The sequence below is a fragment of the Haloarcula sp. K1 genome, from assembly GCF_001647155.1.
Lineage (GTDB): Archaea > Halobacteriota > Halobacteria > Halobacteriales > Haloarculaceae > Haloarcula > Haloarcula hispanica.
Map to the genome: position 1 here is coordinate 1 of NZ_LRHL01000045.1, position 404,115 is coordinate 404,115.

350 protein-coding genes, 1 rRNA gene and 4 pseudogenes are annotated in these 404,115 nt (G+C 59.8%); 178 read left to right on the top strand and 177 right to left on the bottom strand.

The genetic code is table 11. The features are described from left to right. The first annotated feature begins 626 nt into the window (after nucleotides 1-626). Nucleotides 627-1,595, top strand: a complete 969-nt coding sequence (locus tag AV929_RS18525) for a glycosyltransferase (RefSeq protein WP_064289116.1) — start codon at nucleotides 627-629, stop codon at nucleotides 1,593-1,595. Between the two features lie 308 nt (nucleotides 1,596-1,903). After that, on the top strand, nucleotides 1,904-3,112 hold the full coding sequence (locus tag AV929_RS18530) for a glycosyltransferase (RefSeq protein WP_064288964.1): 1,209 nt from the start codon (nucleotides 1,904-1,906) through the stop codon (nucleotides 3,110-3,112). A 16-nt stretch (nucleotides 3,113-3,128) separates the two neighbouring features. Here the strand turns inward: AV929_RS18530 and AV929_RS18535 are convergent, their stop codons facing one another. Beyond that, on the bottom strand, nucleotides 3,129-4,346 hold the full coding sequence (locus AV929_RS18535; RefSeq protein WP_064288965.1) for a glycosyltransferase family 4 protein: 1,218 nt from the start codon (nucleotides 4,344-4,346) through the stop codon (nucleotides 3,129-3,131). Nucleotides 4,347-4,757: 411 nt separating this feature from the next. Here AV929_RS18535 and AV929_RS18540 point away from each other — a divergent pair, with 411 nt between their 5' ends. From AV929_RS18540 to AV929_RS18550, 4 genes are all read left to right on the top strand, one after another. Continuing rightward, the gene (locus AV929_RS18540; protein WP_230458912.1) at nucleotides 4,758-5,558 is read left to right on the top strand and encodes a hypothetical protein; all 801 of its coding nucleotides are present in this window, start codon (nucleotides 4,758-4,760) and stop codon (nucleotides 5,556-5,558) included. Between the two features lie 179 nt (nucleotides 5,559-5,737). Beyond that, nucleotides 5,738-6,004 (top strand): hypothetical protein, encoded by a 267-nt coding sequence (locus AV929_RS22025; RefSeq protein WP_155120771.1) that lies wholly within the window; start codon nucleotides 5,738-5,740, stop codon nucleotides 6,002-6,004. Then, nucleotides 5,997-8,864 (top strand): Ig-like domain-containing protein, encoded by a 2,868-nt coding sequence (locus AV929_RS18545; RefSeq protein ID WP_064288967.1) that lies wholly within the window; start codon nucleotides 5,997-5,999, stop codon nucleotides 8,862-8,864. Before AV929_RS22025 ends, AV929_RS18545 begins: the two co-directional genes overlap by 8 nt. Before the next feature lie 260 nt (nucleotides 8,865-9,124). After that, nucleotides 9,125-10,933 carry a hypothetical protein gene (locus tag AV929_RS18550; RefSeq protein ID WP_064288968.1) on the top strand — a complete coding sequence of 603 codons (1,809 nt, stop codon included), beginning with the start codon at nucleotides 9,125-9,127 and terminating at the stop codon, nucleotides 10,931-10,933. A 99-nt stretch (nucleotides 10,934-11,032) separates the two neighbouring features. Here AV929_RS18550 and AV929_RS18555 read toward each other — a convergent pair whose 3' ends face one another. Beyond that, nucleotides 11,033-12,520: a chitin-binding protein gene (locus tag AV929_RS18555; RefSeq protein WP_230458913.1), complete on the bottom strand. Its 1,488-nt coding sequence runs from the start codon at nucleotides 12,518-12,520 to the stop codon at nucleotides 11,033-11,035. A 1,230-nt stretch (nucleotides 12,521-13,750) separates the two neighbouring features. On the opposite strand from AV929_RS18555, the gene AV929_RS18560 reads away from it, so the two are divergent. Then, nucleotides 13,751-15,001, top strand: a complete 1,251-nt coding sequence (locus AV929_RS18560; RefSeq protein WP_064288970.1) for a glycosyltransferase family 4 protein — start codon at nucleotides 13,751-13,753, stop codon at nucleotides 14,999-15,001. Nucleotides 15,002-15,080: 79 nt separating this feature from the next. Further along, nucleotides 15,081-16,877 carry a heparinase II/III family protein gene (locus tag AV929_RS18565; protein WP_230458914.1) on the top strand — a complete coding sequence of 599 codons (1,797 nt, stop codon included), beginning with the start codon at nucleotides 15,081-15,083 and terminating at the stop codon, nucleotides 16,875-16,877. Nucleotides 16,878-17,060: 183 nt separating this feature from the next. Here AV929_RS18565 and AV929_RS18570 read toward each other — a convergent pair whose 3' ends face one another. From AV929_RS18570 to AV929_RS18590, 5 genes are read right to left on the bottom strand one after another with little or no spacing between them, the layout of a single operon-like run. Continuing rightward, nucleotides 17,061-17,492, bottom strand: a complete 432-nt coding sequence (locus AV929_RS18570; RefSeq protein WP_050006937.1) for a PTS fructose transporter subunit IIB — start codon at nucleotides 17,490-17,492, stop codon at nucleotides 17,061-17,063. Further along, entirely contained in the window at nucleotides 17,489-19,174 is a 1,686-nt protein-coding gene (gene ptsP, locus AV929_RS18575; protein ID WP_064288972.1) for a phosphoenolpyruvate--protein phosphotransferase, read from the bottom strand. The genes AV929_RS18570 and ptsP overlap by 4 nt, the downstream gene beginning before the upstream one ends. Continuing rightward, nucleotides 19,167-19,454, bottom strand: coding sequence for an HPr family phosphocarrier protein (locus AV929_RS18580; protein WP_050006938.1), 288 nt, complete (start codon nucleotides 19,452-19,454; stop codon nucleotides 19,167-19,169). The genes ptsP and AV929_RS18580 overlap by 8 nt, the downstream gene beginning before the upstream one ends. Continuing rightward, complete coding sequence (locus AV929_RS18585; protein WP_014031165.1) at nucleotides 19,451-19,927, bottom strand: PTS sugar transporter subunit IIA; 477 nt, start codon at nucleotides 19,925-19,927, stop codon at nucleotides 19,451-19,453. The genes AV929_RS18580 and AV929_RS18585 overlap by 4 nt, the downstream gene beginning before the upstream one ends. Before the next feature lie 14 nt (nucleotides 19,928-19,941). Continuing rightward, nucleotides 19,942-21,081 carry a PTS fructose transporter subunit IIC gene (locus AV929_RS18590; RefSeq protein WP_014031166.1) on the bottom strand — a complete coding sequence of 380 codons (1,140 nt, stop codon included), beginning with the start codon at nucleotides 21,079-21,081 and terminating at the stop codon, nucleotides 19,942-19,944. Between the two features lie 244 nt (nucleotides 21,082-21,325). Here AV929_RS18590 and AV929_RS18595 point away from each other — a divergent pair, with 244 nt between their 5' ends. Next, nucleotides 21,326-23,284 carry an archaea-specific SMC-related protein gene (locus AV929_RS18595; RefSeq protein WP_023843005.1) on the top strand — a complete coding sequence of 653 codons (1,959 nt, stop codon included), beginning with the start codon at nucleotides 21,326-21,328 and terminating at the stop codon, nucleotides 23,282-23,284. Nucleotides 23,285-23,324: 40 nt separating this feature from the next. Here the strand turns inward: AV929_RS18595 and rdfA (AV929_RS18600) are convergent, their stop codons facing one another. Then, the gene (gene rdfA, locus AV929_RS18600) at nucleotides 23,325-23,921 is read right to left on the bottom strand and encodes a rod-determining factor RdfA (protein ID WP_064288973.1); all 597 of its coding nucleotides are present in this window, start codon (nucleotides 23,919-23,921) and stop codon (nucleotides 23,325-23,327) included. Nucleotides 23,922-24,230: 309 nt separating this feature from the next. On the opposite strand from rdfA (AV929_RS18600), the gene AV929_RS18605 reads away from it, so the two are divergent. The 5 genes from AV929_RS18605 to AV929_RS18630 all read left to right on the top strand — a co-directional run bounded on the left by AV929_RS18605 (nucleotide 24,231) and on the right by AV929_RS18630 (nucleotide 31,465). Continuing rightward, nucleotides 24,231-24,923 (top strand): hypothetical protein, encoded by a 693-nt coding sequence (locus AV929_RS18605; protein ID WP_064288974.1) that lies wholly within the window; start codon nucleotides 24,231-24,233, stop codon nucleotides 24,921-24,923. After that, nucleotides 24,920-26,230 carry a hypothetical protein gene (locus AV929_RS18610; protein ID WP_080510105.1) on the top strand — a complete coding sequence of 437 codons (1,311 nt, stop codon included), beginning with the start codon at nucleotides 24,920-24,922 and terminating at the stop codon, nucleotides 26,228-26,230. The genes AV929_RS18605 and AV929_RS18610 overlap by 4 nt, the downstream gene beginning before the upstream one ends. A 912-nt stretch (nucleotides 26,231-27,142) precedes the next feature. After that, nucleotides 27,143-29,677: an FAD-dependent oxidoreductase gene (locus AV929_RS18620; RefSeq protein ID WP_064288976.1), complete on the top strand. Its 2,535-nt coding sequence runs from the start codon at nucleotides 27,143-27,145 to the stop codon at nucleotides 29,675-29,677. 43 nt (nucleotides 29,678-29,720) lie between these two features. Continuing rightward, complete coding sequence (locus AV929_RS18625) at nucleotides 29,721-30,494, top strand: electron transfer flavoprotein subunit beta/FixA family protein (protein WP_064288977.1); 774 nt, start codon at nucleotides 29,721-29,723, stop codon at nucleotides 30,492-30,494. Nucleotides 30,495-30,496: 2 nt separating this feature from the next. After that, nucleotides 30,497-31,465, top strand: coding sequence for an electron transfer flavoprotein subunit alpha/FixB family protein (locus AV929_RS18630; protein WP_014031173.1), 969 nt, complete (start codon nucleotides 30,497-30,499; stop codon nucleotides 31,463-31,465). 52 nt (nucleotides 31,466-31,517) lie between these two features. Here the strand turns inward: AV929_RS18630 and AV929_RS18635 are convergent, their stop codons facing one another. Then, nucleotides 31,518-31,898, bottom strand: a complete 381-nt coding sequence (locus AV929_RS18635) for a hypothetical protein (RefSeq protein ID WP_064288978.1) — start codon at nucleotides 31,896-31,898, stop codon at nucleotides 31,518-31,520. A 152-nt stretch (nucleotides 31,899-32,050) separates the two neighbouring features. Between AV929_RS18635 and AV929_RS18640 the strand changes: the two genes are divergently transcribed. After that, complete coding sequence (locus AV929_RS18640) at nucleotides 32,051-32,644, top strand: cyclodeaminase/cyclohydrolase family protein (protein WP_064288979.1); 594 nt, start codon at nucleotides 32,051-32,053, stop codon at nucleotides 32,642-32,644. An 85-nt stretch (nucleotides 32,645-32,729) separates the two neighbouring features. Here AV929_RS18640 and AV929_RS18645 read toward each other — a convergent pair whose 3' ends face one another. Next, the gene (locus AV929_RS18645) at nucleotides 32,730-34,475 is read right to left on the bottom strand and encodes a formate--tetrahydrofolate ligase (protein WP_014031176.1); all 1,746 of its coding nucleotides are present in this window, start codon (nucleotides 34,473-34,475) and stop codon (nucleotides 32,730-32,732) included. A gap of 326 nt (nucleotides 34,476-34,801) precedes the next feature. Between AV929_RS18645 and folP the strand changes: the two genes are divergently transcribed. Beyond that, complete coding sequence (gene folP / locus AV929_RS18650; protein ID WP_064288980.1) at nucleotides 34,802-37,201, top strand: dihydropteroate synthase; 2,400 nt, start codon at nucleotides 34,802-34,804, stop codon at nucleotides 37,199-37,201. 25 nt (nucleotides 37,202-37,226) lie between these two features. Continuing rightward, the gene (locus tag AV929_RS18655; protein ID WP_014031178.1) at nucleotides 37,227-37,460 is read left to right on the top strand and encodes a hypothetical protein; all 234 of its coding nucleotides are present in this window, start codon (nucleotides 37,227-37,229) and stop codon (nucleotides 37,458-37,460) included. 115 nt (nucleotides 37,461-37,575) lie between these two features. Here AV929_RS18655 and AV929_RS18660 read toward each other — a convergent pair whose 3' ends face one another. Beyond that, entirely contained in the window at nucleotides 37,576-38,007 is a 432-nt protein-coding gene (locus AV929_RS18660; protein ID WP_230458915.1) for a hypothetical protein, read from the bottom strand. A 106-nt stretch (nucleotides 38,008-38,113) separates the two neighbouring features. On the opposite strand from AV929_RS18660, the gene AV929_RS18665 reads away from it, so the two are divergent. Further along, nucleotides 38,114-38,722, top strand: a complete 609-nt coding sequence (locus AV929_RS18665) for a hypothetical protein (protein WP_014031180.1) — start codon at nucleotides 38,114-38,116, stop codon at nucleotides 38,720-38,722. Nucleotides 38,723-38,800: 78 nt separating this feature from the next. On the opposite strand, the gene AV929_RS18670 is transcribed toward AV929_RS18665, so the two are convergent. Next, a complete protein-coding gene (locus AV929_RS18670; protein ID WP_064288981.1) occupies nucleotides 38,801-40,561 on the bottom strand; it encodes a BCCT family transporter in 1,761 nt (586 codons plus the stop codon). Between the two features lie 414 nt (nucleotides 40,562-40,975). Between AV929_RS18670 and AV929_RS22030 the strand changes: the two genes are divergently transcribed. Further along, nucleotides 40,976-41,137, top strand: coding sequence for a hypothetical protein (locus AV929_RS22030; protein ID WP_005533017.1), 162 nt, complete (start codon nucleotides 40,976-40,978; stop codon nucleotides 41,135-41,137). A gap of 6 nt (nucleotides 41,138-41,143) precedes the next feature. Here the strand turns inward: AV929_RS22030 and AV929_RS18675 are convergent, their stop codons facing one another. The 4 genes from AV929_RS18675 to AV929_RS18690 all read right to left on the bottom strand — a co-directional run bounded on the left by AV929_RS18675 (nucleotide 41,144) and on the right by AV929_RS18690 (nucleotide 48,337). Then, nucleotides 41,144-41,587, bottom strand: a complete 444-nt coding sequence (locus tag AV929_RS18675; protein WP_014031182.1) for a universal stress protein — start codon at nucleotides 41,585-41,587, stop codon at nucleotides 41,144-41,146. Nucleotides 41,588-41,678: 91 nt separating this feature from the next. Beyond that, entirely contained in the window at nucleotides 41,679-42,941 is a 1,263-nt protein-coding gene (gene ilvA, locus AV929_RS18680; RefSeq protein ID WP_064288982.1) for a threonine ammonia-lyase, read from the bottom strand. Between the two features lie 56 nt (nucleotides 42,942-42,997). Next, complete coding sequence (locus AV929_RS18685; RefSeq protein WP_064288983.1) at nucleotides 42,998-45,550, bottom strand: FAD-dependent oxidoreductase; 2,553 nt, start codon at nucleotides 45,548-45,550, stop codon at nucleotides 42,998-43,000. Between the two features lie 216 nt (nucleotides 45,551-45,766). Next, on the bottom strand, nucleotides 45,767-48,337 hold the full coding sequence (locus tag AV929_RS18690) for an FAD-dependent oxidoreductase (protein ID WP_064288984.1): 2,571 nt from the start codon (nucleotides 48,335-48,337) through the stop codon (nucleotides 45,767-45,769). A 367-nt stretch (nucleotides 48,338-48,704) separates the two neighbouring features. Between AV929_RS18690 and AV929_RS18695 the strand changes: the two genes are divergently transcribed. The 3 genes from AV929_RS18695 to AV929_RS18705 all read left to right on the top strand — a co-directional run bounded on the left by AV929_RS18695 (nucleotide 48,705) and on the right by AV929_RS18705 (nucleotide 51,935). Continuing rightward, nucleotides 48,705-49,661 (top strand): succinylglutamate desuccinylase/aspartoacylase family protein, encoded by a 957-nt coding sequence (locus AV929_RS18695; RefSeq protein WP_064288985.1) that lies wholly within the window; start codon nucleotides 48,705-48,707, stop codon nucleotides 49,659-49,661. Between the two features lie 138 nt (nucleotides 49,662-49,799). Beyond that, complete coding sequence (locus AV929_RS18700; RefSeq protein WP_064288986.1) at nucleotides 49,800-50,996, top strand: hypothetical protein; 1,197 nt, start codon at nucleotides 49,800-49,802, stop codon at nucleotides 50,994-50,996. Between the two features lie 78 nt (nucleotides 50,997-51,074). Further along, entirely contained in the window at nucleotides 51,075-51,935 is an 861-nt protein-coding gene (locus tag AV929_RS18705; protein WP_064288987.1) for a methylenetetrahydrofolate reductase, read from the top strand. A gap of 294 nt (nucleotides 51,936-52,229) precedes the next feature. Here the strand turns inward: AV929_RS18705 and AV929_RS18710 are convergent, their stop codons facing one another. Then, nucleotides 52,230-53,606: a glycine cleavage system protein T gene (locus AV929_RS18710; RefSeq protein WP_014031189.1), complete on the bottom strand. Its 1,377-nt coding sequence runs from the start codon at nucleotides 53,604-53,606 to the stop codon at nucleotides 52,230-52,232. Nucleotides 53,607-53,842: 236 nt separating this feature from the next. Next, complete coding sequence (locus tag AV929_RS18715) at nucleotides 53,843-54,340, bottom strand: dihydrofolate reductase (RefSeq protein WP_050006942.1); 498 nt, start codon at nucleotides 54,338-54,340, stop codon at nucleotides 53,843-53,845. Between the two features lie 334 nt (nucleotides 54,341-54,674). Here AV929_RS18715 and AV929_RS18720 point away from each other — a divergent pair, with 334 nt between their 5' ends. Then, nucleotides 54,675-54,950: a hypothetical protein gene (locus AV929_RS18720; protein WP_014031191.1), complete on the top strand. Its 276-nt coding sequence runs from the start codon at nucleotides 54,675-54,677 to the stop codon at nucleotides 54,948-54,950. A 171-nt stretch (nucleotides 54,951-55,121) separates the two neighbouring features. Here the strand turns inward: AV929_RS18720 and AV929_RS18725 are convergent, their stop codons facing one another. Then, on the bottom strand, nucleotides 55,122-55,775 hold the full coding sequence (locus tag AV929_RS18725; protein ID WP_064288988.1) for a helix-turn-helix domain-containing protein: 654 nt from the start codon (nucleotides 55,773-55,775) through the stop codon (nucleotides 55,122-55,124). Between the two features lie 408 nt (nucleotides 55,776-56,183). On the opposite strand from AV929_RS18725, the gene AV929_RS22505 reads away from it, so the two are divergent. Beyond that, on the top strand, nucleotides 56,184-56,351 hold the full coding sequence (locus AV929_RS22505; RefSeq protein WP_014031193.1) for a hypothetical protein: 168 nt from the start codon (nucleotides 56,184-56,186) through the stop codon (nucleotides 56,349-56,351). A gap of 133 nt (nucleotides 56,352-56,484) precedes the next feature. On the opposite strand, the gene AV929_RS18730 is transcribed toward AV929_RS22505, so the two are convergent. From AV929_RS18730 to AV929_RS18745, 4 genes and pseudogenes are all read right to left on the bottom strand, one after another. After that, on the bottom strand, nucleotides 56,485-57,585 hold the full coding sequence (locus AV929_RS18730; protein WP_064288989.1) for a carbon-nitrogen hydrolase family protein: 1,101 nt from the start codon (nucleotides 57,583-57,585) through the stop codon (nucleotides 56,485-56,487). 103 nt (nucleotides 57,586-57,688) lie between these two features. Then, complete coding sequence (locus AV929_RS18735; RefSeq protein ID WP_064288990.1) at nucleotides 57,689-58,927, bottom strand: MFS transporter; 1,239 nt, start codon at nucleotides 58,925-58,927, stop codon at nucleotides 57,689-57,691. Nucleotides 58,928-59,557: 630 nt separating this feature from the next. Continuing rightward, nucleotides 59,558-59,797 (bottom strand): annotated as a pseudogene (locus AV929_RS21545) (aldehyde dehydrogenase family protein); the annotation flags it as partial. A 136-nt stretch (nucleotides 59,798-59,933) separates the two neighbouring features. Further along, complete coding sequence (locus tag AV929_RS18745) at nucleotides 59,934-60,716, bottom strand: IclR family transcriptional regulator (protein WP_064288991.1); 783 nt, start codon at nucleotides 60,714-60,716, stop codon at nucleotides 59,934-59,936. Nucleotides 60,717-61,245: 529 nt separating this feature from the next. Here AV929_RS18745 and AV929_RS18750 point away from each other — a divergent pair. The 12 genes from AV929_RS18750 to AV929_RS18805 all read left to right on the top strand — a co-directional run bounded on the left by AV929_RS18750 (nucleotide 61,246) and on the right by AV929_RS18805 (nucleotide 73,564). Then, nucleotides 61,246-62,343: an ABC transporter ATP-binding protein gene (locus AV929_RS18750; protein ID WP_044952877.1), complete on the top strand. Its 1,098-nt coding sequence runs from the start codon at nucleotides 61,246-61,248 to the stop codon at nucleotides 62,341-62,343. 1 nt (nucleotide 62,344) lies between these two features. Continuing rightward, complete coding sequence (locus AV929_RS18755; protein WP_014031200.1) at nucleotides 62,345-63,145, top strand: creatininase family protein; 801 nt, start codon at nucleotides 62,345-62,347, stop codon at nucleotides 63,143-63,145. Nucleotides 63,146-63,200: 55 nt separating this feature from the next. Beyond that, the gene (locus AV929_RS18760; RefSeq protein ID WP_064289118.1) at nucleotides 63,201-64,559 is read left to right on the top strand and encodes a sugar ABC transporter substrate-binding protein; all 1,359 of its coding nucleotides are present in this window, start codon (nucleotides 63,201-63,203) and stop codon (nucleotides 64,557-64,559) included. Nucleotides 64,560-64,568: 9 nt separating this feature from the next. Next, nucleotides 64,569-65,507: a carbohydrate ABC transporter permease gene (locus tag AV929_RS18765; protein WP_050006943.1), complete on the top strand. Its 939-nt coding sequence runs from the start codon at nucleotides 64,569-64,571 to the stop codon at nucleotides 65,505-65,507. Further along, nucleotides 65,504-66,349, top strand: a complete 846-nt coding sequence (locus AV929_RS18770) for a carbohydrate ABC transporter permease (RefSeq protein WP_008312256.1) — start codon at nucleotides 65,504-65,506, stop codon at nucleotides 66,347-66,349. Before AV929_RS18765 ends, AV929_RS18770 begins: the two co-directional genes overlap by 4 nt. A 40-nt stretch (nucleotides 66,350-66,389) precedes the next feature. After that, nucleotides 66,390-67,541 (top strand): hypothetical protein, encoded by a 1,152-nt coding sequence (locus tag AV929_RS18775; protein ID WP_064288992.1) that lies wholly within the window; start codon nucleotides 66,390-66,392, stop codon nucleotides 67,539-67,541. Between the two features lie 44 nt (nucleotides 67,542-67,585). After that, nucleotides 67,586-68,755 (top strand): mandelate racemase/muconate lactonizing enzyme family protein, encoded by a 1,170-nt coding sequence (locus tag AV929_RS18780; protein ID WP_014031205.1) that lies wholly within the window; start codon nucleotides 67,586-67,588, stop codon nucleotides 68,753-68,755. Nucleotides 68,756-68,804: 49 nt separating this feature from the next. Beyond that, a complete protein-coding gene (locus AV929_RS18785) occupies nucleotides 68,805-69,647 on the top strand; it encodes an SDR family NAD(P)-dependent oxidoreductase (RefSeq protein WP_050038446.1) in 843 nt (280 codons plus the stop codon). 10 nt (nucleotides 69,648-69,657) lie between these two features. After that, nucleotides 69,658-70,032 (top strand): Rid family detoxifying hydrolase, encoded by a 375-nt coding sequence (locus tag AV929_RS18790; RefSeq protein WP_014031207.1) that lies wholly within the window; start codon nucleotides 69,658-69,660, stop codon nucleotides 70,030-70,032. A gap of 1 nt (nucleotide 70,033) precedes the next feature. Further along, nucleotides 70,034-70,672: an HAD family phosphatase gene (locus AV929_RS18795; protein WP_064288993.1), complete on the top strand. Its 639-nt coding sequence runs from the start codon at nucleotides 70,034-70,036 to the stop codon at nucleotides 70,670-70,672. 322 nt (nucleotides 70,673-70,994) lie between these two features. Further along, nucleotides 70,995-71,927: a DMT family transporter gene (locus AV929_RS18800; protein ID WP_014031209.1), complete on the top strand. Its 933-nt coding sequence runs from the start codon at nucleotides 70,995-70,997 to the stop codon at nucleotides 71,925-71,927. A 332-nt stretch (nucleotides 71,928-72,259) separates the two neighbouring features. After that, complete coding sequence (locus tag AV929_RS18805; protein ID WP_014031210.1) at nucleotides 72,260-73,564, top strand: dicarboxylate/amino acid:cation symporter; 1,305 nt, start codon at nucleotides 72,260-72,262, stop codon at nucleotides 73,562-73,564. Nucleotides 73,565-73,766: 202 nt separating this feature from the next. Here the strand turns inward: AV929_RS18805 and epsC are convergent, their stop codons facing one another. Next, entirely contained in the window at nucleotides 73,767-74,630 is an 864-nt protein-coding gene (epsC, locus tag AV929_RS18810; protein WP_064288994.1) for a serine O-acetyltransferase EpsC, read from the bottom strand. A gap of 151 nt (nucleotides 74,631-74,781) precedes the next feature. Here epsC and AV929_RS18815 point away from each other — a divergent pair, with 151 nt between their 5' ends. Beyond that, nucleotides 74,782-74,982: a hypothetical protein gene (locus AV929_RS18815; protein ID WP_050006944.1), complete on the top strand. Its 201-nt coding sequence runs from the start codon at nucleotides 74,782-74,784 to the stop codon at nucleotides 74,980-74,982. A gap of 42 nt (nucleotides 74,983-75,024) precedes the next feature. Here the strand turns inward: AV929_RS18815 and AV929_RS18820 are convergent, their stop codons facing one another. After that, nucleotides 75,025-75,918 (bottom strand): bifunctional methylenetetrahydrofolate dehydrogenase/methenyltetrahydrofolate cyclohydrolase, encoded by an 894-nt coding sequence (locus AV929_RS18820; RefSeq protein ID WP_064288995.1) that lies wholly within the window; start codon nucleotides 75,916-75,918, stop codon nucleotides 75,025-75,027. Nucleotides 75,919-76,329: 411 nt separating this feature from the next. Between AV929_RS18820 and AV929_RS18825 the strand changes: the two genes are divergently transcribed. Both AV929_RS18825 and AV929_RS18830 read left to right on the top strand, forming a co-directional pair. Further along, nucleotides 76,330-77,841, top strand: coding sequence for an anthranilate synthase component I family protein (locus tag AV929_RS18825; RefSeq protein ID WP_050038469.1), 1,512 nt, complete (start codon nucleotides 76,330-76,332; stop codon nucleotides 77,839-77,841). Beyond that, nucleotides 77,838-78,410: an aminodeoxychorismate/anthranilate synthase component II gene (locus AV929_RS18830; protein WP_014031214.1), complete on the top strand. Its 573-nt coding sequence runs from the start codon at nucleotides 77,838-77,840 to the stop codon at nucleotides 78,408-78,410. The genes AV929_RS18825 and AV929_RS18830 overlap by 4 nt, the downstream gene beginning before the upstream one ends. Nucleotides 78,411-78,428: 18 nt before the next feature. On the opposite strand, the gene AV929_RS18835 is transcribed toward AV929_RS18830, so the two are convergent. Together AV929_RS18835 and AV929_RS18840 are read right to left on the bottom strand one after the other, a co-directional pair. Continuing rightward, nucleotides 78,429-80,285: a BCCT family transporter gene (locus tag AV929_RS18835; RefSeq protein ID WP_064288996.1), complete on the bottom strand. Its 1,857-nt coding sequence runs from the start codon at nucleotides 80,283-80,285 to the stop codon at nucleotides 78,429-78,431. 89 nt (nucleotides 80,286-80,374) lie between these two features. Next, entirely contained in the window at nucleotides 80,375-81,622 is a 1,248-nt protein-coding gene (locus AV929_RS18840; RefSeq protein ID WP_064288997.1) for an NAD-binding protein, read from the bottom strand. A gap of 172 nt (nucleotides 81,623-81,794) precedes the next feature. Between AV929_RS18840 and AV929_RS18845 the strand changes: the two genes are divergently transcribed. Both AV929_RS18845 and AV929_RS18850 read left to right on the top strand, forming a co-directional pair. After that, entirely contained in the window at nucleotides 81,795-82,205 is a 411-nt protein-coding gene (locus AV929_RS18845; RefSeq protein ID WP_004966000.1) for an EamA family transporter, read from the top strand. Nucleotides 82,206-82,295: 90 nt separating this feature from the next. Beyond that, a complete protein-coding gene (locus AV929_RS18850; RefSeq protein ID WP_007190568.1) occupies nucleotides 82,296-82,676 on the top strand; it encodes a Rid family detoxifying hydrolase in 381 nt (126 codons plus the stop codon). Nucleotides 82,677-82,697: 21 nt separating this feature from the next. Here AV929_RS18850 and AV929_RS18855 read toward each other — a convergent pair whose 3' ends face one another. Beyond that, nucleotides 82,698-82,967, bottom strand: coding sequence for a hypothetical protein (locus tag AV929_RS18855; protein ID WP_011222717.1), 270 nt, complete (start codon nucleotides 82,965-82,967; stop codon nucleotides 82,698-82,700). Nucleotides 82,968-83,145: 178 nt separating this feature from the next. Here AV929_RS18855 and AV929_RS18860 point away from each other — a divergent pair, with 178 nt between their 5' ends. Both AV929_RS18860 and fdhF (AV929_RS18865) read left to right on the top strand, forming a co-directional pair. Continuing rightward, nucleotides 83,146-84,669, top strand: a complete 1,524-nt coding sequence (locus tag AV929_RS18860) for an NADH-ubiquinone oxidoreductase-F iron-sulfur binding region domain-containing protein (protein ID WP_064288998.1) — start codon at nucleotides 83,146-83,148, stop codon at nucleotides 84,667-84,669. Continuing rightward, nucleotides 84,666-87,977 carry a formate dehydrogenase subunit alpha gene (gene fdhF, locus AV929_RS18865; RefSeq protein ID WP_064288999.1) on the top strand — a complete coding sequence of 1,104 codons (3,312 nt, stop codon included), beginning with the start codon at nucleotides 84,666-84,668 and terminating at the stop codon, nucleotides 87,975-87,977. Before AV929_RS18860 ends, fdhF (AV929_RS18865) begins: the two co-directional genes overlap by 4 nt. A 240-nt stretch (nucleotides 87,978-88,217) precedes the next feature. Here the strand turns inward: fdhF (AV929_RS18865) and AV929_RS18870 are convergent, their stop codons facing one another. Both AV929_RS18870 and AV929_RS18875 read right to left on the bottom strand, forming a co-directional pair. Beyond that, the gene (locus tag AV929_RS18870) at nucleotides 88,218-88,949 is read right to left on the bottom strand and encodes a creatininase family protein (RefSeq protein WP_064289000.1); all 732 of its coding nucleotides are present in this window, start codon (nucleotides 88,947-88,949) and stop codon (nucleotides 88,218-88,220) included. A 204-nt stretch (nucleotides 88,950-89,153) separates the two neighbouring features. Next, nucleotides 89,154-90,005, bottom strand: a complete 852-nt coding sequence (locus AV929_RS18875) for a type II CAAX prenyl endopeptidase Rce1 family protein (RefSeq protein WP_064289119.1) — start codon at nucleotides 90,003-90,005, stop codon at nucleotides 89,154-89,156. A gap of 561 nt (nucleotides 90,006-90,566) precedes the next feature. Between AV929_RS18875 and AV929_RS18880 the strand changes: the two genes are divergently transcribed. After that, on the top strand, nucleotides 90,567-91,868 hold the full coding sequence (locus AV929_RS18880; RefSeq protein ID WP_064289001.1) for a S8 family serine peptidase: 1,302 nt from the start codon (nucleotides 90,567-90,569) through the stop codon (nucleotides 91,866-91,868). Nucleotides 91,869-91,932: 64 nt separating this feature from the next. After that, nucleotides 91,933-92,550 (top strand): helix-turn-helix domain-containing protein, encoded by a 618-nt coding sequence (locus AV929_RS18885; protein WP_014031224.1) that lies wholly within the window; start codon nucleotides 91,933-91,935, stop codon nucleotides 92,548-92,550. A gap of 187 nt (nucleotides 92,551-92,737) precedes the next feature. Here AV929_RS18885 and AV929_RS18890 read toward each other — a convergent pair whose 3' ends face one another. After that, nucleotides 92,738-94,093: a BGTF surface domain-containing protein gene (locus AV929_RS18890; RefSeq protein ID WP_225308140.1), complete on the bottom strand. Its 1,356-nt coding sequence runs from the start codon at nucleotides 94,091-94,093 to the stop codon at nucleotides 92,738-92,740. Nucleotides 94,094-94,441: 348 nt separating this feature from the next. On the opposite strand from AV929_RS18890, the gene AV929_RS18895 reads away from it, so the two are divergent. Then, nucleotides 94,442-94,720 (top strand): PRC-barrel domain-containing protein, encoded by a 279-nt coding sequence (locus AV929_RS18895; RefSeq protein WP_050006946.1) that lies wholly within the window; start codon nucleotides 94,442-94,444, stop codon nucleotides 94,718-94,720. Nucleotides 94,721-95,075: 355 nt separating this feature from the next. Then, the gene (locus AV929_RS21550; RefSeq protein ID WP_023843008.1) at nucleotides 95,076-95,255 is read left to right on the top strand and encodes a hypothetical protein; all 180 of its coding nucleotides are present in this window, start codon (nucleotides 95,076-95,078) and stop codon (nucleotides 95,253-95,255) included. A gap of 58 nt (nucleotides 95,256-95,313) precedes the next feature. On the opposite strand, the gene AV929_RS18900 is transcribed toward AV929_RS21550, so the two are convergent. Further along, nucleotides 95,314-95,808: a hypothetical protein gene (locus AV929_RS18900; protein ID WP_079980861.1), complete on the bottom strand. Its 495-nt coding sequence runs from the start codon at nucleotides 95,806-95,808 to the stop codon at nucleotides 95,314-95,316. Between the two features lie 128 nt (nucleotides 95,809-95,936). Between AV929_RS18900 and AV929_RS18905 the strand changes: the two genes are divergently transcribed. From AV929_RS18905 to AV929_RS21555, 4 genes are all read left to right on the top strand, one after another. Then, on the top strand, nucleotides 95,937-96,404 hold the full coding sequence (locus tag AV929_RS18905) for a metal-dependent transcriptional regulator (protein WP_014031227.1): 468 nt from the start codon (nucleotides 95,937-95,939) through the stop codon (nucleotides 96,402-96,404). 263 nt (nucleotides 96,405-96,667) lie between these two features. Beyond that, nucleotides 96,668-97,732 carry a DUF2249 domain-containing protein gene (locus AV929_RS18910; protein ID WP_064289002.1) on the top strand — a complete coding sequence of 355 codons (1,065 nt, stop codon included), beginning with the start codon at nucleotides 96,668-96,670 and terminating at the stop codon, nucleotides 97,730-97,732. 76 nt (nucleotides 97,733-97,808) lie between these two features. Beyond that, nucleotides 97,809-98,519, top strand: coding sequence for an iron-sulfur cluster repair di-iron protein (ric, locus tag AV929_RS18915; RefSeq protein ID WP_064289003.1), 711 nt, complete (start codon nucleotides 97,809-97,811; stop codon nucleotides 98,517-98,519). A 213-nt stretch (nucleotides 98,520-98,732) separates the two neighbouring features. Next, complete coding sequence (locus AV929_RS21555; protein WP_225306823.1) at nucleotides 98,733-98,987, top strand: hypothetical protein; 255 nt, start codon at nucleotides 98,733-98,735, stop codon at nucleotides 98,985-98,987. A 73-nt stretch (nucleotides 98,988-99,060) separates the two neighbouring features. Here the strand turns inward: AV929_RS21555 and AV929_RS18920 are convergent, their stop codons facing one another. Then, nucleotides 99,061-99,651: a TetR/AcrR family transcriptional regulator gene (locus AV929_RS18920; RefSeq protein WP_008312200.1), complete on the bottom strand. Its 591-nt coding sequence runs from the start codon at nucleotides 99,649-99,651 to the stop codon at nucleotides 99,061-99,063. A 177-nt stretch (nucleotides 99,652-99,828) separates the two neighbouring features. Here AV929_RS18920 and AV929_RS18925 point away from each other — a divergent pair, with 177 nt between their 5' ends. The 3 genes from AV929_RS18925 (at nucleotide 99,829) to AV929_RS18935 (ending at nucleotide 102,639) form a co-directional block, all read left to right on the top strand. Further along, complete coding sequence (locus AV929_RS18925; protein ID WP_064289004.1) at nucleotides 99,829-100,428, top strand: TetR/AcrR family transcriptional regulator; 600 nt, start codon at nucleotides 99,829-99,831, stop codon at nucleotides 100,426-100,428. After that, on the top strand, nucleotides 100,428-101,897 hold the full coding sequence (locus tag AV929_RS18930) for an MATE family efflux transporter (protein ID WP_014031232.1): 1,470 nt from the start codon (nucleotides 100,428-100,430) through the stop codon (nucleotides 101,895-101,897). Before AV929_RS18925 ends, AV929_RS18930 begins: the two co-directional genes overlap by 1 nt. 73 nt (nucleotides 101,898-101,970) lie before the next feature. Beyond that, complete coding sequence (locus AV929_RS18935) at nucleotides 101,971-102,639, top strand: class I SAM-dependent methyltransferase (RefSeq protein ID WP_196220009.1); 669 nt, start codon at nucleotides 101,971-101,973, stop codon at nucleotides 102,637-102,639. An 11-nt stretch (nucleotides 102,640-102,650) separates the two neighbouring features. On the opposite strand, the gene AV929_RS18940 is transcribed toward AV929_RS18935, so the two are convergent. The 3 genes from AV929_RS18940 to AV929_RS18950 all read right to left on the bottom strand — a co-directional run bounded on the left by AV929_RS18940 (nucleotide 102,651) and on the right by AV929_RS18950 (nucleotide 106,691). Next, nucleotides 102,651-103,322: an AIM24 family protein gene (locus AV929_RS18940; RefSeq protein ID WP_064289005.1), complete on the bottom strand. Its 672-nt coding sequence runs from the start codon at nucleotides 103,320-103,322 to the stop codon at nucleotides 102,651-102,653. Nucleotides 103,323-103,462: 140 nt separating this feature from the next. Continuing rightward, the gene (gene ppk1, locus AV929_RS18945; protein ID WP_064289006.1) at nucleotides 103,463-105,976 is read right to left on the bottom strand and encodes a polyphosphate kinase 1; all 2,514 of its coding nucleotides are present in this window, start codon (nucleotides 105,974-105,976) and stop codon (nucleotides 103,463-103,465) included. A gap of 4 nt (nucleotides 105,977-105,980) precedes the next feature. Further along, the gene (locus AV929_RS18950) at nucleotides 105,981-106,691 is read right to left on the bottom strand and encodes a metallophosphoesterase family protein (protein ID WP_007190584.1); all 711 of its coding nucleotides are present in this window, start codon (nucleotides 106,689-106,691) and stop codon (nucleotides 105,981-105,983) included. Nucleotides 106,692-106,883: 192 nt separating this feature from the next. Here AV929_RS18950 and AV929_RS18955 point away from each other — a divergent pair, with 192 nt between their 5' ends. Next, on the top strand, nucleotides 106,884-107,522 hold the full coding sequence (locus tag AV929_RS18955; RefSeq protein ID WP_064289007.1) for a DUF3267 domain-containing protein: 639 nt from the start codon (nucleotides 106,884-106,886) through the stop codon (nucleotides 107,520-107,522). A gap of 114 nt (nucleotides 107,523-107,636) precedes the next feature. On the opposite strand, the gene AV929_RS18960 is transcribed toward AV929_RS18955, so the two are convergent. Further along, the gene (locus AV929_RS18960; protein WP_064289008.1) at nucleotides 107,637-107,882 is read right to left on the bottom strand and encodes a hypothetical protein; all 246 of its coding nucleotides are present in this window, start codon (nucleotides 107,880-107,882) and stop codon (nucleotides 107,637-107,639) included. Nucleotides 107,883-107,988: 106 nt separating this feature from the next. Continuing rightward, complete coding sequence (locus tag AV929_RS18965) at nucleotides 107,989-108,834, bottom strand: DUF726 domain-containing protein (protein ID WP_064289009.1); 846 nt, start codon at nucleotides 108,832-108,834, stop codon at nucleotides 107,989-107,991. A gap of 133 nt (nucleotides 108,835-108,967) precedes the next feature. Here AV929_RS18965 and AV929_RS18970 point away from each other — a divergent pair, with 133 nt between their 5' ends. Beyond that, the gene (locus AV929_RS18970; RefSeq protein WP_064289010.1) at nucleotides 108,968-109,570 is read left to right on the top strand and encodes a bifunctional 2-polyprenyl-6-hydroxyphenol methylase/3-demethylubiquinol 3-O-methyltransferase UbiG; all 603 of its coding nucleotides are present in this window, start codon (nucleotides 108,968-108,970) and stop codon (nucleotides 109,568-109,570) included. A gap of 103 nt (nucleotides 109,571-109,673) precedes the next feature. On the opposite strand, the gene AV929_RS18975 is transcribed toward AV929_RS18970, so the two are convergent. The 3 genes from AV929_RS18975 to AV929_RS18985 form a co-directional block, all read right to left on the bottom strand. Continuing rightward, the gene (locus tag AV929_RS18975) at nucleotides 109,674-110,075 is read right to left on the bottom strand and encodes a PIN domain-containing protein (protein ID WP_008312181.1); all 402 of its coding nucleotides are present in this window, start codon (nucleotides 110,073-110,075) and stop codon (nucleotides 109,674-109,676) included. Between the two features lie 3 nt (nucleotides 110,076-110,078). Then, nucleotides 110,079-110,345 (bottom strand): hypothetical protein, encoded by a 267-nt coding sequence (locus AV929_RS18980; RefSeq protein WP_014031241.1) that lies wholly within the window; start codon nucleotides 110,343-110,345, stop codon nucleotides 110,079-110,081. Nucleotides 110,346-110,572: 227 nt separating this feature from the next. Then, the gene (locus AV929_RS18985; RefSeq protein ID WP_064289011.1) at nucleotides 110,573-112,279 is read right to left on the bottom strand and encodes a cbb3-type cytochrome c oxidase subunit I; all 1,707 of its coding nucleotides are present in this window, start codon (nucleotides 112,277-112,279) and stop codon (nucleotides 110,573-110,575) included. Between the two features lie 315 nt (nucleotides 112,280-112,594). On the opposite strand from AV929_RS18985, the gene AV929_RS18990 reads away from it, so the two are divergent. Then, nucleotides 112,595-112,966, top strand: a complete 372-nt coding sequence (locus tag AV929_RS18990; protein ID WP_014031243.1) for a cupin domain-containing protein — start codon at nucleotides 112,595-112,597, stop codon at nucleotides 112,964-112,966. A 117-nt stretch (nucleotides 112,967-113,083) separates the two neighbouring features. On the opposite strand, the gene AV929_RS18995 is transcribed toward AV929_RS18990, so the two are convergent. The 5 genes from AV929_RS18995 to AV929_RS19015 all read right to left on the bottom strand — a co-directional run bounded on the left by AV929_RS18995 (nucleotide 113,084) and on the right by AV929_RS19015 (nucleotide 117,603). After that, on the bottom strand, nucleotides 113,084-114,007 hold the full coding sequence (locus AV929_RS18995; RefSeq protein WP_064289012.1) for an LLM class oxidoreductase: 924 nt from the start codon (nucleotides 114,005-114,007) through the stop codon (nucleotides 113,084-113,086). 49 nt (nucleotides 114,008-114,056) lie between these two features. Continuing rightward, complete coding sequence (locus AV929_RS19000) at nucleotides 114,057-114,803, bottom strand: NAD(P)-binding oxidoreductase (protein WP_064289013.1); 747 nt, start codon at nucleotides 114,801-114,803, stop codon at nucleotides 114,057-114,059. A gap of 86 nt (nucleotides 114,804-114,889) precedes the next feature. After that, nucleotides 114,890-115,888: a DMT family transporter gene (locus tag AV929_RS19005; RefSeq protein WP_064289122.1), complete on the bottom strand. Its 999-nt coding sequence runs from the start codon at nucleotides 115,886-115,888 to the stop codon at nucleotides 114,890-114,892. 146 nt (nucleotides 115,889-116,034) lie between these two features. Continuing rightward, nucleotides 116,035-116,826 (bottom strand): aldo/keto reductase, encoded by a 792-nt coding sequence (locus AV929_RS19010; protein ID WP_080510111.1) that lies wholly within the window; start codon nucleotides 116,824-116,826, stop codon nucleotides 116,035-116,037. Between the two features lie 156 nt (nucleotides 116,827-116,982). After that, nucleotides 116,983-117,603 (bottom strand): hypothetical protein, encoded by a 621-nt coding sequence (locus AV929_RS19015; protein ID WP_064289015.1) that lies wholly within the window; start codon nucleotides 117,601-117,603, stop codon nucleotides 116,983-116,985. 115 nt (nucleotides 117,604-117,718) lie between these two features. On the opposite strand from AV929_RS19015, the gene AV929_RS19020 reads away from it, so the two are divergent. The 7 genes from AV929_RS19020 (at nucleotide 117,719) to AV929_RS19050 (ending at nucleotide 125,127) form a co-directional block, all read left to right on the top strand. Next, the gene (locus tag AV929_RS19020) at nucleotides 117,719-118,372 is read left to right on the top strand and encodes a hypothetical protein (RefSeq protein WP_064289016.1); all 654 of its coding nucleotides are present in this window, start codon (nucleotides 117,719-117,721) and stop codon (nucleotides 118,370-118,372) included. Nucleotides 118,373-118,502: 130 nt separating this feature from the next. Next, nucleotides 118,503-119,327 (top strand): M48 family metallopeptidase, encoded by an 825-nt coding sequence (locus AV929_RS19025; RefSeq protein ID WP_008312162.1) that lies wholly within the window; start codon nucleotides 118,503-118,505, stop codon nucleotides 119,325-119,327. Between the two features lie 354 nt (nucleotides 119,328-119,681). Continuing rightward, complete coding sequence (locus AV929_RS19030) at nucleotides 119,682-120,686, top strand: alcohol dehydrogenase (RefSeq protein ID WP_064289123.1); 1,005 nt, start codon at nucleotides 119,682-119,684, stop codon at nucleotides 120,684-120,686. Between the two features lie 124 nt (nucleotides 120,687-120,810). After that, on the top strand, nucleotides 120,811-122,145 hold the full coding sequence (locus AV929_RS19035) for a metallophosphoesterase (protein ID WP_050038427.1): 1,335 nt from the start codon (nucleotides 120,811-120,813) through the stop codon (nucleotides 122,143-122,145). A 215-nt stretch (nucleotides 122,146-122,360) separates the two neighbouring features. Next, a complete protein-coding gene (locus tag AV929_RS19040; RefSeq protein WP_014031253.1) occupies nucleotides 122,361-122,930 on the top strand; it encodes a helix-turn-helix transcriptional regulator in 570 nt (189 codons plus the stop codon). A gap of 8 nt (nucleotides 122,931-122,938) precedes the next feature. Further along, nucleotides 122,939-124,693: an Nramp family divalent metal transporter gene (locus AV929_RS19045; RefSeq protein ID WP_064289017.1), complete on the top strand. Its 1,755-nt coding sequence runs from the start codon at nucleotides 122,939-122,941 to the stop codon at nucleotides 124,691-124,693. Next, on the top strand, nucleotides 124,681-125,127 hold the full coding sequence (locus AV929_RS19050; RefSeq protein ID WP_064289018.1) for a hypothetical protein: 447 nt from the start codon (nucleotides 124,681-124,683) through the stop codon (nucleotides 125,125-125,127). The genes AV929_RS19045 and AV929_RS19050 overlap by 13 nt, the downstream gene beginning before the upstream one ends. 35 nt (nucleotides 125,128-125,162) lie before the next feature. Here AV929_RS19050 and AV929_RS19055 read toward each other — a convergent pair whose 3' ends face one another. Next, the gene (locus AV929_RS19055; protein ID WP_064289019.1) at nucleotides 125,163-128,207 is read right to left on the bottom strand and encodes an FAD-binding and (Fe-S)-binding domain-containing protein; all 3,045 of its coding nucleotides are present in this window, start codon (nucleotides 128,205-128,207) and stop codon (nucleotides 125,163-125,165) included. 42 nt (nucleotides 128,208-128,249) lie between these two features. Then, nucleotides 128,250-130,028, bottom strand: coding sequence for an L-lactate permease (locus AV929_RS19060; RefSeq protein WP_064289020.1), 1,779 nt, complete (start codon nucleotides 130,026-130,028; stop codon nucleotides 128,250-128,252). A 677-nt stretch (nucleotides 130,029-130,705) separates the two neighbouring features. Between AV929_RS19060 and AV929_RS19065 the strand changes: the two genes are divergently transcribed. Beyond that, entirely contained in the window at nucleotides 130,706-131,446 is a 741-nt protein-coding gene (locus AV929_RS19065) for a ThuA domain-containing protein (protein WP_044952836.1), read from the top strand. A gap of 90 nt (nucleotides 131,447-131,536) precedes the next feature. On the opposite strand, the gene AV929_RS19070 is transcribed toward AV929_RS19065, so the two are convergent. Next, nucleotides 131,537-132,106 carry a hypothetical protein gene (locus AV929_RS19070; protein ID WP_064289021.1) on the bottom strand — a complete coding sequence of 190 codons (570 nt, stop codon included), beginning with the start codon at nucleotides 132,104-132,106 and terminating at the stop codon, nucleotides 131,537-131,539. Between the two features lie 219 nt (nucleotides 132,107-132,325). Next, nucleotides 132,326-132,904 carry an FAD-dependent oxidoreductase gene (locus tag AV929_RS19075; RefSeq protein WP_064289022.1) on the bottom strand — a complete coding sequence of 193 codons (579 nt, stop codon included), beginning with the start codon at nucleotides 132,902-132,904 and terminating at the stop codon, nucleotides 132,326-132,328. Nucleotides 132,905-133,017: 113 nt separating this feature from the next. Here AV929_RS19075 and AV929_RS19080 point away from each other — a divergent pair, with 113 nt between their 5' ends. Next, nucleotides 133,018-134,058: a zinc-dependent alcohol dehydrogenase family protein gene (locus AV929_RS19080; protein WP_008312124.1), complete on the top strand. Its 1,041-nt coding sequence runs from the start codon at nucleotides 133,018-133,020 to the stop codon at nucleotides 134,056-134,058. A 478-nt stretch (nucleotides 134,059-134,536) separates the two neighbouring features. Here AV929_RS19080 and AV929_RS19085 read toward each other — a convergent pair whose 3' ends face one another. From AV929_RS19085 to AV929_RS19130, 10 genes are all read right to left on the bottom strand, one after another. Continuing rightward, nucleotides 134,537-135,748, bottom strand: a complete 1,212-nt coding sequence (locus AV929_RS19085; RefSeq protein WP_064289023.1) for an ABC transporter substrate-binding protein — start codon at nucleotides 135,746-135,748, stop codon at nucleotides 134,537-134,539. A gap of 162 nt (nucleotides 135,749-135,910) precedes the next feature. Continuing rightward, nucleotides 135,911-136,843 (bottom strand): ABC transporter ATP-binding protein, encoded by a 933-nt coding sequence (locus AV929_RS19090; RefSeq protein ID WP_050038420.1) that lies wholly within the window; start codon nucleotides 136,841-136,843, stop codon nucleotides 135,911-135,913. Next, nucleotides 136,843-137,958, bottom strand: a complete 1,116-nt coding sequence (locus tag AV929_RS19095) for an iron ABC transporter permease (protein WP_064289024.1) — start codon at nucleotides 137,956-137,958, stop codon at nucleotides 136,843-136,845. The genes AV929_RS19090 and AV929_RS19095 overlap by 1 nt, the downstream gene beginning before the upstream one ends. After that, nucleotides 137,958-138,938, bottom strand: coding sequence for an NAD(P)/FAD-dependent oxidoreductase (locus AV929_RS19100; RefSeq protein WP_064289025.1), 981 nt, complete (start codon nucleotides 138,936-138,938; stop codon nucleotides 137,958-137,960). Before AV929_RS19100 ends, AV929_RS19095 begins: the two co-directional genes overlap by 1 nt. Before the next feature lie 267 nt (nucleotides 138,939-139,205). Continuing rightward, complete coding sequence (locus AV929_RS19105) at nucleotides 139,206-140,666, bottom strand: carotenoid oxygenase family protein (RefSeq protein WP_064289026.1); 1,461 nt, start codon at nucleotides 140,664-140,666, stop codon at nucleotides 139,206-139,208. A 133-nt stretch (nucleotides 140,667-140,799) separates the two neighbouring features. After that, nucleotides 140,800-141,789 (bottom strand): DMT family transporter, encoded by a 990-nt coding sequence (locus tag AV929_RS19110; RefSeq protein WP_064289027.1) that lies wholly within the window; start codon nucleotides 141,787-141,789, stop codon nucleotides 140,800-140,802. A 276-nt stretch (nucleotides 141,790-142,065) separates the two neighbouring features. Beyond that, a complete protein-coding gene (locus tag AV929_RS19115; protein ID WP_005532887.1) occupies nucleotides 142,066-142,335 on the bottom strand; it encodes a hypothetical protein in 270 nt (89 codons plus the stop codon). A 125-nt stretch (nucleotides 142,336-142,460) separates the two neighbouring features. Continuing rightward, nucleotides 142,461-143,078, bottom strand: coding sequence for a bifunctional 2-polyprenyl-6-hydroxyphenol methylase/3-demethylubiquinol 3-O-methyltransferase UbiG (locus AV929_RS19120; RefSeq protein ID WP_014031268.1), 618 nt, complete (start codon nucleotides 143,076-143,078; stop codon nucleotides 142,461-142,463). A 134-nt stretch (nucleotides 143,079-143,212) separates the two neighbouring features. Further along, nucleotides 143,213-143,491, bottom strand: a complete 279-nt coding sequence (locus AV929_RS19125) for an SHOCT domain-containing protein (RefSeq protein WP_230458918.1) — start codon at nucleotides 143,489-143,491, stop codon at nucleotides 143,213-143,215. A gap of 154 nt (nucleotides 143,492-143,645) precedes the next feature. After that, nucleotides 143,646-144,080 carry a pyridoxamine 5'-phosphate oxidase family protein gene (locus tag AV929_RS19130; RefSeq protein WP_050038415.1) on the bottom strand — a complete coding sequence of 145 codons (435 nt, stop codon included), beginning with the start codon at nucleotides 144,078-144,080 and terminating at the stop codon, nucleotides 143,646-143,648. Nucleotides 144,081-144,182: 102 nt separating this feature from the next. Between AV929_RS19130 and AV929_RS19135 the strand changes: the two genes are divergently transcribed. Further along, the gene (locus AV929_RS19135) at nucleotides 144,183-146,018 is read left to right on the top strand and encodes a bacteriohemerythrin (RefSeq protein ID WP_014031271.1); all 1,836 of its coding nucleotides are present in this window, start codon (nucleotides 144,183-144,185) and stop codon (nucleotides 146,016-146,018) included. Between the two features lie 68 nt (nucleotides 146,019-146,086). On the opposite strand, the gene AV929_RS19140 is transcribed toward AV929_RS19135, so the two are convergent. After that, entirely contained in the window at nucleotides 146,087-146,317 is a 231-nt protein-coding gene (locus tag AV929_RS19140; protein WP_014031272.1) for a hypothetical protein, read from the bottom strand. A 92-nt stretch (nucleotides 146,318-146,409) separates the two neighbouring features. Between AV929_RS19140 and AV929_RS19145 the strand changes: the two genes are divergently transcribed. Then, nucleotides 146,410-147,180 carry a hypothetical protein gene (locus tag AV929_RS19145; RefSeq protein ID WP_064289029.1) on the top strand — a complete coding sequence of 257 codons (771 nt, stop codon included), beginning with the start codon at nucleotides 146,410-146,412 and terminating at the stop codon, nucleotides 147,178-147,180. Between the two features lie 214 nt (nucleotides 147,181-147,394). Here the strand turns inward: AV929_RS19145 and AV929_RS19150 are convergent, their stop codons facing one another. The 3 genes from AV929_RS19150 to AV929_RS19160 form a co-directional block, all read right to left on the bottom strand. Continuing rightward, nucleotides 147,395-148,243 carry a hypothetical protein gene (locus tag AV929_RS19150; protein WP_064289030.1) on the bottom strand — a complete coding sequence of 283 codons (849 nt, stop codon included), beginning with the start codon at nucleotides 148,241-148,243 and terminating at the stop codon, nucleotides 147,395-147,397. Nucleotides 148,244-148,330: 87 nt separating this feature from the next. Then, a complete protein-coding gene (locus AV929_RS19155) occupies nucleotides 148,331-149,257 on the bottom strand; it encodes a hypothetical protein (protein ID WP_014031275.1) in 927 nt (308 codons plus the stop codon). A gap of 295 nt (nucleotides 149,258-149,552) precedes the next feature. Continuing rightward, complete coding sequence (locus AV929_RS19160) at nucleotides 149,553-150,851, bottom strand: amidohydrolase family protein (protein WP_064289031.1); 1,299 nt, start codon at nucleotides 150,849-150,851, stop codon at nucleotides 149,553-149,555. A 142-nt stretch (nucleotides 150,852-150,993) separates the two neighbouring features. Between AV929_RS19160 and AV929_RS19165 the strand changes: the two genes are divergently transcribed. After that, nucleotides 150,994-152,337 carry a dihydroorotase family protein gene (locus AV929_RS19165; protein ID WP_064289032.1) on the top strand — a complete coding sequence of 448 codons (1,344 nt, stop codon included), beginning with the start codon at nucleotides 150,994-150,996 and terminating at the stop codon, nucleotides 152,335-152,337. Between the two features lie 160 nt (nucleotides 152,338-152,497). Continuing rightward, nucleotides 152,498-153,757 (top strand): threonine synthase, encoded by a 1,260-nt coding sequence (gene thrC, locus AV929_RS19170; RefSeq protein WP_064289033.1) that lies wholly within the window; start codon nucleotides 152,498-152,500, stop codon nucleotides 153,755-153,757. A gap of 48 nt (nucleotides 153,758-153,805) precedes the next feature. Here thrC and AV929_RS19175 read toward each other — a convergent pair whose 3' ends face one another. The 4 genes from AV929_RS19175 to AV929_RS19190 form a co-directional block, all read right to left on the bottom strand. After that, a complete protein-coding gene (locus AV929_RS19175; RefSeq protein WP_064289034.1) occupies nucleotides 153,806-154,840 on the bottom strand; it encodes an LLM class flavin-dependent oxidoreductase in 1,035 nt (344 codons plus the stop codon). 100 nt (nucleotides 154,841-154,940) lie between these two features. Continuing rightward, the gene (locus AV929_RS19180) at nucleotides 154,941-155,933 is read right to left on the bottom strand and encodes an ABC transporter permease (RefSeq protein WP_014031280.1); all 993 of its coding nucleotides are present in this window, start codon (nucleotides 155,931-155,933) and stop codon (nucleotides 154,941-154,943) included. Next, nucleotides 155,933-157,033, bottom strand: a complete 1,101-nt coding sequence (locus tag AV929_RS19185) for an ABC transporter permease (RefSeq protein WP_014031281.1) — start codon at nucleotides 157,031-157,033, stop codon at nucleotides 155,933-155,935. The genes AV929_RS19180 and AV929_RS19185 overlap by 1 nt, the downstream gene beginning before the upstream one ends. Further along, nucleotides 157,033-158,697 (bottom strand): ABC transporter ATP-binding protein, encoded by a 1,665-nt coding sequence (locus AV929_RS19190; protein ID WP_064289035.1) that lies wholly within the window; start codon nucleotides 158,695-158,697, stop codon nucleotides 157,033-157,035. Before AV929_RS19190 ends, AV929_RS19185 begins: the two co-directional genes overlap by 1 nt. Nucleotides 158,698-159,004: 307 nt before the next feature. Between AV929_RS19190 and AV929_RS19195 the strand changes: the two genes are divergently transcribed. Continuing rightward, nucleotides 159,005-160,156, top strand: coding sequence for a BMP family ABC transporter substrate-binding protein (locus AV929_RS19195; protein ID WP_064289036.1), 1,152 nt, complete (start codon nucleotides 159,005-159,007; stop codon nucleotides 160,154-160,156). 195 nt (nucleotides 160,157-160,351) lie between these two features. Next, on the top strand, nucleotides 160,352-161,479 hold the full coding sequence (locus tag AV929_RS19200; protein ID WP_064289037.1) for a BMP family ABC transporter substrate-binding protein: 1,128 nt from the start codon (nucleotides 160,352-160,354) through the stop codon (nucleotides 161,477-161,479). Nucleotides 161,480-161,564: 85 nt separating this feature from the next. Here the strand turns inward: AV929_RS19200 and AV929_RS19205 are convergent, their stop codons facing one another. Beyond that, nucleotides 161,565-163,277 carry an amidohydrolase family protein gene (locus AV929_RS19205; RefSeq protein WP_064289038.1) on the bottom strand — a complete coding sequence of 571 codons (1,713 nt, stop codon included), beginning with the start codon at nucleotides 163,275-163,277 and terminating at the stop codon, nucleotides 161,565-161,567. Nucleotides 163,278-163,426: 149 nt separating this feature from the next. On the opposite strand from AV929_RS19205, the gene AV929_RS19210 reads away from it, so the two are divergent. The 11 genes from AV929_RS19210 (at nucleotide 163,427) to yqeB (ending at nucleotide 174,592) form a co-directional block, all read left to right on the top strand. Beyond that, on the top strand, nucleotides 163,427-164,659 hold the full coding sequence (locus tag AV929_RS19210; protein WP_064289039.1) for a Zn-dependent hydrolase: 1,233 nt from the start codon (nucleotides 163,427-163,429) through the stop codon (nucleotides 164,657-164,659). Nucleotides 164,660-164,862: 203 nt separating this feature from the next. Continuing rightward, nucleotides 164,863-165,441, top strand: coding sequence for a (2Fe-2S)-binding protein (locus AV929_RS19215; RefSeq protein WP_175055174.1), 579 nt, complete (start codon nucleotides 164,863-164,865; stop codon nucleotides 165,439-165,441). Next, complete coding sequence (locus tag AV929_RS19220) at nucleotides 165,434-167,884, top strand: xanthine dehydrogenase family protein molybdopterin-binding subunit (protein WP_064289040.1); 2,451 nt, start codon at nucleotides 165,434-165,436, stop codon at nucleotides 167,882-167,884. The genes AV929_RS19215 and AV929_RS19220 overlap by 8 nt, the downstream gene beginning before the upstream one ends. Before the next feature lie 159 nt (nucleotides 167,885-168,043). Beyond that, nucleotides 168,044-168,412 carry a hypothetical protein gene (locus AV929_RS19225; RefSeq protein WP_014031289.1) on the top strand — a complete coding sequence of 123 codons (369 nt, stop codon included), beginning with the start codon at nucleotides 168,044-168,046 and terminating at the stop codon, nucleotides 168,410-168,412. Then, on the top strand, nucleotides 168,405-168,764 hold the full coding sequence (locus tag AV929_RS19230) for a hypothetical protein (RefSeq protein WP_064289041.1): 360 nt from the start codon (nucleotides 168,405-168,407) through the stop codon (nucleotides 168,762-168,764). The genes AV929_RS19225 and AV929_RS19230 overlap by 8 nt, the downstream gene beginning before the upstream one ends. Before the next feature lie 134 nt (nucleotides 168,765-168,898). Continuing rightward, nucleotides 168,899-169,468 (top strand): (2Fe-2S)-binding protein, encoded by a 570-nt coding sequence (locus AV929_RS19235; protein WP_050006956.1) that lies wholly within the window; start codon nucleotides 168,899-168,901, stop codon nucleotides 169,466-169,468. Then, a complete protein-coding gene (locus AV929_RS19240; protein WP_064289042.1) occupies nucleotides 169,465-171,945 on the top strand; it encodes a xanthine dehydrogenase family protein molybdopterin-binding subunit in 2,481 nt (826 codons plus the stop codon). The genes AV929_RS19235 and AV929_RS19240 overlap by 4 nt, the downstream gene beginning before the upstream one ends. Before the next feature lie 100 nt (nucleotides 171,946-172,045). After that, on the top strand, nucleotides 172,046-172,417 hold the full coding sequence (locus AV929_RS19245) for a DsrE/DsrF/TusD sulfur relay family protein (RefSeq protein ID WP_014031293.1): 372 nt from the start codon (nucleotides 172,046-172,048) through the stop codon (nucleotides 172,415-172,417). After that, nucleotides 172,414-172,767, top strand: a complete 354-nt coding sequence (locus AV929_RS19250; RefSeq protein WP_014031294.1) for a DsrE family protein — start codon at nucleotides 172,414-172,416, stop codon at nucleotides 172,765-172,767. The genes AV929_RS19245 and AV929_RS19250 overlap by 4 nt, the downstream gene beginning before the upstream one ends. 2 nt (nucleotides 172,768-172,769) lie before the next feature. After that, the gene (locus AV929_RS19255) at nucleotides 172,770-173,015 is read left to right on the top strand and encodes a hypothetical protein (protein ID WP_023843018.1); all 246 of its coding nucleotides are present in this window, start codon (nucleotides 172,770-172,772) and stop codon (nucleotides 173,013-173,015) included. Then, complete coding sequence (gene yqeB, locus AV929_RS19260) at nucleotides 173,012-174,592, top strand: selenium-dependent molybdenum cofactor biosynthesis protein YqeB (RefSeq protein WP_064289043.1); 1,581 nt, start codon at nucleotides 173,012-173,014, stop codon at nucleotides 174,590-174,592. The genes AV929_RS19255 and yqeB overlap by 4 nt, the downstream gene beginning before the upstream one ends. Before the next feature lie 17 nt (nucleotides 174,593-174,609). Here yqeB and selD read toward each other — a convergent pair whose 3' ends face one another. Continuing rightward, nucleotides 174,610-175,650, bottom strand: coding sequence for a selenide, water dikinase SelD (selD, locus tag AV929_RS19265; RefSeq protein WP_064289044.1), 1,041 nt, complete (start codon nucleotides 175,648-175,650; stop codon nucleotides 174,610-174,612). Nucleotides 175,651-175,652: 2 nt separating this feature from the next. After that, nucleotides 175,653-175,901: a sulfurtransferase TusA family protein gene (locus AV929_RS19270; protein ID WP_050006957.1), complete on the bottom strand. Its 249-nt coding sequence runs from the start codon at nucleotides 175,899-175,901 to the stop codon at nucleotides 175,653-175,655. A 94-nt stretch (nucleotides 175,902-175,995) separates the two neighbouring features. On the opposite strand from AV929_RS19270, the gene yqeC reads away from it, so the two are divergent. The 3 genes from yqeC to AV929_RS19285 are packed head-to-tail and all read left to right on the top strand — an operon-like array spanning nucleotide 175,996 to nucleotide 177,852. Further along, on the top strand, nucleotides 175,996-176,775 hold the full coding sequence (yqeC, locus tag AV929_RS19275) for a selenium cofactor biosynthesis protein YqeC (protein WP_064289045.1): 780 nt from the start codon (nucleotides 175,996-175,998) through the stop codon (nucleotides 176,773-176,775). A gap of 46 nt (nucleotides 176,776-176,821) precedes the next feature. Next, on the top strand, nucleotides 176,822-177,439 hold the full coding sequence (locus AV929_RS19280) for a nucleotidyltransferase family protein (RefSeq protein ID WP_014031300.1): 618 nt from the start codon (nucleotides 176,822-176,824) through the stop codon (nucleotides 177,437-177,439). A 32-nt stretch (nucleotides 177,440-177,471) separates the two neighbouring features. Then, a complete protein-coding gene (locus tag AV929_RS19285) occupies nucleotides 177,472-177,852 on the top strand; it encodes a Rid family detoxifying hydrolase (RefSeq protein ID WP_008312058.1) in 381 nt (126 codons plus the stop codon). 19 nt (nucleotides 177,853-177,871) lie between these two features. On the opposite strand, the gene AV929_RS19290 is transcribed toward AV929_RS19285, so the two are convergent. The 6 genes from AV929_RS19290 to rdfA (AV929_RS19315) all read right to left on the bottom strand — a co-directional run bounded on the left by AV929_RS19290 (nucleotide 177,872) and on the right by rdfA (AV929_RS19315) (nucleotide 184,338). Then, a complete protein-coding gene (locus tag AV929_RS19290) occupies nucleotides 177,872-179,206 on the bottom strand; it encodes a 5'-deoxyadenosine deaminase (protein ID WP_050038400.1) in 1,335 nt (444 codons plus the stop codon). A gap of 119 nt (nucleotides 179,207-179,325) precedes the next feature. Further along, complete coding sequence (locus AV929_RS22980; protein WP_008312056.1) at nucleotides 179,326-179,523, bottom strand: 30S ribosomal protein S17e; 198 nt, start codon at nucleotides 179,521-179,523, stop codon at nucleotides 179,326-179,328. Nucleotides 179,524-179,669: 146 nt separating this feature from the next. Then, nucleotides 179,670-180,518 (bottom strand): NAD(+) synthase, encoded by an 849-nt coding sequence (nadE, locus tag AV929_RS19300; RefSeq protein ID WP_050006959.1) that lies wholly within the window; start codon nucleotides 180,516-180,518, stop codon nucleotides 179,670-179,672. A gap of 407 nt (nucleotides 180,519-180,925) precedes the next feature. After that, a complete protein-coding gene (locus AV929_RS19305) occupies nucleotides 180,926-181,750 on the bottom strand; it encodes a hypothetical protein (protein ID WP_064289046.1) in 825 nt (274 codons plus the stop codon). 153 nt (nucleotides 181,751-181,903) lie between these two features. Then, the gene (locus AV929_RS19310) at nucleotides 181,904-183,694 is read right to left on the bottom strand and encodes an archaea-specific SMC-related protein (RefSeq protein WP_064289047.1); all 1,791 of its coding nucleotides are present in this window, start codon (nucleotides 183,692-183,694) and stop codon (nucleotides 181,904-181,906) included. Then, a complete protein-coding gene (gene rdfA / locus AV929_RS19315; RefSeq protein WP_023843019.1) occupies nucleotides 183,691-184,338 on the bottom strand; it encodes a rod-determining factor RdfA in 648 nt (215 codons plus the stop codon). The genes AV929_RS19310 and rdfA (AV929_RS19315) overlap by 4 nt, the downstream gene beginning before the upstream one ends. Nucleotides 184,339-184,879: 541 nt before the next feature. Here rdfA (AV929_RS19315) and AV929_RS19320 point away from each other — a divergent pair. The 5 genes from AV929_RS19320 (at nucleotide 184,880) to AV929_RS19345 (ending at nucleotide 193,426) form a co-directional block, all read left to right on the top strand. Continuing rightward, nucleotides 184,880-188,044, top strand: coding sequence for a GAF domain-containing protein (locus tag AV929_RS19320; RefSeq protein ID WP_014031308.1), 3,165 nt, complete (start codon nucleotides 184,880-184,882; stop codon nucleotides 188,042-188,044). Between the two features lie 70 nt (nucleotides 188,045-188,114). Then, entirely contained in the window at nucleotides 188,115-188,378 is a 264-nt protein-coding gene (locus AV929_RS19325; RefSeq protein WP_014031309.1) for a HalOD1 output domain-containing protein, read from the top strand. Between the two features lie 535 nt (nucleotides 188,379-188,913). Continuing rightward, nucleotides 188,914-189,456 (top strand): hypothetical protein, encoded by a 543-nt coding sequence (locus tag AV929_RS19330; protein ID WP_044952849.1) that lies wholly within the window; start codon nucleotides 188,914-188,916, stop codon nucleotides 189,454-189,456. A gap of 1,789 nt (nucleotides 189,457-191,245) precedes the next feature. Next, complete coding sequence (aglF, locus tag AV929_RS19335; RefSeq protein WP_064289048.1) at nucleotides 191,246-191,974, top strand: UTP--glucose-1-phosphate uridylyltransferase AglF; 729 nt, start codon at nucleotides 191,246-191,248, stop codon at nucleotides 191,972-191,974. Between the two features lie 645 nt (nucleotides 191,975-192,619). Next, a complete protein-coding gene (locus AV929_RS19345) occupies nucleotides 192,620-193,426 on the top strand; it encodes a glycosyltransferase family 2 protein (RefSeq protein WP_064289049.1) in 807 nt (268 codons plus the stop codon). Between the two features lie 97 nt (nucleotides 193,427-193,523). Here AV929_RS19345 and AV929_RS22510 read toward each other — a convergent pair whose 3' ends face one another. Further along, nucleotides 193,524-193,697, bottom strand: a complete 174-nt coding sequence (locus tag AV929_RS22510) for a hypothetical protein (protein ID WP_008311654.1) — start codon at nucleotides 193,695-193,697, stop codon at nucleotides 193,524-193,526. Between the two features lie 525 nt (nucleotides 193,698-194,222). On the opposite strand from AV929_RS22510, the gene AV929_RS19350 reads away from it, so the two are divergent. The 5 genes from AV929_RS19350 (at nucleotide 194,223) to AV929_RS19370 (ending at nucleotide 201,791) form a co-directional block, all read left to right on the top strand. Beyond that, nucleotides 194,223-195,359: a Gfo/Idh/MocA family protein gene (locus tag AV929_RS19350; protein WP_050038394.1), complete on the top strand. Its 1,137-nt coding sequence runs from the start codon at nucleotides 194,223-194,225 to the stop codon at nucleotides 195,357-195,359. 238 nt (nucleotides 195,360-195,597) lie between these two features. After that, nucleotides 195,598-197,103 (top strand): lipopolysaccharide biosynthesis protein, encoded by a 1,506-nt coding sequence (locus tag AV929_RS19355; protein WP_014031317.1) that lies wholly within the window; start codon nucleotides 195,598-195,600, stop codon nucleotides 197,101-197,103. Between the two features lie 58 nt (nucleotides 197,104-197,161). Continuing rightward, the gene (locus AV929_RS19360; protein ID WP_050038463.1) at nucleotides 197,162-197,662 is read left to right on the top strand and encodes a hypothetical protein; all 501 of its coding nucleotides are present in this window, start codon (nucleotides 197,162-197,164) and stop codon (nucleotides 197,660-197,662) included. 688 nt (nucleotides 197,663-198,350) lie between these two features. Continuing rightward, nucleotides 198,351-200,519 (top strand): carbohydrate-binding domain-containing protein, encoded by a 2,169-nt coding sequence (locus tag AV929_RS19365; protein WP_064289050.1) that lies wholly within the window; start codon nucleotides 198,351-198,353, stop codon nucleotides 200,517-200,519. Between the two features lie 12 nt (nucleotides 200,520-200,531). Further along, a complete protein-coding gene (locus tag AV929_RS19370) occupies nucleotides 200,532-201,791 on the top strand; it encodes a hypothetical protein (RefSeq protein WP_014031320.1) in 1,260 nt (419 codons plus the stop codon). 43 nt (nucleotides 201,792-201,834) lie between these two features. On the opposite strand, the gene AV929_RS19375 is transcribed toward AV929_RS19370, so the two are convergent. The 7 genes from AV929_RS19375 to asnB all read right to left on the bottom strand — a co-directional run bounded on the left by AV929_RS19375 (nucleotide 201,835) and on the right by asnB (nucleotide 212,024). Next, a complete protein-coding gene (locus AV929_RS19375; protein ID WP_014031321.1) occupies nucleotides 201,835-203,133 on the bottom strand; it encodes a hypothetical protein in 1,299 nt (432 codons plus the stop codon). 70 nt (nucleotides 203,134-203,203) lie between these two features. After that, a complete protein-coding gene (locus tag AV929_RS19380) occupies nucleotides 203,204-204,385 on the bottom strand; it encodes a glycosyltransferase (protein WP_014031322.1) in 1,182 nt (393 codons plus the stop codon). A gap of 76 nt (nucleotides 204,386-204,461) precedes the next feature. Beyond that, nucleotides 204,462-205,658: a sulfatase-like hydrolase/transferase gene (locus AV929_RS19385; RefSeq protein WP_014031323.1), complete on the bottom strand. Its 1,197-nt coding sequence runs from the start codon at nucleotides 205,656-205,658 to the stop codon at nucleotides 204,462-204,464. A 112-nt stretch (nucleotides 205,659-205,770) separates the two neighbouring features. Beyond that, nucleotides 205,771-206,727: a glycosyltransferase family 2 protein gene (locus AV929_RS19390; RefSeq protein ID WP_044952851.1), complete on the bottom strand. Its 957-nt coding sequence runs from the start codon at nucleotides 206,725-206,727 to the stop codon at nucleotides 205,771-205,773. A 60-nt stretch (nucleotides 206,728-206,787) separates the two neighbouring features. Continuing rightward, nucleotides 206,788-208,578 (bottom strand): hypothetical protein, encoded by a 1,791-nt coding sequence (locus AV929_RS19395; RefSeq protein WP_064289051.1) that lies wholly within the window; start codon nucleotides 208,576-208,578, stop codon nucleotides 206,788-206,790. Between the two features lie 235 nt (nucleotides 208,579-208,813). Beyond that, a complete protein-coding gene (locus AV929_RS19400; protein WP_014031326.1) occupies nucleotides 208,814-210,004 on the bottom strand; it encodes a glycosyltransferase family 4 protein in 1,191 nt (396 codons plus the stop codon). Nucleotides 210,005-210,134: 130 nt separating this feature from the next. Next, nucleotides 210,135-212,024, bottom strand: coding sequence for an asparagine synthase (glutamine-hydrolyzing) (asnB, locus tag AV929_RS19405; RefSeq protein WP_225306819.1), 1,890 nt, complete (start codon nucleotides 212,022-212,024; stop codon nucleotides 210,135-210,137). A 264-nt stretch (nucleotides 212,025-212,288) separates the two neighbouring features. Between asnB and AV929_RS19410 the strand changes: the two genes are divergently transcribed. After that, nucleotides 212,289-213,458 (top strand): glycosyltransferase, encoded by a 1,170-nt coding sequence (locus AV929_RS19410; protein WP_064289053.1) that lies wholly within the window; start codon nucleotides 212,289-212,291, stop codon nucleotides 213,456-213,458. Between the two features lie 150 nt (nucleotides 213,459-213,608). Here the strand turns inward: AV929_RS19410 and AV929_RS19415 are convergent, their stop codons facing one another. The 4 genes from AV929_RS19415 to AV929_RS19430 all read right to left on the bottom strand — a co-directional run bounded on the left by AV929_RS19415 (nucleotide 213,609) and on the right by AV929_RS19430 (nucleotide 218,347). Continuing rightward, complete coding sequence (locus AV929_RS19415) at nucleotides 213,609-214,505, bottom strand: DUF1616 domain-containing protein (protein ID WP_230458920.1); 897 nt, start codon at nucleotides 214,503-214,505, stop codon at nucleotides 213,609-213,611. A 141-nt stretch (nucleotides 214,506-214,646) separates the two neighbouring features. After that, nucleotides 214,647-215,489: a glycosyltransferase family 2 protein gene (locus tag AV929_RS19420; protein ID WP_014031330.1), complete on the bottom strand. Its 843-nt coding sequence runs from the start codon at nucleotides 215,487-215,489 to the stop codon at nucleotides 214,647-214,649. A gap of 334 nt (nucleotides 215,490-215,823) precedes the next feature. Continuing rightward, the gene (locus AV929_RS19425) at nucleotides 215,824-217,665 is read right to left on the bottom strand and encodes a CARDB domain-containing protein (RefSeq protein WP_064289055.1); all 1,842 of its coding nucleotides are present in this window, start codon (nucleotides 217,663-217,665) and stop codon (nucleotides 215,824-215,826) included. A 400-nt stretch (nucleotides 217,666-218,065) separates the two neighbouring features. Beyond that, nucleotides 218,066-218,347 carry a winged helix-turn-helix domain-containing protein gene (locus AV929_RS19430; RefSeq protein WP_004515801.1) on the bottom strand — a complete coding sequence of 94 codons (282 nt, stop codon included), beginning with the start codon at nucleotides 218,345-218,347 and terminating at the stop codon, nucleotides 218,066-218,068. A gap of 790 nt (nucleotides 218,348-219,137) precedes the next feature. Here AV929_RS19430 and AV929_RS19435 point away from each other — a divergent pair. Continuing rightward, the gene (locus tag AV929_RS19435) at nucleotides 219,138-219,773 is read left to right on the top strand and encodes a hypothetical protein (RefSeq protein ID WP_050038388.1); all 636 of its coding nucleotides are present in this window, start codon (nucleotides 219,138-219,140) and stop codon (nucleotides 219,771-219,773) included. A gap of 59 nt (nucleotides 219,774-219,832) precedes the next feature. Here the strand turns inward: AV929_RS19435 and AV929_RS21565 are convergent, their stop codons facing one another. Next, nucleotides 219,833-220,978 carry an alpha-D-ribose 1-methylphosphonate 5-triphosphate diphosphatase gene (locus AV929_RS21565; protein WP_079980864.1) on the bottom strand — a complete coding sequence of 382 codons (1,146 nt, stop codon included), beginning with the start codon at nucleotides 220,976-220,978 and terminating at the stop codon, nucleotides 219,833-219,835. 622 nt (nucleotides 220,979-221,600) lie between these two features. On the opposite strand from AV929_RS21565, the gene gfo6 reads away from it, so the two are divergent. Both gfo6 and AV929_RS19445 read left to right on the top strand, forming a co-directional pair. Continuing rightward, complete coding sequence (gene gfo6 / locus AV929_RS19440) at nucleotides 221,601-222,671, top strand: D-xylose 1-dehydrogenase Gfo6 (protein ID WP_014031334.1); 1,071 nt, start codon at nucleotides 221,601-221,603, stop codon at nucleotides 222,669-222,671. A gap of 392 nt (nucleotides 222,672-223,063) precedes the next feature. Then, the gene (locus tag AV929_RS19445) at nucleotides 223,064-224,293 is read left to right on the top strand and encodes an HAD-IIA family hydrolase (RefSeq protein ID WP_014031335.1); all 1,230 of its coding nucleotides are present in this window, start codon (nucleotides 223,064-223,066) and stop codon (nucleotides 224,291-224,293) included. Between the two features lie 24 nt (nucleotides 224,294-224,317). Here AV929_RS19445 and AV929_RS22700 read toward each other — a convergent pair. Continuing rightward, nucleotides 224,318-224,500: pseudogene (locus AV929_RS22700) on the bottom strand (IS5/IS1182 family transposase); the annotation flags it as partial. Between the two features lie 842 nt (nucleotides 224,501-225,342). On the opposite strand from AV929_RS22700, the gene AV929_RS19450 reads away from it, so the two are divergent. Continuing rightward, a complete protein-coding gene (locus AV929_RS19450) occupies nucleotides 225,343-226,557 on the top strand; it encodes an ABC transporter substrate-binding protein (protein ID WP_014031337.1) in 1,215 nt (404 codons plus the stop codon). 62 nt (nucleotides 226,558-226,619) lie between these two features. Here the strand turns inward: AV929_RS19450 and AV929_RS19455 are convergent, their stop codons facing one another. Both AV929_RS19455 and AV929_RS19460 read right to left on the bottom strand, forming a co-directional pair. After that, nucleotides 226,620-227,177: a MarR family transcriptional regulator gene (locus AV929_RS19455; RefSeq protein WP_044952853.1), complete on the bottom strand. Its 558-nt coding sequence runs from the start codon at nucleotides 227,175-227,177 to the stop codon at nucleotides 226,620-226,622. Nucleotides 227,178-227,202: 25 nt separating this feature from the next. After that, complete coding sequence (locus tag AV929_RS19460; protein WP_014031339.1) at nucleotides 227,203-227,859, bottom strand: hypothetical protein; 657 nt, start codon at nucleotides 227,857-227,859, stop codon at nucleotides 227,203-227,205. A 328-nt stretch (nucleotides 227,860-228,187) separates the two neighbouring features. Here AV929_RS19460 and AV929_RS19465 point away from each other — a divergent pair, with 328 nt between their 5' ends. Next, nucleotides 228,188-229,159 (top strand): hypothetical protein, encoded by a 972-nt coding sequence (locus AV929_RS19465; RefSeq protein ID WP_023843024.1) that lies wholly within the window; start codon nucleotides 228,188-228,190, stop codon nucleotides 229,157-229,159. A 136-nt stretch (nucleotides 229,160-229,295) separates the two neighbouring features. On the opposite strand, the pseudogene AV929_RS19470 reads toward AV929_RS19465, so the two are convergent. Continuing rightward, a pseudogene (locus AV929_RS19470) lies at nucleotides 229,296-229,990 on the bottom strand (NADH-quinone oxidoreductase subunit B). A 152-nt stretch (nucleotides 229,991-230,142) separates the two neighbouring features. Here AV929_RS19470 and AV929_RS19475 point away from each other — a divergent pair. Together AV929_RS19475 and AV929_RS19480 are read left to right on the top strand one after the other, a co-directional pair. Beyond that, nucleotides 230,143-230,736 (top strand): helix-turn-helix domain-containing protein, encoded by a 594-nt coding sequence (locus AV929_RS19475; protein WP_080510114.1) that lies wholly within the window; start codon nucleotides 230,143-230,145, stop codon nucleotides 230,734-230,736. A 1,102-nt stretch (nucleotides 230,737-231,838) separates the two neighbouring features. After that, complete coding sequence (locus tag AV929_RS19480) at nucleotides 231,839-233,083, top strand: Cdc6/Cdc18 family protein (RefSeq protein ID WP_004594978.1); 1,245 nt, start codon at nucleotides 231,839-231,841, stop codon at nucleotides 233,081-233,083. Between the two features lie 537 nt (nucleotides 233,084-233,620). On the opposite strand, the gene AV929_RS19485 is transcribed toward AV929_RS19480, so the two are convergent. Continuing rightward, the gene (locus tag AV929_RS19485) at nucleotides 233,621-233,977 is read right to left on the bottom strand and encodes a HalOD1 output domain-containing protein (protein WP_014030998.1); all 357 of its coding nucleotides are present in this window, start codon (nucleotides 233,975-233,977) and stop codon (nucleotides 233,621-233,623) included. 496 nt (nucleotides 233,978-234,473) lie between these two features. Here AV929_RS19485 and AV929_RS19490 point away from each other — a divergent pair, with 496 nt between their 5' ends. Next, nucleotides 234,474-234,944, top strand: coding sequence for a hypothetical protein (locus tag AV929_RS19490; protein ID WP_225308151.1), 471 nt, complete (start codon nucleotides 234,474-234,476; stop codon nucleotides 234,942-234,944). Nucleotides 234,945-234,972: 28 nt separating this feature from the next. On the opposite strand, the gene AV929_RS19495 is transcribed toward AV929_RS19490, so the two are convergent. Continuing rightward, entirely contained in the window at nucleotides 234,973-235,572 is a 600-nt protein-coding gene (locus AV929_RS19495) for a TetR/AcrR family transcriptional regulator (protein WP_008311719.1), read from the bottom strand. A 483-nt stretch (nucleotides 235,573-236,055) separates the two neighbouring features. Here AV929_RS19495 and AV929_RS19500 point away from each other — a divergent pair, with 483 nt between their 5' ends. The 3 genes from AV929_RS19500 (at nucleotide 236,056) to AV929_RS19510 (ending at nucleotide 241,252) form a co-directional block, all read left to right on the top strand. Continuing rightward, the gene (locus AV929_RS19500; RefSeq protein ID WP_014031001.1) at nucleotides 236,056-237,990 is read left to right on the top strand and encodes a COG1361 S-layer family protein; all 1,935 of its coding nucleotides are present in this window, start codon (nucleotides 236,056-236,058) and stop codon (nucleotides 237,988-237,990) included. 27 nt (nucleotides 237,991-238,017) lie between these two features. Then, a complete protein-coding gene (locus tag AV929_RS19505) occupies nucleotides 238,018-240,510 on the top strand; it encodes an RND family transporter (protein WP_014031002.1) in 2,493 nt (830 codons plus the stop codon). A 145-nt stretch (nucleotides 240,511-240,655) separates the two neighbouring features. Further along, nucleotides 240,656-241,252 (top strand): TetR/AcrR family transcriptional regulator, encoded by a 597-nt coding sequence (locus tag AV929_RS19510; RefSeq protein WP_014031003.1) that lies wholly within the window; start codon nucleotides 240,656-240,658, stop codon nucleotides 241,250-241,252. Between the two features lie 265 nt (nucleotides 241,253-241,517). Here AV929_RS19510 and AV929_RS19515 read toward each other — a convergent pair whose 3' ends face one another. Then, nucleotides 241,518-242,174 carry a lactate utilization protein gene (locus AV929_RS19515; RefSeq protein ID WP_008311726.1) on the bottom strand — a complete coding sequence of 219 codons (657 nt, stop codon included), beginning with the start codon at nucleotides 242,172-242,174 and terminating at the stop codon, nucleotides 241,518-241,520. Nucleotides 242,175-242,719: 545 nt separating this feature from the next. On the opposite strand from AV929_RS19515, the gene AV929_RS19520 reads away from it, so the two are divergent. Genes AV929_RS19520 through AV929_RS19530 form a run of 3 tightly spaced genes read left to right on the top strand, consistent with a single transcriptional unit; the run spans nucleotide 242,720 to nucleotide 246,007 of the window. Then, the gene (locus tag AV929_RS19520) at nucleotides 242,720-243,931 is read left to right on the top strand and encodes an ABC transporter substrate-binding protein (RefSeq protein WP_050038386.1); all 1,212 of its coding nucleotides are present in this window, start codon (nucleotides 242,720-242,722) and stop codon (nucleotides 243,929-243,931) included. Between the two features lie 4 nt (nucleotides 243,932-243,935). Beyond that, nucleotides 243,936-245,048 (top strand): iron ABC transporter permease, encoded by a 1,113-nt coding sequence (locus AV929_RS19525; protein ID WP_064289057.1) that lies wholly within the window; start codon nucleotides 243,936-243,938, stop codon nucleotides 245,046-245,048. Further along, on the top strand, nucleotides 245,048-246,007 hold the full coding sequence (locus tag AV929_RS19530; protein ID WP_014031007.1) for an ABC transporter ATP-binding protein: 960 nt from the start codon (nucleotides 245,048-245,050) through the stop codon (nucleotides 246,005-246,007). Before AV929_RS19525 ends, AV929_RS19530 begins: the two co-directional genes overlap by 1 nt. A gap of 216 nt (nucleotides 246,008-246,223) precedes the next feature. Here the strand turns inward: AV929_RS19530 and AV929_RS19535 are convergent, their stop codons facing one another. Next, nucleotides 246,224-247,180, bottom strand: a complete 957-nt coding sequence (locus AV929_RS19535) for a bile acid:sodium symporter family protein (RefSeq protein ID WP_050007540.1) — start codon at nucleotides 247,178-247,180, stop codon at nucleotides 246,224-246,226. A gap of 517 nt (nucleotides 247,181-247,697) precedes the next feature. On the opposite strand from AV929_RS19535, the gene AV929_RS19540 reads away from it, so the two are divergent. The 8 genes from AV929_RS19540 to AV929_RS19575 all read left to right on the top strand — a co-directional run bounded on the left by AV929_RS19540 (nucleotide 247,698) and on the right by AV929_RS19575 (nucleotide 255,495). Further along, nucleotides 247,698-248,639 carry a UbiA family prenyltransferase gene (locus AV929_RS19540; RefSeq protein WP_064289058.1) on the top strand — a complete coding sequence of 314 codons (942 nt, stop codon included), beginning with the start codon at nucleotides 247,698-247,700 and terminating at the stop codon, nucleotides 248,637-248,639. 167 nt (nucleotides 248,640-248,806) lie between these two features. Beyond that, nucleotides 248,807-250,456, top strand: coding sequence for a histidine kinase N-terminal 7TM domain-containing protein (locus tag AV929_RS19545; protein WP_225308153.1), 1,650 nt, complete (start codon nucleotides 248,807-248,809; stop codon nucleotides 250,454-250,456). 226 nt (nucleotides 250,457-250,682) lie between these two features. After that, on the top strand, nucleotides 250,683-250,973 hold the full coding sequence (locus AV929_RS19550; protein ID WP_230458921.1) for a sulfurtransferase TusA family protein: 291 nt from the start codon (nucleotides 250,683-250,685) through the stop codon (nucleotides 250,971-250,973). Then, complete coding sequence (locus AV929_RS19555) at nucleotides 250,970-251,668, top strand: DUF2270 domain-containing protein (RefSeq protein ID WP_014031012.1); 699 nt, start codon at nucleotides 250,970-250,972, stop codon at nucleotides 251,666-251,668. The genes AV929_RS19550 and AV929_RS19555 overlap by 4 nt, the downstream gene beginning before the upstream one ends. A gap of 280 nt (nucleotides 251,669-251,948) precedes the next feature. Continuing rightward, nucleotides 251,949-252,386, top strand: a complete 438-nt coding sequence (locus AV929_RS19560; RefSeq protein WP_175055173.1) for a hypothetical protein — start codon at nucleotides 251,949-251,951, stop codon at nucleotides 252,384-252,386. A gap of 547 nt (nucleotides 252,387-252,933) precedes the next feature. Next, nucleotides 252,934-254,169, top strand: coding sequence for a tyrosine-type recombinase/integrase (locus AV929_RS19565; RefSeq protein WP_064289059.1), 1,236 nt, complete (start codon nucleotides 252,934-252,936; stop codon nucleotides 254,167-254,169). Nucleotides 254,170-254,269: 100 nt separating this feature from the next. Further along, a complete protein-coding gene (locus AV929_RS19570; protein WP_050038384.1) occupies nucleotides 254,270-255,115 on the top strand; it encodes a ParA family protein in 846 nt (281 codons plus the stop codon). Beyond that, on the top strand, nucleotides 255,112-255,495 hold the full coding sequence (locus AV929_RS19575) for a hypothetical protein (protein WP_014031015.1): 384 nt from the start codon (nucleotides 255,112-255,114) through the stop codon (nucleotides 255,493-255,495). Before AV929_RS19570 ends, AV929_RS19575 begins: the two co-directional genes overlap by 4 nt. A 1,997-nt stretch (nucleotides 255,496-257,492) precedes the next feature. Here the strand turns inward: AV929_RS19575 and AV929_RS19585 are convergent. Continuing rightward, nucleotides 257,493-258,293, bottom strand: a complete 801-nt coding sequence (locus AV929_RS19585) for an IclR family transcriptional regulator (RefSeq protein ID WP_008311746.1) — start codon at nucleotides 258,291-258,293, stop codon at nucleotides 257,493-257,495. 361 nt (nucleotides 258,294-258,654) lie between these two features. Here AV929_RS19585 and nhaC point away from each other — a divergent pair, with 361 nt between their 5' ends. Continuing rightward, entirely contained in the window at nucleotides 258,655-260,121 is a 1,467-nt protein-coding gene (nhaC, locus tag AV929_RS19590) for a Na+/H+ antiporter NhaC (RefSeq protein WP_014031017.1), read from the top strand. Between the two features lie 420 nt (nucleotides 260,122-260,541). On the opposite strand, the gene AV929_RS19595 is transcribed toward nhaC, so the two are convergent. Beyond that, nucleotides 260,542-260,946 carry a DUF4864 domain-containing protein gene (locus tag AV929_RS19595; protein WP_050007542.1) on the bottom strand — a complete coding sequence of 135 codons (405 nt, stop codon included), beginning with the start codon at nucleotides 260,944-260,946 and terminating at the stop codon, nucleotides 260,542-260,544. Between the two features lie 129 nt (nucleotides 260,947-261,075). On the opposite strand from AV929_RS19595, the gene AV929_RS19600 reads away from it, so the two are divergent. Further along, nucleotides 261,076-261,636 carry a PAS domain-containing protein gene (locus AV929_RS19600; RefSeq protein WP_064289061.1) on the top strand — a complete coding sequence of 187 codons (561 nt, stop codon included), beginning with the start codon at nucleotides 261,076-261,078 and terminating at the stop codon, nucleotides 261,634-261,636. Nucleotides 261,637-261,792: 156 nt separating this feature from the next. Here the strand turns inward: AV929_RS19600 and AV929_RS19605 are convergent, their stop codons facing one another. From AV929_RS19605 to AV929_RS19630, 6 genes are all read right to left on the bottom strand, one after another. Next, entirely contained in the window at nucleotides 261,793-263,421 is a 1,629-nt protein-coding gene (locus AV929_RS19605) for a hydantoinase B/oxoprolinase family protein (protein WP_064289062.1), read from the bottom strand. Then, nucleotides 263,418-265,412: a hydantoinase/oxoprolinase family protein gene (locus AV929_RS19610; RefSeq protein ID WP_064289063.1), complete on the bottom strand. Its 1,995-nt coding sequence runs from the start codon at nucleotides 265,410-265,412 to the stop codon at nucleotides 263,418-263,420. The genes AV929_RS19605 and AV929_RS19610 overlap by 4 nt, the downstream gene beginning before the upstream one ends. Then, a complete protein-coding gene (locus AV929_RS19615; RefSeq protein ID WP_064289064.1) occupies nucleotides 265,413-266,621 on the bottom strand; it encodes an Nramp family divalent metal transporter in 1,209 nt (402 codons plus the stop codon). It abuts the gene before it with no gap. Nucleotides 266,622-266,807: 186 nt separating this feature from the next. Next, a complete protein-coding gene (locus AV929_RS19620; RefSeq protein WP_014031024.1) occupies nucleotides 266,808-267,347 on the bottom strand; it encodes a ribbon-helix-helix protein, CopG family in 540 nt (179 codons plus the stop codon). A gap of 101 nt (nucleotides 267,348-267,448) precedes the next feature. Continuing rightward, a complete protein-coding gene (locus tag AV929_RS19625) occupies nucleotides 267,449-268,702 on the bottom strand; it encodes a Glu/Leu/Phe/Val dehydrogenase (RefSeq protein ID WP_050038380.1) in 1,254 nt (417 codons plus the stop codon). A gap of 120 nt (nucleotides 268,703-268,822) precedes the next feature. Beyond that, on the bottom strand, nucleotides 268,823-269,128 hold the full coding sequence (locus AV929_RS19630; protein ID WP_050038379.1) for a hypothetical protein: 306 nt from the start codon (nucleotides 269,126-269,128) through the stop codon (nucleotides 268,823-268,825). Nucleotides 269,129-269,458: 330 nt separating this feature from the next. Between AV929_RS19630 and AV929_RS19635 the strand changes: the two genes are divergently transcribed. The 3 genes from AV929_RS19635 (at nucleotide 269,459) to gdhB (ending at nucleotide 273,894) form a co-directional block, all read left to right on the top strand. After that, nucleotides 269,459-272,326, top strand: a complete 2,868-nt coding sequence (locus AV929_RS19635; protein ID WP_064289065.1) for a bacterio-opsin activator domain-containing protein — start codon at nucleotides 269,459-269,461, stop codon at nucleotides 272,324-272,326. A 126-nt stretch (nucleotides 272,327-272,452) separates the two neighbouring features. Next, nucleotides 272,453-272,596, top strand: coding sequence for a rubrerythrin-like domain-containing protein (locus tag AV929_RS22040; protein WP_014031028.1), 144 nt, complete (start codon nucleotides 272,453-272,455; stop codon nucleotides 272,594-272,596). 2 nt (nucleotides 272,597-272,598) lie between these two features. Then, on the top strand, nucleotides 272,599-273,894 hold the full coding sequence (gene gdhB, locus AV929_RS19640; RefSeq protein ID WP_064289066.1) for a glutamate dehydrogenase GdhB: 1,296 nt from the start codon (nucleotides 272,599-272,601) through the stop codon (nucleotides 273,892-273,894). Nucleotides 273,895-273,964: 70 nt separating this feature from the next. Here gdhB and AV929_RS19645 read toward each other — a convergent pair whose 3' ends face one another. Then, nucleotides 273,965-277,864 carry a PAS domain-containing protein gene (locus AV929_RS19645; RefSeq protein WP_064289067.1) on the bottom strand — a complete coding sequence of 1,300 codons (3,900 nt, stop codon included), beginning with the start codon at nucleotides 277,862-277,864 and terminating at the stop codon, nucleotides 273,965-273,967. Between the two features lie 242 nt (nucleotides 277,865-278,106). Between AV929_RS19645 and AV929_RS19650 the strand changes: the two genes are divergently transcribed. Continuing rightward, on the top strand, nucleotides 278,107-280,053 hold the full coding sequence (locus tag AV929_RS19650; RefSeq protein ID WP_064289068.1) for a response regulator: 1,947 nt from the start codon (nucleotides 278,107-278,109) through the stop codon (nucleotides 280,051-280,053). A gap of 167 nt (nucleotides 280,054-280,220) precedes the next feature. On the opposite strand, the gene AV929_RS19655 is transcribed toward AV929_RS19650, so the two are convergent. Both AV929_RS19655 and AV929_RS19660 read right to left on the bottom strand, forming a co-directional pair. Then, nucleotides 280,221-280,937: an alpha/beta fold hydrolase gene (locus AV929_RS19655; protein WP_064289069.1), complete on the bottom strand. Its 717-nt coding sequence runs from the start codon at nucleotides 280,935-280,937 to the stop codon at nucleotides 280,221-280,223. 1,364 nt (nucleotides 280,938-282,301) lie between these two features. Continuing rightward, complete coding sequence (locus tag AV929_RS19660) at nucleotides 282,302-283,546, bottom strand: ABC transporter substrate-binding protein (RefSeq protein ID WP_014031033.1); 1,245 nt, start codon at nucleotides 283,544-283,546, stop codon at nucleotides 282,302-282,304. 159 nt (nucleotides 283,547-283,705) lie between these two features. Between AV929_RS19660 and AV929_RS19665 the strand changes: the two genes are divergently transcribed. Further along, nucleotides 283,706-284,815, top strand: coding sequence for a guanosine monophosphate reductase (locus tag AV929_RS19665; RefSeq protein ID WP_064289070.1), 1,110 nt, complete (start codon nucleotides 283,706-283,708; stop codon nucleotides 284,813-284,815). Nucleotides 284,816-284,876: 61 nt separating this feature from the next. Here the strand turns inward: AV929_RS19665 and AV929_RS19670 are convergent, their stop codons facing one another. Further along, nucleotides 284,877-285,251, bottom strand: a complete 375-nt coding sequence (locus AV929_RS19670; protein WP_007188436.1) for an SHOCT domain-containing protein — start codon at nucleotides 285,249-285,251, stop codon at nucleotides 284,877-284,879. A 178-nt stretch (nucleotides 285,252-285,429) separates the two neighbouring features. Between AV929_RS19670 and AV929_RS19675 the strand changes: the two genes are divergently transcribed. After that, nucleotides 285,430-286,815, top strand: coding sequence for a permease (locus tag AV929_RS19675; RefSeq protein WP_064289071.1), 1,386 nt, complete (start codon nucleotides 285,430-285,432; stop codon nucleotides 286,813-286,815). Between the two features lie 159 nt (nucleotides 286,816-286,974). Here AV929_RS19675 and AV929_RS19680 read toward each other — a convergent pair whose 3' ends face one another. Both AV929_RS19680 and fdhF (AV929_RS19685) read right to left on the bottom strand, forming a co-directional pair. Continuing rightward, nucleotides 286,975-287,253 carry a hypothetical protein gene (locus AV929_RS19680; protein ID WP_050038374.1) on the bottom strand — a complete coding sequence of 93 codons (279 nt, stop codon included), beginning with the start codon at nucleotides 287,251-287,253 and terminating at the stop codon, nucleotides 286,975-286,977. Between the two features lie 154 nt (nucleotides 287,254-287,407). After that, on the bottom strand, nucleotides 287,408-289,459 hold the full coding sequence (fdhF, locus tag AV929_RS19685) for a formate dehydrogenase subunit alpha (RefSeq protein ID WP_064289072.1): 2,052 nt from the start codon (nucleotides 289,457-289,459) through the stop codon (nucleotides 287,408-287,410). Between the two features lie 204 nt (nucleotides 289,460-289,663). Here fdhF (AV929_RS19685) and AV929_RS19690 point away from each other — a divergent pair, with 204 nt between their 5' ends. The 3 genes from AV929_RS19690 to AV929_RS19700 are packed head-to-tail and all read left to right on the top strand — an operon-like array spanning nucleotide 289,664 to nucleotide 293,108. Further along, on the top strand, nucleotides 289,664-291,577 hold the full coding sequence (locus tag AV929_RS19690; RefSeq protein ID WP_064289073.1) for a NosD domain-containing protein: 1,914 nt from the start codon (nucleotides 289,664-289,666) through the stop codon (nucleotides 291,575-291,577). Next, entirely contained in the window at nucleotides 291,574-292,299 is a 726-nt protein-coding gene (locus AV929_RS19695) for an ABC transporter ATP-binding protein (RefSeq protein ID WP_050038371.1), read from the top strand. Before AV929_RS19690 ends, AV929_RS19695 begins: the two co-directional genes overlap by 4 nt. After that, entirely contained in the window at nucleotides 292,296-293,108 is an 813-nt protein-coding gene (locus AV929_RS19700) for an ABC transporter permease (protein ID WP_064289074.1), read from the top strand. Before AV929_RS19695 ends, AV929_RS19700 begins: the two co-directional genes overlap by 4 nt. Nucleotides 293,109-293,110: 2 nt before the next feature. Here the strand turns inward: AV929_RS19700 and AV929_RS19705 are convergent, their stop codons facing one another. The 5 genes from AV929_RS19705 to AV929_RS19725 all read right to left on the bottom strand — a co-directional run bounded on the left by AV929_RS19705 (nucleotide 293,111) and on the right by AV929_RS19725 (nucleotide 295,863). Beyond that, nucleotides 293,111-293,638 carry a helix-turn-helix domain-containing protein gene (locus AV929_RS19705; protein WP_050038369.1) on the bottom strand — a complete coding sequence of 176 codons (528 nt, stop codon included), beginning with the start codon at nucleotides 293,636-293,638 and terminating at the stop codon, nucleotides 293,111-293,113. A 70-nt stretch (nucleotides 293,639-293,708) separates the two neighbouring features. Continuing rightward, complete coding sequence (locus AV929_RS19710) at nucleotides 293,709-294,269, bottom strand: nitrous oxide reductase accessory protein NosL (protein ID WP_050038368.1); 561 nt, start codon at nucleotides 294,267-294,269, stop codon at nucleotides 293,709-293,711. A gap of 58 nt (nucleotides 294,270-294,327) precedes the next feature. Then, the gene (locus AV929_RS19715; RefSeq protein ID WP_004595131.1) at nucleotides 294,328-294,603 is read right to left on the bottom strand and encodes a hypothetical protein; all 276 of its coding nucleotides are present in this window, start codon (nucleotides 294,601-294,603) and stop codon (nucleotides 294,328-294,330) included. Between the two features lie 187 nt (nucleotides 294,604-294,790). Next, complete coding sequence (locus AV929_RS19720) at nucleotides 294,791-295,213, bottom strand: universal stress protein (RefSeq protein ID WP_008311793.1); 423 nt, start codon at nucleotides 295,211-295,213, stop codon at nucleotides 294,791-294,793. A gap of 170 nt (nucleotides 295,214-295,383) precedes the next feature. Next, entirely contained in the window at nucleotides 295,384-295,863 is a 480-nt protein-coding gene (locus tag AV929_RS19725; RefSeq protein WP_014031043.1) for a pyridoxamine 5'-phosphate oxidase family protein, read from the bottom strand. A 223-nt stretch (nucleotides 295,864-296,086) separates the two neighbouring features. Here AV929_RS19725 and AV929_RS19730 point away from each other — a divergent pair, with 223 nt between their 5' ends. From AV929_RS19730 to AV929_RS19745, 4 genes are all read left to right on the top strand, one after another. Beyond that, nucleotides 296,087-296,569: a DUF2267 domain-containing protein gene (locus AV929_RS19730; RefSeq protein WP_014031044.1), complete on the top strand. Its 483-nt coding sequence runs from the start codon at nucleotides 296,087-296,089 to the stop codon at nucleotides 296,567-296,569. A 219-nt stretch (nucleotides 296,570-296,788) separates the two neighbouring features. Then, on the top strand, nucleotides 296,789-297,691 hold the full coding sequence (locus tag AV929_RS19735; RefSeq protein WP_064289075.1) for a universal stress protein: 903 nt from the start codon (nucleotides 296,789-296,791) through the stop codon (nucleotides 297,689-297,691). 126 nt (nucleotides 297,692-297,817) lie between these two features. After that, a complete protein-coding gene (locus tag AV929_RS19740; RefSeq protein ID WP_014031046.1) occupies nucleotides 297,818-298,252 on the top strand; it encodes a pyridoxamine 5'-phosphate oxidase family protein in 435 nt (144 codons plus the stop codon). An 89-nt stretch (nucleotides 298,253-298,341) separates the two neighbouring features. Then, entirely contained in the window at nucleotides 298,342-300,927 is a 2,586-nt protein-coding gene (locus tag AV929_RS19745) for a calcium-translocating P-type ATPase, PMCA-type (RefSeq protein WP_064289076.1), read from the top strand. 15 nt (nucleotides 300,928-300,942) lie between these two features. Here AV929_RS19745 and AV929_RS19750 read toward each other — a convergent pair whose 3' ends face one another. From AV929_RS19750 to AV929_RS19785, 8 genes are all read right to left on the bottom strand, one after another. Next, on the bottom strand, nucleotides 300,943-302,367 hold the full coding sequence (locus AV929_RS19750) for an FAD-dependent oxidoreductase (RefSeq protein ID WP_050007595.1): 1,425 nt from the start codon (nucleotides 302,365-302,367) through the stop codon (nucleotides 300,943-300,945). A gap of 180 nt (nucleotides 302,368-302,547) precedes the next feature. After that, a complete protein-coding gene (locus tag AV929_RS19755; protein ID WP_014031049.1) occupies nucleotides 302,548-303,333 on the bottom strand; it encodes a sulfite exporter TauE/SafE family protein in 786 nt (261 codons plus the stop codon). A 150-nt stretch (nucleotides 303,334-303,483) separates the two neighbouring features. Next, nucleotides 303,484-303,840 (bottom strand): DsrE family protein, encoded by a 357-nt coding sequence (locus AV929_RS19760; RefSeq protein ID WP_014031050.1) that lies wholly within the window; start codon nucleotides 303,838-303,840, stop codon nucleotides 303,484-303,486. A 141-nt stretch (nucleotides 303,841-303,981) separates the two neighbouring features. Then, nucleotides 303,982-304,341, bottom strand: a complete 360-nt coding sequence (gene trxA, locus AV929_RS19765; RefSeq protein WP_064289077.1) for a thioredoxin — start codon at nucleotides 304,339-304,341, stop codon at nucleotides 303,982-303,984. Nucleotides 304,342-304,503: 162 nt separating this feature from the next. Continuing rightward, nucleotides 304,504-304,908 carry a helix-turn-helix domain-containing protein gene (locus AV929_RS19770; protein WP_014031052.1) on the bottom strand — a complete coding sequence of 135 codons (405 nt, stop codon included), beginning with the start codon at nucleotides 304,906-304,908 and terminating at the stop codon, nucleotides 304,504-304,506. Nucleotides 304,909-305,051: 143 nt separating this feature from the next. After that, nucleotides 305,052-305,513, bottom strand: coding sequence for a YeeE/YedE family protein (locus AV929_RS19775; RefSeq protein WP_014031053.1), 462 nt, complete (start codon nucleotides 305,511-305,513; stop codon nucleotides 305,052-305,054). 67 nt (nucleotides 305,514-305,580) lie between these two features. Continuing rightward, nucleotides 305,581-306,072, bottom strand: coding sequence for a YeeE/YedE family protein (locus tag AV929_RS19780; protein WP_014031054.1), 492 nt, complete (start codon nucleotides 306,070-306,072; stop codon nucleotides 305,581-305,583). Nucleotides 306,073-306,080: 8 nt separating this feature from the next. Further along, a complete protein-coding gene (locus AV929_RS19785; RefSeq protein ID WP_064289078.1) occupies nucleotides 306,081-307,322 on the bottom strand; it encodes an MBL fold metallo-hydrolase in 1,242 nt (413 codons plus the stop codon). A 248-nt stretch (nucleotides 307,323-307,570) separates the two neighbouring features. Between AV929_RS19785 and AV929_RS19790 the strand changes: the two genes are divergently transcribed. Further along, the gene (locus tag AV929_RS19790; RefSeq protein WP_014031056.1) at nucleotides 307,571-307,816 is read left to right on the top strand and encodes a sulfurtransferase TusA family protein; all 246 of its coding nucleotides are present in this window, start codon (nucleotides 307,571-307,573) and stop codon (nucleotides 307,814-307,816) included. A gap of 2 nt (nucleotides 307,817-307,818) precedes the next feature. After that, a complete protein-coding gene (locus tag AV929_RS19795) occupies nucleotides 307,819-308,391 on the top strand; it encodes a DsrE/DsrF/DrsH-like family protein (RefSeq protein WP_064289079.1) in 573 nt (190 codons plus the stop codon). A gap of 36 nt (nucleotides 308,392-308,427) precedes the next feature. Here AV929_RS19795 and AV929_RS19800 read toward each other — a convergent pair whose 3' ends face one another. The 7 genes from AV929_RS19800 to trxA (AV929_RS19830) all read right to left on the bottom strand — a co-directional run bounded on the left by AV929_RS19800 (nucleotide 308,428) and on the right by trxA (AV929_RS19830) (nucleotide 313,421). Beyond that, nucleotides 308,428-309,054, bottom strand: a complete 627-nt coding sequence (locus AV929_RS19800) for a DUF1641 domain-containing protein (RefSeq protein ID WP_064289080.1) — start codon at nucleotides 309,052-309,054, stop codon at nucleotides 308,428-308,430. Nucleotides 309,055-309,056: 2 nt separating this feature from the next. Then, on the bottom strand, nucleotides 309,057-310,202 hold the full coding sequence (locus tag AV929_RS19805; RefSeq protein ID WP_014031059.1) for an NAD(P)/FAD-dependent oxidoreductase: 1,146 nt from the start codon (nucleotides 310,200-310,202) through the stop codon (nucleotides 309,057-309,059). Further along, nucleotides 310,199-310,435, bottom strand: a complete 237-nt coding sequence (locus AV929_RS19810; protein ID WP_008311828.1) for a sulfurtransferase TusA family protein — start codon at nucleotides 310,433-310,435, stop codon at nucleotides 310,199-310,201. Before AV929_RS19810 ends, AV929_RS19805 begins: the two co-directional genes overlap by 4 nt. 147 nt (nucleotides 310,436-310,582) lie before the next feature. Then, nucleotides 310,583-311,176, bottom strand: coding sequence for a class I SAM-dependent methyltransferase (locus AV929_RS19815; RefSeq protein WP_064289081.1), 594 nt, complete (start codon nucleotides 311,174-311,176; stop codon nucleotides 310,583-310,585). Nucleotides 311,177-311,178: 2 nt separating this feature from the next. After that, entirely contained in the window at nucleotides 311,179-311,397 is a 219-nt protein-coding gene (locus AV929_RS19820) for a DUF2892 domain-containing protein (RefSeq protein ID WP_050038360.1), read from the bottom strand. Between the two features lie 94 nt (nucleotides 311,398-311,491). Then, nucleotides 311,492-312,742, bottom strand: coding sequence for a M20 family metallopeptidase (locus AV929_RS19825; protein WP_050038359.1), 1,251 nt, complete (start codon nucleotides 312,740-312,742; stop codon nucleotides 311,492-311,494). 265 nt (nucleotides 312,743-313,007) lie between these two features. Further along, nucleotides 313,008-313,421: a thioredoxin gene (gene trxA, locus AV929_RS19830; RefSeq protein WP_014031063.1), complete on the bottom strand. Its 414-nt coding sequence runs from the start codon at nucleotides 313,419-313,421 to the stop codon at nucleotides 313,008-313,010. A gap of 454 nt (nucleotides 313,422-313,875) precedes the next feature. Here trxA (AV929_RS19830) and AV929_RS19835 point away from each other — a divergent pair, with 454 nt between their 5' ends. Continuing rightward, nucleotides 313,876-314,316 carry a DUF302 domain-containing protein gene (locus AV929_RS19835; protein ID WP_014031064.1) on the top strand — a complete coding sequence of 147 codons (441 nt, stop codon included), beginning with the start codon at nucleotides 313,876-313,878 and terminating at the stop codon, nucleotides 314,314-314,316. A 1-nt stretch (nucleotide 314,317) separates the two neighbouring features. After that, entirely contained in the window at nucleotides 314,318-314,878 is a 561-nt protein-coding gene (locus tag AV929_RS19840; RefSeq protein ID WP_050038358.1) for a class I SAM-dependent methyltransferase, read from the top strand. Nucleotides 314,879-314,969: 91 nt separating this feature from the next. Here the strand turns inward: AV929_RS19840 and AV929_RS19845 are convergent, their stop codons facing one another. From AV929_RS19845 to AV929_RS19875, 7 genes are read right to left on the bottom strand one after another with little or no spacing between them, the layout of a single operon-like run. Next, a complete protein-coding gene (locus AV929_RS19845; protein ID WP_014031066.1) occupies nucleotides 314,970-315,659 on the bottom strand; it encodes an urease accessory protein UreF in 690 nt (229 codons plus the stop codon). Further along, nucleotides 315,656-316,237 (bottom strand): urease accessory protein UreE, encoded by a 582-nt coding sequence (locus tag AV929_RS19850; RefSeq protein ID WP_050007601.1) that lies wholly within the window; start codon nucleotides 316,235-316,237, stop codon nucleotides 315,656-315,658. The genes AV929_RS19845 and AV929_RS19850 overlap by 4 nt, the downstream gene beginning before the upstream one ends. Continuing rightward, a complete protein-coding gene (locus tag AV929_RS19855; RefSeq protein WP_064289082.1) occupies nucleotides 316,237-317,136 on the bottom strand; it encodes an urease accessory protein UreD in 900 nt (299 codons plus the stop codon). The genes AV929_RS19850 and AV929_RS19855 overlap by 1 nt, the downstream gene beginning before the upstream one ends. Further along, nucleotides 317,136-317,759, bottom strand: a complete 624-nt coding sequence (ureG, locus tag AV929_RS19860) for an urease accessory protein UreG (RefSeq protein WP_050038356.1) — start codon at nucleotides 317,757-317,759, stop codon at nucleotides 317,136-317,138. The genes AV929_RS19855 and ureG overlap by 1 nt, the downstream gene beginning before the upstream one ends. Next, nucleotides 317,756-318,169, bottom strand: coding sequence for an urease subunit gamma (locus AV929_RS19865; protein ID WP_050038355.1), 414 nt, complete (start codon nucleotides 318,167-318,169; stop codon nucleotides 317,756-317,758). Before AV929_RS19865 ends, ureG begins: the two co-directional genes overlap by 4 nt. Further along, entirely contained in the window at nucleotides 318,166-319,872 is a 1,707-nt protein-coding gene (gene ureC / locus AV929_RS19870) for an urease subunit alpha (RefSeq protein WP_064289083.1), read from the bottom strand. Before ureC ends, AV929_RS19865 begins: the two co-directional genes overlap by 4 nt. Beyond that, on the bottom strand, nucleotides 319,869-320,273 hold the full coding sequence (locus tag AV929_RS19875; protein ID WP_064289084.1) for an urease subunit beta: 405 nt from the start codon (nucleotides 320,271-320,273) through the stop codon (nucleotides 319,869-319,871). Before AV929_RS19875 ends, ureC begins: the two co-directional genes overlap by 4 nt. A 633-nt stretch (nucleotides 320,274-320,906) precedes the next feature. Between AV929_RS19875 and AV929_RS19880 the strand changes: the two genes are divergently transcribed. The 7 genes from AV929_RS19880 (at nucleotide 320,907) to AV929_RS19910 (ending at nucleotide 328,054) form a co-directional block, all read left to right on the top strand. After that, a complete protein-coding gene (locus tag AV929_RS19880; protein WP_064289085.1) occupies nucleotides 320,907-322,214 on the top strand; it encodes an urea ABC transporter substrate-binding protein in 1,308 nt (435 codons plus the stop codon). Nucleotides 322,215-322,216: 2 nt separating this feature from the next. Continuing rightward, the gene (gene urtB, locus AV929_RS19885) at nucleotides 322,217-323,155 is read left to right on the top strand and encodes an urea ABC transporter, permease protein UrtB (RefSeq protein ID WP_014031074.1); all 939 of its coding nucleotides are present in this window, start codon (nucleotides 322,217-322,219) and stop codon (nucleotides 323,153-323,155) included. Further along, complete coding sequence (gene urtC / locus AV929_RS19890) at nucleotides 323,156-324,310, top strand: urea ABC transporter, permease protein UrtC (RefSeq protein WP_050038351.1); 1,155 nt, start codon at nucleotides 323,156-323,158, stop codon at nucleotides 324,308-324,310. After that, nucleotides 324,310-325,116: an ABC transporter ATP-binding protein gene (locus tag AV929_RS19895; RefSeq protein ID WP_064289086.1), complete on the top strand. Its 807-nt coding sequence runs from the start codon at nucleotides 324,310-324,312 to the stop codon at nucleotides 325,114-325,116. The genes urtC and AV929_RS19895 overlap by 1 nt, the downstream gene beginning before the upstream one ends. Further along, the gene (locus AV929_RS19900; RefSeq protein WP_014031077.1) at nucleotides 325,116-325,814 is read left to right on the top strand and encodes an ABC transporter ATP-binding protein; all 699 of its coding nucleotides are present in this window, start codon (nucleotides 325,116-325,118) and stop codon (nucleotides 325,812-325,814) included. Before AV929_RS19895 ends, AV929_RS19900 begins: the two co-directional genes overlap by 1 nt. A 173-nt stretch (nucleotides 325,815-325,987) precedes the next feature. Beyond that, on the top strand, nucleotides 325,988-327,403 hold the full coding sequence (locus tag AV929_RS19905) for a sodium-dependent transporter (RefSeq protein WP_064289087.1): 1,416 nt from the start codon (nucleotides 325,988-325,990) through the stop codon (nucleotides 327,401-327,403). A gap of 207 nt (nucleotides 327,404-327,610) precedes the next feature. Continuing rightward, nucleotides 327,611-328,054, top strand: coding sequence for a MaoC family dehydratase (locus AV929_RS19910; RefSeq protein WP_064289088.1), 444 nt, complete (start codon nucleotides 327,611-327,613; stop codon nucleotides 328,052-328,054). 254 nt (nucleotides 328,055-328,308) lie between these two features. Here AV929_RS19910 and AV929_RS19915 read toward each other — a convergent pair whose 3' ends face one another. Then, on the bottom strand, nucleotides 328,309-329,067 hold the full coding sequence (locus AV929_RS19915; protein ID WP_044952791.1) for a creatininase family protein: 759 nt from the start codon (nucleotides 329,065-329,067) through the stop codon (nucleotides 328,309-328,311). 893 nt (nucleotides 329,068-329,960) lie between these two features. Next, a pseudogene (locus AV929_RS19920) lies at nucleotides 329,961-330,155 on the bottom strand (DUF393 domain-containing protein); the annotation flags it as partial. A gap of 266 nt (nucleotides 330,156-330,421) precedes the next feature. On the opposite strand from AV929_RS19920, the gene AV929_RS21580 reads away from it, so the two are divergent. Both AV929_RS21580 and AV929_RS19930 read left to right on the top strand, forming a co-directional pair. Beyond that, the gene (locus tag AV929_RS21580; protein ID WP_129756327.1) at nucleotides 330,422-330,898 is read left to right on the top strand and encodes an SHOCT domain-containing protein; all 477 of its coding nucleotides are present in this window, start codon (nucleotides 330,422-330,424) and stop codon (nucleotides 330,896-330,898) included. A 319-nt stretch (nucleotides 330,899-331,217) separates the two neighbouring features. Next, the gene (locus tag AV929_RS19930; RefSeq protein ID WP_064289089.1) at nucleotides 331,218-332,516 is read left to right on the top strand and encodes a DUF6498-containing protein; all 1,299 of its coding nucleotides are present in this window, start codon (nucleotides 331,218-331,220) and stop codon (nucleotides 332,514-332,516) included. Between the two features lie 41 nt (nucleotides 332,517-332,557). On the opposite strand, the gene AV929_RS19935 is transcribed toward AV929_RS19930, so the two are convergent. Next, nucleotides 332,558-333,142, bottom strand: a complete 585-nt coding sequence (locus tag AV929_RS19935; protein WP_230458923.1) for a hypothetical protein — start codon at nucleotides 333,140-333,142, stop codon at nucleotides 332,558-332,560. 48 nt (nucleotides 333,143-333,190) lie between these two features. After that, nucleotides 333,191-334,381, bottom strand: a complete 1,191-nt coding sequence (locus AV929_RS19940; RefSeq protein ID WP_014031086.1) for a PQQ-binding-like beta-propeller repeat protein — start codon at nucleotides 334,379-334,381, stop codon at nucleotides 333,191-333,193. Nucleotides 334,382-334,607: 226 nt separating this feature from the next. On the opposite strand from AV929_RS19940, the gene AV929_RS19945 reads away from it, so the two are divergent. Both AV929_RS19945 and AV929_RS19950 read left to right on the top strand, forming a co-directional pair. Beyond that, entirely contained in the window at nucleotides 334,608-334,820 is a 213-nt protein-coding gene (locus tag AV929_RS19945; protein WP_014031087.1) for a hypothetical protein, read from the top strand. A 61-nt stretch (nucleotides 334,821-334,881) separates the two neighbouring features. After that, entirely contained in the window at nucleotides 334,882-335,145 is a 264-nt protein-coding gene (locus tag AV929_RS19950) for an MTH865 family protein (RefSeq protein ID WP_014031088.1), read from the top strand. Nucleotides 335,146-335,254: 109 nt separating this feature from the next. Here AV929_RS19950 and AV929_RS19955 read toward each other — a convergent pair whose 3' ends face one another. From AV929_RS19955 to AV929_RS19965, 3 genes are all read right to left on the bottom strand, one after another. Continuing rightward, entirely contained in the window at nucleotides 335,255-335,452 is a 198-nt protein-coding gene (locus AV929_RS19955; RefSeq protein WP_014031089.1) for a heavy-metal-associated domain-containing protein, read from the bottom strand. 429 nt (nucleotides 335,453-335,881) lie between these two features. Continuing rightward, nucleotides 335,882-336,316: a universal stress protein gene (locus AV929_RS19960; RefSeq protein ID WP_064289090.1), complete on the bottom strand. Its 435-nt coding sequence runs from the start codon at nucleotides 336,314-336,316 to the stop codon at nucleotides 335,882-335,884. A gap of 120 nt (nucleotides 336,317-336,436) precedes the next feature. Beyond that, nucleotides 336,437-337,792 (bottom strand): sulfatase, encoded by a 1,356-nt coding sequence (locus tag AV929_RS19965; protein WP_050038345.1) that lies wholly within the window; start codon nucleotides 337,790-337,792, stop codon nucleotides 336,437-336,439. Nucleotides 337,793-338,023: 231 nt separating this feature from the next. Between AV929_RS19965 and AV929_RS19970 the strand changes: the two genes are divergently transcribed. Continuing rightward, nucleotides 338,024-338,449 (top strand): ribbon-helix-helix domain-containing protein, encoded by a 426-nt coding sequence (locus tag AV929_RS19970; protein ID WP_196220011.1) that lies wholly within the window; start codon nucleotides 338,024-338,026, stop codon nucleotides 338,447-338,449. A 65-nt stretch (nucleotides 338,450-338,514) separates the two neighbouring features. Here the strand turns inward: AV929_RS19970 and AV929_RS19975 are convergent, their stop codons facing one another. After that, on the bottom strand, nucleotides 338,515-339,588 hold the full coding sequence (locus AV929_RS19975; RefSeq protein ID WP_050007604.1) for an NAD(P)/FAD-dependent oxidoreductase: 1,074 nt from the start codon (nucleotides 339,586-339,588) through the stop codon (nucleotides 338,515-338,517). Between the two features lie 121 nt (nucleotides 339,589-339,709). Further along, on the bottom strand, nucleotides 339,710-340,384 hold the full coding sequence (locus tag AV929_RS19980; protein ID WP_064289091.1) for a ribonuclease HI family protein: 675 nt from the start codon (nucleotides 340,382-340,384) through the stop codon (nucleotides 339,710-339,712). Between the two features lie 157 nt (nucleotides 340,385-340,541). On the opposite strand from AV929_RS19980, the gene AV929_RS19985 reads away from it, so the two are divergent. Together AV929_RS19985 and AV929_RS22515 are read left to right on the top strand one after the other, a co-directional pair. Next, nucleotides 340,542-341,744: a PQQ-dependent sugar dehydrogenase gene (locus AV929_RS19985; RefSeq protein ID WP_064289092.1), complete on the top strand. Its 1,203-nt coding sequence runs from the start codon at nucleotides 340,542-340,544 to the stop codon at nucleotides 341,742-341,744. Between the two features lie 188 nt (nucleotides 341,745-341,932). Beyond that, on the top strand, nucleotides 341,933-342,106 hold the full coding sequence (locus AV929_RS22515) for a hypothetical protein (RefSeq protein ID WP_014031096.1): 174 nt from the start codon (nucleotides 341,933-341,935) through the stop codon (nucleotides 342,104-342,106). A 66-nt stretch (nucleotides 342,107-342,172) separates the two neighbouring features. Here the strand turns inward: AV929_RS22515 and AV929_RS22845 are convergent, their stop codons facing one another. Further along, nucleotides 342,173-342,295, bottom strand: coding sequence for a hypothetical protein (locus tag AV929_RS22845; RefSeq protein WP_255355560.1), 123 nt, complete (start codon nucleotides 342,293-342,295; stop codon nucleotides 342,173-342,175). A 102-nt stretch (nucleotides 342,296-342,397) separates the two neighbouring features. Between AV929_RS22845 and AV929_RS19990 the strand changes: the two genes are divergently transcribed. After that, entirely contained in the window at nucleotides 342,398-342,709 is a 312-nt protein-coding gene (locus AV929_RS19990; protein WP_064289093.1) for a hypothetical protein, read from the top strand. Nucleotides 342,710-342,714: 5 nt separating this feature from the next. On the opposite strand, the gene AV929_RS19995 is transcribed toward AV929_RS19990, so the two are convergent. After that, nucleotides 342,715-343,956 carry an inorganic phosphate transporter gene (locus AV929_RS19995; RefSeq protein ID WP_014031099.1) on the bottom strand — a complete coding sequence of 414 codons (1,242 nt, stop codon included), beginning with the start codon at nucleotides 343,954-343,956 and terminating at the stop codon, nucleotides 342,715-342,717. A gap of 169 nt (nucleotides 343,957-344,125) precedes the next feature. On the opposite strand from AV929_RS19995, the gene AV929_RS20000 reads away from it, so the two are divergent. From AV929_RS20000 to AV929_RS20020, 5 genes are all read left to right on the top strand, one after another. Further along, nucleotides 344,126-345,553 (top strand): APC family permease, encoded by a 1,428-nt coding sequence (locus AV929_RS20000; RefSeq protein ID WP_008311883.1) that lies wholly within the window; start codon nucleotides 344,126-344,128, stop codon nucleotides 345,551-345,553. Between the two features lie 2 nt (nucleotides 345,554-345,555). After that, nucleotides 345,556-346,290, top strand: a complete 735-nt coding sequence (locus AV929_RS20005) for a hypothetical protein (RefSeq protein ID WP_064289094.1) — start codon at nucleotides 345,556-345,558, stop codon at nucleotides 346,288-346,290. Between the two features lie 440 nt (nucleotides 346,291-346,730). After that, nucleotides 346,731-347,408 carry an SCO family protein gene (locus tag AV929_RS20010; RefSeq protein ID WP_014031101.1) on the top strand — a complete coding sequence of 226 codons (678 nt, stop codon included), beginning with the start codon at nucleotides 346,731-346,733 and terminating at the stop codon, nucleotides 347,406-347,408. After that, complete coding sequence (locus AV929_RS20015) at nucleotides 347,405-347,932, top strand: TlpA disulfide reductase family protein (RefSeq protein ID WP_050007886.1); 528 nt, start codon at nucleotides 347,405-347,407, stop codon at nucleotides 347,930-347,932. Before AV929_RS20010 ends, AV929_RS20015 begins: the two co-directional genes overlap by 4 nt. A 1-nt stretch (nucleotide 347,933) precedes the next feature. Next, the gene (locus tag AV929_RS20020) at nucleotides 347,934-348,593 is read left to right on the top strand and encodes a cytochrome c biogenesis protein CcdA (protein WP_014031103.1); all 660 of its coding nucleotides are present in this window, start codon (nucleotides 347,934-347,936) and stop codon (nucleotides 348,591-348,593) included. 29 nt (nucleotides 348,594-348,622) lie between these two features. Here the strand turns inward: AV929_RS20020 and AV929_RS20025 are convergent, their stop codons facing one another. The 4 genes from AV929_RS20025 to AV929_RS20040 form a co-directional block, all read right to left on the bottom strand. Further along, entirely contained in the window at nucleotides 348,623-350,182 is a 1,560-nt protein-coding gene (locus tag AV929_RS20025) for a TrkH family potassium uptake protein (RefSeq protein ID WP_014031104.1), read from the bottom strand. A gap of 110 nt (nucleotides 350,183-350,292) precedes the next feature. Then, nucleotides 350,293-351,003, bottom strand: a complete 711-nt coding sequence (locus AV929_RS20030) for a TrkA family potassium uptake protein (protein ID WP_064289095.1) — start codon at nucleotides 351,001-351,003, stop codon at nucleotides 350,293-350,295. Nucleotides 351,004-351,047: 44 nt separating this feature from the next. After that, nucleotides 351,048-351,407, bottom strand: a complete 360-nt coding sequence (locus AV929_RS20035) for a hypothetical protein (protein WP_050038343.1) — start codon at nucleotides 351,405-351,407, stop codon at nucleotides 351,048-351,050. Between the two features lie 285 nt (nucleotides 351,408-351,692). Further along, nucleotides 351,693-352,457: an Lrp/AsnC family transcriptional regulator gene (locus tag AV929_RS20040; protein WP_014031107.1), complete on the bottom strand. Its 765-nt coding sequence runs from the start codon at nucleotides 352,455-352,457 to the stop codon at nucleotides 351,693-351,695. A 401-nt stretch (nucleotides 352,458-352,858) separates the two neighbouring features. Between AV929_RS20040 and AV929_RS20045 the strand changes: the two genes are divergently transcribed. After that, nucleotides 352,859-353,731: a universal stress protein gene (locus AV929_RS20045; protein ID WP_014031108.1), complete on the top strand. Its 873-nt coding sequence runs from the start codon at nucleotides 352,859-352,861 to the stop codon at nucleotides 353,729-353,731. Between the two features lie 113 nt (nucleotides 353,732-353,844). On the opposite strand, the gene rrf is transcribed toward AV929_RS20045, so the two are convergent. The 4 genes from rrf to AV929_RS20065 form a co-directional block, all read right to left on the bottom strand. Next, a 5S ribosomal RNA gene (gene rrf / locus AV929_RS20050) occupies nucleotides 353,845-353,967 on the bottom strand. A gap of 250 nt (nucleotides 353,968-354,217) precedes the next feature. After that, nucleotides 354,218-354,835 (bottom strand): nitroreductase family protein, encoded by a 618-nt coding sequence (locus AV929_RS20055; protein WP_064289096.1) that lies wholly within the window; start codon nucleotides 354,833-354,835, stop codon nucleotides 354,218-354,220. Nucleotides 354,836-354,996: 161 nt separating this feature from the next. Beyond that, entirely contained in the window at nucleotides 354,997-356,322 is a 1,326-nt protein-coding gene (locus AV929_RS20060) for a hypothetical protein (RefSeq protein ID WP_064289097.1), read from the bottom strand. Between the two features lie 147 nt (nucleotides 356,323-356,469). Next, on the bottom strand, nucleotides 356,470-357,339 hold the full coding sequence (locus tag AV929_RS20065; RefSeq protein WP_064289098.1) for a winged helix-turn-helix domain-containing protein: 870 nt from the start codon (nucleotides 357,337-357,339) through the stop codon (nucleotides 356,470-356,472). A gap of 165 nt (nucleotides 357,340-357,504) precedes the next feature. On the opposite strand from AV929_RS20065, the gene AV929_RS20070 reads away from it, so the two are divergent. From AV929_RS20070 to AV929_RS20090, 5 genes are all read left to right on the top strand, one after another. After that, nucleotides 357,505-358,254 carry an ABC transporter ATP-binding protein gene (locus AV929_RS20070; protein ID WP_064289099.1) on the top strand — a complete coding sequence of 250 codons (750 nt, stop codon included), beginning with the start codon at nucleotides 357,505-357,507 and terminating at the stop codon, nucleotides 358,252-358,254. Beyond that, entirely contained in the window at nucleotides 358,247-359,680 is a 1,434-nt protein-coding gene (locus AV929_RS20075; protein ID WP_050006924.1) for a hypothetical protein, read from the top strand. The genes AV929_RS20070 and AV929_RS20075 overlap by 8 nt, the downstream gene beginning before the upstream one ends. Nucleotides 359,681-359,847: 167 nt before the next feature. Further along, nucleotides 359,848-360,081: a DUF2249 domain-containing protein gene (locus AV929_RS20080; RefSeq protein WP_014031114.1), complete on the top strand. Its 234-nt coding sequence runs from the start codon at nucleotides 359,848-359,850 to the stop codon at nucleotides 360,079-360,081. Nucleotides 360,082-360,147: 66 nt separating this feature from the next. Next, nucleotides 360,148-360,981 (top strand): hypothetical protein, encoded by an 834-nt coding sequence (locus AV929_RS20085; RefSeq protein ID WP_064289100.1) that lies wholly within the window; start codon nucleotides 360,148-360,150, stop codon nucleotides 360,979-360,981. A 204-nt stretch (nucleotides 360,982-361,185) separates the two neighbouring features. Next, nucleotides 361,186-361,737 carry a hypothetical protein gene (locus AV929_RS20090; RefSeq protein WP_064289101.1) on the top strand — a complete coding sequence of 184 codons (552 nt, stop codon included), beginning with the start codon at nucleotides 361,186-361,188 and terminating at the stop codon, nucleotides 361,735-361,737. Nucleotides 361,738-361,745: 8 nt separating this feature from the next. Here the strand turns inward: AV929_RS20090 and AV929_RS20095 are convergent, their stop codons facing one another. Then, nucleotides 361,746-362,249, bottom strand: a complete 504-nt coding sequence (locus tag AV929_RS20095) for a GbsR/MarR family transcriptional regulator (protein ID WP_064289102.1) — start codon at nucleotides 362,247-362,249, stop codon at nucleotides 361,746-361,748. 146 nt (nucleotides 362,250-362,395) lie between these two features. Between AV929_RS20095 and AV929_RS20100 the strand changes: the two genes are divergently transcribed. Beyond that, nucleotides 362,396-362,749, top strand: coding sequence for a transcriptional regulator (locus AV929_RS20100; protein ID WP_014031118.1), 354 nt, complete (start codon nucleotides 362,396-362,398; stop codon nucleotides 362,747-362,749). A 122-nt stretch (nucleotides 362,750-362,871) separates the two neighbouring features. Beyond that, a complete protein-coding gene (locus AV929_RS20105) occupies nucleotides 362,872-363,747 on the top strand; it encodes a fructosamine kinase family protein (protein WP_064289103.1) in 876 nt (291 codons plus the stop codon). 42 nt (nucleotides 363,748-363,789) lie between these two features. Here AV929_RS20105 and AV929_RS20110 read toward each other — a convergent pair whose 3' ends face one another. The 5 genes from AV929_RS20110 to AV929_RS20130 form a co-directional block, all read right to left on the bottom strand. After that, nucleotides 363,790-365,169: a sugar porter family MFS transporter gene (locus AV929_RS20110; RefSeq protein ID WP_050038339.1), complete on the bottom strand. Its 1,380-nt coding sequence runs from the start codon at nucleotides 365,167-365,169 to the stop codon at nucleotides 363,790-363,792. Between the two features lie 114 nt (nucleotides 365,170-365,283). Next, a complete protein-coding gene (locus AV929_RS20115) occupies nucleotides 365,284-365,763 on the bottom strand; it encodes a universal stress protein (protein ID WP_050038338.1) in 480 nt (159 codons plus the stop codon). A 158-nt stretch (nucleotides 365,764-365,921) separates the two neighbouring features. After that, nucleotides 365,922-367,121, bottom strand: coding sequence for an ABC transporter substrate-binding protein (locus AV929_RS20120; protein WP_014031122.1), 1,200 nt, complete (start codon nucleotides 367,119-367,121; stop codon nucleotides 365,922-365,924). After that, nucleotides 367,118-368,308, bottom strand: coding sequence for an ABC transporter substrate-binding protein (locus AV929_RS20125; RefSeq protein ID WP_014031123.1), 1,191 nt, complete (start codon nucleotides 368,306-368,308; stop codon nucleotides 367,118-367,120). The genes AV929_RS20120 and AV929_RS20125 overlap by 4 nt, the downstream gene beginning before the upstream one ends. Beyond that, on the bottom strand, nucleotides 368,305-369,555 hold the full coding sequence (locus AV929_RS20130; RefSeq protein ID WP_369802699.1) for an ABC transporter substrate-binding protein: 1,251 nt from the start codon (nucleotides 369,553-369,555) through the stop codon (nucleotides 368,305-368,307). Before AV929_RS20130 ends, AV929_RS20125 begins: the two co-directional genes overlap by 4 nt. 278 nt (nucleotides 369,556-369,833) lie before the next feature. Between AV929_RS20130 and AV929_RS20135 the strand changes: the two genes are divergently transcribed. The 3 genes from AV929_RS20135 (at nucleotide 369,834) to AV929_RS20145 (ending at nucleotide 374,630) form a co-directional block, all read left to right on the top strand. Then, nucleotides 369,834-370,307 (top strand): Lrp/AsnC family transcriptional regulator, encoded by a 474-nt coding sequence (locus tag AV929_RS20135; protein WP_014031125.1) that lies wholly within the window; start codon nucleotides 369,834-369,836, stop codon nucleotides 370,305-370,307. 440 nt (nucleotides 370,308-370,747) lie between these two features. Next, nucleotides 370,748-372,235, top strand: coding sequence for a proton-conducting transporter membrane subunit (locus AV929_RS20140; protein ID WP_064289104.1), 1,488 nt, complete (start codon nucleotides 370,748-370,750; stop codon nucleotides 372,233-372,235). Then, nucleotides 372,225-374,630, top strand: coding sequence for a DUF2309 domain-containing protein (locus AV929_RS20145; RefSeq protein ID WP_064289105.1), 2,406 nt, complete (start codon nucleotides 372,225-372,227; stop codon nucleotides 374,628-374,630). Before AV929_RS20140 ends, AV929_RS20145 begins: the two co-directional genes overlap by 11 nt. Nucleotides 374,631-374,892: 262 nt before the next feature. Here the strand turns inward: AV929_RS20145 and AV929_RS20150 are convergent, their stop codons facing one another. The 3 genes from AV929_RS20150 to dgoD form a co-directional block, all read right to left on the bottom strand. After that, a complete protein-coding gene (locus AV929_RS20150; protein WP_008311924.1) occupies nucleotides 374,893-375,921 on the bottom strand; it encodes an LLM class flavin-dependent oxidoreductase in 1,029 nt (342 codons plus the stop codon). A gap of 432 nt (nucleotides 375,922-376,353) precedes the next feature. Next, nucleotides 376,354-377,385 (bottom strand): NAD(P)-dependent alcohol dehydrogenase, encoded by a 1,032-nt coding sequence (locus AV929_RS20155; RefSeq protein ID WP_064289106.1) that lies wholly within the window; start codon nucleotides 377,383-377,385, stop codon nucleotides 376,354-376,356. Between the two features lie 69 nt (nucleotides 377,386-377,454). Further along, the gene (gene dgoD, locus AV929_RS20160; protein WP_014031129.1) at nucleotides 377,455-378,606 is read right to left on the bottom strand and encodes a galactonate dehydratase; all 1,152 of its coding nucleotides are present in this window, start codon (nucleotides 378,604-378,606) and stop codon (nucleotides 377,455-377,457) included. 120 nt (nucleotides 378,607-378,726) lie between these two features. On the opposite strand from dgoD, the gene AV929_RS20165 reads away from it, so the two are divergent. Continuing rightward, a complete protein-coding gene (locus AV929_RS20165) occupies nucleotides 378,727-379,500 on the top strand; it encodes an SDR family NAD(P)-dependent oxidoreductase (protein ID WP_014031130.1) in 774 nt (257 codons plus the stop codon). A gap of 4 nt (nucleotides 379,501-379,504) precedes the next feature. On the opposite strand, the gene AV929_RS20170 is transcribed toward AV929_RS20165, so the two are convergent. From AV929_RS20170 to AV929_RS20195, 6 genes are all read right to left on the bottom strand, one after another. Beyond that, on the bottom strand, nucleotides 379,505-380,980 hold the full coding sequence (locus AV929_RS20170) for a rhamnulokinase family protein (RefSeq protein ID WP_064289107.1): 1,476 nt from the start codon (nucleotides 380,978-380,980) through the stop codon (nucleotides 379,505-379,507). 32 nt (nucleotides 380,981-381,012) lie between these two features. Then, nucleotides 381,013-381,666 carry a class II aldolase/adducin family protein gene (locus AV929_RS20175; RefSeq protein ID WP_064289108.1) on the bottom strand — a complete coding sequence of 218 codons (654 nt, stop codon included), beginning with the start codon at nucleotides 381,664-381,666 and terminating at the stop codon, nucleotides 381,013-381,015. A 71-nt stretch (nucleotides 381,667-381,737) separates the two neighbouring features. After that, nucleotides 381,738-382,898, bottom strand: a complete 1,161-nt coding sequence (locus AV929_RS20180) for an ABC transporter ATP-binding protein (RefSeq protein ID WP_064289109.1) — start codon at nucleotides 382,896-382,898, stop codon at nucleotides 381,738-381,740. A 91-nt stretch (nucleotides 382,899-382,989) separates the two neighbouring features. After that, nucleotides 382,990-383,868, bottom strand: a complete 879-nt coding sequence (locus AV929_RS20185; protein ID WP_050038457.1) for a carbohydrate ABC transporter permease — start codon at nucleotides 383,866-383,868, stop codon at nucleotides 382,990-382,992. After that, nucleotides 383,868-384,800 carry a carbohydrate ABC transporter permease gene (locus AV929_RS20190; protein WP_014031135.1) on the bottom strand — a complete coding sequence of 311 codons (933 nt, stop codon included), beginning with the start codon at nucleotides 384,798-384,800 and terminating at the stop codon, nucleotides 383,868-383,870. The genes AV929_RS20185 and AV929_RS20190 overlap by 1 nt, the downstream gene beginning before the upstream one ends. A gap of 36 nt (nucleotides 384,801-384,836) precedes the next feature. Beyond that, nucleotides 384,837-386,270, bottom strand: a complete 1,434-nt coding sequence (locus tag AV929_RS20195) for an extracellular solute-binding protein (protein WP_014031136.1) — start codon at nucleotides 386,268-386,270, stop codon at nucleotides 384,837-384,839. 346 nt (nucleotides 386,271-386,616) lie between these two features. On the opposite strand from AV929_RS20195, the gene AV929_RS20200 reads away from it, so the two are divergent. Further along, a complete protein-coding gene (locus tag AV929_RS20200) occupies nucleotides 386,617-387,651 on the top strand; it encodes a galactitol-1-phosphate 5-dehydrogenase (protein ID WP_050006929.1) in 1,035 nt (344 codons plus the stop codon). Between the two features lie 298 nt (nucleotides 387,652-387,949). Further along, complete coding sequence (locus tag AV929_RS20205; RefSeq protein ID WP_014031138.1) at nucleotides 387,950-388,717, top strand: IclR family transcriptional regulator; 768 nt, start codon at nucleotides 387,950-387,952, stop codon at nucleotides 388,715-388,717. A gap of 607 nt (nucleotides 388,718-389,324) precedes the next feature. Here AV929_RS20205 and AV929_RS20210 read toward each other — a convergent pair. Beyond that, entirely contained in the window at nucleotides 389,325-390,329 is a 1,005-nt protein-coding gene (locus tag AV929_RS20210; RefSeq protein ID WP_014031139.1) for a HEAT repeat domain-containing protein, read from the bottom strand. A gap of 380 nt (nucleotides 390,330-390,709) precedes the next feature. Here AV929_RS20210 and AV929_RS20215 point away from each other — a divergent pair, with 380 nt between their 5' ends. Continuing rightward, entirely contained in the window at nucleotides 390,710-391,231 is a 522-nt protein-coding gene (locus AV929_RS20215) for an LUD domain-containing protein (protein WP_064289110.1), read from the top strand. A gap of 2 nt (nucleotides 391,232-391,233) precedes the next feature. Beyond that, the gene (locus AV929_RS20220) at nucleotides 391,234-393,414 is read left to right on the top strand and encodes an LUD domain-containing protein (RefSeq protein WP_064289111.1); all 2,181 of its coding nucleotides are present in this window, start codon (nucleotides 391,234-391,236) and stop codon (nucleotides 393,412-393,414) included. Nucleotides 393,415-393,624: 210 nt separating this feature from the next. Here AV929_RS20220 and AV929_RS20225 read toward each other — a convergent pair whose 3' ends face one another. From AV929_RS20225 to AV929_RS20235, 3 genes are all read right to left on the bottom strand, one after another. Then, nucleotides 393,625-394,974 (bottom strand): hypothetical protein, encoded by a 1,350-nt coding sequence (locus AV929_RS20225; protein ID WP_064289112.1) that lies wholly within the window; start codon nucleotides 394,972-394,974, stop codon nucleotides 393,625-393,627. Nucleotides 394,975-395,099: 125 nt separating this feature from the next. Continuing rightward, nucleotides 395,100-396,434: a glycerate kinase gene (locus AV929_RS20230; protein WP_064289113.1), complete on the bottom strand. Its 1,335-nt coding sequence runs from the start codon at nucleotides 396,432-396,434 to the stop codon at nucleotides 395,100-395,102. A 570-nt stretch (nucleotides 396,435-397,004) separates the two neighbouring features. Next, nucleotides 397,005-397,928, bottom strand: a complete 924-nt coding sequence (locus AV929_RS20235; protein ID WP_369802700.1) for an NAD-dependent epimerase/dehydratase family protein — start codon at nucleotides 397,926-397,928, stop codon at nucleotides 397,005-397,007. Between the two features lie 437 nt (nucleotides 397,929-398,365). On the opposite strand from AV929_RS20235, the gene AV929_RS20240 reads away from it, so the two are divergent. The 4 genes from AV929_RS20240 (at nucleotide 398,366) to AV929_RS21585 (ending at nucleotide 403,746) form a co-directional block, all read left to right on the top strand. Next, nucleotides 398,366-399,685 carry a glycosyltransferase family 2 protein gene (locus AV929_RS20240; RefSeq protein ID WP_064289115.1) on the top strand — a complete coding sequence of 440 codons (1,320 nt, stop codon included), beginning with the start codon at nucleotides 398,366-398,368 and terminating at the stop codon, nucleotides 399,683-399,685. 219 nt (nucleotides 399,686-399,904) lie between these two features. Beyond that, complete coding sequence (locus AV929_RS20245; protein ID WP_050006934.1) at nucleotides 399,905-401,185, top strand: nucleotide sugar dehydrogenase; 1,281 nt, start codon at nucleotides 399,905-399,907, stop codon at nucleotides 401,183-401,185. A 170-nt stretch (nucleotides 401,186-401,355) separates the two neighbouring features. Further along, a complete protein-coding gene (gene wecB / locus AV929_RS20250; protein ID WP_049943026.1) occupies nucleotides 401,356-402,471 on the top strand; it encodes a non-hydrolyzing UDP-N-acetylglucosamine 2-epimerase in 1,116 nt (371 codons plus the stop codon). Between the two features lie 297 nt (nucleotides 402,472-402,768). Continuing rightward, entirely contained in the window at nucleotides 402,769-403,746 is a 978-nt protein-coding gene (locus AV929_RS21585; RefSeq protein WP_050006935.1) for a DUF1616 domain-containing protein, read from the top strand. The last annotated feature ends 369 nt before the right edge of the window (nucleotides 403,747-404,115 follow it).

A 404,115-nucleotide genomic window follows, 5' to 3' on the forward strand; every position in this document is an offset into this window, starting at 1 on the left:
ATCGCAAGACACCTCTACATCAACAATGTGCTACGCATGAGCGAACACCGAAAAGGATCAGACTACTTCAATGACCCGCTCAAACAGGAGGGAGAGAGTAATAAGCCAACCGACAAGCTTGGCAACCTGTAGCCGACGCCACCACTGCCCGTCTGCCAGCGGAGGGAACACCTCACTAGTTACGAGTAGGATCAGAAACAGTCCGACAAGGTAAACTCGAAGACCAGTGATGCCAACGACCCAGATGGTGACTAGCGAGAGCGTTCCTAGAGTCACAAACGATACGAGAAACCACTGGAACCGACTCTGGCTAGGTTTTGACATCGACATGGATGAAACCCACTTGGTCTCCGGCATATGGATTACGTACTAAAGCATAGTGAGACCTGACAAATAGTAATTCTCCTGAAAAGCTATGGTTGTGGTCGATAAGACACCGGCTAACGATACGCTGTTTTATTATTACACGTTAGCCCCTCCGCAATCAAAAGACGATATTGTCTGTATAATACCAATTCAGATCTGCCACCTTGGGGGTTATCACCTCGTCCAGAAACCACTCTTGTCTGTCGGTAGCAATGTTGTACTTAAGTATCCCGGTATACAGATTACAACTCAAGATTAATATGTCGGGGGAATGCCACACGAACGGTGAGAATCCGCTTGTGAGTGTAGTAATACCTACGTATGGGAGAGATGGACGCCTGCCAGCCGCGATTAAAAGTGTGCTTAACCAACAGTACGACCGGATCGAACTGCTGGTCGTTGATGACGGGTCACCGACACCTGTAGCGACGACATTACCCGAGGATATTTTGAGTGAGGGGCGTGTGAAAACTATCCGGCATAAAGAAAACAGGGGTGCAAACGTCGCCCGAAATACGGGTATTCAGACTTCAAATGGTGATTATGTCGCGTTCCTTGACGATGATGACCGGTGGGACGAAACGAAGCTCAGGAAACAGGTCGATACGTTCACTGAATCATCACCCGAAACAGGAGTCGTTTACACATGGGTCAAACGGGAGAGCTCGACTGGAACAACGGTTTCAACCCCGTCTGCGGCGGGCGAGGTGGTCACAGATCTGCTGACCGGCGCAAACTTCGGACAGTTCTCTTCGGTTCTAGTCGACACTGAGGTGATCTCCGATGCCGGGCTGCCCGACGAGAGATTTCCCGCGTGGCAGGACCGTGAGTGGTTTTTCCGGCTCGCACAGGCTTGCGAGTTCCAACCGGTCACGGAGACACTTACGTATCGCCAAACTGGCCGAGAGGATAGCATCACAGCAAAGTTCGAACAGAAGCGCGACGTCGCCTATCCTCTGTTTGTCGAGAAGCACGGCAGCCTCGCAGCGGAGTACGGGAAATACTACAAGCGGACCTTTCTCGCGTCCATGCGACGCTCGCTTGCACGGTCAGCAATCCATGCTGGACGGTACGACGAGGCCCGTAAATACTTCTTACTGGCCTTTTTTGCCAACCCACTCTACCGTCCTGTCCACCCCCATCTGCTACCCTCCTTGGGAGGAGAGTGGACCTACGAGGGTGTTGCGTCCTTGCGTCGGAAACTGACAGAGACCATACCTGCAAAATGAGGACGTATTGTGGTATTGTGCTTTGGAATCCCACTCGTACCGGGACTCAGTTGACAACATTTCTGTCCGCTCAAACAAAGCCTATCCGCTTGAAACGATTACAGATATCCGTATGAATACGCTACATCGACAAACTGGTAGGTAACACCGACTAAAATACGGTACCGAACAACTCGAACGGATAGCTTCCGCCTGATACCAATTTCTAATACACAGTCTGTGCTACTTCGATGCCATCGGCCATGTGAAGTTTGGTACCGAACGAATCCAGTGACTAACAAAGTCTATCTGACGGGTCCAACACAATAATGGACGAGCCGACGCCTTTAGATGGTGCTGGTTCTGCTGTCTCGACAGTAGCCGAACAGAATATCTCAGCTGCGACGGACGGCGACCGACCACTGCTGGCCTTTTTTATTCCGGATCTCTCTGTCGGTGGTGCAGAGCAGGTCGCGATCACAATCGCGAACGGGCTGGCCACCCGGGGGTACGACATTGACCTTCTCCTGTCACGGGCGAGCGGTGAACTCCGTTCAGAGTTGTCTGAGCAGGTCTCTATCGTCGAGCTTCCACCATCGACGACGCCAGTGGTTGGGGTGGCCGCACATCTGCCGTTCCTAGCTAGATATTTAAGTAAACACACGCCGGCAGCGTTGTTTCCCCATCTTGAACACCCAAGCATTGTCTCGCTCGCTATCAATAGGTTCCTCGACATCGATACAACTGTCATTCCGACGCAACACTCCGCGTTCGGACACGAAGTCGAGGCGACACCAAAGGATCAGATTGTCGGACGAATCGTCCCTTGGCTTTACCCCGCTTCGGATCAAATCATCAGTGTTTCTGAGGGCGTCGCAGACAGCCTCACTGACAGTACTCCAGTCGAACGCTCGGACATCTCAGTACTTTATAACCCAGTAGATGTCGAACAGATTCGTGGACGGGCCAGCCAAACAGTCGATCACGACTGGGTAGAGAACGATGATCGGGATGTCGTCCTATTTGTTGGGCGACACGCACGTCAAAAGAACTTGGATGGATGGGTCCGTGCGTTCGAGAAGGTAGTCAGTAGGAACTCGAATGCACGTGCAATCATAGCAGGAAAGGGACCGTGCCGAGCGAAAGTTCAGGCGACGGTCGAACGACAGGGCCTGTCAGACGTGGTGTCGCTTCCTGGATTCGTCGATAACCCGTATCGATATATGGCAAAGTCAGACGCTTTTCTCCTCTCATCTCGGTATGAAGGGCTACCGACGGTCCTGATCGAGTGTTTGGCGGTTGGATGTCCGATCGTTTCAACGGACTGTCCGAGCGGCCCAAGAGAAATTCTCTCCGATGGAGAGTATGGGACACTTGTTCCTATGGATGATGTGGATGGATTGGCTAACGCAGTCCGTGACACGCTTGCTGGTCCTCCTGATCCTGACCGGTTGCGGTCCCGCGCCGACGACTTCTCGCCGCGACCTGTGTTTGACGAGTACGAGCGGTTCCTCGAGGAGCACGTCTTCACAACCTAACACTATCTGGCGGGCATTAGTCCAAGACTTCAGACGTGGGGAGCTGTCCATCAGCGATGATCGATTCGTGGAGGTTCGCAAGTCGCTGACCGTGTGCTTCCCACGTCCATCCCTTCGATACCAACCGTTCCTTACCGTTTGTTCCCATCCGTTCTCGCTCTTTTGGATTGGTGATGAGACTGTTCAGGGCGGTGGCAAGCGCATTGGAGTCTTTCTTTTGGATCAAGAGGCCTGTCTCTCCGTCCACCACCTGTTCTGGGATACCGGATACGGCTGAGGCGACAACCGCAGTTTCGCTGGCCATCGACTCGTATATCGTGTTCGGTCGGCCTTCTGCGTGGCTTGGGAGCATGAAAATATCTGCGGCAGCGAACCACCGCCGGAGACCCAGCGGTGGGACTTCCCAGAGGACCCGATAGTTCTCGTGGTGACTAGCTTTGAGTTCAGCGATGAGGTCAGTGCGGAGATCACCGTAATGACCGACGAAAACGAAGGCTACGTCGTCGGTATGAATCTCATCCAGGGCTTCACAAATCTCGTTAATCCCTTTCCGTTCCGTGTACCCGCCACAGAACATGATTAGTGTGGTATCTCTCTCAATTCCTAGTTCTTGCCGAATCGTCGCCTCGTTGTCCGTTGGATACCGCGCTGGATTCGCCCCGTTTGGGAGCACAGTAGCTTTCGGTGTTTCGGTAATACTGTTGGCGGTTCGTGCGAGTGACTCACTCACGCAAAAGACACCGTCCGCGTAATTGAGGGTCTCTCTGATTTTTCTCCGACTGATCTGTGAGAGTTCATAGAAACTGTTTAAAATTTTCCCACGCCCCATGACTGTCAGCGGGATATCGTTGCTCCTACAGTACGGCACTAACCCGTAGCCATCGTAATGGATGTGGCCAGCATGGCAGATATCTGGCGTCTCAAAGTTCTCTGAGAGATACTCTGGGAGCATTTCGGAAAACGACCGTGACGATAACGTGTATTTGAATATTTTTTGCGGTAACAAGTAGAGGAATCTAGGGTAATGGACCTCGTGAGAACTGTAATCATGTCGGCTCGGTATGTCGCCGAACTCGGAGTAAGGACCTATCGGAGGCGCTCTCGGACGAGGAGTAACGACATCTAGACTAGTGTCTGTCATACTGAGCGCCCTGATGGATCGGAAATTGAACAGCCCCATATAGGGATTAAAGGGGTCTGGATGGTTCATCGCGCTTACGACCGCATCGTACATGAATACTAACTGGAAGTGGGTCTCATTAAGTATGCATCCGGTACTGGCTGTCCTGTTTGTGCCATCCTTATTGAAATCTGAAAACAACAGATAAAATTTACATATATTTACTTGTATAATATCTATATTGAACTGCGTAACTACATCTGGGATGGTCCATTCACGATACTGTGGGTAGAATATTTATAACTATACCATCCACTGCAAAAAGTCTGCACTGTGCAGACTAATATACGCGAGTGGCTACGTACCCTTACAGGAGACCAAGTAGATGGGGGCGAGGAAGGACTCCGATATTTTTTAGGTGGAGCTTATAATGGCCTATATTTCTCACTGACCACTCAGTACCCTCTCGGCACGAACATTTACGAAAAAAAGTGGGATTTACTGATCGTACTAGACGCCTGTCGTGTGGACGCGTTGCGGGAAGTCGCACCCGAATTTGAGTTTATCGACAGGGTTGATAGCGTGTGGTCCACAGGAAGCTCTTCTCATGAGTGGTTGTGTAAAACCTTCACCCAGGAACACGCAGACGAGATCTCCGACACAGTATATCTCTCTACGAATCCGCATACTCAGCCGACATTTAAAGACGGGAAACGGCCACCGCGCAAGTACGTTGTGCCAGTTACTTGGGCAGATTGGAACGTAGTAGACGAAAGCCAGTTCAAACTCCTGAAACAGCTTTCTCGCCACCACAGGTACGAGGACTACTTCGATACGATTCCGCCGAATATCGTGACCGACCAAGCGATTCTTGCGGGACGAAAGCTCGACTTCGAGCGGATGATTCTTCACTATTATCAACCACACCGTCCGCATGTGGCATCCGCATACAGGGAACAGCGGGATATCACTGACGCTGAGGATCATCCATGGGAAGCTATCGAACGTGGGGAGATATCCAAGCAAGAGGCTTGGGAGAATTATCTGGATAACCTTCGACTAGTCCTTGGCTCAATCCGTCGCCTTCTCGGTAACATAGATGCGGAGCGGGTCGCCATCACTGCTGACCACGGTGAGTTGTTCGGAGAGATGAAACAGTACGGACATCCGGAGGGGATACCACACCCTCATCTCAAAAAGGTCCCATGGGCTGTTACATCTGCCACAGATCAAAAAACCAGCAATCCGTGCGCGAGCGTTGCAGAGCAAGAAGAACCATCGAAGTCAGACGTCGAAGATCGTCTAAAGCATCTTGGATATATCTAATATCTCTCCCTGATTGTTGAAGACTGAATTATTCGTTTCAGGCGATTTTCGACCGTTAGGTCAGTAGTGGGGAATATGAAATGGTAAGTATGCAGTTCACAAGATTTTGTATCGAATAACCAGATACCTATATAAAGTAACAATTTATAATACCATAGTCGGGTCGAATTCGGTACAGCATGTTAAGAGCGAACTACCTTGAGAAAGAAGTCATTACTGGGGCAGGAAATCAGTGTGAAACGAGTGAAGTGAATTCGGGGAGATACGGCTGTCTCAGCCCGAGAAATACCATTAAGGGACTATTTACCGAGCGAAAAACGGTAACAGTGGAACCGGTCGTGAGAAATTCACTTGGAAAGATCGCAACCACCGCCGAGGCGTGGATGGGTTCTGACAACAGGGCAGATAAGTCTGAGGAGACTAACCGGGAGGTTTCCAATGAGTAGACCAGCCTACGTGCCCGATAGTGCCGAAGACATCACGAATCACGGTGTTGGTCGCGATCACAACCCGAATGATCCAGACCTCTCTGTCGCACGAGAAGTTTTAAACGCGCTTCATAGTGCTATGGACGCTGCTGGTCCGAACGGATCGATATTTGTTCCGGAAGGGACCTACTACTTCGGTAGTGAGGACGTCTACTCCCTCATCAATCTGGGTGGAAGTCAGCCACGTGGCATCTCAGTTTACGGCGAGGGGCCTGCTAAGTCCACACTTGCGGTGACTGAACACATGGATCCTGCGGTTATCTCGAACCAGACGGCGTTTATCTACGACGGGGACGCAGACCATGGGGATGTCGAGATTCGTGGGCTTACGCTGGACGTAAACGCTCCCAATCTGGGCGATCTCAACGCGCACAGCGGCGGAGCAGATGGGTTCTCGCTTTCTGGCGATCCACTGTCGTTCTCGCTATACAATGTTCGGATTACAGACACCTATACGCGGGGTATTAGATGCAGGCAGTACCTCTCATCCGCGAGATACTGTACCCTCAACCGGATCGGCATCGAATATCACAAAGACAGCGGATCAAATACACATCCGTTTGACTCGTTGCAGACGCCGAAAGGCAGCACCACGGTCATCGAAAACTGTAAAATAAAGAACTGTCCGGGTAGTGCAATAAACATTCGATACGGTGACGGAACCTACCGAATCCGGAACGTGTACGCCGCTGGGACAGGTAGTCAGTTCCTCAAACTCTCCGCCGGAGAGAGGGTCGAACTGCGCCGCATCAACCACACAGCATACACAGCGGAACTGGAATCGCTGCTCCCGGACGAGCCAAACGATGGATTCCTGGGTCGACACTTCATCCAGAGCCTGGGGGATCGTGGGGACACCAGCGTGACGTTGGATATGGAACAAGTGTCGACGAAGAACCACACTTCGTATGCATTCCAAGTCCGTGATTCGGTGGGCGGTCCATCTGATATCACATGGATCGGCGATAGGATCGCGTTCGCCGGTTCGAACATGTACACTGATGATGAGGTCATCCGCGACCGACAGGGGGCAGCGTTCAAGAACGTTGATGTTGGCGAGATATCGGTTCACGACACCGATGCGAAGGTGTTTGAAACCGAGGACTCGTACGGCTCTATCGCCACGCTCTCCACGGGTAACGTCGGTAGTGTCGGAAGTATGGGGGACATCAATGTAGGCAGTCACCTCTCTGGAGGGAGCCCGCTGAATGTGGATGTTCCAAGCGAGGACGAGGTAGGAGTGAAGAGCCAGAGTAGTACAGAGGAGGAAACGACTACTACTGAGACCGTAGACGACTCACAGAACGACCTCCCAGACTGGACAGCCCGGTGGGGCGGTGACCCTTCGGATTGGTCAGTCGTCTCGAATGATTCAACAACGGGCGACGCATATGTCGAGTTCAGTGCCAGTTCCGTTAATTCGCATGCAATGTCTTGGGACGATGTCGGCGAAAATACCGATATCGAGGTACTCGGACTGGTCCATGTCAGCTCGGAAAACAACGATGGCGACGGCTGGGGCCGTTTGATCGGCCGAGGAGGCACCGATGCCAGTGGAAACATGGTCGGCTATTCTGTCTGGTTTGTTCGAAGCGATGGGAGCATCAAGCTCCGAGTTGAGAAGGACTTCAATGGGTCACAAACCACACTTGGCGAAACTGTAGCCAATTCAAACCCCCTTGATGAATGGAGCTATCTCCGGCTCCGTATCAATGGTTCATCTGTACAAGCCAAAAACTGGAGTTATGGCGCGAAAGAGCCTGATTCGTGGGATATAGACGTAACTGATGGGGACGTCACCGATCCGGGATGGACTGGGATCGGATCTTGGTCGAGTGACACTCAGATGTTTGATTTCTTCAGCGTTGGTACCAGCGGTGAACCAGCCAGGCTCGACGACGCCAGGCCGGAAATCGCGTGGCAACAGCCCCTTTCTGAAGAAACAGTAGACGGTACAGTCACCTTGAAAATCAGCGTAACTGATGCCGAAGACGCTGCTGGCACCCCCACCGTCGAATATCGCGTCGACGGTGAGACGTGGTCGACTGCGTCGTTCAACTCGGATACGGGATACTATGAGGCCAGCTGGGACTCCTCAGGGCTATCAGACGGAACCCACACGCTTGATGCCACGGTGACCGACTCAGCCGGGAACACCGATTCGAGCAGCATTACCGTTACCACTGACAATAGTGGGACCAGTCCTGTTGTCAACGGTCTATCTGTTTCACAGGTCGAGACAGATACTACGGATGCGGCCTTTGCGATTGACTGGGAGGTCAGCGATTCGGACGGAGATCTCTCAACCGTCGATCTGGGCCTGTACGATGAAACCAACAACGAGCAGGAGGATACGAAGAGTGTTGCTGTCTCGGGTGGCTCAGCTACAGGAACAACGGATCTCACAGCGAGTGGAGACGACGGAACTGGAAACGAGTACACCATTGTGCTGACCGCGACAGACAATAGTGGAAACGGCACGTCTGCTACCGCGTCAGCGTCCGCATCTGGAGACGGCTTGAAACCGCAGATCGGACGGTTCAGTGTCTCTGAATCGCAAAAAGGTGACGGCAAAGCTAATATCACTGTCGTGTGGGACGTGCATAGTAGTGATAGCGAACTCCGGTCAGTTGACATCGATGTCGTTGATTCAGATGCCGTGGTAGAGAGCGTCCAGTGGGAAGTCAGCGGAAATACGGCTTCAGACATCGATATGTTCAACATCGAGCAGGTCACCGAGAACAACTACAGCATCGCACTCACAGTGGTCAATAGTAGCGGGAAGTCTGTCTCTACAACCAAATCGGTAAGCGTCTAACAGCGGGACACACTGTCATTCGTCTCGTATCTCCGCGGTAATATGTGTGTGGGCTGTAGAATCTGTTTGCATTTTTCTCGGAAGAACAATTAAAACGCTACAGTACAGGATAAGCGCTCCAGAACAGGTTAGGAGCGCACTAACAATCATATTGACTATTCTATGGGCGTACAATACAAATGGTGGATACGTTCTCGACGAATACTAGACCGGTCGATACAAATGTCAATTCGCTGAGCAATGCCTGTGGGTAACAATTCATGAGCGAAAACTCTGAACAGACCGTTTTCACTCACTCGAGAACTACGGGAGCCATTGCAGTTGTCGGTGTCCTGCTACTTTCGATATCAACGGCTATTGCGGTAATTTCCCCTCCAGCCACCGAGTACGAGATATCGCTCTACGAATCATATCCGACTTCATTCTGGGGTTGTATCATCGGGTCTCTGTTTTCCGGGTCACTGTTGATATTTCGAAGCATCGGGAATTCGAACGAACGGTCGTGGGTCTTCGGCACTTCACTTATGTTGGCTACCGACGCGTTACTGCTACTGATGCCTCTCATACGGGGATATGTGATGTACGGAGATGCCGACCCGCTGACGCACCTCGGATACGTACAGGACATCGTCAACACAGGCACTACTGGGGCTAACATCTACCCTCTCGCTCACCTGCTTGTGCTCGCTACTGCCGACGCTACTGGACTGGAGGCTATGACATTAGCGATGCTGACGCCGGTGATTTTTTCCGCGGTATATTTTGGAGGAATGGTTTACCTCTTGTTTCAGGTAGCCGATTCGCGAAGGGGTTTCCTTCTGGGTCTCCCCTTCGTCTTGCTACCAATACTTGGATACAGCCATTCGCTGTTTCGTCCATTCGACTTTAGCATCCTGTTGATCCCGGTTGTTTTGTATCTCTTTTTCAAAAGCCAGCGGCATCCTACTCCTGCAATTAGAGCGGTTCTGGTACTCACACTCCTGAGTATTCTCCTCTATCACCCGCTAACCGCTGTGTTCGTTACAGCAATCTTTATGCTGTACTATATTGTTCAGTATCTTCCAAGAATACAGACGATATATCAGAGTCCGACGAGCGCCTTTGGGCTCTCGCTTGCGGTTATCATGAGTTGGTACTCGAATTTCCCTGGCGTTATACTGCGGTTCGATACTATCTATCGTGTCCTCTTCGGGTCGGATAGCAGCGATGCACCCGTTCAGGCGTACGCCCAAACTGCACAGGAGGCCACACCATCCCTGATCGATATTGTTCAGTTCGTTACGTTCAGATTTGGGACCGAAATGGTACTGTTTGGTCTTGGCGGGGGCCTGTTCGGAGTCGCTCTTCTGTTCGGTCTTAAAAAGGGAGACGTGCTGGACACTCGGACCACTATGATGGGGGCAGTTGTAGGCGTGTTCGGCACTAGTGGACTCTTGTTCCTTCTTCTTGACCTGATCGTCACACAGGAGCGCCCCTGGCAGGTGGCCAAAATTGGCTCGGTGCTTTTGCTTGGACCCTTGTTCCACATAATTCGGATCCGCCTCGGGCAACCCAGCCGGTCGTTACTTGCCCGCAGCACAAAGCCAGCGATCACTCTTACAGTATTGGTGCTCATCGTACTGTCCACGCTCACACTGTTTCCATCACCGCTGTCAGGAATGACTAACGACCAGGTCACAGCGATGGAAGTCGAGGGCAGCGAGTGGCTCACCGAACACGAGACCGGAAACAGAGAGCTCTATCATTTCGATATAGAGTACCGACGGTTCCACCACGCAGAACACGGTGTGAGCGAAGAGCTATCATTCTGGGAGGTGTTTCTCCCACCCCATTTCAATTACACAACCAGTCAGTACTTCGGCCAGAACTACGGTAGCGATAAGTACGTGATGATCAACAGAAAAGGCCGAATCTTCTATCAGGAGACGTACCCGGATTATCCGCAGCGGTGGAAATACACGTCACAGGATTTCCAGCGTTTTAATCGGGACAGAACAGTTGACCGATCCTACGACAACGGTGATATCAGGATCTATCTGGCTAACGGAACCAAGATGGAGGGGACGTAGCAAAAGCACTACAGGACCGACTCCTGTCTGAGTATGCCAGACTGGATTTTCTCATTCAATTTAATTGCCACTTCAATCACCTCCTGAACAGGAGTTGGATCACCTCTTCCGGTTACCCGAATTTACGGTTACGTCTTCACCGGAGGCGACTGGGCTCACTCCTACCTCTTTTATACTGGGAACCGATGGACTGAAGCGGCTTTGGCCTTGGTTGTTTGCGTTGATAGTAACGTCACCTGCGTTCCCAATTCCATCTGTGTTGGAGTGGTTGAATGTATCTATCGTGCCTTGAGAACTGGTGAACATGAATGCCTTAGCCTTCGAATTGTGTATAGATAGCCGATCAATGTCGATGTTGGAGAACTTCCCAGCGCCATGTTCGCGAATGACTGCCTCGTCCCGAGCACGGTTGGTATTATAAATCGCAATCATGTCTCCCTTCCATATCACGTTCATCGGGCCATCTCCGATGGCGTCCTGTGCTTGGAACGCGTAATCAGACATGTCTCTAGAGAGAACGTTGTCCATGATGACGGTGGTCGGAGTGGTTCCCCGGTTTCCGAGGTTATTAATGAAAAATCGGCCGTGGAAATCAGGCCCGATGTCCCGCTTATCGACCTTCTGCTCTAAAGAGGGGGTGTTCGCTCTGTGATAGATGTTTTTCAGTTCTACGACCTTGCCCGCGGACATTTTACACAGCCCAGACCCCGTTCCACTGATATAGCAGTTGTGAATTTTGGTGACTCCATCGCCAAATCTAATGTTGATCGCGTTTCCGGCACAGTCGATGAAACAGCTGTTCTTGACAGTAAACTCGTCGCCTGCCTGCGGTCGGACAGAGATATGGTGAGAGTTCGATTCTCCGTTGGTCGCGTTGTGGCGCCCGATTCCGTTATCTTGGAACGTACAGTTTGTGACAGATCTGAGGACAGCACGGCCACGAGCCCCCGCTAAATGCCACCCTCGAATCCATGCACGCTTGAGATGGAAATTACCGTTTTTCGACATTTGGAGGCCCCAGGAGCCCCCGTTGTTCTCCGCGAGTCCGCTGACGTTTTCGTAGTTCCCGTCCAGTTTGATATCTGCAATCTCGACGGTCCCGTGATCGTATCCGTCGTACCAGATAAAGCCGCTCTGGTTTGGACGGTTTTCAGCGGAAGCGTGTCTGGTAATTGCCAATGCTGATTTGTTCGCCCCCTCTCCGAGGATAGAGATACCAGCAGGCACGGTTTCACCGAACTCCACGTACGGGCTATAGCCTGAATCGTCACCGCCAAAATAGTACTCTCCTTCAGGAACAAATATTGTTCCTCCATGGCCGGCAGCCCTTGCAGCCTTGAGAATGGCGTTGAGATTTCGCTTCGCTGCTGCCGCACTGGGATCGTTCGGATTCGGCTCCGAACCGTAGTCACTGATATTTTCGGCGTCTTGGACTACCTCGGGCTCGTCAGTCGGTCGCGTAGGCGTTGCAGTCTGCTGAACCGGCGCCTTAGCAGACTTTTCAGTCCCGTTCCCATCTGGAGGTTCACCAGCACCCCTATCGAAACCCGGTAGCCAGGTGTAGAGTAGGCCTGTGATGATAGTCACGATACTTCCGATAAAAGCTATAAGCCTGCGACGACTGACCTCCCCAGAGCCACTTGTCATGACAGATATACGAAAGTTGTACTACCCGATATATTGGATCGATTGAAGTGGTACAAACGATGGAGGAACGTGATCATTGCTCTCGTCTCAAGGTAATATGCTCGGGACATTAGTATAGGCTTCCTACAGAGAAACCCAAATAAAATCCCCAGTCCTATTTTTCGCATTCCCTTCGACGGGAGCCAAACTCACTTTCACAATTCAAATGCCGGTTTTAACTACACATGGCACGGTTGAGAGAGTTGCTGAGATGTACTGAAGCCTGAATAGCTTCCATCTTTGGTATAGTGGAAATGAGATCGGTCCGTTATATAATATCAGACGAAAGGCATACTTGGAATCCTCTTATGAGTTCTCCTCGACTCTGGCCCATGCACCGGGGTTCACTGTTCAGTTCAGAACAAGGTTTTGCATCGCTCTGAGGCAACTCGTTAAACGAAGGACTGTATGTTCTCTTACACGTACTCACTAAAATCCGTCATGTGAGTGTTGCTCTCTTGACCGAACGAGGTACTTGCACCTAGACTCCCCACTCCGATGGCTGCGGTTATCGCTGCTAGCCCGAACTGGAAGAAAGATCTCCGATTAAGATGGACTTTACCTCTCTCATTTGCTGTTAGAGTGGTTGAGCGTCCCGGAATCTTGTTATCGTCAGCAGTTGGTTTGTGCTTATCGGACATACATATGAGTGGAGTAGGTATATGCTAATTAGCCGTTCTCACACGGTATAAACGTACTACGTGTGTCTTTACTTCCTATGTACTTAGAGTAGTTACCAATTATGCCCTCAAAACACATCGACTTGATACGCAAGACAGTTAGATATAATATGGTAATTGTATTATATTTACAGTAGGATATGGTTACCGGGCGGGTCGGAGCGGGTTGATGTGGTTTAGAGGCTGAGATCTGCTATGTGCAGGTGGGGAGACCGGTTTACTCGAAACAAAGCAATGTTACAGACCGAGATAGAGCAACTTCAAGAGAACACATAACGGACTCAGCTTCGGCACGCCTCGGGAGTATCAGATGTATACTAATATTCCCGTCAAGGATACAGTGCAACGATTCGATGTCGATGAGCAGCGATAGGCCAACGGACACGGTACCATCGTCGAGATGGAGAGAAGCATCTAAGATTGGGACAGTCGCCGTACATAATCCGCTCCGATGACGACTGACTGTGTCATCGTCTCTCAGCGGTATCCCCCGGAAAAGGGAGGCAATGCCTCCAGAATCCACGACACAGCCGTCAATCTCGACGACGGCTTCGACGTGACCGTTCTGGCGCCGTCCCTCTGCTACCCACCGGGAAACTTCGAACGGACTTGGAAGCGTAAGCAGACAGAACGCGATAAGGGAGTCGTCGTCCACCGACTGTGGACGTGGCAGCCACAGAGGGAGAATCCCTCTCTGCTCCGGCGGCTCCCTTACTACCTCATATTCGCAGTCCATGCGGCACTCTGGTTAGTCATGAATTTCCGGCAGTACGACGTTGTCATGACATCTACGCCACCGATCACCACTGGGTTCCCCGGACTCGTGGCTGCTGCCATCGGGAACCCCTGGGTGATCGATGTCCGCGATCTGTGGATTGAGAACTCGATCGCCCTCGGATACATTACAGCAGACAGTCCACTGGTAAAAGCCGGTCGCACGTTCCAGCGTCTTGCGTTACGCTCCGCTGATCGCATCACGGTAACGACTGAGACGCTCGGAGATGCAGTCGCTGACACGTACGGCAGGGATCTCCGGGATCGGATCCGAGTCATCCCAAACGGTGTTGACACCGACCGGTTCTCGTCAGTTTCGACCGCTGAGGAAAACGACTCGCGAATCGTATACACCGGGAATATCGGGAGTGCACAGGCACTCGAACCGTGTATCCGGGCAATGCAACACGTCTCAAGTGACGATGCCGTACTCCAGTTGGTCGGTGACGGGGATGAAGTATCTCGGCTCAAGGGTGTAGTGGAGAGACTCGATCTTGAAGACCGCGTGGAGTTTGTCGGATTGGTGGACCGTAAACGAATCCCGGAGATCCTGGACAGCGCAACTGTCGGATTGGCCCCGATAAAAGACAGTCCAGAGTTGGACTACGCGATACCCACGAAGCTCTACGAATATATGGCGTGCTCGCTACCCGTCGTGGTTACTGGGAGGGGGGAAATCAAGCGGTTCGCGACGGATACAGACGCAGGTGTCCACACAGAACCCGATCCCGAGAGTATTGCGGCAGCGATTGACACCCTCCTCGAAAACCCCGATCAGCGGGTGGCGATGGGTCGAGACGGACACCGAGTCGTTTCCGAAGAGTATGACAGGCAGGCCATCGCGGGCCGACTGGGCGAGGTGTTCCGGACGGTGACAACGAGCGAACAGCAAGAATTGTACACGGCCCCAAGTACTGACGATGACTGAGTCCCTGCAGATGCTTCCGAAAGCGGTCAGGTTGTATGGACACACACTCACACAGTTGGAGCCTGCTCAGCTACTCGGAATGGCTGAACGAACGACTCGGAACTCCGTCCTCACGCGATTCCCGCTCGACTTCGACGGGCGATACGACGCGGCGATTCCCCGAGCCCTCTCGGTGGCGACCAGTCCAGTCGAAACAGACCTCGACCTGCTTCGCGGTGAACTTTCGGAATCGACCGTCCGGATGTTCCAGCAACGGAGTCGCCAGGCGGCCGACGGCAACCTGACGTTCCTCAATAGGACAATACAGTTTCGGTCGCCAGACCAACCTAACTGGTTCGACGACCGGTTCGACGACTATCCGCTTCTCTGGCCGCTGAAACTATACGCGTTCGAACCTCTCCGATGGGCGACGCTGGGGTTCAAAGACCCACAGGCGGCTCCCGACAGGGTTGTCGAGGTGTTCGACCAGTGGGTGTGGGACTGGGCCGATAGTATCGAAATCGGTCAGCCGGGCTACCTTCGAAATGCGTGGACACCGTGGGCAGTATCACTCCGTATTCAAACACTCACGCGGTACCTCGCGTGGCGAACTGGGGGCACCCAGGAAGGCGTTCCAGAGAGACTTACTGAGGTGCTTGCTCGAGAGATATATCGGAACTCGCTCTTCCTCATAAACCACATTGAGGGTGATGTCGGCGGCAACCACCTCGTTGAGAACGGGCTCGCACTGCTCATGGCCGGACTCACCTTCTCTGAGGATGATAATTCATGGGCATCAAAAGGAATTTCTATTCTCGGCCGTACAGGGGCTAAACAGTTTCTTTCCGACGGAGGGCACTACGAGCGGTCGCCGATGTATCATGCAATCGTTACAACGCGATACGTGACAGCGTGCTCCGTACTGGCCGCCAGTGATCGCACGGTCCCCAACTGGATGACAGCGATGACAAGGCAGGCTGTAGCGTATCTGCGATATCTCTGTCCCCCGGACGAGCGGATCCCGCTGTGTAACGACGCCGTGTTCGGTCAGGCGCTTCCGCTTGCCGACTGTTTGGAGTACGCTGCTGCCGCCGGATTCAGTTCCGATGACCGTCCCGCTCCGGCTCACAGTCCAGCGAGTGGGGAATCTGGATACTACTGGCTCGATGCGAACCATGGACGTCTGTTAGTGGACGGCGGCCCCGTCGGGCCCCCGCATTTACCCGGCCACTCACATAACGATATGTTGAGTGTCTTGCTCTGGGTCGATGGACACCGTGTGCTTACTGATACGGGTGTGTATGATTATGCCAGCGACGAACGGCGACAGTACGTCAGGAGTGTCGCTGGACACAATACGGTTCAGGTCGGCGATACGGAGCCGATAGAGATCGGTGGAAAGTATCTGATGGGGGCGCGAACGGAACCGTCGGTACGCTACGAGGAGACAGAACCGGCGGTTTTCGACGGATGCTATGAAACAGCGTCTGATGCACCAGCGTCGTATCGGCACAACAGGACAATCGTTGCGGCGGACGGCTGGTGGCTTGTTCGCGATATGCTCAGTGGACCCGACACTGAGACAGAGCCGAGCATCTCCCGCCTCCACTTCCACCCGGACATTGCCGTCACAGTCGACGAGTCTGGACCAATACGTGCGTCCCACCGGGCAGCCACCGACGATGACCCGCCCTTGCTGAGTGTCTACCCGCTGGGTACCAGCGACGTTCGCACCACTACAACCCAATACTTCCCCGAGTTTGGCGTCACCCAGGAGCGACAGACAGTGGAACTACGGTCCGGTCCCGAATCAGGGACAACAGCTTTGGGGTATCTTCTCGCCCCGGGAGCCAGCGGTGGCGATATATCTGGCTCCTCGGGCGATGGTGAGGAATAACCGCCAGCGAGCTACAACCGCTACCCCTCTCCGATACAGTCGGTTTCGGTCACTTCAGGGTATATATAATCCTGGACTCGAAACTGGACCGCCCGCTTTCCATTTGGTTTCGTGGCTAAGGGAATGGTTCAATCGTAGGGGGTGGGCGAGAAGTCGCCTACGTCGGAGCGATCTAACTCCGTATCAACTAAGCAGACGCTTCAGTCGGGCTACGAGGCTCTTCGAACGGTCACCGCCACGGCGGCGCTGCTGATCAGACCCAGTATCTGCGGACTCGGACCCCTCTTCGCTCCCAGTGGCCGGCGCGTCGCCGTCGGCGGCCTCGATGGCATCGGCGATCATCCCCTCGGCGTCGTTGACGGCGTCCTTGACGGTGCCGTCGATTAGCGGGACGCTACTGAATCGGTCCTGACTGACCGACGTGTCTGCGGCGATGATAGCGGCGTCAGCGGCTTCGATGTCAGCATCGGAGAGTTCGTTCTCCGCGCCCATCGCGCCCTGGACTTCGACCTTGATATCGTGACCGTGCTCTCCCGCTGTCTGTTCGAGGTTCTCGGCTGCCATCTGACTGTGTGCGATACCAGTCGGACAGGAGGTGACTGCGACGAGTTTCATGTGTCTACTGTGGTGTGGACTTCGCTTCGCGTTGCGGCGAGTCGGGCGCGGTCCCCGCGCTCGCTCGCGGCACTGTACTCGGTTTCGCTGACGGCCGTCTTGACCTCCGGAATCGTCACGGCGCTCATGCTGAGTTCGTCGAGGCCGAGACCGACGAGCAGTTCCGTCAGAGCGGGGTCGCCGGCCATCTCACCGCACATCCCGACCCAGGCGTCTTCGGCGTGAGCTGCGGTAACTGTCCGATGGATCGCGCGCAGGACGCCTGGATGCGTCGGGTCGTGCAGGTCATCGACGCGCTCGTTCTCCCGGTCGGCGGCCATCACGTACTGCGTGAGGTCGTTCGTCCCGATAGAGAGGAAATCCACCCGCGCGGCGAGTTCGTCCGCCATGAAGGCGGCGCTCGGCGTTTCAATCATAACGCCGACTTCGGGAGCAACAGCGTCAGCGTCGTGGCCTCCAACCTCGGCCGCCGCTGCGTCCAGCGTGTCTAGTGCAGCCTCGAGTTCCTCGATAGTGGCGACCAGCGGGAACATGATGGCGAGGTCCCCAGCCCCATCCGCCCCAGCGCGCAGGAGCGCACGGAGTTGCGTGGCGAACAGGTCCGAATCGGGGTTGAGCGAGCGCCGGATTCCTCGCTCTCCCAGGAATGGGTTTCCTTCTTCCGGCAGGTCCAGGTACGGGATGCGCTTGTCGCCCCCAATATCCAGCGTGCGGACGACAACGCGCCCGTCCGGGAACGTATCGAGCGCCTCGCGGACGGCCTCGTACTGTTCGTCCTCCGACGGCGGCGTCTCCCGGTCGAGAAAGAGGAACTCGGTCCGGTAGAGGCCGACGCCGTCAGCTCCCCGTTCTGCTGCGGAGTCCAGTTCCGCCGGTCGGCCAACGTTCGCTGCAACCTCGACGTGTCTCCCGTCGGTTGTCTCGACGGACTCATCGACGACAGCGGCTCCCGAGTCGCTTGCTGCGGCCGCTCGCTCGGTGTCGTCGGGGCTGACTACCACCTTGCCGCTGTCGCCGTCGATCACGACCTCTTCCTCCCCCTCGACGGATTCGAGAGCGTCGCCGACACCGACGACGGCCGGCAGGGCCAGCGAGCGGGCGAAAATAGCCGCGTGGGACGTTCGGCCACCAGTGACCGTGGCAAACCCAGCGACACGTTCCGGGTCAAGTTGCGCCGTGTCGCTGGGGGTCAGCCGCTCGGCGAGGACGACGCTTCCCTCTGGTAGGTCACCGAGATCGACCCGCTCCCCGTCCGTCAGCAGACGGAGAAGTCGGTCACGGACGTCTCGGAGGTCGTCCGCGCGCTCGGCCATCCGGCCGTCCATCCCCTCGAACTGCTCGATGTGCTCGCCGAACGCGGCGTCAACGGCGTTCGGTGCGGGAAGCCCCTCGCTGACCATCGTCTCGACGGCGTCCTCGATAGTCGGGTCTTCGAGGAACTGGATGTGCGCGTCGAACACCGCGGCCTCGTCTTCGCCGACGCGTTCGGCAGTCGCCTCGCGCTCGGACTCCAGTTCGGTGCGGGCGGTGTCGACGGCGTCGGCGAACCGCTCGATTTCAGTCTCGGGATCGACTTCCACGCCGTCCGGGTCCAGGAGCGAGATGTCTCGGCCGTACCAGACAACCGACCCGACGCCGGAGCGCGGCGTCGCACCGGTACCGTGAAGCGTGCGTTCAGCCATCGTCAGTGTCCAGTTCCGCCTCTGGCGTTGTCAGTATCCGCTCCAGTTCGTCGAGCACTGCTTCTGCATCCGGCCCGTCGGCGACCAGTTTGATGTCGTCGTCCTGTCCGACGCCGAGGCTGGTGACTGCGATCATACTCGCCGCCTGGACGAGGTCACCGTCCGGACGACCGGCCGAGACCTCGGCCTCGTGGTCGTTGACCGCCTGGACGAACGCCGACGCCGGCCGAGCGTGCAGGCCAGCCTCCGGAACAATCGTCACAGTGCGCACGACCGTCATGCGATTGCCTCCCGGAGTGCGTCCTGAACGGTCGTCTCGTCCTCTGCCTCGTGGAGTCGGTCCCGAACGTCGTCATGCATCAGGGCCCGCGAGAGGGAACTGAGAATGTTGAGGTGCTCCTCGCCGCCGGCCTCCGGGACGAGAATCATGAAGATGAGCGTCGCCGGCTCGCCGTCCATCGAGCCGAAGTCGACGCCTTCTTCGGAGTGAGCAAATGCCAGTGACGGGCGGTTCACAGCGTCAGTCTTCGCGTGTGGAATCCCGATCCCCATGCCGACGCCCGTAGTGGTCTCCGATTCGCGTTCCAGCAGCGCGTCGAGTGCGCGGTCGCGGTCCTCGACCTTGCCGCCGTCGACTAGTAGGTCGAGCAAGAACTCGATACACGCTTCCTTTTCGGCTGGTGGCTCGGACAGCGAAATGTGGCTGGCCGGAATCAGTTCTTCGATGTCGTCCGCTGCGATTGCGTCTGTCATTGTAGTCTCCGTAGTTAGTCGTCCGTCGGTTGCGTGGTGCTCGTCTCCGCCCCGGCGTCGATACGGTCTTCGAAGTCCGGTTTGATCACCGTCGCGACGACGGCCGTCACGAGTGAGCCCAGAAGGATGCTGCCCAGGAATGCGAGTGGCTGGTTCGAAAGCAGGACCACGAAGATACCGCCGTGGGGTGCGGGCATCGTGACGCCGAGGGCCATCGAGGTCGCGCCGCCGACAGCGCTACCGGCCACAATAGCCGGGATGACGCGCAGCGGGTCCGCGGCTGCGTACGGAATCGCGCCCTCGGTGATGAACGACAGGCCGAGCACGACACCGCTTTTTCCGTTCTCGTACATCTCGGCCGCGTACTTGTGCGGTGCAATAAAGTTTGAGAGCGCGAGGCCGATCGGCGGAACCATCCCGCCGATCATCACCGCGGCCATCGGTGCGTAGATCTCCTCCGTGATGAGCCCAGTCGCGAACACGTAAGCGACCTTGTTAACGGGACCACCCATGTCGAAGGCCATCATCCCGCCGAGGATGAGGCCGACGACGATAGCCTGGCCGCCCTGCATCGACTGCAGGAAAGAGGTCAGGGCTTCGTTGGCGAGTGCGACAGGGACGCCCAGCACGAACAGCATGATGGGCGTTAGAACCGCCATTGTCGCGACAGGGATCAGCAGTACCGGCATCATCGGCTGGATGAACTCGGGGACGTCGAGGTTCTTGAAGAAACGCGCGACGTACCCGGCCAGCAGCCCAGCGACGATTGCGCCGAGATAGCCGGCACCGGCTTCGCCGCCGGAGATACCGATTACTGTCGCCGCTTCGGCGACGACGTTCCCTTGCTGGAGAATGTATGCCAGCAGGAATCCCGGGGCGAGTCCCGGACGGTCGGCGATGGCATACGCGATGTATCCGCCGAGAATCGGAACCATAATCGTCAGCCCGGCAGTACCGACCTGTGCTAGGAACCAGCCTGCCGAGCCGGTGTTCTCGAACACTGTCTGTGTGTCCCCTATCGCGTACGCGACGGCGAGGAAGATACCCCCGATAGTCACGAAGGGGATCATGAACGATACGCCCGTCATCAGGTCCTCCTTGACGGAGGTTACGTGGGCGCGAAGCGCACTCTCGGCCCGGTCTTGATCTGTCATGGTCAACGACACCGACAGCTACGCCCATTGTGTAATATAAAGGTACACGTTTGAGAGTGTTATTTACCGAAATTGTTTGCTATCTGGATTTAGGCGATTGTTTCTGCACGGAACTAGATCCGCGAATCCGTTGGAATAACAGACATATGCTTGTTAGCCGCAGGCAACTACTGGGATAGAAATCGGAATGTGTGGTGCCACACGCGCCATAGTGCTTATATCCGTCACTCGCACACACCGAAATATGGGTTCACTCTCGGTATCTGGGGAGGTGGCTACGTTCACCGTCGAAAAAATCGGGGGGATCGACGAGACGACAGTCGAGGTCCCACCAGGGGTGACTGTGCTCCGAGGCCGGAACGCGACTAATCGGACATCGTTTCTACAGGCGGTGATGTCCGCTCACGGGAGCGAGTGGGCGAGCATCAAAGGTGACGCCGACCAGGGGCACGTCGAACTCTCACTGGGGGAGGAGACGTACACCCAAACACTGACCAGAACGGACAACGGGGTTACCGGGTCGGGCCTCGGCCTGCTCACTGACCCGACGGTTGCGGATCTGTTCGCGTTCCTGCTCGAAGACAACGAGGCCAGACGAGCCGTCGAGCGGGGTGAGGACCTTCGCGAGATCATTATGCGGCCCGTCGACGTGGCGTCGATCCACCGACAGATACGTGCGGCCGAACAGCGCAAGGAAGAGATCGATGCGGAACTCGATCGTATCGCGTCGCTCAAGCGTGACCTCCCCGATCTCGAACGGCAACAGGCAACTCTGCGCGACGAGATCACTGAGACCAGAGACAAGCTCCAGCGCGTGGAGGACCGAATCGACGAGCGGGACGTGGATTTCCAGACGACCCAGGAAAACAGGGACGAACTCGAAACGGCCCTCGATGAACTCCAGGCGACTCGATCCGAACTGAAACGTGTGCGAAACGATATCCAGTCAGAACAGGAGAGTATCGCGGCACTGCGCGACGAGCGAGGGAGCCTCGCGGTCGAACGATCCGGGCTTCCGGAATCGCCGGACGAGCGACTCGAAGCGCTCGAATCGGACATCGACCGGCTTCGAGAGCGCAAACGAGAGCTCTCAGAGTACACCACCCGACTGCAGAACGTCGTCGGGTTCAACGAGGAACTGCTGTCCGGCGAGCACCGGGAGATAACCGACGCTATCGACGCAAAGCCAGAAAGTGTGGGTGACATCACGGACCAGCTGTATAAGGGGTCAAAGACGACCTGCTGGACCTGTGGCTCGCGAGTGAAACCGGACCGTATCGAGTCGACGCTCCAGAGTATGCGTGACCACCTTCAGGAGACGGTCACGGAGATCGACGATATCGACGACGAACTCGACGAACTGACCGACCGACGTGACGAAATTGCGGAGACGCGCACGCGAGCGCGAGAACTCACCGCCACGATTGAGGAGGTCGACGCCGAAATCGAGCGCCGGCAGACGACTGTTGTCGACCTCCGAGAGCGACGCAACAACCTCTCCGCCCGCGTCGAGGAACTCGAGGAGCGGGTCACCTCGCTCCGAACCGAAGAGTTCGACGAAGTGCTCGAACTCCATACGAAAGCGAACGAACTGGAGCTGGAACTGGACCGGCTCGAATCCGAACGAGACGAGGTACGCGAGGAGATCGCCGACATCGAGTCGGACATCCGCCGAAACGACGAACTAGCTGCCCAACGGGAAGACGTGGTTGACGAGCTGATCGACCTCCGGTCACGTATCGACCGCCTCGAAGCCGAGGCGACCGACCAGTTCAACGAGAAGATGGACGACCTGCTCGATATTCTCGGCTACGGCAACATCGAACGGATCTGGCTCGAACGGACCGACACGCCCGATGACCCGGTCCATAACAGCGATGACAGCGTCACTGGATCGACGTTCACGCTCCACGTCGTCAGGAGTACCGACGGTGGAACTGTCTACGAAGACACTGTCGGCCATCTGAGCGAGAGTGAGCGGGAAGTGACCGGGCTCGTGTTCGCACTCGCCGGCTACCTCGTCCACGACGTGTACGAGGACGTCCCGTTCATGCTGCTTGACTCACTGGAAGCCATCGATGCGGAGCGCATCGCCTCGCTCGTCGAGTACTTCGCGGAGTACCCCACCTATCTCGTCGTCGCGTTGCTCCCCGAGGACGCGCAGGCGCTTCCGGATAGTTACAACCGGATTACGGATATCTGATCCTGTTGTGGTCCCCCCAAAGACCGAATCTACTGAGCGCTCACTCACAGTCACAGCCGCCGCGGTCGAGAAGGTCACTGATGCCGTAGCGTGTCCCGCAGTCCTGACAGCGAATATCGATGCTCACGAACACTCGGTACTCGCCGACAGTGAGTTTGTCAGCGGTGTTCAGTCGGTCGACCGTGTCCCGGACGATTGTCTCGACGCGGCTGCGGAGGCGGTCTATTGTCCCGCGTTCCTGCTCGACCTGTTCAGTTTCGGATTCAGGCTCGTAGCTCACATCACGAACCTCTGTGAGATAGTACCGAATCGCCTGATACGTGACGAACTGGCTTTCCAGCGTATCGACGTCGATGCCTGCCCGTTCGAGTCGGTTCCGCGCTTCGATCCGTTTGCCCGCACTGACGTCGTCGTCCGTCAAGAGTCGATAGAAGTTCGCCGGTTCGCCGTCGATGACGTCCATGCCCGAATTGCGGATTGCAGCCACAAGCAGCGCTTGATTGAACCGATCAGCGAGGTCACGGAGACTCTGCCGTTCCCTATTCTTCCCGAGCCACGCGTGCTCCAGTTCCGTTCCCATCGACGTCAGTCCATACGTTTCGATCAACTGTGCGACTTTCGACTGCACTGACCCCATTATCGCCAGAACGCGTCGATCCGGTTTAGCCGTTTTGTTGCGATATCTGCGTCTCTCCACCACTTAGCAGCCATACTTCTTGGTTCCAGAAGACACCACTCAGAGGGATGTATTTGACCACGGATGTGTGTAATATAAGCCAATAGAGCCGAATATAGTTACATAAGGCCTGAATTCACAGATATACAAGTACCGAATACGATAGAAAGCCACTCCTCGATCTATTCTTCGGGATGTCTGGTACGCTCTCGGTAACGTCCATCTACCACGAGAATTTTATACCTGACATTATAAGCGTGAAATTACACGATGGTCCCCTCCACTCGGCGTACCCTCCTCCACAGCGCATGCGGGCTAGCGACGATGCTGGCCGGCTGTAGTGGAGTGTTCGAGGGCAGCGACGAATCAACACGCACCGCTTCCGAAAACGATGACTCGACCGCTCCGAGAACTGGCATGGAGTCCGATCCGGCGGCAGTTGTCACACGCGTTGACGCCGACCGGCAGCCTGTCTGGCTCGACGATGGAGACGGTCGGCCAACCGAAAGCCAGCATTCCCATCGATTGGAGTCCAAGATTATCGATACGGAATCTAAAGCGGACCGGCTCGCCGTCGCCGGAGACGTGGACAGTTCGCTGGTCGAAACCTTCCTCGACGAGACTGACTTCGACACGGAAACCGTCTACGTCCAGAACGTGATGGTCGAGGAGTGCTTTCGACTAACGCTCTGTCAGGTCAGCTGGACGACGAACAGCGTCTCGACCGACTACAGCCGAGTGAGTCGCCCCTACGACGAACCCTGCACAGCAGGCAACAAGGTGTACGCGGTGTGGTTCATCCGGATTCCCGATACAGTCAACGCCGACGACATCTCCAGTTACTCCTCCTCCATTGGTGGGAGCGCCTGTGACAGCCAGCGAGTCGATGCCGAGGGCGAGGGCGGGGGCGGGTCAGCCACGGATAGCGACCGCCGAACCCAGACTGGTGGTGAGCAGGCATGACCGACGACACGTCCGCGACGGGCGGGGAGTCCGGTCGGATGACCCGCCGTGGTGTGCTCGCCCTGGTTGGGGCCAGTGCTATCGCTGGCTGTAGCAGTATCGACAGTCTGGGTGGGGAACGCGAGGCAACTATCGATGCCTACAATCTGCCCGATGTCCCGCGCGACGAAGAGCGAGAATCCCCTGTTTCTCCTTCGATCCCGGTCGACATCACAGCGGAGCATTTCGACGCCGCGAGGGAGCGGATACGCTCGCTGCTGGCGACGCTTCCCACACCGTTGGGCCCCGAAGAAATCCCGAACGGTCACATCCGACAGCACCTGACAGATGCCGCCAGTGATGCCTCAGACGGCCTCGACGATGCGCGGACGGCCCGAACCGGGTTGATGGCGCTCCGGTCGTTGCGTCGCGCTCGCGAAAACGCCCGCTACGCCGCTGCGGGGTGGAGTGTTGTCGAGAGTGGCCGTACCGCTGCTCCGCTCCGAAACGAGCACGAAAGGACCGTGTCTGCGGCCCACGAAACCCGGCAGGAGCACGAATACGTCGGGATTGACCCGGTGCGCGCGGCGCTAGTCCACGCCCGTATCGAGACGGGACTGGAGCGGGCCAGTGACATGGACGTCCTACCCAGAGAAGAGTCGGAGTTCCTGTCGGTCGCCGAATGGGGTGAGACGGCCGAGTCGGCACAGGCGTATCTCGACGACGCTCGCCACCTGCGGGCCCGGTTCGCTGCTTCGCTTCCATCCGATGCCGGGACAGTCAGGCCGACGCTGACAGATGCAGCAGAAACACTGCTTGTGGACATCCGCGACAGGCAGGCGGACCTGCCGCCGGAAACGGCCGCTGACGAGCGATCTCCGGGACAGATGGTTGTGGACGAACTCCGCTGGGAGGTGGAGAGCGGTCTCAGCCGCCTCACTGATGCCGTCGGGCCCGCGAGCGCTGTTGTCGATGCGAACAGCCAGATCGCCCGGTTCCGAGCGCTCGACCGCATTCAGTCACGTCGGGAGGCGGACGAACTCGCTCGGCCATCAGATGGGACAGCGGTTCGCGACATCAGGCAGACCGCGTACGATGCACTCACCGCGGCCCTCGAATCGAGTTCACAGCCGGAACTGGTCCGGACGGTACTCGTTGACGCCGGCCACAAGGCCATGGCCGCTGACCGTGAGTTAACACATCATCAGGGAAAGATATCGGCCACCACGCTCGATAGAAGCGTTGCGGACTACTGGCACGCGACGGCACTCGCCCGTTCAGTGTCGGCAGCGACGCACCAAACAGTCCGGGCGCTGCAGGCCGACTGAAACGGCACGACAACAGCGCCACAACTGCTTCGGCGATCGTCGACCACGCGCCGCCACACTGTTATGTAGTTCCTTCTTCACAATATCCGTCTGATACTGATAGGCTCTGTGGGCTAATGTTGGTACGATTGTTATTCTCGGCCCCGTGGACGGCCAGCCCGACATCGAATGGGCTGTCACTATTCCTGAACTGCACCGCCCTATAGAAATCGGGACTGAAGCAGCACCCACCGCTATCAGCGCGAGTGATGTCGGGAGACCGGTGACAGAGCAGACTCTCAAGGTTCAGGCAATGCCTTCGGCCTGCGCTCTTGGTATTACTCAGCAGGTGTAATACACGACAGTAACAGTCGGTGATCTCTCTTGGCGTGAAATCACGACGTTACCGTTGTCATTCGAGCAACGGGGTAGTGAGGACAGAGGCGTGGTACGTCACGTCAGCCCGTTTGGCTGTAATGGATTCCCGTGAACAGGAGCCTGCACACCAATATGATACTGCGACCCAACTGACGGAGGACTCTCAGGCCGGGTCGAAACCGGTCATGCGTACCTTCGATCCGGAGACCGAGATGACGACCAGAGAGCGCGTCGGAACCATTCCAACGGACGGCACAAAACTCATACCCTTGGTTTTTTTACAGAATGAGTATTCTACCCGTCCCTCCGACTCTGAAACGTCAGCGTGGCCCCGTCGACGCGACTACCGAACAGAAACAGGGGTTTGTAGCTGCTGACTCCCTGAACAACGAACGATTCCGGCGGTCTGCGTCCCAGCTGTATATAAATCACCGCAGAACTGTGGTCCCTGCTTCTTTCCGGAAAGAGGCCACCCTCAAAACGGACGATGTTGAGAGCTGTCACCACGAAAGGCGAGCGTACAGTTCGGTCCGCCAGCATACGGGGGAGATCGCGATGAGTTCGAACTCACTGCCGTCAGCGGCGAAGACAGTACTCATCGGTGGCGGTATCGTCGGGAATAGCCTCGCGTACCATCTCGCCCGGATGGGGCGAGAAGACATCGCGATTCTGGACAAGGGGCCCTTACCCGACCCCGGTGGCTCGACGGGTCACGCCTCGAACTTCCTGATGCCGGTGGAACACTCGGAGGAGATGACCCACCTCACCCGACGGAGCATTGAGCAGTACAAGGACATGGACACGTTCACCAACAGCGGCGGTATCGAAGTGGCACGCACCGAGGAACGGGCCGAGGAACTGAAACGCCGAATCCAGTCGGCGAAGGCGTGGGGCGAACCGGCGGAGCTGTTGACCCCCGAGGAAGTCGAAGCGCTCGTGCCGTACGTCAACACTGACCTCGTCGAGGCGGGGTTCTACAGCACCGGGGCGGGCACGTGTGACCCGCTTCGGGCCGGTGAAGTGATGCGAGCGCGGGCCGACGAGTACACTGATGGCGGCCTGCACGTCTCGCCCAACACCGAAGTGCTCGACCTTCACGTCGAAGACGGGTCGATAGCGGCCGTCGAGACCGACCGCGGGACCGTCACGGCCGACGAGGTGGTCATCGCGGACGGGCTCTGGAGCCCGAAGTTAGCCGAGATGGCCGGCGTCGAGATCCCGCTGACACCGGCGGTTCACCAGATGGTCAGCGTCGGCCCGATTTCCTTCTTCGAGGACTACGAGGGCGAAATATCGTTCCCGGTCGTCCGCGACATGGACACCCAGATGTACGAGCGCCAGCACGGGAACGACCTCGAAGTCGGGTCGTATCAACACCGGCCGATACTCTGGGACGTCGAGGACATCCCGTCCATCGACGAAGCGCCGCTCTCGCCGACCCAGCCGCCGCTGACCGACGACGCCTTCGAGCAGTCGATGGCCGACGCGCTGGAGATCGTCCCGGAACTCCTCGACGACCCCGAGGCCGGCATCCGCCACGAAATCGACGGCCTACTTTCGCAGACGCCAGACGGTGCACCGCTTCTGGGCCCACTGCAGGACGTCGACGGGCTCTGGTCGTGTGCCGCAATCTGGATCAAAGAAGCCCCGGCCATCGGCGAGGCGGTTGCCCAGTGGATGACGCGTGGCTGGTCGGACATCGACCTCCACGGGGCCGACGTGAACCGGTTCTACGAGTACGGGACCTCCCGCTCGTTCGTCAAGGACCGGGCCAGCGAAGGGTTCCAGAAGATATACGACATCGTCCACCCGGCCGAACAGTACCAGTCGGCGCGGGAACTCCGGACGAGCCCGTTCTACGAGAAGCAGGCCGGCCTCGACGCGGAGTTCTTCGAGGCCGCGGGCTGGGAACGGCCGCAGTGGTACGAATCGAACAGCGATCTACTGGGCCGGTACGAGGACGAGCTCGCCGAGTTCCAGCGGCCCAACGAGTGGGATTCGCGGTGGTGGTCGCCGATTATCCTCGCGGAACATCTCCACACCCGCGAGCACGTCTCGATGATCGGCGATATGGGCTTCAGCATCTTCGATTTCCGCGGGTCGGACGTCGTCGACTACCTCGAACAGATGGCCGTGGGCCGCATCGACGTCGACGTCGGCAAGACCGTGTACACGCCGATTCTCGCCGAAAACGGCGGCTTCGTTTCGGACCTGACAATCGCCCGACTCGGCCCCAAGCACTACCGAGTCGTCACCGGCGGCGCGGCGGGCGGGTCCGACCGGGCCTGGTTCGGCGGCCACATCCCGGACGACGCCGACGTGACGATGATCGACCGCTCCGAGTCGCTGTGCACGCTGGGCGTCTGGGGACCGAACGCCCGGGATATGGTGGAGGGCGTCACCGAAGAAGACATGTCCCACGACGCGTTCGAGCCGTACACGGCACAGGAAATCACGGTCGGCGAGGTAGACGCGTGGGCGATGCGGCTCTCCTACATCGGCGAGCAGGGCTGGGAGATCTACGCTCCGATGGGTCAGGGCCGCCGGCTCTGGGACGTGCTCTGGGAGGCCGGCCAGGACCACAATGTCCGGCCGGCCGGCATGGGCGTCTACGGGACGACCGGCCGCCTGGAGAAGGGGTACCGGCTGTTCGGGCACGAACTCGAACTGGAGTACAACCCGGCGGAAGCGGGGCTGACCTTCCACGGTGTCAAGGACGCCGATTTCATCGGGAAGGAAGCCTACGCAGAGGCTATCGACGAGGAGAATACGGCCACGCTATGTACGCTGTCCGTTGACGACCACGCGCCAGAGGGCGGCGAGCGCCGCTTCATGCTCGGGAACGAACCGGTCCTCGATGAGAACGGGGACGTTCTGGTCGACGACGAGGGTCGTCGGTCGTACGTCACCAGCGCCGGGACCGGCCCGAGCGTTGGCAAGCACCTCCTCATGGCGTACCTCCCGCAGTCCCACGCCGAGGAAGGGCAGAGCCTCCAGGTCGAGTACATGGGCCAGCAGTATCCGGTGACCGTCGAGGTCGTCGGGAGCCGGCCCCTGTTCAACCCGGAGAACGAGCGCATCAGGAGCTAGCACAGCCAGTGAACCGACTGCAATCGAACGACGGAGACACGACATGGACACCGTAGCCTGCATCAAACGCGTGCCGGACACCGGCGCGAAGCTCACACTGACCGACGACGAACAGGAGATAGACACGAGCCATCTGGGGTTCACGATATCGCCCCACGAGGAGTGCGCCGTCGAGGAGGCCATTCAGGTGGCCGACGACCACGACGGGACGGCCACCGTGATGTCGCTCGGATCGGTGGACGCCGACGAACAGCTCCGGACCGGGCTCGCGATGACGGCCGGCGAGGCGACGCTGCTGGAAACCGACGGGGAGGAGTGGCGGCCTCGCGAAACGGCGGCCGCGCTCGCGGACGCCCTCAGCGGCGACGCCGGCACCGATCCGGAGTTCGACCTCCTCCTGTTCGGGAACGAATCGGCCGACGTGGCGAACCACCAGGTCGGGGTTCGCGTCGCCGAGCGGCTGGACGTGCCGTTCGTCGCGGGCGTGTCAGACCTGACGATTGAGGACGGGACGGCCGTCGCCGAGCGCGACGTGACTGGTGGGACCGAGGTGTACGAACTCGACCTGCCAGCGGCCGTCGGCGTGAGGGAGGGGCTCAACACGCCCCGCTACGCCTCGATGCGCGCCAAGATGCAGGCGCGCAAACAGTCGATCGGGCGGCAGGACCCAGTCGCCAGCGAGTTCGACGGGGGTATCGAGAAAGTCCGGTTGGAAGCGCCGGAGAGCACGGAGGGCTCGGCCGAGGTGCTCGGCGATGGATCGGACGCCGTACCCGCAGTCGTCGACCTGCTCCGCGACGACCTGGAGGTGATCTGACTGTGATACTGAGCCTCGTCGAACATGCGGGCGGAAGTCCCGAAGAGCCCTCGCTGGAGGCGCTCACGCTGGCCCGTGAACTGGCGACGGCGACCGACGCGGCGCTCGAAGCCGTCGCGTTCGGCGCAGAATCGGCGGCGCTCGGGGAGAAACTCGGTGACTACGGCGTAGAGACGCTCCACCACGTCGGTGACGAGCGGCTTGACACGTACGCACCCGAGGCCTGGGCGGAGAGTATCGCGCAGTTGCTCGACGCCACGGACCCGGACGCAGTCGTCGCCCCGGGGACTGACCGCGGACAGGAGGTGCTAGCCCACGTCGGTGCCAGGCGCGACCTGCCGATGGCGGCCAACTGTCTCGACGTCGAGGCCGGCGACGTGTACGAACTGTCGCGCCAGCGATGGGGTGGTAGCCTCGTCGAACACACACGCCTTGACAGTGACACGAAACTGGTGACTGCGGCGGAACACGAGTTTTCGCCGGAGACGGCGACAGAGACAGTTGAGTCGACGGTCCAGCCGTTCGAGCCGTCGCTCGACGAGAGCGCGTTCCGGGTCAGTGTCGACCGAGTCGAGGAGTCCGACGAGACCGGTGTGTCGCTCGGCGAGGCCCGCGTCGTCGTCGGCGGCGGGCGCGGTGTCGGTGGTCCGGAGGATTACGACAAACTGGAGACGCTGGCCGATAGCCTCGGCGGAACCGTCGGCGCGTCGCGGGCCGCCGTCAACGAGGGCTGGCGACCGCACAACGACCAGATCGGACAGACGGGCACGAAGATCAGCCCGGACCTCTACGTCGCCTGCGGTATCAGCGGTGCGGTGCAGCACATGGTGGGCTGTAAGGGTGCGGACAACATCCTGGCTATCAACACCGACCCGGAGGCGGCCATCATGCAGAAGGCCGACTACGCCGTCGTCGGCGACCTCCACGAGGTCGTGCCGGAGTTGAACGACGCGCTGGGAGACGGGGGCTGAGACGGGCAGCCGTTCCGTGTGCGGACTTGGTTGACGGGCTGGCCGCCTCGGCTCATTCTTTGACGACGTAGTCCCCGAAGTTCTCGACAGTTCCCACGGGCGGCGCGCCGAAAGCGAGCCAAGTGTGTGTCTCGTCCGTGTGGTTACAGAGATTCCGGACCGTGTCCGGGTGGACGCGGACGATCCCGCCCTCGGGGACATCGTGGAGGTCACCCTCGACGGCTATCTGGCCGCCGGTCGTCGCGACGAACACCTCCTCCTGGCCGTCGTGCGTGTGCGGTGTCGTCACCGATCCCGGTTCGACGATGACCTGATTCACCCGCATCTCCGTACAGCCGAGCGGGTCCGTGAGCTTCCGGACCTCTGTCTCACAGGTGTTGAACTGCTCTGTCGGTACCGTCGCTGGCTGGACGATTTCGAACGAAGACGCCATACAGCGTCTTGACAGAGTCCGGTCATAGCCTTTGTGACGGAACGGCCCACGCGGAGGGCGAATACCTTCAGGGAAATCATTAGGCGAGTGGGGCGAGAGTGCCGTGGTATGGACAGTCAATCACCAGAGCCGACTGGGGTTGAGCCCGACAGATGACGTTCGCGGACCAGCCTATCAGTGAGTTTCTCGACGACGTCGCGTCGGACCAGGTGACCCCGAGCGGCGGTGCGGTCGCGGCCGTCGGCGGCGCGATGGGCGCGGCGCTCTGTGAGATGGTCTGTATCCACACCGCCGGCACAGATGGGTCCGAGGCAGCGGCTGATGAACTAAGCGAGGTTGGTGACACGCTGGCCGACCGGCGAGAACGGCTGCTTGCCCTCGCCGACGAGGACGCAGCCACGGTCGACGCGGTCGGGGCCGCAATCGAGTCCGGGGACGACGACCGGATTCAGGTGGCTTCGAAACGTTCGACGGAAGTGCCACTGGAGACGGCCGAGGTCTGTCTCGACGTCGTTGAGCACGCCCGCACGGTGACTGCGAAGGGGACGCCGGTCGCTGTCCCGGACGCGGCCGTCGGGGCGCTGCTCGCGGCGGCGGCGCTACAGGCGTCCGTCGCGACTGTCCGGGCCAATCTCGACATGATCGACGACGAATCATTCGTGGCAGCGATGAAACAGCGGGCAGACGAGGCAGAAGCGGCCGGCAAAGCGGCGCTCGACGAAGCGGTCGCAAACGCGGAGCGGTGAGCGTCGTCACCTCGTCGAACGCCGAGCGGCATCCGTTAAAAATCGAGCGGACGAGCCACAGGAGCTGGGACGCGAGGCCGGTTCGTCAGAACAGCCCCGAAATGTTACCGTCTTCGTCGATGTCCATGTCGGCGGCAGCCGGTCGGGCCGGCAGGCCAGGCATCGTGAGCGCGTCGGCCGTGAGAGCGACCAGGAAGCCAGCTCCGGCAGACGGGTACACTTCGCTGATTTCGAGTTCCCAGCCCTCTGGCGCGCCCTTCTGGCTCGCGTCGTCGCTCAGCGAGTGGAACGTCTTGGACATGACGACCGGGTAGTCGTCGAAATCGAGCTCGTTCATCTGCTCGATGTCGTCGAGCGCGCCGCCGGTGTATTTCACGTCGTCAGCGCCGTAAATCTCGGTCGCGACGGTGTGGATCTTCTCCTTGATGCTGTCCTCGTCGTCGTACAGCATCCGGAAGTCCTCCTCGTTGCTCTCCTCGGTTGCCTCGATGACGTTCTCCGCGAGGTCGACGCCGCCCTCGCTGCCGTCGGAGAACACGTTCGACTCAGCCGCTCTGACCCCGAGGTCCTCACGGCAGTGGTCCAAGATGGCCTGAATCTCCTCGTCGGTGTCGTCCGGGAAGCGGTTGACGGAGACGACGACCGGGACGCCGAACTTCTGGAGGTTCGTCGCGTGCTTGTCGAGGTTCGAGAAGCCCGCTTCGACGGCTTCGACGCCGGCCTCGTCGATTTCGTCGTAGTCGACCGGCCACTGGTCGAGGCCGTGGTATTTGAGCGCGCGGACCGACGCCACCAGCACGACGGCGTTCGGCGTCATATCGCCCTTGCGACAGACCACGTCCATGAACTTCTCGGCCCCGAGGTCGGAGCCGAAACCAGCCTCGGTGACGAGGTAGTCGCCCATGCCGAAGGCAGTCTTGTCGGCGACGAGCGAGTTCGTCCCGTGGGCGATGTTCGCGAACGGCCCGCCGTGGACCAGCGCCGGCGTCCCCTCGATGGTCTGGACGACGTTCGGCTTGATCGCGTCCCGGAGTAGCATGGTTGCTGGGCCGGTCGCTTCGATATCTTCGACCGTGACCGGGTCGCCGTCCTCGTCGTAGGCGACGATGATGCGACTGACTCGCTCTTTGAGGTCGCCCAGGTCACTCGCCAGGCACAGCACCGCCATCAGTTCTGAGGCGGCGGTAAGGAGGAAGCTGTCCTCCCGTGGCGTCCCACCGGTTTTCCCGCCGAGGCCGACGACGGTCTCCCGGAGCGCGCGGTCGTTCATGTCGATAGCGCGCGGCCAGGAGACGTTGTTGATGTCGATGTTCAGGTCGTCACCCTGCGAGATCTTCGCGTCGAGCATCGCGGCGATGAGGTTGTGTGCGGAGGTGAGCGCGTGGAGGTCGCCGGTGAAGTGGAGGTTGATGTCCTCCATCGGAAGGACCTGCGACCGGCCGCCGCCTGCTGCGCCGCCTTTGACGCCGAACACCGGGCCAAGCGACGGTTCCCGGATGGCGATCATCGCTTCCTCGCCGACGTGGTTGAGCGTCTGTCCGAGGCCGACGGTCGTTACCGTCTTCCCCTCGCCTTTCGGCGTCGGGGTCATCCCGGTTACCAGGACGAGGTTCTGCTCCTTGTCCTCGGCCTGTTCACGGAGGCGCTCGATGGCGTGTTGTTTGACTTTCGCGGTGTATTCGCCGAAGTACTGGAGGTCGTCGAGGCCGAGTCCCCACGGCTCTACCAGTTCCCAGATCGGTTCCATCTCGGTCGACTGGGCGATATCGTAGTCCGTAGGAATCGGCTCCTGTGTCTCTTCGGTCGCGGATTGCTCATCCTGTGAAGACATCTCGACTAGCCCTTCCCTACACCGTCGTAATAATGTTAGTGAACCTGATACTATCGGGATAGGATGTGTTCGAGACGCCGTTACGGACCGCGTAAGCCACATCATGTATCTCGGCTTACGAGATTGGTTCCGTGGCCCAGCAGCAGTCCGGACGGCAGCGGCAGCGACGTCGGGATCTACGAAATGACTCGATCACGGTTTCCGGGCCGCCATTGAGGAGTTTCTCGTGGGTTTCGGCCTGAAGAGGGTGCTCCACCTCGTTACGTGCTATCGACGCAGAACCCTCTGGCGATAAATTAATCAGGCCGCCGCCGCCCAATTATGGTATGGAGTACCACGAGTCGGCGGACTACCTGCAGTCGCTACAACGCCGTCGGCCCAAGTTGGGGACCGATACGACGGCGCGGATGCTCGCACATCTCGGTGACCCGGACAACAGTTTCGACAGCGTGCAGATCGCCGGGTCGAACGGAAAGGGAAGCACCGCCCAGATGACCGAGAGCGTGATCAGAGCCGCCGGGCTGGACGTCGGCCTGTTCACTTCGCCGGGATTGAACGGCTTTCGGGAGCAAGTCACGGTCAACGGCGGCCGGATACCCAAAGAGCGGGTGACGGAGTTCGTCGAACAGATCGAGCCATGTATCGACCGCCTGGCCGCCGAGGACGACAAGCCGACGCATTTCGAGGTACTCACCGCGCTTGCGCTCTATCATTTCGATGTCGAAGACGTCGATGTGGCAGTTCTGGAAGTCGGTATCGGCGGCCGGTACGACGCCACGAGCGCGGTCGATCCCGTCGCAAGCGCCGTCACCAGTATCAGTTTAGAACACACCGACCTGCTCGGCGACACGGTCGAGAAGATCGCCCGCGACAAAGCACAGGTCGCGCCGCGGGACGCCCCACTCGTGACGGGAACGACCGGCGCTGCCCTTGATGCGATCCAGGGGATTACCGACACCATCACCGTCGGTGGTGAGGGGGCTGACGTCACCGCCGTCGAAAACGGCATGCGCTCGGCCGTCGAGAACCGCATCTCCCTCACGGGGCCGGACTGGGCGCTCGAATCGAACCTCAAACTGCTCGGACAGCATCAGGCGGAGAACGCCGGCGTCGCCGCGACGCTGGCCCGACAACTCATCGACGAGGACACCGAAACCATATCCGAGGGGCTGCGGGCCGCGACGCTGCCGGGGCGGTTCGAGATCCGGTCGACCGACCCGATGGTGGTTCTCGATGGCTCACACAACCCCGGCGCGATGGAGACGCTGACAACACTCATAGAGCGATACGAGTACGACGACCTCCACGTAGTCTTCGCCGCGATGCAGGACAAGGAGTACGAACGAATGATTGCGACGCTTCCGGCCGTCGAGACGGCGTTCGCCGCGCGACCGGAAGTCGACCGAGCCGCGAGCACTGGATCGCTCGCTGCCGCGTTCGAGGGGCAGGCAGCCCAGGTACAGCAGGTCGAGTCCGTTCCGGAAGCCACCGAACGAGCGGTAGCCACGGCCGGCGCGGACGACTTCGTACTCGTGGCCGGGTCTCTCTACGCAGTTGCCGAGGCTCGGGACCGCTGGAGTCGGCTGGTCGTTCCGACAGAGACGCTCCAGCAGCCGTCGGCGGGCGGGACCGCTGGATCAGGAAGTGAACCAGAAATCCACCAGCAGATGCTTTCGGTCACGCTGCGGCGCGACCAGGCAGGCGTCGTCAAACAGGCGTTCGAGGACTGCGGCGGCACCTGTACCCGTTCGGCTGTCGGGATGCCGGAGAAGCTCGTCGACACGACGCTGTCGGGAACGCCGCGACAGTTTCAACAGCTCACTGACAGACTGGCTTCGACAGGGCTGGGGCTCGGTCGGCTCGCCACGCAACTCGAAGGCACGCTGTCTGACAGGTCGTTCCCGCCGCCGTTCGACAGGGAAGAGGCGGCCGTGATGGGTATTCTCAACGTCACGCCGGACAGTTTCTACGACGGCGGCGAGTACAACCGTCGCGACCTCGCGGTCAGTCACGCGGAACAGATGATCGAGTCCGGGGCGGACATCGTCGACATCGGCGGCGAGAGCACGCGTCCCGGGGCTGACCCCGTGGCCGTCGAAACAGAGATCGACCGCGTAGTACCCGTTATCGAGGCCGTGTCCTCGCTCGACACGACTGTTTCCGTAGATACCCGAAAGGCTGCCGTCGCTGACGCGGCGCTGGACGCCGGTGCCGACATCGTCAATGACGTGTCGGGACTGTCGGACCCCGAGATGCGGTTCGTGGTTGCCGACCACGACGCGTCCGTCATCCTGATGCATAGCCTGTCCGCGCCAGTGGACCCAGGCCGAACTGTGACTTACGACGACGTCGTCGATGACGTGCTTCGAGACCTCACAGAACAGATCCTGCTCGCCGAGCAAGCCGGCATCGACCGCGAGCAGATTATCGTCGACCCCGGCTGTGGTTTCGGGAAGAACGCCGCCGAATCGTTCGAACTCGTCGACCGACTCCACGAGTTCCACGCGCTCGGCTGTCCGGTGCTGGTCGGGCACTCCCGGAAGTCGATGTTTGCCGACATGAGCGACGCCGGTGCGGACAGGCTGCCACCGACTCTGGCCACGACAGCGCTGGCCGCCGAACGTGGGGCTGACGCAGTCAGGGTCCACGACGTCTCCGAGAACAACGCCGTGCTCAAGACGGTCTCAGCGACGGCGTCGCGACCGTCTCAGATGCGACAACAGTGATACCTGTGCAGCCCGAACAGTATGTATGCTACAGTTTCCAGTTCAGCTCGGTTCGGGCCTGCTCGAATCCGTCGGGCAGGTGGCAGCAGTCGCTGGCACCGTCGTTCTTCTGCTGATGCTCGTCGGTCTGGGTGCCTTCGCGTACAAGAGCCTCATCGGAGACGGTATCCGCTGGCCCGATGAGCGAGAAGAGGCGGACAGTGAGGAGGACGACGGCGTCGTGCAAGGGAGCCGTGAGGACGACTGGAAGTATTACTGACGGCAGAATCCCACTCGCGTGTTGGAACTGGGCATCACCCTGCTTTTGATCTCGTAGCCGTTTCGAAGCAACGCATACCGGCCAAACGGCAGCAGTGATCAGTGTACCCATCGTCTCAATCAGTACTGCGGTCGTAGGAGTGTTCGAACTCCCAGTGGTACCGACAGTCCGTGCAGGTCGCCCACTCGGGGATGTCGAACCGCTCGGGGTGGCGTTGCCCGTGCTCCATCCGGCTCCGACAGACCGGGCAGGTGAGATACAGGAGCTGCAGGTCGGCGAACTCGTCGTGGCTGTATTCGCCGACACACCGCGGACAGTCGATGCTGTCACGCGCGTTGTGCTGGAAGATTTCCGACTCGCATCGCGGACATTCGACCGTCGCTGGCGGCCGTCTCGCCCACCCAATGTCACCGTCGTACGTCGTCGTTGCCGTGTCCATGCTCGACAGCCTGAACTTGTTCGGCCCGTCACTCCGCTGGAGTGGCGCGGCCACTCGCTTGCCGACCCAGACAAGCTTCGAGAGCAGAGCTGCGAGCCATCCAGACACTGTGACATGGTATGTATTCTGACGGCTTAAATTTCCGGGCAGTACGAACGCTGACCCGGTGATGAGCGGTCGATAGGTTTTCACGGCGACCCGCGGTATGTGGCATATGAGTGTTGACGCGGCTGTCGGTGTTGCGCCGACCGTCCCGGGACTGGCGGCAACTGTTGTGAATCCCGTCGTGGGACAATTGATGCCCGGCGTTGGCACCGAACTGTCCAGACCGCTCCGCGGGCTCGTCTCGTTCGTTCTCGTGCTCGTGGCCGGCGCATTGGTGCTCCGGCTGCGGCGGAACTACGTCGACGAGTCGATTGACGCGATTTCGGACAGCCCGGCGATGGCCGTCCTCTACGGCATCGCTGGGTACGTGATCGTCGGCATCGTCGGCCTCTACGGGGCAACAACGCTGGCCCGCCTCAGCGTCGCTGGCGGGGTATTCGTCCGTGTCGCGATTCTCATCAGTAGTGCGTTCGTCCTGGTACTCACAAGCTTCGGCTTTCTCGTGGTCGGCACACTCCTCACTGATATCTTTGGCAGCCGCCGACCAACATACGGGCTCCTCATCGGAGCGTTTCTCAGCGCTGTCTCGTGGGTTCTGCTTTCACCCGCCGGCAGTATCGTGTCCAGCCTCGCCATCGCCGCGTTCGGAATCGGCGGCTCTGCCCGGATTTGGATACACTCTGAACGGACGGTCGAAACAGAACTGGGCGGCCGGTAGCGTGAACGGTTTCGGCCGCTGTTGGCTATAGCATCTGACACGACCGGTCGCGTCGGAAAACGCCAAAAAGAGAGCGCTTCAGTCGGTACCCGTCGCCGTGTCGTCTCCCGGGTCGGAGATATCTGTCACCATTTCGTCGCCGGCGGTCACGACGTCGACATCATCCCGTTCAGAGAGGTCCTGAATCGTTTCTGCGAACTCTTCCGATTCGAGTATCTGGTACTCGTTGTCGAGCCCCAGATACACTGTATAGCACATCAGACACAGGATGAACGCGAACGGGAGTCCTGTGGTGATTGCGGCCGTCTGGAGCGCCGTCAGACCGCCACCGATGAGCAGGATGGACGCGACAAGGCCCTCGGTAAGGGCCCAGAAGATCCGCTGCGTCCGCGGAACGTCGTGCTTACCGCCCGAGGTCAGGTGGTCGATGACCAGTGACCCCGAGTCTGACGACGTGACGAAGAACGTGATGACCAGCAAGGTCGCGAGTAGGCCGCTAACCACGCCCAGCGGGAACTGCTCCAGCAGGGCGAACATCGCGACAGTCTGGCCGACCTCGTTGTACGTCGCCAGCGCCTGTCCGTTCCCCATCAGTGAGTTGAACATCGCGCTACCGCCGAACACCGACAGCCACAGCGTCGAGAACATCGACGGCAGGAACAGCACGCCCAGGACGAACTCTCGAACGGACCGTCCCTTCGAAATACGCGCGATGAACATCCCGACGAACGGCGACCACGCGATCCACCAGCCCCAGTAGAACACGGTCCAGGCGGTCGGGGTCCCGTTTGCCGCTTCGTTCAGCGTCCCGGTAAAGAACCCGAGCGCGAGGATGTTCCCGAAGTACGCGCCGAGCCCCTCCACCCAGGTGCCGAAGATGTACACCGTCGGGCCCACGATCAGGAGGAACCCGAGCAGTGCGAACATCAGGTAGAGGTTGAGCGTACTCAGCCGCTTGACACCGCCGTCGAGCCCCGCCGCGACCGAGAGGGTCGCGATGAGCGTGATGCCGGCGATGAGCGCGACTTGCGGCCAGGTCCCTGTCGGGACACTCACCGCACCGAGCATGTCGCCGCCCACGTAGGAGAGCCCCGTGTTGACCTGTGCAACACCGAGTCCCAGTGAGGTTGACAGCCCGAACAGCGTCGCGAACACCGTCACGAGGTCGATGATGTGGCCCGGCCAGCCGTAAATCCGCTCGCCCAGCAGGGGCCAGAATATCGACCGGAAGGTGAGTGGGAGTCCCCGGTTAAACGAGAAGAACGCGAGGCCGAGTCCCACTAGGCCGTACACCGCCCACGGGTGAAAGCCCCAGTGGAAGAACGTCTGCGCCATCGCGGCGGACGCCGCTGCGCCGGTCCCCGCTTCGGCCCCGAAGAAGCTCGGGGGGTTCTGGAAGTAGTACAGCGGTTCCGAGACGCTGAAGAACATGAGGCCGATACCCATGCCGGCGCTGAACAGCATCGCCATCCAGGAGAAGTCGCTGAACTCCTTTTCGGCCTCGACGCCGCCGATTCTGATATTGCCGTACTTGCTGAACGCGAAGTAAAGCAGTGTGATGATGAACACGTTCACCGCCAGCAGGTAGAACCAGCCGAAAGTGTCCCCGATGGTATTGAACAGCCATGTGTACGCCGAGGCTGCGGTGTCACCGAGCAGTATCGTCACTGCGATGAACAGCGCAATGATCACCAGCGCCACCGGGAATACCACCGGATGGATGTCGAATCCAGCCGCCTGAATGTTCGTATCACCGGGTTCGCGGTCGGACTCCGGATGGAACAACTCGACCTGAAGCCCGTCAGACATTTCCCCGGTTTGGTCGTCACTGTTTGCCATACGTTACCCCTCTCGAACGCGGTACTGGTCTGTGGTGTCTCATTGTCGTAGTCGCGGTCGTCCTCTGTCGTAGTCCGTTGCCACCGTCATGGTAACGACATCCCGGCGTAGCGCGCCTACAGCAGTCGCATCCTGTTTGTCTTACTGTACTCGCTCGGGCGGACACGACGTGCCCGCAGGGCTATTGTCGGCGTGTTTTGTGTGCTACACAGTCTCATACTTATGCACTGATGCAACTGTAATAAAACTTCACCTTAGACACCAATATATCACGGACTGAAGCACTGTACGGCTGTGACTCGGCAGACATTTCTCCTATCTAGTACATTGAGGTTTGCTGGCTGTCGACGAGTCTTCGATTGTCTCACCGCTTGATGGGTGCGTATTTATTTCGGACTCCCACTTAGCATCAGTATGGCACGACTTCTGGCAACAGGGGCAGCCGCGGTGGCAGCACTGCTGATGGGCGTCGGCCTCGTCGGGATGACAGTCGGCGACTTCCGACTCGCAGGATTCAGTTTCCTCAGCGCCAGCCTGGTGATCTACATACGTGAGACGCGACTGATAGACGCGTAGCTGGTGTCAAATGTCGTTGACACTCATCCGCTGACTGATGACTGGAATGCTCGACGTCCGGACCACTTTATCGGTTGTCCCACCGAGCAGGTTCCCGAGCTTTCCACGGAACGCCGAGCCCAGGACAATCGCGTCCATGTCTTCGTTTTCAGCGAACTCGACGATTTCCTCGCTGGGTGCGCCGGTTTTGAAATGCGTCTTGTAATCGACGCCGTGCTCTTGGGCGACGTTCCCGAGATTCGCCAGAACCTCTTCCCCGTAGTTTCGATACTCCTCGCGCATCTCCTCTTCGTCATCTCTGAGCGCAAGCGCACGCGGCGTGCCCGGCAGGTCAATGACGTACAATGCATGGACTGTCGCGCCGAGTGCAGCGGCGAGTTCGATGCCGTGTTCTGCCCCTCTCCGGGCCTCATCACTGCCGTCATACGGGACGAGTATGTGGTCGTACATGGTGCCTGACTCATGTGTAATTCCCCCACACACCTGTTATAGGTTTCCCCGCTCGTGGCGTCGATCCGTCGATCTGAATGCCGATTCCGGCTCACAGTGCGCCGTTTTGGGCCTTCCGTGCGACGTTGTCGACGGGGTAGCCCGCGTCGCGTATCGCCGTAATGATGGTCTGTGCATGCTCGGCACCGCTCGTCTCGACGTTGAAGACGAGGTACGCCTCCCCGATTTCGAGGTTCTCGACGGACCGCTCGTGGCGAACGTCGTGGATGTTAGCTCCCTGCCGGGCGATGACCCCCGAGATCTCCTCCATCACACCCGGCTGGTCGTCGATGCGAACCCGAAGCTGAAGGAGCTGCTGGCGCTCCGTGAGCGCATGGATGAGAACCTCACGCATTTGTGTCATGTCGAGGTTCCCGCCACAGAGCAGCGGCATCACCGTTTCACCCGACACGTCGAGGCTGTCACTCAGTACGGCAGCCACGGAGGCGGCCCCGGCACCTTCTACGACCTGTTTGGCCCGTTCCATCAACAGGAGAATCGCCTGTGCGATGTCGGTGTCCGAAACAGTGACGACCTCGTCGACGTTCGCCTCGATGATGTCGAGCGTCGTCTCCGAGATGCCGCCTGTGGCGATGCCGTCAGCGATTGTGTCAACCTCGTCGAGCACGACCGGAATCCCCTTGTCGAGACTTTCGTGCACCGTCTCCGCGCCGGTCGCCTGGACACCGACGACGCGCGTCTCGGGCGAGAGGTGTTTGATTGCGGTCGAGACGCCGCTGATGAGCCCACCGCCCCCGATAGGAACGACGACCGTGTCAACGTCCGGGCAGTCATGGTACATTTCGGTACCGAGGGTCCCCTGGCCAGCGATTATGTCAAGGTCGTCGTAGGCGTGAACGAACTCGGCGTCGGTCTCCTCGACGACGGCTTTGGCGTGAGACATCGTCTCCTGAAAGTCGTTACCCACCAGTTCGACGCTCCCGCCGTAGCCTCTGGTGGCGTCTATCTTGGCCTGTGGCGCGTTCACCGGCATAAAAATCGTCGACTCTGCCCCGCATTTCGTCGCGGCGAGGGCAACGCCCTGTGCGTGGTTGCCGGCGCTAGCGGCGACAAACGACTCCACGCCATCGGCGACATCCTGAGAGATTTTGTTGTACGCGCCTCTGGTCTTGAACGACCCTGTCCACTGGAGGTGCTCCATCTTCAGATGTACCTCCGCGTCGACGAACCCACCGAGGGACGTGCTCCGTTCAACCGGCGTTTTCTTTACAACCGTGTCGTCGTCCAGCCGTTCGCGGGCTCGTTCGATGTCCGCGTATGTGACGGGCAGGGTGTCCGATTCGGTTTGTGTCATGTGTTCGTATCGTCCCGGGCCTTATGTCAAAGTTGGTGGGTCAGTGCGCTGTCCTGTCATTTGATGATGCGCTCTCGGGTTGGGTCGAACAGCGGCTCATCACGCACCGTTGCGTCGTAGGTCTCACCCTCACACTGTATCTGGACCGACGTGCCCGACTCGGCGTATTCAGTTGGGACGTACGTGTACGCGATGGATTCACCGATACTGTAGCCGTAGTTCCCAGCCTGCACATAGCCGATTGCGTCACCGTCTTTCGTCACTGGCCGCCCACTCAGCATGATATCTGTCGAGTCGTCGAGCGTGAGTGGCGTGATTTTGCTGTCGATGCCCCTGTCGCGTGCGGCCTCTAAGGCTTCCTTGCCGATGAACTCTGTATCCATATCGACGGCGAAGGGCAGACCGGCCTCGAAGGGGTTCGAGTCCGTGTCGATGTCCGTCCCCCAGAGGCGGTAGCCTTTCTCTAATCGCATGGAACTGAGCGCCCCGCCGCCCATCGGTCGGACGCCGAGGTCCTGTCCGGCCTCTGCCAGCGTCTCCCAGAGGCGCTGGCCGTACTCCGTCGGTGCCCACAGCTCCCAGCCGAGTTCACCCACGTACGAGACTCGCAGCCCGATGACTGGCACGTCGCCAACGTACATTTGCTTGGCGCTGAAGTACGGGAAGCCACCGTTGGTCACGTCCGTGTCGGTACACCGCTGGAGGAGGAGCCGCGCGTTCGGCCCCCAGAGACCGATTGTGGATTTCGCGCCTTCCTCGACGTGGACTGACACCGTCTCGGGCGCTTCGTCTTCCAGATGGCCGCCGTGGATGCCGGGCGAGTTCCCGCCACCGGTCGTCACCATGAACGCCTCGTCATCGAGTCTGACAACAGTGATATCCGCGAGAATACCGCCGCCCTCGTTCAACAGCAGCGAGTAGCGGACCTGCCCGGTGTTGATATCCATATCGTTACTACAGACCCGCTGGAGGAACGCCTGGCTCCCCTCGCCTTCGACCATAATCGAGCTGAACGTCGTCATGTCGAACATCGACACCTTGTCGCGGGCGTGGAGATGCTCCGCAGCCTCGATTTTCGAGCGGTTGATGCCCTGCCAGCCGTTCTGATCGGGAATCCGGTCCTCGTATCTTTCGACCAAGTCGGCGTTCGACTCGTACCACTGTGGCGTCTCCCAGCCGCCGCTCTGGTAGAACTCCGCGCCGAGTTCTTTTTGTTGGTGGTAGAACGGACTCGTCCGGAGTCCCCGGTGGTCGTCGGGCTGCCACCGCGGCTCGACGATGCTGTACACCTGCTCGTAGCGCTTGGCCCCGCGGTCGACGAAGTAGTCTTTCTCGCCCGCGTGCGGCTCGAACCGTCGGACGTGGATGCCGCCGGTGTCGACCGGGCCGGACGGCAGTCTGGGAACGCCGTTTTCCATCCACTCGGCAAGGATGCGGCCGTAGCCCCCGGAGTGGGTCCACCAGATAGCCAGTCCGGTCCAGAGGCCGTCGACCTGCGCCGTCTCGCCGACGGCCGGCATCCCGTCGGGCGTGAATACGAAGATACCGTTCTCGGTGGCCTCGTATTCCACGTCCTGTGTCGCCGGCAGCAGTTCGTCGAAGGCCTGCTTTGCCGACTTGTCTCGGCCGCGGTGGGTCGGTGTCTCCCAATGCTCCTTCGTGAACCCTCTAACTGACGCTTGGTGTTCCTCGGAGTTCTTCCCCATCGCCTCGGGGTCGACCGAGAGCGTCTCGTGGTTGTACGAGCCCATCCCGAGCGCGTCGCCGTGGGTCCGGAAGTACAGCGAGTGGTCCTGGTCGCGGCCGACTGGCTGGTGTGGCCCTTCGCTCATGTACTCAGCGATAGAGCGGTCGCCCGGCACGTCCAGCCCGGTCGTGTTGTCGCCGACCGAGGATTCGGCGTCGGCGAGTTCGTCCATCGGTTCGGTGACGACGTACTGGTGCTCCACTGGCGCAATCGGGAGGTCGAGCCCAGCCAGCTGGCCGGTCTGGTAGCCCCAGTTGTTCGTCGCAATAACGGCTCGCTCGCAGTCGATGCGGCCCTGTGCGGTCTCGACAGCGTTGATTTCGCCCCCCGAAACATCCAGATCGGTGACCTCCGTGTTCCCGTAGAACGACGCCGAAGAGTTTTCCATATACCACTGGAGCGCGCCGATGCCGTCGACGCGTCCATCAGTCGGCGAGTAGTAGCCACCGAGGATTTCGTCCTCGTCGACCATCGGAAGGTGCTCGGTGACTTCCTCGGGCGAGAGCAACTGCGGTTCCGGCAGCCCATAGGAAGTCGCCCACTCGACGCGCCGACGGAGGAAGTCCATCCGCTCGTCGCTGCGGGCCACCTCGATGCCGCCAACCTCGTCGTAGACGCCGGCATCGGAGAGCAGTCGGCTGGTGTAGTGCGCCGTCTTCGTCTGTATTTTCGACGGCGACGTCTGGAACATGATGCCGGGCGCGTGGACTGATGACCCGCCGGTGACCGGGAGCGGTCCCTGGTCGATGACGACAACGTCCTCCGCGCCGAGTTCCGTCAGGTGATACGCGACGCTACACCCAACGGCCCCGGCACCGATAACAACAGTATCCGCCCGAGACGGGGGAGTCTCTGTGCTCATGTATCTCGTTTGGGACTGTTTCTGTCACAATCTTAAATACACCGGTGGGGAGAACCACGCAGAGAGGAGATTTCCGGGTAGAGCGGCACAGTGTCGATTATTCGGCCGGTATCTGAGCGTCTGTTGTCCGTCGCAAACAGGGAGTAAACGGCCAGTCGGACTGAACCACAGCGTGTTACAATCCCGATAGAATCAGCGGCGGGTCGGAGGTTGCTCTCAGACGAGCGGCTCCTCGCGGACCGTCGCGTCGTATCGCTCCCCTTCGTAGAGGATTTCGACGCTGGTTCCGGGTTCAGCGTACTCCGGCGGCAGGTATGTGTAGGCGACACACGCGCCTTCAGTGTAGCCGTACTCGGCGCTGTGGAGATAGCCGATGGTCTCGTCACCGTCGAGGACTGGCTTGTTGTCCAACACGACGGCGTCCTCGTCATCGAGGGTCAGACAGGCGACCTTGTGGTCGATGTTGTCGCCGTCGGCGGCCGCCGCGACCGCCTCCTTGCCGATGAAGTCGGTTTCGAGGTCGACGGCCCAGCCGAGGCCGGCCTCGTAGGGGTTGTGCTCCGTGTGGAGGTCCTTCCCCCAGAGCCGGAAGCCCTTCTCGATGCGGAGCGAATCGAGCGCGCCGTTGCCGTACGGGCGGATGCCGTACTCCTCGCCGGCCTCCATGATGTGCTCCCAGAGGCGTTCGCCGTACTCCGAGGGCGTGTAGAACTCCCAGCCGAGCTCGCCCGCGTACGAGACGCGGAGCGCAGTCACGGGAATGTTCTTGATGAAGAACTGCTGGCTCGTGAAGAACGGGAAGGCGTCGTCGGAGAGGTCGACGTCGGTGATCTTCGAGAGGACCTTCCGGGCGTTCGGGCCGGTACAGACCATCGCCGCCAGGCTGGAGGTCACGTCGTTGACGACCACGTCGTCGGGGGACTGCTCGCGCACCCACGCGACATGGTTGTTCCCGACTTCGCGACCCGTCGTCAGTAGGAGGTAGCGGTCCTCGTCGGTTCGCGTGACCGTGATGTCCGCCCGGACGCCGCCGCCCTCGTTACACATCAGCGTGTACTTCACGTCGCCCACGTCGATGTCCATGTCGTTCGTACAGAGGTACTGGACGAACTCGCCGGCGTCGCTCCCGATGACCTCCATCTTGTTGAACGATGTCATGTCGTGGAGCCCGACGTTCTCCCGGACGTTCAGCGCCTCGGCGCCTTCGATGGGTGACCAGTACTTCGCTTCCCAGCCCTCGCGGTCGGGGATCTGGTCACCGTACTCCGCCAGGAGGTCGGCATTTGAGTCGAACCAGTGGGGTTCCTCCCAGCCGGCCTCGGCCCACAGTTCGGCGTCGTACTTCTTGTGGGTGTGGTACATCGGGGTCCGACGGATGTCCCGCTGTTTGTCGGTCCAGACCCACTTGGGGTGCATGATGTTGTAGACGATGCGGTACTCCTCGCCGCCGATGTCCCGAGCGAAGTCCCAACTGCCCTCGTGCTCGTCGAAGCGGTTCACGTCGCAGTGGGCGAGGTCAATCGGGCCGTCAGGGAGGCGCGGGACGCCGTGTTCCATCCACTCGGCGAGCGCTTTGCCGGCACCGCCGGCGTGGGTGACCCAGATGGCCGCCGCCGTCCAGAGGCCGTCGTACTCCTGGACGGGCCCCATCACAGGGAGGCCGTTGGGCGACTCCGCGAACATGCCGTTGTACTTGTGTTCGAGTTCCTTGCCGGCCGTCGCGGGCAACAGCTCGTCGCTGGCCTGTCGCGGGGCCTTGTCCGGCCGGTCCGGATGTGTCGCGTTGTCCATGTGGTAGTCCGTGAACTCGTGGACCGAGCCCTGCTCGCCGTCGGGGTCGTTGCCGCCGAGGTCCTGTGGATCGGGCACGATTGGCTCGTGGTTGTACGAGCCGATACCGTAGGAGTCCCCGTGGTTCCGGTAGTACATCGCGTTGTCCTGGTCGCGGAGAATCGGCCGGTCCGGACCCACGAGGAGCCGTTTTGCCTTCTCCCCGGAGACGTTCTCGTAGTTCTCGAACAGCGGGTGGTCCGTGATGTCGACCGCGCTGTCGGCCAGTTCGTCGAGGGACTCCGTCATCGTGTACTGGTGTTCGACCGGCGTCACCGGCAGGTGCACGTCGAGTTTCTCGCCGAGTTGACGGGCCCAGATGTTCGTCGCGACGACGACCTCGTTACACTCGATACTACCGTTCTCCGTGACGACGGCCTGGACCTCGCCGTCCGCTGTTTCGACGTCCTCGGTGCGCGTGTGCGGCACGAACTTCGCGCCCCCGTCCATCGCTTCCCTGGCCAGTGCGTCACACGCGACGACGCCCGAGACCTGCCCGTCCGTCGGGGAGTAGTAGCCGCCCTTGATCTGGTCGGCGTCGACCAGCGGGAGGTGCTCGGTGACTTCTTCGGGCGAGAGCAACTGCGGGTCCTCGATGCCCCAGGCCTTGGCGTATTCGACGCGACGCTGGAGGAAGTCCATGCGTTCCTCGCTGCGCGCGACTTCGATGCCGCCTGTTTCGTTGTAGGCCTGCTGCCCATCCGCGCCCTCGAGGTCCGAGTACAGCCGACGGCTGTAGTCCGCAAACTGGCTGAGGACTTTCGGCTCCGCGGTCTGGAACATGATTCCGGGAGCGTGGGTGGATGATCCACCAGTGGTTGGCATCGGCCCCTGGTCGACTACGACCACGTCCTCACGGCCGAGCGCTGTCAGCTGGTAGGCGATGTTGCAGCCGACGATTCCGGCACCGACGATGACGGTATCGGCCTGGGTCGGCAGGCTATCGGTAGGCTCCATGACTCTGGGTAGAACGTGCTATGGCGTGGCAATATAGTTACCGCCTGGTCCACCTCCTTTGCAAACTGACATCGCATTATCACGTAGTGTTTCAGAATAACAGGAGTACCATTGTTAATAGATTTGGGTCCCCTGTGGTGATTGTCGCTTCCGGTCAGAAACTCCGAGCAGTGTCCAACACGCTATTGTACTGTCAAGTTATATGTTAACAGCCCTCTGTGATTTTTATGATACGGGGTTTCACACCGGCGACAGCCGCTCTACCGGTCAGTGGTTCTGTTCCGAAGGAGCATCACAGCACCGCTCCGTGTGGCCCAGCGACGCTCCTACTCCCAGCGCTTTTGCCTGCGCGCCGCCGGGCATCGATATGGACTACACCGCCGTCACGCACACGACGACTGACCGACGGCTCGGGAGACTCCCGTCAGGACGAGCCGTGTCCGTGACTGTCCACCGGTACGTCGGCAGCCCCGGGCCGACAGTGTATATTCAGGCGGCGCAACACGGCATCGAACTCAACGGCCCAGCCGCGTTACGGCGACTGCACGACCGCCTGACCGACGCGGCTATCGCCGGGACAGTACTTGTCATCCCAGTCGTGAACCAGCTCGCGTTCGATCACCGGTCGTACATGACCCCCGGCGAGTACGACGTGATGAACCCGAACCTGAACCGCGTGTGGCCGGGAGACGAGTCCGGAAGCCTACAGGAACAGTTTGCCGCTCGGCTGTGGGAACTCGTAAAAGACGCGGACGCCGCGGTCGATCTCCACACCGGCACGGCAGATATGCTGGAACACGTCAGATGCCGGGCGGGCGACCCGGCCGCCGAGCGCCTCGCCGAAGCGTTCGGTACTTCCTACAGAATCACCGACGAGTCCGAGGACACCGGCGACGACGGCTCTGGCGGGACGTTCCGTGCTGTGGCTGCGGCAGCCGGAATTCCGGTTATCACGGCGGAGCTATCGAACAGTCGCCGGATAGCACAGGACGCGGTTGCGGCTGGTGTCGACGGGATACAGAATCTCCTGCGCGAGTGGGCAGTCCTCCCGGCAGAGCCGGAGTCGAAGGCGGCACAGACGGTACTCCGAAACGACACGGAGCCGGTCACCGCGTCGGAATCGGGATTGTTCGAATGTCGGCCGGACATCGCCGTCGGTGACACTGTCGACGCCGGGGAGCGACTGGGGACTGTCTACGAACCCTCCTCGTTCGAGCAACAACAGGTCGTCTCAGCGACAGAACGAGGAGTGATATTCTCGCTTGCCAGGGAGTCTGTCGTCGTGAAAGGGGAACGCCTCGCAGGCATCGCGACACCGCGATAACCGAGACGTATCCGAGGAGCCGCCTGCGGGCACTGTTTCAGACGTGTGTTGCTAGCCGTAGTTTTGGGAAAGTTTATAAATGGGTTCGGTATTCCACACCTATCTCTACAGCATAACGTGTCATAGTCACTCAATGACATGGGACTTCACACCGCATTCACGGCGCTCGCGGAGGTCATCGATGCGTACGAATCCCGCGGTCGGTCCATCGAGACCGTCGAAGCATTGCCGGCCGACACCGGTGATGCAGTCCTCGATGTGACGGTGGCGATGCCGGTCTCGCTGCGTTCCGGCGGCGGCGCTGACGAAGGTCTCAGCCCGGAGACGGCGAATCTAACCGACAGTGGTGACCTCGAAGTCACGTTCTCACCGTCGGCCACTGAACTTCCGTCGACCGCTGGGACCTCACTGTCGATAGGTGATGCCTCGGCGACGGTTACTGACGACGGCTTGCTCCTGACGGTAGAGCTGACAATTGATGCCATGGGCGCGCCAGACGAGGCAGCCAGCGTCGACTGTGGGCCGGAGCCAGCTGTCGATAGCGATTCAGCAACAGGCACCGTAGCGCGTTCGGCCGATGCCGTCGAGAGTAACATTGACGCGCTCGACGGTTCGGATATCTCGGATTCAGAGTCTGTCAGTGAGGGAGGTGACGGTTCACGGGAAAGCCCACAGTCGGACGGCGCGGCTACAGCGGCTCCTGAGTCTGATCGCGAGAACAACTCTGAATACGGCCCGTTCGCCGCCGTCCGCGACGACTCCGTCCCACCGTACGAGGACACCGACTACCTGCAAGCACTGTACGACGAGTGTGACAACTTCAGGGAGATCGCCGAGCAGATACAGATGGATGTCTCCTCCGAGACGGTCCGACGATACATGATAGAAGCGGACATCCACGTCCCGAACACGTACAACACCTCCAGCGACGAGGAAGAAGAAGCGGCCGAATCAGGGCAGTCTGACAACGGCGCGAGCCAGGGTGAAGTCGATGCCGGGGGCGGACAGGTCAGTGTGGCCGAACCCGTTTCGGCCGAGTCAGTTGGTTCCGAGAGTTCGGTCGGGGAACTTCCAGACGAGCAACTGGTCACCGACGGGATTGGACTCCCAGCTGATGTCCAGCTGCAAGACGTCGCGGACGCGGTCGTCGATTCCGACACGGTGTACGAGGTCCAGCGACGCCTGAGCCTCGACCGGGGCCAGACCCGGGACCTGCTGGCGGAACTCAATCTGTTAGATCTCGTCCTGTGCCGGCTCGCGGACGAACCGGACCACGCTGTCTCCTACGGGACTGTGGCCAGTCGGATCCGGCAGTGTGCGCCTCATAGCGCGTGATAGAAGCGATTTCTTATAAATGGGTTCGATGCCCCACCCACAGAGAAAAGTACGGGTGCGCCTTATCTCTGGCAACTCATGGCCCTCGGAACACGCGCTGTCTCAGACAGTCAGGGTGTCCGGACGCTGCTGACGAGCGCCCGGTTCGAACTGATGCCGTTCGAGAGCTTCGACGAGGAGATTACCCACCTCCCCGACAATGCGACGATCGCAATCACGACCTCACCACAACTCGGCATCGAGAAAACCGTCGAAAAGACGGAGGAAGCTGCCGAAATGGGGTACGATGTCGTGCCACACATCGCGGCCCGGTATGTGGAGGACCGGGAGCAACTCGAAGCAATTGCAGAGCGACTTGAGCAGGCAGGCATCACGGACATCTTCGTCCCAGGAGGTGACCGCGAGGAACCGGCCGGTGAGTACGAGTCGGCGCACGGCCTGCTCGAAGCGCTCGCAGAGACCGAATACTCCTTCGAGGAAGTCGGAATCACGGGCTACCCCGAGGGCCACGACTTCATCGACGACGAGACGCTGGCGGAGTCGATGGCACAGAAAGAGCCGTACGCGACGTACATCGTCACCCAGCTCTGTTACGACCCGGAGACCGTGGTAGAGTGGGTCGAAGACATCCGTGCTCGCGGTATCGAACTCCCGGTCGAAGTCGGTATCCCGGGCGTGATGAACTACCAGCGCCTGATGCAAATCTCTCAAAAGGTCGGTGTCGGTGATTCGATCAAGTTCCTCAGGAAGACGACGGGCATTCTCGGGTTCGTCAAGCAACTGGTCGGCTCCCGCGGGACCTACGAACCCGACGAACTCATCGACGGCCTCGCGCCCTACGTCGGAGACGACGAGTACAACATCCGCGGCGTCCACATCTACACGTTCAATCAGACGCCTGATACGGAAAAATGGCGGCACAACCGTCTCGACTCCTGAAACCGATCTACTTACTGTCCGTCCTCGGGCCACCCAGCTACAAGTACCTGTTTTCGACCGTCTCGCTGGCAGAGACTGCCAGCGTGTCATGCCGTGGCCAGCGTATCCCCGACGCAGTCCAGCAAGAAACGTGAAGTGAGATTTTCCGGGTAGCATCTATACGGCCGCGGAACTGCAGGAGAGTGGGCGGAGGGCTACAACGGTATCAGTGAAAACCGGGCGCGGCAGTCGGGAGGTAAAATAGCGGCGGACGACAGGTGGGTGTGCGGACTGCTGGGACAGACGGAGTGGGGATTAGTCGTCGCTTTCGGCCTCTTTCCGGGCGTTGAGCTTCGCCTGCTCACGGGCGCTCGGGTTGACAGACTCCTTGAACGGCACTTTCGCGGCGGTCGCGAACACCGGCTCACCGGGCTCGTCGGCGTACTCGTCGGGGAGATGGACCTGGAACTCCAGATCAAGTTCCTCGTCGTAGATCTCGTCGTTGAGCGGCGTGTCGGTGACTTCCTGAATCTTCTCGGCCGGGACGAATCCCATCCCGATGTTGGTTTCGAGATCCGGGTTCCACCACGGCGAGGTGAGGTAGCCACACTCTTCGCCCGTGTCCGGGTCGGAGATGAGCCAGAAGTCGGGGGCGTAGTCACGGATCGGCTCGCCAGCGATCTTCAGGCCGATGAGCTTGTGCTCGAACGGGTAGTTGCCGTTCTCGATCTGGTCTTTCTGCTCTTCGAGGACCTCTTTGCCGATGTAGTCGGCCTCCTTGTCGTCGGGAACGTGGTAACCCAGGTTGACCTGGAACGGCGAGGTCTCGTGGTCGAGGTCCTGGCCCCAGGACATGATACCGGCGGCGATCCGGCGGTGGTGTCCCGGTGCGATCTGGCGACCGTCGTGGTCTTTGACGGACTCCATGACGGGGTCCCAGACCTGTTCGGCGTTTTCCATCGCGTCTTTGACGTAGACCTCGAAGCCTTTCTCACCCGAGAAGCCGGTCTGGCTGATCAACACATCACAGCCGTTGATTTCGGCGTCCATCAGGCCGTAGTACGGGACGTCTTTGACCTTGTCGCCGACGACGTCGACCATCACGTCGAGCGCCCTCGGGCCCTGGATCTGCATCGGAGCCACATCGATCTCATCGATTTCGACGTCGAAGTCGTTGTCGACGTTGACGCCCTGCAGCCACTGCATCAGCGTCGAGTCCGAGATGGAGAACCAGAACTCGTCTTCCTCGGGGCGCAGGAGAACGGGGTCGTTCAGGACGCCGCCGTCCTCGTTACAGAGGATGACGTACTTTCCGTCCATGGCGTCCATACCTGTCACGTCGCGGGTGACGACGTAGTTCGTCAGCGCCTCGGCGTCGGGCCCTTTGACCCGAATCTGGCGCTCTACGGCGACGTCCCAGAGGGTGACGGTGTTAGTCAGTGCGTCGTACTCCTTCATCACGCCGCCGTCCTCGGGCTCGATGAGACCGCGCGGGTGATAGAGGCGGTTGTAGACAGTTGCCCGCCAGGCACCCTCCTCGTTGAACGACTTGTGGAAGAACGGGGACTTTCGAACGCGCGTTGACACCAACATCTCGATGTTGGGGTCACCAGTCTGGCGGAGGTTACGGGGGACAGTCCGATCTGACTGGTCGACACTGGGATGGTTAGGATGTTCCTCGTTACCGGTCATGCCTATGAAAGAAGATGTGAAATACTAATAAAGGATATTGTTACTTGCTTCTGGGGTTTATATGCGGGAGGGACTTTGCGGGCAATTTCGACACTCAAAACCGTTGTTTAACAGCCCCAGAACATGAATATTCAACAGTATCTGGTATCTCGCTACTCGGCTGAAACTGGTAGCTGTAGTACGAAACGACCGGCACGGAACACGACCGAGCGGTTGGTGTGACTGTTCGGCAGATATCAGTCCGGGTCACTGCTGACTCGGGTGTATTTGACGATGTCGAAGTCGCTGTGTATCGTTCGTTCCGTCTCGGACCAGCGCGACCAGTCGACGGTCGGGAAGACCGTATCGCCGTCGAACGCTGCCGTTAGTTCGGTGAGGATTAGCTCGTCGGCCTTTGGGAGAAACTGCTCGTACACAGTAGCGCCGCCAATGACATACGTCGTAGATGCGCCGCTGTTGGCCGCTTCGGTCAACGCCGCCGTCGTCGAGGTGACAGCCGTGACACTGTCAGGAAGGTGACGCGGCGTCGTAGTCAGAACAATGTTCAATCGCTCCGGGAGTGGGCCGTCGAGATCACGGCGGATGCTCTCAAAGGTACGCCGGCCCATAATCACCGGATGACCGATAGTCGTCTGTTTGAAATGTATCAGATCCTCGGGATACTGCCACGGAATGTCGCCGCCGGCACCGATCACGCCGTTAGTCGCAACGGCGGCGATCAGCGAGAGTTTCATACGTACCTCTTTGTCGGGCTGCTGGTAATAAGTCTATCCCACCGACGAGCGAGGCCACCGCTCGAAACCGACGCATCAAATCCGCTGCCCGAGCTATAGTAACAATTGAAACGATGTACACACTGATCGCACTGCCGCCGTGCGATCAGGTGCGCATTGATTTTCAATGGCTACTATACGGACATTGTTTCAAGTGACAGCAAGTCGTATTCTGGAACTGGAATCCTGCCGTTTGGATCTGAACCAGTGGGATGTCGCCACACCAATGCTAGCCCGGACCTTGATAGCGTATCTCGCGCGCGACTTATGAGGTACCAGCCATATAAAACGCCGTATGGATACGATTCACCTGTCGCCCGGTCCCGCCGCTGCTCAGGCGTTTCGCCTGGGAATTATCGCGAGCGCGGTCGGTGGACTCGCCGGGATTGCAACACTGTACTGGCTAGACGTCCTGACACCGGTGTTTGCTGGATACGCACTTGTTCTCTTGTTCCCCGTGTATCTTGTCTTCGCCGCAACAGCGTTGAGCGTGTGGTTGGGATACAACAAAGACGCGAAAGCATTGCGACCGGTCTACCGTCAAAAGGATTCGAGCGGGCGATCCGAGTAAACACCACGGTTAGATAGGTTCAGGATCTGCCCCAATGACTCTCTTTTTGATAGTTTTGTGCACATACTCCAGAATACAGTTTCAAATGCGATTCGATGTCACGAGAGTTGGTTTAAATCGGTAAAACGATTGGAACGCCTTCCGAGCGCTCCCAGTGGCGGAACTGTGGACTCACTCCTTTCTGTCGATTATTGTTGCTGCAATGAGGTTCCGCATACCCCGCCGGAGACGGCCGCTCATCGCTGTCGAGGACAATCCGATTTCGTCTGCGACTTCGTTCAAGGAGATATCCCTGGGTTCTCCGAAATAACCGTTTTCGTATGCGGTTGTCAGCGCGGTCCGCTGTTCATCGGTCAATCCGTATGACGACTCACCGCCAGTGTCCGTGTTTCCGTAGATTTCGATGATATCGACCGAGATGTCATTCTCGTTGGCATATTCCCAGATCGTGTTGAGTGCCTCTCGGTCGGGGAGGAGGAGCCGGACGAGCCATCCGTTACCCTTCGTTTCGGTATGGACGAGAAATCCGTTGACATCCGTGACGACTGAGCTGATGAGTTTCGTTTCGGGGGTGTGTTCGATGTAGTATATGCCGGTCTGGTCGGTCCAGTCGACGAGTTCGTAGCTCTGGACTGTCGGATCGGCATCGAGCATCTCTTCGAGTCGGTCTCTGTCACGATACTCGATGAGGAACGGAAACACGGTGGAGCCTGGATCGGTATTCCCCTGTGTGATGACACGTATCGCTATGTCTTCGAGGTTCTGTAACGTTGGAACCAGAGCGAGGCGTTCGTGTTCAATGTGTATTTTCGTCGTTATTGACATTTTAGGTACGGAGATTACAATCGAAGCGTCAAAGACGAATACCAGTTCGACAACGGAGTGGCATCATCTGTGAACTGCTGTATGTACGCGGGGTCTCCACGTCAATGTTTACATGCACAGGTACACACACGAGGGCAAAAATAAAAAGCTGACTGCCGTCCCAAATGGCCCCGATCGTGTTAGCGAGACTGTGTTTTCACCAATGAGAACGAGTCTCCGGACGCAGTCTAAGCGACGAAGTAACGAGAAACAACTCAGAAGACATGTGTCATTGAACCATCCAATTCGGCGAGTAGCACACGTCTCCATCGGAATGTGTATTAACAATCGTTTATAATTGTGCGTAATAAATACCCGTAATTATCCTACAATGAGCTTAGAAGGCTGTACCCAGTATATTGTATTGATATGAGTGAACCACAAAACCAATCCACCGCGGATAGCGAGTTCTCAAACGACGATTTCTATCTACCGGCAGTCGCGCTACCGCCGAACTTCGGTCGTATCGAGGCGGCTGTTTCCGACCTCTTCGACTTCCACGGCGTCGTGCTGATTCCGGACAGTTACAATAAGTAACTCAGCCGCGTAGCATGTGTGGTTTATTTGAGGGTACCTATAGTAACAATTGAAACGATGTACACACTGATCGCACTGCCGCCGTGCAATCAGGTGTGCATTGATTTTCAATGGCTACTATAACTAATCGTGGTCAGTCGGTCAGTTTATCAGCGACCGCTTCGACAGCCTCGACAGGAACGTCGTACTCGTCGGCGACCGCTTGTGCCTGTGCTGCCGAGAGTGAACTGGTTCCGGCGACCGGATTTTTGCTTGGTTCTCGCGGCTGTGAGGGCGCCAACGTTTCGTCGTTGATAGACAGGCTCACTGCGTCCCAGCGGGTGTAGTGACCCATCGCATCGAAGTACGCCTTTGTCGCCCGCCGTTCGTCGTCCTGGAACTCGGCAGTCAGGAGCCCCTCCTCACCGACCAGCGGACCAGCCTTGACAATCCCCGCCGGGTTGATGAGCATACTCCCGCCCGCGGCGACGTTGAACCCGAGTTCGTCCTCAGAGAAACCGTCTGGAACAGCGTCGCTCATGTACGCCGAGCACGCAGCGACGAACGACTGGGTTTCGAAGGCGTACTCCCGCATGGCGGGATAGATATCACAGGTATCCACGGCCTCGCTCGTCTCCGCTCGAGTCTTGTCCCCTGGATGACCGTGTTGTTCCCAGAAGCCGGGCCAGACGGCGGCGTGTATCTCCTCGCCCATTGCGGTCAGCGCCGCTTTCGAGAGCGTCATGTGGTTCTCGTAGCAGATGAGACCGCCGAGCCAACCGACATCCGTCTCATACGTGGCCAGGCTGGATGAGTCGCCCCGGCCCCAGATGGCTCGCTCCTCGTGGGTCGGCATCAGTTTCCGGTGTCGACCCATCAGCTCCCCCGTACTGTCGAAGTAAAACAGCGAATTGTAGAGCGTCTCGCTTCCCTGCCGGTCACTGACTTCGTTCGTGCCCAGCACGAGTGTGAGGTCCGCCTCCGCGACTGCCTCACCGAGTACCTCGATAGCCTCGTCGTCGACGTGGAGACTGTTCTTCTGGAGGTCCACCATCAGGTCGGTCCATCTGGAGATAGAGACGCTACCTCGCCAGTATGGGTACCCCGGGAAGTACGTCTCCGGGAAGACCACGATGTCTGCACCGTCCCGTCCCGCCTGCTCGATATACCGGCATGTCTTGTCCAGCGTTCCCTCCTTGTCGTGGTAGACTGGCTCTACCTGCGCGGCCGCGAGTGTGAACGATTCGGCTGGCATTCGTTCGCAATATACAGACCATCATCAAATCAGTTTGTCCGAAGACGGTGCGAATCTGGGCTCAGCATTCCGTCGCCATAGTCTGAACTGCGTCCGTACTACCCTACTGGCGTTCCGGTTCTGGGGCCTGCCAGGCGACGATGATACCGGCGACAGCAACCGTGCCAGCCAATAAAAACGCCGGCTCAAATCCGACGCTGTTTACTACGGCTCCACCAGCGATCGGTGCAACAAATGCCCCTGCCAGGCCGATACTGGTCTGGAACGCGACCGCCGTCGCAGCGACGGGCGGATCAACGAGCTCTCGAACATACGTAAACGAGAGGCCAAGCGTCAGTTGGACCGCAAACCCGATCAGCAGGAGGACGGCAACAAGCAGTGGCAACGAGCGAAACTGCGTAAACCCGAGGAGAAGCGGCGCAGCAAGGCCGAAGGACGACAACACGACCGGTCGCCGTCTGCCGTTGAAGACCCGGTCCGAGATGAGCCCGCCGCTGATTCGAGAGACCACACCAACGGCGGGGAACACGGCAACGACGAGTCCGCTTACGGCCAGGGAGAAGTCCAGTCCTTGCGTGAGGTACGACGAGCCCCAGCTATTCACGAACAGGTACAGCGCGTAGCCGAGGAAGCCGAGGACACCGACGAGCCAGACGTTCCGGCTCCGGAGCACTGCCCCGAATTCCTGCAGGGACGGGGCATCGCCGCGGCTCCCGCCGTGCCCGCGGCTCGCCGGCCAGAAGACGGCCAAGCCCGCGAGGGCGGGGCCAATGAATGCCAGAAAGACAGCCGGCCAGCCGAACCGCTGGGCGATGAGCGGCCCCGTTCCCTGTCCGAGTGCGAAGCCGACCGGCCCACTGGCAGTGAAGATGCCGACTGCTGTCGCACGGTTGGAGCCGTCGACGGCCCGGCTCACCATGTCGATACCGGCGTTCCAGACGATGACATACGCAGCTCCTCCCAGTGCACGCGACGCGAGGATTGATTGGTACTGGCCACGCCGACCGGCTAGCCAGCCCCACGTCCCGGCGATGACTAACGTGCCCACCGCAAGTGCCATCGCGGTCCTCGAATCGGTCCGGTCCAGCACAGCCCCGACAGGGAGACTGACGACGACAGCGGTGCCGAACATGACCCCGACCAGGAGGCCGGCGGCTGTCGGCCCGACCTGTAGTGACTCCTGAATGAGTGGTGTCACGCTTGCAGGGACGATCTCGTAGGCAGCCAGTCCCAACGAGATGAGGCTTGCACCCGCTACAAGCCACCACGTCGAGTCGGCTGTTTGAACAGGTGTCTCTGCAGCGGTGTCCGAAATATCGGAATCAGTAGCCTGTGGTGTCATTCTGGCGGGGATGAGCGTTCGGTCATCGTACTGTCGTAGTCGGCACCGGAGCTATAGTAGCCATTGAAAATCAATGCACACCTGATCGCACGGCGGCAGTGCGATCAGTGTGTACATCGTTTCAATTGTTACTATAGAAGTGAGAAGCTCAGTCAGTTCGAGTGGCGAGCGTCTGGCGAGCAGTTCCCGAACAACACCGAAAAAACTGCTTGGTGAGGTGCGGTGGCGACTGAGAGTCACTGTTTCCGAATGAGATAACAGAGCGTATTGAAACCATGGGGCCTGAAGCGGATGATACAACAGAGTGGTTGCCGAGTGCGGCGTAGCACGAGCGTGGAACCCGTGGCACGACACCCAAACAGAAGCAGGAAAGCAATCGGATATATAGACACTCACCCATAGTATAGGTACAAGCATAGAGGTATGGTCTGGTATTTCCCAATTTTCGTTCTATCTTTTCGTTTATACTAACTACCAGTCTGAACTCAGTATTCGTTCGGAGCATATTCAGAAGAACTGTGCTGGATATGTTTATACTCGCAAGAGGTGATACGTAATTCAGTATTTGTATTGAGCCTCCAGGATTGGCTATCAAATCAGAACAGTGTGTTTCATCGGGCAAGTCAAGGCGGGGTCACCAAGCGTGAACGATTCAGCCCGGGTCATCAGTCGGTCGACGAACTCGTCGTGGATGTCTTCGTGGACGATGGCCCGCGACAATGCGTCACAGGTCTCACCGGTGCTGTAGTAGACGCCTGCCGTGGCCGCGTCGACTGCCGTTTCCACGTCCGCATCGGGAAAGACAACGAGCGGCGACTTCCCGCCCAGTTCGAGAGTAACGGGAGCGATGCGGGCGGCAGTGGTCTGTATATGTAGTCGAACCAGTCCCAGTTACCGACCCAGCCCTGCCAGTCGCTCCGGCAGACTCCGCAGGAATTGACCTGAGCGACGACGCCATCCGGGTCCGGCTCCGGGCGGTCGACGTCTTTCAACGTCGGCCACCCGTCTATCCGTCTATAGTACTGTATTCGTAGTACTGACTTCGAACTTCGATTTCGTTTTTCGTATATCGAAGTATCTCTAACAGATTTGCCATATACCTAGAGGTGAATCTATCTCTGGGCCCAGTGATACCGAGGGAGACCATGACCTCCTGTTCGTCGTTGAATATCGGCACGGCGACACCGCGAACGCCCCTGAGATGCTCCTCGTCGTCTATCGCGTAGCCCTGGTCACGGATTCGCTCGAGGGCCGCTTCGAGATCGGACCGGGATGACAGCGTGTTATCAGTCCCTTTCGGAAGTCCATGGTCGGCAACGATTTCGTTTCGTTTTTCGACCGGAAGATGCGCCAGAATAACTTTGCCCAGCGATGTCCAGTGCATCTCGGTGTGATTCCCGATAGGGATTTCGTCGCCCGCAGCCTTTCCGCCTGAACTCCTGTAGAGGATGACCCGCTGGCCGTTCTCTTCGATGCCGGCACCAGCAATCTCACCGGTCTCTCTGCTGAGTTCCTCAACTTTATTGCGAAGCAGTCGACCGATGTCTAGTCTCTGCCGAACGCTGCCCCCCAGCTCCAGAAAGCGGAAAGACCGGCGATACTGCCCGGATTCCTTGACGACGTAGTCACGCTGGACGAGTGTGTTGAGGTGAATAAACACAGTGCTTGTGGGTATATCCAGATGAGACGCGAGATCGGAAAGACCGACCGGTTCACGTTTTTCGAGCGCGGCGAGAATATCCAGCGTTGTCTCAACCGCACTGATCGTTTTGTTGTTTTGCGAGGCCATGGATGCGCTTTTTTTTGCAGAGTGAAATAGATTCCGCCGAGAGCCAAAATGTTTCCAATCACGTTGGAAAGTGGTACTATCCACCGATGTTGTCTATTCTAACATGAGTACGGATGTTATTTTCCTCGGCCTTGTCACTCGCGAAGAGTGACAACATACCACACGAGCATGTGGGACGTAAGATCCAGTCCCTAATTCAGCAGTTACAGTTACTCTAACGTCGCTTTGTGACATTCGTCTGTTCCACACGAGCGCAACAAGTGGCTTTCAATCTGGTTGAAAGGAATTGGAACCGCTCTGAGATCCCATTTTCCGCGAAGTAGTAGTTCTCTGCTCCGTCTTCTGTATCACGGAATGAGGTCGTACGTACGGGTGTGACGTTTGGGCCTCGGTTCAGAACCGCCGGCTACGCAGTCATACCGGGCGTTGCTCCGCAAGGCGCTGCCGGTTTCGATGTGATCGGTCTGCCTGACTGTGCCGGTACTACCAACATTTATTAATGATGATTGCGATGCTTCTTCTACTCGGTATGAGCGAAGTTACACTATCAAATGTCAGCAAGGTATACGACGACAACGTCCTTGCAGTTGAGGACCTCTCTCTGGCCGTCGAGGATGGAGAGTTTGTCGTCGTTGTCGGACCATCCGGGTGTGGCAAGTCGACCACACTTCGGATGATCGCCGGCCTCGAAACAGTCACCGACGGTGAGATTGCTATCGGCGGGGACGTAGTCAACGACGTTCGTCCACAGGACCGGAACATTGCGATGGTGTTCCAGAGCTACGCGCTGTACCCACACATGACCGTGCGCGATAACATGTCCTTCGGGCTTCGGCTGTCAGGCGAGTACGATGATCAGATCGAGCAACGGGTAACCGAGGCCGCCGAGCTACTGGAGATTTCGGATCTCATGGACGACCTACCGAAGCAACTCTCGGGTGGCCAGCAACAGCGCGTCGCGCTTGGGCGGGCTATCGTCCGCGACCCAGAGGTGTTTCTGATGGACGAGCCGCTGTCGAATCTCGATGCGAAGCTTCGGACCCAGATGCGTACGGAGATCCAGCGGATTCAGGAAGAGCTTGACGTGACGACGATTTACGTCACGCACGATCAGACGGAAGCGATGACGATGGCGGACCGGATCGTGATTCTCAATCAGGGTGAGCTCCAACAGGTTGCGCCGCCGGAGCGCTGCTACGACGAGCCCAACAACAAATTTGTCGCGGGGTTCATCGGGTCACCATCGATGAACTTCTTCGAGGTGAGCGTGACAAATAGCGGTGGACGTACGGCGGTCCACTCAGCAGGTGTGGAGTTTACGCTCAACGTCGATATTCCGGATGGGGAGTACACGCTAGGCGTCCGTCCGGAGGATTTCGTCGCCGAGGACGCCGGGTCGTACATCGATACGGTCGTGGACGTCGTAGAACCCATGGGTTCGGACAATTTCCTCTATCTGGAGACAGCAGACGGGTCGAAAGAAGTCGTAGCCCGAGTCGATAGCGAGTACCGCCCGGAACGGGGCGACGAAATCGCGTTAGGATTTCATACGGAAGATATGCATCTGTTCGGTCCCGACGGCGAGCGAGTGGAACTGAACCAGCTACAGCGGACAGAATCAGCGTAACATGTTGTACGATACTATCGGTCGGAAAGAGAGCGAGTGGGCTGGAATGACGGCGAGTCAGATCCGAGGTGTCGGCGAACAGCCGGGCTCTGTTCTCGTTATTCCCGTCGGAAGCGTCGAACAGCACGGGAACCACCTCCCGGTCGTCACCGACACACTCCTGGTCGAGGCGATGGTCGACACTGCTGTCGAGCGTCTGGACGACGTGCCTGTCGTCGTGACGCCGCCGATATGGAGCGGGTTCTCGCCACACCATCTGTCGTTCGGTGGGACCCTGTCGCTCGAATTCGCACACTTACGAGCAACGCTTGAGGATATCGCACACGCTGGCATCCAGAACGGATTCGACGCGGTGCTGTTCGTCAATGGCCACGGCGGGAACAGTTCGCTCATCGACGCCGTCGTGAGTACCGTGGGCGTCGACACCGATGCGGAAGTACTCGGAACGACGTACTTCCACCTGGCGTCGGATCGAATCGAGGAACTCCGAACGACGGAGACGGGGGGGATGGCCCACGGCGGCGAGTTCGAGACGTCCCTCATGCTTGCGCTCCGACCGGACCTCGTGGGCGACCCGGAGGTCCGCGACGGGGAACCGATGGACGAACACTACAGATGGGGTGGACAGGACCTGCTCGACGGGGGCAACGTCGCCGTTTATCGTTCCTTCGACGAGTATTCCACGTCCGGTGCCATCGGAACGCCGAAGCAGGCGACTGCCGAGACAGGCGAACGAATCCGCTCGGTCATCGGCGACGAACTCGCGGCCCTCATGACCGCGATTCACGAGAGCAATTCCTGACCAATGAGCCACAGAACACAAAGAATTATGTACATGGAAGTAGGTGACATTAATGATGCAGCCCGATAACAACGACAGGTCTGTCGAGGACAGTATCGACCGCCGACAGCTTCTCCAAGCACTCGGCGCAGGCGGTGCCATCGCCATCGCCGGGTGTAGCGGCGACGGTGGGAGCGGCAGTGACGGTGGTGACGGCGACAGTGGGAGCGGCGGTGACGGGGGCGACGGCAGTACGCAGAGCGTGCAGTTCCTCACGATGGGCGTTGGAGACAACATCAAGCAGTTCTTCGAGGAGAACAACGCGGCCTTCGAGGACGAACACGACGTCGACGTAGAGTTCACCAGCGTGACGTGGGATAACGCACGCCAGACCGTGAACAACCGTGTCGACGGCGGCGAGGCGCCCGACGTCAGTCGGTGGCCGGCGCGCTGGATCCCACAGCTCGTAGGCAAGGACGCGCTCGAACCGCTCGACGACATGATGGACGGGGAGTTCGGTGAGCAGTTCTACGACGGCGTGGCCGAAGGAACGATGTACAACGGCTCTCACTACGGCGTGCCGTGGGCCGCCTCGAACAAGTGCCTGTACTACAACAAAGACGTCTTCGAGACGGCTGGGCTCGACCCCGAAGACCCGTCGCTCGATTCGTGGCAGGATATGCTGGATGCCGCAACGCAGATCCGTGACAGTGATGCGAGCGTACCAGCGCTGGGACTTGCAGGGGCCGACGCAATCGAGACCGGGTCGCAGTACTACCACTACCACTGGTCACACGGCGCGGACCTCGTCGACGACGAGGGACTGCCGGTCGTGAACTCCAGCGGCGCTGTCGAGGCCCTCTCGTTGTACACCGACCTCCACCTCGAACACAACGTCACACAGTCGTCACCGCTCTCCTCGACTCGGCAGGACATCCGACAGCTGTTCGAGAACGGTGACCTCGGGATGGTTATCGGGCACGTCTACACGGGACTCAACATCACCACCGCAAAAGAAAACGGCGAGGTCGACTTCGACTACGGCATCGTACAGGTGCCGCGTGGCCCTGAGGGCCGGTACAGCCTGTTCACTATCGACACGCTCGCCGTCCTGAGTCAGAGCGAGCACAAGGACCTCGCCCGGGACCTGATCCGGTTCTACTTCGACGAGGAGCGGCGGTTCCAGTACTCGAAGCAGAAAGGGTTCCTCCCCGTCGTCGAAGCCGTCGGTGAGCGCTCGTACTTCTCGGATTCGGAGAACTGGGGGCCGTTCGTCGAGGCGGGACAGTACGCTCGTGCCCGGCCGAAGCTCAGCAACTTCAGCGAATTCAACGACCGGATGGTCCAGGCCATTCAGGAGGCACTGGCGGACCGGAAGTCACCGCAGAAAGCGCTCAACGATGCCCAGAGTGATCTCGAAGATGCCATGGAGTGACAGACAGGGATGAGTCTGGCAGAGGAATACACCGAGACGTCCGACGACTCACGTCTCGAACGAGGATTGGCGTACGTCCAGCGCAACAGCCGGGCGTACCTTCTCATCGCCCCCGCAGCGGTGTTCCTGCTGGCCGTCGTCGGGTACCCGATTATCGAGACGTTTCGGCTGTCACTGTACCAGTCACCCGCCGACTCGAACATCGAGACGTTCGTCGGGCTCCAGCACTACGTCGAGATATTCAACAGCGACATCTTCTACCGCCTGCTCTGGCAGACCGGTCGCTGGGTCGTCGTTGGCGTCGCGGGCAAGACACTGCTTGGACTGCTGATAGCCGTTCACCTCAAGGGAGACATCCGCGGTCGGAAGTTCTTCCGCACGGCGTTTCTCATTCCGTGGGGGATTCCATACGCTATCTCCGCTGTAGTGTTCCGGTGGATAGAGCACCCGCAGTTCGGCTATCTCAACGCGATCTTGCTGAAACTCGGCATCATCGAGCAGGGAATCGGTATCCTCGGAAACCCGAGTATCGCGTGGCTCGGCGTCGTCGTAGCCGATATCTGGATCGGAACACCGTTCATGGCGATTATCTTCCTCGCGGGCCTGCAGTCGATACCCCAGGAACTGTACGAGGCAGCCGCCATCGACGGTGCCGAGAAGTGGCATCAGTTCCGGTACATCACGCTCCCACAGCTGAAGAGCGTCGTCCTGATTGCCACGCTACTGTCGACGATATGGACGTTCGTCAGTTTCGACGTCATCTGGACGATGACCGGCGGCGGCCCGATCAGTTCGACGGCGACGCTCGTCATCCACATCTATCAGGTGGGGCTCCAGAACGGGAACCTCGGGCGCGGAGCCGCCTACAGCGTCATCGGGTTCCTGTTCCTGTTTGTCTTCGCTATCATCTACCTGCGCATCTACACGCGAGGGGGTGACGAGCTATGACGATGGCAGGCCACGACCGGAGCAATCTCCGCAAAGTCCGACTCTATGGCGTGCTGATCGGACTGCTCGGGCTCATGATGTTGCCGTTCTACGCGATGTTCTCAAGCACTCTCAAGCCAGAATCGGAGATATTCGCTGCGCCGGCAACGCTGGTTCCCAGCGACCCCAGCATCCAGGCGTATCTGCAGGTCTGGACACAGACCGACGTGTTGCTCTGGGTCGGGAACAGCTTCATCATCTCAGTTGGGACGGTCGTGTTGACGCTCCTGTTAGCGATACCGGCCGCGTACTCGTGTGCTCGGAACGACTTCGTGGGGAAACGGACCTTCCTCCTCTCCGTGCTGGTCGTCCAGATGTTCGCACCGGTCGTGTTGATCGTCGGCCTCTTCGACGTTATCACCCAGATGGGGCTGTTCAACACCTATCTCGCTGTGATCGTCCCGGCGGCGGCGTTCACGCTCCCGTTCAACGTCTGGATGCTGTACGGGTATTTCAAGACGATACCCGTCGCGCTCGAAGAATCTGCGCGTATCGACGGGGCGAGCCAACTGCAAATCCTCACGAAGATTGTACTCCCGCTCACGAAGCCAGCGCTGGTCGCCAGTGTCACCTACACCTTCCTCTACGCCTGGAACCGGCTGCTGTTCGTGCTCACCTTCCTCACTGACAGTGCGAAGTACAACATCCCGCGCGGGGTCTTCTCGATGGTCGGCGCGCTGCAGACCGACTGGCGGATGATGCTCACTGTGTCTGTTATCGGCATTATCCCACTCTTGATTTTGTTCGCCTTCTTGGAGGAGTATATCGTCGCAGGGATGACGGCTGGCGCGGTCAAAGAGTAGCTGCCTCTACTTTTATTATCGCCGCGATAGTTGGTCGCGTATGGAATTCGCGATGTGGGCGTACCCGTGGGACCTTCTGGACGAAGGGCCAGCGGAGGTGGAACGGCGACTGCGTGACATCGGCATCGACGAGCTGAACCTCGCGACGAACTATCACACTGTGCAGGCGTTCACGCCGCACAGTCCGGAGCGACGGACGCTGTTTGCCCGCGCGAGTTCGTATTTCGAGCCTGGTCCGGAGTACGGCGACCTCGAACCAGTTCCGTACGAGAAGATGGACAGCGACTGGGTCGCCGACATCGCCGCCGACCTGTCGGAGCTTTCACTCAATTCTTGGACAGTCGGCTGTCACAACTCCCGGCTCGGGATGGCCAACCCCGAATACACGCTGGAATCGGCACACGGTGACGACCTGATCTTCGGCCTGTGTCCCTCCCAGCCCGCGGTCCAGACGTATCTCTCGGCGCTGGTTTCGGATCTGGCGTCCCGCGATGAGTTCGCTCGGATCGAACTGGAAACGTTCGATTACTTCTACGGAACGGGCTTTGGATGGCATCATCAGAAGATCCACGCGCAGTTGGGCACACTCGGCGAATTCTTGCTTGGGCTGTGCTTCTGCCCGCACTGTCGCGAGAATGCGAAGGCCGCGGGCGTCGATGCTGAACGGGCACGCGAAACGGTAGCCGGCGCGCTGGACGATATCGTCGCCGGGGACGTGGCACACGACCGTTCGCCGGAAGGCTGGCTCGCGGAGCACGAAACCGTCGCCGCATACGTCGATGTCCGCGAACAGACGCTGTCGTCACTGTACGCCAGACTGGCTGACGCCGCTGGAACGACGCCGCTTGGCTACTACGTCGGCGCACCGGAACCCGGCCGCGAATGGGTCGTCGGGGCCGACCTGCAGGCACTCTCGAACCATGTCGATTACTACTGCCTTCCGGCTTACGAGTCGACGAGCGAAGCGGTCATAGAGGCGTACGACGCCGTCGAGACAGTTGTCGATGACGTGCCACTCCACGTCGGTCTCCTGCCGGGCCATCCAGCCATCCACGACGAGGCGACCGTTGTCGATATCGTACAGACCCTCAACTCGAAGGGAGTGCCGCGGCTCTCGTTCTATAATTACGGACTGCTCCCGGAGCAGTCACTGGAGTGGGTCGGAACCGCCGTCGACGCGGTGCGCGGATAGGGGCAAGCGGTACTTTGATATCGGTTCCCGAACGACAGGGATGCATGGAGATAACCGGCGTGTCAGCGGTCACTGTAGATGTACCGTTGGCCGACTTGGATGAACATCTCGGTATCGGGCCGTACGTGACAAATCACGGGAAACTACACTCGATGGAACGCGTGCTCGTCCGTGTCGACACAGATGAGGGGATTAGCGGTTGGGGAGAGATGCGCGTCTTCCTGTCACCGGCGGCCACTGAATCCATTATCGAAGACGGCGTTGGCCCGATGATCGAGGGCCAGTCGCCGTTCGAAATCGAGCGGCTCCGACGACAGGTGTTCGTCGAGTACACGAACGTAGATATGTTCTTTGCGGCGGTCGAAACAGCCTGCTGGGACATCGTCGGCAAAGCCCTCGACAGACCGGTATACGAACTTCTCGGCGGGTGGACGGCACCGACACAGGGCACTCAGCAACACCGGCAAACCGTCGATGGCAACAGTACTGCACCGACGGCTGTCCCCGTTGCGTTCTGTCTTGGTATCCTCTCGCCCGAGGAGTCCCGTATCAAGGCCCGAGAAGCGCTCGAAGCCGGCTTCACTGTCCTCAAAACGAAGGCGGGTCGGGACTGGCGACAGGACGTCGAGCGAATCAAAGCGATGCACGATGAAGTCGACGGCCAGCTAGAGTTCCGGCTCGACCCGAACCAGGGCTGGACGCTCGACCAAGCAGTTCGGGTCGGCGCGATGCTCGAAGACGCTGGAATCTACCTGCAGTACATGGAGCAGCCGATTCGAGTCGACTCACACAGGTCGCTTGCCCGACTCCGGCAACGACTCCGCCAGCCTATCGCGCCGAATGAGGATACGTACATCTCGCATAATCTGCAATCGCTCGTCGAAGCCGGCGCGATGGACGTCGGCGTTATCGACCTGACTCCGGCCGGCGGCATCAGTGGTATTCGACAGCAGGCCGCCATCCTCGAAGACGCCGGTGTTCCCTTTACGCACCACTGTGCGTTCGATCTGGGGATTCGAACCGCGGCGATCCTCCACGCGTTCACCGGCATCCCGGGCTTTTCGTTGCCCCCGGATTCGACGTACTACGGCTGGGAGGCAGACGTCATCGAGGCTCCGTTCGAAGTCAGCGACGGCTGCCTCCCCGCCCCGGAGGGACCCGGTCTGGGCATCAGTATCGACGTGGACACCGTCGAGGAGTATCGAATCACATGAGCGGCGGAGAGCAACTTTCAAGAGGGCAGCTTACGTGGGTGTCGGTGTCATGGTAGAGTTATCATTAGCGGACCGGCCAGCCATTGTGACTGGAGCGTCGCGAGGTATCGGGCGCGAGATCGCGGCCCGGTTCGCCGAAGCGGGTGGCGACGTCGTCGTCTGCTCGCGCACTTACGAGGACGTCGAAGCGGTTGCGACGGAGTTGACCGACACACACGATGGCCGCGTTGTTCCGGTCGAATGTGACGTCACAGACCGGGCGGCGGTACAGGACCTCGTCGACACGACCATCGAGGAGTTCGGGGACGTTCGGGTGCTCGTGAACAACGCTGGCGGCGCAGACGAGTCCGCCAATCTGTTGCACCGGTGTGACGAGGACACCTTCGAGTCGATGCTCGACCTGAACCTGAAAAGCCAGTTCCTCCTGAGCAAAGAGGTACTGCCAGCGATGGTCGCCGCTGGCGGTGGGTCGATAATCCATATGGGCTCAGTCAACGGCCTGTTCGGTATCGGGCTCTCCGGCTACTCCGAGGCGAAAAGTGGACTGCTGGCCCTCTCCCGGAACATTGCCGCCCACTACGGTCAGCACGGAATCCGCTCGAACGTTATTTCGGCGGCGACCATCGAAACAGCGAACAGGCGGGCAGAGATGGAAAACACGGAGGAACGGACCGGTGAGACGAGCGCACGGGAGCGCTGGCTCGACCAGTACCCACTCGGTCGGTTCGGCACACCGCGGGAAGTCGCAGATACGACCCTGTTCCTTGCCTCCGACCTGTCGAGTTTCGTTACCGGTGAGAATCTGGTGCTCGACGGCGGATTGACGACGAGCCTGCCGACATCGTTCATCAACGAAGTCTACGACGCAGACGACCAGCCGACAACCAATTGACTCACGACCCATGGAAGAACTAACAACTGACGACGCCCCCGATAGTATCGGCCCGTACTCGCAAGGAATCGCTAGCGGTGACCGCATTTACGTTTCCGGTCAGGGACCGGTCGACCCGGATACCGGCGAGGTAATCCAGGGCACGCCCGCCGAACAGACTCGGCGCACACTCCGGAACGTAGCTGCTGTTCTGGATGCCGGTGACGCTTCACTCGACGATGTGGTGAAAGCGACGGTTTTCGTGAAGGATATGCGGTACTACGACGAGGTGAACGAAGTGTACGGTGAGCTCATGTCACCCCCCTATCCCGCTCGCAGCGCTGTGGAGGTAGTTAAACTACCAGTGGACATCGACGTCGAGATAGAAGTTATCGCGGAACGGTAGTATGTCGCATCTAGTAGTGTTCGACCTCGATGGGACACTCACTCGACAGCGGGGTGGGTTCGAGCTGTTGCACACACTCTACGGAACGACACCCGCGGCCGATACACTGATGGAGCGGTTCGAGGCCGGTCAGATTACGTTCGCGGAGTGGTGTCGAGGCGCGGTCGACGTGTGGCGTGCGAACGATATCACCAGAGCAGATATCACCCGTGCGACCCGGGCCGTCAAGCCGAAAGCGGGTGCCGTCGACCTCCTCGAGCACCTCCAGCATACGGATATCCGATTCGGCATTCTCAGTGCCGGCGTTGCAAACCTCGCGACGCAGTTCGAGCAGTACGAGCCAGCGTTCGTTCGCGGAAACTGGCTTCGGTTCGAAGATGGCCGGATTTCGGGTATCGATGTCGGTGTCGGGCCCGACCAGAAAGGAGAACTACTGAGAGAGATCCGAATCAAGCAGAACCCTTCGTCAATCACCTATATCGGCGATTCACACACTGATACGGAGGCGTTCGTCGAGGCAGATACCGCGGTGTTGTTCGACCCGGACGAACGCATTCCCGAGACAGCAATCGACGAAGCGGATACAATCGTAGAGAGTGCGGACATACGAGAGGTTCAAAACCTCATCCCGAGAATTTAGCCTCGTAATCTCCAAATGAGGGTGTATATTTCCAAGTGAGTATATTGTCCCAGTGTCTTTACAATATATGCTTTCAAAACCATCTTTTCCTCGTTCAGATAGTAGAGAGTATATCCAGACACCCGTCCTCAAAGAGACGTAGCGTTCGGTGTGAGAGTTGGCCCACTGTCGAAGTAACGTACTGACTCCGGCCGGTATTACCCATCAGATCCGATGTAGCCGTCAGCTCTGCGTCAAGTGTTCGCTGGCGCAGTGGCAACATCTAGCAATTTGCAACGGGCTTCGACGGCCCTTTTACCGTCGGGAGGTGACCGACAACTGAATGAGTCGCTATCGAACGACCGGTTGCTTTCTCCTCCTGGCTGCAATCTGGGGTACTGCCTTCATGGCGACAGACGTCGGCCTCGCCGACCTGCCGCCGGTACCGTTCGCCGCCGCCCGCTTCGACATCGCCTCCGTCCTCCTGTTCGCCGCGTTAGCCGTTACAGGGTCGCTAGAACGACCGCAAACGCGCGATGACTACGTGTACGTCGTCGTCGGCGGTGCGCTTATGATCGGAGTCCACCACGTATTCTTGTTCACCGGGCAGCAGTACGTCACCGGGGCTGTCGCCGCCGTCCTGCTCGGTCTCGTCCCCGTCGTGACGCCCGCGCTGACGAAGCTCGCGTCCAGCGATGACACGTTCACCGCGAATACCGGTGTCGGCGTAGTACTCGGGTTCGTCGGCGTCATCGTCATCGCTGACCCCGACCCGGCGAATCTCCTCAGCAGCACTATCGGGATCGCGCTCGTGTTCGCGTCGGCGCTGGCGTTTGCTATCCCGGCCGTCGTCACGCACGACACCAGTCCGTCGATGTCGTTTCTGGCCACACAGGCGTGGTTGATGGCTATCGGGGCCGTTGTCCTCCATGTCACCGTGCTCGCGCTCCCCGGACAGTCGTTTGCAGACGCATCGTGGACGCTGTCCGCGTTTGCGGCGCTACTGTATTTGGCCGTCGTCGCCGGTATCGGCGGTTTCCTGCTGTACTTCCGGCTACTTGACCAGCTGGGTCCTATCGAGATGAGCTTCATCGAGTACGTGATTCCGCTGTTCGCCGCGCTCGCCGGCTGGCTCGTGCTTGACCAGCAGGTCACACTCGCGACCGTTGGTGGGTTCGCGTGCATCCTCATGGGATTCATCGCAGCGAAGTGGGCGACGTTGCGAGCGGAACTGCGTCGGGTCGTCGAACCGAAAACCAGCCCCCCGGCGGACTGAATGGAGTCAGGGGTCGCAGGCCGTCACTGCTTGAACGGAGTCCGAAGGCAGTCACTGAGTGGGCCACCCTGATGGGTTCGAGAAAATAAACAGCGAAGCTGGAAACGGCAATAATGACCGTCAGGCAGGAGTGACAGCGGCCTCGGGTTTCTGAAAACAAGCGGACTACAGCCGCTATTTTGTTATCTTTTCAGTGGATCGGCGACAGGACTTGTTATGTACCGACAAATCCGTCTGCAAACGGGATCTTGTAAGCGAAGCCCGCATCATAGCCGCGTGCACATACTGGCGGGGCTGACGGGTTTTTATAAGACTACCCGTTGCTGTATACTATGCTACAACCCATTCACACGCTATGGAGCCGGTATCGATCTATCCCACTCATCTGGCGTATCTTCGTCGCCTTCATACTGGGTGCAGGTGCCGGTATCGCGTTCGGGGAGCAGATGGCCGTGGTCAGACCAGTGGGCGACCTCTTCCTTCGGCTGCTCAATATGCTGGTCATCCCGATCATCGTCTTCACACTGCTGACCGGGATTCGACAGCTCTCCCCCGCGAAGCTTGGGAGGATCGGCGGTGCGACAGTCGGGCTCTACGCCCTGACGACGACCCTCGCAGGCATCATTGGCCTTGCGGTTGCGAACGTGCTTCAGCCGGGCCGTGGCCTCGAATTCGGCGGCGGTGAAGCGCAATCGAAAGCACCGCCGTCGTTGCTGGATGTCGTTCTCGGAATCGTGCCGAACAATCCGGTCGCGGCGCTCGCGGAGGGGAATCTGCTGGCGACGGTTTTCTTCGTCATCGTATTCGGAATCGCGCTGACGTACGTCCGCTCCCAGCAAGACGCGCTCGCGGATAGCGTCGATTCGGTGTTCGAAGCGTTTGAGGTTGGTGCTGAAGCGATGTTTGTCATCGTTCGGGGAGTCCTCGAATTCGGTGTGCTCGGCGTGTTCGCGCTGATGGCGTCCGGAATCGGCACTGAAGGGATCGGCCTGTTCTCCTCACTGGGCGAACTCGTGTTGGCAGTCACTATCGCAATCGTCATTCACATCGGCTTCACCTATCTCGTTCTCTTGATGGGCGTGGTTGCCGACGTGTCGCCGATTGCGTTCCTCAGCGGGGCGAAAGACGCGATGGTGACCGCGTTCGCGACTCGGTCCTCGAGCGGAACGCTCCCTGTCACGATGCGCAATGCGGACGAAGACCTGCAGATCGCCGAGCGGGTGTATTCGTTCACCCTCCCAGTCGGTGCGACGGCGAACATGGACGGGGCCGCCATCCGGCAGGCAGTCACCGTGATGTTCGCCGCGAACGTCGTCGGACAGCCACTGGTGCTCACTGAACAGGTCTTCGTCTTGATAGTGGCCGTCCTCATCAGCATCGGAACCGCCGGCGTTCCGGGAGCGGGCATCGTCATGCTCACCGTGATTCTCACACAGGTCGGCCTCCCGCTGGAGGTCGTCGGGTTCGTCGCTGGCGTCGACCCGATCCTCGGGCGGATTGCAACGATGAACAACGTCACCGGCGACCTCGCGGTTTCGACCGTCGTCGGGAAGTGGAACGACGGACTCGACCTAAATGAGGGCGTCTGGTCACGAAATCTGAGCGGCGTCGCCGAGTTCGTTCCCGGTGACGACTAGAGGACCACGGCGGTAGAGATTGAAACAGAAACTAATGCTGGTACAGTTGTTATCTTAACCTATAAGAGCCGAAATACTTCTGGCGGCTGAACTGACAACAGCAGTGTGAGCGATTTCCGGGCCGGTGACACCAGTCAGGCCCGTTTGTCCGACGAGTAGTGTAGTTTTGCGGTTTCAGAAACCGTGCGGTACCATCGCAGTGTTATTTGGTTCGTTTCCGTTCCTGTGTCGGGTGGTCAGTGACGTACACTTTCGTCTCGTCCGGAACGTCGTCGGTGACCCAGGAGTTCGCCCCGATGCTGACGTGGTCGCCGACGGTGATAGCGCCCAGAACTTTCGTGCCCGCGCCGATGACGACGTGGTCGCCGATGTCGGGGTGTCGTTTGTACCCCTTTTTCAGTCTGTGTTCGTCGCTCTCGTCGGCCTCGAAGTGGAGCGCGCCGAGCGTTACGTCCTGATAGAGGCGTACCCACTCGCCGACGGTCGTGGTTTCACCGATGACGACACCGGTTCCATGGTCGATGAAGAAGTAGTCGCCGATTTCAGCGCCGGGGTGGATGTCGATACCGGTCTCAGTCTTGGCGTATTCGGTGAGTTCGCGAGCGTACTCGGAGGCCCCGGCCTCGTAGAGTGTGTGTGCGACCCGCTGTACGAGTATCGCCATGAAGCCCGGATAGGACCGGATTATCTCCATGTACGTCTTCGCCGCCGGATCGCCTTTGAACGCGGCCTCGACGTCTTTTTTGAGTCGCGCGCGAACCGCTGGGAGCTGATCGATGACGGCGTCGACTGTCTCGGCGGGGTCAGATCCGGCGTACGGTCTGATACCGGCAAAGAAGAGGCCACCAAGGGTGTCGAGACGGTCCAGCACGGCGAGTTCGTCCCGGACCAGTTCAGCGGCGTTCCAGCAGGTCGGGAAGAACAGTCGCTTGAGGATGTCGACTTCCGGCCGTCGGTGTTCCCGCCGCGGGAACTCCATCTGCGTCTGGGTCGGGAACGGCTCTTCATCGGCCCGGTACGCCGCGAAGAGTTTCTCGTGTGTGTCGCCCGTGTAACAGTAGTCCATATCGGATGGTTGGGCTGAACCATCTTAGTTTTGAAACAATAGTTGTCTTTTCCGCTATATGTTGTGTTCTCGCTGACGCTGTAGAATTGAAAACGAGCAGCATCCCACACTGAGAGGTAGCTATTTGATACTGGCTTGTCATCGAGTCTGTATGAACGGCGAGTGCTACTTCTGTCACGGCATCGTCTCCCCACCGGAGGAGGGCCACATCTGGCTGCGTGAGCACGACAGCCACGAGGTGTATATGCACGAACAGTGTGCTAGCGGCCACAACGTCATCGAAGAGGGACAGAATCCGGCCGGTGAACTCCTGATTACGTGCCCGGAATGTGGCGAAGTCGAAACCGTGTAGCAATCCACGCAGGTAGCCCGGCGGACTGCCAGCGCGCCCATCCTACGGGAGTGAAATATCGACGCCGGACTGCAGGCTGGCGGCTTTCACGGTGTTGTACATCAGCATCGCGATGGTGAGCGGGCCGACGCCGCCCGGGACCGGCGTGATGGCGTCTGCCTTCGCTTTGGCGCTCTCGAAGTCCACGTCCCCGACGAGTTCGTACCCCTTCTCCGTGTCAGCATCAACCCGGTTGATGCCCACATCAATAACTGTCGTACCCGCCGAGAGCATCGATCCGTCTATCATTTCCGGAACCCCGGCGGCGGCGATCACGATGTCGGCGTTGCGAGTCTTTTCGGCCAGGTCGTCAGTTCGGGAGTGACACACAGTTGTCGTCGCGTTTCCGCCCGGGCCGTACTGAATGAGCAGGTTCGCCATCGGCTTGCCGACGATGTCCGAGCGACCGACGACAACGGCGTCTTTCCCCTCCGTCTCCACACCAGTTTCGGCCAGTATCTTCTGTATTCCGTGGGGCGTACAGGGCTTGTATCGAGCATTGCCGGCGACGAGCCGGCCGACGTTTTCGGGATGGAACCCGTCGACGTCTTTCATTGGATCGATCCGCTCCAAGACGTCGCGCTTGGGAACGTGGTCGGGGACCGGCATCTGGACGAGAATTCCGTGGACGGCCGGGTCCGCGTTCAGCTCGTCGATGGTCGAAAACAGCGTCTCAGCCGGTTCGTCCGCGCTAATTTCGTAATGGAACCCCTCGATGCCGATCTCCTCACAGGCCTGTTGTTTCATCGAGACGTACGTTTCACTCGCGCCGTCGTCGCTCATCAACACCGTCGCCAGCCCTGGTGTGACACCCTCGCTGACGAGTGTGTCCGTGCACGCCGCGACGCCCGCTGTGATCTGGTCGCCGATTTCGTTGCCGTCGATTATTGTAGTCATTATTGCTGTGTTCGCTATCGGCCCGGGAGTCCCCGGTCAGGCGTCCGGAGTGGGAACCGCTGCTGGACGGTCGGCTGTCGGGGCTGGGCAAGCGTTCGATACTCGTCTCAACCCCCGCCGGAATAGTCGGCGATGGGGAATAATCCAGCCTTTGAAGTGACATCGGCTATTCGTCCAGCGTGCAACCACAAGCGGTCGACAATTCGACAGTATTTCGGGTAACGCTCATGCGTAGCACATTGTTGATGTAGAGGTGTCTTGCGATNNCTTCGGGATAACTGTATCAACAATCTCCTACGGAAGAGCGTTCGGGTAAAGGGGCGAGGTACCGAAGGTTTTTGTCCGAACCCGTGGTTGGTCTACACAACCATACCGGGAGGCATCGCCCTCTCATCCGGGAGCAACTGCACTATGAGTGAGATTCGGTTCAGCACCGACAGAGAATCGTTCATCGAAACCGCGAGGACCGCAGCGGACGGCGCTCGCGTGCCGGTCGAAGCGCGCGTCACAGTCCCTGACCCGTTCGAGGCGTATCGCCGCGCCCGGGACGGGAACACAGACGGCTTCTACCTCGAGACGACCGGCGGGCAATCCGGCTGGGGGTACTTCGGCGTCGATCCGGTCGAGCAAATCGAAGTCTCTGCGAGCGCGACGCCCGCACAGGACGGCGGGAGTCCGAGTATCGAGACCATCGACGAGCTACTCGACCGCGAACACCTAGAGCGCGGCGACTGTACGGTTCCGTACCCGTGTGGCGCGTTCGGCTGGCTTTCCTACGACGTGGCACGGGAACTGGAAGATATCCCAGAGACTACCGTTTCGGACGGCCTCCCACGGCTTCAGTTTGGCGTGTTCGACTGCATCGCCGCGTGGGAGGAGCCACACGACGGCGACGTCGAGATACATGTAACGGCCTGTCCCACCGTCAACGGGTCGCCTGAATCGGCATTCGAGCGTGGCCGGACGATGGCCCGAGAGCTAGCACAGGACGCCATCCACGGCGAGAAACACGTCCAGTCCCAGCCAACCGCTGCGAGTCAGGCCACGTTCGAGAGCGAGTGCGGCGAAGCAGCGTTCGCCGACCGCGTCCGGCAAATAAAACAGTACGTCAGGGACGGCGACACGTTCCAGACAAACGTCTCACACCGGCTGACCGCCCCGGCGGCCGTCCACCCAGTCGACACCTTCGACGCCGTCCGCCGGGTGAACCCGGCCCCGTATTCGGCCCTGCTCGAGTTCCCCGGCGTCGACCTCGTCAGCGCCAGCCCGGAACTGTTGCTGGACGTCGATGGCGACCAGTTGCTCACGGAGCCGATTGCCGGGACGCGCCCGCGAGGCGCGACGCCGTCCGAAGACGAGGACCTTGAGGCAGACCTCTGTAGCGACGAGAAGGAGCGGGCTGAACACGCCATGCTGGTCGACCTCGAACGCAACGACCTCGGCAAGGTCAGCGAGTATGGGTCCGTCGACGTCGCCGAGTACCGCCGCGTCGACCGGTATTCCGAGGTGATGCACCTCGTTTCCCTCATCGAAGGGGAGTTGCGCGACGCAGTGAGCATCGCCGACGCGGTCGCAGCCGTGTTCCCCGGTGGGACCATCACCGGCGCGCCGAAGCCGCGGACGATGGAGATTATCGACGAGGTGGAGCGGACCCGACGGGGGCCCTACACCGGCAGTATCGGGATGTTCGGTTTCGACGACCGTGCGACGCTGAACATCACGATCAGGACGCTGGTTCACTACGACAGCGAGTACCGCCTCCGCGTCGGGAGCGGCATCGTACACGACTCCGTTCCAGAGGCGGAGTACAGGGAGACACTGGACAAGGCCCGGGCGCTCGTTACTGCCGTCGACGAGGCGCTCGGCGAACAGGGGTCGTTCGCCGTCGAATCCGAGACCGAACCGATGGAGGGGATGCGATGATACTCATTATCGACAACTACGATTCCTTCGCCTACAATCTGGTCCAGTACGTCGGCGAGTTCGACGATGTCACGGTCCGCCGGAACGACGCTATCGATGTTGAGGGCATCCACGAACTCGACCCGGACGGCATCGTCGTCTCGCCGGGGCCCGGGACGCCCGCAGAGGCCGGCGTGTCCATCGACGTGTTCGCCGAGACAGAGTACCCGGCGCTTGGCGTCTGTCTGGGCCACCAGGCGCTCTGTGCGGCCCACGGGACTCCTGTCGGCCACGCGCCGAGCGTGGTCCACGGGAAGCCCTCGGAGGTCCGCCACGATGGAACGAGGCTATACGACGGGATCAACGACCCGTTCGAGGTCGGGCGGTATCACTCGCTGGCCGTTGAGGCGGCAGCGCTCCCGGACGAGCTGGAGGAGACGGCCTACACCAACGACGAGCAGGGCGTCGTGATGGGCGTCCAGCACGCCGAGAAACCACACATCGGCGTCCAGTTCCATCCGGAGAGCATCCTCACTGACGCCGGGAAACAGATCGTCGAGAACTTCTGTACCGGAATCGCCGAGGCCTGAAACCGCAGCGCCCGCGGTTTATTTCTTTTCTGGTGGGTCCACATCGTGATGCGTCTGAATGTCCGGCAGTTTCCTGACCGCACGTCTGACGAGGGATGTGTGGTCCTGTTCGTCCCGATACCATGTCACGGTCAGCCCACCGACCGCCACGAGCGATATCACGGCGAACGGGCCGCCGGTCAGAACGGCCAGCGCCTGTAGCGTCTCAGCGCCCCCGAGAAGCAACACCGAGACGGCGACCGCACCCTGAAAAACGCCCCAGAAGACGATATGCGTCGCCGACGGTGCCATCCCCCGTCGCGTCGCCAGCACTGAAACGACGAGCGTCGAGGTGTCCGCCGATGTGGCCATGAACACGATGATGAGTGCGAGAAACAGGAACATCAGGAGCTGTCCAAGCGGCAACGACGCGAACAGCGGGAACCCGGCAATGGCTTCCGAACCACCGCGTTGTGCGATAGCGGCGAGGATATCGGCCCGACCCGTCTGCTGGATGAACAGCGACGTGCCACCGAGCAGCAGGAACCAGACCATCGTCGCTGTCGAGGTCGCGACGACGCTCGTGAACACGACGGTTCTGACCCGGCGACCGCGGGAGAGTGCGGCGATGAACAGCCCTGCGAAGGGTGCCCACGAAAACCACCACGACCAGTTCCAGACGGTCCACGCCGCGACCCACTGCCCGCCCGTGTGGAGACTCAACGGCACGAACGCCACCACGTAGGTCCCGAGTGCCTGCGTCCCGCGCTGGAGGATGAACGACCGCGGACCGACGGCAACGATGAGGAGCGCGAACAGTCCGAACAGGACGATATTGAGGCCGGCGATGCGACGGATGCCACGGTGGATCCCAGTCGCGCTGGAGACAACAAATATCAGGGTCAAGCCGCCGACGAACAGGACCGGCCCGACCTCACCGGCTGCCACGTCCCACTGGTAATTGATCCCGGCGAGGAACTGCTCGCTCACGAGTGCGACCGAGGTGGCGATGCCCCCGATAGTGGCAAAAACGGCCAGCGTATCGACCAGTGTGGCCCAGGCCGAATCGAGCTCATCGACACCGAGCAAGGGGGCCAGCACTGTCGAGACCCGGAGCGGAGCGCCCCGCGTGAACGCGAAGTACGCTATCGGGACGCCGATGACAGCGTAGGCGCTCCAGGCCGAGACGCCCCAGTGAAAGAGGGTGTACACAAGCGCGCCGTTGACGGCGCCCGGCGACCCGGCTGCTGCCCCGATGTACGGCGGTGGCTGGTCGTAGTGAAACAGGGCCTCAGTGGGGCCCCAGAACACCAGTCCGGCCGCGATGCCGGCGGTGAAAACGAGCGTAAAGTATGTCGGATACGTGTAGCTTGGCTCCGTGTCCGGACCGCCGAGTTTGATTTCGCCCCAGGGCCCAAGCAACAGAAACAGACAGTAACAGACCGAGAGGAAGACCGCGGCGAGAAACAGCGGGCCGCCGCCGCGAAGGACTGTGGCAGCAGCGGCGTCGACGGCACCCGTCGTCCGGGCAGGGAATGCGATCTGGAGCCCGAAGAACGCGGCGAACACGAGCACCGGGAACGCGAGGATGGCTGGCTCGTGCTGTGTGAGGAACTCGCGGACGGCCCGCCTGATACTGGTCCGGCGGACACGGAGCAGGACATCGGCCGCGGCCGGCGCAGTGGCGTCTTCGGAGTAGGGAAGGAGCGCTATGTAACAGAGTCCCGAGCTGAAAAACACGAGAGCGATAGTCAGCCACGCCGGGCCGGTCACGGCTTCGCCGACGAGCGTCGGAAAGAAGAACCCCGCGAGCACGAGCGCCCCGGACGCGGCACACAGTGGCACGAGTAGCCGGCCGACAATCTCCGAAATGCCACTGGCGTCCGAGGTGGCCATACGTTGATATTCAGTATCGAATACATATATTACTATCCCACAGCGCGATGCAAGCCGGTCGACACCGTCGCTGGCGAGCGTCGGGACCGTTACTCTGTGGTGTCTCCGCTCTCCCCGTCATCGGCAACGATTCCGTCCAGTAGTGGTTCGCTCGACTCACGGCCCAGCACCGACTTTCCCAGAAGCCGTCCGCCGATAGAACGGGGGTTGATAACTTCGTCCGCCCCGACCGCGCGGAACTTCTCGACGTGTTTCTCGGCAGTCGCCGCTGCGACTGTGCGGATGTCAAGATTGACGTTCTTCGTCGCGATGACCGCAAGCACGTCGCGGGCATCGTCGTTACTCCCCACCACAACACCGCTTGCGGTCCCGACGCGTGCGTCCCTGAGGACATCCTCATCGGTGGGATCACCGGTGAGCAGATTCACGCCCTCGCCCTGCAGCGACGCGACCGTCTCCTCATCGGGGGTAACAACCACAACCTCCGTCTCGTCGCCCAGTTCCTCAAGCAGCGATGCCGTAACGTCTCCGTACCCAAGAACCACGACGTGGTCCTCGAGGAGTGTGAGTTCTGATGCTGTCATGACTCCGAACGCTGTCGCCATTCTGGATTCGATAGCGGGGCCAATGAGCGCGCCTACGGCGACGGTGAACGCGCCGGTTCCGAACAGGATGATAGAGAGCGAGAACCACCGTGCTTCCGCTGTCACAGGTGTGATATCGCCGTAACCAACCGTCGCGATTGTGACGACGACGTAGTACACGGCGTCGCCCCAACTGTCGAGTTCGAGGAACTGGCCTCGCAGCCCGTAGGCACCCACGGTCCCGTAGAGAACGACGCCAAAAATCGCCGACAGCGATGCGATCTGAATCGGCGAGAGGTCAAGAGACTGGTCGAACCGGTGACGGTTGCGGACCAGCAGCGGGTACGTGACCAGCGTCAGCAACAACAACGGGATATCAGTTGGCTGAAACGTGGTAAGCGGCAGTACTACCAAACCGAGAAGCACGACGGCCGCCACGCGCCACGCGAGTTGTTTGCGCCGCTGGAGCCCGACCGTCACGATGCCGAGGACGAACGCGAACAACACCCCACCGAACCTGACGAACGGTAGCGGAAGGTCGACGACGGCGGTCAGCGGGCCATTAAGTGCAAGCGACGCCTGACTCAGATTCGAAAGGCCGGTCACGAACGCCAGCAGCGCGACCGTCCCGGTCAGGACGACCGTCGGTTTTGCGCCGGATAGCTCGTCCCACTCGACGAACGGGACTCTGTCAGCCGGATAGAACACGTCCTCCAGCGTCCGGTCCGACGAGTCTTCTGGGACGTTAGCCATTAGCATACTTTTGTCGGAGTCAATATAAAAAACACGCGGCGAGCGGGCACCGAACTCAAGTCAGCGGGCCACATACGACCGAATCAATGCGTCGATTGCACGAGCATGGGTGTCGCCGTTCGCCAAGGACGCTTAGAGAGAGTTGGAGCCGACTCATCTGGAGGGCGGACAGATGAACGCCGCCGTCCTGTTCGGACTGGGAACGATGATAGCCTGGGGGTTCTGGATAGCGTTTGGCAACGTCGCGTCAAGTACAATGGACCCGGAGACCGCGGCGTTCGTGTCCTACGCCGCTGCAACGGTCGTCACCGGGATATACGTCGTTGTCTCAGACGCATCGTTCGTCGTCACGAACCGGGGGATGATGTTTGCCGGCGCGGCGGGCGTCGCGGCGGCCGTCGGCGTGGTCTCGACGTTCGTCGGCGTGACTGTGGGGCCCACGTCGATCGTGTCCACCATCGGCGGGATGTACTTCATCACTGCCGCAGTCATCGGCGTTATCGCGTTCGGGGAGTCCATGACGTTGACGAAAGCCGCCGGCATCGGTCTGGCGCTGATAGCGATTGTCGTCATCAATCAGTGACTGGACACAACTGGTTGGCTTTCGAGAACGTTGTGTGAGTGTCCCCCGTCACAGCAGGGGTTTATGAGATGGGGGCAGGTACGGCCGGATATGAAGCGCGTAGTCAGTACCGACGAAGCACCGGCCGCGGTCGGCGCGTACAGTCAGGCAACGTCGAACGGCGACCTCCTCATCACCGCCGGACAGCTCCCGCTAACGACAGACGGCGAACTCCTCGACGACGAGCCAGTCGCCGACCAGACGCGGCAGTGTCTTCACAATGTCGCGGCGATTCTGGAGTCAGAAGACCTCTCGCTGGACGACGTACTCAAGACAACCGTCTATCTCGACGACATCGACGACTTCGACTCGTTCAACGAGGCCTACAGCGAGTTTTTCGAATCGGAGCCACCGGCGCGGAGCGCCGTCGGCGTTGGTGCGGTCCCGAAAGGTGCAGCGGTCGAAATCGAAGCTATCGCGACCACCGAGTAGCGAGCGCGGCCGTTCCGTATCTTATCGCAACTCCATCTGTTCTGCTCGCTCTGCGGCGAGCGTCGTCAGTTCGTCGACGCTACTGTCCGAGCGGTCCGCGAGGACGCGAAGTAACATTCCGAGCTGTATGGCCGCTGCCTCGCGGAGTTCGGCCGCCTCCTCGGTGTCGTTACCGAAATAGTACTCGTGGCGGCCGTCCTCGTGGATAATGCCGGTGTACACCGAGCGCAGGTCGGCCTCGGTTATCGCGGCTGACGCCTCCGTCTTGACTTCCTCGAACCGTGGGTTCATGATTTCAATCGGGGGTAACGTCCCGCTGCCTCATTGTTTCAGCGGAACGACTCGGCCAGCGCTGTCCCATCAGTGTGTAAGCAAGTGATATGTTGTGTGGGTCGATGACGCCACTGCAACCAGTGGTCCCGGGACCGCTCGGCTGGGGTTTTTAATCGTTCAACACGAGGCACAGAGTATGACACGGGAAACCACGGCCCTCGCTCATTCGACCGCCGTCCGGGTGTCGACGGACGGCCGGTCACAGAACGGGGACCGGGTCCTCGCCGCGGCGCGGACGACGGCGGACTCGACACCGGTCGTCAGGACGGGACCGACGGGCATCACAGCAGCCACACCGCTAGTGATGGTTACACGTAGCGAACGGACAGCCTTCTACAGCGACCCGTCACCGGCGACCGTCCGTGACCTCATCGACGAACTGGAAGCGGGGACAGTACCGACAGCCGATGCGGACGCTGTCGTCGAGCACGACCCCGAAACGGCGTCGCTCCCCGCCCCGGAGCGTGGCCCGCTCTCAGTCGGCCGCCGCAACGTACTGGGCCCCTGTGGCTGGGTCGCCCCGCTTTCGCCGGCCGACTGGTCGTTCGTCTCGACCCAACGGACCGCCGACGTTGCAGCGGGAGCCGGGCTGCTGGGCCGCGGTCGCGGGGACGCCGCCGCTGACGAACCGGTCGCCGATACGTGGGAAACAGCCAGCGAAACCGACGGTGACCCAGTGGTCGTCTGTAACGCCAACGACGCCAGCGACCTCCCGACGGGCGACGACACGCTCCTGTCCGGCGCACCGATGGCAGTCCTCGACGGGATTGCGGCGGTCGCCGAGTACGTGGACGCTGGTGACGCTGTCGTCTATGTAAACGAGTCGCAGACGGACGTGCAAGCAGACCTCCGCGAGGCAATCGACGCAGCCGCCGACACCCTCCCTGTCGTTCCACAGTTGGTAGCCGGCCCGGACGAGTTCCGCGCCGGCGAGCCCACGGCGGCGCTCGAAGCACTGGAAGGGGCCGACCGCATCGAACCGCGGCTCCAGCCGCCATCACCGGCCAAACGAGGCCTGTACGGCCGCCCAACAGTCGTCCACACGCCGCGGACGTTTGCGCAAGTCCAGCAGGCCGTCGCCGAGCCCGGTAGCGTCGACGCTGACGCGGCGGACCCCGGGACGCGAATCGTAGCGGTCGCCGGCGACGTTGCGGACTCGGCGACAGTCGAACTCAGGTCGAGCGCAAGCCTCGCAGCGGTTCGCGAGGCGGTCGAGATGGACGGGTCGTTCAAAATGGCCTGTGTTGGCGGCGTCCTCGGCGGTGTCACGCGCAGTCTTGATATGGCACCGACCGCACAGTCGCTCCGGGCTGCCGGGCTCGGAACCAATGGCGTCGTCGAACTGTTCGACACCGGTCGATGTACCGTTGAAACGGTTGGGAAGCGGGCGCGGTTCGCATCGATGGAGAACAGCGGCCGGTGTGTGCCCGGCCGTGAGGGAACGAAGCAGCTCGCTGAACTGCTGCGCGACATATACGACGGCTCGTTCGAGAACGACAAGATACGTGAACTCGGTCGCGTGATGCGTCAGTCGAGTAACTGCCAGACCGGCGCGCACGCGCCGCGGCCAGTGACCACAGCCATCGACGAGTTCGAACCCGAGTTCCGCGCTCACACCGACGGCCACTGTCCCAGCGGCACCTGTACGGAGAAACTATGAGCACAGATAAATCGATTCCACGAGTTCCCGACCTGCACGACCCACAGCCTGAGACGCCAGTCACTCGCGAGTTCGAGACCGGAACCGCAAACGACCCCGACGTGGGTACCGATACGGACGACCCGACGACGCTCACTGTCGACGGCGAGCCGGTGACCGTCGCCCCGGGTTCGACTATCATCGACGCGCTACAGGACCTCGACGACGATATCGTCAGCGTCGACCCCGGCGCGGAGGGCGTCGAAGACGACGCCGACGTGCCAGCGCTGTGTTACTACGACCGCGATGGGGACTGCAGCGACGAGATCGGCCCGCGCAGCGAGTGTCGCACCTGCATGGTCGAGACCGACGAACACGGCCTCGTCCCGTCGTGTTCGTTCCCCGCCGAGGACGGCCTCACCGTCTCGACAGACACCCCTGACGCCGAGGAGGCCCGTAGCGTCAATCTCGACCTCGTGCTGTCGAACCACAACCTCCGGTGTACCACCTGCAACGGCAACGGCCGCTGTGAACTGCAGGACGCCGCCATCAGCGAGAGCGTCGATCACCCCCGCTACGGCGTCTTCGACGAGCGCGACCAGTACGAACCCATCGACGACACCTCCTCGTTCATCCAGATCGACCGTAACAAGTGCATCCTCTGTAACCGCTGTGTCGACGCCTGCAACGACGTGCAGGTCGAGGGCGTCCTCCGTATCGAGGGCCACGGCGAGGACACCCGTATCGGCTTCCAGTCCGACGCCGAAACCATGCACGACTCCGAATGTGTCTCATGTGGCCACTGCGCCACCGTCTGCCCCACTGGATCGCTGACAGAGAAGGGCATCGACGGCGCGGCGACGCTCCCGTTGCCCGGCTTTACCCAACGAAACTCCATCGGGAAAGTCATCGAGCACGAGGACGTCGAGACAATCGACGACACCACAGCACCGAATCGCGGATTCGAACCCGACGACCCGAGAGCGGCGAAGGGGAAGCAAGGCCTCGCCAGATTCGCGTCTGCGGCGAAACGGCGGGCCGGCGACATCGCCAAGGACTACGGGAAGAAGGCGTTCCTCGCCGGCGAACACACCGCCGAGAGCATCGCGGCGAACACGATGCCCGAGGGCCGACTGTTCGACATCGCCAGCGCGGTCAGCGACTACCGCCTCTCGAAAATCGACAAGCAGGAAACGACCTGCGGGTTCTGCGCCGTCGGCTGCCGGTTCGAGATGTGGGGCAAGGACGGCGACTCGCTCGGCGTCGTCCCGGTAGATGACCCTGACAACGCGCCCGCGAACAACTTCTCGACCTGCGTGAAAGGGAAGTTCGGCCACGAGTTCGCCAACAGCAAACAGCGGGTCACCGAGCCGCTGCTCCGCAACGACGACGGCGAACTCGAACCGACGACCTGGGAGGAGGCGCTCGATTATGTGGCCGAGCGCTTCACCGAGATTCAGGACCAGCACGGCATCGACTCGCTGGGCTGTCTGGCCTCCTCGAAGGGCAGCAACGAGGAGGCGTACCTCGTCCAGAAGTTCGCCCGGCAGGTCCTTGGCACGAAGAACATCGACAACTGCGCCCGGCTGTGTCACTCCTCGACAGTCGCCGCGCTCCAGCAGACGCTCGGCTACGGCGCGATGACCAACCGCATCAACGAGGATATCGGCGAGGCCGACGCCTACCTCATCAGCGGCTCCAACACCACGGAATCCCATCCGGTGCTCGCCACGCGCATCAAGCAGAACGTCCGGGAGGGGGCCGACCTCGTCGTGTTCGACCCGCGGAAAATCGGCATCGCCGAACACGCCGACCAGTACACCCGGACCAACCCCGGCTACGACGTGGCCTGGCTCAACGGCCTGATTCGGTACATCATCGAACACGACCTCCACGACGCGGACTTCATCGAACGCAACACGAGGAACTTCGAGGAAGTCAGGGAGAAAGTCCAGGCGTTCACGCCCGAGAAAGTCGAAGACCTGGCGGGCGTGTCGCCGGAAGAACTCGCCTCGGCGGCCGAGACACTCGCCGAGGCCGACAGCGTCGTCTTCGGCTGGGCGATGGGGATGACCCAGCAGAGCCACGGCACGGAGAACCTCATCGCGATGGCCGACCTCGCGCTCGTGCTGGGGCAGGTCGGCAAGCCGGGCGCCGGCCTCTCGCCGTTCCGCGGCCAGAACAACGTCCAGGGCGGGGGCGGCGACATGGGAACCCTGCCGGGGAGTCTGCCGGGCTATCAGAACCCGGCGGACGACGAGGTCGGCGAGAAGTTCGCCGACGCGTGGGGCGAGCGACCGCCCGAGGAACCCGGGCTCAAAGTGCCGGAGATGCTCGCCGAGGCCCACGCGGGGAACCTCCGCGGTATGTACGTGGTCGGCGAGAACCCGGCGCTCTCGGAGCCAGACATCCAGCACGCCGCCGAGGCCCTGGAAGACATGGAGTTCCTCGTCGTCCAGGACATCTTCATGACCGAAACGGCGGAGTACGCCGACGTGGTGCTCCCTGCGGCCACGTCGCCGGAGAAACACGGCACGTTCACCAACACTGAGCGACGCATCCAGCGGGTCCGGCCCACGTCTGAGCCGCCGGGCGAGGCCCGCCAGGACTGGGAAATCACGCAGGCGCTGGCTCGACGGCTGGGCTACGACTGGGACTACGACCACCCGCGGGAGGTCATGGACGAGATCAACTCGCTCGCGCCAATCTACGGCGGTGTCACCTACGACCGGCTCGAATCCGGCGAGGAACACGGCCTGCAGTGGCCCTGCTGGGACGAGGGCCACGAGGGCACGCCGTATCTCTATGATTACGAGGACGGCAATTTCAATTTCGAGGACGGCAAAGCCCGCTTCGTTCCGGCCGACGGCGGGCACCCCGGCGAAATTCCCGACGAGGAGTACCCGCTGACGCTCACTTCGGGTCGGGTGCTGTATCACTGGCACACGGGCCAGATCACCCGCCGCGTCGAGGGGCTGATGAGCCACGTCGGCGAGAGCTTCGTCGAAGTACATCCCGAGACGGCCGAGAAGCTCGGCATCGCCGACGGCGAGTACGTCCGCGTCGAGTCCCGGCGGGGCGATATCGTCGTCAAGGCACAGGTCACCGACCGCGTCGGCCCGGGGACGCTGTTCATCCCGATGCACTTCGCAGCTGGCGCGGTCAACAAGCTTACCGGCGAGACGTTCGACCCGACCGCCGGCATCCCCGAGTACAAAGTGTCGAGCGTCCGCGTGGAAGTCCTGGGACCGGAAACGGACGAAGCGGTGCTCCGGACGCCAGACGCCGGTGGGAAACAGATCCGGAAGCGAGGGGCGGGCGACGACTGAACCGGGGCGTCCGCTTCCAGCCAATACGTGGAATCATGAGCTGTCCCACAAGATACACCAACATATTTTGCATATACAACCATATCTGATTATGATCTAACTATAAATACTAGATTTGAACATATATTTAGCCATACTAACGACATCATAGACTTTTGACTGGGAAACGTGTGTGAACTCTGTTGAAGACTGACCAAATAGTGTGATTTTAATATAAGCTGTCTGCTCTTGGCTCAGCTCTCACTCGCGCGGTCCGGCCGGTCGGTCCGCGATCTCATCGAGGAGGTCGACGAGAGACTCGGTCGCCAGCTCCAGCAGCGTCTCCCCGCGTTCGGCGCTCCCCTCGCGCGGGTCACCGACGACACCGTTTTCGGTGAACTCGTCTGAATCGAACGCGAGGTTGACGCCGCTTTGCCACTCCCCCCAGCCGTCGCTGCCACCGGCCGCCGCCTCGTCCAGTCGGTCTTCGTGGACTGTTTCGGTATTCGTGTGCTGGAGGAGCGAGGTTTCCAGCGGCCCACCGTGGCCCATATCGGTGCTGTGGTCGCCGACCGCGTTGAACCATGTGAACGGAACGGCGAAGGCCTCGTCGTGGCGGGTTATCTTGCCGGACACTTCCCGCAAGGCGTCGATGTTGCCGCCGTGGCCGTTGACCAGCACCACATGGTCCCAGCCGTGGCTGGCGAGGCTCCGGACGATGTCACGGACGTAGGACCGAAACGTCGATTCGGAGGTCCACAGCGTGCCGGTGAACGCCCGGTGCTCCTCGGCGACGCCGACGGGGACTGCCGGTGCGACAACGACGTGGTCGTCGTACTGCTCGGCACCGTGTTCAGCAACTGCCTCGGCGTTGAGCGTGTCCGTCCCGAGCGGCGCGTGTGGTCCGTGTTGCTCCGTGCTCCCGACGGGAAGCAGCGCCAGGCTCGTCTCGACAGCCGCCATATCTGTCCAGGTTTCCGTCTGTAGATCCATGGTCACGTCTCTGTACGAAGCGGAAATAAAGCCCAGTCTCTCTCCGCCTGTTACGGTTGGTTGCCATCTACACAAAGTGGAACACGTACGGCCCGGACCACACCTCAACTGCGGAGCGACTGCTCATACTGCCGGCTGTAACTATTTCAAGAGATTCGCCACCCCGAAGTGGCGAGATTCTTCACAGACGTACAGCCGGCAGTATCAGTCCCCGGTCGAGGCAGGGTTGTTCCGCCGTGACCAGATCAGCGGTGTCCCGCCGGATTCGACCACCCGAACAGTCAGATAGACAAGCGAGACGATGGCGGCATACTCGATCACACTCGCTACCAGATGTAGCTCGGTCGGGATATGCACCGATACGATTACCGGCGGCTGATTCATCGATGCATGGAACAGGGCGACGAGCCAGAGGTTGCCCGTCAGTGCGTATACGCTCCCGTAAGCGAGTCCCATGAGCGTCAGTCCGAGGAGTCTGGCTGCCAGCATGGAACCGACGCCGTGCCCCGATGCGAGAAACCACCGCGGGAGATGAAACAGGGCAAATAGGACTGCGACGAGGCCGATACCAGCCAGCACCGCACGCCGAGTCGTCCCGCCGGCCAGCCTCGTGAATTTCTCCTGCAGGTACGTGCGAAAGAGGAGTTCTTCCGGGATCGCAGTGAACAGAAGCGAACTGAAAAGCGCCGCGAGATACAGCAGCGGGTGGGCAGCGGTTCTCGACAGCGAGGCGTCGAACCCGGAGATCCCACCCACCGCGAGGGCGACCGCAACAAGGTTGTACAGTCCCCAGAACGCGATGACCACCCCGATCACGGGTATCAGTGTGCGAACAGGCGGGAGCAGAGAGCGCGGTGAGACGGTCTCAATTCTGAGCGCACCAACGGTGAGTGCGACGAGGAAGACACCCCAGAGCATTCCCAAGACGGGCGGCGGCGATGCGCCGGGGGAGATGATCACCAGTCCGGAGAGGACGACAATTACCAGGAGGTACGCTACAACGGGAACCAACGGCCCGCTGCTGAATCTCGGCAGGCCAATATCAGGGCACAATATCCAGTCGGAATCCGATGGCCGACCCAAAATTATCTTCCATCTCGCAGTCCGGTGCAAATCCGTCGACGACGAGTACCAAGGTGTGTGAATCGGCCACAACCCACAGCTCTCGACGTTTAAAACCAGTTTTTAGTCTCTGGTAGCTTTAGTATGCTCCCGACCGACGGGGCAAACGCCGGCGACCGCCTGAGACGGTTCCCGGCTGCCAGCGCCCTCCCCGTATGCCGCCGGTTTCCACGAATCGGAATCCATCCCAGTCCGGGTGTCCACACGGCAACGGGCACACCCCGCCCTCCCCGTTGTCGACTGCTCAATTAACAGTGCGTTGGTACTACAGTTGAGACCCACACCACAGACCGAAAGTAACCATGAAACGACGTGTATGCCGGTTATACTGTTGCTATGTGAATGTACGTGCGTCGGTTTTCACAGGCGACGTGTTCTACGATATGTATCACCGAGTGGCCGGACATCTCGGTACGGCACTCGATTCCCGGGCAGTGTTCGCTGAGAGGCCGGCGCCCCACATTCCGACGGGCGTATCGCGGCAGGTGGTCAGCAGTGCGTGATCGGACTGTTCTGCTACTGGCCGTCGTCGCAATCGTATCACTCACTGGTAGCATCGCAATGCTCGCAGTGGCAGGGCCAACAGACCCCCGTCCGGATAGGGCCGATGCCGCATCAGTATCGGTGTCGGACGGAGCAGCCGGCCGGTTCGCACGTCTCCACACGGCCGGGGTCACAGGTTCGAACGTCTCGGTCGGCATCGTCGATCCGACCGGATTCGATACGGAGTCAGAAACGATTGCCGGACAGGTCACCGAAACACGGAGCTTCGGCGGTGGGTCCGTAGACGACACACGGGAGGCACACGGAACCGCGACGGCCGCCGTCGTGTCGCGGACCGCACCGGACGCCGACCTCTATCTCGCCCGGGTCGATAGCGTCGACAGTTACCGACAGGCAGTCAACTGGCTCGTTCAAGCGGATGTCGACGTGATTGTCGCACCCGTTTCGTTCTACGGGCAGCCAGGCGATGGAACCGGACCGGTCGCCCGGAGTGCGACGCGAGCGACGGAGAGTGGGTCAGTGTTCATCGCCCCAGCCGGTAATCTCGCGCAATCCCACTGGTCGGGGCAGTACACGTCCGAGGACGTAAAGAATCGGACGGTCACGTTTACCAACGGGAGTCGGGAGAATTACGTTCGAGGCGGGACCGAAATCACGGTCTGGCTCTCGTGGGACCGGGGCCATGCAGACGAGGAGTACACAGTCGAACTGTACCGGACGAACGGAACCGACTCCCGTCTCGTCGCCCGCTCACAGCCCTACCGCGGTGACGATGTACCAAACGAGCGGATCGTTGCCGACGTCAGACCCGGCGACTACTATCTCGTCGTTCGAGGGCCAGCATCGCCGACTGGCGCGCGGCTCCGGCTCGTGTCACCGACGCACGACCTCCAGCACACGACGACTCGGAACAGCATTGTGGCTCCGGGCACGGCCCGGAAAGCCATCACTGTCGGGGCGTACAACAGCCGTATCGACCAGCTCGAACCGTTCAGTTCACGAGGCCCGACAGTCGATAACCGGGTCGGCGTCGACGTCGTGGCCCCGGACAGACAGTTCGCCGCCGCAGCACCTGACGGCTTCGTCGGCTCTTCGGCCGCAGTCCCCTACGTCGGTGGCACCGCAGCCTTGCTGCTGGATGCAAACGAGTCGCTGTCCCCCCGCGAAACCGAACACCTGCTGGAACGGACCACGAGAGACGTGGGACGACCGGGACTCGACAACGGAACCGGCCACGGGGCGGTCGAGCCAGTCCGCGCGGTCCGGGCTGCACAGAACCGTACTGATGGTTAAAACTCGTTTTAAGCCAGCCACAGACCTTTGATGAGTCCCGTATCATATATCCGACAGTGACGCCATGTCGAGCCCTATCGAAACGTTACAGGAGCGGACCGGGACAGCAGACGAATCACCGCGGGTACTCGGTGTTGCGGAGAACGAAACCGACGACGTTCTCGACGCGCTCGCATCGGACACCAGCCGGTCGCTGTTCCGCACGCTGTACGACGAGCCTGGAACGCCGTCCGAGATAGCGGACCGGTGTGACACGTCGGTCCAGAACGTCCACTACCACGTCTCGAATCTCGAAGACGCAGAGCTCATCGAACCGGTCGAGACGGTCTACTCCTCGAAGGGTAACGAGATGACCGTGTACGGTCCCGCAAGCGATCCGATTGTGCTCGTCGGCGATCGCGACCTGGAGCCGCGTCTCCAGCAGTCGATGGCTGATGTCGTCACTGGGCTGGGACTCATCGGCTTCGCGAGCCTCTTCGTCCAATGGGGCGCGGAGAAACTGGCGACCGCGACCGCAGGCGACGGGGTTTTGGCTCCGGCGAGTCCGAACGCAGGGCCGGTCAGTGGGACGAACGCTGTCGCTAGATTCGTTTTCGAGGTCATCGAACCGGGCCTGCTGTTTTTCTGCCTCTGTCTCACGGTGCTTGGTATAGCCGCCCTACTGGTTGACGGGCAAGCCTGAGCGAGTTCCGTAGCCGAGCCGACACTTCCGCTGCGGCGATCTGCGGGCAGGAAAGCATCGCTCACTGATCTAGCCCCAACGATAACGGTATAGTTTGGTCAATAGGGACGATCACCCTGATAGAAAAGCCGACTTGCTGTGCCCCGATACTGCTTCGAAAAGCGGCCTGCGGACGTCAGGCGAAGCGTCAGTTCATAAGAGACCGCAGGCAGATCCCCACACCAGCGATGGCGAGGATGCCACCGACGGCGAGAGCGCCGGTACCGATTCCGAAATCACCGTCCTGTGACTGCCCTGGGGCCGGCGTTTCGCCGGTAACTGAATCGACGCTGTCGGAGGACGCATCCGCAGACGAGTTGGTGCCATCAGTGATCAGTAGCGTGCCGACCGCATCGGGTTCGTCGGCCGCCTCGGTCCCGCGAAACAGCGACAATTCATAGCTCGCCGCGGCGAGTTGCGAATCGAGGGCGACCTCCGAACCGGACTCGACTGCGACGGCGTCGGCGTCCGCCGCGGTTTCGAGGGTGGGTTCGTCGTGGCCGGCCGCCGTGGTGTCGAACAGGAGGACGACACGATCATCGCCGTTCCCGTCGCGGACGGTCGCATTGATCTCGTAGTTGGTGGCCGGGCTCCCGATAGAGACAGTGGCCGCATCAGCGGTTGCGAGGACGATTGGAATCCGGCCAGTGTCGCCCTGTTGAGCCCGGGTCACCGACTCCTCGAAGCCGAATTCGGCAGTCTCCTCGACCTCGAACTCCTCGTTTGCCGTCTCGTTTGCTTCGATAACGAGCGTCCCGACAGTCGGCGAATCGTCGGTCGTGCCGTCGAACACGCGGTAGGTGTACGCGGCGGGGGCAAGCGTCGACGGGAGTTCCGGCTCTGTCGCAGTCACGGTGAGCGAGTCGCCGTCGTCCGCGACACTGAGGGTCTCCGCGTCGGTGCCGGCAGCCGCGGTGTCGAAGAGGACCAGCACCTCACCGTCCTCGTCGTCGTCGCTGACAGTCGCGTTGATCTGATAATTGACTGCCTCGCTGCCGACGGAGAGCGTTTTGTTCCCGCCATCAGTCATCGAGACCGGAATTTCAGCGGTTTCTCCCTGAGAGACCGTGACGACGTTTTCGTCCTCGTCAGTCTCTGTCGGAGTCTGGATATCCGGTACTGGGTCAGTACAGTTGCTGTCGCACTCAGCGACGGTTCCAGTACGTTCAAACAGCGTGTCACCGTCGACATGAGCGGATAGTTCGTAGGACGTGTTCGCCGGCACCGCGGACATGTCGAACTGGGCGACGAACGTCCCATTGGGCTGCACGCTGACCTGTCTTTGCTGAAGGAATGGGTTCGACGCATCAGCTGACTGGATTCTGACCGTCATCTCCGTCCCGGATTCCAGCGTGGTCTCCCCGGTGATCACCTGCTGTTCGTCTGAGTGCAGTGGAAAACTGTCCTCTGAGACCGTGGCCTGCTGCTCCGCAGCGGCCAGCCCCGGAGCCGTCGCCGTTGCGGCGATAAGCACCGCGGCCAGCGCCACCGACCGAACCCTCACAGAACCACCTCCCGCAGAGCGGGCAACTGTGCGTATATTTGCGGGCGATACTGCAGACAGTACTGGACTGCAGATGGAGGGCAATTCACTGGCATACGATTAGCAGTTACGGTGGGACTGAAAAACCGTCTGCGATAGCTTAAAACCACGTTGAACTCGGCAGTACTAATCAGCTTGGAGGGCCGGCGAGGGCGCTCTGCTGCAAACGGTCATCTCTGTTATGCCGTTTCGGCGTCGGCGATGTTCATGCCATCAACATATTCAGTCGTTTTGCAATAAGAGACGACAGGGCGTGGGAAGTTGGGGGAGATCAGTATTTTTATGGTAATTTCGGGATGAGTGACTAGTATGCGAACGGTCCTCGCAAACCAGCTCTCCAACGTCCGGGTCGTGAGTACCGATGGCCGCGAAGTCGGCACACTGCAAAACATTACGCTCGATACAGCTACGGGAGAACTTCAGACAATTGTCATCAACAGCGAAGTGCAGGAGATATTCGGCGTTGAGCGGGATTCCGACGGCGACATTCGATTGCCGGCGTCCCTCATCGAATCGAAGCGGGATCACCTGACCATTCAGCCGCCGACAGAACAAAGTGTCGGCGGCGGCGATACTGTGGACTCGTAGGCGACCCGTCGGCTGTTCAAACGGGCCGAAACGAATGCGGTTGGTAGTTGAGTGTATCCGATTGTCGCTGGCTGATGGGGACGAGCGGCGACGGTTACAAGGTGCATTTTGCGAGTTTAGAACGCCCGTTCTGTAGTTCAAAAGCGTGCTTCCGTCGGCGTCAGTCGACAATACGAGGGCTCCGCCCCAGTCGGCGGGACCCGAATCACCATCAAGAGGGTATCCCCGACCAGCCACAGCTATAGTAGCCGTTGGAAATCGTTTCAATTGTTACTACAATTCGGTAGCGGTCTGTCAATGCAGACACGAACAGGTTCGGACGAATGCTCTTTTTTACAAATAGCTGAAAGGGTCTATGGAAGTACTATCGCCTGCACAGAACTATCCCGGCGTTGTCCTCGGTGTCCTCTGTGCTGGTGTCGGAGCCGTGTTGCAGGGCGTCGAAAGTAGCGTTCTATGGGGTCTTATCGGGTACTTTGTGGGCAAATCGATACAGAGTACGCTGTGGACGATTACCGGCGAACGGACCTCGTGACCCGAAGACAGTCGGCGCGAGATGCCGACTCGGCCGTGGTGGCGGTCCGTAAAGCCGACTACCCGTTTCGCTTGAAGCTGGCGGCAACCATTGCGGTCAAGACGGCGAGGACGAGCAGTTTGACAGCGACAAGGTGCCCAATCGGTGAAGCGAGCAGCGCTAGAGCGGACAACCCGATGAGGCCGGCAGTCTGGTAGACGCCGGTCACGAATACGACCGAGATAACGACGGGGAGGTGGCGGCGGAACGCGTGTGCCTGTGGTTTCAGCGCCTCACCGGCGTCGGGTCGGGACCGTACTGTCGGCAAGACGACGAAGTTGTGCCACATCGCGCCGCCGAACCACAGCGAGAACGCGCCGACGTGAGCGAGCCGGACCCCCCAGTCCACGAGTGTCGTCCCCGTTTCCACCCAAGCGAATCCAGTAAGCGAAACGAGGCTGGCGAGGAGCAGCGTGGACCGAACCGACACCGCCCGGCGAGTCGGCGAGCCGTCAGCAATACGTCTGATACCGAGCAACGAGATCGCCCCGTTTTCACCTTCTCCCGTACCCATGAGCAACCCAGTTTTAGGCACACCTAATCAAAACCCTGGGGCCGGAGATGTTCGGTCGATTTCGTACCCGAGACAGAGCGAAGGGGTTCGGGACTACACTTTCCGCAATAGCTGAGAGACCAAGAGATATGTCCTCAGAATCGCAAACAGGGTCCGCTTCGTCGCTCACGCCGTCGGTTTCCGATATCGAGCGGAGCGCAGGCCGATATCTCTTCGCCGTCTCTGTCCTCTCGGAATCTCCCACAGAGCGGGTTTCGACCGGGGAACTGCAGGAGTTCTTGAACGTGACCCCGGCCAGCGTCACGGAGATGGTGTCGAAACTCGACGAGCGGGGACTGGTGGACTACGAAAAATATCAGGGAGTGACGCTCACGGATCGCGGGGACGCTCTCGTGACGGAGGTTGGGTGGCGTTTCTGCGTCGTTTCCACCTTCTTCGAATCGGTGTTAGATACGACCCTCGACGAACAGACGGCGTTCGATATCGGCTTCCTCCTCCCGAAAAACGGTGTGTTTCGTCTCCGAAGTCATGTGGGTGGAGCCTGTCTGGGCCACTGTCCAGAGGCAGGCGGCGACGGCGAGCAGTGCGTTCCATAGACGGGGAGTGGTGTCAGCACCCGCTATCGAATCTCTCGCCGATTCGGAACCGCCCGTTCCACGTCGTCAAACAAGTCAGCGGAAGACCGTGACGGCGAACGTATTAGCGAGCGGATCCGCGGCCCGTTCTCAGTCTCGAAATGGGTACGACAGTGACGGGATACCCTGACTGGGCACCGTGCAATCGGTGGAGCGATCGGGATGCTGCCGAACCCCTTCGGGACAGGTGACATCAGTCCACTCGTGTACCATCCAGTATAGAGATGCCAAGAGAGATTCAGTTGCGAGACCAGTCGGAAGGACAACGCCGTGAACAGCTCTTCGACGTACTGTCGGGAGCCGAGATCGGTGATACCATCGAAGTCGTGGCCGACAGGGATATCGACCCCCAGCTGGTGCGCTACCAGCTGGAACAAGGCCGGTCGCTGGAGTGGGAATACGCACATCCCGACGCAGAGCCGCGAGAGCTGCAGGTGACCGTCGGCGAACCGCTCGGGGACGAGTCGCACCCCACAATCGACGTCCGTGACCTGAAGCCACAACGACGACACGAGGCGCTTCTGGATATCTTCGACGGTCTGGCGGCGGGTGACGGGTTCGTCCTCGTCAACGACCACGACCCCAAGCCGCTGTATCACGAGCTCAAATCGATGCATGGGGAGGTAATCGAGTGGGACTACGCGAGTCAGGGCGGCGGTGAATGGCGGGTCGAGATCGTCAAGACCAGCGATTCCGAGACCACCGGTGAAGACATCGTTACGCGGTACGACGTCCGCGAAATCCCCAAACAGGAGCGGCATCCGACGATCCATCACCGATACGGAATGATACCCGAGGGCGGGACGATGGAACTCATCGCCCCACACGAGCCGCGGCCCCTGCAACGGGAGTTCAGACAGCGGTACGGCGACGCGTTCGCCTGGGAGGTCGTCGAATCTGAGCCCGGCCGCTGCCGCGTCCAGATCACGAAAACTGAGAGTACAGGGGAGTCCGGTGAATCGGATACCGCTGCAGATGACGTGTCGGAAGCCCCATCTGACGACGAGTCAGTCGAGATTACCGACGAACTCGATGTCAGAGATCTCCCGCCGGCACAGCGACACGAGCAGATCTTCGAGGCGTACGCCGAACTGGACACCGGGAGCGGATTCGTGCTGGTGAACGACCACGACCCCAAGCCGCTGTACCACCAGTTCGAGGCCGAGGCGGGCCCGGAGTTCCGCTGGACCTACCGCCAGCAGGACCCCGGTGAGTTCAGAGTCCTGATCGGAAAGGCCGAGACGACCGTCGACGAGTCAGCCGACGAAGAGACGGAGGTCCCGTTCTGACCATGGACTACGGACCCAAACGCCGAGAACAGGGGAACAGAGCACTCCCTACAACGAACGCAAGTAACAGCTCCCAATGACTGAACCAATCGATCCGGACCGACCGCTCGGCGCACTCGTCAGAGAGAACCCGGCGTTCGCTCGCGTCTTCGAAGCAGTCGGGCTCGATTTCTGCTGTGGCGGTGACCAGATGCTCCGGACAGCCTGTACCGAAGCGGACCTCGATCTCGATGCCGTCCGGGAGCAACTGGACGAGGCGCGTCGAAAAAGGGAGGAGCGCGGGGACGAATGGGAATCGATGACTGCCCTCATCGAACACGTCGTCGACAGCCACCATCAGTACCTCCGCGAGGAGCTGCCAGCCCTGGAACAACTCGCTGAGAAAGTTCGGAGCGTCCACGCGGAAGAGCATCCAGAGCTGGCGGACATCGAGCGGGAAGTCCTCGAACTGGCCGAGGAGATGAGTCAGCACACGACAGAGGAGGAACAGGACGTGTTCCCCGTCATCGAGAAGCTCGACAGCAGAGACGAACTCACAGGCGAGGAAAGAGCGCGTCTGGACGAGGCGATCGCGGACCTCGAATCGGACCACGAAGCGACGGCCGAGCACCTCGAACGGATCGCAGAGCTGAGCGACGGGTACGCGGTTCCGGACGACGCCTGTCCGAGCTATCAGAGCCTGCTCGAACGACTCGAAACACTGGAACAGGACACACATATGCACGTCCACAAGGAGAACAACGTCCTGTTCCCGCAGGTCGAATCACGGCTTGCGGGCCAAGTCTGACGGTCAAAAGGCCGATTGGCAGCCTTTAGAGTCCTGCTCATCTCCACCCAGGATTTGTCAACTAATCATTCCGAGGTGTCGAACACGTTCGTGCAAAGCATTTTCGTGTACCTGGTCGCAGTCGGGCCTGAATGTGTTTAGGTAAGCCTAAAAATGGAGGACAGACACAGCCCAGAACCCGCCCTCAGCCGTCACAGAGGAGGTGCAGTGTTCGTGATACGTGACCATATTCGGCATCTCCGTCACGTCATCGACGAACAGTCGCTGTCCATACGAGGCGTGATAACACTCGGAGCGTTGCTCTCGCTCCCGATATTCGGAACTGGTGTCCGCACCCTGGGCAGTTCCCTCGGCCTCGGTCGACTCGTCGTTCCGTTGCTAGTCCTCGCGCATGTGCCGGCCGTTATCGCGCTAATCGCCCTCTGGTCGATAGGCTGTGACGTCTGTGGAACCGAGGCTTCAAGGTAACGATAGCCGGTGTCGTCAGGACTCTGTGATGCAGACACACGGCGACTGAGCGGTGGCGGTACAAGGTGGCTGGTTACCGTAACATCGCGTCGGCGTACTCACTCGCCGTCTGTCGGGCTGTTTCGAGTTCCTCGGTGTCATCCAGCATCACGGCGCGGGTCCGGGCACCGTCGATGATCGTCAGCAGCGAACGGGTAACGTGATCCGCGTCGACGTCGCTGAACACACCCTCGTCGATCCCGTGATTGATGACCGCCTTGAGCATGTACCGAATGTACTCGTCGTTCTGTCGGAACCGGTCGCTGAACGCCTCCTTGTACGGTGCTTGACTCCGCATCTCTAACAGGGCGACCGAGAGATCGGGGTTTTCCTGGGGTTTGACGAGCAGTTCATCGAGCAAGATTTCCAGTCTGGCTTCGGGGTCCGTCGTCTCGACGTCGTGAATCGAATCGACGAACCGCTCCAGCAGATAATCGAGAAAGGCCGCAAGAAGGTCGTCTTTCGTGTCGTAGTAGTAATGCACTGCAGCCGTCGATTTGCCGTACTCGTCCGCGATCCGTTTTATCGTGAGATCGGCGTACCCGTGCTCGCGCAGCGCCCGGTAGGTCGCCTGCATTATCTCCTCGGTCTGGTCCGAGAAGGTGCGGTCCGATGGTCCAGCCATTGAGTAACGGTTTCACCTACGGTTGGATAACCGTTGTGACCCACATAACATTGAGTACATAAATTATTAGTTAGTAAGTTTTATCCGCCAGAATAGACGTAATCAATGCCAATCGATCACTTTGTGGATTTCAAAGCGTTTTTGACTAACTAGTTAGTAAGTTCCGTCACAGCCGCCATGGATGACGATACAGCTACCGAAATTCTCGACGCGACGTTCCGCGCCCTCTGCCAGCACGGGTACGCCGCGCTCACGGTCAAAGACATCGCTGCCGAGGCAGACCGGAGCAAAGCGTCTATTCACTACTACTACGACAGCAAAGAGAACCTCTTTACCGAGTTTCTGGACTTCTTGTACGAACGATACACTGCAAAGATAACGGGCGTCGACGGGAGTACACCGCGGGAAGAACTCGATTCGCTGTTGGACACCGTTCTCACTGATGGGCGACAGACGCCCGGTCAGGAGTTCAGAACGGCAATACTCGAAATAAAGGCACAGGCCCCGTACAACGACGCCTTCCGGACACAGCTGGCCAGGTTCGATGCCGTGCTCTTCGACCGGCTGCGGGAAATCATCGCGGCCGGCGTCGAAACCGGGGAGTTCGATAGCAGGGTCGAGCCGGCCGTCGCAGCGGAGTTTCTCGTGACGGCGATTACAGGTGCCCATACCCGACACGTCGCCACAGACCGTTCGATAGACAGATTCAAAGAGACGATTACGCGATACGCTGAGACCCATCTCCTGACGGACACGCCAGCGGAGGCGACCCGCTGATGGGGATTCGAAGTCGCGTTAGTGCGCTGTTCAAGGGGCCCGAGGAGTTCGACCTCACGTCGGGTGGCATCGGGAAGCCGCTGTTTTTCCTCTCGATGCCGATCGTCATCACGAATCTCTTCCAGACCGCGTATAACCTCGCGGACACGTTCTGGCTCGGCCAGTACAGCACGGACGCGCTGGCTGCAATCAGCTTCGCGTTCCCGATGGTGTTCCTCCTCATCTCGCTCGGGATGGGGATATCCGTCGCCGGCAGCGTCCTCGTCGCGCAGTTTACCGGCGCGGGCGAGGAGCGCGACGCCGAGTACGCCGCCTCACAGACGGTCACGTTCGCCGTCATCGTCTCGTTCGTTCTCGGCATCGCGGGCTATCTCGGCGTCGATACGTTTCTGAGCCTGATGGGCGCGTCCGAAGACGTCCTCCCCATGGCGACTAGTTACATGGAGGTCATCTCACTCGGCCTGCTGTTCATGTTCGGCTTCTTCGTCTTCGTCGCGCTCATGCGGGGCTACGGCGACACGATAACGCCGATGCTCGTCATGTTCGGCTCAGTTGTGCTCAACATCATCATCGACCCGTTCCTGATATTTGGCTGGACAGTCGTCGAGAACGCGCCGCTCGTGGGAACTGTCTCGTTCCCCGAACTCGGCATCGAAGGGGCCGCCATCGCAACCGTCTTTTCCCGGGCGCTGGCGCTGGTCGTCGGGCTGGCGATCATGTTCCGGGGGAACCGCGGCGTCCAGATTCACCTCCGCGATATGGCACCGGACCTCTCGTATCTCCGCCGTCTCGTTCGCATTGGCCTACCCGCCTCCGTCGAGGGGACGGGGCGTGCGCTGTCGATGAACCTGCTGTTGGTCATCGTCGCGATGTTCCCGGACACGGTCGTCGCCGCCTACGGCATCGGAACGCGCGTGTTCTCGGTCGTCTTCCTGCCGGCTATCGCGGTCGCTCGCGGCGTCGAGACGATGACCGGCCAGAACATGGGGGCCGACAAACCGGATCGGGCAGCGAAAGCGGCCGGCCTCGCGGCGACGGTGCTGTTCGGCGTGCTCACCCTGGCTGGCGTTCTCGTCTGGTTCACCGCCGCACCGATAGCCGACCTGTTCACGACGGACCCCGAGGTCGTCGAAATCACGACGCAGTTCCTCCGCTACGTCGCGCTATCCTTCGGGTTTATCGGCATCATGCGGGCCTACACCGGGAGCTTCCGCGGTGCCGGGAAGACGCTCACCGCCGCGGCCATCTCCGTGCTGATGCTCGGAATCATCCGCTTCCCGATTGCGTGGTTCGCCGCTGTGCCGCTCGGCGAGACCGGCATCTGGCTGTCGTTCGCCGTCTCGAACGTCGCAGGGGCGCTCATCGCCTACGGCTGGTATCGACGCGGGACGTGGCGAGACAGCAACCTCACCGAAGCCAAGGTCGATATCGACGAAGCGGGCGTCGAGATGTCGGCTGACGGAGACTGACAGCAGGGTGCGAGCGCGTGTGACACCCTTCGAGTGAACCAATGCTTTCAGGGGAGCCGCCGTTACTGCTGCTATGCCCGCAGAACCGAACGCCAGTCAGGAGCCCGCGTCGCCGCTGTTTGCAGCTATCTACGATCCGGCTACGGCACTCGTTGAGCGGACGCTCTTACGGCCACATCGTGAGTACCTGGTGGCGAATCTGGATGGCACAGTGCTGGACCTCGGCGCTGGAACCGGCGCGATGTTTCCGTATTTCAACAGCGTTGCGAACGCGTCGACGGAGGTTCACGCTATCGAGCCAGACCCGCATATGCGGCGTCAGGCAGAGGAGAAGGCAAACGCGCAGGCCACGCCGATTCATATCGAGTCGGCACCGGCGGAAGCTCTCCCGTACGACGAGGACACGTTCGACGTCGTCATCGCCTCCATGGTTTTCTGTACGATTCCAGAGGTCGAGTCCGCGATAAGTGAAATCGTCCGCGTACTCAAACCCGGCGGCGAACTGCGTTTCTTCGAGCACGTCATCGACGACGGGTGGCGCGCCCGGGTACAGTCAGCCCTCGCACCGCTCTGGAGGCGTCTCGCCGGCGGTTGCCACCTCACCCGACAGACGGGGACGCAGCTCGTCGCTGAACAGTCGTTCGACGTCGTCGAAATCAAGCGGCTCAATCTCGGCGTGACACCGGTTCGCCCGTTCGTTCGGGGACGGCTCCGCAAGCGCTCGGTGTCTCCGGCGGAGTAACTCTGCGGCGATTAACCCTGGCTCTGGGTGACAGACCCCTCCTCGTTCGGCTGAATGACGACGAACCCCTCATCGCCGGTAAACTCCATCTGTATCGATTCCCCGGAGGTCTGGCCGATTTCAAACGTCTTGTTCATCTCGATAGACGGCGAGAGGTTCGAACTCCACGCGACGGTCGCATCCGGGTCGGTGAAGACCGGCGGCGTCATCACCAGCGGGTCGCCGTGCGTTGTCAGCGCGACTTCACCGGGACCGGTGAGAAAGACGTTCGTCAGGCCACCGGCGGCCATGCCGGAGAGGCTGCCGACGGTGTTGATTTCGTAGTCGACAGTTGACTCGAACGCGAGCACGTCAGTGCCGTTGACCGATATCGATTCTCCGTCATCGAGGGTCAGCACCTGTACCTTCTTGCCGTTCTCGGCCACGTAGAGGTGGCCGCTTCCTTCGGCTTCCATGACCGGCGTCCCTTCGCCGCTCACGGCCTCCTTGACGAAGCCCGTGATACCGCCTTCCGCCGAGGACTTGCCAGTGAACGTGACCTCGCCGGTGTACGCGACCATCGACCCGGCTTTGACCATCACAGTCCCATCGAGTGGGATGTCAAGTAGCCTGTTGTTCTCTTTCTGGAACCCATCGCCACCGTCTGCGGGGGCGTTGGAGCGGACGAATTCCTGTAAGTCCATAGTTACATCGGGACACTCGATAGGCCATGCTCATAGGCCTCGTGAAGGATTAAAACGCATTTTGTGTGAAGCGGTCCCATATTGATGGGCAACGCAGTTACTGAGCCGAAAAGAAACTGAGAAATAGTATAGCCGAATAGCTATTCCGTATCGCTATACAGTCGTTCGAGGAGATCAGTGACGCCAGCTTTGGTTTTGAGGTAGCGCCGCTCTCCATCGGGTGTTCGAACAGCGTAGTTGTACACGACGCTGTCCGGGACGTACCACCGGTCGCTGTATGTGGCCAGAACTTCGTCAGGGTTTCCACCGTCCGTGACTTCAAAAGGTTCGTCAGTTGTATCGGCATCAGAAACCGTACACTCACCCTCGGATTCAGTCAGTGGTTTCGACTCGGCACCTGTCTCAGTTGGCTGTTCAGTGCCATCACCTGTGATACAGAGGTCACCGGCTATCGGATAGTCACCGGGGATACCTGTAATGAGGTCCTCAGAGCGACCGGCTTTTAGCGCTTCTCGCATCAGGATGTCCTGTGCGCTGATCACGCGCTCGCCGTCGTCCGGATACCGCTGGTGGTACTCGCCGTCGCTGTCCATCTCCCAGAGCTTGCGGTTGTCCGAGAGGAGGAGGTCGAGGGTGAAACGGAGTTGGCGCTGGATTTTGGGGCTTGTCACGGGTGTGACTGCTTCGACCCGGTAATCAAGGTTGCGGGTCATCCAGTCGGCGCTACCGATGTAGTACTCGGGGTCGCCCCAGTCGTCTTCGGTAGCGGGGTCGCCCCGTGCGCCGTTCTCGAAGTAGAAGATACGGGAATGCTCTAGAAAGCGGCCGACGAGCGAGTACACCGAGATGTTTTCGCTGATGCCTTCCAGTCCGGGTCGGAGGCGGCAGATATCGCGGACGATGAGGTCGATGTCGACGCCTGCCATCGATGCGCGGTACAGTTCGGCGACGATACCGGGGTCTTCGAGTCCGTTGATTTTTGCGACAATACGGGCAGGCCGACCGGCCTGTGCGTGCTGTGCTTCCCGACGGATGCACCGGGTGAACTCCTTGCGCATGGTCACCGGTGCGATGAGGAGTTCGCGGAACTCCTCGTCCAGCGACGGCCCGGTGAAGAAATTGAACACCTTGGTCAGGTCGCGGCCGATGTCACGGTCGGCGGTCAACAGTCCGAGGTCGACGTATCCCTTCGCCGTCTCGGAGTGATAGTTCCCCGTGCCGATGTGGGAGTACAGTTCGACGCCGTCGTCTTCCTCCCGAACGACCAGCGCCGTCTTCGTGTGGGTCTTCAGCCCCACCGTTCCGTAGGCGACGTGGATACCGTTTTCCTCCAGTTTGCGAACCCATTCGAGGTTGTTCTGCTCGTCGAAGCGGGCCTTCAGTTCGACCATCACCGCCACCTGTTTCCCGTTTTCAGCGGCCGTTATCAGCGACTGGATGATCTGTGAGTCGCTTGCGGTCCGGTAGATAGCTGCTTTCACCGCCAGAACGTCCGGGTCTTCGGCTGCTGCTGAGAGAAACCGCTGGACGGTGTCCGTGAAGTCGTGGTACGGGTGATGCAGCAATATGTCTCCGTCTTGAATGCGCCGGAAGACACTCGGATCCGTCGTATCCGGCCTCCCAAACGACTGCTGTCGGTGACCGTTGAGACGGGGGTGTGGCTGTGGCGTCCACTCATCCAGCGAGAGGTCCGGTCGGTCAAGGTCGGTCAACTCCGCGAAATCCCGGTAATCCAGCGGACCCGGGAGGTCGTATATCTCGCGCTCATCGAGACCGAGCTGTGTCGCGAGCGTCGAGCGAATACGGGAGTCGGCGTCGGGGGAGAGTTCCATTCTGACGACCGACGCGAATCGCCGCTGTTCGAGGACGTCTTCGACCATGTCAATGAGGTCCTCGGCAATCTCCTGATTACGTCGGACCTCCGCGTTGCGGGTCAGTCGGAACAGGGCCGTGTCGACGATTTCGACGTTCGGTAACAGTAGATCAAGGTTCGCACGGATGACCTCCTCAAGCAGTACGTATCGAGTATCGTCCCCGAGTTGGACCAACCGCGGCCTGTTCGGCGGAATCTTGATTCGGGTGAACGTCGGGTCCTCGGCGTTCGGATGCCGGGTGAGTACAGCGAGCGAGAGCGACCGGTTAGAAATAAACGGGAACGGATGTGCCGGGTCGAACGAAAGCGGTGTCAGGGTCGGCAACACAGACTCCTCAAAGTAGGTTCGCAGTTCAGACTGTTCCGCGGCAGCAGCGTCGTCGTAGTCGAGAATCTCGATACCTTCCGCAGCAAGCGCGGGACGAATCGCGTCGCGGTAACAGCGGGCCTGCGTCGCTAGCATCGGCCGCAGGGTCTCGTGGACCGCCGCCAACTGCTCCTCGGGCGTTCGACCGTCTGGGGCCGTCTCGGTCACGTCGGCTTCTATCTGCTGTTTGAGGCCGCCGATGCGTTTCATCGTGAATTCGTCGAGATTGCGAGTGACGATAGCGAGGAACCGGACCCGTTCCAACAGCGGATTCCGTTGGTCCAGCGCCTCGTGGAGCACGCGCCGCTGGAACGCGAGCGCACTCAATTCACGGTTGAGATACAGCGACGGGTCGGTCAGGTCGACATCCGCTGGCTCGTACGCGGGGATGGCGGGTTCTGAATCGCGGTCCATCGGCTTACGTTGATGTCGGCGGGGCGCGCTCCGGGTCGACGATGCTATCGGACGACCGGGCTTCGTGGGTCGTCTCCGGGTCCACCGTGACGAACTCCTGCGTCGAGCACTGGTACGCCGTCAACTGCCCGCCGTAGACGCACCCGGTGTCTAGACCAACCGCAGTAGGTGTCTCGAATGGCTCGGAAAGCACCGTGTGACCGAAGAAGACGCGAGGGTCAGCACGGCGCGTTTCGAACCAGTACGGGCGGTCGTAGCTTCCGTCCGGAACAAGTGAGCGCATGTTCAGCAGTTCAGTCAGTTCGTGTTCCGCGATTGACTTGCGGTGGTCGACGCCACCGTGGACGACCAGCGAATCGTCCCACGAGATTGCCACCGGGAGCGACGCCATCCACGAGAGGTCGTCGTCGGTCAACGACGGAATCGATTTGCGGCCGTCGATGAGTTTCTGCTCGTTGTTGCCACGGACGGTGAGGAAGTTCGGCGTGTGCCGGACCATGTCGACGACACCAGCGCTGTCCGGACCTTTTCGGACGAGGTCACCAACGAAGACCACGAGTTCGTCCGGGGTGGGGTCTAACCGGTTCAGGAGGCGTTCGAGGGTCGGACGACACCCGTGGACGTCGCCGACAACGTAGATTTCCTCCCATCTGTGACCGCGGATTCGCTGGTGTGGTGCGCCGAGGTCCGGATGAAACGTCGGTGGTGAAGCCATCTATGTAAGGTCGTTTGTGAAACATCGGTGAATCTGGTATAGGTGCTTTATATGAGTTCTATATAGCTGTATGAGAGCGAATATATGCTCGCCGCCTGCTGTCGAACCAACCGGCGGTGACTGGTTGCTTCTCAGTTACAACAGGGCGGAAGTGACATCCTGATTTTTCAGTCCTCCGGCTGAATCACGGGTATGCCGACAAGCGATTACACCCCCGCCGACACGTTGCGCCCTGCAACGCCGGCGGGCTATCAGTCACCCCGGCCGTTTCGATACCCGCCGCTGGTGATACTCGGTCTCGTGAGTGTGCTGGTACCGGTCGCTGCGGTGGTGTTCGGCGGCATACTCTGGTACGCCCAGGGAACCGCGCTCGACGCCGTTTTTTCGGTCGACGAAACCGCCACAGGCATCACGCTCACGCTCACGTCCGGACTGGTCGCGGTCACATGCGTCGGCACGATTGTCGCAGTTACTGTGCTCCATGAACTAGTTCACGGGCTCGCCTATCGATGGTTCGGCTACGATGTTGCCTACGGCGTGGCCCCACAGCTCGGCGCGTTTTATGTGGCAACGTTTCATCAGTTTCAGGAGCGAACTCACAATATTATCGTCGGCATCGCGCCGCTCGTTGTACTCGACGCGTTGCTTCTCCCCGTGTTGTTCGTTCCACTCCCGCTTCTCGCGTTCGCAGCCTTCCTCGCCCTGCTGTTCAATACAGCGGGAGCGGCCGGCGACCTCTACTCAGTTGCAACGCTACTCAGAACGCCCGCGGGGTCACTCACGTATGACAGCGATATTCGCCATTCGTATGTTTTCTATCCTGAAGCGTAACCACGGTTTATCTGGACCAGCAACACTGTGACAGCGCACTCAAGCGCGTCGTCATTGGTGGACACTTCCCCCGAGACTCCAGTCCAACAGTTCAGCGAGTTCGAGGGTTGTGAGTCACCCCTCGACAGCGTCTCTGGTACGTTCGGCGTCCAGCCCGAACAGCAATCCGGCGAGAAACAGCAGTTCGTTGCCGTGATAGTACTGTTCCACGACAAAATTGATGAGGCCGATATCCGGAGTGGTCGCGCCCAACAGCACTAAAACGAGCGCGAGAACGGCAGCGAGTCCAGCGACCCATCGGATGACGATACCGGAGAGCAGTCCCACCACGAAGACGACAACAGCAGTGAAGAGACTCATGTCTCGCTCCAGCGTGTAACAGCCGTTGGTCTGACAGTGGCTTCCATAGGATGAACAACACTTCCGCCATATTTAGTTCTACTAGCAGCAGGAAAATAGAGCTACGTCACTCGATCCCGGCAACCACACGCGGCAAACAGCCCGCATCCGGTTCGAAGTACGAGTAGTGGTCGGCAACGAGGTCAGTGACGTTCACCTCTTGGTAGCCGTCGGGAAGCGGCCCCGCGTCACGGGTTCCAGCGTGGCCCACGGCGTGGGTCCGGTCCGATGCCCGGTAGACCCACGAGAGGACCTTGTCGTTGTGGCTGTAGAAGTTGGATACCGGAGCGTCAACAGTCCCGATAGCGTCGCCGTATCGGCCACCCTGCACCACGCTATCGTAGGGGATAGCGCCGCCAAGCAGTGATACCGAGGCAAGCGCATCCGTCGCCCCCCGCGCAGCTAACGCGCAAAGTGTCTCACCGGTCACTCGCGCGCCAAGCGAATGTGCAAGCAAATGGACGGGCCGCCCGTCGGTTTCGGCCCACTCGACTAGCCACTGAGCGAGGTGAGAACTGTTCGACTCGGCGTTGGCCTTCGCCTGCTCCCACTCGACATCGGAGTCCCAGCTGTACGCGACGACCGGTGTGGGCCGTGTCCCATCGAGCGCTACCTGCGCCGTATAGGCGTTGTCGCGCGCCCTCTCGGCGTCGGTACTGAATCCGTGGACGAACAGGAACACCTCCGACGCGTCGTCGAACGACCACGTGCCACCAGTCTCGAAGGCTGGCCCCTCCGCCGCGTCGAGGAGCCCGCGCGTAGTGACGACCGGCTGTGAGTCCGGCGCAGTGTATCCGCCCGAGTCGCCCTGCAGCGACCAGTACACGTAGGCACCGCCACCCCCGAGCAGACCGAGGCCGCTTCCGAGGCCAATGAGCAGCCGCCGTCTGGTCACACCCGTTTGACTGTCCATGACTGTAGCTTGTGGGTAGGTCACAGGTGTGCCGATAAGTCAGTTGAGATTGTCGCGTCCAGAAACGGGACGCAACGAAAGAGCTGTGTCTCAGCCCACAGGCTTCATGTCTCGGCGGGCGGTTATCGGAGCCATGACGACCTGGGACGAGCGATACCGAGCGGGCACGTACCCACAGCGCCCGGACCCACATCGGGTGTTAGAACGATACCTGCCGACCTTCCCACCGGGGCGAGCGCTTGATATCGCAACCGGGACGGGCCGGAACGCCCTTCCGGTCGCAGCGGCCGGGTACAGCGTCGATGCGGTCGACCAATCGCGAGCGGGGCTGCACATTGCCCGCGAGAACGCACGCGAAGTGGGCGTCGAAGACGATATCGAGTGGATACAGGCGGACCTCGACTCGTTCGGATACCCGGCGTCGACGTACGACGTCATTACGGTTAGCTTCTATCGCCCCGTCGACCGCCTCCCCGACATTATCGAGGCGCTGGCCGACGGCGGCTGTCTGTTCATCCAGCACCACCTCCGGACGACCGACGACGTGGACGGCGGCCCCTCCGGGGAGCGGTACCGGTTCGCCTCGAACGAACTGCTCAGGGCCGGACTCGGCCTGACGGTGTTGCACTACGACGAGCGCACTGCAACAAGGGACGGGACGACCGCAGCCACCGCCCAACTGGTCGCCAGGAAGTCACAGGGCGGTCGGCAGTCGTATCCGGACATCTCGGAGTAGGGTAGCAGACGGAGACAGGGTGTCAGACAACTCGTCACAGGCTATTGATTTCAGGCAGTGTAGACTGAACAAGCTGCACAGTCGGTCTGCGTATCTACCATCTTCACTCAGAGGGCGCAGGTTCCAACGATGTGCGGTCGAGGCCGACAGTGTCGTAGTCCTGCTCGGTCGAAAGGACTCGCTCTTCGCCGGTTGTGACGAGTCCAGCGTGGAGTGCATCGAATGGGGTGAGATCGTACTCGTCGAGGAACGCTGCGGCGGCTAGAACCGCGTCCTCGTGCTCTTCCGGCACGATTGGAACCAGTTCGAGCAGGTTGGTAATTGCCCGCGGCGCATCGATCTCGTACTCGGCCGCCTCACGGTCGTAGAACAGCACCAGAACCTCGGCGTACGCGAGTATCGAGGTATGTATGTCATCGTGCTCTTCGAGGGCGCGGACTGCGGCGTCCTGAAGCCAGTCGTCGTCCTTCAACAGTGCGGTGAGAAAGTCAGTTTCAACGTACACGACTTACGCCTCGCCATCCTGTGTCCGATCTTTCGCTTCCTCTTGAACCTCTCGTGATATCGCCTTCCGCGATTCAGTTTTCAGCTTGTCGGCCTCTGTCTCTGCAAAAGCATCGCCAACGGCCGCTCGGAGGCCCTCTAGCGGGTCCTCGTCAACTGGGAAGAGTGCGACGTGGCTCGGGAGTTCAACGATACGATACTGGTCACCGAACCGGTCGCGGACATCCTTCGGGAGGTAGATCCGTCCTCGTTCGTCTGTCGTCTTCGACATGACGTATTCAGCCTTAGTGTGGGAAGAATAAAAAATATTCCCGTAAATATAGTAGATTTCCCGCCCATATTGAGTCGTCCAGTCCGACCAATTTTCAAGCTCATTTACTGCTTGAGTTGTATTGACCGTCTCAAAGTGGGTGTGATAACGGTTCTATACCACTCTAGAGGTGACCGTAGAACAACCAAGAAGGGTACCGCGAACGGGAAACCAGAAGAACTCGGAGATCAATCCCCGGTCGGTTCTTCGCCGCCGTCGGCCAGCGCCGGGAGCCGCTCACGCTCGAACCACGCGAACTCCCGCGGGAACTGGTCCGTCGCCGCCAGGTCCCAGGGGTCGCCGTCCGTGACCAGTGGGCCCTCCAGCCACGAGGTTACGAGGTTCCAGACGAAGATGAGCTGGCCGATGACCAGCAGGACGACACCCAGCGTCGCCAGCTGGTGCAGGAGCGTAAACAGGTCCACCGGGCCAGCGGTCAGAGCGTACGTGGCGTACCGGCGGGGCATTCCGGCGTAGCCGAGCAGGACCATCGGGAAGAAGGTGACGTTGGTCCCGAGAAGCGTCAGCCAGAAGTGCCACTTCGCCAGCGAGCGCTGGTACCACCGACCTGTGTAGAGCGGGAACCAGTAGTAGATGCCCGCAAAGACAGCGAAGGCGATCCCGCCCATGATGACGTAGTGGAAGTGAGCGACGACGTGGTAGGTGTCGTGTAAGATGAGATCAACGGGGATGGCGGCCTCGAACACGCCGGTGACGCCGCCGATGATGAAGTTCCCGACGAACCCGACACAGAAAAGGAACGGCGCGGTCGTCCGCAACGCGCCGTTCCACATGGTCGCCATCCAGTTGAAGGTCTTCACCGCGCTCGGGATGGCGATGGCGATAGAGACCGCCATGAACGAGGCCCGTAGTCGAGGGTCCATACCCGTCGCGAACATGTGATGCGCCCAGACGCCAAAGGAGAGAACTCCGAGCGCCAGCGTCGAGTAGACGACGAACTTGAATCCGAACAGCTTCCGGCCACAGAACTTCGGCAGGATGTAGCTCACGAGTCCCATCGGCGGCAGGACGAGGATGTACACCTCGGGGTGGCCGAAGAACCAGAACAGGTGCTGCCACAGCAGCGGGCCGCCGCCGTCGAGCGTGAAGAACGTCGTCCCGAGATTGCGGTCAAGCAGGAGCATGACAAGCGCACTGCCCAGCAAGGGGAAGGCAAACAGGATCTGTGCGGACTGCACCAGGACAGTCCAGGAGAAGATATCGAGGGTGGCCCATGTCACGTCCTCGCTCCGCTCGGTGAAGATAGTCGCGATGAAGTTGATCGCCCCCATCGTCGCCGCGACGCCCGAGAGGTGGAGGCCGAGCAGCATCAGGTCCACGCCGGGGTTCTGCTGTTCGATCGACAGCGGCGTGTACATCGTCCAGGCGGTCTGTGCCGGTTCGATGTTTTCGAGGAACGGCCCGCCGAGGACGCCACCCCAGATGAGCAGCGCCGCCGGCGGCAACAACCAGAACGCGATGGCGTTGATTCGCGGAAACGCCATGTCGTCGGCCCCGATGAGCAGCGGGATCAGGTAGTTCGAGAACGCCGCCAAAATGGGCGTCCCAAACAGGAACAGCATCGTGATGCCGTGGGTCGTCAGGAGGCCGTTGTAGGCACTGGCGCTGAGGAAGTCCTCAGCGGGGTACATCAGTTCGAACCGCATCAGAACGACGGCGATACCGCCCCACGCGAACGCGACGACGGCGAACACGCCGTAGAGAATCCCGATATCCTTGTGGTCGACCGTCGTCAGCCACCGGAGAATCCCGCTCGGCTTCTCCGCGTGGGTGCGTTCGTGCGCCCCGTGGCCGCCACCGATCGCAATCGTATACGACCGCCAGTCTTCGATCCGTGCGAGTATCCCAGCGATACCGACGAGCAGTATCGCCATCAGTACTGTCGTCGCCAATGCGCCTACAGACACCATTTGGAGGGTCTTTATACGGACTGCCCGTGGTTCTTATCGGGAAGATGTTCGGAGACAGTTTATATGCATCCAGAGTACGAAGCGGCGCGTCTACAGACGAAGCGGTTCGGGACCGAGGTTTTCCGTCGTGCGGTCGGAACTCCTCGCGATGCACCCACAGCACCGAAACCGACAGCGAGCGAGTGTGCGCACTGGCCGGCGTTCGAGCCAGTCCGCATCGACCAGCCGCGACTTCGGCCCTGTAGTTCTTCGAGACCGCAGTGACGAGGAGGACGCGCGATGACAGCGACCGATTTCGACGCCGTCCGGGAATACGACGACGACCAGTTCTCGGCTGTCGAAGTGTTCCGCAGCGACCGGATGAAAGTCGTCTGTGGCTACTTCGAACCCGGCCAGTTTATTCCGGTGCACGCGCCCGCGAGCGACGTCGCGATACACGTCCAGTCCGGGAGCGGTATCGTCCGTGATGGAGACACGGAGCGGGCGGTCGAGCCGGGCGACGTAGTTGTCGTCGAGGCCGACACCGACCGCGGTGTCAAAGCGGACGAGGATGGTCGGCTGGAGGCGTTACTGGTGACGGCACCGCCGCCGACCGACGCCGAACACGAACCGGTCCGGAAAGGGCTCAAGCAGAACGAGTTCGATCCGTAAGCCCAGCTCAGAGGGCTGTTGCTGGGAAGTCCAAACCGGAATACGGCAGGCAGTCGATTGGATCGACGGAAGCGTCATCCGCCGCGAGTTTCGCAGGAACGGTATCGACAGCTGGAGTCACAGTTCGTCGATGATTTCGCTTGCGAAGGTCGTCATCGCCGCCTCTGGCTCCGCCGCTCGAAGCCCGACGATAACGTGGTCGAGGCCGTGCTCTTCGAGCCGTCGGAAGTACTCTCTGAACCACTCGACGCCGGCACGATAGCCCAGGTGGAGCGGTTCGGGCTCCGCCGTCGGATCAGCAGCGAACTCGACCTGAACGGCAATCGTGAACGGCTTCTCTGACGCGTGGCTCCGCCATGTGTCGAGATACGACTCCAGGGTCGACTCGGGAAGGTGGTAAAATATCCAGCCGTCGCCGTTCTCGGCGATCCACTCCGTGGACTGTCTGGCGTTGCCGGTCGGGAAGAGCGGGAGCGTGTCCGTTGTCGGTTTCGGGAGGACATCGAGTTCTCCGTCGAGGTAGCCCCAGGAGCCATCGAGCGTCGGGTATTCCTCGCGCCAGAGCACGCGAAGCGCCTCGACGCTTTCGCGGACGAGTTGGCCCCGGTTCTCGGGGTCGACGCCGAACGCCGGATACTCCGGGTCGCGGTCGCCCGAGGCGACGCCCAGCACGAGACGGCCGTCGGAAAGCCGGTCGACGGTCGCAGCCGATTTCGCCATGTGGAGGGGATGGCGCAGCGGGAGAACGATACTCGCGGTGCCAAGCGCCACCGACTCGGTGTGGGCGGCGACGTGGGACAGCAGGGACCACGGGTCGAAGGCCCCGCCGGCGTCCCCGAACCGCGGCCAGTACGTCGGCACGTCTCGCGCCCAGAGCGCGTCGAAGCCGACGGCTTCGGCGTGGCTTGCGAGCCGGAGTTCGGCGTCGATATCCGGCGTCGACTCCGTTTCGCCCGTGAGCGGGAACCCGAGGCCGAACGAGAGGTCGTCCCCCTCGAACAGCCGCCGATAGCCAGCGTTCGCGTGGTCCACGTCAGTCATCAGCCGCCTTTCACGCTGGAGGCGTATTTGCACACGGGTGGATTGCCCACTACGGGTCGTCGTCCGGGGTATCAACTGCCACGGTCTCCGACGCCCCACTCCGGGGGAGTTGCCACTCGACATCTAGCGCACGGTCCGGGAACGACGGCTTGGCAACGACTTCCAGCGTCCGGTCTTCGGCTGCCGGTGTGACGGGCGATGCGATCATCAGTCGGGCCACGTCGGCCCGCGAAACGCTGCCCCAGAGCTTCGCTCCGGGCTCGGCGACGGAGACGGTGTCAGTTCGCGGTCCGTTCGTGAGCACGCCCGGGCGGAGGATCGTGTGTCGAACCGGAGCGTCGCGAATCGCGGCCTCGGCCTCCGCTTTCGCACGTTGTATCGGCTGGATGACGACGTCGAAGGCCGTCGCGAGCGGACTGGCCGGCTCGTCGCCCACGCCGATAGCGGATTCCATGACGAACGCATCGACGCCAGCGTCGACGGCCGCATCGAGGAGATTGATCGTCCCCGCACCGTCGACGTACTCCTCTCTGGCCCAGACGTCCGTGATGTTCGAGCCGACGGCGCTCAGGACGACATCAACGTCCGACAGCGCCTCGGCCAACGCAGTCGGGTTCAGCAAGTCGTCGACGACGACCTCGTCAGCGCCGGCCGCCTGCAGGTCGTCTGTTTTCGACGGTGTGCTGGTCAGTGCTCGGACCGTCGGCACGCGCGAACTGAGCAGTCGGAGCGTCGCGCGCCCGGTCCCGCCGCTGGCTCCGGCGACGAACACCGTCTCCACGTCGGAAGAGTCCATATCGTGGCTTGGGGCTGCCGGTACATGATTGGCTGGGCCTGTTTCGTCACATCCAGATCGTGATCGCTCTACTGCAACCGCAGACGTCAGTCGTCACACGGCGGTGTCTGCTGGGACGAGGATGTCTCCTCGAAGCGGTGATAGAGCCGGCGCAGTTCCATGCGGATGGTCACACGCTCGATGAGAGCGAAGCCCGCAACGACGACCAGGAAGCCGACGAACGTCCACAGTGACACCGACGAGCCCAGCAGTACCCAGCCCATGAGCGCGGCGAAAATCGGCACGACGTACGCGACCAGATTCGCACGGACCGGGCCGATACGCTTGATGAGGCCGAAGTAGATGGCGTACGCGACTGCCGTCGAGGGGATGCCCACGGCCACGATGCTCGCAATCGTTTCGGGGCCGATGCCGATGACGGCCGTAGGTGGCTCCCCGGCCAGCAGGCTCGCGATGTGGAGCAACACCGCGCCGACAGCCATCGCCCACGCAGTCAGCGGTGTACTGTCCATCTGGGGGCCGACACGCTGGAGGAGCACGCTACCGAGTGCAACGGCCGCTGCCGCGCCGAGGACCAGAAGTTGCCCGATGGCGCTCGCATCGGTGAACGTCGACGGCGACGGCTGCACGATGAGGATAACGCCGCTCAGCGCGATACCGATACCGAGCGCACCGAGCCACGATAGTCGGTCACCCAGCAGCCACCAGGCGAACACGGGGGCGAGTATCGGGTTCAGGCCGTACATCACGGACGCCGCTGCGGGCGTGGTCGCGCCCTGACCGAGGAACAACAGCCCGTTGTTGAGTGCGATCAGGAACAGCGCCGCCATCCCGATTCCAACGAAGTCCGCGCGCGTCCGTGGCAGCCACGTCGACCGGGGCCGGGTAAGGACGATGTAGCCAAGCAGCGTCACCGCTGCCAGGTCGAACCGGAGACCGGCAAACAGCACCGGTGGCAGCTCACGGAGCCCGGTTTTGATCGCGACGAACGAGCCACCGAACAATACCGCGAGTAGGACGAACAGCGCGGTGTCACGGTAGCGGGCCGGGAGTGAGGGACGATCAGAAAACGTGGACCGCAGCATCGGCCAGGTCAGTTGGACCACCCGTTAGAGCGAAGATATCTCATTACCTGTGTAACGGGTCGAAATGTGAAGAGGGCTGTGGGAGACGTGGTGTCACGGACCGACAGTCGTATCGGCAACTCCCACCGGGAAAGCTCGAAATCGATTCAGTCCCAGGCGGCGGGCGACCAGTCCGGATCGACGCGTCGGTCGACCGTGTCAATGCTGTCGATACGGTCGATTTCGGCGTCCGTCAGGGACAGGTCGAGGCTCGCCAGGTTATCGGTGATGTGGGCTTCGCTCGTGGCTTTCGGGATCGCCGTCACGCCCTTCTCGCGGAGCCACGCGAGGCTGACCTGCGCTTCGCTCGCGTCGTGGTCGTCGGCGATGGCTTCGATGACGTCGTGACCGAACACTTCACCGCGTGCCAGCGGGGAGTACGCCACCAGTTCGTAGTCCTGTTCCGCCGCGTGCTCGCGGAGTTCCGACTGCTGGAGGAACGGGTGCGTCTCGACCTGGTTTGCAAACACCGGAGCATCGAGCACGTCCATCGCCGTCTCGACGTGGTGCGGTTCGAAGTTCGAGACGCCGACGTTGTCGATCAAGCCGCGGTCGACGAGTTCGTCGAACGCCGGAAGCGTCTCCTCGGGTTCGTACTCGCCCGCCGCCCAGTGGACGTACAGCAGATCCACCGAATCGACGCCGAGTTTGTCGAGGCTCTCCTCGGTCGTCTCGATCACGTCGTCGTGCGAGAGGTTCGAGATCCAGACCTTCGTCGCCAGGAAGATATCGTCGCGGTCCACGTCAGCCGCAGCGAGACCGTCGCCGACGGCGCTTTCGTTGTCGTAGGCCTGTGCGGTGTCGATATGGCGGTAGCCGGCCTCCAGCGCCGTCCGGACGCTTTCCGCACACTGTTCTGCGTCGTCGTTCTGCCACGTTCCGAGACCGAGCATCGGCATGCCGCTCGCTCGTGGACCGCCGTCTGTCGAGGACTGTTGCTGAGTCATTATCGGATACCGGAGCTTGCGACTTTAAGCCGTTTGGAAGCCGGCGGGTAGCGCCGACTATCGGACGGACAGCAGATTGACTGGCTACTACAGGTAGTGTACGGTCGTTCAGAAGCCATAGGACCCGAAAATCCAGAGCGCGACGACGGGCGATGCGGCGAGGAACGCGCCAAGAACGACCGTCCCGAGAACCGTATCCCACCCCAGGCCCCGAACCGGTCGCTCGTACCGCCACAGCTGGACCGCAACGTAGACACCGGCGACGACTATGCCACCGAGCACCAAGAACGGCGGAAACCCGAGTGACGGAAACGACGGGAAGCCCATCGCCGTAAACAGCTCCGAACCACTCGAAGCCGCGAAATCGAGGCCGATGCCGACAGCGCCGACGGCGGTGGCCGCGACGACGTACGAGATGCCAGCGATGACGTGCCGGAGTGCTGCAGCCAGCCCGAACGGCTCTGCATCGGTCGGCAACACCTCTGGGGCCGCGTAACTACCGATTCCGGTGTAGAGGAACGGGACGGTCAGCACACCGACGGCGACGGCATACGGAAGGACCGACGAGATCGCGACGATGAGAACTGCCATGGTCAGGGCGTACGTGCGGCCGGTCGCGCCCCCGAGAACCAGAGGCGGGACGAACAGCACAGCGATAGCCACCAGGGCAAACAGACAGAGCGGGACGGAGTAAGGCCGGAACCGCCCGACAAAACGGGAGAGAGACATGCCAGGGTCGTTTCGAACCCAAGCGCATAGGTTTTCGGCTCTCCAGTGAGAGTCGGAGTCAGCATGCTTTTACGCTCCGTTGCGGTATCGTGACACCAGAACGTCACTATCGCGGGTGAACCGCGCTATCACTGAGTCCTGTCCGGACCGCCGCTACCCGCTGGTCGCCGGACTTTGCCAGACCGTGTTCCCACCCGACACGTCCGAGGGAGCCGCAGCAGCGACCATCCTGAACCGAGAGGAAGCTGTCCCGGAGTCGCTCCCGGCGGCAGAGCTTGAAAACGTGCAACTCCTCCCCCACCGGACGGACCTCCTCGAATACATGCCGACCAGCGCGACCGCCGCCGAGTTCGCGGTCCGGAGACGGTTCGCCGAATCAATCGTCCGGGTCACGCGGCCGGGGACGCTCTCTCTGGTCGATGAGTGGGAAAGCGACGAGGAGCGCCAGGCTGTCGAGCGGCGCTGTAGCGAGCACGGGAGTGCTGTCCGTCTGCGGGACGCTGGGCCCATCTCCGTGCTCCGTGATGCCGACACCGACTCGCTCGACTGGGTGTATATCAACAGCTCCCACGAGTATGAGGCGACGCTGGCCGAATTCAGAGAGCCAGCGGGCCGTCACAGCGGACGGCTAATCGCGGGCGACGACTACAAAATCGTGAACGGCGTCATCCCTGCCGTTCACCAGTTCTGTGCGGAGACCGACTGGCGGCTGGCGTCTCTCACGCTCGAAACGCACGGCCGTCGGAGTTACGCACTCCGCAAAGCATAATGACCGACCGCTGTGTGGACTGAATCGACGAATTTCCCCGGAATCGTCACCGTACCTGTGGCTAAAACCCAGTGACACGAGCGGCATCGTCGGCCAGACGGTTTATACGGCCGGACGGACTTGACCCTGTATGGCAGACTTCGGATTACAGGTGCGGATGCTCGTCGTCGGTGCGATTCTGTTCGCGTTCTACGTTTTCGCCGGCACGGCACTGTCGGTGCTGTTGGGCCTGCCGCTCGTCCCGGTGCTCCTCGTCGGAATCCTCGTGGTGCCGGCGATCCAGTACAAACTCGGGAAGTGGCTGGCACTCCGTGGCGCGGAGGATATGCCGGACGACCAGCGGTTCGGCTACGTCCACCAGATGGTCCGGCGGCTCTGCAGAGATATGAATATCGAGGAGCCCCGACTGATGGTGATGGACATGGGCGTGCCCAACGCCTTCGCGGTCGGACGGAAAGGTGCGGGTGTCGTCGTCGTGTCGAGCGAACTGATGCAACTCCTCGACGACGACGAACTGGAGGGCGTGATCGCACACGAACTGGCCCACATCAAGAACCGGGACGTCATCACGATGGTCGTCGGCCAGTCTATCGGGATGCTCGTCGGCTACGTCGCCTACTTCGCGGTACTGTTCGGCGGCGAGCGAAACGTCGGCTCCTGGATCATGGCGATGATCGCCTCCTCGCTCGCGAACGCGCTGGTCATGGTGTTCGTGCTGGCTATCTCACGGTATCGGGAGTACGTCGCCGACGCGGACGCGCGCCGCGCCATCGGCACCGGCGAGCCGCTGGCCCGTGCGCTCGAAAAAATCTCACGCGGTGCTGAAGGACGCGAATCGAAAGTCGAGGACAGCATGAACGCCCTCTGTATCTTCAACGCCGACAAGGGGCTGTTCGAGAAACTGTTCTCGACCCATCCCCCGACTGAGAAGCGCATTCAGCGGCTCCGGTCCTGATACTGCCGGCTGTAACTATTTCACAGGGTGTCATAAAACGATTCACACACCTCAGTAGCTTCCGGAAAAGCGGTCTCTGAGAGAAGGAGATTGTTACTGCTATCCAGAAACGGTTAGAGCAGTCCTCTCAGTCTGGAACAGAAACCCATGCCAACTGTTCTATGACACCCTTATTTCAAGGTATTTGCCACCCCGAGGTGGCGAGATTCTTCACAGACGTACAGCTGGCAGTATGAATCGGGAGGCGGACTGAACCGATTGGCACGGCTGTATCGCAGCCGACGCTCTCGTACAACTCTCTGGTAACTGGCCGCTTATCCGCGTCGAGCCGGAAGTATCGCTATGTCAGACACAATGCGAGCGGCGGTCGTGCCTGAGGCAGGGGCAGACTTCGAGGTCGTCGAACGGGACGTGCCCGAACCCGACCCGGGCGAGGTACGGGTCTCGGTCGACGCCTGTGGCATCTGTCACAGCGACGTGTTCACGAAAGAGGGGACCAACCCGGTCGTCTCCTATCCGCGGGTTCCCGGCCACGAGGTGGCTGGACACGTCGATGCCGTCGGCGACGCTGTCGATGCCTGGGACGTGGGCGACAGGGTCGGCGTCGGCTGGCACGGCGGCCACTGTTCGACGTGTGAGCAGTGTCGACAGGGGAACTTCCTCCAGTGTGAGAACGGCGAGATCACTGGGCTGAGCTACGACGGCGGCTACGCCGAGTACATGACTGCACCGTCGGAAGCGCTCGCCAAGATTCCGGAGGCGCTGGACGCGGCGGCCGCAGCGCCGTTGCTCTGTGCGGGCGTGACGACGTTCAACGCGCTGCGGAACAGCGATGCGAACGTCGGAGATCTGGTCGCGGTGCAGGGCGTCGGCGGACTCGGTCACCTCGGGGTCCAGTATGCTCACGCGGCCGGCTTTGAGACGGCCGCCATTTCCCGAACGCCGGAGAAGGAATCGCTGGCGAAAGAGCTGGGGGCCGACCACTTCATCAACGCGGCGGACGTGGATGCCGGCCAGCGGCTACAGGAACTCGGTGGGGCCGACGTCGTGCTGGCGACGGCACCGTCGAGTGACGCCATCAGTTCTATCGTCAGCGGAATCGGCGTCGATGGCTCAGTCGTAGTCGTCGGCGTTCCCGGCGAGCCAGTGGAAGTGAGCGCACAGCAGCTCGTCCAGAGCCGGGGCGGTGTCGAAGGCTGGGCCTCCGGACACGCGCGCGACTCACAGGACACACTGGAGTTCAGTTCGCTCCGTGACATCGCGCCGGAGATAGAGACCTACCCGCTCGAAGACGTCAACGAAGCATACGGGCGGATGATCGACAACGAAGCGCGGTTCCGGACCGTGCTGGAACTGTAATCGAGCAGGTCTCGATATCGGTTGAAGCGCGTCTATACGCCACAGTCCCGGCTGAGACCACAATTTCCCGTCGTGATTTCCCGGAGAGCAACGCCTTTGTCTGTGGATCAAGAACCCGTATTCAATGGACGGCACCGCCGACGACCGCGTCTACTACGTCATCAGCGACCTCCACATCGGCGGCGACGAGCAGCTAGAGGACGTGGAATTTCTCGACGAACTACTCGATTTTCTGGGGCGGTTAGAGACCACCGACGAGCACGCCGAACTACTCATCAACGGCGACGCGTTCGGGCTGTGGGAGTTCACCGGCATGTCGGGACTGGAGAAGTTCGACGCCCTCGAAGAGACCTATCCGTCGCTGTTCGAGCAGTTGCGAAAGACCGGCGAGAACATCCAGATCACGCTGATACCGGGCAACCACGACCACGAACTCGCGGCCTACGACGAGTACGTGGAGCGGTTCGCGGCGTACAACGTAGACCTTGTCCAGTCGAAGTCGATTACCCGTCCGGTGGGGGACCAAGCCATCCACCTCGAACACGGCAATCAGCAGGACCCCAACAACCGCATCGAAGACTGGGGGGACACCAACGTGACGCCGCTTGGCTACTACTACAACACGCTCGTGACAAGTCGGGCCGGCCAGCTGTCGGACCGGGGTCGGTACAACTGGCTCAAGGACGTCCAGGCCGTAACGCCGACCGAGCGGGTCCCGGTGTGGATGCTCTCGAAGTACTTCTATCGGGAGATGAACCCGCTGTTGCGGTACGCGCTGGTCCCGTTCCTGTTGCTGTTCAACATCAGCGCCATCCTGGCGATTCTGGCGGCGCTGAACCTGCTGGGCGTCTGGTCCGCGCCGGTCGAAACGACGACGTCGTTTCTTGGCCAGTTCGGCACGGTCGGCACCGCCATCTGGATGCTGCTTGTCGTGAACGCGTCGCTGGCCGGGCTGCTGTTGCTCGTGGGCATCCCGTTGTACCTTCTGCGACAGGACATCAAGAAGACCATCAACCGGTTCGGAGTCTTCGAGACCGACCTCACGGTCGATACCCAGACACCGTACAAGGAAGCCGCCCGAGAAGTGTTCGACGAAAAGGAAGACGTGGTCGTCTTCTGTTACGGTCACACGCACCGGCCGAGCGTGCAGTCGGTAGACGGCGGGCTGGTCGTCAACAGCGGGACCTGGCTCAAACGCCTCCACCGTCGGGACGGCATCATCGGGCTCCTCCCCCCGGTTTTTTACCCCTCCTACCAGCTCTGTGCAGTCCGTATCACGGCCGAAGACGGACAAGTGGTCGTCGACTACGAGGAAGTCCAGAAACCGAGCCCAAGTCCGGAGGAGTTGACACTCACCGAACGCTTGCTGACGGTCGGTCGGACACCCAACCCCGAACTCCCCGACCGTGCGGTCGTGGAAACCGAGCAGTCGGTGCCGCCGCGGGAACCGGCCGAGTAAGGGGTGGACCGGTCCGACGGCAACGTGGTTGCTGTCGGAAGTGGACCGGATTTGGGATATCTGCAACAGCCGTTGTCGGTGCGTCGACCGGGAAGTGATTTCCTACCTTCGTGTGAAATTGAGACCCATCGAGCGTCAGACGGAAGGAGGTCGTTTGCTCCCGGATCGGAGTTCTCTGCAGAAAAGTCTATTACATACGACTGTAATGGCTACGTATGAGCAATACCGCGGACGATGGTCGGGCTGACGGGTCGCCACCGTCCACGGCAGAGTTCACACCGGAGCGAGTGCTCTCGGTGTTTCGAGACCGAACGGACCAGGCGAAGCCGTTGACGGCAACCGATGTGATGGACGCACTCGGTTGTTCCCGGAAAACGGCACACAACAAGCTCGAAGTACTCGTCGAGCGGGGTGAGCTGGAAACGCGGAAGGTCGGCGCACGGAGCCGGGTCTGGTGGATCCCGTTCTCCCAGCTCGTCGGCTCGGACGCGCAACAGCAGCAACGAGAGCCGCCGGTCGAGCACAGTATCGCCGACGCGGACCTGCCGGGGACGGGGGACGTACTCGACGACCGGCGTGCAGCGCTGAGGGCCGCGTACGACTACCTCCGTGAAAACCCCAACACGGATGCCGGGAAGCTCATTACCGAGGTGTTTCAAGAGCATCCGGCGGGCTACAAGACCGCTGACGAGTGGTGGGACGCTATCGGACCCGCGCTCGAAGACCTCCCACAGGTCGACCTGGCCGCCGACCACGAGCACGTCTGGCACTACGTCGGTGGGTGAGTTCACCGATGCCAGAGGAAAAGCCGACGGAACAGTCGGACGTAACGGAAGACGCGGAGTCAGAGACATCGGAAGTGTACGCCTCTCGCAAAGAGCAGCGGTATCCCATCTCATCGTACACGCCGGTCGCGTACGACAACCTCGAGGTGGCACCGGAGAGCGATGCCCATCCGGACACGGGGACGGGTGGGCGGTTCAGAGAACTCTCCTTGCCGAAAGTGCCGAAGCTCCGCCACGTCGTCGGTCCCAGCGCGATCATGCTGGGGGCGTCGCTCGGCAGCGGCGAGACGCTGTTCTGGCCGCATCTGGTCGCCAGTTACGGCTGGGGACTGTACTGGCTGTTCCTCGTGGCGGTCTGTCTCCACTTTGTCATCAATACGGAGATACAGCGGTGGACACTGGCGACCGGTGAGAGCGTGTTTCGGGCGTTCGAACGGGTCCATCCGGTTCTCCCGCTGGCCATGCTGGTCGGCGGGTTCATCAGTCTCGGCTGGCCGGGGTGGGCCGCGAGCGCCGCGCAGATCGGCGCACAGGGCCTTGGACTCGGCACGTACGACGTCGCCGGCGTCGACATCGTCGGCTGGCGACTGTTCGGCATCGCGCTCATGGTGTTCATCTGGATTACCTACCAGGTGACGCCGCTGATGTACAACGTCGTCGAGAGCCTCCAGCTTGTTCTGGTGGCGCTGTCTATTGCGTTCACCCTGCTGCTGTTCGTTCTCATCGGGTCAGTGGACGTGCTGGTCGGCGTTCCGGGGAGCCTGACGGAGGTCGGCGACTACTCGCCGGTCGGGACCATCGCCGTGCTGGTCGGGGCGCTGGCCTACGCTGGCGCGGGCGGCTACCTCAACCTCTCACAGAGCCTCTGGATACGCGAGAAGGGCTACGGGATGGGGCGGTATCAGGGCCGGATCAAGAACCCCTTCGCCGGCGACGACCCCGAGACGGTCCACGAGGACGGGTTCACGTTCACCCCGGACACGCAAAACCTCAAACGGTGGCGCGGCTGGTGGCGCGTGACACAGCTCGAACACCTGTTGACCTTCCTGCTGGGCCTCCTCCTCGTCACGACGATGCTGGTCGTCATCGCGGTGTCACAGGCACCGGGAGCGACGAGCGACGCGGTCGATATGTGGCTCATCGAGATCGCGCCGTCGGTCGGCGGGTTCACGACGAGCGTCATCTACGTCACGCTGTTTCTCGCCCTGTTCACGACCGAATACGCGATCATCGAGTCGTTCGTCCGGAACAGCTCCGACATCATCTACGAGCTGTACGGTCGGGACGCGGGCTGGAGCCTGCCCCGACTGTTCTGGGGACTGCTGACCGTCTTCTGTGGCTGGGGCATCTTCATCCTCACCCTCCCGATATCGATATCCGATCCCTTCGGGCTCCTGGTCGTCGGCGCGGCGATGTCCGGGCTGTTGATGTGGCCGTACATCGTCATCGTCCAGCTCGTCAACACGGTCCGGCTGCCGGAGCACACGATGCCGGGCTGGGGTCGCATTGTCGCAATGTGGGTCGCCGCGGCGTTTTTCGGCTACTTCAGCGTCCTCCTGATCGGGACCGGGCTAGCGACACAGCTGGGGTTGCAGGCGTTTGCCGTCCAGACGACGGTGCTCGGCAGCGCACTGGGAGGGTACGCCCTCTGGGCGATCTGCCTGCTCGTCCAGGCGTATACGATGTATCGAGTGGGACGCGCGAAAGTCACGGCAAGCGGGACAGTCACTGACGCCGCCACCGCGCAAGGGTGGTTCTCGTGACCGACGAACTCCGCGTCCACTTGCATTACACGATGCGGGGGTCGTACCCGCTCCGGATGGTCGACGTGTTGTTCTGTACGGAGCGGGCCTACTTCGTCGAGTACGACTATTTGACACCCGTCGACCTGCTGTTCGGGTCGCCGGACCAGCGGGCCGCCGCGTTCGCGTCACAGGTGGTCGAGGGGGGTGTCCCCGCGGCTATCGAGACCGCGGAACAGGTCGAGACACAGTCGTACGACACACTCGATAGCGTTGATGTTCACACGGGCGGCCGGGTCGGTCGGCCAAAGATCACAGCGCGACCCCGAACGGGCTCCGCCACAACAGTCAGAGTCCACGGGCAGTTCGACGCTGAGCCCTTCACGCAGGCGCTTCGGTCGACAGTCGACGGACACGACGTGACAGTCCGACAGCGAGACGGTATCGGGTTCTGACCTCGTAGCTCGTGGAGCCAGCGATGCGGGCCGTGCTACTGGAGCGCGGCCGCGACCATCTCGATGGGATGTGGCGGCTCCGCGTCACCGTCGCCGAAGTCGTCGATCTGGGACCGGCAGGACGCGCCGGGCGCGACGACTCGCTCGGCAGGCGAATCGTCAATCTGGCCCAGGAGGAGGTCCGCGATGCCCTCGCTCATCGAGTAGTGTTCGGCCTCGTAGCCGAAGCTCCCTGCCATCCCGCAACAGCCCGAATCAAGCGGGTCGATGGTGTAGCCCGCACGGCGGAGGACGCCGACGGCGTGGTGGTCTTTCTTCGTCGCCTTCTGGTGGCAGTGGCCGTGGTACGCCAGCGAGTCGCCCGACTTGTCGAAGGAGATACCCTCCCCCAGCCGGTACGTGTCGAGATACTCGCAGACGCCGTACGTGTTCGCCGCGACGGTGTCGACGTCGTCGCCCGAGAGGAGGTCCCGGTAGTCGACCTGATACATCACCGCGTCGGACGGTTCGATGGTGACCACGTCCCAGCCGTCGCGGATTCGCGGTGCGAGCACGTCGACGTTCGCTCGTGCCGTCTCGCGAGCGTGGTCCAGCATGCTCTTGGAATACGCCGGACGACCGCTATCGGTCACACCGTCAGGCACAACTACGTGGACGCCCGCCGCCTCCAACACTTCTACGGCCGCTTTCCCGACATCGGGATGGCTGTAGTTCGTGTACGGGTCGGCGATCACGAGCGCCTTCCGATCGGCTTTGTTCGCAGCAATCAGTGCCCCGCCGCGGTCAGCCCACCAGTCCCGGAACGTAGTCCGGTGGAAGGCGGGCAGCGTCCGTTCCTCGGTGATACCGACCGTTTTCTCCATGAGGAGTCCCGAGCCCGGCAAATCCAGCAGCCAGTTCGACATCGGGGCGAACGCGCTCCCAAGCGAGAGCACCGTCTCGACGTTGGCGAACAGCCGGTCCCGCAGCGAGATACCTTCACGCTGGTGGTGTTCGTGGACCACCTCGGCTTTGAGCTTCGCCATGTCGACGCCGCTCGGGCAGTCCTTTTTGCAGCCTTTACAGCCGATACAGAGGTCGAGGACTTCCGTGACGAACTCCTCGTCGGTGGGGTCCTCGGGGAGGTCACCGTCCATCGCCGACCGGAGCATGTTGGCCCGACCACGAGTGCTGGTGATTTCCTCCTCGGCGGCGCGGTAGGTCGGACACATGACGCCGCCGGTGGTTTCCTGATGGCCGGTACAGCCCGCACAGCCGTGACAGAGTTCGACCATCCCCTGAAACCCGTTCTCGTTGTCCCAGTCGAGCGTGGGTTCGAAGCCCGCGTCGAACTCGTAGTCCGGGTCGTACCGGAGGTTCTCGGCCGGGTCGTGGTCGCCGCAGATGTTGCCCGGATTCAGCCGCCAGTCCGGGTCGAAGGCCGTCTTCAGGTCCCGAAACGTCTCCCAGAGGTCGTCGCCGTACAGTTTGCGGTTCCACTGGGTCCGGGCGCGGCCGTCGCCGTGTTCACCCGACACCGACCCGTCGTACTGGACGACGAGGTCCGTGATAGCGTCGGAGATGGCCTCCATCGTCTCGATGCCGTCCCCGGATTTCAGGTTCAACAGCGGCCGGATGTGCAACACGCCGGGGCCGGCGTGGGCGTAGTAGGAGGCGAACGTGTCGTGTTCGTCGAACAGCTCCCGGATATCGGCGACGTACTCCGGGAGGTTCTCGGCCGGGACCGCCGTGTCCTCGACGAACGGCCAGTGTTTGTCGTCGCCCGTCCGCGACAGGAGAATCGGGAGGCCGGCCTTGCGCATCTTCCAGAACTTCGCCTGCCGGTCCGCGTCGTAGGCCTCCAGCGCGTCGACGGCGTTGACGGGGGCGTCGGTGACCGAACCCGCCCCGTCACTCGGCGACTCTCTGGCCTCGTAGTCCGGAAGCCGGTCGGCGAGCAGGTCGGCGACTTTCTGCGCGCCGGCATCCGCGGAGTCGGCGTAGAACTCGACGAGCAGCGTCGAATCCGTCTCCTCGGGGAGCATACCGACAACGTCAGCGAACTCCGGCGTCTCCGCGGCGAGGTCGAGGAGCACGTCGTCCATCACCTCGACGGCCGAGGGGTCGTGATCGAGAATCGGGGCGACGTCCCGCATCGCCGACAGGATATCGTCGTAGGTCAGCATGGCGATGGCCGTAGCGTCGGGAACGGGTTCGAGCGAGACTGTCGCCTCAGTGACAACAGCCAGTGTCCCTTCGCTCCCGGCGAGCAAGCGGGCAAGGTTGACTTCGCCGCGTTCCCTGGCGCTGTCGACCAGTTCATCCAGATTATATCCCGAGACGTTGCGCTTGAGCTCCGGATATCTGGCGTCTATCTCCGCCGCGTCCTTCGAGAGGATCTTCGCGACTTCGGCGTAGATCCGGGTTTCGAGGTCGGCGTTCGGGCCGGCCTCGGCCGCTCGCGATTCGAGGTCGTCGACATCGACCCAGCCAAACGTTGTCTGAGTGCCGTCAGCGAGAACGACCTCGCACTCCTCGATGTAGGCGTCTGTCTTGCCGTATTTCAGCGAGTGTGCACCGGTCGTGTTGTTCCCGATTGCACCGCCGAGGACGCTCTTGTCGCCCCAGGCGGGGTCCGGCGCGAACTTCAGGCCGTGGGGTTCGAGCCGGTCGTTGAGACGGGCGATGGTGATGCCCGTCTGTGCGCGGGCCTGCTTGGCCTCGGGATCGACCGACAGCGTCTCGTCCATGTGCCGCTTGAAATCGAGGACGACGGCCTCGTTGACGGCCTGCCCGGCGAGACTGGTCCCGCCACCCCGTGGGAGCACCGGAATATCCTGCTTGTCGCAGTACTCCATCACCGCGACCACATCGTCGGTCGAAACCGGTGAGACAACGCCGATTGGGCGCTGTTCGTACGCGCTCGCATCAGTCGCAAATAGCTCACGGGTGTACGTATCGAAGCGTACGTCGCCATCCACGCGGCGCTTCAGGGCCGCCACGAGGTCCGGTCGGTGGACGCTGTCGCCTTGGTAATCGTAGTTCGCGCTCGGGTCTGTCGCCGGGTCACGTTGCTCGGGGAGTCGGGAATCGTATGCCATGAGTAGGGAGTAGGTGGAGGGTAGGTGGGTAGGTGAGTCGGGTTAGAACGCGCCCGGAGCCACGACGTAGGCGAGAATGAGCGTCAGTATGCCCGTGAACACGCCGTAGTACAGCACCGGTATCAGTTCGAGACGGATGACGCGTCCCTCCTCACCGATGAGACCGACCACCGTGAGGGCGGCGACCACGTTGTGAATCGCGATGAGGTTGCCGATTGCGCCGCCGACCGCCTGCGCGGCGACCACGATCTGGGTCGGCGCACCGATCTGCTGTGCGGCCTGGAACTGGAACAGCCCGAACAGGATGTCGCTGACAGTGTTCGAACCGGCGATAAACGCGCCGAACGCGCCGATGAAGCCCGAGAAGAACGGGAACATCTGGCCGGTCCCGTTCGCCGTGATTTCCGACAGCAGGCCGAGCATTCCGGAGTTGATCGGCGCGGCCTCCAGCACGACGGCGCTGCCGGTCCGCTGCATGATCATGACCGTGGCGACCGCGAACCACAGTGCGACGACGGCCGGAGCGATGTTCCGAAGCGCCTCGCTCCACGAGGCCTTGATTCCATCAGTGTCCATTCCGTGGAGCGCGTACGTGATCACGGCGACGAGGACGAAGAGGCTCCCGGGGAGGTAGAACAGCTCGACGCCCTCCGAGAACGGCGTACCGAGGATGTTACTCCACAGGAGAACGCCGTTCGTCGACAATAACTCCTGAATCGGACTGACGACGCGGGTCACGACCAGCAGTGCGGCGACGAGGAGGTACGGCAGCCAGGCCATACCCAGCGACATGTCCTGCGAGTGGGATTCTTCAAACGTTGCCGTGCCGCCGTCGGCCGCGACGGTTCCCTCTCGGCTGTCACCCGTCGTGGTGCCGACGCCCTCGCCGGGCTCGATACTGCCGATCCAGTGGTCCGGCCACTGCTCCTGCGGGCCGAAGTCCCATTCGTCGTCTGGGAGGAAGTAGCCGGCCCGTAGCGTGGTCGTGACCACGAGCAGGCCAACCATCGCACCGAGCAGGGCCGGGAACGTCGGACCGAGGAAGTACGCGGTCGCGACGTAGGGTATTGCAAAGGAAGCCCACGCGAAGAGGCACAGCGGCAGGACTTCGAGCGCCGGTTTGATCGACCGCTCTTCTCCGAAGAAACGCGTCATCATCGCTACGCCGATGAACGGGATGGCGATGCCGACGATAGCGTGGATGAGCGCCGCCCACACACCGATCTGAGCGACGTACGCGCCGACGCTCTCGAAGCCGCCCTGCTGGAGCACCTGCTGTGATGCGCCCGTACCCTCTGCGAACACCACGTCACGCAGTCCGATTATCAGCGGCGTTCCGACCGCGCCGAACGTGATTGCGAGGATATTCCCCGTAAGCGCGACGACCACCGCGGCCAGTGGCGGGAAGCCCAGGCCGACCAGCAGCGGGCCGACGATGGCCGCGGGCGTCCCGAAGCCGGCCGCGCCCTCGATGAACGAGCCCATGAGGAAAACGAGCAGGATGACCTGCACGCGCCGGTCGTCGCTGATCGAGGAGAACCCCGCGTTGATGACTTCGAACGCGCCGGACTGTTTCAGCGTGTACAGCAGGAGTATGGCCCCGAAGACAATGACCAAGATTCTGGTCGCTGTCAGCGCGCCGCGTATCGACGCGGCAGCGATCAGCGTGGGCGACATCTGCCAGCCGACAAAGGCAGCGATAGCCGCAACCGCCCATGCGATGGGCATTGTCCGTGTCGCAGGCTGGTACAGCCCGACCATCAACACCGCAATCGTCGCCAGCGGCAGCAGTGCCAGGAGCACCAGCGTGTGCTCAGACATGGGTTCTCACCACCGGAATCCGTTCGTCCGGAGACGTGCCGCCACTGTCACCAGCTACGTGCCCTGGGAAACAGTATCGCGCTCTCATTTCTGAACCACCTCGGTACGGGCCTCTATCGCTCGAAACCTTCCGATACAGCGGTTTCTGGTAGGGTGCATCAGTCACGTCGTCTGGCAGGGAGTATTTATACCTATCTACTGTTTACATTATCGTCTACCCATAATAGCGCCGGAACAGAAGCGAGAAGCGCTGATAGCCGAAAAAACAGGCCGTATTCTGTACGAACGTCCGGAGTGCAGTACAGTCGTGTGTATCCGGTATAACAGTGCTTTACGCCCCGATTTCACTCGACTGTACTCTCACGCGAGCCCCTTACAGTCGTCTGTATCTGGTGGTTTCAGGGCGTTATTCACAGTCCTGTGGACGCAGTTGGAAAACGGGCCGTACCGGGGTTCAAGATCGAGGCTGTCGTCCCCTCGCTGGAACGGCGCTGGCGCGCGATAGAACGTGAACCGGACACTCGGCGCTGAGCGACACAAGACGGTCTCTGAGGCAGATGGATGTGTTGGAGGGTCTCCCGGCGAATACCCAGCGGAGACGAAAACGTATCGCGTCCGCCTGTCGTACGGATTGCCGCTTGGCCAACGCCGTTACGGCGGAGGTGGAAACCACGAGTATGACACGCGTTACAGTCTGGAACGAATACGTCCACGAGCAGGAACACGAAGCGGTCGCGGACCTGTACCCCGACGGGATTCACGGCACTATCGCCTCGGCACTGGAAGAGCGCGGATTCGACACGGAGACCGCGACGCTGCAGGAGCCCGAACACGGGCTTACCGAGGACGTACTGGCAGAAACGGACGTTCTGACCTGGTGGGGCCACGCCGCGCACGACCAGGTCGACGACGAGGTGGTTTCCCGAGTGAAAGAGCGGGTCCTCGACGGCATGGGGCTCATCGTCCTCCACTCGGGCCATTACTCGAAGATCTTCCGCGAACTGATGGGGACGACCTGCAGTCTGAAATGGCGCGAAGCCGCCGAAACCGAGCGATTGTGGGTCGTCGAGCCGGGCCATCCCATCGCCGACGGCGTCGACGAGTACATCGAACTCCCGGAGACTGAGATGTACGGGGAACGGTTCGACATTCCGGCACCGGATACGCTCGTGTTCAACTCCTGGTTCGAGGGCGGTGAGGTGTTCCGGTCAGGGTGTTGCTACCGCCGCGGGGCGGGCCGAATCTTCTATTTCCGGCCGGGCCACGAGACCTATCCGATTTACCACAACGAGGCGATCCAACAAGTCCTCGCCAATGCTTGCGAGTGGGCCGCGGCCGGGGACGGTCCGGAGCCATCGTTTGGCAACGCCGATCCGATTGAAGCCATCGACGAAAGCGACGAGCGGTCGGTCCACTGATTTCGGCGTCAGGTTTAGTGGCGTCGTATTCAATCGAGTCGTGTTTACACACTATTACAACGAATACGCACAGCCGTGGACCTTGTACAGTCACTGTGGGAACACGGGCTGTGTCTTGTCTCGCCATGGTTCAGCGCCTCCTAGGTGGTCGACATCGAGCTGTACCCCAGTTCGGAGTGTTGATTCGAGATGACCAAACAGCGGATCGAGCGACGTCTCGATCGGCGACAGCACCCGCCACCGATACGTACTGCCAGTACGTTCCGATTCGAAGACGACACCATCCCCGATGTGGTCGGTGACGATAGTGGGTACTGCACGACACCGGTCAGTGTCTGCGTGGTACGTATATACCGTTCTGGCAGTCGGTCGGCGGTCGAGAACCTGGTACTCCCGCGTCCCGGAACAGCGGTGCTCATCGAGACACTCGTTACAGCCGTTGTCGTCGAGAAACACCTCATCAAACGCGGAGATGGCGTCAGCGGGACCGTCTACGTGGTCGATACGCCACATGGCGTTTTCGGTCACGGTACATGTGGCGTTCCGGAGTCGTAGCGTCGGGTACTCGTGAAACAGGTCCATTACCGGGTCGGCACCCGCAGTGAACCTGATGTTGAACTCGAACTCCTTCACAGAGAACACATGGCTCTGTGATGCCATAGTGAATCAGTCGATAATGCTGTCGGTCGGTTTCAGAACCCCAAACTGACTGCAGTGACGTAGTAAAGGCGGCAGTGCCACAAATTACGCACTTGCTTAGCCTCATCCGGTCCGAGTTTGCTTACCGCCGAATGCAGTCCGTACTCGCCGGCCAGTGACCAGTAACACGGTATTCAGCGGTTAGCAATGAGATAGACACGTCCGGAGCCGTTTCGGAATCTACTCCTCGGGACCAAACAGCGCGTCCGCGTCGGCGGGCGTATCGAAGTCGTGGAAGTGTTCCCCTTTCTCCTTCGTGAGAATATTCAGGGCCGCCGCCGCGCCGTCGCCGGCGGAGATGACTGCCTGCCACTCCTCGGCTCGGACCATACCACCTGTCGCGTAGGCGTCGTCGACACTCGTCTCCATCGTCACGTCCACGTCGACGACGTCTTCAGCAGTCATGTCACAGCCCAGCGTCTCAGCGAGGTCGCGGTTAGCCCCGGTCGCGAGGATGAGATAGGATGCTTCGTACGTGTCATCCTCGGTTGCGACCTCGAATCCGGCGTCGGTTTGGCCCACATCGGTCACCTCTGTTCCCTGCTTTCGGTCGACGCCGAAGCTGTCGACTTGTGTACGAGCAGTCTCCATGAACGCGGACCCGTCCTGAGAGCCTACTCCGAGATAGTTGAACAGGTGTGCTTTGTGCATCCAGGTCCCGTCAGTGTCGAAGACTGTCGTTTCTAGGCCGTTTTTCTGTGTGAACAGTGCCGCACTCAGGCCGGCGGGGCCGCCGCCGACGACGAGAACGTCCGTCATGCCGCCTAGTTCTGTCTCACCACTGGTAATTGTTGTCATCCAATACGAGCAGCGAAGGTGACGTACCGAAGTGGCATGAGAACGGTTTTCCACAGCCACCCCGAAGCGATCACATGCGCGCAGCCATCTACCGTGGCCCCGGCGAGATCACCGTCGAAGAAGTTCCCCGGCCGGAGATCGAATCGCCAACCGACGCGATTGTCCGCGTGACCCATACCGCCGTCTGTGGCTCCGACCTGTGGTTCTATCGCGGTCAGAGCGACCGAGAGGAAGGGTCCCGCGTCGGCCACGAACCGATGGGTATCGTCGAGGAAGTCGGCGACGACGTGCGCTCAGTCGAGCCCGGCGACCGGGTGTTCGCCCCGTTCGTCATCAGCTGTGGGCGGTGTGAGTTCTGCCGGAAGGGACTGCACACGTCCTGTGTCAACGGCGACTCCTGGGGCGGCGACAACGGCGGCGGCCAGGGCGAGTACGTCAGAGCGACGGAAGCCGACGGGACGCTCGTCCGCGTTCCCGACCGCCACGCCGACGACGAGGACACGCTGGAAGCGATTCTCCCGCTGACGGACGTGATGGGGACCGGGCACCACGCGGCAGTCAGCGCCGGCGTCAGCGAGGGAGACACCTGTATCGTGGTCGGCGACGGCGCTGTCGGACTGTGTGGCGTGCTCGCGGCGCGTCGTCTCGGCGCGGAACGTATCATCGCGATGGGCCACCACGAGGACCGGCTCGAACTCGCGGAGTCGTTCGGCGCGACCGAGACCATCGCCGCCCGTGGTCAGGACGCCGTGGACGCGGCAGACGATCTGACCAACGGCGGTGCGAACCACGTCCTAGAATGTGTCGGTGCGGCCTCGGCGATGGAGACCGCCATCGACGTCTGTCGGCCGGGCGGGACCGTCGGCTACGTCGGTGTCCCGCACGGGGTCGACGACTCCGGACTGGACGTGTTCTCGCTGTTCGGCGACAACATCGCGCTCAACGGCGGCGTGGCACCGGTTCGTGCCTACGCCGACGAACTGCTGGCCGATGTGCTGCAGGGCACACTCGACCCGTCACCGATCTTCACGAAAACCGTCGACCTCGACGGCGTTCCCGAGGGGTATCGGGCGATGGACGAGCGCGAAGCGATCAAAGTTCTCGTCAAGCTGTAGTCGGTCTGCACTGGCAGTCAGCCAGGCAACCCACGAGGTAGCTCGTTACGCGTTCCGCGACTAGTTTCGGAGAATTCCCACGGACCAGGCTTCGGATCGGCCGATACTGGCGGTCAGCGGCGGTTCAGCTAAAGGCTAGAGACGCTGCTACACTAGCTTTCCGCACGACCGACAGCGAGGGCGGTCAGCCGACGGGTCGTAGGCTAACGCAACGTCGTTGCAGTGACGGCAGTATCGGTCGGAGCCGGTGGTGTAAGAGTGCGTGTTTCCTTCGTGAACTAACATATGTGAGATGATGACAGGGAAGTATAAATTCTTTCTGGACAAATAGGCCACTATACCCTTATATTCAATATATACTGCCAATAGTTACTACGATAGTAGACGATTCATCCATATCTGGGGAGTCTCTGTCACAATGCGCCTATTCGATAGTATGCTCCGAGTGTCCGTGCGTCGGCTGCCGTATCGTTGTCGCTCAGGCCTCGAACCCACCGTTGATGATATCCGCGACCCGCTTGCGGTCGAATAACTGTTCCTCGGCCGGGATTTCGGGATACGGCCCCTCAGTGTACGTCGGCCATTCGCCGAACTGCTCGGGATACAGTTGCTTTGCGGTCATCTCCAGTTGGAAGAGATGCAGTATCGGGCCCTGATATCTCGCTCCCTGGGGGTAGATCCGGTCGTTCTGTACGGCCGTGATTTCCGATCCGACCGGGTCGGATTTAAACGCCTCCCGTCGCTCCGGAAGGCTCGTGTTCGGCTCGAACCCGCCGAGGTGCAGGATGACGTCCGGGTCCGCCGCAAGCAGCGTCTCGAAGTCGACCACGGAGTTGGTCTCGACCGAGCCCTCGAAGGCGTCCCGCGCTCCGAACGGGCGGGTGTGTGCGGTCAGGAATCCGGGGTTGTCAAGGGTATAGGCGTAGATCTCGTCGAGATCAGCCGCAGCGAGCAGTACCGCCGACGGGCGCTCCGACTCGGGCGGCAGGTTCGCGTCGATGGTCGAGCGCATCTCGTCGTGAACCGCCGCAAGCGCCTCGTATCGGGCCTGTTCTTGGAACGCCTCAGCCACGAGTTTGAACTGCTCCCAGAGAGTGTAGTACTCGTAGTCCCCCCATCCGGACGGGGGTTCGGCGTGTCGGTCACTCAGCGAGTTGCCGAACCACGGCGAGACGTTGGTGGCGATCTCTTCGAAGTCCTCACGGTCCCAGTTGTCCTGTTTGGCGATCCAGGCCGGGTCTGCCAGGTGGATATCGCTGTCCAGTTCGTACAGTTTCTCCTTGCTCGGTTCCCACGAGGAGTACAGCCCAGTCCAGTCCAGCGACACGCCCGGCAACCGTTCGACGAACTGGTTCCACAGCCCACTGTAATAGTCCGGTGCGTGCATTGCCGTGACAGTGTCCCCGCGACCCAGGGCGAGCGCCATGTCTGCGTGGTGCGTGAGCCGCGTGAAGACGGTCTCCGGTGGCGAGTCGAAGGTCACCTCCCCCATCGGGGACATCGACACGGAGTACGACCCGTCTGCAGTTGTCGTGTCCGTCTCCGTCACGGCCTCCGTCGGCGCGGAGCCGGTTCCCCGCTCGGCATTACCGGTGCATCCCGCAAGCAGCCCGGCACTGAGAACCGTGCCCCCATACTTGACGTACTCTCTTCGCGTCGGTGACTCGATGTCAGTGGTGTCGTCAGCCATTGTTTTAGGCTAGCCTAAAAAATATATAGATGTTCCGGTTCACCAACCCGGAACAATCCAGTATCAAGCGTAGAGCCCGGCGTCCGTGGGAAGAGTCCAGTATCAAGCGCAGAGCCCGGCATCCGTGGGCCAGAGTGCGATTTCGCGGTGGTCTTACTGGCCCTATTCGGCCACGAGCTCCTCGGCGCGGTCCGGTTCGGCACTATCGTCACCAGCAGTGTGTTCGTCGCCGTCGTGGCGGGCACGGATTGGATTCACGCGCGGCCCGTGTGGCGTGGCTGAGACCTCTGCCTCGATTTCGAAAACGTCCGCGAGGAGTTGCTCCGTGACGACAGCTTCGGGTCGTCCCCGGGCCTGTATCTTGCCGTCTTTGAGTGCGACCATCCGGTCGGCGAGACGGGCCGCCTGCTCGATGTCGTGCAGGACGACCACGATGGTAATGTCGCTCTCGTCCCGGAGTGTTTCGATGATCTCCATCACCTCAAGCTGGTGGTGGAGATCGAGGAAGGTCGTCGGTTCATCGAGCAACAGCACGTCGGTGTCCTGTGCGAGGACCATCGCGATCCAGGCGAGCTGTTTCTGGCCACCACTGAGGCTACCGACTTCACGTTCACGGAGATGGCCGCAGCCGGCCAGGTCAATCGCCCGCTCGACGGCGGCCTCGTCTTCCTCGGTGACACTGTCGAAGAACCCCCGGTGTGGGTACCGACCGTGGTACACCAGATCCTCGACCGAGATGCTGTTTGGCGACGTACTCTCCTGAGAGAGCAGGCCGAGCTTCCGAGCGATCGCTTTGGTCTCCAGTGTCTGAATGTCTTGCCCGTCCAGCAGTACCGATCCGGCTTCCGGTTCGAGCTGATTTGCGAGGCCTTTCAGCAGCGTGCTCTTGCCCGACCCGTTCGGACCGACGAGCGCCGTCACGGCCCCTGGTTCGGCGGTGATCGATTCACCGTCGATGACCGGTTCATCCGTCCCGGAGTACGAAAGCACCACATCGTCGCCGACTAGGGGCCGGTCCCGGTGACTGGACTGGGACCCAGCAGCGGTGTCATTGACCGTAGCGATACCGTCCGAGTTGGAGTTGTCCTGTGACATTAGATCTCACCCATCTGTTCCTGTCGCCGCATCAGGTAGAGGAAGTACGGCCCGCCGACGACGCCAGTGACGACGCCGACTGGAACCTGTGCGGGGCTCAGGGCCAGCCGTGCACCGACGTCCGCGACGACCATCAGCGCCGGACCGACGAACACGCAGCCGATGAGGAGCCGGCGGTAGTCGCTCCCGACGATGAGTCTGACGATGTGGGGGACCACGAGGCCGAAGAAACCGATGATGCCCGCGACGGAGATGGCCGTACTGGCCGCCAGAATGGCGACCGCGGACAGCATGAACCGGACCCGCTCGACACTCATCCCGAGCGAACTCGCGGTCTCTTCTCCGAGCAGGAGGAGGTTCAGCTGTCGTGCGCCCGCCAGCGCGAGGAGCGTCGCGGCCAGCGTCGGGATGACAGCGATGCGAAACTCCTCCCAGCCGACGCCCGTTAGCGACCCGGTAATCCAGGCCAGCGCCGACTGGACAACGCCCAGGTCGTCGGCGAAGAAGAACAGCCCCCGCTGGAGGGAGGTAAACACCATGTTGACGATGACACCAGCAAGGACCAGTCTGACCGGGCTCGTTCCGCCCTGCCACGCGATCATGTACACGAGCAGGAACGCGATGGAGCCACCGACCGCGGCAAACAGCGGGAGGAACGGAGCGAGACTGCTGAACAGAACGAGGGTCAGCAGTACGGTGAGCCCCGCCCCGGAACTCACGCCCAGTATGAACGGGCTCGCCAGTTCGTTTCGGGTCACAGCCTGGAATATCGCCCCGGAAACGGCGAGACACATCCCCGCAAGCACGGCGACGATTACCCGCGGCATCCGGATGTTCCAGACGATGAGCGTCCGTTTCGGCAGTTCGGGCAGCTCAGTCCCGAAGAAAAACGACTGCCACGCCTGAACACTGAACCACACCTTCGGGTCGAACACGGCCTGCCACGCCTCGAGGATGGTCATCGAATACGCCCCGAAGCTCACCTGCAGGAGCCCGGCCACAAAGGCGACGGCAACGCTCGCGACACATAGCCCGAACAGGGACCCATCGAGAGTGTCGAGCCAGGTCCTGGCCCGTGACAACACGTCGGTGGCCCCCCGTGTCTCGCTGACCATTACTCGCCCACCTCCGCGAGTCCGTCGCTCGCGCCGAGGTAGTCCCGGATCGTTTCGTCATCTATTGCATCGAGAACGGCGGTCTGGTCGAGCCCCGAAACGACCGCTTCGGGGCTCAAGTAGCCCGCCAGTACTTCCTGACCTGTTTCGGCCCGGTCAGCTATCTCGTCGGACGTGAGATACGACGACCGCCGTTGTTCGATGACCGCCTCGCGAACCCGCTGGAAGCGGTCCGACCCCGGTTCGACGGGGGCGTCCTCGGCGTACCGGTCGTCGAAGTGTTCGACCCAGGTCGATCGTTCGGTCCATTCGTCGTCGAGTTCAGCCCTCCGTCGGATCCAGTCCACCCCATCAGCGACAGACTCCCACCAGCCGTCGTCGATTCTCGTATCCGCGATCACCCGACGTGCGACCCGTGCGCCCCGGCCGGCCGCAATGATCGCCTGCATGTCCGCCGCCTCGGACGGTGAGGCAACGTAGAGACCCGGAACCGGTGTCGTGCCGTCGGCGTCGGCATACGTGTTGTCGAAGGCTTCGTGTTCCTCGCCGTCGTGTTCGTACGTCTCGAACATCGCCGCGTCGTCGTCCAGACCGCGCATATACTCGCCGTCGTAGCGAGTCGCCGCGATGACCCGCTGAGTCGTGGCGGTCTCCCCGTCCTGCGTTTCGACGACGAATCCCTCCCCGGCATCGGTTCTGTCGAGCGATTCGACCAGCTCGGATACGATGGAACAACCGGCAGTTTCGGCGTGGTCCTGAATGCGGTCGTACAGCGTCTCTACGTCGATACCGGCCGGGAAACCGAGGTAGTTTTCGAGGTAGGCACAGCGCTTGAGCGACGACCGGCCGCGGTCGTAGATGACCGTATCGAGGCCCGCTCTGGCCGTGAACACCCCCGCCGAACAACCGGCTGGACCGCCCCCGACGATGATGACATCGTGGTCGAACGTCGTCTCCGTCCGGTTCCCCACTGCCACCATGTTCACGACGCTCCGTCCAGTGTCCGTGACACCGACAGCCGGTGTGACGGTTCGGAGGTGTCAATCGATTCGTTCAACATACTGTTTAGGCCAGCCTAAATGGATAAAGCGTTTTCGGATTTTAGGCAGACCGAACATCATGTCAACAGTTCGTATTCGTTGCCGGGATAAGATGGATGCAGCCTGACACGGATTGGTGGAGCGATGTACCGGTGCGTTCCTACCCAGTGGTCGAAGCTATCCGGACATAATCTCCAACCGTCCGTATCAGTCGTCGGCGGCCACCCTGAGCTCGGGGAAGTATCGGCCGTGGAAATCAAACGGGGCTGCGTGGGGGAGCGTTGCCCGGACGCGCTCCGTAAACGTCTGACCGTCGAGGACGAGTAGCCGGGACCGGTCGGCGTCCCCATCGAGCGCAACGACTACCACCACACCGTCATCCTCGGCGTCGCCGTTCGGTGCAGGGACGAACACCGGCTCACCGAAGTAGTCCCCGCCATCGTCGAACGTCTCGACAGCGCCCGTGTCCGTGTCGAGTTTCAGGACGCGACGGGCCCACTCGGTGACGGGCGTATCCATCCCCATCGCGTACACGTAGCGATGCGGGCGACACCACCGAGCCGGTGAGACGGTCGGCAGCGCGCTGCCGTCGGGGTACACCATCTCGCGCGACACCGTCGCGTCGACGTCGCCGTATCGGGTCACGTCGCTTCCGGTACCGAGGTCCACAGTGAACCGCTCGATGCGGCCGACGATAGCGCCCATCTCGCCCGCACGGAGGGTGTCCAGATACAGCGAGTCGATAGTCGTCGCGTCGGGTACTGTTTCGAGGTCGAACACGAGTTCTCTCCCGCCGGCTCGTTCGAACGCGTTGACGTGGTGGAAGCCGAACACGGCGTCGATGACCGGCTCCGCCACGACCGTCCCGGTAGTCCTGTCCATGACGACGATTCGGGTCCCGCGGTCGGGGTTCCACTCGAACTGCTCGATGAAGGGTGCCTGTCGGCCGGGCTTGAGAAACCGTCGGGGGTCGAGCCGAAGCGGAAATTCCGTCAATACGACGTACCGGGGCGTGAGCGCGAAGCTGTGCATGTACGACGGCTGGTCGGTGTCGACGCTCCCGACGTGTCGCCGGGTCCCGTCCGGCGTCATGGCAGTGACGTGGTACTGGCTGGTCCGTCCGAACGCCGTGTCGACGTTGACGAGGACGCCGCTCGTCGGGTCGCGTTTGACGTGGGCACAGGAGAGCTGGCCGGTCGGGACGCCGTCGTCGTGTTCGATGTGACCCGTCGTTTCGAGCGTGTTCGGGTCGAAACGCACCTTCCGGGGCGATTCAGTCAGTGCGACGTACTCGCGGCCGAACCGCTCAGCGATGATGTTCGTGTTGTCGTAGGGGTCTGTCAGAAACGTCGCCAGCCGCGAGCGAAGCGTCGTCTCGCCGGTCGCGAAGCCGCCCTCGAACTCGCCACTCGTCGCCGCTTCGTACGCATCCGTTCGGAGGAAGCGGTTCCGATAGTGAACGGCGTCACCATCCGGGTCGAAGGTGAACCGGCACAGCATCGCGAACCCGTCGAACCAGTGGTCGACACTGCTTCCATTTGGGAAGGAAAACGCGCCGGGGCCGTTCCGGATGAGACTGCCACGGAGCCAGTCCGGGAGGCCACCGGTCACGGGGATCGATGCCGTTGTTTCGTCGTGTAGCGAGTGGAACCCGGGATGGGGAGCCATACCGTTGCAACGGGTGGCAGCGGCTAAGTCCTGATGCCCCTGACTGGAGTACATACGGATTGTTGTAGATTATGTCCGGGTAGCGCTGATCTCGGGGTCGGCGCATACCGGAACATCGCCCCAACAATCCGTATCAGTCCTGCGTCGAGTACGCGTTTCCGCTGACGACGACGCAGTCGTCCCGTGGAGTCTGTGTTCGATGGGGCGGCGAACCAGTGTGACGGCGGCGTAACGACCGAAGCACGTCGGCTTTCACCCACGCGAAGCCGACCACGATGACGGCGAAGCCGGCGACGGTAACCGGGCCAAGTGTTTCACCGAGCAGGAGCCAGCCGCTGATGGCCGTCACTGCCGGAACCACGTAGGAGACCAGGCTGGTTTCAGCGGCCCCGACTGTGCTGATCAGCCGGAAGTAAAGGAGGAACCCAATCGCGCTGGCGACGATGCCGAGGTACGCGATTGCCGCTAGCTGTTCGAGCCCGACTGTGACTGTTCCGAGCCGTTCCGAGGGCAGCCCCGCGCTGACGGCGTGCAGGATGCCCGCCCCGAGCAGGGTCATCCAGGCCTGCAGACTCACAAGCGGGAGCGAACTGGTGTAGCGTTCGGTCAGGACTGCCCCGACGGCGAAGGCCACAGCCGAACTGATGAGCAGGGCAACGCCGAGCAGTCGGCCGCCGACCGCTCCCGGCGTGGGATTTGCGATGATAACCACGCCGATGAATCCACAGACGGTACCGATGAGTTCGTGCGGACGGGCCCTGTAGCTCGGTATCAGCGTCGATGCGAACGCCGGCGTCACAACCGGCGTGAGACTAAGCAGGATCGCGCCGAAGGAACTCGGGACGTACTGCTGTCCGAGAAACAGGAGCGCGAAGTGTGCGCCGATGAGGACGGTGCCGCCGATGAGAATCAGTGACCAGTCATCGCGGGTCTGTGGTCGCAGTGACCGGCCGCGCCAGAGAGCATAACCGAGCAGTACAACCGCAGCGATGTCGTGTCGGACAGCTGCCAGCAGCACCGGCGGAACGCCTTCGAGACCAGTCTTGATCGCCACAAAGGAAAGTCCCCAGATGAGTGCGAGCGCAGCAAACAGCAAGCCAATATGTCGTGTCGAGCGTGTCATTCCAGTAGAGACCTACCGTATGTGCTGGAGGAGTATGAAGCTTCTATCGCCACTGTGACGCACACACACGGCTTCTGTCGGCGAATCCGACGTTCAGAAATTATGGCAGATAGTGCGTGTCCACAGTACAATTGCGGTCACTTGTACCGAGACGTATTGTTCTACTCGGGTACGGAACACAGAAGTCGTATTCAGGTGCGACCGTGTCCTCAGTTCGCGGTCAGGTGTGTCAAAAAAGGCTGATGCCCACATCGGCAGCCCGGCTGATGACCCAGGTCAGGTCGACATCGTGTCGAAGTGCCAGCCCGGGTCAGTCCCGGTTTCGTCGATGTGCTCGGACCGGCACGCCGGACAGCAGTCGGGGACAGCGGTTTCGGACCGGGGGACGTACACCGCGCCGTCACACTCCACACAGGCGTCCGCGACGACGGTCACGCAGTCCGCACAGAGATTGAAGTCGTCGACTGTGAGGTCTCGCAGGGGTTCGAGTTGTTTGTCCAAGAGGTACTCGTCGATAGCCGCCTGACAGTTTTGGCACAGTTGCATAGCGATCCAACTTGACGCATGATACCGTGACACAAATAGTTGCTGCCCGGTTATCGATCCTGAAGTTACCGGCGGGTGGCGATCCGACGACAGAACCGGCGAAAAGTGATACATAGCGGTGCGGGCTACGGCGCACGGAACACGCGAATGGTGTCCCGAGACGTCGGTTCCCGAATGAGTTGTGCGAACCCTAGTTCTGAAAATACTTGCTTCCAGTTGCGGTGATACAGCGGGAAGTCGTCGTCGACGTAGCTCACGTCAGTGTCTTCGCGTCCACGTTGGGGACTGTTGCCCTCGTTTTCGGCGATTACGAGGAGGTCCCCTGCGATGCGAGCGATCTCCTCGAACACCCACGCGTCGTCGGGGTGAATGTGCTGGAGCGTCTCGACCGAGTAGACGACATCGAAGGCGTCGTCCTCAAACTCGGTAACGATGTCCTCAAGCGCTCCGGTGTGGAACGTCCCCGAATCCGCGAGCCGAGGGTAGTGTTCGGCCATCACGTCGAAGGATTCGTCGTTGATGTCGATACCAGTGAGGTTCCCGTACCCGTTGGTCTGGAGGTGTGCCAGATGGCGGCCCGAGCCACACCCCAGTTCGATGATCCGGGCGTCATCGTGGACGTAGTGGTCGAGCACGTTGACCAGCGTCTCACTCACTTCGTTCGGTCCGAGTTCAGCGTAGTACGCCGGCGAGAACTTCCCGGAGCGGGAGGCCCAGTCGTCGCGAACGTCGTCCGGGTCCATACCCACCGTACACCGTTGCGGAATAAATGTACCACGAAGTGTGTCAGGCGGGCCGCGGACGCAGTCAGGGAGTCATAAGTCACGGATGAGTGTCCCACCAGACGGACAGATGATGAAACTGCCAGTGTCGTGGCCTACGACTCGTGCTGGAGCAACCGGTCGGCCCGTGTTTCAAGCTCCGCCTCGTCGATCTCGCCCGACGCGTACTGCTGTTTGAGGGTCTCCAGTGAATCCGGTTCAGCGGTCGCCTCGCGCTGTAACTGCACGTACAGCAGGACACCGATCGCCACAACAGCGATGACGAACGCTGCGAGCAGCAGCCACCAGCCGCCTGGGGCCATGCCCATGCCCGTCGCCTCACCGTGGGGTCCCATCGGTCCGTGCTGGAGTAGCGCAGTTGTTGGCGGTAGCATCTGGTACACCTCTGTTTGTATCTACGGGGTTCAAGCCATAATTACGTGCGTTAGTTCCCACAGGCTGAGAACACGAAGCGGGCCGAACAGCGGTGAATACAGCGCTGAGAGGGAGGTCTGTAACAGGTGGTGTCCGTGGGTCGCGACACCAGTTTCACCCGACTCGGAATTCTCGTCCGTACCAGTCGTCGATTCGGAGTTCGTACGGCGTCGTCGTCGATGTGTCGTCCCAGCTGACTGGATTCGGGGCGAACTGTGTGTTGCTGGCCAGCGAGGCGAGGGCTGGCTCTACCTCGTCATATGTCGCCTCTACCAGCTCACCCGTAACCACGACGCTTCGCCACACGGATTTGGGTTCTGTCTCTTCGTACACGGTGAACCCGACGGTGGCGTCAGCCGTCAGATAGCGGTGTTTCTGGCTCTCGTCGCTCTCTGAAAGGTGAAACGCCAGGCTATCGGTCGCCGGGTCGTACCCGAAGGCGACCGGGACCGGATACGGAGCCGCCTCCGTCGGGCTGGACAGTGCCAGCACGCCGATTCCGTTGTCAGTGAGGACGTCGACAACCGTTTCGTCACGTAATTCTCGCATCCCGACTGCGATGTTAACTGGAAACTACTTGGGATGCAGACCGCATTTTCACTCGATGGGAACGTGAGAGTTACTTTTCAAATAATGGGTAACAGAACAGGTATGGGCACAGACTCGACGGGGGAGTTTGCCGAGTGGGACGAAGAACGGTACAGCACAAATATCGAACGGTTCGATGAGCAGCACAAGCGCCTGTTCGGGCTGCTGAACGACCTCCATACGGCGATGAACGAGGGCCACTCCGAGGAGGAAGTCGGTGACATCCTCCGGGAGCTCGAACGCTACACGGAGTACCATTTCGGTGACGAAGAGGAGTTCATGCAGAACTGTGGCTACGCCATGGACTGCAGCGACTGTTTCTACAATCACCGCGAAATGCACGAGGAGTTCGCCGGGAAAGTACAAGAGCTCCGCGAGAAACACGAGAACGGGGAGTACGTCACGATGGAGGTCCTGACAGTCGCCCGGGACTGGCTCGATGCGCATATCGCCGCCGGCGACGAGGACCAGAACTACGCTGACTACTTCCAGAGCGAAGTCAGCGACGACTACGAGTACGAACCCGGACAGTTGTATCAGGACCGAACAGCGTCGGAGGACCCCGTGCCAGTTGACCGGCAGCCCGAAGACGCCGGCGTGCGCCTCGACAGCGACGTCTACGACGGTGGCTCGCTTTCGGTTCCGGAGGGGTCGGTCGCGGCCTGGTTCGAAGACATCGTTTCGGACCACGGGGACCGGACCGCGGCGCTCGTCCGGGATGACGGCGAGTTCGTCGAGCGGAGTTTCGAGGAGATGGCCGAGCGGGCGAAGGCGGTCGCGGGCGGGCTCCTCTCGACGGAACTGCGTCCCGGGGATCGACTGGCCATCAGAGCCCAGTCCCAGTACGAGTGGTCCGTGCTCGACCTGGCCTGTCATTTCGCCGGACTCGTCCCGGTCGCACTCTACCCGTCTGCGAGCAACGACCGAGCAGCCCAGATCATCGAGCGGACCGGCGCGACCGGACTCGTGGCAGCGGGAGACGAGGCCGGGGATCTCTCGATGGCCGTCGAAACCGTGCTCGACTTCGAGGCGCTACCGACTGCTGAGGCGAGAGTGCTCCCCGGCCTGCAGACTGACGGTGACGAGGTTGCGACAGTCGCGTTCGACGTGGCAGCCCCTGCGGAGAAGGCCGGCTGCGCGCTGACACACCGGAATCTACTGGCGGCAGCAGAGAGTCTCCGGGAGGGGCTTCCCACCGGCCCCGGCGCGACCGGGACGTGTTCGCTCCCGCTGGCACACATCTATCAACGTGTCGCGACGTACTACCTCTGGGCGACCGGGAGCGCCGTCGCCTACCTTGAGGCCGAGGAGTTCGTGGAACAGCTCGCGGCCGTCAAGCCCGACGTGCTCGTCGGGGTCCCGAAGATGTACCAGCAGCTCTACGGGACGATACAGGACCGTCTCGGCGACATGGGCTGGATGAAGCGGAAGGTCGGCGGTCGAGTGGCATCCTACGGGCAGGGTATCGTCGAGGGGCGGGGAACACCGCTGAAGTACAGGGCCGCCAAGCGACTCGTCTACAAGCCGTTGCGACGAGAGACAGGGTTATCAAACCTCACCTACGCCCTCTCCGGGACAGGCCGGCTGGACGATCATCTGCTGTACTTCTTCCGGGGGCTGGGCGTTCCGATATGCGAACTATACGGCTCCGTCGGAACAACCGGTGTCGGCGCGCTGAATCCGGCTGCGTCCTTCGTTGAGGAGTCAATCGGCGACCCAATGCCGGGCGTGGAAATCGCTGTCTCGGAAAGCAGGGAGATACTGGTCCGTGGCCCGACTGTCCTCGGTGGGTTCCTCGACGGCGACCAGACTGGCGCACAGACGCTCCGGGACGACTGGTATCACACCGGCGAAGTCGGTGAGGTGGGGCCAGACGGGGAACTGTCGCTCGCCGAGTGAGCATATCGGGTGAGCGGTGAACAGCCCTGTTTACCGTACAGTCGATCGAGGTCGTAGTTCGAGTCGGGTCAGACGAGCCGAGACCCGAGTGCGACGAGTGGCACGAGAACGACTAGGTACGCGGCCGCCGAAATCGCCCAGTCGCGTCGGATAGCCGCTATTCGAGCCGACGGCAGTCGGGACCGCGGGAGCACGACGAAAACGAAGAAGCCGACCATCAGGATATAGAGGACAGCAGCGGCGACCACTGTTGCCAGTATCGACTGCCCGCCCACGAGCCCTTCGCTGGTGAGAAGCATCCAGACGAACAGCGGACCAGTCAGCCAGCCAGCGATGTGATACCGATTTGTTGGGTGCGAAAGCCTGTGAGGCCGTACGCCGTAGTGACGCTATGCGCACACAGGACGCGGGACACCGAGCGGCAGCAGTCGCCGCCATCGCTGACCGGGATTACCGTCGCGCTGGTGACGAGTACACGCGGGCCGGGTGGCGTGTTCTTTCGGACCCGCGGGAAGGCATCGAGCCGTTCAGTGCCGACGAGAAGGGATGGGTCGGTGACGGTCTCCAGTACCTCGCGACGAGCGCGGTCTGCTACCGCGTCGCCGGAGCGGACACGCGCGCCACCCGCCGCGGCGTTGAGGGAGTCGCCGTGGCCAAGGATTTGACCAACGGGCTCGAACACCCCGTTCAGCACGCCTGCCTCAAGGAGTTCGTCGGAGACTTCCGAACAGTCGCAGGACTCGACGATGTCGAGGCAGCGTACCGCGAAGCTGAATCGGCCTACAAGGACGCTGGCAGTGCTGTCGACAACCCGCAAGCGTGGGGGACGACGCCGCTGTTCGAGGCCGCTGCGACCCTCATCCAGCAAGTCGCTCGTGGCCCTGCCAACGGCGAAATCGCTCTTCCCTGGGAAGACCTCCACGGCACGGACCCGGACGAGCCCGGCAGGTTCCTCGCACAGCGGGCCGTCGTCAAACGGCAACGGTTCCCCAGCCTCGTCCAGCAAGTGGTTACCGACGGATTCCTTGCCGCCCCTCGCGGGACGACGGAGTACGACACCGACCACCACCGCTGCCCGCACTGTGGCTCGGCAGATGTGAACTGGGTCGCAGAGAGTGTCGTCTGTCTACGGTGTTCCCGTCCGACGGCCGAGACAAACTAATACACAGCATCTGTTTTCAGAGTGGAGCGGAATGTCGATATTATGTATCCATATTTCGAATTTTCAATCTTAAAAGCGCCCTATAAAAAGTCATCTGAAGTCTGCGTTATCCGATTGGACAGCAGCACCTCTATCAGAGGTAGATCCGGAGTTACTCAGTCTAGTAAGAATAGAGGATTAGAGAGAAGAGGTCCAGACAGGCTGAGCCCACTGGTCACGTTGTCGGTTCGGTCGACTCGGGCAGTGACGCCGAGTCGGTGCGTACTTCGAGCAGTAGTCGCCGATTAACGATGTGATCGACGACAGCAGTGCTGTCGAGAATTTCCGTCTCACCGTCGTGGGTATCCGGGTCGCCGGCGTACCGCCGTATCTTGAACGAGTCCATCGCGTTCCGGTTCTCCGAGACTGGTTCGATAACTTCGAGGTACTCGTCGGTGGTGGTGTTACGATAGGTCTCTCCCGTGGCAAAACCGACAACAGGGACATCCACAGGCCACTCCCACGAGAACTGCCGGAGATACTGGTCGAACTGCCAGACGAGGTGCGCCGGGTCGAGATCGTCGTCGAGCGCTCCCACGGCGGCCGAGTCGAGTGTCCGGTCCCAGTAGTCGACGACGCAGTCCTTGAGATCGTCTTGCAGACAGTCCTCGACCAGTTTCTGCTCGATGGGATAGCCGATTTCGATGGCAACGATGGCGTGTCGGTCGAGATGGGTGAGACAGCGCTGGCATTCGATCTCGAACACGGACAGGCCGAGTGGGTTATCCGCAGTCAAGTGCGCCAGTTCGTTCCCGCAACTGGGACACCAGAGAAACAACACCCCGTTGTCTGCACCGGACAACTCGCCGAGCACAGTCAGGTCATCAAACGCGGTGTCGGGATCGTTCGTCAGGGAGTCGGACTCCGACTCCGGAACGGCCTCTGCGGCATCGTCCGCGTATTTGGCCAGCTTTCGGTCTTTCAGCAGCGACTTGATAACCGAATCGTGCGAGGAGTGAGACTCCGTATCACGTATCTTCTCTATCTGTTCTTTCGTCCAATCTCGTACGCGTATAGTTGCCATTTATCACACATTCAAACCGGGCTACAAAAACATTTTCCTTTTATAATGAAGGTTAATCTTCGCGCACAACCACCACGTAGAGATCAGTTACCGACTGGCAGCAGTGATACGCCGCTTGATTTCGGCGTTCGAGACACGTATCTGGGTAGCTGCCAGCCGATGGGTGACGAGGTCGAGGAGGTCCAGTTCCGACAGTAATCTCCGGGCGTGTGTCTGGCTCAAATCGAGACGCTGGGTCACCTCGTCCAGTGAGGTGGACTGGGTAACAGTCTGTGCGAGGTCGGCCACAGTCACGTCCTGAGAGATACCGATTCCATCCGCGACGAGATTGTCGTCACTGTCCTGTGAGTCCGCCTCAGCGAGCAGGTCGGCGACAGATCTGGCCCCCAGTCCGTCCGGTTCTTCGGGTTGGCTGTTGTCGGCCACCCTGTCCTCAGAAGGGTCCGACTCGACCGGGGAGCTGGCGTCGGTGTCGGTATCCGAATCTGTCTGCATGTCCGCAAGGCTGAGTCCGCCTGCCTGTGGCGTCGTGTCGGTCGGGTCGTGGATATCATACTCCACCATATATCGGCGCACAGTTTCGGAAGTCACGTCGGCGTCAAGCGCTTCGGTCATCTCCGGGAACGTATCGCAGGCCTCGTAAGCCGCCTGAAGTGCCTCGGGGTCCTTGTATGCTGGCACGGAATCCGACTGCGAGAGGGTCTCTGCCAGTTCATTGGACGTGCCCCCCTGATCGTCTGATGGTACTGGTATGTCAGTTCCGACAGGGACGGTAACCGTCACGTCAATCTCAACCCGCTTATCGGTCAAATCGAAGCCCTCAGCCTCGACAGATACGTCGTCGTGTATCGATACGCCACCGAATACCGGCGTCGCGAGTGTCAGGTCAGCACTGATTTCGTCGTTATCCGCTGTCGTCTGGCCCCTGACTGAGACCGATTTGACCTCAGTATCAGACGAATCTAGGCATTCGAGTACCTGCGTGAAAGTCTCAAAGGCGTCACTAACTACCATGTGACATTCACGCTCACAGACCCACTATTACATACGGGAACCGGAAAAAATTGCGATGGTACACGAAATAGACAGATTCGGCCCATCAACGATGCTACAGTCAAAATACCGTGTGTACAGAATGTGCACATCTACGGTGAAATCGAGATATCGTCCGTTGTTTTACACCCTGAGAGTGTTATTCTTTCGTGCCCGAAAAGGTGGCTCTCCGCAATTCGCAGAAGAAGTGGATATACACCCTTAGAGTGTATATATTTGCGGCAGTCGAACAGGTGTCATTCACAGCCGGTAACTCCTACAACCGTTCCCAGAGTTCTGCACTCGCATCGCCGACGGCGGTCATGTCCGAATCATCGACTCCAGTGACGCCCGATTGCTGGTCGTACACAGTCTCCCCATCGATAATCGTCCGGGTAACGTCCGCACGGCTTGCAGCGCTGACGACGTAGTAGGGTGCACTCCCGTCTAACACCGGGTTCGGCCCCAGGTCAAGTGTCACGAAATCACCACGCTTGCCGACCTCGATACTACCGACAGCGTCGTCCATCCCCAGCACTGCCGCGCTGCCGATTGTCGCCCATGCGAGGGCAGTTGCCATGTCGAAGCCGCTCGGGTTGCGCTGCTTGAGTTTGTGGATACCGACGGCCGAACGCATAGTCTCGAACATATCCGGGTCCCACCCGTCGTCACCGAGTCCGATTGTCATCTCGTTGGCTTGCATCGTTTCGACGTCAGCGATACCGACGGCGTTGTTGATGTTGGAATATGGGTTGTGTGCGACGTTGACGTCGTTTTCGGCGAGGATTTCGATTTCGGACTCGGTGGAATGGACGCAGTGGGCGGCGATGATTTCGGCGTCGAAAAAGCCCATGTCTTCGAGCGCTGGCACCGGTCGTTTCCCGTAGTCGGCGATGGATTCGTGAACGTCGACCAGCCCCTCTTCGAGGTGTATCTGGATCGGGCGGTCGTGGTCGGTAGCCCGGTCGACACACTCCTCGACGATGTCCGCAGTGTTGGTAAACAGCGTGTGGAGGCAGTAGTGACCGGAGACGGTGTCGTACCGCTCCTCGGTTTCGTCGATGAATCGCTGATTCTCCGCGATGCCGTCTCTGGCCTGGGACTCGGAGTTTCGGGCCGTCGTCTCGAAGGCGATCATCCCGCGGATCGGCGTCTGTGCGACGCCCGCTGCGACGGCGTCGAGGCCGCCCGGCAGTGTGTTCGGCCCGGAGTAGTTGTCACAGAAGGTTGTGACGCCGCTCTGAAGCATCTCGGTACAGGACCCCAGTGCGGACAGGCGAGCGTCACGCTCGGTAAACGCCTCGTCGACGTTCCACCAGATATCAACGAGCGCTTCGTAGAAACTCTCTGGTGAGGCAGCGAGCGGCGCACCGCGAATCGGGAGCGCGTACATGTGAGTGTGGCAGTTCACCAGTCCCGGGATGACGACCTCGTCAGTGGCGTCGATCACGTCAGCACCGGACGCGTAGCCGTCCTCGATAGCGACGATCTCACCGTCCTCGACAACGACGTGTACCTCCGACCGGACCGTGCGCCCACCGTCCATCGTGATGAGCGTCCCTGCGTTCAGTATCACAGGTTGGGCGATACCGGCAACCGACTAAAAGCTACTCCGCCCCAGAACGGCCTTAGCGGCCATTCTCTCACAAGCCGTGTGTGGGCCGGATGTGGCGTCTCACACACTAACTGTTTTCGTCGTTCGCCCTGCCCGTACTGGCATGACAGATATTCACATCAAAGACGCACAGGTGGTGACGGCGTCGGGCATCCAGCACGGTGAGATTGCGATTTCCGACGGAACGATAGACGCCGCTGGTCCGGCGTCGTCGGTCCCGACTCCCAGTGACCCGGATACCGTCATCGACGCGGACGGCATGGTCGCGCTCCCGGGCGCTATCGACGTGCACACCCACATGCACGACGACGAACTGTTTCCGGATGGAATCGACTTCGCGTCTCAGACTGCGAGTGCGGTCGCCGGCGGAGTGACGACGGTCATCGAGTTGCCGACGCAGACACCCGTCACGACTCCCGAAGCAATGCAGGAGAAAGCAGCGGCGTGCTCGGCGCTCGCACACGTCGATTTCGGCCTTGTCGCGGGCAATGTTCAGGACCCCGATATCGACGTGGCCGGCATCGTGGACGCCGGAACGGCGGATTTCAAGACGTTCACCGCCGACCCGTATCTGGCGAGCGACGCGTCCATCGCCCGGCTCATGCGGCGCGTCGGCGATGCCGGGGGAACAGTTCGCGTCCACTGTGAGACGCAGGGACTGCTCGACGACGCGCGGTCGGCTATCGACGGCGACGAGCCCGAGGTGTACATGGACTCACGGCCGCTCGAAGCCGAGCTAGACGCGATTTCTCGGGCGGGCTACTTCGCGGAGTACGCCGACTGTCCGCTGCACGTCGTCCACATCTCCAGCGGGAGCGGCGCGCGGGAGGGCGACCGCTTCAAATCGCGAGCGAACGTTCCGGTCACGCTCGAAACCTGTCCGCAGTATCTCGCCTTCTCGAAGGGAGACGTTGCTGAACACGGGCCGTTCCTGAAAGTCAACCCTAGCCTCAAATCCGACGCCGAGCGGGAGCGGCTCTGGGATGCGGTTCAGGACGGGACGATCGACCTCATCGGCACGGACCACTTCCCGACGTACCGCGAAACTCGGGATGTCGGCTGGGATGACATCTGGGAGCCATACGCCGGCCTCCCGGGCGTCGAGACGATGGTCGAGTTCCTCGTCAGCGAGGGCGTCCACGAGGATCGGATTTCGTGGCCGCGACTACGTGAACTCGTGTGTGCGGCACCGGCCCAGAACGCTGGCATCTATCCCAAGAAAGGCTCACTGCAAGTCGGAACGGACGCGGACGTGATGCTCGTCCGGACCGAGGAGTACGAGGTCACCCCCGACGACCTCACGTTCGTCGGTGGCTGGACGCCGTACGAGGGACAGCAGTGGAGCGCGCGCGTAGATACGGTCGTCGCCGGCGGTGAGGTCGTCGCGATAGACCACGAGGTCCAGTCAACGGCGGGCCGTGGCCAGTTCTTGGACCGCCCGCTGTAGCGGTTTTGGTCTCCATTGACCTGATAGATGGTTCACAAATAGATGTGTGGCGTGTGCTTGCCGTGTGTGAATATGTGTCATCCACGACAGAGGAGGTTCACCTCACAATCGAGCTAAAGCCGCAGTACGGTTTTATACCCAGTTGTACTCAGGGAGTAGTATGGGCATGACGCAAGTCACAACCCTCGAGTGTACACTCTGTGGGGCGGAGTACGACCCGAACCAGATCATCTACACCTGTCCCAAACACGAGGGCGTAAAGGGAATTCTCGAAGTGACATACGACTACGATGCTATCGACGACGCGTTCGATGGCGACCTCGGCGGCCCGATATCGAGCCAGTGGAAGTACGAGGCGTTTCTGCCAGTCGCAGCGGACGCCGATGTCGTGACGCTCAACGAGGGCGGGACCGACCTCTTCGACGCACCGAACCTCAGCGATGCCCTGGGGGTCGAAACGCTTGTCAAAGACGACGGACGGAACCCGACGGGGTGTTTCAAGGACCGCGCCAGCGCTATCGCTGTCACGAAGGCCAAACACGCCGGTCGAGACATCATCACCTGCGCCTCGACCGGGAACGCCGCCGCGTCGCTGTCGGGCTATGCCGCCCGCGGGGGGATGGACTGTCGAATCTTCGTCCCCGGTGACGCTCCGACAGGCAAGCTCGCACAGCCGCTCGTCTACGGTGCGGACGTCCTCGCTGTCAACGGCAGCTACGACGAAGCCTACGACCTCAGCGTCGAAGTCACCGAGAAGTACGGCTGGTACAACCGCAACGCGGCCATCAATCCGTTCCAGGTCGAGGGCAAGCGGACGGTTGGTCACGAACTCGCCGACCAGTCGATTGCTCGCGGACACGTCCCGGACTGGGTCGTGTTCTCGATGGGCGACGGCTGTACGATCGCCGGGGCCTGGAAGGGGTTCAAGGAGTTCTACGACCTCGGCTACGTCGACGACCACCCCCAGATGCTGGGCGTCCAGGCCGACGGTGCGTCGGCCATCCACGACGCCTTCCACGACCACGACGATATCGACGATATCGCCGAAACGCTGGCCGACTCAATCGCGGTCGGGCGGCCGCGGAACACGCTCAAGGCCTGCCGCGCGCTGGAACAGAGCGGCGGAACGAGCGTGCTGGTCTCCGACGACGAGATTCTGGCGGCAGAGAAACTGCTTGGCAGCACCGAGGGAATCTACTCCGAGCCAGCGGGCGCGACGCCCGTCGCCGGCGTCCGAACCGCACTCGACCGTGGGATCATCGAACAGGACGAAACCGTCGTCGTGGTGTCCACTGGCTTCGGACTAAAAGACACGAAAAGCGCCGAGAAGGCGACCGGTGAAGTGGATCGAATCGACCCCGACATCGCGGAGGTCGAAGGCCTGTACGGCACGGCCGAGGAAGCCGCGGCCGACGATTGAGCAGGCCGAAAAGGGATATCGTCACCTATCAAGTCGGCGGCCAGCGACCTACAGGTAGCCGTCCGCGAACTCGTCGATCATCAACCGCCGGTCCTCGCCAAGCGGATAGAGAATCGGGCACTGGCAGCCAGTTTCCGCGTACTCCCGGACTTTTTCTCGGCACTGTTCGGGCGTCCCGCTGGCGGTGAGTTTGTGAACTACGTCGTCCGGAATGAGGTGCATCCCCTCTTTGATGTCGTCCTTGTCGGCCGGCCACCCGCCGATAGTTTCGCCCACCTCGTCGATGAGGTCCTGGCTGACACCGCTGGCTTTCATAATGTGGGGCTGTTGTCCGAGATACTGCGTGATGAGTTCGCGGGCGTTGTCCAGGGCCTTCTCCTGGTCATGGTCCATCGAACAGACGACTAACTGGGGCCGGTCGATGTCGTCGAGCGAACGGTCGCCACGTTCCGCCCCGGTCTTCAGTGCGTCGAGGGCCTTCTCGTTGTACTCCGGGCTGACGAGGTAGTTCAGCAGCGCGCCGTCGGCGAAGTGGCCGGTGAGTTCCAGCATTTTGAACCCGGTTCCGCCGACGTAGACCGGGACGGTCCGCGGCCCGTCGTCGCCGTGGACCACGTCCAGTTCCACGTCGCGCATCTGGAAGAACTCCCCGTCGTAGGTGACATTCTCCATGTCCAGCAAATCCTGTGTCACCTCGACGCACTCCCGCATCGCCCGCAGTGCGCCGCTGCGGTCGATGCCGACTTTCTCAGCCAGTGGGTCCCACCAGGCCCCGATACCGCACATGATCCGGTCCGGACCGGCGAGTTCCTCCAGCGTGCTCATCGACTGCGCGATCAGCGCCGCGTTGCGCGTCCAGTTGTTGATGACACCCGTCCCAAGTTTGATATCGTCGGTGACCGCGGCGTACGCGCCGAGCGGGGACACGGCGTCGCGTGCCAGCCGCGATTCGGCCTGCCAGATCTCGTCGATCCCCTGTTCCTCCGCGTACTGCACGAGTTCCACGTTCTCTTCCAGCGAGTGTTTGTCCTGCAAGTAGATCCCGACACGGTCGCCTCTCTCGAAGACCTGATTGGCGCTCATGAGACATCCTGAATTCTTCGAATGCCGATAAATAGATTTGGCAACACACACGGTCTGTGGCAGGTGTGGCCGCTCGTTTCGGCCCGTACCCGACTATCCGTTAATCCGTCTCGCGGCTGTAGGACTGCAACAGCGCCGAGGGAACCGCGAGCTGGTCGCTCTTGGTCCGGATGACGGCGTACGCCAGTACGAGAATCGTCGCCAGATACGGGTACGTCCCCATGATCTGTGGGTTCATGAGGAACTCGACGACGGGGTTGATGACCCCGGCGAGCGGCGCGTCAGGACCCACCGTCAGCGAGATGGACTGCGAGCGAATGCGGAGCGCGTCGAGCAGGCCGAACAGATACGCTCCCACGAGCATCCGGCGGGGCCGCCACTGTGCGAAGATAACCAGCGCGACGGCGATCCAGCCCCGGCCCGCGGTCATGCCGGGCACCCAGAGCTGTGAGAACGCCAGCGAGAGGTGTGCCCCAGCCGCGCCGGCGAACCCGCCGCCGATGAGTACCGCGAGATACCGCAGTCTGAACACGGACACGCCCATCGTGTCCGCCATCTCGGGGTCTTCGCCGACGGCTATCATTTCCAGCCCGAGATTCGAATGGTGCAGGAAGTACCAAACCACGACCAGCAGGCCGAGTGCGAGGTAGTCCGTCGCCGTGCTCCGGAAAAAGGCCTCACCGATGACCGGGATATCGACGAGGTACTGTCCGACGAGCGGGAGCGTCATTTGTGGGAAGCCGTCGATTGATTCCTCGACCCAGCCAGAGCCGAAGAACGTCGTCAGACCGCCCCCCAGCAGCGTCAGCATGACGCCGCTGATGACCTGGTTCGACTTCAGCGTGATACAGAGGAACGCGTGGACCAGCGCAAGCACCATCCCGAGGAGGATGCCGACGCCGAATCCGAGCCAGTGGCTCCCCGTCACGACGGTAGTGATGAACCCGCCGAGCGCGCCGACGAGCATCATGCCCTCGACGCCGAGGTTGAGGACGCCCGCCCGCTCGCTGAGGAGTTCCCCCATCCCGGCCAGCAGGAGCACGGTCGCCGCCTGAACGGTGGCATCGAGCAGCCCGGCGATGAAGCTCACCATCAGTCGTCACCCCGCTGTGGCTGGGCCGGCGTCTCCGCTGGCCCGCGTTTTACGTCGATACCGACACGGTAGCTCTTGAAGAACTCCGCAGTGATCAGGAAGAGGATTACCAGCGCCTGGATGATCTCGACCAGCGCCGCGGGCACGCCAAAGGCCACTTCCATGCTCGACCCGCCGACGAACAGCACGGCGAAGAAGAGCCCCGCGAGCAGCACTTTGAGCGCGCTGTTGCGGCCGAGCAACGCGATCGGAATGGCGGTGAAGCCGTATCCGGGTTCGAACCCGGCGCGGTATCGCCCCTGTGCGCCGGCGATTTCACTGATGCCGCCCATGGCCGCGAACGCACCGCCAACGACGAACACCAGGAGGTAGACGTAGAACTTGCTCATCCCCGCCTGCTGTGCGGCCGCATCGTTCGAGCCGACGAACGTGATTTCGAACCCGAGTCGCGTTCGCGTCATCAGGACGTAGGTCACCACGACCATACAGACGGCGACCAGTAAGCCGGCGTGGACCCCGCTGACCAGTTCCGGAATCGTCGCGGCCTCGGAGAACCGCTCGGACTGCGGGAAGTTCCCGGTCCCGCCCTGCATCGGTCCCCGGAGCAAGTAGCTCTGGATTTCGAGGGCGACGAACGTCAGCAGTAGCGAGGTGATGATCTCGTTGACGTCCCACTTCGCACGCAGGTACGCCGGGATGCCCGCCCAGATACCGCCGGCCACGGCTGCGGCGACGAACATCAGCGGGACCAGTGCGAGCCCCGGAAGCGAGACGTTCAGCCCGATCCAGGTCCCGGCGAGTGCACCGGCGACGAGCTGTCCCTCGGCACCGATGTTGAACAGTCCCGCTTTCAGCGGGAGATACACCGCCAGTCCCGTGAGAATCAGCGGCACCGCTTTCGTCAGCGTCTCGGTGAGGCCGAACTCGGTAAAGAGCGTGTCGACGAACATCGTCGCGTACGCCGCGACGGGATTTACATCGAGGACGACCAGCGCGACGGCGCTCACCGCCAGCGCGGCCAGTACGGTGAACACGGGCGTCCCGTAGGCAAGCCAGGCGGGAATCTCCTCGCGTGCGTCGACGTTGACTGCGACATTCATCAGCTCTCACTCTCCTGTGTGGCCACGGACTGAGGCGGCGACGAAGCCGTCTCACTGGCGTCGTCCCCACCTCCGCCGGTCATCTCCAGACCGATCCGTTCCCGGTCGGCCTCGGCCGGTGTCGTTTCGTAGACGAACTCGCCCTCGTACACGACGAGAATTCTGTCGCTCAAGTCGAAAATCTCGTCCAGGTCTTCAGAGAGCAGGATAATACCCGTGCCCGCCTTGCGCTGTTCGAGCAGTGTCTCCCTGATGAACTCGATTGCGCCGACGTCGACGCCACGGGTCGGCTGGTTCGCGATGAGCAGATCCGGGTCGCGGTAGATTTCCCTGGCCAGGATGAGCTTCTGGAGGTTCCCACCGGAGAGGTCGCCGGCGTTGGTCTCGGTGACGTCGCTGACACCGCGGACATCGAACTCCTCGACCAGTGTTTCGGCGTAGGATTGGAGTTCCCCGTAGTCCAAAAACGGCCGGTCGCCGAACCGGCCGTCCCTGAAGTCTTTCATCGTGGCGTTGTGCATCACCGAGAGGTCCGCGGCACAGCCGTACTGGAGTCGGTCCTCGGGGACGAACGAGACGCCGCTGTCGACGAACGTCTTCGGTTTCGCGCCAGTGATGTCCTCGCCGTTGACCACTAACTCGCCGGCTGTCACGTCACGGATGCCGGCCAGGACCTCGGCCAGTTCCTTCTGGCCGTTACCGCTTACGCCCGCAATACCGACGATTTCGCCCTGCCGAACCGTCAGGTCGATACCGGAGAGAGCTTCGATATCTCGGTTATCGGTGGCCTCAACCCCGCGTGCGCGCAGAACCGGCTCACCGAGGTCGACAGCGTCCCTGTCGATTTCGAACAGCACTTCGCGGCCGACCATCATCTCCGCGAGGTCTGCCCGGGAGACTGACGACACCTCGGCGGTGCCGACGTTTTCTCCCTCCCGGAGAACCGTTACGCGGTCGACGATGGCGTCGACCTCGGTGAGCTTGTGCGTAATGAAGATTATCGAGAGTCCCTCGTCAGTCAGCCGTTCGAGCGAGTCGAAGAGCCGCTCGGCCTCGGTCGGCGTAAGGACTGCTGTGGGTTCATCGAGAATCAGGAGGTCGACATCCCGGTACAGCGCCTTGAGTATCTCGACGCGCTGTTGCTGGCCGACATCGAGTTCCCAGATCTTTGCGCTCACGTCGATGTCGAACCCGTACTGATCCGCCAGGTCCTGAATCCGCTGCTCGGGGACGTCGAGACCGAGCGAGAACTGGCCGGCGAGCGACTGGACGAGGCTGTTGTTCCGGACCGTCGCCGGGAGCCAGCTGTCCTCGGCATCGCTGCGAAACGCTGTGGCCGGTTCACGTTCACCGAGCACGACGTTCTCGGCGACGGTCAGGCGTGGTATCAGCATGAAGTGCTGGTGGACCATCCCGATCCCGGCGTCGATAGCGTCCTGTGGCGACTCCAGGTCGAGCCGCTCGCCGTCGAGATAGATATCGCCGTGGTCCTGAGAGTAGAGCCCGTACAGAATCTTCATCAGCGTGCTTTTTCCCGCGCCGTTTTCACCGAGGAGGCCGTGGATTTCCCCGCGCTCGACGGAGAGGTTGACGTGGTCGTTGGCGACGACCCCAGGGAACTCCTTCAGAATCCCCTCCATCCTGAGCGTGGTGTGTTCGGACATGCTCTCTGATCTTGGCCGGGTATCAACAATGTAGTGGCATAATTGTTTCCAAAGGTAGCCATATTCGCCGTCCAGAACGGGAAATGCCGGACATTTGCCAAGTATCAGTTGTTATGTGTTAGCGTCCGTTGTCGACGTCCATCCAGTCTGTCGTGACAGCCAGTAGGATAGACATATGCTGCAGATAATCACCATATACGTATGATAGATTTGGTTTTGTGGCACATATATTGATAATAGGGTAGAAAAAGCTGCACGAACGGGACAATTTAAGTGATTGTTTCTGCAATGGGAATCCGGATAGTGAATGGTTGACAAGAAACACGCCAAATCGAGACGGGAGCTACTGACAGCACTTGGGGCAGCAGGAATTACCGGACTCGCCGGTTGTAGCGGTGGGGGTGACGGAGGCGATGGCGAAGCAGCCACCGACACCGCCGATGGCGGGGCTGCTGACGGGACCACAACCGGTAGTGACGGCGGGTCCGGAACGGATTCGGTCACGGCCGCCTGGGTGTACAACTCGGAGGTCGGGGACCTCGGCTGGTCCTGGGCCCACAACGAGGGTCGGGAGGCGGTCGCAGAAGAATACGACTGGCTGAAGACGGAGTACACCGAGGCTGTCGCCCCCGCTGATTCCGAGCGGGTGTTCGAACAGTACGCACAGGGTGACGCCGACATCATCTTCGGCTGTACGTTCGAGTACCAGGACCCGATGGCGGCCGTGGCGGAGCAGTACCCCGACACGTACTTCGAACACAACACCGGCTACCTGACGATGGAGAACATGGGCCGGTACATGGGCCGGATCTATCAGCCTCGATATCTCGCCGGACAGGCCGCCGGTACCGTCACGGAGACAGATACGCTGGGATACGTGGCGGCATTCCCGATTCCCGAGGTCATCCGTGGCATCAACGCCTACGCGCTCGGGGCTGCGTCAGTCAACGACAGCGCGACGCTGAAGGTCAGATGGACGAACTCCTGGTTCGACCCGCCAACCGAAAGCGAGGCGGCGAACGCCCTGCTGGACGAAGACGTCGACGTGATGGCCCAGCATCAGGACTCCCCCGCTGCACTCCGTGCGGCCTCCGATGCGGGTATCTGGGCGACCGGCTACGACGCTCCCATGGGCGATATCGCCGGCGAAAACTACCTCACGTCCCCGATCTGGCACTGGGAAGAGTTCTACGGCCCGACTATCGAGTCTGTCAGGGACGGCACCTGGGAGTCCGACGCGTACTGGGAGGGTATCGACTCGGGCATCTGTAGCCTGGACGACTGGGGACCGGACGTGCCCCAAGAAGCGAAAGACACCGTCTCGGAGTCGCGGTCGGCGATACTCAACGGCGAGCGAGACGTCTGGGCCGACTCGGCGTTCGAAGGCGAGAGCGACGAGTTCCTCTTCCAGCAGATGAGCAGTTACGTCGACACTGTCGAGGGGGAGGTCCCGAACTGATTCTGCCACCGGCACACAGCTGACGTACTCATCTGCAGTTGCTGGGGCCTTTCAGACGGCTGTGACCACGGTCGTAGTAGTATCGAGCCACGAAGACGATTTTCGGTCACGTTCACGCAAATATATTTGTTCGCTGTAAGATCAAAGATGGTATCTCTTAAGTAGGAGTTTTCGCTACGTCTACTCAGTTCAGTAATGGTGAATACCAACCGAACGATATCGCGGCGGGAGATGCTGGGTGCCATCGGGGCGTCAGGGGTAACCGCGCTAGCCGGCTGTAGTGGTGGCGACAGCGGGAGCGACGACGGTGATTCGACTGATGGCACTACGACCGGTAGCGACGAAGGCTCCGGGTCAGACTCGGTGACTGCTGCCTGGGTGTACATCTCGGAGGTCGGCGACCTCGGCTGGTCCCATGCACACGACGAGGGGCGGAAGGCGGTCGACGAGAAATACGACTGGCTGGAAACCGAGTACACGGAGGCTGTCGCGCCTGAAGACTCGGAGCGCGTTTTCGAGCAGTACGCGCAGGGTGACGCCGACATCGTCTTCGGGACGACGTTTGGCTACCAGGACCCGATGTTCAACATTGCGGAACAGTACCCCGACACGTACTTCGAACACGCGACCGGCTATCGCACCCGGGAGAACATGGGACGGTACATGGGCCGGATTTACCAGCCCCGGTATCTGGCCGGTCAGGCAGCCGGAATGGTGACCGAGAACAACACTATCGGCTACGTCGCCGCCTTCCCGATCCCCGAAGTCATTCGCTCCATCAACGCGATGGCGCTCGGCGCGCGATCGGTGAACCCGGACGCGACATTCAAAATCCGGTGGGTCAACGCGTGGTTCGACCCCCAGACCTCAAAGCAGGCGGCCAACTCGCTTATCGATGAAGGGTGTGACGTCATCTCGCAAGAGCAGGACTCCCCTGCTCCGGTCAGGGCCGCAAACGAGGCGGACGTGTGGGCCTCCGGCTACAACGCGCCGATGGGCGAGTTCGGCGGCGACAACTACCTCATCTCCCCGGTGTGGAACTGGGAAGAGGTGTACGACCCGACCATCTCCGCGGTCCGGGACGGAACCTGGGAATCCGATGCCTTCTGGGGCGGCATGGAGACGAACCTCCCTGCGCTCGACGAGTGGGGTCCGGCGGTCCCGCAGGAGGTCAAAGACACCGTCGCGGAAACGGAAGAGAAGATCGTCAACGGCGACCTCGACGTCTGGGCCGGCTCGCCGTTCGAGGGCGAGAGCGACGAGTTCCTCTTCCAGGAGATGAACAGTTTCGTCGACGCCGTCGACGCCGAAGTGCCGGAGTAGCGCGGTCCGGTTCGCGGTTCGGTTTTCGCTTCGCGTCGTCACGGACCGAGAAGCTACCGACCAGCGCGCAGAGCGTGTCAGTCAGCTATTCGTCGGCGCGGTTGAGTTCGGGACGGGTCCCACCGCCCCACTCCTCGTAGGAGCGAAGCACCGCGCCGTTGCGAGCGCCGGTCTGCTCGCCGTCCCGGACGGCGATTTCGCCGCCGACGAGGACGTACTCCATCCCGTCGGTGTACTGGAACGGCTCCTCGTAGGTGGCGTTCGCGGACACGGAATCGAGGTCGAAGGCCACGAGGTCCGCGACGTATCCCTCGCGGACGTAGCCGCGGTCCCTGAGACCAAGGATGTCGGCGGGGTTGCCTGCGGCCTTGCGGGCCATCAGTGCCGGCGAGAGCACGTCCCGCTCTCGGACGTAGCGTTCGAGGATGCGGCCGAACGCTCCGATGGCCCGCGGGTGGGGTTTCCCGCCGAAGATGCCGTCGGTGCAGAACGTGCCGCGGTCGTCGGCGAGGAACCGCTCGATGTCTTCCTCGGCCATCACGAAGTCCGCCATCGTCACGTCCAACTCTTCCGCGACAAGCAGGTCACACATCGCGTCGACCGGTTCGCTGTCGACCTCCGCGGCGATGTCCGCAATGGTCTCACCCTGATAGCGCCCGCTTCCCGTCCGCGTAATGAGGATGTTATCCCACGAGCCGGCGGCGTACGCGAGGTTCTCCCAGTCGCCCGGCTGAGAGATGTCGGCGGCGATGCGGTCCCGAACTGCTGCGGAGTTGAGACGGTGACGGATGGCCTCCGAGTCACCCTGTCGCGCCCACGGCGGCAACAGCGCAGTGAGCATCGTCGATCCGGCCGTGTAAGGGTACTGGTCGAAGGTGACCCGCTGGCCACGGGCAACGGCATCGTCGAACAGGTCGAGGACAGCCTCTGAATTCCCCCAGTTCTGCTGGCCGCCGACCTTGAGATGGGAGACGTGGGCGTGACAGCCGCCGCGTCGGCAGATGTCCAGATACCGGTCGATGGACTCGACTACGCGGTCCGTCTCGTTCCAGACGTGTGAGATCATAAACGAGTCACGCTTGGCGAGAGTGTCCGCCAGCGCCACCAGTTCGTCGTCACGAGCGTAGGAACTCGGCGGGTATATCATCCCTTTGGACATACCGAACGCGCCCTCTTCCAGCGCAACTTCGAGCTCCTGTCGAATCGCATCGAGTTCACCGGGCGCTGTGTCGTGGTCGGACGTTGGTCTGTCCAGCCGTCGACTGGTGACTGGCCCGGCGGCGACGACGTGTTCACCGCCGAGCGGGCGGTCCTCGAACCCGGCCAACATCGACCTGATGTTGCCATGGGGGGCGTAGTACGCGCAGTTGACAGCGGGCTCGACGGATTCGAGCGCCGCGAGGTAGCCGTCAACGGTGTGCCAGGGCCACGTTTCGCCGAGCGTGCCGTCGAGTGATTTGACCCGTTGTGCCCATTCGTCGGTGAGGTTCGGTGGCACCGGGGCGACGCTGACCCCGTCCTGCCCGAGAACTTCCGTCGTAATTCCCTGCGTCAGTTTCTCCTCGGCCCCGGGATGGTCGAACAGCCGCAGTTCCGAATGCGCATGCATGTCGATGAACCCCGGCGCGAGAAACGACCCGTCGAGGTCGACGACGCGGTCTGCGTCAAGCGGGGCATCGCTGATTGCATCGATTCGACCGTCGGCGACACGCACGCTCGCAGTGAACGGAGGGCGACCGCTCCCGTCCAGCACCCGCGCGTCTCTGAACGCGATGGACGCGGCACTCAGCTCGGTCATGTCTGCTGACTCGCGGAACGGTCGTTTGGCTCTTTCGGTGGTCTCAACCGTGTGTGACAGGGGGCGAGCGCGTGCCACACCGTGTCTGTCGATCTGTGTGGGGCCACCCCGACACAATCTTCAAGACGACACCGCGGAACAGCTACGCAATGCCATCCGTCAGTCTCGACAGCGAGCGGTTCAGACAGCGCTTCGATACGTTCAACAAAATCGGCGCGACAGAACGGGGCGGCGTGAACAGACCGAGCCTGTCCGACGCGAACAAGACGGCCCGCGACACGCTTGTCGAGTGGTTCCGCGAGGCCGGACTGGAAGTCCGTATCGACACGATGGGCAACATCTTCGGTCGGCGAGAGGGGACGGAGGAGGACGCCGCACCGGTCCTGTTCGGGTCACACATCGACAGCCAGTACAACGGCGGGCGGTACGACGGCGTTATCGGCGTCCTCGGTGGATTGGAAGTCATCGAGGCGTTCAACGACGCCGGCGTGACGACCGAACGTCCACTGGAGGTCGTTGCCTGGAGCAACGAGGAGGGCGTCCGTTTTCAGCCGGATATGCTCGGCAGCGGTGTCTACTGTGATATCTTCGACCTCGACTACGCCTACGCGCGCGAAGACAAGGACGGAAAGCGGTTCGGAGAGGAGCTCGAACGCATCGGCTACAAGGGCGAAACACCCTGTGAAGCCGATGATATCCACTGCTACTTTGAGATGCACGTCGAGCAGGGGCCGTTTCTCGAACAGCAGGACATCCCCGTCGCCGCTGTCGAGGGCGTGTTCGGCTTTGCCTGGCTGAACGTCACCTTCGAGGGGCAGGCCAACCACGCCGGACCGACGCCGATGGATATGCGCCACGATGCCTTCGTGGCGACGGCGGACGTAACCCGCGCGGTCCGACGGATCACGGCGACCGAGGGAACGGACCTCGTCGGCACGGTCGGCAGCGTCGACGTCTGGCCGAACGCCATCAACGTCATCCCCGAACGCGTAGAGTTCACGCTCGATTTCCGCTCGTACGACGATGCCGTGGTCGACGCGGCCGTCGAACAGATCAGGGAAGAGGTTGCCCACGCGGCCGAGCGCGAAGGCCTTGAATACGAGATAGAGGAAATAATGCGGGTCGACGCGGACCCGTTCGATCAGGGCTGCATTGACACAGTCGTTGAGGCCGCCGAGACGGTCGGCTGTGAGTACACGCGACTGGTCAGCGGCGCGGGCCACGATGCGAACTACCTCAACAAGATAGCTCCGACGAGCATGATTTTCGTTCCAAGCGTCGACGGAATCAGCCATCGCGAGAGCGAATTCACCGAATGGGATGACATCGTCACCGGGACTGAGGTACTGCTGAACGCTGTGCAGACGAAGGCCGCCGAGTGAGCCGTTCCGTTCCAAGCGTGTGAATATCACACATCTGGCACACGTCACACAGCGACTGTCTTGTCTGTCGCAGCTGTGTCAGCCTGTTGTCTGCTGGTGACCCGCGGCTTCGTCTGGCAACACTGCGATCAAACACCTGTGAACCATACATATATGAGATGGTGTTGCACACCTGTTCACTAACAGGCGTGTATCCGTAATGCATGCCGAAAACTGGAGGGTACTCTGTGGATATTGAACTCACAATCAACGGCGAGCGAACGAGAGTCGAAGCCGGGTCGGCGGAGGACCTGGCGACGGTTTTGAGACAACACGGCTACATCGGCGTGAAATGTGGCTGCGACGGCGGAGCCTGCGGCGCATCGAAGGTGTTCGTCGACGGCGAGGTGCGCATGGCCTGCGGAATGGCCGCGGCGGACGCCGACGGGAGTGAGATACAGACCGTCGCAGCGCTCGGAACACAGGACGACCTGCACCCGGTGCAGCAGGCGTTCGTCGACAACTTCGCCGTCCAGTGCGGGTTCTGTATCCCAGGGATGATAATTCAGGCGGTGGCACTGCTGGATTCGAACCCAGACCCAACCGAGCGGGAAGTCCGGGAGGCGCTGGACGACAACATCTGTCGCTGTACCGGCTATCAGAAGCCGGTCGAAGCCGTTCTGGACGCAGCAGAACGAATGCAGGGGGAGCAGTCGGTTGCCGCGGACGGCGGCCGGTCGGTCGATGGGCCCCCGCGCAGAGCCGAGTCGACCGGCTGCTGTGGAGGTGGCTGCGATGAGTGACGACGACGAGACAGCCAGGGCCGACGGCGGCACGGCCTCACAGTCAGAGACTGTCGAAGACGAACGGTTCGAGGAGCACCCTCTCGAATGGGACGAACCCGACAACAACGACAAGGCCCCCGACGAGCGCGACAGCGTCTCCCACCGGACGGAGAAGTACGACGATCGAAAGCTCGTCACCGGGCAGGCGAAGTACACCGCCGACTACGAGGCGCGGTATCCGGACCTGGCGTACGCAGCGGTCGTCCGGAGCGAAATCCCACACGGCCGCGTGACCGATATCGACACGAGCGCGGCCGAGGCGATGGACGGCGTCGACGCGGTCCTGACACCGGAATCCAACGCGGTGCCGGACGCAAAATACACCAGCGCCGGGCAGTCCTATCCCGAACCGAGCCCGTGGGACATGGACGTTCTGAACGAGCACGTCCGCTACATCGGCGACCCGATTGCCGCCGTCGCAGCCGACGACCGGACAACCGCGAGCGCCGCCGTCGAGGCTATCGAGGTGTCGTACGAGGAGTACGACTACGTCACCGACCCGGAGGACGCCTTCGGCGAGGACGCGCCGCAGTTGTTCGAGGACGGCGAGGTCGAGAACGAGATTGTCGGCCACGACTACGACCGCAACCGGATGGCCCACATCGAGGGCGAACTCGGAGACGTGGACGCGGCGCTCGACGGCGAGACCCACGTCCACGAGACCGAATGGGAGACGATCCGACAGTCTCACGCGAACGTCGAGAAACACACCTCCTTGGCCTACACGAACGAGGACGACCGCCACGTCCTCATCACCAGCACGCAGGTGCCGAACCACACGCGCCGCCAGCTCGCCCACCTGTTCGACATCCCGATCCGTGATATCCGCGTGACGAAGCCGCGGGTCGGCGGCGGGTTCGGCGGGAAACAGGCGATGGTCGTCGAGCCGATTCCGCTCGCGCTGTCGCTTGCCACCGATCGCCCGGTCCTGTACGAAGCCAGCCGTGAGGAGGAGTTCTACGCGATGCGCTCGCGGCACCCAATGAAGGTCAAAGCGAAGACGGCCGTCACCGACGACGGCGACATCGAAGCCATCGACATCTACGCGCTTTCGAACACCGGCGCGTACGGCAGCCACGGCATGACCGTCGCGGGCAACGTCGGGAGCAAGCCGCTGCCGCTGTACTCGAAGGTCCCGAACGTCCACTTCGAGGCCGATATCGTTCACACGAACACGCCCCAGACCGGGGCGATGCGGGGGTACGGCGCGCCACAGGGCACGCTTGCGCTGGAAGGCCATCTCGACGAGGTTGCTCGCGACCTCGGTCTCGACCCCATCGAATTCCGGCGGCGACACCACATGGAAGTCGGCGACCTCGACGAGATCGCGGGGATGATGGGCGGCGAAGGCGCGGAGCGCCGTATCCGGTCGTGTGGCCTCGACGAGTGCATCGAACGCGGGAAGGACGCTATCGGCTACGACGACCTCGAACAGCCCGCCGCAGACCATCTGCACCGCGGCATCGGGATGGCGCTGTCCGCGCAGGGGACCGGCGTCGCCGGCGACGAACTCGGGGCCGCCCAGATAATGATGAACGAGGACGGGAGCTTCCACCTGCAGGTCGGCGGCGTCGATATCGGTACCGGCGCTGACACGGCGTTCCTCCAGATCGCCGCCGAAGTGCTGGGCTGTGATGAGGCTGACATAGTCGTCAAGTCCGCCGATACTGACGTGACGCCCTTCGACTACGGCGCGTACGCCTCCTCGACAACCTACATCAGCGGTATGGCCGTGAAGAAGGCCGCAGAGGACGCGAAAGAGCGGATTCTCGACTGGGGATCGAAACTGCTCGACGAGCCGACCGAGAACCTGAAAACCGGCGACGGGACGGTGTACAGCGAGACTAGCGGCGATTCCGTCACGCTCGAAGATATCGGCTACGAGGCCGCGTACGGCGACGACGAGCGCGAACACATCTTGGGGAAGGGGACGCACTGCACCGAAGAGAGTCCCCCGCCCTTCGCCGCGCAGTTCGCCGACGTGACCGTCGACGAGACCACCGGCGAGTTCGAGGTGCACGAACTGGTCGTCGCGGTCGACTGCGGCGTCGCCATCAACCCCGGCATGGCCGAGGGCCAGATCGAAGGCGCAAACCACATGAGCTACGAGATGGCCGTCAGCGAGGGGATCACCCTCGACGACGAGGGACGGGCGGAAGTGGCTGACTTCGACGAGTACGGACTGCCGTCGGCGACCGAGACGCCGCCCATCGAGTCGATTCTGGTCGAGACCCACGAGCCGACCGGTCCCTTCGGCGCGAAGTCGGTCGCCGAAGTCCCGACCAACACGGTCCCACCGGCGCTGTCCAACGCCGTCAGAGACGCCATCGGCGTCCGTATCCGGGAGATGCCGATTACCGCCGAAAAAATCAAGGCGAGGCTTGACGAGCGCAAGGACTGAGGAAGTCCCCCAGTTCGGTCCTATTCTGTCCGCAGTTGAGGCTACCGAAGTCACCTGTTGGTTTATTTGTTTAAAATTATGAACTATAGTAGCTGTCGGTATAATCAGTATGTCCAGTACAGCAGTATATTTAATATACTCAGTACGTAACACCTGGGTATGCCAATCAGCGCGGACCGGTTCGAAGATATCCCGGACGACGTCGACACGCCCTCGCCGGAGACGAACGCGGGAGCGATTCTTGCGTTTCTCCGTGACAACCCCGAGAAGGCGTTTACCCGGAGCGAAATCGCTGCTGAAACTGGTGTCAAGAAAGGCTCTGTCGGCCCAACGCTCGTCCGACTGCGTGAACGGGGACGAGTCGACCACCGTGGGAACTACTGGCGCATCAGTGATCACGAGGCAAGCGTCGATACCGCCACGGCCCACGCCGCTGCCGCCATCGCCGCACACGAGGCCGACGGTGAGACACCGTCCTACGAAGACTGGCAGGAGCACGCGGTTGACCCGCGTGACATCGATGGGTAACGGTCGGTACAGTTCCGGCGACGTGTTCTGGGCCCCGGACCCGTACAACCGGGGCAACAATCCCCGCCCGTGGCTGGTCCTTACTGCAGACGCACTGCCATTCAGCGGGGAGGAGTACATCTGTGCTGGACTGACACTCAGTGACCTCCAGGATAACATCGCGATTGGAGACAACTGGTTAGCCGGTGGCAACCCGGACAGAGAATCGTACTGTTCGCCCTGGGTGCTCGCCACGGTCAAACACGATGCGGTAGCGAATCCACAGGGGCGGGTGGTCCCGGAGTTCACAGCCACGGTAACGAGACAAAGTGCCGAGTACATTACCGGCGACACCGACCGCGAGTCAGCCTGACCGACCCAGTCAGCTGAAGGGGCAAATAAACGACACACGCGGTTTGTCGCGGTTTGTGACGGCACTCACCCGCGACAGCTATTTATCGTTCTGTTCATCACGTATCTGACATAGCCAGCGAGCTGATGAGCCATATGGAAATCGAACTGGAGATTAACGATGTGGAATGGACGGTCGACGCAGCGAAGTCCGACTCGCTCCTCGATGTCCTTCGGCGGAACGGATACACCGGCGCGAAACGGGGGTGTGACACCGGCGCGTGTGGCTTCTGTACGGTACACGTCGACGGCGAGCCGGTGAAATCCTGCGTCGAGCCGGTGATGAACGTAGAGGACGCATCCATCGAGACAATCGAGGGCCTGGGCGAGCAGGACGACCTGCATCCGGTCCAGCAGGCCTTCGTCGATAACACCGCGCTGCAGTGTGGCTTCTGCATCCCGGGGATGATCATGCGCTCGACGGCGCTGCTAGAGGCGAACACGGACCCGACAGAGCAGGAGGTCCGGGAAGCGCTGTCGGACAACCTCTGTCGATGCACCGGCTACAAGAAAATCGTCGAAGCGGTGCTGGACGCCGCCGAGCGGATGGACGGCGGGACAGCCGTCGCCGCCGACGGTGGGAAGGCAGTCGAAGGCAACGAGAGGGTCGCAAATTCGACCGAGTGTACAGTCAACGACTGCGACTGCATGGAGGGCGGTCAGTGAGCGATTTCGACCGGGCTCGGGAGACGAGCGAGCAGCCCGACAGGACAGGGGTGGAAGACGCGGCCCCTGCCGGAGCTGAGAAGGAGTCAGAGGCGGACGTGGCACGGGAACCTGACCGGAAGCCCAAATCCGAACGCGACACCATCACGGCAGACGAGGAGAAAGACGACGCGCGGAAGATTGTGACCGGGGAGGCCCGTTACACGGCGGACTACCGCGACCGGTTTCCAGACCTCGCCCACGGGAAAGTGGTTCGCAGCGACATCGCCCACGGCTACGTCGAATCGGTCGACACGAGCGCCGCCGAGGCGATGGACGGCGTCGACGCCGTCATCACGCCGTTCGACGACGTAGTCCCGGACAAACTGTACTCCAGTTCGGGCCAGTCCTATCCCGAGCCGAGCCCGTGGGACCTGAAAGTGTTACGCGAGCACGTCCGCTTCGTCGGCGACCCGGTCGCCGCTGTCGCGGCCGACGACCCGGAAACGGCCGACCGCGCCGCACGGAAAATCGAGATCGAGTACCGGGAGCTGGACGCTGTGTTCGACCCCGAAGAAGCCCTCGACGAGGACGCGCCACAACTGTTCGAGGCCGACGACGTGGAGAACAGGCAGTCGGGTGCAGACTACAGCCGAAACCTCGAATCACACTTCGAGGGGGAACTCGGTGACGTGGAGGCGGCGTTTGAGCGGGCCAGCAACGACGACGACCGGCACGTCATCGAGACGGAATGGGAAACGCCGTACCAGTCCCACTGCGTCCCGGAACCGCACACGACCATCGCCTACACGGACGAGGATGACCGGCACACGTTCATCACAGCGACGCAGGTCCCCTTTCACACCCGCCGCCAGATAGCGCACCTGTTCGACGTGCCCATCCGCGACGTACGGGTGACGAAGCCGCGCATCGGCGCGGGGTTCGGGTCGAAACAGGAGATGGCGATAGAACCCATCGCCTTCGCGCTCCACCTGGCGGCGGGCCGACCGGTCAAACTGGAGATGAGTCGTCAGGAGGAGTTCACCGCGCTCCGCTTTCGGCACCCGATGCGGATGCGGATGCGGACCGCAGTGACGGACGACGGCGATATCGAGGCGATGGACCTCTACACGCTGTCGAACTCGGGGGCATACGGCACCCACGGCATGACTGTCGCGAACAACGTCGGAACGAAGCCGCTTCCCCTCTATCCCCGGGTCCCGAACGTCCGCTTTGCAGGGGACGTGGTACACACGAACCTCCCCATGGGCGCGGCGATGCGGGGCTACGGCGCGCCACAGGGCCACTTCGCCGTCGAAGCGCACATGGACGAGGTGGCCCGCCGCCTCGACTTCGACCCCATCGAGTTCAGACTTCAAAACGCGGTCCGGGAGGGCGACCTCGACCGGAGCGTTGCCATCCTGAAAGACGGTGACCGGTTCACTCGACGGATTCGCTCGTGTGGCATCCGCGAATGTGTCGACCGCGGAAAGGCGGCTATCGGCTACGACGACCTCGAACAGCCCGACGAAGACCACCGCAAGCGCGGCGTCGGAATGGCGCTCATCGCACAAGGGAGCGGTGTCGCAGGCAAGGAACTCGGCGCGGCGCAGGTGCAGATGAACGAGGACGGGAGCTTCCACCTGCAGGTCGGCGGCGTCGACACCGGCACGGGCGCGGACACGATGTTCTCCCAGATCGCCGCCGAGGTGCTGGGCTGCACTCCCGAGGACGTCGTCGTCATCGCTGCCGACACCGACCTGACGCCGTTCGACTACGGCGCGTACGCCTCCTCGACGACATACATCAGCGGTCGCGCGGTCAAGAACGCCGCCGAGGACGCCAAAGAGCGGCTGCTAGAGTGGGGGTCGAAACTGCTCGACGAGCCGCCGGACGTGCTCGACACCGGCGACGGCGGCGTGTTCAGCGAACGGACCGGAAACCGCGTGTCGCTGGAGGAGATCGGCTACGAGGCCACTTACGGCGATGACAAGCGTGAACACATCCTCGGGGACGGGAACCACTCGACCGACGAGAGCCCGCCGCCCTACGGCGCGCAGTTCGTCGACGTGACCGTCGATACGGAGACCGGCGAGTACGAACTCAACAAGCTGGTGTTTGCAGCCGACTGCGGCGTCGCGATCAACCCCGCGCTGGTCGAGGGGCAGATCGAGGGCGGCGAGCACATGAGTCTCGAATACGCCACCAGCGGCGACCTCACCTTCGACGAGGAGGGCAACCCCGAAGTGCTCGGGTTCCGCCAGTACGGGATGCCACGGACGACCGACCACCCCGAGACGGAGACCATCCTCGTCGAGACCCACGAACCCACGGGTCCGTTCGGCGCGAAATCTATCGCGGAACTCCCGACGAACGGCGTCCCGCCGGCGCTCTCGAACGCCATCTGCGACGCTGTCGGCGTTCGGCTGACCGAGCTACCGTTCACTGCGGAAGACGTGACGGCGGCACTCGATGAGCAGTCTGCTGGCGATGGGTGAGTTGGTTTCGAACAGTTTTCTTCCGATTAATATCACACACGGAGTGTTTTTTGTTGTGTCGAGCAAACTATTAAGAGCAGGTCGGCGAAATCTCGACAGTATGGCGTACATCGGGTTTCTGCTGACAGGCGGTCCCTTCGACAGCGAGCGATGGCGTACCGCCTACGAGCTGGGCCGGGCGGCGCTGGACCAGGGCCACGAGGTGAGCTACTTCCACTACCTCGACGGCGCGCTTGTCCCCGTCGCCGACCAGACGTTGCCCGGCTGTTCGGACAGCGGACTGTACGACGAGATGCCGACAGAGAAGTTTCAGGAGCTTATCGCGGACGGCGCGGACGTCATCTGCTGCGGGCTCTGTGTCGACGCGCGGGGAATCGATGCGCCGGCCGACTACCCCGAGGGCGTCGAAGTCGGGCTGCTTCCGGACCTGGCGGACATCATCGGTGAGGCTGACCGGGTGGTCTCGCTATGAAACGAGATGTCGTCGTGTTGCTCACCCGCGCTCCGTGCGGCCGAGTCCACATCCCGGAGGGGCTGCGTGCCGCCCGCGGCGTCGCAGCTGGCTTCGATATGCACGACGTGACGGTGATATTCACCCAGGACGGCGTGTACGGCGCTCGGGACGCTGTCGGCCGCGAGGCGCTCAACATGAGCGGGCACGTCGCCGACTTAGCGGAACAGGGCGGACAGATGATCGCGGACCGCGCGGCGATGGCCGAACGCGGCGTCGACGAGGGTGAAATCGCCGACGACGTAACAGTCTGGTCGGACGACCGCGTCACCGCCCGCATCCGTGACGCCGACCACACACTGGATTTCTGATAATGTTGTATCTCATCGACAAGCCGATGGCCGAAATCGGACTGCGAACCGCCGCCGGGGACCCAGAGGCGCACGTCGTCCTCATTCAGGACGGCGTCTACCTCTCGCCGGATATCGACGCGCCAGTCTCGGCGGTCGCGAGGGACGTGGACGTACGGGGGGTCGACCTCACGCCGGACATCGACCCCATACCCTACGACGACGTAGTCGCTGCCATCGTCGAACAGGAGGTCAAGAGCTTCGTATGAGCCTGTTCGAACGCATCGACGAACTGGCCGAGCAGGGAGAGTCGGCGGCCTTGCTGACCATCGTCCGCAAGGACGGCAGTGCACCGCGGGACGTGGGGGACAAGATGGTCGTCACCGACGACGAGGAGTACGGGACCATCGGCGGCGGGACAGTCGAGCACCTCGCCGTCCAAGACGCTCGGTCAGTACTCTCGGGAACCGACGACCCCGGCGTCCGGACGTACGAACTTGAACGCGGCGGTAACACGGGAATGGTCTGTGGCGGCGAGATGGAGGTGTTCATCGACCGCGTTCGCGGGCAGGCACGGCTCTACATCGCCGGCGGCGGCCACATCAGCACGGAGCTGGCTCCGTTGGCGGAGCGACTTGGCTACGCCGTCACCGTGGTCGACGACCGCGAGGCCTACGCCGACCCGGGGCAGTTTCCCGACGCTACCGACGTGATTCACGGCGACTACGGCGAGGCGCTCGGCGACCTGTCGATGGGGACCGAGACAGCCGTGGCCGTTGCGACGCGGAGCGGGACGTTCGACCAGGACGCCGTCGCTACGGCGCTGGACGACGAAGCTGGCTACGTCGGCCTCGTCGCCAGCGAGGCGAAGGCCAACCACGTCCTCGACTCGCTCGCCGAGTCGGGGTACGCCCGACGGGACCTCAGCCGGGTCCGAACGCCGGTGGGGCTCGACCTCGGCGGGAGCGGGCCGGCCGCCGTCGCGCTCTCGATTCTCGCCGAGGTCACCATGGACCGCCACGACGCCGCCGGTGAGCGGGCGACGCGCCTGAACCTCGACGACCTCGTCGTTGTCCGCGGCGGTGGCGACCTCGGGAGCGGCGTGGTCTACCGGCTCCAGCAGGCCGGCTTCCCGGTTATCGTCACCGAAGTCGAACAGCCGACAGTCGTCCGGCGGGCGGTCGCCTTCGGTGCGGCGCTGTACGAGGACGAGGTGACTGTTGAGGGGGTCACCGGCCAGGCAGCTTCTGATGTCGACGAGGCGCTCGAACTGCTCGCCGGCGATGTCGTCCCGGTACTCGTCGACCCAGAGGCAACCGTCGCCGACGAACTCGATGCCGCGGTGCTCGTCGACGCTATCATGGCGAAAGGGAAGTTCGACACCGGCACGCGTCGAGGGGACGCCGACGTAGTTGCCGGGATGGGGCCGGATTTCGAGGCCGGTGAGGACGTGGACGCGGTCGTCGAAACGGACCGCGGGCACGAACTCGGCCGCGTGTTCTACGAGGGGACTGCGAGCGAATACGACGGCGAGCCCGGCGAACGGCGCGGCTACACTCACGAGCGGGTGCTTCGTTCCCCGGCCGACGGTAATTGGACTCCGACGGTCGCCATCGGCGACAGTGTCACAGCCGGCGACGTGGTCGGCACCGTCGACGACCGGCCGGTCGAGACCGAGATAGACGGGCTGGTTCGCGGTCTGATCCACGGCGGCCTCGGCGTCAGCGAGGGCACAAAGCTCGGCGACGTCGACCCCCGCGGCGAGTCCGTCGACCCAGCGAAGATCTCCGACAAGGCGCTGTGCCTCGGCGGTGGCGTGCTGGAGGCGACGCTTCGGTTGCGGTAGAAGGCTCCTACTAGACGTTAGGAACGGACTTCTTCGAGGGTCAGGTCATCCAGCGTAACGCCGCTGCCGCCCGTGACACGCCCGACAGCTCGGTAGAACACGCTGGCGTCGTCGAACGCTGCTTCGACGGCGTCGGTCGCGGCCGGCGGGACAGAGACGAACAGTCCGCCGCTGGTCTCCGCGCTCTCCCCGTCAGTTAGCCCGTATCCGAAAAGCGTCGAAAGGGCGGGCGTTCCTGCGATGACCGGGAGGTGTGTCAGTTCGATACCGACGTTCGAGCGGTCGGCCATCACGCGGCTCTGGCCGGCGAGGCCGAATCCGGTGATATCGGTCGCCGCGGTCGCGTATTCACGGCACGCCAGCGTTGCGTCCCGGTTCGGGGTCGTCATCCACGCGATGGCCTCCGAAGCAATACTGTCGAGCGGGCGGTCAGCGGCGTCGGTGACTGTCTCAACGAACTGCGCGTCGGTCACGCGGGTCGCCCCCATAGCCGGCTGTGTCCCGAGCGGTTTGGTCAGGTAGAGCCGGTCGCCCGGGCTGGCCCCCTGCGAAGTGAGCAGGGCGTCTGGCCGTGCTGTCGCCGAGATGGCGCCACCGGCGAAAGGCCACGGACTCATGATTGTGTGGCCGCCGGCGATGACGCCGTCCATCGCGTCCAGTGCGTCGGCCATGCCGGCGAGGATTGAGGCCGCGCTGTCGGTTAGTTCTCGTGGGAGGCCGAGGACGACCAGGCAGTCGACGTTCTCGACGGCCCCCGTGGCGAACGCGTCGCTAGCGGCGTTACAGGCCGCGACACGGCCGAAGTCGTACGGATCGTCGACGATAGGCGTGAAGAAATCCACCGTCGAGACCAGCGCGAGCTCGTCGGTGAGTTTCCGGGCAGCGGCGTCCTCGCCGACACCGAACAGCAGCGCGTCGCTGTCACCCGTGAGGCCGGCCTCGGCGAGCAGCGAATCGAGGTCGCTCTGGCCGACTTTGCAGGAACAGCCGTGGAGTTCCGTGTACTCCGTCAGGCGAGTCGTCTCCTCGTCTCCATCAGCCGCCGTATCGGTGCCCACACTCAGGCCTCCGATAGCGACGCCATCTCGGTCACCTGAAGTTCGAGTTCGAACTCGTCGGACTCGCCGGCGGTCTCCGCGGTCGTCACGTCGATGCCGTGAGTCGTACACATCCGCCGCAGGTTCTTTTCGGCCGGTGGGTAATCACCTCGAACGACGAGCGTCTCCCCAGGGTCGAGGTCTGAAAGCGCCTGCCGGACAATGAGCGCCGGCCGGGGACAGATTTCACCACGAACGTCTACGCGGGTCATACGGGTACGTGTGTTACTAAGTCACAAAAACGCTGTCGGCGACACACCTCGTTGCCTCGGCAAGCTATTTTTGTGTGTCCCGCGGAGCGACTGTATGCATCTGGCTGCTGCGCTGGGTCTGGGTTCCAGCGCTGCTGTCGCCTTTGTCGGGGCCGGTGGGAAGAAAACCGCGATGGGACAACTGACGATTGAAGGGACCGACGAAGGGTACGACGTGGGCTACACGACAATGACAGCGATGCCACCGCCGCCTGACCTGCCGCTGACGCTCACTGGCCCGGACGAGTGGCGCGACGACCTCGACGCACACGAACCGCCAGTTGCCTTCGCTCGCGAGAGGGTAGCCGATCCGGCGCGAGTCGACCGGAAGGTTCGCGGATTCGACGCGAGTGTGGTGGAACAGCTATCCGAGGCCGGACTGTTCGACTGGCTGCTCGTCAAGGCTGACGGCGCACGCAAGCGCGAGTTCAAAGCGCCCGGTGCTAGGGAACCGGTCGTACCGAGGACAGCGAGCCACGTCGTTCCGGTCGCCTCAGTCGCCGCCGTCGGTGAAATGCTGACGACGGACGTGGTCCACCGGCCGGAGCGGGTAGCGGACATCACAGGCCTCGATGTGGGCGACACCATTACGGTGGAGGCTGTCGGGACAGTGCTCACACATCCTGAGGGTGGGCTCCGAAACGCGCCAACCGAGGCGTCTGTGATACCGCTGGTCAACAAAGCGGATACCGAATCACAGCGGCGTACCGCCAGAGACGTTCTCAGCCACGCACTGTCGCAGACAGGCCGGTGTTCTCGGGGCGTGATTACGTCGTTCGCGTCGGATATCTGTGAGGTCGTCGCTGCGACGGATGTGCAGGAGGCCCAGCGGTGACGAACGTCGGTGAACTACTCAGTATCGTTGTGAAACGAGGGCCACGATGAGCGGGCAGCACCGGACCGAAGTCGGTGGCGTCGTCCTCGCCGCTGGGCGGAGTTCACGGTACGAGCCGGGTAACAAACTACTGGCAACCATCGGCGGAAGGGCAGTCGTCCGACAGGTAGCCGAAACCGCATGTGAGTCACCGCTGTCGGACGTTGTCGCCGTCCTCGGATACGAGGGCGTGGCTGTCGCTGAGGCGCTAGAGGCGCTCTCAGTTTCGCTTCGTCATAACGACGATTACGCGGCCGGCCAGAGCGCGTCGGTTCGACATGGAGTCGACTATGCACAGGAATCCGGCTGGGACGCCGCCCTGTTCCTACTGGGCGATATGCCCTTCGTCCGGGCCGAAACTATCGAGGTGCTTATCGAAGCGTACCGTACAGGGACGGCAACCGTCGTCGTTCCCGAACACGAGGGGACGCGGGGCAACCCCGTGCTATTCGACGGCTACCACTTCGATGCGCTCGCCTCAGTCTCCGGCGACCGCGGCGGTCGGGATATCATCGAGACCACCGAGCGGACAGCGTTCATCGAGGTTGAGGACCCCGGCATCCACTGGGATATCGATACCGATGCTGACCTCGCCGAGTTCGCGGACCGCCGCGACAGCCTGTAAATTTAAGACACTGATGGTGGAACACTCGACTGATGAAACGGACCATCAGCACGGCCGATGCACCCGATGCGGTCGGCGCGTACAGCCAGGCGACGACAAACGGCTCGCTCGTGTTCACCGCGGGCCAGATTCCGATGACGCCAGACGGCGACCTGCTGGACGACGAACCGATAGCGACGCAGGCGGAACAGGCGCTATCGAACGTCGAAGCGGTGCTAGCTTCGGAGGGACTGGAGATGAGCGACGTGTTGAAAGTGACCGTCTATCTGGACGACATCGACGATTTCGAGTCGATGAACGACACGTACGCCGGCTTTTTCGACGACGAACCGCCGGCCCGGAGCGCGGTCGAGGTCGCAAGCCTGCCAAAGGGCGTGGGAGTCGAAATCGAAGCAATCGCGACGAGCGAGTAAGGGCACCGCCAAGGGCCACTCAGGGCTTCTGTTCCTGTGCGGACTTGCGTTCGTCTTCGAGGTCCATCTCAAGCCCCATAGTCGAGGCCTCTTCACGCACGGCGTCGGCGTCGATGGTGGTTACCTCGCCGTGTTCCATAAGCACGTTCCCGTCGACCATCGTGAAGCGGACGTCGTCGCCGTGGGCCGCAAACACCAGATGGGAGAGCACGTCGTGCAGCGGCGTTGCCCGCGTAAGGTCCGTATCCAGACCGACGATGTCGGCGCGCCACCCCTCCCGAATCGCGCCGAGTTCGTCGAAGCCGGCGGCTTTCGCGCCGTTGCGCGTCGCCATCTCGAAGATCTCGGCCGCGGGCGTCACTGTCGGGTCTAGCTGATCGACCTTCTGGAGGAGACTCGCCTGTCGCATCTCGGTGAACGCGTCGAGCGTGTTGTTACAGGGCGGTCCGTCGTTGCCGATGGCGACGTTGATACCGCGGTCACGGTAGTCCCAGATCGGCGCGATGCCGCTGGCGAGTTTCATGTTCGAGGACGGGCAGTGGGTGACGTGCGTCCCCGTTTCTGCGAGGACTTCGCGCTCGCTCTCGTCGGTCCAGACGCAGTGCGCAAGGACGACGTCCTCACCGGTGAGACCCACCTCGTCGAGCCAGTGGATGTTGCGCATCCCGGTATCCTCTTTGACCGTCTCGATTTCGCTCTGGTTCTCACTGGCGTGGGTGTGGATGCGGACGCCGTCGTATTTGTCCACGAGTTCGCGCACTCCCCGGAGACAGGCCTCGCTACAGGAGACGGCGAATCGCGGGGTGACAGCGTACCGAATCCGGTCGTTGTAGGCACCGTGATACTGCTGAATGAGCCGCTCGGACTCCTCCAGTGCGGCCTGCGTATCCTCCAGCAGCCCATCCGGCGAGCGCTGGTCCATCAGCACCTTGCCGAGCACGCCACGGATACCGATCTCGCCCGCCGCTTCGAAGGCGCGGTCCGCGTGGGCGACCGAGAGGTGGTCGATACAGGTCGTAGTCCCGCTTTCGATCATCTCCAGATAGCCCAGTTTCGCCGCGACTTCCATCTCCTCGGCGGTCAAGGAGGCCTCCATCGGCAGAATGTAGTCGAATAGCCAGTCGAGCAGTTCCGTGTCGTCGGCGATGCCACGGCCAAGGCTCTGTACGGAGTGGATGTGGCCGCCGACGAGTCCCGGCAACAGCACGTCGTAGGACTGGTGTTCGTGGTTGGTGTACTGCGATTCGAGTTCGGCACGTGAACCCACAGCCTCGATACGGTCCCCGGAGACGACGACCGCCCCGTCCTGCAGAACAGTCTCAGAATCCGCAACGACAGTCCCAGTGAGTAACATACGTCCTGCAAGACGGTCTCTACATAAAGAAGGTCCTCATATCGGGACGAGCGCCGAGTGCAGACAACCCGGCCACAGACGTGTGGCATTCCGTGTGTCGCGTGTGCTTCGCAGTGGCCTCATCTTTGCGAGCCGTTCCGTGTCCGTTTTTGACGGGTGATGTATCTGGTGAGTCTGGTTTGGGTACGAAACGAATCCACGCTGGCGAGTCGCTGAACGAGACGAGTGTTTGTCTCGTACTGCTCAGTAAACAGTTCGGGGTACTCCGACAGTAGCCTGTCGCCGATGTCGATTATCTCCTGGGGGTCGGCCTGCATGGGTGTGAGAATCGCGGAGTGTGGCTGTTAACTGCTTTGCTCACAGAAATACCACGTTTGGCTCGTACTGTTGGCTGTCCCTCTTGCGAGAGATTTGTGACTCCCCGAGGGTGGCGAAATACGCCACAGACGAACAGCCGACAGTGTCAGTTATCCATCGATGGCTTTGGTGGCGTGTGTCGCTTGTGGCGCGTACTGGCACACCACTGAACCGTACGCTCAACGACAGATTCGCTGACGCCGACCTTGTCGGCAACCACCGACACGGAACAGCCTCTATCAATCGCGAAGTGGAGGACGCTGTCGAGGTCTCGCTGGTCGATACCCAGTTCCGCCGCATCAGTTGCCCCAGTGTGCTCCATTGGATGGGGTGACTGGTCGAGGAGGTCCGATGGAACCGCAAGTGCAGCAGCCAGGGCCTCGATCTCAGTTCTATAGAGGTCGCCAAACAGCGACAGGTCCACGCCGTTCTCGCCGTGTTTCGCAACGGAGCCCAGCAGTCGGTCAGTCCGGGAGACAGTCCCTACAACGAGTTCGTTCCTGGTGTTTGCGACGTAGTACTTACACGCCATCCGGAAGCGTTCGCCAGCGTTTTGCATCGCCACGAGGTCGTCGGTCGGCCCCCCGGTCTCACCGACAACTCGCTGGAACGCCGTCAGCACTGGCTGCAGATTGAGCCGGTGACAGTCGATGTCAAGCAGCGACGCGACGGTTTCAGCCGTCCGAGCAGGCCCCTCGTCGCTTAGCTGTACCGGCATCACCAGTCCAGTCACGTAGTCGGCCCCGATGCCGTCGACAGCCAGCGCCGCCGCAACTGTCGATTCGATGCTGCCGTCGAGCGGAACGACCAGTCCGTTAGCCTCCGCCTCCGTGATCTTGTTCTCCAGGAACACCGGAAGGATTCCCTGTATCCGTCTGGTCGCTGCCTTCGACGTCGCCAATCCGTGGTCCTCACGCGGGAGTGTGAGCGTGTGAGGGTGCGTCGCTTTACTCACGGACTTTCTCCTCCCCCACTACCCAAGGCACACTCGGAGATACGACTACCGAACGCGTGCATCCAACCAGCCTAATCATACTACAACGTAGGCCACTGGTGTCGTATAACTGTTGTCGACAAACGTCATGAGTGTCTTCGGTAGCCTCGATACACCTTATACATTACCAATAGTTATAAAAAGTATATGCGGTCATCTTCCCAATATCACAATATTCTTGTGACTATAATCGGATGTGCGCTTCACTATATCCAGTATATCGTTTTATCTTTAACCCTTTGCTGAGTGGGAAACGGGCGCTTTCAGAGCAATTGTACTCCCCGCTCATCCCGGCCCCGCCAAACCGTGTTCTGAAAGGCAGACCGCGTACACCAGCAATAAGCCAAGACGGTTGGCATCGTGATTCATCAGGTCGTGGGTTTGGTCGTTCCCACGGCCTGCTCGGCGACGACAAGTTCCCGGTTGACGATCCGGTCGACGATTGCACTGCTGTCTAGCTGGTCCGAGACGACATCGCCGTCTGCAGCGTAGCGTCTGACTGTGTACGCATCCATCGCGTTCCGGTTCTCGGTGACAGCTTCGACGACTTCGATTCGCTCATCAGTCACGGTGTTGCGATACGTGACGCCGGGGACAAAACTGACAGTCGGGACATCAGTCGGCCAGTCCCAGGAGAACTGCTTGTGATACTGATCGAACTGCCACACGAGACGGTCGGCAGGGGCCTCTGTGTCGAGAGTATCGTTAGCCGCCGCCTGCAATGTCCGGTCCCAGTAGTCTATCACACAGGCTTTGAGATCTGCCTGAAGCTGTCCCTCGATCATCTTCTGTTCGATTGGATACTGCAGTTCGATAGCGACGATGGCCCAGCTGTCGAGATGCGTAAGACACCGCTGGCACTCCATCTCAAATACGGAGCAACCAAGCGGCCGCTCGACCGTGAAGTGGACGAGTTCGTTCCCGCAGTTCGGACACCACAGGAACAACACGTCGTCGTGGCTACCAGTCAGTTCTGCCAGCACAGTCATATCGTCGAACGGCTTATCGATGTCGGCGTCCTGTGACTGCACGGACTCGCCAGTCACGGTATCGGAGGCGTCGTCCGCGTACTTCGCGATTTTACGGTCTTTTAGCAGTGTTTTGACGACCGAATCGTACGATGAGTGTGACTCCGCAGCCCGTATTTCCCTTAATTTATTTTTCGTCCAATTTTTGACCCGTATATTTGCCATCTGGTTTGAAAAAGCCATCTTTGTTAATAGGATTTCTGTATTATTGTCCTAAAAGTGAAATTACACCTAGATGGATATGCCATTCTCAGACACCAGAGGCCTGCAGCTAAGGGTATCGGCGTCAGTGACGAGAACACTCCAGTTCGGTCGCTATCAGTCGGCCGAGGCCTCTTTCTCGTTCGCAACAGTCCACTGGGTCGGGTCGATCTCGCGTCCGTCGAACGCCGTGTATTCCGGGTACGCAGTAAACACCAGATACTCCGTTCCCTGCTGCAGGTACTCGATGAGGGTGTGGAGGTTGTCGTCGTCGAGCCCGCCCAGGCCGTCGACGAGCAGAAGTGGCACAGCGTCGCCGACATCGAACGACTGCCGACCGGCCAGCGCTGCCACAAAGCCGATGAGTTCGAGTTCCCCCTCGCTGAGGGCATCTAAGCTCGCTTCCTGGCCGTCGCGGGCGACCACAATATCGAAGTCAGCGGTGAGTCGAGCCGTTTCGAACCCTGTCCCGAATCGGGAGAGGATATCCTTCATCGCGGTGTCAAACGCTTCCCGTGCCTCACGCTTGATTCGGTCTTTCCGGTTTCGAAGTTCCGCGAGGTCGTCACGGACGGTTTCGAGGTCGGTTTCGAGCGTGTCGACACGGGCCGCCCTCGTTTCGAGTTGCGCCAGTTCGTCGGCGGTGTCTTCGAGTTCGGCCTCGCGGTACTTGATCTCACTTTCGACGTCCGAAAGCTCCGCCACGGCCGCATCAACGTGGTCCGAAAGCTGCTCCACGTCCGACTGAGCCTGTTCGAGCCTGTTTCTGGCTGCGTCGAGGCTCTGTTTCCGGTCGGCCAGCGTCGCCTCTAGCTCAGCGATGTCTTCCTCTAGATCGGCCTTTCGACGGCGGGCCTGGCTGATCTCCTCGCGCTGTGTTTCCAGTTCCTCGACAGTATCTCGGTAGGTCTCTTTCTGGGCCCGGAGCGCCGTGAGTTCGTTTCCGAGCGCGTCCAGTTGGTCAGCCAAGTCCGCCCGTGTCGTCTCACTGCCGCACGTCCAACAGGCGACGGTGTCACCGTCGATATCGCGCTCCACCTCGGTAAGCAGGTCAACCCGGTCCTCGCTGAGTACCATCTCAGTGGCCGAGTACACGGACTGGAGTACCTCGGCGTCTCGCTCCACTTGCGAGAGGCTCTCGCGCGCCTCCGAGAGTTTGTCCGCAACGTCATTGTACTCCGGTATTTCGAGAGCGTCGAGAGCGTCCTGGCGCTCCGAGAGACGCTGTTCCGTCCGCTCGATACTTTGTTCGAGTCGTTCGACGCGGTTTTTCGCCTGATTCTGTTCAGTCCGAGCTTGGCTGAGTTGGCGGCGGACCGACTCCGGACTGTCGTCGCTTCCTGCCTCACTGTCGATCGTCTCGCGTTTGGCCCGCAGGTCTTCGATCTCGTTTTCCAGCCGTGTCACTTTCTCTTGCACGCTGGGGAGCCGCTTTTTGGCCTCGCGTGCCTGCGTGAGTTCCGTTTCGATCTGTTCGCGTTCCCGTTGTAACGTCTCGATCTGCGAGTCGATGTTCTGGAAGTCCAGCGGCCGTAACAGCACGTCCTCGAGGTTTTCTCCTGTCCGGACAGCGCGACGGACTTCGTTACGCTCGTCCAGACACGCGAACAGTTCAGCGCGGATCACGTCGTACTCGTCGCTGAGGTACGGCTCGCCGTGCCGGACTACGGTACCGTTCTCTCGGGTAAGCGTCACGTCGTAGACACCGGTTGGCGTTTCGAGGTGCACCGCACCGCTGTCTGCGCCTTCGGTCAGTTCAGTGGAGGTGCCAAGGGCCGTCTTGACAGATTCGATGAAGCTCGATTTCCCCTGCCAGTTCGAGCCACGGACGACGTTCACTCCCGGCACTACCGTCGCCGATCCGTCAAGGATACCCGCGATTCGTTCGATTTCGATGTTCCAGGTCATGAATCGTGTGTTGACAAGTTCGCGCTCCGGTGTTGCTTGCAGACGTACCCACGTTCGAGTGCAACATCGAACGGAACACGGGTCGGACAGTCCGGGCATCCGAGTTGTATCTGGGCCTCTATCTCCGCGGTGTCACCGCCCTCGATATCACCCTTTTTCGCGAGCGAGGACAGTGCCGTTTCGGCCTTCCGTTCGACGACCGTTTTGGCCGTTGCCACGCTCTCCTGCTCCCAGTTAGTTGTCGCCTTCCTGGGCTCTTTTTCACCGTCTAAACAGTCGTTGAGGTGCGTTCGCATCGTTCCCCACGACACCATATCGTCGTGAAGCGACGCTCCCGGGATACCCGTAGCTTGCAGTCGCTCGATGAGTTCGTCCCGTCGCAAGTCGTCGTCACCACGCAACGTGTCGTAATCGCTGTCTACACGCGTGTCAAGGGTTTCACGCCCGTGTTCGGTATAGACTTGTTTAAGCAGCCGTTTGTTGAACCACGCTGTCAGCGACCGATACCCCATTTCGGTTCGGTCATCAGCGCCCGTCCAGCGTGCGAGCAGGCCATCATCAAGGGTGTCGTAGACTGGGTCTGTTGATGCCAACCCGTACTTGTCGATAACCGCGTCTACTTTGCAACCGGAGTTAACAGCCATTGTTCAGCTTTTTCTGCCTGCTCAGTAATAGTTTTTGACAGTCGGTGTACGCACAGTGTAGGTATATCCTGCAGAAAACACACCCTTAGTGTGTATTTTAGAGATGGAATACAGGGTTGAACAGAGTGTGTATTTATGAATTGAGGATACTATCAAATTTTCTGAATTTGGGGTGTTTATACTGAAATCTGATAATTAAAGAACGTTATTATACTATAATTTCACGCAGAACTAAAGTCGATTTTCCATCTATTCCTTCGATTATGGGCGTTTCAGGATGTTTCACATCTGTATAATAGTATAAGCAAAAAGTGTATTTTAGAACATACAAAGTTCCAAGATATACAGCCTCCCAATAAAATTTGGAGGGGAACTAGGGTAGATCGCAGTATCCGTATACATTCCAAAATATGAGTTTCCTACGCATTTGGAGGGCAGACCGGATTCCTCGCGAGAGATGGTTACTGTTACCAGACGTAGAACCGTGCAGCGTTGCAACCAAGTCAAACGTTTATACGGACTGTTGCGTAAGTAGTGTAGTATGCGGAAGTTGGCCGGTGAGACTGGACCGGCACCAACGGATAGTGGAACGGCAGCCTCGAAAATCAAGGTGTTGTTAGTCGATGACTACGGAGAGTTCCGGCGGACAACGGCGGAACTGCTGGAACACGAGAACGACCGTATCGAGGTTATCGAAGCCGCAAGCGTCGAGGATGCGCTCAGCTACTTCGGTTCCGAGTCGATCGACTGTATCGTCAGTGACTACGAGATGCCCGAAGCAGACGGGATTGAATTCGTAGAAACGGTGCGACAGTCTAACGGCGACCTCCCATTTATCCTGTTGACAGGCCAAGGAAGCGAAAAACTCGCCAGCGAAGCGGTTTCAGCCGGCGTCACCGATTACTTCGTCAAGGGCGGCGGGCCAGAGCAGTACGCGGTGCTCACAAACAGGATAGAGAACGCGGTGGAATCATACCGATTCCGCCGAGAAACAGCGCGACTATCGCGGATTAATTCACTATTCAGGGAAATAAATCGCCAAGTGCTGAGGGCGTCAACAGCCGAAGAGATCCAAGAGGCTGTCTGTGAAATTCTGACCAGTTCGGATGCCTACCAGTTCGCCTGGATCGGCGAAAAAAACGAGGCAGGTGATATCGTCCCCACCGCGGGCGGTGGCGACGCACTCGAATACGTCGAAGCGATGGTCTCCCGCTATGGCCGCTCAGTTTTCGATGACGGGCCGTTCGGCCACGCGATCGAAACCGGCGAACATCAAGTAGCGTCAGATATCCGGACTGAATCGTCTGTCCAGCCCTGGCACGAGCTCGCATCGGAGTACGGGTTCCGGTCGATGATCGTTCTCCCGATCCAGTACACTGGATCAGTACAGAGTGTGATTTCGATATACGCGGACACGCCTTTCGCGTTTGACGAAGCGGAGCAGGCAGTGCTGACAGAGCTTGCGGAGATTGTCGCCGATGGCCTCCATTCAACCGCAACGCGTGCCGAACTCGAAATGCGGGAAGAAGTCCTGCGAACAATTACCGAAGTGTTCACATCGCGGGACGGGGCGCTCCGGGAACAGATAGCGGATCTCATGCAAGTCGGTCGTAGCGTGCTTGGAACCGAGTACGCGACGCTCTCTCGCGTCAACGGGATGGAATACGATTTCGAAGTGCTCCAGACACCCGACGAAACGATTTTTTCAGGCGGAACGATTCCGTTGTCGGAAACCCCCTGTGCGAAAGCTATCGGGAACGAGGAGACAATCGTGATGACAGACGTCGATGCCGAATGCGGCGACGCTGACCGAGATCAGATATGGGGCGACGAAGTCAATCGGTATCTCGGAACGCCACTCACTGTGGGTGGGAGCATATACGGGACGCTCTGTTTCTATGGGTCCGGAACGGGCGGATCAGAGTTCTCAGACTGGGACGTGACACTCGTAGACCTTCTGAGCAAGTGGATCGGAAACGAACTACAGACGCAGCGGGCTGAGATGGGTTTTACACAGTTGTACGAAACGGCGACAGATCTCTTGGGTGTGACTTCAGAGGAGGAAGCCGCTCAAATTGTCGTCTCGCGGACCCGTGATATCATCGGTCTCCCTGAGGTCGTGCTGTACGCGTTCGACAGCGATACGAACACCTTTCGCCCGCTTTCGACCACGGAGACCGAGGAGCAACAAGCTATCCCAGCAGACGGTGATAGCTTCGTGAGTTCGGCCTTTTTCACCGAGGAAACTATCGTTTGCGACGGAAACTCGACCTCGAAAGCGGGCGAGGACACGATGACTGACGGAAAGGCCGTGTTTGTCCCGCTGGGCGACCATGGAGTGCTTCGAGCGGGCGATACGATCGGCGGCGAGTTCGATACCCAGACCCGTCGAATTACCGAACTCCTGGGGGCGACGATTCGAACGGCGTTCGATAGGCTGACATACGAGACAGAACTCGAAGACAGGCAGCGCGATCTGGAGCAACAGACGGTTCAGCTCGAGCAGATGAATCGGTTGACAGAGCTGAGTCAGAAAATTCACGAGCGAGTGCTCAGGGCAGACAGTCGCTCAGAAATAGAGCAAGCGGTGTGTGACCAGTTGGTCGCGTCCGACATCTGTTCGTTTGCGTGGATCGGGGAATACGAATCCGATACCGACCGAGTCACGCCACGGACGTGGGCAGGGACCGACCGTGGCTTTCTGGAGGAATCGCGCACGCCCTCCAATGAGACACCGCCTCCACCAGCAGTCCAGACAGCCCGGACTAACGAACAGACGCTGAACAACAATATCGCGGACGGACTCAGGGGAAAAGGGTGGCAACGGCGGCTACTGGAACGTGGGTTCCAGTCAGTCGTCAGCATTCCGCTCAGCTATCAGCAACTCTCCTACGGCATCCTGACTGTGTACGCGAAAACGCCGGACGTTTTCGATCTGCCGACACAGTCAGTACTCGAGGAGGTGAGTGAAACGGTCGGATACGCCATCAACAGCATTGAGACGAAGCAGGGGCTCGTCGCAGATCGGGCTGTCGAACTCCAGCTAGAAGCAACGGAATCCGACGATATCATTCATCGGATTGCGGGCGTCGCCGATACAGAAATCACATTCGAGGGTATCGTCCCACAGGGAGATACCAGCTGTATCGTGTTTTTCAGCACTGACGCTCCACCAGATGACCTACAAGCGTGTTTGGACATTCTTCCCCGAATTGAGCGATTAGAGTGTTTAACTGACACAGAAGACACGAGCTTGTTCGAAGCAACAGTATCGGGTACACAGCTCGCACTGACAGTCGCCGAACAAGGAGGAGCCCCGCAATTAATCCAATCTGATGGGGAGACTCTGGAGATTCAGCTTGAGGTCCCACAGACGGTTGACATTCGCCAGCTCATAGCTGAATTACGGCGTTCATGTCCGGACATCGAACTCGTGGGCCGCCACAAGCGGGAACGTGGTGTCCAAACCCGTGAGTCGTTCCATTCAGAATTGACAGCACAGCTAACCCCCCGCCAATTCGAGGTCCTGCTTGCAGCCTTTTATAGCGGATTCTATCAATCACCCCGTGACAAGACCGGTCAGGAGATCGCCGATACACTCGATATATCACAGCCGACGTTCAGCCACCACCTCCGGGTAGCTGTTCGGAAGCTCCTAGAACAGTTGTTTAGCGAAGGGGGAACGACCCAGCATCTAGATAGATAGCGCCTGTTGTCTGAGTTTGCTAGTCTGATAGAGTATATGCTGATACGGGAGTGTGTTCATACAAAGAACAATGAGTCTGGAGTGGAACGAGACAGAAACTGTCTTTTGGACAAACCAGTACGAATCACCGAGTGAAGCGATTGTGACCGCTATAGCAGCTAAAGAATCCGTAACGGAAACCAGTCTCCCACCGTTGTACAACCGAATCGACCCGGACGCTCTTGATACCCTTGTCGCAGGGCAGACCAACGACGACATTCAGATTAGTTTCACATACAGTGGGTACACCGTTCGGATTCGAGACAGCGAGACCATCGAGATCACGCCGACGTAATCGGCTAGAACTTTCCTCCTGGTTCTTGACTGAGCGGATAACGAGGAACCTCCGGTAAGAGAGTATGCCATGGAGAAGATGCAGGAGAGTTCACGATGTATTATTAATAGGATGCTATGTAGTTTCTGTCTATCCTCACTGGAATTCGATAGCGTAGTACTAATATATGTATTTATACCAATATGAAAAGGTTCGGAGGTTCGCAGTAATGAAACAGAGACTTGTACCGAGCCGAACAATAACACACCGTACTGCGTTTTCACATGCAGATTTATTTTATTTATTGGAGGTCGTTGTGATTGAGTCATGTAGTACGCCAAATGATTCCGGATGTCACAAACTGAAGGATTATATACAGACTGTGGTCAGTCGGTGAAGAACGGGAGTACGACGTGCGATACAAGTAGCTATTTCTTACTCAGGAATTAGAAGGTAACGGGGGTGTAACAAAACGGTACCCCGGGTTTCGTGTATATATGTGGCTCTCGCGGCCTGAACACAAACCAATGCAGCAATCGAGGTCATGAGTGAACCGATGGTAGAGGAAGAACCAGAGCTCTCACGCGACCAAATGTTCGACATCCTCAGCAGTTCGAGGCGTCGATATACGCTTTACTATCTACGCCAACAAAAGGAGCCAGTCCAGCTAACCGACTTAGCTGAGGAGTTGGCTGCGTGGGAGAACGACACAACCGTCGAAGAACTCTCCTCGCAGGCGCGAAAGCGGGTGTACGTCTCGCTGTATCAGACCCATGCTCCGAAGCTTCAAGAGGCAGGGCTAATAACGTACGACGCCGATACGGGCGAGATAGCTCTTCGAGAGGATGCTCCGGAGGTTGAACCGTTCATTAGCAATAGTGATGATGATTCTAAATGGTATCAGTACTATGGGGCCGTAGCCCTGTTGAACGCCATTTTACTCCTCGCAGCAATTGTCGGTGTGTCGCCGCTCAGTGCAATCAGTCCATTAGTTATCGGACTAGTCGTCATTAGTTCATTTCTCGTGCTGTCCATTGCTCACGCAGTCTCCAGGCGGCGAGGGGAAAATGACAAGACCTTCGATATCGGCGAGCCGTGAGCTGAACTATGCGCTGACTGAAAATACCCCCCAAGGGTATGTTATTCTTCGTCGTCGGCCGCACCGTCCGGCAGTAACTGATCGGGCGACCGTTTGTACATCGGAGTGCTCGCGAATTCCGAAATCCGTTCCATTTCGCTGTCGGAGATATGTTCCGGCATACACCGCTACGTGTAACTGTTACAGTTTAGTAATTGAGTTCATATTTGAGGTAGTCGGCTACTTCTATAGTAACAATTGAAACGATTTACACACTGATCACACTGCCGTCGTGCGAGCAGGTGTGCATTGATTTCCAATCGCTACTATAGACGCTTGCCAGTTGTAGATATCCGGGGTATACTAGTGTTGATCTTTAGGAATTTTGTTGTAAAACCCCTCCGGGTATTGCGACTATCAGAAGTACTCACCCAGATATCGGCTATAGGAGTGTTTATCGGGGATTCTGAATGCAATCATAACATCCGTTACTCGGTCACAAGTTCTGGTATGCAGTTTCGCTGTGTCTGCTGGGCATCAATGACTTCTGATGACCTAAGTTTAAGTTATGGACGTCTGGAGTGTATCCATAATTAGTTAGGAGAATCGGCGAAGCCTTAGCAAAGGATTAGAATCCACGTCATAGCTAAAAAATCAAGACCGGAGTGAGCCGGAAAGGACGGTGTGACCGAAGCCGTTCCGGCTCACTATCAAAGTGGAGAGAGCGATCCGAGTCGACAGCGACTATACAGGGCACGAGCGTCCCTGAGGGGGGTGGTAAGGATTGGGCCGGTGTTGTGGGTGTCGGGTAACTGCCCTCTCCACCAGTATCTTATGTGCAGGGGTGTATTGTTATAGTCGTGTTATTCCGCCATAGCGGAGCTTACCACTCCAAAGGTATGTGGAGCAGCTGTAGCTGAGCCTTTTACTCAAGTGTTGAGTGCGGGTTGAAGTACGTGGTGGCGTCATTTGAGAGGCATTTTCGGTTTAGAGCTTCAAGCGTAACGATCACACCTATAAGAGAGTAAGGAGTAACATAGATAAATTGAGTTTCATATACAGGAGAGATACTGATACGGGGACACTCAAAAATCTCCGAATGAACTTGATCCGATAGTAAATTCGAAGGCTGTACCCAGTTCATCTGTTCCTCCGCGCTATGCCACAAAACAGTGATATGTCCCAGTGTAGTTCATCGAATGTCGGAGTAATTTTATCCTACCATTGGAGATTAGTCTGTTTTCACCGTATTATTGGGGGGAGACGGTAGGATGAATTGGTAAGTAAATGGACTATAAATGATGCGTAGATGCTGGGTATAAGGACGCAATCTTTAATATAGTAATTACACCTTTCCGAGATATGCTCGATGTAAGTGCAGTAGAGAGACAATTTAAAGATTGTCTTAATCTAAGAGTAGGGCTATGGGGCCAGGGTCAGAGTGCGCGGTTTACACACAAGCGATTGAATTTGTCAAGACCGGGAAATTTGAATGGAGTGGCGGCTGAATGATGTCCTCAGAGGAGTGGGAAGACGTACCGACAGATCCAGACTGGGAATCGGACCTTGGCTACGAGATGGAAGAACTAACCGTTGTCAAATCTTCGACTGATTCACAGTTGATATTTTTGCCAGAGCATGAGTCACAACTCGGTGAAGAAGAGTTCATCGTTATCCACTCGGATTCGCTGCGAGATCTACGCCGATAGCTGAACAACGTTACCAGCGGAAAGAATGGTGGTTTACCCACCGATGACAGGGCCGATTAGTAGCAGCATTACAATGTGGTATCTGGGAAAGCGTGTGAGTGATGAAAGCAGTAGTTCTCGCGGCCGGGAAGGGCACACGACTTCAGCCGCTGACTGATGACCTCCCGAAAGCGTTAGTTGAGGTAGACGAAAAACCGCTTCTGACCCACTGTCTTGACGAGCTCGTTTCACTTGATGCAGACGAGTTTGTTATCGTCGTCGGATACCGAAAAGAGCAGATTATCGACTATTACGGAAACTCGTATAACGGCGTCCCGATAACGTACGTCCATCAGGAGGAACCTGCTGGGCTAGCACACGCCTTGTTACAGGCCGAACCGGAAATCGAGGACGATTTTATGTTGATGCTGGGAGACAATGTGTTTCGAGGAAACCTCGACACAGTCGTACAACGACAACGAGAACAGCGTGTCGACTGCGCATTTCTGGTAGAGGAGGTTCCGGAAGACGAAGCGTCTAGATATGGCGTTTGCGTGACGAATAAATATGGTGAAATAACCGATGTAGTCGAGAAGCCGGACGACCCTCCGTCAAACCTAGTCATGACCGGCTTTTACACGTTTTCGCCAGCAATATTCCAAGCATGTAGTCAGGTTCAGCCCTCTGACCGTGGCGAATACGAACTTAGCGATGCCATTGATTTACTGATGGACAGCGGAAGAACGATCGACGCTGTTCGTCTCAACGGGTGGCGTGTCGACGTTGGGTATCCTGAAGACAAGGAGACTGCAGAACAGCGCCTTTCAGAAGAAGCGGCTACACTAACCTGACATCGAAGGTTCACTCAAAAGACCGGTCCACTAGGATCACGACGATGTGACACTGGGAGTTCCTATCAATTAGCTATATTATGTACCGTGAGTTGATCGCGGATCCCAACGCCAGTTACATCATTGGCTTCGAAATACTGTCTATTTCATTGCCAGTTTTCTATGGCAGATATTGTGCGCCGGCAGTTACCACACGGTGGCTGCCGCTGTAAGTAGATCCAAACCACCTACCAATAGTACGCGCTAGTAGTAGCATAACAAAACAGGAAGAGCATGTATTGATTGGCTATGTGCGCTGGATGGGTTCGACAGTTCGTGGGAGTCTTCATCATCTGGCTCTCGGCGACGTTGGGGGGGATGATATTTATCGGCCGTTGGAACCCGTTGTTGTATTACCTGCTCAGCTACGCAGGCTTTCTGTTTGCGGTCGAACTCAGTAACCCAGACGGTGTCCGCCCAAAAAATCACAAACGACTACGCTGGGTTTCCCTGGGTGGGTTTGTGGTGTTCATCTATGGAGTTGTATCGTGGGTACAGGCAGTCATTGCAACCATGCCAGGGTAGGACAGGTGAATGCGTTGCCTACTAATGACAGGATGCCTATACTAATGTCTTGAAGGGGAGTTCTACTTCGTAGAAGAATTAATGGTATCGGTCAGCGTTGTTATCGCGACATTGAAGCCGCGGGATGAGATTGAAGCAATACAGTGCCTCAAAGAGCACGCGTTCGACGACTTTGAGGTTATCGTGTGTGATGAGAGCCCTGTGACTAGAGCCCGAAATGAGGGGATCAAACAAGCCTCAACCGACAAGATCATATTTCTGGATGATGATTCCCGACCTCGCCCAGAATATCTTCAAAAAGCGGATGAACTCCTCGAAACAGAGGCGGCATACGCCGGTCGAACCATCCACCCAGTCGATGATGTGTTTGCTCGCCATTTCACCACCCATTACGACTGGGGGGACGATCCTTGCTATGTCAACCACTTCTGGGGCTGTAACATGGGCGTTCACAGGGACGTGTTCAAGGCGGTCGGTGGGTGGGACGAACAGATGGGGTGGGGTCACGAGGAAAAGGAACTCGCCAGGCGAGTTAGAGCCGAGTTTGATATTCGGTACGATCCCGAACTCATCGTTGACCATCCGTACGCGTCGTCTATTACTGAATACTGGAAGAAACAGTATAAGCTCGAAACAAAGAGTCCGTACTACTGGTCAAAATGTAACGTCTCGCGAGCAGATCAACTCAAGAATATTTTCTGTGAGGCACTTGACCCGCTGAATTATGTCAGAATAACGCCGGTAGCTACCGTTATAGAAGCGGGCAGTACTGTTGCAAAGACAGCTGGACGTATTCGAGGATTCCTCAACCACACCCACTACGAAGAGGACAGAGGCGAAGTACCTAATATTGACCGACCCTCGGAATCCGCGGGACCGTCAGACTAACTGTCTCTGGGTCTCTTCGGTGTTCTGAATTTAGGCAAACTAGCAGCTGCTGGCCCAACTCTTTCCTCAGAGAGAGTCGTGATATATGCCGTACTAGTTACTCGCCGAACCCCTGTTCACCATACCCATCTTCGCCGTACCCACGATACAATATCTCCCGCTTCAAAAGCACTGCAACTCCGAACGAGAGTCCAGTCGCAACAAGGGATAGAATGGTCCGTCGGGTCGCCTGCTCCGACTCCACGGTCCTAGTCTCTTCATCTGAAGACATCAGTACGGTGAGATAGTCCCCCTCGCGACCGTAGCTACGCTTTGTCGGCGACGAATGTGGTCCATCGTTATCAAGAATCCAACGACGGAGACCGTTTTAGTAAACAGGCCATACCGGCAGCCATGCTGCAGCGTATCCTATCATTGATCACATATGATTTGGACAGGGACCCGGCTACTATACAAATAGGGGCATCCCGGGATTAAACGCCAACTGGTTTAGCTGGCTTCATATATTCGATCAAGAAGCGACCGTGGTCAGTTCACGAGTGAACAAATGCTTAGCTGGTGGTCTGATTGTCCTGGTTGGAATCCGCCAAGATCGCAGTAGTTAAGAGTCATATAATACACTGTGCGTGTTCTAAAACTACACGAGATGGCTGCGTACACCCTCTCTGATAGAAGGAGCCCAGAGTTTCAGATATATTGTCACGGTAGCATTGGTAGACCAGCCAGTCAGTGTGGACTGTCTGAGTGAATCGGTACGAGGTTACTACTATTGAGGCTACTATCCCACCTTCCATCGATGACTTACACTGTCGCAGTCATTGGGACTGGTGCAGATCCGGACGACCCGGATACCGACGGGTTCGCAATGGCATATAGGCACGCAGGCGCGTACAGGCGGTTAGACTCGTGTGAACTTACCGCCTGTGCCGACGTCGTCCCTGAGAATGCGAGAAGTTTCGGAGAACAATGGAACCTCCCGGACAGAAACGTCTACACGGACACTGAGAAGATGCTCACTGCTGTCGAGCCCGACATTGTCAGTGTCTGCGTTCCGCCCCATATCCACGCACCTGTCGTGATGACGTGTGCTGAGAGTGGGGTAATGGACGCGATCCACTGTGAAAAGCCGATGGCAACGAGATGGGAGGACTGTCAGAAAATGGCATCGGCCTGTAAGCGGGCCGGAATCCAGCTTACGTTCAACCACCAACGACGGTTCGGAAAGCCGTTCCGGAAAGCCAAGTCGCTGCTTGAAAACGGAAAAATAGGCTCGTTAGAGCGAATCGAACTCGGTGGAAAAAATCTATTTGATTACGGGTCGCACCTGTTTGACCTCTGTGGGTACTTCACTGACCAAGCGATGTCGAAATGGGTGATGGCTGGGATCGAATACAGCGAGGAAAACGTACAGTTTGGGGCCCACAACGAGAATCAGGCCATCGCGCAATGGCGGTATACGAACGGTGTCAACGGGCTCGCATCGACAGGGGACGGTGGCATTGTCGACTGTCATATGCGGCTGCTGGGCTCAGACGGAATGATAGAAATAGGTGGTGAGGTTCCGCTACGGGTCCGGACCGGGAAAAACTGGACAACGGTCGACACTGGGGGAGAGGACGTACACGGTCCCAACGAAACAATATTCGACGCTGCAAAACAGAAGATCAGCGCTCGTATACCGGGAGCCACTGTAGAAAACGCGAGACCTGAAACCTATATTGACCGTGCCATAGCGGACACCGTCGACGCACTGGACACGGGTCGTGAACCTGAACTTTCAGCTGACAACGCTCTGCAGGCAACGGAACTTATATTCGGGTGCTGGGAGTCCGCTCGGCGGTGCGGGCGAGTCGATTTCCCACTAGAAATCGACGACAACCCGCTGGAATCGATGGTCGAAAACGGGCAAGTACTCACTGCTGACAATCGATAAATTCCAGTACACCCCGAACAGTTGCACACTGAGACGGAGTGGCAAGATACGCCCTGATAATGCGGCTGCGTCACAGTTACCCCGCCCATAACAAACAGATGGTATCCGAAGTATGTAGCAACGGAGAGTCTATGCAGGCACAGCAATATCGAGTACTGAGTCGGAAGAACACACTGGTGTCCGTCAATCGGCCTAGTGTTGTGGCTCGTCACACACGCAACAGGGAGTTCGAACGACGATGCTAGATAAACTGAAACGGTTGATAAAGCGGCTGCTCCCGGCCAGTGATGACGTGATGGAGCAAACCGTAAAGAGTGGCGTGTGGGTCGGTGTGATGAACGTCACAGAACGGGGACTAGAACTGTTGTTGCTGGTCATCGTTGCCTCACTGTTGTCCCCGCGTGCAGTCGGGTTGATGGGGATAGCGCTGTTGACGCTCTCTTCACTCAAGAAGTTCTCCGAGTTGGGAATCAAGTCCGCTCTGATACAGGCCGAGGAGGACAACGTCGACGACGAGCTCAACACTGCTTGGACAATCGAGACAGCCAGAGGGACTGTAATTGCCGTTATTCTGTTCCTCGGGGCCCCGTTTATTGCGTCGTTGTTCAACGAACCTGCAGCGACCGATCTGTTTCGGGTCATCGCCCTCTCACCGTTTATTGTTGGGTTACGAAACCCTGCTGTCGTCTATTTCCAGAAGAGTCTAGATTTCCACAAAGAGTTCGTGTATAGGGTCAGCGGCGCGGTGGCATACTTCGTCGTCACCGTAGGCATAGCTCTGTATGACCCAACTGTCTATGCACTGGCAATCGGATACATCGCCGGCGACGCCGCCCGGTTCCTCGTCTCGTATCTGGCGGACGGGTACCGTCCGTGGCCTTCGTTCGATATCGATGTGGCGAAGAAGCGCTACAGTTTCGGAAAGTGGGTTACGGCCAATTCAATCCTGTATTTCCTGTACAGTAGAGGAGACGACGCGTTTGTCGGCTGGGCGCTCATGGCAAGTGCACTGGGATTTTACCAGCTCGCCTACCGGCTCTCGAACGCGCCGGCGACCGAAATCACACAGACAATCTCCAGTGTGACGTTCTCGGCGTATTCGAAAGTGCAGAACGACGTCGAGAAGCTGCGGTCCGGATACTTCCAGACGCTCAGAATGACCACATTGGCTTCGTTCCCAGCGGCAATGGGTATCGCGGCAGTCGCACCCGCGTTTGTCGAGGCGTTTTTTACCCCCGAGTGGCAGCCGATGATACCAGTGATGCAGTTGTTGGCTATCTACGGACTGCTGCGTTCGATGGGTGCGACGATGGGACCGGTCTGGAAAGCAGTTGGGCGACCGGACTATATTGCTAAACTCTCTGCTGTACGTGTGGCCCTCATTGCTGTATTCATCTATCCGGTCACGATGATGTATGGAATCGAAGGCACTGCAGCTCTCATTACGGGTATTTACATTTTCCCGATGATGCCGATTGACACCTATCTTATCGCCCGGACCATCAATGTGTCTCCAGTTCGAGTTTTCAGGGAGGTATCGTATCCCCTGGTGGCGAGTCTTGGGATGGCAGCCGCAGTGACCTACGTCTATCAGACGGTGACTCTCACTGGGCCGGTGTTGGAGTTTATCCTGTTGGTCCTCGTTGGTATTGGAGTCTATGTGGCCCTGGCCCTGGCGCTCATGTTTAGTTTCAATTGGGAAGTCAAGCAGAACCTCGAATCAATATTCGATGCGTTGGCGTGATCAAAATGAGACAGACAATCCAAATCAATCGATCCGGCGAAAAGAGGAGCACAGCGCGATGAAGCGACGAACAGTGCTTGCTGGCGTCGTCCCGTTCTTACAGGTCGGGCGGTGGTTAGATCAGCTGCTGCTCGTGAATCAAGGTGAGATAGTTCAAAAGCGGTTCGTCGGCATCGCCGAGGGGGAGACGACTGAGATCACCGTCACTGACGATGACGGGACAACTGTTTCATCCGAACACGAGGGACAGCTTGGGCAGTCACCAGCAGAGATATCACCTGAGGTTGCAACCTCCCTGCGGGAAAGGTACGACTCGATACGGTTCCACGTCACAGTAAACCACCACAACGACAGTCCCAAAGTGTTCGGTCGGACCGGGACGATAGAATATCAGACGTCTAGAACGCTCTACAGCGGGATTGCAGTGGGCGACCACATTTCGTTTCAGACATCTCTCCTGAACGCTAACAGCATCATTTCGCTGTCGTGCCTAGCAAACGAGAAGGAGTCCCTACAACGCCGGTGTCGAGTCGGAGTCGAGGACCCGACCGCGGAATGAGATAGACCGCTCCAAAGTAGAGCCTCATTCAGAAATATCGCGTAGAGCGTGGGACGCATGTTCCCAGAGAATATCGCCTTTGAATACACTGCTGCGTTAGATCCAGCAACAAGGTTTGTTTTCGAGTGAATTCATCGCAATCGAAAATCCCGGATACCCAAGTATTGCACGAAGTGGTCACAAAAGTCAATCCGCATCATATTAACAGTCCAATAGTACGGCTGCTGAACCGAATATACTCCGAGAGGCTGTAATGGTTCACAGCTAAAGACGGGAGTGACAGCCATCTTGGACTCACTGCTGAGAATAGCATGTAAATCGGACAGGACTGATAGAGACCACGAAATTACTCGCAAACGGCTTGAACATCTTGCCACCACAAGAGAATTTGAGCGACGGGATCGTGGTCTCTGAAACAGGACTCGGTGACATAGGCCGATTGACTTTCAGATCGAGCGGATCTGCTGGTCACGAAGTGGAGTGATATCAGATGGTAGTACCTCCCTAACATTACAAAGATACCGTAATTCGACTATACTAAACGAGTATTAGTTTCTCAACTGCCATTTTCGATTATAATATTTGCTTTAAACGTGGTATGCAAGAAAGTATCGCATGGTCAGCAAGTTATGCAAACAAGACCCAACCGGTAACAACGAATAAAATAGTAAATAGGGATTACCGGAGTGTGACCAACGAAGAACAGAATCGCTCGCACGACAGTGGTGAGGTGTCGCGAGATAAAAGTAGTACGACGGGAACAACCGTCATAGACCGCCGCACGTGCATGAAATTAGTAGGTGTTGCCGCTGCGTCCTTGGCAGGATGTGCCGGTAAAGGTGATCCTACCGCGGGAGGATCGGCAGCAAAATTCGGATACGGTGGTGAGCCTGCAGTTACAACACAACTCAGCGCAGTCGATGTTTCGAAGGTGGCCGGAGACACCAGTATAGCAAGTTCGGTCAGCAGCCTCAGCATCGATTCTCCGCTCTCAACAACACTGTCTCCAAGCTCCTCTGATCTCTTTGCGTTCAGGCCCGACAGCGAAAATGTAGCGGTTAAATTCACGCCGGGGTCAGACACAGGTGCTGCTGCGGTCGGGCTGTTCAATCCCGACGGTGAATTACTCTCCCAAGCGTACGCGAGTTCAGATGTCCCGGTGTATCTGCCGGAATCTCTCTCGGCCGGCGGCACACACTACCTGCAAGTCATGGACGTCAGTCGGAGCGGTGGCGATTACTCACTCACCATTTCGACGGATAGTACGACGCAGTCTCAATCACCGTATGAAGGGACAGTCAGGACAATTCCCGGGCGTATTCAGGCCCAGAACTTCGACATCGGTGGCGAAGGCGAGGCGTATCACGACACGTCTAGCGGAAATATCTACGGTTCCGCTAACCGAGATACTGACGTTGATATCCGACCAACAGAGGACGAGTCAGGAAAGTACAATATCGGCTACTTTCAGGCCGGAGAGTGGCTCGAATACACAACCGATGTCTCGCCGGGAACGTACGATATTAGAGTCCGAGTGGCGTCAGCACTCTCTGATGGGCGACTCGAACTGTCTCTTGGAGATCGGACCCTCACAAGGGTCACTGTCCCTAATACGGGCGACTGGACCTCGTGGGAGACAGTCACAGTAGAAGACATCGAAATCGAGTCCGAGCAGCAATCGACGCTTCGCGTCGAAGCACTGGATTCCGGTGTAGAATTCAATTGGCTCGAATTCGATAGAGTCGATGCGCAGAAACCGTACAATGGGACTCTAGCAACGATTCCCGGGCGCATCGAGGCACAAAACTACGACACGGGTGGCGAAGGAGTATCGTACTCCGATACGACCGCTGGGAACGAATACGACACCAGTTACCGTGACACCGATGTCGACATCCGGCAGACCCAAGACGACTCTGGGGAGTACAACATCGGTTACTTCGAAGACGGCGAATGGCTCGAATACTCGGCTGATGTTTCGCCAGGCCAGTATGATCTAAAAGTCCGTGTCGCCACGACACAGGACGACAGACAGCTCCGGTTCCACTTGGGCGACCGAGAACTTGGAACGGTAGACGTGCCGAACACCGGCGGCTGGACGACCTGGGAGACGGCAGTAGCTGAGGACGTGACCATTGATGCCGATGGACAGCAAGTGCTCCGGGTCGAAGCTATCGGGTCCGGCATCGATTTCAACTGGGCCGAGTTCGAGGTCGCCGGGAATCAGCCGTTCGACGGCGCCCCGACGCTTCCCGGCAGGATACAGTCACAAGCATTCGACCTGGGCGGCGAGGGCGTGTCGTATCACGACACTACTGCCGGCAGTGAGTACGATCTCGGTTATCGGGACTCCGACGTCGATATCCGGGAAACGCAGGACAATTCCGGGAAGTACAACGTTGGGTATTTCGAGGACGGCGAATGGCTCGAATACACCGCGGAGGTGCCGGCCGGAACATACGACATCGACGTTCGCGTCGCGACGACACGAGACAACAGGCAACTGCAGTTTAGCCTCGACGGCGAGCAACTCGGGACAGTGGATGTACCGAACACCGGCGGCTGGACGACTTGGGAAACGGCAACGCTTCCTGACGTAACGGTCCAGGATGGTGGCGAGCACGTCATTCAGGTGAAAGCAGTTGGCTCCGGCATTGATTTCAACTGGTTCGAATTCCGCGAAGCGGCCGAGACGGAAACATCGACTGAAACTGAGACGGCGACACAGACATCGACCGAAACGGAGACGCCGACAGAAACCGAGACAGCGACCGAAACTGAGATCATGACGGAGTCAAGCACTGACAACTTCGGCAGCGACGGCTACGGAATGGGTGGGTACGGGGGTACCCAGTAATACAACAGAACAATGGCAGAACGATACAACACACCCGCGGAGGGCACGCTCGATTGGCACGTACCACTTAACGAAAACTTCGAAAAGCTCGACAGCCACGTCGAGCTCCGGGACGCTGAGTCCAACATCAGCCAGTACGAACCGAAGACAGGGTCGAAGTTCCTAGCGACCGATACCGGCACGGTATACATTGGCGACGGCAGCAACTGGAACCGCGTCGGGAGCCTCAGTGCGTCCGACGACTCAGTTTCCGAGGCCGACGACGGTTCGCTCATCGCACCGCCGGGCGAAGTACAGTCCGTGATCGATCAAGCGTCCAAGTCACACACATGGGCACAGGGACCGAGCCGAACTGTAAAGCTCGTCTCCGGAGAGAACTACTTCCCGTCGGATACTATCAAACTGAAACGGAACATCCGACTCGAATGTAACGGCGCTCGGATCATTCCGGAAGGTGACTTCAACGTCATCGAGATGTACCGCGGGACGCAACTCATCGACCCGTTCATTGACACCCGATCGGTCAATTGGAATTCGACGCAGGTCGTCGTCGGCGCACCGGACGCAGACAAAATCGAACTGGCGAACCGCGCAACCGTCGAAAATGCCTATCTCTGGGGAACCCCCGGAGAGGGCATCGGACTCCAGTTCTTGGGCGGCTCGAAACCCTGCTCGATGCAGGTCGCCAGCGGAACAATACACGGATTCGATATCGCGATCGACCTCTATGCCAGCGGTGACGATTACAGCGGACAGGGCGACTGGTCGAACGGGAACCAATTCTACGGCTCACTGGAAGCCTTCCGTGTTGGCGTCAACCAGCGCTCTGAGGGCGCCGAAGTCTCCGGGAACGTCTTCAAGTTGATGGTCCAGCCTGACAACGACGTGAGCGAATGGCTCTGGTACATGGAGGACGACCCCCGATCCGAAAGCGACCGAGACGACAATATGTACCGGAAGTCTGGGAACACCATGATGGTGTATCCGTGGGACAACAACAATTATATGGACAATAATCCCTTCGCTGAGAGTAGCGACCGTAAGCCGCCGGTGTGGTATATCGGCGAGGGAATAAACTACGGTAATTCACTCGTTGACCAGTCCGGAAAGCTCGGAAACCAGTATATCGTTAACAATTCGGATTACCCAGATCGGAACGGGATTTTCACCTATCATGGTGGCGAAGTCACCGGCACCAGGCAGTTCTCACACCCGCCTGCGTACCAGCGGAATAGCGAAAGTCGTATGTGGCACGAAGACTCAAAGAACTAAGATCTGAGCGGTCCTTAGGCGATAATAGCGTGGGAGTAACTATCTACTCCGCATTGCGCGACTGCGGGTGCCAATGTCGGCTATCGTTTCGCTGATATGCCGGATTTGTCTCAAACTCTGTTGTACCAACGACGAAGCCACCGTGTGCAGTGAAGATGCCGTTTCGGTCGGGCGTATCTGAATCGTTGAGTACGTACTGGTTTCCTCGTACCCCGCTCAGATCCACGAGTGAATTTCCGTACCGACGACCACGTCCGATAAACCAGAATGGCGCATCTCGATCACTCTCTGAATAATATGAGTTGTTCTGCTTGAATGACGATACGTCCCACGGATAAGCCATTACCGTATTGCCTTTCATCACGAATTTGTTATCACCGCGAGACTCTCGGGGGTCGTCCTTCATTTTCCAGAGCCATTCACTTACTTCTGGGTCAGGCTGAGTCTGTACGCGGACGGTATTCCCGCTCACCTCCGCACCGTCCGACCGCATACTAATCCCGATCCGGAAGTCCTGTATCCGCCCCCAGAACTGATTTCCGTTCGACCAGTCGCCTTGCGGATCGCGGTTCTCCCCGGCAGCGTAGAAATCTACTGCTCGATCAAACCCGTCGAGAGTCCCATTGGCGACCTGCATCGAGCAGGGTTTCGAGCCGCCACGGAACTGAATGCCGATACCCTTGCCTGTGTCTCCGAGGAGATACGCGTCCTTTACCCAGGCGCGGTTGGCCGTATCTAACTTCTGTGCGTCTTCGGGACCAATAACAATCTGTGTCGAACTCCAGTTTTTGCCGCGAGTATCGACAAACGGGTCAAGCAGAACGGTATCACGGACGAGTTCGAAAACATCAAAATCGCCAGTCGGGACGACTCTAGCCCCATTACACTCCAGTCTAACACCTCTCTTGAGCCGGACAGTCTCGGATACTTCGTACGTCTCACCGGAGACCATCTTGACTGTCTGTGCAGGAGCCTGTCCGAACTCAGATCCAGTAGATGCGGTATCGATAACGTCCTGTAGTTGTCCTGGTTGGGCGATGAACGTTCCGTCACTCATTACCGTGGCTCTCTCACTGGTCTCACCAAGCGAGACGGAACGTGCGCGGCCTGCCGTGCTTCCGAACTCCAGCCACTCTTCTCCGTTTCCCATAAAGATACGTCGCGAATCTGTCGCGAGGAACTTGGCCCCCTCTTTTGGTTGATACTGATCCAGATTTTCGGCAGCATCCTTGATCTCGACCTCAGTATCGATACGAGAGAAATTCTCGTTCAACGGGATATGCCAATCCTGTGTTCCGCGATCCGGACGCTGGTAGCTATGATTCGGCGTCTCTTCAGCCATATCTGTCAATTTACACAAACCAAGTAAAATATACTGTTGTTACTCTCCCGGTAAGCTTGCGGGGGAGCCGTTACCCGGTCAGCGGCTGTACGTAGGGGGTCTCTTCGGGCTCTGTCTCGATTTCCTGATACAATCGCTCGAACCCGTCCACCATCGATTCGATCGTAAACTCGCTTGCCGCCCGCTGTCCTGCGGCGGTTCCAAGCGTTTCAGCGAGTGGCTGGTGCTGATGTAGACGGATGGTGGCCCACGCAATTTCGTCGGGTGCCTGCACGTCGACGAACAACCCCGTCCGGTAATTCTCCAACAGATCGCTAGTACCATCCACAGGTGTCGCGACGATCGGAAGCTCCGCGGCCATCGCTTCGATCACTGCACCTGGGAGCCCCTCGTAATGAGATGGGAAGGCGAAGACATCCATCGCACCGAGAAGCGCTGGGACATCCTGTCGCGTTCCGAGGAAATGAACCGAATCAGCACATCCGAGTGAGTCGACCCGTTCCGTCAGCCGCTCCCGATCGGCACCATCACCGACGAATACGAGATGTGCATCGGGTATCTCGGAGACGATAGTCGGCCACGCATCGAGCAGATCGAAGTGGCCTTTCCGCTCGACGAGACGACCGACGGTGCCGACTACAGTGGCCCCCGTCGGGATGTCTAGCTCTGATCGCAGCTCCGCCGAGTCTGTCGTTCGGTACTGTTCGATGTTCCGGCCATTGTAGACCACCGCCACGTTTTCTTCCTCTGCACCGCGTTTAACAGCGTAGTCCCGGCCCGCTGTGGAGTTCGAAACGATCACATCCGAGAGTGAGATCGTCATCCGATCGATAACGCGGCGTACGAACGGTTCCTCGTTAGGTACTTCACGAATGCCGGTAATAATGGTTGCAGAACAGAACACGCCGGCGAGCCTGGCAATTACGTTGTCGTAAAAAAGGAACGACTGTATGAGATCGGGCTGTTCACGGCGGGCGGTAAGACAGAACTTGAGCGGGGCGAGCAGATAGACGAGCGGGCTTTCGACGCCCTCTATCGCCCCGTTCGCAACACGACCAGCGTCCGTAAGCGACCGAACGGTGACCTCCGGTGAGAGTTCTGTTTCGAGCGGGTTCGTAGAGAATATTGTCCAGATGGTGACGTCGTACTCCTCGCCGTTGACTTCGTTCGCCAGGTCGATGAGTGTGCGCTCGGCACCACCGACGACAAGTGCACCGATAAAGTACCAGAGAGTCTTCCGCTCCGCTGTCATTCTTGAATCACTCCATAGGGCTGTCTGCTATTTGTAAGATGAGGTGTGGACTCCGTGTTCACGGGAACGGTCATGCTCAAAGGTAACCCATGTTTTCGAGCTGTTCTGTCGTCTCCTCGTCGATGTCGCGTACTGTCTCCTCACTCTCCCCGGAGAGGATATCCGCAATCTCCGCCCGCGCTTCGTCCTCAGTAAACTGCGGGGCCCCATACGCCTGATGTCCCGGCAGGAACCGACAGTATGAATCTCGAAGCTTCCTGTTGTGCAAGACCTGTCGACCGAAGGGCTTCTGCAGTAGCAACGCCAGAAAGACAATCGATGATGTCGTTTTGTGTCCGTCCACGAACGTGTGGCCACCGTGTTCGTCCCAGAGGCTCCTGATTGTCCGCTCAAACCCGCCAGTGAGACTGACGAACGTCTCGGCGGGTCCCGGTAACGAGCCGTATCGAATGTGGTTCAGGTGCGTATAGCCGGTCGCCCGACCCTCTCCCTCTGCGTTCCCATCCACCCTACCGAAATCAGGTCGCGAGGACATCGCACTGGCGACCGTCGGTAAGATGTCCACATGGTGTAAGAGCCCGTTCTCGCCGGAGGAGTCCAGCTCCGGATGAATGAACGACGTCGGAACGTATACGACCTCAGGCGTCGCGAGGTGTGTGTGTCCGAAGTACCCGTACTCTCCGAGGACCTCACCGTGGTCACTGGTATAGATGACGAGGGTATCTTCCCGAAGGCCTCTGCGTTCAAGCGTCTGGAGGACGCGCTTGAACTCTTCGAACGAGCGGTCTACACCATTGTAGTAGTCTTTTCTCGCCGTTTCCGGGTCCGACGATACGCGCCAGAGATATTCGAGAGCGGTCTCGTTGCGATATTCGTAGTCGTCCCAGTCGAATCCGTCGTACGGCGCGTGGCCACCGGGCCGGCGCGCAACGTGGACGAATGGTGGCTCGACATCGTCAATCGGTTTCCGTGGGGGATTAGCAAACATCTCCGCAATACTGTGGTTCATGCCGCCCTGAGCAGCTATCGAAACCTCGTGACTCTCAATATCGAATACTGAGCGGACGTTCGCAGGGACAGAATGCTTGAAGCTGTGGATGTTGCTGTTCGGTGGTAACAGCCCGGTCAACAAACTCCCGAACGACGTGGGCGTGTGTGTTGATGCTGCAATCGTCTTGTGGGTCTGCCCGAGTTCCGCGAGATCATCGTTAATTGCGTTATATCTGACAGCGTCGTCAACGTATATGAGGACGTTCTCTACGTCGATCTCCATGCTACCAGAGGGTGGCTACTACAACAATATAGTAAAGACACACCTACGAGGTATGAAACAGCACATAAAAAACAGTACCCGGTGACGGGACGGGATATCTACCGAAAACATCTCATTTCGTAATTGTTTCAGTTTTAATCGAGTTGAGGGTCTTCATGGCGTTTTTCGCCGGCTTGTAGCTAAATCTGCCCCCAAGCGCAGCGAGTGCAAACAGCCACCTGTCGGTTCGAAACGGCCAATAATACACTGACTTAAGTAGTTGCGTTCTCGCATCAGAGTATGCTTTGGAACGTAACGCTTCTTGTCCAAGAATGAACAGCAGTGACGCGAGGAAGGCCCGTTCGTACCGACGTCCGTACCCTGCAGCGAGTTCTCGGTGTTTCTCTACCATTAATGGGTAGGAGATATCCCGCTTCTCAGCGTAGTTATTGCTGATTCGGTCCGCTCCCTCGGGACAGTTCCGATATGTCAGTACTTCGGGGATCACGCGAAACTCGCTATGTAGCGAGAGTCGTATCAGCCACTCTCTATCTTGCCAGCTGGGAAACCGGTCGTCAGGGAGCCCGGCCTGTGGGATGATATCAGCCGAAACCATCAGTGTCGAGAATTCACCGAACGACTCCCCCAGAAGGAGGTCTTTGGTAACATCCCCTTCCGCCGTGAAGATAACGTCCCGTGTGTAGTCCCCGTAATCGTACTCACAGCCAGTGTAGACTACGCCGACGCTGTCAGCGCTCTCTGCCATCTCAGTAACCTGTCGAGCAATCTTTTCGGAGTCCCAGGCGTCGTCGTCATCTAACAACGCGATGTACTCGCCTTCTGCCCGCTCAATGCCCGTGTTCCTTGCCTGGTTCGCTCCTCTGTTCTCTTGGTGACGGACACAGTTGACTTCGATACCTCGTAGCGGCTCTCCGGCAAGTGTATCGGCTGCCGGCTGCGGGGAGTGATCGTCGATGACGATGAGTTCGATGTTTGGGTACGTCTGCTCTGCGACACTCCGTGCTGCACTCCGAAGTCTGTCCGGTCGTTTGTATGTCGGGAGGACAACGCTGACGAGCGGATTTGGCATATGGCTGGTGGTGGTTTGCGGCATCTAAAGTTAGTGTCTGGCTATGCGTGGCTCTGCTGGCTAATTTTGGGGCGCTACGGACCACCCAGTGAACCCACCGTTGGTATAAACCTTGTTTGCCGTTGGATCGTTGTGCATTCTCGCCAGACTGTCTTCACCGTATCGGAATAGATATTCCTGTTGGTCTTTTGTATAATACGAGGCAGTGTGCTGTTTGACATCGTGTGTCTTCGTGACAACGTAACTTCGGCCAAACGTATCAGAGGCGATAACATCCTGGCTGAAATAGCCGAGGTTCCGAGGCAAGTTATTGTTCATACCGAAACTCTGTGGGTAGTAGCGGGGATGGTTTGTGCCTAAGACGAACGCTTCCATCTTATGTGACGTATCCATTGCATGGACCGGAACCCCTTCGTCAATATTCGCTGCCATGAATTGAGACCCATCGTACTCTGCGTAGGTCATGTGACGGTTTGGCTCGTAGGCAGCACTTGCAGCGAGACAGGCACCTAGGAGTACGAGTACGGTCAAAGCAACGGTGGTTACCGAGTTGCGCTTGGTGGCGCTATGGATGAGTGCCATCCCCACGAGGACTGCAGCGAACAGGAGTGCGTATCTGTTTACTCTTATTATGCCTTTCACGATGAGATTGCTAAGGAGGAAGATCGCTGCGATACCCAGTCCTGCAACGAAGTGAACCGAACCGAAGCCCCAGTCGTACCGCATCCGTTCGGAGAGAAACCAGTATAGGGTCAAAAGGACGAACGTCCCGGCGATAGTGAAGTAAATTGTGGTCGAGCCGTACAGAGTGATGAATTTCTCGGCGAGCTGTAGAGGTGAAAACTGGACTGAGCCGGCTCGCTGTACCTCTCTGGCTGCTGGGTTCATATCATCCTGTGCCGCAACGACTTTTATTATGGCCTGGCGTGTCTGACCGAAATTGGTGAGCCAGGCGAATAGGAGCGGAAGAAAGGCCACACCAAGCCGCGGACTGAGTTGCGGAGTGGACGATAGGGAAAGCCGTCCGAACAGCCCGGAATACACCGAGGTTAACAGTAATATACCTAGCATAAACAGGGTTGTCATCGGGTGTGAGTAGATGATGAACAGGCCAACCAGGAGAATCAAGAGCAGGTACTCGTTGTCGTTACTCCGTCGGTACAGTTCTGTGAGCGTGAGCAGGACCGGAACGACCATGAATGAGTTCATCGCCGGGTGGTTTGAGAGATGGAAGGTCGTATAAATGAGAGTGCTACCGGCTGCTAATCCGGCCGCGAGACTTCCCCGTTTACCCGAGAGCGTCTTCACAAGGACTCCGATTCCGATTATCTGAAGCGTCGTAAACAACAACGCTACCAAGTATGGCATCGCGTCAATCGGGACACCTAGCATCGCCATCTCGGCCATCAGCACATGTTCACCTGGATACCAGATTCCGGGAAGTGTTCCCGTTTCGAGAATCGCCCTAACATCGCCGAAGTGTTGCAGTGCATCTGCCGTTCCTTGTCCGTAAAACCGATAGCCGCGAGCTTTTGGGAGGAAGAAGTACAGCGCGTAGTTTGAAAGGACGAGGCCAAGACCATGTCGCCAGTACCTCGTTTGCGTAATAGCCGCTGCTATCAGCGTCAATATTCCACCGATCATGACCGAATAGAAAGTGAACCAGAACAGCTGGGACAGTCCATCTGCCAGCGAAGTTTCATATCCGGTTACCGGTTGAATGGACAGGAAGAGCGCACTCTCGAGGATAAGGATACCGGCTAGGAGTATGACCAGATATTCCTGTATGTCACGGTTGGCGAACTCGAAGCTGTCGAACGACTCCCGGTCGAGATTTGTCTCGTGACTCATTTATTACCCTTCTGGCTCGCGATGCAGTGTGAGGTCCACGTCTTTCCCTGCCTTGCATACGGTAGATATTAAGTAATCAGCGACTAACGCGCAGTGGATACACGCCCTCACCAAAGTCAGGCCTCGACCAGCTTCAATAGACCACCTGAACCGCAATATCGATTGGGCCACGAAGACGCGACAGTGGTATGGAACTGTGCAACCGGAATCAGTCGAGGCTCGATTCGCCATTCGTTCAGATCTCGTCCTTGACCACAGGTGTGGGACTGCTGGTCGATTCCGTCTTGTCTCGAATCACGGAGTCACCGATTTCAGCCACTTGGCCCAGTATTTCCGTTGTCTCTTGCACTGTCTCTTCCCAGTTGTAACGCGTCGTGACGATTGCTCGGCCGTGTTTTCCCAGTTCTGAGAGGCCGCGCTGATCGCTGAGCAAATCAGAAATCGCCGTCGCGAATCCCTCGACGTTGCCAACTTGGACTGTCTCTCCCGTTTGGTTGACTATTTTCGAGGTCTGTTCGAGATCGCTGGCAACAACTGGTGTTTCACAGGCTAAAGCTTCGATAACTGTCCGTGGAAAGCCTTCAGTCCGACTCGGAAGGACGAACAGGTCCGCTGCTCTGAACACCGAGGGCATTTTCTGATAGGGGACCCGCCCCAGGAATTCTACAGCATCTGTAAGTCCCTCGTCAGCGACCGTCGATTCGAGACTGTCTCGAAGCGGGCCGTCGCCACAGAAGAACAGCGATGCGTCCGGACAGCGCTCTCGTACCGTATCGAATGCAGCTAACACGTCCTGAGGTCGCTTTCCGTCGACTAAGCGGCCGACAAACACGATTGCCTGGCCGCCCTGGCTCGCGATATCGGGATGGGTCTGTCCAGCAGGGGAGAAGCGGTTGGTATCGATCCCGTTGTTTACAACCGCGATGTCAGCGTCGACACCGAGGTCACGAAGTTTGGATTGCTCGACATCGGTGTAGCAAAGCGTGACGTCGGCCGAGTCATACGTCCACTTACCCAGCGTACGAAGGTGTGCACGCGAGAACCAGAACGGACCTCGTTGTGAGTTGAGGCCGTGACATGTGATTGCAATCGGGATGTTGGCCATTCGGCAGTACAGCGCGGCCACGTTACTCGAGAAGAACAGGTGAGAGTGGGTGTGAACCACGTCGAAGTCTTCCAGACCACGTAGATCACCGACGGTGTTGGCGAAGATCTGATTCCCGAGGAGCTCTAGCTTCGGCGGTTGTTTGATCAACGTATACCCGTCTTGATCGGTAACCTCTCGCTCTTCCACCTCTTCCGAGACAGTCAAGACGGTGACCTCGTGCCCCATCGCAGCCTGATCACGGCTCAGAGCATGTATGTGATATGGCGCACCACCGACAGTTTCAGGGAAGATGTCTTGGGCGACCCGGAGTATGTGCATTTATTTCGCCCGACTCTTACAGGTAGAGGGGTATAGTTAATAGTCCGATTTTTTGAGTAATAGGCCTCTATAGCCAGTACAAGACACCAGATGGTGGTATGTAGTCACACTAAATCCTGCTACCGTATTCCTATTCGAGGACCCCCTGCTCTTGCATACGCACAGCCCAGTGCTTGAAGACGTAGACGGTCCAGAGGAACCGCGAGTGATCGTGGTTTCCATCGAGGTGTTCATCGAATAGTTCTAAAATCGCCGCGGTATCGAGAATCCCCAGATCAGTAGCACGGACCATCGAGACGAACTCGTCAGCAAGCTCGTGTTTAAACCACTCACCGATCGGCATATCGAACCCGTGTTTGTTTCGCTGTAAGATAGACTCCGGCAGTACATCATCGAAGGCTCGTTTCAGCACACGTTTTCGATCGCGGCCAGTTAGTTTGTGGTCTGTTGGGAGACTGAGTGCGTACTCAACGACATCAGTATCGAGGAACGGAACGCGTACCTCGAGTGAGTTGTACATACTGGCCTGGTCGACTTTCGTGAGCATCTGATCTGGGAGCGATAAGCGGGTATCGACAGCCTGTATCCGTGCCAAGCTCTCTCTATCGGCCAGTTCTGGGGATATCGCGGCGTGCTGTGTCCGGAGGGCGGTCTGCCCAGCTTCGATTGGGTCAACGTTCGTCACGGACTGGATAGCTTGGTCATCGGAGACACGCATTAAATCGAAGTGACGCTCCGGAACTGATCGTTCTCCGCTCCGATTTATGAACCACTGTCCTTTGTAAACGGCGTCGCCGACCGCAGTCCCTCGTGAGGCGGGTAGTGCATTCACAGCCGGCTCGACGGCGTATTTCCGTATCTGGGCCGGAAGCGCTCGATAGTACTTTGACAGGGACTCGACTCGGTACTTATCGTAGCCGGCGAACAGTTCGTCAGCACCGTCACCAGAGAGTGCGACCTTGACGTTATTTCTCGTGGCTCGAGACACAGCGTAACTCGGCATCAGTGCCGGGTCGGCGAAGGGCTCCCCCAATTTATTCAGTACGTCCGGTACGGACTCGCGTACGTCATTCGCTGTGAGTGTGATCTCGTGATGGTCGGTATCGTGGAAAGACGCCACTTCTCGTGCCGCCCAGGATTCGTCGAATCGATCCTGATTGAAACCGACGGTAAACGTCTTCACGGGATCATCGAGTAACTGTGCCATCGTCCCGACGATTATCGTCGAATCGATCCCCCCGCTGAGGAACGCTCCGAGGTCAACGTCGGCCATCAGGCGTTTTTCGACCGCCGATTCGACGAGCGAGCGTAGGTGAGAGGCAGCGGTATCAATGTCGGGATCACGAGGCGTGATCGATGGCTCGTGGTATTTGTCACGGTCGATACCGTCGTCCGATATGAGTATCCGCTCGCCGGGTCTGACCTTCGAGACGTTACGGAAGGCCGTTTTCGGTGCCGGAATATATCCGAATGCGAAGTACTGAGCCAGTGCGTCCCGATCTATGCCGCCGAGGTCAATGTCGCTCTCGAACAGCGATGGGAGCTCGGAGGCGAACGCGAGTTTGTCGTCCGTTTCGGCGAGAACGAGAGGTTTGATACCCATCGGGTCACGGGCCAGTAATAGACGTTCTCGCTCACTGTCCCACAGAGCGAACGCGAACATTCCGTCGAGTTCGTCGACGAAACTTGGACCTTCTTCCTCATAGAGATGGACCAGTACTTCGGTGTCGGTTTGAGTGGTAAATCGATGTCCTGCGGACGTGAGTCGTTCCTTGAGAGCCCCGTAATTATAGATCTCTCCGTTGAAGATGACGGTTACGGTACCGTCCTCGTTGTGGATCGGCTGTCCCCCGTTCTCGGGGTCTATAATGCTGAGCCGGCGGTGTGCAAGTCCAACACTTCCATCTCTGAAAACCCCATCGTCGTCAGGACCTCGGTGACACTGGCAGTCGTTCATACGTTCAAGAACGTCGGTTTCAGGAGAGCCAGATCGAACATACTGACCACAGATTCCACACATTGTTCGCGTAATCTACATCGATGCTCAAAATTATACCCTCCCTACACGGGCGAGTCAGACGGGCTATCTTCCGCCCAACGCTGCCTATATGGGTCTGTCAGTCCGCTGTGGAACGTCCCCGGGGCAGTTCTGTCCCTTACGCTGCCTGAATGAACAATTTAAGCTATTCGAATCGACCAAAGCATTGCAGGAAAGTCAGAAACGTGTCCCGAGAATCGGCGTAGGGTGAGTATAAACAAGCCCTTTCACACAGACTGTGAACTAATGGAAAACACTGGACCGATAGCATTCTTCGTTCCCTCTCTGACAGTCGGTGGTGCCGAGCGTGTGACAGTTTCTGTCGCGAACGGGCTCTCTAAGCGCGGATATGACGTAGACCTTGTCGTGTCGTACAACGAGGGGGATTTCCGGACCGATGTCGCCGGAAGCGTAAACGTCGTCGACCTCGGAACACAGAGGATACCAGGGATAGGAATCGGTGCGAGCGTTCCCGCTCTCGTACGATATCTGCGGCGACGATCTCCCCAGATACTCTTCTCACAGATGACGTATGCCAACGATATGCACATGATTTCGCAGATTCTATCGGGCGCTGACACTACCGCCATCTCGACGATCCACAACACGCTCGGGATGCAAGAGGAATCGAAAGAGAAACTCGTCCAGTGGCTGCAGCGTCGCCTCGCCGGTCAGTCGGACCAGTTCGTCGCCGTTTCAGAAGGTGTCGCTAAGAGCATCGTGGAACACGTCGGTGTCGACCGCGAGAAGGTGTCTGTCCTCCACAATCCGATCCCTGTCGATGAGGTCCAAGAGCGGGCAGGGAAGCCGGTGGATCATCCATGGATCGAATCGGCAAACATTGACGTCGTTCTCGGTGTCGGACGCCTGGAGAGAGCGAAGAACTTTGGATCGTTCCTCCGCGCTTTCGAACAGGTCCATGCCGCTCGACCGGACACGCTTGCGATTATTGTCGGCCGCGGGTCGAAGCGAGCCGAACTCGAAACCCTCGCGGCCGAGTTAGGTATCGACGCCGCGGTTTCGTTTCCCGGCTTTGTCGACAACCCTTACGGCTACATGGCGGGTTCGGACGTCCTCGCGATGTCTTCGGTCCACGAGGGACTGCCGACCGTGCTCATCGAGGCCCTTGCCTGCGGATGTCCGGTCGTCTCGACCGATTGTCCCAGCGGCCCGGCAGAGATCCTCAAAGATGGTGAGTACGGCCCGCTCGTCGATGTCGATGACGACGAGGGACTCGCAGCGGCCATCCGGACAACGCTCGACGAGCCACTCCCGAGCGACGTACTGATCGAGCGTGCGAACGATTTCGCGCCGGCGGCTGTGATCGACCAGTACGAAGCGTTTATTCGAAGTTTCGTATCGGTGGAGACCACCGATAGTGTCGATAAACGATCCGAGCCGCTCACCCCCTCGTGACTATAGTAGCCATTGAAAATCAATGCACACCTGATCGGACGACGGCAGTGCGATCAGTGTGTACATCGTTTCAATTGTTACTATAGCTGCAGTCGATACCATCCATCAGAACTGTCCAAAACCTACTCCCAGACTCCTGTCGTTGTTAGCTCACGTTACGTCGACCCAAATGTGAGCCTCGCGGTACGCGTTCTCAGCTGTGGGTTGATCCGGCTGACTTCCCCTGTACAACAAATACGTCAACCGCAGGCGCTCGCCCTCCAGTACCGGCGTCACCGTGTGACGCTGCAGCCAGCGGTCTCCAGCCGCTGTCCGGTTGCTGTAAGTATCGAGACGTATGCGCTCGATGACCTCGCCTGTCGGCGCGGTTCTGGCCATCTGCACGACGACGACGTACTCGGTTGTCTCCATCTCGTGATTCGTGACGGTGAAGTACATCTGTTCGGGCTCGCCCAACGCGATCTGCTCCGGATAGTCGCTTGCCTCCAGATCCCCTGTCTCATTCTCGGTCAGCAGCCCGAATTCTGTGTACGCTTCGCCGCGCTGTGGCTGAGCCGCGACCAGCGCCACGCTGGCAAACGTCACGAGGATCGCCACACCGACAACTACGGTCCCCAGCTGGACTCCCTCCCCATCGGAACCACCGCTGGCCGCTCGTGAGTTTCCGAAGGGCATCGAGGTCTGGCTCAGGCCCGTCTGTGTCCTTTTGTAGCGCCGATACCACGCGATTCCGGTTGCCACAACAGTTACGATAGCAAGGGCAGTGACAACCGGAGTCGGGCGAATCGGCCAGGGCGTGAACTCAAGATTGACTCCGACGATAATTGCCAAACAGATACTTGCTACAACCGAGTACAGCATCCGTTCTGTGGTAATCAGCCGGTGGTGTTCATCCTCCGGGTTCCGAATTGGAAAAAGGGCCGCGACTACAGCATAGCCCGGGACGAACAGCAAGAAGGGTAACGCGATGGCCGTGAGGAGCACCCCTTCAAGAGACGACAGCGTTGCGAAGAGTACAACCGCTGTGTACCCCACGGTAACAAGCAAATCGACAGTCGCTGGCGAAGTATCCGACCACCTGCCCATAAGTTCCGCTCACGCCTACGCCATGATAAGTAAAAACTTCATAACGGTCATTGACGGTGTCGAATGTGGTGTCAAAGAACGATATCCAACCGTTCGGAGTGATCACTCTGATTCTGTTCGGGAGAGATACTTTTGCTGTAACCGCCAGACGTACCCACGAAGTAACAGAATCGATAGCTTCGGAATGAACGAGCCATATCGAATCCCGCTCGACTCGTCGCCGTAGAGTGCTTCCATCGGTACGTCCTGAACAGTCATCCCATTCGCATCTAAGTGAATTAGCATATCGTTCAGAAATCCGTAGTCGTCAAACAGATCGTTCAGCGAGAGCTGGTCAAGCGCCGTCGCGGAAATCGCGGTGTATCCGTTCTGTGGGTCGCGCATTTGCCAGTGTCCGCTCGCGATCTTGGTCAGCATCGTGAGGAGCGCATTCCCGAACAGCCGCCAGTTGGACATCTGAGTACAGTGGCGTCGCGATATGAGGCGGTTGCCTTTCGCGTAATCCGCATCCCCCTCAACGACTGGGTCGAGTATCTCATCAAGGATGTTCGGGTCCATCTGGCCGTCGCCATCAAGGACTGCAACCGTATCCATGCCGCTCATAAGCGCTAGCTCGTATCCGGTTTGTACGGCAGCCCCGCGACCGCCGTTAGTCTGATGACGGACTGGGACGATCCGCTTATCGAGAAACGTCTGGCTTTCAGATACCATTGTCCCGGCCCCGTCGGCGACAACTATTTGTTGTGCGGAGTCCCCGGTCACACTTGCGGGTTTCACCTCAGTATCCACGTATTCCTTGATTTCGGTCCATGTGCCATCTGTCGAGCAGTCGTCGATAACGAACACCTGATCGACGTACTCCGGAAGTGAGTCGATGACCTCACCGATGAACCCCTCTTCGTTGTGTGCCGGAACGACGACACCGACGGTAGAGCCTTTATACACTCTATGTCCCCCCTGTTGGTGAGTGGAGTGAGTCCGCTACGGTACGCACAGAGTTACCGAAAAGGGAGCTACTCATCCCGGGTCGGCTTTCATGCCAGACCCACGCGCCAATAGCAACCTCTGATTCAGTGATAGTCATGGTAGGTCGTAGGGCCGCTCACCGGCCACCAATAGGGCCCTCTCTGTCGCCATGTTGGGCAAATCGGTCTATTGTTATTCCTTACTTTCCAGGGTTAGCGGTCATATACAGTGGACTGTCGGATCGATAAATATCTCGTTAGACCGATTCGGAAAAGCGCCCACGTACGGCGATTACTACTGTTAGAGGGAGTGGTTATTCGAATTGATCCTGATACGTCGTCCTGATGTCCGCCTGGCGACTAGCGGTTAGGTTCTCGTACGACTTCCCGTACGTGTCGTTGGCCAGTTCGTCCCAAGATTCGATTCGGTCACCGGAGTCAGTCTGGAACTGTGCATCGAAGTCCGCTTCGACCTTCTGTTGGGTTTCGATTTCTAGTCCTGTGAAATTAAACTTCTCCCCAGGTTTCACATCGGCACCGTACTCTTGCCGGGCGATTTCCTCACGCGTCCGCACCTCTACGGCTGCAAGGCCGTCCGCGAACGGTTGGCGTTCGTGAATCTCTTCGATCTGGCGCTTCGTTTCACCGCTCACCTCATCATAGTAGAGTCCGTACTTGTCCTGGGTTATTTCATCAAGCGAAGCGCGGTCACCATCAGAGACACTGGTACTTCCGCCGGAACCGCTGGACCCGCCGTCTTTTGCCCATGACGGCTTGACCGACATAGCTGTTGACGCACGCGCGTCTTTTGAGTAGACGCCATAGACGTACGTCTGCAGACTCAGTGGTTCTACGGGGTAATCCGTCGAGTCGGTTACCGTGTATTCAACCTCGAACCGAACGCGAGTCGACTCGCCGGGTGCGAGCGTGACATTTCTGTCGACTCCATAGGCTTCCGGCCGATCATCGTCATCGCTGTCGATACGATGCTGGATCGATTGAGTTCCGGTGGTTTCACCGGTGTTCGTTACGTCCGCGGAGAACACAGCCGTATCACCGACATACAGGACATTCGGTCCAGCCAAATCCGACACCTCGAAATGACTATCCTGTACCGTCATCGAGACGGTATCTATGTCGTCAGCAGTTCCAAGCGAATGGTTGTGTGTCCCGCGGCTCAAATTCGTCGTATTCACATCAATAGACACCGTTGTCGTTTCGTTGGCAGCAAGTGAAACGGTGCGCGAATAGGTAGTGTTCATGGAATCACTCCGGAGCGTGACGTTGTCGAGCCCGTCCACGTCACCAACGTTCTCGACGACTGCTGAGACATTGGCAGTTTCCCCCCTCGTTACGTTGGCCGGTGCAGTCGTATTCTGCACACGGAACGTCGCCGGTTGCTGGACGTGGAGTGTTCCGGTCGTTGTCGTGTTTTCGGTGGCGACCCTGTATTGGTATCCGCCAGGCTCCAGATCAGCAGTTCGGACCGTGGCAGTGCTCATCTGGCTCTGGCCGCCCGCAAGCGAGTGGACGCTCTCATTCAGCGTTTCAGCATCGGAGTACTGGCCGTTTTGGTCTGCATCGACAGCGATTTGCACTGTCTGGACGCCACGATATGCACCGACATTGGTCAGGTTTGCTCGGATGGAGGCGTTGGTTCCACGGACGATTGTAGCGTTTTCAGTGGTATCAGCGAGGACAAACGTAGGCGGGGTGAGGACAGCCACATTCCCAGTTGACTCCGGGGCCGATGACTCACCGACGGCAACGGCGTACGTGTATTCCCCGGGACTGATTTGATCAGGTTCGACAGCGAACGTCACGTCCGCCGGTTCTGCAGCCGAAACCTTGACTTGTTTTGTTGCTACCGTTTCAGGAGACTGTCCGTCCCTGTTCAATCGTAGCGCTACTTGTTGTGTTGTCGTTTCCGACCCCGCGTTTGTGATTTGAAGTTCCACACGCAACGGCTCATTCGGCCGAATTTCGGTCGGAGACTGCACAGTGCGTATCTCCAGTTCGTCCTCGCTCACAGTGGTCTCCGTATCGGCCGGTCCATCGGCGAAACCACCGATTCCAAGCCCTAACGTAGCACCTCCAATGAGTAACAGTCCAGCGACGCACCCAATCAGTAACTTTCCGTAGCCTATGGACAACATGCGTACGCAGGTATGTTACAAATCATTATTGTTACGGCTGCTATACCCACCGGTAGACACTCTTTGCATTCAATATCGAAAAGCGGGTTTCTACAGGTAGGTTTCAGAATGGGTAGCAGACGTTTACCACCAGACACGTTCCCCAAAGTGGAGCTTTCAGCCATAGTCGTAGTGAGTCGATACCGTTCGTCGGCGTCTCAATTATGCGACTACCGTTAGCTGAATCTATGGAAAACACACCATCTTGTGATCTAATACCGGAGTTGGTGTAATGGAATAGGTTATACGCGAGATACCCACATCAAATTACAAGTTCAATTCGAATCGAAAACAGGGAGAGAGATAGTTCTAAGTCCACGCGCTTGTGCAATCCTATCAGTTCGCGGCCGAGACGCGACAGTTACGCCATGTTCTTCCGTTCGATTGTTTCCCAAATATCGACACCCTTCTCAGTGATGTCGTACACGCGGCCTTTCTTCCGATCTTCCGAAACTAATAGGTCGACCAGTTCCGACTCACGGAGTTCCTGCAGGGCGCGCGATACGTGAGCAATGCTCATTTCCCTGTCGTCCGCAATTAACGACGGTGTCGCAGGGCCTTCTGACAACCGGCGGAGAGTCTCGACTCGATACCGTGAACTGATTACGTAGCTCACTTCGTCCCACTGATCAAAGTCTGCCATCGTATCTATTCGTATGCACGAGTGTACCAGCTACCTTCTTTGGACACAAACTCGTGTACAGTGATATTCCATGTGCCTGTGGTTAATTGTTTCGCTCGTGTCTCTTGGTCTCGCTTCGTAGCCATACACGATTCCGGTTGAGTACCCTGCATACTGAGTATGTGGTGAGTAATATCGTTCTTCCGCTCAATTCAAATAACACGCATTTCATCTACGTGTTTGGCAATCAGGCGACAACCGATCAACAACAGATACCGTGGAGATCGTAAGGCTCCAATTCCCGACGGGAACCCAGAAGGGCATCTTATCGGGGACTGCGTTCCTGCAGGGACCTCTCTGCGGTCCAGATAGCTGTTCAATTGACACTGATAAGATTGCGTTACTTGCATGACCGATAGAAACGGCCGATATACGCTACGATTTACCCTGGGCGATTTCGAGAAGGTGAGTAACGTGTAACCGTAACAGGGGGCCGTCTCAGCGTTTTTACGGGAAGTCTACGTATTTTGCGTATCTCAACACACACTGTCGCGGACATTTATTATGGATCACCGAAAATTGATTCAAAGAACGCTGTTACTCCCGGAATACCCAAACAACTACTGACTACCCCGGCGGTAATCAAAGGAAAATTATCTAATCGATTACATAACAAAGTATTAAGTGGCAAGGTGATGTTGATTTGAAATGCTGGCTGACAGCGTAACGCTCCGTCGATACAGCCGGGGGGCTGTGTGAGCACGATTCCAGACGGGTGGACGATGTCGCAGCACACAGGAAGTGGGTAAATATGGGAGTCAAAGACACCGCACAAACGAAAGCAGAACCGAATAATAAACTAAGCGACGAATCTGTCCCATCGCCAAAAGGGAAAGAAAGCAGTGCGGACCAAGCGACGTCACAGGAGCAGGACGACTCAGGTGCATCTCTAGACGTTATTTTTGAAATACTGAAAAATAGCCGCCGCAGAGAGGTCCTCCACTTTCTTCGAGAACGAGGCGAACAGGTCTCTCTTGGAGAACTCGCAGAACACGTCGCGGCCATCGAGAACGAGACCACAACTGATGCGTTGACATCAAGTGAGCGCAAGCGCGTGTATGTAGGACTGTACCAGTGCCATCTCCCGAAGATGGACGACATCGGTGTCGTCGATTTTAACCAAGACCGAGGGCATATAACCCTTACCGAGAAGGCTGACGACTTCGAAAAGTACCTCAACCGCACTGAAGAAGAGGCGGAGGGCCGACAGTGGTATCAGTATTACGCGGCCGTCACGGTGCTCGGTGCGATGGTCCTAGCCGCCTCTGTCGCCTTCTCACTTCCCGGGAGCATAGTTTTAGGTTTGTTCTCCCTGGTAGTGGGTGTTGCAGGCGCATGTTCGGTGTATCACTGGTCAGTTGAGCGCGAAGAGCTGGACAGCGAGTAGCCCGATAAGAACGGTTTGGTTCCGCGCGCAGTTTTTACACAGTACGCGTCACGAGTAGGCTATCCAGAGCGATACACTTCGTCGCCGGCAACATATGTTCGTGCTATCGATGGAACCGGGTCTGGATCGACGATAATCAGATCGGCCCTTGCTCCACACTCCAATCGGCCACGGTCGTACAGGCCGGCAGCGGCAGCTGGTGCAGTAGAGACACGTAACACCCGGTCTTTGAGAGGGTCACCGTTTTCGATGAAAACAGAGCTAAGCAGTGATTGCGGACGAAAGTCGCTACAGAGAATGTCGACAACACCGTCTTTGATTGCCTGAGACGCATCGGGCCCGTCCCACAGACTCCCACCGCGAACCACATTCGGCGCACCCATCGCAACGGCCAAGTTTAACTCGGTTGCACGCTGCGCAACACGGTGGGAGAGCGGATACTCACTTATGTCTACCCCGATAGCAGCGGCGTTGTCCACGCTCGAAACGGTTTCATCGTCGTGTGAGGCGACTGGGATATTTCTATTGCTTGCTAGCTCTGTAATCTCTCGTGCGCGCGAGATTACTTCTGTTTCGGAGACACCATTGCGGCGTGTTTCGAGGGTCTGAAGGCTTGACTCTGAGACCCCGTCCGGAAGATTATAGCGTTGTGTAAGTGTATTTTCGCCAGCGAACTGGCCCGTTCCGGGAATGTGTGAGACAAGGGAGACGAGATCTCCCCCTGATTGGATTTCTTGCGAGACGGCGTCGACAGCCGTTTCGTTGGTGAGTTCACACCGCATATGGAGTCTGTTATCGACCCTGGCGCCGGTTTCGCAGTTGAAATCCCGGATATGCTCGGCCAAGCGACGGGCTAATTCGATACTCCGGTTATCATCTGGGACGTCTTCGAACGCAATGGCATGATACTTTGTCGTAACTCCCGCGCTGGCATTGGCAATATCACATCGGTCCAGAGCGACAGTCGTGTTGACGCGCTCACCAGCTCTCGGAAAGAGGTGCCGTTCGATATCATCACCGTGAAGATCAACCAATCCAGGTAGGACATACTTCCCCGTCGCATCAATGTCCGGGGAGTCATGAGATTCTGCTTCCACCGAGACTATTTTTCCATCAGAGAATACTATTGTCCCGTTCTCAATTTCGCTGGTCGGCGTAACAACAGTTCCTCCCGAGATTAATGTTCGATTTGCATTATTTTTCATTCAGCTTGGCACCCTGTATGATTTTCCAATGTGTTTACAATCGACTTCCCAAAACATGAATATGCGCTTACTACGGCTATGCTACAGTCGGATATAGAGTGCATATTTATGTGTAATTGACAGCCGTAGCTGTTGTGCTTAATGAGATAATGGGAGACGAGGCCGTCAATCGTCACTATCAGTTGCTAAAGACGGACCTAGGACACTCCAACAATTCTCAGGGTTTGAATAGAGCCCCAATCCAGGGGATTTAAACCTTCGCAGTGTTTCAAATAGTACATACAAATATCAGCCTAACTTAATTTCTAAGTTATGATTATATAATACCTTCATAGAGTGGACAATTTGCGGGTAATTCTGGCGGATTCATATCCATTAGGATACACCTACCCACATAATACCGTATTAACTGTTTGAACGAGTGCGTTTGAGCAGTAATATCTTTCTATTTTTTCCATAGTGAGAAAGAGTATAATAGCAATAGCTGAAGAAGAGAGCCAGTAGTAACAAGATTACAGCATAGTACAGTGACATACTCCGGCGACGTCACCCCACCCACCAGCATGGTGTTTGCGTGTTCAGAAACCGAAGTTTTTAGCGTCAAGGTTTAAAACATATTTGTATGAAAGACTGGATTGATACGTATAACGAGCGTGACTGGCAAACCACCACGGACGGAACGGTTCGATACGCGCTGTTAGGACTTGGCTGGTGGACAATCGACCTAGCACTTCCCGCGATTCAGGATTCTGATCTGGGTGAAGTTACAACGCTCGTCAGCAGTTCTTCGGAGAAAGCGAAACGTCTCGCCGACGAGAACGGTGTGGACCACGGGATCAGTTACGAGGAGTTCCACGACGGGGATGCAGCCGACAGGTTTGATGCCATCTACATCGGGACACCGAACGCCTTGCATCTGGAATACGCCGAGACAGCCGCAGAGTTAGACAAAGCGATCCTGTGCGAGAAACCGATGGAGGCAACAGTCGAACGGGCTCAGAAAATGGTTGAGGTCTGTGCGGACGCCGCTGTGCCGTTGATGATTGCCTACCGGATGCAGACTGACCCCGCTGTTAGGCGTGCAAAAGAACTCATCGAAGACGGATTCATCGGTGAGCCAGTATCCGTATACGGAAACAATAGTCAGCCGCTGCTCGAGATGAATCCGGACACGGACCAGTGGCGGCTCGATCCGGAACTCTCAGGTTATGGCACCTCAGTGATGGATTTGGGGATTTACTCGATCAACACGACTCGGTTTCTGCTCGACAGGGAACCACTGGCAGTGCAGTCACAGATGGATTCTCATGGGGAGGCCTTCGTCGACGTACCTGATGAGCGCTCCGGGGCCTTGCTAGCGCTGGAAGACGGTATCAAAATGGTCACGACTGATAGCCAGAACGCTCACAGTGATACGCAACTGAAAATAACTGGGACGGACGGACAGATCGAACTCCGTCCAGCGTTCCATGGGAAAGCAAAACTCCACCTGTCCCGAAACGAGACGACAGTAACTGTCGAACACGAGAGTTTTGACGCGGAGGACGAAATGCGGGAGGAGTTCGATTACTTCGCTGACCGTGTTTTGACTGGTACTGACATTGGCCCGGACGGCCGCCACGGCCTCCAGGATATGCGAATCATCCGGGCAATTCACAAAGCCGCGGAGAGCGGCGACGTCGTCAAATTGTAACTGATTCGTTCGAATTTAGCTGGCCCCATCGCTGTCAGATTGTCTTAGATTTATTCATGTGACGATCACGGCTATCGCGTTATCCCAGTCAAAACGGAGTACAGCGTGATCGCAGTATAATACTCAAGATCAGTGAACAGAAGCGACCCTGACATTGGTTTTACACTCACTGTATTGGGTGATCAATGATCAACGGCGGCAAATGCTATCAGCCGTCCGATTGATTTGTTTGGGTAGACGTGACGAAACCACATTTGAACTGGTCGGCTTTGTCTAGACGCAGAGTAACAGCGAGTTCGTTTCGTTAATGACGCTATAAATCAGCCACTCAGTTAAATTACATATACACCCCGACAAAAGGATACAAGTGGCTGATGGTGCTACAAGACGGTATGATTTCTGAACAATTCGACGCGTTCTTGCTTGACCTCGACGGGGTAGTGTATCTCGGGGACGAGGCCCTACCGGAGGCGGTCGAGTCGGTGAATCGTCTTGATGAGCGGGACAAGGAACTGCGATTCCTGACGAACGACCCACGCTTTCAGCGTGAGACGATCGCGAACAGGCTTCGCAAGCTGGGGATCGACGCGGAAAAAGGCGAGATCATCACGTCAGGCTGGGCGACCGCCCACTACCTCTCCCAACAGGATATGACCACCGCTGCTGTTGTCGGTAGCGGAGGGCTGGAAATCGAACTCCAAGAAGAAGGCATCGAGATCACGGACGACGATCCAAATGCGATGGTCGTCGGCGCGGACGAGAAGACGTCATATCAAGACATCCAGCGGGCGGCGAGACACATCCAGCGGGGAGCGACGTTCGTGGGGACGAACCCGGATGGGTCGTTCCCGACCCCAGACGGGCCTGTACCCGGGGCCGGGGCCATTGTCCGAGCAGTCGAAGCTGCGGCGGGAACAGAGCCAACGGTCGTTGGCAAACCCGAGCCGCTTATGTTCGAGATGGCTCTCGACGGGCTGGCTGACGACGTGCAAGCGGCCGCGATTGGCGATAATCCTGCCACGGACATTCTCGGCGCCCACCGTGCGGGGCTCACCGGGATTCTGGTGGCCGAGGACAAACCGACTGCCGCATCTGCTCGTGATCTTCAGCAACCAGATTTGACGATCTCGTCGCTTGCACACCTCTTCACAGACACAACCGACACATGGGAGGCACCACCCTATTCGTGGCCGGATGAGATACGTCCGGGCGTCGCTGCTGTCGTAGTGAATGACGCAGATGAGGTGCTGTTGCTGAAACGCGCCGACAAAGAGCAGTGGGCGCTCCCGACGGGCACGGTCGAACGGTGCGAACCAGTCGGGGACGCTGTCACACGGGAGGTTGACGAGGAAACGGGACTGCAAATAGCGGTTGAGCGGCTGATAGGCGTCTATTCACACCCGGAACAGCAAGTGTTTTCGTATCCCTCAGGCAAGGCAGTTCACTTCGTCACCAATTGCTTTCGGTGTTCCATCGAGGGGGGTACACCCGAGGCCGACGAAGATGAAGCCCTCGAGGTCGGATTCTTCGACATGAACGATTTACCGTCGGATATCCTTCCGATGCAACCGCAGTGGATAGCCGATGCAAATGACGCAGATGGCTCACCTGCAATTCGATAAATTCACAGGCTGTACCGACTGAAGTTACGGAGCAAGTTCGATATTTCTCAGAGTCGCTCTCAGAACGAGTTCACGGATCTGGGCGAACCACGTCCGTGTCCGAAGCGTGTCGCCGTACCGCTGCTTGAGCGAGAAAACCACAGCCTCGACGAGTGACCGTCGATGATCGGTATCGTCGTCATGGCGAGCGGTACGCGCCATATCTATAGTAGCCATTGAAAATCAATGCACTCCTGATCGCACGACAGCAGTGCGATCAGTGTGTACATCGTTTCAATTGTTACTATAGCGGGGAGAACTCTCGGTGTTTGTTCACTGGCCCAACGTGGGGCTCCAGAAGTTCTTCCGGGATCGTCTCAATCATACCTTCCTCAGCGGTCACCGTCTGTAGCCGGTCGAAGTTCCGATAGATCCCTGCCCTCCGCTACCCAATCCGGAACTAGAAATCATATTAGATGATAGTCGTGCGAAGATTTACAGTGTATCGCACCAGGTATCACTTAAAATGGCTGTGCCTCAGAGCTGAAGCAAGTAGGTGTTATAACATCCGTACAGGTGTTATTATTTGACGCCGGCGAACTCGACAGGCTCTCAGCGGCCGCTGGTATCAAAAAATCGTGTTTTGAATAGCAACTATCTGATTGGATGTCGCGGATATCATATCCGGATTAAAATTGAGTACGTGTTATTATCCAAGAGATATCAGCCACAATGTAGAACAATATAGTCGTAGAAGTACGTTTTCACACTTGTATATTGATCTCAGAGATAAGACCGAGTTTCCTGAGTTACAATCTCGGTTTCGGTGTCTAAATATATTACCGGTACATTCATACTTGTCATATTCGACCAACTGTGAGTGTATAGTAGTATATCTATAGTCAATTGTATCATATAGGTGAGATTCACAGACAACTCCGAAGAATCTGTCATAGAACAAAGTTGGTCGAGATTCACGGCGGTGATAGAGTGGTCAGTCCTTCGTCCTGCAAGCGAAGTACACTGGTTAATCCGAAAGCCATATACGTCACATTAGGCCAACCTAAAACATGGACGAGACAGACGGTACAGGTAGTCTCACCAGACGAGACTACCTCTCCGGCGGTGGTCTGCTGCTCGGCACGTCAATCGTAGCCGGCTGCTCCAGTAACGGTGGGGAACCGCCCAGTACAGCAACAGCGAGTGACAAGGAAACGGGCACATCAACCCCGTCAGATGACGGCTCCTACGTTGCCTCGCTTTCTCCTGTCGGAGAGGTCGAGTTCGACTCCGTACCGGAGAAGGTCTTCACGATGTACAATCAGTATGCAGATATGTTAGTCGCGCTTAACCACGGTGACGCGGTCAATTCGATGTTCGTTCCAGAGATGGCTGGGCCATCGATGAACCACTACTACGAACGGCTCTCTGGTGTCTCTTTTGAGTGGGAGGACCTTCCGAACCCCTACGATAATTTTAGCAAGGAGTTCTTCTACAGCCTCGGTAGCGACGTTCACTTCCTTGACCCCGCATGGGCGATTACCCAGGAGAACTGGGATATGGGCGATATCGAGGAAATTGTCGACAATGTCGGCCCCTTTTTCGGGAATTTCTACAGCGGAACACACGGTGACCCGCAAGAACCCTACAGTGAGAACTACCATTATTACACGCTGTGGGAGCTGTTCGGTCGTGTCGCCACCGTGTTTCAGGAACGAAAGCGTTACGAGCAACTCAGAGCCGTTCATCAAGAACTCATCGAGACCATCCAGACGGAGCTTCCACCCGAAGAAGATCGACCGACCGCGGTTCGGGTTACACTTGGCGACGGCCAATTCTGGACGTATCACCTGAACCGACCGGGGTTCTGGCTCGCGGACACGCGTCCGCTCGCAGCCAACGACGCCTTCGGGGACGAAACGTGGGACGGTCTCTGGGGTTCGGTCGGCTATGAAACGATGCTGGACGCGGACCCTGACGTAATCCTCCATCTCTGGGGGATGACACCGCGCTACGACATGGACGATGTCCGCGAGAGGCTCGCGTCACACAGCGTTGGAAAAGAACTCGCAGCGGTCAAAGACGACCGCGTATACGCACACGGAATGCGATACCACGGCCCGATCATGAATCTTTTCCAGATCGAAATGACCGCGAAACAGCTCTACCCGGATATCTTTGGCGAGTGGCCACCCTACGAGAACGGGGATCACTATCCAGAGATTCCATCGGATGAGCAGCTTTTCAGCCGCGACCGCGTTGCCCAGATCGTTACGGACGGATAGCTTCGGCTGGTTTCAGCAACGCTGTCGCCCGAATGGAGCAAATCGCCCGATCAGTGTGGGATTCACGACAGGATGATGACGTTGCCGACGCCGCGCCGCTTCCGTTCGATGAGGTTCTTGGCTTCGAGCGTATCGAGGGTCCGGCTGACAGTCGCCTTCGAGAACTCCGTTCGATCGACGATTTCGCTCTGTGGAAGGACCCCATCGGCATCAAGCATGATCTCATACACGATCCGTTCGTTGCTCGCGAGGCGACTCGCAGTCTCTTCCCATTCCTGCCGACGGGCTTCGAGTAGGCCCGCTGTCGGTGCGTGGTCATGGTCAGCGTCCGGCGATCGAGTGTCCGGCGAGTCCATAGTAGACCCCGATGCACCCCGATCGACACGGAACAACGCCACGGCACTCGCACCGGAGGCGAACGCAGCCACTGTGAGTACGGCGATATCGACTGTTCGGATGGACGGCCCCGGAGATCCTGATTGGACAGTGGTCTCGCCGATTGTGACTGTGGCTACTGCCGGCGTGATGAGATGGCCGGCCAGCAAAAGCATCAGGGCGGTCGAGATGACGAAGACGCCTGCCGCGACGACCTCGCTACGTTGGAGGGTGTTTTCGATCATTGTTGAGACCAGCGATGTATCCGGACTACTCCGGTACCCCACGGAGTCGGACGAACGCATCTATCCTCTCGTTTCGGATATCGACGACGACACTGTATCGGGTTTCCCGATCAATCGGTTCAACGACAACCAGTACACGGCGATCACTCAGTCGCTGCTCCGTCCGTTCAATGACGACGACCCCTGCAGTCGTGCCGTTCCGAACGGTGAAGGTGGACTCGTTGACTGCGGTGAGATCGTGCCACTGCGCTGTCGGATCTGCACCGACGACCGCGGCTCTCTCGCTAGCTACCCCGCGTGGAACCGGCCGCATCGTGTACACTGCGTCGGCCGGTGATGCAACGGTATCGGCGACCGACCCGTCCGTCGTGATAATCCGCTTGGCTCGCGCTTGCTTTGAGCGGGACAGTTCGGGCGGTTCCCATGGTGTGGCCCGCACAACGGGGCTCCGGTTGATATTCGTAATCTCGATATGGTTGACAGTTCCGATATCCGATATCAGAACCTCAGTAGTTCTGCCGCTCGTTTCGACGAGTGCATCGTCTTCAATAGCGAACTCGTATCCGGTATCAGCTGTCGCCGTGGCGGCGATACCAGTCGCGGTTGCGAAGACGGCGATACTCACACTGAGGACGGTGAGCGAGAGGACCAACACCAGACGGGACCGTCTAACCGACTCCATGTCCGTCGTGACCGGACGTTTTCGTATGAAAGTGCTGGTTTTCAGTAAACTGAAACGAATGGAACAATCTCTGAAACGCGTTTCAGATCCGTTTCACTCCCGTTTCCAACGGGGGTTTACAATGGTTTTCGTATAACTTCCTGATGCCGTGATCGGGCCAGCACTCACAGCGAGCACACCGGCCCACAGCATATGCTCGGCCCGCCACTGCGAACTCGGCCCGCCGCTACGGGCCCGGCTTTACTGTACTGTGCTACCGACCGCGCTCGTGCGTCCTGTCCGATCACCCCCAAGACAATGAAACGAAAACTTCCCCGCCAACGAAGTGATGCAGATGCATCGTGACTACCGACTCGCAGCGTACGCGGTTGCGGTATCGGCCCTCCTGCTCACTGCCAGCGGCGCAGCCGTCGTAGCCGATGGGAGTGCCGGAAATGCCCCATCCGAATCGTCCCCCTCTGAGACCGAATCCAATGAAACTACCGGTAGCATCACAGTTACGAATTCGACGGCGTTCGAGGTGACAACGGTTTCCAACGATAGTGGCACGGTCACGTTCGATCAGGGCGACCGGACCTGTGGTGGCGGGTTCCGTATTGACACCCCGAACCGAACTCGGACTGACATACAGGTCCGCGGTGTCACCGTGACACTTGTCGAACAGCACAGCGGCGAGCCGTTCGACGAAATCGGCCGCGAGCAGTTCGCGTCACTGGTCTGGAAGGAAATATCAGGATACGCGGGGCTCGGCGCGTACGATCACATCGAAGTTCAGGTCAACCAGTACTACGAGACGGTCGCCCGGGACGAACCGTTAGACACCGTCGGCATCCACGCCCGTCCCGTGGACAATTGCCTCCCAGCTGTCGAAGGTGAAGTCGCCCTCAACAGTCAGTCGGTAGCTGTCCGTTCGAGCCACTCGGAGCTCGAAGGCCTCAATCTGAACATTACAGATACGATCGGCGCTCTCAACGAAAGCGAACGGGACTCCATCGACCGGCTCATCGAATCGAACGAACGCACCAGCTACGCCATCCAGACGGAGTTCGACGATCCGGACACGCTGGACGCGACCGTCGTCGAAGCAACAGACGACAGCCAGGTCAAACTCGAACTCACACGGCCAGGCGGCGGTCGCACGGTCGTCGTTCGAATCGATCTCGAATCGGAAACCGTCGAGCGTACCTGGACGAGGGTCGCAGTTGAGCGGATTGACGGTACTGATTCGGTGACAGTCGGTAACCACGGTGAGAATGAAACGACATCGTTCGAAGTGAACTACACTGAAGCTGCGTCGTAAAATCCGAACTGGTCTTCCAAGACACTATTGGGTTTCAGCCACATCGAACCGGAGCGGCAATTACATCGGGGCCGAAGCCCCACCTCAGGTACGTAGTCCGAATCGTACGGTCAAGTCCCCGTAACGACGCAGTAGGTCAGGTCGAGCCAGTCCAGTCGTATCGCATGACGAGGTCGTCCTCGTCGATCTTGCTGGCGAGTTTGTCCACGAGTTCGTCCCGTTCGAGGTCGTCAAACTGCTCCAGTTCGTACGGCTTGACCGTCACCGGCGAGGACTCGCCCTCGGCGATGCGCTCCTGCAGCTTGGCGACGCCGTAGATCAGCGCTTCGGGGCGGGGCGGGGCGGACACCCCGGGACGTGAATGTCAACCGGAATGACTTGCTCCGCACCTTTGATGACGTTGTATCCTTCCTGAAACGGCCCACCGGAAATAGTACACGACCCCATCGAGACGACGAACTTCGGCTCGGGCATCTGGTCGTACACGCGCTTCATCCGCGGCGCGAACTTCGAAACGATGGTCCCCGGGACGATAATCAGATCTGCCTGCCGCGGTGATGCCCGAGGGACTCCGGCAGCAAAGCGGTCGAGGTCGTGTTTCGTAGCGAGAGTGCCCATCATCTCGATGGTACAACAGGCGATGCCGAACTGCAGCACAAACATCGAGGACCCCCGGACCCAGTTCATGAACGCGTCGAATTTGGTCAGGATGAACGGGGACGAACCAAGCACCTCCCGAAGTGTAGAATTAAATCGGGCATCCGTGTTTCTACCACAGCATATCCGTTCATCAGACTGTGCGTCGTCCACATTCCGCCGATCACTGCTCATGAACAGCTACGGATAGATAGTGGGAGCGGATACGCAAACTGTCGTACACACTAGTGTCTTTATGTGGGAGCCGCCACCAGGGCTCGTCCGTGAGATATCTCCGCTTAGAGATCCAGTATGCACCGGAGTATCAGCGTCCGATGCACCGCTTTATGACCGAAAGCGACGCAATCAAACGCGAGTGGCTCGTTACGTGGAAAGTCGGGGTCGAGGACGAGATTGCCTATACGTTGTTTTATATCGTCGGCGATCGCGAACCCTACGAATCGGCGCTTTCTGCGGTCGAAACCATGGAAAGCTACGATATTACACCCGTTCGAGACCAGGCGTTCTACGCGTTCGTCCGTGGCCGGGAGACTGAACAATCACGACAGTTCTACGCGGCGTTCGAACAGCCGACGCTAATGGTGGTCCCACCGGTTGCCTACCGACCGCACGGAGTCGTGTTGTTCGATGTCGTCGGCGAACCCGCCACTCTCGAACAGGTCCGGGATGCACTTCCCGACGGAATCACGGTAAACGTCCAGAAGATCGGCGAATACGATGCCAGCCCTGGAACATTCGCCATCGGCCTCACTTCACGTCAGCGCGAAGCACTCGCCGCAGGACGGGAAGTCGGTTACTACGACGTCCCGCGAAATGGGAGCGTCAAGGACGTCGCCGAGGAGCTCGGTTGTGCTCCGAGTACCGCATCGAATCATCTCAGAAAGGCGCAGGCACGGCTTGTTGAACGCGTATTCAGATGACAGCTAGCGTAGAAGGTATCGATGCACCACGACTGTGTTTGAACCGCTCGAATAGGAGGAAACAGCAGAACAAGATGGAAGGGAACAGCAGAACCCAGCGGGTGGATTGTTGGTTATCGCGATAGCTGGCAGACTGGGCTGTCGCTGAACGTGGGCAAGTAGTATTCAGTGATCGGTTGAGTACAGTAACTGTCGCGGCAGATGGGCAGGAGCGCTGCGACGACTAACGTGACCAATGCGGCGCGAACAGTGAATCCCGGACCAGAAGCAGAACCCGAATCGTTGAGCGGGCAGGATGAAACAGAGAACACCACAGTGTCTGCAGTAACACTTCGTTAGAGGTATTCTAAACCCATATTACTGCGGACATTGTGGCGTCTGACGGGGAGGTCTGGTGCATAATCGTGAATAGACACCACGATGTCCGCTGTTCTATTGGGACAGTTGAGAAATCATGCGCCGATTACTGCGGACATTGTGGTGTTGCTTCGCCTGGGCCACACCACGATGTCCGCTGTTCTAGTGGGGGTGGACACGAGAACAGCGGACACGGCGGTGTGTGCTTGAACAATAGAAGCGCTATAAATTGGCCACAGAGAGTCTGAAGACCGTAAATTAGGCGAGGAATGGGAGAGAACACTCCCACCCCACTTTGTCCGCTGTTCTTCAAAAGAGAGGGAGGGGGGAAGGAAACAGCCTCATTTGATTCGAAGGGTAGTCAATTTAGAACAGCCTGGATACTATCTGAACTTCATCTAGATAGAATCTAGACAGTTTAGATTTTACTTAGTCTCAACTAGATTGTGTCTAGATACTACCCAAATCTTATCTAGACTAGAGATAGCGTCAAGTATTGCTATAGCGTCTTTCTCTATAGCTATTAAACTGCACTACGGTCTAGCTCTCAGCATAGTATTATAAACTTTTCCTTAATGAATAGTTTTTCTGAGTTACCCCCACCTACCGTTTTCTAGTTACTGCGGACATAGTGGGGTGGGAGGGTCCCGCCATTCTTTTATAAGCAATAGAACAGCGGACACTCCGGACACTGCGGACAGGGGTGGTTTTATGTATGTTCCTTCCAATACATCAGGCAACGACTATGGGGATGTTCGAACGCGACACCGAGATCTACTTGGACCGGGATGCCCTCCGGGAAGACTATCAGCCTGAGAACCTCGTCGGGCGTGACACTGAACTAAACCGGTATCGAGCGGCTCTCCAACCCGTAATCAACGGTGAACAGCCCAACAACATCTTCTTGTACGGTAAAACGGGGGTCGGCAAGACTGCTGGTACGCGGTATCTAATTGACCATCTCGAAGAAGACGCAGCGAAATACGAGGATATCGATCTCACGGTAAAGATGCTAAACTGTGATGGCCTCTCCAGTAGTTATCAAATCGCGACCCGACTCGTCAACGAATTCAGGGACGAAACGAGCCAGATCAGTACGACAGGGTATCCTCGTGCAACGGTGTATGACATGCTGTGGACCGAACTCGACTCCTGTGGCGGGACGATCTACATCGTGCTCGACGAAGTCGACCACATCGAAGACGATAGTATTCTTTACCAACTCCCGCGTGCGCGAGCGAACGACAACCTAAGTTCAGCGAAGATCGGTATCATCGGTATCTCGAACGATTTCTCTTTTCGCGATGACCTCTCCCCGAAAGTCAAGAGTTCACTCTGTGAAGAGGAGATCCAGTTCCCCGCATACGACGCGAAGGAGCTGATCCAGATCCTGCAACAGCGCGCTGATGTAGCGTTTCACGACGGCGTCCTCGAAGACGGCGTCATCGAGCTGTGCGCTGCGTACGGAGCGAAAGACGCCGGTGACGCGCGGCAGTCCCTCGACTTGCTCATGAAAACGGGCGACCTGGCCCGCGACAAGGATACGGATACGATTTCGGAAGATCTTGTTAGAGAGGCCCGCGACGTTCTGGAACGTGGCCGGATTCAGGAAGGTATTTCGGGACTGACCCAACACGGTCATCTGGTCGTGTACGCAATGGTTACGCTCGACCAGGAAGGGAAGACGCCGGCCCGGACACGGGATATCAGACCTCGATACACGAACTTCGCCGAAAAGGCAGGGATCGATCCGCTTGTCCCACGCCGGATGCGTGATCACCTCGGCGAGCTGTCGATGTTAGGTATCATCTCGGCAATCGAGCGGAACGAGGGACGACGTGGGGGAACCTATCGCGAGTACTCTCTCGAAATGGACCCGGAGATGATTCTCGCAGCGCTTGAGAAGACTGTCGACGATGTTGGAATCCACAAATCCGTCACTAACCTCGTTGATAGCGAAGCGACGCTTTCGGACTTCCAGTCCACTTAGGAACGGCGGACATGGTGGTGTCGAAACCGATTGATACGTAGCGGTTTTCAGGAGATAGAACAGCGGACATGGTGGTGTTGCCGCCGGTGATTGGAAGCTTCTATCTTCACTTCAAGAGCGTGTAGAACTACGGACACGGTGGTGTCTAATGGTACCGACGCTACCTTTGATGCCATAATCACTACCGCGGAAGCTACCGATATATCTTTTGAGAATCAAATTTGTAGAATATGTTTGCAGCTACCCCCCTCTTTCAGGAGAGCCATACTGGATACTAGTTTTCCGGGTCAAACGATAGCTTGTTCGAAAATCGGGGACTCTCTCGTCCATCACTGGGAACGAATCTCTCATTTAACCTATCTCGTAATCCCCTCCCGGCACAGCCCAATCGGACCGATTATTGTAGACTGTCGTGGTCTGGGCCTCCGGTGGTAAGAAGTATGCAATTCAGGCGGTGGACCTTTTGGGATATATCGACAGTGGAGTGCATATGCAAGGAGGCTACCAACCCAGACGAGATGTCCTGTACCCTCGCGATTAGTTCTTTCTTGCACGGCTGGCGTCAGCGGCCGACAGCTGGATCACACCGTCAGCGCGAACTGTGACGATAATGTTGCGGTATCGAAAGGTGATGTTCTGGCTCGCTGAGCCGATTGACTGGTCTGGCTGTGTACCGAATAGTAGTGTCTCAATGGCATCGACATCGATGTAGTCGTGCAACGGCGACTCACGATATGGTTCTGTTCCCGACTGATCGGCAACGGCCTGAACAATGACCGTAGCAAGCTCCTGGTCGCTGGTTGGATCGTACTGAACTTCAGTTAGAGTGCCGTTCGCTCCCACAAATAGTCCCTCATCCCCATCAGCCTCATCGCTCTGGCTGTCGTCAGTCATCCACCTAGTAAACAACTGGAACGTACATATAATACATGTATGAATATTCGGGCATAATAACTACTCTCTTCAATCCAATCTTGAATGCGCTAATAGCCATTTTGCTGAGCTATACGGTATAGCTATATTACACTGCATTTATCAGTCTATACACACTCAATGAATCCATTCGTGATCAGAGTGAGACATATATGATAACAATTGTCATGAACTGGTCGGTAGTATCTGCCCGTTGAGGATATCCGCCCCCATGCATCAACTACCCAGACGGAAGTTACTCGGAGCCATGTGTTCGGGATTGATCGTACTCGCCGGTTGCAGCGGCGAGCAAAATAGTGGATCAGATGAAACAGAGAGTGGCGGCGGAGCCGAACCGTCGCCTGAACCCGGTGAGACAACCGGTACGGATACATCGGCGGTCAGCGGAGCCGACGACAGGTCAGCACAGTTCGGACAGGTCACGCGGTTCCCAGAATCGTACGCGATGACAGCTACAATGCAGTCCGGAGGGCAGACCGTCGAGATGACTGGTCGTTTCTATCAAGGGGATATGTACTGGTCGTTTGACCAGCAGGGACAACAGATGGAAATGTACCGTATCGGGAACAGCACGTACACCGTTACTGGAGGGCAGTGTCTCCGGGGAACGATGCAACAGGGGATGGACCGTGACGAGGTTGATCCGGGTCAGTTCTCCGACCAGCCGGAGGAAAACCCAGACATCACGCCGGTCGGCCGGGATACCATCGATGGCGAGGAAGTGTTGGTGTATGAACTCTCTCAGGACGGCTCTCAGGAGCCGGTCACATACTACATCCTCGCGGACTCCGGGTACCCGCGACGCATCGAAGCCGAGTCAATGCGGTGGGACTTCCACTCGTGGGGTTCGGTCGAGCCGATCCGGAAACCCGAAGGAGACTGCCAGTCGATGCCCGGCGGCGGCATGACGGCTGACGGGGGCAGCTAATCGCTCAGCAGGACCTGACTTTGACCGGCTATTCAGAAAGTAAACAGTTCTCGACATACCGCCGAAATTCGGCTCTCACATCGTCGATAGTCTCCTCGTCACTGGTAATCCGTTCCGCCTGAATGCCGACTAAAACCGTGTGGAACAGCGCGGCTGTCTGAGATGGGTCTTCGACATCAAATGCGCCTGCATCAACACCCGCCCGGATGACACGGGCGATTTGTTTTCGAATAAAGTCATCACTTCTGCGAAAGAGGCGATTGTAATCGTCGTCGTGTGCCGCTTGCGCTCGCAGTTCAATTACAGCCTGCGAAAACTCGACATCACTGTTGCTGCTGGTGCCAAATATTTCGTCAACGATTATCTCGATATACTCTTCAGGGGACTGGTTGGGCAGTGGGACCTGATTCTCGACCTGTTCCAGCATATAATCTAGGAGGTCTACCAACAACTCGTCCTTATTGTCGTAATGATGGTATATGAGCGATTGGCTCTTCCCAAACTCGTCACCTATCTTTGAAATAGTAAGATCCGCGTACCCGTGCTGACGTAACGCATAGAATGTAGCTTCAAGTATCTCCTCGCGGGTTCCATCCGGGTTCTGGAAAAAGGATATCTCGTTAGTCATCTTTACGTCGACCGTTTCCTGCTTGTCTACTACGGTTCAAATGGCTCACGGTTTCACCACTCTCTGTAGAGTACTAGACCAATCTGGGTTGTATTTTCTATCATTGAACTGAGTAACGGGTACGGTTGTAGATAACTATATGATTGACTATATATTCAATAACCTTAAGCGTATTGTGGTCCGCTGTCTCAACGGAGCGCACTGGACTGTCCTCAAGCTCACTGTACTCGTACATACATTCCTCCGCTGCCTCACCTTCTAACACCCCATAAGATCTGTAGACCCTGTGTTGACATCGGTGGATGGCGAGGTAATGGTGGCTTTGACTGAACACCAGTTTTCCCTCTGGCCCCGAAAGATACGAAAGCACTATATGTGATTGAACGTTTAGTCAACACCACCAAATGGCTACTCACAAACGAAGAATTCCGAGATGGAGTGTCGCTAGCAACGAGACACGGTTTGAACAAATCCTCAAGTAACATGGCCTCTACAAAGTATAAACTGCTACTTCTGGCTGTAATCGGGATTACCGTCACCAGCGGAACGGCAACCGCTGCGGTCGTTGGGAGCCCCGATATTGCGGCAACGCTTGAAGATGATACCGTCGCTCCGGGTGAACAAAAGACCATAGAAATTTCACTGGTCAACAGCGGGGAACTCGATAGTGGCTCCACTCGAAATCCGGCGTTGAACAACGAGGTAACAACGGCAAAGGGGCTTACTGTGTCACTCGGTTCTGGTGACGCACCCATTTCAGTGAAAAATTCGAAACGAAGCCTCGGCACGCTACAGGCGGGGCCGAAGACGACAGTGCCGTTCGAGATCAGCGTGGACGAAGACGCTAGTTCCGGTACGTACGACGCACAACTGAGACTAAACTATAAGCATACAAGCTACATTTCCGAGGGAACAGGGGCACGAGACGAAGACAGAAAAACTCGCACCGTTGATATTGAAATCGACGTCACCGATGATGCCACCTTCAATGTGACTGATATTGACTCCAATGCACGCGTTGCCTCAACAGGTACGGTGGCAGTTAGCGTCGAAAATACCGGAGATAGCGCCGCACGGGATGCCGCGGTAACGCTCCAATCACAGAATCAGGACCTCGCTGTCAGTGGCGGCGATGCCACCTCACGATTCGTTGATGAGTGGGAACCGGGAGAAGTCCGGACGTTCAACTACCGTGTGAGTTCTGCCGAAGCCGCGGAACCGGAGTCGTACGGATTTGAGCTGTCGGTTGCATTTGATAACGAGGATGGCCTCCGGACACAATCCGTGGGACAGTCCGTCGCAGTCACACCTGACCCGGAACAGCAGTTCTCGGTCGTCAATTCAAGCAGTTCTGTCGCCGTTAGTAACACGGGAACGTACGAGGTTCAACTCCGCAACACAGGCCCGTTGACCGTGAATGACTCCTCTGTTACGTTTGTCTCAGAGAACGCGGATATAACGTTTGGAAAGAGCTCCTCAACAACCGCCTATGTGGGGGAATGGGAACCCGGAGCAGTTCGGACTGTTCGCGTCGATACAACAGCGAGTCCTGATGCCGAGGACCGAAGCTACGCGCTGTCGGCTAACGTACAGTATGAGGATCAAGAGGGCGATACCAGTACCTATGACGATGTCCGGCTAAGCCTCAGTCCTGCGCCTGAGCAGAACTTCGACGTGTCTAACGTCGAAACGTCGCTCCAGGCTGGCGAAGACGGCTCACTCAGTGCAACTCTCACAAACACTGGAACGCGTGACGTCGAGAACGTCGTCATCGCATGGGAAAGCCAGCAGTCGACACTGTCGCCAAAAGAATCACAGTACGCTGTTGGAGATCTCGATGCAGGCGAAACGGCCAACTTCAACTTCGGCGTTGACGTGTCCAACAGCGCGGAGGCAGGCGCTCGGCAGTTTGACTTCGGAGTGAGCTACCGCGACGATAACGGCGACAGGGTTGAAGCAGATACACTCGAAGTTCGCTCACAAGTGGCTGGCAGTCAGGACGAATTCGACATCGAAGTGGAAAATTCAACGCTCGGTGTGGGCCAAGACCGGTCAATTACGTTTACAATAACCAACACAAAGAACAAAACACTGACCAGCATTGAGGGGAAGGCGTTCGTCAATGATCCGCTCAGTAGCAGTGACGATGAAACGTTCATCGCTGAACTGGCCCCCGGAGCGTCAGAAACGGTCTCAGTCCAACTCTCGGCGGGCAGCGACGCGCTAGACAAGACCTATCCGCTCAATCTGGACTTCCAGTATGAGACGCCTGACGGCGAAAAACGGGTTTCGGATACCTACAGTCTCCCGATAGAAGTCACGGACCAGTCCGGGGACGGTGGGACGCCACTGTGGCTGGTTGGTGGCATTGGACTCCTTGCCGTTGTTGGCGGCGTCGTCTGGTACAGGCGGCAGTAACCGTCTGAAGCTAACATCTATGTCACAATGCTAGAGTATCAGAAATACATCGACGTATTAGACGATTGGATTGTCAACCGTGACAAGACAGTCGTCGCTGTGTTCATCGTCACAACGCTCGTTCTGTCGGCGGGTTTCGGCATGACTGCGACCGACTCAGGGACATCACAGTTCACTGACGGCGTTCCCGCACAGGAAGCGTTCGACGAGGTCAACGACAACTTCGAGCGCGAACCGTTCGGCGAAGGTACTGGCTCTACGACGCTTATCCAGAAGGACCAGAACGTCCTGTCGAAGCCGGCTATCCTCAACATGCTGAAAGCACAGCACCGGCTCGAACAGCGCGAATCACAGGACGTCGTTGGCACGACGAGTGTCGCACAGGCCGTCGCCCAGACGCTCAACCCGGACGCAGAGACACTGCCCGAACAGATCGATACCGTAGAAGCGGCCTCACAGACGGAGATTAAGTCCGCCACCCGAACCACACTTGAGCGCCAGCCGGCAGTTGCAGGGCTACTCAGCAACGATCTAAACCGAGAGGAGCCGTCGGCATCTGCAACACTGACGACTGTCACACACGAGGTTTCAGGTGTCTCAAGCAGTGCTGGGACAGAGGGGTCATCACCACTGACGCCCATTCAGCAGGAAGCGGAGTTCATTGTCAGCTCGGTTGACGGTGATATCTCTGTCTTCGGCAGTGGACTCATCTCCGCAGAGCTGAACAGTGTTATCTCCGATTCGTTGGGACTCGTCGTCCCAGCCGCTGTTGTCCTGATTCTGTTCTTCCTTATTATCGCATACAGGGATCCGTTTGATCTGCTGATTGGCCTCGTCTCCCTTGCGATGGCGATTATCTGGACATTCGGGTTCATGGGATGGGCCAGTATCCCCTTCACGCAGATGCTGATCACGGTCCCGCCGTTGCTCCTTGCCATCGGGATTGACTTCGGGATTCACGCTGTGAACCGATACCGCGAAGAACGGATCGAGGACGTCGAACCAACACCCGCGATGCGGACCGCAACTGACCAGTTGCTCCCAGCGTTCTTTATTGTGACAGGAACGACAGTGCTGGGATTCGCCGCAAACGGGACTAGCCAGCTCGGTCCGATCCGTGACCTCGGGTTCGTGGCCAGCGTCGGGATCATATTCACCTTCCTCATTTTCGGTATCTTCCTCCCGTCGTTCAAGCACTTCATGGACCGGCAGCGTGTGCGATACGACCTCCCCGAATTCAGTATCGCGCCGATCGGCTCTGAGGACTCCGCAGTCGGCAAGTCGCTAACTGTCGGCGTGACAATCGCCCGCCGAGCCCCGTACATATTCTTTGCCCTCGTCCTGGTGTCTACGGCGGCCATGGGGGCGTATGGAACTGGGATTGATACCCGGTTCACCACTGAAGACTTCCTCCCACCGGAGGAGAACCCCGGATACGTCGAGGTTCTGCCGGAAGCTGTGGCTCCGAGCGAGTACACAGTCACGAAGCAGATAAATTACCTTGAAGACACGTTCGAGAGCGGTGAGAGTGACACCGTAACGATATACGTCGAAGGGTCGTTACAGGACGGAACGGCGCTCGAGGAGATCCACCGGGCGAACCAGGACCCACCCGACTCCTTCGTTACAGCCGGCGGGAGTGCAGATACCACAAGCATACTTACGGTGATTAACCGCTACAAGCGTGCTTCACCCGAGTTCCGCCAGCTCGTCGAACAGAACGATCAAAACGGTAACGGTGTCCCCGACCAGAATCTCCCGACCATCTACAACGCGCTGTATGATTCGCCGTACGGCGACCGGGCGGAGTCGTACATGACTGATGACTACGCGCGAACGCGCATCGTGTATTCCGTCGAGTCTGATGCGAGTCAGCAGGAAGTGACAGATGATACGAGAGCCGTTGCGGATGAGTTCCGGATGGAAGCGACCGCAACCGGCAGTGTTGTGGTATTGAAAGCTGTCTCGGACGTAATCGCTGAATCTGCGTACATAAGTCTGGCTCTCGCAATTCTCGCGTCTGCAGCGTTCCTGTTTTTCGCCTACTGGCTACTTGAACGGCGTCCCGGGCTGGGCGCTGCGAACCTCGTGCCGATACTGCTCACTATTGCCGCCTTGGCCGCGACAATGCGGTATCTGGATATCCCGTTCAACGTCCTCACCGGAACGACGTTATCAATCGGAATCGGGCTTGGTATCGATTACTCCGCTCACCTCGTGCATCGGTTCTCGGAGGAGTACCGTGGCGATACTGGCTTGCTCGAAGCACTCGACATTAGTGTCCGGGGAACAGGTGGTGCGCTGGCGGGTAGTATGGTCACCACCACATCTGGAACCGGCGTGCTCGTCCTCGCGGTTGTCCCGATCTTGGGCCAGTTTGGATTGTTAATTGCAGTCAGCGTTCTCTATTCGTTCGTGGCGTCCATACTGGTCCTCCCGACGTCAATCGTCATCTGGGACCACGGTCGCGGAACGCTTGAGACACTGCTCTCATCGCGCTCGACACGGAGTGTGAACTAATGCGGCCCGCTCGTTTCGGTTTCCGCCCACCTGTGGCACATGATGAGCAAATTGAGCGGCTTGAGAAAGATCGCTCCGAGGCAGAGCCTGAGGAATTGGCACCGTGCTGTCAAGCTATCTACGATCAGAGCGGAGGACTGTCTGTATGACTACAGATGGTGACGCTCTGGGTGCAACTGAAAAAGAGATTATGCACGCAACCCATCGAGCGCTGGTAAACAGTGGATACGCTGAACTCTCCATCTCGCTTATTGCAGACGAACTCGACAAGGCCAAATCGACGATATACCACTATTACGACTCGAAAGACGACCTGCTAATCCGGTTTCTCAGATTCACTGTTGACCGATTCGAGGCGACAATCAACACGACCATCGGTGACCACCCGAAAGAGGACCTCCATCACATCATTACGACACTCCTCCCGTGCCAGCTAACCGAGGAGAAACGGCAGCTTCACAGCGTTTTAGTTACGCTCTCCCCGCAAGCGCTGGATCAGGAGGTGTTTCGCGAACAGTTCACCGAGATTGATATTCGACTTACTGCAATCATCGAGAAAACTGTTCGTCGAGGGATAGAGGCTGATGTGTTTCGCGATGTGGATCCGACACACATGGCCGAGCACATTCTAGCAATGATTAAAGGAACGATGTATAGCCGCCTCACGACCAATCGCGAAGCCGCAACAGGAGCAGCGAAAGCCTCCCTATTTTCGTATATCGATTCGCATTTGATTTCGTAGCGCCTGTCGCCATGGTCGTCGCCGAATTTCCTCTCTCACACGGCTTGGACCAAGCCGGTCAATAGCTCTTTCCGGCGGAGTGCGGAGCACAGAAACGTACCCCGGGCTGCTATAGTACAATTGAAACGAGTTACACACTGATCGGACTGCCGTCGTGCGATCAGGTATGCATTGATTTTCAATGGTTACTATAGTTCTCCGATACTGTGCTTAGATCGGCAACGCAAGGCGGCGGGACCGATTACCACCCTCTGTTGTACTGCAGTCAGTAGCCGAGGTGCTCGCGGATGAGCACAACGGTAGTGCGATCCTCTTCGAGCTCCTGGCGGAGGATGAGCTGTTTGGCAATCGCGGAGTCGACGCCGTAGGCCTCCTTCGCGCGCTCGTTTTCGAGTGGGTACGCGACGTTTTCCAGTCGGTCGAGCGCGTCTTCGAGTGTCGGCACGATCTTGTTCACGCCGCTGACGATGACCACGTTACTGGCAGCGAACGGATACGCACCGATACGGCTCCCCGAGCGGTCTGCCGCGACGAGTTCGCCGGTCTGGGAAATACCGTTGATGCCACCGAGGAAGTAGTCGGCCGTTTGCGACTTCCGGCGGGCGGCCTGCCGCTCTGCGTCGTCGTCGATACTCCAGATCTCGTCGGGGAGGCTCTCCCACTCGTGGTCCCCGTCACTCAGGTACTCGACGAACCCGATCTCTTCGAGCGTCGTCGAGTGGCCGTTCATCACAGACGCCTCTGTAGGGATGAGTGACTGAAGTTCTGCGAGCGCATCATCAGTCGAGTCAACGACGATGACATCGAACCCGTTTGCCTCGAGGTTCTCGACGGTCTGCTCAATGGTCTCTTCCGAGGCCAGTTCGTCCAGTGATTCGTCAATATCGGCGTCGTCTGCGTACTCTGATTTCTGTTGAGACATATTGTTTCGCGGTAGGTGTATCAGCGTCAACATGAAGGCGTAGCTAGTACAAAAGTGCTCGCGGACACCGATGTCTGGTAGTTACATCGGTGATACCCCGATCACCTGACTGGGTGTGACACACGGCTGTACTTTGTCCGGAAACAGCACGAGGTCTCTGATTGCTGACTGCGATATCAAATGCTGAAAACCGGGGGGTAGCATATATTGCCCTCCATTCATCATGTTATGCTATCAATGCAAATGGCTCGTAAGGAAACTACAGACACTATTGGGACACCCTCGAAAATGGTACTGTTCTGTCCGGACTGTGATTTTGAGAGTGGTATGATCGGGGGCGACTGGGACGTTTCGAGCACCGGATATGCGACAAGCTATCACTGCCCGCAGTGCCAGCACTCGTTCAGCGTTTCCAATCGCCGGTGACGCCTGAGCAGTACGGGCGACGCATAGCGGCTCGATATTTCACGGTCTGAACATCGTACACACCGTGTTACGTCGAAAGGGAGGAATCACTAATCTGTTTTAGGCCCACCTGAAAAGCGATGACACGTAGACGCGAAGTACTTGCAGGTAGTGTTGGATTGGTGGCTTCCCTCGCCGGTTGTTCCAGCGGGAGCTCCGATGATGGAGGAACCACCGGGGATGGGGCCGCGAGTGCCCAAACAGACCAGGCCGAAGCCACGGCAGATACCGAGCAATCGACTCCGGAAAATTCAACGCCGTACACCGTCGAAATTGAGCCCCACGGCGAGTTCACGTTCGAAGAAATTCCCGAGTCGTACTCGGTCATTCCCAGTGTCTACCTCGATATCGGGATGGCGCTCGGCATCCAGCCTACCGCCGCGACCGACATGGCACGGGCGCCACGGAAGTTCTACGACATCCTCCCCGACGTTACGTTCAACGAGGACGACATCATGGCGCTGGCGGCCGGCTCCGAGTCCGGCTACGACAAGGAGAACTTCTACGCTGCCGGCCCCGCTGTCAATCTCATCGACCCTCGGGGATTACGACGTTTCACCGACTGGGCGGACTCCGATATTCAGGAGATCGAGGAGGCCACCGGTCCGTTCGTCGCCTCCTCGATCCGCTTCGGCCCCGAACATCCCTTTGGGTACGAGCAGGAAACCTACCACGAACTCTACGACGTTTTCGAGAAGATGGCGGCGGTCTTCCAGCGCCAGGCCCGGTACCGGGCCTGGGAGTCGCTGCACGACGAGTTCATGGCGAACATCAGGTCTGATCTCCCCCCTGAAGACGAACGCCCCTCCGTCATTGCGGTGTGGCGCGGCGTAGACCCGACTTCCGGCCAGTTCTATCTCTCTGATATCCACAAATACCACAATCAGACCAAGCCCCTCTCACGGCTCGGGCTCAGGGACGGTTACGATGCTGAGATCCCTGGCGGTGGTACCGTCGGTTACGAGGAACTCCTCAACCACGATCCAGATTACATCGCTGCCGTGGGCCGGCTCACAACCGCAACTCACGACGAGTTCGTGACCAACGTCGTCGAGCCGTTCGAAAACAACCCGAACGGTCAGGACCTCACCGCCGTTCAGGAAGGTAACATCATCCGAATCGGCGGCCAATACCAGGGTCCTATCGTCGATCTTTTCGCCACGGAGGCCGCCGCCAAGCAAGTCTGGCCCGATCGCTTCGGCGAGTGGCCAGGTCCTGTCCGCGACGTCCCTGACGAAGAGAAACTGTTCGATCGCCAGGCGGTCAGTGACATCATCAACGGAAACATCTAACGCGATGGCGAAGGTATTCGACCGACTCACGAACCTACGCGCAGGAACTACCGACAGGTACGAGGTCTCAAAGCTCGCCCTCATTATCGCCGGCAGCCTCGCCGTCCTGCTCGGGTCGACGATACTGCAGGTGAGCTTCGGCGCGTACCCGTTGACGCTGGTCGAGGCGTGGCAGACGGTCTTCGACCCGACGGTACTGTCCAGCCTCGAAGTCTGGCGGTGGGCGTTTCTCGGTACAGCGGTCCCGGAGTGGTTGACCCGCCAGCAACTCATCGTCTGGAACCTCAGGCTGCCCCGTATCCTCGTCGGCGTCCTGGTCGGCGCAAACCTCGCAGTATCGGGAGCGCTTTTTCAGATAATTACGCGCAACGAACTCGCGAGCCCGTACATCCTCGGCGTCAGCGACGGGGCTGGATTAGTCGTGTTGCTCACGCTAACACTCCTCACCGGACTGGTGCCGTTCCTACCGATATTTGCGGCTGCCGGTGGCGGACTCGCGTTCCTGCTCGTGTATGCTATCGCGTGGAAGAACGGTACCAGTCCCGTCCGACTGGTGCTTGCAGGTGTTGTGGTAGGCACCGTCTTCGGGTCCGTCCAGCGTGCGCTGTTTTTCTTCACCGGCGATCTCGGCGTTGCGATGTCCGCGCAGGCGTGGCTCTCCGGGACTCTGATGAACGCTGGGTGGGCCGAGGTACGAATCGCGTTGCCGTTCACCGTCCTTGCGATGGCGCTCGCGTTCGCCGTTACGCAGGAACTGGATGTACTGGCACTCGGCGAGGACCGAGCGGACTCACTGGGGATGCCGGTCGAGAAAGTCCGGTTCGCTATCGCGGGGATCGGCGTTCTCTCGACGGCGGCTGCCATCGCTGTCGCCGGCCTCATCGGGTTCGTTGGGCTCATTGTTCCCCATATGGTCCGTAATCTCGTCGGTAGCGATTCGAAGCTGCTGCTTGCGGGGTGTCTGTTCCTCGGACCGGCGCTGCTGGTCAGTGCAGACGTGGGTGCACGGCTCGCCTTGAGCCCCGTCCAGTTGCCGGTGGGCGTCATCACCGGCATCGTGGGCGGCCCGTACTTCCTCTACCTGATGCGGAAGAAAACCGACCTGGGTGAAGTCTGATGGCTGACGGTCGGCCCTCACAGATGGACGGAGAGACAGTCGAACACAGGTCCGAGGCCGGAACACGAGCCGTCGATAGCGCCGGTGAAACGACATCGGAGTCGGCCGCAGAAATCGACGGGACCGATCTCGTTGTCGGGTACTCTGGACGGGACGAGCCTGTCATCGACGGCGAGTCGATCGCCGTCCCACCGGACGAAGTGACCGCGCTCATCGGCCCCAACGGGAGCGGGAAGAGCACGCTCCTGAAAGCGATGGCGGACAAGATTTCGCCCGACGACGGAACCGTCTTTGTCGATGGCCAGACGATCGACGAGTTCGGGTCCAAGGAACTCGCACGCAAACTCGGCTTGCTCTCCCAGGAGAACGTCGTTCCGACCGGTATCTCGGTGGGTGATCTGGTCGAGCGCGGACGGTACCCACATACTGGGTTCTTCGAGTCGCTGTCCGACGAGGACCGAGCCGCCGTCGACGACGCGATTCAACTTGCCGGCATTGAGAACCTCCGTGACCGCGATGTCGACAGCCTGAGCGGCGGCCAGAAGCAACTCGTCTGGATTGCGATGGCAATCGCTCAGGACACGGACGTGTTGCTGTTGGACGAGCCGACGACGTTCCTCGACCCACAGCACCAGCTGGAAGTGATGCAGATAGTCGAAACGCTCCGGGATGAGAGTCAGATAACGGTCGTCCTCGTACTCCACGATATCGCACAGGCAGCGCGGTACGCCGACAACATCGTCGCACTCAAGGACGGCTCGATGTACGCCCGCGGCCCGCCAGAGGAGGTGGTCACGAAACAGTTGCTTGCTGACGTCTTCGAGATCGAAGCGGCGGTTCTGGAAACCGAGTATGGGCTTCAGGTGATTCCAATTGACCCGGTCACCGACGCGCAGGCGGCACACACCACTGTAGGTCCTGTTCCCGAGGACGTTCCGGATACTGATCGGGAACCGTGACCGGTGGCAGCACCACTCAGACATCCAGACTGCGTCAGAATCGACATCACTGATCTTGTCGTCAGACGGTTCGGGGGGTACGATTACTCTGTTTGGTGAGAGAGCCGAACGGGTCCCCCGCTTTCCGCCTCCTCCATGTCCGTACGGCCCGGTCGCTCACCACTGGATGAGCGGATTTGATACCACCGAAAATCGGGTTACCGTGGGGAGTGAGCCTCAGTCGTCGCTTGGCACAGCCTCGACGGATTTCTGTCCGTCGTCCTGCCAGCTAAAGAAGCTTGCCAGCGCCGGCCCGGTGATGTTGTGCCAGACGCTGAACAGCGCCGGAATGAGTGCGGCTGCAGGCTCGAACAGCGTTGTCGCCAGCGCGACGGCTAAACCGCTGTTTTGCAGCCCCACTTCGAATGTACAGGTCCGAACGCGGTCTTTCGGCATCCCAGTTGCCCGCCCGATACCGTATCCCGAGCCAAGCCCGATCGCGTTGTGGGCGACGACCGCCACGAGCACAAGCAGACCAGCCGTGAGGATGTTGTCCACGTTCGCGCCAACGACGCCAGCGACAATCGCAACAATCGCGGCGACACTGATAACTGGGAACACGTCGGTGCCGATTTCAGCGGCTTTGGGCGAATAGCGGTCCAGCAAATACCGGATTGTGAACCCGAGCAACACCGGAATGATGACGATCTGAATGATGCTCTGAAACATCTCCGCAAAGGTGACGTTGATCTGTTCGCCGAGGGTAAACACTACCCAGGCCGGCATCACGATCGGCGCTGCAAGGGTGGTAAGCGTCGTGATCGCGACGGACAGCGCCACGTCACCCCGACCGAGATACGCCATCACGTTCGACGCGGTCCCACCGGGAGCGGCACCGACCAGAATGAGACCGATACCGACAGCGTCCGGAAGATCAAGGAGGACATACAGCCCGTACGCAGCGGCAGGCATCACCAGCCACTGCGTGACAGCGCCGATACCGATATCGACCGGTTCCTCGATTAGCCGGCGAAAGTCCGCCGGTTGGAGCGTCAACCCCATCCCGAGCATGATTAGCCCGAGCAGTGGGGACACGTAGTCCAACACTGGGACGAACGGGTCCGGCCTGACGAGAGCGATCCCTGCCAGAAGGATTACCCAGACAACGAAGTACTTGCTCGCAGCCCGACTCACCGCTCGAAGCGTCGATGTCGAAGTCACATATCTGGATGATGAACAATGTAGAAAAAGCTTACTTTGGATCTCTGTACTGTCGGACGACGAACACACAATGTGGGACGGCCGCTGGTTCTCTGGACTATAGTAACAATTGAAACGAGTTACACACTGATCGCACTACAATCGTGCGATCAGGTGTGCATTGATTTTCAATGGCTACTATCGCTATTGTTGGGATCGAGATTGATATCGACGCGCAGTGAGTCTGTCCGAGAGCGAACAGAGCCTCCCGTGGTGAACTGCTCACGGAGTGGTATCCACCTGGCCATTGATAGTATCGTCCAACCCGTCTACACTCAATCTATTCCATGGTCGCTTGCTCAGACAGCGCTTGGATAGATACGAAGATGTTCCGCACGTTTGACTATATTCTCATCCACGACGAAGCCAAACCAAACTTACTTCGACTTTTGAAGATATTTAATATAGGGTAGGACTTTACTGTATAGTTCGCCGATATTCTACTGCAGCTATGCCGACTGATGCACAAAACCCAGGCAAGCAGCCTGACATAGAGTCCGTGAGGAATCGCTCTTTGATTACAAAACTAGCTACGCTGACGAGACCAGTCAGGAATATATTTCTCTACAGTTCCGTGTATCTCGCAGTTATTGCGATGGCGGAAGCAGTCCTTGTGAGTGAACTACTGGCGCTCCCTCTAACGCCGGCTCCGATTGTGGCAGGACTGCTCACGTTCGCAGTGTATGGCAACGACCGGTTGGCAGACTTAGAAACTGATGCGAAAACGTCCCCCGCACGGACTGCCTTCGTGCGCCGATATCAGAACGGCTTCTACGTTCTGGCGGCTATCGCATACGGCCTTGCTGTGGCCCTGTCTGCATTGGGTGGGCCCATCAGCTTTGGTCTATCGCTGTTACCGGGTATGTGCTGGATTCTCTACGCCTGTGACTGGATCCCTACCCTTCCGAGCGGTACCCAGCGACTGAAAGAGGTCTTCCTTCTCAATTCAACTCTCGTCGCTGTAGTCTGGGCGCTCGTCATTGTGTGTCTGCCGCTAACGTACGTTGGTGCGCCCGCTTCTCCGGCGGTCGGTGTCGTGTTCCTGTTTTTCGTATTGGCGACGTTCGTCAATACAGAAATCCCGAATGTGCGCGATAAGGAGGGTGACAGCGAAATCGGCGTCCGGACGCTCCCGGTTGTGGTCGGTGTTCGCTGGACTAAGTATATCCTCTACGGAATCACGGGTCTAACAGCGGTTCTGCTCGGTGTTGCGTTTGTTGCAAACATCATTAATCTCAGGGAAGCGGTCGTTCTCTTAGTTAGTTTGCTCTTCCTGAATGGCGTCATCTTCTGTCTTAACCGAACCGAAAACGAGAGTGCACTTACGGTCGCAGCAGAGTGTACTCGCTTACCAGCGTTTGTTGTTGTGGTCTTCCCACTGCTCGGCCAGTAGCACTATCATATAAATTACCTTTATTTGTAAAGCAACTCTCTTCCGCAAGTATTCGGCCCTCTGATGGCGATTCTGTCAACCTTAGATACTTTCGAAGGCAAATAGGTTATAACGATGGCGCCCGATTAATCTTCAACATAGTTGTGTTCTCACTGACGCTGATGAAGATGGTGTTGGTCGCCACGATTGCGGTCGGCGTTACGGGCGGCCTCCTTGCCTGGAAAGAGCGCCCAGAACCCGGCGCTGACCCACTTATTCTGCTCCTGGCAGGCCAGTGCTGGTGGTCGGCCACGTTGATCTTCCGGATTGATGCAGCGACGCTGAGCTCGAAGGTTTTCTGGGTCGATGTCTCTTGGATCGGTGTTGCAATCATTCCGATAGCGTGGCTGCTTTTTTCGCTCGAATATGCTGGCTATACCGAGTATACGGCCCGCAAGCACATCCTGCTCTACTCGATCGTCCCTGCAATTACCGTCTTTCTGGGACTCACGAGCCACTCCCACCAGTTACTGTACACTAATTCGGTCATCATTCAGGAACATGGAATTGCGACGTTGAACAGAACGCCGGGTGTCTGGTTTTGGATTATAGCCGGCTATACGTATCTGCTGGGCCTTCTCGGGGCACTTCCGCTGTTGAAACTCGTTACGAGTCAAGTGGACCCGTTCCGCGGCCAGAGCTTAGCGCTCCTTCTCGGTCTTCTGGCACCCTGGGTGACGAACGTCCTCTTTTTGATGGGCTCACTCCCATCTGCCGGTGTCGATCCGACACCGATTGCCTTTGCCGTGTCCGGTCTCGCGTATCTGGGCGCACTCACCAGGTTCCAGCTCTTCGGTGCAAATCCGACGCCGATACGCCATGCTCGCAATTCGCTGTTTCAGCAGATGCAGCAAGGGGCTCTCGTGTTGGATACGCACGACCATATCGTCGATATGAATGACCAAGCTACCACTGCCCTGCAGACGACGCCCAACGAAGCCCTCGGCCGACCACTTGAACAAATCAGTCCGGATCTATCGGCGCTCGGTAGCGCAACACAGGCCGGGCAAACGATTTACCGTCCCAATGGGGTGTCCCAGTCGTACGACGTCTCCGAAAGTCTCGTAACAGATATCCATGATCGGACTATCGGCCGGGTCATTACCTTACACGATGTGAGTAACCTTCTCCGTGACCAGCAACGGCTAGAGGTTCTCCACCGGGTCTTCCGGCACAACATCCGAACGAACGTGCAAGTCATCCTCGGTAACGCTGCGTATCTAGCCACGCACAATAGTGAGTCGAAGGCCGCAACCCTGCAAGAACACGCCGTCGAAATCAATGAACTCGGGGAAAAAGTCCGTTCGGTTATCGATATCTTTGAACAAAGCCGGGAGGAACGAGATACTCTCAGCCTGAACTCTATTCTCGACGAGTGTCTCGACTCGACCAGCGAAGCGTATCCCGAGGTCACGTTCGAGTATGCTTCCGGGCAGGCCGATTTCGCGGTGGATTGCCTGTTTGATGTCGTCTGTCTGAATATCATTCAAAACGCCGCTCAACACAATACCTCTCCCGACCCTGTTGTGTCAATCGAGGTCGAACGGGACGGCGAATACGTTCAGGTCACTGTCCAAGACAACGGGCCCGGTATTGACTCCAACGAGCTCGCTCTCGTAGAACATGGCTCGGAAACGCCGCTAAAGCACGGGAGCGGATTCGGGCTTGCACTGGTTGTGTGGGGAACTGATATCGCAGGTGGGACCGTCGATATCGAGTCGAGTGAGACGACGGGAACGACTGTCATCCTACGGATTCCGATTCTCTCATCAAAATAAGTAACCGGGACGTTGAGAAGGTGGACGGTTCTTCCTCTGTGCCTGAGTGAGCACCGCTCTACAGTATTCAGTATCTTTCCATTATTGCACAATTCTATCGTTCCAAAACTTCAAAACCTATCCCGCAACCCCCTCCAAGGAAGCTTGTATATTGTATATATCCTTCTGAGACACTACCGTTGTGCTTTTATATGTGGCTGTAGTATTGAGAGTAAGAAACAATACTATGGCCAACCACGAACCTACTCAGATGCTGGGTGTCACCGGGGAGAACTGTCCGATGCCGGTCGTCAAGGCGAAACAAACCATTGACGAGCTATCGTCGGGTGAAAAAGCGAGCACGGACGTTCTCAAGCACTACGTCCGCACAACGATGACTACGGGACCTCAACAGGCGGCTACGGCAGATATACTACCTGACTATGACTGGAGAAATTCTGACAATAGTGTCGACTCGGCGCTGGCCGCCCAGCACGCGACCGACTCGAATCTCCAGTCGCTCATCTTCCACTCATGACACGGGTCTCAAACAAGGACGTCGACGCGACCGACTCGACACATCGGGAAGTCGGCGAGGGCCTGCTAGAAGAGGATATGGGTCCGAGTTCAGCCATGGCCCATCTTTACCGCGGCGAGATCCATCGGATGAAGTTCTGGCGCGAGCGCCTCGACCGGACAACCAACTGGGCAGTGTTGGTAATCTCTGCAATCCTTACGTGGGCCTTTTCGCGGCCGGACATTCCGCATTACATCCTCTTGATCGGAACGGCCACGCTTGCAGTGTTTCTGTTCATCGAGGCCAGGCGATACCGAGGTTACGATATCTGGCGCAGCCGAGTTAGAACACTGCAAGCAAACGTCTTCGCCTACGGGTTAGACCCCGCTGCAGGCGTGGCCGACCCGGACTGGCGCAAGTCACTGAGTGCCGATTACCGACAGCCGACGATCAAAATTAGCACGGAAGAAGCTATCGCGCACCGACTCCGACGAGTGTACCTGCCGCTTTTCACTGTCTTACTAACCGCCTGGCTCATACGAATTACCGTGTTCAGTTCCGGTTCGTGGACAGATAGCGCTGCTATCGGTATGCTTCCCGGCGTCGTCGTCATCGGCACTGTCGGACTACTATACGCCGCTGCAATCGTAGTCGCCGTCCGCCCCAGAACATGGCACGCAAAAGGAGAGCTTCGGTCCGAAGATCTCCGCCAATAGGTATTGACTGGAATTCACCGAAGTCCCACGGAAATTATGTAGCGATGGTGCATGCTGTGGGTCACATCGATCACGGACACGAAATAATCGGTCAGTTCGTCTAGGTTCTACACCAGTGTCGATGCACTATTGGAGATTCATCGCTATCCAAATGTAACCAACTGGGAACTACGATTAGTAGCACATACCAATCAGGCTGGGACATGATGACTCAACCTTTACTGCTGCACCGGGAGAGGCGCCAGTACAGTATTCAGGCTACAGCAGAGGTGGTTCACCGGTGACTACGCTTGCACGCAATATCAGTTCCTGGCTACTCATCGCTACTGTGGTGGCCACCAGTGGGATAGTCGGGACAACAGTTGCATTTCAGGATTCTGCACAGGACATACAAACAGAGAACGAAGCCCTCCACGCTGAAAACGAGGAATTGCGTGAACAACTGAACGAGACCCGAGAAGACCGAAAGGCCGAAAAATCCCGTGCTGCAGACCTCAACAAACAGTTAGAAACACGCAACGAGGACGTAGACACACTTGTTTCGGAACTAGAAAGGAAGGAAAAGATGTTAAATGCCAGCCAAGCCCGGCTCGCGGAGTCCCGAGAAAACCAAGCGGGCATGTCACGGTCTGAAATGGAAAAACGGCTCGATTATCTCTGTGCACAGCCAGAGAACATTGACCGATTTGGTTGCCAGGAGTTCGGTCCCGATGAGTGACAACTGAGAGCTTGGTCCTTGCGTAAGCCACATTTCAGAACCGCTGAGTCTGTCCTATACTGCTGGTCTGGCCATTACACGATATCCCACCCCGTGTTGTGAAATCCTTCACAAATAGCCGACGGTGACAGTTACGGGAGCTACCGCACGCTCGGAATACCCTATCCTGTAGTCGGTCTTACCTGCTCATTGGTGCTTTTGGAAGAGCGATGAAGGGGTTGTTCTCAGTACAGACGAGAAACCTGTGCTTGACTCCGCCACAGAGTATACGGAATTTGAGTGGAGATGAGCCCTAAACCGCATAAAACCGCAGTGGAACACTTCTACCGAGCCTGTACAGCACAGAATTTGATATAGCGTTATATAGTTTATGTTCTGCGGTAATGCGACCATCTGTATCTGTCTTGTTATGGGTTTCTGCATGAGAAAACAATACAAGACAAACTATTAGTCGTACGATGGGAATACGCTACATACGAAAACTCGGTGATTCAGACGAACCAACTAGAGCAGTTCGTCGGTTACTGCAGTTCACACCCAAAATCCAATGACTGAAACTCGCTACTCAACGATGGACTTAGCCGACTGCGAGTCTTTCTATCACGAAACCGTCGTACCGACGATGGAAACCGACGGGCTGGACCCGACCGCTGAAACCCCCACGTACACCTGGCTGAACGGACAGTTCCCGGGATTCGTAAAGCATCTCCAACGGCGATTCGACCTGTCCCCGAGGCAGTTCTACGACGAGATCGGAGTCCCAGAAGCCACGACGACATCAAGATCATTTGACTTCCTCTCTGTCAACACCCAGCGGGCCATCGAGGGGTACCTTGAGGAACTTTCGACTCGACGTGGGCGTGCTGGCGCGACAATCGACACACGGCGGTCGATTCTACGACGCTACGCGAAAGCATATACCAATATCCACGATACGAAAGATTTGCTCGCACCGCTGGAGAATCCCGACGAACGCGTTGCAGAGATGGATCGGGTAGCGGCGACGTTTGATGCGCTGGACCAACTGGACGATGCCCTGACGACGCTTGCGTCACGGCGTAAATACGTTCAGGACACGCGGCAGTTCTACAAACACCTGGTGATGTTCGGAAACGCCGCGTACAATCCACTGGCTGACCTCGAAATCCGGTTTGGATGGGATAGAACCCCGTCCTGGGACAACAAAGCACTCGATAGAACCGCCGTCCAACGCTTGTATGGAGCAGCGAGTGAGCTACGGGATCGATTCATCGTGGTCGCATGCTGCGGTTGGGGGCTTCGCCCGAGTGAAGTCGCATCGCTACATATTCGACAGCTCAACCTCGATCCGGACGATGACTCGCATCCGTACATAGAGTTCGGTGACGGCGAGCGGAAAAATGGTCCTGGGACCGTGGCTCTCCTGGCCGGTCTGGAGACGGTAGAACGCCGTATAGAGACGCTTGCCGATCCAGAGTGGAGTGGCTACCTCTTGCCCTCTCCGTCCGCAGCCACTGGCCATCTAACCGCCGAAACCGTCCGACGACGGTTCAAATCAGTGGCTGAGGCCGCAGATGTCACTGTCGACGGCGACACGCCAACGCCAAAAACCGGCCGTCGATTCTGGTACACTACGTACGGCGCTGCTGTCAGGCGGGTTGCGGAACGGTTCGAAGACGTCGCAGCGGAGCAGGGCTCGGCGTCTGCACAAGTCGTACTCGATAACTACCTCTCGGAGTCTGAAGCCCGGTCTCACCGGCGGGCGGAGATGCGCGAGACGCTCGCAGGGCTGTTCGTCGAGTAGCCCGCGTTTTGCGAGACCGCTGTAGAGATGCCAGCTGGCTATACCGTATAGCTATACCGTCTGACTAATCTTTATATCTGTGCGGTGAATCCGATACGGTATGCTGACCTACACCGTGTACAGTGAGGCCGGCGGTGTCGGCAAGACAACGATGGCGGCGAACCTCGCCGTCGCCGACGCCCGTGCTGGTCACGACGTACTGGCAATCGATATGGATCCACAGGAGGGGAGCCTCTCGTTCCTGTTCGACGTCGCGGACCGCCGAACGGACTCGGAGGCCGACAGTTTAGTACGACACCTCGTCGAACGGCCACGCGGGCCGTTCACTGACCTCATTGAGACCTCAGAGGGTGTCGATGTCCTTCCCGCACACAACTCTCTGGAGGTCCTTTCGAAACATCTGCGGCGTCGTGAGGAGGAAGCGGCGGACTTCGGTGAGAACTGGAACCCGAACGTCCAGCTCCTTCGTGTGCTAAAGGACGCGGGCGTTCCGTCTGAGTACGACACTGTCATCATCGACCCGCCTGCGACCGCGGACGTGAAACTGTACAACGCATTGCACGCGACTCGGAACCTCGTTATCCCGTTTGAACCCAGCGGGAAAGGCCAACAGTCCGTCGAGGGCCTCGCAGACCTCGTGACCGGGCTTGAAGACACGCTAGATATCAACGTGGGCGTGTTAGCTGCTGTACCGAATCGGTTCAAAGGGACCAACGATCAAGAGGAGATGCTCAAACGGCTCCGTGCGGAGTCGTACGATATACCTGTCGTGTTCCGGGAGCGGACGTCCTTGCTTGAAGGCTGTTGGCGCAAACAGTGTTCAGCGTTCAAATACATTGAAGAACACCGGAGTCGGGAACGTGACTACGAAATCGAAACGCTGGAGCAGTTCGAAGAGCTAGCTGCGCATCTCCGACAGACTCGCGAACAGGAGGCAACAGCATGAAATCCGGCTCCGGCGACGATCCGTTTGCGGAGACCGATTCGGATCCAGGGCCAGAATCGGACGAGCAGCAGGATGAGGTGATGGATGTTGAAACTGAACCCGCCGACGTAGAAACGGCGACCCAACCAGACATCCCATACAAATTCCGGCGTGACTCAGTCAAGCAAGACCGCAAGCAACGGCCGATCTTCATTCGCCCCGAGGTCGAGGAGCGCGAATCCACTTTCCTCCGTAATCTAGAAGACGCAGTCGGTGAGGATGTGTACAAGACCGACGCGCTGGAAGCGGCTCTCGTCGTTGCCATGGACAATCCGGACCTTGTCGCTGAAAAGCTCCGTGAGTGGGGGTACGACTGGGAGCAGTCGGCCGCGTCTCGCTAAGTCCACAATAGCTATTGAGCGCATACCATCGCGTTCTGTCCCGGCTTTGTCTTTTGCTTTTGCAGTCCTTTCTCGATACCTAACCGAACGAAACTGGACTGCTAACTGTGTCAACTGCCTACCTTCACCCGCTAGCTCATATAACTATCCCAACTAACTATCTCTTTTGAATATGCGGAAGGGCTATACCGTATAACTATACCGATTAGCCATATTGTGTGGGTATACAGTATGGCCAATTCGATTAGCCATGCGGAATGGCTATGGGGTGTCGATAGGTCGAATAGCTGAGGAGTTCGATTAGCGGCTGTACGTACTGAGGCGAGCTAATACGTATAGTTCTCTCTTCGAGATATCTCGACTGTTCCTACGACAACAATCGCTGTGGCCGATACCTGTCGGACGGTTCGCCCCTTCTCCCAAAGACAATTATAGATCTGCCGGTGGCGGGCGTCAAGTGCTTTCGAGAGTTACCACCGATAGGTCAAACCGGCACTAGCGGTTTCCGAATCGAACAGGTGTGTCCACCCAAATGCGTCTATACCTGGCTCAGTCCGCTAGTAATGCCCGAACAGCGCTTACGATATCCCCGGGCTGCTGCGGTTCGAAGCTCTCCTGATACTCGATGTCCACCTTCGATAGACTAGCTATTCCCTCCAGTCCGATGTGTCATGAATGGGTGAGGCCACACCAGTGTCAGCTTTCGTCCAGAAGTTCTGGCACAACAACCTGCGTCTATACGACTCCTGCTGTACGAAGGCGTTACGGCCGCTCGGCCGGACCGCGCCGCGTGTCCCATTCCGAAGCCAGTCAGGCGGTTCGCCAGTCCGATGGCATCACCGGCGATGTGGACCGGCCGTGACTCCAGATTGGTGATTCAGCGTCGTCTTTCCGATTACTCTAAGTAGATTAAATAGATATTGTTCAAGAAGCGACGTTCTATCTATAGAAAAGGGCTTATACAGCCACTTAAATCAATTATCCCCATCAAATTTGAAAAAGCCATTGTACGCTCTCCAAACAATTTGTATAATTGCATATTTTGACTTTCAATTTGTCAATCCACTCTTGGATTGGTGTTCAGCTATCTAAGATATAGTTAACTAAGATATAGTTAATAGTGTTAATTAATAACAACAGGGTCGAACCCCGTTAATCAAATTCCGCGTGTCGTGTGAGAATATATAACGATTGTACCCGTGTTATTGTGCTCAGGAACGGGTACCTCTGACCGTTCCGAATGCTTAGCCACGCATCACGTCACTCTATCAATTTGACCGCATACATCGGCTCCCCTGAGTCAGGGTGTAGCATTTGATGAGTAGGATCGGGACTGCTGACAAACAATGACGATCTCGGCGTGTGAGTCTCGGCTGACCGATCAGGTCATGACCGTCTGACCCGCTGGAATGGAAGTGAATATACAGACCATGCAGCAGATCTGGTTGCCTCCTGAGCCCTGGCGATACTTTGACTATACCGAATGGAATCTCAGTTGCCTTACTCTCCCGCTGCACTGGTTGATGCGCGACCGAAGCGCACACACAGAGGAGACAAAGTTTGCCGACGGCGATGTAGCGCCTCTGGCGTCAGCAAGCAGACTTAGTTCGGAATAAACAAATAAGACTGGAATTCGAGCCGACTAAAACGCTCCAAGACGGTACAACAGCGATTGAAACTGGGCGTATGGTTCACAAGCGGAGAAGGACCGCTGATCGAAGGGGCCTCAAACCGATGCATTAGCCACTCTAATAACGGAATCTGATAGGCGAACTCGACACGAGCGTCAAGCTATCCAGCCATTCAGATTGCTACAGAAGGGAGCGTATCACAGGGTGTCCCTGAGAAGGACTGGATGCCCGTCACCGCTCGAGTATTCAGATAGAGCGCATCTGAACTACAGTTCCGGATTAATGCCTTCTTGTGCCATTTCTGGACTCAACTATATCTTCACGACGTAGTGCAGTAGCGATGGTAGCCTTCGATATATGTGAACACTATTTACTCCGGGCGGCCGCAGACTCTAAATTGACCTCGATGATGTTTGCTGCCTCCATCACTAGCTCCGGAAGGTCACTATTGAGGTATTCACCGGACAGTCGCATTTTCGGTGCGGTTACACTGATCGCACCACAAACTGCTCCGTCCACGTCCTGTATCGGAGCGCCCACGGAGCGCATACCCCGGATTTCCTCCTCATCGTTTATGGCGTACCCCTTCCTTCGAATTTCTGCGAGTCTCTCGCGCAGTTCGTCTGGATCAGTAATCGTTTTTTCTGTTTGCTGAACGAGTTCTTCACTGGCCAGTATATCAGTGACTTGGGCTTCATCGAAATGTGCCAGCAGCGCTTTTCCCGTCGCAGTACAGTGGAGATATTGTGGGGACTCCCTGGTACGCCGTTGATAATCCATGGCTACTGTTTCTCCTCCATTATGCTCGTACAGTGTTACCTCCCTGTTCCGGTACGCAACTGTGAGGTGAACCCATTCACTGGTCTCTTCGGCTAACCGTTCTACTTCCTCCTTTCCGATTTGATAGAGGTCGACCCGATTCCGGACGCTTTCACCGAGTGGGACGAACCGCAGCCCCAACCGATATACGCCGTCTGATTTGTCAATAAAACCCTCTGCAACAAGTGTCTGTAGATACGTATGCAATGTACTTTTGGCAACGTCTACGTCATCACAGAGGTCCGCAAGTGTCACTTCAGACTGTGACTGAATCTCGCGCAGGATATCGCTCGCAGTCTGAATCGACTTGATCTGTCGAGTTGCAGTCGGCGGTTCGCGTTCAGTCATATGTTGAGTCTCGTTTATCAGGTTATATGATTTTGGTATATCGAACGTACAGTTTGTCGGTGCGACCGCTTTCGACAGCACATACTGATCCGACCGGTATGATCGCTCGGTAAGGTGGACTCCGCAGTCCAGCACAATCTGACCCAGAAACAGTTTCGCGACCGCTCTCTACATGAACTTTTATTAATGACGCTGTCAATGGAGCAAACGATATGCGCTGTTGGACAAGTCGGCTTAGTCGCCAAGCTAGCCGTATACCGACTGAGAAGTCGCTTCAAAGCATACACGTCGGAAAACTGAATGCACACGCCCACTGCTGGGAAGAAAACGGTACAGACAATAAGTAACCGACCCAATAAGAATGAGCTCCGAATTCGACATCAAGCTGTACGACGATATTGATCCCGAAGACCGACCCTCTCTGGGAGAGGCGCTGATACCGATTATCGGGATGCTAACCGCGCTGGGCATTGGTATCGGCATCTATGGACTTGACCCGCAGTTCCCACTCCTCTGGGGCATTGCATTCACTGGGCTGTTCAGTTACTACCGGTTCGATATATCCTGGGACGAGATGTACTCCGGGATTACACATACGCTGCTAATGGGCATTCAGGTCGTGTTTATCCTGTTTATCGTCTACGCTCTCATCTCGACCTGGATACAGGCCGGAACGATTCCGACGCTCATGTACTACGGGCTTGACCTGCTGCACCCGATAGTGTTCCTGCCGCTCACGGCGATCATTACTGCAGCGATAACGTTTGCCATCGGCTCATCATGGACCGCAGCGGGGACGCTCGGTGTTGCCTTCATAGGCATCGGATCGGGACTCGGACTCCCTGAACCGATGACCGCGGGCGCAATCCTCACAGGTGCATACACGGGAGACAAACAGTCACCACTCTCGGACACGACAAACCTCGCTTCGGCGGTGACAAACACTGACCTGTACGACCACATTAACGCAATGCGGGCAGGCACTTTCCTTGCCTTCTCCATTGCTGTTGTCCTGTACGCCGGTCTCGGCATCCGCGCGTCAGGAGCGATTCCCGTGGACCGCATCGCCGAGATACAGACGGCGCTCACGGGCTCGTTCACGATCTCTCCGCTCGCTTTCTTCCCGCTTCTCGTTACATTTGGGCTGGCGATATACGGTATCTCCGCTATTCCAGCTCTTGGTGCTGGTGTCTTTGCCGGTGCGATAACATCGGCCGTGCTTCAGGGGAACTCGTTCACATCGGTCTGGACCGTCGCACAGAGCGGAACAAGCCCGGAAACGGGGATGGAGCTCGTGAACGGCCTCCTCGCAAGCGGTGGGATGGTCGGCGGTGCATGGGCCGTAACAATTGCCATCGCCGCACTCGCACTGGGTGGTCTGTTCGAATGCACTGGGATTATCGCTGTCCTGGCACATCACCTCGGCCAGCTCAGTGACAGCGTCGGTAGCCTCACTGGAATCACGGTCCTGTCATCAGTCTCGATGAATGTCCTTGCGGCAGAACAGTATATCAGTATCGTTGTTCCCGGCGTGACGCTCGGGAGCCTCTACGAAGAGAAGGGCCTCAAGACCGAAAACCTCTCCCGGGCAATTGAGTCCTCTGGCACCGTCACGAGCGCGCTCATTCCGTGGAATAGCGGCGCGGTGTTCATGGCCGGAACGCTTGGCGTCAGTACGTTCCAGTACGCCCCCTACTACTTCTTGGGCTTCCTTTCGCCGCTTATCCTCATTCTCATGGGAGTTACCGGCTGGCAAATCACGTATACCGAGACCGAGACTGACAGCCAGACTCCGAGTAATGTGGCTGCGCCGGCAGATAGTGACTGAGCGCACTGCCCGGCGATAGCGGGTAAGTACCCCGGACCTCACTGCGATTCGGAATCACAGGCACCATTCGAGTCCACCGAACCGGATATACTCACTCATTGGTGACAAAGCTCGACGTCTTCGGATATCTCAACCGAAATAGGCGGTAAGTACCTTTAAAAATCCAATCACAAATATAAAGATACCTATTTATATACGTATACTACAAAACTATCGAAAATAACTATCAATACAAGGTTATTCAACCCAATCCTGGGTGCATACTCTTGTCGACGCTGGGGGGCATGGATGCGAAAATCCCTGCATGGGGGCGTACGACTGTCACATCGAAACGGCTGAACACCCGGAACTGGGGGGCGATTAACCACTGAAGCGCAGTTCACGATGTTCTGTAACGCTAGGGCCTCTCGTTAGGGAAGTTCAGACCACTACCACACGGTCAGTCTGCCAGCAGCCTCGGAACTTGCCGACGGACTGCACTGATAGACCGAACTCGTACGTGGTCGTTCGTCCATCCGGCCCCGTAATCGTCACCCGCTGTTCAGCGTAGTTCTCGTTTCGCTCGACAGGGCCTCGCACAGCCTCTCCGAAGTCGATCATCGGACGGTACTGCGGTGACTCGACCATGGCTATAAATCGGTCCAGTGGCCCAGTCGAGCGGCGGTTGGCTGGGGAGGCGAAATTGTACGCCGTCATGATACCCGCGTTTTCAAACGGGTCGTCGTTCGTTTCCAGCGCTTCGAGTTGGAGAGCTACAGCATCACTGGGACCGTACGTCTCACTGGGCGTCGGAAGGCTGGCCACTGGGTACTCGGGTTTAGACATTGATTTCGTAGGTGCCGTGTGTCTCTGAAACAGGGGCTATACCAGCATGAATGGCACGGCTGATCGGCTACAAACCCGGATATCGACGGGAGTTTGTGTTCCCGGCAGCTAGAACTGGCGACTGCGATCATGGCCGAACTGAGGGACGCACTTATCGAAACCATGTTGCTCGACGACGAGCGGTTTCGCCAGCGGCTTCCGGGTCTTGTCGAAACACACCGGCTCCGGACTGTCGATCCACACCCTGCCGACGAGTCGCCGGCAGACATTTTTCAGAACCTCGATGCGCTCAAGCTCGGCTCTGTGACTGCCTTCGAGCGAAAGATTATCAGGAAAATGGTGCGACTTGGGACGGCACCGCTGGGCCTGACACTCACGGGACCTGCGTACCAAGATAATCCGCTCAGATATGCGACACAGACGTTCAGAGAAATGACGGGCTACTCGCTGACCGCACTCCGCGGCAAGAATCTCCGCCTCCTGCAAGGGCCAGCAACAGACCTCGAGGCGGTCGCAACCCTTCAGGAGGGTATCGACATCTGGGAACAGCGGACCGTCGAACTATGGAACTACCGGGCGGACGGCACACGCTTCAAAAACCGAGTGACGATAGTTCCACTCACCGGTCCCGACGGCTCCATCACGAACTGGCTCGGTGTACAGAAGGCAATCGACACGGCAGATAGCTAACCGTCGGTGGCACCTCTTCACGACGCGTTTCAGACCGAGTGGACAGTCAGCTTGCACTGTGGGAGATACACCAGTGCCGCCCGCATATGAGTGTAGCACTCGCAATACCCACTTCACGGGTCGGTCGCGTTCTGGTAGGGAGCGACCGAACCAGCGTCACTCGTCGTCTACCTTTCCGTCGCGTCGGTCACGTTCCCTCGCTGCCGGGTCCCGCTCTGCTGGGTCACCGTGCCCGCCGCCACCGGGCGTTCGGACCGAGACGGTCGTCCCGGCCTCGACGTCAACGGAGGCCTTCGCGGGGACCGGTTCGCCGTCGACCAGATTCTCCCCTGTCGCGCCGTCTTCGCCGCCGTCGATTCCAGCGGGGGCCGTCCGCCGGCGCTCCGTCAGTAGGGACACGGTGGCGTCTGTCTCGACGGTGACGGTTCGTTCGAGGCCCAGGCCGCCACGGTATCGGCCGTCGCCGCCGCTCGACGGACGCAGCGCGTACCGCTCGACCCGGAGCGGATACTCGGTCTCCATCGCTTCGACGGGAGTGTTGAGCGTGTTTGTCATTCCGACCTGGACGCCGTCCATCCCGTCCTTCTCGGGCCTGGCACCGAACCCGCCGCCGATTGTCTCGTAATACGTGAAATCGCCGGTTCGGTCGCCGATGATGAGGTTGTTCATCGTTCCCTGTCCACCGGCAGGAACCTTGTCGGGGACTGCTTCGGCAAGCGCCGCCAGCGTGACGTCCATGACGCGCTGGCTGGTCTCGACGTTGCCACCGACGACCGCTGCTGGCGGCTTCGGGTCAAGTATCGACCCTTCAGGTACGGACACGGATACCGGCTCGTAACAGCCGTGGTTCGGCGGAATCTCCGGGTCGGTTATCGCTCGCACGACGAAGTAGACTGCGCTCTTCGCGACCGAAAGCGGCGCGTTCAGGTTGCCCGCCACTTGGTCGGCGGTCCCATCGAAGTCGACAGCTATCGAGGCCCCATCGATGGTGACGGCCACCTCAATCGGGATGTCGGTATCGGTCACGCCGTCGCCTTCGAGGATATCCTGCGCTCGATACGTCCCGTCCGGGAGCCCGTCGAGTTCAGCTTCGACCCGCTCGCGGGAGTACTCGATGACAGCATCGAACGCGTCGAGCAGGGTCGCCCCGTGTTCTTCGAGGAGTTCACCGATGCGTTCCTCGGCCCGGGCGTTCGCGGCGCGCTGGGCTCGCAGATCCGCCTCGCGCTCGTCCGGTGTCCGGACGTTGGCACGGATGAGGTCGTGGACCGCCTCGTTGGGCTCGCCGCCGTCGACGAGTCGAACCGCGGGCAGTCGAAGCCCTTCCTCGTAAATCTCCTGTGCACCCGGTGGCATGCTCCCCGGCGAACTCCCGCCTACGTCGGCATGATGGGCTCGCGAGACGGCGTACCCGACTATCTCGTCGTTGGGCGCGATCGTCGAGACGAGCGTGATGTCCGGGAGGTGTGTCCCGCCGGCGAACGGGTCGTTGACGATGAAGACGTCGCCCGGTTTCGGGTCCTTCTGGAGGACAATATCCACCGCGTCGGGCATCGCGCCGAGGTGGACCGGAATATGCTCCGCCTGTGCGACCATCCGACCCGACGCGTCGAAGAGCGCCGTCGAACAGTCCTGTCGCTCCTTGATATTCGGGGAGTAGGCCCCACGGATGAGCACATGTCCCATCTCTGTTGCAACGCTTTCTAGCTGGTTCCTGAGGATCTCCAGCGTTACGGGGTCGATCGTCTCCTGTTCGGCACTCGATGTGGTGGCTTCGTCATTCATTCGTCGCTCACCTCTGCTGTCAGCGTCCCGTCATCGCGAACCCGGATGTTCCAGGCCGGTGGGATGACGATTGTGCTCTCATCGCCCTCGACAATCGCGGGGCCGTCGATTTCGTCCCGTGGTGGCAACTTCGGCCGCTCGTAAACCGGGGTTTCGCGGACCTCATCGGCGAACACCGCCTCGCGAGAGCCCTTCTGTGGGTCGCCATCGGCATCGTACTCGACCGTCGGTGCGCTCCGCTCGACGGTCGTCGTCACGCGACAGTTCACCAGTTCGACGGATTCGTCTGCCCGATACCCGTACGCGGACTCGTGGGCTGCTCCGAACCGCTCGCGGGCGTCTGCGGTGTCGAACGGCCGGTCGACGTCCACGGTGAGTTCGAAGCTCTGGCCGGCATACCGGAGGTCGGCTGAGTGTCGCACTGTCGCCGCCTCGCGGTCGCTGACTTCAGCCAGCAGTTCTTCGGATAATTCCTCGTAGACCGCGTCGATATCGTCGGGGTCGACCGCGCCGAGCGAGCGCTGATACGTCCGTACTGCGTCGCGCTTCTCGTCGGCTGCGAGCAGGCCATATGCCGACAACACGCCTGAGGCGCGCGGAATCACGACCCGGTCGATATCGAGGCTGTCCGCGATGGACGCCGCGTGCATCGGCCCGGCACCCCCGAATGCGGCGAGGCCGAACTTCCGCGGGTCGTACCCACGCTCGACGGTCACAGAACGGATGGCCCTGGTCATGTTCGCGTTCGCGACGCGATAGACGCCCCGGGCGGCTTCCAGCGGACCGCCGAGTCCTGCCTCGTCGGCAAGGTCCGCGAGTGCATCGTATGCCGCGTCCTCGTCGAGCGATAGTTCCCCACCCAGGCTGGTGCTTGCACCGATGTAGCCCAGCACGAGGTTGGCGTCGGTGACGGTCGGCGCAGTCCCGCCCTTTCCGTAGCAGGCAGGGCCAGGGTCGGCTCCGGCGGAGCGCGGTCCGATGCGGAGTGCGCCCCCGGCGTCGACCCAGGCGATGGACCCGCCGCCGGCTCCGACTGTTTCGACATCGACCATCGGCGTCTTGATCGGCCGCTCGTTGATGACGCCCTCCGTGGTCCGTTCGGCCTCGCCGTCGCGGACGAGACTCACGTCGCTAGAGGTCCCGCCCATGTCGAACGTGACCAGCCCGTCCTGTTCGTCGGCCGCCATCGACCCTGCCCCCACGACGCCGGCGGCAGGGCCCGAGAGAACCGTCGTCACAGCGTTCCGCCTGACGGTATCGGCGTCGGTGATGCCGCCGTTGGCTTGCATGATACGGGGCTGTGGAACCCCGAGCTCTCGGGCCCGGTCGGTGAGGTGACTGACGTAGTGGTCAATCGCCGGCCGTACGTACGCGTCGACGGCCGTCGTCGAGGTTCGTTCGTACTCGCGGAACTCGGCGAGGACTTCGTGGGAAGCCGAGACGGGAACGTCGAGTTCGTCCCGCAGGATGTCTGCGACGTGCTGTTCGTTTTCAGGGTGCGCGTACGCGTGCAAGAGCGAGACGGCGACGGATTCGACATCCAGATCGCGTAACTGCGCGGCGATTGCCCGGACTTCGGCCTCGTCGACGGGCTCTTCGATACCGTCGGTGGTCGTCCGTTCGGACACTTCGAAGCGTCGGCGTCTGGGAACCAGCGGTGTCGGCTTTTCCGCGGACAGGTCATACAGCGACGGGCGATCCTGGCGGCCGATTTCCAGCACGTCCCGGAACCCGTCGGTCGTGACGAGCGCGGTCTTTGCGCCGTCCTCTTCGAGGAGTGCGTTGACCGAGACGGTCATCGCGTGAGAGAACTCGGTCACGCTCTCCGGGTCGATGTCGGCCGCTTCGCAGGCCTTCTCGATCCCGGCGATTACGCCCTCGCTCTGGTCTTCGGTGCTCGGGACTTTCGCAGTTACGAGCGTGCCGTCGAGCGACAGCGTCACGTCGGTGAAGGTTCCACCGACGTCGACACCGATTCTCCGATCTCCCATCTACAGTACCCCCGCGACACTGAGCAGCGTCCGAACCCCGAGCCACACGACGATGAGCGTCACGATAGCACCGAGGGCGTTCGCTATCGACCCGTTCGTGTACTCGCCGAGGAGGTCCCGCTGGTTCATCGCGTATATCAGGAATATCGCCACGATCGGCAATAAAATTCCGTTGACCACCTGTGCGAACACGATGATCTGGACGGGACTGCCACCCAGCAACACCGAAAGCACTCCGACACCGAGGATGGTCCCCCAGACGGCACGGAACTGTGTGCTCTGCATATCTGAATCCCAGCCTAACGCACCTGTGGTCGCCCACGCGCCCGCAAGCGGTGCTGTCGTTGCGCTCGTGAACCCAGCGGCGAAGATGCCGATGCTGAAGAACAGTTCGGCGTACGGCCCGGCGATGGGTCGCAGCTGTTCGGCCATCCGGCCGATATCGCTGATCTGCGTTCCGGGCTCGAACGCTGCGGCCGCGGTCACCATGATCGTAATCGTGATGACGCCGCCTGCGACGATAGACAGCACCGTGTCGATACGCGAGTGGCCGATATCCTCGGGACCGCTCCACCGCTCCTGAACGTTACTCGCGTGCAGGAACAGGTTGTACCCGACGATGGTCGTGCCGATGAGGCCGGTGATGAGGTACAGCGACCCCGAGGGGATACCGGGGACGAACCCCATCGCAATCGCACCGGGATCGGGACCAATGAGGATCGCCGACGCCACGAACGAGACCGCCATCACGGCGACCAGCCCAATGAGCGCTTTCTCGATCAGCTTATAGCGCCCAGTGTAGAGCAGGAGTCCGGCGACGAGCCCCATCACGACGCCCCACACCGTGGAGTCGATACCCGTGATCGTTGCGAGCCCTGCGGCACCGCCGAGGATGTTCCCGGCCTCGTAGGCGGCGGTCCCGATGCCGATCGCGCCGACAACGAGGAATATACTCACGTACTCGACGATCTGATTGTCGAACCGCTCTCGAAGTGCTTCACCAAGTCCTTCGCCCGAGACAAGGCCCAGTCGCGCGCTCATCTCCTGGAGAACGATCGTTGCCCCAATCGAGAAGACCATTGTCCACAGGAGCGCATAGCCGAACTCCGCCCCGGTGACGCTCGCAGTCGTGACCGTGCCTGGGCCGATGAACGCGGCCGCGACCATCGCTCCTGGACCGACGGCTTTGAGTCGTTTTGTAATGCTCATGATTGTTAGTTTTGATAGCCACTGTCACGGTCCCAGCAGGTAATAAAAAACATTGTTAAGACCTGTGTGTAGTCGGCACATCGGTCGTATGAACACTGTGTACGTGTCACCAGATGTGTGAACGAGTACGAAATACCCTATCTCCGGATTCGAGTCGGTTTGCGTCCCGGGCGGGGGTATTCACTGCTAGCGTTCTCGCAACAGCACCTTCGAAACGCTCTCTTCGATTTCGATTTCGAACGGGAGGTCGGTGATGCTACCGCGGATGAACCGGATCATCAACCATCGCACCGACTCGGATGGGAAAACAACGTGGAAACTCCCTTTTTCGTCCCGTCGAACGGTCAGGAACCCACACAGCGAGAGCCATTCGAGAACGTCTTCGAGTGAATCGAACCGCTCGGCGTACTCCTGTGCGTGGTATTGGGCTACCTGATCGATCATTTCGAGAACCCCCTCGTCACGTTGTGCTGGATCACTAAACTGGCTCAGGAGTGCGTGCAGCAAGTCGATATCCAGAAGCACATGTTCGCCCGTCGAGAGCATCTCGTAGTACGTCTGGAGGTGGTCGCTGTCGCTCGCGTGCGCCGAGTCGAAGTTCGCCGCGTAGAACGCGATTGCCTCGCGGATCAGTTGGCTTTGACTTTCCCCAGTTCGGTCGGTCAGATCCTCTAACGTCTCCTTGGTCTCCTCGTCGAGAGAGACGGTGACGCGGTCGGTTGGCATAGTGCCCCTCGTCGCTGGACGGCCTTAATATCGTGTCGTTTGGTGACAGAGGACTCTCAAACATGGCAGCGATGCGCGACTGACCGTGGTCTGGGACTCGCCTATGGCCAGGTGCCGCGCTGCTCGCCAGCGTTCATGACCCGCTGGAGTGCGACGACGTACGCGGCGGTTCGGAGCGACGGGAGGTTCCGCTCCTCGTAGGCGTCGACGAGGTTCCCGAACTGGTCGACGATAATCGAGTCCAGTTCCTCGTTCACGCGCTCTTCGGACCAGTAGAAGCGCTGTCGGTTCTGGACCCACTCGAAGTACGACACGATGACGCCGCCTGCGTTCGCGAGGATATCCGGAATGACCAGCGTCTCGCGGTCGCTGAGAACGTCGTCCGCTGCGGGGGTAATCGGGCCGTTTGCGGCCTCAGAGATGACGTCGGCGGAGATGTCCTGTGCCAGGGACTCGTCGATGGCGTTCTCGAGTGCGGCCGGGATCAACAAGTCGACATCAAGCGTGAGCAGTTCCTCGTTCGTGAGTTCCTCCGCTGCGTCCGGATATCCGACGACGCTCCCGGTTTCGCGTTTGTAGTCCTTGACTGCGACGGGGTCGAACGACGCTTCGCTGTAGATAGCCCCGCTCGAATCGGACACGGCGACGACGTTGGCACCCATCTGGTGAATGAGTTTCGCCGCGATCCAGCCGGCGTTCCCGTAGCCCTGGACTGCGACCGTCGCGCCTTCGAGGTCCTTGTCGAGATACTCGAAGGCTTCACGCGCTGCGACGACCGTCGAACGCCCGGTCGCTTCGACGCGGCCTTCGCTGCCACCGCTTGCGAGGTCCTTCCCGGTGATGACGCCGGGTTCGGTCGTGTTTTCGAGTGTCTCGTAGGTGTCCTTGATCCAGTTCATCTCGCGCTGGCCCGTGTTGACGTCGGGTGCGGGCACGTCGCGGTCGGCCCCAATCAGCGGCGTCAGTTCCTTCGCGAACGAGCGCGTGACCCGTTCGAGTTCGCTCTCGGAATAGTCACTCGGGTCGATGACGATGCCGCCTTTCCCGCCGCCGAGCGGGATATCGCCCGTCGCCGTCTTGTAGACCATCCAGCCGGAGAGCGCCTTGACCTCGTCCCGGTCTACCTGCGGGTGATAGCGGATTCCGCCCTTGTATGGGCCGCGGTCACCGTTGAACTGTGACCGGTACGCACGGAACACCTCGACCGACCCGTCGTCCATCTCGACAGACAGGTTCGTCTCCAGTATCCGCTCGGGAGTTTTCAGCCGTTCCAGCTGTCCCTCTGAAATGTCTAAATATTGTGCTGCTGCATCTATCTGTGTCCGTAGACTCTGGTACGGATTTACATCAGACATATATCCACGGGATTCATCGAGATACCAAAAGCTATCTATTTCTACCAGGAAAATTACTATATCACTCGGTATAGTAAACACTAAAAGAGGGGCTTACAACCGCGCTTGGCTCCGAATCACTTATCCTATCTTCACATTCTTATCAAATTCTGACACAACTACGTTTCCTGTATTGTCCGTCACCCGAACAGCGGTGTTCGTATCGAGTGCCACAGCGTCCGCAACCTGTTCCGTTCCACGTACTGGAACGTTGACCCGGTCGACGTCCGGGATCAGACAGTCACGACGTTCGGCACGTTCGAGCAGGACGTCTCCGCTGGGGAAGTGCCAGACCCGCGTCACGGAACGGAACACTGGCATCGACGTCGGCGCTTCGACGTGCCTGATAGCTCTCTTCTCCGTCAAGCGACGTTGTACGTCCATCATAGCTGAGCTGAATCGGCGGGAGCTATTGGCTCGCGACTGCCCGGACGACGGGCAGGGACCGACCGTGTCGGCGTCTGTGTGATGTCCGTCATGTGTCTCCCGAGTACCGGCCGTCGACCGATGGCACTCTATCGGAACGACCGCGGGAATGAGCAAATACTAAATTGTTTAGCAACGAAGCCCTCCAGACACCAGGTGTTTACTATTGAACCCTCCATACAGAACACGGCAACCGAAACATCCCGTTCCCGACGGGTGGCGACAACTCGAACGAGCGTCTACGCATAGCGCCAGTGGTCTCAGTGATAGCTCTGTGCCTGGGAGAATCAGATGAGCGACGCCGGGAGTCCACTCCACACGGCCCAGGTTCTCGTCGTCGGTTCGGCGAATTGGACCGAGCGGTTCTCAGACGCTCTCAGCGCGAGCACCGAGGCCACTATTCTCACCGCTGGGACGCCATCGGACGCTCTGGATACGGTTCGGCAGCGCTCGGTCGACTGTCTCGTCACGGGCGAGACACTCGACGACGGGAGTGGCACTGATCTGGTCCGACAGCTCCGGGATTCGGCTCCGGATCTCCCGGTCGTCCTCGGAACCACGGACGGCAGCGAGGCCCTGGCGAGCGAGGCAATCCAGGCCGGCGTTTCCGACTACGTTCCCCTCACAGGGCCGGAGGGCCTGCGGATAGACGAGTTGATCCAGCGAACCGGGAACGCGCTCCAGTCCGCTCGGCGAGCGATCACACAGCGCGAACGGGCGCGGCAGTTCGACGCCGTCTTTCACGACACACAGACGGCCACCTGGGTCCTCGACCCGGATGGCTCGCTCGCCCGTGTGAATCAGACGGGACGGGCGATGATCGACGAGGACGTGGACGCGGTCATCGGTGACCTGTTCTGGACGCTGCCGTGGTGGGCACAGTCCGAGGCGACCGAACGCGATATCCGGCAGCTCGTGGAGGCCGCACGCGACGGGCAGTTCGGGAACGCGGTCGTTCACCGGCCGACCACGGCCACGGACCGCGTTATCGAGCTTTCGGTTCGGCCGGTCGAGAACGACTTCGGCGACGTCACCTCGATCGTGATCGAAGGGATAGACATCACGGAGCAGGTCACTCTCGACCGTGACCTCCGCCAGTCCGAGGAACTCCACCGGGTCACGCTCAGCAACATGACCGACACCGTCCTCATGACGAACGAGGACGGTGAGTACACCTACGTCTGCCCGAACGTCCACTTCATCTTCGGCTACACCGACGACGAGATCCGCGAGCAGGAAACGATCGACACGCTCCTCGGCGAGGACCTGTTCGACCGTGCTGAACTCGCCGAGAAGGGCGTTCTCAAGAACATCGAGTGTACCGTCACCGACAAAGCGGGCCACGAGCACACGCTGCTGGTCAACGTCCGCGAAGTCGAGATTCAGGGCGGGACACTGCTGTACAGCTGTCGGGACATCACGAAACGGAAACAGCGCGAGGAAGCGCTGGCGACGCTGCAGGAAACCGCACGGAAGTTCCTCTACACGGAGACCGATCAGGAGATTGCCCACCACATCGTCGATGACGTGCTCAGTGTGTTCGACGTCTCCGCGAGTGCCATCTACCTGCACGACGTCGAGACGAACGAACTCCAGCCTGTCACACAGTCACAGGCGATGACCGAACACCACGGGCCGCTGCCGGCCGTCCGCACGAACGACGACACGCTTCCGAGCCACAGCTTCGTCAACGACGAGACACTCGTGTTCGACGACGTCCACACGTCGGACCGACTGGAAAACCGGGCGACCGACCTCCGGAGCGTCATGTTCATTCCGCTGGGCAACCACGGCGTGTTCGTCAGCGGCTCGACAGCCGTCGGGGTGTTCGACGACGTCACACAGGAACTCACCGACCTGCTCGCGGCGACCGCCGAGGCTGCCCTTGATCGAGTGGTAAGGGAATCCCAGCTCCGGGAACAGGATCGCGAACTCCAGCGGCAAAACGAGCAACTGACCGCCCTGAATCACATCAACAACACGATTCGGGAGATCGACCAGACGATCGTCAGCGCCGAAACACAGGAAGAGATCAACCACACCGTCTGCGAACGGCTGACTGACACGGACCGATTCAAGTTCGCGTGGATCGGGAGCGTCGATCCGGGCGGTACCAACGTCGAAACGCGGGCGTGGGCAGGCAACGAACAGGGGTATCTCGACAGTCAGCCAATCACCGTCGCGGACTCCGAGACCGAGCCCGCCGGCCGGACGGCTGCGACCGGCGAGGTGACGATGATCCCCAACGTCGCCGCTGACCTCCGGAACGCGCCGTGGCGGTCGGACGCGCTCACGCGTGACTTCCTCTCGGTGCTGAGCATCCCGCTGGTGTACAACGATCTCAGGCACGGCATCCTCACCATCTACGCGGACACGAAAGACGCGTTCGACGAGACAACGCGCACAGTGTTGCGCGAACTCGGCGAGACAATCGCCTCGGCGCTCAGTGCTATCGAACGGAAACACGCGCTGCTCACGACGTCAGTGACCCGCGTCGAGTTCGACATCGATGACGAGCGATTCCTCCTGTCGAGACTCGCCCGGTCGGCGGGGTGTACCCTCTCCTACGAGGGCGGCATCCAGCACGCGCCGGCTGGTAACAGCGTGTTCGTCACGGTCGAAGACGCTGACGTGCAAACGGTCGCGGCGGCTGCGGCGGACATGACGTCGATTGACGACGTGACACAGATCAGTGACGACGACACCGAGAGCGGCGTCCTGCGGCTGGAGTTGTCACAGCCGTTCCTCGCCTTAGAACTGGCCGACCATGGTGCTATCTTCCGGGAAGCGACCGCCGATCCGGACGGGACGACACTCGTCGTCGATGTGCCACAGAGCGTCGACGTTCGAAACATCGCACAGTTGGTCGATAGCACGTTTTCCGGCGTCGAACTCAAGCGCAAGGAGACGCTCGAACGGGGTATCGAGCAGGACCGGAGTTCGGAGTTCCTCACGGACCTCACGGAGCGCCAGCTCGAAGTGATTCAGACCGCCTACTACAGTGGCTATTTCGAGTCACCGCGCACGAAGTCCGGCGAGGACATCGCGACGATGCTCGAAATCTCTCCGCCGGCGTTCTACCAGCACGTCCGGACTGTCCAGCGGAAGCTGTTCACCACACTGTTCGAAGACCGGAGTGTCTCGGGTCTGGAGTCGTGAACGGGGTTCAATAATAAACAACCTAATCAACTCCTGCTTCTTTGTTTAACCTCTGAATATTCCTTTGATGTCCTTCTATTCCTTAATCGAGTACTGGCGGTCGGACACCGTCACTCGTGAATACACATGAGAGATGTAGAGCAAGACCACGACGAGGCGACACCGTACGAGTGCTTTGCGTGTGGCAAAGTCATCACTGCAGAGAGCCAACCGGAGAATTGTCAGGACTGTGGCGGTGAAATGCGCAACCGACTGACACCGTTGGAATAACGATGGGATCGGAACTGAGCCCCGCTTCTCCTTCGGAAGACTCGTCGACGCCGTCCGAGCCCGAATCAGCGCTGGAAACAGCCCGTCTACAACTCCACCGAGCCGCGGACCACCTCGATATCGACCCGAACATCGTCGAGCGACTGAACCACCCGCGAAACGTCCACGAAGTCACCGTTCCGATTGAGCGGGACGATGGCACAGTCGAAGTGTTCACCGGGTATCGAGCCCAGCACGATAGCGTCAGGGGGCCGTACAAGGGCGGGCTTCGCTATCACCCTGACGTGACGAGGGACGAATGCGTCGGACTCGGGTTCTGGATGACCTGGAAATGCGCGGTGATGGACCTCCCATTCGGCGGCGCCAAAGGGGGTATCGCCGTCAACCCGAAAACGTTGAGCCGAGACGAGAAAGAACGGCTCACCCGCCGGTTCACACAGGAACTCCGCAAGGTCATCGGCCCGAACCTGGACATTCCCGCCCCGGACATGGGAACAGACCCACAGACGATGGCCTGGCTGATGGACGCCTACTCCATGCAAGAAGGCGAGACGATTCCGGGTGTCGTCACCGGAAAGCCGCCGATTGTCGGTGGGAGCAAGGGACGCGAGGACGCGCCCGGTCGGAGCGTGGCGATTATCACACAGTTGGTCTGTGAGTACTACGACCAGCCGCTGTCAGAGACCACGGTCGCAGTACAGGGCTACGGCAGTGTCGGTGCGAATGCCGCACGGTTGCTCGACGAACAGAGCGCGACTGTCGTCGCGATCAGCGACGTGAACGGGGCGATGTACGACCCCGCCGGAATCGATACGGCGTCAGTGCCGTCACACGACGAGGAACCGGAAGCGGTCACCGAGTACGCCGACACCGTGATTTCGAACGACGAGCTGCTGACGCTGGACGTCGACGTCCTCATCCCGGCTGCACTCGGGAACGTCATCACCGAGGCCAACGCGGACGACATCGCCGCGGAGTACGTCGTTGAAGGGGCGAACGGCCCGACTACGTCTACCGCTGATTCGATCCTCGCTGACCGAGATGTCATGGTGATTCCGGATATCCTGGCGAACGCCGGTGGCGTCACGGTGAGCTACTTCGAGTGGCTACAGGACATCAACCGTCGGTCGTGGTCACTCGAGCGCGTGAACGACGAACTCGACGAAGAGATGCGGGCGGCCTGGGACGCCGTCCGGACGGAGTTCGAAAACCGCGACATTACGTGGCGCGATGCGGCGTACATCGTTGCCCTGTCCCGTATCGCGGAGGCCCACGAAGCGCGTGGGCTCTGGCCGTAGCACTGGTTCTGTCGGTTCCATTACGGGTTCCACCACTGTCGATGCCGAGAAACCGCGACCACCGCTTCCCTCAGTAGCGGAACTCGAACTGTGCCCCACCAGCAGTGCTCTCCGTCACACGGACGGTCCAGCCGTGCGCTTTGGCGATGTCCGCCACGATTGAAAGTCCGAAGCCAGTCCCTCCTTTGGTAGACGTCACGCCGTGTTCCAGTACTTCCTCACGCTTTGCCGGCGGAATCCCGTCGCCGTCGTCCGCGACGTAGAACCCGTCAGGGCTGTCTAGTTGCCCGACGGTTACGGTGACGGCGTCCCCACCATGCTCGATAGCGTTCCTGAAGAGGTTCTCGAACAGTTGCGTCAACCGGCCGGCGTCACCAGCCACTGTCGGGACCGCCTCAGCAACTGTCAGCGTTGCGTCAGCGGTGTCGACGTACCCCCACGCCTCCGTCGTCACGGTCTTGAGATCGATTTGTTTCGTATCCGTGATTGTGGTCTCACCGCGTGCCAGCGTCAGGAGGTCGTCGATCAACTGCTCCATGCGGTCGTGTGCCGCCTCGATCCGCTCTAGGTAACTGAGGTCGCCCGTCTCCTCGACGATGTCGAGAAACCCGATGGCGATGGACAGCGGGTTCCGGAGGTCGTGGGCGACGACACTGGCAAATTCGTCGAGCCGCTCGTTTTGCCGCTGCAGTTCGGTTTCCCGGCTTGCGCGTGTGAATGCCGCCTCGACAGTCGCACCCAGTATCTGGAACAGGTCCACGTCTGTATCAGAGAACGTCTGTTCCTGTGTCGTTCCGACGCCGATAAGCCCAAACTCGCCCAGAGGAACGAACAGGCCGCTCCTGAGTTGTGCGTCGGCCTTGCCGAGTGTTACTTCGGACTGGAGATCGTCGTATTTACGCAACTCCGACGCCTCGAACGCCTCCCACGCAAGCGCCTCTCCGGACTCCAGCCGCGGGAGCTCACCGAGCAGTTCTCTCGTGGCCGCACTCGCCGTCAGCGGGACGAGCTCGTCGGCTTGGTTGGCAGACTCCCAGATCCCGGTGAGCTCGAACCCGAGAATATCGACGGCAGCCTCGACAGCGATGTCGCCGATTTCGGCACTCGACTGTGCGCCGCTGAGCCGCTGCGCAGTCGCCTGCAGTGATCGGAGCTTCGACTCTAACTGCTTCTGGTCAGTGATATCCTCCAGAACGGCCAGTATGCTCGTTATTTCCCCATCCGGTGCAGTGATTGGGGCAACCGACAGAAGTAGATCCAGTACCTCACCACCTTTCGTTTCCCGCCGTATCTCCTTGCCGCGAATCGGCTCGCCGCTCAGTGCGCGCTGGCGGTGGGATTCGAATTCAGCCTGCTGCTCGTCCGGGACCATCGGATTGAACTCGCCGAGCACCTCCTCCCGAGACCAGCCGAACATGTTCTCGGCCCCGTCGTTCCAGCGGATGACGGTTCCGTCCGTGTCGATTTCCATGACGGTGAGTGGCGTCGCCTCGATGAGTGATTCGAGTCGCTGGTTCGTCGTTTCGAGTTCGCGTTCTCGCTCGACCTGTTCAGTTACGTTGCGGGCGATGCCGACGATTCGGACGATTTCGTCTTCGAGGATGACCGGCGCGAGGCTCGTATCCCAGAACCGTGCGTCGGGAGCGATGTCCAACTCTTCCTGATACGAGATTGGCGCACGCTGTTCGACACAGCGAGTGTAGTTCGCTGCGAGCTCAGCACCACGCTCGGCACCGAATACTTCCCGTGGCGTCTGGCCACGAACTTCGTCGGTAGTGAGTCCGGTCTGTGACTCGTAGCCGGGACTGAGCCGAGCAAACTCGAACGCTAGCTCGTCACCGGCTGTATCGACATCGAGCATGAAGATTGCGTCACCGGAGGTGTCGAGCAGTGCCTCGTACTCCTCGGCGAGCTCTCGGTGTGCGCGCTCCTCGGCTTTTCGCTCGGTGATATCCTGAAATACGCCCCGAATCACTGGCTCGTCATCCTGCGGCTCGTCGACGCGTTCCCCCCACGCCCGAACATCGCGCACGTCACCGCCAGTCCGGACGATTCGGAGATCGAGATCGTACGGTTCTCGGTCCGCAATTGCCCGCTCAACGGCAGTCGTAATCGTCTCCCTGTCGTCAGGATGGTAGAACTCGATCGCGTCGTCGAGCACCGGGTCGTAATCGTCGTCAACACCGTGAATCCGGCGGACCCCGTCAGACCAGTCGAGGGCCCCGGTCGACGGGAAGTACTCCCAGACGCCGATGTCTGCGATGTCCTGCACGCGTTCGAACAGGAACTCCTGGCGCTGGAGGTCGGCGTGGTCCCGCCCCCGCGATATCTCGGCACTCACGAGCTCTGAGAGTAGTTTCACGAACGTTCGCTCTAGCGCCCCAAAGGAATCGACTCGCGTCGTCGGACTCGAAAAATTGACCGTCCCGTACCGGGTCCCGTCGACGACGAGTGGCACGCCGATGTACGACTCTAACTCGAACTCACGATATGCCGGGTGGGTTTCTCTCCCATCGGCAACTGCGTCTGCGAACGAACAGACCGAGTCTGTCCCGATAACTGCCTCGCAGTACGTCGATTCGAGATCGAATTGATCTCCGGGTTCGATTTCGTCGTCTGGTGCGTGCGCTGCCGTAACGGTGTAATCGTCGCCCTGCACGCGTGAGACGATTCCGATTTCGAGATCGAGCGTTCGACACCCCAGTTCGAGCAGTTCATCGAGGCGCGTCTCGACCGAGACATCACTCTTTGCCATGACGGTCTGGAGTTCCCGGAGCGCGTCACGCTCGCGCTCCAACTGTCGCTTGACGTCGCTTTGTTCCGTGATGTCCCGAGCAACGACGAGCGCTTGATTGCTCTTGTTGCTCTGAAACGGTGTCACTCGAACATCAAACGTTCGTTTATCGCTCTCGGCCGTGATATCGAGTTGCAGGTCCGCGTCGTACAATCCCGTGACGCCTCCGTCGCCTTCTATGTCATTGAGCGTCGAACGGACCGCAGATGTAAACTGCTCTGCATCAGACGTAGAAATACGGTTGCCCACAACTGTCTCCAACTGCTGCCCTGCGATCTGCGTTGACTGGTCCCCGGCGATCAGCCGTTTCGAAGCCGCGTTCGCGAACTCGATCGTCCCCGCAGCGTCGAGGACGAACACGGCGTCGTGGATGTTTTCGAGGATCGTCTCACTGCGCTCCAGTTCCAGCTCTCGCTCCCGCTCGGCTGTAGTTTCGCGTGAAAAAATGGTGAGACCGTCATCGTCCGGGAACACTCGCACTTCGACCCAGTAATCGAACGGCTCGCCAAGGTACTGTTCGAACGACACCGGTTCCCCGGTCTCCATCGCGGTTCGGTATTTGTCTTCGAGTTCCGTCCCAACTATCGAGGGGAATTCTTCCCAGATACTGGCACCGATGATATCGTCGGGATTGCGGTCGACACGTCTGGCCATCTTCTCGTTTATGTATTCGATACGCCACTCGTCGTTGACGGCGTAGATCCCGTCAGTTGCCCGTTCCAGCGTTCGCTGGAAGCGGTCGGACAGTCGTTCGGCGACCGCTTGTTTGCGAGCGGCCTCGACGAGCGTCTGTATGCGGCGCCCGAGCAACTCGAAACTGTTCTCGCCCGCATGGATCGGAATGTAATCGGAGACGCCCGCCTGCGTTGCCTCGCTCGCGATTCGCTCGCTTCCCCGGCCAGTGAATAGTATTGTCGGTATTTCGTATTGTTCAGCTTGGAGCCGATCTAAGAGATCAATTCCCGTCCCGTCCGGCAGCGAGTACGACGTGACTACACAATCGACAGTCGAAGTTACAAGCAAGTCGAGCGCAGCCTCCACAGCCCCGACAGCTGTGACTTCAAAGCCCGATGAGATATTCACGAGTTTCGTCTCCGCCAACTCAGCAAAGTCACTATCGTCGTTTACATACAGAACGTGAATACAATCGGACGTCTCACCACCTGTATAAGTCATTATCACACCTACGCAGCGTGCTTTTAAGAATCGAGCGCACCAGTTCTTATCTGTGATATCCCGAGTACGATACAGCCGGCTTTCTGATGCAGATCCCAATCAGATTTTAGATGGCACAGATGCCACCTATTCGTTCATCGGGTACCACAAATCAGGCACCGCCGGTATCGGAGTATATATTCTGAGATTTGGGTCCGCAACTTTATGAACCGAAATTAGGTAGATCCGATATTGTGCCAGAGATGTCGAGTATTGCTGTGCTGCATGTCGATGACGAACCGGATTTTCTAGATGTAGCAACCGAAATACTCGAACAGCAATCCAGTAAACTCAATGTTATAACTGCAGCAAGTGCTACTGAAGCGCTCGACTGCCTTGCTACAACTCGCGTTGACTGTCTTATCAGCGACTACCGAATGCCCGGGAAAGACGGTATTGAACTCCTCAAAACCGTCCGTGAGGAGTATCCTGATCTCCCGTTTATTCTTTTTACCGGTGAGGGGAGCGAAGCGGTCGCTAGCGACGCCATCGCCGCCGGTGCAACCGATTATCTGCGGAAAGGGCACGGCATGGAACGATACGAACTCCTCGCAAACCGTGTCGAAAACGCCGTCGAACAATACCGCACCAATCAGCGCGCTGCTGAACTTGAACGGGTTCGCGACCTCGTAAGCAGTATCGACCAGGCTCTCATCCGGGCGAGTTCGCTCTCGGAGATCAAAACTCGTGTCTGTGAGATCATTAGCGACTCTGAGCCCTACCTGTTCGCATGGATCGGCGAGCAGGAGCCTGACACAGACCGAATCGAGCCACAGGCCTGGGCCGGCGTCGAGGACGAGTACCTCGATACTATCGTTGTCACTGCGGACGACTCCCCGACCGGACGAGGTCCCGCGGGCACGGCCGTTCGAGAACGACGTATTGCGACGTCACAGAATATTCAAGATGACCCGGCGTTCGAGGTCTGGCGAGAGGAGGCACTCGACCGCGGCTATCGAAGCACCGCTGCGGTCCCGCTGGAATACAATAGCACTCTGTACGGTCTCCTGTGCGTCTATTCGTCCCGTTCGTTTGCCTTTAGTGAGGACGAACAGGAGTTACTCGACGAACTCGGGGATAGCATCTCACACGCCATGCACTCGCTGAAGATCCGAGACGAACTGCGTGCAGAGCGGACATTTATCGATCAGGCGCTCGATTCGCTTGCCGACATATTCTACGTGCTCGATTCCGAAGGCAACGTCCAGCGCTGTAACGAACAATTCGAAAGGCTGGCCGGGTACGCCGACGAGGAGATCTCTGATCTCGACGCACTCAGTCTTTTTCCGGAAGAAGAACGAGAGGGAGTCTCCGAGGCGATTGAGGAGGCGCTCACAACGGGCCACTCGACCATCGAAGCGGAGTTCCTTACCGGAGCGGGGAAGCGTATTCCCCACGAGTTCACCGGTGACCGCTTGACTGATCAGGACGGTAACCTGATAGGGCTTGTCGGCACCGGTCGAAATATATCCGAACGGACAAAGCGTGAACGGGAACTGCAGGATCAAAAAGAACAGCTAGAGCAGTTTGCCGCTACTGTCAGCCACGACCTTCGGAACCCGCTAAACGTCATCCGAGGTCGGCTGGATCTCGTTCAGGAAACGCATTCGAGCGATCACCTTGCTGTGATCGAGACAGCGACTGAACGGATGGAACGCATTGTGGAGGACCTCCTCTGGCTAGCGCGGGAGCAACGGGAAATCGGGTCACTGGAACCTGTTGCGATCGAAGTCGCTGCCGAGGCGGCGTGGAAACTTGTATCCGATCCTGCAGATGAAGCCGAACTGCACTGCGATTGCGAGGCCGATACCCAGCCACTGATAAAAGCGGATACCGACCAATTCCGGCATCTGCTGGAAAACCTGTTCAGGAACACGATCGATCACGCTGGGCTGGATGTCACTGTCGTTGTCGGCGGTATCTTCGATGACACCAACGGATTCTACATCGAAGACGACGGCCCTGGAATCCCCGTCGAGGACCGCGAAAAGGTGTTTGAGGCTGGCTACTCGACTTCCGAATCGGGGACTGGTCTGGGCCTCAATATCGTCAAACGAGTCGCTGACGCACATGGCTGGGATATTCGCGTAACCGAGAGCTCGATGGGTGGGACACGATTTGAGATTACTGGCCTCGAAATCATCGAATGACTCACTGTTTCGCATCGGCACCGGTCTGCTTGTAGTTTGGAGTACCCGCCTCGACGAGATTTCTTGGCTCGGCCAGGGTGGGTACGATTCCTCATTTCTTTGCCATGCGATGCTGATACGAATCTACCCTTACCTTACACAGGAACATATGTGGGCCTCTTTGCTCGCTAATGAACCTCAAGAAGCTGATGAGACAGTTGCTGGGGTATCGACACCATCGGCCAATGACCCGTGTCCAGTTCACCGAGTTGCCACTCCCGTTGCTCACACAACTGCCGAATCATATCGAGGGTGGAGCCGTCCATCCCGCTCTGGGTACAAAGTATATAGCTGGTGGGTAACGATACGTTGGGGGTACCGACGTTCACTTGCTGTCTGAACGTATCCAGTGGATGCGGGACGGCTTTTTCTCGCATCCACTCTGTGTCCTCGTCCGAGATACCCACCCAGCCCGAATGGTCATCTGGGAGAGGCCAGCCGCCAGCATGATCTTCGGCCGCTGCCTCCATCGTTTTCCACTCGTCCAGTGGATAGAATTCAGCTGCTGAAACCGGATCGTCGTTCATTGGAATCAGCGCATCCAAGTAGACCATGTGTTTGAGCCGCTCGGGAACTCGCTCTGCCACTCCCGTCACAACAAGGCCCGCATAGCTATGCCCGAGGAGGACAACATCTGTGAGGTCGTTGTATTCGAGGACATTTACAATGTCCGTAATATGTGTTTCTAAGTCGACCTCACAGTGTGAAAGGTGTTCTCGCTCACCAAGGCCAGTGAGTGTCGGTGTATATACTTCGTGTCCCTCCTCACGGAGCAGTGGGTGAAGGTACTTCCAGCACCATCCACCGAGCCATGCTCCGGGGACGAGAACGAACTGTTGTTCCATGTCTCTCGGTAGGATTGCAGAGGTGATATAGTCCGTTGTAGCAAAGCGGAATGATCCGGAGCTTAGCTGATACTGTCGATTGTAACTATTTCAAGATATTCGCCACCCCGAGGTGGCGAAATGCTTCACAGACTTACAGCCGACAGTACGAATGCCAGCCCGACTAGCAGTGGGTTACCTGTCGGGTCCGATCTGTACTTGACCCCACGACACATGGGCAGTGGGTAGTTTCCGTCGTGTGATCTCCGCTAACACGGCCAGTGCCGTGGTCCTCCGCAACGCTACAGCCAACAACCGGCGGTCGCTTCGGTGATTGTAACGGCTCCTCCCTGGCTGTGTGGGAGTATCGTCCACCTCTCGATGCCGCGATTGCGGAAGCTCAGTCATCGCAGAGCTAATGAAATGGGATAAAACGTCACAACGATTTTTCATACCAAGTCCGTTCCATTCGATAGGGTTCTGGTCCCCGCATCCGCTCCCCCATTGAATCCGATCACGTTCGTCAAACGGTCCGGGTCCAGAACCCGTCGTCGTGGTTGACGACTCCAAATGGTGCCGTTGCACGCCACTCCCCTCGGCTGCCCACCATTCCTTTGCTGCTGGAACGCAGATGTGTCTCGCGCGTGGTTGAATAAGTTAGTGAAAATGAGTGGCTTGCGATAAAAACCAACAGACGGCGTGGGGATTTCACAAACGTTTTATATACACTCGTATCGGTGCTAGGTGGGTTCTGGGCCCTGTCCAATCGCGTTGGATTCGCCCACACGATTGCTTCGGGCTGGAATCCGTCGTCGAAATCGACGACTTCCGATGGTACGTTGCACCCCATTTCTCCCACCCCCATAGCAACGTACCATTCTTTCGTGTGATTGACTGAGTTGTGCGTCCCGTTGACGACTGTATTCCGTGGAATTTCCACTATGCTAGGAGTTACCACAAAAAATATGCCGAACGGCGCATTACATCGACATGGGTTCTGATCCCCGTTTTGGGCCTTTCCTACTTTGAGCCACTCGCCCCACCCCACGGGTCCAGAACCCACCGTGCCTCTGACTGCAGTGGGTGGCACACAAGGTGCCCATTGCCACCCGCCGTCCGCTTTCCCGCAGGAGCCCAAAACCTGTTTGGCCGTACTTGCTTACGAAAGCGTGAAACTGCTGTCTCTGTCGTGGCCGCTACCGATGGTAAGTAACTTCTCGCAGAAGCGTGTGCCGCGTCAGTCAGCGCACCGTTTCAGCACCGCTGAGCAGGTGGTGACAGCTTCAACAGGAACGTCCCGCTCGTCAGTTGCGTACCTCGATCACTGTTTTTGAGCACCGACGGCAACGGTACAACACGTTACTCCGTCACTGTGAGTCGGCACCTCAGCTCGATTCGGCGAGGATGTCGGCGAGTTCATCGCGGTCAAACAGCTGTTCGTCCTCGGGAATGGCCGGGAGCTCGCCAGCGGTGATCTCGCCCGGCCACTCCCCGAACTCGTCGGGATAGAGCTGTTTTCCAAGCATCTCCGTCTGGAAGAGATTGATGATCGGGCCCTGATAGGCTGACCCGCCGACGTACAGTTCGTCCTCCTGAACGGCGGTGAGTTCCTGCCCCAGCGAGCTATCACGCATCCCCTCGACCGTCTTTCTCAGCGCATCCTCGCCGTTCCAGTCGCGGTAATTGACGCCGAAGTGGAACACCAGCACGTCGGGATCGATGTCGAGTAGCGCCTCGTAGTCGACCTGAATCCCGGACTGGCCACCGTACTCGCCCTCGAACGCGTCGACAACGCCGAGATCTCTGTACTGTTTTTTCCCGTACGCCTTGTCGATCTCGGTTCTGGGGTTGTAGGCACGGAAGAACCCCTCGTTGTCGGGGTTTATCTGTGCATTGAGCAATCCGACGCTCGGACGGTCGGACTCCGGTGGAACCCGGGACCGCATTTCCTGTAGCGCCTGCTCGTAGAGAGTGTTGATAGCAGCGGCTGTCTCGGGCTTTCCGAGCAGTGCCCCGTACCTGCTGACGAATTCGGGGATATCGTAGTAGGGATAGGACTCACCACTGGGCCATGTGGGCCAGTCGTCGCCGCGCTTGCGGCGGCTGGCGTTCCCAAAGAACGGCCCAATCGAATCGGTAATTTCGGAGATATCGCCCTCGTCAGCACCGTAGTACGAAATGAACCGGTTCGGGTCAGTAGCGAACAGGTCCGGGTCGAGTTCGTAGAGCATCTCCGTTCGGAGCGACCAGTCGTCTGTCCGGACCAACTCCAGTGACTCGGGGTCGGGCACGTCTACGCCGGGAAGCTGGTCGTAAAACCCGGTAAACCAGAACTGGTTGCCTTCGGCGGCGATGAGTTTGTCGGCCTCCCCCAGTGCAGTCAGGATGTCCTCCTCGAATCCCCACCCGCCGACGATAGTCTCCGGGTTCGACTCGAGTCTGAGTTCGCCGACCGGTGCCATCGTCCCTGAAAAAGACCGGTCGGGTCCTGCCTTGGTTTCCCCTGACTCGGTGGCCTCACTCGAAGCCCCAGAACAACCCGCGAGCGAGCCAGCGGTCAGCAGCGTGGTCCCGTACTTTACGCACTCCCTCCGTGTCGACCACGTTTCGTCCGGATCTGTCTTCGCCATAGATTTTAGCCCAGCCTAAAGTAACAAATAACCTTCGATTTTTAGCCCAGCCTAAAAATAATGGCAACCCAGCCACGCGGAACGAGTCGTGGCCGCGCACGTGCAGGGCATCTACAATCCGAGATGCTTTTGTGCTAGGAGGGGCTCCGTTAGCGGGGTATGAACGACTTACGTACTGGGTTGAGTTACGGCGACGTTCTTCTCGTCCCGAAACGATCACCGGTCGACAGTCGGAGTGACATCGACCTTTCGACGCCGCTTACTCCCGCTGTTGAGCTAGACACGCCGCTCGTCTCCGCCGCGATGGACACCGTCACGGAGGCAGAACTGGCAACCGAGCTTGCGCGCTCAGGTGGGTTCGGGGTGCTGCACCGGTTCCTTACGCCCGAAGAACAGGCCGAGCAAGTAAAGCAGGTGAAAGCAGCGGACGAACAGGTCGGTGCGGCCGTCGGCATCAACGAAGATTACGTCGCACGGAGCGCTTCCGTGATTGCGGCCGGTGTCGATGCGCTCGTCGTCGACGTGGCCCACGGACACCTGGACCGGACGCTCAATGCCGTCGAAACCCTCGCCGACGAATTCCCCGACACCAACATCATCGCCGGCAACGTCGCGACGCCCGCAGGTGTCGAAGACCTCGCCGCCGCCGGGGCCGACTGTGTCAAAGTCGGTATCGGGCCGGGGTCGCACTGCACCACCCGGAAGGTCGCGGGTGCCGGCGTCCCCCAGCTGACCGCTGTCGATGACTGTGCTACAGCCGCCGAGGATCTGGACGTCACTATCTGCGCGGATGGCGGCATTCGCACGTCCGGTGATGCGGTGAAAGCCCTGATGGCTGGGGCAGACACCGTGATGCTCGGGAGCCTCTTTGCCGGTACGGAGGAGGCCCCCGGTGCAGTCGTCGAAGTCGATGGCACGCGGTACAAGCGATCACGAGGGATGGCGACCACCGCCGCGGCCGAGGACCGTGATGACAAACAGAACAACGTCAGCGCCGACGAAGGAGTCGAAGCACTGACCCCGTACAAAGGCTCTGTGGCTGCCGTGGCCGAGGAGTTCTGTGCCGGCATTCGCTCCGGACTCTCTTACTGTGGCGGGCACACCATCGTTGCGGCCCGCGACAAGGCGGAGTTCATCCGTGTCGCCCAGAGCGCGAAAGAACGCGAGGGGTTCCACACGGACCACGACTGGGAAGGCGTCAACGTGGAGAGTGAAGCCACACAGGTGCGCGACGCCGGCACCGAAGCAACTGTCGACAGCGACGACTGAACTGATAGCAACGACTGGACAGGCTAGCTGCCTATCGAGGGCATCAAAAAGAGACGGTAAATCACTCCGTATCGCGTTCGAGTGTCGCCCGTCGCTGTTCGTATTCCTCGTCAGTCAGCTCTCCGCGGGCGTAGGCGAGCTTGAGTTCTTCGAACGCTTGGTCCGAGTCATTCTCACTGCCGACTACGGCCCTGTAAACGAGGTAACCACCGCCGATAATGGCGGCTAGGAACAGGAGTCGCATCACGATTCCGACGACGAACATCCAGCCCGGCATCGTTCCGCCGCCCCACATTCCACTGCCCCACATACCGCCCATCATTGGCCCGAACCCCATCATCCCGAAGCCCATGAAGACCATCGGAACGATGACGAAGGCACCAATGATGAGGAGCAGGATCGTGACCAGCCGTGTGTCGTCCGTAGTTTCAGGCATATATGTTCACTCCGTGGGTCCGCCTCTACTGTTACGTACGTGGTCATAGTTCAATGCGGTTGCGCCTTAGATTCATGTGAATCGAACCCCTATATTCTTGTTTCCACAGCTGAAGCCGGCTATAGGGCACGATATCTTAAGGGAAACTGCAAAAGACGACCCCTACGATAGTACCGTTATGCAGGCCACGATGATCGACGGGGTGGTTGAAGCCCTCCGTATCGGTGTCGGATTCCTCTGGACAGCCGCGTGGGCGATCATAATGGGCCTCACGATTACGAGTCTCGTTCAGGTCTACGTCTCGAAAGAGCGAATGGCAGACGTGCTGGGCGACGGTGATCTGACCGGCCTCACCAAAGCGACCGCGTTCGGGGCAGCGAGCAGTGGGTGCAGTTTCGGGGCCGTCGCCATCGGGAAGGGGTTGTTCAAGAAAGGTGCTCACGCGGTGAACTTCCTGGCGTTCATGTTCGCGTCGACGAACCTCATCGTCGAACTCGGGTTGATGATACTGATTCTGCTGGGCTGGGAGTTCCTCGTCGCCGAACTCCTCGGCGGCCTCATCCTCATCGCTGTCATGGCCGTCATCGTCCACTTCACACTCCCCGAGACCCTGTTCGACGAAGTGCGTACGACGCTCAACGAGCGTGACCGAGCGTCGGGCGCAACTGAGGACCCCACATGCGGGATGGAGGGCACAGACGAGTACACACTCACGACCGACGGCGGGGAGACGCTGCAGTTCTGCTCGGAGGGCTGTATGGAGACCTACCTGCAGACGACGTCCAGTCGCGGCGGGTGGCGCGAGGAGTTGCTGTCCTGGGGCGGCTGGTACAAGATCGGGAACCAGTACCGCAAGGAGTGGTCGATGATCTGGAAGGACGTCATCGCGGGCTTTCTCGTCTCCGGGTTCGTCATCGTCTTCGTCCCGCAGTGGGTGTGGAACACGCTGTTCGTCCAGGGTGATGGCCTGCTCGTAACCGCCGAGAACGCGATCATGGGCGTCGCCATCGCCGTCGTCAGCTTCGTCGGCAGTATGGGTAACGTCCCCTTCGCCGTCGCACTCTGGGGCGGCGGCATCAGCTTCGCCGGCGTCATCGCGTTCGTCTACGCCGACCTCATCACGATCCCCGTGTTGAACGTCTACCGGAAGTACTACGGCTGGAAGGTCATGCTGTACATCCTTGGTGTCTTCTTCGTGACGATGGCGTTCACCGGCTTCTTCATGGAACTGCTGTTCGACGCCTTCGGCATCGTCCCGGATCTGGCCGGCGGGGAGACGGCGACCGAGCAGACGTACTTCCAGCTCAACTACACGTTCTACCTTAACCTCATCGCCTTCGCGCTCTCTGGGTTTCTCCTGTACGTGTACCGCCGCGGCCTCGGTGCGCCCGGGCAGTACCGCGACCCGGTGTGTGGGATGCGGACCGACGAGGCGGGATCGAGCGCGTCCCACGAGGGGACGACGTATTATTTCTGCTCACAGACCTGCAGAGACGCCTTCGATTCGAACCCGGGCGCGTACGCCACCGGACACCCGATGGTGATGGAGGGACACGACCACTGACGGCTGTTTCGTCACAGCCGCCAACACCTGCTTCGGCGACGGCCAGTGTGTACACAGCAGTACCTTTAGACAGAAGTTGCGAGGCCTGGCTGTGTGGCGGATTTGAATTGCTGTCTTTAGGACCTCGACTACCCAGATTTAACCGTATTGTTGACCGTGTTACTCGTCGCCCCCGTCAGCTGCGGGGAGGTCGTCGTCTGTCTCCCCAGCACTCTGCAACAGGAGATCCGTACCGGCTGCGGCGACCATACCAACGCCAACCGCGCGCAACTGCCGGCGATACGCTGGCTTCACCTGCAACTCGGACGCATTGTCGAAGTTCTTCCCGATCATGGCTTTGATAAATTTGACACTTATCTGCGGGAAGAGCGCAGTCACGACGCCTTGGAAAAGTACGACTGCTGCACTGAGTTTGCGACTGTTTCGACTATCCAACATGCATTTATCTACGCGTCCGACAGGAATGACTATTGCGACTAATCCACTGCATTGAGAAACGTAGAAACTGTTTTATTGGTGTCTGGGGCGCATCGACCACGCTCCGCAAGCCGTTTGAATTGGCCACCTGTACGACCAGTCTCTCACCGGTGCACTACCCTGCCTTCCGCACCGTCACCGCCGAGTGCTTGTACTCGGGAATCTCGGCGACCGGGTCGAGGGCATCGCCGGTCAGGGCGTTTGCGAGCGGGTCCAGATAGTGGAAGGTGCAGAACACGACCCCGGGCCGAATAGCCGCCGTTACGGCCGCCGACACCGTCACTCTGCCGCGCTCGCTTTCGACGACGACAGTATCGCCGTCCTCGATATTCCGAGCGGCGGCATCGTCCGGGTGGATTTCGAGGACGTCCTCCCCGCGCATTCGCATGAGCGTCTCAGACCGGCGAGTGAGTGCGCCGCTGTTGAAGTGCTGGAGCGCGCGGCCCGTCGTGAGAACGAGTTGTTCCTCGGCGACGGCATCGGCCGGTGGCGACGGCGAGACCGGAAGCAGCGGTGCCGTCTGCTGGCCAGAGGCGAACGTCTCCGCATGGAGAACGTCGGTGCCGGAATCGGCGTCCGCCGGGAACGGCCACCGCTGGTAGCTGTCTCCGATGCCGTCGTAACTCATGCCGGCGTACAGCGGATTGACCCGCGTTAGCTCCTCGAACACCGCTTCCGGGCCGTCGTAGTCGAACGCATCCGACTGGCCGACCAGCCGCCGGCCGAGGTCCGTGAGGATATCGAGGTCACGGCGGGCGTTCCCGGGCAGGTCAGCGTTCGGTCGCATCCGCATCACTCGCCGGTCCGTGTTAGTCACGGTCCCCGCTTTCTCCGCCCAACTGCTCCCCGGAAGCACGACGTCTGCGTGGTCGACGGTCGCCGTTTCGAAGAGGTCTATGACGACGCAGAAATCGAGTTCATCGAAGCCGGCCCTGACAGAACTGGCGTTCGGTTCCGTGACGGCCGGGTTTTCGCCGAACACGACCGCAGCCTTGACCGCGTCACCGAACTGGTGTGTCGCAGTCGTCTCCGTCAGGCCGGGTTCGCTCGGCGGCTCGACGCCCCACTCGTCGGCGACACGCTGGCGGGCATCCGGGTCCGTGACTGGCTCGTATCCGGGGAGCACGCTGGGAAGTGCGCCGACGTCGCCGGCTCCCTGGACGTTGTTCTGGCCGCGGAGCGGGTTCACGCCGGTGCCCGGACGTCCGACGTTGCCGGTCAGCAGCGCGAGATTCAACAGCGCGTGCACGTTGTCGGTCCCGGACGTGTGCTGGCTCATCCCCATCCCGGTGACAATCGCCGCCCTGTCGGCTTCGGCGTACGCTCTGGCGGCTTCCCGGACGGTTTCCGGGGCAACACCGGCTGCGTCGGCACCCGATTCGATGTCGGCGTCGTCGAGATGTGCTGTCAGATCTGTATAGCTGGTCGTTCGATCCTCGATGAACGACTCGTCGACGAGTCCCTCCTCAACGACGACTTTCGCCATCGAATTGAGGAGCTGGATGTCGTATCCGGGACGGACATCGAGGTGGATGTCGGCGGCATCGGTCGTGTCCGTTTCGCGCGGGTCGATATGGATGAGCGTGGCCCCGTTTCGAATTGCCGGCAGAAAGTACGAACGGAAAATGACAGGGTGCTGTTCGGCCGGATTCGCCCCGGTGACGAGCAGGCAGTCGGTTTCGGCGAGGTCATCGAGCGTGTTCGTCATCGCCCCGGCACCGAGGCGCTCGCTCATCGCGGCGACCGTCGACGAATGACAGAGGCGAGCACAGTTGTCGACGTTGTTGGTGCCGAGCATCCGCGCAATCTTTTGAAAGACGTAGTTCTCCTCGTTCGTGCAGTTCGACGAGGCGAAGAATTCGACTGCGTCTGGCCCGTGCTGGTCGATGATTTTCCCGAGTCGGTTGGCCACGCGAGATAGGGCGGTTTCCCAGGGTGCGGTGACGAAACGACCGCTCTCCCGGACCAGTGGCTCGGTCAGCCGGTCCTCGTGTTCGACTACGTCGAACGCGGCTCCGCCCTTGGGACAGATCTCTCCTTTCGTGTTCACTGGCCCCGCTGTGCCGGTCGCCTTCCCGTTGCCTGCATATTCTATCGTACAGCCGACGCCACAGTACGGACAGACTGTCTGCTCGGCCCGGGGGTTTTGATCCTGACTGTCACTCATTACTCTTTTGAACAAACGGAACGCAGATACAAGTAGCCGACCGGTAAAACCTGTGCGAGTTTATTAGTGTGTCAATAACTTCACTTTTGGAACAGTGCCAGACCTGTTTTCGGGCTGTCGCGGCTGACCGTGCTTGCGGGTGCGCCGCCAGTTTCGAGAGCCACACCACATACTGTAATGGGATGTCGATCGTAGTATCAGTAGATGCGACCAGCCCTGACGACTGTGCAAATCTTCGCGCTACTCGCGGTAGTTCTCAGTACACTGGTTTTCGCTGCGTCGTTTGCCGTCGACACCACCAGCGCCCGCCCCGAACCGGTGGCGTTCGACAACACCGTGCAACGCGGTGTTACGGCGGCCGACGAACAGATTGCCCGGAATCGGAGTATCAGCGTCCCGCGCGCGCAAGTCTTCTACTCGCAGTACCGCTACGTCGTCGGCTACGTCGGCCTCAGTCAGGCTGTGACAGCGCTCACGGAGCCGGGACACGAGCAGCAGTTCGGGTATCCACTCGTGGTGTACGTTTCCGATTACAGTGACCGGCCGGTCAGGTGTGGCGATGACGGCTCTCTCCGGACCGCCACACCGCCGGACTGGGTCGAGGCCAATCAGGCCCACTACGTCGTCGACGGGCCAGCGAGGGTGCCGTCCGGTCCGGCGGTGGTTCCCTTCGCCGACCGGGACGACGCTGCGGCGTTCGCGGAGACGTGCGGCGGACGAATTATCGACTGGGAGACGCTCAAGACTCGTTCGTTCGACCTCAAGCAAGCGGCGGCGGTCCGAAAGCAGGTCGGCCCGCGCCGAAGCAATGCCGATGCCACTGTGCAGGCGGCGCGAGAACGCCGAAACCGGCCTGTCTCGGTCGAAGTTGGAACTGACGCTCCGACGGTTCAGGCGGCCGTCGATGCGGCCCCGCCGAACACGACGGTCGTCGTCCCGGCAGGGACCTACGACGAGCAGGTGACGATAGACAAGCCACTCACCCTCAGCGGCCCCGGAGCGACGCTCGACGGGGGTGGGAGCGGCACCGTCGTGACCGTGACTGCCGACCGGGTCGGTGTCACCGGGTTCGACATCGTCGGTGTCGGAAACACGACGGTCGGTGATCCGACGAACGCCAGCGATAGCGCCTGGGACGCAACCGTGACGACCGCCTACGGCAACAGCGACGCCGCCGTTACCGGTCGCAACGCGTCCGGACTGTACGTCGCGAACCTCAGCGCCGAGACGCCCGCAAGCGGCGTCGTTCTGCGGCGGACACCCGGTGCGGTTGTCGAGAATGTCACGGTCAACGGGACGGCAGACTGGCAAGACGGGTTCATGGGCGTTATCGGGATGCACGGCCCGATTGTCGTGCAGGACTCGGTGTTCAACGGCGGGCGTGACGGCGTCTACCTCCACCGGGCCGACGGGACCGCTGTCCGGAACAACACGTTCAGGGACAATCGCTTCGGCGTCCACCTGATGTACACCTCCCGGTCGCTCGTTGCGGACAACGTCGCCCGGGGACAGGAGTACGCTGGCGTCGTCGTCATGACGAACCCTGTGGCCAACGCCATCGTCGGCAACGACGTGCGCCACTCCGGCAGTGGCGTCATGTTAGCTGGGTCCCGGAGCTATATCGCGCACAACGTGGTAGTCGACACCGACCAGGCGATGTCGACAAACGCCGACCGGTCCCTGTACGAGCACAACGTGCTCTACGGGAACGACATCGGCGTGCGAGCATCGACGGTCGTCCCGTCGAACATCGTCACCGAGAACGATTTCATCGCCAACGACCGCCACGCCGTCTCGGGACCGGGGCCGCTGCGCGTGTACACGCACGACGGCAGGGGGAACTACTGGAGCGGCGCGTACGATCTCACTGGCGGGACTGGCCCGGTGTTGGCCCAGTCCTACTCGCCCACCGATTCTGTCGACCGCCGTCTCCACCAGACCGACGCTGCGGTCGTCCTCAGGGCGGCACCGAGTGTCCGGGGGCTCCGGGCGCTCCGCGGCACCACGCCCGGCTTTCGCCGGGGAAGCATCGTCGACAGGGCACCCCTGACAGACCCTGCTAACCCCGGGGCCGTCAGGCATCTTCGAAACGAGACCTCGATGGAGGAGGCAGCATGACCGGGGAGACGTACCTCACGGCGGACGAGGTCACGAAGAAGTACGGCGATGTCACAGCCGTCTCGGAGGTGTCACTCGACGTGCCGTCCGACGCCGTGACTGGGTTCATCGGCCCGAACGGGTCCGGGAAATCGACGCTCCTGCGCGTGCTTCTGGGCGTCGAGCGACCGACCAGCGGCACCGTCTCGTACAGCGGGCCGGAGGCCGAACGACAGTTGGGCTACCTGCCCCAGCGGCCGACCTTCCGGCCGGGCTTTAGCGTCCGGGAGACCGCCGCGTTCTACGCGGACCTCGTCGACGACGACCCGGACCGGCTCCTGGAACGTGTCGGCCTCGAAGAAGTGGCCGGCCGTCCCGTGTCCGGGCTCTCCGGGGGGATGACGCGCCTCCTGGGAATCGCACAGGCACTGGCCGGTGACCCACCCATCGTGATGCTCGACGAACCGGCAAGCGGTCTCGACCCGGCAATGAGCCGACTGATATTCGACATCATCGAGTCGATTGCCGACGCCGGTCGTGCCGTGGTTCTTTGCTCGCACGAACTGCCGCTCGTCGAGGAGACAGCTGATCGACTGGTAGTGCTCGAATCCGGCCGCCTCGTGCGGACCGGGTCGGTTGACTCTCTGCGAGAACAGACCGGCGGGCCGCTCCACGAGACGTTCACAGCGCTTCTGGAACAGGACCGAGCCACTATCGCTGCACCGGAGGGAGAGCAGGCATGACGGAGGGCAACCGGTTCTGGACCGTTTTCGTGCGGGAAGTCCGCAGTGCGGTCAGGACACGCACCTATCTTGCGCTCGGGCTGGTCACGGGGATTGTCCTGTTCGGGCTCGCTCATGCCGGTGGCGGCCCCGCCGGCGGCTACGTTCCCACCGTCGTTGATACACTCGTTGCCGTCGAAGTCCTCGTACCGACGCTTGCCTTCGCTGTCGGCTACCGTGCGATTGCCGATCCCGCCGTCCGGGGTGAACTCGATATCCTCGACACCTACCCGCTCTCGACGTGGTCGTACGTCGGTGGGGTGTACGCGGGGCGTGCCCTCCTGTTGCTCACCATTGTCGTCGTCCCGCTGCTGGCGCTGGGCGTCAACGTGGCGACGACCGCGGGACCGGAGACAACGGTGTTTGCGAGCCATCGCGGCGTCGACTCGCCGTTCCTGTTCATCCGGTTTATCGCACTGACGGTCCTGTACGCGCTCACGTCCTTGACTATCGCGTTCCTGTTGTCGGCGCTCGCCCGAAGCCGGGGCCGAGCACTCGTGCTCGCACTCGCCGGGCTGCTTGTCCTCACCGTCGGCAGTGACCTCGCGGTGTTTGCAGCGCTCGACACCGGCGTCACGACGGGCACACTCGGCGGCGCGCTCTCCATGACTCCGGCGGGTGCGTATCGCGGACTCGTGTTCGATCAGGTCCTGTACGTCGCTGTTCCGGGCCGGTCAGCGTTCGTCCCGACGTGGGTCGCCGCCCTCTCGCTCCTATTCTGGTGGGGACTCACGTTCGTGGGGGCGATGCTTGCGACGGATGCGGCCTGATTTCAGCCGTCGTCCGTTGCGGCCGCGAGTCCGCCGTCGACCAGCCGCGTGAACCGGTCGATGAGACGGTCCGTGAGCGATGGACGGACTGCAGCGAGCAGCCGCCGTGTCTCGTCAGGGTCGGTCAGGGCCACGACGACACGCCCCCGTTCGCCGTACGACTTTTCGAGTATCCCCGCGTCGGCCAGTGCCGAAACGTGCCAGGAGACCGTACTCCGGGCGACTCCCAGCCGGTCGGTCAGTTCGTCTGCCGACAGGGACTCCGCTTCAAGCAGATGCAGGAGAATCGTGCGCGCAGTCTCGCGCCGGGCAAACGCGAGCACACGTCGCTCCCAGGGGTCGTACTCCCGGCTGTAATAGTGCGTCTTGCCCTGGATTTCCTCGGCAACCACGTCGCCGGCACGACGCAGTTTCCGCAGGTGATACTGTGCCTGCCCAGTCGCGATATCGAGATCTGCCGCAAGCGCGTTGAAATGGACCCCCGGTTTGGACTCGACGTGGGAACGCACTTGCTCAGTAACCGTGGACATAGTCTTCAGTACGGCTTTCCAGCCTCCGGGACAACAGGGTATCGGACGTTCTCACTGCGCGGGAACTCGCCTACATCCCGCCCACCAGTTCTCGCGTTATGTCCTCGGCAGGGAGGGTCTGGCCGCCGTACTCCTCGGCGAACGACTCGGCGTCCGTGCTGTCGCTGAACGGGACGATAGCGGGTCCCATTGCCCCCTCTATCTCCGAATTTGCGACGACTGTGAGCTCTTCAGTCGAAGCGAACGCCTCTGACTCCAAGTGCCGGGAGATGATGGTCTTGCCCCCATCAGTCCGAACATCGTAGTCGGTTGTACTGTAGTCGGTCAGGAACGTCTCCGCAGGCGTCCACCCCGACTGTTCTTTGGCGAACCGATGCCGATACGTGCAGGTCGTACTGCAGAACCGTGCTGGTGGGTCGTGCCCCTCGGGCGTGTTGTCCTGATAGTACGTTTGGCCGACTGGACCCGGGTGCTGGTCGATGACCATCCCACACTGGTCACAGTTCTGTCCGCTCTCGATGGCGACCGGTTCCAGCTCTTCACTGGTCCCCAGACACCCCGAGAGCGACACGACTGTCGCGGTCCCGACGATGAAGTGCCGGCGTGTCAGCGCTGGTGCATAGTCAGACATACTAGATAGTACACTAGACGACACCAAATGGTTCGTGGTGCGACCGTCGAAACGCCGGTCAGTCGGGGACGCTCGGCGGCGCGACCGAGTAGATCGCACTCAGCACCAGCAGCGCGATGAGGAAGTCGAACCCGTGTTCGGTGAGGTGATGTACTACCATCGGGACAGCCCCGAGGACAGTCCCGATGCCGACCACGGACCGAAGGACCAGCAACCCGATAGCGACAGTCAACAGAACGTACGGCCGCGACCGGCGTCGGTGTGTACTGGCCGCCGCGACGAAAAACAGCGCCAGCGTTCCGAGCGTAGCGAGTCCCAGCACGGCGATTAACATTGCGGATTGACCGGGACTAATCCAGTCAGCCGTCGGTTGGAGCATCGCTCAGATCATAGATCAGACGGTGACACTGGAATCGGTTTCGGTCGCAGTCGTAGCTGTGCCCGTACCTGACGCCGAGGTGAGTGCTCTGAGACAGTTCCGCCGGTGTATGACCGTTTGAAAGGGTCTCTGTGTAACTCTCTCAGGTAGCCACCAGCACCGGTCGTCCCGCGTTCTGGACGACTCGGTCGGTCACGCTTCCCATTTGGCCAGTTTTCGTGTGAGAATGGCCGTGGTATCCGAGCACGATCAGGTCGGCGTCGACCTCGTCGGCATAGCTGATGATCTCCACGTACGGTTTCCCGTGACAGCAGCGAGTGGTGACCTCGACGCCGAGCGCGTCACCCCTCTCGGCGACCTCTGCGAGTTCATCGTTCCCCCATTCCTCGATTTCGATGGTCTCCAGTTCCATACTACTGAGGGCTGGCTCGGCGTGTCGGTCCGTATCGACAACAAAGACGGCGTGAAGCTCGGCACCGTGTTGCTCGGCCTGTTCGAGCGCGTGTGTCGCTGCGCGGTTCGCGTCAGCACTGCCGTCGGTCGCGACCACAATCGTGTCGTACATACTAAAAGAATGCACCGCTTCCTATTTCAATCCGCTGACCATTATCAAAAGCTAATAATCTATTGTTGTATTGGGTACCCGTCCACATATCGATCCGTTCGATTTTTGGAGGTGTCGCGTATCGTATTTACAACGGCTAAAACGTCATTCCCGTCCAAAGTCGGTGGCAATCACGGTTCGATGTTCTCCCGGAAGTCGGGTGCCAGTCCGGTCTGTCGGATCCCGGCAAGATCCGTTATCTCGAACTCGTAGAGTGCGACTCCGCCGGAGGTGGTGGCAGTCTGGAGCGTGTTGGGTCGCCAGGCGTTCTGTGTCATCGCCGTGATATCCGACCAGTCGTCCTCAGGCACACTGCTGATATCGCCGGCGAGCATCACGCTCTGCCACTCGAACGCGGTGTCGATGTCGTAGACGAGAAACCGGCCACGGCCGGCTCGCTCAGTCAGTTCCGCTTTCCGGCTCGATTCGCCGAGGAGGTAGGTGAAATAGAGGCAGGCTCCGTCGTCAAAGCCGTACGATAGTGGTAGCAGGTACGGGACGTCTGTCGTCGGCAGCCCCAAGACTCCGGTCGAGTGTGTGGCGAGGAATTCCCGAATCGCTTCGTCGTCCATCTGTTCGAGTCCGTACTCTTCTAATTGGTCGAGTGTCATAGGTCGCGTCTGATCATCCAGTTACGTATCACGAATGCAACCCCACGCTAAAAAAAGTAGAGCGGACTTCTCAGAGGGTGTGGCTGTTCACAATACGGCACAGATACTGTTATATCTATGAAATCTGCCGATACTCGTCGGACGGTAGTACGTATGCCTGCTGGTTTTCAGCCAGTGAGAAGTCCCACCGGACGCTATATTGTTGCACTGCCAACAAGAGTACATGGACTTCGATGAGTTCACCGGCGAGATACAGCACAGGCTTGAACTACCCGGTACTGGTGAGGCCGTTCGGGCGACCCGCGCGACACTGCTACCCCTGGGACAGCGCATACCCGCGGAGAACGCCGCGGACTTCGCTGCCTCCCTCCCGATGGAAATCAAGTGGTATATGACCGGCGCCGTCCGCGACCACGGGCAGCGGTTTGACTGGACGGAGTTCGTCGACCGTGTCGCCGAAATAGAAGGCGTTGAACCGTCGGACGCAGCGTACCACGCACGCGTCGTTGTTGACCTGATGCATACGGCGGTCCCGGCCGCCGATTTTCAGGACCTCCGCGGCCAACTCCCCGAAAGTGCGGACGAAGAAAACTGGCGCGAACTCTTCAGCATAGTCGATGCCGGTGGCTGGGGCGAGGCGGAAGAGGCGCAAACCGGCGGTGGTCCACAAAAGTCTGCTGAAGCCCCTCAGTGGGACAATCAGTAGCAGCTCTCATGTCGTTTTCAAACGAATATGCCTTGACATAATATGGTAATAACTGTACGATTGTTACGCTCTCCCCTCATACTTTGGGGGTGTCCGGCGAGGACTGCTGGCAACGCAGTCTAACTATTCGAGACGCCGATCTCAGCCGCCGGATTTCTAATAGTGTGAGAATCGCGACTACAGTTTATTTACTGACAGCAACAATTCGTAAACACAGCAATGTTCGATTCAATACTGGTCCCGACTGACGGCAGCGAACACGCGACCCGGGCCGCCGAGCACGGGGCAGCGCTGGCCCGTGCATTCGGCGCGAGCCTGCACGTCATCGCTGTCATCGATACGCGAACAGCAGGCGGGCCGTTCAACGGCGACGATCTCGAAGACGAGACACTCGACCGCATGACGGCCGACGCCGAAGACACAGTCGCGGCTATCACGGACGCGGTGGACGCCGCCGGAGCGATACAGACGACTATCCGCAAGGGAGATCCAGTTGACGAGATTTGCGCATACCGCGACGACCACGATGTGGAACTGATTGCGATGGGAACGCACGGCCGCACAGGCGTCGGGCGATATCTCGCCGGGAGCGTGACAGAGAGCGTCGTTCGGCAGGCTGACGTCCTTGTTCTCACCGTGCGCGCAACCGACCGGAGTCGCGACACCGCTCCCTACGACGATATCCTTGTCCCGACGGATGGAAGCGCGCCCGCAGCGGCCGCAATCGAGCCCGCATGCGAGATTGCGGCGCAGTTCGATGCCCGCGTTCATGCCCTGAACGTCGTCAATCTCAGCAATATCGCAACCGGCTCCGAATACACGCTACCGAAAGACCTGATCGAGTCCCTGGAGTCGCAAGGGGAGAAAGTGACAGAGCGGATTGCGGCACGGGCACGCGAATCCGGAGTGGAAACTGTCACACGAGTCGTCAGTGGATTCCCGGCGGCAGATATCCTTGAGTACGCTGACGAGAACGACATCGATCTGATCGCCATGGGGACGGCCGGTCGGACCGGTCTCAATCGGTTCCTCGTGGGAAGTACGACAGAACGGATCATCAGACACGCCGATATGCCTGTCCTCGCAGTCAACGCCCGAGACCAGCGCGGTGACGAAGCCTGAAGACAGGCACGCGTCTTCCTGTCTGTCAGCGTCCGACTGCGTGCGGGGCCCGTCGTGTCCCCGGCGAGGCGGCAGTCAGACCGACACGACCATGCACTTATTACTGTTCCTGTCGTGACACTACCTATGGCTGCGGACAACCCGGTTACGATGACGGACGAGGAACGGGACGCGTTTCTGGACAACGGGGGGACGGGCATCCTTTCGCTCGCCGCCGGCGACGCGCCCCCGCATTCAGTCCCGGTTTCGTACGGGTACGACGCGCCCACCACCACATTTTACTTCCGGCTAGCGGTCGGTGTAGAGCGGTCGAAGGGCGAACTCGACGACCGCGCGGCGACGTTCGTGACTTATGACGAGACGGATTCGGGATGGCAAAGCGTGGTCGCGAACGGTCGGCTCGAAGACGTCGAACGGGAGGGAATCGAGACGGAAACACTGGAAGGACTGGAACACGTCGATATGCCCATGGTCGACATCTTCGAACGCCCCCTCCGCGAGGTTGACTTCGAATTCTACCGCCTCGTACCGAATGAGCTAACCGGACGGACCGAATCCTAGGGCGGACGGTTCTCCGCAGTACCGACTCGAAGAAGAACCACTGTACTGGATAAGGGAACTCATATCAACATAGCGGCAGATCACCCTCCATGTCCGAAGCCGCCCACACACAACCGACTGCCGACGTCATTTCGGGGCTCGACAGCGAGTCTGATGGGCTGTCGGCGTCGGAAGCCCGAACGCGGCGTGACAGACACGGCGAGAACGAGATCACGCAGGGGAGCAAACGGACACCACTCGACATCGCTATCGCCCAGTTCGACAGCGCCCTTATCTGGGTTCTCGTTGCGGCCGCGATACTGTCCGTGTGGGCGGGACACGCTGTCGACGCAGTCCTGATAGCCGTGATCGTGGTCGGGAACGGCCTGTTCGGCTTCGTCCAGGACTACCGCGCAGAGGGGACGCTCGAATCCTTGCGGGAACTGACCGCCCCAACCGCGACAGTCAGACGCGATGGGCAGTCCGTCGAGGTCGACGCGACCGAACTCGTTCCGGGCGACGTTATCGAACTGGAAAGTGGCGACGTCGTTCCGGCCGACGGTCGACTGATCGACTGTCGGTCTCTGGAGGTCGACGAAGCGGCGCTCACTGGAGAGAGCACGCCGGTCTCGAAGGGAACCGACCCGGTCGACGCCGACGCGCCGCTCGCGGAGCGAGAACCGATGGTGTACAAGGGCACGAACGTCACGCGCGGTTCGGGTGTTGCCGTCCTCACGGCGACCGGGATGGACACTGAGGTCGGAGCCATCGCCCGCCAACTCGCAGGAACGGAGGAAACTGACACACCGCTACAGACTGAACTCGACACGCTGGGCCGGACGCTCGGCGTCGGCGTGATGGTACTTGCTGCCCTCGTGGTTCCACTCCTCGTCTTCCGGGGGACCGAACTGGTACAGGCGGCACTCACCGCGATTTCACTCGCTGTGGCCGCGGTCCCCGAGGGACTGCCAGCGGTTGTGACGCTAACGCTGGCCCTCGGTGTCCGGAAAATGGCCGACGAGAACGCTCTCGTGCGGCGCTTGCCCGCAGTCGAGGCGCTGGGCTCCGTCGATGTCATCTGCACCGACAAGACCGGGACGCTGACCGAGGGGCGAATGTCAGTCAGTCGGGTCTGGGTCAACGACGCTGTCGTCGACAGTGACGAAATAGAGGGGGAACCCCTGCCGGACCGCGTTGCCACGGTGCTCCGCGCCGGGACACTGTGTAGCGATGCGACGCTCGAAGCGGGGGACCCGACGGAGCAGGCCATCGTCATGGCGGCTGATGAGTCCGGTATCGATGTCGAACGCCTCCGTGAAGAGCACCCGAGAACAGCCGAGATCCCGTTCTCGTCGGAGCGCAAGTGGATGGGCACTGTTCACGATGACACGGTCTACGTGAAAGGCGCACCCGAAGTAATCCTCTCGAAGTGCTCCCGCGTCCTCACCGATACCGGGCCGGCGGACCTGACGCCCGACAGAGCCGAGCAGATCAGGGAGCAGGTCGGCGCGTTCGCTGACGACGCGCTCAGGGTACTGGCAGTGGCGTACACTGAGGATACCTCCGTGGTAGAACGGAACGACACCACTGGCGAGGCCGACGATGTCAGTGCCGACCTGATCTTCGCCGGGTTGGTCGGCATGATCGACCCGGCCCGCGAGGAGGTCGCCGACGCGATTGCGGCGACCGAGCGTGCAGGCGTGGCCGTGAAGATGGTAACCGGCGACAACGTCCGGACCGCCGCGGCCATCGCCGGAGAACTCGGCCTGGGGCAGCGCGTGATGGAAGGCCGCGACGTCGAGGAATGCTCCGAAGAAGCGCTCCGAGACCGCGTCGAGACAGTCGACGTGTTCGCACGCACGTCTCCGGAGCACAAGGTCCGGATCCTGCAGGCGTTACAGGCGAACGGCCACACCGTCGCAATGACGGGCGACGGGGTCAACGACGCACCGGCGCTGAAAAACGCCGACATCGGCGTCGCGATGGGCGTCCGCGGAACTGACGTGGCCAAACAGGCCAGCGACGTTATCCTGCTGGATGATAACTACGCGACGATTGAACGGGCGATCGAGCGCGGGCGGGCGATCTTCGACAACGTCTGGAAGTTCGTCGGTTACCTGCTGAGTGCCAACGTGGCCGAAGTCGCCATCGTCTTTATCGCCTCACTGTTTGGCTACCTCGTCCTGCCGGCGGTCCAGTTGCTGTGGATCAATCTACTGACCGATGGTCTGCCAGCGCTTGCGCTCGGGGCCGACCCCAAAAGCGATGACGTGATGCAGCGACCGCCTAGGGACCCGGATCGCGGTATCGTTGACCACGATATGCTCGCCCTCATCGGGGGCACAGGGGTCATCTCGACACTGGTAATGCTCGGCCTGCTACTGGTCACGCTTGCCGGCGCACCCGCAGTCACGCCCTACGCGATGACAATGGTATTCACCGGCTTCGTCTTCCTCGAATTCGAAAAGCTGTACGTGATCCGCTGGCTCCGAGAGACACCGACCCTCTCAAATCGCTGGCTGGCGTCCGCAGTCGGTGGATCGATACTCCTGCAGCTTGCCGTCCTGTACACCCCGCTCAACGTCTACTTCGGGACGGTCCCGCTCGGACTCACCGACTGGGGGCTGATTGGTGGTGTCCTCTTACTCGCCCTACCACTGTACCTCGCTGTCGCCAGCGGTGTGAAGCGGCTGTAACGGGTCAGGCCGCCCTCACTCCAGCTGTCCATTGAGCACTTTCGCGGCGACTAGCACCGGGTCCCAGACGGGGCTGAACGGTGGGGCGTACGCCAGGTCTAGCCGTTCGAGTTCGTCGATAGTCATGTCTGCCTCGATGGCCGTCGCAAGCGTGTCGATACGTATCGCCGCCCGGTCTTCCCCGACGAGTGCGCCGCCCAGCAGGCGACCACTATTTCGATCAGCGACGAGGGTCACGTCAGTGTCGTCGCCGCCGGGGTAGTACCCTGACCGGGACCCAGCCGTGACCGTCGTCGACACCGGGTCGAAGCCGGCGGCGCTGGCCTGTTCGTGGTCGAGGAGGCCCACGCGGCCACATTCGAGGTCGAACGCCTTCACGACAGCTGTTCCGGCGATGTCGCCGACAAGTGAGGGGTCGCCGGCGACGGTCTGCCCGATTGCGCGACCAGCCCGGTTCGCGGTCAGTCCAAGGGGAACCCAGTCAGGCTCGCCGGTCACGGCGTGGCGGTCTTCGGCGCAGTCCCCGGCGGCGTAGACCCTGTTGACGCTCGTCGCCCCGTACTCGTCGACCGCTACCGCGCCTGAATAGCCAAGGTCGACCGGCGTGTCCGCGAGGAGGGCCGTGTTCGGCCTGATGCCGATACCGACCAGCGCGAGGTCCACATCGGTGGTGCCACCGTCATGGGCAACCGCCGTGACGCGCTCGTCTCTGTTTCCGACAATCTCCTCAACGGCGGTGTCCAGATGCAGTATCACGCCTTGCTCCCGGAGCTGGCGGGCAACGCGCTCGCCGACTGCTTCCCCGAACGGCGGCAGGAGGTGGCCCGACCGCTGGAAGAGATGTGTCTCGATGTTGTGAGCCCGGAACGCCTCGGCCATCTCGACGCCGACGTAGCCGCCGCCGACGATGGCGACTCGCTCCGGTGGTTCCCAGTCGGTGTACTTCTCGACGAGCGCCGTGTCGACGTACTCGATACTCGTATCGACGGCGAATTCCCCCGGCTCGGACAGCGCGGCACGAACCGAAGCAGCCGAATCAAGTCCGTGCATCGTGAACGCACCATCGAGTTCTGTCCCCGGTATCGGTCCAGTCATCGCGCGTGCCCCCGTCGCGACCAGCAGGTCGCCATATGGCTGGCTAAACGTCTCGCTGTCGTGGGCGACGGCAACCGTCTCGGCGTCGGTGTCGACGCCGACGACTTCGTGGTTCCGGCGGAGGTCGATACCCCGCTCGGCCGCCTGTTCGGGCGACAGCGAGAGGAGGTCCGTCAGCCGCTCGACGGTCCCCTTCACGTAATACGGCGTCCCGCAGTGGGCATAGGATACCCACTCGCCTTTCTCGAAGACGATCACGTCACGGTCCGGTGCCTCTCGGGTGAACTTGCTCGCGGCGCTCAGTCCGGCCGCGTCGCCACCGATGACTACGAACGGGTCCGTCATACAGACCCTCGTATCGCTGCGGTACTAATGATTGCGTGAGGTTCGGGTAACTGCGTGGGCTACTGGAAGCGATTGTGTTCGGGACGGATTCGAACCAGCCAGTCGGTCTGTCCCCTCTCCAAGGTCGACCGTCACCACCATCTACGGCTGAACGTGGTTGAGGACATGCTGAGCCAACTTTCACACGACTCCAAGGCCACTGGCGACCAGTCTGAAGCCGATAATCGATAGTAAGGCTAGCACGGCGGCTCGACGGACCCGGTCACTGACAGCGGTTCTGAGTCGCTTCCCGACTGCGACACCGGCAACGGCCGGCACGGCTGCGAGAACGGACGTTCCAGCGACAACCGCGTTGGGATAGAGCCCGAAGACGCCGGCAAAAGCGACCCGCGTGACGCTGAGTCCCAGAAACACCAGCGCGACGACGCCGACGAACACGCTGTGCGAGAGGTCGAAACTCCGGAGATACGCGACGAGCTGGACGCCGACGTTCGTTCCGCCGAACAGCGCCCCCGAAACGCCGCCGATGCCGACCATCGCAAGCGGTGTCTTCCCGAGGTCGCTGTTGCCCACTGACACCCATCCGGGAAGCGGCACCCGCTGCTGGGCGGTCGCCACAAACCCCAGGGTCAGCAGGCCGAGTCCGACACGGAGCGGCGCTTCCGGGAGCCTGTCGAGTACAGCCATCCCGACAACAGTCCCGACAAGCGCCGCAGCGATAAGCGGTCCGAACCGCTGGCTACAGGTACGCAGTTCACGCCGTGAGAGGTCCCGAACCAGTGAAACGTTCACCGCGAGAATGGGGAGAATCATGAACACGACGGCTGTCGCCGGGTCGATGACCGTCGCAAGCGCCATCGTCCCGACGACGGCGAAGCCGAAGCCAGCAAGCCCGTTTGTCGCCCCGGCGACGAGGACGATAGCCGTCACTATCACGACCATCGTCCACGAGACTGGCAGAATCATATGGTATCAGGGTCCTGTGCGACGCCCACAGCGGCCCGTAACCGACTTCGGGCTGGGCAGTGGTTCTTGTGAAGTAATCACACGGCCCTGGATAAAGCCGCGTCGTGTTTCACTACAGTGGGGTCGAACGTGACCGCCCCGCTGTCGGGATCAGAACGTGATAACTTCGTAGTCGTCGTCGACGAGCGAGCGAATGCTCGGGTGGCCGTCGTGCTCGTCCAGCGTGACGAGTCCGGAGTCGGCGACGGCGTCTTCGACGCCGAATGCACCGGAACAGTAGTCACAGACGGCCGTATCCTCTTTGACGGTCTGGTACAGTTCATGGTAGTCGCTGTCCTCGTCTTCGAGTTCCGGAATCCACTGTGTTCCGGCCCCGTCGAAGATGAGTTCGAGGTCGTCCTCGTCGTTTTCCGCGAACTCCGTTGCTGCTTCGAGGCCGTTTGCGAGTCGGCCGAGATTCTCGTGTCCCTCTGTCCCTGCGAGGATGATGACGGCTGCTTTCGTCATTACGTGGCGTAATAGCGCTCTCGCTAATATATTATGAGTGGGTGCGTGCGACGGCGCTGAACTCGCACCAAGTGTTTATCAACCAGTGCCAATCGGGCAGTGAATACGTCGATATACAGGATGTCGTCTACAGGCGTGGCCTTATTCCGCGTATGATTCGATGAGCGCTCTGAGCGCTTCTTCGCCTTCGAGGCCGACGACTTCTTCTACCTGCTCCCCATCGGCGAACAGGATGAGTGTTGGAACGCCACGGACGCCGTAGGACTGTGCGAGTTGCTGGTTAGCGTCGACATCGACTTTGGCGACGGTCGCGGTGGTCTCTGCGGCCAGCGTCTCGACGATCGGTTCGAGCATCTGGCACGGGCCACACCAGTCGGCATAGAAGTCCGTGAGGACGACGTCGTGCTTGTCGACGACATCGTCGAGATGGTCCGTTCCGTCGATGTGAAGCGGTTCGTCCGTCGCGGTCGTCTCGGCGTCGGATGCAGTATCAGTTGCCATCAATAGACTGTACGCGGCAGCGACAAATAAGAGTTTGCACAAAATGTACAATACTATGAACCACTCTTCGCAAGCCAATGGTAGCGGGATGTCTATTCGTGCAGGCGCAGAAATCGGCTCGGCTCGTGAGCGACAGAGTGTAATAGAGAGAAGACGGCGGCGTTAGCTTTCGACAGTCGGGGCCGAGGACTCGGACTGTTCGTACTTGTTCTCGAACTCCTGAATCAGTTGGCCCATCTTCGCGTACCAGTCGTTGAGCATGCGCTGCATCTCGTCTGCTATCTGGGACGGATCCGTCGGCGAGTAGACGTGGTAGTAGCCGCCCTGGTCGTAGTTGATCTGGTCTTTCTCGATAAAGCCCGTCTGGAGGAGTCGCTGGACGGCGCGATACGCGGTCGAGCGCTCGCGGTCGACTGCCTCGGCGAGTTCGTCGACGGTCAGTGGTTCCTCGGCCTCGACGAGCGCCCGAAAGCACTCCTTGTCGAGTTCTTTGAGCCCGTGGAAACACTCCAGCAGTCCTTCGCACTGCATATCTCGACGGAGCTGTTCAGACATCGAATCTGGCATCGTTATCACCTCTCTGTAGTTACTACCCAGATATAAGACTTGTGTACGGTTCGCACAAATGCACGCACGATCCGGCAAAAACTGCCCTCGGATGGGTGGTCAAGGCCGTTCACCTCACAGCCGACACACATGCCTGCGAACTGTTAGTCTGCGCCCGTCGCGGCTGTATCGCTGGTCTCGCTCCGGGTTCGCCAGTAGCCTTGGAGATATGCGCCGAGAAACATCCCGGCGAGCGCCCAGAGGATGGTGACGTTGCCGATACCGAGGCTCGCGTAGGCGGCCCCCGGACAGATACCGGACAGTCCCCACCCGACGCCGAAGATTGCACCGCCGACCAGGACGTTCCGGTCGAAGGACTTCAGACGCCGTTCGAAGGTGTCGCCGGTCAGCGGCGCGCGGCCGAGGAGGCGGGGTCCGAGAACGAAGGCCACCCCTGTCACGGCAGCGCCGCCGAACATCACGAACACCAGCCCGAAGTCCTCGAACTGGAGGAAATCCAGAACGACTTCCGGGCGCGCCATGTGGCTGTACGCGAGTCCGAACCCGAAGATGAGCCCGCCGACGAGAATCAGCGGCATGAACGCGGGGTGGCGGTCGTCACTCATGTGTCGCTCCCTCCGGCCGCTCCCGGTCGCTCGCTTCGAGACTCTCGTTCCGCTCGTGTCTCGCCGCTCACGGACTCACCCCCAGTGCCGAAACCAGTTGTGCAGTGATGATGGCGACGGCGAGGAACGTCAGGACGCCGGCTATCGACGTTTTCGACGCGGAGCCGACGCCACAGACGCCGTGGCCTGACGTACAGCCCTTGCCGACGCGCGTCCCGATACCGACGAATACCCCGCCGAGGAGGAGTCGCCACGGCTGGACGTCCGTGGTCCACGCGCCGCCCTGATAGACGACCGCGTACACGGCCGCCCCGAGGATAATGCCGAGCGTGAACACGACACGCCAGTCACGGGAGCTGACATACTGCTGGAACCGGGACCGGTCCGAGACGTACGACAGCGTCGACTCCAGAAACGTGCTCGCGCCGGCGCTGATGCCGGTTCCGAGGTAGATGACGACAGTCCCAAGCCCCACCAGCAAGCCACCGACGGCGTAGCGACTGATGCCGTTCGGAAACAGTTCGGCGGTTGCCTGCAGTGGGAGTGCCTCAATCACCATTGGCGTCGTTAGTCACCCGCAAGGGATTCCTGGCTAGCGGCGCAGTTATTCGGCCCGAGTTCCAGCGTGAACGCTTCCTCGTCGTCGACGGCGTTCTGCCCGAGGTTCGTCGCGATGATCTCCTCGTAGTTGGCCGGCCGCGGCGGCATATCCGAGAGGACGAGCTCGACGAACGCGTCCTCGTCCATGGTGAGCGCGTCCATCTCTTCGACGAGCGCACTGATTGGGGCGGTAAATGTACTGTCCTCTGCGGGTTCGGCCGCGTCGCTGAAGTGCGCGCCGCCGATAAGCGTGCCATCAGGCAGTGTTAGCACACGCTCTTGAAGGGACTCGTAGAGCATACGCGCGGCTTCGGGCGCGCCCTCGTCGCCCTCTTCGAGGTCGGGGCGAGCGACGCTCTCGATGAAGAGCCCGTCACCGGTCGCGAGCAGGCTCCCGTCGACGAGATAGGAGGTCATCCCGGTCGTGTGGCCGGGCGTGGAGACTGTCTCGATAGTCGCGTCGCCGACCTGAAACGTGTCGCCGTCTTCGGCAGTCGACAGGTCGTCGGTGTCCTGCCGAGCTTGCGAGGCAGGGCCCGTGGAGCCTTGCTCCGCGGCGTAGGTGACGCCGCGGTCGACGGCGGCCTCTGGAATGACGCCCTCGACGCCTTCTGCGTCGAGGTCGCGAACGCCGGAGATGTGGTCGGCGTGGATGTGCGTATCGAGTGCATACTTGAGTTCGACACCGAGTTCAGCGGCGTCATCGAGATACCGGTCGGTGAACGCCCGCAGCGGGTCGATGATGGCGGCTTCGCCGTCGTCGTAAAGGAGATAGGCCAGACAGCCGGAGGACGGGCGCTGGTACTGCAGGAGTGTGCCGGCGCCGTCGTAGCGTTCGACCTCGACGGCCTCGTAGATGCTCGCCCACCCGTTCATGCCGTCTTCGAGATGGTTGACGTCGTAGCCGTGTTCTGCGAGCGTGCCCGCGACGTACTCGCTTGCGCCGCCTTTCGCACACAGGACGGTCACTTCGTGGTCGTCGGGGATCTGAGCGAGGACGTCGCCGTCGATGTCGTCCTCAAGGAACTCGAAGTACGGGATGTTGAGCGAGGTGACGTTTTCGCCGTCGATGCGCCACTCGTCGTAGTCTGATTGCATACGCGCGTCGAGAAGCGTCACGTCTTCACCAGCGTCAATGCGGTCTTTGAGCGATTCCGGATCGGTCGTTTCCACGTCGACGTCTGGCGTCGGAAAGTCGTCAGCGTTCATTTTGTGCACTCGTTTCTACCGGGCGGACGCACAAAAGCATTTGCATAGTAATCCACATTCTAAACAATACTATCGGCCAAACAGACCCACGAGTAAATAAAATATGGCCTGAATTAGCATAATAGGGCATTTGAGGCCGGAAATTAGGTGAGTAGTTGTTTGCTGAACTCACAAGAATCGACAATCTTTTACTTGACCGGGCGGTATTGTGCGTTAGCTCCAAGACAACTCAACGGAGCGAATAACCAATGAACGCTGAATTCGATATCGCGGAGACGCTCGACGTGAAAGGTGCATCGTGTCCCATGCCAGTGGTGAAGACGAAGTCGGCTACCGACGACCTCGCCGAGGGTGACGTCCTCGAAGTACTAGCGACCGACCCGGGCAGCATGAGCGACATCGACGGTTGGGCGGCCGGTACTGAGGGCGTCGAACTCGTCGACCAGGAGGAGGGCGACGACGTGTACAAGCACTACGTCCGCAAGACGGAGTAACGATGAGCACGGACACACCAGACGCGGCGTACGACGACACGCCCTCGCGTGCGGAGCTGGCCGCCCGCGTCGACGAACTGGAAGACGCGCTCGCGGAGGCCACGAGCGAGGACGACACGAAGAAGATGAGCATCATTGCGACGAAGGGCACGCTCGACATGGCGTACCCCCCGCTCATCCTCGCCAGCACCGCCGCTGCGTTCGGGTACGAGGTGACTGTCTTCCACACGTTCTGGGGGCTAGACATCCTCCACGAGGAACGCTCGAAGAACCTCAAACTGAGCTCCGTCGGGAATCCGAATATGCCGATGCCGAACGCGGTCGCCGCGATTCCCGGCATGGACCGCGTAACGACGAAGATGATGGAAAAGCGCATCGCGAACAACGACACCGCGACGATTGAGGAGCTGCTGGAGACGAGCCTCGATATGGGCGTGGAGTTCCAGGCCTGCCAGATGACCATCGACCTGATGGATTACGACGAGGCCGACTTCTACGACGGCGTTACCACCGGTGTCGGCGCTGCGACAGCGCTGCAGGACATGGCCGACGCCGACATCCAACTTCTTGTCTGAAACGACCAATCGCGCACAGCTAGCTGCGGCAGACAACTATTCTGTCTTTTCCTCGGCGCGCTCACGGCCGACTGCGCCGGCAAGCGCCAGCAAGTAGCCGAGCCCGTACTGAACGTCCGGGTCGCGTAGCCCGCGAAGCAATCCGACGGGGCCGACCGGCTCGGCCGGTTCGCGCTCCGCTTCACCGAGGCCCGCCAGTAGCGTCTCGATACCGTCGCGGGTGTCGTCGTCTGCTGCCGTCTGTCCGACTTCGCCGAGCGCGGCACCGGTGCCAGCCAGCGACGTGACCATTTCGTCGTCGAGCGCAGCGGTTGCCAGCGATCCGACTTCAGCGAGCTCGGCTAGTTCGTCGAGCGTGCCGCTTCGCTGGAGCACGAGCAGGGTTTCGAGCGCGTCCTGCAACTCGTCGCCGTTCTCACCGACGGTCTCGGCCAGGGCGACGGTCTCGTCGGTCGCAAGCCCGTCTGCGGACTCGGCGAGCGTCGAGCCGGTGGCCGAGAGCTCACGCACCATCTCGTCGGAGAGCGCACTCTCGCCCAGCGAGAGCACGTCCAGCAACTCGTTGACGGCGTTGAGGTGTTCGACGAACTCCGCGACGGCCTCGGGATTCTGCTGGATTGCCGCTTCGAGGTCGGTCTGCTCGGAAACCTCTTCTCCGGACATGGTCAGAGCAACCCCCGTGCGGTGAGCCAGTAGGACTCGTTGTACGCCAGCTTCGACCAGTGGAGTTTCTCCGAGGGCGGCGCCGGCGACGGCTGGTTCTCGTAGTCGAACTCGACGAACGACGCCGCGTCCATCCCCGTTTCGATGAAACACAGCGTCTTCCCGTCGTAGGTCGCTGTTGCCGGACGGCCGCGGATTTCACTGGCGAGGCGCTGCCCGACGACGCCGGCCTGGTAGTGGGCGACGCTCCCAGCGTTCGGGACGCCGGTATCGGCGGTATCGCCGAGCGCGTAGACGTTCTCGGCGGCTTCGGCTTCGAGCGTGTGCTTGTCGACGTCGACCCACCCGTCGTCGCCGAGCCCCGCCTCTTCGATGAGGTCGATACCGCCGTGGGGCGGAATCGTCACGAGGAGGTCGTAGTCGAGGTCGGTCCCCTCCATCGAGGTGAGCGTCTCCGAATCCGGGTCGACTTCCTCGGCGTTGAAGAACGTCTCGACCTCGATGCCGCGTTCGTCCATAATCGGTCGGGCCCATTCGGCGATATGGGGGTTGCCGTGGACGCGCTGGATCGGGTATGTGTAGGTGATGTCGACGTCGTCGCGGAGCCCGCGCTCGCGGAGCCAGTCGTCGGCCATGAAGACGAACTCCAGTGGTGCCGCCGGGCACATGTGGGGCGACCCGATGACGCTCAACACGAGGTGCCCCTCGGTGAACCCAAGCAGTTCGTCACGGAGGGCGGTCGAGCCCGACTCGCTGTAGTAATCGTGCCCACCGTCCGCGAGGCCGGGTATCCGTTCGGGCTCTAGCGTCGACCCGGTCGCCAGCACGAGGTAGTCGTAGTCGACTGCCGGAGCGGTGCCGTTGAACCGCAGTCGCTGGGCTTCGGTGTCGATTGCGGTCACGCGGTCGATTCGAAGGTCGACGGCGTCGTCGACGAGCTCGTCGAGCGGTCGCCGACCGTCTGCCGGTTCGCGTTGTCCGAACGGCACGTACAGCCAGACCGGCTTATATACGTGGTCAGGTCCGTCGTTGATCAGCGTGATTCGGACGTCGTCGGCGGCAAGCTCGACGTCCAGTCGGTCGGCGAGGTCGTTCGCGAGGACGGTGCCACCGGTCCCACCACCGACGATGACGACGTGCTCGGTCATGCTTTCTCCACGTAGAACGCGTTGTGGTCGTCGAGCTCCTCGATAGCGAGCAGTTCGTTGCCGGCCTCTTCGGCCCACTCCGGAACGTCGGTGAGCGACTGGTCGGTGTCGCTCAGGAGCCGAACCACGTCACCAGCTTCGGCATCTCGGATCTGTCCGATGAGGTCCATCAGCGGACCGGGACAGGCCGCGCCTCGGGCGTCGACGGTTTCGTCGGGTTCGATGTCAGTCATGGGAGTCTCACAGGAGGTAGTTGGAGCTCACCTGTATTAGTATTGTGCGTAAATTCCAAGATTATGAAAACAGATGAGTCCGGCGCAGTGGAGCAAGCGTATCGATCGTACGGCGAGTACGGAACCGCCGGGAGCGCGCCGCTATCTCTATCGGGTGAACACGAGGGCGTAGTGGTACGGCGGCAGTTCGACCTGCCGCTCAAGCGTGAACTCCGACGCCGAGAGCACCGCATCCTCGGTTGCCGCTGGGGGCATCCGAAGCCCCGTCGGCGGCCCTCGCGGTTCGCCCGCAACGGTCGTGGTTTCGCGCGGACGGCCGTGCCAGTTCACGACGAGTAGGCTCCCGCCAGCCTCAATCGCCCGGAAGGCCTGTCGGATAAAGCCGGACTGGTCGTCGACGCCGTGCAACGTGTTTGCTATCATGAGCGTGTCGACGCGGGCAGTGAGCGCCGAAGGCAGGTTCCGAGCATCGCCGTGGATTGGGACGACGTTCTCGATCTCCTGTTGGTCGGCGAGATCTTCGAGTTCGTCGAGGAGGGCCGCATCCAGATCGAGCGCGTACACCGGCTCGGGCTCGACGATGCGGGCGGCTGGGAGCGCAAAGTACCCGCTTCCACAGCCGACCTCGGCGACCGACTCGCCGGACGCGACACCGAGTGTCCGGAGCGTCGCGCCGGGCGTCGGCCAGAGTTTGCCCCACCAGTCCCAGTCGGGCTGGCCGGTGTTCTGGAACCGGTCCATCCCTAGCGGGAACCCGACGTGTCGATACCCAGCAGTCGGTACAGGAGGCACATCCGGACGAGGCCAGTCGCGACGAGGACGACACCAAGCAGTGTCGCGACCGCGCCGACCGTCGTTCCGAAGCCCAGCAGACCGCCGAGCGTCGCCAGTCCAGCAACTGCCAGCACGAGGCCAACAGCGATGCGGGTCAGTCTATCCGAGGACCCAATATTGCGCTTCATATCCACAAATACACAATACAAGCACCTAAGTCTTACTCGATGCACGGCGGCCACCAGAGCAGTCGCGCCGACAAAATCACACCGCAACGGACTGCTACGGTGCTGTCTGTGACGCCCACACTGCCGGCAGTCTCGTGTAGACGGCTGCATTGTCGACGAGCACATCGACCGGGACGTACTCGTCGGGGGTGTGGACGGTATCGGTCCCGAGCGCAAACTCGACGGTCGGAATGCCCGCGTTCCGGAGCGTCTTGGCATCGCCGCCGCCCGTGGCACTCCGTCGGAAGACGCGTTCACCTGTGACGTCCGCCGCCGTCGACGTGACCGCTTCGACGAGCGGGCTGTCGGACTCCTCGGCAGTCCCGACGCTCCAGGAGACATCGGTAATCGTAATCCCCTCACAGTCGGTGACACAGGACCGGATCTCCGAGAGCACGTCGGGCGTCTCCACCCCGGCGGTCAGTCGGATATCGATTTCGGCGCGGGCGGACTGCGGGACGCTGTTTATCGCATCGCCGCCTTCGAGAACACCGAGGTTGATAGAGGGGTACCGGAACAGATCACGAGCGACATCCTCGCCCAGCGACGGGGCGTAGTATTCGACCGACTCGTCGACGATCGGTTCCACTTCGGGGGCGATATCGAGTCGTCTAGAACCAAAGCGGTCCCGCAGCGTCTCGACGGCGTCGTAGAGTCGGTCGACCGCGTTGATGCCCAGCATCGGCCGGGAACCGTGGGCCCCCTCGCCGCTGGCTTCGAGTGTCAACCAGATGCTGCCCCGGTCAGCAACCGTGACGGAATGCCGGCCCGCCTCGCAGGTCGGTTCGCCGATCACGCACGCGTCCGCGTCGAGTTTCCCGGACTCCAACAGTGCGGGAAGGCCGGCGTCACCGCCCACTTCCTCGTCGCTCACGAAGGCAAACAGGAGCGTGACAGGCGGTTCAGCGTCGGTTGCGGCGAAAGCCTGGATGGCAAGCAGCATCGATGCCACGGCACCTTTCATATCGGTCGCGCCGCGGCCGTACACGCGGTCGTCGACGCGCTCGCCGAGCGGAGCGTGAGTCCATGCGTCGGCCTCGAAGGGCACCGTATCGAGATGCCCGTTGTACAGCAGCGTTCGGTCCGACTCACCGGGAATCCCAACGAGGAGGTTCGGCTTCGCCGGGTCGACTGCGAACCGCTTGACGTCGACCGGCAGCGGGTCGAGGAATCCCTCGATCTCGGTCACAATCGCACGCGTATCCCCGGGCGGGTTCGACGTGTCTATCGCCAGGAGGTCGAGGGCGAGTGTGACCAGTTCCTCGCGGCGGTCTCGAACGTAGGTGAGGGGAACAGCGGGACTCATGTGTGGCCGAATATACCGTTAACGTCCTTTGCTGTCGTCCAGGCCGTTTCTGGGTGGGTGAAAACCAACGTCATATCTTATAATAGAATCAGTGTGCGCAAAAGTATTTCGCAGATATTACAATACTGTGTAGTATTATACGTGGAGCCCGGCCGTGGAGAGAAACGACTACAGAACGGAGTCCAGATGAACCGCTACGAGTCCCCCACGCTTGTAAGACGGGATTTGCCTCCGTTTCTCTCAGGGAAACTCGCTACCGCCCGAATCACGCGTACTTTTCGATTACGGCACGCAGTTGTGATTCGTCCTGCATTCCGACGAGTCGCTCGACCGGCTCCCCGTCGGCAAACAGAAGCAGCGTCGGGACTCCCCGAACGCCGTACTCGGCGGCGAGCTCCTGGTTCGCGTCGACGTCGATTTTCGCCACTGTCGCGGCGGTCTCGGCCGCGACGGTTTCGACGACGGGTTCGAGCATTTGGCACGGCCCACACCAGTCGGCGTAGAAGTCGACCAGAACCACGTCGTGATCGGTAGTCGTGTCGGACAACTCGGCTTTTCCATCGACCGTAATCGGCTCAGAGGGGTCTCCTGATTCAGATTCGTTGGTACTACCCGACTCACCCCGGGTACGAAGCTCGTCCAGTTTTTGTCGTCTGATCTCCTCTAGCTCGTCAGTCATCACTCCGACATTCGGACCGGATCGACTTATTTGTTTTGTACACCCTTTGCAATACTGGGTTGCACTGCGGGAGTCTATACGAAAGTCAAGAGTGTGATCTGACCAGCAGTCGATTCTCACCCTCGGCGTCACAGCCGTCGGTTCTCTCAAACGGTAACCGGGGCCGGCCAGTCTCATATATGACAACAAGTCGGTGTGGCCTATCGTGTGGGGTTCACAGGTAGAATTGCCTCAGTACCCGTGGAAGTGGTCGGTAATGGCGTACTTTACTAGCCATTTGATAGCCACATCGATTCCGACGTACCACATACAAGACATACTCCGCCGACGAGCTACGGTTGCAATATCGACGAGTGGCGACCCCACTTCTCGATCCGGTACTCGAAAATTCTCTCCGTCCTTTCGACACCGTATCCGAAGAGACTTTGCTCTGTAGGCACAATACAACACACGAATGGTACTCCCAATCGACCCGAGCCAGATCGACCCCGAAGACATCGGCGAACAACAGGCGACGCTCGAAATGAGCCACGAAGACGCCATCGAACACGTCCGAGACGTGTTCACCGACGCCGGGTTCGGTGTCCCCGTCGAGTTCTCGCCCTCCGAAATGCTCAACGAGAAGATCGATGCGGACCGTGACCCCTACTACGTGTTGGGGGCCTGTAACCCCGAAGTCGCTGACCGCGCTCTCGATGCGACAGACAACAAACTCGGTGCGCTCATGGCCTGTAACGTCGTCATTTGGGAAGAAGAACCCGGACAACAGCGCGTCTATCACGTCTCGATTATGCGAATCGCCCGCCTCGTCGGGATGGCTCCCGACAACGAGGAGATGGCGGACATCGTCGCCGACACCGGCGAAATCGTCGACGAGGCGTTCCGGAACCTCTAACATGGGGTATCACACGTTCGACGCCGGCCGGGCCGACAAACTCGAAGACGCCCAGCAACGGTACCGCTCACTCTCTGCAGAAGAGTTGCACTGGGCGCTCTCACCCGAGAGTGACGAGACGGTCACGGACCTCGGGAGCGGGACCGGGTTCTACACCGACGACATCGCACCGGCCGTCGAATCAGTGTACGCTGTCGACATTCAGGAAGCGATGCACGACTACTATCGGGAGAAAGGCGTCCCTGACAACGTCGACCTCGTGACGAGTGCGGTCGACGACCTCCCGTTCGATACCGGCAGTCTCGACGGGGCGTTCTCGACGATGACGTACCACGAATTCGCTAGCGACGGGGCGCTGAACGAGGTCGCACGGGTGCTCAACTCAGGCGGGACGTTCGCCATCGCCGATTGGGCGGCCTCCGGCAGTGGTCGCAACGGCCCGCCCGTCGACGAGCGGTTTTCCGCTACTGAGGCAACGGACGCGCTCCGCCAGCACGGATTCACAATCGAGTTCGAGGCGGTGCGACCGGAGACGTTCCTGCTCGTTGCGAGTGCCGAATAACAGAACTGGCTACCGGTCACGTCATTTCTGCTCTGGCCGAGTGCAACTCGGACCCTCCGGGTCAAGGGATTCCGCCGTCGTGGGTCGGCCGTTAACTGGCGAACAGCCGCCGCTCCGCACGTTCGTGCTCGGCGGCCAGCACATCCACCAGCGGTGCGAACGGTGTCATCTCGTCTATCCCCTGATCCGCGCTATCGTCGACTGCGGCCGTCATCACCGGCTGTAGGTCATCCAGGATTCGCTGGGCGTCCGTGTGGCCGAGCGAGAGGAGGCGCTGGGCCGCACCCAGCAGTCCGGTGACGAACCCGTGACAGCACAGCAAGCAGGCGTCACGGACAGCCACATCGGCCAGGGCTGTCGCAACGCCGAGCACCACGGCGTAGTTGCCGGGCGCTTCGTCGGCGTCGACGCGTTCGGCGTAGCGGTCCAGCAGCGCCTCCTCACACAGTTCTGTCTGAAGCGAGAGCAGTCGGTCGCCGGACTGCTGGGCGCTCTCGCGGAACTCCGCGGCCAGCGTCACGGCCGAAAGCCGCCGGTCGGCCCGACAGACCGCTTCGAAATTCCCATCGGCTGCGGCGGCGTGTGCAGCCCGGAGCGCGACGAGTTCGGCGGGTCCGACTTGCTGGCGGAGGTACGTCGACAGGAGCGCTTCGAGGTCTGCCGCGTCTTCGACCCGGTCGTCCTGAATGAACTGTTCCAGTCCGTAGGAGACGGTGTAGGTCCCGACCGGGAGGAACGAGTCCGCGAGCCGGAACGATTCGAGCGCTGCGGCGTCGCTCATTGGTCGCCCCCATCGATAGTCCGGACGCCGTGGTCGTGGGCGTGGCCGCCGCCGTGACTGTGGCCGTCGCCGTCGTGCATGCCGGTACCGTCGCGGTGCGTGTGGTCAACCCCTTCATCATCGAACGTTGTCGGCGGAACGTGTTCGTACCGCGTCGGCACGTCTGCGGGCAGCAGTTCTGCGACAGTCGTCTCCATCCGTTCCTTCGAGTCGGTCACGGGGAACAGGGTCTCTCGGTCGCGGACCGCGAGGTTCCAGTGTCTGTTCCCGACTGCGTGACCGAGTTCCAGCGCCGCGGTCGGTGACACCTCGCTGTCGGCGAAATCGAGCACGAGGGCCTCGATGGCGGCGAGTTCGACGACGACGAGTGTGCCGTCTTCAGCTTCCAGCACGTCGCCGTCAGCGAGGTCGCGGGCGACCACGATACCGAGGTCACAGCCGTCTGTCGTCTCAGTGCGGACTCGCGAGCGTTGGCGTTCGGTGTCAGAGAGCACGACCGTAGCGTGGTCCGACGTATCGATATCTTCCGCAACGGTCGCGTCGTCGCGGTGGCCGAGATAGGTGTCTGCGACCAGCATCAGTACTTCCTCCCGGACGGCGCGGGCGCGTCCAGCAGTTCCTGTCTGGCGTGGTCCCAGGCCGCGTGGAGCGCCGCCTGGACGGTCTCGGCCCGGTCACCCAGAGCACGGACCGCAACGCCGGCCCCGTTGGGGAGTGCTGTCGCACCGGCCCGGGCCTCGTCGTCGGTGACGGCCGCATGTAGCGCGTCACTCAGTTCGGATTCGTCGTGGTCCGGCGCGAGGACGAACGTCGTCCCGTAGACGGTGAACTCGCCGAGAACGCCGGGTACTGTCGGGTCCCTGTCTTCCGGCGTCAGATGAGTTGCGTCCTCGAACAAGAGTCCGTCAGGCCCGGTCCCGCGCACGCGGGAGAGATATCGCTCGAACTCGAAGCGCTCGCCCCGAGCGAGGCGTCCAGGGACAACCACGTCACTGACGACGGCGGTTGCGCCGGGCGACAGGTCTACCGTCATCTCCTGCACGTATCTTGAATCGGCGTGGAGAATCGTCGGTTCGGGCACGTAATCCAGGTGGCCGCCGGCGCCGACGCTGAGGGTCGTGTCGGCGGCGGCGTAGTTGCACGTCATCGTCTGGACTTTCGTCGAACTCTGTGTCGAGACGTGCGCGACGGCCTCGTCTCCGACAGTTATCGACACGTCGTGGCGGTCGCCCTGTGCGACGCCGCCGGTCGGTGACTGGATGAAAACTGTGTCAGCGTCGGGATGTGGGTCGTGTCCCAGCGTTCCCGAGACGTGGAACGGGACCGTGGCGTAGTCGTGGACCAGGGTCGTCCCGTCGGCCGTCCGCTCGAAGGTCAGTTCGAGCACGCCGTCTTTCCCCGGCGACCCTACGGCGGCCTGTGGCACGGCCTCGGTCGCATACACCTCGAACGCCGGATGGGGCGCGTCGGCGGCCATCAGGCGAACAGCACCCCCTCGCGGACGTGTGACAGCACCTCGTCGATGTTCGTCTCGTCCTTACAGTTGGTGAAGACGACCGGCCCGTCCCGGACCTCGTCGGCGTCCCGCTCCATCACGTCGAGGTCGACGCCGACGTGGGGCGCGAGGTCCGTCTTGTTGATGACGAGCAGGTCACAATCGACCACTCCCGGCCCGCGCTTTCGAGGGATGTCTTCCCCCTCCGCGACCGAGATGACGTACAGCGAGTAGTCGGCGAGTTCGGGGTTGAACGTCGCCGCGAGGTTGTCGCCGCCGCTCTCGACCAGCACCAGGTCAAGTTCCGGGTGGTCAGCCAGGAACGAGTCGATCTGCTGGAGGTTCATCGACGGGTCCTCGCGGATGCCCGTATGCGGGCACGCGCCTGTTTCGACGCCGGCGACGAGGTCCTCCGGGACGACCCCAGCGAAGCGTTCGCGCAGGACGTCGGCGTCCTCCTGGGTGAGGATGTCGTTGGCGATGACGCCCACGTCCAGGCCCTGTTCGCGCAGTTTCGGGACGAGCGCGGTCAGCAGCGAGGTCTTTCCGGAGCCGACCGGGCCGCCGATACCGACCGTCGCCACGTCGCGGTGTGTGAGGCTCATTCGTCCCTGTCCGTTCGTTCGTCGCCGCTGTCGGTTGTAACGCCGTGACCGCCATCAGTCGCCGCCTCTGCCTCTTCCACATCATCGTCGGCTGACCCGACGCTGTCGGACCGGATCGGGTCGTGAACCGTGACCAGTTTCGTCCCGTCAGGGAAAACGGGTTCGACCTGAATCATGTCGATCATCTCCGGGACGCCGTCCATCACGTCCTCGCGGCCGAGCAGTTTCGACGCGCCGGAGCGGATTTCGGCGACCGACTGGCCGTCCCGTCCGCGCTCGATGCACCAGTCGCTGATGTAGGCGACGGCTTCGGGGTGGTTCAGCGGGACGCCGCGTTCCTTGCGGCGTCGCGCGACCTCTGCGGCGGTGAAGACCGTGAGTCGTTCCTGTTCTTTGGCTGTGAGTTTCATAGCATGTACCGCTGTGCGAGTGGGAGTTCGGAAGACGGTTCGCAGGTAACGTGGTCACCGTCGACCCGGACCTCGAAGGTCTCGGGGTCGACTTCGATGTCGTCGGGGCAGTAGCTGTTGTACACCATGTCGTCCTTGCCGGGCGTGCGTGCGCCCTCAATGGGAACGACACGGGAATCGAGGCCGTATTCCTCGCCGACGTTGGCTTCGGCAGCAGCCGGGGACACGAACGACAGCGAGAGGGCCTGTTTGGCCTTGCCGACCGCGCCAGCGCGTTCCCGCTGGAGAATCGGTTCGCAGGTCATCAACGACCCGTTGGCCTCGCCCATCTCCGAGTGGACCGGGAAGCCGCCCTTGAACGTCATCGCCGGCTTGACGCCGAAGAACGCAGGGTCCCACAGGCAGATATCGGCGAGCTTGCCGGGTTCGAGCGTTCCGACGTGCTTCTCGATGCCCGCGCTGATAGCTGGGTTGACGGTGTACTTCGCGATGTAGCGCTTGATGCGGTGGTTGTCCGCGCCGGTCCCCTCGTCCTCGGAGAGCGGGCCGCGCTGGGACTTCATCTTCGAGGCCGTCTGCCACGTCCGCGGGATGACTTCGGCCATCCGGCCCATCGCCTGCGAGTCGGAGGTCATCATCGATATCGCGCCCATGTCGTGAAGCACGTCCTCGGCGGCGATTGTCTCTGCGCGAACGCGGGACTCGGCGAAGGCCACGTCCTCCGGCACGTCGGGGTTGAGGTGATGACACACCATTACCATGTCCAGATGTTCATCGAACGTGTTGTCGGTGTAGGGCATCGAGGGGTTCGTCGACGACGGCAGCATGTTCGGCTCGCCGACCATCTCCATGATGTCCGGGGCGTGGCCGCCGCCCGCGCCCTCGATGTGGAACAGGTGCATGGTCCGGCCGTCGACGGCACCGAACGTGTTCTCGAGGAATCCGGCTTCGTTCAGCGTGTCCGTGTGCATACACACCTGCACGTCCTCGTCCTCGGCGACTTCGAGACAGGTATTGATCGTCTCGGGCGTCGACCCCCAGTCTTCGTGGAGTTTCAGCCCGCAGGCACCGGCCTCGACCTGCTCGCGGAGCGGGCCGGGGTCGGAGGCGTTGCCCTTCCCGTAGAAGCCAACGTTGACCGGCCACGCTTCGGCGGCCTGCAGGAAGCGTTTGACGTTCTCTGGGCCGGTCGTGGTCGTCGTCGCGCCGCCGCCGTACCCGCCACCGAGCATTGTCGTGATACCGCCCGAGAGCGCGTGTTCGTGGAGCTGTGCGGAGTTGAAGTGGATGTGGATGTCGAGGCCGCCAGCGGTGGCAATCTTCCCCTCGGCGGGGTAGACGTCCGTCGACGGGCCGACGACCATGTCGACGCCGTCCATCGTGTCGGGGTTGCCGGCCTTCCCGATGCCGGCGATCTCGCCGTTCCGGATGCCGATGTCGGCGGCGACGATACCGAGTATCGGGTCGATAATCGTCGCGTTCGTCAGCACCCAGTCGAGCGCGCCCTCCGCCTGTGTGACGCCGGGGGCCATTCCCAGCCCGTCCCGGAGCGTCTTCCCGCCGCCGAACACCGCCTCGTCGCCGTGGGTCCGCAGGTCGTCCTCGACTTCGGCGAACAGTTCCGTGTCACCCAGGCGGACCTTGTCACCCGTCGTTGGCCCGTACAGCTCGGCGTAGTTCTCGCGGTCGATGTCGCGTGTCACTCCGCTCCCTCCTCGTCGCCGTCGGCCCCGGTGTCCCGGAACCCGGCCGCCCGCATGCGTTCGACCGCGTCGCCCGTATCGCCGTCGACGCTCCCGTTCACGAGGCCGTTCATTCCGTGAGCACGTCGCTTCCCGCCGATTTCGACGAGTTCGACCGTTTGTTCGTCGCCGGGTTCGAATCGGACGGCCGTCCCGGCGGGGATGTTCAGCCGCATCCCCATGGCCGCCTCGCGGTCGAACTCCAGGGCCGCATTAGCCTCGAAGAAGTGGAAGTGCGACCCGACTTGCGAGGGTCTGTCGCCGGTGTTCCCGACAGTCACTTCCGTCGTCTCTCGGCCTTCGTTCAGCGTCACTGTCCCTTCACCCGGGATGACCTCACCGGGCACGAGTCCATCGCTCATCGCGCCACCGCCTCGAGTATTTCTGACTGTTTGTCTATCATCTGCCCTTCTCTTTGAATACACATACTAAAATGATTGCTCTCTGCGCAAGTGACGCCTCTATATCGAGAACCGGATTAAATGCTAAAGTTTCGGCCCTACATAAAGGGGTTCGACTATCGAATTGTCCTACTTCCCGAAGCCAACACGACTCACGTCCAGTCTGCTGGCAGTGCCGACGATAGGTGGCTCCTGTAGCGCGGGCGAGAATATGACGGGCGATTTGGAGGGACAAGAGCACAAAACTCGCCGACTGCGGCAAGACAAACCGCTGCGACGGAAAAATACCATTATTTTCTATTTTTGCCGCATTGACTAGAAACATGCTAAAATTACTAAATAATGCAAATTTGCACGCCAATTCTAGCGATTTCGATGCCTATTCGTCATATCCTTTGACGACCTTATACTCTCCAGACTGTATGGCGGACAATATAAGATAAGAGTGGTAAACCTTATTTTCCCCCTCCCGGACGGCAACACTGTGATCGAAATCATGGACGAACGTTCGGATATCACGAACAAAGGACGAGATATGAACAAGGAATGTGGGTATAATAGCTCCAACAACAATCAGAAACTGGTGGTGAAAGCATGAGTCGTCCGTCTGTCAGTCGGCGCCAGTTCCTCGGCGCGAGCGGGGCCGCACTCGTCACTGGCCTCGCCGGCTGTTCGGCCGGTGAAGGTGGAACTTCGACCGATACCGCGAGCAGCGCCGAGACACTCAAAATCGGCGTCCTCGAGGATCAGTCCGGGAACTTCGCCCTCGTTGGCGACCCGAAAGCAAAGGCGTCGATGCTCGCTATCGAGGAAATCAACGCCAACGGCGGTATCGACGGGAAGCAAATCGAGACGTTCCAGCGCGACCCACAGTCGGACAATCAGCGCTATCAGGAACTCACCCGAACGGCCATCAACGAGGAGAACGTCGACGCGCTGTGGGCCGGCTACTCCTCGGCGACCCGGGAGGCCATCCGGCCGATAATCGACCGCAACGAACAGCTGTACTTCTACACCACCCAGTACGAGGGCGGCGTCTGCGACGAGTTCACCTTCGCGGTCGGCCCGACCGCGCGCCAGCAACTCGGCATCGTCCTCCCGTACCTGGTCGAGGAGTTCGGCCCAGACATCTACACTATCGCGGCTGACTACAACTTCGGCCAGCTCTCCGCGGACTGGGTGAAGGTGCTGGCCAACGAAAACGACGCGAACGTCCTCGGCGAGGAGTTCATCCCGCTGAGCGAGTCCTCCTTCGGGTCGACCATCAACCGGATTCAGGAGGCCGACCCGGACTTCGTGATGTCGATGCTCGTTGGCGCGAACCACACGTCGTTCTACGAACAGAAGGCCTCGGCCGGCCTCGACATTCCTATCGGCACCTCGACGGCGATGGCACAGGGGTACGAGCACCGACGGCTCGATGCCCCGGCGATGGCCAATATCTACGCCGGCGTCAACTACATGGAGGAGGTACCGACCGAGAGCAACACGGGCGACGGCGGCTTCGTCGACCGGTACTTCGAAATGTATCCCGACGCGCCGTACCTCAACGAGGAGGCCGAGACCAACTACTTCTCGACGTACATGTACAAGAAGGCCGTCGAGCAGGCCGGCACCACCGAACAGCCGGAAGTCATCGACGCCCTGGAGTCGGGGATCGAACTCGGCACGGAAGAGGCACCCGAAGCGCCAGAGGGTGAGACGATCCGTCTCGATGGTGCGACCCACCACGTCGACCACCACATGTGGATCATGCGCGCAGACGAGGAACACAACGTCGAAGCCGTCGAGAACCGCCAGATACCCGAAACGTTCCTCTCGGAGACGGCCGGCTGTAACCTCCCCGAGAACCAGGAACAGACCCAGTACACCCCGGTCGACTACTACGAGGAGGCCGAATAGGGATGGTAAACGGCATCAACCTCGCGTTACAGTTCCTCGATAGCTTCGCGTTCATCGTGCTCGCCGCGGCGGGGTTGGCCATCATCTTCGGGATCATGGGCGTCATCAACCTGGCACACGGGGAGTTCATCCTCATCGGTGCCTACACCGCGACGCTGGCAGTGACGCAACTCGGCCTCCCGCTCGTCGTGGCGATGGTCGCCGGCGGCCTGGTCACCGGCCTGTTCGGGATTCTGACCGAGCGGGTCATCATCTCCGGGGCGTGGCCCAACTGGGTCAGCCAGCGGACCCTCGGCCGTGACATCATCGAGCCGCTGTACGACCGGCTGGCCGACTCGATGGTCGCCACGTTCGGGCTCAGCCTGATACTGACCCAGGGGACCCGAATCGCCTACGGCAACTCCATCGACGGCCTCTCGACGCCCTTTGGCCCCATCGAGTACGGTGCGTTCTCCTACTCGACGTACCGAATCGTCCTCGCCGGCGTCAGCATCGGGCTGCTCGTCGCCACCTACTACCTGTTCACCCGGACCGACTTCGGGATGCGCGCCCGGGCGACGATACAGGACAAGGAGACCGCACAGGCGATGGGCGTCAACACCGAGCGCATGTACATGCTGACGTTCGGCATCGGGTCGGCACTGGCGGGACTGACGGGCGCGCTCTTCGCGCCGGTCGTCACGATGCGGCCGACGCTCGGGGACCAGTTCCTCGTCGAGTCGTTCGTCGCCGTCGTGGTCGGGGGCCCGAGCGTCGTCCTCGGGACCGCGCTGTCGGGGGGCGTCCTCGGGGCGATACTGGCCGTGTTCTCGAACCTCTACGGGACGTTCATCGGCCGCATCGCGTTGCTCGTGGCCGCGCTCGTCGCGCTGCGGTTCCTCCCCGACGGCATCACCGGGTTCATCGAACAACTACGGAAACGGAGACAGGAGAGCGAGTAAATGTCGACAGACACTGCACACGGCGAGGCGAACAGTTCGCTCCCGAGTCGGCTCCGCAGTCGGTTCGAGGGGCCGAACACCATCGGCGACTCGCGGGGGTTCTGGGTCGGCTTCCTCGTCGCCGTCGCGGCGCTTGCGGTCTACCCGCTGTTCGGCGACGGGTCCCAGCTGTCGCTGTTCATGGTACTGGCCCTGCTGGGGCTCTCGCTGTCGGTCGTCTGGGGCTACTCGGGCGTGCTGAGCTTCGGCCAGGTCGTCTTCTTCGGCATCGGGGCCTACACGTTCGGCGTCGTCTCGATCAACTATGCGACCCCGGGCGGTATCACGGCTGCTGTCATCGCCGGCATCGTCGGCGGTGGCGTCAGCGCGGCGATACTGGGCTACTTCATGTTCTACGGCGGGGTGCGCGACGTCTACGTGACCATCATCACGCTCGTCTCGACAATCGTGCTGCACACGTTCATGGCCCAGACCGCCGGGTCCGAGTGGGCCATCGGCGAGGCGGCGCTGGGCGGCTTCAACGGGATGCCGGACATCCCCCTGTTGACCCTCGGCGTCGGCGGGGCGTCCTACCAGTTCATCTACAACCCGTTCCCGATGCGGATAATCGGCATCGGGGCGGTCGAGATCAGCCCGTTCTACTACCTCGTGCTGACGTTGCTGGTCGGGGCGTACCTCGGGCTGCGCGCCCTGGTCAACTCGGACTACGGCCGCGTGATGGTCGCCGTCCGCGAGGACGAGGACCGGACCGAGATGTTCGGCTACAACGTGACCCGCGTCAAGTTCGTCGTGTTCACGCTCGGGGGCGCGCTGGCGGGCCTTTCCGGCGTGCTGTACGCCGCACGGAACGTCTACATCGATCCGACCGTGTTCTCGCTGCTGTTCGCGACGCTGCCGGTCATCTGGGTGAGCCTCGGCGGCCGAAAGAGCCTGCTCGGGGCCGTCGTCGCCACGCTGGGCGTCGAATACCTCCGCATCTCGATGGCCGGAGAGCTGGCGCTGGTCCTGCTGGGGTCCCTGTTGCTGGTGACGATTCTGGTGCTCCCCGGCGGGTTCGTCCCGTGGGTCCACCAGCAGATCGTCGAAGCCCGGCTCGGTCCGGGCGAGGCCGGCGGGGCTGACGCACCCGACGCGTCGAGTGAGGTGAGTGACTAATGAGTGATACTGAAACCGAATCCGACATCGATTCGCTCGGACCGAATGTTCGACAGACTGCGGCGGAGCTGGCAACGGGAGACAGATCAGAGACGCTGCTACAGACCGACGGCCTCGTCAAGCAGTTCGGCGGGTTCACCGCCACGGACGACGTGGACTTCTCGGTCGCCGAGGGGGAGCTACGTTGTCTCATCGGTCCCAACGGCGCCGGTAAGTCGACGTTGCTGAACCTGATTACCGGCTCGTACGAGGCCACTGACGGCAGTATCTACTACAACGGCCACGATATCACCGACCTCGACCCACACGAGCGGGTCTCACGCGGGATCAGTATGAAATTCCAGGTCCCGTCCGTCTACGGTGACCTGAGCGTCAGAGAGAACGTCAGGCTCCCCGTCCAGCAGTTCGCCGACGGGGAGGAGCGACGCCGGCTGGTCGCCGAGGCCATCGAGGCTGCGGGGCTCACCGGCTACGAGGACGTTGACGCCGGCCAACTCTCACACGGGCAGCAACAACAACTGGAAATCGGGATGGCCGCTGCACTCGAACCCGACCTGCTCCTGCTTGACGAACCGGTTGCCGGCCTCGACGTGGCCGAGCGCGAAGCCATCGCCGAGCGGATCACTCGGCTCAACGAGGAGCAAGGCATCGCCTTCGTCGTCATCGAACACGACACCGACTTCGTCGCGAACATCGCCGAAGAAGTGACTGTGCTGCACAACGGTGAGGTGTTCCGTGAAGGGCCAATCGAGGAGATAGAGTCGGACCCCGAGGTCCAGCGGATATATCTGGGAGGTGAGTCGTGATGCTCGAACTCGACAGTGTCACCGCCGCCTACGACACGACACCGATACTGCGGGACGTGGACCTCTCCGTCGAGGAAGGGGAAATCGTCGGCGTGATGGGGAAAAACGGGGTCGGAAAGACGACGCTCCTGAAGACTGTGATGGGGCTACTGGAACCCAGCAACGGGGCCATCCGGTACAACGGCACCGACCTGACGACTACCTCGGCCGACGAGCGCGCACGGGCCGGCATCGGCTACATACCGCAGGGCCGGGACGTGTTCCCCAAGCTAACCGTCGAGCAGAACATCAAGATGGGCGAGACCATCCGGTCGGACAGCGACGAGACGCTGTACGACCAGATATACGAGTACTTCCCGGTCCTCGAAGAGCGGGCCAGTCAGGAGGCTGGGACGCTCTCGGGCGGACAACAGCAGATGCTTGCCATCGGCCGGGCACTGGTCTCGAACCCCGACCTGCTCCTGCTTGACGAACCGAGCGAGGGCATCCAGCCATCTATCGTTGACCAAATCAGCCAGGACATGCAGACGATTAACGAGGACCTCGGGACGACGATTCTGTTCGTCGAGCAGAACCTCGGGGTCATCCGCGAGATGGCCGACCGCTGTTACGCGATGGAGCGCGGGACGGTCGTCGATGAACTCGGTCCGTCGACAATCGCCGACGAGGACGCGATTGCGGAGTACCTCGCGGTCTGAGGCGGATTACGGGATTTTCGCGCCAGGTGGCTGGTGTGCTGGCAGTCGATACGGACTGCTGTGGCATAGTCGGCATACGGGCCCGGCTGTTGTCTATCTGATAACTTCATAATCACGGGCAAGCAACCGAATCAACAGGGATTTGAGTACCCACTGTACAGACGTGTACACGAATGTCCGATCGTGATTCATGGATATCGAACCTCGGCTTCGTGCTGGCCGCCGTCGGCGGTGCCGCGGGCCTCGGGAACATCTGGCGGTTCCCGTGGCTGACCGCCGGGAACGGTGGCAGCGCGTTCCTCATCGTCTACCTGCTCGTCGTCGTCGGCATCGGCGTCCCGGGACTGCTCGCTGAGTTCGTCCTCGGACGCTGTGGCCGACAGACGCCGACCGCGGCGCTTCGCTCGCTCACCGGCTCCCGCTGGGGGTCGTGGCTGGGCGCGTTCAACGTCCTCACGACGCTCGTCATCCTTTCGTTCTACTCTGTCGTCGGCGGGTGGATCCTTCGCTACACCCTGGTCTCGCCGGTCGGGGCGTACTTCGGGCAGCCCCAGCAGTACTTCGGGGCAATGAGCTTCGGCCTCGAAGCGGTCGCCTTTCACCTGCTGTTTCTCGGGAGCGTCGCCGGGATCGTCTTCTTCGGCGTGAGCCACGGTATCGAACGCGTCTCGAAGGTGATGCTGCCCGGCGTCGTGCTAATCCTGCTCGGCCTCGCGGTATGGACGGCCACCCAGCCGGGTACGGCCGCCGGCTACGCGTTCTATCTCAGCTTCGACGCCGAGTATCTCGCCGCCAACTTCCTGAGCGTTATCGGGCCAGCGGCGGGCCAGGCGCTGTTCACGCTCTCGCTCGGCGCTGGGGTAATGCTGACGTACGCCTCGTATCTCGACGACAACGCATCCCTTCCGCGAGATACGCTGGTCATCGCTGTCTCGAACACGTTCATCGGTGTCCTCGCCGGCTTGGTCGTCATTCCGCTGCTGTTTTCCCAGGGTGTCGACCCCGGACAGGGCGGCCCTGGCGCGTTGTTCGTCGCGCTCGCGACGGCTTTTGCGACGCTTCCGGGCGGGGAACTCGTCGCGACGGCGTTTTTCGCGACGGTGTTGATGGCCGCGGTGACCAGCGGTATCAGCCTGCTTGAAACGCCGGTCGCCACGCTCGTCGATAGCTTCGGCGTTCCGCGACGCCGGGCAACGGTCCTGGTCTCGGTCCTGCTTGCGGCCACCGGGAGCGGGCTGGCACTCACGAGCCCGGTGTTCCAGTTCGTCTCCGGCACGCTCGCAGACTTAATGTTGACCGTCGGACTGTTCGCGTTCACCGTCATCGTCGGCTGGCTACTGCGCGGGGAAGCGCTGACGGAGTTCCGCGCCGGAACCGAAAGCTTCGGGTGGTTGGCCAGGCCGTGGCTCCTGACGGTCAGTTGGGTTCTCCCCGTCGTCGTGCTGTTCCTGCTGACGAACACGCTCGCGTCGCTCGCTGGGATGTCGCTGGGACTCGGCGGCCGAGCGCTTATCGCTGTGGTCGGCACTGTTGCCCTCGCCGTCGCAGTTACGAGCGGAAACTGGAGCGACCGACTGAGTTCGAGCTAAGTACGCCGCGCTTGATTCCGCTGCTATTCTGAGCACGGCACCACCGAGAGGGTTTGTTCGCCGCTTTGGCTTACTGCATATTGTTCGCCAGCGACTCTCGAACGCATCGCAATAATTCCTGAATCCGGTATTGCTGCCATACCCACGGAACTGCATTCTGTCGGTGATCGCGCCGGTTTTTTGTTTGTGCACCCTGTGCATGATCGTATGAAACTTTACGAGGATGTTTCGGTTGGCGACGTACGACAATCCGATGGATACACTGTGTCGAAATCCGAGATCGTAGAATTCGGCGAGAAGTACGACCCGCAACCGTTCCACACCGATGCGGACGCAGCGAAGGACTCCGTCTTCGGCGGGCTAGTCGCTTCCGGGTGGCAGACCGCCGCGATCTGTATGCGTCTCAACGTCCAGAACAGCGAGGATATGGCAACACAGGCTGGCGTCGGTGTCGACGATCTCCGCTGGCATCAACCGCTCCAACCCGGTGACACGCTACGACTACGAACCGAAATCATCGACAAGCGACCCTCCGGCAGCGACCCGAGTCGTGGGTACATCACCACCCGGCACGAAGGACTGAATCAGGACGACGAACTGGTTATTTCATACGAGGCGACAGCCATGATCCGCCGCGAGACCGACGAGTGACGACACAGCCAAGCTGTGGGATACGTGCCAGTAACGTGGAGACCGCTCGTTTTTAGCCGTGTTCTGGCCCATAGCTGAGACGGCATCGCTCCCACCGGAACAATCTGAGACAGCCTGCGAGATTGCCACGTACGCACTCAGGTGTTGACGTGTATTCGAGTCGTAGTCACAAACTAGTATGCATCGGCGAGGCCTGCTGGTATCCGTCTTCTCTCAGCCAGCGCCAAAGTGGACACACACTCTCACGCCTTCGACTACACTGCGTTGCGTTCGGTCTCGACTGCCTCGACGTACGCCTCGACGACGTTCTCGATAATCGCTTCTCCGGCCTCGGTGGTCGCCGCTGTCGGATCACCGAGGACACCGTTTTCGGTGATTGATTTGAACCCTTCACTTAGCAGCCGAGCCGGCGAAATGTCACCTTCAGGCCCGGGTTCGATATTCTCCGTCCTGACGAGACCCTCATCGATGGCCAGCACAATCGCTGTTTCGGCGGCCCCGGCGTGGATTACATCCTGTTTGTACTCGATACCGGCCTTGCTGAGACCCTCATTCAGCAACTGCATGTGTTCGTCGAGGTCAGCGAGCGGGATCACCGAGGCTTCGAGTTCACGTGCAATGTCAGGAGCCACGGTTTTGACCGGCCCGAAGTTTCCACCGTGAGTCGGGACGAGAACGATGTGTTCGAAGCCATGGGTGTCGAGGGATCTGCAGTACGACCGGATGACATCCATCAATGTCTCGGGTGGCACGGTTATTGTGCCGGGGAATTCCATATGATGTCCCGAACATCCGGGGCGAATTGTGGGGGCGGCAAGAGCATCACCCATTTCGGCCGCCATTCGGCGCGAGAGTTCGTCCCCGTCCAGCGTATCCATGTTCAGTGGCAGGTGTCGGCCGTGTTGTTCGATCGAGCCGACAGCGATGATAACCGTCCGTGTTCCGTTGTCGAGGGCAGATTCTATCTCCGGCCATACCATCTCCTCAAGACACACTGACCTGCGAGAAGCCATCACTGAGAGATGATAGCTATCGGATAAATATATGTCGAAAGCTGGATACTATTCCCTATCAGTCGGCAGCGGATCTGTTGCTGGCTCGGCTCTCTGTACTGATTATTTTCATCTGCAACCGAACGGTCACGGATATTGCCGTCATTGCTCGATATTGACCGCGATGATACTGTCTACGAACCGCTTCGCTGAGGGTAGTAACTATAGTAGCCATTGAAAACCAACGCACACCTGATCGCACGACGGCAGTGCGATCAGTGTGTACATCGTTTCAATTGTTACTATAGAAGAACCGGCTTTCGTCTCGTCAGGACTATGAATGACTTTACGCTTCTAAACAGTCAGTGCAGCGGCCAGCACCGGGTAGTGAGGGCCCACCACATTCTGTGCAAGCATCAAGGTTTGTGGTGCTATCATCCCGTGAGAGAGGTATCGTTTCCAGCGCTTTTCGCAACCGCCTCTTCATGTAGTTCGGTATTGTGTTGAACTATCTTAATATTTGGGGAAGTAATTCGGATAGGATGAGTAACTAGTGTATTAAATGCTATATGGTGAGCAGGATTAAAAATTATAGCGGGAATTTCTATATATTCAATCAAATAAGGGTATGTCCCCATCATACCGACGCTGCATTCCTTCCAGAAGGATACCAGAAGCGGAGTGCCAGAACTTGTTACTTGCCAGCCCGAATGGGTAGTATGGCGATTGACCCACTAACAAACGACGAGGTTCTGGCAGGACTCGAAGACTGTGAGGCGACGGCGGTCCCGACAGCCCAATCTCTGTACGCCTTGCGGCCCCGAAACCGTATGTCACGACACATCTCCAGCAACTCACCCTGAAAGGCTTGGTCGGGTTCAACACACACCGAGAGGTCCGGCGCTGGCGGCTCACACCTGCTTTGCCGGCTGATCGATCAGTACCATCGCGAACGGTGGGTCGTCGAACTGGGCCGTCAGAAACGACTGGGCCGACTCTTCATACCACGAGATGGCACCGATATCCTCGACCTGTTCGAGGGCTTTCGCAGCCACCGAGCAGTACGGACACTCCCCGTCGTAACTGAGAACCGAGCCATATCTGGCCATACACATATTAGGGGTTCTCGCCGAATATATCGTTGGATTGGAGACCACACTCGGTCGAGTCAATCGTTCAGAGCACGTCCGGAGTGACTGTTACGCCGCCCAGCAACGGTCCAGATTTTACACTGTCACATTGGCTGTGCTGCGTGTCTCCGTTATCGTCACAGCCACCAATCCGGTCGATCAGGTGGTATGAGAAAACATTTTGTATCAACAACGTGTTCTTTGATATGAATGTCCTCCAAAGATATCCCGGACAGAACGAAGTCATGTATAATCGGATAGCTCGGTTAATTCCCGAACATCCACGGAAGCGGGCTAATTTGGCTGTATCTGGCTTCGTGATCGGTGTGATATTCCTGAGTAGCTGGCTTATCAGAGTCGGAAACTATGTCCTCCATCCTAGTTATGTGTCAGCGAGTGCGTTTATCTCGTTCCTCCTTGGGTCCGGATTCATTCTGAGTTCGATATATCTGTTCTACACGCTTAGTGAGCAATCGAACACTACTGACCGAGGCACAGAAGACGAAGATACCGCTTCAGCGATCGATATACTTCGCAAGCAGTACGCAACGGGGGCAATCACTGACGAGGAATTCGAACATCGGTTGAATACGCTGCTCCAATCCGAAGACACTGATCAGCGTGACCAGTCAGAACCGACACCGCTTGACAATTTAGTAGATAGCGCGGCCAGCGCTGATTCTCCATCCACAGCAGAACTGAACACTGAACAAAGCCGGTGAGTCAGTTTCCGTGTAACTAGACTGGCGGTTAGCTCAGGATGGGACCCAGACTTTGGCAAGCGTACGGCCTGTACTGACCGCTACCGACCTGTTCTGACCGGTAATTGGAATGCGAGCGTATCTGCTGTCTCTGACACGCAAGCCCTGATGAGACCAACAGTGCATACGAAGCGTTCTATAATCCATTCGATGGCAGTGCGTAGCCAGTCTTATCCGCGATTCAGGAGGTCGCCAGCGTACTGAAACTCCGCTTGTAGCGTAGCACACTGCTGGCCGTGCAATCGTTTCGTTCATATGCCATTAGCCGTCACCACGGATAATGCCCTTCACCAGACGGGTTCTCTACGCGGAGAATAGCCGTCGGACAGAACTCCTCAGCACCATCGTCTCGAATTCTCTCCCCGTCGTTGGCGTCGGGTTGTTTGACTGGAGTGCGGCTGCATTGCTGTTTCTGTACTGGTTCGAGCTCGGCGTCGACTCGGTCTGGGCACTCGTTCGGGCAGTGTTCGCTGGTCGCCCGCCGGATATTGAGACCAGCACCTTGCTTATGGGCCCGCTGGCGGAACGACAGTTCGCCCTCTCCGTCCCGCGAACCGGTTTACGAGTCTATCTCACGACGCTACTCGCGCTCCCAATTACCGTTCTAATTCTGGCAGTCGTTTGGTTGTTTACTGGGGGCCTGCTCATCGGTCCATTGCCGGAACCCAGTACAGAGACGGTAACTGGTGTGCTGCTGGCGACTATCGGGATTTTCGTTCTGACGGGAATCACAACGGTACGGAATTACTTTTACAACGGGGAGTATCGGAAACACAACTCGACGACGGCGTTTCGAGGACTGTTACCTCGGATCGTAACCGTCTTTTTCGGCGGCATACTCACGCTGGCACTGATAACAGCAGCTACGGAGGGGCCTGAAGCAGAACTCGGCAGTCTTGATCCGACTGTCGTCGGACTGCCACTGCTACTCATGGTCGTCTGTTTCAAATTCACGTCCGACCTCCTGGGCGTCTACAGCGACCGTCTTGTCGTCTATTTCAAGACATACGATGAGGAATACGGCTGGCAAACGGCCCCGCCGAAGGCTCGCTCCGTCGACGGGACGCTCACTGATGCACCTGAGCGGGTGCGTCCAGTTTGCTGGGGACGGGTCATCGGCGGCCTCCTCCGGTTTCCGTATCACCCAGGAAGCCTGTTTCTCGGTGGCATGGGGCTGCTCGTTGCGGTCCTGTTTGCAATTGGCAGTGCGTGGGACATCGTCGCCGTGATCGTTCTCGCAAGCGTTAGCATCCCGGCTCTCCTGCTGTGTCTCGATCAGCTATTGCGATACGGGACAATCGAATACCGGATTGACCCTGACGCTGGTGCGCTCGTCGCATATGACTGTCTGTTCGGCACGGCACTCTGGCGCATCGAGTCGTGGGAGGAAAGTGGCCTCCGCGTCGAGCAGACGCCGCTCGATTCGCTGCTCGGAACAGAGACGGTTACTATCGAACACGCTGAGGGGGAGTATATACTACCACATCTACCCGATGCCGCCTCGGTCGTCGCGGTGTTTGACCGACAACCCGAGCGTTCAGAACAGGTAATCCCTGGTCGGGCTGGGTTACTTGGGTGAGTCGGCTGTTCGTTGTCTGGAACAGGTCGCCGTTGGCCCCGTTATCTTTCCTCGGAGACGGTGTTGTCGGTCCACAGGTCGTAGCCGACGACAAGCGCCATGCCACTCGTCGGGATAATCAACAGCAGCCTGCCAACGGGTGAGAAGTCGACACCTGCCATCGAGAGACCGATGTACGCAACAGCGAGTACTGGTGGGACAGTGAGGGCGGCACCGAGTCGAGTACTGTCTGCCCGCAGGTAGCCGATGCCCCAGCCGACGAGTCCCAGGATTACGAACGGGATCGCAAGAGCCCAGATGAGGAAGGCGGTTATTTCTCTCCCGATATCGTTTGTGCCGGCTGTGGTGAACAACAGCGTTCCAAGCACACAGCCGCCAGTCCCAAAGAGAGCGCCGAATGCGAACGCGCGCTGCAAGCGAGACATCGACGCGCTGTCACGCCTGAGTACTGTGCTCAGCCCGACTAACAGCAGCGCATTCGCGCTTATGATGAGTCCCGGCCTGAGCGTCCGTTGTACCCAAATTGCGCTAAACGCCGGTGGGTTGAACACATACGAATCACCCGGCCGCGGTGTCGGCCAGAGTTCGAGCGGCACCGCGGTGATGAGCAGACAGACTGCACTCAAACCGAGGATCGGACCGGCGAGCCGATATGAGCGACGCCACATAGCGGATCACTCACCTCCGAGAGCCACGACGGTTCCGTCCGGCGACACGCTCACGATTCCGCCATCGAGTACCGCCAGTGAGACAGCCTGATACTCGGCCGGATACTGCCATACTGCCTCGCCGAGGCGCGTGGTGAACGCGGTGAGGCCATCGTCACTCTGGAATGTGAACACAGCGTCGTCAGCCGCGGCAGTCACCGCGCCACCGATATTGATTTCGGAGCACCACCGGGGCTTCGGTGGCCCGTTATCGACGCGGTCGAAGGCGAACGTCGCGCTGGATGACTCACCGGGGCGCTCGATTGCGTACACGCTATCGGGCGTCACGACCGGAAATTCGAGTGACCGTCTGTCGTCGAGACGCCACTGCTCGGTCCCGTCGGTGAGTGACCGACCTATCAGGTCGCCGTACGTACCGCTCACATAAACGGTCCCGTCAGAGACGACGGGGTATCCCGAAGGTCGGTCCGAGTGTTCCCACTGGACCTCGCCGGCTGCGGCATCCACTGCCGTTATCTTCTCACCGGCGATGACGACGGTACTGTCGGCTGCGGCCAGCCTCGTCCCGTCGGCGGTCGCCGTCCACTGCCGGCGTCCGTCGTCGGTCGCAAATCTCGCTACCCCGTCAGTCGTGGGAACGAACAGGGCGTCATCAGTCACTGTCGGAACGCCTGCCCCGGCCGTGTCGGTGTTTCGCCACGCAACAGATCCATCTCCAATTTCAAGTGCAGTGACACTGTCCGCTGTCGCGAGAAAGACGCGACTGTTGGATATTACCGGCGGCGCTGGTTCGTCTCCAATGTCGACCACTGACGGAACTGTCGCCGGTGTGAGATCGCGCCGCCACTGTTCTGTGCCGTCACGGAGCGATAGGGCGACGACACCGGTCGCTGTCGTTAGCACGACAGTTCCGTCGGCGACAACCCCCGCGCTTGCACCGGCGGTTTCACCGCCACCAGACGATGTTGAAATATCTGCGTGCCATCTGACCGACGGCGTCGTGGTTTCCATCCCGACCGGCGCATAGCCTGTGTTCGTCGTGTCAAACCGCGGCAACGGCCACGAGCCGTCGGGCACTGTCTCGAAGCCGGCGCTGTTGACTCCCGGGTCAACTGTATGCGATGGGTCTGGTGCGCCGTCGTCAGGGCACGACGACGAACAGCCAGCGATGCTGGCGACTGATCCAGTGGCGACCATTCCGAGGAATGTCCGCCGCAACGTGGAGGGCATCGACTGCTCATTTCGATAGCTCAATAAAAAATGTTAATATGATATCTCAATATGCAAGAATTTCAGCTTCCGGTTTTCCAGAAGACTCACACACACTCTGAGCAACAGTGTGGGAGACTCTCTCCTATTAATCAAGGCTCACTTCACGGGCAAATCCAGCAAAACTTAGTAAATCACTCCCAATAGCGGTTCTATGGCTGAAACGACACTCGCCACAATTGACGAACTGCTGGAGGGCGCTTTCGACGACGTGGACGACCCCGATGTCCGATACAAACTCAGAAGTGCGCGACAGCTTCTCCAAGTAGTGCAACAGCGACAGGATATCGTGGACGAAGCCATCGATACTGCCGTTGAAGACGAAGAGATCCTGAAAAACCTCCGCGACCTCGGCTATACCGAGTGATCCGCTACTCCTACCGTTGTCACAGAACAAGCCTTTTGTCTTTCTCAACCAAGTCTCCACTATGACAGAAGACACTGCCGAACAGCTTAGAGCGGAATTAGAGGCAGTTTTCACCAGCGCCGAATACCCCGTCGAGGAACCGATGGAGCTGGTGCCAGTTCTGCCGGACGGCCCAAGTACGACGTTCGAAGCAGGGGACGTCAGCGTGGGGGTGATGGATTTTGGCACAGAATACGCTGAGTATCAGGACTATCCCTACGAGACAGCTGCAGCCCTTATCGACGATCTGATGGTTGGCTTTCGGGAAGAGGGGCTGTTTGACTGAGCGGGACTTTCCTCACACCGCCTGACTGCGTGATGGGTAGTCGCTACTCAGCAGTAGCTAACGAAGTCGTGTCGACAACAGCTACAACAGTATTCGCGGTGGGACTGCCTCAGGCCTTTGCGTCATACCCCGCGTCCTCCACAGCGGCGATGAGTTGTTCTGTGCTGACGTCGCCGTCGACAGACACCTGCTCGGCGTCTTTGTCGGCTTCAGCGCCTTGGACACCAGCGAGCGCCTCGATGGCCTCCTCGACGGTTTGCTCGCAGTGACCACAACTCATCCCTTCGACGGTCAACGTCGTAGACATAGCAGTTTTGACGAAGGATGCGCAGAACTTCTGGGTTACGACTTAGCCGCCAGAACAGCACCTAATAGTGACATCTGGATAAGTATAGTTAGTTTCAACAATTCAATACATAGTGCTTCTATATGAGATTATTATCAATACTTGGATCTATACTCAACACAGAGAAGTATCGAACCGTTCCAGATTTACGTCCAGCAGCGCTCGGCCAGTCTCGCCGATAGCGGAACTCATCTCAGTATCCGGTTCTGACCGACAGTAAGTACCGTCGAGGCGTGTCTGTGGCTCTCACAGCCGATTGGCAGCGGGTCTAGTCCAAGAGCGACGGGTGATGGGATTGTTCTGGCCTGCTCAAGTCGCACCACGGTCCGTCGAGCCCGTAACAATCGCTACCGCCGGAGAACTGCTTGCGGCCAGTGTGTGACTACACACCTAGTCCGACTCGGAAACGTCAACAGTGAGTACCGGAACGGACGACTTCGTGACGACCTTCTGCGCTGTGCTCCCGAGCATGTTCTTTTCGTACTTGTCTGCCTGCGTTCCCATCGTAACCAGGTCGATGTCGGCGTCAGCAACGTACGATACGATGCGGTCTGCTGGTTTGCCCCGCTGGATAGCCGTCGAGACCTCGATTCCTTCCTGTTCCAGCGTGTCTCGGACGACCGACGTGGCCTCTTCGCCCTCCGTTCGCAGGTTCTCTAGCACCTCGTCCTGCATCTCGTCATCCATCGACAGGAACGCTCGGTCGTCGACGACATACAGCGCGTGGACGGTGACGTCCCGCCCGTCGGCAATGTCGATTGTGTGTTCCAGTACCTGCTTCATTGACGCACTCCCATCCGTTGGAACGAGAATATCGCTATACATCGTTCGTACAAATCAAGTTGTCACAAACATCCCTTTCGATTCTGTTCAGGCATCGCAAACACGGCAGCCGTACCACGATTGTGGCGGACGATGCTCGGTGCAGGCCTGCGTGGCACCGACTTAGAGATAGCCGAGTCGCTCCAACCGCGACTCGAGGTCGACGTCGTCGAAGCCATCGATATCGTATTCTGCCATTTCGTCCTCCCCGGCAGCGAGTTCGGTGATGTCGAGTGTCTCACTTTGCTCTGCGGAGTCAGCGACAACGTCTGACGGTGGGCGATCGATAGGTGTGCCGTCGCTGGGCTCGGACCGCCGGCCCCGCACGACCGCTTCGTACTCATCCGCTCCCCACGCTGCGCGCTTGTATACGGTGTCACCGGGTCCGTTCTGGTACACGAGCGACGCCGGCTGTTGGAACCGGTCCGGCTCGTCAGTGTACTGCTCGGCGTACTCTGCCGTCTGCCCGGTCGGTGGTGCCTGGTACGCAGTCGTCTGCCCGTCTGGTGCGACGAACCACCCGGAGTCGTCCACTTCCCCGTCGAAGGCAGCCAACACGGCGTCAGGAAACCGCGACAGCGTCGCCAGGGACTCGATTCGCCGCCCCTCGGTCTGCCCCGGACCTCGGACGACGAGTGGGACGTGAAACAGTTCCTCCTGCGTGCCCATCCCGTGCATGACCGCGGGTGGCTCTGTGGCGGCCTGTGGGGGTTCTCCGAATCCGTCACCGTGGTCCGCCGTGATGACGACCAGCGTGTCGTCTAAAACGCCGCGTGCTTCCAGGTCACCAATCACCTGCTCCAGAATAGCGTCAGTCTGTCGAATCGCGCCGTCGTACAGCGGTTCGAGCAGCTGTCCGACGCCCGGCGGGAGTTGCTCTCCGTAGACGCTCCACTCCCACTTGATCGGGAGTTCGTCGTGCATTCCCCAGTACAGGTCCGCGCCCCACTCGTCGTAGGCGTCCCGCGTCGCGTACGGCATGTGCGCGTCCATCAGATTGAGGCACGCGGCCCAGGACTCAGTTTGCTCGTCGACCCACTCAGTCAGCTCGTCGGCGTACCAGAAGCCGTCGACACCGTTGCGGGTTTCGGACGGGTCGTCAACGTCTGTTGAATCGGGCCGTTCCGTGACGACGGTCTCGAAGCTGTCGCTGAGCCCGGATGGATGAACGGTGAGATACGGGTTCTCGGTGAATACGCCAGTTTCGTATCCTTCCTTGTGGAGGAAATCAAAGATCGTCTGGCCGGGCTGCAGCCGTTCGGTAATCTTGAGCGTGTGGCCCTCCGCCGGAACTCCGGTGAACAGGCTCGTATGAGCCGGCAACGACCAGCTCGCGGTTGTCCGTGCCTGCGTGTACACCGTCGCCTCACGACCGAACGCTTCGAGAAAGGGGGTGGTTCTGCGTCGATGACCCAACAGCGAGGTGTTCGCCGCACGGACACAATCAAGAACGACGAGTAACACGTTCGGGCGACCCATTGTCAGGCTTTAGAAGGTATCCACGGCAAAAGTATGTTCTGTAACCGCTATCTTTCACGACAGCACCAGTGACCAGCACCGAGATCTTCTACCAGTACGCGTCTGATTTGTCTCTCGCTGCGATACAAGACGCTCGCGATATTCTCACCACTTCGAGGTAGTTCGTCGCTGCTGGAGCTACGCTATGCTCTCAAGACGCACTGGGTCGGGCCTCGCGTGAGTATATTTTATATGGATCGACAGTCTGATACCAACAACGTGGTCAAATCGACGGTCCGGTTTCCCGAAACGGTGATGGACTGCGTCGAGGAGATGGTAGCGGAGGGTGTCTTCTCGAACAAGTCCGAGTTTCAACGCTTCGCTGTCGAGTACGTCCTTTCGGAGATCGAGGACTACGAGCCCGAGATGGTTGATTTCGACGAGCTACAGAAAGAGGTCTTCCAGCACCAGCCGGCTTCCAGCGGGGCCGAGATGTCGCCGGAGATCAACGAGAACTTCTACGAAAACGCGGCGCGCGTCCGGCAGTTCGCGATCCGCGGTGACATCGAGACGGCAGAGGAGTACATCGACACTGCGTACCCCGTCACTGACCCCCGCTGTTTGCTCCTCGACGACTTGCTCGAACCCTACCGACAGCGCGAAACCGAAGACGAATAGGTCGTTTCCCGGAGCCGATACTCGGCTCCCTCGTCGCATCACCGGTTGAACTATTCTACGGCGCGTCAGTCGTCGTCAGCGCGGGCTTCTGGCGTCGCCTCCGAATGTGGCCCGGCGGCGTGTCCTTCGTGCGTCAGCGCTGTCGCGAACAGTTCTTCGGAGACCGCGGGAACGTCCACGTCCTCGACCGCACCCTCGGACTTGATGTCGTCGACTGAACGGGGGTACTTCCTGAGGTCTTTGTGGATCGCGATGCCCGCATCAGCGCCCTCACCCATCGCGATCGGGATCTGATTGTGGCCCGGCGTCAGATCTCCGACGGCGTAGACGCCGGAGATACTGGTCTCGCCGTGGTCGTCGACGGCTACCGTCCCGTCGTCGTTTCTATCGAGTCCCAGTTCGTCGGCCAGCTCCGCGTGATAGTCTGACCCGAGCATCGGGAAGCCGCCCTTGTACTCCCGAACGCTCCCGTCCTCGAACTCGTAGGCCGATAGCCAGCCGTCGTCGTCAGTCCGCTTGCCCGACAGCTCTGTATCGACGATATCGACCGGGTGATTGTCGAGCATCGTCTGCGTCTCGTCGCTCCACTCCGGCTCGTCGCCGCGAGTCAGTATGTCCACGTCGTCGGTGTAATTCAGCATAATCATCGCGACGTGGGCCGCGGCTTCGCCGGTGCCCATGACGAAGACGGGCTCGCCGACGAACATGAACGCGTCACAGTGGAGACACCAGTGCAGCCCTTTCCCGGTCCGCGGCAGCGGCGGATCCGGACGCTCGTCGGCGAACCCGGTCGCAAGGACGACTCGCTTTACTGCCAACTCATCGTCGCTCGTCGTCACGGTGAACCCGTCCTCGTTCCCGTCGGCGAGTGGTTCGACCGATTCGACGAAGCCCCGCTCGTAGGTCCCGCCGTAATCCTGCACCTGCTCGCGTGCAGTTTCTAAGAATTCGTTCCCCGAAACGTCCTCGGTGACGCCGATGACGTTGTGCGTGTCGGTCATCATCGCGGCGCGGCCGCCACCGCGGTTGATAACGATCGTGTCCATCCCCAGTCGGGTGGTGTACAGTGCGCTCGTCAGCCCGGCCGGCCCGCCGCCGACCACGGCCACGTCATAGTCGTACCGCCCATCGGTGTACATTAACACAGAATACGTGCTCGAGGAATAAAAACAGCAGAACAGCGGCCATCTACACAGCAATTCGACGCTGGTGTTACGCTCCGCGAGCGACGCGAACGACAGGCTCGCTGGCACCCCTGTCTCACCCAGGGCCGAGGGCTGCGATGTCGGCCCCGACCGTCGCCTGTGCATCAGCCGGGTTCGGATCACTGTCGGCCAGATGCGTCCATTCGTGGGCGGGCAGCGCCGACAGGTGGTCAGTGATCGCCGTGCTGTACGGCGTCGCTTTCACGGTGCTCTCTTTGTTACCCCAGATGTGGTTGATGACGGTCATCGAATCGATGCGTATCTCGACCGACTCTGGGTCACACCGTGCCGCCAGTGCCCGCAGTCCGAGATGGAGGGCGGCGTATTCGGCGACGTTGTTGTTCGTCCGGGAGCCGACTGGACGCCCGAGTCGGGCAATCGGTGTCTCATCGGCCTGAATCACAGCACCGGCACCGGCCGGCCCGTTACTGTGTGCGCTGCCGTCCACATAGAGCACTACCTGTGCCACGTCGGAGGTAGCCGCGCCCTGCTGTGACGGGGGCGGGCCAGATACAACAAGCTCGTCGATTGCGGTCCGTATTTCATCGGCGGATGTCTCCGGGTCGAACAGGCCACCGTAGCCAGCGACGGCAGCATTGATCGCATCGATAGCGGGGGTGAGTTCGTATCGATACAGGGCCAGCAGCTCGTCGACCCGCGTCGCCAGCGGCGAGAGCGTCTCCGCTGGCAGACGCTCTCTCTCACCTGCTGGCTGATTGTGACGGTCCATCAATAATGCGTAGCTGCGGGTGGCTAAAAGACACTTCGCCGCGATAGGCGAGGGATGGCAGGATGCGTCCCGTGAGTACCGGCTACTGATGAGTCGGGTTTCTGATAAACCAATCGGGACCGCAGTTAACAGCCCCGCGACCGTAGCTGTAGCTACAATGGACCGACGGACGTTCCTCGCTGTGAGCGGGCTCACGGCCGCTGGAACACTCGCAGGCTGTAGTGCCCCCAGTGACGACCAGCAAGGGGACGGCGCGACAGCGACGGCTTCCGGACAGGCCGACGGTTCAGAGACGGCTGTCGAGACCGTCGCCGACGGACTCGAATCGCCCTGGAGCGTCACGCCGCTGCCCGACGGCTCACAGTTGCTAGTCACAGAGCGCGTCGGCCGCGTGGTGTTGGTCGATTCGGCCGACGGAACAATTACGCCTGTCACTGGCGCACCGTCGGTGTACGCGAGCGGTCAGGGCGGGATGCTCGATGCGGCGCTCCACCCCGACTTTCCGGACCCGGCCTGGGTGTATCTGACATATTCGAAAGCCAACGACAGCGGTGCGTCGGCGACACATCTGGGCCGTGGTCGCCTGAACGCCGCTGACGCGCAGTTCGAGACGTTTGAACAACTGCACGTCGCGGAGCCCTTTATCGATTCTGACGGGCACTTCGGGTCTCGCGTCGTGTTCGGCCCGGACGGGTTGGTGTACGTGACTGTCGGCGACAGACAGTTCAAGGACTTCGGGCCCGACCACGTCGCGCAGGACAGGACGAACGAACTCGGGACTACGCTTCGGCTGACGCCCTCGGGTGGGATTCCCGACGCGAACCCGTTCACCGACGACCCGGACGCGGTCGATTCGATATTCAGCTACGGCCACCGCAACGCCCAGGGGATGACCGTCCACCCCGACACCGGCGACATCTGGCAGACCGAGTTCGGCGAGCAGGACGGCGACGAAATCAACATCGTCGAACGGGGCGCCAACTACGGCTGGCCGGTCGCCGACGAGGGCTGTACCTACGGCAGCGGCGATCCGATCGGCGTCAGCCACGCGGAGCGCGACGACGTTGTTGCACCAGTGTATTCGTGGGACTGCGGATCGGGTGGCTTCCCGCCCAGCGGCACGACGTTCTACACCGGTGACGCCTTCACGGAGTGGACCGGCGACTTGCTCGTCGGCGGGCTGGCCTCACAGTATCTCGCCCGGTTCACCGTCGATGGGCGAACAGTCGAAGAAGCGACGCCCCTCCTCGCCGACCGCGGGTGGCGCATCCGCGACGTGGTGGTCGAGCCCGAAACCGGACACGTCCTCGCTGCAATCGACTCGTCTGACGCACCTATCGTGCGACTCCGCCCCGCCTGAATCGAGTGATTCGGCGACAACCGTGTGGGCTGGCGACCTGTGTCCGTAATCTGAATTAGTGTTGGAGCGATGCACCAACGGTGATCGGGGCCGTTCTGGTCCCATACTCCCACAGATCCCTATCGATCAGACTCGACCAGCGAGGCCGGTACCGCGCCATTTTTGCTTCTGAACCCGCTACACTGGCTGTGAACCAGACTGCGATTCTGCACGCCGCGTTCGGAGTACTGATCGTCGCAGGGTTCCTCGTCTCGGCACCTCTGAGCTATGGCCTCTACGGGCTGGGGGCTGCCTGTTTCATTGCCGGCATCCTACTCGCACGGCGGGATAGCGACGGATCGGAAACCGCCGATAGCGTCTGATATCGGAAACGCGACATGGGGTCCGGTATCAGGATGAGGTAGAGCGGTTTGCGGGGCTGTACTGCTCTACCGATATGAACGCCTGTGAGGGTAGTCGTCGGCGGGCGTCTCGGCTTCCTCGGTGGAACCGAGCGGTTCCTTGGGCTTGATCGGGTCGCCCGATTCGAGTCCCTTTTCGGCGAGTGCCACACTCCCCATGACCTCGATGATGAGTCGGTTGGCAGCTCACCGGTGATTGAACCGCTCCCTCTCGGGAGTGGCTATTATGGGTCTGACACCTGATGCCGAAGCATGGACCGGCGAACGCGGCTCATCGTCTATTATCTCGTCATCGTCGTCAGCGTGCTCTCTGGGTTCGTGGTTCTCTACAACTACGGGATGGCTACATGGGAGGGGCGGCCCCAGCCGTTGTACCGCTCGGTGGGGGTCGTCGTTCAAACGGTCACCACCGTCGGCTACGGCGGGGACGCCCCGTGGACGAGCCCGCAGATGAACTACCTCGTCTCACTCATGGCACTCTCGGGACTCGTGCTTATTTTCGCGGCCCTCCCGGTGCTCGTGGTCCAAGTACTTCCCAAATCACCGACGGGGCCGGTCGGATGACCGGCTCACAGCAGGAGAGCGAAGAGGAGGTACGACCCGACGACAGACAGCGACGGCGTGAGGACCCAGAGAATGACGATCCGGCTCGTCGCTGCCGGATCGAACAGGTTCTCGGCGGTCAGTTCCTCGATGTCCTCCTCGCCAATGGCTGGGACTGATGGAGACGTCTCGGGGGTAGGGGACTCTCCGGCTGCGAGTTCGCCCACAGTTGGACCCGCTGGCTTCTCTTCCTCGGTTGATGGGGCGGCGAGAGCGCCAGTACTGAGATTCGGCCCCGGCTTGGACTCGGATGGTGGCGTCGCGAGTTCCGTAAGCGTGACAGCGCGACTCGCTCGGCCCCACCCTAGACCGATGATACAGCAGGTCGTGCTCACCGCGAGGCTCGCCGGAATGCCGTAGTACGAGAGGACGGTGATGATCGTCGCACCGACGGAGGAGACGATGAGGGCTGCCAGAATCGGTAGGTCAGTAATGCCGTCGCCGACGGTTGCGAGAGTGCGTCTGGCGATGGTGAACCCACCGAGGCTGATGGCTGCGACCGCGAGGAGCACGCCCTGATCGATACTGACGGCCCCGTTGCCGACCAGCGGGGCGACTGCGTTCGCAGCGTTCGAGGCCCCCGCGCTGAAACCCATGTAACAGGCGATGGCCAACACCAGCGCCGACCCGATGAGGTCACGGGGGGACGCGTTTCTGTTGAGGCGGAGGCGGGGGAACCGGCCCGACCGGTCGATCTGTACCAACTGCCGTTCGAGGCGCGTAAACGACAGTCGAGCTTCGAGTTGCGGATAGGCGTACCGACCGATGGCCGCCCCGATGACGAGGCCGATGAGCGGGGCGACGATCCACGCGGAGACGATTGTAAACATCAACGCCTCGTTGAGCGATCCCGTCGCGAGTCCGAGCCCCACAATCGCCCCCACAGCCGTCATCGAGGTCGAGGCGGGGACGCCATAGATGTTTGAAACCAGCAGCGAGAGGCCAGTGAAAAACAGGACGCCGACACCGGCTACCGGGGTGAACTGTGCGGCCGGTACGATCCCCTCGCTCATCGTGACGATGACGTTGCGGCCGACTGTCCACGCTCCGATGAACGCGAACACGCTGAACAGTGCCGCCGCTGTTACCTTTCTGACCAGCTTGCTCCCGACAGCCGGCCCGAACGCGACGCCTGTTGACGAACCGCCGATGTTAAATCCCACAAACCCGGCGACGAGTAAGCCGAGGACGAGAAGCAGCGAGACCATGAATATGATCCTCTACGGACCATTTCGGATACAGGCATAATGGCCTGTTCATCTGTCTTCGGTGCTGAGAGGTTTCATCCTGTACGAGGCCGCCGACCAGTGCTACCCGCGGCGTCGGTCACACATTCCGTCGGCGGTTTTATCCGACAGGTGAAACTATCCCTGTCATATGACTGACCAGCCTGTCGACGTCGAACCGGGAGGCGAGAACGTCGCCGGTGAGGCACCCGCCGAGGAGCCGGAATCCGTCACCGACGACGCGGTCGTCCACGACGACGTCGAACTCGAACGGACTATCGGGCTCGTTGGCGGGCTGGCAATCGGAATCGGGACGATGATCGGGGCCGGAATCTTCGTGTTTCCAGGGCTGGCGGCCGCCAACGCTGGGCTCGCAGCCACGCTCTCCTTTGCGATCGGCGGCCTGATCGCGTTGCTTGTGGCGCTGCCGACCTCCGAACTCGCCACGGCGATGCCCCGAAGTGGTGGCGGCTACTACTTCATCTCGCGGGGGATGGGGACGGCCTACGGCGCAATCGTCGGCCTCGGGCTGTGGCTGGGCCTGATGTTCGCTTCGGCGTTCTATCTGGTCGGGCTCGGTCACTACGCGAGCGCTGTGTTCGCCGAGCTCAACGTCGCGCTCCCGTTCAGTCCGGTCATCGGCATCGGACTGTTGTTCGGGGCCGCACTGACTGCATTGAGTATCGGCGGCACGGAAAATACCGCGAAGATTCAGAACGTGGTGGTCGGGGTTCTCCTCGTCGTACTCACGGGCTTCCTTTCCTACGGTGTCCTCGACGCTGTTGGCGTATTCGGTGGCGGCACCGTGCCGGAGCAGTTCTTCTCGAAAGGGTACCTCCCAGTGTTGACGACCGCTGCGCTCGTGTTCACGTCGTATCTGGGGTTCGCTCAGGTCGCAACTGTCGCGGGTGAAATCAAGCAACCGGGTCGGAACCTCCCGCTGGCGATGGTCGGCTCGGTCCTGATCGTTACCGTCTTTTATGTTGTCACGATTTTCGTCGCGACCAGCGCGTTCGGTGCTGATCGGCTGGGGGAATTCGGGGAGACTGCGATGGTCGAAGTCGCCCGTGACTTCCTCGGGCTACCCGGTGCGGTCGCGATCCTGGGTGCCGGGCTGTTGGCGACGTTTTCGAGCGCGAACGCGTCGATTCTCAGTGCCTCGCGGGCAGTGTACGCTCTGAGCCGCGATGCGTTGCTCCCCAGAAAGGCGAGCGAGGTCAACCTCCGCTACGGCACACCACACGTCGCACTGCTCTCCGCTGGCGGCCCGATCCTCGTCCTCGTCGCGACTGGGCGGGTCGAACTCCTCGCCGAAGTCGCTTCGTTCCTCCACCTGATTATGTACGGGCTGATGTGTATCGCCCTGATCGTGTTGCGCCGTCGGAACCCGGAATGGTACTCGCCAAGCTATCAGGTGCCGGGCTATCCGGTGGTCCCGGTCGTGGGCGCGCTCGCGAGTTTCGGACTAATCGTCTTCATGCAGCCCGCGTCAATCGGTATCGGCATCGTGGTCATGCTCGCCTCGTATCTCTGGTACCGTTATTACGCTGGGGACGTGACACTCAAAGGAGACATCTGATTATGACGGACCGACCATCAATACTCGTTCCGCTCCGCGTGCTCGAAGGGGAATCGGTCCCCGAGGGTGTCCCCGAACTTCTCGCACACGCTCACGTTGTCCTGCTGGGGTATCACGTCATCCCGGAACAGACTGCTCCCGGACAGGCGCGGATGCAGTTCGAGGACCGGGCCCTGGAACGGCTCGATGACTACGAAGCCATGTTCGAGGGAGCCGGAGCCACTGTCGAGCGGCGGCTCGTGTTCACCCACGACGGCCAGAAGACCATCGACCGTATGATTGCTGAGCACGACTGCATGGCTGTCCTCGTTCCGAACGCGACGGGGCCGGTCGAAGACGTGCTAGTCCCAGTCTGCGGGGCCATCGGGGTTGATCGCCTCGCCCGTGTCGTCGCGAGTGTGTTCGGAGAGATGGACGCCGACGTAACGTTGTATCACGTTGCGGATGAAGACACGACGGACGACGATATCCAGACACTCCTCGGGGGGATGGCGGATCGGTTGGCGGAGTTCGGGATGGACCCCTCGAGGGTCGAGACCCGTATCGACCGCGATCAGGATCCCCTCGACGCGATTGCAGACATAGCTGACTCGTTCGATACGGTTGTCATGGGTGAAACCGACCCGTCCCTGGCGACGTTCGTGTTCGGGATGCCTGCCGACCAGATCGCCGAGCGATTTCTCGGGCCGGTGTTCGTGGTCCAGCGCGAACCCGCTCCGGAGGACGAGGACGAGTAACTCACCCAGTCGGCTAAGTGGTCGGTGGTGCATGATAGCCCTCCCGGGTTCAGTTCACCACCGACCACGGATAGACGCCTGCCACGCTCACGTCCATGTTATCTCACGGTACAGTGAGGACGACATATCGGTTCAGTGGGCGTCCGGAGACGCCGACGGTGCCACACTGCGAACGGCCAGTATCCTTCGGGAGGAACTGTAATACACGGCTGTGATCGCCAGATAGTTCGAGGTACACGGCTTCTCGGTAAGCTGTGATACGTACTCCCAATACAGGAGTCACTCCAAGGCACCGGAGTCACACCGGGCCGGAATCCATTTCCTTTGCTTCGCTGTACTTTTACCGTTCCCAGAGTCCGAAACCACGCGAAAGCAGGCGCAAGACGGTTTACGACAGTCACACCAGATTAGCCAAATATTAGAGGGCGCAAGTACCGCATATGCGCCGACGGACGGTTCTCAAATCGACCGGTGCGGTTGGAACGATTGTTGGAGTCGCCGGGTGTCTCGGTGGTGGTCGCTTCGGGGATTCGAACCCCGATGTCGTCCTCGAAGAGCCCGACCGCGAGTTCGAGAGCAGCGACGTTCCGTATCCTGCGTGGGGCGAGCAGATTCCGGACGTGAGTGTCCCTGCGCCGGCCGAATCCACAGAGATTCGACTGCGCGACGTTGAAACCCCAGCCCTCCTCACGTTTTTTTACAGCCACTGCCAGACCGTGTGCCCCGTTCTCATCTCGACCCAGCGGAACATTCAGAGCCACGCACAGAACAACGGCTACGCTGATGCGGTCCGGTTCCTCCCGATGACCTTCGACCCCGCTCGTGACACTGCAGAACGACTCGGGGCGTACGCGGACGAGATGAACGTCGACGTCGATAGCGAGAACTGGCAGTTCCTTCGGCCAGCGTCGAAGCAGCGAGCCAAGGATGTCATACAGGAACAGTTCGGGGTTGTGTTCCAGCGAACCGAACCTGAGGACATGGATATGTACATGTTCACGCACACAGCACTGACGCTCCTGGTCAACGCTGATGGGTTCGTCGAGCGTGCCTACCGCTCGAAGTCGCCGGACGAAGAAACCATCATTTCCGACCTGAACACGGTGAGAAACGCGTGAACCGCCGACAGGTCGTGGCAGCGATGGCAGGGCTCGGTCTCACCGGTGGGAGTCTATGGGTTGCCCAGAACGGGCTGTCGGGTAGCCAGACCGGGAACACAGAACAGCTTCCGATCCGCGTGGAGACGCTAGATGCACACGGCTCGTCGGCAGGCGAGACAGCCGTGCCGACCCCGGGAACTGTCACGGTGATCGACCTCTTCGCTACGTGGTGTGCGCCCTGTGACGACCAACTCCGGATACTAAACGCGATGCAGCCCGAGTACACTGACGTGTCGTTCGTCTCAGTGACGAACGAGCGGCCCAGCGAGACACTGACGAGGGCTGACATCAGCGCGTGGTGGAACCGGAACGGCGGTGTCTGGACTGTCGGCCTCGACCCCGGAAGCGAGTTGCTGGCGGCACTCGGGGCGGACGGACTCCCGTACATCGCGATTACTGACGAGAGCGGGACCGTCCAGTTCGGCCACAGCGGACTCGCCGGGGAAGGGACGCTTCGAGACGAACTCGACGCACTGGTGTGAGATGGCCGGAGCTGCCGTACTCGGGACACTCGCGTTCGCCGCGGGCGCAGGCATCACGACGTTTTTCGCGCCGTGTGCGTTCCCGCTGCTCCCGGGGTATATCGGGTACTACATGAACGAGAGCGACCGAGATGTCGGTATGCTACCACCTGCCACCGCCGCTGCTGGTGGGGCACTCCTTGCGCTTACCCTCGTCGCGCTGCTCGTCCTCGCACTCGGGCAGCCACTGAAAAACGCACTCCCGATGCTCGAACCGGTAATCGGACTCGGTCTGATCGCGTTCGGCGTCGTGATGCTCCTGAACAGTGAGCCAGAACTCCGCGTCCCGTTACCAGCACGACCGGCGTCGGTAACCGGGTTCGGTGTGTTCGGTGCTGTGTACGCGGTCGCTGCAGCGGGCTGTGTCGTCCCGTTGTTCTTCGGTGTGGTCTCTCAGGCCCTCGCGTTGCCACTCCGCACAAGCGTTCTCGTACTGGCGGTGTACGCGCTCGGGGTAGCAATTCCGCTTGTCGGTGTGACACTCCTTGCGGGCGCTGGCATCGAACTCTGGCGCACCGTTGGTACGCACCTGCAACGAATGCACCAGCTTGCAGCCGTCGTGATGATAGTAGCCGGCGGCGGACAGATTTATCTCGCAGTGTTCGAACTCGGTGTCTTGTAGTCCGCGCTACGTTCGCGTGGATGCACTGGTCACCCGCGTCGGTACAAATCGAGTCGCTGCAGGACCGACCCGATCAGTACGGCGATGGGAATGATTTCGAGCCGGCCGACCCACATATTGAGTATCAGCATAGCCTTCGCAGTGTCGGGCATATCTGGCCCAGTGATGCCACTGCTGAGGCCGACGTTGCTCTGTGCGCTCATCACGTCGAAAATGACGTATTCGAGCGGGTGAGCCGGTGAGAGAACGCGGAGCAGGACCGCGACACCGATGACGAGGAACGTAATCCAGAGGATGAACACGACCGTCGCTTCGGTGTACTCGCGCTGTGCCTGTTCTTCGCTGAGACGGCGCTCGCCGATCTGCAAGTACTTGATAGCGGTTTGCGGGCGGAACACGTCCTGTATCTGCCAGACGGTCCCCTTGACTAATGTTACCACTCGGATGAGTTTGAGGCCGCTGACTGTCGACCCTGCTGCACCGCCAGTGAGCATCCCGAGACAGGCCCACAGTGTCGCGCCCGCACTCCATACCTGCTCGGTCCCGCCGCCGATTGACGCGCTTCCGAAGCCGGTGTTTGAGGTCGCGGAGACGAACTGGAACAGCGCAACCCTGAACGTCTCTTCGAGTGTCGCGTACTGACCGTTCGCGTATAGAATCCCCGTCAGGACGAGGGAGCCAGCGGTAAACCAGATAAACACCCACCGGGTCTGTAAGTCGGCGTACAGGTTCCGTATTTCGCCTTTGAAGATCAGATAGTGGATGGGGAAGGCGATACTACCCGCGACCATGACGGGCACCGTCGCGTACTCGATCAACGGGCTGTCGTAGAAGCCAATCGACGCCGAGTGAACGGAGAAGCCGCCCGTCGCAATACCGGTCATCCCGTGGTTGATAGCGTCCCATAACGGCATGCCAGCCAGCAGGAACAGGGCAATCGAGCCGAGTGTCAGTCCGACGAAGATCTTCCAGATCTCCCGGACGGTGGTGACGATGCTCGGATGAATCTTCTCGGAGCGGGCCTCACTCTCGTAGAGCGTATACGAGCCACTGCTCCCGCCGCCGCGTTGAAGAATAGCGACGGTCAGGACAATCACGCCGACGCCACCGACCCACTCGATGAACGACCGCCACCAGTGCAGCGACCGCGGCAGTTGCTCTTCGGTTTCGGCCACCGTAAGCCCGGTTCCGGTGAAACCGCTCATGCTTTCGAACACGGCATCCAGCGGGTTGAGAAACACAGCTGTGGTCTCATCCATCGCTGGCGTGTTCATCCAGACGGGGAGCGGGTCGAGCTGGATGGTCCATGCGATGAGGAGGAACGGGAGGCCGCCGAGGATACCGATAAGTCCCCATGCTGTGGCTGCGGTGACCATCGCCTCGCGTTTCTCCGGCGGCTCGGCATCCTGATAGCGCCAGACGAGTCCGCTCCCGAGAGCGGCCATGACGAGCGCCGAGATGATGAAGGCCGGAACCGCGAAGAACTCGCCGTTTACCGCTGCGACGAGAACCGAGATCACCATCATCAACGATATGGCTTGCACGATGCGACCGACGTCACGTCCGACGGTTCGTCCGTTTACAATCATGTTAGCAATAACGACTAGGCCGACAACCGAGGCGGAAACAGCGGCGTAATCGAAGTCTCATCATCGGCATATCGGTCACCGGATTCTCAGAGTGGTGGGCAACGGACTGCTCATAGGCCGAACCCGTTCGAATCGTTCGTTGCGTGGTCTTCGTAATGGCCGAAGATGTCCGTCACCTCGGGCGTCGCCCCCGATCCGGAGTACACCGTCAACAGGTCGCCTGCTTCGATACGGGTCTGCCCTCGGGGCGTGATGGGTGCGTCGGCGTCTTTCCGTTCAATCGCGACAACGAGCGTATCGGCATCCAACAGTCCCTCCTCGTCGGCTTCAATGAGTGTCAGCCCGGCAATCGGTGCCGCCTCGGTGACTGTAATCTCGAACACTTCGGCAACGTCGCCGACCCGCATGTAGTCAACAATCGATGGCCGGTCGACGGACCGGAAGAGTGACTCCGCAATGAGGCGCTGTGGGTTCTCCATCGTATTGACGCCGATCTGCTTAAAGAGGTTCATGTGCTCCGGATTGTGGACGACCGAGACGATTGCGGGGATGTCCAGTTCCTGTGCCAGGAGGGACACCATGACGTTGGTCGCATCCTGGTCCGTCGTCGTGATGATGGCATCCGCGCGGTCGGCACCGGCATCCTCAAGCGTCTCTTTGACGGTCGCATCCGCGTTGAGGACCATACAGTCGAACTCGCTGGCGACTTCGTCCGCCCTCGCCGCGTCCCGCTCGATGACGACGACTTCGTTTCCGGTTCCCGTTGCAATCTCGATGAGCGGCGTTCCGATATCGCCTGCTCCGACAGTGATTATGTACATATGTTCTGTGTGCTAGGTGCTGTAAAATCCGCAGACACCAGGGATCACGCCTCACTCACCGTCCGCTCCGAATCGAAGACTTCCCCGAGATAGTGCCACCGGTACTTGCCGCCCTCACCCTCGATATCGGGTTCCCACTGGACACGGTAGGCGAAGGGGCCACGCCCCTCTCCGGTCTCGTCAGGCCGTTCGACGACGACAATCGTGTATGCCCCGTGGTCCTCCGTCCGAACGAGTGTCTCGCCCTCCCGGGCTTCGATAGCCTCAGTGAGCGGCGGGTGTTCGCGTAGCAACTGCTGTGCGTAATGGACAATATCGCTGAGTTGGCTGTCACTACTGTCCTGCAGTGCAGTGATCGCTTCCTCGGGGACGCTTTCAGGCGGTTGGGTATCGAGTACAGTCATATATTCGTTGCGTACCTCGTACGGACAGTCGGCGCATCTTCCGGCCTCCTATCCCTGCTGTTGCTGAGATCGTAGTCACTGCTAGAATACTGACTCATAATAAGTGTTGCCGATTAACTACTGAATACGTATTTTATGCCTACTAAATTCAGCACTCCGAAATACTGTCAATTGGAATATGGTATCAGCGCTTGTAGTGGCTGCCTGCTCGAACGCGGTCAAAAAAAGCGCGATGTGCAATTCAGTACAAAACCCTGCGTCGGGAGAACGGTCACCAGACAGGGTTTACGACGGCGTAATCGGTTCGTTCGTCTCACCGAACGCGTCCAGCGTCGACTCGGGTACCCCGTCCCGAGCAAACACGGAGATAAGGTCGCCGGCACGGATTTCTGTATCGCCTTTCGGCGTAATCATCTCGTCACCTCGTTCGATAGCGATGATAAGGACCTCTTCGTCGAGTAGTGACTGTTCGTTCGCATCACGAAGTGTCGTGTCCACAATCGGGGCTTCCGGACTGACGGTCACGTCGACCACTTCCGCGCCGCCGGAGAGTGACACCATGTCGGTCATCGCCCCCTGCTTGCTCGCGCCGTCCGGCCCGAACGGTTCGTAGGGCGTGAAATACTCCTCCTGAATCAGGTCCTCGTCCTCGATCTCCAGGCCGAGCTTGCTGAGCTGGTGGGCGATCCGAGTGAGGTCACTCATTTCCTCGCCGACGGCCTTGATCTGGAGGTTGCCGCGGCCGGTCCGGAGTTCCCGAACGTTCACCACACCGGGGACCGTGAGCGCCTTTCTGGCCAGGTTCTCCCGCTCGCTCGCAGAGGTGTTACAGACGAACAGATTGGTCAAGCGACTCTCACACCGCTCGTAGTCGATATCGGCGTGATACCCCTTGATAATGCCCGCATCTTCGAGCTGATTGATGCGGTTGCGAATCGTCCCCGGAGAGACGTCCATCTCCTCCGCGACCATCGGGGCCGAGATGTTCCGAGCGTCCTGCTGCAGCGCGTGGATGATGCGCCTGTCGATTTCGTCGAGACGCCGACTCATACGGGGACTACAGGGTGCGTGCCAATCCCTTTTTCCCCTGAGCGCGACGGACGCCGGCCTGTGGTTCGAAATCACGACGAGCGGATGCTGACGCTGACAGCGTGATAACGTTTGTGGCGGTGCACAGCGGTCGTGCGGTTCTCAAATACTGGTATCCAGGCCGGGTCGGCGTCCGGAACTCTGGAAGCGGCAAACTACATTTCCGCTGGACTATTCATCGGGACAGCTTTTGCAACCGAACTGGCCCCGAGTTCCGGTCTACGGGTCACCATTCACTACGCTCGCTTGTGCTCGGGTGTCGCTGCCGCCGCTCTTTGGCGAATATGGATTTCATTCGATACATACTACGGTATGCACAATCTACCGGCGTATTTATTGCGGATAAACAATCAGTACGTAGCATGGCTCACGCTGAAACTAGTCTGCAGGAGTTTCTGGAGCGGTCCGATACCGCGCCACCACAACGAATCCTCTATCCGATTTTCGGGACACACGACGACTTCACGTTCGAGACGGCACTGAACATTGCAGACGGTGTCGGCGGGGAACTGCTCGTTCTCGATCTGTTCACGGGTGATGCTACCCGGAGTTCGGAGACCACGTCCGTCGGTCGAAAGCTACTGCAGGCGCGACTGGACGAGACGCACACCGCTGACGCGCATTTGATCGTCGAAGAGACCGACACGCCACTCAAGACAGCAATCAACGTCGCACAGCAGCGCCACGTCCAGTTGGCTGTACTGGACGAGCACACGCCCGAATTATTCGGCGAGGGGCTCCGAGGTGACGCAGCCGACCGGATGCGAAAGAAAGCATCGTGTGATGTCGTCTCAGTCACGTACTCACGGGCTGACTCGGGAATTTCGTCGGTACTTGTCCCGATTGCAGAGGGCACGCATTCCGCCCTCGGCGTTGTCGTCGGCGGCGCGTTAGCGATGGGTGCAGATGCACCTGTCGACCTCTTCCATGTGTCCGAAACGAAAGACGAGACTGCGGTGGCACGAGCATCGACGCTGTTCGAAACAGCACGAAGCCGCCTCCCCGAGGCAGTCACAGTAGATACGTGGCATCTCGAAGCACCCGATGTCGCGGAGGCAATTATCAACGAGTCCGCTCACTACAATGTCACAGTGATGGGCAAACCGACCCAGAGCCGCCTCCGGGAGTTCGTCACGGGCTCGGTGACTGCGGCCGTCACGGACGAATCCGAAAACGCAGTACTGACCGTCCAGCGAGATGGCGGTGATGAGGGATTCGGCTTCGAGCGAAACTGACCGATTCAGGCTGAGTGCTCCGGAACTTGACCTTGCTGTGATGCTGGTCTCCGCGGCGCGACTGTCCTACAGCGAGGCCGCGTCGCTCGCCAGTTCGTATGAACAGATATGAATGGTGGCGGCGAACCGCGTTTCCCAGAGGCTCGCGCACTCCAGTACTCCCCGGAACGCTGGTGGGCTTATCTTCCGTGTTCGGGATGGGTACGGGAGGCAACCCCACCGCTGTGGCCGCCTATACGATACCTCTGACGGCCACAGGTATAAGAGTAGCTACTTGGAGACGGGAGCCGTCGAAATATCGTCCAGTCACTCAATGGAACAGGTCTGCACGGAACACGAGACCGTCCCAATCGGTTCGTAATCGCGTTCCGGTCCGCTAATCCACTTCTCAGGACTACCGGTTAATTCGATATCATCGTCGGGAGTCCTGATCTCGCCACGGCCAGTGTGAACGTTCAGGCTAGTGTTTAGATCTCAGTCCATCGCTCATTCGAACTGGCCGCTGAAGACTATTTCGTCAAGTGGTTTCCGACCGCTCGGCTTTTCGTGCTCTTTGAGGTCCTCAGGTAACGTCTCGGGATCAGCCCGTTCACCGACGGCGATCATTGCTTCGGCGTCGAATTCGTCTTCTGGGACGCCCAGAGCTTCGTGGATCCGATCCCAGTCGAAGCCCGCCATCGGGTGAACAGCCAAGTCGCGCCGGGCGCCCTCCAGAGCGAGATTCTGCCACGCAGCACCGGTATCGAACGAACGCGTCCCAGCGGACTCGCCGTTGTGCTCGAGGGTGACCTTCGAGAAAACGGCAATGAGCGCGCCAGCATTGCGTGCCCATGAGCGGTTGGCTTCGTTCAGCAGGCCGAGGAACGACTCCCATTCGTCGTCCTCACGGGTGGCGTAGACGAATCGCCAATGCTGATTGTTGAATGCGGACGGTGCCCAGCGCGCGGCTTCAAACAGCGGCAGCAGGTCATCTTCAGCAAGCGAATCACCAGCCATCGCACGCGGCGACCAGCGATTAACGAAGAGCGGGTCGACGTCGTGAGCAGGGTCCCGGTGTTCCGAAATCTTGTCGTCGAGGCTACGGCTGTAATACGTCTGTGACATCGTGTACGGTCGTTCGGTACGCCCGCTTATGTATTGATGGCAACACAGCCACAATCAGGTGACACCGACGCTATCAGTCAGTACCTGTCGAGTAATAAGATACGAAGTGCCACAGCCACACACGGCTGAGCAACTCACTGCGACTGCAGCCTGCGGATCGGTCAGTGGGCCGATGATGGAACGCCGAGCGAGACGCCGGTGAGGAATATCGGGAGGCCGGCGATAGCAACGACGGCGGCGCTGGCTGTGGCAATAGGGACAAAAAGCACGCCCAGTCCGAACGGCGCAGGCAGTACCGGGAGTACCGGTAGCATCGACAGTACGAACCCGATAGCGGCCGTTTTCATCGCTAACCGACGGTTCCCGTGGCCGACTGCGTACCCGGCCGGGAGAAGCACGAACGCGGGTCCAAGAACTAACAGCGCCGACACCGGGGGCGTGAATCCGTCCGTGACGACCATCGGAGCCGCCACTATCGTCGCTCCCAGCGCGATGCTCGCTCCGACTACTGCACCGCCAACGACCGCACGATAGCTCGCACGCTCACGGACACGCCGCTGTGAAAGTGCTATTCCACACACGAACAGCGCAGTGCCACCACCGAACAGCGGTGCCGCTATCCCACCCAACCGCAAAACGCCCGTCGCTCCAAGCAGCGACAGGGCAGTCGCTAACGCGCCGAACCCGGCGAATGCGACGCCTGCGGAGTCCCGGACTCGTTTGAAGTCCCAATCGAGCCAAGAGAGCCCTCCAGCGGCCGCGCCGATCAAGAGGGTAAACACCGCTGCGGGGAGCGTGATGTATGCGAGCGCCTTCACCGCCATCACGGGACCGAGAAGTGTTCCGACCGCGAGGAGACTCAACACCGGCCCAACGGCCGTATCACGGGGGACGAACGTCACGACACGCCCGTCGTTCAGTTCGGTCAGCGTCATCCGCTGGCCGTCGTCTGAGACGGTCGCGCCGTCAATGGTCCGCCCGACTCGCATCCCATCGGGGGCAACGATGACGAGGCGATCAGCGCCGAGGCCGTCGAGGTTTCGATAGCCGTAGGCTTCGGTAAACTCGCCAGTGCGGACCGCCCCGCCGACAGACTGCTCGGCGAAATCGGCCTCGCGGTAGCGCAGCGTTATGACGCCGTCGCCGGAGACGTTCGCGCTCAGAAGCTCGGTGTCCCACATCGCTCTGTCGGCGATAGCGGTTCGGAGGCTCTCGTTCGCCCGGAGACGTGCAACCCCATCTGAGTCGGACAGGCGGTTGTGGACGACCCACGTTGCGCTTCCGTTGGCGTTGACGGCGACGGTAGCGTTGCTGTGGGTGACAGTGACCGAGACGCCGTGGGACTCGGCCGTCGATTCGAACGTGTCACCGCAGGCGTCACACAGCGGCCGCGGCGGCGGCGCTGCACCAGCGGGCATGGCAGTGACGAGGAGTGACGCACAGACCAGACAGCGGAGGGCGAGGTGGTGGAGTCGATGCGGGGCCATATAACATATCTACCTTGTCATGTGTTAAGAGCTATCGATTACTCAAACAACAGTTATACCAACACGGACGGCGAGTGACACTTCGGCCAAAACATCTCTGACAATTGTACCGTCTAATACATATCGCGTGGGCGATTCAGGCCGTATTCAAGTATCGGCGGTGTCAGTGTGGTGGCTGAGCGGAGCGGCCGCCGTTTGGGCCTCGTCGATTACTCCTGCTGCCCACCCGATCACATCGGGGTGCGTACAGCGGATGATATCGAATCCGATGTCGCGCTCCCGGTCGATGGTCAGAAACACCGTTTCGCCGTCGATGAGGTCGATACTGCAGGGAACAGATTCGTCGAGACTGTAGTACGTCACGGACGCCGTCGCGGCCTCGATAGTCTGCCAGCGGCCACGGAGGTCAGCGTCTGAAAGCATCGTCTCGGTCAGGTCGGTGTCGAACACGACGGTCCCATCCGCTTCGTTGCCTGCCCGTACCGCCTCCTCGTACGTGTACATCGGGAGCGCGATGAACGTTCCCAGGAGCGAGCGGAACGACGACGCGTTCTGGATAGCGTTAGCGACGATGCGGGCCGCGGCGAGTGGGTCGGCACTCTGGTCGGCCACGAGTTGTCCCTCGGCGAGACACCGCAGATCGAAGTCGAACCAGTCTGTCGGCAGTCGCTGGACGACGTCGGGATACTCCTGTCCGATGGAAACCGTCCCGAGTAACTGCGTGAAATCGTTGTAGACAAGCTTTCCCAGGCCGGTTAGCGCGTACACCTTCTCCCCGTTCCGTCGCGTGATCCAGTCACGGTCCTCTAAGTCACCGAGGATTCGACTGAGCGTCACGCGCGTCACCCCCGTCCGGTCGCTCAGTTCGTCACGACTGCAGGGACCGTCAGACAAGAGTTCGAGGACGCGAAGGCGGTGTTCCGAGCGGGCGAGGAACGCCACCGCTTCGATGGCATCGCTCGACAGCCCCTCGGCGGACCGGGCCGCTGTTCCGTTCTGCAGGTTTGCGGTCGTCATTTGGGTATCCAGCGATAGTTTAGGACTGCCTAAAACAGTTTCTCCTTCGGCCTGTTGTCCGAGTTTAGATGTGCGTATCCACGAAACCGGTGTCTGATTATCTGGGATGTTCTTATTCAGTATAACAACTTATATCGACAGAACCACGATGGTAGGCAGAACGCCGTGACAGCAATCGAGATCGAGTCGCTCAGGAAGTCGTACGGCGACGTGACTGCGATACCGGACCTCTCGCTCAGCATCGACGACGGCGAGTTTTTCGGGTTGCTCGGGCCGAACGGCGCTGGCAAGACCACGACGATGGAGATACTCACCGGACAGCTCAGTCCGGACGGTGGACAGGTGTCGGTACTCGGTGTCGACCCGGCGACGCAGCCAACAGCGGTCCGCGAACGAGCGGGAATCCTCCCGGAGAAGGAGTCACCACCGAGTTTCATGACGCCGCGCGAGTACTTCGACTTCGTCGGTGCTATCCGGGATATGCCCGACGACGCGGTGACCGAGCAGACCGAGTCGTGGGCCGACCGTCTCGGCTTTACCGAGAAACTCGATACACTGTCATCGGACCTTTCGCGGGGCCAACAGCAGAAAGTGATGATCGCCGGTGCGTTCTTCCACGAACCGGACGTCGTGTTCATCGACGAACCGCTGGCGAACCTCGACCCGATCGTTCAGGAGTGGGTCAAGCGCTTCCTGCGCTCCTACCGGGACGACGGCAACACAATCGTCGTCACCACACACGACGTAGACGTCGCCGCCGAACTCTGTTCGCGGGTCGGCATCATGTACGGCGGCGACCTCGTCGCCGACGTCCGTCCGGCGGAACTCGACGCCGATGTAACGCTCCTCGACGTGTTTCTGGACAACGTCGACGCAACAGTGGACCGGGGAGCCAACCCGCTGACACATGAGTGACGGTCGGGCGCGCAGGGTGTTCGTCGAGATGCTCCGCGAGGAGTGGCGACTCCACAGCCGGCTCTTCCGCGGCAGTCACTTCTCCCTGTTTCCGGTGTTCATCTGCCTGCTCGTTGGCGGCGCAGCCAAGCTTCTCGCTGTTACCGGGACCGAACCGAAAACCGTGTTCGCCGGGCTCCACGCACTGGTGTTCGTCTTCGGTCTCCACACGGGGTCTCTCGGATTTGTGGGACGGGATGCCCTCCGGAACCTCCTCGGTGACGTGACGCTGCTGGTGTTCTCTGCCCGCACGCTCCCGCTGTCGCAGAACACGTTGCTGGGGCTGTTCGTCGTCAAGGACAGTGTCTACTACGCAGTGCTGTTTCTGCTGCCGATCTCTCTGGGAACGGTGCTTGCAGTCCATGGCGTCGCCGGGCCTCTCCTCGTCGCTACGACTGTCTCCCTTCTGTGGATGACCCTGGCACTGACGTTCGTCCTCGGGATGGGAACGACGATTGCGGCCCTCGGTCTCACCGGCCGCGGCGTTCCCGGTCTGGCACTACTCGCGGCCCCACTCGTCGCAGTCGGTGCAGCGCTGGCCGGCAGTGTCGATGTCGTCTCCTACACCCCCTACGGCCTGTTTCTCGCTCAGACTCCCCTGCGGGTCGGCGCGACAGCGACCGTCATCCTCGGCGTCTTTCTGCTCGGGGCGCTCACCTTTGACGCGACCGCGCCTCGCTCCGCTCGAACAGTCGAACCGGCCTTCCGCCGGTGGTGGCGACGGATCGGTGACCCAGTTGCGACCAAGAGCCTGCTCGACATCCACCGGAGCGCAGGCGGGTTCGGGAAGGTCCTTTTCTCGGCGGCGGTGCTGTTCGGTGTCACCGCCGCGCTGGTCGATTTCGCCGGCCAGATAACGGGCGTGCCACCGTCGACCGGAATCTCGTTCGGTGCGATTCTCGGGCTCTCGGGATTTACGACGTATAACTGGCTCACGCAATCCGACGACGTTACCCTGTACTTCGCCCATCCCCTCTCTGTGAACGCCGTTTTCGCGGGGAAGTTCCGGGCGTTCCTCCTGCTCGGCCCGCTGGTCGGACTCGCGTTCTACGGACTCGCACTGGCCTGGCGTGGCGGGCCGGTCGCCGAGGCGGTCGTCGGGGCCGTCCTGCTCGTCGGTGTCGCCTGCTACATCTTCGGCACCACCGTGTACCTCACCGGCCTCTCTCCGAACGAGTTCCTCTTCGACACGGCCCTGTTCGCTGTTTTCGGCGCGGCAATGGTCCTCCCGCTGGTCCCAATCCTCATCGCCGGGTTCGCCATCTCACCGCTGTCCGGGCCCCTGCTTGCCGCGCTCGGTGGGTCTGGTGGCGTCCTGGGCGCTGTCGGCGTCGGCCTTTACCGTCGGTCGTTACCGAAGTGGGCGACGCGGTATCAACAGGCGTGAACTGCAAAACAGCTGTCCGTGACGACGAATCGGACACAAGCCACCGAAATGTATCGGTAACGCGGTCGACGTAACCGAATGCGGGCTCTGTGTCGTCACTGCCGGATTCCCGCGCTGAATATATTCGCACAAAGGCTCTCTACGGCAGCTAGCGACCGATAGATCGTATGGCAGAACAGCAACTCGATCTCCGAGAGATTCCACCGCCGAAGCGACACCCGAAGATCTTCGACGCGTTCGAGGAACTGGACAGCGGAGAGGCACTGACGATTGTCAACGACCACAAGCCGACGCCGCTCTATCACCAGATGGCCGCGGAGCGACAATCGTTCGACGCCGAGGGCTACACTGTCGACCGCATCGGGCCGAACGAGTTCATCGCGACCCTCCCGAAGAAGTAGCGACAAACTCGGAGTCCAAGTCCCGGTTTCCGAATCGCTTTTGTTGGTCAGTATTGGTACTCGGATATGGACCGCCGTACCGCGAGACTACTGAACGGTGTGCTAGCGCTATGCTGTCTCGCGCTTGTCTTCGCTGCCGTGTATCCGTTCAGTACTGCGAGCCCACACGCGGAAAACCCGGTCGACGAACGGTTTACCCTTCCCGAGTCCGATGAATACCGGGCGTCGGGAGCGATTGTCGCGGATAGTGAAACAGCGCTCGAATTCGAGGGCGCTGTGACCGCTGACGGCGGCCGCTACCTGTTCATTGACGAGGGTGCCGTCCAAACTGAACAGTATCAGGCGTCGCCGGGCGACCCGGTCTACAGTCGTATCGTCGTTGAAGACGACGGCAGTACCGACCGCCGGCGAGAGCAGATCCAGAGCGATACCGATCGGGAACTCCTTCAGGAGACCCGGACTGACGGGGCCGTCACGTTCATCATCAAGCAGGAGTCAGAGGATGTGGCGGACGATGTCTCGGGCGCGGCGTCGGTAGTCGTCATGAGCCTGTACCTCGTCGAATACGAACGGGAAGCCGACGCCGCTCAGGCAGTGACCGTCTACAAGCCGAAAAACGGCTGGTACGAGGGGCGGGAAACGTACCACGTCACCGGGGCTACGGGGACAGTGCGAACAGTCGGTGACACGACTGACGTTCGCTCCGCGACAGTTACGTGGGACCTGACGGAGTCCGCGGGGACGTATGCAGAACTCGCCCTGGGCAGACTGGCAGGGAAGGCACCGGAAACATACGACCTCTCCTTCGAGTTCGATTCGGGCGAGACGACAGTGAATCGACCGGCGTGGGTCACCGACGCCCGTACTGAACGTAGCGGACAGTCACAGGACGCGTCGTAACGGCAGGGCTGTCGTGTACGGTCTGTATGGAGCCGCCAGCCCTCGGCGACCCGTCTAAGAGTGAAGACTAAGCGCTGTAGAGACTGGGACTGCAGGCAGTAGAGCAGAAAACTGCGGTTGTCTTCCCCTCGACGGGCTGAAAGTGCCACATTCGCCGCGTGTATGGCCGGTTTTTATTTCCTTCCCCGCGAACCACCGGACAGAATGGCATCCTACGAGGCGTTTGACCCAGCCGTCGAAATCAACGGGCAAACGGTACTCACGATAGTCGAGGAGGCGATGGGGAAGTTCTCAGACGAGTACCGGGAACGAGCGCTAACGGCGCTCGATGTGGAGGGAATCACCGACCCGGCGGCCGACGAGTGGTACCCACAACAGGCCTGGCTGAACGCGTTCGAGACGATTGCCGACGACCTGCAACCGCACGTCCTCGACCGACTCGGCGAACAGATCCCGCGTGTCGCTGACTGGCCGAACGATTTCGATTCTGTTCCGGAGGGGCTCCAGTCGATAGATGCGGCCTACCAGCGAAACCACCGTGGCGGGGATATCGGGCACTACCGCTTCGAATCCGTGGGCGAGCGGACCGGCAAGGTGACGTGTGAGAACCCGTATCCGTGCCCGTTCGACCGTGGCCTCATCCGGGGTGTCGCCCAGCAATACGCGCCGGTCGGCGCGTTCGTGTTCATCGAAGAAACGGGTGAGACGTGTCGTCGGAACGGTGACGATACGTGTACGTACACCGTCTACTGGTAACGCGGTGACTACCGCTCGTAGGTCTCAAGTGCCTCGCGGAGTTCGGCGGCGGAGTACTCCGACGCGAGCTGTACGATCTCCTCCAGGTCTTCGTACGTTTCACGGAGATTTCGAACGCGCTCTTGCTCGCGAGTCTCTGCTGGTACCTGCTCTTCCGCCCGGCGGATGGTCCTGAGCGTCGTCTGGACTTCCCGTTGGATGTACTGCTGGAACACGTCCTGCAGGATGAACCAGACCTCACGTTCGGCCTCGAACCGGACTCGTCTGCCGCCCCCTGCAGACGACCTGCGGTGGATGAGCCCGATACGCGACAGCGTCCGTGTGACGTTACTCACCGTCGATTTCGCGTAGCCGGTTTCTTCGACGAGTTCTGGGATGGAGAGGGGGTCCGATGCGAAGTACAGCACGCCGTAGATGCGCCCGGCGCTTCGGCTGAGGCCGTACACCTCGGCCGATTGCTCCATCGATTCGATGACGCGTTCGCGTGCGACCGCGCTGTCGTCATCACTCATGCATCCGAACTGGCTGCCCTGTTTGCCGCGTGTCCTGCTGCGTCATACCTCAGGCTATTTATTCCGTAAGTATTAAATTGTTTGATTGGTTTGTTCGGATTGAGCCGAACAAATAGAAGCGAACGTCAATACCCTCCCTACAATCCATGGCAAGCGTCTTCCCCCATCACCCGCCAGTTGACTATGCACCCCGAGAGCAGACGAACGTCGTAGTCAACGGTACCGAACCGACTGACGTCCTTCAGATTCTCTCGTCTGAGGCTGCTCAGGAGATACTGGGGGCAGTCAGGAACGAACCGCGGACCGCGTCGGATATCGCCGACGCAGTCGACCGCTCGCTCCAGAGCGTCTCCTATCACCTCGACCGTCTCTGTGAAGCTGACCTTATCGAACCCGCCGAAACGTGGTACTCGGAGAAGGGGACAGAGATGACAGTGTACGCTCTCGCCACGGAACGCCTCGTCGTGCAGTTCGGTGACAGCACCGACCGATCCGTGTAGCGTCACCACTCGTTTCGAGTCCTGCCTGTAATCGGAGTCTGCAGTGAGGTTCGGATGGCTTTGTTTTCGCTACCGAGGCAGAAGACAAACAGACCTATTGGACGCCTTATCGTATGCCGAATATGGACGAGGAGACGGGCGCGGATCAGATGACGGCGACAGTGCGACAGCGGGTTTCGAGCGTACTGGACGCCGACGCTCAAAGCGCGACGGCACTCGACGGCGGGGAAGTCGGGTCGGTCTACCGTGTGACGTTTCGCGACCGTCCTGACGTGGCGGTGAAAGTTGACGACTCGCCGCTCGGAATCGAGGCGGCAATGCTTCAGTACCTCGACCGTGACACGTCGCTCCCCGTTCCGGACGTCCTCCACGTCGAACCGGAACTGCTCGTGCTGTCGTTCGTCCGCGGAGACGGCCGATTCGGTGAACGGGCCGAACGCGACCTCGCGCGCCACGTCGCGTCTCTCCACGACGTCTCGGCTGACGCGTTCGGCTTTCCGTTCGATACCCTTTCGGGGCCGTTCAGCCAGTCGAACCCGTGGACCGAGTCGTGGATCGACTTCTTCCGCGAGCGACGGCTTCTCCCGTTCGCAAGGACTGCGCGGGACGCTGGGGCTCTGCCAGCCACCGAGTTCGACCGGGTGCAACGACTGGCGGAAACGCTCGATACTCGTCTCGTCGAGCCGGCCACGCCGTCGCTGCTGCACGGCGACATCCACCCCGGAAACGTTGTCGTGGCTGACGGAACCGTTCGGGCCGTCCTCGATCCAGCGATATATTTCGGCCACGCTGAAGTAGACCTGGCGTACGTCGACCGACTGGACTCGATCGGCGCTGCGTTCTACGATGAGTACCGCCGCCACTGCAATATCTCCGAGCGGTACTTCGACGAACGGCGCGACGTGTATATCGCCTTCCACGCCCTGGAGAACGTCCGGTTTTTCGGCGACGACGGACTCCCGAGGCTCGACAGCGCGTTAGACCGCCTCGGGGTGTAAAAAGCGGGAGCGGTGGACCCGCCCGCCGTTCCGATGGTCGACTCAGTCAGCCAGCGAGATGTTCTGTCGGAGGTCGTCTTCGATTGCCTCCAGCGTCCGGCCCTTGGTTTCGGGGACGTAGCGGTAAACGAACACCAACCCTACGAGGCTGCAGAGGCCGAACAGCCAGAACGTCGCAGAGGTTCCGACGCCGTCAGTCAGGACGGGGAAGGTCAGCGACACGAGGAGATTCGCACCCCAGTTGGCGACGGTGACGACGCCCATCGCTGACCCGCGAACGGAAAGCGGGTATATCTCAGAGATCAGGAGCCAGAAAACCGGGCCGAGACCGATTGCGAAGAAGGACACGAACAGCATCAGACTGATCGTGGCGATGACGCCGAGGCCCCCGCCGAGACCGGGAAGGTAGAACACAGTACCGAGGACGGCCAGCGTCGCGACCATCCCGCCGACACCGACGAGGAGCAGTCGGCGACGACCGACACGGTCGACGAGCAGGATCGCCACGATGGTCATCACCACGTTGATCGTTCCGATACCGACTGTCGCAAGGATCGAGGCCACGTTTCCCAGCCCGGTGGATTCGAGAATCGTCGGGGCGTAGTAAATGACCGCGTTGATGCCGGTGATCTGCTGGAACACGGCGAGTCCGAGCCCGACCACGAGCGCTGGGCGGAGCCACGGAGCCAGCAGGTCCCGGACGCCGGTTTCGGACTGTGTCTCGACGGTCTCCTCGATATCACCGAGTTCTTCCTCGACGCCGCCGGACCGCGTCCGCTTGAGGACGGCTCTCGCCTCGTCTTTCCGTCCGTGCTCGAAGAGCCAGCGTGGGCTTTCGGGCATCTTCAGAATGCCGATAGCGAGGACGACGGCTGGGACCATCCCGGCACCGAGCATCCAGCGCCACGCGCCCGCGTCGGCGAACGCGTAGTTGACGAAATACGAGAGGAGGATTCCGGTGGTCACCATGAGCTGATTGAGGGAGGTGAGCCCGCCGCGAATCCTGGGCGGCGCGATTTCGGAGATGTACAGCGGGCCGACAATCGACGCGAAACCGATAGCGACGCCGTCTATAAGCCGACCGGCGACGAGGACGGGGACGTTCGGCGCGACAGCCATCGTGAACGACCCGACGAAGAACACGATGGCCGCGATGAGGATGAGGCGGCGGCGACCGAGGCGGTCGGCTAACTGGCCGCCGACGGCCGCACCGGCCGCGGCCCCGGCCATCGCACCACTGACGATGATTCCCTCGACGAGCGGCGACATGACGAACGAGTCCTGAATGAACAGGAACGCGCCCGAGATGATCCCGGTGTCGAACCCGAACAACAGTCCGTTCAGCGCGGCTAACGCGGAGACGACGTAGACGAACCGGTCGCCGTCACCGCTGAGGACGTTCCGTATGGTGGCTGTGGACATCCGTGTAAAAATGAACTCGAATCTGTGTAAAAGTCTTTCCAAGTCTTTTCGTACCACGGCGAAGCCACTGGGGGCGGGCGGCGTCGGGCAAGGCCCGGAGCGCAGTCTGCACGGTCATCGGTCGCGAACGAACGTAACCGGGCACGGGGCGTTCAACATCACCTCCTGAGCCGTGCTCCCGAAGATAGCCTTCCCCGCCGGAGAGCGCTGCCGCCCGCCGACAATCACGCGGTCGGCGGACACGTCTCTCGCGATGGAAACGATACCTTCCCCACTCGTCCCAGTCGTCGCACGGGGGACAGTCGTCACCGACTCGGCTTCCAGCTCGTCGATGATTTCCTGGGTGACCGACATCTGTGCGGCCAGCTCGTCCGGGTCGATGTTTTCGTCTGGCGTTTCGAGCAGTTGCTCTACCGCCTCCCGGTACGAGTCCGGATCGAACACATGTGCGATGATTACTGTCGCGTCTGTCGGCACCGTGACTTCAGTAACGGCATCGACGAGCGTGTCGACTCGGGCGTCGTCGCGGCTACCGACCGCGAGTAGCACGGTTTCGAGGCCGCGCGTATCGGTCGCTGCTGTCACTTCAGTCATCAGCACTGAGCTTCGCTGCCGGGGTAAATAGAAGCTGCTATGAGTTTACTATAATTATAGTAATTATTTGTATTCAGCTATACGACCCGCTTCCACCGCGACGGGGACATCCACCTACTCCTCTGAGAGCGGGTGTCGCGGTGGCACGGACCTGTCTCTCACTCGGCAACTCCTTCTGTAATAATCCTCGCGAGGCGTTCTCGGTCGAACAACTGCGCCTCTGTGAACGTCTCGGGGAAGTAGCGCTTCGCGTACCGTTCGATCATGAATAGGTTGTGCAACGGGCCGGTGTAGATCGGACCGCCGCGAAACACCCTGTCGTTCTGGACGGCCCTCAACCGGCTGCCCACTTCGTGCTCTTTCATATGGGCGAGCACTGAGTTCTCGAACTCCTCACGGGTCTTCCCCTCGCGATGGTATCGCAGAAGGAGTGAGTCTGGATCTATCTCCAGCAACGCTTCGTAATCGAGCGACTCCGAGCCGGAGTACCCCTCGATTCCGGTGTCCGAGAACGCGTCGGCAATTCCGAGCGTTTGGAAGTGTTCCTTGTTGGCCCCGTTCCCGCTAATCCGATACGGCGTGAACGCTTCCGGCTCCTCGCCGGCGAACATGAGCGCGGCGTTCGGTCGCTCCTCTGGTGCCGGGAGCCGAGCCTGCACCGTTTCGGCTAGCTCGGCATGGATTGAACGGATCGCCTCGAAGCGCGCCTGTTCCTGAACCATCTCAGCCACCTTCTCGAAAGCCTCGTACAGGCTGTAGTACCGGTAGTTGTGCCAGTCGTCAGTCCGTCGGAAAACGAGGTTTCCGATAAACGGAGCGACGTTCTCCCGGACTTCCGTGAGGTCGGACTGTTCCCATGCTTTGAGCCAGTGTGTCAGTGCGTGCGGATCGATGAGATGCAGATCCGCGTCCATCTCGTAGAACGCCTCCTTCGAGACGCCGTCGCTCCAGAGCTGTGTGAGGGCGTTGAGGTCTATAGACACTCCATCGAGTTCCTCGTAGTGCAGCGTCTTGTACCGTCCACGGTACCAGATTGATTGTACTGCGTCGCCGTGACCGAGCGCGACCAGCATATCGATGTAGTCCGCGGTGAAGGGGGCGATTGTCTCGGGCACAGTTTCGAACTCGACGGTTCCGACTGGCTCCATCGTCACCGAATACGTTCCGTCGGAAGTCGCTGGCCCGGTAGCGCTCGGTTCGGTATCCGTGGCCCTGTCACCGGTCCCAGCTTCCGAAGATTCCTGACTGCTGTTGCCCAAACATCCGGCGAGTAGTCCACCGAGGGCGAGTGTACCACCGCCTTTCACGACTTCTCTCCGCGTCGGTCGTTCGAACGTTGCTCCGTCCGGGCCACTCATTCGAACTCACCCGTGACGATATCGGCGAGGCGCTCCCGGTCGAAGAGTTCGGTGTCTGAGGTCACGTCGCCGAAGATATCGGGATAGAGTTGTTGGGCCGCCCGTTCTGTCAGGAAGAAATTGTGAATCGGACCCTGTCGGAGGTAGCCACCGCGATACACGCGTCCGTTCTGTACCGCGGTCAGTTGGCTCCCGACGCTGTGGTCTTGCATAAACTGTAGAACGGTCTCCCGGAACTCGGTCGCAGATTTTCGCTCGTGGCCGCGGACGAGGATAACGTCCGGATCGACTGAGAGAAGCGTTTCGTAGTCGTACTCGCCCCGATTGGTTGTGCTGAGGTTCTCGATATCGGTTCCGGCAAGCGCGTCGGTGACGCCGAGATCACGCCACTGCTTCTTGCTCGTGCCGTTGTCGTTCAGCCGATAGGGCGAGAACGACTCCGGTTCGTCGGTGCCCTCGAACGTAAGGAGGACGTTCGGACGCTCCTCAGCTGGCGGGAGCTGACTCTGCAGGTCCGCGATGTAGTCGTCGTGTAGCTGTTTGAACGCCTCGTACCGAGCCTGTTCTTGGAAGACCTCAGCAACCTTCTCGAAGGCTTGATACAGGGTGTAGTACCGGTAGTCGTGCCACTCGTCGGAGCGACGGAAGATCAGATTCCCGATGAACGGAGCGACGTTTTCGGCGATTTCGTCGACGTCCGACTGCGACCAGTCGAACCAGTTGATGAGCATCCCTGGGTCATAGAGGTGCACGTCGCTGTCGAGTTCGTAAAACTCCTCTTTCGTTCGGACCTCCGGATTCGCGTCAATCGTCTCCTGGTCGACGGACACACCGGGAAGCTCATCGTAGACGTACGTGTAGTAGCGGTCCGCCCCGCCGATACCTGTGAGGCCATCGGCCTGCCCGAGTGCCACGCCCATATCGGCGTAAGTGCCACCGTAGGGGAGCCATCGCTCGGGAACCGTCTGGAACGTAACGTCGCCCACCGGCTCCATATTGACAGTGTATGATTCAGTCTCAGTCGCTGTTGGGGTCTCGGTTGTCTCCGTTGGCTCAGTCGCGGTAGAGTCCGTGGCGGAGTTGCTCGAACACCCGGCGAGCAAACTGCCGCCCGCAATCAGCCCGGCTCCCTTGATATAATCTCTGCGTGTCGGCTGTTCAAGCGCCGGTCTACCGGGGTCAGTCACTGTCCCTCACCCGTGATTACGTCAGCGACACGCTGGCGGTCAAACAGCTGTTCCTCGACGGGGAGTTCGGGGTATGGCTCGCCGTCGACGTAGCCCGGCCACTCACCGAACTGGTCGGGGTACAGTTGTTTCGCGGTCATTTCAGTCTGAAACAGGTTCAGGATCGGACCCTGCCGACGGGCACCTTGAGCGTATATCCGCCCCTCTTGGACGGCAGTTATCTTTCTCAGTACCTCGTCGTCTGCCAGTTGTGACCGAATGTCGTCGAGATTGTGGTACCCCGTCATCGGCCCGAGGACGAGTAACACGTCCGGGTCGGCGTCGAGAAGCAGTTCGGAGTCGAGCGTGATATTCCGCCCGTCGTCGCCGTACTCGTCACCAACGGCGTCGGCTAACGCATCGGTAGCACCCAGCGGGCGGGTGTGGGCAGCGTAGTAGCCCGGATGGTTCATTTTGTACCCCCATATTTTCTCGTCGGATGTGGAGAACAGGACCATGGCCGCGCTCGGCCGCTCCTGTTCCGGGGGCAGGCCCGCTCTGATAGTCTGCAGCATCGATTCGCGGACCGATGTGAGTGCCTCGTACCGGTCGCTCTCTCGGAACACCTGCGCGATCTTTCCGAAGATCTCCCAGAGCGTATAGTATTCGTACGCATCAGCCCAGCCTGATGGCGGTTTCTGATGAGTGCCGCTGAGCGTGTTCCCGAACCACGGGCCGACGTTCGAGCCTATCTCTTCGAGGCTACTGTCGTCCCATCCCTCGGCCGTCGCAACCTTCGCTGGGTCCGCTATATGGACATCGCTATCGAGTTCGTACAGTTTCTCTTTCGACGGCGGCCACGAAGAGTACAGGTCATCCCAGTCGATTGAGACTCCCTCCAGTCGGTGGAGGAACTTCTGATACAGCGATTGGTGGTATTCAGGCGCGTGCATCGCGTTGATCGCGTCGCCTCGCCCAAGCGCGACCAGCATGTCTACGTGGTGGCCCAGTATCGTGAACACACTCTGGGGGACCGTTTCGAACTCGACGGTTCCCATGGGCGACATTGTAACCAAGTATCCGTCATCAGCCGTGGTTGGTTCGGCCATTGAGGTCGACCCGTCGCCTGTGCCTCGCTCGCTCGGAGTTGACTTGGAGTCGGATTGACCTACACAGCCCGCCAACAACCCCCCACCTATCACCGCGCCACCATACTTCATGTAGTCACGTCTAGTCGGGGACTTGTGGTTTGTATCATCTCTCGACATGATTGTTAGGCCCACCTAAAAATATATAACTGCTTCGGAATTTAGGCGCGCCTGAAAACTGGCCGCCGTCACGGACTCCGGTCGGTTGTCCCGGCAGTCCGTGTCACGTATGCTCGTCGAGAGCGCAACTTCCCCGCTGTTATCCACCCTGAGACATGCTGCATCTATTCACAAGCTGCGGCTGGCGCGTTCGAGACCTCGCTGCTACCGCTGACAGCCACAACAGCGGATCGGGGGAACGTACAACAGTAAAGTGTCCTTGCTGTGGACACACTAGTATGGCTGACGAGGAAATCGACGACGTGGACAGGGCAATCCTGTACGCATTACAGGAGGATGCTCGAAACATGTCGTCCGGGGACATCGCAGAGCGAACCGATACGTCCGACAGCACCGTCCGCAAGCGCATTAACCATCTCGAGTCCAGCGAGGTGATTAAGGGCTACAGCGCTGACGTCGACTATCAGCAGGCGGGCTATCCGCTCCGGATGCTGCTTTACTGCACTGCGTCGATTCCCGAGCGAGGCGATTTAATCCCGAAAATTCTGGATATAGACGGTGTGGTATCGGTACAGGAACTGGTCACCGGCGAGGAGAATCTCCTCGTGACGGCTGTCGGCGAATCGGATAGCGATATCACCCCTGTCGCACAGGCACTTCTCGATATGGGCCTGACAGTGGCCGACGAAGTACTCGTTCGGAGCCATGAGACGACGCCTTTCGGTAAGTTCGATTCCGAAAACGGTAGCTAGCTGACGACGCCGCCGCGACCACAGGGTTACGCTCTGGACACCTGCGTGCCCGGGACGACGCGGTCAGACAGGGTATGAGAGTAACCGTCTCATGCCCGGCAACGATCTGCTTTCCTGAGCAGCCTCTCCGAACAGTTTGGTAATATCGCTCCATCTCAATACTCACTCGGTCCCTCATAGTCGAATCTGTGTACGTGTGTACAGCGGACTCGTAATCGAACGGTGTTGCCAGCACAGGCCGCGAGGTACCCGCTTACTCCCCTGGCGGTGGTTCTCGACCGAGCTTCAACCACAAAAACATAATGTTCTATAATCTACTATTTTAGGAACAATTTGGTAGTATAGAAGAATTTAATACTCAGTCCGTTCGCACTAGGGATGAAGACAACCGGAACTGGTCAATCACATTCCGTGATTGCCGTGATCAGTCACGAAAAACGATGTCAGGACACAACTCACCGAAGACGGTTGGATCACTCCCGGACACGACGGCTGACTCGCCGCTCGTACCTGTCGCACTCACATGGCTCGTGTGGTCGATGTTTGCCGCGAGCATTGCTGTGCTTGCCGTTCGGGTCCGAACCGGAGTCGCGTGGGAGATACCCGGCGTTGTTGCTGTCGATGGGCTGACCGTCCTGATGTGGGTGGTCGCCACCTTCTTCAGCGGTATCGTTCACAGCTACTCGCGCCGCTACCTGGCAGGCAGCCGCCTCAAAACGGGCTTTTTCGCCACCGTATTCGGTTTCACGGTGGTCGTGATGGGACTGGTCGCGGCTGACCACCTTGCCCTGTTCGGGGCGCTGTGGCTCGCGATGGGGCTGCTGATGGCGAAACTCATCGGAATCGTCGGCGGCTGGGATCAGGCACAGGCGGCTGCGACGGTCGCCCGCAAGTACTTCATCGCCAGCAGCGGGCTCCTCGCCGTCGCGCTGACGGCACTGTGGTGGGCGACCGGCTCGACCACGGTCTCGGGAATCACGGCGGCTGCTGACTCACTTGCTGGCCCGGTGTGGCTGGTCGCCGCTGGCGCGCTCGTGCTCGCAGCGATGATTCAGTCCGCTCTGCTCCCGTTCCACGGCTGGCTTCTCTCTTCGATGACCGCACCGACGCCCGCCTCGGCGCTGATGCACGCTGGATTCGTCAACGCCGGCGGCATCCTGTTGACCCGCTTCGCCCCAGTCATCACTGTCGACCCTGCGCTCATGCTCGCAATCGTCGCCGTCGGCGGTGCAAGCGCCATCGGCGGGAAACTCCTGAAGTCGGTCCAGACTGACATCAAGGGCAAACTCGGCTGTTCGACGGTCGGCCAGATGGGATTCATGATCATGCAGGCCGGCCTCGGCTTCTTCGGGGCTGCTATTACCCACCTCATCCTCCACGGCTTCTACAAGGCCTACCAGTTCCTCAGTGCCGGCGGCCAAATTGAACACACTAGCCCCAGCGAGGGGACGCCGCACACGGTAGGAACGACGACGAGCATCATCGGTGTCATCGTCACACTGCTGACCGGCATCGCCGGCGGCGCAGTGTTCGCGGTGCTGACGGGGAAAGGGACGAAGGTCGGCAGCGGCCTCCTGCTGACGTTCTTTGTGGTGTTCACGACGCTCCACGCGGCCCGTAGCGCCGTACAGCATACCTCGCTTCCAACGGCGGCCCGCTACGGGGCCGTCCCAGTGGTCTTCTTCCCGGCTATCGTCATCTACGCCGCGGTCTATACGGGCGTCTCGGGGCTCATGCCTGTCAGCCCGGCAACGACGGAACTGACCCTGCTCCACGGCATTATCGCCGTCGTCTTCGTCGGCATCTACACCGGCATCGAGACCGGGGTTCACGAGCGCAGCCAGCGCCTCTACGTGGCGCTGCTGAACGCCGGTCAACCGGCAGCCGACACTGTGCTAACTGCTACGGAGGACTACAATGAGTACTGAATCCACCATCCACGACAGTATCGACACCGCAGCGACCACCGTCGGCTCCCTCTGGCCCATCCACTCGTTCGTGACAGCAAACCCCCTCACGGGGTTCGAGGACCAGCCGTTCAGTGAGGCAGTCACGCAGGCAGCCGACCTGTTGGGCGGCCGTGGCTACCCCAGCGCGGAGACGTTCCGTGCGGCGCTACAACACGGCCAGATAGACCCGGAGATTCTCGACGCGGAACTCTCCGAGGCCGGCTACGAGAACGACCCCGAGGTACTGCTCGACCGGATGGCCACAGCGACCGATGCCTCGAAAAGCGATTCCGACACCGCCACCGACCGCGTCGACCAGGTGCTGACGAAGTGGCTGTCGACGTTCCTCGACGAGGGGAGCGCCCACTGGTCGATGCCGAACCGCGAAGCGGGATTCTACACAGCTTTCCGCGGAGTGGCTGAGCACGACAGCGAAATCCCCGACGAGGGAATTATTACTGATCTGCCCGAAACGCCGACTGCGGCCATCGAAGCGGTGCTCGCACCGTACCCGGTGAGTCAGTGGGTGCCGGTTTTCGAGGAGCAACTGACCGCCCTCCCGGGCTGGACAGGACTCATCAAGCAGCGTGCCGACGACGAGGGCGTGTGGCAGTCGGCGTACCCGATTTCACTGGCGGGGTACCTCGCGGCGCGTCTGGCCCTGCTAGATGCCGTCGGTGCTGATATCGCCCCCTCGAACGACAGCATCGACCCGGACCCGGCCGCCGAACTCGCTGGGGCGTTCCTGCGCGCCTGGGAGGCGACCTACCGCGGCGACCTCGTCGAGACCGTCGCCGCGGAGAGCCAGTCGCTCGCCGACAGTGACAAATCGGGCTGCCCGGACGCACAGATGGTCTTCTGTATCGACACGCGCTCGGAGATCATCCGCCGTCACATCGAGGCCGCGGGCGACTACGAGACCCATGGGTACGCCGGTTTCTTCGGGATCCCGATGGAGTACCAGGGATACGACACCGACGTGTCTGTCAATGCCTGTCCACCGATTCTCGACCCGCAGCACCACGTCACCGACGTGCCGACCGACGACGACACCCAGGCGAGCCACGACCGCTTGTCGGGCATCCGTGAGACCGCCGACGAAATCATCGAAACGGTAGAGGCCAACGCCGCCACAGCTTACGGCTACGTCGAGACTGCCGGGAGCGGGTACGGCCTCGCGCTCGCAGCCCGCACGCTCGTCCCCGGGCGCGTGCATGACCTGTTCGATGCGGTCGACGACTCGGTACCCGATGAACACGAGTTCTGTGACCCGCTCGTCCACCACCAGCACACCTACGCCGGTGACCTGCCGGTGGGACTGACCACCGACGAGAAAGTCGAGTACGCCGCCACCGCGTTCGACCTGATGGGCTGGGAGACGTTCAGCCGCCTCGTCGTCTTCACCGGGCATGCCAGTGAGACGACCAACAATCCCTACGATTCGAGTCTGGACTGTGGGGCCTGCGCCGGAAATCCCGGCGGCCCGAACGCCCGCGTGCTGGCGAAAATCTGCAACGACGACGAGGTCAGGGCCGCGCTCCGCGACCGCGGTTTCGAAATCCCCGAAGACACCGTCTTCCTCGCTGGCGAACACAACACGACGACTGACGAGGTGGAACTGTACGACAGCGACGTACCCGAGAGCCACGCTGCCGATCTCGACCAGTTGCGCGCCGACCTCGCCACTGCCCGCGAGAACGCGGCCGCCGAGCGTGCCGAGTCCATGGGTGCCGACACCTCATCAGGGGTCACCGAGACGGAGCGCCGCGCCGCCGACTGGGCCGAGACCCGCCCCGAGTGGGGCCTGGCCGGCAACGCCGGCTTCGTCGTCGGCCCCCGCGAACTGACGAGTGATGTCGACCTCGGCGGCCGCGCGTTCCTCCACTCCTACGACTGGTCGACTGACGCTGACGGCGAGGCGCTGGAAGCGATACTCACCGGCCCGATGGTCGTCACGCAGTGGATCAACACCCAGTACTACTTCTCGACGGTCGACAACGCCGTCTACGGGAGCGGCTCGAAGGTGACCCACAACCCCGTCGGCAACGTCGGCGTCTACCAGGGCAACGGCGGCGACCTGATGACCGGCCTGCCGCTCCAGTCGCTGATGGCGGCCGACGACGACCCGTACCACCAGCCGCTCCGCCTCTCGACGGTCATCCACGCTCCGGTCGACCGCGTCAACGGCGTCCTCGCTGAACACCCGGAACTGGCAGACCTACTCGACAACAACTGGCTCTCGTTGACAGTCGTCGATCCCACGCAGGACCACCGTGCCTTCGAGTACGAGCGTGACCTAGAGTGGTCGCCGGTGTCTGACCTGTCAGAAGCTGAAGCGACGGAACCGTTCGCACCCGCGGCCGCAAACGACTAAGCTGGCCCGAACAGCCGGTATCTGGAACTGCTGGCACACTAACTTTTTGAACTTATATAAAAGACACTCAAAATAGAAAACCACTCCAAAACAACCCTATCTATGTAATTTGTCTACAATCAGAAATAGATACTTCCATATATGGTAAATAGTGGTGTAAACAACGCAAATAGTGACTATCAAGCGAATATTTAGTGGCATAAAATGGACTTTTGATAGTATAACACAGAACTCCGTTTACATCCCACGCCAATAGAGAGAGTCAGCGCGGTGTGAGCCCGACACCGTCTGCGAGCAACTCGTGGGAGCGGAGCGCGTCAGCGTGGTCGCCGACGACGTGCTGGATCATCACCTCATCGACTCCGACACGATCAGACAGCTGTTCGAGAAGGTTATTGAGCGTTTCCGGGCTCCCGGAGATCGCTCGTGGCCACTCACCGGCATCCAGCGTGGCGGGCGTCGGTTCGGGCACCGCTCCGAGTTCGTCGATCGCTTCCTCGACAGATGGAGTCGTGCCAACGACCCCTCGCTCCATCCGCTTGAACGACGCTTCGGCCACGGCGCGGAGCCGCGCCGCTTCCGCGTCGGTCTCGGCACAGACCGCGTTCACTGCGACCATCCCCTGTGGCTCGTCGACGCCGCCGGCCAACTCCGATGATTCGAAGTGAGTCCGGTACTCCTCGAACGAACGGGTGGCCAACCCCGGTCGAATGAACGCAGCGAAACAGTAGCGCAGGCCAAGTTCGCCGGCCAGTGCGGCGCTCGACGGGCTCGACCCGAGAACCCACGGCACAGGCGTCTCCGCATCTGAACGAGGGATTTCCAGATCACTGTACGCGTGTCCGTCCGGGTAGCTGTCGTAGAGGTGCGAAACGACGGCTTCGATTTTTTCGGCGTGGTCTTCGTCGGGGTTCCGGACGCGGCGGTCCGTCCCGAGCGCGCGGTCCACGGCCGGAGACCCGTTTGCCCGCCCAAGCCCCGCGTCGATTCGTCCGGGAGCAAGGCCATCGAGGGAGCCGAACAGTTCTGCGACTTTGAACGGGCTGTAGTGGTTGAGGAGGACCGCACCCGACCCGAGCCGAATGGAGTCGGTTTCGGCGGCGAGGTTGCCGAGCAGTACCTCGGGTGTTGTTCCGGCGAGCTTGTTTCCCATCCCGTGGTGTTCCGCCACCCAGAACCGGGAATAGCCGAGGCGTTCGGCCTGCTGGGCCGCGTCGACGGTGTTCGAATACGCGTCAGCCGCAGTTCCGTCATTCGGGACCGGAGAGAGATCGACGATTGAGAGGTCCATATCCGCCCACAACGGTGGCGAGGTTTAACCGTTCGGCTACTCACAGTGCGTGGGTATCTCACTCGGGCACGCCGCTCTGATGGAACGTCCCACCCGGATATAACTGATCTCTAGAAAAAGCAATAGTTTTATGCAATACTATAATAATCAGAATGTCTCACTTCGCTATACTGGCTATCTCTGGGAAGTGTGAAGGTCGGAGAATTATATCTCTCGGGCACCTACCGAAACCCTCCGGATCCCAAATACGTGGGCCTCAAGCGCTATGAGGCCGTACATTCAGAGAATATACCGCCTCATTAATTGTTTCAGAGTCGCGTCACGGGGTCGTGCGTACAACGGGCCTGCTGAAATTACTACCAATACTCAGCAATACCTGTATAGCTATCATATCGCGCTTTTTCCGGGGCAGTCTTCTCAATGCAGTGCCGGTTACGAATCAAGTGATATCATGCCCTTGACCACAGTCGGCTCCATCGCTCGGCGGAACGCGTCGTCGATGTCCTCAAGTCCGGATTCGAAGTCGATGATTCCCTCAACGTCGACTTCGCCGTCGGCCAACAGGTCGACAGCCGCGTCGTAGGTGTTCTTGTACCGGAACGAGCCGTGGACGTCGACCTCGTTGTCGATGAGTTCCAGCACGTCGATTGGGACCTCCGCTTCGCTGGCGAGTCCGACCAGAACGACCGTGCCGCCCCGACGGACCACGTCGATTGTCGACTTGATCGACGGCTCCGCGCCGGAGGCTTCGACGACCACATCAGCACCGACGCCGTCCGTGTACTCGGCGACCGCCGCATCGAGATCCGTTTCGGTAACGTTGACGGTCAGGTCCGCTCCCCGTTCTTCGGCGAAGGTCAGCTTTTCGTCGACGACATCGGTCAGTATTACGTCCGTCGCGCCCGCGGCACGCGCGGCCTCCAGCACCATCAGCCCAATCGGCCCAGCTCCGGTTATCAGCACTGTATCCCCGGTTCCGACGCTGCCGCGGCGGCAGGCGTGGATGCCGACCGAAAGCGGCTCGCACAGTGCCCCTTCAGCAGTGGAAACGGCCTCCGGGAGCGTGTAGGCGAAGTCGGCCGGCCACGAGACGTACTCCGTGAACGCGCCGTCGTGTGGCGGCGTCGCCATGAACGTCACTTCCTCACAGAGGTGGTAATCGCCGCGCTTGCAGTGGGCACAGCGCCGGCACGGAACGCCGGGTTCGAGCGCGACCCGGTCGCCCGGTTCGTGGTGCGTAACGTTCTCGCCCACTTCGACGACTTCACCGGCGCTCTCGTGTCCGAGGACGAGCGGGTCTTCGACGACGTAGTCGCCGATACGACCGTGTTCGTAGTAGTGGACGTCGGAGCCACAGATCCCAACGTCGCGAACGGCAACGAGTACGTCGTCGGGCCCGGGCGACGGTCTGGGACGGTCCTTCAGCTCGAACTCATTTGGTTCTACCAGTACAGCAGTTCGCATACCTGTTGGCACGGAACAGAGCCATAAAAATACACAGGGTGGGCCGCCCCATTGGGTTGCCGTGTCCAGCTACCACTCCGCGACGCTCCCGTCCTCGTGGTGCCATACCGGGTTGTACCAGTTGACCTCTGTCTGTGCCAGTTCACGGATGAGAGTCTCGTCGAGATCGATACCGAGTCCGGGGCCGGTCGGCCGTTTGACGTAGCCGTCTTCGAACTGGAACGTCTTCGGGTCCTCCAGGACCTTGAGTCGCTGGCTCGTCGTCGGGTCGTGTAGATCGAGGTCCTGTTCGTGCAGCACGACGTTCTGGGCGCAGAACCCGACCTGCAGGCTCGCCGCGAACGCGACGGGGCCGAGCGGACAGTGTGGAACGACGGCTACGTCGAACGCTTCCGCCATCGACGCGACCTTGCGCATCTCGCTGATGCCACCGACGTGGGTCACGTCGGGCTGGAGTATCGACACCCCGTCGTCGACGAGGAGGCGCTTGAAGTCATAACGCGAATAGAACCGTTCGCCAGTCGCTATCGGGACAGTCGTCCGCTCGGCGATACTGGCAAACGAGTCGTCGTGTTCGGGGAGCAGCGGCTGGTCGATGAACATCAGATCGAACTGTTCGAGTCGCTCGACGAGATCCGCGGCCATCGGTTTCGAGACGCGGCCGTGGAAGTCGACTCCGACGAGGGCGTCGTCACCGACGGCGTCACGGATTGCAGCCACACGCTCAACCGCATGATCGACAGCGTTCGGCGTCTCAATCGGCCGAAACTCCCGGGCGAAATTGAACTTGAACGCTCTGTAGCCGCGTTCTCGGTCCTCTTTCGCGGCCGCGGCCACGTCTTGCGGATCATCGCCACCGAGCCACTGGTAGACGAGTAGCTTATCGCGGACGTGCCCGCCGAGTAGTTCGTGCACCGGTGCGCCGTAGTGCCGCCCCTTGATGTCCCAGAGCGCGTGGTCGATGCCCGCGAGCGCGCTCATGAGTATCGGCCCGCCGCGGAAGTACCCGCTCTGATAGAGCTTCCGCCAGTGATACTCGGTTCGAAGTGGGTCGGCCCCAAGGAGATACGCCTCGATAAGCTCGGTAACAGCGGCACGGACTGTCTCCAACCGGCCCTGAACGATGGGCTCGCCCCAGCCGACGATCCCCTCGTCAGTCTCCAGTTTAAGAAGCAACCACCGCGGCGGCACGGCGAACAGTTCGAAGTCGGTGATTTGCATAGCTATGTTATCTGCGAGGGAGTACTTGTAATGACTGGCTGCCGATATCGGCCCGACAAAGACTGTAACAAAAATAGGCGTACATTTATGCTGGAGGCTACCGGAGCACCAAGCGTACGCATGAGTGTAGTTGACAGCTTCTCCCTCGACGGAGAGACAGCTATCGTCACCGGTGCGGCGCAGGGTCTCGGCAAACAGATGGCGACCGGGCTCACCGAGATGGGGGCCGACGTGGCTATCGCGGACGTGAACATCGAGAAAGCGGAACGGACGGCCGCAGAACTCGACGGTCAAACGGACGTCGTCGCGACGGAGGTCGACGTGACGGACGAAGCCTCGGTCGAGGCGATGGTCGAAGACGTGACCGACCGCCTCGGACCGATTGACGTACTGGTCAACAATGCCGGGATCGTCGAGAACTCCCCTGCGGAGGAGACGAGCATCGAGTCATGGCGGCGGGTCGTATCGGTCAACCTCGACGGTGTCTTTCTCTGTGCCAAACACGTCGGCCAGCAGATGCTCGAACGGGGCGAGGGCCGCATCGTCAACGTCTCCTCGATGTCAGGCTTCGACGTGAACGTCCCGCAGAAACAGGCCAGCTACAACACGACGAAAGCCGGCGTCAGGATGCTGACCCAGTCACTGGCGGTCGAGTGGGGCGAGCAGGGCGTCCGCGTCAACGCTATTGCGCCCGGCTACATGCGGACCGAACTCGTCGACGAAGTGCTCGAAGAGAGCCCCGAGATGGAAGAAACGTGGCTCGAGAACACGCCGATGGGCCGACTCGGTCGACCGGAGGAACTGAAAGAACTCGTCGTCTACCTCGCGTCGGACGCGTCGTCGTACATGACGGGGTCGACCGTCGTGATGGACGGCGGCTACACCTCGCGGTGAGGTGTCAGGCCTCGGGCGACGAGGCGTCGGTCAGTGCGGCCAACCGGTCTTTTACGTCGGCCCACTCGCCAGCGGTACCCGGTTCGTATGTCGTCGTCTCGAACGCCGATTCGACCAACTGCCGCCCGGTTTCGATGTCAGAAACCGTTCCGGCGGCGACGGCCTGTGTGAGGACGTTGCCGACAGCCGTCGCCTCGACTGGGCCAGTCGACACTGGGCGGTTGGTGGCGTCGGCCAGTAGCTGACAGAACAGCTCGTTTCTAACACCGCCGCCACCGAGCACGATATGCGATGGCGGGTCGTCGACGACTGCCGCGAGCGCGTCGAGTTCCAGCGCCGTTTTCGCCGCCAGGCTGTCGAGGAGACAGCGGACGATGCTGCCCTGCCCCGTCGGGACGGGCTGGTCCGTTCGGCGGCAGTAGGCCCGGATCTGCTCGGGCATCGGCTCGTCGATGCCGAACGTCTCGGCATCCGTATCGACGAGTGCGGCCCGTGGCGGGGCCTCCTCGGCGGCCGACAACAGCGTCTCGTACTCCAGCGGTTCGCCCGCTTCGCGCCACGCTTTGCGGCATTCTTCGAGCATGAAGAAGCCGTTGATGTTCTTCAGGAGCCGGACGGACCCGTCGACGCCGAGTTCGTTCGAGACGGCCTGTTCGAAGGCGTCGTCCGTCCGCACCGGGTCGTCGCGCTCGACGCCGAGGACGAACCACGACCCGGTGTTGAGGAACGCGGCGTCCTCGAAGAGCGGGAGGCCGGCGACGGCCGCCGCCGTGTCGTGGCTCGCCGGCGTCACTATTTCCGGCGGCGAAGACAGCCCCGAGACGACGTCGTCATCGACCGCCCCGAGACATTGTCCGGGTTCAGACAGCGGCGGGAGCAGGTCCGTTGGAACCGACAGCTCGTCGAGCAGGTCGATGGCCCACGTTCGCGCCTCGGGATCGACCATCTGCGTGGTCGAGGCGATCGTCACGTCGCCCGCCGGCCGGCCCCCTATCCGTGCCGAAAGGAGCTGTGGCATCATGAGCAGGCCGTCGCTCGCTTCGAGGAGTTCCGGCTCGCGCTCGGCGATGGTATGGAGCTGCCACAGCGTGTTCGGGGTGTTCCAGTTCGTGATGCCGGTCGCGTCGAACAGCCGCCGCTTGCCGACGGCCTCGAACACTTGCTCGCGTGTGGCCGTCGACTCGGGGTCGCGGTAGGAGACCGGGTCCCGGAGCAGTTCGCCGTCGGCCAGGAGTCCGAAGTCGAGCCCCCAGGTGTCGATACCGACCGTGTCGAGGCCGTCGGCGCGGTCGTCGGCCGCACGGAGCCCGTCGCCGATGTGGTCGACCAGCGCGTCGACGTCCCAGACGTAGCGGCCGTCCCGTTCGACGGGTCGGTTGTCGAACCGGTGGACCTCCTGTACCGCGAACGAGGACTCGGTCACCTCGCCGAGGAACACCGTCCCGCCGCTCGCGCCGATGTCGATTGCGACGTGGTTCATGGGATGCTCTCAGGTGTGGTTCGCACGAGTGGTCACTGTCCGTAGCTGTCGAGCTTATCGGCCAGCCGGTCGATCTCCTCGTCCGGGAGGATCTCCGGCTCGCCGATGGCCCGGGCCTGATGGTGGATGCGGGCGCAGTACTCGACCATCAACGCGACCGTGTAGGCGTCGTCCAGCGACTCGTCGGCGGTCAGCACGCCGTGGTTGCGCAACAGCGTGGCGTTGAACGACTCGCCCAGCGCGTCGACGGCGGCCTCGCCGAGTTTCTCGGTCGCGTGCGTTTCGTATTCGGCGACTGGGACCTCCGTCCCGGTGAACGAGAGGAGGTAGTGGGAGGCGGGAATCGCCTCCCCGAGCGAGGCAAACGTCGTCGCGTACGGCGAGTGGGTGTGGACGACGCCACCGACCGCGGGCCGCTCGCGGTAGACCGCCAGATGCATCGGTAGCTCCGTCGACGGCTCGACGTCGCCCTCAACGACAGTGCCATCCATCCGTACAACAGGAACGTCTTCCGGTTCGATCTCTCCATAGGGGATTCCCGACGGGCTGATCGCGATGTGGTTCTCGTCGAGCCGGGCGCTGAGGTTCCCGCCAGTCCCGGTTGTCAGGTCGTCGTCGAGCAGGCTCCGGCCGTACTCGCAGATAGCGGTTCGCGTCTCGTAGTGTGCAATGTCTTGATCTGTCATGTGTCATGTGTCATGTGTCGTGTGTCGATAACTGTCGGTTGCGGCGAGTGAGGCGACGACAGGTATCGCCGTCACTCGGCGGGTTTCATTTGCTCTTCGAGCGCCATCTCCGCGTCGTCACCGAGCTGGCGCTGGTGGATCGTCTCGCCGCTGGCGCGGTCGAACAGGTGCACGTCCCGGTCCGGGATCTCCACGTAGACGTGTTGGCCCTCGCTGATCGGGCGCTGGCCGTCCGTCTCGACGATGAACGTCTGCTCGTGGCTCTGTGACCGGGCCTGGAGATAGACGTAGGAGATGCTCCCCATCGGTTCGACGACGTCGACGACGGCCTCGAACTCGTGGCCCGAGTTCGCCCGGTCGTGAAGCGTCATATCCTCCGGCCGAATACCGAGGACGAGTTCGTTTCGACTCCCAACAGCGGACTGCATCCGCTCGGTCAGGTCGAAGTCGAAGCCGTCCGCGCGGAGGGTTCCGCCCTCGACGGTGCCCTCGAAAAAGTTCATCGACGGCGAGCCGAGGAAGCCGGCCACGAACTGGTTGGCCGGGCGGTAGAAACACTCCAGCGGCGTGCCGACCTGCTGGAGTTCCCCGTAGTTGAGGACGACGAGCCGGTCGCCCATCGTCATCGCCTCCGTCTGGTCGTGGGTGACGTACAGCGTCGTCACGTCGAGGTCGTTCTGGAGCCGGTTGATCTCGGTGCGCATCTCCGCCCGGAGCTTCGCGTCCAGGTTCGACAGCGGCTCGTCCATCAGGAAGACGTTCGGGTCACGGACGATAGCGCGGCCGAGCGCGACACGCTGTTGTTGTCCCCCGGAGAGTTCGCCGGGCTTGTCGTCCAACAGCATATCGATGTCCATCATCTCGGCAGCGGACGTAACGGCTTCCTCGATCTCGTCGGCGGACATGTCCGTCGACATTTTCAGCCCAAAGGACATGTTCTCCTCGACGGTCATGTTGGGGTACAGCGCGTAGTTCTGGAACACCATCGCGATGTCCCGGGCGCGCGGGCCGAGTTGATTGACCACCTTATCGCCGATTCTGATATCGCCCTCGGATTGCGTTTCCAGCCCTGCGACGATGCGCATGAGCGTCGACTTCCCGCTCCCGGACGGACCGACGAAGACGATGAACTCGCCATCGCGGATGTCCAGCGAGACGTCGTCGACCGCGACGATTGACTCATCTCCTTCACCGAATCGCTTCGTAACGTCGTCGATTGTGATCTTTGCCATTATCTTGCCTCCGATGTGCGGCTAAGTGAAGCTACCGCCGCCGCAGGGGCGTCGTTTGCGAGCGATACGTGTCGTGGTGTGGACAGCGTCGTCATTCTTTGATCACCACGCCGAAGCTGAGCCCGGCCGCGAGGTACTTGTTGACCGCGATGAGGAAGATGACGACCGGAACGATCATCGCTGTCGAGGCGGCCGCGAGCATCCCCCATTCGATCGAGCGCGAGCCGATGAACGAGTAGACGAACAGCGTCACCGGTACGGCCTCGAAGCTCGTCAGCACGAGCCCGAACAGCAGCTCGATCCACGCGAAGATGAAGCTGATGATGGCGACCGAGAAAATGCCGGGCTTGGCCGCCGGGAGGACGACCTTCCTGAAGCCCTGGAACTGGGTCGCGCCATCGACACGGGCCGCCTCTTCCAGCGTCTCGGGGATGCCGTCGAAGAACGCTTTCATCACCCAGACGACGAGCGAGAGGTTGATGCTGACGTACATCAGCACCATCCCGACCCGCGTGTCGAACAGATTGAGCTCCCGGAAGATGATGAAGAAGGGGAGCACGACGGCAATCGGCGGAAGCATCCGTGAGGAAAGTATCCACACGAGCACGTCCCGCTCCATGGGGATATCGTACCGCGAGAGCACATACGCGGCGGGGACGCCGATCAACAGCACGAGGACGACCGACGCGGATACCATGACGAGGCTGTTGGCGAACGCCGCGACGAACCCGGAATCCTGGATCAACTGGATGTAGTTGTACACCGTCGGCAGGAAGATCCAGTCCGGGGGCAGCGAATTCGCTGTTCCGGGCGGCTTCAGCGACATCGAAGCGAGCCAGTACAGCGGGAACAGCACGATGAACGACCACGTCAGGAGAATTGTGTGTCGAGCGGCCGTGACGAGTTTCTCCCGCGTATCCTTGTCAAGCCGCTGTGACGCGGTCGCAGAGTCGCTATCTGTTGTCGCCATCAGTCCCACACCCCCTCGAAGCCGACCTTCGCAATGATGACGTTACACAGTGCAACGACGAGGACGAGGTAGACGACGGCGATCGCTGCGGCCACGGTGATCTGGTTGTTGATGAACATCTGTTCGTAGATGTTGATGCTCACGAGCTGGGTCGCCGTCCCGGGGCCGCCGCCCGTGAGCCCGTACACCACGCCGAACGTTCGGAACAGGTCGATTAACCGGATGAGCGTCGCGACAAACACGACCGGCTTCATGTAGGGGATGATGACGTGGACGTAGCGACGCCACATCGGCGCACCGTCGACGCGCGACGCTTCGATGAGCGTCTTCGGCACCGACGAGAGGCCGGCGTAGAAGATGATGAACATGAACGGCGTCCAGTTCCACGCGTCTAAGAGAATAACCGTCAGCAGCGGGATTTCCGAGAGGAAATTCGGCGCTGCGAACGGCGTGCCGGTGTTTATGACGTACGGAATAATTCCGATTTCGCTGTTCAGCATGATCCGGCCGATGGTCGCGAGCGAGACGGGGGCGACGGCCATCGGAATGATGAACAACACCCGGTAGAACGACTTCGCCCGGCCGGAGCCGACGCCGGCGACGAGCGCGGCCAGGACGAACCCGAGGATAGTTTCGAGGAGCAGCGCGCTGACGACGACAGTAATCGTAATGACGAACGAGTGGATCGCGCCGCCGCGGGTAAACGCCGTCTCGAAGTTGCGCAGCCCCACGAAATCAGCTGCGAATACATCGAGTGTCGGCTCCGCGATCAGGCTGAGATACAGGTCGTAGGCACCGGGGAAGAAGGTGATCATCACCATCACCGCCACCATCGGTGCCATGAACCAGTACGGGAGGTAGTCGTTCCACAGGTCCCGCAGCCTGGCGAAGGTCGATTGAGGTGTCGTTTCCGTTTGCGTTGGTGTACTCATTTGTGGGATGTGTTGTGGCGCAGGTGTGGCTGAGACTTAATTGCTGTAGATGTCTTCTGCGATGGATGCCGCCTGTGTCATCGCCTCCTCAGCGGACTTCTGCCCGGCGATGGCGCGCTGCAGTTCCTCCGAGTACCGCTGGCCCCATTCGGGGTACTTCCGGTCGAACGGGTCCGGCGCTGCTTCCTGCAGGGATTCGAGGGTGACCTGTGCGAAGTTCTCGCCGACGCGAGAGCGGAACTCGTCGTTCTCCCAGACGGACTGGCGGACGGAGAAGGCGGCGTCGCCCTTGACGTGCATCCAGGTGTTGGTCGGCTGCGAGGACGCCCACACCATGAACAGGAACGCCTGCTCGGAGTTCTGGGCGTTTTTGGACGTGGAGATCTGCCAGTTGAACGCGTTGGGCGAGAACTGGCCATCAGCCGGACTGGGAACCTTCGCGATACCAATCGTGTCGGCGACCGAGGAGTCAGAGCCGGTGAGTCCGGGCCAGAACAGGTTCGCGTCGGAGACGATGTGGCCGGCGCGCCCTTCCTGCATCGTCGAGAGCACGTCCGACCAGGTCTGCGTGGACGCGCCTTCGGGACCGTAGTCCTGCAGCAGGCTGACGTACCACTCCGCGGCGTTGATGACGCCGTCGGAGTCGAGGCCGGAATCGGTCGGGAACTCGGTCCAGAGCGAGGAGCCGAACTCGCGCAGGAACGTGTTGAGGATGTAGATGTTCATCCCGTAGCCCTTGTCGCCACGGCCGACGGTGCCGACGACGTCCGACTCGTTCTCGTGGATGGTCTGTGCGTTCTGACGGAACTCTTCGAGCGTCTCCGCGACCTCCAGGTCGTGCTTGTCGTAGAGGTCTTTGCGGTAGAACTGCGTCTGGACTTCGACGGTAATCGGCATCCCGGTCCATGTGTCGCTGTAGCCGCCACCGTGAGCCTGCCACCGCGACGCTTCGAAGAGGTCGTCTGGATCGTACCAGTCCTCGTCGAAGAGGCTCTCATCATCGAAGAACGGGTCGAGCGGCTGGATCCAGCCTTCCTCGCGGAACTGGTTGACGACCTGATCCATGTAGAAAACGTCGAACTGCCCAGCGCCGGTACTGACGTCCGTCTGGCGCTTGGTCCGGAACTGCTGTTCGGGCAGGACGTTCCAGACGACGTCGATCCCGGTCAGTTCCTCGAAGACCGGGACCGCGGGTTTGATGGCCGAAACCCAGGGGTGCTGGACGGCCCCGATGTTGATCGAGGACCCCTCGAACTGTCGCCAGTCGATATCGGCGTCCTCGTACTCGCTGAGTGGAATCGCGAGCTCGCCATCGCTTCCGTCGGTGCTGGTTCCGCCATCACTACCCCCACTTGAGCCGTCACTTCCGCTCCCATCTGAGCCATCGCCGCCTCGTGTACAGCCAGCGAGACCGCTGAGTAGTCCGACACCTGTCGCTTTCAGAAACGTCCGCCTGTTGGAGTTGGTCATGCCAGTTTGCCTCGTCACTACCGAATTACCGATGCATAATAAAGGTAATCATCTGTAAGGTAGAATACCCATCCCACTGGGGGAGATCCGACGGTTTGCAGTACTAGGACGCCTCTATCTACGAATTCCTCTGTCGCCAGATTACGGGAGACCGTGGCAAGATTTTAATACACGGTCCGAAAACATCGATAGTACGGATCGTGGCTGAGTCCGCTGTATGCGTCCAGCTCGGCTGGACCAGTGACAACGGGCTACGGCCCAGACCACCCATGACCCGACCCACACCAACTCACGACCGAGGTACTGCTGTAGTGACGACCGCGACCCGACCGTCGGAGGTGAACTGATGCGGGCCAGTACGTTGACCGCTGTCGGCGAAATTACGGTCGAAGAGCGTGACCGACCGGACCCTGCGGATGACGAGGTTCTCGTTCAGGTCGGCGCCTGTAGCGTCTGCATGACCGACTATCATATGTACCACGGCACCTTCGCCGCAGAGACACCGCTGGTCCTGGGCCACGAAGGTGCCGGGACCGTTGCGGAAGTCGGTGCCGACGTTGAGGGCATCGCGGTCGGAGACCGCGTCGCAATCAACCCCACCGTCCCCTGTAACGCCTGCTCGTACTGCAAGAAGGGGGAGACGCACCTCTGTGAGAACAACACGAGCATCGGCGGTGCCGGTGACACCATCCTCGACGGTGCCTTCGCTGAATACGTCCGCGTCCCGGCGATCAACGTCGAGGACATCGGCGAGATGTCATTCGAACGGGCCGCACTCGCCGAACCGCTCGCCTGCTGTGTCCACGGCGTCGAGCAGACAGACATCAAACCCGGAGACAGCGTCGGTATTATCGGCGCTGGCCCGATTGGCTTGCTGCTCCTGCAGGCGTTCCGCAATGCAGGCGCTGCCCCAATCGTGGTTTCCGAACTTGATGACGAACGACGAGAGCTGGCTGCCGACCTCGGCGCAGATGCCGTCGTCGACCCCAACGAAGAAGATCCCGAGGAGGCGATCTGTGCGGCGGCCGGCGGACCGGTCGACGTCGGCGCCGAGGCTATTGGGCTCGTCCCGACAATCAAGCAGGCCAACGCTGTGACTGCGTCCGGTGGCTCGACACTCATCTTCGGCGTCCCTGACCAAGAAGCGACAATGGAAATCAGCCCGTTCGATGTCTTCTTCGACGAGGTCGACTACCGCGGCTCGTTCTCCCTGACGACCGAGGACTTCGAGCGAGCGATAACACTGCTCAGACACGAACGCATCGATGCCGAGACGCTCATCACCGAACGTATCGGGCTCGACGATCTCCCGACAGCGTTTGAACGGATGGGCAACGCTGAGGGGCTGAAGAAAGTAGTCGTTCCAGGGGATTCCGAGTGAGCGAGTACGACCTCCTCGATACTGTCCGGAAATGCGGTCGTCGTGGCGCTTGACCACGGTATCGCTATGGAAGCAATTCGTGAACTCGAACAGTACAGTCCACACTTGACGCGGTGCCTTGCAACCGGCCGCAGTTGTTCTGGAGAGAAGAACGAATAAATTTCGACAGTCGGAACTCGTAGCGATCCAGAAAATAGTGATAAATAATGTAGGATATCTTCTGGGCCTACTGCACATGCCACCATCTGTTCTGCTCTAGTGAACAGGCTTTTGTCGCGGCGGGTCGAAACGACGGTCAATGACCGACGAACCACAGTATGCAGTCGAAGCAACCCAGACATCGGTGGCTATCCTCGAAGCGCTTGTCGACGCGACGGGGCCTGTCGGCGTTACAGAGCTTGCCAATCTCGTCGGGGTTTCCAAGAGCGTCGCCCATAACCACCTCTCGACGTTGCGTGCGGCCGGATACGTGGTCAAGCGCGCAGAGAAGTACGAGGCGTCGCTCCGCCCGTTGTTTCTCGGTGAGCGAACGCGTGATGGACTCAGTTTCTATCAGGCGGCGAAACAACAACTGGACAATCTCGCGACGGCAACAGGGGAGACAGCGACACTGTTCGTCCTCGAAGAAACGGCCGGTGTCCCGGTGTCGATCTCCGAACCCGAGGACGGCTGGGGAGTCCCGTTCCACGCGGGCGAACGGTTGCCACTCCATGTCAACGCTCCGGGAAAGGCACTGCTGTCGTCGCTCCCGAGTGATCGCGTCGAATCGGTTCTCGATGAAAGAGAGCTTGTCGCACCGACTGACGCAACTCTCGTCGACCCAGATGAACTCATCGAGGAACTGCGCCGGGTTCGTGATGACGGCATTGCGTTCTGTAGAGGAGAACAGTACGAGGGGATTATCGGTGTTGCCGCCCCGCTCCCTGACGTCAGTGGTGATCGGATCGCTGCACTGGGCATCTGTGGCCCCGTTGAGCGTTTGAACGGCCGATACCTCAGGGAGGATATCACCGGGCAAGTCCTCAGCACGACAAAATCCATTCAGGTGGCCCTTACATCGAATTGATGGGTTCTTGAATAACGAGCGTACTACTGTTATTCTATTCTGTTGGTGGCCGCCATCGGAATGGACGAACGGCCTCACTGCCACACACCGCTACCGACGACGCCTGATCTTCATGCGTCGAAAAGATAGTTTCCGGTCACCCCGGCATCAGAAGTAATCTCACGAAGGAATCGCGGATCACTTTATGCCCCTCTGTACTGACTGTGAGATTAAGCACCATCGTGTGAGTGCTACTGCTGTCAATCGCGTGCTGTTCTCTACAGCAGAACAGACAGCAGGATTGAACAGCGAGGTGTTGTGGGGACAGTCCCACTGACTACAACAGCGGCTATTGGTCTCTAACTCACGCCCACCGCTAATATGAATATATGATTGACACATTTCCAGTCATATATTTCAAAATTGGAGATGGAATTGCCAGATATACGTCTATTCCATCCAAGTCTGTATGTCCCATACGCAACATCTGATCTTCCACGGAAGTAGATAGCTCTGATGGGTATCGCTACGAGACGACGCAGCACCAGATAACTACTGCAACCGTGACCCTGTCAGAGACGGAGACAATGCGGTTTCTGTGGGAACTGCAGGAAAACCGACTGTGCCCTCACAATGGGGTGCCACAGCCCGGGCACAGCGGGGGGCCGGATTCGGGGAGCGAAAGCCCGCAGTGTGGGCACCCGTCATCGCCTTCCGGCGTCCGGATCTCCGAGACAATGTCGGATGTCTGTGTGCGGATTGCATCTCTCGCGGCTATTCCTGTAAAGCCATCAGCAGGTTCCGCCCCGCGATACTGGGAGAGAGCGAACCGGGCTCGCTCGGCAACAAACTCCTCGTCCACAGTGAACTCTTCGAGTTGTGCTTCCGGGAACGCTTCCACGCTCTTAGTGCCGGCAAGCAACCCCAGCGCTTCGGCTGCCCGCCCGCGGACGTATCTGCTTTCGTCTTCGAGACACGAGACGAGTGCTTCCCTGGCGTCTGTAAGCCGTTCGGGACACGCAGAGCCGATAACGACGAGAGCTGTGCTCAGGTGATATCGAACCAGTTCGCTGTCCGCTCGAAGATGCTCGGCGAGCGAGTCGACCTGATAGCGGAGTCTGTCGGGACGGCCCATGGCGACGTGGGCCAGCGCCTTCGCTAATTTCTCCCTAACTTCTGGTTTGTCGAACTCCAGGCCGATGCGCAGGTCTGCCACGACCTCAGGTGAGACGACGGCATCGGGATGGTCGACGGCGACGTAGCCCAGCGCCTCTGCACACCGGGCGCGAACGTAGTAGAACTCCGACTCATCCGCCAGTCGCTCGGCAAGCGTCGGGACAACCGGAACCACGCTGTCCGGCGCGCTCTCGCTGACCGTGACGAACAATTTCGCTGTCGTGAGCCGTGTTGGCCGCTCGCTATTCTGCAAAAACACAGTGAGCGACGTCAGTACGCCGTCGAACAGTTTCGGCTGGTCGTCAGCAGCCGCTTTGAGTGACCGCAAGCACGCCTGCTGGTCAGCCGCTCCGGCCATCGAAAGCCGCTCAAGTGCTGTCAGTGCGTCAGCTTTCTCTCCTTGTTCGAGTAACGTCACAATCTCTGAATCTGGAGGTGCACCGGATTGGTCGTCCATCGGTCCGTTGTCGGCATTTCTCGGAGAACCCACAAAACCCCTTGCCTCCCGGGTATTACTCGATCCGAAATAACCGCACACCGTTGAAACTGTGATACCGCCATTAATGCCGTATATGGTAATGCATCTATGGTTTATACACCTATTTATGAGAGATGTCGGTAGAGAGTACCGATATTTGGATGTATTTGTGTGGCGAATATATTAATCAGCTTACATCGGGCGAGTGGCAATATAAGTAAATACAGTAACTGTCTGCTGATCTAGTAAAACGATGCCCAGCGTAGCTGGATATACGCGGCAGCCCACTGGATTTGTCGGACTTCCGCCCGTTTCAGACAAAAGCTAAATGATGATGTAGGTTTTCGGTTCGCGCATAGATGAAAAGCAAACGCGCGTCGTTCGAGGGCGCTCTCGAAGCATTGGGTGTGACAGTTTCAAGCACTGCCGAGTCCGACCTCGAAGCCGCTGTTACGGAGGCAGTCACGGAGCCTGCAGTCGGGATCGCGCTCGACAAAACGGCCGGGGACGAGGCGTTTTCTCTCACGGAGACGCCGGTCACGGTCGACCCCACTCCGGTCGCGCTTCGCGAAGCGACCACCGGCGTAACCGGTGCTGAACTCGGCATCGGCGACTACGGTTCGCTCGTCCTCTCGATGACCGAAGAGGCCAGCGAACTCCTGAGCCTGTTTGTCGAGCGTCATGTCGCCATTCTTCACGAGGAAGACATCCAGCCCGATATGGACGCGGCAGTGGCAGAACTGGACGAACGGTTCAACGAAACCGGTGGGAGCGCGATCATCGCAACAGGACCGAGCGCGACAGCCGACATGGGCGCGCTCGTCAAAGGCGCACACGGACCCAAGGAAGTCCACGTCATCATCGTCGAGGAGGGTGCGTGACGATGGCGACCGCCGACGAACTCCGCGAGCTGATGCGGACCGAGGGCGCGGCAGTCGCGGAGAACACGCAGGGGTTCAACACGGGGCGCTACGACTCTGTCGCGGACCTGGGAGACTACGAGGAACTCAAGCAAGCGGCCCGGAGTATCAAGGAGGACGCCATCGAGGAACTTCCAGATCTCCTCGACCAACTGACGGAGGCCGTCGAAGCGAACGGGGGAACGGTGTACATCGCCGACGACGCCGCCGACGCGAACGACTACATTCGCGATGTCGTCGACGAACGAGCGGCTGACCGGGTCGTCAAGAGCAAGTCAATGACCAGCGAGGAGATCGAGGTCAACGAAGCGCTCGAAGCAGATGGCGTGGACGTGGTCGAGACGGACCTGGGCGAGTGGGTGTTGCAGGTCGCCGACGAAGCCCCTTCTCACATCGTCGCCCCGGCGATTCACAAGTCCCGCGAGAGCATCGCGGAGCTGTTCAACGAACGGTTCGAGCCTGACGAGCCGCTGGAGACGGCCGAGGAACTGACCCGCTTCGCCCGGAAAAAGCTGGGCGAGCAGATCATCGACGCGGAAGTCGGCATCACCGGTGCGAACTTCGTCACGGCCGATACCGGGACGATGGCGCTGGTCACCAGTGAGGGCAACGCCCGCAAAACCGTGGCCGCGACGGACACGCACGTCGCAGTGGCCGGCGTCGAGAAGGTCATCCCGACGGTTGGAGACCTCCACCCGTTCATCGAACTCATCGGTCGGTCGGGCACCGGACAGGACATCACGTCGTACGTCTCGCTGCTGACCCCGCCAGTCGACACGCCGGTCGTCGATTTCACCGACGACGAAACGCCGCTGTCTGCGTTCGACGCCGACCGCGATTTCCACCTTGTACTCATCGACAACGGCCGGCTGGAGATGCGGGACGACGAGCACCTCCGGGAGACGCTGTACTGCATCCGGTGTTCCGCCTGTTCGAACTCCTGTGCGAACTTCCAGAGCGTGGGCGGCCACGCCTTCGGCGGGGAGACGTATTCAGGTGGCATCGCGACCGGATGGGAAGCCGGCATCGAGGGGCTGGACGTGGCCGAGGAGTTCAACGACCTCTGTACCGGGTGTACCCGCTGCGTGAACGCCTGCCCGGTCGGCATCGATATCCCATGGATCAACACCGTCGTCCGGGACCGGATCAACCGCGACAAGGACGCTCCCGGAGAGTGGCTCGTCGACGGACTCACGCCCGACGAGGAGGACGACGGTGCGCCACTGCAAAAGCGCTTCTTCGGCAACTTCGAGACCGTCGCAAAGCTCGGCAGCGCCACCGCACCGGTGTCGAACTGGCTGGCCGACACGACAGTCGCACAGCAAGCGATGGCCCGAATTCTGGGTATCGACCCGCGACGTGACCTCCCGACGTTCGAGCGGGAGACGCTCGTCGACTGGGCCGCTGCCCGTGACTCACAGGTCACAAACCCCGAGCGCCGGGCGGTGCTCTACCCGGACCTGTACACGAATCACGTACAGGTCGAGCGCGGCAAAGCCGCGGTGAAGGTGCTCGAATCGCTGGGCGTCGACGTGGTGGTCCCACCGGTACCATCCAGCGGCCGCGCGCCGCTATCACAGGGTATGGTTGCGACGGCGACAGACCACGCTGAGCGGGTCACAGAGGCCCTCGAACCTCATATCGAAGACGGCCGCGATGTGGTCGTTATCGAACCGAGCGACCACGCGATGTTCACACGGGAGTACGAGCGCCTCCTCGACGAGTCGGCGTTCACCGACATCGCGGAGAACAGCTACGAGGTCTTCGAATACGTGTTCGGGCTGCTCGACAACGGGGCGTCCGTCGAGTCGCTCTCGACAGTCACCGGCGCTGAAATCGCGTACCACAGCCACTGCCAGCAGCGGACGCTCGGGCTCGAAGCTCACACTGTCGCTGTGCTCGAAGAGTGTGGCTACGACGTCGTCACGTCCGATGTGGAGTGTTGCGGTATGGCCGGGAGCTTCGGGTACAAGTCCGACTACTACGAACTGAGCATGGACGTCGGCGACCGACTCCGGACGCAGTTGCGCGAGGACGGTGTCCAAGACCGCCCCGTCGTCGCAAGCGGGACTTCCTGTCTCGAACAGATCGACGCCCTGCTGGAACGGCAGCCGCGCCATCCTATCGAGCTGTTGGCGACATAAACTGAGAACCGCGTGCAGGCAACAGGACACAGCCCCTAACGCGTGTACGGCCGTTATTTATCCCGTATTTATACCTCTTGCGCGTGTTGGGCTACGTATTGGAATGGACACCACGACCCGAGATGTCGTGCGTGCCGGTGTGACGCGTGCGTATCGTGTCTTGTCCTGTCTGCGGTCTGCAGTGCACGTATGCAGGTCCGCTACCGACAGCTATTCGCGGAGTGGCGGCGCGGCGAGCTGTCCGTTGTCGAACTCGATCGGCGACGGCGCTTCGACGACTCGGAGGTCGTCACGGTCGCGTGCGGCCTCGACCAGCGCGGGTGACGCGTAGAGCTGGTGGAGATGCATCGTGTCGGCCGCACGGAGCACGCGAACGGTGTCGGTGTCGACGACCCCTATCGTCGACAGTGCGGCGACGATGCCGGCGCGGTCGGTTTCGACCACTGGCGGTACTTTCACCCCGCGAATCGTGCTCGCGGTGAGCGCGTTGATCAGCGACGTCTGCGCGTCGAGTTCCGCGACGACATCTTCGTGGACGACATCGGCTGAACCGACGCCCATCGCGTTCCCGTGAGTCTTCTCTGTCAGCCCGCGTGTGAAGATGCGCTTGATGTCTGGCGTCTCCGGAGCCGGCTCGTTTATCGAGAACGGTCGGCGGCCGATGACGTTAGTATCGAGTCCCTGGCCGCTGATTTCCTTCCCCTGGCGGTCGAATACCACGAGATCGAGTTCATCGAACGGGAGCTTGGGCATCAGTTCGTAGGCGGTCTCTAACAGTTCCGCCTCGCGGTCGAGGAAGCCACTTGGCGGCACGCCCTCTATCAGCGTCGTCTCGTCGTGCTGGTCCTCGACGATTGCGACGCCGCCGACAATCGGCAACTCGTCGAGCAACTGCCCGGTGATCTCTGGAATCATCCGCCGGAACGACCAGTCGACGGCCCACTTGTGCGCGATCTGTGCGCCGCGTTGCTTGCCCATGCCGATGACGAGCATCTTCGAGAGCCCGCTCTCGACTGGCCCGTCGAAGTCCGTATGCGGTTTGACGCGGTTGATGGGAATGATTGCATCAGCCGCCACAGCCGTATCGTCTGCGACGACGGGCACGTCCCGGTCCGGCGTTCGCCCGACCTCGACCACGTCCATGGTCGACCGGATTTCACAGCCGATAGCCGACTCGGTCACGCCGAGTTCGTTCAGCATCGTTCGCTGGCCCTCGCCGGTAGCCCCACCGTGGCTCCCCATGGCCGGGAAGACGAACGGCTCGTAGCCGGCGTCGGAAACTGCGTCGGCGACACCGGCGACAATAGTGGGCAGGTTCGCGATACCACGGCTGCCGACGCCCAGCGCGACTTCGCCGCCTTCTGGCACGTCGGCAAAGGACAGGGACTCGACCGCCCGGGCCGCGTGTGTTGCGACGTCGTCCGGCGCTATCGGGTCCGTCTCCCAGTTCTGTTCGATGACGCCGAGTTCGGGGAGCGGCGGGTCGCCACAGGCATCGACGATTGTTTCTTCCGGAACGGAGAGGGCGTCCGCCGCGATCTGTTGATCGGATGCGTTCATACGCAGCATATCAGACTGTCTGTTGATAAACGTGAGCCACGGATCGAACGGTACTGCCCTTCCATCGTGATGCGGCAGTCCGGTAGTACCACTCGAAAATAGCCACCGTGTCTCGGGGGCCGGCATTACTCGCTCGGGTCTGGGATAACGAGCACGGCCACGTCGTTGACGTTCGTCCCGGTCGGCCCGGTCTCGACTGTCGCCTCGATTTGAGAGAGGTACGAGCCGGCGTCGTTTGCGAGAAGCGCGTCGCGGGCCCGTTCGCGGTCGGCGACGACGGTCGCGTCAGCGATAGCCCCGGCCACGTCGGAGCTCCCGTCTTCGCCGTCAGTGTCGACGGCGGCGATGACCGCGTCGCCGTCGTGGACCAGTGCGCCGGAGAGGACGAACTCCTGATTGGGGCCGCCTTGTCCACCGTCCCCGGTCACGGTCACAGTCGTTTCGCCGCCGGCGAGGAGGACGGCCGGCGGCTCGACGGGTGTTCCCGTCGCCGTAGCTTCTTCGGCGATAGCGACGAGCGGTTTCGCCACCTCGCGGGCTTCGCCGCGCAGGCGAGACGTGAGCACGAGCGGTTCGTACCCGGCTTCCTGTGCGACAGCAGCGGCGGCGTCAAGTGCGGTTGCGTTGTCCCCAATGAGATGGTTCGTGACCCGGTCAAAGACCGAATCGCCGGGAAACGGTGTCTCCGATATTCGGCCGTCTCGTCCGGCTTCGAGGTGGTCTCGAACGGCCGGCGGTGGAGTGAGGTCGTACTGAGCAAACACGTCAAGGGCGTCCTCGTAGGTGGCTTCGTCCGGAACTGAGGGCCCGCTACCGATGGTCGAGAGGTCGTTCCCGACAACGTCGCTGATCAGTACCCCGGCGACAGTGGCGGGAGCCGCGCGCCGTGCTATCTGCCCGCCTTTCAGGTCCGAGAGGTGCTTCCGGACCGCGTTGATCTCTTCAATCGGGACGCCACCACTCAGGAGTCTGTCGGTCGTCGTCTGGAGGTCGTCCAGCGTCAGGTCTCCGGCCGGAGCCGACAGAAGCGCGCTGGCTCCGCCGGTCAGGACAAACAGCACGAGCGTGTCTTCGTCGGCGTCGTCGACGGTTTCGAGAATATCGATGGTCACCTCAACGTTCCGGTTCGACGGTAACGGGTGGTCTCCGACGGAACTCCGGACGGTTTCGGTGTCGATAGCCTGCTCGACGACGACGTGGCCGCCGCTGAGGGAGTCGCCGAGAATGGATTCGAGCGCGCGGGTCACGCCACCCGTGGCTTTCCCGCCGCCGACAACAACGACATCGGTGTAGTTGCCGAGGTCGTACGTTGTCTCACCGACTGTCAGCGTCTCACCGACGCGGCTGACGACCGACCTAGTGGCCACTTCTGGCGCAGCCGCGGCCACGGCGGCCTCGATACAATCGAGTGCCACCTCGCGTGCAGCGTTGGCAGCCAGTGCGGCCCGGTTCTGAATCATACAACTGTTTCCATCCGAATCGGTAAAAGTCCCCTCGGTAGCAGAGGTCAGCGAGCGCTGTCTGCCGCCATGAGATACCAGCCCTACCGATAATGTGATCATTATATAGCTACTGTTTAAAACCGTCCCAATATACCCCAGCCCTGCTGGAAGCTCCGTCCGAAGATATTCCCGAGTGAGGGTACTTGTAACCGAGTGGATTGCCCAGTTAGAACTGGGTAGAGGCCAAGAAATAGAGCATTCTGACATTTCCTGTTACAGTCAGCGTCCGATGCACCTCCGTCCTCATCGTGCCGGTATCCACCTCTCAACTCTCCGGGCTACTCCAGTCGCCAGTTCTCGGTGTATTATATTGGGCTGCTTGAGCAAGCCAAATGTTTTGGATCAGGACCAGTGGTAGACGTTGTTTTATATCATTACGTATGGATTATCTATATCCTTCATACGGACATCACTGAATCGATGAAGCAAGCAAGTATCTACATCTTGGATATCGAGATCAAATAACTGGTCTGAATGTGGATCTCTTATTATATTTGTACATATAACTCGATCAGCAACCGGCGGCGTTTATTCCCCTTCAGCACTGAGCGTCGATTCAAGCCCTTTTTCAAGCGACACTGTTGGTTCATATCCCAGCAGTGTGCGTGCGTCACTGAGATCTGCTTCGCTCTCCTTGATGTCATCTGTGCGTTCAGGGACGTGTTTTATCCCCACATCCGTTCCAACGACATCTCGGACGGTTTCGGCGAGTTCGTTGATAGAGATACTTCGTCCAGTTCCGACGTTGAACGGCCTGCCGATAGCATCCGTTGTAGCTGCAAGCAGGTTTGCACGTACGACATCATCGACGTGGACGAAATCTCGCGTCTGTTCCCCGTCACCCTCGATTGTGAGCGGGTTGCCCGCCTGCGCCTGCCGGATGAAGGTGCCGATGACACCGGCGTACTCCCCGTCAAGCCCACGCGGCCCGTAGACGTTGAAGTATCGTAACGGAACTGTCGGCAGGCCGTACCGTTCTGTGTAAAACTGCGCATACTGTTCACCGAGATGCTTCTCGATTCCATATGGAGTGCGTGGGTCGGCCGGCTCCGCTTCTCTAATCGGGACTGTATCGGGATTGCCGTATACGGCGGCACTTGAGGCGAGTACGACCCTTGCATCCTGCCGTCGAGCGCAATCGAGAACGGTGACGGTTGCCGACCCGTTGAGCTCGTGACAGTCGACCGGCTGCTCGATTGACTCGGGGACACTAACCATCGCGGCCTCATGAAAAACTATGTCGACGTAGTCCATCGCTTTGCTGACTGTTCCCGTATCTCGTATATCACCCTCAATTACAGTCACATCCTCCGGGAGGTTTGCTCGCCGTCCCGTCGAGAAGTTATCAAGGACTTGAACATGGTTATCCACCGCTAACGCTGATGTTAGATGGCTTCCAACGAACCCACCACCCCCGGTAACTAGCACCCGACAATTGCTGACATCATTCATCGACATGTCATTCGAAGACGCGGTTTTCATGTTTTAAGTTATTCGTAGACATACGTCTCGTTTCCCGAGCGAGTCATCTCGATCTCACAGAGACTGTGCCGAACTATAGTAGCCATTGAAAATCAATGCACACCTGATCGAACGACGGCAGTGCGATCAGTGTGTACATCGTTTCAATTGTTACTATAATCCCATCTGATACCGTAGCGACCATGCGTTGTATCCCCGCGTCAGACTATACTTTGTTACCTGCTTTTTGCGGATAATACAGGATTGGGGCAATCTCGGAAAGCTGGGAATAACAATGTGATAACTCGTTCACAGCAGAGCACAACGGAGTCCACTACTCGCCACAATGATACCACTATACGTACTGGAGCGTGTGGGCGACCACACCGAACGACCGCCATCGAGAGCGGTTCCGGAGTGGGACTGAGATGTCGGATAGAATCCAACAATCACCCGCTAATGACGGTATCCGCGAGGTTTCCAAGAACTTGCCCGCGGTGGGACTAGTCGCGACCGAGTCGAACGCTGAGTGGATCGCGGCTGAAATCCTTCGCATACACTCACGGGCACACCAAGCAATCGTTACAGCTGCTGTTGATGCTGACCTTCAGGCACTCACTTTTGCCCGGTGGCTTGATGCAGAGGTGGTTCTCCCTTCTGGAAACTGGGCTGAGACCGATACCCCTCGCGAGCGGTTGCGTCTGTTCGCTAAGCAAGCTGGGTATCCGGGACTCCTGTACCATGGTGAAGAGAAGGGGTCAGTTAATCTCTCGGCAAGCCGCGAAGCCCTGGAGAATACCGAGAAATTCACAGTCGAAGCCCGTCTTGAGCCCGTCACCGAGCCGGACCCGACTGTCATGGTCGGAATTCCCGCGTACAACGAGGCGTCGACGATTGGGGCAGTAGTGGAGTCAGCTAAGAACTATGTAGACACCGTTCTGGTGGTCGACGATGGGAGTACTGACGACACCGTCGAAGTCGCAGCGGCGGCCGGTGCAACAGTGTATGAGCACGACCGTAACATCGGGTATGGCGGTGCCCTCAACAGTATTTTCGACCAAGCTAGCCGTGGTGACGCCGACTACTTGGTCATACTCGACGCAGACGGGCAGCACGACCCCAGTGACATCCCGGAATTAATCGAACAACAGCGGAAATCCGGGGCGGAAGTTGTCATCGGCAACCGGTTCGATGAGGATGCAGACACCGAGATGCCGTTGTACAGGCGGTTTGGCCTATTTGCGGTTAACCTCATGACAAACCTCAGCCTCGGAATCCTCAAGCCGGCAAATCAGATCAGCGATACACAGAGCGGATTCCGTGCGTATAGTACAGAAGCCATAACCTCGCTCGCTGAGGACAACTCAATCGGAGACCAGATGGATGCAAGTACCAATATTCTGTACCATGCTCACTCAAATGGCTACCAGATCACAGAGGTTCCGACGACGATAGATTACGACGTGGAGACTTCTAACAACCTTGGCCCAGTTGAGCATGGGCTCACGCTCGTTGGAAACATTATTCGGACGGTTGAGCGAGAACATCCGATTATGTTGCTCGGCGTGCCTGGTGTCTCCTGCGTTCTGATCGGATTTGTGTTTACTTACCTTACGATGTTCAACTATCTTCAGTCCGGAACTTTTCCACTTGGACATGCTCTGGCTAGTACTACGTTCACAATTATTGGCATCCTCGCAGCCTTCACTGGAATCATTCTCCACTCCTTAGAATTATACCGCCAATAGCTGGCAGTTCAAGTATTCAACGGACAAATTAGGGTTCGTATCTTTCTTTCTCAGGTGTCGGTTTACCAGAGTGTTTGATTTTTGATTGGGAACAACTTCTGCATAACAAAGGGTAACCTATATGATTCGTACGTCAATGGAGCACGAACCCATATTAGACTATCTGGAACGGGGACAGCGCTACGAGTCAATGATAAAACTACGGGAGGCACTGGAAATATGACTATCTGCGTCCATGGGCTCGGCTATATCGGGCTTGCAACCGCATCGCTGTTCGCCAACGAAGGCACCGATGTCATTGGTTTCGATGTCAACGAAGATGTGATAGATCGCCTCCACGAGGGCGAGCCCAAAGTCAGCGAGTCGGAGCTTGAGTCGTACATTCAGGATGCGTTAGAGTGTAATCTAACGCCGAGCCGTCGCCCCCAACCCGCTGATGTGCATATCATCTGCGTTCCAACACCGTACGACGAACTGAACGATGAGGCGGATCTGACCTACGTGAAGGACGCTGGGCGAAACGTGGCCAACGTTCTCAGGCCTGGCGACACCGTCATTCTGGAATCAACAGTGCCGCCGGGAACAACTACCGGAATCCTGGCGCCGATCATATCACGAAGCGATCTCAATATCGGTGAAAATGTCCACTTGGGGTACACACCGGAGACGGTGATGCCGGGGAATACGCTCACAGAACTCCGAACCAACGATCGAATCGTTGGAGGTGTTGATGAGGCCTCAGTTAGCGCTATCAAGTCCCTCTACGAACCGCTTACCAGCGGAGAGATACATGTCGCCGCTGACCCAACAACCGCCGAGTTCGTGAAACTCGCACAGAACGCTGAGCGAAACGTTAGTATCGCGTATGCTAACACGCTCGCTCTCCTTGCAGAGAACTACGGCATTGATGTGCGGTCTGCGATCACCCTCGCAAACAACCATCCGCGGGTTGATATTCTGAGTCCAGGCCCAGGGGTAGGTGGACACTGCCTTCCTGTCGACCCACGGTTCCTGAGCGATGGCTCTGGTGCAACGGAGCTGATCGATATAGCGAACCGGGTCAACGGCAGGATGCCTGAGCACGTTATCAGATTACTCGAGGACGCTATCGACTCGCTCGAAAATAAGACTGTAGCTGTCCTTGGAATCACGTACAAGGGTAACGTCAGCGATACCCGAAATAGTCCAGGCTTGGAAATAGCCCAGCTTCTCGGTAATGTCACAGTGGATACACGCCGGGCCATGGATGGGGGTTGGGACGAGGGATCAGTCACTATTCACGACCCACGGGCGACGGACTCCAGACTACAGCTCGTTACGCTCGATACAGCAGTAACTGGCGCTGATGCAGTGATATTCGGGGCAGCACACGATGAGTTTGCAGACCTTAACCCGGAAGACATTCGGTCGAAAATGACGGGCCGAACCGTGGTTGACCCGGTCGATGTAATCGACGTGGATCACTGGACTGAGCACGGGTTCGATGTCCGGACAATCTGAGTTGTTCTGCGAATACCATTCTGTTAGTAACAACCCCCTCGCGGACGGCTGGTCATCATCAACGGCGTAGGAGGCCCATAACAAATCCTGTTGACGACTCACGGAACCGCTATGAAACCTGATCGGGTGGCACTATTGTCAGAATTTCGCCCTACGAGACGAGGACAACAATGACTGACAGCACTGTGGGTTTCGTCCTTGGAACGCGTCCCGAGATTATCAAGTTAGCCCCGGTAATTCAGGAGTGTCACCGACGTGGCGTCGACACACATATCATCCACACTGGGCAGCATTACTCAGATTCGCTGGATACCGTCTTTTTCCGACAACTCGGATTATCACCGCCAGATACGAACCTCGAAATCGGATCTGACGATCACGGGGCTCAGACTGGTGCGATGCTCGCTGGTATTGAGAAAGAACTTCAAGATGCCGAGCCAACGGTGGTGTTTGTCCAAGGGGACACGAACTCGACTCTCGCAGGTGCATTAGCGGGGAGCAAGATAGATGTCGACGTAGCCCACGTCGAAGCTGGGCTTCGGAGTTTCGATGACGACATGCCCGAAGAGACGAACCGCGTCATCATCGATCACATCTCCGATTACCTCTTTCCCCCGACCGCCGAGACAGCGGTGTTGCTCCGAGACGAAGGGGTCCCCGAGGACCGCATCACAGTCACCGGAAATACGATCGTCGACGCAGTCGAAACCTTTGATGATGAAGCCGCAGACAAAAGTCAGATTCTGAGTGAACTCGGCCTTTCCGAAGGGCAGTTCGACCTATTGACTGCTCACCGGGCGGAAACAGTTGACGACCGGGAAGCCTTCGAGCGGATTCTCAGCGGCGTTGCACGGGCAAGCGCTCAAGCGGACCGGGAGGTCATCTACCCAATCCATCCCCGAGCGGAGGATCGCCTCGAAGAGTTCGGTATCGCAGTCCCCGATCAAGTTCGTCTTATCGAACCACTGGGGTTCTTCGATTTCCTCAGATTAGAGAGTACAGCAGACTTGGTGTTCACCGATTCAGGTGGTGTCCAAGAGGAGACGAGCATCCTCGGGACACCGTGTGTGACGCTCAGGTATGGAACTGAACGCCCTGAGACGGCGTTTGTCGGTGCGAACTGCGTTGCCGGCCGGGAGCCGAGTAGTATCACTGCAGCGGCGACACAGATGCGCGGAAAGGCTGAGGATTGGACGACGCCTTTCGGAGATGGGACAGCCGCCATTCAGATACTCGATTCAGTTTCGGAACTCCCCGTCAGGGAAGCAGTCACAGCGCCCGAGTGACCGGCCAGTAAGCACTGTGCGCCCGGTGCTGCTTCGGGTAGTTTCTCGAGTACGAATTGACCGCTCTTCAACGACTTGTTTGACCAAGGATAGGGAAGAACGACCAAATCTGTACAACTGGAAAGGCGTGTTCTGTCTGGTTGCTTTCCCGGTGGTAATTCACCGATTGACAACAGGTTACTCCCCATCCAATGACCTTATTTTGGCCAGATTCCGGACGGGAACTCTTGGCACTAATCCGTTACATGAACTGGTAGTAACTGTCTAATTTTATTACTACGACCGCACCAAGCGATAATGGCTACTGATGCTGATGCGAACATCGAGACGGAGACACTCCCGATCGATCTTCTGTTGGTCGGACTCCTTGGCTTCTGGCACCTCGGTGTTGCCCAGGGGTATTTCGAACAGTCTCCCGCAGGGATTTTTTTGGGGTTGGGGGCGGTACTTGTTGCACCGGGATACGCTCTAGTTGCGCTTCTATTCCCACGAGGATCTTCTGAGTCTGGTGGACTGTTTGACAACCGGGAAGGACGAATATCTGCCGGTGAACGACTTCTCCTTGCAGTCGGGAGCAGTGTCTGTATAGTTCCACTATTGGGGCTCGGGTTAGTCTTGGGCTCGCTTGGTGCGACTACCGGATCGTATCAATTCGCTATCAGTGTTACGACGGTACTTCTCACGTTTGCTGCAACGATCCGACGGGCGCGAGTGCCATCAAATGTGCGCTTCAGTCCCCTGCGGTGGATGACAACTGTACGGAGCCAAACGTTTTCAACACCGTCTGGGGGTGTTCCGACGATACGCATTTTGCTTGTATTTGGGCTTCTTCTCTCCGGTACCGGAATCGGGTACGCGGCCATATCGACTGAACGGGGTGAACAGTTTACCGAGTTTGCGCTGGTAACTGAATCCGCCGACGGAAAACCCATAGCGTCTGAGTATCCGTCACAGATCCCGCTCGGCAGTTCTCGGACTGTTCAGGTCTCCATCGGCAACCATGAAGGCCAAGAACTAAACTATACTGTTGTTGTCATTGCGCAGAGAATCGAGAACGGCAGTGTCCTGGCCACCGCGCGGATTGACCGATTCAGAAACCGTGTCGGGGCGGGTGACACTCTCAAGCGGCCACATGAACTGTCCCCCACGCTGGTCGGTGATCACATTCGAGTTTCATACCTCCTCTACCGCAATGAACCACCAGTTGAGGCGAATCCTCGTCCCGAGAACGCGTACCGCCGCACACACATCTGGGTTAACGTCATCAGTGGCTGATAGCATAGGCTCGCGCTCCGCAAGGACCAAGCTAGCCCCGTAACGACTATTCGAGAGGTCTATTTTCTGCTATGTGTGGTACCTATGCTTGGCACAGCACACCTGTGACAAGCGCTTATTGTTTTCTAATACGAGATAGTATCAAAACGATGATCTCACAAGCCAGAAGGAATCCCGATTATTTTGCACGGGACACCACAGGCATTGGAGCCAGATGATATTCTCATTCAAAGTTAATACTGTTCCGCTGACATGATTTCTGCAGGAGAAAATGAATTGCGAAGACCGTTCGCACCCCTATCACGTCGTTCCTTCAAAAACACCGACGCTCTTCCGTAGGAGATTGTTGATACAGTTATCCCGAAGGGA

Excerpts from the sequence above, each read along its gene's own strand:
- AV929_RS20135 (WP_014031125.1), top strand. The coding sequence starts at position 369,834 with ATGGCTGACGAGGAAATCGACGACGTGGACAGGGCAATCCTGTACGCA.
- AV929_RS19100 (WP_064289025.1), bottom strand. The coding sequence starts at position 138,938 with ATGGTGGCAGTGGGGAACCGGACGGAGACGACGTTCGACCACGATGTC.
- AV929_RS20030 (WP_064289095.1), bottom strand. The coding sequence starts at position 351,003 with ATGTACATAATCACTGTCGGAGCAGGCGATATCGGAACGCCGCTCATC.
- AV929_RS19465 (WP_023843024.1), top strand. The coding sequence starts at position 228,188 with ATGCAGATGCATCGTGACTACCGACTCGCAGCGTACGCGGTTGCGGTA.
- AV929_RS18560 (WP_064288970.1), top strand. The coding sequence starts at position 13,751 with ATGACGACTGACTGTGTCATCGTCTCTCAGCGGTATCCCCCGGAAAAG.
- AV929_RS19330 (WP_044952849.1), top strand. The coding sequence starts at position 188,914 with ATGGTAGAGGAAGAACCAGAGCTCTCACGCGACCAAATGTTCGACATC.
- AV929_RS19745 (WP_064289076.1), top strand. The coding sequence starts at position 298,342 with ATGTCCGAAGCCGCCCACACACAACCGACTGCCGACGTCATTTCGGGG.
- AV929_RS19970 (WP_196220011.1), top strand. The coding sequence starts at position 338,024 with ATGGATCGACAGTCTGATACCAACAACGTGGTCAAATCGACGGTCCGG.
- AV929_RS19740 (WP_014031046.1), top strand. The coding sequence starts at position 297,818 with ATGGCTGCGGACAACCCGGTTACGATGACGGACGAGGAACGGGACGCG.
- AV929_RS19950 (WP_014031088.1), top strand. The coding sequence starts at position 334,882 with ATGACAGAAGACACTGCCGAACAGCTTAGAGCGGAATTAGAGGCAGTT.
- AV929_RS19945 (WP_014031087.1), top strand. The coding sequence starts at position 334,608 with ATGGCTGAAACGACACTCGCCACAATTGACGAACTGCTGGAGGGCGCT.
- AV929_RS18985 (WP_064289011.1), bottom strand. The coding sequence starts at position 112,279 with ATGGCGATACTGCTCGTCGGTATCGCTGGGATACTCGCACGGATCGAA.
- AV929_RS20005 (WP_064289094.1), top strand. The coding sequence starts at position 345,556 with ATGACGGACCGACCATCAATACTCGTTCCGCTCCGCGTGCTCGAAGGG.
- AV929_RS18745 (WP_064288991.1), bottom strand. The coding sequence starts at position 60,716 with ATGGCCTCGCAAAACAACAAAACGATCAGTGCGGTTGAGACAACGCTG.
- AV929_RS19975 (WP_050007604.1), bottom strand. The coding sequence starts at position 339,588 with ATGTACACCGATGGGCGGTACGACTATGACGTGGCCGTGGTCGGCGGC.
- AV929_RS18525 (WP_064289116.1), top strand. The coding sequence starts at position 627 with ATGTCGGGGGAATGCCACACGAACGGTGAGAATCCGCTTGTGAGTGTA.
- AV929_RS19185 (WP_014031281.1), bottom strand. The coding sequence starts at position 157,033 with ATGAATGTCGCAGTCAACGTCGACGCACGCGAGGAGATTCCCGCCTGG.
- rdfA (WP_064288973.1), bottom strand. The coding sequence starts at position 23,921 with ATGGGGTCAGTGCAGTCGAAAGTCGCACAGTTGATCGAAACGTATGGA.
- AV929_RS22980 (WP_008312056.1), bottom strand. The coding sequence starts at position 179,523 with ATGCAGGCCGACCCCCAGGAGATAATCGACATCGGCGACAGGCTACTG.
- AV929_RS19710 (WP_050038368.1), bottom strand. The coding sequence starts at position 294,269 with ATGTCTGACTATGCACCAGCGCTGACACGCCGGCACTTCATCGTCGGG.
- AV929_RS19410 (WP_064289053.1), top strand. The coding sequence starts at position 212,289 with ATGGAAAACACTGGACCGATAGCATTCTTCGTTCCCTCTCTGACAGTC.
- AV929_RS18920 (WP_008312200.1), bottom strand. The coding sequence starts at position 99,651 with ATGGCTGGACCATCGGACCGCACCTTCTCGGACCAGACCGAGGAGATA.
- AV929_RS19755 (WP_014031049.1), bottom strand. The coding sequence starts at position 303,333 with ATGATTCTGCCAGTCTCGTGGACGATGGTCGTGATAGTGACGGCTATC.
- AV929_RS21585 (WP_050006935.1), top strand. The coding sequence starts at position 402,769 with ATGGCTACTGATGCTGATGCGAACATCGAGACGGAGACACTCCCGATC.
- AV929_RS19305 (WP_064289046.1), bottom strand. The coding sequence starts at position 181,750 with ATGGCAAATATACGGGTCAAAAATTGGACGAAAAATAAATTAAGGGAA.
- AV929_RS19325 (WP_014031309.1), top strand. The coding sequence starts at position 188,115 with ATGAGTCTGGAGTGGAACGAGACAGAAACTGTCTTTTGGACAAACCAG.
- AV929_RS19290 (WP_050038400.1), bottom strand. The coding sequence starts at position 179,206 with ATGTTACTCACTGGGACTGTCGTTGCGGATTCTGAGACTGTTCTGCAG.
- AV929_RS20035 (WP_050038343.1), bottom strand. The coding sequence starts at position 351,407 with ATGACTGTACTCGATACCCAACCGCCTGAAAGCGTCCCCGAGGAAGCG.
- trxA (WP_064289077.1), bottom strand. The coding sequence starts at position 304,341 with ATGGCAACTGATACTGCATCCGACGCCGAGACGACCGCGACGGACGAA.
- AV929_RS19030 (WP_064289123.1), top strand. The coding sequence starts at position 119,682 with ATGCGAGCGGCGGTCGTGCCTGAGGCAGGGGCAGACTTCGAGGTCGTC.
- AV929_RS20235 (WP_369802700.1), bottom strand. The coding sequence starts at position 397,928 with ATGAATGATGTCAGCAATTGTCGGGTGCTAGTTACCGGGGGTGGTGGG.
- AV929_RS19225 (WP_014031289.1), top strand. The coding sequence starts at position 168,044 with ATGCCAATCAGCGCGGACCGGTTCGAAGATATCCCGGACGACGTCGAC.
- AV929_RS20170 (WP_064289107.1), bottom strand. The coding sequence starts at position 380,980 with ATGAACCACGTCGCAATCGACATCGGCGCGAGCGGCGGGACGGTGTTC.
- AV929_RS20090 (WP_064289101.1), top strand. The coding sequence starts at position 361,186 with ATGGCATCCTACGAGGCGTTTGACCCAGCCGTCGAAATCAACGGGCAA.
- AV929_RS20150 (WP_008311924.1), bottom strand. The coding sequence starts at position 375,921 with ATGGACCTCTCAATCGTCGATCTCTCTCCGGTCCCGAATGACGGAACT.
- AV929_RS18725 (WP_064288988.1), bottom strand. The coding sequence starts at position 55,775 with ATGTCAATAACGACGAAAATACACATTGAACACGAACGCCTCGCTCTG.
- AV929_RS19200 (WP_064289037.1), top strand. The coding sequence starts at position 160,352 with ATGGTGAATACCAACCGAACGATATCGCGGCGGGAGATGCTGGGTGCC.
- AV929_RS19135 (WP_014031271.1), top strand. The coding sequence starts at position 144,183 with ATGGGCACAGACTCGACGGGGGAGTTTGCCGAGTGGGACGAAGAACGG.
- AV929_RS19035 (WP_050038427.1), top strand. The coding sequence starts at position 120,811 with ATGGACGGCACCGCCGACGACCGCGTCTACTACGTCATCAGCGACCTC.
- AV929_RS18835 (WP_064288996.1), bottom strand. The coding sequence starts at position 80,285 with ATGGCCACCTCGGACGCCAGTGGCATTTCGGAGATTGTCGGCCGGCTA.
- AV929_RS18755 (WP_014031200.1), top strand. The coding sequence starts at position 62,345 with ATGTTGTACGATACTATCGGTCGGAAAGAGAGCGAGTGGGCTGGAATG.
- AV929_RS20010 (WP_014031101.1), top strand. The coding sequence starts at position 346,731 with ATGCGCCGACGGACGGTTCTCAAATCGACCGGTGCGGTTGGAACGATT.
- AV929_RS19965 (WP_050038345.1), bottom strand. The coding sequence starts at position 337,792 with ATGGGTCGCCCGAACGTGTTACTCGTCGTTCTTGATTGTGTCCGTGCG.
- AV929_RS22030 (WP_005533017.1), top strand. The coding sequence starts at position 40,976 with ATGGCACGACTTCTGGCAACAGGGGCAGCCGCGGTGGCAGCACTGCTG.
- AV929_RS19795 (WP_064289079.1), top strand. The coding sequence starts at position 307,819 with ATGAGCACGGACACACCAGACGCGGCGTACGACGACACGCCCTCGCGT.
- AV929_RS18765 (WP_050006943.1), top strand. The coding sequence starts at position 64,569 with ATGAGTCTGGCAGAGGAATACACCGAGACGTCCGACGACTCACGTCTC.
- AV929_RS18550 (WP_064288968.1), top strand. The coding sequence starts at position 9,125 with ATGAGCGAAAACTCTGAACAGACCGTTTTCACTCACTCGAGAACTACG.
- AV929_RS18980 (WP_014031241.1), bottom strand. The coding sequence starts at position 110,345 with ATGTCGAAGACGACAGACGAACGAGGACGGATCTACCTCCCGAAGGAT.
- AV929_RS18970 (WP_064289010.1), top strand. The coding sequence starts at position 108,968 with ATGACGACCTGGGACGAGCGATACCGAGCGGGCACGTACCCACAGCGC.
- AV929_RS20040 (WP_014031107.1), bottom strand. The coding sequence starts at position 352,457 with ATGAGTCGGCGTCTCGACGAAATCGACAGGCGCATCATCCACGCGCTG.
- AV929_RS19555 (WP_014031012.1), top strand. The coding sequence starts at position 250,970 with ATGACACGGGTCTCAAACAAGGACGTCGACGCGACCGACTCGACACAT.
- AV929_RS20145 (WP_064289105.1), top strand. The coding sequence starts at position 372,225 with ATGAGTACTGAATCCACCATCCACGACAGTATCGACACCGCAGCGACC.
- AV929_RS18545 (WP_064288967.1), top strand. The coding sequence starts at position 5,997 with ATGAGTAGACCAGCCTACGTGCCCGATAGTGCCGAAGACATCACGAAT.
- AV929_RS19190 (WP_064289035.1), bottom strand. The coding sequence starts at position 158,697 with ATGTCCGAACACACCACGCTCAGGATGGAGGGGATTCTGAAGGAGTTC.
- AV929_RS18845 (WP_004966000.1), top strand. The coding sequence starts at position 81,795 with ATGAACGCCGCCGTCCTGTTCGGACTGGGAACGATGATAGCCTGGGGG.
- AV929_RS18955 (WP_064289007.1), top strand. The coding sequence starts at position 106,884 with ATGCCGACAAGCGATTACACCCCCGCCGACACGTTGCGCCCTGCAACG.
- AV929_RS19370 (WP_014031320.1), top strand. The coding sequence starts at position 200,532 with ATGGCAGAACGATACAACACACCCGCGGAGGGCACGCTCGATTGGCAC.
- AV929_RS19785 (WP_064289078.1), bottom strand. The coding sequence starts at position 307,322 with ATGAACGCTGACGACTTTCCGACGCCAGACGTCGACGTGGAAACGACC.
- AV929_RS18735 (WP_064288990.1), bottom strand. The coding sequence starts at position 58,927 with ATGACACCACAGGCTACTGATTCCGATATTTCGGACACCGCTGCAGAG.
- AV929_RS19145 (WP_064289029.1), top strand. The coding sequence starts at position 146,410 with ATGCGCACACAGGACGCGGGACACCGAGCGGCAGCAGTCGCCGCCATC.
- ptsP (WP_064288972.1), bottom strand. The coding sequence starts at position 19,174 with ATGGCTGAACGCACGCTTCACGGTACCGGTGCGACGCCGCGCTCCGGC.
- AV929_RS19115 (WP_005532887.1), bottom strand. The coding sequence starts at position 142,335 with ATGCAACTGTGCCAAAACTGTCAGGCGGCTATCGACGAGTACCTCTTG.
- AV929_RS18930 (WP_014031232.1), top strand. The coding sequence starts at position 100,428 with ATGGGGATTCGAAGTCGCGTTAGTGCGCTGTTCAAGGGGCCCGAGGAG.
- AV929_RS19665 (WP_064289070.1), top strand. The coding sequence starts at position 283,706 with ATGAACGACTTACGTACTGGGTTGAGTTACGGCGACGTTCTTCTCGTC.
- AV929_RS19385 (WP_014031323.1), bottom strand. The coding sequence starts at position 205,658 with ATGGAGATCGACGTAGAGAACGTCCTCATATACGTTGACGACGCTGTC.
- AV929_RS19525 (WP_064289057.1), top strand. The coding sequence starts at position 243,936 with ATGGCGAAGGTATTCGACCGACTCACGAACCTACGCGCAGGAACTACC.
- ureG (WP_050038356.1), bottom strand. The coding sequence starts at position 317,759 with ATGAGCCTCACACACCGCGACGTGGCGACGGTCGGTATCGGCGGCCCG.
- AV929_RS18690 (WP_064288984.1), bottom strand. The coding sequence starts at position 48,337 with ATGGAGCCTACCGATAGCCTGCCGACCCAGGCCGATACCGTCATCGTC.
- AV929_RS18750 (WP_044952877.1), top strand. The coding sequence starts at position 61,246 with ATGAGCGAAGTTACACTATCAAATGTCAGCAAGGTATACGACGACAAC.
- AV929_RS19520 (WP_050038386.1), top strand. The coding sequence starts at position 242,720 with ATGACACGTAGACGCGAAGTACTTGCAGGTAGTGTTGGATTGGTGGCT.
- AV929_RS18770 (WP_008312256.1), top strand. The coding sequence starts at position 65,504 with ATGACGATGGCAGGCCACGACCGGAGCAATCTCCGCAAAGTCCGACTC.
- AV929_RS19550 (WP_230458921.1), top strand. The coding sequence starts at position 250,683 with ATGGCCAACCACGAACCTACTCAGATGCTGGGTGTCACCGGGGAGAAC.
- yqeB (WP_064289043.1), top strand. The coding sequence starts at position 173,012 with ATGAGCCTGTTCGAACGCATCGACGAACTGGCCGAGCAGGGAGAGTCG.
- AV929_RS19140 (WP_014031272.1), bottom strand. The coding sequence starts at position 146,317 with ATGCTTCTCACCAGCGAAGGGCTCGTGGGCGGGCAGTCGATACTGGCA.
- AV929_RS19565 (WP_064289059.1), top strand. The coding sequence starts at position 252,934 with ATGACTGAAACTCGCTACTCAACGATGGACTTAGCCGACTGCGAGTCT.
- AV929_RS18730 (WP_064288989.1), bottom strand. The coding sequence starts at position 57,585 with ATGCCAGCCGAATCGTTCACACTCGCGGCCGCGCAGGTAGAGCCAGTC.
- AV929_RS20175 (WP_064289108.1), bottom strand. The coding sequence starts at position 381,666 with ATGACAGATCAAGACATTGCACACTACGAGACGCGAACCGCTATCTGC.
- AV929_RS19495 (WP_008311719.1), bottom strand. The coding sequence starts at position 235,572 with ATGACTAACGAGATATCCTTTTTCCAGAACCCGGATGGAACCCGCGAG.
- AV929_RS19760 (WP_014031050.1), bottom strand. The coding sequence starts at position 303,840 with ATGACGAAAGCAGCCGTCATCATCCTCGCAGGGACAGAGGGACACGAG.
- AV929_RS18925 (WP_064289004.1), top strand. The coding sequence starts at position 99,829 with ATGGATGACGATACAGCTACCGAAATTCTCGACGCGACGTTCCGCGCC.
- AV929_RS18635 (WP_064288978.1), bottom strand. The coding sequence starts at position 31,898 with ATGGCGTCTTCGTTCGAAATCGTCCAGCCAGCGACGGTACCGACAGAG.
- AV929_RS20220 (WP_064289111.1), top strand. The coding sequence starts at position 391,234 with ATGGCGACCGCCGACGAACTCCGCGAGCTGATGCGGACCGAGGGCGCG.
- AV929_RS19905 (WP_064289087.1), top strand. The coding sequence starts at position 325,988 with ATGTCCGATCGTGATTCATGGATATCGAACCTCGGCTTCGTGCTGGCC.
- AV929_RS19350 (WP_050038394.1), top strand. The coding sequence starts at position 194,223 with ATGACTTACACTGTCGCAGTCATTGGGACTGGTGCAGATCCGGACGAC.
- AV929_RS19010 (WP_080510111.1), bottom strand. The coding sequence starts at position 116,826 with ATGCCGATGCTCGGTCTCGGAACGTGGCAGAACGACGACGCAGAACAG.
- AV929_RS20195 (WP_014031136.1), bottom strand. The coding sequence starts at position 386,270 with ATGACCAACTCCAACAGGCGGACGTTTCTGAAAGCGACAGGTGTCGGA.
- AV929_RS19730 (WP_014031044.1), top strand. The coding sequence starts at position 296,087 with ATGGACTTCGATGAGTTCACCGGCGAGATACAGCACAGGCTTGAACTA.
- AV929_RS20085 (WP_064289100.1), top strand. The coding sequence starts at position 360,148 with ATGGACCGCCGTACCGCGAGACTACTGAACGGTGTGCTAGCGCTATGC.
- AV929_RS19075 (WP_064289022.1), bottom strand. The coding sequence starts at position 132,904 with ATGACGGACGTTCTCGTCGTCGGCGGCGGCCCCGCCGGCCTGAGTGCG.
- AV929_RS19570 (WP_050038384.1), top strand. The coding sequence starts at position 254,270 with ATGCTGACCTACACCGTGTACAGTGAGGCCGGCGGTGTCGGCAAGACA.
- AV929_RS18535 (WP_064288965.1), bottom strand. The coding sequence starts at position 4,346 with ATGTACGATGCGGTCGTAAGCGCGATGAACCATCCAGACCCCTTTAAT.
- AV929_RS19390 (WP_044952851.1), bottom strand. The coding sequence starts at position 206,727 with ATGCCAAATCCGCTCGTCAGCGTTGTCCTCCCGACATACAAACGACCG.
- AV929_RS20155 (WP_064289106.1), bottom strand. The coding sequence starts at position 377,385 with ATGCGAACTGCTGTACTGGTAGAACCAAATGAGTTCGAGCTGAAGGAC.
- AV929_RS19125 (WP_230458918.1), bottom strand. The coding sequence starts at position 143,491 with ATGCTACCGCCAACAACTGCGCTACTCCAGCACGGACCGATGGGACCC.
- AV929_RS18860 (WP_064288998.1), top strand. The coding sequence starts at position 83,146 with ATGACACGGGAAACCACGGCCCTCGCTCATTCGACCGCCGTCCGGGTG.
- AV929_RS19510 (WP_014031003.1), top strand. The coding sequence starts at position 240,656 with ATGACTACAGATGGTGACGCTCTGGGTGCAACTGAAAAAGAGATTATG.
- AV929_RS19195 (WP_064289036.1), top strand. The coding sequence starts at position 159,005 with ATGGTTGACAAGAAACACGCCAAATCGAGACGGGAGCTACTGACAGCA.
- AV929_RS19780 (WP_014031054.1), bottom strand. The coding sequence starts at position 306,072 with ATGGTGATTGAGGCACTCCCACTGCAGGCAACCGCCGAACTGTTTCCG.
- AV929_RS19485 (WP_014030998.1), bottom strand. The coding sequence starts at position 233,977 with ATGACTGACGACAGCCAGAGCGATGAGGCTGATGGGGATGAGGGACTA.
- AV929_RS20230 (WP_064289113.1), bottom strand. The coding sequence starts at position 396,434 with ATGATTCAGAACCGGGCCGCACTGGCTGCCAACGCTGCACGCGAGGTG.
- AV929_RS19395 (WP_064289051.1), bottom strand. The coding sequence starts at position 208,578 with ATGAGTCACGAGACAAATCTCGACCGGGAGTCGTTCGACAGCTTCGAG.
- AV929_RS20000 (WP_008311883.1), top strand. The coding sequence starts at position 344,126 with ATGACTGACCAGCCTGTCGACGTCGAACCGGGAGGCGAGAACGTCGCC.
- AV929_RS20025 (WP_014031104.1), bottom strand. The coding sequence starts at position 350,182 with ATGATTGTAAACGGACGAACCGTCGGACGTGACGTCGGTCGCATCGTG.
- AV929_RS19845 (WP_014031066.1), bottom strand. The coding sequence starts at position 315,659 with ATGAGCGACGCCGCAGCGCTCGAATCGTTCCGGCTCGCGGACTCGTTC.
- AV929_RS18805 (WP_014031210.1), top strand. The coding sequence starts at position 72,260 with ATGCTACAACCCATTCACACGCTATGGAGCCGGTATCGATCTATCCCA.
- urtC (WP_050038351.1), top strand. The coding sequence starts at position 323,156 with ATGTCGACAGACACTGCACACGGCGAGGCGAACAGTTCGCTCCCGAGT.
- AV929_RS18790 (WP_014031207.1), top strand. The coding sequence starts at position 69,658 with ATGGAAGAACTAACAACTGACGACGCCCCCGATAGTATCGGCCCGTAC.
- aglF (WP_064289048.1), top strand. The coding sequence starts at position 191,246 with ATGAAAGCAGTAGTTCTCGCGGCCGGGAAGGGCACACGACTTCAGCCG.
- AV929_RS19850 (WP_050007601.1), bottom strand. The coding sequence starts at position 316,237 with ATGCTGGTCGCAGACACCTATCTCGGCCACCGCGACGACGCGACCGTT.
- AV929_RS18715 (WP_050006942.1), bottom strand. The coding sequence starts at position 54,340 with ATGAAACTCTCGCTGATCGCCGCCGTTGCGACTAACGGCGTGATCGGT.
- AV929_RS18850 (WP_007190568.1), top strand. The coding sequence starts at position 82,296 with ATGAAGCGCGTAGTCAGTACCGACGAAGCACCGGCCGCGGTCGGCGCG.
- AV929_RS18640 (WP_064288979.1), top strand. The coding sequence starts at position 32,051 with ATGACGTTCGCGGACCAGCCTATCAGTGAGTTTCTCGACGACGTCGCG.
- AV929_RS19825 (WP_050038359.1), bottom strand. The coding sequence starts at position 312,742 with ATGAGTCCCGCTGTTCCCCTCACCTACGTTCGAGACCGCCGCGAGGAA.
- AV929_RS18840 (WP_064288997.1), bottom strand. The coding sequence starts at position 81,622 with ATGGCTAACGTCCCAGAAGACTCGTCGGACCGGACGCTGGAGGACGTG.
- AV929_RS19915 (WP_044952791.1), bottom strand. The coding sequence starts at position 329,067 with ATGGCTTCTCGCAGGTCAGTGTGTCTTGAGGAGATGGTATGGCCGGAG.
- AV929_RS19255 (WP_023843018.1), top strand. The coding sequence starts at position 172,770 with ATGTTGTATCTCATCGACAAGCCGATGGCCGAAATCGGACTGCGAACC.
- AV929_RS19625 (WP_050038380.1), bottom strand. The coding sequence starts at position 268,702 with ATGTCTGATGTAAATCCGTACCAGAGTCTACGGACACAGATAGATGCA.
- AV929_RS18940 (WP_064289005.1), bottom strand. The coding sequence starts at position 103,322 with ATGGACTTACAGGAATTCGTCCGCTCCAACGCCCCCGCAGACGGTGGC.
- AV929_RS19460 (WP_014031339.1), bottom strand. The coding sequence starts at position 227,859 with ATGGAGTCGGTTAGACGGTCCCGTCTGGTGTTGGTCCTCTCGCTCACC.
- ppk1 (WP_064289006.1), bottom strand. The coding sequence starts at position 105,976 with ATGGACCGCGATTCAGAACCCGCCATCCCCGCGTACGAGCCAGCGGAT.
- AV929_RS19600 (WP_064289061.1), top strand. The coding sequence starts at position 261,076 with ATGGCCGAACTGAGGGACGCACTTATCGAAACCATGTTGCTCGACGAC.
- AV929_RS20120 (WP_014031122.1), bottom strand. The coding sequence starts at position 367,121 with ATGAGTGGCCCGGACGGAGCAACGTTCGAACGACCGACGCGGAGAGAA.
- AV929_RS19360 (WP_050038463.1), top strand. The coding sequence starts at position 197,162 with ATGAAGCGACGAACAGTGCTTGCTGGCGTCGTCCCGTTCTTACAGGTC.
- AV929_RS19375 (WP_014031321.1), bottom strand. The coding sequence starts at position 203,133 with ATGGCTGAAGAGACGCCGAATCATAGCTACCAGCGTCCGGATCGCGGA.
- AV929_RS19615 (WP_064289064.1), bottom strand. The coding sequence starts at position 266,621 with ATGAGCATTACAAAACGACTCAAAGCCGTCGGTCCAGGAGCGATGGTC.
- AV929_RS19940 (WP_014031086.1), bottom strand. The coding sequence starts at position 334,381 with ATGGTCGCCACTGGATCAGTCGCCAGCATCGCTGGCTGTTCGTCGTCG.
- AV929_RS19055 (WP_064289019.1), bottom strand. The coding sequence starts at position 128,207 with ATGGCATACGATTCCCGACTCCCCGAGCAACGTGACCCGGCGACAGAC.
- AV929_RS18700 (WP_064288986.1), top strand. The coding sequence starts at position 49,800 with ATGGGACTTCACACCGCATTCACGGCGCTCGCGGAGGTCATCGATGCG.
- AV929_RS19985 (WP_064289092.1), top strand. The coding sequence starts at position 340,542 with ATGGACCGACGGACGTTCCTCGCTGTGAGCGGGCTCACGGCCGCTGGA.
- AV929_RS18815 (WP_050006944.1), top strand. The coding sequence starts at position 74,782 with ATGAACGGCGAGTGCTACTTCTGTCACGGCATCGTCTCCCCACCGGAG.
- AV929_RS19475 (WP_080510114.1), top strand. The coding sequence starts at position 230,143 with ATGACCGAAAGCGACGCAATCAAACGCGAGTGGCTCGTTACGTGGAAA.
- AV929_RS19735 (WP_064289075.1), top strand. The coding sequence starts at position 296,789 with ATGTTCGATTCAATACTGGTCCCGACTGACGGCAGCGAACACGCGACC.
- AV929_RS18935 (WP_196220009.1), top strand. The coding sequence starts at position 101,971 with ATGCCCGCAGAACCGAACGCCAGTCAGGAGCCCGCGTCGCCGCTGTTT.
- AV929_RS19215 (WP_175055174.1), top strand. The coding sequence starts at position 164,863 with ATGCCGAAAACTGGAGGGTACTCTGTGGATATTGAACTCACAATCAAC.
- AV929_RS19930 (WP_064289089.1), top strand. The coding sequence starts at position 331,218 with ATGCCCTTCACCAGACGGGTTCTCTACGCGGAGAATAGCCGTCGGACA.
- AV929_RS19165 (WP_064289032.1), top strand. The coding sequence starts at position 150,994 with ATGACAGATATTCACATCAAAGACGCACAGGTGGTGACGGCGTCGGGC.
- AV929_RS18565 (WP_230458914.1), top strand. The coding sequence starts at position 15,081 with ATGGCTGAACGAACGACTCGGAACTCCGTCCTCACGCGATTCCCGCTC.
- AV929_RS20210 (WP_014031139.1), bottom strand. The coding sequence starts at position 390,329 with ATGGACGACCAATCCGGTGCACCTCCAGATTCAGAGATTGTGACGTTA.
- AV929_RS19895 (WP_064289086.1), top strand. The coding sequence starts at position 324,310 with ATGAGTGATACTGAAACCGAATCCGACATCGATTCGCTCGGACCGAAT.
- AV929_RS19910 (WP_064289088.1), top strand. The coding sequence starts at position 327,611 with ATGAAACTTTACGAGGATGTTTCGGTTGGCGACGTACGACAATCCGAT.
- AV929_RS19500 (WP_014031001.1), top strand. The coding sequence starts at position 236,056 with ATGGCCTCTACAAAGTATAAACTGCTACTTCTGGCTGTAATCGGGATT.
- dgoD (WP_014031129.1), bottom strand. The coding sequence starts at position 378,606 with ATGCAAATCACCGACTTCGAACTGTTCGCCGTGCCGCCGCGGTGGTTG.
- AV929_RS19430 (WP_004515801.1), bottom strand. The coding sequence starts at position 218,347 with ATGGCAGACTTTGATCAGTGGGACGAAGTGAGCTACGTAATCAGTTCA.
- AV929_RS18645 (WP_014031176.1), bottom strand. The coding sequence starts at position 34,475 with ATGTCTTCACAGGATGAGCAATCCGCGACCGAAGAGACACAGGAGCCG.
- AV929_RS19205 (WP_064289038.1), bottom strand. The coding sequence starts at position 163,277 with ATGACCGAGCTGAGTGCCGCGTCCATCGCGTTCAGAGACGCGCGGGTG.
- AV929_RS19110 (WP_064289027.1), bottom strand. The coding sequence starts at position 141,789 with ATGACACGCTCGACACGACATATTGGCTTGCTGTTTGCTGCGCTCGCA.
- AV929_RS20205 (WP_014031138.1), top strand. The coding sequence starts at position 387,950 with ATGACCGACGAACCACAGTATGCAGTCGAAGCAACCCAGACATCGGTG.
- AV929_RS18900 (WP_079980861.1), bottom strand. The coding sequence starts at position 95,808 with ATGGGTACGGGAGAAGGTGAAAACGGGGCGATCTCGTTGCTCGGTATC.
- AV929_RS18795 (WP_064288993.1), top strand. The coding sequence starts at position 70,034 with ATGTCGCATCTAGTAGTGTTCGACCTCGATGGGACACTCACTCGACAG.
- AV929_RS20225 (WP_064289112.1), bottom strand. The coding sequence starts at position 394,974 with ATGAACGCATCCGATCAACAGATCGCGGCGGACGCCCTCTCCGTTCCG.
- AV929_RS19230 (WP_064289041.1), top strand. The coding sequence starts at position 168,405 with ATGGGTAACGGTCGGTACAGTTCCGGCGACGTGTTCTGGGCCCCGGAC.
- AV929_RS19995 (WP_014031099.1), bottom strand. The coding sequence starts at position 343,956 with ATGGTCTCGCTGCTTCTCGTCCTCGGCTTACTCGTCGCCGGGTTTGTG.
- AV929_RS19670 (WP_007188436.1), bottom strand. The coding sequence starts at position 285,251 with ATGCCTGAAACTACGGACGACACACGGCTGGTCACGATCCTGCTCCTC.
- AV929_RS18905 (WP_014031227.1), top strand. The coding sequence starts at position 95,937 with ATGTCCTCAGAATCGCAAACAGGGTCCGCTTCGTCGCTCACGCCGTCG.
- AV929_RS19610 (WP_064289063.1), bottom strand. The coding sequence starts at position 265,412 with ATGGGAGATCGGAGAATCGGTGTCGACGTCGGTGGAACCTTCACCGAC.
- AV929_RS19775 (WP_014031053.1), bottom strand. The coding sequence starts at position 305,513 with ATGAGTGACGACCGCCACCCCGCGTTCATGCCGCTGATTCTCGTCGGC.
- AV929_RS19085 (WP_064289023.1), bottom strand. The coding sequence starts at position 135,748 with ATGGCTGACGACACCACTGACATCGAGTCACCGACGCGAAGAGAGTAC.
- AV929_RS18670 (WP_064288981.1), bottom strand. The coding sequence starts at position 40,561 with ATGGCAAACAGTGACGACCAAACCGGGGAAATGTCTGACGGGCTTCAG.
- gdhB (WP_064289066.1), top strand. The coding sequence starts at position 272,599 with ATGGGATCGGAACTGAGCCCCGCTTCTCCTTCGGAAGACTCGTCGACG.
- rdfA (WP_023843019.1), bottom strand. The coding sequence starts at position 184,338 with ATGGCTGTTAACTCCGGTTGCAAAGTAGACGCGGTTATCGACAAGTAC.
- AV929_RS20245 (WP_050006934.1), top strand. The coding sequence starts at position 399,905 with ATGACTATCTGCGTCCATGGGCTCGGCTATATCGGGCTTGCAACCGCA.
- AV929_RS18965 (WP_064289009.1), bottom strand. The coding sequence starts at position 108,834 with ATGGACAGTCAAACGGGTGTGACCAGACGGCGGCTGCTCATTGGCCTC.
- AV929_RS18710 (WP_014031189.1), bottom strand. The coding sequence starts at position 53,606 with ATGACCGGTAACGAGGAACATCCTAACCATCCCAGTGTCGACCAGTCA.
- AV929_RS22510 (WP_008311654.1), bottom strand. The coding sequence starts at position 193,697 with ATGTCTTCAGATGAAGAGACTAGGACCGTGGAGTCGGAGCAGGCGACC.
- AV929_RS19245 (WP_014031293.1), top strand. The coding sequence starts at position 172,046 with ATGGCGTACATCGGGTTTCTGCTGACAGGCGGTCCCTTCGACAGCGAG.
- AV929_RS19605 (WP_064289062.1), bottom strand. The coding sequence starts at position 263,421 with ATGAATGACGAAGCCACCACATCGAGTGCCGAACAGGAGACGATCGAC.
- fdhF (WP_064288999.1), top strand. The coding sequence starts at position 84,666 with ATGAGCACAGATAAATCGATTCCACGAGTTCCCGACCTGCACGACCCA.
- asnB (WP_225306819.1), bottom strand. The coding sequence starts at position 212,024 with ATGTGTGGAATCTGTGGTCAGTATGTTCGATCTGGCTCTCCTGAAACC.
- AV929_RS19540 (WP_064289058.1), top strand. The coding sequence starts at position 247,698 with ATGCCGACTGATGCACAAAACCCAGGCAAGCAGCCTGACATAGAGTCC.
- AV929_RS19635 (WP_064289065.1), top strand. The coding sequence starts at position 269,459 with ATGAGCGACGCCGGGAGTCCACTCCACACGGCCCAGGTTCTCGTCGTC.
- AV929_RS19175 (WP_064289034.1), bottom strand. The coding sequence starts at position 154,840 with ATGAGCGCCAATCAGGTCTTCGAGAGAGGCGACCGTGTCGGGATCTAC.
- AV929_RS19435 (WP_050038388.1), top strand. The coding sequence starts at position 219,138 with ATGGGAGTCAAAGACACCGCACAAACGAAAGCAGAACCGAATAATAAA.
- nhaC (WP_014031017.1), top strand. The coding sequence starts at position 258,655 with ATGAGCTCCGAATTCGACATCAAGCTGTACGACGATATTGATCCCGAA.
- AV929_RS19080 (WP_008312124.1), top strand. The coding sequence starts at position 133,018 with ATGCGCGCAGCCATCTACCGTGGCCCCGGCGAGATCACCGTCGAAGAA.
- AV929_RS19690 (WP_064289073.1), top strand. The coding sequence starts at position 289,664 with ATGCGACCAGCCCTGACGACTGTGCAAATCTTCGCGCTACTCGCGGTA.
- AV929_RS19235 (WP_050006956.1), top strand. The coding sequence starts at position 168,899 with ATGGAAATCGAACTGGAGATTAACGATGTGGAATGGACGGTCGACGCA.
- AV929_RS18605 (WP_064288974.1), top strand. The coding sequence starts at position 24,231 with ATGGTCCCCTCCACTCGGCGTACCCTCCTCCACAGCGCATGCGGGCTA.
- AV929_RS19770 (WP_014031052.1), bottom strand. The coding sequence starts at position 304,908 with ATGCCAGATTCGATGTCTGAACAGCTCCGTCGAGATATGCAGTGCGAA.
- AV929_RS18610 (WP_080510105.1), top strand. The coding sequence starts at position 24,920 with ATGACCGACGACACGTCCGCGACGGGCGGGGAGTCCGGTCGGATGACC.
- AV929_RS21550 (WP_023843008.1), top strand. The coding sequence starts at position 95,076 with ATGGAAGTACTATCGCCTGCACAGAACTATCCCGGCGTTGTCCTCGGT.
- AV929_RS19045 (WP_064289017.1), top strand. The coding sequence starts at position 122,939 with ATGCCAGAGGAAAAGCCGACGGAACAGTCGGACGTAACGGAAGACGCG.
- AV929_RS20100 (WP_014031118.1), top strand. The coding sequence starts at position 362,396 with ATGGCAAGCGTCTTCCCCCATCACCCGCCAGTTGACTATGCACCCCGA.
- AV929_RS19645 (WP_064289067.1), bottom strand. The coding sequence starts at position 277,864 with ATGACTTATACAGGTGGTGAGACGTCCGATTGTATTCACGTTCTGTAT.
- AV929_RS18570 (WP_050006937.1), bottom strand. The coding sequence starts at position 17,492 with ATGAAACTCGTCGCAGTCACCTCCTGTCCGACTGGTATCGCACACAGT.
- urtB (WP_014031074.1), top strand. The coding sequence starts at position 322,217 with ATGGTAAACGGCATCAACCTCGCGTTACAGTTCCTCGATAGCTTCGCG.
- AV929_RS19180 (WP_014031280.1), bottom strand. The coding sequence starts at position 155,933 with ATGGTGAGCTTCATCGCCGGGCTGCTCGATGCCACCGTTCAGGCGGCG.
- AV929_RS18960 (WP_064289008.1), bottom strand. The coding sequence starts at position 107,882 with ATGAGTCTCTTCACTGCTGTTGTCGTCTTCGTGGTGGGACTGCTCTCC.
- AV929_RS18800 (WP_014031209.1), top strand. The coding sequence starts at position 70,995 with ATGAGTCGCTATCGAACGACCGGTTGCTTTCTCCTCCTGGCTGCAATC.
- AV929_RS21580 (WP_129756327.1), top strand. The coding sequence starts at position 330,422 with ATGTATAATCGGATAGCTCGGTTAATTCCCGAACATCCACGGAAGCGG.
- AV929_RS19705 (WP_050038369.1), bottom strand. The coding sequence starts at position 293,638 with ATGTCCACGGTTACTGAGCAAGTGCGTTCCCACGTCGAGTCCAAACCG.
- AV929_RS19060 (WP_064289020.1), bottom strand. The coding sequence starts at position 130,028 with ATGTCTGAGCACACGCTGGTGCTCCTGGCACTGCTGCCGCTGGCGACG.
- AV929_RS19695 (WP_050038371.1), top strand. The coding sequence starts at position 291,574 with ATGACCGGGGAGACGTACCTCACGGCGGACGAGGTCACGAAGAAGTAC.
- AV929_RS22040 (WP_014031028.1), top strand. The coding sequence starts at position 272,453 with ATGAGAGATGTAGAGCAAGACCACGACGAGGCGACACCGTACGAGTGC.
- AV929_RS18695 (WP_064288985.1), top strand. The coding sequence starts at position 48,705 with ATGGACTACACCGCCGTCACGCACACGACGACTGACCGACGGCTCGGG.
- AV929_RS19380 (WP_014031322.1), bottom strand. The coding sequence starts at position 204,385 with ATGACAGCGGAGCGGAAGACTCTCTGGTACTTTATCGGTGCACTTGTC.
- AV929_RS19065 (WP_044952836.1), top strand. The coding sequence starts at position 130,706 with ATGACACGCGTTACAGTCTGGAACGAATACGTCCACGAGCAGGAACAC.
- AV929_RS19750 (WP_050007595.1), bottom strand. The coding sequence starts at position 302,367 with ATGACGGACCCGTTCGTAGTCATCGGTGGCGACGCGGCCGGACTGAGC.
- AV929_RS19250 (WP_014031294.1), top strand. The coding sequence starts at position 172,414 with ATGAAACGAGATGTCGTCGTGTTGCTCACCCGCGCTCCGTGCGGCCGA.
- AV929_RS18590 (WP_014031166.1), bottom strand. The coding sequence starts at position 21,081 with ATGACAGATCAAGACCGGGCCGAGAGTGCGCTTCGCGCCCACGTAACC.
- AV929_RS20165 (WP_014031130.1), top strand. The coding sequence starts at position 378,727 with ATGAGTGTAGTTGACAGCTTCTCCCTCGACGGAGAGACAGCTATCGTC.
- AV929_RS19310 (WP_064289047.1), bottom strand. The coding sequence starts at position 183,694 with ATGACCTGGAACATCGAAATCGAACGAATCGCGGGTATCCTTGACGGA.
- AV929_RS18870 (WP_064289000.1), bottom strand. The coding sequence starts at position 88,949 with ATGGATCTACAGACGGAAACCTGGACAGATATGGCGGCTGTCGAGACG.
- AV929_RS19070 (WP_064289021.1), bottom strand. The coding sequence starts at position 132,106 with ATGGCATCACAGAGCCATGTGTTCTCTGTGAAGGAGTTCGAGTTCAAC.
- epsC (WP_064288994.1), bottom strand. The coding sequence starts at position 74,630 with ATGGACTACTGTTACACGGGCGACACACACGAGAAACTCTTCGCGGCG.
- AV929_RS19280 (WP_014031300.1), top strand. The coding sequence starts at position 176,822 with ATGAGCGGGCAGCACCGGACCGAAGTCGGTGGCGTCGTCCTCGCCGCT.
- AV929_RS20105 (WP_064289103.1), top strand. The coding sequence starts at position 362,872 with ATGGACGAGGAGACGGGCGCGGATCAGATGACGGCGACAGTGCGACAG.
- AV929_RS19630 (WP_050038379.1), bottom strand. The coding sequence starts at position 269,128 with ATGATGGACGTACAACGTCGCTTGACGGAGAAGAGAGCTATCAGGCAC.
- AV929_RS19855 (WP_064289082.1), bottom strand. The coding sequence starts at position 317,136 with ATGGCCGCCGACGCGCCCCATCCGGCGTTCGAGGTGTATGCGACCGAG.
- AV929_RS19345 (WP_064289049.1), top strand. The coding sequence starts at position 192,620 with ATGGTATCGGTCAGCGTTGTTATCGCGACATTGAAGCCGCGGGATGAG.
- AV929_RS19545 (WP_225308153.1), top strand. The coding sequence starts at position 248,807 with ATGGTGTTGGTCGCCACGATTGCGGTCGGCGTTACGGGCGGCCTCCTT.
- AV929_RS19285 (WP_008312058.1), top strand. The coding sequence starts at position 177,472 with ATGAAACGGACCATCAGCACGGCCGATGCACCCGATGCGGTCGGCGCG.
- AV929_RS19715 (WP_004595131.1), bottom strand. The coding sequence starts at position 294,603 with ATGTTAATCGCCGTGCTGGGACTCGCTACGCTCGGAACGCTGGCGCTG.
- AV929_RS18665 (WP_014031180.1), top strand. The coding sequence starts at position 38,114 with ATGAGTGTTGACGCGGCTGTCGGTGTTGCGCCGACCGTCCCGGGACTG.
- AV929_RS20115 (WP_050038338.1), bottom strand. The coding sequence starts at position 365,763 with ATGACTGAAGTGACAGCAGCGACCGATACGCGCGGCCTCGAAACCGTG.
- AV929_RS19025 (WP_008312162.1), top strand. The coding sequence starts at position 118,503 with ATGGCAGACTTCGGATTACAGGTGCGGATGCTCGTCGTCGGTGCGATT.
- AV929_RS18910 (WP_064289002.1), top strand. The coding sequence starts at position 96,668 with ATGCCAAGAGAGATTCAGTTGCGAGACCAGTCGGAAGGACAACGCCGT.
- AV929_RS22505 (WP_014031193.1), top strand. The coding sequence starts at position 56,184 with ATGAGTGAACCACAAAACCAATCCACCGCGGATAGCGAGTTCTCAAAC.
- AV929_RS18720 (WP_014031191.1), top strand. The coding sequence starts at position 54,675 with ATGGATACGATTCACCTGTCGCCCGGTCCCGCCGCTGCTCAGGCGTTT.
- AV929_RS20095 (WP_064289102.1), bottom strand. The coding sequence starts at position 362,249 with ATGAGTGATGACGACAGCGCGGTCGCACGCGAACGCGTCATCGAATCG.
- AV929_RS18625 (WP_064288977.1), top strand. The coding sequence starts at position 29,721 with ATGGACACCGTAGCCTGCATCAAACGCGTGCCGGACACCGGCGCGAAG.
- AV929_RS19680 (WP_050038374.1), bottom strand. The coding sequence starts at position 287,253 with ATGTTGGATAGTCGAAACAGTCGCAAACTCAGTGCAGCAGTCGTACTT.
- AV929_RS18830 (WP_014031214.1), top strand. The coding sequence starts at position 77,838 with ATGATACTCATTATCGACAACTACGATTCCTTCGCCTACAATCTGGTC.
- fdhF (WP_064289072.1), bottom strand. The coding sequence starts at position 289,459 with ATGAGTGACAGTCAGGATCAAAACCCCCGGGCCGAGCAGACAGTCTGT.
- AV929_RS20110 (WP_050038339.1), bottom strand. The coding sequence starts at position 365,169 with ATGTCCACAGCCACCATACGGAACGTCCTCAGCGGTGACGGCGACCGG.
- AV929_RS18780 (WP_014031205.1), top strand. The coding sequence starts at position 67,586 with ATGGAGATAACCGGCGTGTCAGCGGTCACTGTAGATGTACCGTTGGCC.
- ric (WP_064289003.1), top strand. The coding sequence starts at position 97,809 with ATGACTGAACCAATCGATCCGGACCGACCGCTCGGCGCACTCGTCAGA.
- AV929_RS19900 (WP_014031077.1), top strand. The coding sequence starts at position 325,116 with ATGCTCGAACTCGACAGTGTCACCGCCGCCTACGACACGACACCGATA.
- AV929_RS18705 (WP_064288987.1), top strand. The coding sequence starts at position 51,075 with ATGGCCCTCGGAACACGCGCTGTCTCAGACAGTCAGGGTGTCCGGACG.
- AV929_RS18760 (WP_064289118.1), top strand. The coding sequence starts at position 63,201 with ATGCAGCCCGATAACAACGACAGGTCTGTCGAGGACAGTATCGACCGC.
- AV929_RS19095 (WP_064289024.1), bottom strand. The coding sequence starts at position 137,958 with ATGGTCAGCGAGACACGGGGGGCCACCGACGTGTTGTCACGGGCCAGG.
- AV929_RS18895 (WP_050006946.1), top strand. The coding sequence starts at position 94,442 with ATGCGAACGGTCCTCGCAAACCAGCTCTCCAACGTCCGGGTCGTGAGT.
- AV929_RS19720 (WP_008311793.1), bottom strand. The coding sequence starts at position 295,213 with ATGTACGACACGATTGTGGTCGCGACCGACGGCAGTGCTGACGCGAAC.
- AV929_RS19840 (WP_050038358.1), top strand. The coding sequence starts at position 314,318 with ATGGGGTATCACACGTTCGACGCCGGCCGGGCCGACAAACTCGAAGAC.
- AV929_RS19725 (WP_014031043.1), bottom strand. The coding sequence starts at position 295,863 with ATGACACTCGACCAATTAGAAGAGTACGGACTCGAACAGATGGACGAC.
- AV929_RS19505 (WP_014031002.1), top strand. The coding sequence starts at position 238,018 with ATGCTAGAGTATCAGAAATACATCGACGTATTAGACGATTGGATTGTC.
- AV929_RS20045 (WP_014031108.1), top strand. The coding sequence starts at position 352,859 with ATGGCTCACGCTGAAACTAGTCTGCAGGAGTTTCTGGAGCGGTCCGAT.
- AV929_RS19980 (WP_064289091.1), bottom strand. The coding sequence starts at position 340,384 with ATGGACCGTCACAATCAGCCAGCAGGTGAGAGAGAGCGTCTGCCAGCG.
- AV929_RS18530 (WP_064288964.1), top strand. The coding sequence starts at position 1,904 with ATGGACGAGCCGACGCCTTTAGATGGTGCTGGTTCTGCTGTCTCGACA.
- AV929_RS18995 (WP_064289012.1), bottom strand. The coding sequence starts at position 114,007 with ATGACTGACGTGGACCACGCGAACGCTGGCTATCGGCGGCTGTTCGAG.
- AV929_RS19575 (WP_014031015.1), top strand. The coding sequence starts at position 255,112 with ATGAAATCCGGCTCCGGCGACGATCCGTTTGCGGAGACCGATTCGGAT.
- AV929_RS20080 (WP_014031114.1), top strand. The coding sequence starts at position 359,848 with ATGGCAGAACAGCAACTCGATCTCCGAGAGATTCCACCGCCGAAGCGA.
- AV929_RS20060 (WP_064289097.1), bottom strand. The coding sequence starts at position 356,322 with ATGGCCCCGCATCGACTCCACCACCTCGCCCTCCGCTGTCTGGTCTGT.
- AV929_RS19990 (WP_064289093.1), top strand. The coding sequence starts at position 342,398 with ATGGACCGGCGAACGCGGCTCATCGTCTATTATCTCGTCATCGTCGTC.
- AV929_RS19320 (WP_014031308.1), top strand. The coding sequence starts at position 184,880 with ATGCGGAAGTTGGCCGGTGAGACTGGACCGGCACCAACGGATAGTGGA.
- thrC (WP_064289033.1), top strand. The coding sequence starts at position 152,498 with ATGGGCATGACGCAAGTCACAACCCTCGAGTGTACACTCTGTGGGGCG.
- AV929_RS19455 (WP_044952853.1), bottom strand. The coding sequence starts at position 227,177 with ATGATCGAAAACACCCTCCAACGTAGCGAGGTCGTCGCGGCAGGCGTC.
- AV929_RS19655 (WP_064289069.1), bottom strand. The coding sequence starts at position 280,937 with ATGGAACAACAGTTCGTTCTCGTCCCCGGAGCATGGCTCGGTGGATGG.
- AV929_RS19450 (WP_014031337.1), top strand. The coding sequence starts at position 225,343 with ATGGACGAGACAGACGGTACAGGTAGTCTCACCAGACGAGACTACCTC.
- AV929_RS18885 (WP_014031224.1), top strand. The coding sequence starts at position 91,933 with ATGTCGAGCCCTATCGAAACGTTACAGGAGCGGACCGGGACAGCAGAC.
- AV929_RS19530 (WP_014031007.1), top strand. The coding sequence starts at position 245,048 with ATGGCTGACGGTCGGCCCTCACAGATGGACGGAGAGACAGTCGAACAC.
- AV929_RS19130 (WP_050038415.1), bottom strand. The coding sequence starts at position 144,080 with ATGCGAGAATTACGTGACGAAACGGTTGTCGACGTCCTCACTGACAAC.
- folP (WP_064288980.1), top strand. The coding sequence starts at position 34,802 with ATGGAGTACCACGAGTCGGCGGACTACCTGCAGTCGCTACAACGCCGT.
- AV929_RS19005 (WP_064289122.1), bottom strand. The coding sequence starts at position 115,888 with ATGCTGCGGTCCACGTTTTCTGATCGTCCCTCACTCCCGGCCCGCTAC.
- AV929_RS18785 (WP_050038446.1), top strand. The coding sequence starts at position 68,805 with ATGGTAGAGTTATCATTAGCGGACCGGCCAGCCATTGTGACTGGAGCG.
- AV929_RS20200 (WP_050006929.1), top strand. The coding sequence starts at position 386,617 with ATGCGGGCCAGTACGTTGACCGCTGTCGGCGAAATTACGGTCGAAGAG.
- AV929_RS19105 (WP_064289026.1), bottom strand. The coding sequence starts at position 140,666 with ATGGCTCCCCATCCCGGGTTCCACTCGCTACACGACGAAACAACGGCA.
- AV929_RS19790 (WP_014031056.1), top strand. The coding sequence starts at position 307,571 with ATGAACGCTGAATTCGATATCGCGGAGACGCTCGACGTGAAAGGTGCA.
- AV929_RS19810 (WP_008311828.1), bottom strand. The coding sequence starts at position 310,435 with ATGACTGACATCGAACCCGACGAAACCGTCGACGCCCGAGGCGCGGCC.
- AV929_RS20185 (WP_050038457.1), bottom strand. The coding sequence starts at position 383,868 with ATGGCGACAACAGATAGCGACTCTGCGACCGCGTCACAGCGGCTTGAC.
- AV929_RS19955 (WP_014031089.1), bottom strand. The coding sequence starts at position 335,452 with ATGTCTACGACGTTGACCGTCGAAGGGATGAGTTGTGGTCACTGCGAG.
- AV929_RS19960 (WP_064289090.1), bottom strand. The coding sequence starts at position 336,316 with ATGTATAGCGATATTCTCGTTCCAACGGATGGGAGTGCGTCAATGAAG.
- AV929_RS19120 (WP_014031268.1), bottom strand. The coding sequence starts at position 143,078 with ATGGACCCGGACGACGTTCGCGACGACTGGGCCTCCCGCTCCGGGAAG.
- AV929_RS18820 (WP_064288995.1), bottom strand. The coding sequence starts at position 75,918 with ATGACTACAATAATCGACGGCAACGAAATCGGCGACCAGATCACAGCG.
- yqeC (WP_064289045.1), top strand. The coding sequence starts at position 175,996 with ATGCATCTGGCTGCTGCGCTGGGTCTGGGTTCCAGCGCTGCTGTCGCC.
- AV929_RS18990 (WP_014031243.1), top strand. The coding sequence starts at position 112,595 with ATGACAGCGACCGATTTCGACGCCGTCCGGGAATACGACGACGACCAG.
- AV929_RS21565 (WP_079980864.1), bottom strand. The coding sequence starts at position 220,978 with ATGAAAAATAATGCAAATCGAACATTAATCTCGGGAGGAACTGTTGTT.
- AV929_RS18775 (WP_064288992.1), top strand. The coding sequence starts at position 66,390 with ATGGAATTCGCGATGTGGGCGTACCCGTGGGACCTTCTGGACGAAGGG.
- AV929_RS19515 (WP_008311726.1), bottom strand. The coding sequence starts at position 242,174 with ATGTCTCAACAGAAATCAGAGTACGCAGACGACGCCGATATTGACGAA.
- AV929_RS18950 (WP_007190584.1), bottom strand. The coding sequence starts at position 106,691 with ATGGCTTCACCACCGACGTTTCATCCGGACCTCGGCGCACCACACCAG.
- trxA (WP_014031063.1), bottom strand. The coding sequence starts at position 313,421 with ATGACTGACGAGCTAGAGGAGATCAGACGACAAAAACTGGACGAGCTT.
- AV929_RS19400 (WP_014031326.1), bottom strand. The coding sequence starts at position 210,004 with ATGCACATACTCCGGGTCGCCCAAGACATCTTCCCTGAAACTGTCGGT.
- AV929_RS20140 (WP_064289104.1), top strand. The coding sequence starts at position 370,748 with ATGTCAGGACACAACTCACCGAAGACGGTTGGATCACTCCCGGACACG.
- AV929_RS19210 (WP_064289039.1), top strand. The coding sequence starts at position 163,427 with ATGCCATCCGTCAGTCTCGACAGCGAGCGGTTCAGACAGCGCTTCGAT.
- AV929_RS20240 (WP_064289115.1), top strand. The coding sequence starts at position 398,366 with ATGTCGGATAGAATCCAACAATCACCCGCTAATGACGGTATCCGCGAG.
- AV929_RS20190 (WP_014031135.1), bottom strand. The coding sequence starts at position 384,800 with ATGAGTACACCAACGCAAACGGAAACGACACCTCAATCGACCTTCGCC.
- AV929_RS19090 (WP_050038420.1), bottom strand. The coding sequence starts at position 136,843 with ATGTCACAGGACAACTCCAACTCGGACGGTATCGCTACGGTCAATGAC.
- AV929_RS19490 (WP_225308151.1), top strand. The coding sequence starts at position 234,474 with ATGCAGTCCGGAGGGCAGACCGTCGAGATGACTGGTCGTTTCTATCAA.
- AV929_RS19585 (WP_008311746.1), bottom strand. The coding sequence starts at position 258,293 with ATGACTGAACGCGAACCGCCGACTGCAACTCGACAGATCAAGTCGATT.
- AV929_RS19445 (WP_014031335.1), top strand. The coding sequence starts at position 223,064 with ATGATTTCTGAACAATTCGACGCGTTCTTGCTTGACCTCGACGGGGTA.
- AV929_RS22025 (WP_155120771.1), top strand. The coding sequence starts at position 5,738 with ATGTTAAGAGCGAACTACCTTGAGAAAGAAGTCATTACTGGGGCAGGA.
- AV929_RS19865 (WP_050038355.1), bottom strand. The coding sequence starts at position 318,169 with ATGAAACTCACAGCCAAAGAACAGGAACGACTCACGGTCTTCACCGCC.
- AV929_RS18825 (WP_050038469.1), top strand. The coding sequence starts at position 76,330 with ATGAGTGAGATTCGGTTCAGCACCGACAGAGAATCGTTCATCGAAACC.
- AV929_RS19620 (WP_014031024.1), bottom strand. The coding sequence starts at position 267,347 with ATGCCAACCGACCGCGTCACCGTCTCTCTCGACGAGGAGACCAAGGAG.
- AV929_RS19820 (WP_050038360.1), bottom strand. The coding sequence starts at position 311,397 with ATGAAGCGCAATATTGGGTCCTCGGATAGACTGACCCGCATCGCTGTT.
- AV929_RS20065 (WP_064289098.1), bottom strand. The coding sequence starts at position 357,339 with ATGACGACCGCAAACCTGCAGAACGGAACAGCGGCCCGGTCCGCCGAG.
- AV929_RS19155 (WP_014031275.1), bottom strand. The coding sequence starts at position 149,257 with ATGGTAGTTAGTGACGCCTTTGAGACTTTCACGCAGGTACTCGAATGC.
- AV929_RS18595 (WP_023843005.1), top strand. The coding sequence starts at position 21,326 with ATGGGTTCACTCTCGGTATCTGGGGAGGTGGCTACGTTCACCGTCGAA.
- AV929_RS19700 (WP_064289074.1), top strand. The coding sequence starts at position 292,296 with ATGACGGAGGGCAACCGGTTCTGGACCGTTTTCGTGCGGGAAGTCCGC.
- AV929_RS19355 (WP_014031317.1), top strand. The coding sequence starts at position 195,598 with ATGCTAGATAAACTGAAACGGTTGATAAAGCGGCTGCTCCCGGCCAGT.
- gfo6 (WP_014031334.1), top strand. The coding sequence starts at position 221,601 with ATGAAAGACTGGATTGATACGTATAACGAGCGTGACTGGCAAACCACC.
- AV929_RS19595 (WP_050007542.1), bottom strand. The coding sequence starts at position 260,946 with ATGTCTAAACCCGAGTACCCAGTGGCCAGCCTTCCGACGCCCAGTGAG.
- AV929_RS19815 (WP_064289081.1), bottom strand. The coding sequence starts at position 311,176 with ATGGACCGGTTCCAGAACACCGGCCAGCCCGACTGGGACTGGTGGGGC.
- AV929_RS19650 (WP_064289068.1), top strand. The coding sequence starts at position 278,107 with ATGTCGAGTATTGCTGTGCTGCATGTCGATGACGAACCGGATTTTCTA.
- AV929_RS19880 (WP_064289085.1), top strand. The coding sequence starts at position 320,907 with ATGAGTCGTCCGTCTGTCAGTCGGCGCCAGTTCCTCGGCGCGAGCGGG.
- AV929_RS19150 (WP_064289030.1), bottom strand. The coding sequence starts at position 148,243 with ATGGCAACTATACGCGTACGAGATTGGACGAAAGAACAGATAGAGAAG.
- AV929_RS18675 (WP_014031182.1), bottom strand. The coding sequence starts at position 41,587 with ATGTACGACCACATACTCGTCCCGTATGACGGCAGTGATGAGGCCCGG.
- AV929_RS18580 (WP_050006938.1), bottom strand. The coding sequence starts at position 19,454 with ATGACGGTCGTGCGCACTGTGACGATTGTTCCGGAGGCTGGCCTGCAC.
- AV929_RS19875 (WP_064289084.1), bottom strand. The coding sequence starts at position 320,273 with ATGAGCGATGGACTCGTGCCCGGTGAGGTCATCCCGGGTGAAGGGACA.
- AV929_RS20020 (WP_014031103.1), top strand. The coding sequence starts at position 347,934 with ATGGCCGGAGCTGCCGTACTCGGGACACTCGCGTTCGCCGCGGGCGCA.
- AV929_RS19675 (WP_064289071.1), top strand. The coding sequence starts at position 285,430 with ATGCAGGCCACGATGATCGACGGGGTGGTTGAAGCCCTCCGTATCGGT.
- AV929_RS19805 (WP_014031059.1), bottom strand. The coding sequence starts at position 310,202 with ATGACCGAGCACGTCGTCATCGTCGGTGGTGGGACCGGTGGCACCGTC.
- AV929_RS18655 (WP_014031178.1), top strand. The coding sequence starts at position 37,227 with ATGCTACAGTTTCCAGTTCAGCTCGGTTCGGGCCTGCTCGAATCCGTC.
- AV929_RS19040 (WP_014031253.1), top strand. The coding sequence starts at position 122,361 with ATGAGCAATACCGCGGACGATGGTCGGGCTGACGGGTCGCCACCGTCC.
- AV929_RS20180 (WP_064289109.1), bottom strand. The coding sequence starts at position 382,898 with ATGGCAAAGATCACAATCGACGACGTTACGAAGCGATTCGGTGAAGGA.
- wecB (WP_049943026.1), top strand. The coding sequence starts at position 401,356 with ATGACTGACAGCACTGTGGGTTTCGTCCTTGGAACGCGTCCCGAGATT.
- AV929_RS18620 (WP_064288976.1), top strand. The coding sequence starts at position 27,143 with ATGAGTTCGAACTCACTGCCGTCAGCGGCGAAGACAGTACTCATCGGT.
- AV929_RS19000 (WP_064289013.1), bottom strand. The coding sequence starts at position 114,803 with ATGGACTCTTCCGACGTGGAGACGGTGTTCGTCGCCGGAGCCAGCGGC.
- AV929_RS18685 (WP_064288983.1), bottom strand. The coding sequence starts at position 45,550 with ATGAGCACAGAGACTCCCCCGTCTCGGGCGGATACTGTTGTTATCGGT.
- AV929_RS19220 (WP_064289040.1), top strand. The coding sequence starts at position 165,434 with ATGAGTGACGACGACGAGACAGCCAGGGCCGACGGCGGCACGGCCTCA.
- AV929_RS20055 (WP_064289096.1), bottom strand. The coding sequence starts at position 354,835 with ATGTCACAGACGTATTACAGCCGTAGCCTCGACGACAAGATTTCGGAA.
- AV929_RS20215 (WP_064289110.1), top strand. The coding sequence starts at position 390,710 with ATGAAAAGCAAACGCGCGTCGTTCGAGGGCGCTCTCGAAGCATTGGGT.
- AV929_RS20075 (WP_050006924.1), top strand. The coding sequence starts at position 358,247 with ATGAGTGACGGTCGGGCGCGCAGGGTGTTCGTCGAGATGCTCCGCGAG.
- AV929_RS19835 (WP_014031064.1), top strand. The coding sequence starts at position 313,876 with ATGGTACTCCCAATCGACCCGAGCCAGATCGACCCCGAAGACATCGGC.
- AV929_RS18855 (WP_011222717.1), bottom strand. The coding sequence starts at position 82,967 with ATGAACCCACGGTTCGAGGAAGTCAAGACGGAGGCGTCAGCCGCGATA.
- AV929_RS19270 (WP_050006957.1), bottom strand. The coding sequence starts at position 175,901 with ATGACCCGCGTAGACGTTCGTGGTGAAATCTGTCCCCGGCCGGCGCTC.
- ilvA (WP_064288982.1), bottom strand. The coding sequence starts at position 42,941 with ATGACACAAACCGAATCGGACACCCTGCCCGTCACATACGCGGACATC.
- AV929_RS19800 (WP_064289080.1), bottom strand. The coding sequence starts at position 309,054 with ATGTCCGGAGAAGAGGTTTCCGAGCAGACCGACCTCGAAGCGGCAATC.
- AV929_RS20130 (WP_369802699.1), bottom strand. The coding sequence starts at position 369,555 with ATGTCGAGAGATGATACAAACCACAAGTCCCCGACTAGACGTGACTAC.
- AV929_RS19015 (WP_064289015.1), bottom strand. The coding sequence starts at position 117,603 with ATGTCTCTCTCCCGTTTTGTCGGGCGGTTCCGGCCTTACTCCGTCCCG.
- AV929_RS19425 (WP_064289055.1), bottom strand. The coding sequence starts at position 217,665 with ATGTTGTCCATAGGCTACGGAAAGTTACTGATTGGGTGCGTCGCTGGA.
- AV929_RS19480 (WP_004594978.1), top strand. The coding sequence starts at position 231,839 with ATGGGGATGTTCGAACGCGACACCGAGATCTACTTGGACCGGGATGCC.
- AV929_RS18585 (WP_014031165.1), bottom strand. The coding sequence starts at position 19,927 with ATGACAGACGCAATCGCAGCGGACGACATCGAAGAACTGATTCCGGCC.
- AV929_RS19660 (WP_014031033.1), bottom strand. The coding sequence starts at position 283,546 with ATGGCGAAGACAGATCCGGACGAAACGTGGTCGACACGGAGGGAGTGC.